The 461,373-nt window shown below is 40.9% G+C and carries 445 protein-coding genes, 1 tRNA gene, 2 other RNA genes, 5 pseudogenes, 1 CRISPR repeat array, 5 riboswitches and 1 other annotated feature (2 of these 460 cut by a window edge); of the genes and pseudogenes, 374 read left to right on the top strand and 79 right to left on the bottom strand.

Annotation, left to right across the window (positions count from 1 at the left end; genetic code table 11):
• From aspS to BSM4216_RS11030, 3 genes are all read left to right on the top strand, one after another.
• On the top strand, window positions 1-344 hold the 3' end of the coding sequence (gene aspS / locus BSM4216_RS11035; RefSeq protein WP_048623742.1) for an aspartate--tRNA ligase. 1,432 nt of this gene lie to the left of the window's left edge; only the last 344 of its 1,776 coding nucleotides appear in the window; its start codon lies beyond the left edge, outside the window; its stop codon occupies window positions 342-344.
• A 62-nt stretch (window positions 345-406) separates the two neighbouring features.
• Window positions 407-602: non-coding RNA, 6S RNA (gene ssrS / locus BSM4216_RS16415), on the top strand.
• 239 nt (window positions 603-841) lie between these two features.
• Window positions 842-1,606, top strand: a complete 765-nt coding sequence (locus BSM4216_RS11030; protein ID WP_003355475.1) for a tRNA threonylcarbamoyladenosine dehydratase — start codon at window positions 842-844, stop codon at window positions 1,604-1,606.
• Window positions 1,607-2,497: 891 nt separating this feature from the next.
• Here the strand turns inward: BSM4216_RS11030 and BSM4216_RS11025 are convergent.
• The 3 genes from BSM4216_RS11025 to BSM4216_RS11010 form a co-directional block, all read right to left on the bottom strand.
• Window positions 2,498-3,694: an MFS transporter gene (locus tag BSM4216_RS11025; RefSeq protein ID WP_048623741.1), complete on the bottom strand. Its 1,197-nt coding sequence runs from the start codon at window positions 3,692-3,694 to the stop codon at window positions 2,498-2,500.
• A gap of 537 nt (window positions 3,695-4,231) precedes the next feature.
• Window positions 4,232-5,488 (bottom strand): cation:dicarboxylate symporter family transporter, encoded by a 1,257-nt coding sequence (locus BSM4216_RS11015; RefSeq protein ID WP_048623739.1) that lies wholly within the window; start codon window positions 5,486-5,488, stop codon window positions 4,232-4,234.
• A gap of 295 nt (window positions 5,489-5,783) precedes the next feature.
• On the bottom strand, window positions 5,784-7,067 hold the full coding sequence (locus BSM4216_RS11010) for a replication-associated recombination protein A (protein ID WP_048623738.1): 1,284 nt from the start codon (window positions 7,065-7,067) through the stop codon (window positions 5,784-5,786).
• A gap of 189 nt (window positions 7,068-7,256) precedes the next feature.
• Here BSM4216_RS11010 and BSM4216_RS11005 point away from each other — a divergent pair, with 189 nt between their 5' ends.
• The 24 genes from BSM4216_RS11005 to BSM4216_RS10900 all read left to right on the top strand — a co-directional run bounded on the left by BSM4216_RS11005 (window position 7,257) and on the right by BSM4216_RS10900 (window position 29,917).
• A complete protein-coding gene (locus BSM4216_RS11005; RefSeq protein WP_174521048.1) occupies window positions 7,257-7,931 on the top strand; it encodes a YczE/YyaS/YitT family protein in 675 nt (224 codons plus the stop codon).
• The gene (gene cymR, locus BSM4216_RS11000) at window positions 7,915-8,334 is read left to right on the top strand and encodes a cysteine metabolism transcriptional regulator CymR (RefSeq protein ID WP_003355470.1); all 420 of its coding nucleotides are present in this window, start codon (window positions 7,915-7,917) and stop codon (window positions 8,332-8,334) included. The genes BSM4216_RS11005 and cymR overlap by 17 nt, the downstream gene beginning before the upstream one ends.
• 16 nt (window positions 8,335-8,350) lie before the next feature.
• Window positions 8,351-9,496 carry a cysteine desulfurase family protein gene (locus tag BSM4216_RS10995; RefSeq protein WP_048623737.1) on the top strand — a complete coding sequence of 382 codons (1,146 nt, stop codon included), beginning with the start codon at window positions 8,351-8,353 and terminating at the stop codon, window positions 9,494-9,496.
• An 18-nt stretch (window positions 9,497-9,514) separates the two neighbouring features.
• On the top strand, window positions 9,515-10,630 hold the full coding sequence (gene mnmA, locus BSM4216_RS10990) for a tRNA 2-thiouridine(34) synthase MnmA (protein WP_048623736.1): 1,116 nt from the start codon (window positions 9,515-9,517) through the stop codon (window positions 10,628-10,630).
• Between the two features lie 219 nt (window positions 10,631-10,849).
• Entirely contained in the window at window positions 10,850-11,503 is a 654-nt protein-coding gene (locus tag BSM4216_RS10985) for a tetratricopeptide repeat protein (protein WP_048623735.1), read from the top strand.
• 156 nt (window positions 11,504-11,659) lie between these two features.
• Window positions 11,660-14,062, top strand: coding sequence for an SF1B family DNA helicase RecD2 (gene recD2 / locus BSM4216_RS10980; RefSeq protein ID WP_156179250.1), 2,403 nt, complete (start codon window positions 11,660-11,662; stop codon window positions 14,060-14,062).
• Window positions 14,063-14,103: 41 nt separating this feature from the next.
• Window positions 14,104-14,616, top strand: a complete 513-nt coding sequence (locus BSM4216_RS10975; RefSeq protein ID WP_003355464.1) for a PRC-barrel domain-containing protein — start codon at window positions 14,104-14,106, stop codon at window positions 14,614-14,616.
• Window positions 14,588-14,776, top strand: a complete 189-nt coding sequence (locus BSM4216_RS16405) for a hypothetical protein (RefSeq protein ID WP_003355463.1) — start codon at window positions 14,588-14,590, stop codon at window positions 14,774-14,776. Before BSM4216_RS10975 ends, BSM4216_RS16405 begins: the two co-directional genes overlap by 29 nt.
• Before the next feature lie 15 nt (window positions 14,777-14,791).
• Window positions 14,792-14,923, top strand: coding sequence for a YrzQ family protein (locus BSM4216_RS16400; RefSeq protein ID WP_003355462.1), 132 nt, complete (start codon window positions 14,792-14,794; stop codon window positions 14,921-14,923).
• A 119-nt stretch (window positions 14,924-15,042) separates the two neighbouring features.
• A complete protein-coding gene (locus BSM4216_RS10970; RefSeq protein ID WP_048622333.1) occupies window positions 15,043-16,404 on the top strand; it encodes an IS1182 family transposase in 1,362 nt (453 codons plus the stop codon).
• Window positions 16,405-16,715: 311 nt separating this feature from the next.
• Window positions 16,716-17,786 (top strand): AI-2E family transporter, encoded by a 1,071-nt coding sequence (locus tag BSM4216_RS10965; protein ID WP_048623734.1) that lies wholly within the window; start codon window positions 16,716-16,718, stop codon window positions 17,784-17,786.
• Window positions 17,787-18,297: 511 nt separating this feature from the next.
• The gene (gene alaS / locus BSM4216_RS10960; protein ID WP_003355460.1) at window positions 18,298-20,940 is read left to right on the top strand and encodes an alanine--tRNA ligase; all 2,643 of its coding nucleotides are present in this window, start codon (window positions 18,298-18,300) and stop codon (window positions 20,938-20,940) included.
• Window positions 20,941-21,002: 62 nt separating this feature from the next.
• Window positions 21,003-21,266: an IreB family regulatory phosphoprotein gene (locus BSM4216_RS10955; protein WP_003355459.1), complete on the top strand. Its 264-nt coding sequence runs from the start codon at window positions 21,003-21,005 to the stop codon at window positions 21,264-21,266.
• 4 nt (window positions 21,267-21,270) lie between these two features.
• On the top strand, window positions 21,271-21,687 hold the full coding sequence (gene ruvX / locus BSM4216_RS10950) for a Holliday junction resolvase RuvX (RefSeq protein WP_003355457.1): 417 nt from the start codon (window positions 21,271-21,273) through the stop codon (window positions 21,685-21,687).
• A gap of 49 nt (window positions 21,688-21,736) precedes the next feature.
• Window positions 21,737-22,045 (top strand): DUF1292 domain-containing protein, encoded by a 309-nt coding sequence (locus tag BSM4216_RS10945; protein ID WP_003355456.1) that lies wholly within the window; start codon window positions 21,737-21,739, stop codon window positions 22,043-22,045.
• A gap of 122 nt (window positions 22,046-22,167) precedes the next feature.
• Window positions 22,168-23,277, top strand: a complete 1,110-nt coding sequence (gene mltG / locus BSM4216_RS10940) for an endolytic transglycosylase MltG (RefSeq protein WP_048623733.1) — start codon at window positions 22,168-22,170, stop codon at window positions 23,275-23,277.
• Window positions 23,278-23,483: 206 nt separating this feature from the next.
• The gene (locus tag BSM4216_RS10935; protein ID WP_048623732.1) at window positions 23,484-24,137 is read left to right on the top strand and encodes an O-methyltransferase; all 654 of its coding nucleotides are present in this window, start codon (window positions 23,484-23,486) and stop codon (window positions 24,135-24,137) included.
• On the top strand, window positions 24,127-25,059 hold the full coding sequence (locus BSM4216_RS10930; RefSeq protein ID WP_048623731.1) for a peptidase U32 family protein: 933 nt from the start codon (window positions 24,127-24,129) through the stop codon (window positions 25,057-25,059). The genes BSM4216_RS10935 and BSM4216_RS10930 overlap by 11 nt, the downstream gene beginning before the upstream one ends.
• A gap of 99 nt (window positions 25,060-25,158) precedes the next feature.
• A complete protein-coding gene (locus tag BSM4216_RS10925) occupies window positions 25,159-26,436 on the top strand; it encodes a peptidase U32 family protein (protein WP_048623730.1) in 1,278 nt (425 codons plus the stop codon).
• Window positions 26,437-26,440: 4 nt separating this feature from the next.
• Window positions 26,441-27,076 carry a uridine kinase gene (udk, locus tag BSM4216_RS10920; protein WP_003355449.1) on the top strand — a complete coding sequence of 212 codons (636 nt, stop codon included), beginning with the start codon at window positions 26,441-26,443 and terminating at the stop codon, window positions 27,074-27,076.
• Window positions 27,077-27,177: 101 nt separating this feature from the next.
• Window positions 27,178-27,654, top strand: a complete 477-nt coding sequence (gene greA / locus BSM4216_RS10915) for a transcription elongation factor GreA (protein ID WP_003355448.1) — start codon at window positions 27,178-27,180, stop codon at window positions 27,652-27,654.
• A gap of 399 nt (window positions 27,655-28,053) precedes the next feature.
• On the top strand, window positions 28,054-28,683 hold the full coding sequence (locus BSM4216_RS10910; RefSeq protein WP_048623729.1) for a YrrS family protein: 630 nt from the start codon (window positions 28,054-28,056) through the stop codon (window positions 28,681-28,683).
• A 26-nt stretch (window positions 28,684-28,709) separates the two neighbouring features.
• Window positions 28,710-29,405: a 5'-methylthioadenosine/S-adenosylhomocysteine nucleosidase gene (gene mtnN, locus BSM4216_RS10905; RefSeq protein ID WP_048623728.1), complete on the top strand. Its 696-nt coding sequence runs from the start codon at window positions 28,710-28,712 to the stop codon at window positions 29,403-29,405.
• Window positions 29,406-29,674: 269 nt separating this feature from the next.
• A complete protein-coding gene (locus tag BSM4216_RS10900) occupies window positions 29,675-29,917 on the top strand; it encodes a YrhC family protein (RefSeq protein ID WP_048623727.1) in 243 nt (80 codons plus the stop codon).
• A 268-nt stretch (window positions 29,918-30,185) separates the two neighbouring features.
• Here BSM4216_RS10900 and sigK read toward each other — a convergent pair whose 3' ends face one another.
• Window positions 30,186-30,908 carry an RNA polymerase sporulation sigma factor SigK gene (gene sigK, locus BSM4216_RS10895; protein WP_048623726.1) on the bottom strand — a complete coding sequence of 241 codons (723 nt, stop codon included), beginning with the start codon at window positions 30,906-30,908 and terminating at the stop codon, window positions 30,186-30,188.
• 660 nt (window positions 30,909-31,568) lie between these two features.
• Entirely contained in the window at window positions 31,569-31,709 is a 141-nt protein-coding gene (locus BSM4216_RS10890; RefSeq protein WP_048623725.1) for a sporulation histidine kinase inhibitor Sda, read from the bottom strand.
• A 195-nt stretch (window positions 31,710-31,904) separates the two neighbouring features.
• Between BSM4216_RS10890 and BSM4216_RS10885 the strand changes: the two genes are divergently transcribed.
• From BSM4216_RS10885 to BSM4216_RS10845, 9 genes are all read left to right on the top strand, one after another.
• On the top strand, window positions 31,905-32,300 hold the full coding sequence (locus BSM4216_RS10885) for a hypothetical protein (RefSeq protein WP_003355440.1): 396 nt from the start codon (window positions 31,905-31,907) through the stop codon (window positions 32,298-32,300).
• Window positions 32,301-32,446: 146 nt separating this feature from the next.
• Window positions 32,447-32,968: a YqeG family HAD IIIA-type phosphatase gene (locus BSM4216_RS10880; RefSeq protein ID WP_003355439.1), complete on the top strand. Its 522-nt coding sequence runs from the start codon at window positions 32,447-32,449 to the stop codon at window positions 32,966-32,968.
• Window positions 32,965-34,071: a ribosome biogenesis GTPase YqeH gene (yqeH, locus tag BSM4216_RS10875; protein WP_003355438.1), complete on the top strand. Its 1,107-nt coding sequence runs from the start codon at window positions 32,965-32,967 to the stop codon at window positions 34,069-34,071. The genes BSM4216_RS10880 and yqeH overlap by 4 nt, the downstream gene beginning before the upstream one ends.
• A gap of 11 nt (window positions 34,072-34,082) precedes the next feature.
• Window positions 34,083-34,931, top strand: coding sequence for a shikimate dehydrogenase (gene aroE, locus BSM4216_RS10870; protein ID WP_048624502.1), 849 nt, complete (start codon window positions 34,083-34,085; stop codon window positions 34,929-34,931).
• Window positions 34,918-35,211, top strand: a complete 294-nt coding sequence (gene yhbY / locus BSM4216_RS10865; protein WP_003355436.1) for a ribosome assembly RNA-binding protein YhbY — start codon at window positions 34,918-34,920, stop codon at window positions 35,209-35,211. The genes aroE and yhbY overlap by 14 nt, the downstream gene beginning before the upstream one ends.
• A complete protein-coding gene (locus tag BSM4216_RS10860) occupies window positions 35,208-35,780 on the top strand; it encodes a nicotinate-nucleotide adenylyltransferase (RefSeq protein WP_048623724.1) in 573 nt (190 codons plus the stop codon). The genes yhbY and BSM4216_RS10860 overlap by 4 nt, the downstream gene beginning before the upstream one ends.
• A complete protein-coding gene (gene yqeK / locus BSM4216_RS10855; protein WP_048623723.1) occupies window positions 35,770-36,345 on the top strand; it encodes a bis(5'-nucleosyl)-tetraphosphatase (symmetrical) YqeK in 576 nt (191 codons plus the stop codon). Before BSM4216_RS10860 ends, yqeK begins: the two co-directional genes overlap by 11 nt.
• On the top strand, window positions 36,338-36,694 hold the full coding sequence (gene rsfS, locus BSM4216_RS10850) for a ribosome silencing factor (RefSeq protein ID WP_048623722.1): 357 nt from the start codon (window positions 36,338-36,340) through the stop codon (window positions 36,692-36,694). Before yqeK ends, rsfS begins: the two co-directional genes overlap by 8 nt.
• On the top strand, window positions 36,691-37,443 hold the full coding sequence (locus BSM4216_RS10845) for a class I SAM-dependent DNA methyltransferase (RefSeq protein WP_048623721.1): 753 nt from the start codon (window positions 36,691-36,693) through the stop codon (window positions 37,441-37,443). The genes rsfS and BSM4216_RS10845 overlap by 4 nt, the downstream gene beginning before the upstream one ends.
• Before the next feature lie 118 nt (window positions 37,444-37,561).
• Here the strand turns inward: BSM4216_RS10845 and comER are convergent, their stop codons facing one another.
• Window positions 37,562-38,383 (bottom strand): late competence protein ComER, encoded by an 822-nt coding sequence (comER, locus tag BSM4216_RS10840; protein ID WP_003355430.1) that lies wholly within the window; start codon window positions 38,381-38,383, stop codon window positions 37,562-37,564.
• An 83-nt stretch (window positions 38,384-38,466) separates the two neighbouring features.
• Between comER and BSM4216_RS10835 the strand changes: the two genes are divergently transcribed.
• The 3 genes from BSM4216_RS10835 (at window position 38,467) to BSM4216_RS10825 (ending at window position 42,087) form a co-directional block, all read left to right on the top strand.
• Window positions 38,467-39,114 (top strand): helix-hairpin-helix domain-containing protein, encoded by a 648-nt coding sequence (locus BSM4216_RS10835; RefSeq protein ID WP_053083254.1) that lies wholly within the window; start codon window positions 38,467-38,469, stop codon window positions 39,112-39,114.
• A 127-nt stretch (window positions 39,115-39,241) separates the two neighbouring features.
• Window positions 39,242-39,772, top strand: coding sequence for a ComE operon protein 2 (locus BSM4216_RS10830; protein ID WP_040341964.1), 531 nt, complete (start codon window positions 39,242-39,244; stop codon window positions 39,770-39,772).
• A 17-nt stretch (window positions 39,773-39,789) separates the two neighbouring features.
• Window positions 39,790-42,087, top strand: a complete 2,298-nt coding sequence (locus BSM4216_RS10825; RefSeq protein ID WP_048623720.1) for a DNA internalization-related competence protein ComEC/Rec2 — start codon at window positions 39,790-39,792, stop codon at window positions 42,085-42,087.
• A 55-nt stretch (window positions 42,088-42,142) separates the two neighbouring features.
• Here the strand turns inward: BSM4216_RS10825 and BSM4216_RS16395 are convergent, their stop codons facing one another.
• Complete coding sequence (locus tag BSM4216_RS16395; protein ID WP_003355426.1) at window positions 42,143-42,274, bottom strand: YqzM family protein; 132 nt, start codon at window positions 42,272-42,274, stop codon at window positions 42,143-42,145.
• 303 nt (window positions 42,275-42,577) lie between these two features.
• On the opposite strand from BSM4216_RS16395, the gene holA reads away from it, so the two are divergent.
• Both holA and BSM4216_RS10810 read left to right on the top strand, forming a co-directional pair.
• Window positions 42,578-43,600 carry a DNA polymerase III subunit delta gene (gene holA / locus BSM4216_RS10815; RefSeq protein WP_048623719.1) on the top strand — a complete coding sequence of 341 codons (1,023 nt, stop codon included), beginning with the start codon at window positions 42,578-42,580 and terminating at the stop codon, window positions 43,598-43,600.
• A 239-nt stretch (window positions 43,601-43,839) separates the two neighbouring features.
• Window positions 43,840-45,201, top strand: a complete 1,362-nt coding sequence (locus BSM4216_RS10810) for an IS1182 family transposase (protein WP_048622333.1) — start codon at window positions 43,840-43,842, stop codon at window positions 45,199-45,201.
• Window positions 45,202-45,330: 129 nt separating this feature from the next.
• Here the strand turns inward: BSM4216_RS10810 and rpsT are convergent, their stop codons facing one another.
• Window positions 45,331-45,591: a 30S ribosomal protein S20 gene (gene rpsT, locus BSM4216_RS10805; RefSeq protein WP_003355423.1), complete on the bottom strand. Its 261-nt coding sequence runs from the start codon at window positions 45,589-45,591 to the stop codon at window positions 45,331-45,333.
• 252 nt (window positions 45,592-45,843) lie between these two features.
• On the opposite strand from rpsT, the gene gpr reads away from it, so the two are divergent.
• The 11 genes from gpr (at window position 45,844) to mtaB (ending at window position 59,885) form a co-directional block, all read left to right on the top strand.
• Entirely contained in the window at window positions 45,844-46,953 is a 1,110-nt protein-coding gene (gpr, locus tag BSM4216_RS10800; protein WP_048624500.1) for a GPR endopeptidase, read from the top strand.
• A 127-nt stretch (window positions 46,954-47,080) separates the two neighbouring features.
• The gene (gene spoIIP, locus BSM4216_RS10795; protein WP_003355421.1) at window positions 47,081-48,271 is read left to right on the top strand and encodes a stage II sporulation protein P; all 1,191 of its coding nucleotides are present in this window, start codon (window positions 47,081-47,083) and stop codon (window positions 48,269-48,271) included.
• Window positions 48,272-48,597: 326 nt separating this feature from the next.
• Window positions 48,598-50,424, top strand: coding sequence for a translation elongation factor 4 (gene lepA / locus BSM4216_RS10790; RefSeq protein WP_003355420.1), 1,827 nt, complete (start codon window positions 48,598-48,600; stop codon window positions 50,422-50,424).
• 179 nt (window positions 50,425-50,603) lie between these two features.
• Window positions 50,604-51,740: a radical SAM family heme chaperone HemW gene (gene hemW, locus BSM4216_RS10785; protein ID WP_048623718.1), complete on the top strand. Its 1,137-nt coding sequence runs from the start codon at window positions 50,604-50,606 to the stop codon at window positions 51,738-51,740.
• Between the two features lie 86 nt (window positions 51,741-51,826).
• Complete coding sequence (gene hrcA / locus BSM4216_RS10780; protein WP_048623717.1) at window positions 51,827-52,855, top strand: heat-inducible transcriptional repressor HrcA; 1,029 nt, start codon at window positions 51,827-51,829, stop codon at window positions 52,853-52,855.
• Window positions 52,856-52,991: 136 nt separating this feature from the next.
• Window positions 52,992-53,615, top strand: coding sequence for a nucleotide exchange factor GrpE (gene grpE / locus BSM4216_RS10775; RefSeq protein WP_048624499.1), 624 nt, complete (start codon window positions 52,992-52,994; stop codon window positions 53,613-53,615).
• 39 nt (window positions 53,616-53,654) lie between these two features.
• Window positions 53,655-55,481, top strand: coding sequence for a molecular chaperone DnaK (dnaK, locus tag BSM4216_RS10770; protein ID WP_048623716.1), 1,827 nt, complete (start codon window positions 53,655-53,657; stop codon window positions 55,479-55,481).
• A gap of 170 nt (window positions 55,482-55,651) precedes the next feature.
• A complete protein-coding gene (dnaJ, locus tag BSM4216_RS10765) occupies window positions 55,652-56,782 on the top strand; it encodes a molecular chaperone DnaJ (RefSeq protein ID WP_003355414.1) in 1,131 nt (376 codons plus the stop codon).
• A gap of 23 nt (window positions 56,783-56,805) precedes the next feature.
• The gene (gene prmA / locus BSM4216_RS10760) at window positions 56,806-57,744 is read left to right on the top strand and encodes a 50S ribosomal protein L11 methyltransferase (RefSeq protein ID WP_048623715.1); all 939 of its coding nucleotides are present in this window, start codon (window positions 56,806-56,808) and stop codon (window positions 57,742-57,744) included.
• Between the two features lie 18 nt (window positions 57,745-57,762).
• Window positions 57,763-58,521, top strand: a complete 759-nt coding sequence (locus BSM4216_RS10755) for a 16S rRNA (uracil(1498)-N(3))-methyltransferase (protein WP_003355412.1) — start codon at window positions 57,763-57,765, stop codon at window positions 58,519-58,521.
• 5 nt (window positions 58,522-58,526) lie between these two features.
• Complete coding sequence (gene mtaB / locus BSM4216_RS10750; protein ID WP_003355410.1) at window positions 58,527-59,885, top strand: tRNA (N(6)-L-threonylcarbamoyladenosine(37)-C(2))-methylthiotransferase MtaB; 1,359 nt, start codon at window positions 58,527-58,529, stop codon at window positions 59,883-59,885.
• 68 nt (window positions 59,886-59,953) lie between these two features.
• On the opposite strand, the gene BSM4216_RS10745 is transcribed toward mtaB, so the two are convergent.
• Window positions 59,954-60,922: a DMT family transporter gene (locus BSM4216_RS10745; RefSeq protein ID WP_048623714.1), complete on the bottom strand. Its 969-nt coding sequence runs from the start codon at window positions 60,920-60,922 to the stop codon at window positions 59,954-59,956.
• 380 nt (window positions 60,923-61,302) lie between these two features.
• Here BSM4216_RS10745 and rpsU point away from each other — a divergent pair, with 380 nt between their 5' ends.
• From rpsU to BSM4216_RS10625, 25 genes are all read left to right on the top strand, one after another.
• Complete coding sequence (rpsU, locus tag BSM4216_RS10740; protein WP_003355405.1) at window positions 61,303-61,476, top strand: 30S ribosomal protein S21; 174 nt, start codon at window positions 61,303-61,305, stop codon at window positions 61,474-61,476.
• 15 nt (window positions 61,477-61,491) lie between these two features.
• Window positions 61,492-61,938 (top strand): GatB/YqeY domain-containing protein, encoded by a 447-nt coding sequence (locus BSM4216_RS10735; RefSeq protein WP_003355404.1) that lies wholly within the window; start codon window positions 61,492-61,494, stop codon window positions 61,936-61,938.
• Between the two features lie 309 nt (window positions 61,939-62,247).
• Entirely contained in the window at window positions 62,248-62,922 is a 675-nt protein-coding gene (locus BSM4216_RS10730) for an NfeD family protein (RefSeq protein ID WP_003355403.1), read from the top strand.
• A gap of 18 nt (window positions 62,923-62,940) precedes the next feature.
• Entirely contained in the window at window positions 62,941-63,939 is a 999-nt protein-coding gene (gene floA, locus BSM4216_RS10725) for a flotillin-like protein FloA (protein WP_048623713.1), read from the top strand.
• Window positions 63,940-63,959: 20 nt separating this feature from the next.
• Complete coding sequence (locus BSM4216_RS10720) at window positions 63,960-64,313, top strand: hypothetical protein (RefSeq protein ID WP_048623712.1); 354 nt, start codon at window positions 63,960-63,962, stop codon at window positions 64,311-64,313.
• A gap of 74 nt (window positions 64,314-64,387) precedes the next feature.
• Window positions 64,388-64,672 (top strand): sporulation protein YqfC, encoded by a 285-nt coding sequence (yqfC, locus tag BSM4216_RS10715; RefSeq protein WP_048623711.1) that lies wholly within the window; start codon window positions 64,388-64,390, stop codon window positions 64,670-64,672.
• Window positions 64,673-64,682: 10 nt separating this feature from the next.
• Window positions 64,683-65,927, top strand: coding sequence for a sporulation protein YqfD (gene yqfD, locus BSM4216_RS10710; RefSeq protein WP_003355398.1), 1,245 nt, complete (start codon window positions 64,683-64,685; stop codon window positions 65,925-65,927).
• Window positions 65,878-66,840 (top strand): PhoH family protein, encoded by a 963-nt coding sequence (locus BSM4216_RS10705; RefSeq protein ID WP_003355397.1) that lies wholly within the window; start codon window positions 65,878-65,880, stop codon window positions 66,838-66,840. Before yqfD ends, BSM4216_RS10705 begins: the two co-directional genes overlap by 50 nt.
• A gap of 237 nt (window positions 66,841-67,077) precedes the next feature.
• Window positions 67,078-69,204, top strand: a complete 2,127-nt coding sequence (locus tag BSM4216_RS10700) for an HD family phosphohydrolase (protein ID WP_048623710.1) — start codon at window positions 67,078-67,080, stop codon at window positions 69,202-69,204.
• The gene (gene ybeY / locus BSM4216_RS10695; RefSeq protein WP_048623709.1) at window positions 69,201-69,671 is read left to right on the top strand and encodes an rRNA maturation RNase YbeY; all 471 of its coding nucleotides are present in this window, start codon (window positions 69,201-69,203) and stop codon (window positions 69,669-69,671) included. The genes BSM4216_RS10700 and ybeY overlap by 4 nt, the downstream gene beginning before the upstream one ends.
• Entirely contained in the window at window positions 69,649-70,047 is a 399-nt protein-coding gene (locus BSM4216_RS10690) for a diacylglycerol kinase family protein (protein WP_174521016.1), read from the top strand. Before ybeY ends, BSM4216_RS10690 begins: the two co-directional genes overlap by 23 nt.
• Window positions 70,048-70,451: 404 nt before the next feature.
• Window positions 70,452-71,366 (top strand): GTPase Era, encoded by a 915-nt coding sequence (gene era / locus BSM4216_RS10685; protein ID WP_003355392.1) that lies wholly within the window; start codon window positions 70,452-70,454, stop codon window positions 71,364-71,366.
• Window positions 71,367-71,484: 118 nt separating this feature from the next.
• Window positions 71,485-71,628 carry a YqzL family protein gene (locus BSM4216_RS16390; RefSeq protein ID WP_003355391.1) on the top strand — a complete coding sequence of 48 codons (144 nt, stop codon included), beginning with the start codon at window positions 71,485-71,487 and terminating at the stop codon, window positions 71,626-71,628.
• A gap of 37 nt (window positions 71,629-71,665) precedes the next feature.
• Window positions 71,666-72,442 (top strand): DNA repair protein RecO, encoded by a 777-nt coding sequence (gene recO, locus BSM4216_RS10680; protein WP_156179249.1) that lies wholly within the window; start codon window positions 71,666-71,668, stop codon window positions 72,440-72,442.
• A gap of 391 nt (window positions 72,443-72,833) precedes the next feature.
• A complete protein-coding gene (glyQ, locus tag BSM4216_RS10675) occupies window positions 72,834-73,724 on the top strand; it encodes a glycine--tRNA ligase subunit alpha (RefSeq protein WP_048623707.1) in 891 nt (296 codons plus the stop codon).
• Window positions 73,717-75,789 carry a glycine--tRNA ligase subunit beta gene (gene glyS / locus BSM4216_RS10670; protein WP_048623706.1) on the top strand — a complete coding sequence of 691 codons (2,073 nt, stop codon included), beginning with the start codon at window positions 73,717-73,719 and terminating at the stop codon, window positions 75,787-75,789. The genes glyQ and glyS overlap by 8 nt, the downstream gene beginning before the upstream one ends.
• A 178-nt stretch (window positions 75,790-75,967) precedes the next feature.
• Window positions 75,968-76,600, top strand: coding sequence for a transcriptional regulator CcpN (gene ccpN / locus BSM4216_RS10665; protein ID WP_169799141.1), 633 nt, complete (start codon window positions 75,968-75,970; stop codon window positions 76,598-76,600).
• A gap of 31 nt (window positions 76,601-76,631) precedes the next feature.
• A complete protein-coding gene (locus tag BSM4216_RS10660) occupies window positions 76,632-77,435 on the top strand; it encodes a pyruvate, water dikinase regulatory protein (RefSeq protein WP_048623705.1) in 804 nt (267 codons plus the stop codon).
• Window positions 77,436-77,918: 483 nt separating this feature from the next.
• On the top strand, window positions 77,919-78,362 hold the full coding sequence (locus BSM4216_RS10655; protein WP_048623704.1) for a YaiI/YqxD family protein: 444 nt from the start codon (window positions 77,919-77,921) through the stop codon (window positions 78,360-78,362).
• Between the two features lie 40 nt (window positions 78,363-78,402).
• The gene (dnaG, locus tag BSM4216_RS10650) at window positions 78,403-80,256 is read left to right on the top strand and encodes a DNA primase (protein WP_048623703.1); all 1,854 of its coding nucleotides are present in this window, start codon (window positions 78,403-78,405) and stop codon (window positions 80,254-80,256) included.
• On the top strand, window positions 80,249-81,382 hold the full coding sequence (gene rpoD / locus BSM4216_RS10645) for an RNA polymerase sigma factor RpoD (protein ID WP_048623702.1): 1,134 nt from the start codon (window positions 80,249-80,251) through the stop codon (window positions 81,380-81,382). The genes dnaG and rpoD overlap by 8 nt, the downstream gene beginning before the upstream one ends.
• 125 nt (window positions 81,383-81,507) lie before the next feature.
• Window positions 81,508-82,041 (top strand): hypothetical protein, encoded by a 534-nt coding sequence (locus tag BSM4216_RS10640; protein WP_048623701.1) that lies wholly within the window; start codon window positions 81,508-81,510, stop codon window positions 82,039-82,041.
• A 190-nt stretch (window positions 82,042-82,231) separates the two neighbouring features.
• Entirely contained in the window at window positions 82,232-82,600 is a 369-nt protein-coding gene (cccA, locus tag BSM4216_RS10635) for a cytochrome c550 (RefSeq protein ID WP_048623700.1), read from the top strand.
• A gap of 100 nt (window positions 82,601-82,700) precedes the next feature.
• Complete coding sequence (locus BSM4216_RS10630) at window positions 82,701-83,408, top strand: tRNA (adenine(22)-N(1))-methyltransferase (protein WP_048623699.1); 708 nt, start codon at window positions 82,701-82,703, stop codon at window positions 83,406-83,408.
• Window positions 83,405-84,523 (top strand): Nif3-like dinuclear metal center hexameric protein, encoded by a 1,119-nt coding sequence (locus tag BSM4216_RS10625; RefSeq protein WP_048623698.1) that lies wholly within the window; start codon window positions 83,405-83,407, stop codon window positions 84,521-84,523. The genes BSM4216_RS10630 and BSM4216_RS10625 overlap by 4 nt, the downstream gene beginning before the upstream one ends.
• A gap of 75 nt (window positions 84,524-84,598) precedes the next feature.
• Here the strand turns inward: BSM4216_RS10625 and BSM4216_RS10620 are convergent, their stop codons facing one another.
• Both BSM4216_RS10620 and vrrA read right to left on the bottom strand, forming a co-directional pair.
• Entirely contained in the window at window positions 84,599-85,558 is a 960-nt protein-coding gene (locus tag BSM4216_RS10620) for a 4-hydroxy-3-methylbut-2-enyl diphosphate reductase (protein ID WP_048623697.1), read from the bottom strand.
• A 124-nt stretch (window positions 85,559-85,682) separates the two neighbouring features.
• Window positions 85,683-86,300, bottom strand: coding sequence for a VrrA/YqfQ family protein (gene vrrA, locus BSM4216_RS10615; protein ID WP_048623696.1), 618 nt, complete (start codon window positions 86,298-86,300; stop codon window positions 85,683-85,685).
• Window positions 86,301-86,709: 409 nt separating this feature from the next.
• Between vrrA and BSM4216_RS10610 the strand changes: the two genes are divergently transcribed.
• A complete protein-coding gene (locus BSM4216_RS10610) occupies window positions 86,710-88,020 on the top strand; it encodes a DEAD/DEAH box helicase (RefSeq protein WP_048623695.1) in 1,311 nt (436 codons plus the stop codon).
• An 83-nt stretch (window positions 88,021-88,103) separates the two neighbouring features.
• Window positions 88,104-88,997, top strand: a complete 894-nt coding sequence (locus BSM4216_RS10605; RefSeq protein ID WP_003355374.1) for a deoxyribonuclease IV — start codon at window positions 88,104-88,106, stop codon at window positions 88,995-88,997.
• 112 nt (window positions 88,998-89,109) lie between these two features.
• Here BSM4216_RS10605 and BSM4216_RS10600 read toward each other — a convergent pair whose 3' ends face one another.
• Window positions 89,110-89,370, bottom strand: coding sequence for a DUF2624 domain-containing protein (locus BSM4216_RS10600; protein WP_003355373.1), 261 nt, complete (start codon window positions 89,368-89,370; stop codon window positions 89,110-89,112).
• Window positions 89,371-89,681: 311 nt separating this feature from the next.
• Between BSM4216_RS10600 and BSM4216_RS10595 the strand changes: the two genes are divergently transcribed.
• Window positions 89,682-90,104, top strand: coding sequence for a Fur family transcriptional regulator (locus tag BSM4216_RS10595; protein WP_003355372.1), 423 nt, complete (start codon window positions 89,682-89,684; stop codon window positions 90,102-90,104).
• A gap of 54 nt (window positions 90,105-90,158) precedes the next feature.
• On the opposite strand, the gene BSM4216_RS10590 is transcribed toward BSM4216_RS10595, so the two are convergent.
• Entirely contained in the window at window positions 90,159-90,722 is a 564-nt protein-coding gene (locus BSM4216_RS10590; protein WP_048623694.1) for a 5' nucleotidase, NT5C type, read from the bottom strand.
• A 252-nt stretch (window positions 90,723-90,974) separates the two neighbouring features.
• Between BSM4216_RS10590 and BSM4216_RS10585 the strand changes: the two genes are divergently transcribed.
• A complete protein-coding gene (locus BSM4216_RS10585) occupies window positions 90,975-91,361 on the top strand; it encodes a DUF4190 domain-containing protein (RefSeq protein WP_053083251.1) in 387 nt (128 codons plus the stop codon).
• 42 nt (window positions 91,362-91,403) lie between these two features.
• Here the strand turns inward: BSM4216_RS10585 and ispG are convergent, their stop codons facing one another.
• Together ispG and BSM4216_RS10575 are read right to left on the bottom strand one after the other, a co-directional pair.
• Window positions 91,404-92,498 (bottom strand): flavodoxin-dependent (E)-4-hydroxy-3-methylbut-2-enyl-diphosphate synthase, encoded by a 1,095-nt coding sequence (gene ispG, locus BSM4216_RS10580; RefSeq protein ID WP_371836615.1) that lies wholly within the window; start codon window positions 92,496-92,498, stop codon window positions 91,404-91,406.
• A gap of 105 nt (window positions 92,499-92,603) precedes the next feature.
• On the bottom strand, window positions 92,604-92,927 hold the full coding sequence (locus tag BSM4216_RS10575; RefSeq protein WP_048623692.1) for a hypothetical protein: 324 nt from the start codon (window positions 92,925-92,927) through the stop codon (window positions 92,604-92,606).
• A gap of 279 nt (window positions 92,928-93,206) precedes the next feature.
• Between BSM4216_RS10575 and BSM4216_RS10570 the strand changes: the two genes are divergently transcribed.
• From BSM4216_RS10570 to BSM4216_RS10550, 6 genes are all read left to right on the top strand, one after another.
• On the top strand, window positions 93,207-93,689 hold the full coding sequence (locus tag BSM4216_RS10570) for a DUF456 domain-containing protein (RefSeq protein WP_003355366.1): 483 nt from the start codon (window positions 93,207-93,209) through the stop codon (window positions 93,687-93,689).
• Window positions 93,690-93,741: 52 nt separating this feature from the next.
• Window positions 93,742-93,815, top strand: a tRNA-Ile gene (locus BSM4216_RS10565).
• Window positions 93,816-94,160: 345 nt separating this feature from the next.
• Window positions 94,161-94,769 (top strand): superoxide dismutase SodA, encoded by a 609-nt coding sequence (gene sodA, locus BSM4216_RS10560; RefSeq protein WP_003355365.1) that lies wholly within the window; start codon window positions 94,161-94,163, stop codon window positions 94,767-94,769.
• Window positions 94,770-94,864: 95 nt separating this feature from the next.
• Window positions 94,865-95,821 (top strand): MFS transporter, encoded by a 957-nt coding sequence (locus BSM4216_RS10555; protein WP_342341845.1) that lies wholly within the window; start codon window positions 94,865-94,867, stop codon window positions 95,819-95,821.
• A 31-nt stretch (window positions 95,822-95,852) separates the two neighbouring features.
• Window positions 95,853-96,038 carry a hypothetical protein gene (locus tag BSM4216_RS17285; protein ID WP_342341844.1) on the top strand — a complete coding sequence of 62 codons (186 nt, stop codon included), beginning with the start codon at window positions 95,853-95,855 and terminating at the stop codon, window positions 96,036-96,038.
• Window positions 96,039-96,391: 353 nt separating this feature from the next.
• Window positions 96,392-98,542, top strand: a complete 2,151-nt coding sequence (locus tag BSM4216_RS10550; RefSeq protein ID WP_053083272.1) for a peptidoglycan D,D-transpeptidase FtsI family protein — start codon at window positions 96,392-96,394, stop codon at window positions 98,540-98,542.
• A gap of 801 nt (window positions 98,543-99,343) precedes the next feature.
• On the opposite strand, the gene BSM4216_RS10545 is transcribed toward BSM4216_RS10550, so the two are convergent.
• Both BSM4216_RS10545 and BSM4216_RS10540 read right to left on the bottom strand, forming a co-directional pair.
• On the bottom strand, window positions 99,344-99,832 hold the full coding sequence (locus BSM4216_RS10545) for an endolytic transglycosylase MltG (RefSeq protein ID WP_048623690.1): 489 nt from the start codon (window positions 99,830-99,832) through the stop codon (window positions 99,344-99,346).
• Window positions 99,833-99,923: 91 nt separating this feature from the next.
• The gene (locus BSM4216_RS10540; protein WP_003355360.1) at window positions 99,924-100,298 is read right to left on the bottom strand and encodes a helix-turn-helix domain-containing protein; all 375 of its coding nucleotides are present in this window, start codon (window positions 100,296-100,298) and stop codon (window positions 99,924-99,926) included.
• A 438-nt stretch (window positions 100,299-100,736) separates the two neighbouring features.
• Between BSM4216_RS10540 and BSM4216_RS10535 the strand changes: the two genes are divergently transcribed.
• The 8 genes from BSM4216_RS10535 to BSM4216_RS10500 all read left to right on the top strand — a co-directional run bounded on the left by BSM4216_RS10535 (window position 100,737) and on the right by BSM4216_RS10500 (window position 106,691).
• The gene (locus BSM4216_RS10535; RefSeq protein WP_003355358.1) at window positions 100,737-101,195 is read left to right on the top strand and encodes a DUF4912 domain-containing protein; all 459 of its coding nucleotides are present in this window, start codon (window positions 100,737-100,739) and stop codon (window positions 101,193-101,195) included.
• Window positions 101,196-101,487: 292 nt separating this feature from the next.
• Window positions 101,488-102,663, top strand: coding sequence for a glycosyltransferase family 4 protein (locus tag BSM4216_RS10530; RefSeq protein WP_048623689.1), 1,176 nt, complete (start codon window positions 101,488-101,490; stop codon window positions 102,661-102,663).
• 57 nt (window positions 102,664-102,720) lie between these two features.
• Window positions 102,721-103,317: a hypothetical protein gene (locus BSM4216_RS10525; protein WP_003355354.1), complete on the top strand. Its 597-nt coding sequence runs from the start codon at window positions 102,721-102,723 to the stop codon at window positions 103,315-103,317.
• Window positions 103,318-103,366: 49 nt separating this feature from the next.
• Complete coding sequence (rpmG, locus tag BSM4216_RS10520) at window positions 103,367-103,516, top strand: 50S ribosomal protein L33 (RefSeq protein ID WP_003355353.1); 150 nt, start codon at window positions 103,367-103,369, stop codon at window positions 103,514-103,516.
• 122 nt (window positions 103,517-103,638) lie between these two features.
• The gene (locus BSM4216_RS10515; RefSeq protein ID WP_082142316.1) at window positions 103,639-104,208 is read left to right on the top strand and encodes a 5-formyltetrahydrofolate cyclo-ligase; all 570 of its coding nucleotides are present in this window, start codon (window positions 103,639-103,641) and stop codon (window positions 104,206-104,208) included.
• A complete protein-coding gene (locus BSM4216_RS10510) occupies window positions 104,195-104,974 on the top strand; it encodes a DUF92 domain-containing protein (RefSeq protein WP_169815875.1) in 780 nt (259 codons plus the stop codon). Before BSM4216_RS10515 ends, BSM4216_RS10510 begins: the two co-directional genes overlap by 14 nt.
• Before the next feature lie 219 nt (window positions 104,975-105,193).
• Window positions 105,194-105,388, top strand: a complete 195-nt coding sequence (locus tag BSM4216_RS10505; RefSeq protein ID WP_003355350.1) for a hypothetical protein — start codon at window positions 105,194-105,196, stop codon at window positions 105,386-105,388.
• A gap of 109 nt (window positions 105,389-105,497) precedes the next feature.
• A complete protein-coding gene (locus BSM4216_RS10500; RefSeq protein WP_053083249.1) occupies window positions 105,498-106,691 on the top strand; it encodes a rhomboid family intramembrane serine protease in 1,194 nt (397 codons plus the stop codon).
• A 59-nt stretch (window positions 106,692-106,750) separates the two neighbouring features.
• On the opposite strand, the gene BSM4216_RS10495 is transcribed toward BSM4216_RS10500, so the two are convergent.
• Window positions 106,751-107,623, bottom strand: a complete 873-nt coding sequence (locus BSM4216_RS10495) for a hypothetical protein (RefSeq protein WP_082142315.1) — start codon at window positions 107,621-107,623, stop codon at window positions 106,751-106,753.
• A gap of 289 nt (window positions 107,624-107,912) precedes the next feature.
• On the opposite strand from BSM4216_RS10495, the gene BSM4216_RS10490 reads away from it, so the two are divergent.
• The 4 genes from BSM4216_RS10490 to BSM4216_RS10475 all read left to right on the top strand — a co-directional run bounded on the left by BSM4216_RS10490 (window position 107,913) and on the right by BSM4216_RS10475 (window position 112,594).
• A complete protein-coding gene (locus BSM4216_RS10490) occupies window positions 107,913-108,128 on the top strand; it encodes a YqgQ family protein (RefSeq protein WP_048623687.1) in 216 nt (71 codons plus the stop codon).
• Window positions 108,125-109,111, top strand: coding sequence for an ROK family glucokinase (locus BSM4216_RS10485; protein ID WP_048623686.1), 987 nt, complete (start codon window positions 108,125-108,127; stop codon window positions 109,109-109,111). The genes BSM4216_RS10490 and BSM4216_RS10485 overlap by 4 nt, the downstream gene beginning before the upstream one ends.
• Before the next feature lie 147 nt (window positions 109,112-109,258).
• A complete protein-coding gene (locus BSM4216_RS10480; protein WP_048623685.1) occupies window positions 109,259-111,115 on the top strand; it encodes an LTA synthase family protein in 1,857 nt (618 codons plus the stop codon).
• Between the two features lie 291 nt (window positions 111,116-111,406).
• Window positions 111,407-112,594 carry a M14 family metallopeptidase gene (locus tag BSM4216_RS10475; RefSeq protein ID WP_003355343.1) on the top strand — a complete coding sequence of 396 codons (1,188 nt, stop codon included), beginning with the start codon at window positions 111,407-111,409 and terminating at the stop codon, window positions 112,592-112,594.
• Between the two features lie 131 nt (window positions 112,595-112,725).
• Here the strand turns inward: BSM4216_RS10475 and BSM4216_RS16375 are convergent, their stop codons facing one another.
• Window positions 112,726-112,896 (bottom strand): DUF2759 domain-containing protein, encoded by a 171-nt coding sequence (locus BSM4216_RS16375; protein ID WP_048623684.1) that lies wholly within the window; start codon window positions 112,894-112,896, stop codon window positions 112,726-112,728.
• A gap of 186 nt (window positions 112,897-113,082) precedes the next feature.
• Here BSM4216_RS16375 and BSM4216_RS10465 point away from each other — a divergent pair, with 186 nt between their 5' ends.
• Window positions 113,083-113,718 carry an MBL fold metallo-hydrolase gene (locus tag BSM4216_RS10465; protein ID WP_003355341.1) on the top strand — a complete coding sequence of 212 codons (636 nt, stop codon included), beginning with the start codon at window positions 113,083-113,085 and terminating at the stop codon, window positions 113,716-113,718.
• 479 nt (window positions 113,719-114,197) lie between these two features.
• On the opposite strand, the gene BSM4216_RS10460 is transcribed toward BSM4216_RS10465, so the two are convergent.
• Entirely contained in the window at window positions 114,198-114,440 is a 243-nt protein-coding gene (locus BSM4216_RS10460; RefSeq protein ID WP_003355335.1) for a DUF2626 domain-containing protein, read from the bottom strand.
• 836 nt (window positions 114,441-115,276) lie between these two features.
• Between BSM4216_RS10460 and BSM4216_RS10455 the strand changes: the two genes are divergently transcribed.
• From BSM4216_RS10455 to BSM4216_RS17360, 10 genes are all read left to right on the top strand, one after another.
• Window positions 115,277-116,851 carry a bifunctional metallophosphatase/5'-nucleotidase gene (locus tag BSM4216_RS10455; protein ID WP_174521015.1) on the top strand — a complete coding sequence of 525 codons (1,575 nt, stop codon included), beginning with the start codon at window positions 115,277-115,279 and terminating at the stop codon, window positions 116,849-116,851.
• A 107-nt stretch (window positions 116,852-116,958) separates the two neighbouring features.
• Entirely contained in the window at window positions 116,959-118,038 is a 1,080-nt protein-coding gene (comGA, locus tag BSM4216_RS10450; RefSeq protein ID WP_048623682.1) for a competence type IV pilus ATPase ComGA, read from the top strand.
• Window positions 117,971-119,038 carry a competence type IV pilus assembly protein ComGB gene (gene comGB / locus BSM4216_RS10445; protein ID WP_048623681.1) on the top strand — a complete coding sequence of 356 codons (1,068 nt, stop codon included), beginning with the start codon at window positions 117,971-117,973 and terminating at the stop codon, window positions 119,036-119,038. The genes comGA and comGB overlap by 68 nt, the downstream gene beginning before the upstream one ends.
• Window positions 119,039-119,056: 18 nt before the next feature.
• Window positions 119,057-119,371, top strand: coding sequence for a competence type IV pilus major pilin ComGC (gene comGC, locus BSM4216_RS10440; protein ID WP_003355330.1), 315 nt, complete (start codon window positions 119,057-119,059; stop codon window positions 119,369-119,371).
• Window positions 119,372-119,373: 2 nt separating this feature from the next.
• A complete protein-coding gene (gene comGD, locus BSM4216_RS10435) occupies window positions 119,374-119,811 on the top strand; it encodes a competence type IV pilus minor pilin ComGD (RefSeq protein ID WP_048623680.1) in 438 nt (145 codons plus the stop codon).
• Window positions 119,812-119,850: 39 nt separating this feature from the next.
• Window positions 119,851-120,165 carry a prepilin-type N-terminal cleavage/methylation domain-containing protein gene (locus BSM4216_RS16760; RefSeq protein ID WP_048623679.1) on the top strand — a complete coding sequence of 105 codons (315 nt, stop codon included), beginning with the start codon at window positions 119,851-119,853 and terminating at the stop codon, window positions 120,163-120,165.
• 10 nt (window positions 120,166-120,175) lie between these two features.
• Window positions 120,176-120,604, top strand: a complete 429-nt coding sequence (gene comGF, locus BSM4216_RS10425; RefSeq protein ID WP_048623678.1) for a competence type IV pilus minor pilin ComGF — start codon at window positions 120,176-120,178, stop codon at window positions 120,602-120,604.
• Window positions 120,597-120,965 (top strand): competence type IV pilus minor pilin ComGG, encoded by a 369-nt coding sequence (locus tag BSM4216_RS10420; RefSeq protein ID WP_048623677.1) that lies wholly within the window; start codon window positions 120,597-120,599, stop codon window positions 120,963-120,965. Before comGF ends, BSM4216_RS10420 begins: the two co-directional genes overlap by 8 nt.
• Before the next feature lie 14 nt (window positions 120,966-120,979).
• Entirely contained in the window at window positions 120,980-121,480 is a 501-nt protein-coding gene (locus tag BSM4216_RS10415) for a shikimate kinase (RefSeq protein ID WP_048623676.1), read from the top strand.
• Between the two features lie 46 nt (window positions 121,481-121,526).
• The gene (locus BSM4216_RS17360; protein ID WP_082142312.1) at window positions 121,527-121,703 is read left to right on the top strand and encodes a YqzE family protein; all 177 of its coding nucleotides are present in this window, start codon (window positions 121,527-121,529) and stop codon (window positions 121,701-121,703) included.
• Between the two features lie 72 nt (window positions 121,704-121,775).
• Here BSM4216_RS17360 and BSM4216_RS10410 read toward each other — a convergent pair whose 3' ends face one another.
• Together BSM4216_RS10410 and BSM4216_RS10405 are read right to left on the bottom strand one after the other, a co-directional pair.
• Window positions 121,776-122,561, bottom strand: a complete 786-nt coding sequence (locus tag BSM4216_RS10410; protein ID WP_003355322.1) for a YqhG family protein — start codon at window positions 122,559-122,561, stop codon at window positions 121,776-121,778.
• Complete coding sequence (locus tag BSM4216_RS10405) at window positions 122,530-124,230, bottom strand: DEAD/DEAH box helicase (protein ID WP_048623675.1); 1,701 nt, start codon at window positions 124,228-124,230, stop codon at window positions 122,530-122,532. Before BSM4216_RS10405 ends, BSM4216_RS10410 begins: the two co-directional genes overlap by 32 nt.
• A gap of 172 nt (window positions 124,231-124,402) precedes the next feature.
• A riboswitch (glycine riboswitch) is annotated at window positions 124,403-124,491 on the top strand.
• Window positions 124,492-124,494: 3 nt separating this feature from the next.
• Window positions 124,495-124,567, top strand: a riboswitch (glycine riboswitch).
• A 65-nt stretch (window positions 124,568-124,632) separates the two neighbouring features.
• Here BSM4216_RS10405 and gcvT point away from each other — a divergent pair.
• From gcvT to gcvPB, 3 genes are read left to right on the top strand one after another with little or no spacing between them, the layout of a single operon-like run.
• The gene (gcvT, locus tag BSM4216_RS10400; RefSeq protein ID WP_048623674.1) at window positions 124,633-125,730 is read left to right on the top strand and encodes a glycine cleavage system aminomethyltransferase GcvT; all 1,098 of its coding nucleotides are present in this window, start codon (window positions 124,633-124,635) and stop codon (window positions 125,728-125,730) included.
• 20 nt (window positions 125,731-125,750) lie between these two features.
• Window positions 125,751-127,091 (top strand): aminomethyl-transferring glycine dehydrogenase subunit GcvPA, encoded by a 1,341-nt coding sequence (gene gcvPA, locus BSM4216_RS10395; protein ID WP_048623673.1) that lies wholly within the window; start codon window positions 125,751-125,753, stop codon window positions 127,089-127,091.
• Window positions 127,091-128,551 carry an aminomethyl-transferring glycine dehydrogenase subunit GcvPB gene (gene gcvPB, locus BSM4216_RS10390; RefSeq protein WP_003355318.1) on the top strand — a complete coding sequence of 487 codons (1,461 nt, stop codon included), beginning with the start codon at window positions 127,091-127,093 and terminating at the stop codon, window positions 128,549-128,551. Before gcvPA ends, gcvPB begins: the two co-directional genes overlap by 1 nt.
• A gap of 252 nt (window positions 128,552-128,803) precedes the next feature.
• Here gcvPB and BSM4216_RS10385 read toward each other — a convergent pair whose 3' ends face one another.
• Entirely contained in the window at window positions 128,804-129,181 is a 378-nt protein-coding gene (locus BSM4216_RS10385; protein WP_048623672.1) for a rhodanese-like domain-containing protein, read from the bottom strand.
• A gap of 168 nt (window positions 129,182-129,349) precedes the next feature.
• Between BSM4216_RS10385 and BSM4216_RS10380 the strand changes: the two genes are divergently transcribed.
• The 3 genes from BSM4216_RS10380 to BSM4216_RS10370 all read left to right on the top strand — a co-directional run bounded on the left by BSM4216_RS10380 (window position 129,350) and on the right by BSM4216_RS10370 (window position 134,126).
• Window positions 129,350-130,189 carry a lipoate--protein ligase family protein gene (locus BSM4216_RS10380; protein WP_048623671.1) on the top strand — a complete coding sequence of 280 codons (840 nt, stop codon included), beginning with the start codon at window positions 129,350-129,352 and terminating at the stop codon, window positions 130,187-130,189.
• A gap of 343 nt (window positions 130,190-130,532) precedes the next feature.
• A complete protein-coding gene (locus BSM4216_RS10375) occupies window positions 130,533-133,097 on the top strand; it encodes a vitamin B12-dependent ribonucleotide reductase (RefSeq protein ID WP_048623670.1) in 2,565 nt (854 codons plus the stop codon).
• 150 nt (window positions 133,098-133,247) lie between these two features.
• A complete protein-coding gene (locus BSM4216_RS10370) occupies window positions 133,248-134,126 on the top strand; it encodes a patatin-like phospholipase family protein (protein ID WP_048623669.1) in 879 nt (292 codons plus the stop codon).
• A gap of 17 nt (window positions 134,127-134,143) precedes the next feature.
• Here the strand turns inward: BSM4216_RS10370 and BSM4216_RS10365 are convergent, their stop codons facing one another.
• Window positions 134,144-134,482: an SA1362 family protein gene (locus BSM4216_RS10365; RefSeq protein WP_048623668.1), complete on the bottom strand. Its 339-nt coding sequence runs from the start codon at window positions 134,480-134,482 to the stop codon at window positions 134,144-134,146.
• Between the two features lie 58 nt (window positions 134,483-134,540).
• Window positions 134,541-135,437: a DUF1385 domain-containing protein gene (locus tag BSM4216_RS10360; protein WP_048624494.1), complete on the bottom strand. Its 897-nt coding sequence runs from the start codon at window positions 135,435-135,437 to the stop codon at window positions 134,541-134,543.
• Between the two features lie 399 nt (window positions 135,438-135,836).
• On the opposite strand from BSM4216_RS10360, the gene BSM4216_RS10355 reads away from it, so the two are divergent.
• From BSM4216_RS10355 to BSM4216_RS10225, 27 genes are all read left to right on the top strand, one after another.
• Window positions 135,837-136,361 (top strand): YqhR family membrane protein, encoded by a 525-nt coding sequence (locus tag BSM4216_RS10355; protein WP_048623667.1) that lies wholly within the window; start codon window positions 135,837-135,839, stop codon window positions 136,359-136,361.
• 141 nt (window positions 136,362-136,502) lie between these two features.
• On the top strand, window positions 136,503-136,949 hold the full coding sequence (gene aroQ / locus BSM4216_RS10350) for a type II 3-dehydroquinate dehydratase (protein ID WP_048623666.1): 447 nt from the start codon (window positions 136,503-136,505) through the stop codon (window positions 136,947-136,949).
• On the top strand, window positions 136,949-138,010 hold the full coding sequence (locus BSM4216_RS10345) for a M24 family metallopeptidase (RefSeq protein ID WP_048623665.1): 1,062 nt from the start codon (window positions 136,949-136,951) through the stop codon (window positions 138,008-138,010). The genes aroQ and BSM4216_RS10345 overlap by 1 nt, the downstream gene beginning before the upstream one ends.
• A gap of 20 nt (window positions 138,011-138,030) precedes the next feature.
• Window positions 138,031-138,588, top strand: coding sequence for an elongation factor P (efp, locus tag BSM4216_RS10340; protein ID WP_003355307.1), 558 nt, complete (start codon window positions 138,031-138,033; stop codon window positions 138,586-138,588).
• A gap of 163 nt (window positions 138,589-138,751) precedes the next feature.
• Complete coding sequence (gene spoIIIAA, locus BSM4216_RS10335) at window positions 138,752-139,681, top strand: stage III sporulation protein AA (RefSeq protein ID WP_048623664.1); 930 nt, start codon at window positions 138,752-138,754, stop codon at window positions 139,679-139,681.
• The gene (gene spoIIIAB, locus BSM4216_RS10330; protein WP_003355305.1) at window positions 139,678-140,190 is read left to right on the top strand and encodes a stage III sporulation protein SpoIIIAB; all 513 of its coding nucleotides are present in this window, start codon (window positions 139,678-139,680) and stop codon (window positions 140,188-140,190) included. The genes spoIIIAA and spoIIIAB overlap by 4 nt, the downstream gene beginning before the upstream one ends.
• Window positions 140,191-140,208: 18 nt before the next feature.
• On the top strand, window positions 140,209-140,412 hold the full coding sequence (spoIIIAC, locus tag BSM4216_RS10325; protein WP_003355303.1) for a stage III sporulation protein AC: 204 nt from the start codon (window positions 140,209-140,211) through the stop codon (window positions 140,410-140,412).
• Window positions 140,413-140,438: 26 nt separating this feature from the next.
• Window positions 140,439-140,822, top strand: coding sequence for a stage III sporulation protein AD (gene spoIIIAD, locus BSM4216_RS10320; protein WP_082142310.1), 384 nt, complete (start codon window positions 140,439-140,441; stop codon window positions 140,820-140,822).
• Window positions 140,823-140,954: 132 nt separating this feature from the next.
• The gene (gene spoIIIAE, locus BSM4216_RS10315) at window positions 140,955-142,148 is read left to right on the top strand and encodes a stage III sporulation protein AE (RefSeq protein ID WP_082142309.1); all 1,194 of its coding nucleotides are present in this window, start codon (window positions 140,955-140,957) and stop codon (window positions 142,146-142,148) included.
• Window positions 142,149-142,157: 9 nt separating this feature from the next.
• Window positions 142,158-142,775, top strand: coding sequence for a stage III sporulation protein AF (gene spoIIIAF / locus BSM4216_RS10310; RefSeq protein ID WP_048623663.1), 618 nt, complete (start codon window positions 142,158-142,160; stop codon window positions 142,773-142,775).
• The gene (spoIIIAG, locus tag BSM4216_RS10305; protein WP_003355299.1) at window positions 142,759-143,403 is read left to right on the top strand and encodes a stage III sporulation protein AG; all 645 of its coding nucleotides are present in this window, start codon (window positions 142,759-142,761) and stop codon (window positions 143,401-143,403) included. Before spoIIIAF ends, spoIIIAG begins: the two co-directional genes overlap by 17 nt.
• Window positions 143,404-143,420: 17 nt before the next feature.
• Window positions 143,421-143,981 carry a SpoIIIAH-like family protein gene (locus BSM4216_RS10300; protein ID WP_048623662.1) on the top strand — a complete coding sequence of 187 codons (561 nt, stop codon included), beginning with the start codon at window positions 143,421-143,423 and terminating at the stop codon, window positions 143,979-143,981.
• A 580-nt stretch (window positions 143,982-144,561) separates the two neighbouring features.
• The gene (gene accB / locus BSM4216_RS10295; protein WP_003355297.1) at window positions 144,562-145,071 is read left to right on the top strand and encodes an acetyl-CoA carboxylase biotin carboxyl carrier protein; all 510 of its coding nucleotides are present in this window, start codon (window positions 144,562-144,564) and stop codon (window positions 145,069-145,071) included.
• A 12-nt stretch (window positions 145,072-145,083) separates the two neighbouring features.
• Window positions 145,084-146,436: an acetyl-CoA carboxylase biotin carboxylase subunit gene (accC, locus tag BSM4216_RS10290; RefSeq protein WP_048623661.1), complete on the top strand. Its 1,353-nt coding sequence runs from the start codon at window positions 145,084-145,086 to the stop codon at window positions 146,434-146,436.
• Between the two features lie 20 nt (window positions 146,437-146,456).
• The gene (locus tag BSM4216_RS10285) at window positions 146,457-146,867 is read left to right on the top strand and encodes an Asp23/Gls24 family envelope stress response protein (protein WP_003355295.1); all 411 of its coding nucleotides are present in this window, start codon (window positions 146,457-146,459) and stop codon (window positions 146,865-146,867) included.
• A 221-nt stretch (window positions 146,868-147,088) separates the two neighbouring features.
• Entirely contained in the window at window positions 147,089-147,484 is a 396-nt protein-coding gene (gene nusB, locus BSM4216_RS10280) for a transcription antitermination factor NusB (protein ID WP_048623660.1), read from the top strand.
• A gap of 13 nt (window positions 147,485-147,497) precedes the next feature.
• On the top strand, window positions 147,498-148,364 hold the full coding sequence (folD, locus tag BSM4216_RS10275; RefSeq protein WP_048623659.1) for a bifunctional methylenetetrahydrofolate dehydrogenase/methenyltetrahydrofolate cyclohydrolase FolD: 867 nt from the start codon (window positions 147,498-147,500) through the stop codon (window positions 148,362-148,364).
• A 115-nt stretch (window positions 148,365-148,479) separates the two neighbouring features.
• Window positions 148,480-149,835, top strand: a complete 1,356-nt coding sequence (gene xseA / locus BSM4216_RS10270) for an exodeoxyribonuclease VII large subunit (protein ID WP_048623658.1) — start codon at window positions 148,480-148,482, stop codon at window positions 149,833-149,835.
• Complete coding sequence (xseB, locus tag BSM4216_RS10265) at window positions 149,825-150,055, top strand: exodeoxyribonuclease VII small subunit (RefSeq protein ID WP_003355290.1); 231 nt, start codon at window positions 149,825-149,827, stop codon at window positions 150,053-150,055. The genes xseA and xseB overlap by 11 nt, the downstream gene beginning before the upstream one ends.
• Window positions 150,056-150,061: 6 nt before the next feature.
• Window positions 150,062-150,949: a polyprenyl synthetase family protein gene (locus BSM4216_RS10260; protein WP_048623657.1), complete on the top strand. Its 888-nt coding sequence runs from the start codon at window positions 150,062-150,064 to the stop codon at window positions 150,947-150,949.
• 584 nt (window positions 150,950-151,533) lie between these two features.
• On the top strand, window positions 151,534-153,426 hold the full coding sequence (dxs, locus tag BSM4216_RS10255; RefSeq protein ID WP_048624491.1) for a 1-deoxy-D-xylulose-5-phosphate synthase: 1,893 nt from the start codon (window positions 151,534-151,536) through the stop codon (window positions 153,424-153,426).
• 2 nt (window positions 153,427-153,428) lie between these two features.
• Entirely contained in the window at window positions 153,429-154,277 is an 849-nt protein-coding gene (locus BSM4216_RS10250; protein ID WP_003355287.1) for a TlyA family RNA methyltransferase, read from the top strand.
• A 284-nt stretch (window positions 154,278-154,561) separates the two neighbouring features.
• Window positions 154,562-155,011, top strand: a complete 450-nt coding sequence (ahrC, locus tag BSM4216_RS10245) for a transcriptional regulator AhrC/ArgR (RefSeq protein ID WP_040341761.1) — start codon at window positions 154,562-154,564, stop codon at window positions 155,009-155,011.
• A gap of 22 nt (window positions 155,012-155,033) precedes the next feature.
• Window positions 155,034-156,725: a DNA repair protein RecN gene (recN, locus tag BSM4216_RS10240; RefSeq protein ID WP_048623656.1), complete on the top strand. Its 1,692-nt coding sequence runs from the start codon at window positions 155,034-155,036 to the stop codon at window positions 156,723-156,725.
• A gap of 108 nt (window positions 156,726-156,833) precedes the next feature.
• A complete protein-coding gene (gene spoIVB / locus BSM4216_RS10235) occupies window positions 156,834-158,123 on the top strand; it encodes a SpoIVB peptidase (RefSeq protein ID WP_048623655.1) in 1,290 nt (429 codons plus the stop codon).
• Between the two features lie 178 nt (window positions 158,124-158,301).
• Window positions 158,302-159,090: a sporulation transcription factor Spo0A gene (gene spo0A / locus BSM4216_RS10230; RefSeq protein WP_003355282.1), complete on the top strand. Its 789-nt coding sequence runs from the start codon at window positions 158,302-158,304 to the stop codon at window positions 159,088-159,090.
• A gap of 177 nt (window positions 159,091-159,267) precedes the next feature.
• Window positions 159,268-160,011 (top strand): glycerophosphodiester phosphodiesterase, encoded by a 744-nt coding sequence (locus tag BSM4216_RS10225; RefSeq protein WP_003355281.1) that lies wholly within the window; start codon window positions 159,268-159,270, stop codon window positions 160,009-160,011.
• Between the two features lie 182 nt (window positions 160,012-160,193).
• Here BSM4216_RS10225 and BSM4216_RS10220 read toward each other — a convergent pair whose 3' ends face one another.
• Window positions 160,194-160,430: a DUF2627 domain-containing protein gene (locus BSM4216_RS10220; RefSeq protein ID WP_003355280.1), complete on the bottom strand. Its 237-nt coding sequence runs from the start codon at window positions 160,428-160,430 to the stop codon at window positions 160,194-160,196.
• A gap of 121 nt (window positions 160,431-160,551) precedes the next feature.
• On the opposite strand from BSM4216_RS10220, the gene BSM4216_RS10215 reads away from it, so the two are divergent.
• The 6 genes from BSM4216_RS10215 (at window position 160,552) to BSM4216_RS10190 (ending at window position 169,077) form a co-directional block, all read left to right on the top strand.
• On the top strand, window positions 160,552-162,606 hold the full coding sequence (locus BSM4216_RS10215; RefSeq protein WP_048623654.1) for a sigma-54-dependent Fis family transcriptional regulator: 2,055 nt from the start codon (window positions 160,552-160,554) through the stop codon (window positions 162,604-162,606).
• Between the two features lie 386 nt (window positions 162,607-162,992).
• Window positions 162,993-164,090 carry a branched-chain amino acid dehydrogenase gene (gene bcd, locus BSM4216_RS10210; RefSeq protein ID WP_048623653.1) on the top strand — a complete coding sequence of 366 codons (1,098 nt, stop codon included), beginning with the start codon at window positions 162,993-162,995 and terminating at the stop codon, window positions 164,088-164,090.
• 124 nt (window positions 164,091-164,214) lie between these two features.
• The gene (lpdA, locus tag BSM4216_RS10205; protein WP_048623652.1) at window positions 164,215-165,639 is read left to right on the top strand and encodes a dihydrolipoyl dehydrogenase; all 1,425 of its coding nucleotides are present in this window, start codon (window positions 164,215-164,217) and stop codon (window positions 165,637-165,639) included.
• Between the two features lie 26 nt (window positions 165,640-165,665).
• Complete coding sequence (locus BSM4216_RS10200) at window positions 165,666-166,664, top strand: thiamine pyrophosphate-dependent dehydrogenase E1 component subunit alpha (RefSeq protein WP_003355275.1); 999 nt, start codon at window positions 165,666-165,668, stop codon at window positions 166,662-166,664.
• A 12-nt stretch (window positions 166,665-166,676) separates the two neighbouring features.
• Complete coding sequence (locus tag BSM4216_RS10195) at window positions 166,677-167,660, top strand: alpha-ketoacid dehydrogenase subunit beta (RefSeq protein ID WP_003355273.1); 984 nt, start codon at window positions 166,677-166,679, stop codon at window positions 167,658-167,660.
• 133 nt (window positions 167,661-167,793) lie between these two features.
• The gene (locus BSM4216_RS10190; RefSeq protein ID WP_048623651.1) at window positions 167,794-169,077 is read left to right on the top strand and encodes a dihydrolipoamide acetyltransferase family protein; all 1,284 of its coding nucleotides are present in this window, start codon (window positions 167,794-167,796) and stop codon (window positions 169,075-169,077) included.
• Between the two features lie 157 nt (window positions 169,078-169,234).
• Here BSM4216_RS10190 and BSM4216_RS10185 read toward each other — a convergent pair whose 3' ends face one another.
• Entirely contained in the window at window positions 169,235-170,095 is an 861-nt protein-coding gene (locus BSM4216_RS10185) for a DUF1002 domain-containing protein (RefSeq protein ID WP_048623650.1), read from the bottom strand.
• A gap of 627 nt (window positions 170,096-170,722) precedes the next feature.
• On the opposite strand from BSM4216_RS10185, the gene BSM4216_RS10180 reads away from it, so the two are divergent.
• The 3 genes from BSM4216_RS10180 (at window position 170,723) to BSM4216_RS10170 (ending at window position 173,072) form a co-directional block, all read left to right on the top strand.
• Complete coding sequence (locus tag BSM4216_RS10180; protein WP_048623649.1) at window positions 170,723-171,160, top strand: BrxA/BrxB family bacilliredoxin; 438 nt, start codon at window positions 170,723-170,725, stop codon at window positions 171,158-171,160.
• A 289-nt stretch (window positions 171,161-171,449) separates the two neighbouring features.
• Window positions 171,450-172,442, top strand: coding sequence for an aromatic acid exporter family protein (locus BSM4216_RS10175; RefSeq protein ID WP_003355269.1), 993 nt, complete (start codon window positions 171,450-171,452; stop codon window positions 172,440-172,442).
• 129 nt (window positions 172,443-172,571) lie between these two features.
• The gene (locus BSM4216_RS10170) at window positions 172,572-173,072 is read left to right on the top strand and encodes a L,D-transpeptidase (RefSeq protein ID WP_371836614.1); all 501 of its coding nucleotides are present in this window, start codon (window positions 172,572-172,574) and stop codon (window positions 173,070-173,072) included.
• Between the two features lie 54 nt (window positions 173,073-173,126).
• Here the strand turns inward: BSM4216_RS10170 and prli42 are convergent, their stop codons facing one another.
• Complete coding sequence (gene prli42 / locus BSM4216_RS16755; RefSeq protein WP_003355267.1) at window positions 173,127-173,222, bottom strand: stressosome-associated protein Prli42; 96 nt, start codon at window positions 173,220-173,222, stop codon at window positions 173,127-173,129.
• A gap of 323 nt (window positions 173,223-173,545) precedes the next feature.
• On the opposite strand from prli42, the gene BSM4216_RS10165 reads away from it, so the two are divergent.
• Both BSM4216_RS10165 and BSM4216_RS10160 read left to right on the top strand, forming a co-directional pair.
• Complete coding sequence (locus BSM4216_RS10165; protein ID WP_048623648.1) at window positions 173,546-174,670, top strand: tripeptidase T; 1,125 nt, start codon at window positions 173,546-173,548, stop codon at window positions 174,668-174,670.
• Window positions 174,671-174,733: 63 nt separating this feature from the next.
• The gene (locus BSM4216_RS10160) at window positions 174,734-175,204 is read left to right on the top strand and encodes a chemotaxis protein CheW (RefSeq protein WP_048623647.1); all 471 of its coding nucleotides are present in this window, start codon (window positions 174,734-174,736) and stop codon (window positions 175,202-175,204) included.
• A 270-nt stretch (window positions 175,205-175,474) separates the two neighbouring features.
• Here the strand turns inward: BSM4216_RS10160 and BSM4216_RS10155 are convergent, their stop codons facing one another.
• Both BSM4216_RS10155 and BSM4216_RS10150 read right to left on the bottom strand, forming a co-directional pair.
• Window positions 175,475-176,683 (bottom strand): acyl-CoA dehydrogenase family protein, encoded by a 1,209-nt coding sequence (locus BSM4216_RS10155; protein WP_048623646.1) that lies wholly within the window; start codon window positions 176,681-176,683, stop codon window positions 175,475-175,477.
• Window positions 176,684-176,698: 15 nt separating this feature from the next.
• Window positions 176,699-177,886, bottom strand: coding sequence for a CaiB/BaiF CoA transferase family protein (locus BSM4216_RS10150; protein ID WP_048623645.1), 1,188 nt, complete (start codon window positions 177,884-177,886; stop codon window positions 176,699-176,701).
• Between the two features lie 412 nt (window positions 177,887-178,298).
• Between BSM4216_RS10150 and BSM4216_RS10145 the strand changes: the two genes are divergently transcribed.
• The 18 genes from BSM4216_RS10145 to BSM4216_RS10060 all read left to right on the top strand — a co-directional run bounded on the left by BSM4216_RS10145 (window position 178,299) and on the right by BSM4216_RS10060 (window position 202,695).
• Window positions 178,299-179,489, top strand: coding sequence for a DNA polymerase IV (locus BSM4216_RS10145; RefSeq protein WP_048623644.1), 1,191 nt, complete (start codon window positions 178,299-178,301; stop codon window positions 179,487-179,489).
• A gap of 239 nt (window positions 179,490-179,728) precedes the next feature.
• On the top strand, window positions 179,729-181,141 hold the full coding sequence (gndA, locus tag BSM4216_RS10140) for an NADP-dependent phosphogluconate dehydrogenase (protein WP_040341911.1): 1,413 nt from the start codon (window positions 179,729-179,731) through the stop codon (window positions 181,139-181,141).
• A gap of 671 nt (window positions 181,142-181,812) precedes the next feature.
• The gene (locus BSM4216_RS10135) at window positions 181,813-182,958 is read left to right on the top strand and encodes a PucR family transcriptional regulator (RefSeq protein ID WP_048623643.1); all 1,146 of its coding nucleotides are present in this window, start codon (window positions 181,813-181,815) and stop codon (window positions 182,956-182,958) included.
• A gap of 125 nt (window positions 182,959-183,083) precedes the next feature.
• Window positions 183,084-184,451, top strand: a complete 1,368-nt coding sequence (locus tag BSM4216_RS10130) for an aminotransferase class III-fold pyridoxal phosphate-dependent enzyme (RefSeq protein ID WP_048623642.1) — start codon at window positions 183,084-183,086, stop codon at window positions 184,449-184,451.
• A gap of 18 nt (window positions 184,452-184,469) precedes the next feature.
• A complete protein-coding gene (locus BSM4216_RS10125; protein WP_048624489.1) occupies window positions 184,470-185,621 on the top strand; it encodes an iron-containing alcohol dehydrogenase family protein in 1,152 nt (383 codons plus the stop codon).
• A 168-nt stretch (window positions 185,622-185,789) separates the two neighbouring features.
• Window positions 185,790-187,016: a Zn-dependent hydrolase gene (locus BSM4216_RS10120; protein ID WP_048623641.1), complete on the top strand. Its 1,227-nt coding sequence runs from the start codon at window positions 185,790-185,792 to the stop codon at window positions 187,014-187,016.
• Window positions 187,017-187,132: 116 nt separating this feature from the next.
• Window positions 187,133-188,659: an NCS1 family nucleobase:cation symporter-1 gene (locus BSM4216_RS10115; RefSeq protein WP_048623640.1), complete on the top strand. Its 1,527-nt coding sequence runs from the start codon at window positions 187,133-187,135 to the stop codon at window positions 188,657-188,659.
• 92 nt (window positions 188,660-188,751) lie between these two features.
• Window positions 188,752-190,101, top strand: coding sequence for an NAD(P)-dependent oxidoreductase (locus BSM4216_RS10110; protein WP_048623639.1), 1,350 nt, complete (start codon window positions 188,752-188,754; stop codon window positions 190,099-190,101).
• Between the two features lie 17 nt (window positions 190,102-190,118).
• Entirely contained in the window at window positions 190,119-191,399 is a 1,281-nt protein-coding gene (gene preA / locus BSM4216_RS10105; RefSeq protein ID WP_048623638.1) for an NAD-dependent dihydropyrimidine dehydrogenase subunit PreA, read from the top strand.
• Window positions 191,400-191,418: 19 nt separating this feature from the next.
• Window positions 191,419-192,834, top strand: a complete 1,416-nt coding sequence (gene hydA, locus BSM4216_RS10100) for a dihydropyrimidinase (protein ID WP_048623637.1) — start codon at window positions 191,419-191,421, stop codon at window positions 192,832-192,834.
• Window positions 192,835-192,892: 58 nt separating this feature from the next.
• The gene (locus BSM4216_RS10095) at window positions 192,893-193,129 is read left to right on the top strand and encodes a hypothetical protein (RefSeq protein ID WP_048623636.1); all 237 of its coding nucleotides are present in this window, start codon (window positions 192,893-192,895) and stop codon (window positions 193,127-193,129) included.
• A gap of 358 nt (window positions 193,130-193,487) precedes the next feature.
• On the top strand, window positions 193,488-195,215 hold the full coding sequence (locus BSM4216_RS10090) for an ABC transporter ATP-binding protein (RefSeq protein WP_174521017.1): 1,728 nt from the start codon (window positions 193,488-193,490) through the stop codon (window positions 195,213-195,215).
• Window positions 195,216-195,378: 163 nt separating this feature from the next.
• Window positions 195,379-196,227, top strand: a complete 849-nt coding sequence (locus BSM4216_RS10085) for a MurR/RpiR family transcriptional regulator (RefSeq protein ID WP_003355255.1) — start codon at window positions 195,379-195,381, stop codon at window positions 196,225-196,227.
• Between the two features lie 153 nt (window positions 196,228-196,380).
• Window positions 196,381-197,265, top strand: a complete 885-nt coding sequence (gene murQ, locus BSM4216_RS10080) for an N-acetylmuramic acid 6-phosphate etherase (protein WP_048623634.1) — start codon at window positions 196,381-196,383, stop codon at window positions 197,263-197,265.
• Between the two features lie 20 nt (window positions 197,266-197,285).
• Window positions 197,286-198,665 carry a PTS transporter subunit EIIC gene (locus tag BSM4216_RS10075; RefSeq protein WP_048623633.1) on the top strand — a complete coding sequence of 460 codons (1,380 nt, stop codon included), beginning with the start codon at window positions 197,286-197,288 and terminating at the stop codon, window positions 198,663-198,665.
• Between the two features lie 289 nt (window positions 198,666-198,954).
• Window positions 198,955-200,316, top strand: coding sequence for an IS4 family transposase (locus BSM4216_RS10070; RefSeq protein WP_048622686.1), 1,362 nt, complete (start codon window positions 198,955-198,957; stop codon window positions 200,314-200,316).
• A gap of 30 nt (window positions 200,317-200,346) precedes the next feature.
• The gene (locus BSM4216_RS10065) at window positions 200,347-201,420 is read left to right on the top strand and encodes a DUF871 domain-containing protein (protein WP_048623632.1); all 1,074 of its coding nucleotides are present in this window, start codon (window positions 200,347-200,349) and stop codon (window positions 201,418-201,420) included.
• Between the two features lie 405 nt (window positions 201,421-201,825).
• The gene (locus tag BSM4216_RS10060) at window positions 201,826-202,695 is read left to right on the top strand and encodes a Cof-type HAD-IIB family hydrolase (protein WP_048623631.1); all 870 of its coding nucleotides are present in this window, start codon (window positions 201,826-201,828) and stop codon (window positions 202,693-202,695) included.
• A gap of 281 nt (window positions 202,696-202,976) precedes the next feature.
• On the opposite strand, the gene pdxK is transcribed toward BSM4216_RS10060, so the two are convergent.
• The 4 genes from pdxK to zwf all read right to left on the bottom strand — a co-directional run bounded on the left by pdxK (window position 202,977) and on the right by zwf (window position 207,004).
• Window positions 202,977-203,798 (bottom strand): pyridoxine/pyridoxal/pyridoxamine kinase, encoded by an 822-nt coding sequence (pdxK, locus tag BSM4216_RS10055; protein ID WP_003355250.1) that lies wholly within the window; start codon window positions 203,796-203,798, stop codon window positions 202,977-202,979.
• Between the two features lie 165 nt (window positions 203,799-203,963).
• Window positions 203,964-204,392, bottom strand: a complete 429-nt coding sequence (locus tag BSM4216_RS10050; protein WP_048623630.1) for a YueI family protein — start codon at window positions 204,390-204,392, stop codon at window positions 203,964-203,966.
• 307 nt (window positions 204,393-204,699) lie between these two features.
• Complete coding sequence (locus BSM4216_RS10045) at window positions 204,700-205,317, bottom strand: cyclase family protein (RefSeq protein ID WP_048623629.1); 618 nt, start codon at window positions 205,315-205,317, stop codon at window positions 204,700-204,702.
• Between the two features lie 184 nt (window positions 205,318-205,501).
• The gene (gene zwf, locus BSM4216_RS10040; RefSeq protein WP_048623628.1) at window positions 205,502-207,004 is read right to left on the bottom strand and encodes a glucose-6-phosphate dehydrogenase; all 1,503 of its coding nucleotides are present in this window, start codon (window positions 207,002-207,004) and stop codon (window positions 205,502-205,504) included.
• Window positions 207,005-207,335: 331 nt separating this feature from the next.
• Between zwf and rnz the strand changes: the two genes are divergently transcribed.
• Window positions 207,336-208,274 (top strand): ribonuclease Z, encoded by a 939-nt coding sequence (gene rnz, locus BSM4216_RS10035; RefSeq protein WP_040341756.1) that lies wholly within the window; start codon window positions 207,336-207,338, stop codon window positions 208,272-208,274.
• 41 nt (window positions 208,275-208,315) lie between these two features.
• Here the strand turns inward: rnz and namA are convergent, their stop codons facing one another.
• Complete coding sequence (gene namA / locus BSM4216_RS10030) at window positions 208,316-209,332, bottom strand: NADPH dehydrogenase NamA (protein ID WP_048623627.1); 1,017 nt, start codon at window positions 209,330-209,332, stop codon at window positions 208,316-208,318.
• 187 nt (window positions 209,333-209,519) lie between these two features.
• Window positions 209,520-210,389, bottom strand: coding sequence for a pyrroline-5-carboxylate reductase (proC, locus tag BSM4216_RS10025; protein WP_255287997.1), 870 nt, complete (start codon window positions 210,387-210,389; stop codon window positions 209,520-209,522).
• A gap of 62 nt (window positions 210,390-210,451) precedes the next feature.
• Window positions 210,452-210,664: a binding site (T-box leader), on the bottom strand.
• Between the two features lie 258 nt (window positions 210,665-210,922).
• On the opposite strand from proC, the gene BSM4216_RS10020 reads away from it, so the two are divergent.
• On the top strand, window positions 210,923-211,717 hold the full coding sequence (locus BSM4216_RS10020; protein ID WP_048623625.1) for an SDR family NAD(P)-dependent oxidoreductase: 795 nt from the start codon (window positions 210,923-210,925) through the stop codon (window positions 211,715-211,717).
• A 102-nt stretch (window positions 211,718-211,819) separates the two neighbouring features.
• Here BSM4216_RS10020 and BSM4216_RS16365 read toward each other — a convergent pair whose 3' ends face one another.
• Window positions 211,820-211,996: a YqzH family protein gene (locus BSM4216_RS16365; protein WP_003355241.1), complete on the bottom strand. Its 177-nt coding sequence runs from the start codon at window positions 211,994-211,996 to the stop codon at window positions 211,820-211,822.
• Window positions 211,997-212,176: 180 nt separating this feature from the next.
• On the opposite strand from BSM4216_RS16365, the gene BSM4216_RS10015 reads away from it, so the two are divergent.
• From BSM4216_RS10015 to BSM4216_RS10005, 3 genes are all read left to right on the top strand, one after another.
• Window positions 212,177-213,433, top strand: a complete 1,257-nt coding sequence (locus tag BSM4216_RS10015) for a Y-family DNA polymerase (protein WP_048623624.1) — start codon at window positions 212,177-212,179, stop codon at window positions 213,431-213,433.
• Between the two features lie 15 nt (window positions 213,434-213,448).
• On the top strand, window positions 213,449-213,772 hold the full coding sequence (locus tag BSM4216_RS10010; RefSeq protein ID WP_048623623.1) for a YolD-like family protein: 324 nt from the start codon (window positions 213,449-213,451) through the stop codon (window positions 213,770-213,772).
• Between the two features lie 147 nt (window positions 213,773-213,919).
• Complete coding sequence (locus tag BSM4216_RS10005; protein WP_048623622.1) at window positions 213,920-214,249, top strand: iron-sulfur cluster biosynthesis family protein; 330 nt, start codon at window positions 213,920-213,922, stop codon at window positions 214,247-214,249.
• A gap of 35 nt (window positions 214,250-214,284) precedes the next feature.
• Here the strand turns inward: BSM4216_RS10005 and BSM4216_RS10000 are convergent, their stop codons facing one another.
• On the bottom strand, window positions 214,285-215,199 hold the full coding sequence (locus BSM4216_RS10000) for an alpha/beta hydrolase (protein ID WP_048623621.1): 915 nt from the start codon (window positions 215,197-215,199) through the stop codon (window positions 214,285-214,287).
• Window positions 215,200-215,360: 161 nt separating this feature from the next.
• Between BSM4216_RS10000 and BSM4216_RS09995 the strand changes: the two genes are divergently transcribed.
• Entirely contained in the window at window positions 215,361-215,600 is a 240-nt protein-coding gene (locus BSM4216_RS09995) for a YqkE family protein (protein WP_048624488.1), read from the top strand.
• Window positions 215,601-215,779: 179 nt separating this feature from the next.
• On the opposite strand, the gene BSM4216_RS09990 is transcribed toward BSM4216_RS09995, so the two are convergent.
• On the bottom strand, window positions 215,780-216,691 hold the full coding sequence (locus BSM4216_RS09990) for an aldo/keto reductase (protein ID WP_048623620.1): 912 nt from the start codon (window positions 216,689-216,691) through the stop codon (window positions 215,780-215,782).
• Window positions 216,692-216,755: 64 nt separating this feature from the next.
• Window positions 216,756-216,881 carry a Z-ring formation inhibitor MciZ gene (mciZ, locus tag BSM4216_RS16360; RefSeq protein ID WP_082142307.1) on the bottom strand — a complete coding sequence of 42 codons (126 nt, stop codon included), beginning with the start codon at window positions 216,879-216,881 and terminating at the stop codon, window positions 216,756-216,758.
• Window positions 216,882-217,123: 242 nt separating this feature from the next.
• Between mciZ and BSM4216_RS09985 the strand changes: the two genes are divergently transcribed.
• The 18 genes and pseudogenes from BSM4216_RS09985 (at window position 217,124) to BSM4216_RS09905 (ending at window position 232,946) form a co-directional block, all read left to right on the top strand.
• Entirely contained in the window at window positions 217,124-217,675 is a 552-nt protein-coding gene (locus BSM4216_RS09985) for an NUDIX hydrolase (RefSeq protein WP_048623619.1), read from the top strand.
• Window positions 217,676-217,885: 210 nt separating this feature from the next.
• Window positions 217,886-218,521: a stage II sporulation protein M gene (spoIIM, locus tag BSM4216_RS09980; RefSeq protein ID WP_048623618.1), complete on the top strand. Its 636-nt coding sequence runs from the start codon at window positions 217,886-217,888 to the stop codon at window positions 218,519-218,521.
• Between the two features lie 236 nt (window positions 218,522-218,757).
• Window positions 218,758-220,125 carry an ISLre2 family transposase gene (locus tag BSM4216_RS09975; RefSeq protein ID WP_003355652.1) on the top strand — a complete coding sequence of 456 codons (1,368 nt, stop codon included), beginning with the start codon at window positions 218,758-218,760 and terminating at the stop codon, window positions 220,123-220,125.
• Between the two features lie 225 nt (window positions 220,126-220,350).
• Window positions 220,351-220,827, top strand: a complete 477-nt coding sequence (fur, locus tag BSM4216_RS09970; RefSeq protein ID WP_003355230.1) for a ferric iron uptake transcriptional regulator — start codon at window positions 220,351-220,353, stop codon at window positions 220,825-220,827.
• 142 nt (window positions 220,828-220,969) lie between these two features.
• Window positions 220,970-221,188, top strand: a complete 219-nt coding sequence (locus tag BSM4216_RS09965) for a YqzK family protein (RefSeq protein ID WP_003355229.1) — start codon at window positions 220,970-220,972, stop codon at window positions 221,186-221,188.
• Window positions 221,189-221,194: 6 nt separating this feature from the next.
• The gene (gene xerD / locus BSM4216_RS09960; protein ID WP_003355227.1) at window positions 221,195-222,088 is read left to right on the top strand and encodes a site-specific tyrosine recombinase XerD; all 894 of its coding nucleotides are present in this window, start codon (window positions 221,195-221,197) and stop codon (window positions 222,086-222,088) included.
• A 254-nt stretch (window positions 222,089-222,342) separates the two neighbouring features.
• Entirely contained in the window at window positions 222,343-223,527 is a 1,185-nt protein-coding gene (deoB, locus tag BSM4216_RS09955) for a phosphopentomutase (RefSeq protein WP_255287963.1), read from the top strand.
• 133 nt (window positions 223,528-223,660) lie between these two features.
• Window positions 223,661-224,965, top strand: coding sequence for a pyrimidine-nucleoside phosphorylase (locus BSM4216_RS09950; RefSeq protein ID WP_048623617.1), 1,305 nt, complete (start codon window positions 223,661-223,663; stop codon window positions 224,963-224,965).
• A gap of 165 nt (window positions 224,966-225,130) precedes the next feature.
• Window positions 225,131-225,876: pseudogene (locus BSM4216_RS17355) on the top strand (D-alanyl-D-alanine carboxypeptidase family protein); the annotation flags it as partial.
• Between the two features lie 24 nt (window positions 225,877-225,900).
• Window positions 225,901-226,326 (top strand): D-alanyl-D-alanine carboxypeptidase family protein, encoded by a 426-nt coding sequence (locus BSM4216_RS17350; RefSeq protein WP_425304158.1) that lies wholly within the window; start codon window positions 225,901-225,903, stop codon window positions 226,324-226,326.
• Window positions 226,327-226,467: 141 nt separating this feature from the next.
• On the top strand, window positions 226,468-226,818 hold the full coding sequence (gene spoIIAA, locus BSM4216_RS09940; protein ID WP_003355223.1) for an anti-sigma F factor antagonist: 351 nt from the start codon (window positions 226,468-226,470) through the stop codon (window positions 226,816-226,818).
• Between the two features lies 1 nt (window position 226,819).
• A complete protein-coding gene (gene spoIIAB / locus BSM4216_RS09935; protein ID WP_048623616.1) occupies window positions 226,820-227,260 on the top strand; it encodes an anti-sigma F factor in 441 nt (146 codons plus the stop codon).
• Between the two features lie 12 nt (window positions 227,261-227,272).
• On the top strand, window positions 227,273-228,037 hold the full coding sequence (gene sigF, locus BSM4216_RS09930; protein WP_048623615.1) for an RNA polymerase sporulation sigma factor SigF: 765 nt from the start codon (window positions 227,273-227,275) through the stop codon (window positions 228,035-228,037).
• Window positions 228,038-228,223: 186 nt separating this feature from the next.
• Window positions 228,224-228,844: a stage V sporulation protein AA gene (locus BSM4216_RS09925; protein ID WP_040341908.1), complete on the top strand. Its 621-nt coding sequence runs from the start codon at window positions 228,224-228,226 to the stop codon at window positions 228,842-228,844.
• Window positions 228,837-229,256 carry a stage V sporulation protein AB gene (locus tag BSM4216_RS09920; protein ID WP_003355218.1) on the top strand — a complete coding sequence of 140 codons (420 nt, stop codon included), beginning with the start codon at window positions 228,837-228,839 and terminating at the stop codon, window positions 229,254-229,256. Before BSM4216_RS09925 ends, BSM4216_RS09920 begins: the two co-directional genes overlap by 8 nt.
• 51 nt (window positions 229,257-229,307) lie before the next feature.
• Window positions 229,308-230,795 (top strand): spore germination protein, encoded by a 1,488-nt coding sequence (locus BSM4216_RS09915; protein ID WP_048623614.1) that lies wholly within the window; start codon window positions 229,308-229,310, stop codon window positions 230,793-230,795.
• 258 nt (window positions 230,796-231,053) lie between these two features.
• Window positions 231,054-232,376 (top strand): diaminopimelate decarboxylase, encoded by a 1,323-nt coding sequence (gene lysA, locus BSM4216_RS09910; protein WP_048623613.1) that lies wholly within the window; start codon window positions 231,054-231,056, stop codon window positions 232,374-232,376.
• A gap of 201 nt (window positions 232,377-232,577) precedes the next feature.
• The gene (locus BSM4216_RS09905) at window positions 232,578-232,946 is read left to right on the top strand and encodes a GNAT family N-acetyltransferase (RefSeq protein ID WP_048623612.1); all 369 of its coding nucleotides are present in this window, start codon (window positions 232,578-232,580) and stop codon (window positions 232,944-232,946) included.
• A gap of 120 nt (window positions 232,947-233,066) precedes the next feature.
• On the opposite strand, the gene BSM4216_RS09900 is transcribed toward BSM4216_RS09905, so the two are convergent.
• Entirely contained in the window at window positions 233,067-233,609 is a 543-nt protein-coding gene (locus BSM4216_RS09900) for a DUF309 domain-containing protein (protein WP_048623611.1), read from the bottom strand.
• 192 nt (window positions 233,610-233,801) lie between these two features.
• On the opposite strand from BSM4216_RS09900, the gene BSM4216_RS09895 reads away from it, so the two are divergent.
• The 13 genes and pseudogenes from BSM4216_RS09895 to BSM4216_RS16750 all read left to right on the top strand — a co-directional run bounded on the left by BSM4216_RS09895 (window position 233,802) and on the right by BSM4216_RS16750 (window position 246,403).
• On the top strand, window positions 233,802-234,545 hold the full coding sequence (locus BSM4216_RS09895; protein WP_048624486.1) for a segregation/condensation protein A: 744 nt from the start codon (window positions 233,802-233,804) through the stop codon (window positions 234,543-234,545).
• 3 nt (window positions 234,546-234,548) lie between these two features.
• Window positions 234,549-235,139 (top strand): SMC-Scp complex subunit ScpB, encoded by a 591-nt coding sequence (scpB, locus tag BSM4216_RS09890; protein WP_003355211.1) that lies wholly within the window; start codon window positions 234,549-234,551, stop codon window positions 235,137-235,139.
• Between the two features lie 275 nt (window positions 235,140-235,414).
• Window positions 235,415-236,557 (top strand): D-alanyl-D-alanine carboxypeptidase family protein, encoded by a 1,143-nt coding sequence (locus tag BSM4216_RS09885; protein WP_048623610.1) that lies wholly within the window; start codon window positions 235,415-235,417, stop codon window positions 236,555-236,557.
• The gene (locus tag BSM4216_RS09880) at window positions 236,550-237,140 is read left to right on the top strand and encodes a nucleoside recognition domain-containing protein (RefSeq protein WP_048623609.1); all 591 of its coding nucleotides are present in this window, start codon (window positions 236,550-236,552) and stop codon (window positions 237,138-237,140) included. The genes BSM4216_RS09885 and BSM4216_RS09880 overlap by 8 nt, the downstream gene beginning before the upstream one ends.
• 1 nt (window position 237,141) lies before the next feature.
• Window positions 237,142-237,675: a spore maturation protein gene (locus tag BSM4216_RS09875; protein ID WP_048623608.1), complete on the top strand. Its 534-nt coding sequence runs from the start codon at window positions 237,142-237,144 to the stop codon at window positions 237,673-237,675.
• A 629-nt stretch (window positions 237,676-238,304) separates the two neighbouring features.
• On the top strand, window positions 238,305-239,030 hold the full coding sequence (locus BSM4216_RS09870; protein ID WP_048624485.1) for a pseudouridine synthase: 726 nt from the start codon (window positions 238,305-238,307) through the stop codon (window positions 239,028-239,030).
• 276 nt (window positions 239,031-239,306) lie between these two features.
• A complete protein-coding gene (resA, locus tag BSM4216_RS09865; RefSeq protein WP_003355205.1) occupies window positions 239,307-239,840 on the top strand; it encodes a thiol-disulfide oxidoreductase ResA in 534 nt (177 codons plus the stop codon).
• Window positions 239,841-239,858: 18 nt separating this feature from the next.
• A complete protein-coding gene (gene resB / locus BSM4216_RS09860; RefSeq protein ID WP_048623607.1) occupies window positions 239,859-241,487 on the top strand; it encodes a cytochrome c biogenesis protein ResB in 1,629 nt (542 codons plus the stop codon).
• On the top strand, window positions 241,484-242,668 hold the full coding sequence (gene ccsB, locus BSM4216_RS09855) for a c-type cytochrome biogenesis protein CcsB (RefSeq protein WP_048623606.1): 1,185 nt from the start codon (window positions 241,484-241,486) through the stop codon (window positions 242,666-242,668). Before resB ends, ccsB begins: the two co-directional genes overlap by 4 nt.
• A gap of 162 nt (window positions 242,669-242,830) precedes the next feature.
• Window positions 242,831-243,233, top strand: a pseudogene (gene tnpA, locus BSM4216_RS16350) (IS200/IS605 family transposase).
• A 276-nt stretch (window positions 243,234-243,509) separates the two neighbouring features.
• Window positions 243,510-244,214, top strand: coding sequence for a response regulator transcription factor (locus BSM4216_RS09850; RefSeq protein WP_169799157.1), 705 nt, complete (start codon window positions 243,510-243,512; stop codon window positions 244,212-244,214).
• Window positions 244,211-245,986 (top strand): ATP-binding protein, encoded by a 1,776-nt coding sequence (locus tag BSM4216_RS09845; protein ID WP_048623605.1) that lies wholly within the window; start codon window positions 244,211-244,213, stop codon window positions 245,984-245,986. Before BSM4216_RS09850 ends, BSM4216_RS09845 begins: the two co-directional genes overlap by 4 nt.
• A gap of 240 nt (window positions 245,987-246,226) precedes the next feature.
• Window positions 246,227-246,403 (top strand): hypothetical protein, encoded by a 177-nt coding sequence (locus BSM4216_RS16750; protein ID WP_156179247.1) that lies wholly within the window; start codon window positions 246,227-246,229, stop codon window positions 246,401-246,403.
• Window positions 246,404-246,484: 81 nt separating this feature from the next.
• On the opposite strand, the gene BSM4216_RS09840 is transcribed toward BSM4216_RS16750, so the two are convergent.
• The gene (locus tag BSM4216_RS09840; protein WP_048623604.1) at window positions 246,485-246,982 is read right to left on the bottom strand and encodes an inorganic diphosphatase; all 498 of its coding nucleotides are present in this window, start codon (window positions 246,980-246,982) and stop codon (window positions 246,485-246,487) included.
• A gap of 412 nt (window positions 246,983-247,394) precedes the next feature.
• Here BSM4216_RS09840 and BSM4216_RS17345 point away from each other — a divergent pair.
• Together BSM4216_RS17345 and BSM4216_RS17340 are read left to right on the top strand one after the other, a co-directional pair.
• Window positions 247,395-248,132 (top strand): annotated as a pseudogene (locus tag BSM4216_RS17345) (MCP four helix bundle domain-containing protein); the annotation flags it as partial.
• Entirely contained in the window at window positions 248,130-249,083 is a 954-nt protein-coding gene (locus BSM4216_RS17340) for a methyl-accepting chemotaxis protein (RefSeq protein WP_371836627.1), read from the top strand. The pseudogene BSM4216_RS17345 and the gene BSM4216_RS17340, both read left to right, overlap by 3 nt.
• 367 nt (window positions 249,084-249,450) lie before the next feature.
• On the opposite strand, the gene BSM4216_RS09830 is transcribed toward BSM4216_RS17340, so the two are convergent.
• A complete protein-coding gene (locus tag BSM4216_RS09830; RefSeq protein ID WP_048623602.1) occupies window positions 249,451-249,699 on the bottom strand; it encodes a ferredoxin in 249 nt (82 codons plus the stop codon).
• A gap of 258 nt (window positions 249,700-249,957) precedes the next feature.
• On the opposite strand from BSM4216_RS09830, the gene BSM4216_RS09825 reads away from it, so the two are divergent.
• The 5 genes from BSM4216_RS09825 (at window position 249,958) to BSM4216_RS09805 (ending at window position 254,165) form a co-directional block, all read left to right on the top strand.
• The gene (locus BSM4216_RS09825) at window positions 249,958-251,025 is read left to right on the top strand and encodes a YpbB family protein (protein WP_048623601.1); all 1,068 of its coding nucleotides are present in this window, start codon (window positions 249,958-249,960) and stop codon (window positions 251,023-251,025) included.
• Entirely contained in the window at window positions 251,015-252,496 is a 1,482-nt protein-coding gene (locus tag BSM4216_RS09820) for a RecQ family ATP-dependent DNA helicase (protein ID WP_048623600.1), read from the top strand. The genes BSM4216_RS09825 and BSM4216_RS09820 overlap by 11 nt, the downstream gene beginning before the upstream one ends.
• Complete coding sequence (locus BSM4216_RS09815) at window positions 252,483-253,076, top strand: CPBP family intramembrane glutamic endopeptidase (protein ID WP_048623599.1); 594 nt, start codon at window positions 252,483-252,485, stop codon at window positions 253,074-253,076. Before BSM4216_RS09820 ends, BSM4216_RS09815 begins: the two co-directional genes overlap by 14 nt.
• 3 nt (window positions 253,077-253,079) lie before the next feature.
• The gene (locus tag BSM4216_RS09810) at window positions 253,080-253,583 is read left to right on the top strand and encodes a LysM peptidoglycan-binding domain-containing protein (RefSeq protein WP_048623598.1); all 504 of its coding nucleotides are present in this window, start codon (window positions 253,080-253,082) and stop codon (window positions 253,581-253,583) included.
• 126 nt (window positions 253,584-253,709) lie between these two features.
• On the top strand, window positions 253,710-254,165 hold the full coding sequence (locus BSM4216_RS09805; protein ID WP_003355189.1) for a DUF2663 family protein: 456 nt from the start codon (window positions 253,710-253,712) through the stop codon (window positions 254,163-254,165).
• A 24-nt stretch (window positions 254,166-254,189) separates the two neighbouring features.
• Here BSM4216_RS09805 and BSM4216_RS09800 read toward each other — a convergent pair whose 3' ends face one another.
• The 3 genes from BSM4216_RS09800 to BSM4216_RS09790 all read right to left on the bottom strand — a co-directional run bounded on the left by BSM4216_RS09800 (window position 254,190) and on the right by BSM4216_RS09790 (window position 255,367).
• Window positions 254,190-254,759: a manganese catalase family protein gene (locus BSM4216_RS09800; RefSeq protein WP_048623597.1), complete on the bottom strand. Its 570-nt coding sequence runs from the start codon at window positions 254,757-254,759 to the stop codon at window positions 254,190-254,192.
• Window positions 254,760-254,868: 109 nt separating this feature from the next.
• Window positions 254,869-255,126, bottom strand: a complete 258-nt coding sequence (locus BSM4216_RS09795; protein ID WP_003355186.1) for a spore coat protein CotJB — start codon at window positions 255,124-255,126, stop codon at window positions 254,869-254,871.
• Entirely contained in the window at window positions 255,110-255,367 is a 258-nt protein-coding gene (locus BSM4216_RS09790; RefSeq protein ID WP_048623596.1) for a spore coat associated protein CotJA, read from the bottom strand. The genes BSM4216_RS09795 and BSM4216_RS09790 overlap by 17 nt, the downstream gene beginning before the upstream one ends.
• 163 nt (window positions 255,368-255,530) lie before the next feature.
• Between BSM4216_RS09790 and BSM4216_RS09785 the strand changes: the two genes are divergently transcribed.
• From BSM4216_RS09785 to eat, 5 genes are all read left to right on the top strand, one after another.
• Entirely contained in the window at window positions 255,531-255,899 is a 369-nt protein-coding gene (locus BSM4216_RS09785) for a hypothetical protein (protein ID WP_048623595.1), read from the top strand.
• 630 nt (window positions 255,900-256,529) lie between these two features.
• Window positions 256,530-257,987 carry an ethanolamine ammonia-lyase reactivating factor EutA gene (locus BSM4216_RS09780; protein ID WP_048623594.1) on the top strand — a complete coding sequence of 486 codons (1,458 nt, stop codon included), beginning with the start codon at window positions 256,530-256,532 and terminating at the stop codon, window positions 257,985-257,987.
• Between the two features lie 13 nt (window positions 257,988-258,000).
• A complete protein-coding gene (locus BSM4216_RS09775) occupies window positions 258,001-259,362 on the top strand; it encodes an ethanolamine ammonia-lyase subunit EutB (RefSeq protein WP_048623593.1) in 1,362 nt (453 codons plus the stop codon).
• Between the two features lie 30 nt (window positions 259,363-259,392).
• On the top strand, window positions 259,393-260,241 hold the full coding sequence (gene eutC, locus BSM4216_RS09770) for an ethanolamine ammonia-lyase subunit EutC (protein WP_048623592.1): 849 nt from the start codon (window positions 259,393-259,395) through the stop codon (window positions 260,239-260,241).
• A 25-nt stretch (window positions 260,242-260,266) separates the two neighbouring features.
• Window positions 260,267-261,664, top strand: a complete 1,398-nt coding sequence (gene eat / locus BSM4216_RS09765; RefSeq protein ID WP_048623591.1) for an ethanolamine permease — start codon at window positions 260,267-260,269, stop codon at window positions 261,662-261,664.
• A gap of 140 nt (window positions 261,665-261,804) precedes the next feature.
• Here eat and BSM4216_RS09760 read toward each other — a convergent pair whose 3' ends face one another.
• Entirely contained in the window at window positions 261,805-263,166 is a 1,362-nt protein-coding gene (locus BSM4216_RS09760) for an IS1182 family transposase (RefSeq protein ID WP_048622333.1), read from the bottom strand.
• A 591-nt stretch (window positions 263,167-263,757) separates the two neighbouring features.
• Here BSM4216_RS09760 and BSM4216_RS09750 point away from each other — a divergent pair.
• The 4 genes from BSM4216_RS09750 (at window position 263,758) to BSM4216_RS09735 (ending at window position 269,237) form a co-directional block, all read left to right on the top strand.
• Window positions 263,758-264,078 carry a MerR family transcriptional regulator gene (locus BSM4216_RS09750; protein ID WP_082142306.1) on the top strand — a complete coding sequence of 107 codons (321 nt, stop codon included), beginning with the start codon at window positions 263,758-263,760 and terminating at the stop codon, window positions 264,076-264,078.
• A 1,012-nt stretch (window positions 264,079-265,090) separates the two neighbouring features.
• Window positions 265,091-265,684, top strand: coding sequence for an adaptor protein MecA (locus BSM4216_RS09745; protein WP_048623589.1), 594 nt, complete (start codon window positions 265,091-265,093; stop codon window positions 265,682-265,684).
• A gap of 688 nt (window positions 265,685-266,372) precedes the next feature.
• Window positions 266,373-267,347: a YpdA family putative bacillithiol disulfide reductase gene (locus BSM4216_RS09740; protein WP_048623588.1), complete on the top strand. Its 975-nt coding sequence runs from the start codon at window positions 266,373-266,375 to the stop codon at window positions 267,345-267,347.
• A gap of 567 nt (window positions 267,348-267,914) precedes the next feature.
• On the top strand, window positions 267,915-269,237 hold the full coding sequence (locus BSM4216_RS09735) for an MFS transporter (RefSeq protein ID WP_048623587.1): 1,323 nt from the start codon (window positions 267,915-267,917) through the stop codon (window positions 269,235-269,237).
• Window positions 269,238-269,453: 216 nt separating this feature from the next.
• Here BSM4216_RS09735 and BSM4216_RS09725 read toward each other — a convergent pair whose 3' ends face one another.
• Both BSM4216_RS09725 and BSM4216_RS09720 read right to left on the bottom strand, forming a co-directional pair.
• Window positions 269,454-269,870, bottom strand: a complete 417-nt coding sequence (locus BSM4216_RS09725; protein WP_048623585.1) for a CBS domain-containing protein — start codon at window positions 269,868-269,870, stop codon at window positions 269,454-269,456.
• A 102-nt stretch (window positions 269,871-269,972) separates the two neighbouring features.
• Window positions 269,973-270,950 carry an asparaginase gene (locus BSM4216_RS09720; protein WP_082142305.1) on the bottom strand — a complete coding sequence of 326 codons (978 nt, stop codon included), beginning with the start codon at window positions 270,948-270,950 and terminating at the stop codon, window positions 269,973-269,975.
• Between the two features lie 107 nt (window positions 270,951-271,057).
• Here BSM4216_RS09720 and prsW point away from each other — a divergent pair, with 107 nt between their 5' ends.
• The 39 genes from prsW to BSM4216_RS09510 all read left to right on the top strand — a co-directional run bounded on the left by prsW (window position 271,058) and on the right by BSM4216_RS09510 (window position 309,417).
• Window positions 271,058-271,732 (top strand): glutamic-type intramembrane protease PrsW, encoded by a 675-nt coding sequence (prsW, locus tag BSM4216_RS09715; RefSeq protein WP_048623584.1) that lies wholly within the window; start codon window positions 271,058-271,060, stop codon window positions 271,730-271,732.
• Between the two features lie 333 nt (window positions 271,733-272,065).
• The gene (sleB, locus tag BSM4216_RS09710; RefSeq protein WP_244878070.1) at window positions 272,066-272,827 is read left to right on the top strand and encodes a spore cortex-lytic enzyme; all 762 of its coding nucleotides are present in this window, start codon (window positions 272,066-272,068) and stop codon (window positions 272,825-272,827) included.
• A gap of 12 nt (window positions 272,828-272,839) precedes the next feature.
• Window positions 272,840-274,186, top strand: coding sequence for a germination protein YpeB (ypeB, locus tag BSM4216_RS09705; RefSeq protein WP_003355169.1), 1,347 nt, complete (start codon window positions 272,840-272,842; stop codon window positions 274,184-274,186).
• Between the two features lie 118 nt (window positions 274,187-274,304).
• Entirely contained in the window at window positions 274,305-274,952 is a 648-nt protein-coding gene (locus BSM4216_RS09700) for a flagellar brake protein (RefSeq protein WP_169799145.1), read from the top strand.
• A 478-nt stretch (window positions 274,953-275,430) separates the two neighbouring features.
• Window positions 275,431-276,111: a (d)CMP kinase gene (cmk, locus tag BSM4216_RS09690; protein WP_003355164.1), complete on the top strand. Its 681-nt coding sequence runs from the start codon at window positions 275,431-275,433 to the stop codon at window positions 276,109-276,111.
• Complete coding sequence (locus BSM4216_RS09685; RefSeq protein WP_003355163.1) at window positions 276,108-276,689, top strand: lysophospholipid acyltransferase family protein; 582 nt, start codon at window positions 276,108-276,110, stop codon at window positions 276,687-276,689. The genes cmk and BSM4216_RS09685 overlap by 4 nt, the downstream gene beginning before the upstream one ends.
• Before the next feature lie 96 nt (window positions 276,690-276,785).
• Complete coding sequence (gene rpsA / locus BSM4216_RS09680) at window positions 276,786-277,922, top strand: 30S ribosomal protein S1 (RefSeq protein ID WP_003355162.1); 1,137 nt, start codon at window positions 276,786-276,788, stop codon at window positions 277,920-277,922.
• 785 nt (window positions 277,923-278,707) lie between these two features.
• Window positions 278,708-279,325, top strand: a complete 618-nt coding sequence (locus tag BSM4216_RS09670; protein WP_048623580.1) for a YphA family membrane protein — start codon at window positions 278,708-278,710, stop codon at window positions 279,323-279,325.
• The gene (locus tag BSM4216_RS09665) at window positions 279,318-280,214 is read left to right on the top strand and encodes a YIEGIA family protein (protein WP_048623579.1); all 897 of its coding nucleotides are present in this window, start codon (window positions 279,318-279,320) and stop codon (window positions 280,212-280,214) included. The genes BSM4216_RS09670 and BSM4216_RS09665 overlap by 8 nt, the downstream gene beginning before the upstream one ends.
• A gap of 2 nt (window positions 280,215-280,216) precedes the next feature.
• A complete protein-coding gene (locus BSM4216_RS09660) occupies window positions 280,217-280,402 on the top strand; it encodes a capping complex subunit for YIEGIA (protein WP_040341891.1) in 186 nt (61 codons plus the stop codon).
• A 223-nt stretch (window positions 280,403-280,625) separates the two neighbouring features.
• Window positions 280,626-281,936, top strand: coding sequence for a ribosome biogenesis GTPase Der (gene der / locus BSM4216_RS09655; RefSeq protein WP_048623578.1), 1,311 nt, complete (start codon window positions 280,626-280,628; stop codon window positions 281,934-281,936).
• Window positions 281,937-281,955: 19 nt separating this feature from the next.
• Window positions 281,956-283,011: an NAD(P)H-dependent glycerol-3-phosphate dehydrogenase gene (locus tag BSM4216_RS09650; protein WP_048623577.1), complete on the top strand. Its 1,056-nt coding sequence runs from the start codon at window positions 281,956-281,958 to the stop codon at window positions 283,009-283,011.
• A gap of 647 nt (window positions 283,012-283,658) precedes the next feature.
• On the top strand, window positions 283,659-285,218 hold the full coding sequence (locus BSM4216_RS09645; RefSeq protein WP_048623576.1) for an amidase: 1,560 nt from the start codon (window positions 283,659-283,661) through the stop codon (window positions 285,216-285,218).
• Between the two features lie 625 nt (window positions 285,219-285,843).
• Window positions 285,844-286,044, top strand: coding sequence for a DUF2768 domain-containing protein (locus tag BSM4216_RS09640; protein WP_003355153.1), 201 nt, complete (start codon window positions 285,844-285,846; stop codon window positions 286,042-286,044).
• A gap of 75 nt (window positions 286,045-286,119) precedes the next feature.
• Window positions 286,120-286,827, top strand: coding sequence for a hypothetical protein (locus tag BSM4216_RS09635; RefSeq protein WP_048623575.1), 708 nt, complete (start codon window positions 286,120-286,122; stop codon window positions 286,825-286,827).
• A 173-nt stretch (window positions 286,828-287,000) separates the two neighbouring features.
• Window positions 287,001-288,482, top strand: a complete 1,482-nt coding sequence (gene spoIVA / locus BSM4216_RS09630; protein ID WP_048623574.1) for a stage IV sporulation protein A — start codon at window positions 287,001-287,003, stop codon at window positions 288,480-288,482.
• Between the two features lie 502 nt (window positions 288,483-288,984).
• Entirely contained in the window at window positions 288,985-289,257 is a 273-nt protein-coding gene (locus tag BSM4216_RS09625; RefSeq protein WP_003355150.1) for an HU family DNA-binding protein, read from the top strand.
• A 550-nt stretch (window positions 289,258-289,807) separates the two neighbouring features.
• Window positions 289,808-290,377, top strand: coding sequence for a GTP cyclohydrolase I FolE (gene folE, locus BSM4216_RS09615; protein ID WP_003355148.1), 570 nt, complete (start codon window positions 289,808-289,810; stop codon window positions 290,375-290,377).
• A 30-nt stretch (window positions 290,378-290,407) separates the two neighbouring features.
• Window positions 290,408-290,632 (top strand): trp RNA-binding attenuation protein MtrB, encoded by a 225-nt coding sequence (gene mtrB, locus BSM4216_RS09610; RefSeq protein WP_048623572.1) that lies wholly within the window; start codon window positions 290,408-290,410, stop codon window positions 290,630-290,632.
• 187 nt (window positions 290,633-290,819) lie between these two features.
• Entirely contained in the window at window positions 290,820-291,632 is an 813-nt protein-coding gene (locus BSM4216_RS09605) for a heptaprenyl diphosphate synthase component 1 (RefSeq protein ID WP_048623571.1), read from the top strand.
• A 3-nt stretch (window positions 291,633-291,635) separates the two neighbouring features.
• Window positions 291,636-292,349 (top strand): demethylmenaquinone methyltransferase, encoded by a 714-nt coding sequence (menG, locus tag BSM4216_RS09600; protein WP_048623570.1) that lies wholly within the window; start codon window positions 291,636-291,638, stop codon window positions 292,347-292,349.
• A 17-nt stretch (window positions 292,350-292,366) separates the two neighbouring features.
• Window positions 292,367-293,329, top strand: coding sequence for a heptaprenyl diphosphate synthase component II (gene hepT / locus BSM4216_RS09595; RefSeq protein WP_048623569.1), 963 nt, complete (start codon window positions 292,367-292,369; stop codon window positions 293,327-293,329).
• Between the two features lie 101 nt (window positions 293,330-293,430).
• Window positions 293,431-293,877 (top strand): nucleoside-diphosphate kinase, encoded by a 447-nt coding sequence (gene ndk, locus BSM4216_RS09590; RefSeq protein ID WP_048623568.1) that lies wholly within the window; start codon window positions 293,431-293,433, stop codon window positions 293,875-293,877.
• Between the two features lie 359 nt (window positions 293,878-294,236).
• Window positions 294,237-295,010: a CheR family methyltransferase gene (locus tag BSM4216_RS09585; protein ID WP_048623567.1), complete on the top strand. Its 774-nt coding sequence runs from the start codon at window positions 294,237-294,239 to the stop codon at window positions 295,008-295,010.
• Between the two features lie 326 nt (window positions 295,011-295,336).
• Window positions 295,337-296,503, top strand: coding sequence for a chorismate synthase (gene aroC, locus BSM4216_RS09580; RefSeq protein ID WP_048623566.1), 1,167 nt, complete (start codon window positions 295,337-295,339; stop codon window positions 296,501-296,503).
• Between the two features lies 1 nt (window position 296,504).
• Entirely contained in the window at window positions 296,505-297,596 is a 1,092-nt protein-coding gene (gene aroB / locus BSM4216_RS09575) for a 3-dehydroquinate synthase (protein WP_048623565.1), read from the top strand.
• 86 nt (window positions 297,597-297,682) lie between these two features.
• Window positions 297,683-298,066, top strand: a complete 384-nt coding sequence (aroH, locus tag BSM4216_RS09570) for a chorismate mutase (RefSeq protein ID WP_003355138.1) — start codon at window positions 297,683-297,685, stop codon at window positions 298,064-298,066.
• A gap of 76 nt (window positions 298,067-298,142) precedes the next feature.
• A complete protein-coding gene (gene hisC / locus BSM4216_RS09565) occupies window positions 298,143-299,240 on the top strand; it encodes a histidinol-phosphate transaminase (protein WP_048623564.1) in 1,098 nt (365 codons plus the stop codon).
• Between the two features lie 18 nt (window positions 299,241-299,258).
• Entirely contained in the window at window positions 299,259-300,368 is a 1,110-nt protein-coding gene (locus BSM4216_RS09560) for a prephenate dehydrogenase (protein WP_048623563.1), read from the top strand.
• 20 nt (window positions 300,369-300,388) lie between these two features.
• Window positions 300,389-301,663, top strand: a complete 1,275-nt coding sequence (aroA, locus tag BSM4216_RS09555) for a 3-phosphoshikimate 1-carboxyvinyltransferase (protein ID WP_048623562.1) — start codon at window positions 300,389-300,391, stop codon at window positions 301,661-301,663.
• A gap of 426 nt (window positions 301,664-302,089) precedes the next feature.
• Window positions 302,090-303,346 (top strand): tetratricopeptide repeat protein, encoded by a 1,257-nt coding sequence (locus BSM4216_RS09550; RefSeq protein WP_048623561.1) that lies wholly within the window; start codon window positions 302,090-302,092, stop codon window positions 303,344-303,346.
• Window positions 303,347-303,384: 38 nt separating this feature from the next.
• Window positions 303,385-303,927, top strand: coding sequence for a ReoY family proteolytic degradation factor (locus BSM4216_RS09545; protein ID WP_003355131.1), 543 nt, complete (start codon window positions 303,385-303,387; stop codon window positions 303,925-303,927).
• Between the two features lie 240 nt (window positions 303,928-304,167).
• Window positions 304,168-304,629: a YpiF family protein gene (locus tag BSM4216_RS09540; protein WP_003355130.1), complete on the top strand. Its 462-nt coding sequence runs from the start codon at window positions 304,168-304,170 to the stop codon at window positions 304,627-304,629.
• A 147-nt stretch (window positions 304,630-304,776) separates the two neighbouring features.
• Window positions 304,777-305,283, top strand: a complete 507-nt coding sequence (locus tag BSM4216_RS09535) for a Rieske (2Fe-2S) protein (protein ID WP_003355129.1) — start codon at window positions 304,777-304,779, stop codon at window positions 305,281-305,283.
• Between the two features lie 14 nt (window positions 305,284-305,297).
• A complete protein-coding gene (gene qcrB / locus BSM4216_RS09530; RefSeq protein ID WP_003355128.1) occupies window positions 305,298-305,972 on the top strand; it encodes a menaquinol-cytochrome c reductase cytochrome b subunit in 675 nt (224 codons plus the stop codon).
• Window positions 305,973-306,028: 56 nt separating this feature from the next.
• Window positions 306,029-306,793: a menaquinol-cytochrome c reductase cytochrome b/c subunit gene (locus BSM4216_RS09525; protein ID WP_003355127.1), complete on the top strand. Its 765-nt coding sequence runs from the start codon at window positions 306,029-306,031 to the stop codon at window positions 306,791-306,793.
• 209 nt (window positions 306,794-307,002) lie between these two features.
• A complete protein-coding gene (gene lhaT / locus BSM4216_RS09520; RefSeq protein WP_048623560.1) occupies window positions 307,003-307,614 on the top strand; it encodes a lipoprotein heptaprenylglyceryl N-acetyltransferase LhaT in 612 nt (203 codons plus the stop codon).
• Window positions 307,615-307,698: 84 nt separating this feature from the next.
• On the top strand, window positions 307,699-308,490 hold the full coding sequence (gene ypjB / locus BSM4216_RS09515) for a sporulation protein YpjB (RefSeq protein ID WP_082142303.1): 792 nt from the start codon (window positions 307,699-307,701) through the stop codon (window positions 308,488-308,490).
• Between the two features lie 246 nt (window positions 308,491-308,736).
• Window positions 308,737-309,417 (top strand): zinc metallopeptidase, encoded by a 681-nt coding sequence (locus tag BSM4216_RS09510; protein ID WP_048623559.1) that lies wholly within the window; start codon window positions 308,737-308,739, stop codon window positions 309,415-309,417.
• A 95-nt stretch (window positions 309,418-309,512) separates the two neighbouring features.
• Here the strand turns inward: BSM4216_RS09510 and BSM4216_RS09505 are convergent, their stop codons facing one another.
• Complete coding sequence (locus BSM4216_RS09505; protein WP_048623558.1) at window positions 309,513-310,385, bottom strand: YitT family protein; 873 nt, start codon at window positions 310,383-310,385, stop codon at window positions 309,513-309,515.
• A 257-nt stretch (window positions 310,386-310,642) separates the two neighbouring features.
• On the opposite strand from BSM4216_RS09505, the gene BSM4216_RS09500 reads away from it, so the two are divergent.
• The 16 genes from BSM4216_RS09500 (at window position 310,643) to BSM4216_RS09425 (ending at window position 325,784) form a co-directional block, all read left to right on the top strand.
• On the top strand, window positions 310,643-310,996 hold the full coding sequence (locus tag BSM4216_RS09500; protein WP_048623557.1) for a nucleotide pyrophosphohydrolase: 354 nt from the start codon (window positions 310,643-310,645) through the stop codon (window positions 310,994-310,996).
• Window positions 310,983-311,783, top strand: a complete 801-nt coding sequence (gene dapB / locus BSM4216_RS09495) for a 4-hydroxy-tetrahydrodipicolinate reductase (protein WP_048623556.1) — start codon at window positions 310,983-310,985, stop codon at window positions 311,781-311,783. The genes BSM4216_RS09500 and dapB overlap by 14 nt, the downstream gene beginning before the upstream one ends.
• A gap of 12 nt (window positions 311,784-311,795) precedes the next feature.
• Window positions 311,796-312,200, top strand: a complete 405-nt coding sequence (gene mgsA / locus BSM4216_RS09490) for a methylglyoxal synthase (RefSeq protein ID WP_048623555.1) — start codon at window positions 311,796-311,798, stop codon at window positions 312,198-312,200.
• Window positions 312,201-312,362: 162 nt separating this feature from the next.
• On the top strand, window positions 312,363-313,493 hold the full coding sequence (gene bshA / locus BSM4216_RS09485) for an N-acetyl-alpha-D-glucosaminyl L-malate synthase BshA (protein ID WP_048623554.1): 1,131 nt from the start codon (window positions 312,363-312,365) through the stop codon (window positions 313,491-313,493).
• A gap of 13 nt (window positions 313,494-313,506) precedes the next feature.
• A complete protein-coding gene (locus BSM4216_RS09480; RefSeq protein WP_048623553.1) occupies window positions 313,507-314,697 on the top strand; it encodes a CCA tRNA nucleotidyltransferase in 1,191 nt (396 codons plus the stop codon).
• On the top strand, window positions 314,682-315,653 hold the full coding sequence (locus BSM4216_RS09475; RefSeq protein WP_048623552.1) for a biotin--[acetyl-CoA-carboxylase] ligase: 972 nt from the start codon (window positions 314,682-314,684) through the stop codon (window positions 315,651-315,653). The genes BSM4216_RS09480 and BSM4216_RS09475 overlap by 16 nt, the downstream gene beginning before the upstream one ends.
• 264 nt (window positions 315,654-315,917) lie before the next feature.
• Window positions 315,918-316,757 (top strand): 3-methyl-2-oxobutanoate hydroxymethyltransferase, encoded by an 840-nt coding sequence (gene panB, locus BSM4216_RS09470; RefSeq protein ID WP_048623551.1) that lies wholly within the window; start codon window positions 315,918-315,920, stop codon window positions 316,755-316,757.
• Complete coding sequence (gene panC, locus BSM4216_RS09465; protein ID WP_003355114.1) at window positions 316,754-317,605, top strand: pantoate--beta-alanine ligase; 852 nt, start codon at window positions 316,754-316,756, stop codon at window positions 317,603-317,605. The genes panB and panC overlap by 4 nt, the downstream gene beginning before the upstream one ends.
• Window positions 317,606-317,618: 13 nt before the next feature.
• Entirely contained in the window at window positions 317,619-318,002 is a 384-nt protein-coding gene (gene panD, locus BSM4216_RS09460) for an aspartate 1-decarboxylase (protein WP_003355113.1), read from the top strand.
• A 193-nt stretch (window positions 318,003-318,195) separates the two neighbouring features.
• Window positions 318,196-321,003 (top strand): ATP-dependent DNA helicase DinG, encoded by a 2,808-nt coding sequence (gene dinG, locus BSM4216_RS09455; protein ID WP_048623550.1) that lies wholly within the window; start codon window positions 318,196-318,198, stop codon window positions 321,001-321,003.
• Between the two features lie 355 nt (window positions 321,004-321,358).
• Window positions 321,359-321,529: a YpmA family protein gene (locus tag BSM4216_RS16345; protein WP_003355111.1), complete on the top strand. Its 171-nt coding sequence runs from the start codon at window positions 321,359-321,361 to the stop codon at window positions 321,527-321,529.
• 13 nt (window positions 321,530-321,542) lie between these two features.
• Window positions 321,543-322,019: a cell wall elongation regulator TseB-like domain-containing protein gene (locus tag BSM4216_RS09445; RefSeq protein WP_048623548.1), complete on the top strand. Its 477-nt coding sequence runs from the start codon at window positions 321,543-321,545 to the stop codon at window positions 322,017-322,019.
• 132 nt (window positions 322,020-322,151) lie between these two features.
• Window positions 322,152-323,444 (top strand): asparagine--tRNA ligase, encoded by a 1,293-nt coding sequence (gene asnS, locus BSM4216_RS09440; protein WP_048623547.1) that lies wholly within the window; start codon window positions 322,152-322,154, stop codon window positions 323,442-323,444.
• A gap of 316 nt (window positions 323,445-323,760) precedes the next feature.
• Window positions 323,761-324,450 carry a DnaD domain-containing protein gene (locus BSM4216_RS09435; RefSeq protein ID WP_048623546.1) on the top strand — a complete coding sequence of 230 codons (690 nt, stop codon included), beginning with the start codon at window positions 323,761-323,763 and terminating at the stop codon, window positions 324,448-324,450.
• 145 nt (window positions 324,451-324,595) lie between these two features.
• On the top strand, window positions 324,596-325,282 hold the full coding sequence (nth, locus tag BSM4216_RS09430; protein ID WP_048623545.1) for an endonuclease III: 687 nt from the start codon (window positions 324,596-324,598) through the stop codon (window positions 325,280-325,282).
• A complete protein-coding gene (locus BSM4216_RS09425; RefSeq protein ID WP_048623544.1) occupies window positions 325,248-325,784 on the top strand; it encodes a YpoC family protein in 537 nt (178 codons plus the stop codon). Before nth ends, BSM4216_RS09425 begins: the two co-directional genes overlap by 35 nt.
• Window positions 325,785-325,934: 150 nt before the next feature.
• Here the strand turns inward: BSM4216_RS09425 and BSM4216_RS09420 are convergent, their stop codons facing one another.
• Both BSM4216_RS09420 and recU read right to left on the bottom strand, forming a co-directional pair.
• Window positions 325,935-328,679, bottom strand: coding sequence for a transglycosylase domain-containing protein (locus tag BSM4216_RS09420; RefSeq protein ID WP_048623543.1), 2,745 nt, complete (start codon window positions 328,677-328,679; stop codon window positions 325,935-325,937).
• Between the two features lie 77 nt (window positions 328,680-328,756).
• Window positions 328,757-329,371: a Holliday junction resolvase RecU gene (recU, locus tag BSM4216_RS09415; RefSeq protein WP_048623542.1), complete on the bottom strand. Its 615-nt coding sequence runs from the start codon at window positions 329,369-329,371 to the stop codon at window positions 328,757-328,759.
• A gap of 114 nt (window positions 329,372-329,485) precedes the next feature.
• On the opposite strand from recU, the gene BSM4216_RS09410 reads away from it, so the two are divergent.
• The 3 genes from BSM4216_RS09410 to BSM4216_RS09395 all read left to right on the top strand — a co-directional run bounded on the left by BSM4216_RS09410 (window position 329,486) and on the right by BSM4216_RS09395 (window position 331,746).
• On the top strand, window positions 329,486-330,475 hold the full coding sequence (locus tag BSM4216_RS09410) for a DUF2515 family protein (RefSeq protein WP_244878002.1): 990 nt from the start codon (window positions 329,486-329,488) through the stop codon (window positions 330,473-330,475).
• Between the two features lie 355 nt (window positions 330,476-330,830).
• Complete coding sequence (locus BSM4216_RS09400; RefSeq protein ID WP_048623540.1) at window positions 330,831-331,061, top strand: hypothetical protein; 231 nt, start codon at window positions 330,831-330,833, stop codon at window positions 331,059-331,061.
• A 283-nt stretch (window positions 331,062-331,344) separates the two neighbouring features.
• On the top strand, window positions 331,345-331,746 hold the full coding sequence (locus tag BSM4216_RS09395) for a YppE family protein (protein ID WP_082142380.1): 402 nt from the start codon (window positions 331,345-331,347) through the stop codon (window positions 331,744-331,746).
• A 153-nt stretch (window positions 331,747-331,899) separates the two neighbouring features.
• On the opposite strand, the gene yppF is transcribed toward BSM4216_RS09395, so the two are convergent.
• Complete coding sequence (gene yppF, locus BSM4216_RS09390) at window positions 331,900-332,118, bottom strand: YppF family protein (protein ID WP_048623539.1); 219 nt, start codon at window positions 332,116-332,118, stop codon at window positions 331,900-331,902.
• A gap of 173 nt (window positions 332,119-332,291) precedes the next feature.
• Here yppF and BSM4216_RS15915 point away from each other — a divergent pair, with 173 nt between their 5' ends.
• A complete protein-coding gene (locus tag BSM4216_RS15915; RefSeq protein WP_053083248.1) occupies window positions 332,292-332,768 on the top strand; it encodes a YppG family protein in 477 nt (158 codons plus the stop codon).
• A 75-nt stretch (window positions 332,769-332,843) separates the two neighbouring features.
• Here the strand turns inward: BSM4216_RS15915 and BSM4216_RS09380 are convergent, their stop codons facing one another.
• Window positions 332,844-333,299, bottom strand: coding sequence for an Hsp20/alpha crystallin family protein (locus BSM4216_RS09380; RefSeq protein WP_082142301.1), 456 nt, complete (start codon window positions 333,297-333,299; stop codon window positions 332,844-332,846).
• Window positions 333,300-333,455: 156 nt separating this feature from the next.
• Between BSM4216_RS09380 and BSM4216_RS09375 the strand changes: the two genes are divergently transcribed.
• The 16 genes from BSM4216_RS09375 (at window position 333,456) to BSM4216_RS09305 (ending at window position 352,084) form a co-directional block, all read left to right on the top strand.
• Complete coding sequence (locus BSM4216_RS09375; RefSeq protein WP_048623538.1) at window positions 333,456-335,744, top strand: DEAD/DEAH box helicase; 2,289 nt, start codon at window positions 333,456-333,458, stop codon at window positions 335,742-335,744.
• Between the two features lie 5 nt (window positions 335,745-335,749).
• A complete protein-coding gene (locus tag BSM4216_RS09370; RefSeq protein ID WP_048623537.1) occupies window positions 335,750-337,039 on the top strand; it encodes a ribonuclease H-like domain-containing protein in 1,290 nt (429 codons plus the stop codon).
• Between the two features lie 287 nt (window positions 337,040-337,326).
• Window positions 337,327-337,563 carry a CotD family spore coat protein gene (locus tag BSM4216_RS09365; protein WP_048623536.1) on the top strand — a complete coding sequence of 79 codons (237 nt, stop codon included), beginning with the start codon at window positions 337,327-337,329 and terminating at the stop codon, window positions 337,561-337,563.
• Between the two features lie 150 nt (window positions 337,564-337,713).
• Window positions 337,714-338,289 carry an SLOG family protein gene (locus tag BSM4216_RS09360; RefSeq protein WP_048624476.1) on the top strand — a complete coding sequence of 192 codons (576 nt, stop codon included), beginning with the start codon at window positions 337,714-337,716 and terminating at the stop codon, window positions 338,287-338,289.
• Between the two features lie 114 nt (window positions 338,290-338,403).
• Window positions 338,404-338,742: a cell division regulator GpsB gene (gene gpsB, locus BSM4216_RS09355; protein ID WP_003355088.1), complete on the top strand. Its 339-nt coding sequence runs from the start codon at window positions 338,404-338,406 to the stop codon at window positions 338,740-338,742.
• An 81-nt stretch (window positions 338,743-338,823) separates the two neighbouring features.
• An RNA gene (gene rnpB, locus BSM4216_RS09350) (RNase P RNA component class B) lies at window positions 338,824-339,224 on the top strand.
• A gap of 123 nt (window positions 339,225-339,347) precedes the next feature.
• Window positions 339,348-340,496 (top strand): THUMP domain-containing class I SAM-dependent RNA methyltransferase, encoded by a 1,149-nt coding sequence (locus BSM4216_RS09345; protein WP_048623534.1) that lies wholly within the window; start codon window positions 339,348-339,350, stop codon window positions 340,494-340,496.
• A 219-nt stretch (window positions 340,497-340,715) separates the two neighbouring features.
• Entirely contained in the window at window positions 340,716-342,227 is a 1,512-nt protein-coding gene (locus tag BSM4216_RS09340) for a carboxypeptidase M32 (protein ID WP_048623533.1), read from the top strand.
• A 394-nt stretch (window positions 342,228-342,621) separates the two neighbouring features.
• Window positions 342,622-342,723, top strand: a riboswitch (purine riboswitch).
• Window positions 342,724-342,859: 136 nt separating this feature from the next.
• Entirely contained in the window at window positions 342,860-343,444 is a 585-nt protein-coding gene (locus BSM4216_RS09335; RefSeq protein WP_048623532.1) for a xanthine phosphoribosyltransferase, read from the top strand.
• Window positions 343,441-344,748 carry a nucleobase:cation symporter-2 family protein gene (locus BSM4216_RS09330; RefSeq protein ID WP_048623531.1) on the top strand — a complete coding sequence of 436 codons (1,308 nt, stop codon included), beginning with the start codon at window positions 343,441-343,443 and terminating at the stop codon, window positions 344,746-344,748. The genes BSM4216_RS09335 and BSM4216_RS09330 overlap by 4 nt, the downstream gene beginning before the upstream one ends.
• 231 nt (window positions 344,749-344,979) lie before the next feature.
• On the top strand, window positions 344,980-346,044 hold the full coding sequence (locus BSM4216_RS09325; RefSeq protein ID WP_048623530.1) for a type III polyketide synthase: 1,065 nt from the start codon (window positions 344,980-344,982) through the stop codon (window positions 346,042-346,044).
• A 219-nt stretch (window positions 346,045-346,263) separates the two neighbouring features.
• Complete coding sequence (locus BSM4216_RS17280; protein WP_307190433.1) at window positions 346,264-346,611, top strand: isoprenylcysteine carboxylmethyltransferase family protein; 348 nt, start codon at window positions 346,264-346,266, stop codon at window positions 346,609-346,611.
• 84 nt (window positions 346,612-346,695) lie between these two features.
• On the top strand, window positions 346,696-346,860 hold the full coding sequence (locus BSM4216_RS16745; protein WP_156179243.1) for a hypothetical protein: 165 nt from the start codon (window positions 346,696-346,698) through the stop codon (window positions 346,858-346,860).
• 257 nt (window positions 346,861-347,117) lie between these two features.
• Window positions 347,118-350,744: a dynamin family protein gene (locus BSM4216_RS09315; RefSeq protein ID WP_048623529.1), complete on the top strand. Its 3,627-nt coding sequence runs from the start codon at window positions 347,118-347,120 to the stop codon at window positions 350,742-350,744.
• 13 nt (window positions 350,745-350,757) lie between these two features.
• Window positions 350,758-350,961, top strand: a complete 204-nt coding sequence (locus BSM4216_RS17115; protein WP_040341714.1) for a hypothetical protein — start codon at window positions 350,758-350,760, stop codon at window positions 350,959-350,961.
• 211 nt (window positions 350,962-351,172) lie between these two features.
• Window positions 351,173-352,084: a 5'-3' exonuclease gene (locus BSM4216_RS09305; protein WP_048623528.1), complete on the top strand. Its 912-nt coding sequence runs from the start codon at window positions 351,173-351,175 to the stop codon at window positions 352,082-352,084.
• A gap of 88 nt (window positions 352,085-352,172) precedes the next feature.
• On the opposite strand, the gene sspL is transcribed toward BSM4216_RS09305, so the two are convergent.
• Together sspL and BSM4216_RS09295 are read right to left on the bottom strand one after the other, a co-directional pair.
• The gene (sspL, locus tag BSM4216_RS09300) at window positions 352,173-352,310 is read right to left on the bottom strand and encodes a small, acid-soluble spore protein L (RefSeq protein WP_003355074.1); all 138 of its coding nucleotides are present in this window, start codon (window positions 352,308-352,310) and stop codon (window positions 352,173-352,175) included.
• A 576-nt stretch (window positions 352,311-352,886) separates the two neighbouring features.
• Window positions 352,887-353,804 carry a DMT family transporter gene (locus BSM4216_RS09295; RefSeq protein ID WP_244878001.1) on the bottom strand — a complete coding sequence of 306 codons (918 nt, stop codon included), beginning with the start codon at window positions 353,802-353,804 and terminating at the stop codon, window positions 352,887-352,889.
• Between the two features lie 461 nt (window positions 353,805-354,265).
• Here BSM4216_RS09295 and BSM4216_RS09290 point away from each other — a divergent pair, with 461 nt between their 5' ends.
• Together BSM4216_RS09290 and BSM4216_RS16340 are read left to right on the top strand one after the other, a co-directional pair.
• Entirely contained in the window at window positions 354,266-354,919 is a 654-nt protein-coding gene (locus BSM4216_RS09290; RefSeq protein ID WP_048623527.1) for a reverse transcriptase-like protein, read from the top strand.
• A gap of 40 nt (window positions 354,920-354,959) precedes the next feature.
• Window positions 354,960-355,133 carry a zinc-finger domain-containing protein gene (locus BSM4216_RS16340; protein WP_081473103.1) on the top strand — a complete coding sequence of 58 codons (174 nt, stop codon included), beginning with the start codon at window positions 354,960-354,962 and terminating at the stop codon, window positions 355,131-355,133.
• Window positions 355,134-355,341: 208 nt separating this feature from the next.
• On the opposite strand, the gene cspD is transcribed toward BSM4216_RS16340, so the two are convergent.
• Complete coding sequence (gene cspD / locus BSM4216_RS09285; protein ID WP_003355070.1) at window positions 355,342-355,542, bottom strand: cold-shock protein CspD; 201 nt, start codon at window positions 355,540-355,542, stop codon at window positions 355,342-355,344.
• A 289-nt stretch (window positions 355,543-355,831) separates the two neighbouring features.
• Between cspD and mntR the strand changes: the two genes are divergently transcribed.
• Window positions 355,832-356,257, top strand: a complete 426-nt coding sequence (mntR, locus tag BSM4216_RS09280; RefSeq protein ID WP_048623526.1) for a transcriptional regulator MntR — start codon at window positions 355,832-355,834, stop codon at window positions 356,255-356,257.
• Between the two features lie 85 nt (window positions 356,258-356,342).
• Here the strand turns inward: mntR and BSM4216_RS09275 are convergent, their stop codons facing one another.
• Entirely contained in the window at window positions 356,343-356,561 is a 219-nt protein-coding gene (locus tag BSM4216_RS09275; RefSeq protein WP_048623525.1) for a DUF3892 domain-containing protein, read from the bottom strand.
• Window positions 356,562-356,690: 129 nt separating this feature from the next.
• Between BSM4216_RS09275 and BSM4216_RS09270 the strand changes: the two genes are divergently transcribed.
• The 19 genes and pseudogenes from BSM4216_RS09270 (at window position 356,691) to BSM4216_RS09180 (ending at window position 376,030) form a co-directional block, all read left to right on the top strand.
• Window positions 356,691-357,371 (top strand): class I SAM-dependent methyltransferase, encoded by a 681-nt coding sequence (locus BSM4216_RS09270; protein WP_048623524.1) that lies wholly within the window; start codon window positions 356,691-356,693, stop codon window positions 357,369-357,371.
• 59 nt (window positions 357,372-357,430) lie between these two features.
• Window positions 357,431-359,119 (top strand): formate--tetrahydrofolate ligase, encoded by a 1,689-nt coding sequence (locus BSM4216_RS09265; RefSeq protein ID WP_003355066.1) that lies wholly within the window; start codon window positions 357,431-357,433, stop codon window positions 359,117-359,119.
• 57 nt (window positions 359,120-359,176) lie between these two features.
• Window positions 359,177-359,662 carry a hypothetical protein gene (locus tag BSM4216_RS09260; RefSeq protein ID WP_003355065.1) on the top strand — a complete coding sequence of 162 codons (486 nt, stop codon included), beginning with the start codon at window positions 359,177-359,179 and terminating at the stop codon, window positions 359,660-359,662.
• Between the two features lie 379 nt (window positions 359,663-360,041).
• Complete coding sequence (locus BSM4216_RS09255) at window positions 360,042-361,916, top strand: ABC-F family ATP-binding cassette domain-containing protein (protein WP_048624474.1); 1,875 nt, start codon at window positions 360,042-360,044, stop codon at window positions 361,914-361,916.
• An 86-nt stretch (window positions 361,917-362,002) separates the two neighbouring features.
• Window positions 362,003-363,145 (top strand): conserved virulence factor C family protein, encoded by a 1,143-nt coding sequence (locus tag BSM4216_RS09250; protein WP_048623523.1) that lies wholly within the window; start codon window positions 362,003-362,005, stop codon window positions 363,143-363,145.
• On the top strand, window positions 363,142-363,579 hold the full coding sequence (locus BSM4216_RS09245) for a BrxA/BrxB family bacilliredoxin (protein WP_003355062.1): 438 nt from the start codon (window positions 363,142-363,144) through the stop codon (window positions 363,577-363,579). Before BSM4216_RS09250 ends, BSM4216_RS09245 begins: the two co-directional genes overlap by 4 nt.
• 178 nt (window positions 363,580-363,757) lie before the next feature.
• Window positions 363,758-364,507: a TerC family protein gene (locus BSM4216_RS09240; protein ID WP_048623522.1), complete on the top strand. Its 750-nt coding sequence runs from the start codon at window positions 363,758-363,760 to the stop codon at window positions 364,505-364,507.
• A gap of 74 nt (window positions 364,508-364,581) precedes the next feature.
• Window positions 364,582-364,812 (top strand): excisionase family DNA-binding protein, encoded by a 231-nt coding sequence (locus BSM4216_RS09235; protein ID WP_003355060.1) that lies wholly within the window; start codon window positions 364,582-364,584, stop codon window positions 364,810-364,812.
• Between the two features lie 136 nt (window positions 364,813-364,948).
• Window positions 364,949-365,680 (top strand): anthrax toxin lethal factor-related metalloendopeptidase, encoded by a 732-nt coding sequence (locus BSM4216_RS09230; RefSeq protein WP_048624473.1) that lies wholly within the window; start codon window positions 364,949-364,951, stop codon window positions 365,678-365,680.
• 216 nt (window positions 365,681-365,896) lie between these two features.
• A complete protein-coding gene (locus BSM4216_RS09225; protein ID WP_048624472.1) occupies window positions 365,897-366,691 on the top strand; it encodes a thymidylate synthase in 795 nt (264 codons plus the stop codon).
• On the top strand, window positions 366,688-367,170 hold the full coding sequence (locus BSM4216_RS09220) for a dihydrofolate reductase (protein WP_048623521.1): 483 nt from the start codon (window positions 366,688-366,690) through the stop codon (window positions 367,168-367,170). Before BSM4216_RS09225 ends, BSM4216_RS09220 begins: the two co-directional genes overlap by 4 nt.
• 163 nt (window positions 367,171-367,333) lie before the next feature.
• On the top strand, window positions 367,334-368,329 hold the full coding sequence (locus BSM4216_RS09215; RefSeq protein WP_048623520.1) for an ABC transporter substrate-binding protein: 996 nt from the start codon (window positions 367,334-367,336) through the stop codon (window positions 368,327-368,329).
• A gap of 62 nt (window positions 368,330-368,391) precedes the next feature.
• Window positions 368,392-369,411 (top strand): ABC transporter permease, encoded by a 1,020-nt coding sequence (locus tag BSM4216_RS09210; RefSeq protein WP_048623519.1) that lies wholly within the window; start codon window positions 368,392-368,394, stop codon window positions 369,409-369,411.
• Window positions 369,386-370,180 carry an ABC transporter ATP-binding protein gene (locus BSM4216_RS09205; protein ID WP_003354934.1) on the top strand — a complete coding sequence of 265 codons (795 nt, stop codon included), beginning with the start codon at window positions 369,386-369,388 and terminating at the stop codon, window positions 370,178-370,180. The genes BSM4216_RS09210 and BSM4216_RS09205 overlap by 26 nt, the downstream gene beginning before the upstream one ends.
• Before the next feature lie 177 nt (window positions 370,181-370,357).
• Window positions 370,358-371,401, top strand: coding sequence for an IS30 family transposase (locus tag BSM4216_RS09200; RefSeq protein WP_048622401.1), 1,044 nt, complete (start codon window positions 370,358-370,360; stop codon window positions 371,399-371,401).
• 326 nt (window positions 371,402-371,727) lie between these two features.
• Window positions 371,728-371,979: a DUF2535 family protein gene (locus BSM4216_RS09195; RefSeq protein ID WP_003354935.1), complete on the top strand. Its 252-nt coding sequence runs from the start codon at window positions 371,728-371,730 to the stop codon at window positions 371,977-371,979.
• Window positions 371,980-373,199: 1,220 nt separating this feature from the next.
• Window positions 373,200-374,006 carry an SGNH/GDSL hydrolase family protein gene (locus BSM4216_RS09190; protein WP_003354936.1) on the top strand — a complete coding sequence of 269 codons (807 nt, stop codon included), beginning with the start codon at window positions 373,200-373,202 and terminating at the stop codon, window positions 374,004-374,006.
• Window positions 374,007-374,585: a YpmS family protein gene (locus tag BSM4216_RS09185; RefSeq protein WP_003354938.1), complete on the top strand. Its 579-nt coding sequence runs from the start codon at window positions 374,007-374,009 to the stop codon at window positions 374,583-374,585.
• A gap of 316 nt (window positions 374,586-374,901) precedes the next feature.
• Window positions 374,902-376,030, top strand: a pseudogene (locus BSM4216_RS09180) (zinc-dependent alcohol dehydrogenase).
• 81 nt (window positions 376,031-376,111) lie between these two features.
• Here BSM4216_RS09180 and BSM4216_RS09175 read toward each other — a convergent pair.
• Together BSM4216_RS09175 and BSM4216_RS09170 are read right to left on the bottom strand one after the other, a co-directional pair.
• The gene (locus BSM4216_RS09175; protein ID WP_048623518.1) at window positions 376,112-377,485 is read right to left on the bottom strand and encodes an RsmF rRNA methyltransferase first C-terminal domain-containing protein; all 1,374 of its coding nucleotides are present in this window, start codon (window positions 377,483-377,485) and stop codon (window positions 376,112-376,114) included.
• A gap of 125 nt (window positions 377,486-377,610) precedes the next feature.
• Entirely contained in the window at window positions 377,611-378,297 is a 687-nt protein-coding gene (locus BSM4216_RS09170; protein WP_048623517.1) for a DUF4397 domain-containing protein, read from the bottom strand.
• A 288-nt stretch (window positions 378,298-378,585) separates the two neighbouring features.
• Between BSM4216_RS09170 and msrA the strand changes: the two genes are divergently transcribed.
• The 5 genes from msrA (at window position 378,586) to BSM4216_RS09145 (ending at window position 382,652) form a co-directional block, all read left to right on the top strand.
• Window positions 378,586-379,137: a peptide-methionine (S)-S-oxide reductase MsrA gene (gene msrA / locus BSM4216_RS09165; RefSeq protein WP_048624471.1), complete on the top strand. Its 552-nt coding sequence runs from the start codon at window positions 378,586-378,588 to the stop codon at window positions 379,135-379,137.
• On the top strand, window positions 379,127-379,573 hold the full coding sequence (gene msrB, locus BSM4216_RS09160; RefSeq protein WP_048623516.1) for a peptide-methionine (R)-S-oxide reductase MsrB: 447 nt from the start codon (window positions 379,127-379,129) through the stop codon (window positions 379,571-379,573). Before msrA ends, msrB begins: the two co-directional genes overlap by 11 nt.
• A gap of 6 nt (window positions 379,574-379,579) precedes the next feature.
• Complete coding sequence (locus BSM4216_RS09155; RefSeq protein WP_048623515.1) at window positions 379,580-380,080, top strand: PTS sugar transporter subunit IIA; 501 nt, start codon at window positions 379,580-379,582, stop codon at window positions 380,078-380,080.
• Between the two features lie 109 nt (window positions 380,081-380,189).
• Window positions 380,190-380,402: a YjcZ family sporulation protein gene (locus tag BSM4216_RS09150; RefSeq protein ID WP_048623514.1), complete on the top strand. Its 213-nt coding sequence runs from the start codon at window positions 380,190-380,192 to the stop codon at window positions 380,400-380,402.
• A gap of 777 nt (window positions 380,403-381,179) precedes the next feature.
• Window positions 381,180-382,652, top strand: a complete 1,473-nt coding sequence (locus tag BSM4216_RS09145) for an NAD(P)/FAD-dependent oxidoreductase (protein ID WP_048623513.1) — start codon at window positions 381,180-381,182, stop codon at window positions 382,650-382,652.
• 109 nt (window positions 382,653-382,761) lie between these two features.
• Here the strand turns inward: BSM4216_RS09145 and BSM4216_RS09140 are convergent, their stop codons facing one another.
• Window positions 382,762-382,992 (bottom strand): YozE family protein, encoded by a 231-nt coding sequence (locus BSM4216_RS09140; protein ID WP_048623512.1) that lies wholly within the window; start codon window positions 382,990-382,992, stop codon window positions 382,762-382,764.
• Between the two features lie 476 nt (window positions 382,993-383,468).
• Between BSM4216_RS09140 and BSM4216_RS09135 the strand changes: the two genes are divergently transcribed.
• From BSM4216_RS09135 to BSM4216_RS09115, 5 genes are all read left to right on the top strand, one after another.
• Entirely contained in the window at window positions 383,469-384,116 is a 648-nt protein-coding gene (locus BSM4216_RS09135) for a hypothetical protein (RefSeq protein WP_003354951.1), read from the top strand.
• A gap of 127 nt (window positions 384,117-384,243) precedes the next feature.
• Entirely contained in the window at window positions 384,244-384,426 is a 183-nt protein-coding gene (locus tag BSM4216_RS09130) for a YozD family protein (RefSeq protein ID WP_003354952.1), read from the top strand.
• 175 nt (window positions 384,427-384,601) lie between these two features.
• Window positions 384,602-385,645: an IS30 family transposase gene (locus tag BSM4216_RS09125; protein WP_048622401.1), complete on the top strand. Its 1,044-nt coding sequence runs from the start codon at window positions 384,602-384,604 to the stop codon at window positions 385,643-385,645.
• 360 nt (window positions 385,646-386,005) lie between these two features.
• A complete protein-coding gene (locus BSM4216_RS09120) occupies window positions 386,006-386,794 on the top strand; it encodes a sporulation protein (protein WP_048623511.1) in 789 nt (262 codons plus the stop codon).
• A 178-nt stretch (window positions 386,795-386,972) separates the two neighbouring features.
• Window positions 386,973-387,281: a YodL domain-containing protein gene (locus BSM4216_RS09115; protein WP_234395490.1), complete on the top strand. Its 309-nt coding sequence runs from the start codon at window positions 386,973-386,975 to the stop codon at window positions 387,279-387,281.
• 30 nt (window positions 387,282-387,311) lie between these two features.
• Here BSM4216_RS09115 and BSM4216_RS17110 read toward each other — a convergent pair whose 3' ends face one another.
• On the bottom strand, window positions 387,312-387,434 hold the full coding sequence (locus BSM4216_RS17110) for a hypothetical protein (RefSeq protein ID WP_003354956.1): 123 nt from the start codon (window positions 387,432-387,434) through the stop codon (window positions 387,312-387,314).
• A gap of 167 nt (window positions 387,435-387,601) precedes the next feature.
• Between BSM4216_RS17110 and deoD the strand changes: the two genes are divergently transcribed.
• The 7 genes from deoD to BSM4216_RS09080 all read left to right on the top strand — a co-directional run bounded on the left by deoD (window position 387,602) and on the right by BSM4216_RS09080 (window position 394,197).
• Complete coding sequence (gene deoD / locus BSM4216_RS09110) at window positions 387,602-388,306, top strand: purine-nucleoside phosphorylase (protein ID WP_048623510.1); 705 nt, start codon at window positions 387,602-387,604, stop codon at window positions 388,304-388,306.
• Between the two features lie 131 nt (window positions 388,307-388,437).
• Complete coding sequence (locus tag BSM4216_RS09105; RefSeq protein ID WP_048623509.1) at window positions 388,438-389,208, top strand: M15 family metallopeptidase; 771 nt, start codon at window positions 388,438-388,440, stop codon at window positions 389,206-389,208.
• Window positions 389,209-389,664: 456 nt separating this feature from the next.
• Window positions 389,665-391,146: a lmo1851 family serine protease gene (locus BSM4216_RS09100; RefSeq protein ID WP_048623508.1), complete on the top strand. Its 1,482-nt coding sequence runs from the start codon at window positions 389,665-389,667 to the stop codon at window positions 391,144-391,146.
• Between the two features lie 225 nt (window positions 391,147-391,371).
• Window positions 391,372-391,818: a MarR family winged helix-turn-helix transcriptional regulator gene (locus BSM4216_RS09095; protein WP_244878000.1), complete on the top strand. Its 447-nt coding sequence runs from the start codon at window positions 391,372-391,374 to the stop codon at window positions 391,816-391,818.
• A 107-nt stretch (window positions 391,819-391,925) separates the two neighbouring features.
• On the top strand, window positions 391,926-392,189 hold the full coding sequence (locus BSM4216_RS09090; RefSeq protein ID WP_003354964.1) for a hypothetical protein: 264 nt from the start codon (window positions 391,926-391,928) through the stop codon (window positions 392,187-392,189).
• A 315-nt stretch (window positions 392,190-392,504) separates the two neighbouring features.
• Window positions 392,505-393,221, top strand: a complete 717-nt coding sequence (locus tag BSM4216_RS09085; protein ID WP_048623507.1) for a CAP domain-containing protein — start codon at window positions 392,505-392,507, stop codon at window positions 393,219-393,221.
• 202 nt (window positions 393,222-393,423) lie between these two features.
• Window positions 393,424-394,197 (top strand): SDR family oxidoreductase, encoded by a 774-nt coding sequence (locus BSM4216_RS09080; RefSeq protein WP_048624469.1) that lies wholly within the window; start codon window positions 393,424-393,426, stop codon window positions 394,195-394,197.
• A gap of 66 nt (window positions 394,198-394,263) precedes the next feature.
• Here the strand turns inward: BSM4216_RS09080 and BSM4216_RS09075 are convergent, their stop codons facing one another.
• From BSM4216_RS09075 to uptA, 3 genes are all read right to left on the bottom strand, one after another.
• Window positions 394,264-395,640: an MATE family efflux transporter gene (locus BSM4216_RS09075; protein WP_048623506.1), complete on the bottom strand. Its 1,377-nt coding sequence runs from the start codon at window positions 395,638-395,640 to the stop codon at window positions 394,264-394,266.
• 291 nt (window positions 395,641-395,931) lie between these two features.
• Complete coding sequence (locus BSM4216_RS09070; protein ID WP_048623505.1) at window positions 395,932-396,489, bottom strand: GNAT family N-acetyltransferase; 558 nt, start codon at window positions 396,487-396,489, stop codon at window positions 395,932-395,934.
• A gap of 766 nt (window positions 396,490-397,255) precedes the next feature.
• Window positions 397,256-397,852 carry an undecaprenyl phosphate transporter UptA gene (uptA, locus tag BSM4216_RS09065; RefSeq protein ID WP_048623504.1) on the bottom strand — a complete coding sequence of 199 codons (597 nt, stop codon included), beginning with the start codon at window positions 397,850-397,852 and terminating at the stop codon, window positions 397,256-397,258.
• A gap of 549 nt (window positions 397,853-398,401) precedes the next feature.
• A riboswitch (FMN riboswitch) is annotated at window positions 398,402-398,547 on the top strand.
• 195 nt (window positions 398,548-398,742) lie between these two features.
• On the opposite strand from uptA, the gene ribD reads away from it, so the two are divergent.
• The 5 genes from ribD (at window position 398,743) to dapF (ending at window position 403,394) form a co-directional block, all read left to right on the top strand.
• The gene (ribD, locus tag BSM4216_RS09055) at window positions 398,743-399,828 is read left to right on the top strand and encodes a bifunctional diaminohydroxyphosphoribosylaminopyrimidine deaminase/5-amino-6-(5-phosphoribosylamino)uracil reductase RibD (protein ID WP_048623503.1); all 1,086 of its coding nucleotides are present in this window, start codon (window positions 398,743-398,745) and stop codon (window positions 399,826-399,828) included.
• A 47-nt stretch (window positions 399,829-399,875) separates the two neighbouring features.
• Complete coding sequence (locus tag BSM4216_RS09050; RefSeq protein WP_048623502.1) at window positions 399,876-400,526, top strand: riboflavin synthase; 651 nt, start codon at window positions 399,876-399,878, stop codon at window positions 400,524-400,526.
• A gap of 17 nt (window positions 400,527-400,543) precedes the next feature.
• Entirely contained in the window at window positions 400,544-401,737 is a 1,194-nt protein-coding gene (locus tag BSM4216_RS09045; protein ID WP_048623501.1) for a bifunctional 3,4-dihydroxy-2-butanone-4-phosphate synthase/GTP cyclohydrolase II, read from the top strand.
• Window positions 401,738-401,774: 37 nt separating this feature from the next.
• Window positions 401,775-402,245 (top strand): 6,7-dimethyl-8-ribityllumazine synthase, encoded by a 471-nt coding sequence (ribH, locus tag BSM4216_RS09040; RefSeq protein ID WP_003354975.1) that lies wholly within the window; start codon window positions 401,775-401,777, stop codon window positions 402,243-402,245.
• A gap of 153 nt (window positions 402,246-402,398) precedes the next feature.
• Entirely contained in the window at window positions 402,399-403,394 is a 996-nt protein-coding gene (dapF, locus tag BSM4216_RS09035; protein WP_048623500.1) for a diaminopimelate epimerase, read from the top strand.
• A gap of 416 nt (window positions 403,395-403,810) precedes the next feature.
• Here the strand turns inward: dapF and BSM4216_RS09030 are convergent, their stop codons facing one another.
• A complete protein-coding gene (locus BSM4216_RS09030; protein WP_048623499.1) occupies window positions 403,811-405,634 on the bottom strand; it encodes a DNA ligase D in 1,824 nt (607 codons plus the stop codon).
• Between the two features lie 126 nt (window positions 405,635-405,760).
• Here BSM4216_RS09030 and ku point away from each other — a divergent pair, with 126 nt between their 5' ends.
• The 6 genes from ku (at window position 405,761) to thiE (ending at window position 411,524) form a co-directional block, all read left to right on the top strand.
• The gene (gene ku, locus BSM4216_RS09025) at window positions 405,761-406,585 is read left to right on the top strand and encodes a non-homologous end joining protein Ku (RefSeq protein WP_048623498.1); all 825 of its coding nucleotides are present in this window, start codon (window positions 405,761-405,763) and stop codon (window positions 406,583-406,585) included.
• A 30-nt stretch (window positions 406,586-406,615) separates the two neighbouring features.
• A complete protein-coding gene (locus BSM4216_RS09020) occupies window positions 406,616-407,302 on the top strand; it encodes a phosphatase PAP2 family protein (RefSeq protein ID WP_048623497.1) in 687 nt (228 codons plus the stop codon).
• A gap of 223 nt (window positions 407,303-407,525) precedes the next feature.
• A complete protein-coding gene (locus tag BSM4216_RS09015; protein ID WP_048622768.1) occupies window positions 407,526-408,869 on the top strand; it encodes an ISLre2 family transposase in 1,344 nt (447 codons plus the stop codon).
• A 164-nt stretch (window positions 408,870-409,033) separates the two neighbouring features.
• A riboswitch (TPP riboswitch) is annotated at window positions 409,034-409,148 on the top strand.
• A gap of 116 nt (window positions 409,149-409,264) precedes the next feature.
• Window positions 409,265-410,065 (top strand): bifunctional hydroxymethylpyrimidine kinase/phosphomethylpyrimidine kinase, encoded by an 801-nt coding sequence (gene thiD / locus BSM4216_RS09010; RefSeq protein WP_048623496.1) that lies wholly within the window; start codon window positions 409,265-409,267, stop codon window positions 410,063-410,065.
• 27 nt (window positions 410,066-410,092) lie between these two features.
• Window positions 410,093-410,902 carry a hydroxyethylthiazole kinase gene (gene thiM / locus BSM4216_RS09005; RefSeq protein ID WP_048623495.1) on the top strand — a complete coding sequence of 270 codons (810 nt, stop codon included), beginning with the start codon at window positions 410,093-410,095 and terminating at the stop codon, window positions 410,900-410,902.
• Window positions 410,889-411,524, top strand: a complete 636-nt coding sequence (gene thiE, locus BSM4216_RS09000) for a thiamine phosphate synthase (protein WP_341029801.1) — start codon at window positions 410,889-410,891, stop codon at window positions 411,522-411,524. The genes thiM and thiE overlap by 14 nt, the downstream gene beginning before the upstream one ends.
• A gap of 399 nt (window positions 411,525-411,923) precedes the next feature.
• On the opposite strand, the gene BSM4216_RS08995 is transcribed toward thiE, so the two are convergent.
• A complete protein-coding gene (locus BSM4216_RS08995; protein ID WP_048623494.1) occupies window positions 411,924-412,265 on the bottom strand; it encodes an antibiotic biosynthesis monooxygenase family protein in 342 nt (113 codons plus the stop codon).
• Between the two features lie 653 nt (window positions 412,266-412,918).
• Here BSM4216_RS08995 and coxB point away from each other — a divergent pair.
• From coxB to BSM4216_RS08935, 12 genes are all read left to right on the top strand, one after another.
• Window positions 412,919-413,881: a cytochrome c oxidase subunit II gene (gene coxB, locus BSM4216_RS08990; RefSeq protein ID WP_048623493.1), complete on the top strand. Its 963-nt coding sequence runs from the start codon at window positions 412,919-412,921 to the stop codon at window positions 413,879-413,881.
• Window positions 413,882-413,939: 58 nt separating this feature from the next.
• A complete protein-coding gene (locus BSM4216_RS08985; RefSeq protein WP_048623492.1) occupies window positions 413,940-415,910 on the top strand; it encodes a cbb3-type cytochrome c oxidase subunit I in 1,971 nt (656 codons plus the stop codon).
• On the top strand, window positions 415,910-416,506 hold the full coding sequence (gene cyoC / locus BSM4216_RS08980) for a cytochrome o ubiquinol oxidase subunit III (RefSeq protein ID WP_048623491.1): 597 nt from the start codon (window positions 415,910-415,912) through the stop codon (window positions 416,504-416,506). Before BSM4216_RS08985 ends, cyoC begins: the two co-directional genes overlap by 1 nt.
• Before the next feature lies 1 nt (window position 416,507).
• Window positions 416,508-416,804, top strand: coding sequence for a cytochrome o ubiquinol oxidase subunit IV (gene cyoD, locus BSM4216_RS08975; RefSeq protein ID WP_004439978.1), 297 nt, complete (start codon window positions 416,508-416,510; stop codon window positions 416,802-416,804).
• Between the two features lie 246 nt (window positions 416,805-417,050).
• The gene (locus BSM4216_RS08970) at window positions 417,051-417,806 is read left to right on the top strand and encodes a threonine/serine exporter family protein (RefSeq protein WP_048623490.1); all 756 of its coding nucleotides are present in this window, start codon (window positions 417,051-417,053) and stop codon (window positions 417,804-417,806) included.
• A gap of 73 nt (window positions 417,807-417,879) precedes the next feature.
• Window positions 417,880-418,362, top strand: a complete 483-nt coding sequence (locus BSM4216_RS08965; RefSeq protein WP_004439974.1) for a threonine/serine exporter family protein — start codon at window positions 417,880-417,882, stop codon at window positions 418,360-418,362.
• A gap of 675 nt (window positions 418,363-419,037) precedes the next feature.
• Window positions 419,038-420,543, top strand: a complete 1,506-nt coding sequence (locus tag BSM4216_RS08960) for an aldehyde dehydrogenase family protein (protein ID WP_048623489.1) — start codon at window positions 419,038-419,040, stop codon at window positions 420,541-420,543.
• A 293-nt stretch (window positions 420,544-420,836) separates the two neighbouring features.
• A complete protein-coding gene (locus tag BSM4216_RS08955) occupies window positions 420,837-421,619 on the top strand; it encodes a transporter substrate-binding domain-containing protein (protein ID WP_048623488.1) in 783 nt (260 codons plus the stop codon).
• A 113-nt stretch (window positions 421,620-421,732) separates the two neighbouring features.
• Complete coding sequence (locus BSM4216_RS08950; protein ID WP_048623487.1) at window positions 421,733-422,389, top strand: amino acid ABC transporter permease; 657 nt, start codon at window positions 421,733-421,735, stop codon at window positions 422,387-422,389.
• 455 nt (window positions 422,390-422,844) lie between these two features.
• Window positions 422,845-423,114: an ACT domain-containing protein gene (locus tag BSM4216_RS08945; protein ID WP_040342136.1), complete on the top strand. Its 270-nt coding sequence runs from the start codon at window positions 422,845-422,847 to the stop codon at window positions 423,112-423,114.
• Window positions 423,115-423,128: 14 nt separating this feature from the next.
• Window positions 423,129-424,484 carry a PFL family protein gene (locus BSM4216_RS08940; protein ID WP_048623486.1) on the top strand — a complete coding sequence of 452 codons (1,356 nt, stop codon included), beginning with the start codon at window positions 423,129-423,131 and terminating at the stop codon, window positions 424,482-424,484.
• A 559-nt stretch (window positions 424,485-425,043) separates the two neighbouring features.
• A complete protein-coding gene (locus BSM4216_RS08935) occupies window positions 425,044-425,838 on the top strand; it encodes a TIGR00266 family protein (RefSeq protein ID WP_048623485.1) in 795 nt (264 codons plus the stop codon).
• 108 nt (window positions 425,839-425,946) lie between these two features.
• On the opposite strand, the gene hpaB is transcribed toward BSM4216_RS08935, so the two are convergent.
• The gene (hpaB, locus tag BSM4216_RS08930) at window positions 425,947-427,383 is read right to left on the bottom strand and encodes a 4-hydroxyphenylacetate 3-monooxygenase, oxygenase component (protein ID WP_048623484.1); all 1,437 of its coding nucleotides are present in this window, start codon (window positions 427,381-427,383) and stop codon (window positions 425,947-425,949) included.
• Window positions 427,384-428,291: 908 nt separating this feature from the next.
• On the opposite strand from hpaB, the gene BSM4216_RS08925 reads away from it, so the two are divergent.
• Window positions 428,292-429,191 (top strand): aldo/keto reductase, encoded by a 900-nt coding sequence (locus tag BSM4216_RS08925; protein ID WP_048623483.1) that lies wholly within the window; start codon window positions 428,292-428,294, stop codon window positions 429,189-429,191.
• A gap of 355 nt (window positions 429,192-429,546) precedes the next feature.
• Window positions 429,547-429,976: a CRISPR direct-repeat array (repeat unit 30 nt; unit sequence GTTTTTATCTTAACTATGAGGAATTGAAAC).
• Between the two features lie 732 nt (window positions 429,977-430,708).
• Here the strand turns inward: BSM4216_RS08925 and BSM4216_RS08915 are convergent.
• Complete coding sequence (locus tag BSM4216_RS08915; RefSeq protein WP_048622686.1) at window positions 430,709-432,070, bottom strand: IS4 family transposase; 1,362 nt, start codon at window positions 432,068-432,070, stop codon at window positions 430,709-430,711.
• A 174-nt stretch (window positions 432,071-432,244) separates the two neighbouring features.
• Between BSM4216_RS08915 and cas6 the strand changes: the two are divergent.
• Both cas6 and BSM4216_RS08895 read left to right on the top strand, forming a co-directional pair.
• A pseudogene (gene cas6 / locus BSM4216_RS08910) lies at window positions 432,245-432,820 on the top strand (CRISPR-associated endoribonuclease Cas6); the annotation flags it as partial.
• A 2,094-nt stretch (window positions 432,821-434,914) separates the two neighbouring features.
• Window positions 434,915-436,000 (top strand): hypothetical protein, encoded by a 1,086-nt coding sequence (locus BSM4216_RS08895; RefSeq protein WP_048623479.1) that lies wholly within the window; start codon window positions 434,915-434,917, stop codon window positions 435,998-436,000.
• 376 nt (window positions 436,001-436,376) lie between these two features.
• On the opposite strand, the gene BSM4216_RS08890 is transcribed toward BSM4216_RS08895, so the two are convergent.
• From BSM4216_RS08890 to BSM4216_RS08880, 3 genes are read right to left on the bottom strand one after another with little or no spacing between them, the layout of a single operon-like run.
• Window positions 436,377-437,684 carry a (Fe-S)-binding protein gene (locus tag BSM4216_RS08890; protein ID WP_048623478.1) on the bottom strand — a complete coding sequence of 436 codons (1,308 nt, stop codon included), beginning with the start codon at window positions 437,682-437,684 and terminating at the stop codon, window positions 436,377-436,379.
• A 1-nt stretch (window position 437,685) separates the two neighbouring features.
• Window positions 437,686-439,095: an FAD-binding oxidoreductase gene (locus BSM4216_RS08885; protein ID WP_156179240.1), complete on the bottom strand. Its 1,410-nt coding sequence runs from the start codon at window positions 439,093-439,095 to the stop codon at window positions 437,686-437,688.
• A gap of 24 nt (window positions 439,096-439,119) precedes the next feature.
• Complete coding sequence (locus BSM4216_RS08880; RefSeq protein WP_048623477.1) at window positions 439,120-439,827, bottom strand: FadR/GntR family transcriptional regulator; 708 nt, start codon at window positions 439,825-439,827, stop codon at window positions 439,120-439,122.
• A gap of 440 nt (window positions 439,828-440,267) precedes the next feature.
• Between BSM4216_RS08880 and lhgO the strand changes: the two genes are divergently transcribed.
• Window positions 440,268-441,482, top strand: a complete 1,215-nt coding sequence (gene lhgO, locus BSM4216_RS08875; RefSeq protein WP_048623476.1) for an L-2-hydroxyglutarate oxidase — start codon at window positions 440,268-440,270, stop codon at window positions 441,480-441,482.
• 194 nt (window positions 441,483-441,676) lie between these two features.
• Here lhgO and BSM4216_RS08870 read toward each other — a convergent pair whose 3' ends face one another.
• Window positions 441,677-442,447 (bottom strand): TSUP family transporter, encoded by a 771-nt coding sequence (locus BSM4216_RS08870; RefSeq protein ID WP_082142299.1) that lies wholly within the window; start codon window positions 442,445-442,447, stop codon window positions 441,677-441,679.
• Between the two features lie 428 nt (window positions 442,448-442,875).
• On the opposite strand from BSM4216_RS08870, the gene BSM4216_RS08865 reads away from it, so the two are divergent.
• Window positions 442,876-443,664, top strand: a complete 789-nt coding sequence (locus BSM4216_RS08865; protein ID WP_048623474.1) for a TrmB family transcriptional regulator — start codon at window positions 442,876-442,878, stop codon at window positions 443,662-443,664.
• A 318-nt stretch (window positions 443,665-443,982) separates the two neighbouring features.
• Here BSM4216_RS08865 and BSM4216_RS08860 read toward each other — a convergent pair whose 3' ends face one another.
• Window positions 443,983-444,720, bottom strand: a complete 738-nt coding sequence (locus BSM4216_RS08860; protein WP_048623473.1) for a class I SAM-dependent methyltransferase — start codon at window positions 444,718-444,720, stop codon at window positions 443,983-443,985.
• Window positions 444,721-445,210: 490 nt separating this feature from the next.
• Here BSM4216_RS08860 and BSM4216_RS08855 point away from each other — a divergent pair, with 490 nt between their 5' ends.
• Window positions 445,211-445,891, top strand: a complete 681-nt coding sequence (locus BSM4216_RS08855) for a DNA alkylation repair protein (protein ID WP_048624466.1) — start codon at window positions 445,211-445,213, stop codon at window positions 445,889-445,891.
• 201 nt (window positions 445,892-446,092) lie between these two features.
• Here BSM4216_RS08855 and BSM4216_RS08850 read toward each other — a convergent pair whose 3' ends face one another.
• Window positions 446,093-447,430 carry a 5'-deoxyadenosine deaminase gene (locus BSM4216_RS08850; RefSeq protein WP_048624465.1) on the bottom strand — a complete coding sequence of 446 codons (1,338 nt, stop codon included), beginning with the start codon at window positions 447,428-447,430 and terminating at the stop codon, window positions 446,093-446,095.
• A 929-nt stretch (window positions 447,431-448,359) separates the two neighbouring features.
• On the opposite strand from BSM4216_RS08850, the gene BSM4216_RS08845 reads away from it, so the two are divergent.
• From BSM4216_RS08845 to BSM4216_RS08835, 3 genes are read left to right on the top strand one after another with little or no spacing between them, the layout of a single operon-like run.
• A complete protein-coding gene (locus tag BSM4216_RS08845; protein ID WP_048623472.1) occupies window positions 448,360-449,235 on the top strand; it encodes an FAD binding domain-containing protein in 876 nt (291 codons plus the stop codon).
• Window positions 449,232-451,529 carry a xanthine dehydrogenase subunit D gene (gene pucD / locus BSM4216_RS08840; protein ID WP_048623471.1) on the top strand — a complete coding sequence of 766 codons (2,298 nt, stop codon included), beginning with the start codon at window positions 449,232-449,234 and terminating at the stop codon, window positions 451,527-451,529. Before BSM4216_RS08845 ends, pucD begins: the two co-directional genes overlap by 4 nt.
• The gene (locus tag BSM4216_RS08835; protein WP_048623470.1) at window positions 451,508-452,011 is read left to right on the top strand and encodes a (2Fe-2S)-binding protein; all 504 of its coding nucleotides are present in this window, start codon (window positions 451,508-451,510) and stop codon (window positions 452,009-452,011) included. Before pucD ends, BSM4216_RS08835 begins: the two co-directional genes overlap by 22 nt.
• Before the next feature lie 119 nt (window positions 452,012-452,130).
• Here BSM4216_RS08835 and uraH read toward each other — a convergent pair whose 3' ends face one another.
• From uraH to BSM4216_RS08815, 4 genes are all read right to left on the bottom strand, one after another.
• Complete coding sequence (gene uraH / locus BSM4216_RS08830; protein WP_048623469.1) at window positions 452,131-452,493, bottom strand: hydroxyisourate hydrolase; 363 nt, start codon at window positions 452,491-452,493, stop codon at window positions 452,131-452,133.
• The gene (pucL, locus tag BSM4216_RS08825; RefSeq protein WP_048623468.1) at window positions 452,490-453,998 is read right to left on the bottom strand and encodes a factor-independent urate hydroxylase; all 1,509 of its coding nucleotides are present in this window, start codon (window positions 453,996-453,998) and stop codon (window positions 452,490-452,492) included. The genes uraH and pucL overlap by 4 nt, the downstream gene beginning before the upstream one ends.
• 12 nt (window positions 453,999-454,010) lie before the next feature.
• Complete coding sequence (locus tag BSM4216_RS08820) at window positions 454,011-455,309, bottom strand: nucleobase:cation symporter-2 family protein (protein WP_048624464.1); 1,299 nt, start codon at window positions 455,307-455,309, stop codon at window positions 454,011-454,013.
• Window positions 455,310-455,544: 235 nt separating this feature from the next.
• On the bottom strand, window positions 455,545-457,161 hold the full coding sequence (locus tag BSM4216_RS08815) for a PucR family transcriptional regulator (protein ID WP_048623467.1): 1,617 nt from the start codon (window positions 457,159-457,161) through the stop codon (window positions 455,545-455,547).
• Between the two features lie 157 nt (window positions 457,162-457,318).
• Here BSM4216_RS08815 and BSM4216_RS08810 point away from each other — a divergent pair, with 157 nt between their 5' ends.
• The 3 genes from BSM4216_RS08810 to BSM4216_RS08800 form a co-directional block, all read left to right on the top strand.
• Entirely contained in the window at window positions 457,319-458,557 is a 1,239-nt protein-coding gene (locus tag BSM4216_RS08810; RefSeq protein WP_048623466.1) for an allantoate amidohydrolase, read from the top strand.
• A 29-nt stretch (window positions 458,558-458,586) separates the two neighbouring features.
• Window positions 458,587-459,843, top strand: coding sequence for an ArgE/DapE family deacylase (locus BSM4216_RS08805; protein WP_048623465.1), 1,257 nt, complete (start codon window positions 458,587-458,589; stop codon window positions 459,841-459,843).
• A 277-nt stretch (window positions 459,844-460,120) separates the two neighbouring features.
• On the top strand, window positions 460,121-461,373 hold the 5' portion of the coding sequence (locus BSM4216_RS08800) for an NCS1 family nucleobase:cation symporter-1 (protein ID WP_156179238.1). The gene runs 226 nt beyond the window's last position; only the first 1,253 of its 1,479 coding nucleotides appear in the window; the start codon lies at window positions 460,121-460,123; its stop codon lies beyond the right edge, outside the window.

Here is a 461,373-nt window from a genome sequence, read left to right as displayed (position 1 = left end):
TCGTTCTCAATGGCTATGAACTGGGCGGAGGTTCACTGCGGATTTTTGAGAAAGATATACAGGAGAGAATGTTTAAAGCGCTCAGTTTTACAAAAGAAGAAGCAGAGGAACAATTCGGTTTCCTGCTTGAAGCGTTTGAATATGGAACTCCGCCGCATGGAGGAATCGCATTAGGACTGGATCGGATCGTCATGCTTCTGGCTGGCCGGTCTAATCTGCGCGATACGATTGCTTTTCCGAAGACGGCCAGTGCAAGCTGCTTGTTGACGGATGCACCGGGGAAAGTTAGTCAAAGCCAACTGGAAGAGTTGCATTTGAGACTGTCTGTTGAAAAAAATGGGTAAAGATTATGTGTATTGAATGTTGATAAATCAAGAAGGCTATGTTAATATATCAGTAACGATTACGAGTCCTGATGTGTACGTTAGTAACCTATTCTGTTTTGACCGAACACTTAGATTTACGGGAGCCTGGAGTTTTTAAGTAGCGCAAATGCCTCTTTCTCTGGATGGAGGACTTGCAAAGCTTAAAACAGGGCACCCACCTGCCGAGAGCGGGTTCAAAACGTATAGATCTTTGACAACGGCACGATTGGGACTCGTACTTTTGTTTCCGTAGACTTTAAATAGCCCGAATAAACCATTTTGCTTTGATGAACAACCGCTGCATGCAGCGGTTGTTTTTGCGTATTGAATGAAAAGGTTTTCTTATCAGGCAGGTCACTCGACTATCCTCCATAAAAACGTCTATTGAATCCTTTCTATTAGATGAGGTAAGATAGTTTTTGGCGAAAAAACTGTCGAGCTTAGGCAACGGCTGATTACATAATAGGAGTGAGAATATGCTTCACCAATTTTCGAGAAATGAATTAGCGATTGGAAAAGAAGGGCTGGAAAAATTAGCAAACAGCACGGTTGCTGTACTAGGCGTTGGAGGAGTCGGTTCCTTTGCTGTTGAAGCGTTGGCACGTTCCGGAATTGGACGTATTGTAATGGTGGATAAAGATGTAGTGGATATAACGAATGTGAACCGGCAAATTCCCGCTTTGCTGTCCACGATCGGAAAAGCAAAGGTGGATGTGATGAAAGAAAGAATCGCGGATATAAATCCTGATTGTGAAGTCATCGCCTTAAAAATGTTTTATACGGAAGAAACGTATGAGCAATTCTTTGGCTATCGCCCTGATTTCGTCATTGACGCATCCGATACCATTACTTATAAGATTCATTTAATGAAAGAATGTTTGAAACGAGATATTCCCATCATTTCTAGCATGGGAGCCGCTAATAAGATGGATCCAACCCGATTTCGGATTGCCGATATATCCCAAACGCACACTGACCCGATTGCGAAAGTGGTTCGTACCCGATTGCGGAAAGAGGGGATCAAAAAAGGGGTCCCTGTTGTGTTTTCCGATGAAAGCCCCATCGTTATCCGCGAAGACGTCCGCAAAGTGGTCGGCAACGACGAAGCAAGTATTCGAAAAGCGAAAATGCCCCCATCTTCGAATGCGTTTGTTCCATCTGTATGCGGCCTGATTATGGCCTCATACGTGGTTCGAAAGCTGCTAGAAGGAATAGAAATAGCACGGGTGCAAAACGGGTAAAAGCCGCCGGTACAGGCGGCTTTTTATGTGCGCCCGGCATGTACATGAACTATAGGGTGTAAGTCCCGAACCCCGAAGACAGAAGTAGAGGTTAGCCAAGAGCAAGGGTGTCCGTGGTGACGCGGAATCTGAAGGAAGCTGGAGGCAAAACACCGGTCCGAGGAACACGAACCTCATATAAGGCTAGGTATGATTGAGTGAGTTTGCATAACAAAACAAAGCTCTTTCTGTCGAAGGTCATATCGAGTAAATGAGGCGGATAGATGGTGTGAAAGTGCATGTACTTACCCGGGGAGGTCTGGCGGATATGTGAAGTACTCTTCATAACCTACTTAGTGATAAGTAGCTGAACCGTCAGAAGTCAGCAGAGGTCATAGTATTAGTTGGTCTAGAACAACTAAGAAGGACCGAACAATTAAGAGAGAATAGCCCTTGGTATTCAGTGAGTCATGATGAACACAGAAAACGTAGTACCTCACTTGAGGGAGGAAGCGGTGAATCCCGTGGGAGACCTCTTGGAGGGTGGAGTGACCACTGGCATAAAGAGAACAGCTATTCACGGAAGTTATAAAGACTTGCGTCAATTATCTTAATTGAACCGCCGTATACGGAACCGTACGTACGGTGGTGTGAGAGGACGGGAGTTAATCGCTCCCTCCTACTCGATTTTTAAGGCAAGCATTTCTTTTTTGAGCAGTAATCCATGAAAATAAAGGCAAAGAGAATGACGCCCGTTTGACATGCTGGTAAAGGTGTCAAGAAACGACGTCATCGTTCATCATTTAGGCTGCCGTAATAGAACGATGATGTTCTTTCCAATGATCATCGCTCTTTTTTTGGTACATTGATGGATCGAAGTTTTCCCTCATCTAATCAGCTGCATTTTCGGCATTAAGCCAGATCTTTCGCTTTTGTTTCCGTTCCTAATAGGGCGATGCTGACAACGCTGATGATAATCGCCGCACAAAAAATAGAGAAGATGGCGGAGATAGAAGTCTCGCTGCCAAGAAAACCGATCAAAAGCGGACCGAGGATGCCTCCTATTCGTCCGAAAGAAGTGGCCATTCCAACCCCTGTACCGCGGATAGCCGTCGGGTATTGTTCCGGTGAATAAGCATAAAGTGCTCCCCAAGCGCCTAAGTTAAAGAAAGATAGTAAAATTCCATAAGTAATCAACAACGGCAAAGTTTCCGCATTTCCAAAAAGCCATGCGCTGATGGAAGTACCCAGCAAAAAGATTATTAAGACCCATTTACGGCCGATTCTGTCAATCAGCCAGGCAGCAGTGAAATAGCCGGGAAGCTGTGCAAGAGTCATAATCAGCACATAGCCGAAACTTTTAATTAGGCTGAATCCTTTCATGACCATAATGCTTGGGAGCCAAAGGAACATGCCGTAATAAGAGAACACGACGCAAAACCAGACGATCCATAGCATGATCGTTTTTCGAATATGTGGACGAGACCATACTTCTTTTATGTTTAGAATGAAAGAACGTTTTGTTTTTACCGATTGAAAACGGGCTGAATCGGGTAAATTCCAGCGTAAATACAGGGCGTACAGTGCCGGAATGGCTCCTAATAATAATGCCATTCTCCAACCGTATTCTGGAATAATAAAATAGGAGACGACAGCAGCAAGCAACCAGCCGCCTGCCCAGAAACTTTCCAAAAGGACAATGATTCTGCCACGATCTTTGGCCGGTACGCTTTCCGATACAAGTGTTGATGCAACGGGAAGTTCGCCCCCTAAGCCCATCCCGATAAAAAATCGGAAGAATAGAAATAAGACAAGAGTGCTTGTGAACGCCGATAATCCGCTCCCGATCGTAAAGAGAAGCAACGTGATCAGAAAGACCGGCTTTCTTCCGATTCTGTCAGCCAGCAAACCAAATAAAAAGGCGCCTGCTGCCATACCGATGGAGTTAACGCTTCCAATCCATCCCATTTCCTTGACCGACAAATTCCAATCTTTTTGCAGGGCAGCTTGGATAAACGACAGCATTCCGACATCCATGGCGTCAAACAGCCAAGCGAAACCGGCTATACCTAGGAGCTTGCGAGTGTTTTGTTTTAATGCGTCATTCATTGAAGATTTCCTCCTGTAATTACATATGTAAACAAATGTATTTACAACTAATTATACAGATAAAGGCTCATTGGAACAATCCTTTTCGTATTTTTTGAATCATCCTGCAAGGATTTATCAATTTTATTGTCAAAGAAAATATAATGAGATCAAGGAAAGGATAGGATCATTCATTATGTATGTAATATGGACGTTGTTCTTTGGATTATTAGCCATTGGGACCATTTTAATATTGGTTGGGAAAATATGACGAGTGGTCAACAATTAACGAATGGCATTTTATTCGTTGCTTGGGTTGTCCGTACGAGGGGACTAAGTGCGGATGAACATTTCGTTGCATGCATCTTATTTTCTAAAAAGTCAATGTTGAATTTTTATCGAACAGTTCAAAACGAAGTGCTAGAGGGTCATGCCGAAGAAAAGAGGTAACGGAAAAGCTTTCTGAATTAGTGGAAAGCTGTGAAATACAGATCATCACGTTTCTTGAAAAGAGATGAAAAAGCTTGTCCACTAAATACGGACAAGCATTTCATTTCTTTACGAGACTTCTTTCAAATATTCTTTTCCTTTTTCAGCGTCGTATTGTCCAACCAATTTGGAAACGATAATAGAAGCAAGTGAATTTCCGATAACATTGACAACTGTACGTGCCATGTCCATAATTCGATCAATTCCAGCTATAAAGGCCAATCCTTCCACTGGTAAATGGGTGGTGCTCAGTGTCGCAAGTAACACAACGAATGAAACACCGGGAACCCCCGCAATTCCTTTGGAAGTGACCATAAGAACTAACACTAGGGAAATTTGTTCAGCAATTGAAAGATGAATGCCGTACATCTGGGCGATAAAAATGGCGGCTATTGATTGATAAAGAGTGGAGCCGTCCAAGTTGAAGGAATAACCGGTAGGAATGACAAAAGTGGTAATCCCTTTTGCACATCCGAATCGTTCCATTTTCTCCATTAACTTTGGCAGAACGGTTTCTGAACTGGAAGTGGAATAAGCAAGGATTAACTCGTTTTTTAGGATTTTAAAGATATGAAAGATATTAATGCCAAATAGTTTGGCAACTAATCCTAAAACGACCAGAATAAATAAAAACATGGTTCCGTAAACTGTTAATATAAGTTTACTTAGCGGAATTAAAGAACTTACTCCAAACTTCGATACGGTAATGCCGATAAGGGCAAAAACGCCAAACGGTGCAAACCTCATGACCATGTTTGTCACATTAAACATGGCATCGGCAGTTGCTTGGAAAAATTTCAGTACAGGTTTTCCTTTGTCTCCGATCGCGGCAACTCCGAGCCCGAACATAACGGAGAAAAAGATAATGGCTAACATATCGCCGTTCGCCAATGCTTTAAATAAATTGTCAGGGACGATGTTGACAATGGTATCTGCAAATGAGTGAGAGGTTGCTTGTTCTGTGGTGCTTAAGTAACTTGAGATATCACCTTTTTGAAGAGAGTGTATGTCTACGCCAACACCAGGTTTTACGATATTTCCTACCAACAGCCCTAAAATGATTGCGACGGTGGTAATGATTTCAAAGTAAAGCAGCGTAATACCGCCCAATTTTCCCAATTGTTTGATGTCGCCAAGCCCTGCAACTCCAACGATGAGGCTGGAAACAACAATCGGGATTACAATCATTTTAATGAGTCTTATGAATATATCGCCGATAGGTTGTAGGAATCCTTGAACGGAGGGATTGCCATAAAAAATAACCCCGACGATAATTCCTAATATTAGCCCAATAAATATTTGCCAAGCTAATCCAATTTTTTTCAAAAAAACCACTCCTTTCTCTCTATTCGACAAAATAACATAAAATGCGACGAATATCATTTTAATTTATTTTTTTGAAAAGAGTCAAGATTTTTGTAAAGAAAATGGTCTACTTTTTATTTTCAGAAATCGATAATTGTCACAGCCATAGCATGATGAAGAGGTCACCACTGGCCGATTGACCCTCGTCAGTTGCGTTTAAAAAATAGCGGTATGACAAGCCGTACCTTTATGTCAATTACCATGAATATAAGGGGAATCTGCCGTTCGAATGATCCTGGCATCGTTTTATTGGGTTTTAAGAATGATCGTTTTGAAGTTTGGAAATATTTTCGTAAACAGATGCCAGCGCCTTTTCGAATTTCCCGGTTGTTTTTGGGTGATAATAGACGGCATCTTTTAATGTGTCTGGTAAGTATTGTTGTTTTACCCAGCCGCTTTCATAGTCGTGCGGATATTTATAGCTGATTCCTCTTCCTAACTCTTTTGCCCCTTTGTAATGGGCATCTTTTAAATGGTCTGGAACATCTCCGCTTTTCCCTTTTCGAATGTCCGCTAAAGCCGAATCAATGGCCATGATGGCAGAATTGGATTTTGGAGACAAACAAAGTTCGATAACGGCTGCTGCCAACGGAATTCTCGCCTCTGGAAAGCCTATTTTCTCTGCTGTTTGGACGGCGGCCAATGTTCGAACTCCAGCTTGAGGATTGGCAAGGCCGATATCTTCGTAAGCGATGACAAGAAGCCTTCTTGAAATGCTGGGAAGGTCGCCAGCTTCAATCAGCCTTCCTAAGTAATGAAGTGCGGCATTTACGTCGCTTCCTCGAATGGACTTTTGGAAAGCGCTGAGCACGTCGTAATGGGCATCTCCATCTTTATCATGAACAAAACTTTTCTTTTGCAGACATTCCTCTGCTATTTCAAGATTAATGTGGATCGTACCGGTTTCATCCTCTTTTGTAGATAAGACAGCCAATTCGAGCGCGTTTAAAGAACTGCGGGCATCTCCGTTTGATCCATGCGCGAAATGGAGCAACGCGTCTTCGTCGATTTGAATGTTCCATTTTCCGAGTCCCCGTTTTTCATCATGAAGAGCTCTTTTCAACAATGAGAGAATCTGATCCGGGGTTAACGGCTTTAATTCGAATATTTGACAGCGGCTGCGAATAGCCGGATTAATCGAAAAGTATGGATTGTTGGTTGTAGCTCCGATTAATGTAATGCTGCCATTTTCAAGATAAGGAAGAAGAAAGTCTTGCTTCCCTTTATCCAGACGATGTACTTCGTCTAAAAGCAGAATCACTTTTCCGGACATTTTCGCTTCCTCAGCGACAATTTCCATATCTTTCTTGTTATTGGTGACTGCATTCAGTTGTCGAAAAGCATATTGAGTACTGCCGGCAATCGCGGAAGCAATGGAAGTTTTGCCTATTCCTGGCGGCCCGTAAAGAATCATAGATGAAAGCTGTTTTGCTTCGACCATTCTTCTAATGATTTTTCCTTCTCCGACTAAGTGTTCTTGTCCGGCAATTTCATCAATGGTTCTCGGTCTCATTCGAAATGCTAACGGTTTTGTACTCATACTTCATCTCTCCAGATCTAAAGTTATATCGGTTTCCCGTTTTTAAAATGTCTTTTGTCTTTTAAACATCTTTGACAATAACTTACCATAGGAAAAGGCAAGTTCAACTGTATTCGCTCAGATTGTATGCTATAATGACAAAAGCTAATCTTTATTTGTTCTACGCGGGGGATCTAAAGGGGCGTTTATGTGAAAACAAAGGGGAATATCATCTTTCGATTAGTCGTTTTTATGACTGGTTTGCTTGTCATGTCTCTCGGCCTTGTGTTCATGATTCGATCGGATCTCGGAGCAACACCTTGGGACACGATGCATGTAGGATTATATTATAAACTAGGGTTAACGGTTGGGACTTGGTCAATACTTGTAGGGTTGGCTGTTTTAGCTTTATCTGCTTTACTGATGAAAGAGTGGCCTCAATTTGGCGCTTATTTAAATATGCTTCTTGTTGGCATATTCATGGATATGTATTTAAGTCTGCCTTTTATCGTAACACCCCACAGTTTTTTAGGAAAGCTGTGCATGTTTCTGCTCGGCATCATCATCAATGGATACGGAATGGGTATTTACATTTCTGCCCAAATTGGAGCCGGACCTCGAGATAGTTTAATGATTGCCGTTACTTCGAAAACGGGATGGAAAGTTTCCCACGTTCGAAGGGGAATGGAAGTAATCGTTCTCATAATGGGTTTTCTTTTGGGAGGACCTGTACATGTCGGAACCATTTTATTTAGTCTGTTCATGGGTACGATTGTAGGCATAACACTTCCACAATGTCAAAAAATCACTGATTACTTTATCCATAAAATGCAAAAATCAAAAAATGAATTGAATAGAGGTGCAAAATATGAAAATTTCCACTAAAGGCCGATACGGCTTGACGATTATGATTGAGTTAGCCAAGAAATACGGAGAGGGACCGACCCCCTTGCGCTCCATTGCAAAAACGCATGACTTATCCGAGCATTACTTAGAGCAGCTAGTCGCTCCACTAAGAAATGCTGGTTTGGTCAAAAGCATCCGCGGAGCATACGGAGGTTATGTACTTGCCAGAGACCCTTCCAAAATTACAGCAGGTGATATTATCCGTGTATTGGAAGGGCCGATTAGCCCGGTGGAAGGAATCGAAGATGAAGATCCTCCAAAACGAGAGTTATGGATGCGCATTCGAGATGCTGTGAAGGACGTTCTTGAGAGCACAACATTGGAGGACTTAGCGAATTATACCGATCGAGGCGAATCGGATGCCTATATGTTTTACATTTAAGGAGGAATTTCTCAAAATGGAACGCATTTATCTGGATCATGCAGCAACAAGTCCTGTTCACCCGGAAGTGATCCAAGTCTTAACCGAAACCATGCAAAATCATTATGGAAACCCGTCCAGCATCCATTACTTCGGCCGCGACGCTCGTCAAGTAGTGGATCAAGCTAGAGAATTCATCGCGAAAAGCATTCATGCCAACTTTGATGAAATTATTTTTACAAGCGGTGGGACTGAAGCGGATAATCTGGCGTTAATTGGTGTGGCCAGAGGCATGGCGGATAAAGGCAAACATATCATCACGACAGCCGTTGAACATCATGCTGTTTTGCATACATGTGAATTTTTGGAGAAAGAAGGATTTGAAGTTACTTATTTACCGGTGGATGAAACCGGCCGTATTTCTGTGGAAGAGTTGAAGAAAGCTTTGCGGGACGATACGATCCTTGTTTCGATCATGTTCGCCAACAATGAAGTTGGTACGCTGCAGCCGATCCGGGAAGTTGGAGAGTTGTTAACGAATCATCAAGCTGTTTTTCATACGGATGCAGTTCAAGCATACGGATTGGCAGACATCGATGTGCAAGACCTTCATATCGATTTATTGTCTGTCTCCAGTCATAAAATTAATGGACCGAAAGGAGTAGGCTTCCTGTATGTTAGGGACGGTGTTCGCTTAATTCCAACGGTTCACGGTGGGGAACAGGAAAGAAAACGGCGGGCAGGAACGGAAAATGTCGCATCGATTGCTGCTTTTGCTAAAGCAGTGGAAATTTCCCAAAAGACAAAGCCGGAAAAATATGCTTTTTACCATAAATTGAAGCAATTGCTCATCGAAACGCTGAAAAAAGAAGGAGTCGATTTTTCAATCAACGGAACGCTTGAACAGTCTCTTCCACATGTAGTAAACTTGAGTTTTCCTGGCACGAATGTGGAAGCGATGCTTGTGAACTTGGATTTAGAAGGGATAGCAGCTTCTAGTGGATCTGCATGCACAGCTGGGTCTGTGGATCCTTCTCATGTTCTCCGAGCTATGTTCGGAAGCCAATCTGACCGTTTGACCAACTCCATCCGATTTAGCTTCGGCATTAATAATACAGAAGATCAAATTCTTCAAGCGGCGGCTATTATTTCAAAGATAGTAAAACGATTGACAAAGCAGTGAGGGAAGTGGACAAGCAGAATGAAAAAATCACCGAAAGATACCCGTGTCGTCGTCGGCATGTCCGGCGGAGTAGATTCATCTGTAGCCGCTCTTTTGCTAAAGGAGCAAGGGTATGATGTAATTGGCATTTTTATGAAGAATTGGGATGACACAGATGAAAATGGCGTTTGTACAGCCACGGAGGACTATAATGATGTCGTTCGCGTTTGCAACCAAATCGGCATTCCTTATTATGCGGTAAATTTTGAAAAACAATATTGGGATAAAGTTTTTACGTATTTTTTGGATGAATACAAGGCGGGCCGCACTCCTAATCCGGATATCATGTGCAATAAAGAAATTAAATTTAAGGCCTTTTTGGATCATGCCATGAATCTTGGTGCGGACTATGTGGCCACCGGACATTACGCTCAAGTTGAAGAACGGGGCGGAGAAGTTAAACTTTTGCGAGGAAAAGATTCGAATAAAGATCAAACGTATTTCCTCAATCAATTGCAGCAATTCCAGCTCGAAAAGGTAATGTTTCCCATCGGACATTTAGAGAAAAAGCAAGTAAGGGAAATCGCACAGGAAGCAGGGCTTGCTACAGCGGAGAAAAAAGACAGCACCGGAATCTGCTTTATTGGGGAGCGGAATTTTAAAGAGTTTTTAAGCCAGTATTTGCCCGCTCAGCCCGGTAAAATGGAAACGCTGGATGGAAAAGTGATGGGAGAACATGATGGATTAATGTATTATACCATCGGACAACGCCATGGCCTTGGAATTGGTGGTTCAGGTGAACCGTGGTTTGTCGTAGGAAAAGATGTGAAACGCAATGTTCTATATGTAGGACAAGGCTTCCACAATGATGCCCTATACTCAGATTCGATTATTGCGACAAACGTCGGCTGGGTATCGGATCGCGAAAAACCGCAGCAATTTACCTGTACGGCTAAATTCCGCTATCGTCAACCAGATACGAAGGTAACAGTCCAATTGCTTTCGAACGGTCGCGCCAGCGTCGTGTTTGACGAACCCGTACGAGCTGTGACCCCGGGACAAGCGGTTGTTTTTTACAACGGTGAGGAATGTTTGGGCGGCGGAACCATTGACCAAGTGTTTAAAAACGGCAATCGTTTGTCGTATGTCGGGTAATAGGAATCCAAATCGCTTCAAAATAAACCAAAGATTTACCGCCGTTTTCAAGTGATCATCTAGAATCAGTCGATTTATCAGGGTTTGACCTAATCGGGCTGCACGATATATAAACTTATTATATATTGTGTCGGAAGGTCTAACCCTTTCTTTTTGTAAATGAAAATGGGATCTCCAAATATGATATACTTCCTATTAGAACAAATCAGAGGTGTCATGATGGACAAAAATGCAAAAGGAATTGAATATTTGCAAGCAGGAAAAGTCGAAGAAGCATTGAAGATGTTTACAGAACATATCGAAGAGAATCCGCAAGATCCCGCTGCCTATATTAATTTTGGAAACGTTCTAGTTTCTGTGGGCGAGATGCGCAAAGCGGAAAATTTTTTTCAAAAAGCCATTGAGGTGGACGGCAATGCGGCCGCTGCTTATTATGCACTCGGCAGCCTTTATTATAATGAAAATCGTTTTGAGGATGCGGTCGGCTGTTTTGAAAAAGCGATTCAAAAAGGAATGCAAGATGAAGACAGCTATTTTATGGCCGGGATGTGTTTTGTCCAACTGGAACAAAACAAACTCGCTTTGCCTTATCTACAACGGGCAGCCGAATTGAATCCGAACGACAGCGAAGCTCTTTTTCAATACGGACTTTCTTTGGCAAAGCTAAACGTTTATGAAGAAGCGATTCGACAGTTTGAAAAAGTCATTCAGCTCAATCCTAATCATGCCGACGCTTATTATAATTTAGGAGTTGCTTATGCCGGTTATCGAGAGGACCGGGAGCAAGCTAAAAAAATGTTTCAAAAAGCGCTTGAACTGCAAGAAGATCATCTTCTTGCCGGCTACGGTTTAAAGATGCTGGAAAAAATCTAATGAAATTTTCATCTTCTGTGAAACTTTTTCCGATCGCTGGTTGGTGGAACGAATCGTCCTTTAAGGAGAGTTTCCCGTTTTCTTTCCAATTTCGAGATGAAGGGAATCATCAAACATGAGCTGTGGGATTTGGAACCGAAGCAAGGAGGGTCAATGATGGAAGGGCAGCACAATATCGGCCTGTTTGCAGAACAGGAAACATATGTGAAAGGCCGCCATATCGCGACCATCTTTCGCAATGAACAAAATCTTTATACCGTCATAAGGGTAAAAGTGGAAGAAACAAATGACCAATATGAAGAAAAAGAAGCGGTCATTACTGGTTATTTTCCGCAAGTACACGAACATGAAACATACACCTTTTATGGCTTTTTTCAAGAGCATCCAAAATTCGGAATTCAATTTCAATGCAAACATTTTCAAAAAGAAGTTCCTCAGACAAGGCAAGGAGTGATCAATTATTTATCGAGCGAATTGTTCAAGGGAATCGGGCGAAAAACGGCGGAAAGAATTGTCGATCATTTAGGCGAAGATGCCATTTCCAAAATATTGAAATCCCCTTCCGTGCTTGATGGTGTTCCGAATCTATCCTCAGAAAAAGCGAAAGCTCTTTACGATGTTTTAAAGGAAAATGAAGGGCTCGAACAAATCATGGTCGCCTTAAATCAATACGGATTCGGTCCGCAAATGTCCATGAAAATTTACCAGACCTATAAAGAACAAACGTTGGATATTATCCAAAAAAATCCTTATCAGCTTGTGGAGGACGTGGAAGGGATCGGATTTTCGCGCGCTGATGAATTAGGAAAACAGCTTGGAATGGATGAGACACACCCAGAACGTTTGAAAGCAGCCTGTTTGTATACGCTGGAATCGGAATGTCTGCAAGAAGGTCATGTCTATTTGGATCAAAAGGACTTGCTTTCAAAAGGAAAAGCTCTCTTGGATAAAAACAGCAGCACTCCAATCGCTGAGACTGACATATCCGAACAGCTTCATCAATTGAAAAAAGAGAAGAAGCTGATTGAAGAAGAGGACAGAATTTATATTCCGTCTCTCTATTTCGCTGAAAAAGGGATTGTTTCCAATATTCAGCGCATCTTAGCCCAAGATCAATACGAGGAACAATTTCCTGAATCAGAATTTTTATTAGCCTTGGGAAAATTAGAAGAAAGAATTGGCGTACAGTATGCTTCCTCTCAGAAAAAAGCGATCCAAACGGCTTTATTATCGCCGATGCTGCTGCTGACGGGCGGCCCCGGAACGGGAAAAACCACAGTAATCAAAGGAATTGTCGAATTATACGCAGAGCTGCACGGTCTATCTTTGGATCCGAAAGATTATAGTAAAGACGACCCTTTTCCAATCGTCTTAGGAGCGCCTACGGGAAGAGCTGCAAAAAGGATGGCGGAATCAACGGGCCTGCCGGCAGCAACGATCCACCGATTGCTTGGCTGGAACGGACAAGCCGGAATCGATTTTGAACAAGACCGGACCATTAACGGAAAATTAGTGATCATTGATGAAATGTCCATGGTGGATACATGGCTGGCTTATCAATTTTTTAATGCGCTGCCGGAGGAAGTTCAAGTCGTGCTGGTAGGGGACGAAGATCAGCTGCCATCTGTCGGCCCGGGACAAGTGTTAAAAGACTTGCTGGACTCGAAAACGATACCGACTGTACAGCTTACGGATATTTATCGGCAAGAAAACGGATCTTCCATCATTGAATTAGCTCATGAAATCAAAAAGGGAAAACTGCCTGCTGACCTAGCTGTTCAAAAAAAAGATCGCTCGTTTATTAAATGTTCCACACAACAAATTGCCAGCGTTGTTGAGCAAGTGGTGGAAAATGCTCGCAACAAAGGATTTACGGCAAAAGATATTCAAGTTTTGGCTCCAATGTATAAAGGGCCTGCCGGGATTGACCGTTTAAATAAAATGCTGCAGGAAATTTTAAATCCAAATCATGATCAATCTCGAAAAGAATTGGCTTTCGGGGATACAGTCTACCGTATTGGAGATAAAGTGCTTCAGCTTGTCAACAAACCGGAAAAAAATGTATTTAACGGCGATATCGGTGAGGTCATTTCCATTTTTTACGCGAAAGAAAACACGGAAAAACAAGACATGGTCCTTGTTTCTTTTGAAGGAAATGAAGTCACCTATACACGCCAAGAATTGAATCAGATCACTCATGCTTATTGCTGTTCCATCCACAAATCACAAGGAAGCGAATTTCCTATCGTGATTTTGCCTGTTGTGAAAAGCTATTATCGCATGCTGCGAAAAAATTTATTATATACTGCCGTGACCAGAAGCAAAAAATTTTTAATTTTATGCGGCGAAGAAGAAGCGTTTCGTTGGGGCGTTGAACGTAACGATAGTTTGTTGAGAAAAACAACTCTTTGCCAAAAACTGTCAGAAGTGTTGGCTAATAAAGATGCTGACAGCAAGGAAGAAAATTCCATTTCCTATCCGATGAGTGAAGAAGAGTGGATGCAAATCAATCCTATGATAGGAATGGAAAACGTTACCCCTTATGATTTTATGGAGTAAGTCCCACAATAATAAATAGTTCGGGAAAGGTGGGACACTTTTTGCGAACATTTTCTTCCTTAAACAGGCTGCCTGTTTTCGATGTCTGTACAGGTAGCCGCCTTGGGGAGGTTTGCGATCTTTGTATATCGGAAAAAGGCGAGGTAAAGTCGCTGTTAGTTAAGACGGTCTCCCTTTTTTCTGTGAAAAAGCAGCTGCCGATTGATTCGGTAGAATGCTTTGGGGTCGACTGCATCATGACGAAAAAGGAACGGTTGATTCCATTTTGTTCAGATAAAATTTTTACGTTTTTTCATAAACAATCGATCGAAGGAACGCCTTTTTTTGATAAAAATGGAGAAATCCTTGGCCGGTTGAAAGATGTATATTTTCTGGAAAATTTGGGCATGATCGTAGGGTATGAGTTGACGGATGGTTTCTTTTCGGATCTATTGGAAGGCAGCAAAATAATCCGCACGAATACACCCCCTGCGATCGGAAAAGATGCCGTTATCGTCACGCCAGAACGTGTGCGAGGTGGCTTTCATGCTTATTTGTCCAAATTGCCAGAGTAAAGATATCGGCAAAATAGGGATCAACCAATACTATTGCTGGAATTGTTTTATTGAGTTAACCGTATCCAATCAAATGATTTACACTCATCAAGTGGAGGAAGATGGTTCTTTAACCTCTTTGGACGATTTGTTCGATGAGAAACAACGACGACTAAGCTGAAGGAGTGTTTGTTTCATGAACAAAGCCATGATTTCATTGCTGGGATTTGGAGCCGGTGTGGCTGCTTCTGCTTGGGCCGGCCGTTCCTCCATGCTTAATCAACGGCAAATACGGAAACTCAGAAAACAGGTGAGAAAATTATTTTAGCGAGAAAAGAGATGCAGTCCGCTGCATCTCTCAGACTGTCGACAAATCCGAAAAAACCGGATTTGCCGACAGTCTTTTTTTGTATAATTAAGATACCGTAATGAATTGAGGTGGATGAAGTGCTAACAAAAAATACACAGATGAATCGTGATCAAATAGAAATGATAGCTTTAGACCAACTTGTACCTGCAGATCATTTGGTTCGTAAAATCGACGCTGCTATTGATTTTTCATTTATCTATTCGCTTGTTCAAGACATGTATTCATCGGAAAGAGGTCGACCAAGTATTGATCCAGTTGTATTGATTAAAATGGCTTTCATCCAATATACCTTCGGTATTCGTTCCATGCGAAAAACTATAGAGGAAATCGAAACGAATCTGGCTTACCGTTGGTTTCTTGGATTTGGTTTTTATGATAAGGTACCTCACTTTTCAACGTTTGGGAAAAACTACGAGCGACGCTTTAAGGATACAGACTTATTTGAACAGATATTCTATCGCATTTTGAAAGAAGCTGCAGATAAGAAGCTGATAAGCAGTGAGCATGTCTTTATTGATTCTACTCATGTCAAAGCGAGTGCGAATAAGCATAAATTTGAGAAGAAAGTGGTTCGAAAAGAAACGAAAGCCTATCAAGCACGTCTACAAGATGAGATAAATGCTGATCGAGAAGCACATGGAAAAAAGCCATTTCCTCCAGATAAATTTGGGAAAGAAGAATATAAAGAAATAAAAGAAAGTACCACTGATCCGGAAAGTGGTTACTACGTAAAAGACGAGCGAACAAAACAGTTTGCTTACTCATTCCATGCTGCTGCGGATCGAAATGGCTTTGTTTTGGGGGCTATTGTAACGCCAGGGAATATTCATGACAGTTCCGTATTGGAGCCACTTCTTGAAAAAGTCATAGAAAAACATGGAAAACCGGTTGTAGTTGCTGCTGACGCTGGATATAAAACTCCCGCCGTTGCCCAATACATATTTGAAAATGATATGACCCCTGCTTTACCTTATACTCGCCCTCGTACAAAGGATGGTTATTTCAAAAAACATGAGTATGTTTACGATGAATACTACGATTGTTATCTTTGTCCGCAAGGACAAGTGTTAAAATATGCAACTACGACGAAGGAAGGCTATCGTCAATATTTTTCTGATCCAGTCCAGTGTAAAGATTGTCCATTCCTTTCGAAGTGCACCCAAAGTAAGGAGCATAAAAAACTGATTCAGCGACATGTATGGGAATTTTATTTAGAGGAAGCTGATCATCTTCGGCATACACAAGAGAATAAGAGCATTTATGCAAGACGGAAAGAAACCATTGAACGTGTTTTTGCTGATGCAAAGGAAAAGCATGGTATGCGTTGGACAACCTTAAGAGGTCTAAAAAAATTGTCCATGCAGGCGATGCTAACTTTTGCTGCAATGAATTTGAAAAAGATGGCTTGCTGGACATGGAAAAGTCCAGCAATAACATAAAATAGACCCCTGGAGGGGTCTATTCCAAACATTTGAAAGCATAAAAGTGACAAAAGGCATCCGAAAGCGCACATTCGGATGCCTTTTGTCTACACTCTGAGAGATGCAGTCCGCTGCATCTCTTTCTCTTTCCATCTTCCTTGAACATTCAGTCTGAAGCCCCTCAAAACTTCAAGTCACGATTTAAAACCAACCAATCTTGGTTGAAAAGTACAGCAGGCTGGATGATTTAGGAAAAAGATTCTTCGAATAAAGTCAGCATCCCACTCGCAACCTAATAGTAGATGGTTTGCTATGTTGGGGATGAGATGATGGATCCTAAAAGATACATAAAATGGATGTACCAATTGGGTTTTTTATTATTGGTCTTTGTGACACTTTATTTGCTTGTTCTCTTAAAACCGGTATGGCTGCCTTTTTTAAAAGTCATCTTCACCGGGCTTTTTCCATTTTTCTTAGGGGCTTTTATTACCTATTTGCTTCATCCGTGGGTGGAGAAACTTTATCAAGCGGGCCTGCCTCGCGGACTGTCTATTTTCCTGATTTATCTCCTCTTTTTCGGGGGAGTGGGTTATTCCATTTACAAAGGTATTCCTGTCATTATCGAGCAGCTGAACGAGTTGTCTGAGAACGCTCCCGTGTTAGTATCTCAATATCAACATTGGATGTTTCACCTCGAAAGAAAAACTTCCACTTGGCCGGATGGCCTTCAAGATCAGATTCAAGCGAGAATTCATGCTTTTGAAACTTGGCTTACCAATCTTTTGGCTTTGTTTATCGGTTGGTTGACGAAAATGCTGAATTTTCTTTTGCTGTTTGCCGTTGTTCCATTTGTTTCTTTTTATTTGTTAAAAGATTTTCATGATGTTAAAAAGGTGATTTGGTATTTAACGCCGAAAAAGTGGCGGAGAAAAGGGCTTTATTTTCTGAAAGATTTGGATGAATCGCTTGGTGGGTATATAAGAGGACAGATTCTAGTCTGTGTGCTGCTCGGAACGGTTGCTGCTTTCCTTTTTTGGATGATTCATATGAAATATCCTGTATTGCTTGGAATCATTATAGCTGTTACCGACATCATTCCTTATTTTGGGCCTATTATCGGTGCGGTGCCGGCCGTTGTCATTGCGGTGGCCATTTCAAATAAAATGGCCGTCTACGTGATCATCATCATTTTGGTTCTGCAGTTTTTAGAAGGAAATGTATTGTCCCCGTTTATTGTCGGCAAAAGCTTAAACATGCACCCTTTATTTATCATGGCTGCCCTTATCATCGGCGGAGAAGTCGGAGGAATTGCCGGATTAATTTTCGCCGTGCCGTTTCTGGCCGTTGTAAAAGTGGCAATGGTGCATGCAAAAACGCATTTATGGAAGCCCCAGAAATAACGTTGACAAATATTGAATAACTTTCTATAATGCGACATAGACAAGTGAATCCAAATTGTATGAACAAATTAACGAATTACCAAGATTGATCGATAAGGCCATTTCCTTTAAAAACAATTTCAAATGGGTATAAAACAAAGAAGGATCGAGTATGTTATAGACCATCTGAGTGTAATGATGATTACACGGAAGAGAGGAATTTCCCCGGGCTGAAAGAAATTCCAGATGAAGGATAACAGAAGGCTAATCCGGAGTGCAGGCAAAAACTGCCGTAGTACGCCGCGTTAAGGCGCCAAAGAGATGGATTGTGTGAATCGATGGATCCATAATCAGGGTGGTACCGCGAAGAGCCCTTCGTCCCTGTCCGGGAAGGAGGGCTTTTTTTATTTTAGAGCGCCACAATTGGTCAGTTAGCCGGACTCTTTTCATCCGTTTTGCTTGCAAAACGATTTTATCCATAACTCTAGTTTTTCATTGTACATACAGAATTGTTTATGTAGGAGGTTATATCATGAAAAAATTAACTGGCGCCCAAATACGCCAAATGTTTTTGGACTTTTTTAAAGAAAAAGGCCATCAAATTGAACCGAGCGCATCACTCATTCCAAATAATGATCCATCTTTGTTGTGGATCAACAGCGGTGTGGCCACTTTAAAAAAATATTTCGATGGCAGGGTGGTACCGGAAAATCCGCGAATTACAAATGCTCAAAAATCTATTCGCACAAATGACATTGAAAATGTGGGGAAAACGGCTCGCCACCATACGTTTTTCGAAATGCTTGGAAACTTTTCTATTGGAGATTATTTCAAAGAAGAAGCCATTGCATGGGCATGGGAATTTTTGACCGATCCAAAATGGATGGGTTTCGAGAAAGAAAAGCTTTCCGTTACCATCCATCCCGAAGATCAGGAAGCCTATGAAATTTGGAACAAGAAAATTGGGATTCCAGAGGAGAGGATTATTCGTTTAGAGGGCAACTTCTGGGATATAGGCGAAGGGCCAAGCGGTCCCAACTCGGAAATTTTTTATGACCGCGGTCCGCAATATGGAGACGACCCTAATGATCCTGAACTGTATCCTGGCGGTGAAAACGACCGCTACCTGGAAATATGGAATTTAGTATTTTCCCAATTCAATCATAATCCGGATGGCACTTATACACCGCTTCCAAAGAAAAATATTGATACCGGTATGGGTCTTGAGCGAATGGCTTCCGTTGTTCAAGAAGCGGAAACGAACTTCGATACCGATTTGTTTTTGCCTATTATAAGAGCTACTGAAAAAATTTCAGGAGAAACTTACGGAAAAGATCCGGAAAAAGATGTTGCATTTAAAGTGATTGCCGATCATATTCGTACGGTCACTTTTGCCATTGGAGACGGGGCATTGCCTTCCAACGAAGGAAGAGGCTATGTTCTTAGACGATTGCTGCGCAGAGCTGTCCGCTATGCGAAAAAGATCCATATAAATCGTCCTTTCATGTATGAACTTGTCCCAGTTGTGGGAAACATTATGATTGACTACTATCCGGAAGTAAACGATAAAGCTGCCTTTATTCAAAAAGTCGTGAAAAATGAAGAAGAACGATTCCATGAAACACTGCATGAAGGTCTTTCTATTCTCGAATCGGTGATCCGTAAGGCAAAAGTACAAAATCACAAAACGATTAGCGGCGAAGATGCCTTCCGCCTATATGATACGTACGGATTCCCGGTGGAGTTAACGGAAGAGTATGCAGAAGAAGAAGGCTTGAAAATCGACTATGAAGGATTTGAAAAAGAAATGGAACGTCAGCGGGAACGAGCCCGTTCAGCACGTCAAGACGTCGATTCCATGCAAACTCAGAACGTTCTTCTGCAATCCATTACAACGAAAAGCGAATTTATCGGATATGATCAGCTGGAAACAGACGCAGTGGTAGAAGTGATTTTGAAAAACGGAGAAATAGTTTCAAAAGCCAGTGCAGGCGACACCGTCCAATTCATCCTCAATCGGACTCCTTTTTATGCAGAAAGCGGCGGTCAAATCGCAGATAAAGGAGTACTTGTAGCTGATCATGTGAAGGTCACCATTCAAGATGTACAAAAAGCGCCAAATGGACAGCACCTTCATAACGCCGTCATTGATGAAGGGATTCTCGAACAAGGACAATTGGTTCACGCGCAAGTTGATAAAACGGCCCGTGCAAACGTGACTCGGAACCATACAGCTACTCACCTTTTGCATCAGGCGTTGAAAGATGTACTTGGAAATCACGTTAACCAAGCAGGTTCGCTGGTAGAACCTGAACGGCTGCGTTTTGACTTCTCCCATTTCGGTCAAGTGAGTCCAGAAGAATTGGAAAAAGTTGAAGCGATTGTGAACGAAAAAATTTGGAAAAGCCTTCCGGTCGGAATTGAATATAAAGGACTGGAGGAAGCAAAAGCACAAGGTGCGATGGCTTTATTCGGCGAAAAGTACGGCGATATTGTCCGCGTTGTCTCCATCGGAGATTACAGCTTGGAGCTGTGCGGTGGCTGCCATGTGCCGAACACGTCAGTTATCGGGTTGTTTAAAATTGTTTCCGAGACGGGGATCGGCGCTGGAACCCGCCGGATTGAAGCTGTCACAGGTGAAGGAGCATACCAGCTGTTAAACAGCCAAGTAGCGTTATTAAAAGAAGCGTCTGAAAAATTAAAGACGCATCCAAAAGACATTTTGACGAAAATTGACAGTATTCAAGCAGAAATGAAAGAATTGCAGCGTGAAAATGAATCACTTGCTGCAAAATTGTCCAATATAGAAGCGGGCAGTCTTATCAATCAAGTGAAACAAGTTGATGGAATCAATGTGCTGTCAGCGAAAGTCGATGCGTCGGATATGAATCAATTGCGAAGCATGGCAGATGAATTAAAGCAAAAATTGCCGTCAGGAATCATCGTTTTAGGTTCCGTTCAAAAAGAAAAAGTGAATTTTATCGCCGGCGTGACGAAAGACCTTGTGGCGAAAGGATTCCATGCAGGAAAACTTGTAAAAGAAGTGGCCGCTGTTTGCGGCGGGGGCGGAGGAGGCCGCCCGGATATGGCTCAGGCCGGCGGGAAACATCCGGAAAAAACGGAAGAAGCGCTCGCTTTTGTCGAAGAGTGGGTGAAATCCGTTTCCATTGAATAAAAGATAGTGTACAATATGGGTAAATGGACTGAAGGCGTGAAGCCGAAACGAGGTGCGAGGGAATGAGCTCTTTTGATCAGACAATGAAATTCCATTTTTCAGATGAGCCTTTTGATCATGACGTGAAAGAAATTCTTTTCCAAGTTTATGACGCTCTTCAAGAAAAGGGATACAATCCCATTAATCAAATTGTTGGCTATTTGCTTTCAGGAGACCCAGCTTATATTCCCCGGCATAAAGATGCCAGGAACTTGATTCGAAAATTGGAACGGGACGAAATTATTGAAGAATTGGTTAAGACGTATTTGAAGCAGCGAGAGGAATAATCATATGAGAACTATGGGGTTAGACGTGGGCTCCAAAACAGTCGGCGTTGCGATAAGCGACGAATTAGGATGGACAGCCCAAGGAATTGAAACCATCAAGGTGGATGAAGAGAAAGGCGATCTTGGTTTCGACCGTTTAAAAGAACTAATCGAAGATTATCAAGTCGATAAGATTGTGGTCGGGTTGCCCAAAAACATGAATAACACGATCGGCCCGAGAGGAGAAGCTTCTCAAGCGTATGCGAAAAAACTGGAAAAAGAGTTTTCTCTTCCCGTTGTGCTCTGGGATGAAAGGCTGAGTACGATGGCTGCCGAAAGAGTTCTGTTAGAGGCGGACGTGAGCCGCAAAAAAAGAAAAAAAGTCATTGACAAAATGGCTGCTGTCATGATTCTACAAGGTTATTTGGATAGTTTGAAATAACTGTTAGAAAACAATGCGGCTGCCGTTCAATAAATAATGAGGTGAAAAGATGGAACACGGAGATCAACATATTACTGTAGTAGATGAAGAAGGAAATGAGATTTTATGTGAAGTGCTTTTTACATTTGATTCCGAGCAATTTGACAAATCTTATGTGCTCTATTATCCGGCGGAAACAACTGATGATGAAGAAATTGAAATTTTTGCCGCTTCTTTTCATCCCAGTGAAGGAAATTCCGGTGATCTCGAACCGGTAGAAACCGAAGAAGAATGGGATCTTATTGAAGAAATGCTGAATACGTTTCTCGATCAAGAAGAAGAGCACGAACATAATCATGAACACGAACACGAAAAATAATCATTGGAGAATTTTTCAGGCCGTTCTAAAATTTAGAACGGCCCTTTTCCACGTTCTGTAGTATAATGATGGATGGAAAAAATGATCGATTGATCCCGTTTTATGTCGGAAGGGGAAAGAGAATGTCGAAGTTTCATTGGGATTTAACTGACTATAGAAGAAAAAAAAGAAAAAGAACCTTTTTTTTATCACTATTTGCTGTCATTGTTGCCTTGGCAGCAGTGGTCTTTTTCTATATCTACCAGTCGCTGCAGCCAGTAGATAAGGGAAATCGCACACCGGTCAAAGTGACCATCCCCCAAGGGTCAAGCGCCGCAAAAATCGGAGAAATCCTAGAAAAAAAAGGTATTATCCGCAATCAACAAGCCTTTAAATATTACATACAATGGAAGGGAAAAACAGGATTCCAAGCTGGAACCTATTATTTTGCGCCCTCCATGTCTCTTGATGATATCATACGTGATTTGCAGAAGGGAAATTCTTATGAATTTGCCAAAATCGTATTCACGATACCAGAGGGACGTCAATTGCGCGAGATTGCCAAAACGATTAGCAAACATTCGCCTTATGATTACAATACCGTCTGGAATCGTTTAAACGACCGTGCTTTTATTCAGCAATTGATCAAAAAATATCCGGATTTGCTGACAAAGGAAATTTTGAATCCAAAAGTAAAATATCCATTAGAAGGGTATCTGTACCCGGCTGTTTACGCTTATTATGATCCGAAAACTCCGCTGGATACGATCATTGAAGATATGATCGCCAAAACAGATCGCGTCCTATCTCAATATCAAAAAGCCATGAAGGTCAAACATTTGACCCCTCATCAATTGCTTACAATGGCTTCTCTTATTGAAGAAGAAGCGACAAAGAAAGCGGATAGACGTAAAATCTCCAGCGTTTTCTATAACCGGCTGGCCAAAAAAATGCCGCTGCAAACAGATCCGACTGTGCTTTATGCACTCAACAAGCATAAAAGTCGTGTCGTATATAAAGACTTAAAAGTGAATTCGCCATACAATACGTATAAATATAAAGGATTGCCCCCTGGTCCCATCTCAAATTCCGGAATATCTTCTTTAGAAGCAGCTTTAAATCCGGAACAAACGGATTACCTGTATTTTCTTGCGGCGCCTAGCGGGGATGTTTATTATGCTAAAACGTTGGAAGAACACAATCGATTAAAACAAAAATTTATTACCAATTACTACGATGCTGAAAAGAAATAAGAGCTATTAGCATTTATGATAAAAGTATGGTAAACTAGACAAAGTTAAACTTCCGCCAATTGTACTCCTCGGCATCAACGGTCGGGGGAAAAGGCTTTTTAGAAGACGAAATGAAAGACGAGTGGAAAGCTTTCGGGCTTTCTGCTTTTTCTTGTCAATCGATTTTCGCTTCTTTTCAATTCATTTAGCAGGAATGGGGAAGAAAGATGGAAGAAAAGATAGCACAATACTGGCAGTCGCTCCTTCCTGAAAAACCGCTTTTCATTCAGGAGATGGAACAATTGGCGAAAGAAGAACATGTTCCTATTATGGAATCGGCCGGCATCGAAACGATGCTGCAATTTATGAGAATCCAAAAGCCTAAAAAAATTCTCGAAATCGGCACGGCGATTGGATATTCAGCGATTCGAATCGCACAAGCCATCAGCGGGTCTGAAATTGTCACGATTGAACGTGATGAAAGCCGCTACAATCAAGCGATTCAATTTATTCGTCGGGCAGGTTTAGAGAACCGCATTTCCGTGATTTTGGGCGATGCATTGGAAGTGGTAGCGGAAGCAGGCGAGATGGGGCCTTATGATGCCATTTTTATCGATGCGGCAAAAGGTCAGTATCAAAAGTTCTTTGAAATGTACACACCGTATTTAGCGGAAAACGGTGTTGTGTATACTGATAATGTGCTCTTTAAAGGACATGTGGCTGAAACGGATATAGCAAAGAAGCGAATTCGCCAATTAGCATCCAAAATCCGTCAATATAATCAATGGTTGGTGAATCATTCGTCCTTTTCGACGATGATCATTCCTGTTGGCGACGGGCTGGCAATCAGTATTTATCGAGGTGAAAAAGATGGCAAATAAACCAGAGTTACTCGTTACTCCTACCAGTGTTCAAGATATTTTGCCTTTGTGCGATGCTGGAGCAGATGCATTTATGATAGGGGAGCAGCGATATGGGCTCAGACTGGCCGGCGAATTTTCTCGCGATGACGTGATAAAAGCAGTTGAACTTGCACATTCGCGAGGGAAAAAAGTATATGTGGCAATGAATGCCATCTTTCATAATGAAAAAGTCGAAGAATTAAAAGATTATATTCTGTTTTTAAAGGACGTAAAATGCGATGCGATCGTTTTTGGCGATCCTGCGGTGTTGATGACAATCCGGGAAATAGCACCAAATATGAAATTGCATTGGAGTACGGAGACTACGGGAACCAATTGGTATACTTGCAATTACTGGGGGCGCCTTGGATCAAAGCGGGCCGTTTTGGCTCGTGAATTAAGCATGGATGCCGTCATTGAAACAAAAGAACATGCCGAAGTGGAGATCGAAGTTCAAATACATGGTATGACTTGCATGTTCCAATCGAAGCGTGCTTTGCTTGAGAATTACTTTGAATATCAAGGAAAAATGTTGGAAATAAAGAATAAAAACCAAGACAAAAATATGTACCTTTATGATAAAGAACGGGACAATAGATACCCGATTTTTGAAGATGAAAACGGTACTCATATTATGAGTCCAAACGATGTTTGCATGATCGATGAACTCACCGAAATGGTAGAAGCAGGAATCGATAGCTTCAAAATCGACGGCATATTAAAAGAACCGGACTATATCATCGAGGTGACAAAACTGTATCGCAAAGCAATCGATTTATGTGCAGAAGATCCGGATGCCTATGAAGAAGTGAAAGATCAGTTATATGAACAAATAGTGGCCATCCAGCCGAAGCATCGTCCATTGGATACGGGCTTTTTCTTTAAGGAAACGGTTTATTAATTAGGGATTGTAGGGTATGCCAAGTTGAATACAGCCCAATGGAGATTGAGTGGAGCGGATGTTTAAGTCTTTGTCTATATTTTAAAAGGAGGCATCGGAATGTCTACGATATTGAAAGATAACATTTCACAAATTGTTGACGGAAAACGAGTGATCGTCAAAAAACCAGAGTTGCTGGCGCCTGCCGGCAATTTGGAAAAGTTGAAAATTGCTGTCCATTACGGCGCCGATGCTGTCTTTCTCGGAGGGCAGGAATATGGATTGCGCTCCAATGCCGATAACTTTACCCTTGAAGAAATAAAAGAAGGGGTGGAATTTGCGAAGAAATACGGCGCTAAAATTTATGTCACAACCAATATTTATGCTCATAACGAAAATATGGACGGACTAGAAGAGTATTTAAAAGCTTTGGAAGATGCAGGGGTAGCTGGAATTATCGTCGCTGATCCGTTAATCATTGACGCGGCTGGACGCGTTGCTCCTAAACTGGAACGACATTTGAGCACGCAGCAGTCTTTAACGAATTGGAAAGCTGCCCAATTTTGGAAGGAGCAAGGACTCGAGCGTGTTGTGCTTGCGCGTGAAACAAGCGCGGAGGAAATTAAAGAAATTAAACAAAAAGTCGATATTGAAATTGAAGCGTTCATCCATGGCGCTATGTGCATCGCTTATTCAGGAAGATGCGTTTTAAGTAATTATATGACAGCACGCGATTCCAACCGTGGAGGATGCTGCCAGTCCTGCCGTTGGGATTACGACCTCTATCAATTAAACGGAGACAAGGAAAAGCCTTTATTTACTGAAAAAGATGCTCCGTTTGCGATGAGTGCCAAAGATTTGAAATTAGTCGAATCGATTCCGAAAATGATTGAACTCGGGATTGATAGTTTGAAAATAGAAGGCCGAATGAAGTCCATTCATTATATTGCGACTGTTGTCAGTGTATATCGGCAAGTGATTGATTCTTACTGCGCGGACCCGGATCATTTTACGATGAAACAAGAATGGCTGGATGAACTTGAAAAATGTGCCAATCGTGAAACGGCTCCTGCCTTTTTTGAAGGGGGAGTACCGGGTTATGAAGAACAATTATTTGGCACACACAGCAAAAAAACAGCTTTCGATTTCGCGGGGCTGGTATTGGATTACAATCCGGATACCCAAATGGTGACATTGCAGCAACGCAACCATTTCCGTCCGGGAGACGAAGTGGAATTTTTCGGCCCTGAAATCGAAAATTTCACCCAAACCATTGGAACGATTTGGGATGAGGAAGGAAACGAAATCGACGCTGCGCGCCATCCTTTGCAGATTGTACGATTTAAGGTGGATCGCCCGCTTTATCCATACAACATGATGCGAAAGGAGACAAAATAGCTAGATGGATAAAAAGCCAGTGATCATCGGGGTTTCCGGCGGTTCCGGCTCCGGAAAAACGAGCGTTACAAAAGCAATATATAATAATTTTAAAGGACACTCCATTTTGGTATTGGAGCAAGATTCCTATTATAAAGACCAAAGCGATGTGCCTTTTGAGGAACGATTAAAAACGAATTACGACCACCCTTTGGCTTTTGACAATGACCTATTGATTGAGCACTTAAAAAAATTGCTTAATTATGAACCGATCGAGAAACCGGTTTACGATTATACCATTCATACTCGATCTAACGAAACGATCCGTGTAGAACCGAAAAATGTCATTATATTAGAAGGCATATTAGTACTGGAAGATGAAAGGCTTCGCAATTTAATGGATATTAAGCTCTTTGTGGATACCGATCCAGACTTGCGCTTCATAAGACGCTTGACACGAGACATAAAAGAGCGCGGTCGAACTTTAGAATCCGTGGTCGAACAATATATTCAAGTGGTTCGTCCAATGCATAATCAATTTATCGAACCAACGAAACGGTATGCGGATATTATTATTCCGGAGGGCGGTCAGAACCATGTAGCCATCGATTTAATGGTTACTAAAATTCAAACGATTCTTGAACAAAAATCAATTTTGTAATAACATGTTTAAAAAAATACAATAGATATGAATAGAAAAGCGAAACATTGCTAGTTGTTTTTTCAATTAGAGATGGACAGCTTAAAAAGGAGTGAAGGGACATGTCTACGGAGAAAGAATATCCAATGACACGGGAAGGGAAATTAAAACTGGAACAAGAACTTGAATACTTAAAAACGGTGAAACGGAAAGAGGTAGTTGAAAGAATTAAAATTGCCCGCAGTTTTGGTGACCTTTCCGAAAACTCAGAGTATGATTCTGCAAAGGAAGAGCAAGCATTTGTTGAAGGACGGATTAACACGATTGAAACGATGATCCGCAATGCGAAAATTATTGAAGATGATGAATACAATCCGGATACAGTAACGCTTGGAAAAACGGTTACCTTTGTGGAACTTCCAGAAGGAGAAGAAGAAAGCTATACCATTGTAGGAAGTGCAGAAGCTGATCCTTTTGAAGGCAGAATTTCCAATGATTCACCTATAGCGAAAAGCTTATTGGGCTGCAAAGTAGGCGATGAAGTGACCGTGCAAACACCGGGCGGGGAAATGTCTGTAAGAATTGTCGCAGTAAAATAAGAAAAAGGAGGGCTGAATGCGAAAGCGTTCAGCCTTTTATGCATGAAGCTCAAGTTGAATTCTCCCTTGTTTTGTTGCTTTTTGCGTTTCGGCTCATAAAACAATATGGAAGATCTCGGCTATTTACATAATCTTTTTTAAAAATTGGATCATCATAGTAGAATAATGTACAAGAGCGACTTCGAATTTGGTTAAAAACGAATAGAAAGTCACTTTTCAACGGACGGGATATATGGTACATTTCATCATGTTGCAAGGGATGGTTTCTTGCACATCCGTCAGTGTGTACCAATGGAGATCAAGAATGGGAAGGGGTAGTTGGCCCTAGAGGAAGTTTCACTTTATCAGCAAACATGATAGAATGATGAATAATCCCCTAAGAGAGGAGAAGGTTTTTCCATGAATGATCAATATCCGTCTCGTTCAGAGAAGCGATTGAAACGAAAGAAAACGAATCGCATTTTAAATACGGCGATTGTTGTGGTTATTATTTTAATTATTCTAGTAGCTTTTTCTATTTTTTCCGGCGGAAATGATGATGAAACATCGAAAAAAACCAGTGATGAGCCGAAAACTTCCCAGCATGAAACAGCTAGCGTGAATAATAAGGACAAGCAGGAATCTAAACAGGAAAAGCATACGAAGAAGGAGAAAAAAGAGAAGAAAGAGGAAGAGAAAAAAGAAAAAGTGATTGTTGAACAAGGCGGCGGTCCCAATGTCGAGGAGACGATCAAGGATCCCAACTGGGAGCCGGTCGCCACTCAGCAAAGCGGAGAACATGTGTCTTCTTTTGATACGAATTCCGTCGACTGGAAAGAAAAGGTGAAGGCGCTTTCTTATGCTACCGGCATTCCCGAAGACAGTATGACTGTATGGTTTATAAGCGGCCAAGGACCTGATAAGGCCATTGGAACGGTTTCTCCGAAAGGCCGTAAAGATGATGCGTATCGGGTATATATAGAATGGGTAGATGGGAAAGGATGGAAGCCTGTTCAGGTGGAAAAATTGATGCATAACGATAAAGGCTAACCCAAGTTGGAATAGGAGGAAAAAGGGTGAAAATCGCAATCATTGGCGCCATGGAAGAAGAAGTGGCGATTTTACGCAATCAAATCGAATCTAGCAGTACTGACAAAATAGCGAACAGCGAATATACATCCGGCAAGCTAAAAGGGGCAGATGTCGTCTTGCTTAAATCGGGCATCGGAAAAGTGAACGCCGCTATGTCAACAGCTGTGTTGCTTTATCACTATCAGCCGGATGTGGTGATTAATACCGGTTCGGCAGGGGGATTGAACCCTGAATTGCAAGTAGGAGATATCGTGATCTCAACAGAAGTACGCCATCATGATGTTGATGCCACCGTATTTGGATATGAATATGGACAGGTGCCGCAGATGCCTGCCGCGTATTTGGCGGATAAACGTTTAATTGAAACGGCAGCTCGATCTGCAGAAACATTGACTGGGGTTCAAGTTGTCAAAGGGCTGATCACGACGGGAGATTCTTTTATGAGCGATCCGGATCGCGTCGAATCGATCCGTCATAAATGGAATGATTTGCAGGCAGTTGAAATGGAAGCTGCAGCTATTGCACAAGTATGCTATCAATTTGGTACACCTTTTGTCATCATTCGTTCTCTTTCCGATATTGCTGGCAAGGAGTCGAATATCAGTTTTGATCAGTATTTAGAAAAAGCGGCTCGAAATTCCGCTGAACTAGTGGTTAAAATGGTAGAATCTTTAAAATAGATTGCTACTATCATTATATTTAAGATGATTTTCCAGACCTGTATTTAAGTTACTAATTCATGATCACTTCCTCTGTGCTAAAGTAGAAGAAAGGGTTTGAACCCATCTTTTAGAACGGCCTTCAAAGACACGAATCCGGCTGCGCCGCTATTTCTCGAATGTGCCTTAAGGCTGTTTTTGGTTCATGTTTTTTATGGAAGTGAAGACAACTGGGGACAATCAAGATTAACGGTTGTACGTTCAAACTTTAGTATGGGGGTATAGGTCGAGTGGAAAATCAATGCAAAAAAATAAAAGAGAAAATAGTAGATTTCAAAAGGTTTGGATGTACTTTGACGGCGCTAAGTGTTTTTCTTTATTTAGGTGTGGTTTTGCCGGTTGAAGGGAAAACAGAGATCCAAACCAATATGCTGATGGCAGGCACAGTGGTTTTGATCATAGGGTCTGCTCTTTTTTTCTATAAAGCTCAAAAATATCATGTTCAATTGACTGAGTACGAAGAAGATGACTGAAGAAATTGAAGAGAACGGATATTGTGCAGGTATTTTCGCTGTTTTCAATATATGTAATACCATCCATCTTTTTACAAAAAATGATATGATATTTGTGGCACTCTTAGTGTAAGATGTAAGAAGGGGTGGTTCGATGGCATTAATGATTCTTGGATTGCTTCTTGCGACGACTATCGGTATCGTGATTGCGCTCGAGGTTGGAGCCGAATAGTGCTTAAAAAGGAAGAGCCGAGATACCTTTAAGGTGTCCTGGCTCTTCCTTTTTATCTTAGTCAGGCTCCATCTTTTTCTTTTCTTTTTCTTCTCGATAAAACTCATGAAACATTTTCATAAGTGCGCGCTTTTCAATTCGAGAAACATAGCTGCGTGAAATGCCGAGTTCTTTGGCAATTTCCCGTTGTGTTTTTTCTTCCTGCATATTCAATCCAAACCTGCCGATGATCACTTCTTTTTCTCTTTCATCAAGTACCCGTAAATATTTCATTACTTTTTCCAGTTCCATGTTTAATTGAATTGTATCAATCACATCTTCAGATTCGGATTTTAAAATGTCAATGAGCGATATTTCGTTTCCTTCTTTATCTTGCCCGATTGGATCGTGAAGAGAAACGTCTTTTTTCGTCTTTTTTAATGCTCTTAAATGCATTAAAATCTCATTTTCTATACAGCGGGCTGCATATGTGGCCAGCTTTGTTCCTTTTCCTTCTGAATAACTTTCAATTGCTTTAATGAGCCCTATGGTCCCGATAGAAATCAAATCTTCCGGGTCTTCCCCTGTATTTTCGAACTTCTTGACAATGTGGGCGACAAGGCGCAAATTGTGCTCGATTAATAAATTTCGTGCTTCTTCGTCGCCTTCTGCCATCCGTTTTAAATAGATTTTTTCTTCATTTGGGGACAGAGGCTGGGGAAACGCGTTGTTTTTTACATAGGAGACGAGAAAGAGAAGTTCTTTAAAAAAATACGAAAAGGCTGAAAATACTCCAAACATAACATCCCCCCTCAAAAGGTGTGCCTATTCTCTATTCATATGCACATGGGGGAACATCATTGCACGTCCTGTTTTTTCTCCATCCGATTTAATGAAATTCCTCAGCAGATTGGATGTTCATCCATCCGGGACGGTGCATTCGTTTCTTACGCCGGAAAAATCGTCGAAGTCTAAACAATCGGATAAAATATTCTTTTTCGGAAAACGTTAGCGAAAGTGCACTTGATTGGTCACAGACATTTTTTTTCGAGACTTACGCGTTCAATGAAAGCGATAGCCATTATGTTAAGACGAGAGGGAGAAATAGCACCTTTAAGGAAGAGGAAATCATGAGAGCGGCGGCAGATGCTGTTTGCGCTGTTCATGACTGGTGCACGGCATTCTTCCTTTCCCTCCACAATCTGGACAATGTGCTTTGAAAATATAGAATTTCGGAATGGTTCCTTTTCCGTTGCACGTTTGGCAAATTTGAATCACCTTCATCTTTTGAGACCTTCTTTCTTCTTTTTCTGCTTATTTTATTCATTACCTTTCGGCAAGGTGTTATTCATGATTCAGCTCATAAATGGCCATTTTTGATTGTTTTCAATAAAATACACTTAGAGTTTTAGAAACAAAAAAAAGCCCGGTGTTTTGGCACGGGCAGAAAAAAGAATTGGATTAAGAGGAAACCTTTACGTTACGATTCAAAGCTCGACGATCCATTTCCGTTTCAATGAGGCGAATAAAATCAGGACTTAACTTGAGTTCAATTGCCTTATAATAGGTTTCAATTAAAAGCTCATCTGATAATAGTCTCATACATCTTTCACCTCCAATGAAACGTTCTACTTGTGAACCGTTCTGCATATCATGGTAGGTTATTCAAGTTGTATCTTTACTTTAGCAGATTTTTCTAAATAGAACAAGCGTTCTATTGTCCACATCGATAAGTGGATAAGCTGTGGTTAACCTGTTCATAAAAGAAATAATGGGTTATTTTACTGGAAGGAAAATGTGAATAAAGTTATCCACAATGGGGGATGCAGGGAATTTGTCGAAAAGTTTTTCCGACGAAACGGTCATATTTTATTGAAAATCAAAGTCTCTTTTCATCTTCAATCATGTATGAAATGGAAAAAGCAAGCCGTTCGGCAAAATTCGATCTTCCTTATAAAGAATCAAGTTTCAATGGTCGGTTGGCATTTTAAAACTCTATCTTCGGACCTTCTTTTTTGGAAGCAGGCGGAGTGTCGGCTTGGCGCTTACATGATAATGAAAAAGACGATTTTTGCATTGTCTAAGTTAAATTTTACAGTGATGATTGCGAAGTGGGCGAGACTCTTGCGGGAAAGCTCGCGGATCGCCCGCAGAAAGCAAGTGAATTTTGCGATCATCAACAATTCTCGATAAAAAAGGGGTCCCCAGGTCATTTTACTGCCTTTTGGGACAGCTCCGACCGAGTTGGCACAGATAATAGATACGAATTTATTTTGAAACTATGAAGAAATTTATGTATGATAATATCGACATCTACATCATAATTGAGGTGCACTTAATTGATTAAAGCATTTTTGCCGAATGAACAAGTCAAAAGCATTTTCGATATTGATCCAGCTACCTTGAAAAAAAGAGGTATAAAGGGGATTATTACCGATCTGGACAATACGTTGGTAGAATGGAATCGACCGAGCGCGACTCCTGAGCTTGAAGAGTGGTTTAATAGAATGAAAAAACACGGTATTCAAGTGACCATCGTTTCGAATAATAATGAAGATCGTGTAAAAGCATTCGCTGAACCGTTGAATATACCTTTTATTCATAAAGCAAGAAAGCCGATGGGCAAGGCTTTTCGCAAAGCGCTGAAAAGGATGAATATAAGCAAAGAGGAAACCGTTGTGATTGGAGACCAGCTTCTGACAGACATTTTAGGAGGAAACCGCGGCGGATTTTATACCATTTTAGTCGTGCCGGTTGCTCAAACGGACGGATTTTGGACGAGAATCAATAGAACGATTGAAAGAAGAATTATGAATGTGTGTAAAAAGAAAGGGTTAATACAATGGGAGGATGAAAGGTGAGCGAACAAGAAATTTATTGTACAGGATGCGGAGTGAAAATACAGACAGAAGATCCGGAAAAAGTAGGCTATACGCCACCTTCTGCATTGCAAAAAGAACAAGTGGTATGCCAACGATGCTTTCGCTTGAAACATTATAATGAAATTCAAGATGTTTCGTTGACGGATGATGATTTTTTGAAAATTTTACATACGCTTGGCGAGACTAAGAGTCTCATTGTAAAAATTGTGGACATCTTTGATTTCAATGGAAGTTGGCTGCCTGGTCTGCCTCGTTTTGTCGGAAATAATCCTGTTTTGCTGATCGGAAATAAAGAGGATTTGCTTCCGAAATCGTTGAAACGGGAACGATTAATAAACTGGATGAAAAAAGAAGCGGAGAAACTGGGGCTCAGACCTATTGATGTTATTTTGGTGAGCGCCTCTAAAGGACATTTTATAAGGGAAGCAATGGAAATGATCGAACACTACCGCGCGGGAAAAGATGTGTACGTGGTGGGATGCACCAACGTAGGAAAATCCACTTTTATCAACCGTATTTTGAAAGAAAGCGGTGAGTCGGGCGAACTGATCACCACATCCCATTTTCCCGGGACCACACTCGATAAGATCGAAATTCCGTTGGAGGACGGAAGTGCTTTAATTGACACGCCGGGGATTATAAACCACCATCAAATGGCGCATTTCGTAGATAAACGTGATTTGAAAATCATCATGCCCAAAAAAGAAATTAAACCGAAAGTATATCAGCTGAATGAAAAACAAACGTTGTTTTTCGGGGGTTTGTCCCGTCTTGATTATCTGAAGGGCGGTCGTCGCTCGCTTGTTTGCTACATGCCGAACGAACTGCAAATTCATCGTACAAAATTGGAAAAAGCCGACTCGTTATATGAAAAGCATGTCGGTGAAATGCTCGTTCCTCCAAGGGAAGAACAGCTGGATGATTTTCCGCCGCTTATCCGCCACGAATTCAAAATCACAGATGCCAAAACGGACATTGTCTTTTCAGGACTTGGTTGGGTAACGGTTCATGAACCGGGTGCAGTGGTAGCGGCTTACGTGCCAAAAGGAGTCAGTGTATTGATTCGAAAATCTTTAATATAATGGTGGGGAAAATGATGAAACTGTATGGAGTGATCGGCGATCCTATCGCTCATTCGATGTCGCCGGCCATGCATAACGATGCTTTTAGCAGGTTGGGAATACCGGCTTATTATCATCCTTTCCATGTCAAGCCAAATGATCTGAAAAAGGCTGTGGAAGGCATGAAAGCCATTGGTGTGGAAGGATTCAACGTAACAATTCCGCATAAAACGGCGATTATTCCGCTATTGGATGAGCTTGATCCTCTGGCGGAAGCGATTGGAGCTGTGAATACTGTTGTTCGCAAAAACGATCGCTGGATCGGTTATAATACAGATGGCGATGGATTTGTCAGAGGATTGAAAGAAGCACTGGGCAGAGATCTTCATCTTGATCATATTTTAATCATCGGTGCCGGGGGAGCGGCGAGAGCCATCTATTATACACTGGCATCTGAACATGTACGATTGATTGATATTGCGAATAGAACGATGGAAAAAGCGGCTCGTCTTGCTGAACAGTGCCCGTTTGAAACAAAAACAAACGTTCTTTCGATTTCCGAAGCTGAGCAAAGAATGGGAAACTATTCGATTGTCATTCAAACGACATCGATCGGGATGAGTCCAAAAACAGATGAAATGCCGTTGTCGCTTTCTTTGTTAAAGAAAGGAACATTTGTATCGGACATTATTTATAATCCACTTGAAACAAAATTTCTGGCGGAAGCCAAAAAACAGGGGGCTATCACCCAAAATGGAATCAAAATGTTTGTCTATCAAGGTGTTTCCGCCTTTGAAAAATGGACGGGCGTGGCTCCTGATGCAAACAGAATGGAGAAAATTGTGCTCGAACAACTAGGAGGGTATCATGTTAACAGGTAAACAAAAACGTTTTTTGCGATCGCAGGCTCATCATTTGAATCCGATTTTTCAAGTGGGAAAAGGCGGCGTGAATGAAAATATGGTGAAACAGATCAATGATGCGTTGGAGGCGCGTGAACTATTAAAAGTGAGCGTCTTGCAAAACTGCGAAGAGGATAAATCGGAAGTGGCCGAACAGTTGGTGAAGGGGACAAACGCAGAACTCGTGCAATTGATCGGTAATACCATTATTTTGTACAAAGAATCCTCTAATAACAAACAAATCGTTCTGCCAAAATGAAGAAAAGAGTAGGCATACTGGGCGGTACTTTTAATCCTCCCCATATCGGTCATTTGATTATTGCGAATGAAGTGCTGTGTGCACTTGGTCTGGATGAAGTTCGATTTATGCCGAATTATGAGCCGCCGCACAAACAAAAAATGGACAGCGTTAGTGTGGAAGATCGATTGGCTATGGTGTCGTTGGCGATTGCCGATCATCCAAAATTCACCATTGAAGAAATTGAACTTTTGAGGATGGGAAAATCGTACACGTACGATACGATGGTTCTATTGAAAGAAAGAGAGCCTGAGACGGAATTTTACTTTATCATCGGCGGCGATATGATTGAATATTTGCCTAAATGGTATCGCATTGAAGAGTTGTGCAAGTTGGTCCAATTTGTTGGCGTTAAGCGCCCCAACTACAGCGTGGATACTCCTTATCCTGTTCTAATCGTGGACGTTCCTGAAATTCAGCTGTCATCTTCGTTTATTCGAAAAAAAATAGCCAAAAACGAAACAGTGAAATATTTATTGCCGGATAGTGTGATTGCCTATATAAAGGAGAATCGATTGTATGAAACGTGAGAAAGCGTTAAAGATTGTGAAAGAACAATTGACGGAACATCGCTTCCAGCACACATTGGGCGTCATGGAGACAGCCATCAAGCTGGCTGCGAAATACGGAGCGGATGAGAAGAAGGCGGAATTGGCGGCTATTTTTCACGATTATGCTAAATTCCGGCCTAAAGAAGAAATGAAACAAATTATCATTGAACAAGCAATGGACCCTAAGCTTCTGCAATTTAATGCTGAATTATGGCATGCACCGGTCGGAGCGTACTTAGCGAAAACAGAAGCAGGCATTGAAGACGAAGAAGTTTTGGATGCCATTCGCTACCATACGTCTGGCAGACCGGATATGACGGTGCTTGATAAAGTCATTTATTTAGCTGACTACATCGAACCGGGCAGACAGTTTCCGGGGGTGGATGAAGTACGGGAAATGGCGGAACGAAACTTAGATGAAGCCCTTATTCAGGCATTAAAAAATACCATCGTGTTTCTTTTGAAAAAAAACCAACCTGTTTTTCCCGATACGGTTGATACGTACAATCACCTAGTGAAAAAGTGGAGGGAAGTAAATGAGTAGTCAAGATCTCTTGTTTACCGCCGTTAAGGCAGCGGATGATAAAAAAGCCGAAAATATCGTCGTTTTAAATATGAAGGGGATTTCCCTTATCGCTGATTATTTTGTCATTTGCCATGGCGGCTCTGATAAGCAAGTTCAGGCCATTGCCAGAGAAATAAAAGAAAAAGTAGAAGAAAAAGGCTTGTTTGTCAAGAGAATGGAAGGGTTCGATGAAGCACGTTGGATTCTTCTTGATCTTGGCGACGTCGTTGTCCATGTTTTCCACCGCGATGAGCGAAGTTACTACAACCTAGAGCGTTTGTGGGGAGATGCGCCGACGGTTGACGTTCAAAGTGAGATTCTAAAATGACGTACGAACGTTTTGCTCTTATATACGACGATTTGATGGAAGATGCTCCTTATGATGCCTGGATTGCATTTTTGGACAGGCATATGAAAAAACATGGGAACGGAGGGGCTCGTATACTGGACTTGGCATGCGGCACAGGAGAGTTAACGGTAAGGCTTGCAGAAAAAGGCTGGAAAACAACAGGCGTTGACTTGTCTGAGACCATGCTGATCGTTGCTCAACAAAAAATAAGCGAGCACGGCTTTCATGTTCCGCTGTTTCAGCAAGATATGCGAGAATTAGAAGGGTTAGGGCGGTTTGACGGAGTAGTGATGTTCTGCGATTCACTGAACTACTTATTAAAAGAGGAAGATGTCCTCCGTACGTTTGAAAGAATATATCAACATTTGGAAGACGGAGGGCTTTTTATGTTTGACGTTCATTCTTTATATAAGATAAACCATGTTTTTCTTCATCATACGTATGCTTTTAATGATGAGGATGCATCCTATATTTGGAATTGTTTTCCCAGTGAGCAGGAGAACAGCGTCGAACACGAACTAACTTTTTTCGTGCGGCAGCAAGAAAACGGCTTATATGAGCGTTTTGACGAATTTCATGTTCAGCGTACTTTCCCGATTGCGGAATATCAAAAATGGCTGGAACAATGCGGTTTTCAAGTGCTTCAAATTAGTGCGGATTTTACGGATGATCCGCCACTAGAACAATCAGAACGAATTTTTTTCGTATGTAAAAAGCTAAGTTCGTAAACAATCGGCCAATCAACTATATGGAAAAGGGGCAGTCACTCAAAAAGAGTGCGCCCCTTTTTTAAAAAAATTTTTGAAAGCGGAAGGATATTGATCTGTAGAAGAAGAATTCATTATATTAAGCTCCGAACTGCTGATTGATCTCCGCAATATCTTCTGCAAATTTCGCGTGAGTTTTGGCAAACAGCTTCTCAAACATATCTCCGATTTCTTGCTCCAAAATAGCAATGCCTTCTCCGGTTATACCGCCTTTGACACAAACTTTTTCTTCCAAGCTTTGCAGTGTATAAATCTTCTTTTTCAATAGTTCTCCCATTCCGATTAGCATTTCAGAAGCAAGATTTTCCGCTGTTTTTTGACTGATGCCCGTTTCGTTCACCGCAGCTTGAATAAACTTGCGGGTCATATAACTGAAAAAAGCCGGCCCGCAGCTGACGATATCCGAAGCGGCCCTTGTCCAACGATCATCTATTTCAACCGGATGAGAAATGGCCTTAATTAAGTGTAAAAATTGATTTTTCCACTCCTCTTGGCAATTTTCTCCAAATGTTACTAATACAGCACCTGCCAAAGCCCGGTTCGTGATGCTGGGGATCGCTCTTATACAAGAACAGGGCAGAAGCGACTCCAATTGGGCCGTGGTAATGGGGCTAGTGATCGAAACGACGCATTTTTCTTTTAAAAAAACCGACTGGTGTTCGGCAATAAGCGAATAGATTTCTTTTGGTTTGACACATAGAAAAATGATGTCGCTTTTTTCAATGACTTCACGGTTATTAGCCGCTACGTTTAATCCAGGGTATTGGGATTTAAGTTTAAGTGATTTCTCAGGAGTGCGATTGTGTATATATACATCCGAAGGGACTAGGGCTTTTGATTCGATGAACGATTCGATTAGAATGGTTCCCATATTTCCCGTACCGATGATTCCTGTCTTCAAATAAGGTCCCTCCTTAAATGACATTTCTCCTACAATGTATGCGTTGAAAAAAATAATATGACTTGAGGTGAAGAGGAACAAAAATGGAACTGCTGCAGCGATATCGTATCCCCGCCTTGATTGCGGCCTCTATTGGGATTCTTCTCTTATTTTTTTACCAAACCGGCCATAAGGAGAAAACAGACCAACCGTCTATTGTGATGCCAAAGGAAGAAACAAAAGAGAATATGACTGAAAAAGCTGTAGAGGAGAAAGAAGAGGGAGCGGCAAAACCACAATCGGTGGTGATTGATGTAAAAGGAGCAGTCATGAGACCGGGAATTTATGAAGCAACGACCAATGACAGGATTTATGATATCGTTCAAAAAGCAGGGGGCTTTCGGAAAGAAGCCGATCAAACGAAAGTAAATTTGGCACAGAAACTACAAGATGAAATGGTTGTGTACATCCCGAAAGTCGGGGAAAAAGAATCGACAACGCTTTCTCAAAGTATTCCTTCCACTCATCCCGCTAATAGTGGAAATGGCCAAGGAGAGCAGCTTGTGAATATTAATACGGCAACGGCGGAGGAATTGCAAAATTTACCCGGCATCGGTGAAACAAGAGCACAATCTATTATTGAGTATAGGGAAACAAACGGAGCCTTTCAAAAGGTCGAAGATTTAAAAAACATTTCTGGAATCGGAGACAAAACTTTTGAAAAATTAAAAGATAAAGTAACAGTGAAATAAGGCGGTATTATTGACGTCAACTTTTCGTTGCCTATAAACTAGAAAGAAAAGCAACGCTTCAGAAAAATATGTCGATTTAAAGGAGAGCATCGCTGTGAGCACAAGAATCACTTGGCATCAATATTTTATGGCTCAAAGCCATTTATTGTCACTAAGAAGTACATGTACGAGATTGGCGGTTGGAGCTACTATTGTTCGGGAAAAAAGAATTATTGCGGGTGGATACAATGGATCCATTGCTGGTGGGGAACATTGTGTGGATGTCGGATGCTATATGGAAGAAGGACATTGCATCCGGACGATTCACGCTGAAATGAATGCTATTTTGCAATGCGCCAAATTTGGAGTGCCAACGAAAAATGCGGAAATTTACGTCACTCATTTTCCGTGCGTGCAGTGTACAAAATCCATTATTCAAGCGGGAATTTCCTCCGTATATTATGCGAATGGCTATCACAACCATCCTTTCAGCCTTGAATTATTTGAAAAAGCGGGGGTAAAAGTAGAACACATTCCCTTTGAATGGCCGATCATTGATCGCAAAAACGAGGAAAAGAAAAAACTTGTACAAACATTGATGGACAAATTGGAATTATCCGGAGAAGATGCTGAAACTTTGCAACAGTTAAAAGCGCAGGTCACGGACTTATTTGGCTAATATATTGGGGGTGGGGAATGAAAGGAAACATTCTCTATTTCGCCGTTTTTTCTCTTTTCGGCAGCATTTGGGCACTGCCTCGTTTTTTAGGCAGCGTCCGTCTTTTTCTTTTGATGATTTGCTTGTTTCTTTTATTCAAGCTTCCTAAAACAGTAGTCATTTCCCTGTTAGCGGTGTCTGTGTTTTTTTATTTGGCCACCTTCATTCGCTCAAGTCATCATCATAGTTTATATGTTGGTACGGAATCGAATTGGACGGTTTCTTTTCAACAAGATATGACCTTCGACGGCGATCAGCTGAAGGCCCGTGTTATTTCTCAAGATGGAGAAAAGCTTGAATTGCGATACACTCTTCATTCTCCAGAAGAAAAACAGCTTCTCCAGCAAAAATTGGTTTCTCCCCTCGTTTGTTCGTTTTCCGGAAAATTACTGGAGCCATCCACAAGCAGAAACGAGAACAGCTTTGATTATAAAACCTATTTATCGGATCATCAAATTTATTGGATCATCGAACCGATCGGCAACATTCGTTTAGACGATTGCTACTACACAAAACCGACGTTTTTGGATCGACTTCAAAAGATGCGTGCACAGGGCATCCAATTAGTCATGGATCAATTTCCGCAAGAAATGAAAGCTGTAGCGGCAGCCCTTCTATTTGGTGATCAAAGCAAAGCAGATGAAGAATTGATGACAGCTTATCAAAAATTGGGGATTATTCATTTGCTTGCCGTTTCCGGTCTCCATGTCCAATTGATAGCAGGCGCCTTTTTTTATCTTTTGATCCGACTAGGGGTGACAAGAGAAACCTCAGCGTGGATTCTGCTGTTTTTATTGCCTCTTTATGCGGTGATGACCGGAGGATCTCCTCCTGTTGTAAGATCTGTACTGATGACGAGTTTTCTCCTCCTTGCCTCTCTAACCAAAAGGGGATGGACTTCATTAGATGCCATCGGAGCCAGTTTTATGTTGGTCATCTTATACGATCCTTTTTTGCTGTACCACATCGGTTTACAGCTGAGCTATATGGTGAGCGTTTCTCTTTTGCTTTCCTCCCCGTTGATTTCCCGATTGAAAAGTGCTTTGGGAAAGTCATTTGCCATTACGTTGATCTCCCAAGCGTCCAGTATTCCGCTTCTACTTTATCATTTCTATGAAATTTCCATTATATCCCTTGCGGCCAATTTATTCTTTGTTCCATTTTATTCTTTTTTGATGATGCCGCTTTCTCTTTTCAGTTTTTTGTTTCTCAAAGTTGCTGGAGGATTGCCGCCACCCGTCCAAACATTTTCATGGTTGTTCGGCAAAATCAATCAGTTTGCTGAAGATTGCGGAAACCTGCCATTTGCCACTATTGTCACTGGAAAGCCTAATGAGTTCTTTCTTTTTTTGTACATGGGGGCTGTTTTCTTCTTCTTTTTTTTGTGGGAAAAATATCATTCCATGATAAAGGCAAGTCTTTTATTAGCTGCAGTATTGGTCGTCCATCTTATGTGCTTGCGTATGAGCCCTTATGGAGAAGTTACTTTTATCGATGTCGGTCAGGGGGACTCTATTTTCATCCATCTCCCGTTTCATAAAGGCAACTATTTAATCGATACTGGCGGACATCTTCCCTTTCAAAGAGACGAATGGCAAGAAAAAAGCAGGGAATTTTCCGTTGGGAGGGATATTTTAGTACCTTATTTGAAAAGCAAAGGAATTACGGAAATTGATAAACTGATTTTGACTCACGGCGATTATGACCATGTCGGAGCGGCGACAGAAATCATTCCTGCTGTCCATATCCGGGAAATCATCATTACTCCGGGATCTGAAAAAGACGCCATCATGAAAAGAATAATTCGGCTTGCTTTCCAAAAACAAATCAAAGTTACTGAAGGGATAGAGGGGCAAGGATGGAACACAGGCAACTTTGCCTTTTTGTTTCTTTCTCCTGACGATTCATTTTATGAAGGAAATAATGATTCTCTAGTGCTGTATGCCAAGATAGGCGGATTGAGATGGCTGTTTACAGGAGATTTGGAGAAGGAGGGGGAGGCTGAGCTTGTCCAGCAATGGAATTTAAAAGCGGATATATTAAAGGTCGGGCATCATGGGAGCAAGACATCTACATCCCCAAAATTTCTAGAGGCTGTGAACCCGAAAATCGCAGTGATTTCAGTCGGAGTGAAAAATCGTTACGGACATCCTCATCCGGAGGTGATCCGTTTGTTGGAGGAGCAACATATCAATGTGTTTCGCACAGATCTCAATGGGCAGATCACCTACAAATTTTACAAGGAAAAAGGAACGTTCCAGACTCATTTTCCATAGCATATAGTAGTTCAAAAAAAGAAGTTCGTCCCTTTATGACGAACTTTTCATCCACTTACCCAATCGCTTTAATCGTTACTCCTATCAGAAAGATAATGGTGAAGAAAAGAAACGAAACCCCAAAACCTACACCAGAATCTACGGCGTCATTGCGCTTTGACTGGACATCTTTTTCGAATTCGTTCATCCTATCCCCTCCTATTTTTTTCAGTATATTCGATCTATACAAAAAAATCTATAGCTCCTCGAACAATTTCCTTCTATGACAAGAGTTGACACCTATATTTTGATCTTGTATGGCGACAATATAAACAGCGAGGTTTACCGCTGGCCAACAAAAGTTCCCGGGACTTTTTTGCCAGCGTTTATATAGATTTGGCAAGGGGTGCATCAACGGGTAAAAGATGTTCCCCTTGTCAAAAAGGAATTGCTTTTTTATGATAGATCTGCAATGGATGAATAAAAAAGCAATTGGAGAGTATAGACGCTGATGAATGTATGGGAAAAAATTGAGAAAAGACAATTTTCTCCGCTTTACTTAGTATATGGACCAGAAACGTTTTTTATGAGTGAATTAAAGCAAAAGTTGCTTCAATATGCGTTAAACGAAGAAGAAATGGATTTTAATTTTTCCTCGTACGATTTGGAAGAAACACCGGTCGAGTTGGCGATTGAAGACGCCGAAACGCTTCCGTTTTTAGGGGAAAGGCGTTTAGTGGTGCTACATAATCCCGTTTTTTTAAAGGCGGAGAAGTCGAAAGAAAAAGTGGAGCATAACCTAAAAAGGCTGTTGGATTACATTGAAAAACCGGCGCCTTATTCCATCGTCGTTTTTGCCGCGCCTTATGAAAAATTGGATGAACGTAAAAAAATCACAAAGCGATTAAAGGAAAAGGCTGAAACGTTTGAGGCGAAAAAACTGAATGAGAAAGAAACCATGATCTGGATAAAAGAACGCGCAAAAGCCAAAAACAAAGAAATGGATGATGCTGCTGTCCAACAACTGATGACTCTTGCAGGAATGAATTTAATGATTTTGGCCAGCGAGATTGACAAACTTGCCATGTATGCCACAGAAACAAGTGTTATCGATGCAGGAATGGTGGAACGGTTAACGGCAAAATCGCTCGAACAAAATGTTTTTTCTTTAGTGGATAAAATAGTGAACGGCAAGATCGAAGAAGCGTTTGAAATTTATTATGATTTGTTAAAACAAAATGAAGAACCCATCAAATTATTATCTATCATTGCAAGCCAATTTCGGCTTATTTACCAAGTAAAAGAGCTGGCAAGGAAGGGTTATGGACAGCAAAAAATAGCTGCCATTTTGAAGGTGCATCCTTTTCGTGTAAAGCTGGCTCTTGAAAAGGCACAGAAATTTACAGAAGAAGATTTGGCGCGGATCATCCATCTGCTGGCAGAATGCGACTATGCGATGAAAACAAGCGCGATGGATAAAAAGATGGTCATTGAGCTATTTTTATTAAAATTTTTTGGAAGGAATCAAAAATAAGCAGTGTTCCTCTGTCGAGAATGGACCATCTACCATCTTTTGTCGGAGTTTGAAAAACTGGAATTTTGTCTGTGGGGGAAATTAAGTCACCTTCATGGATAAAAAGTGCAAAATAAAAAAGGATGTCCGTTTGACATCCTTTCAGACTGTCGACAAATCCGAAAAAACCGGAAAAAACCGGATTTGCCGACAGTCTTTTTTGTATAATTAAGATACCGTAATGAATTGAGGTGGATGAAGTGCTAACAAAAAATACACAGATGAATCGTGATCAAATAGAAATGATAGCTTTAGACCAACTTGTACCTGCAGATCATTTGGTTCGTAAAATCGACGCTGCTATTGATTTTTCATTTATCTATTCGCTTGTTCAAGACATGTATTCATCGGAAAGAGGTCGACCAAGTATTGATCCAGTTGTATTGATTAAAATGGCTTTCATCCAATATACCTTCGGTATTCGTTCCATGCGAAAAACTATAGAGGAAATCGAAACGAATCTGGCTTACCGTTGGTTTCTTGGATTTGGTTTTTATGATAAGGTACCTCACTTTTCAACGTTTGGGAAAAACTACGAGCGACGCTTTAAGGATACAGACTTATTTGAACAGATATTCTATCGCATTTTGAAAGAAGCTGCAGATAAGAAGCTGATAAGCAGTGAGCATGTCTTTATTGATTCTACTCATGTCAAAGCGAGTGCGAATAAGCATAAATTTGAGAAGAAAGTGGTTCGAAAAGAAACGAAAGCCTATCAAGCACGTCTACAAGATGAGATAAATGCTGATCGAGAAGCACATGGAAAAAAGCCATTTCCTCCAGATAAATTTGGGAAAGAAGAATATAAAGAAATAAAAGAAAGTACCACTGATCCGGAAAGTGGTTACTACGTAAAAGACGAGCGAACAAAACAGTTTGCTTACTCATTCCATGCTGCTGCGGATCGAAATGGCTTTGTTTTGGGGGCTATTGTAACGCCAGGGAATATTCATGACAGTTCCGTATTGGAGCCACTTCTTGAAAAAGTCATAGAAAAACATGGAAAACCGGTTGTAGTTGCTGCTGACGCTGGATATAAAACTCCCGCCGTTGCCCAATACATATTTGAAAATGATATGACCCCTGCTTTACCTTATACTCGCCCTCGTACAAAGGATGGTTATTTCAAAAAACATGAGTATGTTTACGATGAATACTACGATTGTTATCTTTGTCCGCAAGGACAAGTGTTAAAATATGCAACTACGACGAAGGAAGGCTATCGTCAATATTTTTCTGATCCAGTCCAGTGTAAAGATTGTCCATTCCTTTCGAAGTGCACCCAAAGTAAGGAGCATAAAAAACTGATTCAGCGACATGTATGGGAATTTTATTTAGAGGAAGCTGATCATCTTCGGCATACACAAGAGAATAAGAGCATTTATGCAAGACGGAAAGAAACCATTGAACGTGTTTTTGCTGATGCAAAGGAAAAGCATGGTATGCGTTGGACAACCTTAAGAGGTCTAAAAAAATTGTCCATGCAGGCGATGCTAACTTTTGCTGCAATGAATTTGAAAAAGATGGCTTGCTGGACATGGAAAAGTCCAGCAATAACATAAAATAGACCCCTGGAGGGGTCTATTCCAAACATTTGAAAGCATAAAAGTGACAAAAGGCATCCGAAAGCGCACATTCGGATGCCTTTTGTCTACACTCTGAAAGGATGTCCGTTTGACATCCTTTTTTATTTATGCGTTGACAGATAATTTTTTCATTAAGCGGGATTTAGTACGGCTTGCCGTATTTTTATGAATAATGCCTTTAGCCGCTGCTTTGTCGACGAGCTTCACCGCATTTTGGAGAAGTTCTTGAGCATTATCGGCATTGTTTACAGCCGCTGCTTCGAACTTTTTGATCGCTGTACGCATAGAAGATTTAAATTGTGCGTTTCTCGCTCTGTGTTCTTCATTTGTTTTTACACGTTTAATTGCAGACTTAATATTTGGCATCTCTGTCACCTCCTGTGAGCGATCGAGATTTTTATAGATACTCGACTTTCACTTTTCTTAAACAATAAGAACAAAAGTTATTCTATCAAACGAATGCCGATATTGCAATACTGGAATTGATAAAGCGAACTTTAAGCGAAGCTGATTTGCCAATGACGGAAAACATCTGTTCGTTTGTAATATCGAAGGAATGAAGCTTTGGCTAATGGGAAAAATAATCAAAACAGGTGGTTTCGGAAAGGGCTGATCATAGTGGAAAAAGAAAAAAACATCGATTATAGCGTATATGCCGTTCGAACGGATTTGGCGATAGAAGCGAAAGAAATGATTGAGGAGAAGGATAAAGAAAAATCAGAACTTAAGGGAGTCATTGTTCAAGAGCAGGACAAAAATGGCATCCACATTTCCTATGTGGAAATTACGGAGGAAGGCGAGAAAAAAATCGGGAAGAAAGCCGGTCATTATTTAACGATTGAAGCTCAAGGAATTCGGGAGCAAAACACGGAACTGCAAAAAGAAGTAACCGCCGTTTTTGCCAACGAATTCTCGCAGTTTTTGCAAAAAAATCATATTTCTAAAGATGCCAGCTGTTTAATAGTCGGCCTTGGAAATTGGAATGTCACCCCCGACTCGTTAGGGCCGATCGTTTGTGAGAATGTGCTAGTGACAAGGCACTTATTTCAATTTCAGCCTGAAGCGGTAGAAGAAGGGTATCGGGAAGTGAGTGCTCTTGCTCCAGGAGTCATGGGTCTGACGGGGCTTGAGACGAGCGACATTATTTACGGAGTGGTTGAAAAATCAAAACCTGATTTTATTATTGCGATTGATGCTCTGGCCTCAAGATCTATTGAACGTGTTAACGCTACGATTCAAATATCGGATACAGGCATCCAACCCGGTTCAGGTGTCGGAAACAAACGGAAAGAATTGAGCAAGCAAACCTTAGGAGTGCCGGTTATTGCCATTGGAGTGCCGACTGTTTTGGATGCAGTGTCGATTACGAGCGAAACGATTGATTTTATGCTTAAGCATTTCGGACGAGAAATGAAAGAAGGAGACCGGCCTTCTAAAGCACTTGCACCTGCCGGCTTTCTGTTCGGGAAGAAGAAAAAATTAACAGAGGAAGATCTTCCCGATGAGGAACCGCGAAAAATGTTTTTAGGGCTGATTGGCACTTTAAGTGAAGAAGAAAAAAGAAAGCTCATTCATGAAGTTCTGGCTCCACTTGGCCACAATTTAATGGTGACGCCAAAAGAAGTGGACGTGTTTATTCAGGATACTGCCAATATTATTGCTAATGGTCTGAACGCTGCTCTTCATAGTGCTATTGGACAGCATAACGCCGGTTTCTACACTCGCTGAAACCGGCTGCTTTTTTTGGGCAAAATCATCGAAAGCATCACGATTTTGCCAAAACGGGAAAGAGAAGTTCTACCTTTTCTATGAAAGTCATAGGTATATTACTAGACTGAAACGAAAGGGTGGAACGATGAAAAAAACAAACTCCCACTATATCCTGTCTATCGACATTGCGACTATCGTAAAAGCAGCTTTTACTTTTTTTGCCGCTCTTTTATCCGTTTTTTCTTTGGTGGGGATTTTAACAACGTTTCAAAATGAATACCGGCTATCCTCCAATTCTGTGAATAAGGCGACAAAAAATATATCGGGAGCGGTCCTATATCATCTATTTACGATGGAGAATAAGTTGTTTTTAAAAGAGGAACCAAAAGATATCCGCGTTCCTTCGCTGAATGAAGTGTTATTTCAATTTGCGACGAATATTAAAATGAAAGATCAGCGAAGTTTATTAGGCAGGGAAATCCCCGGATTTTCCATTTATGATGGTTATATCCTCGTAGCCGGAAAGGGGACAAACTATACGAACCTTCCGATTGAGTCGGAACCGCCAAAAGAAGTATTAAGCAAAGAGAAGGAGGCGCCTTTGAAAAACACGAAGGATCTCGAGACCGAAAAGAAACAGAATCCTCCTCTGTCGACTAACGAAAAACAAACCGTATATCTTTATTTTACCCACACCCATGAATCATACTTGCCATATTTGAACGGGGTGAATGATCCGGATGCTGCGCAAAATTCAAAACTAAATGTCACAAAAGTGGGAGAAATTTTAAAAAGCAAGCTTGAAGAGAAGGGAATTGGCACTTATGTGGATAAGACGGATATCGTCGATTTACTCAATAAACGTGGATGGGACTACGGATTGGCTTACCAAGAATCAAGGCAAGTTGTCGCTTCGGCCATGAAACGTCATCGAGATTTACAGTATTTTATCGATATTCACCGTGATTCTCAGCGGAAAAATGCAACCACCACTCGAATTCATGGAAAGAGCTATGCGAAAATCGCTTTTATTATCGGAGCTGAACATCCGAATTATGAAAAAAATGCTGCCCTTGCCACGGAGCTTCATAAACGATTAGAAAAAAAATATCCTGGGTTATCAAGAGGGGTTATCGTCAAGCAAGGCAAAAACACAAACGGAAAATTCAACCAAGATTTGTCGGACAAAGCATTTTTAATCGAGGTGGGAGGAGTGGATAATACAATGGATGAAATCACTAGAGCATGTGAAGCCTTTGCCGATGCCTTCAGCGATTATTATTGGCAAGCAGAAAAAGTGAATCAGTCCGGCGAAACTCAGCGTTCAAAACAGTAGAATTCATATGATCCACTGCTTTTAAAAGAAGAGGGTGCTATGACGCCCTCTTCTTTATGTAAAAACGTTCTTTCAAGCAGGAAAAAAGATACTTCTTCCACTAAGAGAGGGATAACCGCCGTGAATATCTCGAAACACATGAGTGATATCCGAACTAGCCGCATCAGCTAAAATCGGATAAATCCGTTTTAACAGCCAAATATATGAACGGATTGCGGAAGATTAGAAGACCGTTTTTGACAAGAAAGGTTTTCATTGAATCTTGGCAATCTGACTGCTATAATCGACAATAGTGTACGTGTGCCGATAAACAGGAGTGAATGAGTATGAAGCGGGAAGAAAAACTGAATAGACAGAAGCATATTCGCAATTTTTCCATTATCGCCCATATCGATCATGGAAAATCCACGCTTGCTGATCGCATTCTTGAAAAAACAAACGCCCTATCGGAACGGGAGATGAAAGATCAGCTGCTGGATACGATGGATTTAGAAAGAGAACGCGGCATTACGATCAAGCTGAATGCTGTTCAATTGAAGTATAAAGCGAAAGACGGAGAAGACTATATCTTTCATTTAATCGACACGCCTGGGCATGTCGATTTTACGTATGAAGTTTCGAGAAGCTTGGCAGCTTGCGAAGGAGCCATTCTCGTCGTGGATGCTGCCCAAGGCATTGAAGCTCAGACGCTTGCCAATGTCTATTTAGCCATTGATAATGATTTGGAAATTATCCCAGTCATCAATAAAATTGATTTGCCGGCCGCTGATCCGGAAAGAGTGCGCCAAGAAATCGAGGACGTCATTGGATTAGATGCTTCGGAAGCCGTGCTGGCATCAGCGAAAGCAGGTATCGGGATCGACGAGATACTGGAGCAGATTGTGGAAATGGTTCCGCCTCCGGAAGGGGATCCTGACGCCCCTTTGAAAGCGCTCATTTTCGATTCTTTATATGATCCGTATAAAGGGGTTATCGCCTATATTCGTGTAGTGGATGGATCGGTCAAAGTCGGGGACAAAATTAAAATGATGGCAACGGGAAAAGAGTTTGAGGTTACGGAAGTGGGTGTGTTAACTCCTAAGCCTGTCACTCGGGATGAATTAATGGTTGGAGATGTCGGCTATTTAACGGCCTCCATCAAAAATGTCGGTGATACAAGAGTCGGTGATACCATTACTTCGGCAGTCAACCCGGCTTCTGAACCGCTTCCCGGCTACCGGAAATTAAATCCGATGGTTTATTGCGGAATGTACCCTATCGACTCTGCTAAATTTAATGATCTTCGCGAAGCGCTTGAAAAATTACAATTGAACGATTCTGCTTTGCAATTTGAACCGGAAACGTCACAAGCGCTCGGTTTCGGTTTCCGCTGCGGTTTCTTAGGACTTTTGCATATGGAGATTATTCAAGAGCGGATTGAGCGTGAATTTAAAATTGATTTAATTACGACGGCGCCAAGCGTTATTTATAAAGTTCATACGACGGATGGGAAAGAAGTTCAAGTAGATAATCCGACCAATATGCCGGATCCTCAGAAGATCGATCGGATCGAAGAACCTTATGTTCGAGCCAGCATGATGGTCCCAAATGATTATGTCGGTGCTGTCATGGAACTGGCGCAAGCAAAGCGCGGTCAGTTTATCGATATGCAATATCTTGATGACACTCGCGTCAATGTTATATATGAAATTCCGCTTTCTGAAATTGTGTATGACTTTTTTGATCAGCTAAAGTCCAGTACAAAAGGGTACGCTTCTTTTGATTATGAACTTATTGGATACAAACCGTCGAAATTAGTGAAAATGGATATTTTGCTGAATGGGGAGAAAGTCGATGCCTTAAGCTTTATTGTCCATCGCGATTTTGCTTATGAGAGAGGAAAAGTGATTGTAGAAAAGCTGAAAGACTTAATCCCTAGACAACAATTTGAAGTTCCGGTACAAGCCGCGATCGGGAGCAAAATCATAGCCAGATCCACGATCAAAGCAATGCGGAAAAATGTATTGTCGAAGTGTTACGGAGGAGATGTTTCCCGAAAACGAAAACTGCTGGAAAAACAAAAAGAAGGAAAGAAACGGATGAAGCAAGTAGGGTCCGTTGAAGTACCGCAAGAAGCCTTCATGGCAGTATTAAAAATGGATGACTCTAAATGACAGCGACTGTATCATCAAGTTTCTTTGTAAATAGAAAACGAACGATCGAATGGGAAGGCGAAGTTCCGCTTTCCCTTTCTCGTTTTTTTTTCTTGGACCTATTTATAGATCAACTTCGTGTAAAGGACTTTGCTGATTGTGTACAAGGATCTTTTTAATAGGAAAGGGGTGAAGACTTCATGATCGAGTCTGCCTATATCCATATACCGTTTTGTAAACAAATTTGTTATTATTGCGATTTTAATAAGTTCTTTTTGAAAGGCCAGCCGGTTAAACGCTATTTGAAAGCGTTAAAAGAAGAGATGAGGATCACTCTTGAAGCATTTCCCACCCGAGAGCTGAAAACGATCTTTGTCGGAGGGGGGACTCCCACCGCGCTGGAAGCTGACCAGCTGGAAGAGCTTTGCAAAACGATCCGCGACATTCTTCCTTTCCAAAAAGGAGAATTTACCTTTGAAGCCAATCCGGATGACTTAACAAAAGAAAAATTGGCCATTCTACACCATTATGGCGTAAACCGACTGAGTTTAGGAGTTCAATCATTTGATGATGAATTGCTGAAAAGAATCGGCCGGACTCATACGGGCAAAGACGTCGTGAAAACAGTGGATATGGCAATCAAAGCAGGATTTGAAAATATCAGTATTGATCTAATGTATGCCCTTCCCGGACAAAAGAAAGAGGATTTTCAGTTGTCGCTGGAAAAAGCGCTTCAACTCGATCTTCCTCATTATTCAGCGTATTCTTTAATCATTGAACCGAAAACGGTTTATTACAATTTAATGAAAAAAGGGAGGCTGCCGCTGCCATCCGAGGATTTGGAAGCGGAAATGTATGATCTGCTGATGGATGAAATGGAACGGCATGGAATTCATCAATACGAAATCAGCAATTTTGCTAAAAAAGGCTATGAAAGCAAGCATAATCTTGTTTACTGGAATAATGGCGAATATTATGGGTTTGGCGCTGGGGCACATTCGTATGTGAATGGGAAGAGACGAGCTAATTACGGGCCGCTGAAAAAATATATGGCGCCGGTGGAAAACGGCCAGTTTCCTGTTATGGAAGAAATCAGTCTCAGCCAAGAAGAAAAGATGGAAGAAGAAATGTTTTTAGGATTGCGAAAAACAGAAGGAGTGTCAATGACTCGCTTTCATCATAAATTTGGGATAGAGCTTATGGAGATTTTCTCATCTCCTGCGAAAGAAATGGAAAACAAAGGACTAGTGGAAGTACAAGGAGATTTTATCCGTCTCACGAAAAAAGGAAGGTTTTTGGGAAATGAAGTGTTCCAAGCTTTTCTTGGCATTAGTTAAATGATTGACAGAGGAGTCCCCTTTTGATAAGTTATTTAATAGATTTAGCACTCGATAGAAGAGAGTGCTAACAGAGGTGATGTAAGGTGTTAACAGATCGCCAATTGCTGATTCTGCAAGCAATTATTGATGACTTTATTCGATCTGCACAACCTGTCGGCTCGCGCAGTTTATCCAAAAAAAGCGAAATCCATTTTAGTTCGGCCACCATTCGCAATGAAATGGCTGATTTGGAAGAATTGGGATTTCTTGAAAAAACGCATACTTCATCAGGGAGAATTCCGTCTGAAAAAGGGTATCGCTACTACGTTGATCATCTCCTTCATCCGGAGAAGCTCAATAAACAAGATATTATGATGATCCGCTCCATCTTCGCTGAAAGGATTTATGAAATGGAGAGGATCGTACAAAAGTCGGCGAAAATTTTATCAGAGCTGACCAATTATACAGCGATTGCGCTGGGGCCAAGATTAAAAGAGAACAAATTAAAAAGAATCCAAATTGTCCCTTTAAATAAGGAAACGGCGGTTGCCATCATTGTGACGGATACTGGACATGTGGAAAATCGGACCTTTACTCTCCCGAAAACGATCAGTTCAGGCGATATAGAAAAAATGGTCAATATTTTAAATGAACGTTTATTTGGCGTTCCGCTTGACAATTTGCAGGATCACATATATAAAGAAGTGGCAACGCTGCTTCGCCAGCATATATCTAATTATGACGATATTCTTCGCTCGCTGGTGAGGGCGGTAGAACTTCCAGCCGATGAAAAATTATTTTTCGGCGGGAAGACCAATATGTTGAATCAGCCTGAATTTCATGATATCGAGAAAATTCGGTTATTACTGGATATGATTGAACAAGAGAAAGGCATTGCCCGTTTGTTGAACCAAATTCCAATCGGCATTCAAGTGAAAATTGGAAGAGAAAACAAAAATTTGGCCATGAAAGATTGCAGTCTCATCACGGCTTCCTATTCTATAGGAGATAAACATGTGGGAACCATTGCCGTTTTAGGTCCGACTCGTATGGAATATTCAAGAGTCATTAGTCTGCTCCAGTTTTTTAGCGATAGTTTGAGTAATGTATTGACAAAATTGTATCAAAATTAAACATGGTGGAAATATTGAGGAGTGTTGATAGCGGGCGGTGACCGGCTTTTAGGCTGGCTGCTCTCTTTTTCTTTGTCTTTCCACTTTCCGCCATTTTAAGGAGGTGAATCCATTGACAGAAGAAAAAAAACAATCGATGGATGAGACAGAGCAAGAATCAAAAGAGAAAGAAAACGAAGAACTTCAGTCTGAAACTGAGAATAAACCGGAACTTTCTGAACAAGTAGCTGAATCCGAGGAACAATCGGAAGAATCTCCAGAAAATGGGGAGAATGTTCAAGAAGAAAATCAAACAGATATCGAAAAGCAAAATCAAAAAATTAAAGAATTGGAGACTAAACTGGAGGAAGCAGAGAATCGTTATTTGCGATTGTTGGCGGACTTCGAAAATTATCGCCGGCGTGTGAATATCGAAAAGCAAGCCAGCGAAAAGTATCGAGCCCAAAGCTTAATCTCTGACCTTCTTCCCGTTCTGGACAATTTTGAACGAGCATTGCAAGTAACGGTCTCTGATGAGCAAGCCAAATCTCTTCTTCAAGGAATGAAGATGGTTTACAATGGTGTTTTGGAAGCCTTAAAAAAAGAAGGACTTGAAGAAATTGAAGCGGCTGGAAAAGAGTTTGATCCAAATATTCATCAAGCCGTCATGGTGGCTAACGATGAAACGGTTGGTCCTAACATCGTAGTGGAAGAACTTCAAAAAGGCTATAAATTAAAAGACCGTGTGATACGTCCTGCGATGGTGAAAGTAAATCAATAGGACGGAAAGTTTTACATAACAAGTTAGGAGGTATGAGACATGAGCAAGATCATTGGGATTGATTTAGGAACTACAAACTCTTGTGTTGCCGTTCTTGAAGGCGGTGAACCGAAAGTAATTCCCAATCCAGAAGGAAACCGTACAACTCCTTCGGTTGTAGCCTTTAAAAATGGGGAAAGACAAGTAGGGGAAGTGGCAAAACGTCAAGCCATTACCAACCCGAATACCATTATTTCCATTAAACGTCATATGGGAACGGACTATAAAGTGGAAATTGAAGGAAAACAATATACTCCACAAGAAATTTCTGCAATGATTTTACAATACTTAAAATCTTATGCAGAAGACTATTTGGGAGAAAAAGTAGATAAAGCGGTTATTACTGTACCTGCTTATTTTAATGACGCACAACGTCAAGCCACAAAAGATGCCGGTAAAATTGCCGGTTTGGAAGTCGAACGGATCATCAACGAACCAACTGCGGCTGCTCTTGCTTATGGATTAGACAAAATGGAAGATGATCAAACAATTTTAGTATACGACCTTGGTGGAGGAACGTTTGACGTCTCCATTCTTGAATTGGGCGACGGCGTGTTTGAAGTGCGCGCTACTGCCGGAGATAACCATCTTGGCGGCGATGATTTTGACCAAGTGATTATTGACTACTTAGTGGAAGAATTCAAAAAAGAAAACGGAATTGATTTGTCAAAAGACAAAATGGCTATGCAACGTTTAAAAGATGCTGCCGAAAAAGCGAAAAAAGATCTTTCCGGTGTAACGACGACACAAATCTCTTTGCCGTTCATTACAGCAGGAGAATCAGGACCTCTTCATTTGGAAATGACCTTGACGCGTGCTAAATTTGACGAACTCTCCGCGCACCTGGTAGAACGTACAATGGGACCGACGCGTCAAGCACTTCAAGATGCCGGTTTAACTCCTGCTGATATCGACAAAGTTATACTTGTCGGGGGATCTACTCGTATACCGGCGGTTCAAGAAGCCATTCGCAAAGAAATTGGAAAAGAACCGCATAAAGGGGTCAATCCGGATGAAGTAGTGGCCATGGGTGCTGCTATTCAAGGAGGAGTTTTGACAGGCGATGTGAGAGACGTTGTATTGCTGGACGTTACTCCGCTTTCACTCGGAATTGAAACGATGGGCGGCGTGTTCACGAAATTGATCGAACGCAATACCACGATTCCGACATCGAAGTCGCAAATTTTCTCCACTGCAGCTGATAACCAAACGGCTGTGGATATTCACGTTCTTCAAGGAGAACGCCCGATGGCTGCGGATAACAAAACACTTGGCCGCTTCCAATTAACGGATATTCCACCTGCTCCAAGAGGAGTACCGCAAATTGAAGTGACTTTCGATATCGACAAAAACGGAATCGTTAACGTTAGTGCGAAAGATTTAGGAACTGGAAAAGAGCAAAAAATTACGATTAAATCGTCCTCTGGATTGTCCGAAGAAGAAATTCAACGCATGGTCAAAGAAGCAGAGGAAAATGCGGAAGCTGATAGAAAACGCAAAGAAGAAGCAGAACTTCGCAACGAAGCTGACCAGCTCGTCTTTACGGTTGACAAGACTTTGAAAGAGCTGGAAGGAAAAGTGGATGCCGGCGAAGTGAAAAAAGCGGAAGAAGCTAGAGATGCCTTGAAAGCCGCCATTGAAAAAAATAATTTGGAAGAAATTCGCCAAAAGAAAGAGGCTCTTCAAGAAATCGTTCAAAACCTCTCCATCAAACTTTATGAAAATGCAGCCCAACAAGCACAATCTCAACAAGGAAATGACAGCAAGAAAAAAGATGACAATGTAGTGGATGCGGAATTCGAAGAAATGAACGACGACAAGAAATAATGGCCGTTTGAGGAAAAGAAAAAAGTCAAAGTCAGGTGTTCTTCATGGCTTTGGCTTTTTTCTTCATTGGCATCAAACATTTCCTTTCACCGCAGCTAACGATTTCATTGCATAACGGCTGGATTCAATGATAAAATATTCTTTATGTGAGATGCGGGAGTGTTCTAGGTATGAGTAAAAGAGATTATTATGAAGTTTTAGGCGTGAGTAAAAACGCTTCAAAAGATGAAATTAAAAGAGCATATCGAAAACTTTCAAAGAAATACCACCCGGATATCAATAAAGAACCTGGCGCCGAAGAAAAGTTTAAAGAAGTGAAAGAGGCATATGAAGTTTTAAGCGATGATCAAAAACGCGCCCGCTATGACCAATTTGGACATGAGGATCCAAGTCAAAATCAAGGCTTTGGCGGAGGATTCAGCGGTTTTGATGGTTTTGGCGGCTTTGAAGACATTTTCAATACATTTTTTGGCGGGGGCGGTTCAAGAAGAAGAAATCCGAATGCTCCAAGAGCAGGAGCCGATCTGCAATATTCCATGAGCATTTCGTTTGAAGAGGCCGTTTTTGGAAAAGAAACCGATATTCAAATTCCAAAGGAAGAAACATGCGATACTTGCGGCGGTTCCGGAGCAAAGCCGGGAACGAAACCGGAAACTTGTCCACATTGCCACGGAACCGGGCAAATCAGCACGGAGCAAAATACGCCATTTGGACGCATTGTCAACCGACGGGTATGTACGCATTGTGATGGCACTGGTCAAATCATTCGAGAAAAATGTTCGACTTGCGGCGGAACCGGTAAAGTGAGAAAAAGACGTCGCATTCATATTAAAATACCGGCTGGAATCGACGATGGACAACAACTGCGTGTGGCCGGTCAAGGAGAACCTGGGGTTAACGGGGGTCCTCCTGGAGATTTGTACATTGTATTCCATGTAAAGCCTCATGAGTTTTTCGAGCGGGACGGAGACGATATTTATTGTGAAATGCCACTTACCTTTGCCCAAGCGGCATTGGGAGACGAGATAGAAGTCCCTACCCTTCATGGCAAGGTGAAATTGAAAATTCCTGCCGGCACACAAACAGGAACAAAATTCCGCCTGCGCGGAAAAGGGGCTCCGAATGTGCACGGCTATGGAGTCGGAGACCAGCATATCATTGTGAAAGTCGTAACGCCAACGAAGCTCACCGAAAAACAAAAACAATTATTGCGTGAATTTGCGGAGATTGGCGGTTCCATTCCAGATGAACAACACGAATCGTTGTTTGATAAGGTGAAAAGGGCAATTAAACGCGATTAATAAGAAACGGAGCAAAGCAAAACATGAAATGGTCGGAAATCAGTATCCATACAACAAACGAAGCAATTGAACCTATTTCAAACATTTTGCACGAAGCTGGGGCAAGCGGTGTTGTGATTGAAGATCCTTATGAGTTGAAAAAAGAAAGGGAAGATCAATTCGGGGAAATTTATCAACTAAATCCTGATGATTATCCTGAAGAAGGGGTTATTATTAAAGCCTATCTTCCCATTAACAGTTTCCTTGGCGAAACGGTAGAAGAGATCAAGCAAGCAATCAACAATCTTGTCTTATTCGACATTGATATCGGAGAAAATAAGGTTACGATCAGCGAAGTGCATGAAGAAGAATGGGCGACGGCTTGGAAAAAATATTACAATCCTGTCAAAGTATCCGAGAAATTCACGATTGTACCGACATGGGAGGAATACAAGCCCGTTTCGACCGATGAACTGATCATTGAATTAGATCCGGGAATGGCGTTTGGAACCGGCACCCATCCAACGACGGTTATGTGCTTGCAGGCGTTGGAGAAGATCGTCAAACCGGGGGATAGAGTGATCGATGTCGGTACTGGTTCCGGGGTATTGAGCATCGGTGCTGCCTTATTGGGAGCCGAAAAAGTGATGGCCTTCGATTTAGATGAGGTGGCCGTTCGGGCCGCAAGGTTAAATACGAAATTAAATAAAGTCCAAGACGTCGTAACAGTGCAGCAAAATAATTTATTGGATGGGGTCTCCGAACAAGCTGACGTTGTCGTAGCCAACATATTGGCGGAAGTGATTGTAAGATTTGCGGAGGATGCTGCAAAGGTTGTCAAACCAGGGGGATATTTTATTACTTCAGGCATTATTCAGAAAAAACGTCAAGAAGTGATAGAGGTCCTTACAAACTGCGGATTTAAGATAGAAGAAACGATGTTGATGGAAGACTGGGTGGCGATCATCGCCAAACGAATGTAGAGATTGGATGGTGACAGCGTGCAGCGCTACTTTATTCACGAACCAATAAAGGATGATCAGTCATTTAGAATAAAAGGCGAAGATTTTCATCATTTGTCGCGGGTTATGAGAATGAAAGCCGGAGACCATTTTTATGCTGTTTTTTCTGATCGCCAAAACCAAACGGCGTTGGCGGTTTTGGACGAAATTTCTAGCGACTGTGCCCGGGCCACGGTAGTAAAATGGATCCGTGATGAAAAGGAGTTGCCGATCCAAGTGACGGTGGCCAGCGGATTGCCAAAAGGAGATAAACTAGAGCTGATCATTCAAAAAGGAACGGAACTTGGAGCTTCTTCTTTTTTGCCTTTTATGGCAGAGCGCTCCATCGTAAAATGGGATGAAAAGAAGATGCACAAAAAAGTAGTCCGCTGGGAAAAAATTGCGAAAGAAGCGGCGGAACAATCTCAGCGAACCGTCATTCCGGAAATATACGAGCCCGTTTCGATTGAAAAGTTATGTGAAATGGCTGACCGCTATACTTGGAAATTATTTGCCTATGAAGAAGCGGCAAAAGAAGGAGAGCATCGGCAATTTTATGAAACGTTGAAAAATGTAAAGCAAAAAGACACCCTGTTGATCGCATTTGGGCCGGAAGGAGGCTTTTCCCAAGAAGAAGCTTCCTTATTGTCTGAAAAAGGGTTTATTCCGTGCGGCTTAGGGCCAAGAATATTACGGACGGAAACGGCTCCTCTTTATGCTTTATCCGCGATTTCCTATCATTTTGAATTAATGAGGTGATTTACATGCCGACAGTGGCATTCCATACATTAGGATGTAAAGTAAACCACTATGAAACAGAGGCCATTTGGCAGCTGTTTAAAGGTGCAGGCTATGAACGGGTTGATTTTGATTCTATTTCGGATATTTATGTGATTAATACTTGCACGGTGACCAATACAGGCGATAAAAAAAGCCGTCAAGTCATCCGGCGTGCTGTTCGAAAAAATCCTGACGCTGTTATTTGTGTCACGGGCTGCTATGCGCAAACATCGCCTGCGGAAGTTTTGGAAATTCCGGGAGTCGATATTGTCATCGGCACTCAAGATCGGACGAAAATTCTTGATTTTGTTGAGAAGTATCAAAAGGAACGGCAGCCAATCAACGCTGTCAAAAACATTATGAAAAACCGAGTGTTTGAAGAAATGGACGTTCCGGCCTTTACGGATCGCACAAGAGCTTCTTTAAAAATTCAAGAAGGCTGCAATAATTTTTGCACATTCTGCATTATTCCATGGGCTAGGGGACTTATGCGTTCACGCGATCCGAAAGAAGTCATTCGCCAAGCGCAACAGCTTGTCGATGCCGGCTACAAAGAAATTGTTCTTACCGGAATTCATACAGGCGGATATGGGACTGATATGAAAGATTACAATCTGGCTATGCTATTAAGAGACATAGAAGAACAAGTTCATGGGCTGAAGCGCCTGCGTATTTCTTCTATTGAAGCGAGCCAGCTCACGGATGAAGTAATTGATGTAATCGACCGCTCCAACATCGTCGTTCGTCACTTACATATTCCGTTGCAATCGGGTTCTAACACTGTGTTGAAAAGAATGCGCCGCAAATATACGATGGAGTTTTTTGCGGAACGGTTAAATCGACTGCGCGAAGCGCTTCCGGGATTAGCTGTCACGTCCGATGTGATTGTGGGCTTTCCGGGAGAAACAGAAGAAGAATTTATGGAAACCTATAACTTTGTAAAAGAACATAAATTCGCAGAGCTCCACGTATTCCCGTATTCTAAAAGAACGGGAACACCGGCAGCCAGAATGGAAAATCAAATTGACGAAGAAGTCAAAAATGAACGGGTTCACCGTCTCATTACGCTTTCCGATCAATTGGCAAAAGAGTACGCTTCTCAGTTCGAAGGGGAAGTGCTGGAAGTGATACCGGAAGAACGTTATAAAGAAGACCCAGAAAGCGGGCTGTACGAAGGATATACCGATAATTACTTAAAGGTAGTGTTCCCTGCTTCAGAAGACATGGTAGGAAAGCTTGTCAAAGTGAAGATTACAAAAGCCGGCTATCCATACAACGAAGCACAGTTTGTCCGCGTCCTTGATGACGATGTTCCCGCTGGAAAAGCTGCGCGTTTAGCGTAAAAGAAAGGAGAATGCACTAGAGGCATTCTCTTTTGCTTTTATACAAGTTCCGTCGTATCCTGCCTTTGTTATACATGGATCGTCTCATTGTTCTGTTCTTTTTTGGGACGCGACAAGAAACTGTGCAAAAGCATGCCGATAACGACAAAACTGATTCCCAGCCAAGACAGGGGAGAAGGAAGAGGAGCGGATAATACGATCATTTCACCGATTATGGCGAACAACACTTCCGATGACTGGGTTGCTTCCACAGCGCACAATTTTTGCATGTTTCCTTTTACCATATCAGTAGCCGCAAAAAACATAACGGTTGCGATCACTCCGGAAAATATAGCCACCCAACCAGTTTGAATGATCTGTCCGAGGCTGGGGGGTCCGATCACAGCTGCTCCGTACAACGAAAGGACGATCCAAAAAGGAAGGCTCGCGATCGTCATGCCAAGTACACGTTGATAAGCGTCTAAGCGATGAGAAACGGCCGCCATCATTTTCCGATTCCCGAGCGGATAAGCAAAGGAAGCCAACATAACGGGGAAGATGCACAGCACAGCGTCGGCAGCTGAAATTCGAGCAGCGTGTTCGAATTGTATAAAAGCCACCCCTAACAGAATGAAGCTAGACATGGCCAGACCACGGGTGGGAATGTGTCCTCGCAGCTTGAGGGGGCCTCGTGCGGTTTGGACGGTTTCGTAAAAAAACGGTGCAAGAAGTGAACCCGAAATGATGGTTATTTGCCAAGTAGCGGCAATCAGCCAACCAGGACCATAGGCAGCGGCAAAACACAAAGGCGCATAAAATAGGCCAAAGCCAACCGTACTCCATAACAGCCATTCATAAGGCTTTTTTTTCATTTCTTGCCAAAGAGTTTTAAGACCCTTGCGGAAAGCAACGATCACCATCATGGGAGGAACCATAAAAAAATAGCGCAAAGAAGCGCTCCATATCCAGCTTCCGCCTTCTAAATCCATCATCCGGTTGAATAGGAATGTAAACGCAAAAAAGAAAGCGGCTAAAACCCCTAACAGAATCGGACGCATACCCATCGTCCTCCTTTCGGAAAAGAGTGAATATTCTTACAAAATGTTTCGGTTTTATCCGCTGAAAAAACTTATGGTCTAAATTTGATCCATTTTGAACCATTTGGATAAATTGAACGCAACAAACTACTCGAAGATTATTTTACTCCGTGCAGTTTGTCTATGTAACCAATTTTTTAGAAAAAAGAGATTGGAATCATTCAATTCTGTTTCTCCAGCCATGGAATGGTGGCTGTAGAAACATTTTGTCTAAGGCATCCATTTCCTCATGAGGAGAGAATTGTTGACCTAAAGACAAGCATATATTATAATGTCATAGTACATGTTATGGTCATAAACCAATATGTAATCGTACTGTGTTCGGAGGGAGGGGAAGAGAGATGTCAAAAACGATTGTTCGCAAAAATGAATCGCTTGAAGATGCTCTTCGTCGTTTTAAACGTCAAGTATCTAAAACAGGTACTTTACAAGAGTACAGAAAACGCGAATTTTATGAAAAGCCAAGCGTAAGACGCAAGAAAAAGTCTGAAGCGGCCAGAAAACGCAAGTATTAAGAGAGGGTGTAGTCATTGAGTCTTCTCGAACGTTTAAATCACGACATGAAACAAGCGATGAAGAATAGGGAAAAAGAAAAGCTTTCTGTCATTCGCATGCTGAAAGCTGCTCTTCAAAACGAAGCGATCAAGCTTGGAAAAAGTGAGTTGGCAGAAGACGAAGAGTTGACAGTCCTTTCTCGCGAAGTAAAACAACGGAAAGACTCCCTCCAAGAATTTCAGAATGCAGGTCGTGAAGATCTTGTTGAGAAAATTCAAACTGAACTGACTTACGTGAGTGAATATATGCCTAAACCATTAACAGAAGATGAACTTGAGCAAATTGTTACGGAAACAATTGCTGAAGTGAATGCTTCTTCAAAAGCTGATTTGGGAAAAGTAATGAGCGCCATAATGCCAAAAGTAAAGGGGAAGGCAGATGGCTCTCTTGTCAATAAGCTAGTTCAGAAACATTTATCGTAAATAAAAAAGAGAGGCGAGGACGATCGCCTCTCTTTTTTTGTGGGCGAATTTTGAGCGTTTAACCTCCTTTTTCTGATCCATTTTCATATATAAATGAAAAATCATTCGAAACTTTTTTCGGTATTAGGCGTAAATAAGATAACGGGAATGGTGGAGGTGTAAGCGATCGCGAGAATATCATTTTTATTCGTACTTTGTTTACTGTTGCTGCCTGTAGAAGTGTGTGCCAATCAATCGGAATCCACTCTTCAACAAGGGAAATCGTTTACCGGAGAGAAGAGTGTTTTGGTGTTTGAAAAGGAGAAGGGAATGACGAATGAAGTTCATGAAAGCTTTGCAGTGAAGTGGAGCCGTATTCTGACCCATCCAGCCATGGTGACCATTTTATTGAGCATTGCCAGTTTGGCATTCGTCATGGAACTTTTTACTCCTAGATTTGGAATTGTCGGAATTATAGGTATATTGGCTCTTGCGTTTTTTTTCTGGGCACATATTACTGCTGGTACGGCCGGGTATGAAGCCGTTGCATTCTTTTTAGTGGGTGTTGTTCTTTTAACCGCTGAATTATTTTTACCGGGCGGAATAGCCGGAATATTAGGGCTTTCCGCCATGATCGTAAGCATTTTGACGGTTGGAGATAATCGATTATGGATGGGGATTTCACTGTTGATCGCCATCGGGGTTGCCGTGACGGGGATGATCGTCATGAGAAGAGTGTTTCACCAAAAAATGAAGCTTTTTCAAAGGATGGTCCTGACCGATTCCACAGATTCAGAAAAAGGCTATGTTTCCCATGTGAATCGATATGATTTGATCGGAAAAACAGGTGTTTCGGTTACTCCTCTTCGTCCATCCGGGACTATTCTGATAGATGAGGAACGAATCGATGCGATTACGGAAGGAAATTATATTGCGAAAGATAAAAAAATTCAGGTAGTAAAAGTGGAAGGCGTTCGTATTATTGTAAGAGAAGTAAAACAATAAAAGGCAGGAGGAATAGGAATGGATCCAGGAATGATGTTTGTTCTTATCCTGATTGTGATTGGACTTATTTTATTAGCCATACTTTTGACCATTGTTCCGGTTATGCTTTGGATTTCGGCATTGGCGGCCGGAGTCAGAGTCAGCATTTTCACATTGATTGGGATGAGGCTTAGAAGGGTGATTCCAAGCCGTGTCATCAATCCGTTAATTAAAGCGTCGAAAGCCGGCTTACACGTAACAACCAACCAGTTGGAAAGCCATTATTTAGCAGGCGGGAATGTCGATCGTGTCGTCAACGCTTTGATCGCAGCGCACCGGGCGAATATCGAACTTTCCTTCGAACGCGCCGCTGCGATTGATCTTGCCGGCCGTGACGTCTTGCAGGCAGTGCAAATGAGCGTCAATCCAAAAGTCATTGAAACTCCTTTTATTGCTGGTGTAGCGATGAACGGGATAGAAGTCAAAGCGAAAGCTCGAATTACGGTAAGAGCCAATATTGACCGCCTTGTCGGGGGAGCGGGGGAAGAAACGGTTATTGCCCGTGTCGGGGAAGGAATTGTTTCGACGATCGGTTCAGCTGATGACCATAAAAAAATATTAGAAAACCCGGATATGATTTCGCAGACAGTACTTGCGAAGGGGCTTGATTCTGGAACTGCATTTGAAATTCTTTCGATCGATATTGCCGATGTGGACGTTGGAAAAAATATAGGGGCCGAACTGCAAACAGAACAGGCGGAAGCAGATAAACAAATTGCTCAGGCTAAAGCGGAGGAACGTCGCGCCATTGCTGTGGCGACCGAACAAGAAATGAAAGCTAAAGTTCAAGAAATGAGAGCGAAAGTTGTAGAGGCAGAAGCAGAAGTGCCGTTGGCCACTGCGGAGGCTCTTAGAAAAGGAAATCTAGGCGTTTTGGATTATTTCAATCTTCGTAATATCGTAGCTGATACAGGGATGAGAGAATCAATCGGCAAACTGACTGGGGATTCAAAAGAGAATGATACACGAAAAGCGTAGAAGATGAAAGGAGAATCGCGATGGAAACCATGATCGGACTTTTGATTATCATTGTCGGAAGCTATCTATATAACATGTTCATGAGAAAAGCGAAACCCCAGCAAAAACGTTCCATCAATCGAATTAAAAAGGAAAGAACGGCGGAAAAAACGCACCCTTTGTCGGCAAAGGCTGCGAAGGATCTTGAACCGAATTTCATTCGACATTCAAAACGAAATGAACGAGAAGATCATCAAGCCCGGGCAGCGTTTGAAATCAAAGAGGCTGCGGAAGAACAGTCTGCCATGACCATTCAAGAAAAGGAATTGGTTAAGGGGATCATTTTAGCTGAAGTTCTTGGTCCTCCAAGAGCGAAAAGGAATTATTTTTCCTAGGCGGGAAAGATCAAAAGAAGTGCTGAAACTTCCTTTTATTTCATACATATGAAATGAGAGGAGGTTCTTTTTTTATGGCAAAAAAGTGGCGGCAGCAAGTAAAAAGCTGGTTTGCTAAAACACTTGACCTACCTGAAGATGTCATGATGGACCTTCCAAGAATTACGATGATCGGACAAATCCATATATACGTGGAAAACCATCGGGGGTTGCTATCTTTTTCTGATAAAGAAGTTAGGCTGTTGCTGAAACAAGGACAGTTATTAATAAAAGGAAATTCGTTTGTCATTAAAACCATTTTGCCGGAAGAAATTTTGCTGGAAGGTAGAGTGGACCAAGTTTTGTATTTGGAACAGTAGGGGGATAGTGATGAAAAACCAGTGGACGATGTTTTTGAAAGGAAAAGTATTGGTCAAAGCGGAGGGCCAAGGGACGGAACGATTCCTTAATCATTTGGTAAGATCCAACCTTTCTGTCTGGAATGCCAAAAAAACCGGGACGAAATCGGTGATATTCTATATTCAATTGGAGGATCTTTCTGAATTTCGTAAAATTGCCCGTCATTTCGAAGGAAAAATCACGTTTCTCGAAGGAAGCGGCGGTCCGTTTATAGGAAAGAAGCTTATGAAAAACAGCGGCTTGTTGGCGGGGGTGCTCTCGTTTCTCATTATATTGGTGGTGCTTTCCAATATGGTATGGGGGATCGAAATAACGGGCGCCAGTCCGGAAATGGAACATGCCATTCGGAAAGAATTAAAAAGCATGGGCATTCAAAAAGGAAAACTGCAATTTTTCATAGATGACGTCGATTCGATTCAACGCCAGTTAACAAGTCGGGTGGAAGGAATTACATGGGTTGGTGTACATTTAAACGGGACAACCTATCATTTTCAAGTAGTCGAAAAAACCGAGCCAAAGGAAAAAAAGACAACAGGACCGCAAAATTTAGTAGCGAAAAAGAAAGCTGTCATTGTTAAAATGTTTGTTGAGAAAGGACAGCCTGTAGTGAAGCGAAATCAGTTTGTTCAAAAAGGGCAATTGCTTGTTTCCGGTTGGGTTGGCAACGAAGAACATCTAAAAAGCGTGGCTTCCAAGGGAAAGGTTTGGGGAGAAACGTGGTACAAATCATCCGTTGAACTGCCGCTTGAGACGACGTTTCAAGTTTTTACCGGCAAGGAAAATAGAAGCTATTTTTTGAAAATAGGAAAGTTTTCTATTCCTGTCTGGGGATGGTGGAAGAAGGAAACATTTAAATTGACGGCCTTGGAAGAAAGCAGCCATCCTATCAAGTTTTTCCGTTGGGAACTTCCAGTTGAATGGGGCCAGTCGATCAAACGTGAATATAAAATCGTGGAACGCCGATATACGGTGAATCAGGCGGTTCAAGAGGCGAATCAATTAGCAAGAAAGGATTTGAGAAAGCATCTTCAGTCGGATGCACAAATTACGGGCGAAAAAATTTTGCATCGAAGAATAGAGAATGGTAAAGTTAGGATAACAGTATATTTCCAAGTGATTGAAGATATTGCAAAAGGACAACCAATCATTCAAGGAGATAAAGCGAATGACAGAAAAAACCAAAAATCTGGAAATCATCCTGGAAGATCCGAATGAGGCAGTAGCTTTGTTCGGCATATCAGACAGCAATTTAAAAACGCTGGAAGAAGAATTTCAAGTTTCTCTCATTACAAGAGGTGAAACGATTCTTATTTCAGGGAAAGAACAAGAAGTCGAGATTGTACACAACATTTTAAAACAGCTGTTGAATGTGATGAGGAAAGGGATCCACATCAGCCAAAGAGATGTTGTGTACGCTGTACAAATGGCGAAACAAGGGACAATCGATTACTTCGATGGATTGTATGACAAAGAAATTGCGAAAAATGCGAAAGGAAAATCCATTCGCGTCAAGACAATTGGCCAGCAGCATTATGTTTCAGCCATTCGACAACATGACCTTGTATTTGGGATAGGACCTGCGGGAACGGGGAAAACGTTTTTAGCGGTCGTGATGGCGGTGCATGCACTCAAAAATGGATTCGTAAAACGCATCATTTTAACAAGACCTGCCGTTGAAGCAGGGGAAAGCCTAGGATTCTTGCCCGGGGATTTAAAAGAAAAAGTAGATCCCTATCTGCGGCCTCTCTACGATGCGCTTCATGATGTATTAGGCGTTGAACATACGCAGCGCTTGATTGAGAGAGGAACGATTGAAATTGCTCCGCTTGCCTATATGCGGGGCCGAACATTGGATGATGCTTTTATTATATTGGATGAGGCTCAAAATACCACTCGTGCCCAAATGAAAATGTTTTTGACCCGGCTTGGATTCGGATCGAAAATGGTCATCACTGGCGACAGAACTCAGATAGATCTCCCGAAAGGGGTCCATTCCGGACTTATTAGCGCTGAACATATTTTGCGGGATGTACCGGGGATTGGTTTTATATACTTAGAACAAACGGATGTTGTAAGGCATCCATTAGTTTCTAAAATTATTGAGGCCTATGATCGTTTCGATGAATAAGTCCGGTGGCGACACCCGGGCTTATTCTTTATCCAAGTTCCGTCTGTTAACGTTTCCTTGCTTCAGATGAATGACGGTTTTTTAAAAATTCATTGATACAAAGCTATCATCGCTTTCATTGTTGGATTCTACTGATATCAGGTGAGTAGTGGATGGACGTGTCGGATATCGCCGTTTAAAGGAGTCATCACACGATGTCCGTAAAAGATCCTGATGCTTGATCGGGGGATATGTACGATGATTGTACAAAAGTGGATAACCCGTATACGCTCTGCTGTCAGCTATTCGATGTTGGCTGCGCTCATGTATACACTCCTCACAATTATTTTGTTTGTCGTCCTTTATATGAATGTAAAACCCGAAACGTATGATGTAGAATTGTTTTCCGTTGCGGATAAAACAATCCGTTCACCGAAAACGATCGTTGATAAAGAAAAAACGGAAGAGGAACGAAAAAAGGCAGCTGAAGAAGTGGAAGATGCCTATGTCTATAATCAAGATACTGCTCTCAATCGGGTTTCTCTCGTGAATTCCATATTTGATTTTATACAAGAAGTAAAAAAAGAAAGTCAAAAGGAAGAACGGGCGCCATTAGCCGAACTGAAAGATAAACTGACGAAAAATGTGACAGAAGATGTGACGAAATCGATTAGCGATGATGTTTTTTTAACGTTGTTGTCCGCCGATCAAGAAGAACTAGAAAAAACACGGAATGCGATTGTGGACAATGTGGAGTTTACGTTGCAGCAGCGGATTCGCAAGGAACATTTGACTGATTTTCAAAACCAAGTCGAACAAGCGATTGAAAAAAATCCATTGGCCCCAGATTTAAAACGGGCTGCGGTTGAAATTGGACGTTATGCCATCGTGCCAACTGAAGAGTATGACAGCCGGTTGACCTCCGAGCGGAAAGAACAGGCCCAAGAAGAAGTGGAACCGGTAAGGATTTTACAAGGACAAGTCATCGTCCAAGAAGGTCACTTAATTGACAGGGACATTTATCGGCAATTAAAACTGCTGGGTCTTATCAATCACCAACGTTCATATAAACCTGTTTTTGGACTCCTTATTTTTGTTTTGGTTGTCGTTTTTTTGCTCATTTATTCTTTTCATACCGCTTCTTTGCCTTCAGAAAAGAAAAAGAGCTATCTGCTTTTAGTGGGCATGATTTTTACTTTTTCTTTTTTGTTAATGAAAATCATTGCCTGGATTGGAAATAACGACTATGCTCAGTTGAGCTTCCTGTATCCGGGAGCGCTTTCTTCCATGCTCATTACCATTTTAATCAATGAGCGGACAGCAGCAATCGTCGCCATTCTTTTGGCGGCTTGCGGGAGCATTATGTTTCATAATGGAACGAGTGAAACCATTCATGTCGAAATGGCTATTTATCTATTGTTCAGCGGTTTAACGGGAAGTTTGTTTTTATTGAAGCATCGCCGCCGCTTGAATATTTTACAGGCGGGAGTTTATGTGTCCATTGTCAATGTGCTCGTCATCTTATTTTTGAAATTAATCGGCAATGGATCGTATTCTGGAAAGGAATATTTGTTTTTTGCCTTGTTTGCTTTTATATCCGGGATAGCGTCTGCCGTGCTGACGCTAGGCTTATTGCCGATGATTGAAAGTGGATTTGGCGTTTTGTCGACGATGAAGCTGATTGAACTATCGAATCCGAACCATCCTTTATTGAAAAAGATTTTAATGGAAACGCCGGGTACTTACCACCATAGCATCATGGTGGCCAACCTTTCAGAAGCGGCATGTGAAGCGATCGGGGCGAATGGCTTGCTTGCAAGGGTGGGATGTTATTACCATGATATCGGCAAAACAAAAAGACCAAAATTTTTTATTGAAAACCAAATGGATCATGAAAATCCCCATCAACATCTGTCTCCTGAGGTCAGTAAACAAATGATCATCGATCATGTGGTGGACGGAGCGGCTATGCTGCGAAAAGAAAAGCTGCCGAAGGAAATTGTGGATTTTGCCGAGCAGCATCATGGGACCACTTTGGTAAAATATTTTTATTATAAAGCGATTGAAAAAAACCACGAAGTGAATGAAGAAGATTTTCGATATCCGGGTCCTAAGCCGCAGACAAAAGAAATTGCCATCGTCAGCATTGCCGATAGTGTGGAAGCGGCTGTCCGATCGATGAAACAGCCAACTGTTGAACAAATAAAAAGCCTCGTCCATAATATTATTCAAGACCGTTTGCGGGACGGGCAGTTTAGTGAATGTGATATTACTTTAAAAGAACTGGAAATTGTCAAACAAACGATTTGTGATGCATTAAATGGTATTTTTCACTCGCGGATCGAATATCCGGAAATGAAAAAACAGACGGAGGAAGCAACATGAGTTTAATGATTGATTTAATCGATGAAACGAATGAATTAAAGCAAGAAGATTTGGAATTAGTGGAGCAACTGCTGCAATTTGCGTCTGAAAAAGAAGGGATTCAGGAGGAAAGCGAAGTGTCTGTAACCTTTGTCGATAATCAGCGCATCCAAGAAATTAACAGGGATTATCGCCATAAAGATCAACCGACAGATGTGATTTCCTTTGCTCTTGAAGAGACTGACGAGGAGGAAGTGGAAATCATTGGTGAAGATATGCCTAGAGTTTTAGGGGATATTATTATCTCTGTTCCTAAAGCACGTGAACAGGCTCATGATTATGGCCATTCTTTTCAGCGTGAACTCGGATTTTTAGCGGTGCATGGATTTCTTCATCTTCTCGGATATGACCACATGACAGAGGAAGACGAAAAAATCATGTTTTCACGGCAAAGGGAAATTTTAAATGAATATGGACTCAAAAGATAAAGATCGGAACGTTTTCAGCGTCCATCGATTAAAACGGTCCTTTTCGTTCGCTTTTGGCGGAATAGGTACGGCATGGAAAGAAGCGAACTTTAAAATTCACGTTATGGCGGCATTCTTAACTATGGCGGCCGGTCTCGCTTTTCAACTCTCAAAATGGGAGTGGATGATCCTCTTACTTTTATTCGCAGGAATGTTCGCGCTGGAAATGGTGAATACCGCCATAGAAAAAATAGTGGATTTAGCGACACAAGACTACCATCCGCTGGCAAAAGAGGCAAAAGATTTAGCGGCGGGGGCGGTGCTCGTCTACGCTATTTTTGCTGTTGTGATCGGCATGATCATCTTTTTACCGAAATGGTTTCGACTTTTTGTATGAATGGAAGAGTCGATCAAAAGGCGGCTCTTTTTCAAATCATGCGATTTGTGGGGAGTTCAGAGGAAGCGAAACGGAATTTGGGGAGAAAACACCAAGTTTTAACTTACCCAATTTGAAATCATGCCATTTGTCGGTTAAAATGAGAGCGTAAGCCAATGAAAAACAGCCTTGTGGAATTAAATGGTTTTTTGAATCAACGAGGCAATAATGACGAATTTTTCTGAAATTTTCACTTCTCTCTCTCCATATGGAGAAAAAATGGTGTAAAATATAGATAGTGATTCAATCCGGTTGGGGATTTGGCTTTTTAAAGCGCTTACAAACGAAAGTCTTTGGTTTCACAAAGGATTTGCTCAAAATCATCATACTAAGAATCTTACAACAGTGGAGGATTTTCGAAAACTATGGCGACAATCAATGCAGATTATAAATCAGGATTTATTTCCATTATTGGTAGACCGAATGTCGGTAAATCAACCTTTCTGAACAGGGTGATCGGTCAAAAAATTGCTATTATGAGCGATAAACCGCAAACAACAAGAAACCGAATTCAGGGAGTTTATACAACGGACGATGCCCAAATGATTTTTATCGACACTCCCGGCATCCATAAGCCAAAGCACAAACTTGGCGACTTTATGGTAAAAACGGCTGTAAACGCCCTTAAGGAAGTAGATTTGATTTTATTTATGGTGAATGTGACGGAAGGGCTCGGCCGGGGAGAACAATATATCATCGAAATGCTCAAAGATATCCAAACACCCGTTTTTTTAGTATTAAATAAAATTGATCAAATACATCCTGATGAGCTTTTTCCTATGATTGAACAGTACAAAGAACTTTATCCTTTCCAGGAAATATTTCCGATTTCCGCGCTTAATGGAAATAATGTTGATCGCTTGCTTTCGGCCATTAAAGAATATTTGCCGGAAGGTCCTCAATATTATCCGGCGGATCAAGTGACTGACCATCCGGAACGTTTTATCGTCTCGGAATTGATCCGGGAAAAAGTTCTGCATTTGACAAGAGAAGAGGTTCCTCATTCGATTGCGGTTCTGATTGACAAAATGGAACGCGAGGAAGAGAAGGATCTTGTGCATATCATGGCCACGATTATCGTAGAACGAGATTCCCAAAAAGGCATTATCATCGGTAAACAAGGGAGAATGCTGAAGGAAGTAGGAAAACGAGCTCGAATGGACATTGAAAATCTTCTCGGTTCCAAAGTCTTTTTAGAATTATGGGTAAAGGTTCAAAAAGATTGGCGTGATAAAATATCTGCTCTACGCGAATATGGTTTTCGAGAAGACGAATATTAAGATCTTGAGTTTTTGACAAGGTACTTGAAAAAATTGCACCTAATAAATCGGGTATAGGCGGGGGAAAATATTATCACAACATTTTTGCTAGTTTCAATCAAAGAAAGGCGGGGTTATGATGTTGGATTTTACCTGGAAGCTGTTTTCGAAAACGGGTAATATTGATACGTATCTCTTGTACAAAGAGTTGGAAAAAGAAAGCCAATCTGCTCGCTTGGAAGAAGAGGAAGAACTAGCAGAAGCCGAATTTCCGTTGTCTTGAAAAGGCCCGTTGGTGCAATGAAAGGATGGCCTTCAACGTGTTTCAAAAGTGTGAAGGAATTGTCATACGATCGACTCCGTATGGCGAATCAAATAAAATCATCACATTGTTTACAAGAGAATTTGGAAAAATGGCTTTAATGGCGAGAGGGGCTAGAAAACCGAATAGCCGCCTCTCCGCCATTACCCAGCTGCTCTTTTGCGGGCAGTTTTTGTTTCAGTCATCTAGAGGATTAGGAACTCTGCAGCAAGGAGAATCTATTCATTCTTTCAAAGAAATAAGGGAAGACTTGTTTAAAACTGCTTATTCTTCGTATTTGGCTGAACTGCTGGATAAAGGAACAGAAGAAAGTAAAGTCAACCCGTATTTGTATGAGCTTTTTTACCAAACATTGGATTACATAGATGAAGGCTATGATGCAGCTATATTGACCAATATTTTTGAAATGAAAATGCTGCAGGTGATCGGCCTTCGTCCGGAGTTGAATCAATGTGTGAACTGCGGCAGCAAAGAAGGGCGTTTTGCCTTCTCGATTAGAGAAAACGGTCTTCTTTGTCATCGCTGTTTTGAATTAGATCCTTATTTGCTTCCCGTTTCTCAAGCCACTGTAAAATTGCTGCGCCTTTTTTATTATATTGATCTTCGGCGTCTTGGAAGTATATCAGTGAAACCTCAAACAAAAAAAGAACTGCGTACGGTCCTTTCCATGTATTATGACGAATATTCGGGTTTGTTTTTGAAATCTCGAAAATTTCTCGAGGAGATCGAAAAAATGCAAAGCATGCTTGGCCCATCTTCGAAAGAAGGAGATTGACAAACGTGGTGGGATCGATTATTTTTGAATATGAGGAATAGCTATTCAATCTGTGGTATTATTAGAGTCCACGGTTAGTTGAAATGTAAATTTCATATGTTGCGAAGAAGGAAAGGAGTACCTGATTACGTTCTATCTCAGCGAATCCGGGATGGTGGGAGCCGGACATAGGGCATCAGGGAACGGCAGTCCGGAGCAAATATTTTAAAAAGTGGCCAGACGCTAAGAAAGCGGAGGCAAATAGGGTGGAACCGCGGGTGTAACTCCCGTCCCTATGCAGATTTACTGCATAGGGACGGGAGTTTTTGTTTTGGACTCCATGCGTGGAAAAACGAAGAATGTCTTTAGCAAGACTTGTTTTTAGCAATTGGATCATATGGAGGTGTACGAAATGAATATACAAGAAATGATTCTTACGTTGCAGAAGCATTGGTTGGATCATGGCTGCATTCTCATGCAGGCTTATGATGTAGAAAAAGGGGCAGGGACGATGAGCCCGTATACGTTTTTACGGGCAATTGGACCGGAACCTTGGAATGTTGCTTATGTGGAACCAAGCCGACGGCCGGCAGATGGCCGTTATGGGGAAAACCCCAATCGACTGTACCAGCACCATCAATTTCAAGTGATTATGAAACCTTCGCCAGCCAATATTCAAGAAATCTATTTGGATTCTTTGCGTGCTCTTGGAATTGATCCGCTTGATCATGATATTCGCTTTGTAGAAGATAACTGGGAAAACCCGTCTCTCGGCTGTGCAGGCCTCGGGTGGGAAGTATGGCTAGACGGGATGGAAATCACTCAATTTACCTATTTTCAACAAGTAGGCGGACTGGAATGCAAGCCTGTTTCCGTGGAAATTACGTATGGAATTGAACGATTGGCTTCCTACATACAAGAAAAGGAAAATGTTTTTGATTTGGAGTGGACAAATGGATTTACTGTAAAGGATATTTTCTATCAGCCTGAATATGAACACTCCAAATATACATTTGAAACATCGGATCCTGACATGTTGTTTAACTTGTTTAATACGTATGAAAAAGAAGCGAAGCGCCAAATGGAGGAAGGATTGGTTCATCCTGCCTATGACTACATTTTAAAATGCTCCCACGTATTTAATATTCTCGATGCGCGGGGCTCCATTTCGGTGACAGAACGAACGGCTTATATCGCTCGGATGAGAAATTTGGCAAGGCAAGTGGCCAAAACATTCTACGAAGAAAGAGAAAAATTGGGATTTCCTATTTTAAAAGGGAAAGGGGAGAAAGCGCATGACTAAAAGGGACCTTTTGCTTGAGATTGGATTGGAAGAGATGCCGGCCCGTTTTGTGACCGAGTCCATGAATCAGCTTGGAAAAAAAGTAGAGGAATTTTTTCAAAAAGAAAACATTGACTATGGAACGGTTTCCCTATTTTCCACTCCTCGCCGATTAGCTGTTCTTGTAAAAGATGTGGCGGAATCCCAGGCAGATGTTCATGAAGAAGCTCGAGGCCCAGCTAAAAAAGCGGCTTTAAATGAAGCGGGTGAATGGACAAAAGCAGCAATCGGGTTTTCAAAAAGCCATTCAGCTACTGTTGACGACATTTATTTCAAAGAGGTCAAAGGGATTGAATACGCTTTTGTGAAGAAATTTTTGAAAGGCCAGCCAACGGTTCAATTGCTTCCCAAATTAAAAGAGTTGATTGAGGGCATGAGCTTTGGGAAATATATGCGCTGGGCCGATCACGATTTGCGGTATGTACGTCCTATCAAATGGCTCGTTGTCTTATTTGGAAGCGAAGTGATTCCATTTGCGATTACGGATGTAGAAACGAATCGATTCAGTTATGGACACCGTTTTCTTGGCGGGAAAATTCAATTGGATTCTCCTGCTGAATATGAAACGAAGCTAAAAGCGGAATATGTCATTCCGAACCCCGATGAGAGAAAACAGTTAATCCGCAGCCAGTTGAAGAATTTAGAAGAAAAGCATGGCTGGGTCATCCCGATTGACGAAGAATTATTGGAAGAAATAAATAACATTGTGGAATACCCTACCGCTTTATTCGGCTCTTTTCAGGAAGAATTTTTAAATCTGCCGGAGGAAGTGTTAATTACTTCCATGAAGGAGCATCAGCGCTATTTTCCTGTAAAAACTGCCGACGGAAAGCTTCTTCCTCATTTTGTGACGGTCCGAAACGGAAACGATCGGTCTCTTGAAACGGTGGCTAAAGGGAACGAAAAAGTGTTGAAAGCGCGTTTAGCTGATGCTGATTTCTTCTATAAAGAAGATCAAAAGCTGAAAATTTCTGAAGCGCTGGAAAAACTTTCGTCCATCGTATATCACGAGAAAATTGGGACATTGGCAGAAAAAGTAGCCAGGATACGAAAATTGTCGTCTTATCTTGCAGAGAGACTGCGTGTAGAAGAAGAAACAGCGCAGAAAGCAGACCGTGCTGCTGAAATATGCAAGTTTGATTTAGTCACGCATATGGTATACGAGTTTCCGGAATTGCAAGGGATCATGGGAGAAAAATATGCGCTTCTTCAAGGAGAAAATCCTGAAGTGGCAAGGGCGATTAATGAACATTACCAACCACGGAATTCGGAAGATGAACCTGCGAATTCACTTGTAGGCGCCATCGTAGGCGTGGCCGACAAATTAGATACGATTATCTCTTGTTTTGCTGTGGACATTATCCCAACCGGCTCTCAAGACCCATATGCTCTTAGAAGACAGGCGACTGGCATTGTACAGACCATGTTGAAGCATAAATGGAATCTTTCGCTGGAAGCTTTGTTAAAGGACAGCATTGATATCGTGTTAAGCGCTGGAATCGGCCAAAAGGAAACAGCAGAAATCTATACGGCTGTATTGGACTTCTTTAAACAACGAATGAAGCACATTTTAGAAGAAAAAGAAGTGCGCTATGACGTTATTGAGGCTTTGTTAGATGTTTCCATTCATTCTTTGGCAGAGGTGGAAGCAAAAGCGGAAGTTCTGATGAAACGAATCGGTCAACCTTCATTCAAGGAAGTGGCGGAAGCACTAAGCCGAGTCCTTAATATTACGAAAAAAGCAACTGAGGACAAAGAAATTCGTGAAAATCTATTTGCGAACGAAAGTGAAAAAGAACTATATGAACGTTATGTGAACTTGAAAAAAGAATGGAAACAAGATATTTCTGCTGAAGAGCGTTTCCAACTGCTTGAAAGTTTGCGTCCTGCGATTGAACGCTATTTTGATGAAACTATGGTCATGACCGACGATGAAGAGATCAGAAACAATCGGTTGGCGCAAATGAAGGAGCTTTCCCGCTACATTCTAGAGTTTGCCAACGTGAATTTGTTAGTGATAAAATGAACTTTCAGATGGAAAAGATGGTTTCCGTTGTAAGTTGTTTTTGCGTAAGTTTGACTGTTCCGGCCCATACTATATCAAGATGTGAGAGCCTGTCGAACGAAGGCGGGCTCTTCCTCGTTTATTTCAAATAGTATATAATATTTTTGCATGAGTATAACACTTTTAATTGTGTTGGGTGGTGAGGATCATAGAACTTACAAAGCGTCAGGAACAAATATTGCAAATCGTGAAAAATAATGGACCTATTACAGGAGAACATATCGCTGAAAAATTAAATTTAACCCGGGCGACATTGCGTCCGGATTTAGCTATATTAACAATGGCCGGCTTCCTTGACGCAAGACCTCGGGTAGGATATTTTTATACTGGAAAAACGGGCGCGCAGCTGCTGACGGAAAATTTAAAAAAAATTTATGTAAAAGACTATCAATCGATACCCGTCGTTGTGCATAAAAACGTATCGGTTTATGACGCCATTTGCACGATGTTTTTAGAGGATGTCGGCACTTTATTTGTAGTGGATGACGATTCTTTGTTGGTAGGGGTGCTTTCGCGAAAAGATTTATTGAGAGCAAGTATAGGGAAACAAGATCTCAATAGCCTACCGGTAAACATTATCATGACGAGAATGCCCAATATTACGATGTGCTATAAAGATGATCTTTTGATCGATGTCGCCCAAAATTTAATCGAAAAACAGATTGATGCAATGCCTGTAGTAAAAGAAAAAGGAACGGGTTTCGAGGTGATTGGTCGAATCACAAAAACGAATATTGCGAAAGCGTTTGTCGCTTTAGCGAATGAAGATTAATGCCGAGAAAGAGAGAGGACAGTGATGATGAATGAGTGATCCAATTATCTACGTTGTTTCCGACTCTGTTGGCGAGACCGCGGAACTGGTCACAAAAGCTGCCCTCAGCCAGTTTGACGGTTCATATACGGTCCTCAAACGCTTTCCATACGTAGAGGAAATTTCTCATATTGAGGAAGTTATTTCTTTAGCCAAATTGGATAACGGAATGATTGTCTATACGTTAGTAAAGCCTGAAATGCGCCGATATTTGCAGGAGCGAGCCAAGAAGGAAAACATACAATCCTTTGATGTTATAGGTCCCATCATTGATGAGTTGGAGAATATGTTTCAGAAAAAGCCGCTGTACGAACCGGGACTTGTCCGCCGACTGGACGATGAATATTTTAAAAAGGTGGAAGCAATCGAGTTTGCTGTCAAATATGACGATGGACGAGATCCACGAGGATTAATGAAAGCTGATATAGTGTTGGTCGGTGTTTCCAGAACTTCCAAAACTCCTCTGTCCCAATATTTGGCGCACAAACGTTATAAAGTAGCCAATGTTCCGATTGTACCAGAAGTGGATCCGCCTGAAGAGCTGTTCAAAGTACCGAAAGAAAAATGCTTTGGTTTAAAAATTGGACCGCAAAAATTGAATCAAATTCGGAGGGAACGGCTGATTACTTTAGGGTTGGATGATCAAGCCAGCTATGCACAGTTGGACAGAATCAATAAAGAATTAGAGTATTTTGATTCCATCGCCAAAAAAATTGGTTGTGAAGTCATAGATGTAACGAATAAAGCGGTGGAAGAAACGGCCAATATTATCATAGAAAAAATTCGAAAAAAATAAGCGCATAATCACATGATTGTGTGCTTCTTTCCTTTTGAAAAAGAATTAGCTTTGACGATCCTTCTAATGTCTTGCCAAATGAAATAAAAAATAGCCAAATAAAAAAGTTTGTATTATAATAAAAAATTGTGATAAAAATATCTATTCAAGGTTTAGACTGGCCTCATTACGAATAAACTATTTATGGTGATATGTCAAAGACCGGGGCAATGGATACCCAGCGGCCAAATTGCTATCTGTTTGAACAGCCCGTAAACCTACACCAGAGAAAGAAAGAGAAAAGGATGATGATTCATTAATCGTCATAGGTCGGAACGGTGGAGAATAAGAGTGAATCGTCACTTGATGAATGCTGGCGAGAAAGCCGTGAGAAAATTCGACAAACCTGGCTACACTTCTTTTTGACAGGAAACTTGCTGTGAAAAAGAAGGAATCCACCATATGGTGTAGAATAATTAATTTATGACAAAGAAGAAAAGAACGATGAATATTTTTGTCGATGCAGATTCCTGCCCTGTAAAAAAGGAAATTATTTCGTTGGCAAATGAATATGGCTTGAATGTGTTCTTTGTGGCATCGTACAAACACCAGCCGTCTGAAGAAATTGGAGGCATATGGAAATATGTCGACTCCCATTTTCAAGCTGTGGATCTGTTCATAGTCAACCATTTGCAAAAAGGAGATCTGTTGATTACACAAGATATTGGATTAGCAAGTTTGGCCACCTCAAAAGGAGGGTATGCTTTTTCGCCGCGGGGGAATCAATACAGCGAGAGTGAGATGGCTTACATTTTGGACATACGGCATCTCCAGGCAAAGGCACGCCGGTCAGGACGTTTTGAAAAAGGGGCAAGGCCTTTTACAGACGCTGACAGGAAGCAATTTTTAAAAAAAGTACGGAGATTTTTGTCGAAGTATGAAGGATAAATTCGACACTTTCGCGAATGTAATAAGCTGGTGATCTTTTATGGCAGGAAAAATCCCTGAGGAAACGCTTGACAGAATTAAACATTCGGTGAATATTGTCGATGTTATTCATGACTATGTTCAATTAAGCAAACAAGGGAAAAATTATTTTGGTCTTTGTCCGTTTCATGGCGAAAAAACCCCATCTTTTTCGGTTTCCCCTGATAAACAGATTTATCACTGTTTCGGCTGTGGAGCAGGGGGAAATGTTTTTACCTTTCTGATGGAAATCGAAAATATTTCTTTTCAAGAAGCGGCTGTCCAATTAGCGGAAAGAGCCGGGATCAAGCTGAATGTGGACGTAACAGCCGAACCCGTTCAAGCGTTGCCGAAGGACCATGAACTCATGATGTCTGCTCATGAGCTTCTAGCTAAATTCTACCATCATTTGCTGATAAATACAAAAGAAGGCCAAAATGCACTGGAATATTTATTCTCGAGAGGCTTCACAAAAGATCAAATAGAAAAATTCCAAATTGGCTGGTCTCCAACGGGGTGGAACGTCGCTGCGCTTTTTTTAAAAAGAAGAGGGTTTCCGATTTCATTGATGGAAAAAGCGGGTCTTGTTATCCGCCACGAAGGAAAAGGAGACTACTATGACCGATTTCGCGATCGAATTATGTTCCCTTTGCATGATTCGAAAGGAAGGGTCGTGGCGTTTTCCGGACGAAGTTTGAGGGATCTGCAGCCGAAATATTTGAACAGTCCGGAAACTCCCATATTTCATAAGAGCCGACTCTTATACAACTTGAACCGCTCAAGAAACTCGATTCGAAAAAAACGCCAGTTGATTCTATTTGAAGGATTTGCGGACTGCATAGCAGCGGACCGAGCCGGGATTGACAACGGTGTTTCAACGATGGGCACATCTTTGACGGAAGATCATGTGCATATTATTCGCCGTCTAACCGATGAAGTGTTAATATGTTATGATGGAGACTCTGCCGGAGTTGAAGCAGCATTTCGGGCCGGGAATCTTCTTGAAGAGGCTGGCTGCCGTGTGAAAGTTTCCGTCATTCCCGACAACTTGGACCCCGACGATTACATTCAAACATATGGCGGAGATAAATTCCGTCTGGATGTTATAGAGGCCAGCATGACGTATATGGCTTTTAAAATGCAGTATTATAAACGGGGGAAAAATCTTCAAAAAGAAGATGAGAAACTTCAGTATATCGATGAAATATTGAAAGAAATTACAAAGCTTTCAAAGGCGGTGGAGCGCGATTATTATATGAGACAGCTGGCGGAAGAATTTTCGATCTCATTGGACGCGTTAAAATGGCAACAGCGTCAAATATATTATGCAGAAAAACGGAATTTGCCGCCATCGCGACCGAATTGGGCAGGGAGAATTTCCGAAATGCCTTCAACCGGAAAAATATACCCTGCCTATATAACGGCAGAACGCCGCTTGATTGCTTATATGCTGCAAGATCCTGAATTAACGTATCAAATCCACGAAAAACTGGCCGGGGAGACTTTCAATCTGGATGAGCATCAAGCAATTTTCACTTATTTATTAGGTTATTACGAAGAGGGAAAGCCCCCTGATGCCAGTGCTTTCATCAATTTTCTGCCGGATCCGAATTTAAGAAAAACGGTGACGGAAATAGAAATGATGAATGTCAACATGGATGTCTCGGATGAAGAAATAAATGATTATATAAATGAAGTGTTAAATCACCAAAAAATGTTAAAAATAAAAGCGAAGATGGAAGAAAGCAAAAGAGCAGAACAACAACATGATTATAAAAAAGCGGCAGCCATAGCCATGGAAGTTATGCAATTAAGAAAGATGTTGAAAAGGAAAGGCAGTTTCAAGGATGTTGGAAGGAGGGGAACTAATGGCTGAAAAGTCAACACGTTCCAAAGAAGTTGAGCCTGAATTAACACTAGATAAAGTAAAAAATCAAATAGTGGAAAAAGGAAAGAAACGCGGTGAGCTTTCATACGATTATATAGCCGATAAACTATCGAATTTTGATCTTGATTCCGAACAAATGGATGATTTTTATGAATACTTGAACGAACAGGGAATAGAAATCGTCAATGAAGATAGCGATCATGAAGAGGATCCTGATATTCATGAGCTCTCAAAAGAAGAGGAAGAAGAATTTGATTTAAACGATTTAAGTGTTCCGCCTGGAGTTAAAATTAATGACCCTGTTCGTATGTATTTAAAAGAAATTGGGCGTGTTGATCTTCTCTCCGCTGAAGAAGAAATTGAGCTGGCAAAACGTATTGAACAAGGGGATGAAGAAGCAAAACGCCGTTTGGCAGAAGCGAATTTGCGTCTTGTTGTAAGCATTGCGAAGCGGTATGTTGGGAGAGGCATGCTGTTCCTTGACTTAATCCAAGAAGGTAACATGGGGCTGATTAAAGCCGTTGAAAAATTTGATTACCGAAAAGGATACAAATTCAGCACCTATGCAACATGGTGGATTCGTCAAGCGATTACTCGCGCTATTGCAGACCAAGCAAGAACCATTCGGATTCCGGTTCATATGGTTGAAACGATCAACAAGCTGATTCGAGTTCAGCGGCAATTGCTTCAAGATTTAGGCCGCGAACCGACTCCGGAAGAAATCGGAGAAGAAATGGATTTTTCTCCTGAAAAGGTACGAGAAATCTTAAAAATTGCCCAAGAGCCAGTTTCGCTTGAAACACCGATCGGGGAAGAAGACGATTCTCATTTAGGCGATTTCATCGAAGATCATGAAGCCACTTCACCGTCGGAGCACGCAGCTTATGAGTTATTGAAAGAACAGCTTGAAGATGTTCTCGATACTTTAACGGACCGTGAAGAAAATGTCTTGCGCCTGCGCTTTGGTCTGGATGACGGCAGAACTCGTACTTTGGAAGAAGTCGGGAAAGTGTTTGGCGTTACCAGAGAACGTATTCGCCAAATTGAAGCGAAAGCATTGCGCAAACTTCGCCATCCAAGCCGCAGCAAAAGATTAAAAGACTTTTTAGAATAATTTCATTTTGCCTTTAAAGTTTACTTCTTTTGAAGTAAACTTTTTTTGTCGAAGAAAACGAATCATTGTGAATCTGAACGGCATTGAAAATCAGTGCCTATATTGCAATGGGAAGTGGGTTGAACATGGATAAGCGAAAGCAAATCATTATCAAAGAAATCTTATTTTGGAAGCAAAATAAGATGCTGCCTGAAAAATATTGCGATTATTTACTAACACTATACAGTGAAGGAGAAGAACTAAACTCAGCCGCTCATTTGCCACGGTTCCATCGATCATATCGAATTCTGCAAGCCATATTGTTGCTGTTCATTCCAATTTCATTATTTGTCCTTTATTTTACTGAAATGCCTTTCATAATGCAAATGGCGATTTTGACAATTTTTGTCGTTTTATTGATAGGAGCGGGTATCTACTATGGACGAAAAGGATTTTTTGTGCAGTTCATATTTCTATCTGCAGCGCTCATTTTTTTATTTTTCACAATCAAAATCCATGATAAGTTTTTGTCGGGAAATTCTATCAGCCTGTATTTGATTATTTTGATGAATTGCCTTTTATGGATAGCGGTTGGAAAAACCAAAAAATTACTATATTTTACTATTTCGGGGATTGCAGGAATATTCATAACCTTTGTTTTCATCCTGTTTCATTCTTGAGGAGAGGGAGGCTTCGGATGAATATTTGTTGACGAGAAATGATAAAATATAAGTCGAATTCTTTTTTCTGAAAACGGAAAAACGGGAAAAAATTAACAATCAAGGACTTTTCCTCATCCGGTTTTTGAAGTAAAATAGAAGGTGTTTGTACTGTGAAGATTGAAATCGCATACATAAAGGAGGGAATAGCATGAATCGAAATCCAATTATTCCGTTTTTGCTGATTATGGTATTTGGAATCGGCCTGGTGTTTTTCTTATCATTAAAAGGTCTAAATGACAGCGAACAGGCTGCCAAAGAAAAAAAGGGCGGCGGCGAAAAAACGGAACAGACAGCTGAGACTTTTGACCCCGAAGGTTTCTTTAAACAAACATGTGCGGGCTGCCACGGGCAAAATTATGAAGGCGGCGTAGGGCCATCCTTAAAAGGGGTTGGCAAGAAATTATCCAAAGATCAAATCAAAAACATCATTCAGAACGGAAAAGGTGCTATGCCTTCAGGACTTGTGTCCGCTGACCATGCTGACCAAATGGCAGACTGGCTGATGAAATTAAAATAATGGTATCAAAGTTCTTTGCTGATCGACGCAAAGAGCTTTTTTTGTGGCAGCATTCCGTTTAAAATAGATGAGGAAAGAAAAATGGTTAAGTGGTGAAAACATGAATATCCATCAATTATCGAAACGTCTGGAAACTGTGGCAGAATACATACCGAAACATTCAACAGTGGCTGATATCGGCTCTGACCACGCTTATTTGCCTTGCTACGCTGTAAAGAAAGGATTGGCAAAAGCGGCTGTCGCCGGGGAGATTGCAGAAGGTCCTTTTCAATCGGCGAAGAAGCAAGTGCAATCTTCCGAACTGGAACATTTAATTGACGTCCGTAAAGGAGACGGACTGGAAGTGATAGCAAAAGGAGAAGTTGATTGCATCGTCATTGCCGGAATGGGTGGCAGTTTAATCGCCTCCATTTTAGAAGCGGGAAAAGAAAAGCTCCCGGGAGTAAGCCGGCTTATTCTTCAGCCGAACGTCGGATCTGGACAAGTTCGAGAATGGCTTTTAAAAAACGGTTGGGAAATCGTCGACGAACAAATTCTGGAAGAAGATGCAAAAATATATGAAATTATCGTCGCCGAAAAAGGGGACCCGTATCGCCCTTATGATCAGTTGGAAGCCGGCATTTTAATGGGACCGATCTTATTAAAAAAGAAAAACGACGCTTTTTATCAAAAATGGAAGCATGAATATGAAAAGTGGGGAAATATTCTTAACCAATTAAATAAAGCAGAATCAGCGGATAAGACAGTGGAAAAACGTACCGAACTCATGAAAAAAAGGAATTTGGTAAAGGAGGCGCTGGGATTATGAAAACAGTCAATGGACATGAAGTGATCCAGTGGTTTGAACGCTTTGCTCCTAAATCTTACGCGATGGAAGGCGATAAAATTGGTTTACAAGTGGGAAGACTGAATCAGCCAGTGAAACGGGTGCTGATTGCTCTGGATGTGTTAGAGGAAGTAGTCGATGAAGCCATTGAGCAAAACGTTCAATTAATTATTGCTCATCATCCGCCCATTTTCCGTCCATTAAAAGCGATACGGACGGACGAACCGAGTGGAAGAATAATGGAAAAATTAATCAAAAACGACATTGCCGTCTATGCCGCTCATACCAATCTTGACATTGCTCCCGGTGGCGTCAATGATTTATTGGCTGAATGTTTGCAGCTGGAAGACACGGAAGTGCTCGTCCCGACCATCGAAGAGCAATTGAATAAACTAGCTGTTTATGTGCCTATCGACCATGCAGAAGAAGTCCGAAAAGCAATAGGAGATGCCGGTGCCGGTTTTATTGGCGAGTACAGTCATTGTTCTTTTTCGGTAACGGGAACAGGAAGATTTCTTCCAGGGAGTCATGCTAATCCTTATATTGGCGAAAGAGGAAAACTGGAAGAAGTACAGGAAGTAAGAATTGAAACGATTTATCCAAAACGGTTGGAGAAAAAGATTTTGACAGCGATGCTGAAAGCACATCCATATGAAGAAGTGGCGTATGATCTTTACCCTCTGGAAAATAAAGGAGAAATTCTTGGGCTAGGGAGAATTGGCAAACTAAAGCAAGAAATGACGCTCGAAGAATTTGCCCGTTTTGTGAAATCCCAGTTGGAAGTAGAAGGTGTGAGAGTCGTAGGAGATTTGAAGAGCAGAGTGAGAAAAGTGGCTGTTCTTGGCGGCGACGGCAACAAATATTATCAATCGGCTGTGTTTAAAGGCGCCGATGTATATGTGACGGGAGACATGTATTATCATACCGCCCATGATGCCATGATGGCTGGTTTAAATATAGTCGACCCGGGACATAATGTGGAAAAAGTAATGAAAACAGGGGTGGCCAAAATATTATCCGCCATTTCGGACGAAAAAGGGGCGGACGTAGAGTTTATTCCTTCAAAAGTCAATACGGATCCGTTTCGGTTTTTATAATTTGCTTATGATTTGATCTCTACTGTTGACGATGCCTCATTTTGTGGGGAATAAAAAACCGGCAAAGGCTGTGGATCAGCCTTTTGCCGGTTTTTTTGGATGTTTAATTTTAGGCAAGATCTTTTCAAGCGGAACTTTCTTTTCGCGGACCCAAGTCGTTTCGTCATTTGGATCAAAGACTTCCAAAAATTCAATCACTTCTCTTACGATCGGCGTCGGTGTGGAAGCTCCTGCGGTAACAGCCACTTTTTTCACGTCTTTAATCCAATCGATTTCAATCTCGGTAATATCGGAAACGCGGTAAGCTTTTGTTCCTGCAATTTCTTCAGACACTTGGGCTAGACGGTTGGAATTGTTGCTCTTAGGATCTCCAACCACAATCAAAACATCCGCTTCTTTTGCCTGTTCAGCAACCGCTTCTTGGCGCACTTGAGTGGCAAGGCATATTTCTTTATGAGTTTCCGCTTGTGGATATTTTTCTTTCACTTTGTCCATAATGTGTGCGACATCCCATTGGCTCATGGTCGTTTGGTTGGTCACGATCACTTTATCATTTTGGATGGACAAATTCTCAACATCTTCCGGCGTTTCCACCAAATGTACAATGTCGGGCGCCACCCCAACTGCTCCTTCCGGCTCGGGATGCCCTTTTTTGCCGATATAGATGACATCATATCCTTGTTCTTTTTTTTCGCGGATTAATTCATGGGTCTTTGTGACATCCGGACAGGTAGCGTCAATTGTCACCAGTCCTTTTTCTTTGGCCAGCTTTCTGACTTCCGGCGAGACGCCATGGGCGGTAAAAATAACCGTTCCTTTATCGACTTTTTGCAAAATTTCTTTGCGGTTTTTTCCGTCTAATGTAATGATCCCTTCTTTTTCAAACGCCTCTGTGACATGCTGATTATGAACAATCATGCCTAAAATATGAATGGGGCGGGGAAGGGTTTTATCTAAAGCGGCATTGCGGGCGATGACCATGGCATCTACAACGCCGTAGCAATAACCGCGAGGTGATATTTTAATGACTTCCATGCGCTAAAATCCCCCTGTACAATAATAGAATTCGGGTCCTTACGATTTTTATTATATAGGAGGATACAAAAGAAGACAAAGAAAGATTGTTTGGGTCCGTTATTGTAAAATAAGAATAGCCTTGTTAAATATAGAGTTTAGGAACGGATTCGCCGCTTCTTTTCTCCGCTTTGGCGGACGATGCTTTTTTGCTTTTTTGGATGCGGGATCTTTTTGTCTGATGAGAAGAGCTGGATGCTTTTTTTGCGCTGTCCTTTTTTTCGGTGTTTTCTGCCTCTTCATGACTGTCTTCATCCGGTGAATCGGATTCTGTATCTGCGTCTGCGTCTGCATCTTCTTCGGCGGTAGCATTTTTAAATCCTTTGTAAAGCCTCCACATAGCCGGCAAATTTCTCACCATAGGCCCGTATTGCTGGATCATAGGCCCGATTTGCTGAGCAGTATTTAAAACTTGCTGGGTATTTGCTAAAAATTTATTCAGTGTTCCGGGGGAAGCAAGATTTTGGACAGGGGACTGGCCGATCAAGGAAGCGGGGCGTTCGAAACCGGTCATCCCGGGAAAAGCGGTGTTGCCCATTCGTCCCGATCGATTCAAAAGTCGCGACAATAATCCCCCGCCGCGGGCAGGTCTGCTCACAGGAGATCTGGCAAAAGGTGGAAAAGATTGAAAAGGCTGCGTTGGCTGCGGTCCGCGAAAAAGATTGAAACCTCTTTGTACAGGGGGCATTTGTCTAGGGGGCATGTACGTTCCTCCTTTCTGATACGATTACACTCTTTTATAGAATATGCAAGGAAGATATAAATTGAAACATCTTGTCAGCGAGCTCTTTTCCAATGAAGAACAAGTTGACATTTCTCAAACAGTTACGGCGAAAACGGATTGGTAAAAGAAATGAAGTATGAACTCTTGGCATCGATCTCTTGATAAAAGAAAAAAAGGCTAAGGCACATAAACAGGCTGAAAAGCGGGAAAAGGTTTTTGGTTAAAGAAGAAGCGATGAAAATCGAATTTTGACTCAATCATACAGAAAAGATGAGGGCAGAGAGAAAAAAGGGGAGTTTATAATCCGAAAAATAGAAAGAAAAGATGATTTATTGGATTGATTATTATATAATGTGGCAATGGAAATGACCTTCAAGGAGTGGCTTAAATGATCAACCATCAATTTAAGAAATTTGGATTTCAGCCTTTTCTTAATAAAGCAATTGAAGAATTAGGATTTTATCAACCTACAGAAATACAGGAAAAAATGATCCCTTTGATCTTGAAAGGGGAGAGTGCGGTCGGCCAGTCGCAAACGGGGACAGGGAAAACGCACTCCTATTTGCTGCCGATTTTGGAAAAAATTGATCCGGAAAAACAAGAGGTGCAAGCTGTCATAACGGCTCCGACGAGAGAATTGGCCAGTCAAATTCACCAAGAAATAGTATCGATTACGAAGTTTTCTGAGAAGACGATCACCGCCCGTTGCCTAATAGGCGGAACGGATAAACAAAAAGATATGGAAAAGTTAAAAAAACAGCCGCATCTTGTGGTTGGTACACCTGGAAGGATTCGTGATTTGATTACAGAGCAGGCTTTATCCGTTTATAAAGCTCAAATTCTTGTGGTGGATGAAGCGGATTTGATGCTGGACATGGGGTTTATAGTGGAAGTGGACCAAATTGCCAGCCGAATGGACAAAGATTTGCAAATGCTTGTTTTTTCTGCAACCATTCCGGAAAAATTAAAGCCTTTTATAAAAAAATATATGGAAAACCCGGAATACGTTCAAGTACAGCCTAAAAAAGCGTCGGCAGAGACAATCGAACATATTCTAGTCCCTCTGAAAAGTCGGGAAAAAATCGACTTGCTTTATCAGCTGCTGATTGCCTTTAACCCCTATCTGGCTTTGGTTTTTACCAATACGAAACAAATGGCAGATGAAGTGGCAGATGCGTTAGCAGCAAAAGGATTAAAAACGGGAAGAATTCATGGCGATTTAACTCCCCGCGAAAGAAAGAAAATGATGAAACAAATCCGCGACCTTGAGTTTCAATATATAGTGGCCACAGATTTGGCGGCTAGGGGTATTGATATTGAGGGAGTCAGCCATGTAATAAATTACGAATTGCCGCAAGATCTCGATTTTTATATTCACCGTTCAGGACGGACCGGTCGGGCGGGCTTTTCAGGAATATGTGCTTCAATTTATACCCCGAGCGATGAAGATATTTTAAATCGTTTGGAGAAAAGAGGAATTCGCTTCTTGCATCGTGATATTCAAAAGGACGCCATTATAGAAATTCCGGATCGGAACAGAAGGAAAAACCGGGAGAAGATGGCAGATGAAACAGAATTAAAAGCGAAAGCCCTCGTACGCAAGCCTAAAAAAGTGAAGCCGGGTTATAAGAAAAAAATCAGACAGGAAATAGAAAAATTAAAGCGAAGAGAAAAACGATTGAAAGCGAAAAAGAAATAAACCTTTTGTTCGATGACACGAAAGCAGCAACACCATTGGTGAACCGCTGCATTTAAAGGATAAGGAAAAGGGAGCTGAAACGGATGTTGAAAATAGGGTCTCATGTTTCAATGAGCGGGAAAAAAATGCTTTTAGCGGCGAGCGAGGAAGCTGTTTCCTATGGGGCGAACACGTTTATGATTTATACCGGTGCACCGCAAAATACGAGACGCAAGAAAATAGAAGATTTAAATATAGAAGCGGGCCGCAAGCATATGGAGGAACATGGAATTACGGAAATTATCGTCCATGCACCTTATATTATTAATATCGGTAATGCCAAAAACCCGGATACGTTTCAATTAGGTGTTGACTTTTTGCGCAGCGAAATTGAAAGAACAGAAGCGATCGGAGCTAAACAAATTGTTCTCCATCCCGGCGCCCATGTCGGAGAAGGACCGGAAGTCGGCATTAAAAAAATTATTGAAGGTCTAAACGAAGTATTGACTCGTGAGCAAAATGTACAAATTGCGTTGGAGACGATGGCTGGAAAAGGTTCGGAATGCGGAAGGACATTTGAAGAATTGGCGATGATCATCGATGGTGTGGTTCATAATGACAAGCTTTCCGTATGCTTTGATACGTGTCATACACACGATGCAGGATATCCGATTGTCGAAGATTTCGATGGAGTGCTTGAGGAATTTGACCGAATCATCGGCATTGATCGTTTAAAGGTGCTGCATGTGAACGACAGCAAAAATGAAAGAGGGTCCCGTAAAGACCGCCATGAAAATATTGGCTTTGGTCATATAGGCTTCAAAGCTCTTCATTATATAATTTATCATCCACAATTAGAAGATGTGCCAAAAATTTTGGAAACGCCGTATGTAGGGGAAGATAAGAAAAACAAAAAACCACCGTATAAATTTGAAATCGAAATGATCCGTAGCCAAAAGTTCGATGAGAATCTTCTGCAAAAAATTGCAGAAAGCTGATTAGAGAACAGAGAACTCCAAAGCCCTTTTCGATAAGCCGCAAGCGGGGAATATAAAGGCAAGGAAAAGGGCCAGGAGTTTTTCGCCTTTATCTTTGCTGTTTTCATCACCGTCATTCTGAGTTCATAAACAATATAAACAGCTCATTGATTTCTTTTGCTTTTTTCGGTCCGATGATTTTAGCGATTTCCTTGATTAGCTGAGTCCGCTGCTTATCATCAAACAAGTCGATTTTTTTTCCGCGCAAATGCGCCGCAATCGCATCTGCTTGTTCTTTCGTGATCGAAATTTTGAACTGTTTTCCCCATTTATAAAGTTCTGTTCCCGTCATGGTGCTGATTTTATGATTGATCATCGTTTGAATAAATTTCAACGCCCATCACTCCCTGATTCACTATATGCGTCAACTTGAAAATTGTGTCTATAAAAAGGGAATGGAACGGAGAATTTTCATTTTCGTTTACTTATTGGCGTTTTTCATGTATACTTCACTTATCTATAAATCGGAATCATTCTGAAAAATGAGAATGAAAATCGCCCTGAAAGCGATGATTAAAATCAAATAAAATTCGTTAAGCATATAGGTTTGAAAATATTCATAGTTTTTTCTGGCATTAGAACGGTTATTTATTTTGTCCATGAGCTCGGCAGCATACGGAAAATGACACAGTGGGGGTGCAATGTATGGAAGTAGCAGAAGCCATTTCGATTTTGAAAGAAAAAGGATTTAAACATACGGATAAAAGGGAGGATTTGCTTGCATTATTTGCCAAGCACGATAAGTATTTATCGGCCAAAGAAGTGCTGGAGATGATGAAAGGCCGTTATCCGGGCGTCAGCTTTGACACGATTTACCGGAACTTGGCTTTATTTGTCAAAATCGGAATATTAGAAGATACGGAACTAAACGGAGAAAAATTGTTTCGGTTTTCTTGTTCTGCCATGGAGCATCATCACCATTTTATTTGTCTATCTTGCGGAAAAACAAAGGAAATTCATATTTGCCCGATGAATTCGATTCAAGAAAATTTGGACGGATATGAAATCGCAGATCATAAATTTGAAGTGTATGGAACATGTCCAGAATGCAGAAACGGCGAAAAATAAGGATTTTTCCCTTATTCTTCGCCGTTTTTTTGATGGGTTCCTACGTACTCACTGTTAAAATAATCGTTTTACAATATCATTTGCTTCTTTCCACGAGTCGACCCGCATCACTCCTTTAGGGACCGGCTCCTGGTTGTAAGGGGTATTGAACAAAATAACCGGAATATCCAATTCTTTATGGATTGAAACAGCATTGTCATGCTTATCCTCAAAAAATATATCCACTTCATGTTTTTTAGCGGCCTCGATTTTGTGGTGAGTCCCGATCAATTCAATGTGATCATAGAGGATGTCGTTCTCTTCAAACCATTTTTTTGTAATATCGAACGCATGATCGCCTCTTGCGCTGATAAAGAACAGCTGAAAACGTTTTTTCCATTCTGTTAATACTTCTTTTGCTCCTTCTGCAATCGGGGAAAGTTTATATATGAGCGGTTCCTTTTCCGTGTACCATTTGTTAAAAATGTCTGCCGGGATATTTAATGCTTCTGTTAAATCATATTTTGTAATATCTTTTAAAGTGATGTTTAATTGGAAGTCTTGGTTGATAAAAGGAATTAAACTGTCAGGGGATGTTACTGTACCATCGATATCTATGCCAAACCGTTTTTGTTTCATTTCTCTCTGCTCCTTTGATTCATCCTGCTTTTTTCTGTTGGTCGCTTTTACGGTAATCCGTTGCAAATAAAAGTGTATCATACTTTATTTTTATAAGATACAAAAGGTTTTTCAAACCGAAAGGGCAGGAAAGGTGATGTTGATTAAAATGTCTTTCCTTCAAGTTTTTTACCAAAAGCACCAACCATTCACGGAAGTAATGAGATGCCTGTTCGGTAATATTATAAATGTTCCTGTAACATGGAACCTCAAATGAGCATCCATATTCCGTATGAAAAGCGGGGGATTGCATTGGACGAAGAAAAACAAGGTACAGAAGAAAACGAATATAAAAACACGGATCATAAAGAGGAAACGGCTGCAGAAATTGCCGCACCTGTAATAGATGATCGAGAGGATCATACAGTTCGTGAACGTGAACGGGATGGCGATGAGGAAAACTCCGGAAGTTATATCGGCATCGCCGCGCTGGTGCTTTCCATTATTTCTCTGTTTACTATGCCTATTTTATTTGGCGTTGCCGGCATCATCGTCGGTTTCATGGCCAGAAGAAGAGGGGCTGGGTCGCTTGGAATATGGGCGATCGGCATTGGAGCTGTTGCAGTCGTGATGGGACTTTTTGTCCTTCCGTTCTTTTAGCATTTTACAGAAAAAAAGAGGCTGGCTTAAGCCGGCCTCTTTTTATGCATTTTGTTCTTGCTTTTGTTTTTGATAATATTCTTCTGCAATGGCATCGATTTCTTTTTTCAACTCTTCAACCATTGTTTCTTCAGGTACTTTTCGCACGATTTTTCCTTTTCGGAACAGCAGTCCTTCACCGCGTGCTCCCGCGATGCCTATATCTGCTTCTCTTGCTTCACCAGGACCATTGACGGCGCATCCAAGAACGGCCACTTTAATCGGGGCTTTAATTTTTTGGATATATTCCTCGATTTCGTTTGCAATGCTGATTAAATCAATTTCAATTCGGCCGCATGTCGGGCAGGAAATTAATGTCGCCGCATTGGAAGAAAGACCAAATACTTTTAATAATTCCCGGGCAACCTTTACTTCTTCAACAGGATCGGCGCTTAAAGAAACACGCAAGGTGTTTCCGATGCCTTTGCTAAGAATGGCTCCTAATCCAGCTGCGCTTTTGACGGTGCCGGCAAAAAGTGTTCCAGATTCCGTAATTCCTAGGTGAAGCGGATAATCAAACGTTCTTGCAGCCTTTTCATATGCTTCGATCGCTAAATTGACATCGGAAGCTTTTAAAGACACGATGATATCGTGAAAGTCGAGGTCTTCTAAAATGCGAATATGGTGCAGTGCACTTTCCACCATTCCATCAGCGGTCGGATATCCGTACTTTTCAAGAATTTTTTTCTCAAGACTTCCTGCGTTGACGCCGATTCGGATCGGGACCCCTCTTTCTTTGGCTGCTTTGACAACCGCTTCTACTTTTTCCCGTTTCCCGATATTGCCGGGATTAATCCGAATCTTGTCTGCTCCGCCTTCAATGGCTTTTAAAGCTAATCTATAGTCAAAATGAATATCCGCTACTAATGGGATATGGATTCTTTTCTTTATCTCGGGGATCGCATTTGCTGCTCGTTCATCCGGACATGCAACACGAACAATTTGGCAGCCGGCTTCTTCCAATTGATGAATTTGCCGTACTGTCGCTTCTACATCATGCGTTTTCGTGGTGGTCATGCTTTGAATAATCAATTCATTGCTACCGCCAATCGTTAAATTTCCCACTTTTACCGGCCGCGTTTTTGAACGATGTATAATTTCACCCAAGTGGATTCTCTCCTTTTGATATCATTAAATTAATAAGCTCTTTTCATTAAATAATTGTACCAGTCTTTGTTGAAATAGCAATAAATAAACTTAAGTTCACTCATATACGGGGAATTTATACGTTCTTCCAACCATAATGTTCTCCGGTTTCAGACCGTTGTTTAATGTTTCAAAGTCATGGATGACTTCGTCAATCGATACCGGCAAAGTTCCCTTTTGGATTCGTTCAGCGACCGACAGAACCGTATCTCCCGAGTGGATTTTGATTTCCTTATAAGGAATGGATGAATGGGCGGCAGGTGCTGATAATGAAAATGGGCTGGTTTTTGGTTGGTTTGACGGAAGAGTTCCAATTTTTAGATCATATCCTATGGCTATAATGACGACAACAAGAGCGAGTAACATTCCTAATCTTTTCATATTTGTCCCTCCGTAGTATACCTTATGACCGCTTTGTTCTTTTTATGAAGGGATAGAAAGAATGTTTTTCTGAAACCACGAATATTTTCTTTATGTTTTCTCTTTAAAATGCGTGTTTTTTTGTTGATCGGTGAAAAGGTTTTGAAGTATCGTCGTTTTCCGCTACAATAAATAAAGCATAATGATCTTTCTCTCATGTATGTTTTATTGGGGGCATAAAACTTTCTGTAAAGACATGAAATGAGAATGGTCGAAAGCAAAAAAAGGGAGGAGACTTTTTTGTCGATTCTTTTTTGGATCCTAATATGGATTTGCATCATCATTGCCTTTATCGGACTCATTTATCCGGTCATACCAGGAGTGCTATTTTTGATGGGCGCTTTCTTGCTGTATGGACTGTTTTTTTCATTTGAACCGTTTAGCTGGGTATTTTGGACGGTTCAAGGGATTTTGGTCGTTTTGCTGTTTCTTTCAGATTATATGGTCAATTACTTCGGGGTCCAAAAGGTTGGCGGTTCCAAAGCAGGAATTTGGGGAAGCACAATTGGGCTTATTCTCGGGCCTTTTGTCATTCCGGTTTTCGGTATCGTGATCGGACCGTTTCTTGGCGCGTTGATTGGAGAATGGGTATTTCATCGGACTTCTTTTTCTCAAGCGGTGAGAATTGCTCTTGGTTCTGTTGTGGCCTTTTTTGCGTCCGTATTGACAAAAGGTATCATTCAGATCGCCATGATCGTGTATTTCTTCTGGCAGATTCATTGATGTCATTGACAGATCGATCATCAGGGTGTTATATTGTGGGGTGAAATGAGGAGGACCCTTAGCTCAGCTGGTTAGAGCAGACGGCTCATAACCGTCCGGTCGCAGGTTCGAGTCCTGCAGGGTCCATAGACTTTGTTTAGCCGCAAGATCGTTGCGGTTTTTTTGTCAAAAAAATCGCAGTTTTAATTCAGGCGAGTATTGGGAATCCTATCATTGGTCCTTTCGCGAAGAAAGAATTTCAACAAAACAATCTAGCTTAGATGAAAAGGAAAAAGGACAAATAGGGGGCGGGTACATTCCATTTTGGCAAGTGCTTGCCATATTTTTTATGGGTAATGGCCAACACAAATTTTATGCAAATAAAAGCAAAAAAATTGAAAGTCCACACTATCTTTGGTAATGTAATAATTGGAAACGGTTGAATCACATGATTCAAAATTTAAAAATGGATTACATAGGGAGGAATTAATCATGGCTTTTGAACTTCCAAAATTGCCTTATGCTTATGACGCTTTAGAACCACACATTGACGCGAAAACAATGGAAATTCATCATACGAAACACCATAACACTTACGTGACAAAATTAAACGATGCATTGAAAGGAAATGATGAACTTCTCAGCAAATCTGTTGAAGAAGTGATTTCTAACCTAGATGCCGTTCCAGAAAATGTACGTACGGCTGTTCGCAATAACGGCGGTGGACATGCTAACCATTCTCTTTTCTGGACGATTCTTTCTCCAAACGGCGGCGGTGCTCCTTCAGGCGAATTGGCAGATGCTATCAACCAAAAATTTGGAAGCTTTGAGAAATTTAAAGAAGAATTTTCTGCTGCAGCAGCAAACCGTTTTGGTTCCGGCTGGGCTTGGCTCGTAGTGAACAACGGTGAATTAGAAGTAACGAGCACACCAAACCAAGATTCTCCATTAATGGAAGGTAAAACTCCTATTTTAGGATTAGACGTTTGGGAACATGCTTATTATTTGAATTATCAAAACCGTCGTCCAGACTATATCCAAGCATTCTGGAATGTAGTCAACTGGGATGAAGTAGCAAAACGCTACAGCGCTGCAAAATAATGACAAAGGCGAATCCTTTCAAAGGGATTCGCCTTTTCTTGTATAAGAGCCCCCTTTGTTTCAAAAGATAGGAGAGAGACAAAGGGGAGTTTTTTATGAACAAACAATACAAAAAATGGTTTGGAGATGTAGAATTAACAAAAGAATTGCTGATTTTATTAACGATCGGCGGATGCTATTCTTTAAGCGTGGCGCTTTCCAACACATTTGTAAACATTTATTTATGGAAACAGTCCGGAAAGTTTATGGATTTGGCGATTTATAATTTAATGGTGGTCATCTTTCAGCCATTAACGTTTATTATCGCCGGGAAATGGGCCAAAAAAGTCGATCGAATCATGGTTTTGCGTATGGGAGTCAGTTTCTTGGCCCTTTTTTATTTATCTGTCCTTTTTTTTGGCGAACGGGCCCATGAATTTTTAGCTATTCTCGGCGCTTTGCTGGGAGTGGGATATGGTTTTTATTGGCTGGCGTACAATGTCTTAACGTTTGAGATTACGGAACCAGAAACCCGTGATTTTTTTAACGGATTTCTCGGAACGTTAAGTTCAGCCGGAGGGATGGTCGGTCCCGTTTTAGCCGGATCCATTATTTCACGGTTTGAGTCGTTTGTCGGGTATTCCATTATCTTTGCCGTGTCGCTCGGTTTATTTACGATCGCTGTTCTTTTAAGTCTTATGCTGAAAAGAAGGCCGGCGCATGGTCAATATTTTTTGAAAAGGATATGGAAGGAGAGGAAAACGAATCAGAATTGGAACCGAATTACGATTGCTCATTTTTTCCAAGGTTTGCGGGAAGGAGTGTTCGTATTTGTTATTTTGTACCTATGGGTTGGTGAACTCAGGAATTTCTTTAATTGGCTATTCTTTAGCTTCGCGTCTGATCAAACAGGAATTTCGGAAGCCAGTGATACTGGCTGCAGGTGTGGTCCTATACTTGTCCCTTTTTTTGATTGTGTTTCATCCCACTTTCCCGAAACTTTTGATTTATGCAAGCATGATTGCCATCGCGTATCCCTTTCTACTTGTTCCGTATATTTCGATTACTTATGATGTGATCGGCCGTTCTTGGAAAGCAAGTGAAATGCGGGTCGAGTATATTGTGGTGAGAGAATTGTTTAACAATGCCGGCCGTATTTTTTCGGTTTTATGCTTTATATTCGCCATTCATTTTTTTCCTGAACAAAAAAGCATTCCGATCTTGTTGTTAATCGTTGGAGCTGGTCATACGCTGATTTATTTTTGTATTCGAAACATTCGCATCGAATAGTCAGTGCTCGTACTTAAGGACGGATCCTTCCATTTTCATCATGGAAAATACAATAAATAAGTCCATGAAAAGGAGGGATCTGATCCAATTACGATATCTTGATTTATAATACACCATACATAATATAAATAGATGTAGATGTACTCACCAAAATGGGCGTATTCCATTTTAATATTCGATTTTTCCATGTTTTAAAAGAAAATCATCTATCATTTTACATGCTCTTTTTTATAGAAAAATGGCTTGGTTTTGTTTAAAATGATAAAGAGAAAAGAGTTATTGTAAAGAGAGGATTGTTCCCATTGAAAAAAGCAAAGAGAGCAAAAAGAACGCATGTACCGTTTCGGGTGAACATGTTGTTTTTTATTGTCTTTGTGTTGTTTTCTATTTTAATTTTTAGGTTAGGGGTTGTACAAATCGTTCAAGGGGAGGACTACGAAAGGAAGATTGAACGCACGGAGAATGTGACGGCCAATACAAGCGTTCCTCGCGGCATCATCTATGATCGAAATGGTCAACCGGTGGTGGAAAACCGCTCCAAATACGCCATTACGTATACAAGATCGAAAAATGCCGGTCCTAAAGAAATGCTGAAAACGGCCAAAAAATTGGCTGCTTTGATTCACATGGATACGGATAAAGTCACCGAAAGAGATAAAAAAGATTATTGGATCATGACTCATCCGAAAGAGGCGAAACAGAAGATTACGAAAGAAGAATGGAAAAAATATAAAGACAATCAATTGTCTGACGATCAATTATATCAATTGCAGCTGAAGAGAGTCACCAAAAAGGATTTAGCTTCCTTGACAAAACATGACTTAGAGGTATTGGCGATTTATAGTAAATTTAATTCTGGATATGCGATGACGCCGCAGATTGTGAAAAACAACGGAGTGACACCGAAGGAATATGCTTTGGTTAACGAGAATCTCGATTCTCTTCCTGGTGTGGATACAACCGTTGACTGGGACCGTTCCTACGCTTACGGGGAAACGTTAAAGTCGGTGCTAGGGAAAATTTCGTCTTCTAATGAGGGGCTTCCTCAAGATATGCTTGATTATTATTTATCAAAAGATTACAGCCGTAATGACCGTGTTGGCAAAAGCTACATAGAATATCAGTATGAAGACGTTTTGCGCGGACAAAAAACAAAAATTAAAAATATAACAGACAAAGACGGCAACATCCTTGATTCCCAAGTTGTCAGCAAAGGGAAGCGGGGAGATGATCTTGTTCTGACGATCGATATGGATTTGCAAAAAGCGGTGGATGAGATCATTTCCCAAGAACTGTTAAGAGAAATTCCGGGAAGACGATATTTGGACCGGGCTTTTGTCACAATGATGGATCCGCATACCGGTGAAATTTTGGCCATGGCCGGGAAAAAATACGAAATCGACAAAAAAACCGGTAAACCTGAGCTTGTGGATTTTGCCCTTGGCAATATGACGACTTCCTATGCTATGGGGTCAGCTGTCAAAGGAGCCACATTATTAACAGGGTATATGACTGGTGCGATTCATCCGGGACAGTATCTCGTGGATGAACCTTTAAAATTTAGAGGAACCCCCCCTAAGAGCTCATGGTTTAACCGCACCGGCGCCATGTCCATTAATGATTTATATGCTCTTAAGCGGTCTTCAAACGTTTATATGTTTAAAACGGCCATTGCCATCGGAAAAGGAACCTATCGTCCGAATCAAAGCCTTCAGATTGATATGAATGCCTTTAATGTCATGAGAAGCCATTACGCTCAATTTGGCTTAGGTGTGCCTACGGGTATCGATTTGCCGAATGAACAAGTCGGCTATAAAGGAAAGATCGATCCAGGTCGTCCTGGTTTGCTTTTGGACCTTGCGATCGGGCAATTTGATACGTATACGCCTCTGCAAATGGCACAATATGTTTCAACCATTGCCAACGGCGGCTATCGAATGGAGCCGCACATCGTAAAAGAAATTCGCGAACCAGTATCAGATTCCAAAAAGATTGGTCCGGTCATCAAAACGGTTGAACCAAAGGTGCTGAACAGAATCGATGCTAAAACCTCTTGGATTCAACATGTACAAGAGGGCTTTAGAGAAGTCATGCAGGATCCGCAGGGAACGGCTTACAGCGCTTTTCATGATGCGCCTTACAAACCGGCCGGGAAAACAGGGACGGCAGAAGGGGTATATGATGGACCAAAAAGCGAAGAATTTTTGAAAAGAGGTCAACAGCTGCCGATGGTTTGGAATTTGACGCTTGTTGGTTATGCTCCTTATGACAATCCGGAAGTTGCGTTTGCCGTCGTTGTGCCGTGGGTCTATGAAGGAAACGGAAGCTCGCAAATCAACTATCGTATTGGTCGTCGAATTTTGGACAAATATTTCGAACTAAAGAAAGAACGTGCGCAAAAACAAACATCCGACGTCGTCGTGGACGAAATGCCAAAACAGGACAACCAATCCAACGATAAGTCGAAGAGCAAAAGCTCCGATTCAGATAATAGCCAAGGATAATCGAAAAAGGGCCGAAACGAACAGTTGAGATGTTCGTCTCGGCCTTTTTATGTGCGCCCGGCATGTACATGAACTATAGGGTGTAAGTCCCGAACCCCGAAGACAGAAGTAGAGGTTAGCCAAGAGCAAGGGTGTCCGTGGTGACGCGGAATCTGAAGGAAGCTGGAGGCAAAACACCGGTCCGAGGAACACGAACCTCATATAAGGCTAGGTATGATTGAGTGAGTTTGCATAACAAAACAAAGCTCTTTCTGTCGAAGGTCATATCGAGTAAATGAGGCGGATAGATGGTGTGAAAGTGCATGTACTTACCCGGGGAGGTCTGGCGGATATGTGAAGTACTCTTCATAACCTACTTAGTGATAAGTAGCTGAACCGTCAGAAGTCAGCAGAGGTCATAGTATTAGTTGGTCTAGAACAACTAAGAAGGACCGAACAATTAAGAGAGAATAGCCCTTGGTATTCAGTGAGTCATGATGAACACAGAAAACGTAGTACCTCACTTGAGGGAGGAAGCGGTGAATCCCGTGGGAGACCTCTTGGAGGGTGGAGTGACCACTGGCATAAAGAGAACAGCTATTCACGGAAGTTATAAAGACTTGCGTCAATTATCTTAATTGAACCGCCGTATACGGAACCGTACGTACGGTGGTGTGAGAGGACGGGAGTTAATCGCTCCCTCCTACTCGATTATCAAAACCATAATGGGATTGCGTGAGAGAAGCTCTTTTCTTAGCTTCTCTTATGTACAATATGGTCTATCATATCGAAATCGGAAAAACACTTGATGGCTAAAATCGATTATTTTGACTTTGTAATGGTGTTGGCAATATCCTCCATCGTCATTTGCGAGTTTAATGAATACGTACCGATTTGCAGTTTTTTGGAAAAGCCGTTTTGGTTCATGTACTCACTAAATTGACTGGCGCTATTGATGATTTTTTCTTGTTCCAAACGTTGGGCGATTTGATCTGGCGTCGTTCCAGGCGATATCGTTAACCGGAACGAACGATTGGCATTGTTCGTTTCTTTAGATGACTCATTCTTCGTCTTGCGAGATGTATCCGCCTGCAGTTTTTCGCGCTTCGAGCTATATGATTTTCGATTTATCGGCTGATTACTTGACTCTTTCGGGGAAGAAACCGTGTACCCCTGTTTTTTCAATGCGTGTATCATCTCTTGAGTGCTCATACTGGCTTCAGGTCGATAAAAAAACTGTACAAATAAAAATAAGGCCAATGCTGCTGAAAGCAATCCAAAAGCGAATGCACGTACTGTTTCTCTGCTCATTTCCATTCCTCGCTTTTTATTGTCTTGCGGGTTTTCGATTTTTTATTTTCAGAATCCGTTTCCAATCATCCGGATTCTTTGCATCCCGTCATCAAAAAATCATGTCCTTCTTATATTCATTGCTTTGATAGGGTTTTAAAATTTGTTTGACTTGGCTGAGAGAAAGGGAAGATTGTTTGGCGATTTGATCCATGCTCTTTCCTTGGAAATATAAGGATATCACTTGATTGCGAATGATTTCGTTCACTTTTTGACGGGAATTTTTCTCTTCGGAATAGGGATCTCCCATTAAAAGTTCCTCTTCTAAAACTTTCAGCTTCTTTTTCACCTGGTAATTTTCTTGAAGGAATTGAAGCGATATTTCTTCTAGCTGCTGTTCCATCGTTTTGAAACGACTTTTCATGAAGAAAGATAGAATGAATAAAAGGAGCGATGCGGCTAATAATCCCAAGATAAATCCATACATACTTTTCACCCCAAATCGATATAGATACTGTTAGTTATAGCATATTCCGCAAAATTCTTCCATACATCATTGTAGAATAAGAGTATCTAATAAACGAAGGGAAATTTAAAAAAGGTGCCTGAAAACACATTGGTGGACTCTTAATCTGTGTATAAAGGGAAAGAGTCGATAGGGAATGGTAGATGAGAGCAAAGGGGCCTGTGCAAAGAATCGTCATGATCCATAGAGTGGGTGGGTCTATGCAGAGAAAAGAGTTTTCTTAATTTATTTTGAAAAAATCAGTCGATCAGAATGGATAACAAGCGGTGCGGCAAATTTTGACAAAATGCGTTTATTGTGGAAAAGCGGCAGGGGTGATACCATGAAGATAACGAAAAATATACTGAATGCGAGAAATGGCAACGGAGGACCAAAAAGAAGCAAGAGAGGGCAGATGAAATGGTGCAAACAACTTGGAAGCCATTTGTGAATGAATTATCGGCGGCTCTTCTTCCGTTTCAAAAAGCGCTATGCTCATGGATCATAGATGAGCGATTTGTTGCGGCCGTGATGGAATTTTATCAAAAACCAGCTAACGAACATATTTGGGATTTGCGGCTGTATGACATAACGGGTATTTGTTTCGATGGCAATAATGCTTGTAGTGCCCAAACATTTAAAATAGCGAAAGATCATCATTATTGGATCATAAAAGGATTGCAATCAGGACATTCTTACATTTTTGAATTGGGGTTTTGGACCATTACCCATGAATTTTTTCCTCTTCTTCGTTCTAATGAAATTCATTGTCCTAGTGCCGAAACAGGGGCTGAAAAACTTTCAGATGGGGTGATCAGCGAGGATAGACAACGACCTAAATGGCGCGGACATATAAGCACCTATTCTTATTATGAATAATGGAGGTGCTTTTGCTTTATTGACAAAATAAGGGAAGCTTTTATTGCAATACAAAAAAGGGCTCTGCGAATAACCTCCTTAATCTTCCCGATTCATCGGAAAAATGGTCCTCGAAATAAACAGAGCAGAAGAATCGACATCCGGAAAACAAAAGCTTTCACGAAAGTATATGAAGGAGATACGAATTTATGATGAGAAGGGAAAAACGGGAAGGAAATGAATTTCTAATCATTGTCCTTTGTCATTTTTGGAAAAATGTTTCGCCCATTTTCTTGCCGGGAGTTTTGCAGCTGTGACCGACTCTTGCCGACTTGCTGTTTTGATGTTTTCATGGGAGTTTCCTCCGCATTTGGCAGGAGGGCTTGCGAGACATGTGGAGGGGTTGTCATTGGCGCTTTCAGACGAAGGTGTTGAGATTCATCTCATCACTGCTGAAAGCGAGGGAATGCCCGTATATGAACGAAAAAACGGCATCCATATTTACCGATCAGGTCCCCTTCATCCAAATGAACCCCAATTTCTGAAGTGGGTCGCCGATTTAAATAGTTGTATGATTCGCAAGGCAGGAGACATTCTCGCCCATCATGAAATACATCTCATCCATGCCCATGATTGGCTGGTAGCAGGCGCAGCGCTTTCGTGCAAACGAATTTTTGGTCTTCCTCTTATCACAACGGTTCATTCCACTGAATATGGTCGAAGCGGAAACAGGATGTCCGATATACAGCGAATCATTCATGAAAAGGAATGCGAATTGATGCTGCAGAGCGACCGCTTGATTGTCTGCAGCGCACCAATGAAAAAAGAAGTCCAACAAATCTTGACTCACCACCCGCCGTTATCCGTTATTGCCAACGGCATCGATACAGAAAAAGATAAAGAATGGTCATCTTCGTGTTTGAGTGGACGCTTTCAATGGCTGAAAGACAAGACGTATTTCTTTTCAATTGGAAGAATGGTATGGGAAAAAGGATTTCAGACTATCATCGAAGCGGCGCCGATGATGGACTCGGCTGATCTTTGTTTCATCATTGCCGGAAAGGGACCGTTGTTGGAACGGTTTCGCCAACAGGTAAAAGAACGCGGTTTGGAAGATAACGTTTATTTTGTCGGATATGTAACGGAAGAAGAGCGCATTGCGTTATTAAACCATTGTACGCTTACGATTTTTCCCAGCCTTTATGAACCGTTTGGCATCGCTGCCTTGGAAGCAATGGCCGCCAAGAAATTGGTTGTGTCCGCCAATACCGGAGGACTCGAGACGTTTATCAAGCACCAGCATTCCGGGATTCTTTTCGAAGCAGGAAATCCCGAAAGTTTAACGAAAGAAATCGTCTCTGTATTGAATCATCCAAGTATGATAGATAAACTGGCACAGCAAGGCTATTATACGGCAAAACACTTATACAGCTGGGAAGAAGCCGCGAAGAAAACGAAAAAGCTATATGAGTCCATATGGACCGTTTAATAGAATCGAAGACGAGGGGACCGTTTTATAAAACAATAAAGAATAGGGTGTGAAGAGATGAAAAAAAAGCAGCGACTCGTAAAAAATGACATGGGTAGCACTCATTTTCATTGCTATTGTTTGGTGAATAGTCGGAAATTTTCGAACATAGATAACGACATTTTCTTTGAAATCGAAGAAAATAACGGTTATGACGGAAAAAAGCTTGATTTTCGCATAGAAAGCAAATCTCCGAAAAATAATGAGATTCAAATCATCTTTGTATTGGCGACGTCGCCAATGGCTGAAAAATCCCAAACAATCGGCTATCTTTCGCCCATAGACGGAACGGTTTGGAGTTTTGAACAGAAAAAGAGATGTATGTTATCGGCCGAAGCAACGAATGGAACGGTGCTGAAAAGCGTTTACCCGGTCAATGAACGAAAAACATTTATGAAGTGGTTTGAAGAGCTTCCATACGGAACCGTTCATTATCATCCTTTTGTTTTCGGGCGGCATGCTGTCATCTTGTCCTTTCGCTTTCACCTTTGTGAAGGAGAATCGGGTAGAGGAACCATCTTGCTGTTTGAACAGGAATATGAGGAAAATCAATATTCCAAGAAGGATCTGCGGGAAAAACAGACTAGCATTTCGAAAAAAAAGATGATATTATAGAAAAGTCGTATGGAAAACGAGACTTGCTTTGAGGTTTGGAGGGAAAAAAATGCGCGTAAACATCACTTTAGCATGTACGGAATGCGGTGATCGTAATTATATTTCTACGAAAAATAAGCGTAACAATGCTGATCGTCTTGAGCTTAAAAAATATTGCCCAAGAGAAAAACGCGTTACTTTGCACCGCGAAACAAAGTAAACAGCAGGCTGTTCCCTGCTGTTTTTTTTGTGCATGTCGACTGCGGTTGTTTCCGTTTTTTTAATATAATTAATAGAGACAGGTATTAGAAGAACGAAGGCGGTTAAAAGGAGGAGGATGTTTTGGACAAGAAGGAATGGAGAAAGAAGATGAAAAATACGTTGTCATCTCTTTCTAAACAAGAATATGAGCAATATTCTTATCGTATTTCAAAGTCATTGTTTTCAACAAAAGAGTGGCAGGAGGCTGCTGTCGTCGGTGTAACGGTTTCCATCGCTCCGGAAGTAGATACATGGCAGGTGATCCGTGAAGCATGGAATCAAAAAAAGACAGTGGCCGTTCCTAAATGTCTTCCCGATGAAAAAAGGCTCCAGTTTCATACATTAACTTCTTTTCTGGAGTTGGAAACTGTTTATTACGGGTTATTTGAACCGATTCCGGAACGAACGGAAAAAATGGATCCGGCAGATATCGATCTTCTCCTTGTACCGGGCCTTGCTTTTATGAATAATGGCTATCGATTAGGCTTCGGCGGCGGCTACTATGATCGATTTTTAAAACTATATAAAAAGCAAACGGCGTCGCTGGCCTTCTCTAGTCAAATCGTTTCGCAGCTGCCTGTGGAATCTCATGACATTCCTGTCCAAAAAATCATCACGGAAGAAAGGATCATTGAATGTGACAGCATTTGATTGTTTCGTGATGACTGTGATTGTTCTCGTTGGTTTGGCGGGCGTTTATGGAAATGCCTTATCTGTTTCAGGTGGTATCGCGGCCATTATTACGGGTTTGACGATTTATTGGGCTGCCGATTGGAAAGGGCTCGTCGTGCTGGGTGCGTTTTTTTTCTCTTCAAGCCTCTTGTCTAAGTGGAAATCGAAAGTGAAAGAGCCATCGGAAGAACGTTTAGCGAAAGGATCCAGGCGAGATTGGCAGCAAGTATTGGCTAACGGGGGACCGGCTGTCCTTTTTCTAATCATTTACCATTTCGAAAGAGACATACAATGGCTTTGGGCCTTTATCGCTGCCATTGCTGCGGCCAATGCTGATACATGGGCTTCAGAAATCGGGATTGTCGGTAAAAAGAAACCGATTTCCGTAAAAACATGGAAACAAGTCGAAAAAGGTGTGTCCGGTGCGGTGTCTTTAGTGGGAACAGCGGGGGCTGTCGGTGGCGCGGCGTGGATTGCTGTCATTGCATACTTACTATATTTGCCCTCCCTTTTAAGCGTGATCGGTTTCGCCGCAGCAGGCTTTTTCGGAAATGTAATCGATACGTTTTTGGGTGCTTATTTCCAGAGCGAATATGAATGTCCGAATTGCGGGGTTCATACTGAAAAACGTTTTCATTGCGGGAAGAACACCATCCTTAAGAAAGGGCATCCTGTGTTTAACAATGAAACCGTCAACTTTCTTTCAAGCTTATTGGGCGGCTTGTTGGCATGGATGATGATCTAAATGATTCCTTTTTGTCTTTGCCACTAAGAGATTTTATCCCTTGAAATCTTGAATGAGCGCGTGCTGAAGAAAAGTTGTTGCCGGCTTTTGAAATTAGCTCCATTCATAAGCTCACGAAATGGCGCTGGTCAATCTGTTTTTCTTTATATGAGGAAATCATTCCTTCAATCGGAATAATTGCGACCAATGTATCGCAAATTAATCCTAGGAGGGATGAATATGAGAACAAATTGGACAAAATGGATCGGCTTCGGAGTACTGGCCGTTGTTATATACCGCTATCGTTATCGGCTGGTCAATCTTGCGCTGGGAAGCATGATTCTTAGAAGGGTTGCCGTCCAACTATTCATGCGCATTCCAGGCGTCCAAAACAGAATCATGCGTGTACTGACTCCTGTTACGAGCTATAAATGAATGGAAAATGGATCCTTCAAAATTCTTTACAATTGGATTGTGACTTCGCTATAGTAGAGTCATAATAGATGCGCTCTTTTTGCGCAGTGGCTCAAAGGAATGTGATTTCATGAGTTTTCGCGAAGACTATATTTTTTGGCGCCTTGCTTATTTTTTGTTGATGGAACAAGATTATCGGCTCATGGCAATATCCGATGACCGCCGGGAGTTGTGGTTGGAAAATACGGCAATAAAACGAGCTCCAGTTGTCCGGTTGCTTCGCCATGAACTTGACTGGAGCAATTGGCTGCAAAGGGACATTCAGCTGACGGCAGCAAACGGGGAGAAGATCCGCAAGCGTTTCATGAGAAGAGGGCTCAATGTTGTCAGTATGTATGTATCCAAATACCCACCGGTCGATGATTATGAACATTTGCTGAAAGCACCTTATACTCCGCTCGAGACTTCTCAAACAAACGTCACCCCAATATTGTTCGCTCAAGGTCATGAAGAAGAAGCATTTGATCAGTTGAATACGCTGTTTCAAAATGGAGCTCGACACTGGCATTTTCGTGATGCTTATGAGGAAAGCGAAGTTCGATCCCTTGAACAGCTTGTTTTGACTGGAGCTGTTCAAAAAGAAGAAAAGGATCGAAATTTACTTGAGTATGGCAACCCTTTTTTCACCTACCTTTTTATCGCTGTTCAAGTCGCCGTGTTTCTCTTGCTGGAGATAAACGGCGGGAGTACGAATACGGATACGTTGATTCGATTTGGCGCTAAGTTCAACCCGCTTATTCTCGATGGGGAGTGGTGGCGCTTTTTTACCCCGATTTTTCTTCATATCGGCGTTCTGCATTTGCTGATGAATACGATGGCATTGTATTATCTTGGAACAATGGTCGAGAAAATATTCGGAAGATGGCGGTTTTTATGGATTTATTTGTTTTCCGGTTTTCTTGGTTCGGTTGCCAGTTTTGTCTTTACTCCCAATCTGTCCGCAGGGGCGAGCGGTGCCATATTTGGTTGTTTCGGCGCTCTTTTATTTTTCGGATTTGTAAATCGTAGTTTGTTTTTTCGGACAATAGGGATGAACGTGATTGTGGTCATAATCATCAATTTAATTTTCGGGTTTACTGTGCCCGGAATAGATAATTCGGGACATATCGGCGGATTAATCGGCGGATTTTTAGCTGCCGGTGTTTCCTATGTTCCGAGTCAACGCAACTGGAGCCTTCAGGCGACGTTTTTCCTCCTTTCTTTCCTGCTGACCGTTTTTCTTTTATGGGCAGGATATCATGGCGGATTTTTTCGGATAGCTTAAATTTGGTTTATTATGCCGGTTAAACCCATATCAGCGATAGGCAAAGGAACTATAAAAGATTAAGGGATGATTTGTTTTAATGCGACGATCTCTCCGTCTTTCGTTTCAAAAACGACGTAAAGGACATTTCCTGTTTTAGAGAGAAGAATAAGCGGAATGGTGCTATCGATAGGATCCTCGATAGTGCCATTTTCTTTTTTTATTCCAAGAAAATAATTTTTGTAAAGCCCTTCCCATAAACGGCCGATAATCGTCTTCGATTGAGGCAAAGACAAGTTAGGAAGTTTCATATGACCGTAGGCGGCTAAGTCCGTTAACGGAATTTGGATAAAAGCATTCGGCTGTAGATGGTATTTTTGATAGGCTCTGGAGGCGATCTTCTCCAATTGTTTATTGGTATGTTCGGTTAAAGTTTTGGACCATTTGATTTCGATTGGGTTTCCAGGCGTCCGAAAATAAAGTAACGGGGTTTCGGCGGAATCAATGACAAACAATTGATCCGAAGACATTTCTTGGGCGCTTTTGATCTCACTCTGGTTCTGATGCAGTTCAGCATAGTGAAAAGAAATAGCTTGTAGGAAAGCGGATCCGTTTCCGATGTAATCATCGCGGACCGTGATTTTTTGCGTTTGTTCTTTCCATTTGTTTAAAGTTCCTCGCAAGCGTCCGTTAACAAATAATAGGCTGATATCTTGACGCAAATAGGCCTTTTGGGAAAGAAAGGACTGAATTTCCCAGGAAACTTTGTAAGCTTGATTGACATGTCCTGTTTTGAATTGAAGCTTCGTATAGGCAGAAGGAAAATCTGCAGTGGGATGGAGAGGAAAATACATAATGCTTTCTTCTGTTTGATTCATGTTGCGAATGATGAAAAAAATAATGAAAGAACATAGGATGGCGGCCAATCCCAGATATGTCCCTTTTTTTATCACTTCGGATACCTTCTTTCCTGTTTGTCCATTACAATGTATGATCATTCTTCTTTTTTATGTCTCTCTTTTCATTTTTACGAGTCTCGCACATAAACAACGGTTGTTCTAATCATTATTTAGGCCGTGGAGGGTATGATTTGTACATGGCAGATGGAAATTTGGGGAAAACTGATACTAATGTTTTCCTTCGGTTACAGTCGTCCCTGTACGGTTTTTCTTGTTCTTTTTGGAATCGTCCCCTATACTATTCTTGGAATAAAGTTGTCGTAAGGAAAGCTGGTGGGGAATTTTGAAAACGATTTATGATGTTCAACAGCTTTTAAAACAATTTGGCACCATTATATATATCGGGGACAGACTGGCGGATTTGGAATTGATGGAAATGGAGTTAAAGGAACTGTATAAATCGCAGCTAGTAGATACAAAAGACTTTCAATCCGCCATTTTGCTGCTTCGTCATGAAATTCAAAAAGAAAAAGAGAAAAGAGAGGGTTTAGGCGGATGATGGCGAAAGAAAAATGGATTGCAGCCGTTGACTTAGGAGGAACATCGGTTAAACTGGCTTTTTTGAATATGGATGGGGAGATTTTAGATCATTGGTCAATCCCAACGGATCGATCGTCTAAAGGTCGAAACATTGTTCCGGATATCGCGAAATCGATTTTTGAAACACTTCAGGCTAAACAGGAAACGAAAGACAGGCTCTTAGGGATTGGACTCGGCGCACCCGGTCCGATTGATTATTCTACCGGACGAATTTATAAAACCGTCAACCTGGGTTGGGAAGACGATTATCCGCTAAAACAAGCATTGGAAAAAGAAACGGGTTTGCCTGTTGTGGTTGAAAATGATGCCAACTGTGCTGCTCTGGGGGAAATGTGGAAAGGAGCAGGCAACGGGGCTGCAAATCTTGTTTGTGTCACTCTAGGCACAGGGGTTGGCGGTGGCGTCATTGCCAATGGAGATATTGTTCGGGGAGCAAAAGGTGCCGCCGGAGAAATTGGCCATATCGTCGTGGAAATCGAAGACGGATTTTCATGCAATTGCGGAAAAAAAGGATGCTTGGAAACCGTGGCTTCAGCGACAGGCATCGTTCGATTAGCCAAAGTGGAGCTGGAGCGAGCGGATAGCGGTTCCATTTTAAAAGAAAAATTTAATGCCAATCAAGATATAAGTGCAAAAGATGTATTTGAAGCGGCTGATGGCGGCGATGATTTGGCAAAACGTATCGTGGATCGAGTTGCCTTCTATTTGGGCTTTGCACTTGCCAATATAGGCAATAGTTTAAATCCGGACTATATTGTGGTAGGCGGTGGTGTATCCAATGCCGGAAGCACTCTTTTGGACCCTGTCCGAAAATATTTTAAACAGTATGCATTCCCGCCTGTCGGCGAATCCACAAAGATTGAACGTGCATCACTTGGGAATAGCGCCGGTGTAATCGGGGCAGGCTGGCTTGTGAAGAAAGAATTCAGCCGTGAACAATAGGCACTGTGAAACGGTCTTTCCGGTCAGCGGATGGAAAAATCATTTTGAAGAAAACTTGAATATCTTGCTCTGTCTGTTGAGGGATTTTCCGCTGTTGGTAGAGTTGTATCGCATTTTTGGCTTTTGATCAAGCAAGGGGTGAAGAACATGAAATGGCTGGTCGGAAGGAAGCTTCCGCTGACATGGGCGGCCGTTTTGCTCTTATGGATAAAGACGTTTATCGTTTATCTGGCAAATTTTCATATTGATACAGAAAATACTCTGCAAAACTGGATTTTATGGATGAATCCCCTTAGCTTTCTTTTGTTTGTTTTAGGGTTGGGGCAATTATGGAAAAAAGCCGAAAATCAAATGACTTATGTCGTGGCGATCAGTTTGATTTTGTCTTTGCTCTTATATGCAAACGTTGTCTTTTATCGCTTTTTTAACGATTACCTTACATTGCCGTTGTTATTTCAAACCAATAATTTTGGAGATTTAGGCAATAGCGCATGGGAAGAATTTCAATGGTACGACTTCTTCTTTTTTACAGACGTTCTTTTGCTGTTTCTCATCGTAAAAAGGAAGCCTTCCTTTATCTCTTTTCAACCGTTTTCTACTATCTCGCGCCGTGCCTATTTTTATGTAGCGGCGTCTCTGTTGTGTCTAAATTTAGGCTTGGCAGAGACGGAAAGGCCGCAGCTGTTGACGAGAACATTTGATCGAGAAGCGCTTGTAAAAAACATCGGAATTTACTATTACGACATTTATGATATTTTGCTTCAGTCAAAATCTTCTGCCCAACGCGCTTTAGCAGACAGCAGTGAATTGTCTGATATTGAAAATTATATCCATGCGAATTATGCCAAACCAAGTGACAAATGGTTCGGCATTGCACAAGGAAAAAACGTCATCGTCATTTCCATGGAATCGATGCAAAACTTTGTCATAAACCATAAAGTCAACGGACAGGAGATTACTCCGTTTTTAAATCGCTTGATCAAAAATAGTCTGTATTTTGACAACTTTTATCATCAAACGGGTCAAGGGAAAACATCCGATTCTGAATTTTTGCTGGAAAATTCATTGTACCCTTTAGGCAGAGGAGCTGTCTTCTTTACGAATTCAGGGAATACGTATTACTCAATGGCGAAAAAGTTGAAAAATTCAGGATATTATACAGCTGCCATGCATGCCAATAATAAATCTTTCTGGAATCGGGATATCATGTATCCGGCGCTTGGATATGATCGTTTTTACAGTGCCGACGATTACCATATAACGCCGGAAAATGTCATCAATTGGGGGTTGAAAGACATTCCCTTTTTTGATCAGTCCGCGAAGTTTTTGGAAGAATTACCCAACCCTTTTTATGCAAAGTTGATTACGTTAACGAACCACCATCCGTTTTATTACAGTCCTGAAGATCAGAAGATTAGTGAATTCACATCCAATGATGGGACCGTCAACCGCTATTTTGTTACGGCTCGATATACGGATGAAGCGGTGGAACGTTTTTTGGAAAAATTGAAAAAGAACGGTTTGTACGATCGTTCGATCATTGTTCTGTACGGGGACCACTACGGAATTTCTCAAAACCACAATGAGGCGATGAGCCAATATTTAGGGAAGGAAATTACTCCATTAGAAGCGGTTAAACTGCAAAAAGTGCCATGCATTATCCATATCCCAGGAATGAAAAAAGGAATGACCATTCATGAAGTGGCGGGTCAAATCGATTTGCGCCCGACCATTTTACATTTGCTTGGGATCGAAACAAAACACGACATTCAATTCGGTCATGATCTTTTGTCGCGCGATCACCCGGATTTCGTTGCTTTTAGGGATGGGAGCTTGATGACCGATCATTATGTCTATACTCGAAATCAATGCTACGAGCAAGAAAGCGGCAAATTATTGGACCGCCAAGTTTGTAGTCGATTCAGCAAAACAGCACAAACGGAGTTAAGTTATTCCGATCGGATTATTTATGGCGATTTGCTGCGTTTTTATAAGGACAAATAAAAATCAAAATTGATCCGATTGAAAACATGAGCCATACGATTGGTTATCCAGTTTCAGTAGCTTTTTTCATTTTCCATCGAATCTCTGTTTGACCTTTTCAACGAATTTTTGCCATATCCTTCTTCTTTCATTCGATGTCTTGAAATTTGCACACGTATTTATAAAAAAGATGATTTTTTCCCGACAAAGAACAGCCGTTAGCCCCAAAAGCCGATCTTTTTTCTTTCCGGCATAACCAAATGAAGCGGTTCATACATGTGATAAGAGGCGATTCGAAGGGAGAATGCCATTATGGATATAACGGTGCGAAAAGGGGATACGTTTTTCCGCTACAGCCGATTATTCAGCATTCCTGAGCAGCTGATCGCTGATTCCAATCCCGGTATGGACCCTCAATGCTTGAAAATCGGGGAAAAAGTAAAGATTCCGGGGTTTGTGGCAAAACGTTATCGTATGAAAAAAGGAGATACATTTTGGAAAATGGCAATCGAAAGATGTTTGTCTCCTACTGCTTTGCAAACAGTCAACCCCGACATGGACCCCCAGCATTTACTTCCGGGAAATGAAATTTTCTTGCCGAAACGAGTGCTAAACTTGGAAACATCCTTGGATCAACCGTATGACTCCAAACGATTAGAAGAGGAAATCAACAGGATTGCGGCTATTTATCCGTTTGTCCGTGTTCAAAAAATCGGAGAAAGCGTGGATCAAAAACCGATATGGGAACTAAAGATTGGAAAAGGAAATAAAAAAATTCATATGAACGGTTCTTTTCACGCGAATGAATGGATCACAACGGTTGTGTTGATCACTTTTTTCAAACATTTCTTGCTGTCTTTGACCAACCACTGTTTTTTCCACGGAATTCAAGCTTATTCTCTCTACCCGCATATTACATTGTCCGTTGTACCGATGGTGAACCCGGATGGCGTCGATTTAGTATTAAATGGGCCCCCGGAATCCAAGCGTGAACAATTGATGAAATGGAATGGGGGGAGCAAGGAATTTTCGAAATGGAAAGCGAATATTCAAGGGGTGGATTTGAACAATCAGTTTCCGGCAAATTGGGAGATTGAAAAAAAACGCAAAAAGCCAAAATCTCCTGCGCCGCGGGACTATCCCGGAAAACAGCCATTGACAGAACCGGAAGCTGCAGCGATGGCTGAACTGGCGAAAAATGAAAAGTTTGACAGAGTGATTGCTTTGCATACTCAAGGCAAAGAGATTTATTGGGGGTATGAAGGAAAAGAACCGAAAGAAGCGGAAGTTTTGGCCAAATGGTTTTCCAGAATGAGCGGCTATAAGTCGGTGAGGTACGTGGATAGTCATGCCGGATTTAAAGATTGGTTTATTCAAGAATTTGGAAAATCGGGGTTTACGATCGAACTGGGTAAAGGCTTAAACCCGTTGCCTCTTTCTCAATGGAAGGAAATTTATCGAGACGTTTCAGGAATATTGTTGTGTGCACTGCTTGGATGATAGGAGATTATGGGACAGTGCATCGATTGCATCATTTTGAACAGGCTTTTTGATTATCTGTCGCTTGTATCCGGAGAAAGTAAAAAAGAAAAAGAACAAAAAACCTCGCTTAACAACAGCGAGGTCCACTTTTATACCCCGGGATAACCGCTGTGAAGAACCGTCATAACCGTAAACCAGCCAAATACGCCTAAAGTCGCCAGCCCAAACACAATTCCCAGAATGTTTTTGTTTTTGAGAGCGCTCACAGTTCCGAATAACGCAAGCAAGGTAATAAGAGAGAAGATAATGACCAGACCCATGATTGAATCTCCTTTCCTGTTTATATATGGTATATCTTTCAAAACCAGGAAGCAAATTGTATTTTACCATCATTTTATAGTGTTTTCATCTCTTTGTCGAGTTGAAATAAAATGTTTTGTCACAGGGTTGACTCTCTTTATTTGTGATACGATTACTAATGGAAAAGCGAAAAGGAGGAGAAACGTATGAAATGGAGCAGAATGCCGCTTGGACCTCTGCAAACGAATTGCTATATTTTATGGAACGATGACAAAGATTGTATCATTTTCGATCCCGGCGATGAAGGGGATAAGCTGTGCCGGTGGATTGATCAACACGAGTTGAAGCCGCTGGCAATATTATTGACGCATGCTCATTTTGATCATATTGGTGCGGTTGATCAAGTAAGAGAAACGTATCGGATTCCTGTATATGTCCATGAGAATGAAGCTAAATGGCTTTTGGATCCGACATTGAACGGCTCTCAGCTTTTTTTAAGAGATAAAGCCGTTCGAGTAAAGCCGGCTGATGTGATTTTAACGGTGGAAAAGGAACTGACGCTTGGATCTTTTCGTTTTCAGCTTTTGGAAACCCCCGGCCACTCACCGGGAAGCCTATCTTATTATTCACAGGAATTGGAAGCTGTTTTTTGTGGAGATACGCTGTTCAATGGCAGTATTGGTCGGACAGACCTCCCTGGCGGAAACCATGAAGATCTTTTAAAAAGCATCCATGAACGTCTCCTCACTCTTCCTGAAGAAACCGTTGTATTACCTGGACACGGTCCGGAAACCTCCATCGAAAACGAAATGGATATGAATCCTTTTTTAAATGGATTTTGATCCCATCAGTCACTTACTATGATGCCAGTTGAACGAACAAATATTCAATAAAAGCGAAAAACCCTTCTCAGGTCCGAGAAGGGTTTTTGTGGGATGTTCTTTTCGCAATGGGAGGGGATTTTTGTTACTTTTTACGATAAATCAAGATTTTTATTGTGTCAATAGAAGAGGTAATGAGGTATTTAAGGAAAGCAGATCTTCAATATTTTTGAAAGAACTCTCCTATGCATTGACAGATATCCGCAGCCATCGTATAAAATTCAAAAAGGTGCCAATAACGAATCTCAAAAGATGAACGGGAGAAGCAGCGGCAGCCGGTTTAAAAAGGGGTTTGCAAGAAACGGTGTCTCTTTAAGATATGAAAACAAACGGCAAAAAGCTCTTGCTTTGCAGAACGGGAAACAAGAGCTTTAGCCGATTTTATTGAAAAGTTGATTTCTTTCGTATGACAAGGATGGATCACATCTGAATGGGTTTGATTACTGCCCGCCGCCTAATGGCATCATGAAGTTCGTCCAATACGTGAAGCCTGCAAAGAAAATCGTCAAATAAGCTCCAAAGACATACATATACATACGTTCTGACAGTTTCAAATAGCCCAATAGATAAAAAAACCCTGTCTGTGCCAAGAAAATGAGCGCGGTGATTTTCATGTCTCCCAAATAAAACATGATCGTAAAGATGGCGGTCCAAAAACCAAGTACACGAAACATTCGATCCACAATGCATCCCTCCTTTGTCCCTCTCATTATTAAAAACATTATAATGGAAAGGACATCCAAATGTAAATAACGCTTTCATTACCAAATATGTCAAATTTCGTGGGGTTTCATTATTCTTTTCATACATGAGTGCCATTGTTTTCTTTAACTGGCATTACGGAGAATTTCAAATAACACCAACAACAAATACCCATAAAATATAAATGATCACAGTCAATAAGTTGCCCCACATGGCGATATGGTTCAATACAAGGTTTTTTTTATCCTTACGCTTTCCGACGTACCCTATAAAAGCACCTATTAGCCATAAGCAATAAAAAGATATCCATTTGGATTTTCAGAAAAAATGATCATTAAAAAAGCAATGATCCAAAGACCTATTGAAAAGTTTTTATACAAAAATATCCTTCCCTCTTTGATGCAAAATATAATGTTATTGTTATTTTACGAAATAAAAAAGATGTTGGAAATATATTCGACATCTTTTTACATTCGTCTTTGTCTTTTATAAATATCGACTGAGATGACACGTGTTGTCGCCGGAGGGGAAAAGATCGCTAAAGTGTGTGCCTTCTTAAACTCATTTGATTTTTATATTGCGTTGCAAATTTTTCGTTGTATCATCTAGCAATATCAAAGTTTGTATCTTGGATAGGCATGTATCCAACATGGAATACATATGAAGAAAAATTTGTTTTCTTTCTGACAATGTCAGGTCATACCACTGAATCTTTTCAAACTGTGCTTAAATTGTCATGAAGATATTCCCACTGTGAAAAAGGGTTTGATATACTGAAGAAAATGAAATTTCTGACTATAAGAGAAAGGGTTTTAATATGCAAACAGTGGAGATAGTCATATTGGAAACAAGCGATCTACATGGAAACATATTGCCGATCAACTACGGGACTAACGAAATGGCAGAGAAAGGGTTGGCGAAAGTGGCTGCCCTGATAAAAAAAGAAAGGGGAAAAAATCCTGATGCTGTGTTAATCGATGGCGGGGACGTCATTCAAGGAACCCCTCTGACTTACCATCATGCACGTTTTCAAAGTCATGAACCTAACCCGATGATCAAAATTTTAAATCAATTAGAGTATGATGCCGGAGTCATCGGCAATCATGAGTTCAATTACGGATTGGAATTTTTGAACAAGGCTGTAGATGAATCTGCCTATCCATGGCTTTCTGCAAATATCATAGACAAAGAAACTGAAAAACCTTATTTCGGCAAACCTTATATCATAAAAACCGTTTCTCAAGGAATTCGAATAGGCATTCTAGGAGTAACGACACCATACATACCTAACTGGGAAAAGAAAGAACATATCAAGGGGCTTCGCTTTGATGATGCGGCAGAGACGGCCAAGAAGTGGGTCCGCTTTTTGAAAGAACAGGAAAAGGCTGATCTTGTCGTGGTGGCTTATCATGGCGGATTTGAACGTGATCTTGACACAGGTGAGGCAACCGAAACGTTTACCGGCGAAAATCAAGCGTATCAAATATGTATGGAAGTTCCGGGCATCGATGTGCTTCTCACGGGTCATCAGCATCGCAAGCTCGCTGGAAAAAACATTAATGGCGTAACGATTCTTCAACCGGGATGTAATGGGATTGCTCTTGGAAAAGTAACGGTGGAAATGGAAAAGACAGACGATGGATGCCGCATAAAAGGCAAACATTCAGAACTTCTTTCCGTGAACGGGGTGGAGCCAGATCAAGAAGTGATAAGATTGGCAGAACCCTATGAACAAGCTGTTCAAAAATGGCTTGATCAACCGATTGGGTATGTTCAAGGGGATATGACCGTTTCTGATCCAATGGAAATTCGATTAAAAGATCACCCTCTCATTGAATTTATTAACCATGTTCAAATGGATGCCGCCGGCGTAGATATCTCCAACACGGCTTTGTTTGATAATCAATCTCCGGGATTCTCATCCATTGTGACGATGCGCAGTGTGGTCGCCAACTACATTTATCCGAATACATTAGTTGTATTGCGGGTGAAGGGTAAGGTCATAAAAGACGCGTTGGAAAAATCAGCGAGTTATTTTGAACGGCTTGCCGACGGCTCGATACGGGTAAGCGATGCATTTACGACGCCCAAGCCTCAGCATTATAACTACGATATGTGGGAAGGCATCGAGTATATCATTGATGTTCGCAAGCCTGTCGGACAACGTGTGACCCACTTGAATTATAAGGGTCAGCCGCTTCGTGCAGACCAACAAGTAGATGTCGTGATGAATCATTATCGCGCTGGCGGAGGCGGTGACTATTGGATGTATAAAAACCAGCCCGTTGTGAAGGAGATTCCGATCGATGTCCCCGAGTTAATTGCCAATTATTTTTTAAAACACAAAGTTATTGAGGCAGTCGTCGATGAAAACTGGAAAGTGGTTTATTAGTGATGGACAAAAAACATCGAAAAATTTTAAATATTTTTGAAGGATTTTTGCGGAAATAGTCGAATAGAAAAAAGGAAAGCGGGATAAGAAAGGTGGTGCGAACGTTTTTGTCCTATGAAAGAAATGTGGAACAACTAGTGGAAGACGCGCTTTCCTTGTTTGCAACAGATATTCATTTTGAGCCCAAAACACATGGATATCAAGTTCAATTACGCACTCACGGATTGTTGACGCCTTTTCTGAAGCTGACAGTCAAGGAAGGAGAACGGCTGATTTCCCAATTCAAATATATGGCCTCGATGGATATCAGCGAAAAAAGAAAGCCTCAGAGCGGGTCCCTTCTATTAGAAACGAAGAAAGGAAAAATCGCTCTCCGCGTTTCCACTCTTCCGAGCGTGCTTCAGAGAGAAAGTTTGGCCATTCGGCTTTCACCGCAAAAATCCTTCATGGATGTTTATCGTCTGTCTCTCTTTCCAAACTCCGTAAAAAAGCTTTTAGCTCTTCTCCGTTATTCCCACGGTCTAATGATTTTCACCGGTCCAACCGGCAGCGGCAAAACCACTACACTCTATTCTCTTGTTTCCCATAGAACTCGTCATTTTAACCAGAAAGTAATTACGTTGGAGGACCCTGTGGAGCGCCAGAATGACGGCTGGCTCCAACTTCAAGTGAACGAGAAAGCGGGTCTGACATATTCAGCGGGGCTTAAGGCTATTCTCCGCCATGATCCCGATATTGTCATTGTCGGAGAAATACGTGATGAAGAAACCGCCCGCATCACTATGAGAGCGGCGTTAACCGGTCATTTAGTTTTGACCACGATGCATACAAAGGATGCCAAAGGAGCTATTTATCGGTTGCTTGAATTTGGCATTGAATGGCATGATATTCAACAGACGCTTGTGGCGGTTTCGGCTCAAAGGCTTGTACGGCTTTTATGCCCTTTTTGCGGGGAATCTTGTTCTCCCTATTGTCCTAGTCAGTTTCGTCAAAAGCGCGCTACCATTTATGAGATCATCAGCGGTGCAGTACTGCAAGAAGTTTTAAAGGAAGCCGTTGGAAAGGAAGGACGATACACTTATCCAACGCTGAAACAACTTATACGAAAGGGGATCGGTCTTGGATTTCTTGGGAATGATGAATTGGATCGCTGGGTTTTGGAAGAGGAAACACCGAAAAAGATATGAAGGTGATTTTATCTACAGGCTTGGAGAAATGTTGAATGAAGGATTCAACATTGGAGATTCGTTGGAATTTCTGTTTATGAATCTGTATAAGCGCGATCAGAGCACACTACAGATGGCAACTTCGCAGTTGAAGAACGGAGCCCCGCTTTCTCAAATTCTTCAGCAATTAGAGTTTTCTTCTATGGTTTGTTTGCAGGTGTATTTTGCTGAAAGGCATGGAAAGCTTGCGGATACTTTACTATATGCCGGAAACCAACTGAGAAAAGGAAACAAAACGAAGGAAAAGATGTTGAAATTGCTTCAGTACCCGGCTTTTCTCCTTTTCCTTCTCTTGATCATACTCTTCTTTTTGGATCAATGGATTTTGCCGCGGTTTAAAGTTCTTTATTCCTCCATTGGTTTCACCGCAAGCGGAAGCGCCCGCTTTTTTATGCTATTTCTTCAAACCGCTCCTTCACTCATATTTTTTATAAACATTGTTGGAATGACAGCCGTTTTCCTGTTTCTAGCTTATTATTCTAAACAATCCCCGGGGAGAAAAGGAAAACTTCTATTAAAACTCCCATTTGTCCGCGATTATTTTACCCTTTATTTCACTCAAATATTTTCCAAAGAATTTTCCCAATTGCTTTCCACCGGTTTTGCCGTTAATGAGATTCTCCAAATTTTTCACAAACAGACGGTTTATCCTTTTTTTGCCTATATTGCAAATGAAATTAATCAAGAACTGAAGCAAGGCAGCTCCTTTGCGGATGTGGTGAAAGATCTTCCTTTCTTTGATTCTCATCTGGCAGCCATGATCCGGCACGGGGAAAAATGTGGTCATTTGGAGCAAGAATTAAAGTATTTCAGTCATTTTTGCGAACAACAACTGGAAAAAAAGATTCGGAAAGCCTTAGCGATTTTGCAGCCTGCCATTTTTATCATTGTCGGACTGTCTGTCATTTCGATTTATCTTTCTGTGATGCTGCCCGTTTTTCAAATGATTGAGTCCATATAAAGACAAGGAGGAGAAACAATGTTCAAAAAACAAGATGGCTTTACACTGATCGAGATGATGATCGTTTTGCTGATCATTTCGATCTTGCTGTTTATTACGATTCCCAATGTGGTCAAGCAAAGCAGCAGCATTCATAACAAAGGCTGTGAGGCATTTCAACACATGGTTGAAGGACAAGTTCAATCGTATCGGATGGATCATCAAACGTTGCCATCTTCTGTGGATGATTTAGTAAGCGGGGGCTATTTGCGGCAAGGAGAAACGTCTTGTCCAAATGGAGATAAAATAGACATCGGTTCTAATGGCGAAGTGATTGTAAAGAGAGGCAGTTAATTTTGAAGTGGAATTCTCGCGGATATACGTTGTTGGAAGCCTTGCTCGTTTTGATGATGATTTCCGCCATGTTGTTGATTACAGTGATTCCGTATCCAAAGATGCAAAAACAATTAGACAAACAAATGTTTATCACTCAGCTGCGAGCGGATATGGAAAGAGCGCAGATGTACGCATTGTCTCACCAAAAATCTGTATTTTTACGTTTTTATTCCTCGGAAAAATACGTTGCGTCTCTTTCTTCGCAAGAAATATTGTTTACCCGAAAAGTTCCGGAAGGATTTGAGTTTTTAAGGGGCGGGATGGACAGTATTACGTTTCTTCCCACCGGAAATACAAATCAGTTTGGCACCATTGCGATTAAATATGACCATCAAATCATTCAGTTCACCTTCTATATAGGAAAAGGAAGAATCAATGTCAAGGAAGAGTCGCTATAAACATTCAAAATAAAGATATGGGATTGAAAAGGAGAAAGCATGATATCGAAGAATGAAAAAGGTTTTACCTTGTTAGAAAGTTTATTGTCTTTAACCATCGTCGTGTTGTTGGCACAATGGTTGTTTCCACTGATGTTTCACATGGCAATCAAGCTGGAAAGCAGTTCGAAAGAAGGGACAGGGATGAGACTTTTGTACGAAGAGTTGCAGGAACATTTCGTCCAAATAAACGGGAATGCCCAAAGAAAGGAGGGGAATACCGATTATCAGCTCTATTGGGGAGAAAACGAAAAAAGTAAACAATTTGCTTGTGTACAAACGAGCGAAACGAAAAGGTGTCTGGAAGAACAGTAACGGTTTTACCATGATTGAAACATTACTTGCTTTTACTGTCTTTTTAGGGGTTGCCTCGCTGTTTCCTCTTTTTTATCAATCTTTGTATGAGTTTGACCGAACGATTCAACAAGGAAATAAAGAAGAATGGGATCTTTTCCTTATTCAATTGCGTCGAGAATTGCAATCCTCTTCTCAATGGAAACCGGATGAATCGCAACTGACCTTTTCAAACGCCGAAGGGACGGTATTGATTGAAAAATATCAAACGGTTTTGCGAAGAAGAGTGAATCAAACGGGACATGAAGTGATGCTTCAAAATGTGGATAATGCTCGTTTTTATTGGAAAGAAGGGTGTCTGAGACTCGACGTTCAATTTACGGATGGCGAGAGGAGAGAGGCGCGATTTTTCCCGCTATCGGCGCTCGCTGTAAAAAAAGGGGAGGAGAATGATGAATGAAAAAGGAGCTGTTTATCCGTATGTGCTTGTGTTTTTCATCATCTTACAGGCAGCCGTTGTATGGGGCACCGGTATTTATTTGTCCCGCTATCAAACATCGAAGGAATTGGGCGATTATTATGAGACAAAGGTGATGGAAACACTTGCTTTAAAGAAAATTTTAGCCAACGCCCCGGATATCGAGAGCGGTCCAAAGACGTATCCATATTCTGCAGGGAAAGTCGAATATACGACTAAGCCGTACGAGGATCCGCAATATGTGATTTTGCAATTGACCACGATCAAAGGAAATGGGGCTAGTTTTACATCCAGCTTCCTATATAATAAAAATAACGGAAAAATAGAGAAAGCGTTGAATTAAAGGGGAAGATAAAGATGAAACCGGTATTTCTCATCGGGTTTATGGGAGCAGGGAAAACAACCATCGGCCAAGCACTATGTGCCCGCCTAAACAAGCCCGTTTACGATACGGACCAAATGATAGAAAGAAAATACGGCAAAAGTATATCCCAAATATTTGAATTATACGGAGAACAAGAGTTTCGAAAAATGGAAACCGCTCTGCTCAAAGAAATAACAGAGAAAAGCGGCATTATAACGACAGGGGGCGGCATTATTTTAACGAATGAAAACCGGGAATGGATGAAAAAAACCGGTGATGTCATTTTTCTTCAATGCGATTTTTCTTCTTTGTGGGAAAGGCTGGAAGGAGATCATACACGTCCCCTAGTTTATCATCGAAAAAAAGATGAAGTGGAGTCATTGTACAAAAACCGCCTGCCTCTCTATCTGGAGAGCGCGACAATAACGATTGATACCACCGATAAAACGGTGGAAGAAACGGTCGATGAAATTATCCGTCGTTTAAATGGTTGATGGATTGGGCAAAATGAAGCCAAAAGGGAAAAGGCAGGTGTTTTGAATGACGGCGAATGATTTGGTGAAAGATATCGTCAAAACTTTCGTTGCTTACTTGAACCAGCCTCCATCAAAAAGAACTGAACGGCGCCGAACCAAAAAGCAATATCGCCCTCCGTTTCTATACCGATGGTTTGGGCAGATTCCATACGAACTCCTTTCTATATTAAAAAGGAAATAGAAAAGGAAAAATGAAAGCTGGTTTCCGGTAAGGGGACCGGCTTGATTGTTTTTCTTTACAAGAAACAACCTGTCAGCGCTGCCTTAAATAAAATATTCCTCCGTTAATGATATCAATGTTAATGCGCGGTTCGTATTGTTCGCGAAGCGCTTCTTTTTCAATCTGATAAGCATCCGGTTTTTCTTCTGTTTCTTCATAAAAATGATCGAGCAGCGCTAAATCCTCTTCCCATCTCTCAATAGCTCGAGCAGCCCATTCATGGCTCTCTTTCGATATTTTTTGCTCAATAAATCTTCTAATCCGATGGATTCCGCTCACTGGACTGATCATAGGGGTTAGGGTGAATGAGAAATCCGGGATTTTCGGTGTCATGGACAATGTTTTGACATAGTCGAAAAAATGTTCTTGTATTTGGCCATAAATTAAATTAATTCCATACGATCCAAAAATCTCCTTTTTCCGGTCTGCCTGATAAGAAATTTTTACATTTAAGCAAACCCATGGATGAAGGGGAATATGGCCGTGTGGTTTCTCTTCAGATTGTTCATATAAGCGAATAAATCCAGCTAATTTTTTCGTACATTGAAAAATTTGATGCAGTCGGGGGGAGCCGTAATGAATGATTTCTCCCTTTTCATTCGGCGCTTCGTTTTGATCCGTAATAAGCGCCAATTTCATTGGATTGGGGGCACCGCCGGTTTTTTCAATATAATGCCAATAAAAAGGCCGATTCATTAATTCTTTATCCATTTCTTTCGTTAATTGAACATGGAGGAATCCTTTTTTGTTTTCTAATATCGGGCATTTATTTGCTGTGAAAAAACGTTCAAGATATTGATGGATTTGCTTGTTTTCCATGCTTCCACTCCTCTTTTCCCATCGTTTGGGCCCATTGAATCATAGATGATAAATTGTCCATTTTTATTTTCATTTCCCCTTCGGATTTGGAATGGAGGAAGATGTCAGCGAATAATTCTTCTAGATTTCCCGCTTCAAAATGAGTCAAAATTTCATCTAACTCTCCGACAACTTGTTCAAACAAACGAATTTTTTCGTATAGCAATTTTAAAATATGCTCTTCGACCGTTCCTTTAATGGCAAAATTATAAATATGGACATCTTTGGTCTGTCCCAGCCGATGAACCCGGCCGATCCGCTGTTCCAAACGCATCGGATTCCATGGCAAATCAAAATTTATAATGTGATGGCAAAATTGCAAGTTGATTCCTTCCCCGCCTGCTTCCGTGGCGATCAATACTTGAGCGTGGTTTTGAAATAATTCTTTCATCCAATCTTTTTTGCCCCTTTTAAACCCGCCCCGGAAAGGAACAGAGGTGATACCGTGCTGTTTTAAAAACCATTGAAGATACATTTGAGTGGCTCTGTATTCCGTAAAAATAATGACTTTGTCATTGATGTTTTGTATGAGTTCAAGTGCTTTCTCTGCTTTGGCATTCGATTGGACTTCGTTGACAGCTTGAAGCAGCTCATTCATTTTTTCTGCGAAATAAGGAGAGAGGCCTTCATTTTTCTCCAGCATGTTTTTGATTGTGAAAAAGACCGCTTCTCTGCTGCTGCAAGCTTCTCTTTGAAGCGTCAATATGGAAATGGCGCTTTGCACAAAGTGGTCGTATTCTTCTTTTATGGTGGACAGCTGATCGTACAGCTTTCTTTCTGAATCAGAAAACTCAATCAAGATCGTTTGCACCTTACGTTTTGTCCATTCTATCCCTGTATCTTTTCTTCTGTTTCGGATCATGACCTTTTTCACCAATTCTCGTAAATGCACGCTGTTCTGTACAGAACGTTTATCTTTTTTAAAGCGCTCGAAAAAGACGCTTTCATTCCCTAAATGTCCCGGTTTCAACAAAGATACGAGATGAAAGAGTTCATCGATTCGATTTTGAACGGGGGTTGCCGTTAGCAGCAGGCAAAATTTTTTCTTTAAGTTTTGTACAAATTCATAGTTTTTGGTCTTGGGATTTTTAAGTTTATGGGCTTCATCGATAATGACGAAATCATAGTTTTGTTCGTAAATGATCGATCGATGCGGATCGCGTTTGGCCGTATCAATGGAGGTCACAACGACATCGCACTGTTCCCATACATAACTTTTTTTTTGAGCAACGGCCGGAATCAGAAATTTGGTGTTCAATTCATGTGTCCACTGCGATACGAGTGAAGCGGGAACGAGAATAAGCACTTTTTTGGCGAGACCTCGAATCATATACTCTTTTAAAACCAGACCGGCCTCAATCGTTTTCCCCAGACCCACTTCATCTGCCAATATAGCTTTTCCGTTCATTTCTTCAATTACTTGCTGCGCTGCCTCAAGTTGATGAGGAAGAGGGGTAAGATGAGGCAAAAATTTAGGAGCGACCAAGCCTGTAAAGTCAGGAATAATCATATCTTTTTCCATTTCAACGGCTAATTGAAATAGATCCCAATGTCCCCATGGACCGTCCTGTTCGAGTTTGGATGCGAATTCTTGCGACCATCGTTCATCAAATAGAATTTTTAATTCCATATAAGTCATCTCCTTTCAAAAAAAGATTGCTGGAATGGCCTCCTTAATGGTAGGATAAAACCAAAGAAAGTTTAGAAAGTTTTTTATTACAAAATTAGTCCGACAAGTGTGCTAGAGATCATTTCTGTTTTGATTTTCCTAGTATGCCCAAATTTCAATTAAATATCGGCGAATGAAAACAGGGGGAGAGACTGCTTTATGCAGCGCCGAAGGAGCAAGCAGAAGTGCGAATCTCTCAGGCAAAAGAACTCCTGTTGGACGCACCTCTGGAGAGTGTTCCATTTGGAGCCACCAAAGAAGACAACATTTTTGGAAACTTTCAGGTTTAAGGACAGAGAACTCAACTAAACGGGAGTTCTCTGTCTTTTTCTGTTTCACGATCTATGAAATAGGGGGAGAGATATGGAACGTTTAAAAAGGACGGCCCTTTTCCACTTGTACAAAGAATATGGGGCTAAAACGATTGATTTTGGCGGATGGGAGATGCCTGTGCAGTTTACAAGTATAAAGGAAGAACATAGTGCGGTAAGGGAAAGAGCCGGATTATTCGATGTATCCCATATGGGGGAAATTGTCGTAAAAGGGGATGACAGCGAAAAGTTTCTTCAAAAAATGGTAACGAACGATGTTTCCCGTTTAAAGTCAGGCAGGGCCATGTATACAGCCATGTGTTACGAGAACGGCGGGACAGTAGATGATCTTCTGATTTACAAGCTGGATGAAAAAGAATATTTGCTGGTTGTCAATGCTGCCAATACGGAAAGTGATTTTCAATGGCTGAAGGGCCATCTGGAAGGAGACGTAATGGTCGAAAATGAATCGGAGCATTGGGGACAGCTGGCGATTCAAGGACCGTTGGCGGAAAAAGTTTTACAAAAATTAGTGGATATCGATCTTTCTAAGCTAAAAGCTTTTACGTTTCAAACGAATGTGGATATCCAAGGTTCAAAGGCGCTGGTTTCCCGGACAGGATATACGGGAGAAGACGGGTTTGAAATTTATTGCCGCGCCAGCGATTCCCCTGATATTTGGAATCATCTTTTAGAGGCAGGAAAAGAAGAAAAGGTGCTTCCTTGTGGATTAGGCGCAAGAGATACGCTCCGATTTGAAGCTTGCTTGCCGTTGTATGGTCAGGAGCTGTCGGCTGATATCACTCCGATTGAGGCCGGCATCGGGTTTGTTGTAAAACTCCATAAAGACGAGTTTATCGGAAAAGAAGCGTTAAACATTCAAAAAGAAAGAGGGACACAACGAAAAATAGTCGGTTTGGAAATGATCGATAGAGGAATCCCTCGAAATGGATATCCTGTTTTTTCGGATGATCAGCCAATAGGATATATCACATCCGGCACGCAATCGCCGACATTAAAGAAAAATATCGGGCTTGCTCTTCTAAAGAGTGAATTTGCCCATCTTGACTGCGAGGTTCAAGTGGAAATTCGCCAACGAAAGCTGGCGGCCAAGGTAGTCGAAACACCTTTTTATAAGCGTTCGAAATAGAGAAGGGGGAGGAGAATGGAATGAAGCATCGTTATTTGCCTATGACAGAAACGGATCAACAAGAAATGCTGAAAGCCATCGGTGTGGAGTCGGTGGACGAACTTTTTCGTGATATACCGGAAAAAGTGCGATTCCAAGGTGAGTACAATATTAAAAAAGCGTCACCAGAATCGACGTTGAAAAAGGAATTGACCCAGCTTTCCCGTAGAAATGCGAACACAAAAGAGTATATATCCTTCTTAGGAGCGGGTGTTTACGATCATTACATTCCCGCGATTGTCGATCATGTTCTTTCACGCTCTGAATTTTATACCGCCTATACACCTTATCAGCCGGAAATTTCTCAAGGGGAATTGCAGGCCATATTCGAATTTCAAACAATGATCTGTGAATTAACAGGAATGGATGTAGCCAACTCTTCGATGTATGACGGGGCGACGGCTCTTGCTGAGGCGGCGCTGCTTTCCGCTGCCCAAACGAGACGCAATAAAGTACTGATTTCTTCCGCCGTTCATCCGGAATCAAAAGAAGTTCTGAAAACGTATGCGAAAGGACGCCGGCTTGAAGTGGTGGAAATCGCGGCGACTCAAGGTACGACGGACGTACAAGAGTTAGCCAATCAAATCGATTCGAATACTGCGGCGGTCATTGTTCAGTATCCGAATTTTTTGGGCAGAGTCGAACCGCTCGCTGAACTGGCGGATATCGCTCATTCCGAAAAGGCGATGTTTGTTGTTTCCGCCAATCCGCTTGCTCTTGGGGTTTTAGAGCCGCCTGGAAAATTTGGGGCAGACATTGTGGTCGGCGACTGCCAGCCTTTTGGAATTCCTGCAGCATTTGGGGGACCGCATTGCGGCTATTTTGCCGTCACAGAAAAATTGATGCGGAAAATCCCCGGAAGGTTAGTGGGGCAAACGGTAGATGAAGATGGCAAAAGAGGATTTGTGTTGACTCTCCAAGCGCGGGAACAGCATATCCGCCGCGATAAAGCGACATCCAATATTTGTTCCAACCAAGCTTTAAACGCTTTAGCAGCTAGCGTAGCGATGACGGCTCTTGGCAAAAAAGGATTAAGAGAAATGGCGGAACAAAACGTGCAAAAAGCTTATTATGCGAAAAAACAGCTTCAGAAAAATGGCGCCATCGTCGCTTTTGACGGACCCTCTTTCAATGAATTTGTCATTCGTTTAAATAAACCGGTGAAGGACGTAAATAAGCGGCTTTTTCAAAAAAAGATAATCGGCGGGTACGATTTAGGAAAAATGGATTCAATGCTTCAAAATCATATGCTGATTGCGGTAACGGAACTTCGCACAAAAGAAGAAATTGATTTATTGGTCAAAGAATTGGGGGGATTATGATGAACAAAACGGATCAGCCTCTTATTTTTGAAATTTCCAAGTCTGGCCGCATCGGATACAGTTTGCCGGAGCTGGATGTCCCTAAGGTTGACGTGGCGGATATTCTTCCAACGCAATATATAAGGCAGGAAGAGCCGGATTTGCCGGAAGTATCTGAGTTGGAAATTATGCGTCACTACACGGCTCTTTCCAAACGGAACCACGGTGTTGATTCCGGGTTTTATCCGCTCGGTTCCTGTACGATGAAATATAATCCCAAAATAAATGAAGATGTCGCCCGTTTGGAAGGCTTTCGTCATATTCATCCGCTGCAGGACGAAGAAACCGTTCAAGGTTCATTGGAGTTGATGTACGATCTCCAGGAACATTTAAAAGAAATAACAGGAATGGATGAAGTGACTTTGCAGCCGGCTGCCGGAGCACACGGCGAATGGACAGGTCTTATGATGATTCGCGCCTATCACGAAGCGCGAGGCGATGACAAACGGACGAAAGTGATCATCCCTGATTCCGCTCACGGTACCAATCCCGCATCGGCGACCATTGCCGGATTTGATACCATTACGGTAAAATCGAACGAACAAGGTCTTGTCGATTTGGAAGATCTACGGAGAGTAGCGGGGGAAGATACAGCGGCCTTAATGCTGACGAATCCGAATACGTTAGGGCTCTTTGAGGAGAATATTCTTGAAATCGCTGAAATCATCCATCAAGTCGGAGGAAAGCTTTATTATGACGGCGCTAATTTAAATGCCGTTCTTTCAAAGGCGCGTCCGGGTGATATGGGCTTTGATGTAGTCCATTTGAATCTTCACAAAACTTTCACAGGACCGCATGGGGGAGGCGGCCCCGGTTCTGGACCTGTCGGTGTGAAAAAGGAATTAATCCCTTATTTGCCGAAGCCCGTATTAACAAAAAAAGATGGGATCTTTGTTTGGGATGAGGACCGCCCACATTCTATCGGCAGAGTGAAACCGTATTACGGCAATTTCGGTATTCTTGTTCGCGCTTATACGTATATTCGTTCCATGGGGCCGGACGGTTTAAAAGCGGTAAGCGAAAATGCCGTCATTAATGCCAACTATATGATGAGAAAGCTGGCTCCATATTACGAACTGCCATATGACCGGCATTGTAAACATGAATTTGTGCTAAGCGGAAAACGCCAGAAAAAATTGGGCGTTCGGACATTGGACATTGCGAAACGGCTGCTGGATTTTGGCTTTCATCCCCCGACCATTTATTTTCCGCTCAATGTGGAAGAATGTCTGATGATCGAACCGACGGAAACGGAATCGAAGGAAACGCTGGACTCTTTTATTGAAGCGATGATTCAAATTGCGAAAGAAGCGGAAGAACAGCCGGAAATCGTCCAAGAAGCTCCTCATACCACTGTGATCCGCCGCTTGGATGAAACGGCCGCTGCCCGAAAGCCGATTTTGCGATTTAAACGATCATAACGGTTGATGGAGTTTTCGCATTTCCATCCTTCCTTATCAAGGAAGGATGGAAATCAGGAAGACTGCCTACAAGCGACGAATGGACAGAAAAAAGAACGAAACCATGGAAAATGGTTGAACATAAAATAAGTCCGATCGTTTGCAGAAAAAAGAGACTGGTTCAAGAAAAAGGAATATTCGGCCTATTTGCTGCGAACTCCCTTTTCCCGTCCAGTCTTTTTCATGATGTTCGTTTAAAATGACGAAATTTCGTTATTTTCCGGTTTTGATTTTCCCCGTCCATTTTTTGAAGCCGCCTTCTAACTGATAAAGTTGACGGTAACCGTGCCGGTATAGATATTGTGCAGCTCGTCCGCTTCTTAAACCGCTTTGACAATAAAGATACACCGGTTTGTCCGGACGGATTTCCTTCATTCTCATTTTGATTTGTGTGAGAGGAATGTTGCGGGCTCCCAGGATGTGACCGGCTTCAAATTCATTCGGTTCCCTGACGTCGATCAGTTGCGCTTTTCTGTAGCCGGCTTTAAATTCATCTTCTTTTAATGTTTTGACAACTCTTTTTTGTGTAAAATACACTAAGAGAAAATAAATAAGAACAACTACGATAATCGTGGCTAGCGTATACAGCAAGTTTATAGCTCCTTTCCCTTAAGATGCACTAATATTTATTATAGTCATCACTGTTCTTTTAATCAAAATCTTTTCTATGATTTTTTATGCAGAATTCTTTCTTTGTGTTTTCACGGATCGTTTGATAGACTAGAGAAGGAAATTTTCAGGTTAAAGAGGGTGAATGGAATGGAAAAAAAAGAAGTGTGGAAATTTATTGATTCCGGTAAATGTTCGCCTTCTTTCAATATGGCCCTTGATGAAGCTCTTTTGGATTGGCACAGCAAAGGAGACATTCCTCCTGTGATCCGCTTTTACGGCTGGAATCCACCGACGTTATCGATCGGTTATTTTCAAAAAGTGGAAAAAGAAATCGATCTGGAAGCTGTTAAAAAACACGGCTTAGGATTTGTACGTCGCCCTACAGGCGGAAGAGGTGTTTTGCATGAACATGAACTTACATACAGTGTCATTGTAACGGAAGAGCATCCGCGCATGCCGAAAACCGTAACGGAAGCTTACAGGGTGATTTCCGAAGGAATCCTTAAAGGGTTCCAATACCTTGGTTTAGACGCTTATTTTGCCATCCCCCATACGGAAGAAGAAAAAAACAAATTAAAGGATCCGCGTTCTTCTGTTTGTTTTGATGCCCCAAGTTGGTATGAACTAGTAGTGGAAGGACGGAAAGTGGCAGGAAGTGCTCAAACAAGGCAAAAAGGAGTCATTCTGCAGCACGGTTCCATTTTGCTTGATTTGGACGAAGAGAAACTTTTCAGTTTGTTTCGCTATCCGAGTGAAAGAGTAAAAGAACGGATGATGAAATCGTTCAAAAACAAAGCGGTGGCCATTAATGAAATCAGTGCAAATCCTGTTACCATTGAAATGGCAAAGGAAGCTTTTAAAAAAGGATTTGAAGATGGCTTAAATATCCAATTGGAACCATACGAGCTGTCCGAACAGGAAAAGGCGTTTGTGGAAAAATTAGCCAAAGAAAAATACGAATCGGATGAATGGAATTTCAGACGTTAGCTACTGGGGAGAAAGCGGAGACCGCATCCGCTTTTTCTCTTTTTTCGTTGCCGTGCCTTCTTTTTGCTGGAGGGCAGTGGTGATACATGTTGCCTTTCATTCTGCAAGTTTCAGAAATGATCATTTTTCGGCAATTATGGTTGTTTTCCCCTAAATATCTCTATTCTCCCAACGAAACCATCTTTTTTTTTCGCTTGACAAAAAAGCGAATATAAATCAATATATAGTAATAGTGGAAGGTCAATAGCACAATATATTGTGCGGTTCGTTTTTGTGAGTATAATATATGGCTTGGGTTTGTCCAAATGAAGAAACGTTTAAAGCTAGAAAAGGAGTTGTCGATATGTCTGTTGCGTTGAATAAAAACATGACGATTAACAAGGAACGGTTAAACAAGGATATACAGCTTTTCCCTCAGGTTCATCCCATTACGAATGACATGAAAATCACCTTTAAAGGTGTATCCCGGCTGGTCATGATCGATCGATATTCGTTTAAAGATACAGAGAAAATTACTTTGGCAGAAGGGGATTTTGTCGTTTTAACGGTGAAAGAGGATCCAAAATTTCCGGCCCGCGGATTAGGGTATATCGTCGGGATTGATTGGGAAGCCAAAAAGGCAGATGTATGGATTGAAGAGGAATACCGAAGTGCCATTGACGATCCGAAAGAATTGGAAACAGGTATCGTTCGTCGGCCGCTCAACGTCATTGAAAAACCTCTGGAAGTCTATTATGAACAAATCGCAAAGAGAAACGCAACAGGCCTAGCCTCCGTTGAAAAAACGGAAGAAAAAAGAAAAGAATGGTTTGAAAAATTTTATCGCGAGCTCGTCAGTTTGAATTTTGTTCCGGCTGGACGTGTGCTGTACGGAGCGGGATCCGGAAAGGATGTTACTTATTTCAACTGCTATGTGATGCCGTTTGTAAAGGACTCCCGTGAAGGCATCTCCGAACATCGCAAACAAGTAATGGAAATTATGTCGCGAGGCGGTGGGGTCGGAACGAACGGATCAACGCTTCGTCCTCGTCATGCATTGGCAAGAGGGGTAAATGGAAAATCATCAGGATCCGTTTCTTGGCTGGATGATATTGCTAAATTAACCCACCTGGTGGAACAAGGCGGTTCAAGACGTGGAGCTCAAATGATTATGCTGGCAGACTGGCATCCTGATATTGTGGAATTTATTATATCCAAAATGCAAAATCCGCGTATTTTGCGTTTCTTAATTGAAAATTCAAACGACGAACAAATTAAAAAGGCTGCGAGCGACAAACTGAAATTCACACCGCTTACTGAACTGGAAAAAGCGATGTATCAAGGGATTCTCAATTATAAAAACATTCCGGGACAAGGCGGTTTTGGCGAAAAAATTATTCAAGAAGCCGAAGAAAAGCTTCGTACAGGTGGAGTATATTCTGTCCATAATCCGGACTTTTTGACGGGAGCGAATATTTCGGTCTGCTTAACGAAGGAATTTATGGAAGCAGTCGAAAAAGATGAAGAATATGAACTCCGTTTTCCGGCTGTGGAATCTTACGATGAAAAAGAAATGGAAATTTACAATAACGAATGGCACAAAGTCGGAGATGTGCGCGAATGGGAGAAAATGGGCCACAAAGTGAAAACATACCGTAAAATTCGTGCACGTGAATTATGGAACTTAATCAACATTTGTGCTACATACTCTGCAGAGCCGGGCATTTTCTTTATTGACAATGCTAATGAAATGACGAACGCGGTAAGCTACGGACAAAAAATAGTGGCAACCAATCCGTGTGGTGAACAGCCGCTGGCTCCGTATTCTGTGTGCAACTTGGCAGCAGTCAACCTTGCCGAAATGGTGGATAAAGAAAACAAGACGGTTGATTTTGAAAAATTAAAACAGACGGTGGAAGTGGGCGTTCGCATGCAAGACAATGTCATCGATGCCACTCCTTACTTCCTGGAAGAGAACCGAAAACAAGCCCTCGGCGAACGTCGTATCGGTTTAGGCGTGATGGGCCTGGCGGATTTGCTGATCTACTGCGAGAAAGAGTACGGTTCGGAAGAAGGCAACAAGCTGGTTGACCGGGTATTTGAAACGATTGCAACGACGGCTTACAGAACATCGATTGAATTGGCGAAAGAAAAAGGAAGCTTCCCATATTTGGTAGGAGAAACGGAAGAAGAAACGAATAAGCTTCGCGAGTCCTTTATTCAATCCGGTTATATGAAAAAAATGCCGGAAGATATCCGTCAAGATATTTTGAAATACGGAATTCGCAATTCTCATTTATTAACGGTGGCGCCGACTGGATCCACAGGAACGATGGTGGGCGTATCCACAGGATTGGAACCGTATTTCTCCTTTACTTACTACCGCAGCGGCCGGTTAGGAAAATTTATCGAGGTAAAAGCGGATATAGTACAAGAATATTTGGATCAACATCCAGAAGCTGATCCGGATCATCTGCCGCACTGGTTTGTAACGGCGATGGATTTGTCTCCGGAAGCTCATGCCGATGTACAATGTGTGATTCAACGCTGGGTAGACAGCTCGATTTCCAAAACGGTCAACGCTCCTCGCGGTTATACGGTTGAACAAGTGCAGAAAGTGTACGAGCGTCTCTATAAAGGCGGGGCAAAAGGCGGAACCGTTTATGTTGACGGAAGCCGTGATTCACAAGTATTAACGTTAAAAGCAGAAGAAAACCATCCAGAGGAAGAGCCGATTGTGAATGATGCGGAAAAATCGGAACAACATGTCGTCATACTAGATACGATTCAAGATGTTCGTTCAACATCTGTGAAAATAGGCAACGAAGTCGGCGATACATGCCCTATCTGCCGCAAAGGGACGATTGAAGAAATCGGCGGCTGCAATACTTGTACAAACTGCGGTGCACAATTAAAATGTGGACTATAAAATAAAATTTCTGCTGTTTTTCAGAGAAATCTCTTTCTAAGAGGCTGATTCGCATTTAGAGTCAGCCTCGTTTTTTATATCCGGAAGTTCTAATTGTCGTGCCCCATTCTTAAACATATAAAAGAAAGTTTGCATCGAAGGAGGGGCCGTATGAAAATCGATGGGGTTTTTTCCGGAGGGGGAATAAGAGGTTTTGCGTTAATTGGCGCTTATCAAGAACTGGAAGAGAAAGGATATCAATTTATCAGGCTTGCGGGTACAAGCGCCGGTTCGATCATTGCCGGTTTTATAGCGGCCGGTTATAGAAGCAGCGAAATTTACCAATTAATAGATGAAGTGGACTTGAAGGATTTGTTGGACGATTCTCCACGATACTTTCCGGCATTTTTAAATTGGCTAAAAGTCTATTGGAAATTAGGACTTTATAAAGGAGATTCATTAGAAGCATGGTTAAGCGAAAAATTGGCGCAAAAAGGTGTTCGGACATTTGCTGATTTACCTCCCGAGACACTGAGAGTCGTCGCTTCCGATTTGACAAACGGCCAGTTAATCGTTTTGCCGGATGATCTTCAGCCCTACGGCATTTCGCCTGAGAATTTTTCCGTCGCTCGAGCGATTCGCATGAGCTGTTCGCTCCCTTATTTTTTTCAGCCGGCAAAGCTTAAAACAGCTAAGGGAACAGCGTTGATCGCGGATGGTGGCATTTTGAGCAACTTTCCCATGTGGATTTTCGGCCAGGAGGGTAGAAAACGTCCGGTGATCGGGATTAAGCTGGTTCCGCGAGATTCCGATATTCAGGAAAAAAACATTCATAATGCCATTGAGTTGTTTAGCGCCCTTTTTAAAACGATGAAAGATGCTCACGATGCCCGTTATATATCCCGTAAACTGGAGAAAAATATTGTATTTATTAAAACGAATGGAATTAGTTTGACGGAGTTTGAATTAAATGATAATGAAAAACGCGTCCTTGTGGAATTAGGACGCGAACAAACTCGGCGGTTTTTAAAAAACTGGAGCTATGGTTAATGGAAGCGAGCCAAGGGTTAAGCTCGTTTTTTCTTTTTCCCTTTTTTTCCTTCGATGACGGTCAGATGGACGTCGTTTCTTCTGCGAATCGGTTTTCTTTTTTGGGTAGAAAGTCGGGATGATTGACGTTTCCTGATTCTTTTCTTGGATTTTTTAGCTGCTCTTAAAAATGCTTGCTGGTCTTTGCGTACCGGCTTTTTGATTCCCATTCTGTAGACGATATACAGAAGACTTGCAACAAAGATTAAAAACAGGATTCGCTTTCCCAGTGCATTAGGAGAGCCTGCAAAGAAAGACAATAACCCGATGGCGGCAAGACCCGTGATTAAAAAGAAAACGAAAGTGCGAATCTTCAAGAAACCCACCTCCCTGCCAGGCATGAAATTCATTGTCGATGGATGATCTATTGATAGTTTAGACAATTTTCTGTTCTTTTAATCTTTTTTCTTCCATCATTTCCAAACGGAGTAGTTCGTTAAAGGAAGCGATGGCCACTTCTACTTGATCATCACTCGGTTCTTTTGTCGTCAGCAATTGAAGCCATAAGCCAGGATAGCCTAAATATTTTAATATCGGCACTGTTCGCAGTTTGTTGGTGATCTGCAGCATTTCAAAAGACAGACCCAGCACAACAGGTATCAGAGCAATCCGGTTTACTACTCTCAGCCAAAGAGGGTGAACCGGAACAAACATATATACAAATATTCCGACAATTACGGTAAAAAGAAGAAAACTGCTGCCGCAGCGATAATGCAAGCGCGACTGAGATTGAACATTTTCAACGGTTAAATCGAGACCATTTTCAAAGGCATTGATCACTTTATGCTCTGCTCCGTGATATTGCAACACTTTTTTTACAAGGGGAGTCAACGAAATAAAATGAATATATGCTAGAAGCAGTAGAAGTTTAAACATACCTTCTATGAAAATTTGAGTCAAATCTCCGGGAAAAATGGGACGGGTGAATTCTGCCAAAAACACGGGCACAAGGGTGAAGACAAATTTGGCAAACAGAAAAGACAGAATACCGACGATCGCTGCATTTAAGGCCATCGTCCATTTTTTTGTTTCTTTTTTTGGAGCTTCATCATCCATGTCTTTTTCCCAATTGGATTCATACAGATCGGAAGAAAATTGGAGATGTTTTGAGCCGGTGGCGGTTGCGATGATGATGGCCGCGATACCCCGCAGCAATGGGATGTTTTTGATTTTTTGAAAGATCGGTTTTTGTTCTCGAGGAAGGCGGTAAAACTCCATTTCACCGTCTTTTTTCCTGACAGCGGTGACCGTAAAGTGTCTACCCCCAAACATCACTCCTTCGATTACGGCTTGGCCTCCATATAAAGGCTTTGTTTGTTTCAATGGAATCCCTCGCTCATCGTAAACTTTTGTTATCCCTATTTTAACTTTCTTTTCTGAATAAGGAAAGGTCTGCACGAAAGGACGAAAAAGTTTTTTTAGATAGGGCATATTAAAAGAGGACTTCAATAGAAGAGGCTTCGTGGTGAAGGAGGAAATAGCTTTGGTCTTGAATCATGCGTGTTTAGGAACTTCACGATGATAAATAATCCTTCCAAACGACTTACAGATAGGTTAGCGAATTCATTTTGGTCATTATTCACAAAATAATCAAGGGAATATGTCAGATGCAAGTAAGGTGAGAATCTTTATGATGAAGCGAAACGTTCACGTCAAATGGAGGTGAGCAACATGGACGGAAATGCAAATGGAAAGAATCAATCAGAACACAGTCAGCCAACGATGTCAATGTTTGCATATGTGGCCGTTACAGGCTTTTTTGGAGGATTGTTATGGAGTTTTGTGGCTTATTTTGCCTACTGGTTTCATTTTACCACGATTGAACCGAATGTTTTGCTGGAACCGTTTACTGTAGGAAAATGGCGGGAAACATGGATTGGTTTTTTCATGACATTGTTCGCTTATGGAATCGTTTCGATTCTAGCGGCCTTTATCTACTATCTTTGCTTCAAAAAAATAAAATCTATGTGGATGGGAGTAGGATATGGGATTGCCTTGTTTTTGGTTGTCATATTTATTTTCAACCCAATTTTTCCCGGCATAAAACATTGGAAACACATTTCTTTTCATACTTATGTGACAAGTCTTTGTCTCTATTCGCTTTATGGCTTATTTGTCGGATTTTCCATTTCTTATCAATATGGAGAAGTATATGGTCAATATTATAAAAAGCTTCAAAAACAAGAAAATCAATAATAGGTCATAGTTAAAAGCTTCCTGTTTATTATACGCTCTCCCCCAACGGAAAAGTGTGGTCTTTCAGAGAAGGCTAATGAAAGATATGGGATATTTGTGATAAAATGTTTTAAAGAAATCTTTTTCAATAAGGTGGTCGCTGTGCATATACTTTTATTAAACGGCCCGAACTTAAATCGTTTAGGAAAACGAGAACCGGCGATTTATGGAACCGAAACATTGGATTCCATTGAGAAAAGAGTTCGGGAAAAAGGAAAAGAGTTTGGAGCAGAGGTGGTTTGTTTCCAATCTAACTATGAAGGGGCCCTGATTGACCGCATTCATCAAGCAGAAGACGAAGGGATAGAAGGCGTCATTTTCAATCCAGGGGCTTTTACGCATTACAGCTATGCGCTAAGAGATGCAATAGCTTCCGTTCAAGTCCCGGTGATAGAAGTTCATTTGTCAAACATACATCGACGTGAATCCTTTCGACACCATTCTGTCATCGCTCCCGAAGTCATTGGTCAAATTGTCGGATTGGGGGCACTGGGTTATGAGTTGGCGCTTCAAGCCATTATTCAGTACATACAGGGGAGAGAATCTTAATGGAAAAAATCAAAAGACTTCGTGAACAATTTGCTCAAGCCGGTATTGATGGGATGCTAGTGACAAGCCCCTTTAATCGACGCTATATGACAAATTTCACCGGAACGAGCGGAGTAGCGCTTATTTCTGAGGAAAAAGCTTTATTTATTACCGATTTTCGCTACGTGGAACAAGCAGGGAATCAGGCAAAAGGATATGAAATTGTCCAACATGCCGTTCCCATTCATGAAGAAGTGGCGAAACAGGCTGAAAAGCTAGGCATTCAAAAATTAGGCTTTGAAAAAGATTACTTAACCTTTTCCAATTATCAAGACTATCAGAAAGCTTTTAAAGGCGAGCTAGTTCCTGTCGGTGATATCATCGAAAACTTGCGCTTGATTAAGAGCGAATCAGAGATTAAGATATTAAAGGAAGCTGCCGATATTGCCGATGCTGCGTTTAAACATATTTTGGACTTTATCAAACCGGGAATCACTGAGCTTGAAGTCGCCAATGAACTTGAGTTCTTTATGAGAAAGTGCGGGGCAACTTCTTCTTCGTTTGATACGATCGTTGCTTCAGGAAAAAGATCCGCTTTGCCGCACGGAGTGGCCAGCGATAAAATCATCGAAAAAGGGGACTTAGTCACTCTTGACTATGGAGCCCTTTACAAAGGATATGTTTCCGATATTACTCGCACGGTAGCCGTTGGCGAGCCTTCCGACGATTTGAAAAACATTTATCAAATTGTTCTCGAGGCTCAATTGTTGGCGGTGGAAAAAATAAAACCGGGAATGACCGGGAAAGAAGCAGACGCGATTGCGAGAAACTACATAGCAGAAAAAGGTTTCGGCGATCGATTTGGCCATTCTCTTGGTCATGGAATTGGATTGGAAGTTCATGAAAAGCCTTTATTGTCTATGCGTTCGGATATTGTGCTGCAGCCGGGAATGGTTGTAACGGTTGAACCGGGGATCTATGTGCCCGGTCTTGGCGGAGTCCGCATTGAAGACGATACGATTATCACGAGCAGCGGCAATGAAACGATCACGCATTCAACAAAAGAATTGATTATTTTGTAAATTACAGGAGGAAGCCATACATGATTTCAGTAAATGATTTTCGAACAGGTTTGACGATTGAAGTTGATGGAGAAATTTGGCGCGTACTGGATTTCCAGCACGTGAAACCGGGTAAAGGAGCGGCATTCGTTCGTTCGAAGCTGCGCAACTTGCGCACAGGCGCCATTCAAGAAAAAACGTTTCGCGCCGGCGAAAAAGTAGAAAGAGCACAAATTGATAATCGAAAAATGCAATACTTGTATGCAAACGGCGATCAACACGTTTTCATGGATAATGAAACATACGAACAAATCGAATTAAGCAGCTCCCAAATCGAGTACGAATTAAAATTCTTAAAAGAAAATATGGAAGTTTTCATTATGATGTATCAAGGAGAAACAATCGGTGTGGAACTTCCGAATACAGTGGAATTGACGGTCGTGGAAACGGAACCAGGAGTTAAAGGAGATACAGCATCAGGCGGTACAAAACCAGCAACGCTTGAAACAGGGCTTGTCGTACAAGTTCCGTTCTTTGTAAATGAAGGCGACAAACTCGTTATTAACACATCAGACGGCTCATACGTTTCAAGAGCGTAATCATACTACATTTTAAGTTGAAGGAAGCCAGATCAAGATCCTTTTATGGATTTTGATCTGGCTTCTTTTTTTCCTGCTTTTGGATTTGGGTGAAATGAAGTCATACTTCCTTCGATCGAAAATATATTTGTAGTAGAGGGGGCTTGTACTAGGAGGAATGAATGTGGAAGAAATTTTTGATTATTTGCCAAAGACAATTGCGGATGAAATGAAGCGACTGCCCGACAACTATTGGATGAAAGTGGAAGAAATCCGTATGAGAATTGGTCGTCCGCTTGAGATCGCTGTCAAGGGACGCCCCCTGTTTCTTTCTCATGTTGTCACGAAAGAGGACGGGGAAACGTTTATGAGTAAAATAAGCCACCATTCTTTTTATACGCTGGAAGAAGAATTGAAACGGGGGTACATTACCATCGAAGGAGGGCATCGAGTGGGGCTGGCGGGAAAAGTCATCCTTGAAAATGGACAAGTCAAGGGATTGCGCCATTTGTCCTCTTTTAATATAAGAATTGCCCGGGAGATCATAGGGATTTCACGTCCTCTTATCCCTTTTTTATTTGAAAAAGGATGGAAACATACGATGATTATCGGGGCTCCCCAGACAGGAAAAACGACTCTTCTCCGTGATATCGCCAGAGTCGTTTCGACCGGTTGTGACCAATTGAATATTCCACCCTTAAAAGTAGGAATTGTCGATGAACGTTCCGAAATCGCCGGCTGTATGTTTGGGATTCCTCAGCTTTCCTTTGGACCAAGAGTGGATGTGTTGGATGCATGTCCAAAAGCGGAAGGCATGATGATGATGATTCGTTCGATGAGTCCGGATGTTTTAGTAGTAGATGAAATCGGGCGGGAAGAGGATCGAATGGCTGTGCTGGAAGCGGTCAATGCAGGGGTAAAGCTTGTCATGACGACACACGGAGATTCTCTTGAAGAGATTCAAAAACGCCCTCTTCTTGCTGATATTGTCAATCGGCAATTAATCGAAAGGTATGTGGAACTGACACGAGAAAAAGGTCCCGGTACTATTTCCGTCATTAGAGGAGAAAAAGGGCAACGGCTGTCCCGCCAAATGAGGGTGGAAAAAGGATGAAATGGATTGGTGCCATCTTGATTCTGGGGTCCGCTTGCTGGTTCGGATTCGAACAAGCAAAACAATTAGCCGATCGGACGAAGCAATTGAAAATGATGATCGCGGCGTTGCAGTCGTTGGAGGCGGAAATTATGTACGGGCATACCCCTTTGCATGAAGCAGCGAGAAAAATCGGTCATCAGTTCGGATTCCCTGTCTCCCAGTTGTTCCTTACTTTTGCAGAAACGATTTTATCGACAGAAATTTCAGTCGATGAAGCATGGAAAAACAGTCTCCATTTTATCAGAAATAAGGCAGCCTTTAAGCGGCCGGAATATGAAATTATAGAACAATTTGGCGGATCGTTAGGCAAACATGACCTTCTGACCCAGCAGAAGCACATTCTTCTGACCCTTGCCCATTTGCAAAGAGAAGAGGAAGAAGCGCGGGAAAATCAAAAAAAATACGAAAAAATGTACAAAAGTTTAAGCATTTTAGTAGGGCTGCTTTTGGTCCTTTTGCTTTTCTAAAACCAGGGGGAATCGTACATGGGGATAGATGTGGATATTATTTTTAAAATCGCCGGTGTCGGACTCGTTGTCGCCTTCTTGCATACGATTTTGGACCAAGTAGGAAAAAAAGAGTATGCCCAGTGGGTTACATTATTTGGATTTATCTATATTTTGTTTGTTGTTGCCACCATCGTTGGGGATTTGTTTGAAAAAATCAAATCTGTATTTTTGTTTCAGTAGAAAAGGGGGAGAGGAAGATTGACATAATCAAAATTGCGGGGATCGCGCTTATTACAGTATTTTTAACTCTCCTCTTAAAAGAACAAAAGCCCAATTTTGCTGTGTTGCTTGTTCTATTTGTCAGTGTTGGAATTTTTTTGTTTTTAATCGATCAAATTCAATCCATTATTCAAATGATTCGTGAAATTGCTTCCAAAACAGACATCAACATGGTGTATGTGGAGACGATTTTGAAAATTATCGGGATCGCCTATATTGCCGAACTGGCTTCTCAAATATCAAAGGATGCGGGACTTTCGTCTCTGGCATCAAAGGTGGAATTAGCAGGAAAAATCTTGATATTGGCCATGGCTGTTCCTATTTTATCAGTCCTGCTCGAGACGATTATTTCTTTAATTCCGGCAAAATAAAAATCAATATTCATCGTCGACCATTACTCAAGAGGAAAAACGTCATCTTACTTTTAACCTGAATGCGTTATCCGGGACTTTTGTTCCGGTCGAGGAAAGCAGGACAGAGCCCTTTTAGGATGGTGAAAAAGATTGCGTGTCTATTCAATGCTTTTCGTCTTCGCTCTCTATTCTTTTGCCTTTTCTGGAACTGTTGTCCAGGCGGAAGGTTCTTCGGATTCTCGTGAACACCCTTCCCAAAAGGAAATGGTGCAAACCCAGCTGGAAAACCTAGGGGTAGATGAGTTGATGAATTACTGGAAAGAAGTAGTCAATGAATATGGCGGATATCTTCCTGAATCTCAAACAGGATCCCTTATGGATTATTTAAAAGGCGAAAAGCAGTTTTCCATCCAAGCATGGTTTTCGGCCATAGTCAAATTTTCTATTCAAGAAGTGTTAAAGAGTGGAAAACTTTTGGGATCGTTGATCGTGCTCACTGTTTTATGTGCCCTTCTGCAATCGCTTCAAAATGCTTTTGAGCAGGGGACCGTCAGCAAAGTGGCGTATGCCGTTGTTTTTATGGTGCTGATTGTCATTGCATTGAATAGTTTTCACATTGCCATTCAATATTCAAAAGAATCGATTGAACGGATGACTCATTTTTCATTGGCTCTTATTCCTTTGCTTCTTGCGCTTATTGCTGCATCGGGGGGAGCTGTTTCCGCTGCCTTTTTCCATCCCGTTATGATCTTTTTAATGAATACGAGCGGGCTGTTTATTCAAAACATTGTGTTTCCCCTGCTTTTTCTATCTGTCGTAGTCAGCATGGTCAGTTTGTTTTCAAAAGAGTATAAAGCCACTCAGCTTGCCTCCTTATTAAGAAATTGGAGCATCGGTCTTTTAGGGATTTTTATGGCCGTTTTTCTGGGGGTCGTTTCCGTTCAAGGGACCGCCACCGCTGTGACGGATGGCCTGGCTGTGAGGACCGCGAAATTTGTAACGGGTAATTTTGTCCCTGTTATCGGACGGATGCTCACAGAAACGGCCGATACCGTCATCAGCGCATCCGTGTTGTTAAAAAATACGGTCGGTATAGCCGGTATGGCGATCATACTCATTATTGCCGCTTTTCCAGCAGTAAAAATTTTGCTCATTGCCTTGATCTATAAGGTGGCCGCCTCTGTTTTGCAGCCGATTGGAGCAGGCCCCGTCATAACTTGCTTAGATATTATGAGCAAAAGCATTCTTTATGTCTTTGCCGCTTTGGCGATTGTTTCCATCATGTTTTTTCTCTGTATTACGATAATTGTGACAGCCGGAAATATCACGATGATGATGCGCTAGGAGGTTGACATGGATTTTTTTGCGAAATGGATTGCCAACATCATTCTTTTGCTTTTATTTGCTGTCACCATCGAAATGCTGCTTCCCTCTTCGACTTATCAAAAATATTTGAAAATCATCGTTGGACTTATTTTAATCGTTGTCCTGTTAACGCCGCTGCTCTCGGTGTTTTCCGGCCAATTCCAGCAAGAAATCGTTTCGGCGATCAAAACGAGCGGCGGAGAAACCTGGGAAGCAGAAAATCAATTGAATCAAAAGAAAAATGAAATACAAGCGTCTCAGCGTGAATATATTTTAAAACAGATGGCTGTCCAATTAAAACATTCGGTGGAAAAGGAGCTGATGAAGAAGTACAAAAAAGAAATTGTGGATATTCAAGTGGAAATGAAAGATCAACATGGGTATAAGCAGGAGGATATAAATAAAATCAAGGTGGTTTTAAAAGACGCAAAAGACGGAATGACAGAATCTGTTCAAGAGGTCAATATCGACATTCACGATTCTCGAAGTTCAAAGCCGCATGAAGAAGAGAAAAAAATCGCTGCTTTTTTAGCCAAACAGTGGGGAGAGGATCCGGAAAAAATCGTGGTACTGGATGAAGAGGGGACGGATGGGCATGGATTCTAAAAACAGTTCTGATAAAAAATGGCTCCCGCTAAAACTAGGCGATGGGAAGAACGATAAGAAAAAGAACAAATTGCTGTTTTTGGTGGTCGCTGCCGTTATTGGAGCCGCCTTGATGGCCGCAAGTGATATGTGGAACAAGAAAAATCAGGCAGTTACGACAACTGTGCAGCCCCCTTCGCAAAAAGATGTGGAAACCTTTGCGACAGATAAGAAAACAAAGCCGAAAAACATCCAAGATTACGAAACTCAGTATGAAAATCAACTAAAAGAAGCACTTGATGAAATGCTGGGCGTCAATAATGTCACGGTTGTCGTAAATGTAGAAGCAACAGAAAAAAAAGTACTGGAAAAAAACACGAAAACCCAAAAGCAAACAACGGAAGAAAAGGATAAACAAGGAGGGAAAAGAACCATTCAAGATGAAACAAAAGAAGAAAACGTGGTGATGGTGCAAAAAGGTGAAACGGATGAACCGCTCGTCGTAGAAACGATGAAACCGAAAATACGCGGGGTTCTAGTTGTAGCGGAAGGAGCAGAAAACATTGAAGTCAAAAAATGGATTATTGAAGCGGTTACGAGGGTATTGGATGTTCCTAGCTACAGAGTGGCCGTAATGCCTAAAAAATAGAAGGAGGATTCTGAAAAATGCTTTTAAAAAAACAGACTGTATGGCTATTAACCATGCTTAGCCTAGTTGTGGTGCTATCGGTATATTACATTACTTCTCCCGAACAGCCGAAAAACGGCGGCGAATTGGCAGAACAAAAACAAACCAATCCAGCAGCGGATGAATCGGCAAAAGATAAATCGGCCAAAAACCATAATGTGGAAGTCATTACGAAATCTGCGGGGGATGAAGCTTTCGAAGCTCTGCGTCTGGAAATTCAAGATGAACGCAGCAAATTGCGGGAAGAGCTGACCAACAAATTAGCTTCCTCTGATTTGTCTCCTGAAGAAAAAAACAAGGCTTATGACGAGATGGAAAAGCTGACGGAAATGGCAACAAAAGAAAATGTTCTTGAAACGCTGATCAAATCGAAAGGATATAAAGATGCGCTGGTTCGCGATGACGGAAAGCAAATATTAATTACAGTAAAATCGAATGAACATTCCGCTAAAGATGCGAACGAGATCATTCACCTTGTTGAAAAAGAAATGGATAATCAATATTTGCCAATTGCCGTGGAATTCCAGCCTTCTAAATAGCATATAAGAACAGTCTATAGGAATGGAAAACGGCGGACGATAAATCAGTGATATTTCTCAATAGATTTTGAGAGAGGGTATGAGGTTTCACTCACCTGATTCATCTATCTTTGCTTATGAACTTGTTTTTCGGATTGTATGAAAAAGTCCTCAAAGCGAGGAATGAAGAAGAAATCTCATTGAAGTCAAAAGGGATTCAAACAACAAATGTTTTCTGAATATTCCGTGTTATGAAATGGAGCCTTGTCATTCATTTTGAGACAAGGTTTTATTTGTGGGCTGAATGATTTTTCAACGTATTTCTGGTTTTCAAAGAGGGGGACATGATCGCCTTATGAAAAAAAGTATTTGAATTTTTTCTTTTCCGAAAAGCAGGATTGTCATTTGTTTTGGCGAAAACTGAAAAAGTCCGGGAGGAAGAAAAACAATCCTGATCTTTATTATTGCATGAAAAACAGCTAAAATAGGGATATTCATGGAAACATGAATAAAGCTGTTCTTGTCTTTTCACAAATTCTTATCGTATGATGTTATTAATTAGGCTTATTATTTAGTCATTATTTAGGAAAGGGTGCTAAAAATGAAAGTCCAAGAAATTAGGGAGCTAATTAAGCTTGTCGATCAATCAAGCATTGACGAGTTTGTATATGAAGAAGACGGCGCTAAAATCCAAATGAAAAAGCGTGCCGGTGTTACATATGTACAGCAAGAGCCTGTTTCTGTTCAACCTGCTGCATCCCTGCAGCCTGCTGCCGCACAAGCAGCGGCGCCAAAAGAACAGGCGGCTGTGGAAAAAGCTTCGACAGAGGCGGCGCAAGAGAAAGCAGAAACATCCAATACGGATTCAGCATTACATAAAATTACATCTCCAATGGTCGGAACGTTTTATCAATCTCCGTCTCCAGACGCTGATCCTTACGTAAAAGTAGGATCAAAAGTACAGAAGAATACAGTGGTTTGCATTATAGAAGCCATGAAGTTATTTAATGAAATAGAGGCAGAAGTAGACGGAGAAATTGTGGAAGTGCTAGTAAAAGACGGGCAATTGGTGGAATATGGGCAACCGTTGTTTCTAGTGAAAACAGAATAAGGAGAGATCGGCATGATAAAAAAACTACTGGTTGCGAACCGTGGGGAAATTGCGGTCCGAATTATTCGCGCTTGTCGGGAATTAGGTATAGAGACCGTCGCCATTTATTCGGAAGCAGATAAAGAAGCGCTCCATGTCCAGCTTGCGGATGAAGCTTATTGCGTTGGTCCGAAGACATCAAAAGAAAGCTATTTGAACATGACGAATATCATCAGCGTAGCCACCTTGACTAACTGTGATGCGATTCACCCTGGATATGGATTTTTGTCGGAAAACGCCGATTTCGCAGAATTATGCCGTGAATGCAATATCACGTTTGTTGGCCCTTCACCGGAAGCCATTTCTAAAATGGGAACGAAAGACGTAGCGAGAGAAACGATGAAAAAAGCCGGTGTTCCAATCGTTCCGGGATCTCATGGGATTATCAAAAACATCGATGAAGCCCTATCACTGGCTGAGGAAATTGGCTATCCTGTGATTATAAAAGCGACCGCAGGCGGTGGCGGAAAAGGCATTCGCGTTGCCAGAAATCCACAGGATCTGGAAAAAGGAATCAATATTACTCAACAAGAAGCGGCTACTGCTTTTGGCAACCCCGGTGTATACATCGAAAAATACATTGAAGATTTCCGTCATGTAGAAATCCAAATTTTGGCGGACCAATACGGCAACGTCATTCATTTAGGTGAACGGGATTGTTCGATACAAAGACGTCTGCAAAAATTGTTGGAAGAATCTCCATCACCTGCTTTAGACGGTGAAATTCGAAAAGAAATGGGAGAAGCGGCCGTGAAAGCGGCAAAGGCGGTTGATTATACAGGAGCCGGTACGATAGAATTTATTTATGATTATCGTAACCGCCAATTTTATTTCATGGAAATGAATACCCGGATTCAAGTGGAGCATCCTGTAACAGAACTGGTTACTGGCGTTGATCTTGTGAAAGAACAAATTCGTATCGCTTCTGGAGAACAACTTTCCCTTAAACAAGAAGACGTGACTTTTCATGGATGGGCGATTGAATGCCGTATCAATGCAGAGAATCCTGAGAAAAATTTCATGCCTTCCCCGGGCATAATCCAAATGTATTTGCCGCCGGGAGGGCTTGGAGTTCGTGTGGATTCCGCTGCGTATCCAGGCTATATGATTCCTCCTTATTACGATTCTATGATCGCCAAATTAATTGCTTACGGCGATACCCGCGAAGAAGCGATCGCCCGGATGAAACGTGCTTTAAGCGAGTTTGTCATTGATGGTGTTCATACAACCATTCCGTTTCATTTGAAATTATTAGCGCATGAAAAGTTCGTGGAAGGAGACTTTAATACAAAGTTTCTTGAGATGTATGATGTGATGAACACATAATATGCCCGGAGGTGCAGAAAATGGTTGAAAATAACCAACTGTTGGAAATGAACAATGATGAAAATGAGCTGGGGAAAATAGAGATTGCGCCTGAAGTCATTGAAGTGATTGCCGGAATTGCCGCTTCTGAAGTAGAGGGCGTTGCTCAAATGCGCGGAAGTTTTGCGTCGGGTGTAGCGGAACGTTTAGGACGGAAAAACCATGGGAAAGGTGTAAAAGTGGAGTTGACAGACGAAAGCATGAAGGTGGACGTCTATTGTGTCGTCCATTTTGGCATCTCCATCCCGTCTGTAGCTCAAAAAGTTCAAGACAGTATTCGCCAGGCGCTGCTCAATATGACATCGCTTGAGGCTGATGAAGTAAATGTCCATATTGTAGGAGTACAATTTGAAACGAAAACGAATGACGGCGAAATTGAACAAGAAGTGTAAAAATAGCTGACCCCATGCCGAGGATCATGTCCCTCCTCATCTTTGTCTGAATAAAGACAACAATTCTTGAGTGATAAGGAGGGGCGGGTCTTTTTGGGTCGGCCTCTTTTTGTACGTGCCGTTATGCGAATGGTCGCTTAATTGGTCGGAACTTCTTTTCTCATTTTTGATTGTCTTGATATAATACCAGCAAGAAATACATAAAAAGAAGGAGAGCACGAATGAACAGAAGAGAAGCGCGCGAAAAAAGTCTGCAAGCGTTATATCAGATCGATGTAAGCGGTGCGGATCCAGCGGAAGCTATCCGAAATGTAGTCCCTGAAGAAGTGGACGACAGTTATGTGCATCAATGTGTACTCGGTACATATGAACATCTGGATGAAATAGATGGCTGCATTAAACAGCATTTGGAAAATTGGTCATTTGACCGCTTGGCAAAAGTCGACCGCAATATTTTAAGATTGGCTGTCTACGAAATGAAATATCGGGAAGATGTTCCCGCCAATGTGGCAATCAATGAGGCAGTAGAAATCGGCAAACGATTTGGAGACGAACGTTCAGGAAAATTTATTAACGGTGTTTTATCAAGAATTAAAAAGTCGCTAGAGAATAAATAGGAGGCGAAAAGCATTGGCAGGCAAACTAATTGATGGGAAAGCGGCGGCAAAGGAAATTCGTGAAGAAATAAAAAAAGAAGTGGATGAATTAAAAGCGCAAGGTGTTGTTCCGGGTCTTGCCGTGATACTGGTCGGAGATGATCCCGCATCCCATACGTATGTAAGGAATAAAGAAAAAGGCTGTAAGGAAGTAGGCATTCATTCGGAAATTTATAAATACCCTGCTGCCATTTCGGAAGCCGAGCTGCTCGATAAAATCCGCGAATTGAATGAGGATAAGCGAATTCATGGCATTCTTGTTCAGCTGCCGCTTCCTGGTCACATTTCCGAATCAAAAGTCATTGACACGATTTCTCCAGAAAAAGATGTCGATGGGTTTCATCCGGTGAACGTTGGGAAAATGGTAATAGGAAAAGAAGGGTTTTTGCCGTGTACCCCATATGGCATTATGAAACTGCTGGAAAGAGAACAGATCGATTTGCAAGGAAAACGGGCAGTTGTCATTGGGCGGAGCAACATTGTTGGAAAGCCTGCCGGACTTTTATTACTTCAGCGTAATGCGACTGTCACTTATTGTCATTCTAAAACAGAAAATCTTTCGTATCATACGAAACAAGCCGATATCATCATAGCGGCAGTTGGAAAAGCGAAATTTTTAAAAGCAGAAGATGTGAAAGAAGGGGCTGTCATCGTTGATGTCGGTATGAACCGCGACGAAAACGGAAAGCTTTGCGGGGACGTTGACTTTGAATCCGTTCGAGAAAAAGCAAGCTTCATTACTCCTGTGCCTGGTGGAGTTGGACCGATGACGATTACGATGTTGCTTTACAATACGGTTCAATCAGCCAAAAGAATGGTAAAAGATCGCATTTCCAATTGATTCATAGTACAATAATAAAAAAGAAGGCTGCCTTCCAGCGATTGGCGTGGAATGCAGCTTTTCTTATGACATTCCGGCAGCCGTAGCCGGGAAAAAGACGAAAAGGTGATTTTTTATGAATCAGCCAGCGTATTTAACGGTGAAGGCATTAACGAAATATCTCAAAAGAAAATTCGATGCGGATCCGTACCTTCGAAACGTCATGGTAAAAGGTGAAATTTCCAATTTCAAACAGCATACGAGCGGACATATGTATTTTACGTTAAAGGACGACCAGGCGAGAATTTTGGCCGTGATGTTTTCCACGATGAATAGACGATTAAAATTTCAACCTGAAAATGGCATGCAAGTGTTAGTTAAAGGGGAAATCACGGTATATGAAGCGAGCGGCCAGTATCAAATTTATGTCAAGGAAATGCAGCCGGACGGGATTGGCGAATTGTTTCTGGCCTTTGAACAATTGAAAGAAAAATTGGAAAAAGAAGGCCTCTTTCGTCCGGAAATAAAGAAAAAAATCCCGTCATTTCCTGCGGCTGTTGGAGTCGTTACTTCTCCGACGGGAGCCGCCATTCGTGATATTATAACGACTATTAAAAGACGATTTCCCATCACTAAAGTATATGTTTATCCGGCGCTTGTTCAAGGAGAAAATGCCGCTAGTTCTGTGGCGAAAGCCATTGCTGAAGCGAATCGCAATGAAGAGATTGATGTCCTGATCGTTGGGCGCGGCGGTGGATCGATCGAAGAGCTATGGGCATTCAATGAAGAAGTGGTGGCCAGAGCCATTCACCATTCCCGCATCCCGGTTATATCCGCCGTCGGACATGAAACGGATTTCACCATCGCGGATTTCGTTGCCGATATGAGAGCGCCGACGCCAACGGGAGCCGCTGAATTGGCCGTACCGCAAATAGAGGACGTATTGGAGAAAGTGTTGACGAAAAAAATGCGCTTGATTCGGGCCGTTTCCGAAAAGGTAAATAGAGAACGAAAACGTTATGAAGCGGTGAAGGATTCTTATGTTTTGCGCAATCCGGCATCGATATACGTTCAGAAAATGGAGAAAGTGGACAGGCTGACGGAAAAATTAATAAGGGAACAGAGATTTCAGTTTCATCGTTTGCAAGATTATTATTCTTATTTGAGCAAACAACTATTCAAACATCATCCGGGAAAACGAATTCAACTAGCTTCAGAAAATGTAGAACATCAGCAGCTTGAGCTTCACAAACAAATGGTTCGCTATTTGAATGAGCATAAGAAAAAGCTGGGAAATACTTTATCGGTTTTTAGCGCCCTCAATCCTATGAAAATTATGGAAAGAGGTTATGGCGTTGTGTTTTCGGAAGATCAAACGGTCATCAAAAGCACCGAACAAGTGGATCGAGGAGACAATATTCAAATCCGTCTTTCAGACGGTCAATTGGATTGCCGAGTAACGGAAGTAAGGAGGGATCATAATGGCAATTGAGCAGGAACTATCATTTGAACAAGCGATGGAACAATTGGAGGACATTGTGAGAAAGCTGGAAGAAGGAAATGTTCCGTTGGAAGAAGCGATTTCAATCTATAAAAAAGGTATGGAACTTTCTAAGCTTTGCCATGATAAATTGCAAGATGCGGAAGAACAGGTAGCAAAGCTCATGACTGAAGAAGGCGAAAGAGAATTTCGCATTCAAGAGGAGGAGTAGAAGACATTGTCCCAATCTACGTTGGCCGATTTTATGAAAGAATACAAACAAAAAATAGAACAGAAATTAAGATTTTATATTTCCTCTTTGGACTCTCCTCCCGTTTTAAAAGAAGCAATGGATTATTCTTTACAGGCGGGCGGAAAAAGAATACGTCCGGTTCTTTTATTTGCTGCTATTAACAGTTTTGGGAAAGACCCTGAAAGGGGAATGGATGCAGCAGCCGCTCTCGAAATGATTCATACTTATTCTTTAATCCATGATGACTTGCCAAGTATGGATGATGACGATTTGCGCCGCGGAAAACCGACGAACCATAAAGTTTACGGAGAGGCAAACGCTATTTTGGCAGGAGATGCGCTATTGACGTACGCTTTTCAAATTATCGCTCAATCACCTGACTTGTATGAAAAAGAAAAAGTGGCTATCATAGAGCAATTGGCTAAAGCGGCGGGACCGGAAGGAATGGTAGCAGGGCAAGTCGCAGATATGGAAGGTGAAAAAAAAGCTCTTACTTTAGAGGAACTAGAAGCCGTTCATAGAAATAAAACCGGGCGATTGATTGCCTTTAGCGTAAGAGCCGGGGCTTTGATCGGCGGGGCAACGGAAGCAGAATTGGCTGTTTTCGAAAGATATGCCTACCACATCGGAATTGCGTTTCAAATTCAAGATGATATATTGGACATAGTCGGCTCAGAGGAAAAACTCGGAAAAAGAGTCGGAAGTGATATAGCGAACCACAAAAATACGTATCCGGCTTTATTAACCGTTAGCGGGGCGAGAGAAAAATTAAAAGAACATGTCCATCAAGCAATAGAAGAGTTGAACCGTTTAAACGTTGAGACAGCTCTTTTAAAAGATATTGCCCTAATGATTGCCACCAGGGACAGCTAATGACGTGAAATTTCCATCATCGGGAGTGTTTGCATCCTTCTCTGATGATGAGTCGAACCAATCGGGTATATACGGTTAGTCTACATTGTTTTTCAATGGAGATTCGAGTCTCTGGATAAAGGGTTACACTATCTCTCAAAATGGTTTGTGGGGTCATTCGTTTTGTGATATGATCAAATACAAAGTGACATTGGCGTCATCGAGATGCTGTTTATTCGCTCAGGTTCCAGTCATATCAATCAATAGAGGCACTGCCGAAAAATGAAGTTTCTCATACGCAAAAAAGCGGATAAGGCTTAGTGGACGGAAGCTTTAGGAAAAGACGGCAGCTGAAAAGCCCGATTTGAATATCGGGATGATGCGGACGTTTAAGCGGTCGAAGAAAAGAGCTGCTGTCATAAAGGTGTGAGCGTTTTTGCCCAACGTTCTTGTGCTTTCCGTTCGATGTATTGAGATTTATTGCTTTGAGTTTTTGAGGCAAGTGCTCCTAAACAAATGGCTTCTTCCAATGTTTAGGAAGCGGTCTTAATGCCTGTTTAAGCAGAATCATTGAAATCTGAACAGAATGAAAGCGAGTGATCCTCTTGGATCTATTATCAATAAAAGACCCTTCTTTTTTACGAAATTTAAGCATACAAGAATTAGAAGCATTAAGTGCTGATATACGTCAATTCCTGATCGAAAAACTTTCTAAAACAGGCGGGCATATCGGACCCAATCTCGGGGTAGTGGAGTTAACCATTGCGCTCCATCGTTGTTTTCAAAGTCCACAGGACAAAATTCTATGGGACGTCGGCCACCAGTCTTATGTCCATAAAATTTTGACGGGACGCGCCGATCAATTTGATACGCTTCGCCAATATAAAGGCCTCTCTGGTTTTCCAAAGCATTCTGAAAGTGAACATGATGTTTGGGAAACGGGCCATAGCTCCACTTCGTTATCTGCAGCGATGGGAATGGCCATTGCCAGAGATTTAAAAAATGAATCGTCTTATATTGTACCCGTTATTGGAGACGGAGCGTTAACAGGAGGAATGGCATTAGAGGCGCTGAATCATATTGGTCACGAAAAAAAAGACATGATCGTCGTCTTAAATGACAATGAAATGTCGATCGCTCCAAATGTAGGCGCTCTTCACAGTATGTTGGGCAGATTGCGAACAGCGGGGAAATATAATCGAGTGAAGGACGAATTAGAACAATTATTGAAAAAAATCCCGGCTGTAGGCGGAAAGATTGCCCAAACGGCTGAGAGGTTAAAAGACAGCTTGAAATATTTGGTTGTCAATGGCGTTTTTTTTGAAGAACTCGGATTCAAATATTTTGGTCCGATTAACGGCCACGATTTTCATGAATTGATTGAAAATATTCAGTATGCCAAAAAAACAAAGGGACCTGTGCTTCTTCACGTCATTACGAAAAAAGGGAAAGGGTACCAGCCTGCCGAGTCGGACAGAAAAGGAACATGGCATGGAACCGGACCATATAAGATTGAAACAGGGGATATCATCAAACCGGTAGATGCTCCTCCGGCTTGGAGTGCAGTGGTCAGTGAAACCGTCCGAAAATTGGCCAGAACGGACAAACGAATTGTGGCGATTACTCCGGCAATGCCGGTCGGATCGAAATTGCTTGGGTTTGCCGAAGAATTTCCGGATCGGATGTTTGATGTTGGAATTGCAGAGCAGCATGCAGCCACGATGGCCGCCGGTTTGGCTACACAAGGCATGAAACCTTATTTAGCTATATATTCCACCTTTTTGCAAAGAGCATATGACCAGGTAGTTCATGATATATGCCGTCCTAATTTGAATGTGTTCATTGGTATTGACCGCGCCGGACTTGTGGGCGCAGACGGGGAAACGCATCAAGGCGTCTTTGATATTGCCTTTTTAAGGAGCTTGCCTAATCTTGTTTTAATGATGCCAAAGGACGAAAATGAAGGCCAAAACATGGTGTATACCGCGTTGCAATATGATGATGGCCCCATTGCGATGAGATTCCCCCGCGGAAACGGGCTAGGCGTACCAATGGACGAGGAATTTACAGCCATTCCGATTGGAACATGGGAAGTGTTGAAAGAGGGCAAAGATGCGGCTATTCTTACTTTTGGCACGACCATTCCTATGGCATTGGAGGCAGCGAAAGAATTGGAGAAGCAGGGGCAGTCTGTCAAAGTGGTCAATGCCCGCTTTATTAAGCCGCTTGATGAAGAGATGCTGCTCTCGATTTTAAAGGAAAACATCCCTATTCTCACGATCGAAGAAGCGGTTCTTCAAGGGGGATTTGGAAGCGCGGTGATGGAATTTGCCCACGACCGTGGTTTCCACCATACCGTCATTGAACGCATGGGAATACCGGACCGTTTTATTGAACATGGCAGTGTCAACAAGTTGCTGGAAGAAATGGATCTTACTTTTGAACATGCAGTGAAGATTCTTCATTCCATCATTCCAGAAAAAAAGAAAAGGGCTTGATTATGAAAGTAAAAAAACAGCGACTAGATGTGCTACTTGTGGAAAGAGGATTAATAGAGACAAGAGAAAAAGCAAAAAGAGCAATCATGGCGGGAACCGTTTTCTCCAACGAGACTAGGCTTGAAAAACCGGGAGACAAGGTTCCGGAGGACATTCCTTTAGAAATAAAGGGAAATCCGTTGCCATATGTTAGCCGTGGAGGTTTAAAGCTAGAAAAAGCGTTAAAAGAATTTGATGTGGATATAAAAGGAAAAATTTTATTGGATATCGGAGCTTCTACCGGAGGATTTACGGATTGTGCTCTTCAAAACGGAGCAAAAATGTCGTATGCATTGGACGTCGGATATAATCAATTAGCATGGAAATTGAGAAAAGATGAACGCGTAGTGGTCATGGAACGTACTAATTTTCGCTATGTACAGCCGGAAAATTTTACAAAAGGCTTGCCTAATTTTGCTACCATTGATGTTTCATTTATCTCATTGCGATTGATTTTTCCGGTGTTGAAAAAAGTGCTGGTGCCTTCCAGTGATTGCATTGCCTTAATTAAACCGCAGTTTGAAGCGGGAAGGGAACAAGTAGGAAAAAAAGGAATCGTTCGTGATCCTCGCGTTCATCAAGAAGTAATCGAACAAACAATCGATTTTGCTGCCAAAGAAGGATATATAGTCAAAAATTTATCGTACTCTCCCATTACAGGAGGAGACGGAAATATTGAATTTTTGCTCCATCTTTTTTGGCCGGGAGAGAGCCGATCGATCGAGCAAGAGGATCAAAAATATCCTTTTTCGATTGAATCGATCGTAAAAGAAGCTCACGAGCAGTTCAAAAAATCGAAAGATCCATCTTAAAAACAGGAGACGGACGGAATTGCCTTGCTTCCGGGAGGCGGCCGGGTCTCCTTTTCAGTGTAATGGCGGCTCTTTAATGGTAGGCCGTTTTTCTTTTTGTTTTCGCATATTTGTTTTACACAACAGGAGATACTACAATACAGATTCTCGGCATCGGCCTTTAGAAAAGAACGCGGCAGACCCGGATGCCCGGGCGAAGAACTATGACTATACTTCCTCGTTCATTTAATATATGATAAATGTATAAACAAGCATGTTTATACAAAGTTTATGGGGTGTTATACATGAATAAAGGACAACGCCATATTAAAATTCGCGAATTTATTGCACATCATGATATTGAGACTCAAGACGAGCTTGTTGAATATTTGCGAAAAGCAGGATTTAATGTTACGCAGGCGACTGTTTCCAGAGATATAAAAGAATTGCACCTTGTCAAAGTGCCATTGCCGGATGGCAGATACAAATACAGTCTTCCGGCTGATCAGCGTTTTAATCCGTTGCAAAAATTGAAAAGAGCTTTGCTTGACGCTTTTGTCAGCATTGATTCCGCAGGGCATTTTGTGGTGTTGAAAACGCTCCCCGGCAATGCTCATGCTGTAGGAGCTCTGCTTGATAATTTAGATTGGGAAGAAATTTTGGGAACCATCTGCGGCGACGACACTTGCTTAATTATTTGCAGAGAACCGGAACATACAGAGTTGTTGAAAAAACGATTTCTGGAAATGTTGTAATAACAGGTTTGGAGGGATGTAATTGCTGCAAGAATTATCCATCCACAATTTTGCCATTATCGATGAACTTTCCCTCTCCCTCGATAAAGGATTGACGGTTTTAACCGGTGAAACCGGGGCCGGTAAATCGATTATTATTGATGCCATCTCGCTGTTGATAGGCGGAAGAGGTTCTGCTGAATTTGTCCGGCACGGAGAAAAAAAGGCAGAAATTGAAGGGTTGTTTTTGCTGGATAATCCCGATCATCCTTGTTATCAAAAAGCAGAGGAATTGGGAATCGACATTGAAGATGGAATGATTGTCCTTCGCCGGGAGATTTCGACTTCTGGAAAAAGTGTCTGCCGAATTAATGGGAAGCTGGTCACGATATCCATTTTGAGGGAGATTGGCGCCTCCCTCGTCGATATTCATGGTCAGCATGAGCATCAAGAACTGTTAAATCCCGCTCTCCATTTGCAATTGCTGGACGAATTTGCAGGCAAAGAATTGGAGAAAGCCAAGATGAGCTATCAAGAGCTGTATGAGCAATACGTAAAAACGAAACAAAGAATTAGCCAATTAAGCGAGAATGAACAAGAGATGGCTCATCGACTCGATCTCATTCAATTCCAACTGAATGAAATTCAAAGCGCTGACTTGCAGCTGAATGAAGATGAAAAGCTGCTGAATGAAAAACGAAAACTTTCCAATTATGAAAAGTTATATGAAGCCATTACGACAAGCTACGATGGCCTGCAAGGGGAAGGAAAAGGACTCGATTGGGTCGGCCTTGTCATGAGCTATTTAGAGACAGCTGCTGAACTGGATAGTGAATACGAACCCGTTTATAAAAATGTGTCAAACGCTTATTATATGCTGGAAGACGCAGCAAGGCAAATCAGCGGAGAAATGGATACGATCGAATTTGATCCTAACAGATTAAATGAAATTGAAGCCCGATTGAATGAAATCAATCTTCTGAAAAGAAAATACGGACAAAGCATTGAAGAGATTTTGGAGTACGGGGCCAAAATAGAAGAAGAGATCGAAACTTTAACCCATAAAGAAACCAGGCTCGAGGATTTGGAAAAAAAATTAACGTCCATCAAACAAGATCTGTTATTGGAAGCGAAAAACTTGAGCAATTTGCGCAAAAAATGGGCAGAAACACTGACTGAAGCGATTCACCACGAATTAAAACAGCTTTATATGGACAAGACTGTATTTGAAATTCGATTCCTACCTGTGGAAGAAGACACATTCCATAAAGACGGGATCGATCAAGTGGAATTTTATATTTCTACCAATCCGGGCGAACCCTTGAAACCTTTAGCAAAAGTGGCTTCTGGAGGAGAATTGTCGCGGATTATGCTGGCGTTGAAAACGATTTTCTCCAGCCACCAAGGGGTTACTTCCATCATATTTGATGAAGTGGATACAGGGGTTAGCGGCCGCGTCGCACAGGCGATCGGCGAAAAAATTTATCAAGTATCTGTTCAATCCCAAGTTCTGTGCATTTCTCATCTGCCGCAGGTCGCGGCCATGGCGGACACTCATTTATATATTTCCAAAGAGACCGACAAAGGACGGACTAGAACGTCTGTCAAACCGTTGGAATATGAAGAAAAAGTAAAAGAGATCGGCCGGATGATTTCGGGAGTAGAAATGACCACTTTGACGAAGCAGCATGCAAAGGAACTGCTTGACTTGGCCAAATCCATTAAACAAGTTTGAAAAGCTATCCTAAATTGGATAGCTTTTTGCTGTTTACACAGTTATAAATCCATTCCGGAAAGGTCAAATTAAAAGTGTAGCCTAATAAGAAGCGAGGAGAGTGAAAAGATGAGTTTGGATCGTCTAAGGAAAATAATTGGTGGAATTCTCCTTGTTTCTTTGATCATGGCTTTGGTGTGTCAGCCTGTTGAAAAATACATGTCCATACCAAAATCGATATCTTTGCCAGAAGGAGAACAAATTTCTTTCGGCAAATCTCAAGCAGTGAGTGCATTTGCTTCTTCAAAGGACCATGTTGATGTTCATAATCGAAAAAGTGCGTTTTCTATAAAAGGAAAGGATATAGGAAAAGAAGAAGTATTGCTGGAATATGCAGGATTTCCAATGAAAAAAGTGGATATACGAGTAGTCAAAAACATTAAAATCATACCCGGCGGCCAATCGATAGGGGTAAAATTAAATTCGCTAGGCGTCCTCGTCGTAGGTCATCACTTGGTAGATTCTGCATCTGGGAAAAAATCACCTGGTGAGGAAGCCGGTATTCGAGTCGGTGACATTATAACGGAAATCAATGGTCACCCCGTAGAAAAATTAAACGATATTTCTCGATTAATAAAGCATGCCGGCATTGAAAAAAAGCCGCTGGAAGTCATAGTGATAAGAGATAACCAAAAAATCAAAACAAAACTTCTTCCACTAAAAGACAAAAACGAAAATACCTACAAACTGGGGCTTTATATCCGAGATTCAGCAGCAGGAATCGGTACGATGACCTTTTATGATCCAAAAACAAAAAAATATGGCGCTTTGGGTCATGTCATTTCCGATATGGATACAAAAAAACCGATCCTTGTTCATGATGGCAATATTGTACGATCGACCGTGACTTCTATTGAAAAAGGACGTCATGGCGATCCTGGAGAAAAGTTAGCCCAGTTTTCAGAAGATCGCCAAACGATCGGCGATATTCGCAAAAACAGCTCGTTTGGCATTTTCGGCAAATTAAATCAAAATATCTCGAATGGAGTATTAAACAAGCCGATGCCAGTGGCTTTATCTTATCAAGTAAAAGAAGGACCGGCTAAAATATTGACGGTTTTAAATGGTGAAAAAGTGGAATCTTATGATATTGAAATTGTCAGCACGATTCCGCAAAAATATCCCGCTACCAAAGGAATGGTGATCAAAATAACCGACCCGAGACTACTCGATAAAACAGGTGGAATTGTTCAAGGGATGAGCGGGAGCCCCATTATACAAGATGGAAAAATTGTGGGTGCCGTAACCCATGTTTTTGTCAACGATCCAACTTCCGGCTATGGCGTTCACATTGAATGGATGTTGCATGAAGCGGGGATCGATATTTACGGAAATAAAAATAAAAAAGCAGCAAGTTAAAAACCAGATGGAGCAATCCACCTGGTTTTTTCTTTTCAAAAACGAAAACTGCTAAAATCTTCATTAAAAATTTGAAAACTTAAAGGATTTTTTTTGGATTTGTCGAAAAAATAATTCAGAGAATGAATATAATGAGAAATATAAAAGAGAGAAATCAGGATTGAGGAGGAAACCTGTAGTGAAAAAAATAAAAGTGGCTGTTGTTGACGATAATCGCGAATTGGTGAATTTGTTGGTAGACGCTATTTCTTCTCAAGAAGATATGGAAGTAGCGGGGGTTGCTTACAATGGACATGATTGCTTGGAAATGCTCCCAAGAACGGCTCCCGATGTGTTAATATTGGATATTATCATGCCTCATTTTGATGGATTGGCTGTACTGGAAAGTATCAGAGAGAATCCTTTGGAGAAAACGCCGAATGTCATTATGCTAACAGCTTTTGGACAGGAAGATGTGACGAAAAAAGCTGTTGAATTAGGAGCTTCTTATTTTATTTTAAAGCCTTTTGATATGGAAAATTTGATCAGCCATATTCGTCAAGTAAGCGGATCAGCACCATCGATTCTAAAAAAATCCACTCATTTTTCCCGAATGGCCTCCGAGCAAAAGCCGAAAAATTTAGATGCAAGCATTACGAGCATTATTCATGAAATTGGTGTGCCGGCTCATATTAAAGGCTATTTATATTTGCGCGAAGCCATCGCAATGGTGTACAACGACATTGAACTGCTGGGATCCATTACCAAAATCCTGTATCCGGATATCGCTAAGAAATACAATACGACCGCAAGCCGAGTGGAGCGGGCGATCCGTCATGCCATCGAAGTTGCTTGGAGCCGTGGAAATATAGAATCCATTTCTTCTTTATTTGGTTATACGGTGAGCATGTCGAAAGCAAAACCTACGAACAGTGAGTTTATCGCGATGGTAGCCGATAAGCTGAGATTGGAGCATAAAGCTTCTTAAATATCCGTTTGGACGATCATTTTAACGATCGTTGCAATGTCTGATCCATTTTTACTCAGCGTTAAAGACTTCTTTCATTTTTATGTATGAACATTCTTTTTTGGTCAAATGGTAAGCCTCTGAAAGAATGTTCTTTTTTGTTCCAAAGGAAAAATGGATTAAGGGGATGAGTGGGTCGTGACTCTCATATTTGCCCATAGAGGGTTTTCCAGCATTGAGCCGGAAAATACGATGTCGGCTTTTCAAGAAGCGGAAAAATGCGGTGCTGATGGAATCGAATTAGATGTGCAATTGACAAAAGACGGCGAAGTAGTGGTTATTCATGATGAAAAGGTGGATCGTACCACCAATGGAAAAGGGTATGTAAAAGATTACACGTTGAGCGAGCTGCAGCAATTGAACGCACACTATATTTTTAAAAAACAGAACGAAAAAGTGCGAATTCCAACGTTAAAAGAAGTGTTTGACTGGTTGGCCGGAAATCATTTGATTTGCAATGTAGAAATAAAAAGCCACGAATTTCAGCAATTCCATTTAGAGGAAAAAGTCATTGCATTCATCCGCCGCTATGGATTTGAAAAACGAGTGATTCTTTCTTCTTTTAATCATTACTCGATCGTTCATTGTTATCGGCTGGCGCCCGATGTGGAAACGGCCCTTTTGTATTCCTACGGGATATATTTACCGTGGGTCTATGCGAAAGGATTACATGCAAGAGCCATTCATCCCCATTATCAGACATTAACGGAAGAAATCGTTCAAATGTCCCGTCAAAATGGAATTAAAGTACGTCCTTATACCGTTAACCGTGAGAAAGACATGAAACGCCTTTTTGCGATGGGGTGTGACGCCATTATCACGGACGAACCGAAGAAAGCACTCCGGTTGCGGCAAAGTGATGGCCAATCGTTTTCATCATAAAAAAAGAACGACAATGTGGATATTTTATATACTCAATGGAAATGGATTAGATCAGTTAAATGAAACGGCTTCGAGGGAAACATTCCCTTGAAGCCGCTAATCTTGTTTGTGGACAATCTTTTCAAGCAAAATCCATTTTGCGAACACGAAGAGCAAGATGGTCATTCATGAATCCATTCTTTTTATCTTTTTTGGAATCGTTTTTGTACTTTGTTTCTTTTACGGTCGCGGTAAAAAACAAAACCCCCTACAAACGAAAGCCCGGCTCCAAACAGTAAAAAGCCGATAAGAAATTGCAGCCATAATGAAAGAAAGGGCGGGTGTAGAATACCGAATACCGTATCTCTCATCCACTTTATTCCCAGACCCGCAAGAAGCGCGGGAATGACCAATATTAATAGCGCAAAAATACGAGCCATGACTTTCTCCCCTTTTTGTCCGTATGACCAAATAGTATCCAACTTTTCGAAATTGTCAAGCGGATATTTTCCATTAAAATGTAAAAGATGAAAAAACCTCTCAAAGCGTGGTGAAGCGACATTGCAAAAGGTGTTAATTGTCGGTGCAGGAAGAGGCGGAATGACGATCTTAAAATTTCTTCGGGAAACATCGCTGTTTCAAATAGCGGCCATTGTCGATATCCATGAGAATGCTCCGGGTATGAAATGGGCCAGAAAGATGGGGATACGGACAGAATCTGATTGGAAGCCGCTTTTAACGGATGAAATCGGAATGGCTGTCGAAGTGACAGGGGATGAAAAGGTACTTCAAGAGATGAAAGAAGTGTGCGGAAAGCAAACGGTCTTGATTCCCGGCAATATCGCTCATATGATGGCCCGTCTGTTGCAAGAAAAAGAATCGCTCATTCTCCAGCTGAAAAATGAACAAAATAAGCATAATGTCATTTTTGATTCCACAGATGAAGGAATGGTTGGAATTGATCTTCGCGAAAAAATTATTCTCTACAATAAAAGCGCGGAACGAATCATCGGAATCAAAAAAGAACAAGCGATAGGAACTCCCGTACGGCAAATCATTCCCACAAGCCGGCTTCCTCGTATATTAAGGACAAAAAAAGCGGAAGTCAATCGAGAACAAATATTGGCGAACGGCTTGAAAATTATTACGACGCGAATACCGATGATGGACGAAAATCAAAATATGATGGGAGCGTTCGCTGTCTTTCGGGATATTACGGAAGTAATGAACCTCGCCGAAGAGATCACCAATTTAAAAGAATTTCAAACCATGCTCGAAGCGATTATCCATTCAAGCGACGATGCCATTTCCGTAGTGGATGAAAAAGGAAGAGGCATTTTAATCAATCCTGCCTACACAAGAATCACGGGTTTAACGGAAGAACAGGTGATCGGAAAACCGGCCAATGCGGACATATCCGAAGGGGAAAGCGTCCATATGGAGGTATTGAAGAAACGAAAACCGGTTCGAGGAGTGAAAATGAAGGTTGGTCCGAAACGGAAAGAAGTAGTGGTGAATGTAGCGCCTATTATTGTCAATGGCACCCTGAAAGGAAGCGTCGGTGTGATCCATGATGTTTCAGAAATACAGGCGTTGACTCAAGAATTAAATCGGGCTAGACAAATTATTCGTACGTTGGAAGCGAAATATACGTTTGAAGACATTGTGGGTGAATCAGAAGAAATCAAATTCGCGATTGAACAGGCCAAGCTAGGTGCGAATACCCCTGCTACCGTACTATTAAGAGGGGAGTCGGGCACAGGAAAAGAATTGTTTGCCCACGCCATACATAATGCCAGTGATCGCCGCTACAATAAGTTTGTCCGCGTGAATTGCGCTGCGATATCGGAAACGTTGTTGGAAAGTGAATTATTTGGCTACGAAGAAGGAGCTTTTTCCGGTGCGAAAAGAGGGGGCAAGATTGGACTGTTTGAAGAAGCAAATAACGGCAGCATTTTCCTGGATGAAGTTGGAGAATTAAGCCCGAATACACAAGCCAAATTATTAAGAGTTCTTCAAGAACAAGAAATTGTTCGTGTAGGCGGCACAAAACCTATTCCCATTAATGTTCGGGTGATTGCCGCGACAAACGTTTCTTTAGAAAAAGGCATTGCGGAAGGAACATTCAGGGAAGATTTATATTATCGTTTAAATCGAATGCCCATTCAAATCCCTCCATTGCGCCGAAGGAAGACGGATATTCCATTGCTTTGCCGATACTTGCTGGCAAAAATCAACCAAGATTACGGACGAAATGTGGAAAGAATTTCTTCGGAAGCAATGAAAAAGTTAATGGATTATGACTGGCCAGGGAATGTAAGAGAACTAGAAAACGTATTGGGAAGAGCTGTGATTTTTATGAATTATCATGAGACGATGATGGATGTCGATCATTTATTCTTTTTGCAATCCCAGCCAAAAGAATATCCTCTTGAATCCCCGATTCATGGCTTAAAAAAAGGGACAACCCTATCTTCTTTGATGGATGAATATGAAAAAAACATTATTCAAGAAACGCTTATGCAGACGGGAGGAAACAAAACCGAAGCTGCGAAAAGGTTAGGAATTTCCATTCGTAATTTGTATTACAAAATTGCAAAGTACAAACTGCAATAATTTGCATGCAAATGATGACACTTTTGCAAGAAAAGGCAAAATCAAGGGGAAAGGACGACTGGAAAAACGATTTTTTCTTATTGGCATCCATTTTGCATGACAATGAATGAAGAAGTTAGAAAATAGAGCAGGAATCGTCTTTCTTTTTTGCGCTCATTCAGACAGTAAAAAATGGAATTAACCATGAGCGATGCTACGATTTCGGTGATTCGTACGATATCCTTTGTCGGATCTTATTCTCGATCACTATTGTTTATGCGCATACGAGCAATGGAATGATAGTCAGGAAATCCTGCATTCCCATGTAGGGACGACAAAGACGACAAGTAGTATGTTTTTGTCCTTTAGCTTATAATGGATTCAGCATCATGAGGGAGGAATAGAGAATGGAAATATTTCGCTATATGGAAAAATACGATTATGAGCAGCTATTGTTTTGCCAAGATCAAAATTCAGGTCTAAAAGCTATTATTGCCATACATGACACGACGTTGGGACCTGCCCTCGGCGGAACGAGAATGTGGACTTATGAATCGGAAGAAGCGGCAATCGAAGACGCCCTTCGATTGGCAAGAGGCATGACATATAAAAATGCAGCAGCAGGATTGAATTTGGGCGGAGGAAAAACCGTCATTATTGGCGATCCTCATAAAGATAAAAATGAAGAAATGTTTCGTGCGCTCGGACGATTTATTCAAGGTTTAAACGGGCGTTACATTACCGCGGAAGATGTCGGCACAACGGTAGCGGATATGGATATCATTCACGAAGAGACCGATTTTGTCACCGGCATTTCACCTGCTTTCGGGTCTTCAGGAAACCCCTCTCCCGTTACAGCGTACGGCTGTTATGTCGGAATGAAGGCAGCGGCAAAAGAAGCATTTGGATCAGACTCATTAGAGGGATTAACCATAGCGGTGCAAGGAGCAGGAAATGTTGCTTATCATTTATGCAAATATCTTCATGAAGAACGGGCGCGTTTGATTGTAACGGATATTCATAAAGAACCGGTTCAACGCATTGTTCAAGAGTTTGGGGCGGAAGCGGTTGATCCAAATGACATCTATTCTGTAGAAGCGGACATCTTTTCACCTTGCGCCCTTGGTGCCATTCTGAACGATGAAACCATTCCGCAATTGAAAGTGAAAGTCATCGCTGGTTCTGCCAATAATCAACTAAAAGAGGCGAAACACGGGGATATGTTATATGAAATGGGCATTGTTTATGCTCCGGATTATGTGATTAATGCCGGTGGAGTAATCAATGTTGCCGATGAACTTTACGGCTACAACCGCGAACGCGCATTAAAAAAAGTAGAACAAATTTATCAAAACATTGAAAAGGTATTCGAAATTTCTAAAAGAGACGGGATTCCGACTTATATTGCGGCCGACCGTATGGCAGAAGAAAGAATTGAAAAAATCCGCCATTCTCGGAGCCAATTTTTAACCAACAGCAAACATATACTCAATCGCCGTCGCTAAGAGATTTAAAAAGGCAGCCATATGGGCAGAATTTGTAACAACCATAATCCATAACGGAAAAATCGATCCTTTCTATAGAACGTGAATCAGCGGCCAATTTGGTTTTGATAAGGAGGATTTCCTGATGGCAAAAGAATATGACATCGTGATTTTAGGAGGAGGGACGGGTGGATACGTAGCAGCCATACGGGCTTCCCAACTTGGATTGAAGACCGCGGTTGTCGAAAAAGAAAAACTTGGAGGCACTTGCCTTCATAAAGGATGTATTCCAAGCAAATCCCTTTTGAGAAGCGCGGAAGTTTTTGCGCAAACAAAAAACGGTGAAGAATATGGCATACTTGCCAAAGAAATTAAACTCGATTTTCAAAAAGTACAAATACGAAAGCAACGGATTGTGGATCAGCTGCATCGTGGTGTTCAACAGTTAATGAAAAAAGGAAAAATTGATCTGTATCATGGGGTCGGAAGGATTTTAGGCCCTTCCATTTTTGCTCCGGTTGCCGGGACGATTTCCGTTGAAATGAACGATGGGAATGAAAACGAGATTTTGATTCCTAAACATGTCATCATCGCTACTGGTTCACGGCCAAAGACGTTGAATGGTTTGGAAATCGATGGGGACTTTATTTTGTCTTCCAACGAAGCATTGGAGTTATCCAATGTTCCGTCCTCCGTTTTGATTGTTGGTGGAGGGGCGATCGGGATAGAATGGGCCTCGATGCTAAAGGACTTTGGATCGGATGTCACGATCATCGAATATGCCAACCGTCTTCTTCCATCTGAAGATCACGATATTTCAAGAGAATTGGAAATAAGGCTGAAGAAAAAAGGAATCCGAATTGTAACAAATGCCAAAATTCTCACGGATACGGTTCAAAAAGAAAAGACAACGGCTACGGTCCAAGTAGAAGTAAACGGGGAACGACTGGCGTATTCAGCTGAAAAAATTCTGGTTTGCGTTGGTCGTCAAGCGAATATTGAAGATATCGGTTTGGAAAACACCGATATTCAAGTGAATCAGGGGGTCATTCAAGTCAACGATTATTTTCAAACAAAAGAACGCCATATTTATGCGATTGGGGACGTCATTGGAGGATTGCAATTGGCTCACGTGGCTTCCCGTGAAGGAATGATTGCAGTCGAGCATATTGCAGGCTTGAATCCTGAACCGCTTGACTATTCGCTTGTTCCGAAATGCATTTATTCATCCCCTGAAATCGCCAGTGTTGGCTGGACGGAACAAGAAGCAAAGGAAAAAGGACTGAATTTGAAAATTGGAAAATTTCCGTTCCGAGCTGTTGGAAAAGCGCTTGTTTACGGACAGTCCGATGGATTTGTCAAGTTGATTGTCGATCGGGACACGGATGACGTATTAGGAGTTCATATGATTGGACCGCATGTGACCGATATGATATCCGAAGCCGGATTGGCGCGCTTTTTAGATGCTGCTTCTTGGGAAGTGGCTCATGCCATTCATCCGCATCCGACTTTGAGTGAAGCGTTGGGAGAGGCGGCCTTTTCCGTTGATGGAAAGGCGATACATCTGTGATGAAGAGAAGGAATGGAGGGTTTCAAATGGTTCAAAACCGACATAAGGAATTGGGCCTCAGCGACGATAGAGTTTTAGAGATGTATAAAACGATGCTTATGGCTCGTAAGATAGATGAACGTATGTGGCTTCTGAATCGTTCAGGAAAGATTCCGTTTGTCGTTTCTTGCCAAGGACATGAAGCAGCCCAAGTGGGAGCAGCCTTTGCGCTTGATGCAAAAAAAGATTATGTACTCCCTTATTACAGAGGTGTAGGGATTGTACTGTCCTTTGGAATGACGGCGAAAGATTTAATGCTTTCGGGTTTTGCGAAAGCGGAAGATCCAAATTCAGGGGGCCGACAAATGCCGGGGCATTTCAGCCAAAAGAAGCTGCACATTGTCACCGGATCCTCTCCAGTCACCACGCAAGTGCCTCATGCAGTCGGCATTGCACTGGCGGGAAAAATGGAGAAAAAAGATTTAGTAGCGTTAGCAACGTTCGGAGAAGGTTCATCCAATCAAGGTGACTTTCATGAAGCGGCTAATTTTGCGGGCGTTCATAAGCTTCCAGTTATTTTTATGTGCGAAAATAATCAATATGCGATTTCTGTTCCGCTAGAAAAACAGCTTGCCTGCGAAAGAGTGTCCGATCGCGCCGTCGGTTATGGAATGCCGGGCTATACGGTGAACGGCATGGATCCGCTCGAAGTTTACAAGGTGGTAAAAGAAGCTGCGGACCGTGCCCGCAAAGGAGAAGGTCCGACCTTAATTGAAGCATTGACCTATCGGTTGACGCCGCATTCTTCAGATGACGATGACCGCAGCTATCGTTCCCCGGATGAGGTGGCGGAAGCGAAAACAAAAGATCCGATTATCGTTTTTGGCGCTTATTTAAAAGAAGCAGGTGTCATGGATGACCAGCTTGAAAAGGAAATCCATAACGAAGTAATGGAGATCGTGAATGAAGCAACGGAGTATGCGGAGCAAGCACCATATGCTTTGCCGGAAGACGCACTGAAATATGTCTATAAGGAATCATTGTAAGGGGGATTCAACATGCCTGTCATTTCCTATATTGAGGCTGTGACCATGGCGATACGCGAGGAGATGGAACGAGATCCTCGTGTATTCGTGCTTGGAGAAGATGTCGGCAAAAAGGGCGGAGTATTCAAAGCGACCCAAGGATTATTTGAACAATTTGGGGGAGAACGAGTAATCGATACCCCGTTGGCTGAATCGGCGATAGCCGGTGTAGGAATTGGAGCGGCCCTTTATGGGATGCGGCCCATTGCCGAAATGCAATTTGCTGATTTTATTTTGCCCGCTGTCAACCAAATTATTTCGGAAGCGGCTAAGATTCGCTATCGCTCGAACAATGATTGGAATTGTCCGCTTGTGATAAGAGCTCCATACGGTGGAGGAGTTCATGGCGCTCTTTACCATTCTCAATCGATGGAAGCCGTTTTTGCCAACCAGCCGGGTTTAAAAATTGTGATGCCTTCCACTCCTTATGATGTGAAAGGTCTGTTGAAAGCGGCTGTTCGCGACGATGATCCCGTTTTATTTTTTGAACATAAGCGGGCCTATCGGCTGATCAAAGGAGAAGTGCCTGAAGAGGATTATGTGCTTCCAATCGGAAAAGCGGATGTAAAACGAGAAGGAGATGATGTGACCGTTATAACGTACGGTTTATGTGTTCATTTCGCTCTTCAAGCCGCAGAAAGACTCGCGAAGGATGGAATCGAAACGTATATATTGGATTTACGAACTGTTTATCCTCTTGATAAAGAAGCGATTATAGAAGCAGCCAAAAAAACAGGAAAAGTGCTGCTTGTTACAGAAGATACGAAAGAAGGAAGCATCATGAGTGAAGTATCGGCCATCATCGCAGAGCATTGTTTATTTGATCTTGACGCTCCTATTAAGCGGCTCGCAGGACCTGATATTCCGGCAATGCCTTATGCCCCTACCATGGAAAAATTCTTTATGGTAACTCCTGAAAAAGTGGAAAACGCCATAAGAGATTTAGCTGAGTTTTAACCGCACTTTCTTTAGAACCCTTTTTCGGAAGTGCCGACATAATGCAAATCTTATCTTTTTGGAGTCTATTACACATCTATTTTGAGTGAGTCGCATGGTTTAAGGAGCAATGAAGATACAAGGAGTGGTTACGATGGCACGGGAAAAAATGACGATGCCGCAGCTAGGCGAAAGTGTGACGGAAGGAACCATTAGCCGGTGGCTAGTAAAACCGGGTGATCATGTCAAAAAATACGATCCGATTGCGGAAGTTTTAACCGATAAAGTAAACGCTGAAGTCCCTTCTTCTTTTACCGGCACAGTCGTTGAACTTGCTGCCGATGAAGGTGAAACGCTCGAAGTGGGGAAAGTGATCTGTGTCATTGAGACAGAAGAAGAAGGTTCGACACAGAAAGAAACAACAGAGCAAGAAGTGCCGGCAGCCGGAATGACAATGAAACAGAAGGCGGTGGTTTCGGAGGCAAAGACCCGTTTCTCTCCGGCTGTATTAAAGCTTTCACAAGAGTATGGGATTGATTTGTCAAAAGTTCAAGGCACCGGAAAAGGGGGGCGTATTACCAGAAAAGATGTATGGAAATGGATTGAATCACATCATCATTCGAAAACTTCTGGGGAAGCACCTGCAACTGTTCATTCGGATGCTGTGGAAGAACGACCATTGAATGATCCTGAAAAGAACGACATGAAAAAGCACTTGCATTTGTCCGGAGCTCACGGTGATTTGGAAATACCGGTGACAGGAGTACGCAAAGCCATTGCCCAACATATGGTTCGAAGCAAACAAGAAATCCCTCATGCTTGGACCATGATGGAAGTCGACGTTACCAATCTTGTTCAGTACCGCGATTCCATCAAAGAAGAATTTAAAGAGAGGGAAGGTTTTAATTTAACGTATTTTGCCTTTTTTGTAAAAGCAACAGCTCAAGCCTTGAAAGAATATCCGCAAATGAATTCGATATGGGCAGGGGATAAAATCATTCAGAAAAAAGATATTAACATTTCGATCGCTGTAGCGACGGATGATGCGCTGTATGTACCTGTCATAAAGCATGCAGATGAAAAAACGATCAAGGGCATCGCAAGGGAGATTCATGAATTGGCCGTGAAGGCCCGTAACGGCAGCTTAAAGCAAGAAGATGTGGAAGGGGGCACGTTTACCGTTAATAACACAGGTTCCTTTGGTTCCGTGCAATCCATGGGAATTATCAATTATCCGCAAGCCGCCATTTTGCAGGTGGAATCGATCGTCAAGAGACTCATGGTAATGGATAACGGAATGATTGCGGTTCGCGATATGGTCAATCTTTGCCTCTCTATCGATCATCGAATACTGGATGGGCTTATTGCCGGGCGTTTTTTGCAAAGGGTGAAACAAATTCTCGAAAATATTTCGAAAGAGAATACACAGATTCATTGATCATTATCTCGAATCAAATACCTTTATCTTTCGAAATTTTAATCAAAAAATGATTTCTATCAAGTAAAAGGCCAGACTCAAAAAAAACAGGGCTGATTCCTCCTATCCACGATAAGGAGGAATCAGCCCTTTCATAATGGGTCGGCCTTTTTAGAGATTATTTAAAAAGGCTTGCAATGGAGTTAACGATCGATTGCAAAAAGTCGATGATCGATTGGAGGAAGCTTTTTCCTTCGTCCGAATTTTTAAATTCATTCCATTTCTCTTTTGCTTTTTCAATTTGAGAATTGACTGCATTCCAGTTGATGTTTAAGTTTTTCATTTTGTCAAACAAAGAGACAAGCTGATCCTTTTGATCCGGTGTCAAGGAAATATTTAATTCATTGGCAACGTTATTGACGATCACTTGAATATCTTCTTTTGTTTGAGGATGTTGTTTAGCGATTTCTTCTTTGATTTTTTCGATTAATTGTGTGGCATCGTTTTTCCCGATATCATCGGCTAGTTTGGCGGTTGTCACCATTTCTTGGTTGGCCACTTGCTTTTGTGCTTCCGGAATTTGTTTGCCTGTTGTGGATTCATAAGCTTTAATGATTCCGGTAAGCGCAGCCGTTCCGGATACGTCAAAAGGTGCCGTGATATAAATATCGGCATCTTTCACACCGGCCGTTGTCAACGCGTTCATATACATTTCTTTCGATACCCACGTAATATGATTGGTTTGCACTTTCAGGCCATATCCACTTTCTTTAGTGGTAATTTTGCTGGAAGAAATGGCTTTCGTGCCAATTTGCGAATTGGGAATATAGTTCCCCAAATATTTATGTTCTTCGGCGTTCGTAACCGTGATCGTATTGACATCACCGGATACGCCCATTTCATTTAAAACTTGTTCTTTTTGCTGAGGGGTTAAATCCGCTCCGAGAGTTACGGTTGTTTCGCCCGTAATGCTGTCAGCCTGCACAGACATGGTGAAACCCAATGTAAAGATGGCAAGCAACAAAAATAATTTTTTCATAAAATCCTCTCCTGTACAATTTACCTTTCGTTTTGGAATACAATGAGACTTCAGCTACGCTAAACTAAAGCAGTCGCTGAATGTTCATGGCGGAAGGTTGATTTTGACAGATTTGATCAAACCCGGGATTCCGCCGGCATCGTTCTTTCTCTCAGCTTTCGCATTTATTCGGATCAGCGAGGGAAAAGGACTTTTCTAATTCTTTATTTTAATCGAAATACAAATGGTTCTACAACTTTTTCTGCAATCCATCTTCCAAGTCGCTACTTTCGTCCTTTGCAGGAAATGATTCCTATAATGAAATAAGCAGGTATTTGTATGCGTATATTCATGAATGGAAAAACGATCGTTTTTTTTCGGAAAGAAGATGCCAAAGACTTACACATTGGCCCAATGATATAGCTTCCATTTTTTAAAGAGATGAGAATCAGGAAAAACTTTGCCGGCTAAAAAAGGAGCGCCGTAGATCGACGCCCCGATGATAGGGAGTTTAGGGTATGGATCTCGTTGTACCATGATTTTACCCTAATTTTTGATGGATAAACCTTTTATCATACCATAAAAAATTTGAAAATAAAGGTAAATTCCTTTATGATAGGTACATGATACGGAAAGGAGGAACGTTCCATGAGCATGAATTTTAACATTTTTATGAATGATATCGTGAATCAGTCTCGTAAAGAAATTGTCGACGCTGGTTATAGAGAACTTAGAACTCCGGAAGAAGTGGATGAAGCGTTGCAGAAAAAAGGCACGACTCTTGTGATGGTGAATTCGGTTTGCGGCTGTGCCGGAGGAATTGCACGTCCTGCTGCCGCTTATGCGATCCACTACGATAAACGTCCGGATCAGCTTGTTACAGTTTTTGCCGGACAGGATAAAGAAGCAACAGCGAAAGCTCGCAGTTATTTTACCGGCTATCCACCTTCTTCTCCATCTTTTGCACTTTTAAAAGATGGGAAACTGGTTGCCATGGTTGAACGACATGAGATTGAAGGACATGAGCCTTTGGAAGTCGTTCAAAAATTGCAAGCGGCTTTTGATCAATATTGCGACGAAGTGTAAGAAGTGTAAGATGGCAGCGATTTCGTTCTGCGATCACAACGTTTAAACGAAAAACGTGCCAAGGATGGAACAGAAAAATCCATGTCCGATAGATCCACTTTCATGCTGGCTCAACAAGGTCAGCCCTTTCAAATGGGAGATTTTTTTATTCTGCATTTGAAAAGGCTTTTGAGGCTCCTTGTGATCCAGCTTTTTTATTGATTATCCGGTCCAAAGTGTGATCTTGCTTGAAAACAAAGAAAGGGTTGAGCATACTAGAGGAGAAAATAATGGATTTGAGGTTATGGATATGTTTCGAATCGGTTATCGAACGATCAAAACAGCGGTAGGTACAACATTGGCGATCATGATTTCGCAATGGCTTCACTTGCATAATTTTGTCTCTGCCGGGATCATTACAATATTATGTATCAAAAATACGAAAGTGAAATCATTTGAGGCAGCATGGACGCGTTTTTTCGCTTGTGTGCTGGCGATGATTTTTTCTGCTTGTTTCTTTGAAGGAATTGCTTTTCATCCAGTTGTGATTGGTCTCATGCTATTGTTTTTTATTCCAACAACCGTAAAGCTAAAAGTAACAGAAGGCATTGTTACAAGCAGTGTCATTATTCTTCATATTTATTCAGCCGGTCATGTCACCCTTTCTTTGTTGTTGAATGAGCTGTGCCTCATTGTTGTCGGCATCGGCATTGCTTTATTGATGAACCTTTATATGCCCAGTGCAGATGAAACGTTGTATCGCTACCAGGAAGAAATTGAAAAGAACTTCCGGAGGATTTTTGAGGAAGTGATTTCGTATTTACGCAGTCATAAAAATGATTGGGATGGAAAAGAAATAACGGAAACGGCGCGTCTGTTGAAAGAAGCAAAATCACTCGCTTTAAAAGATGCAGAAAATCATCCAACAAGAGAAGAAAACTTATTTTATCACTATTTTGTCATTCGTGAAAAACAATTTGAAATACTCGAACGATTGTTGCCGATTTTAACGTTTGTCTCCTACCAAACAAAACAATCCCACATGGTTGCCGATTTTTTGGAAGAGTTAAAAGACAATATTCATCCTGGAAATACAGCTCATTTTTATTTGAAAAAACTATACGATATGAAGGTGGAATTTGAAAGAATGGAGTTGCCTAAAACAAGGGAGGAATTTGAAACAAGAGCGGCTCTTTTTCAATTTGTCCGAGAAATGGAACAATACTTGATCATCAAAAGTTCGTTTAAGGGTTTAAAACGAAAGGCGAATAAAAACAGCCAAAAATCCGCAACATACTCTTAAATAAACCCATCCCGGCAAGCAAAGATTGCGCTGGGGTGTTTTAGCAACATTTGATTTTCCGTTTTCCGACTGTTTTTCCATTCAAGCATCTAACGGTCGGTGAAGTTGGAAAGAAAAGTGGTGATCAAGTTGAAAAAACTTTGGTTAATTCTATTCATATTCGCTTTTTTGTTTCCGAATTCGACCTTTGCACAAGGCTCTCCTCTTATTGTCATCAATAAAAAAACAAATGAATTAGCCTTTTATAACCATGGCAAGTTGCAAATGAGGGAAAAAGTGGCCACTGGAAAAACGAATGAACTGACACCGGAAGGGCTGTTCACTGTAACGGTCAAAGCGAAAAATCCTTTCTATCGGAAGAAAAATATTCCCGGCGGGCATCCAAATAACCCGCTTGGAACGAGGTGGATCGGATTTAATGCCAAAAATACCGGCGGTCGAATCTATGGTGTCCACGGAACTAATAATCCATCTTCCATCGGGCACTATATTTCCAACGGCTGCATTCGTATGAACAATCAGGCGATTGAAAGATTGTATGAAAATGTTCCCATTGGAACGAAAATCAAGGTGGTCACATCCACACAATCGTTAGACCAGATAGCCAGGCAGTACGGTGCCATTCATTAGGAAAATAACCAAATGAAAAGCAATCGGCTTTCCAGCTGATTGCTTTTTTCGTTTTTACAAAAACATTGTAAGCCCGGCGAGGACCGTTGTGGCAATCATTGCCAATAACATGATATAGACAACGACTTTTTGGAATTTCTTATTTCTCATGATCTCCTCTCCTTCAATTCCGCTGTCTTTATATTATCGATTTTTCCAGTTGTCATCAACATGATCCTATAGAGGGATGGGTAAGATTTTTTGAAAAAAGAGGAGTTTTTAAAAATCATATCGAATATTAGAATGAAAAAATACTTGAACGTTGTCGCCCCTTTTGCCATTGACTTTTTATGCCGCCATACCCTAAAAATCCGAGAAAATTGATATTATTCGAAAAATAAAGCCATATGATCAGAATCTACCTTTCGTTTGTAGACTTTTTTTCAAAGGAGTATACTGAATGGTGAGTACATAAATTGGAGGTAATTTTTGCTATGGTGAATAAAGAAAGATTAGTCAATGAATTTTTGGAACTTGTACAAATTGACTCGGAAACCAAAAACGAAAGCGAGATTTCTAAAGTTTTAAAACAAAAATTTACAGAATTAGGCTTGGATGTCTATGAAGATAATGCGAAAGAAAAAACAGGGCATGGCGCCGGAAACTTGATTTGTACTTTACCGGGAAATAAAGAAGGCGTGGATCCTATTTATTTTACTTCACATATGGATACCGTCGTTCCCGGAAAAGGGGTGAAACCGTCCATTAAAGACGGTTACGTCGTCACGGACGGAACGACGATTTTAGGTGCTGATGATAAAGCCGGATTGGCGGCCATGTTTGAAGCAATCAGAATGATCAAAGAACAGAACATTTCTCATGGGACGATTCAATTTATCATAACGGTGGGGGAAGAATCCGGCTTAGTGGGAGCCAAAGAGCTTGATCCATCGCTTATTAAAGCGAAATATGGGTATGCTCTCGACAGCGATGGGAAAGTGGGAAATATTGTCGTGGCAGCTCCAACACAAGCAAAAATCAAAGCGGTGATTCTTGGAAAAACGGCTCATGCAGGTGTGGCTCCTGAGAAAGGGGTTTCCGCCATCACGATCGCCTCAAAAGCTATTGCAAGAATGCCGTTAGGACGAATCGACGAAGAAACCACTGCCAATATCGGCCGATTTGAAGGTGGGCAAGCAACGAATATCGTATGTGACCGTGTCGATATTTTGGCGGAAGCAAGATCGTTAGTTCCTGAAAAAATGGAACAACAAGTAGCCAAAATGAAAGAAGCTTTTGAAAGTGCCGCCCAAGAAATGGGAGGACGGGCAGAAATTGATGTGCAGGTTATGTACCCTGGTTTTAAATTTGGCGAAGGAGATAAAGTGGTGGAAATTGCGAAAAAAGCAGCGGCGAAAGTGGGCCGACCTTCTGAATTGCTGCAAAGCGGCGGCGGAAGCGACGCGAACGTGATTGCCGGATTAGGGATTCCTACTGTCAATTTAGCTGTAGGATATGAGGAGATTCATACAGTGAATGAGAAAATGCCTATTGAAGAACTAGTGAAATTGGCAGAAATGACAGTGGCTATTGTGGAAGAAGTAGCAAATCCATCGTAATTTCTTTTGAAAAGAGAGCTCTCCAGCTCTCTTTTCGACCGTTTTCAAAAGGGGGCACAAGAAATGGAAGAAACAAAAATGGTTGTTTTTCAATCAGGCAAGGAAGAATATGCCGTTCCGATTCAATATGTCGTTTCGATTGAAAAATTGGATCATATCAATCCCATTCCTCATTTGCCTGCTTATTTAAGGGGAATTGTCAAAAATCGTGGTGAATTGATTCCGGTCATTGATTTTGAGCAAGTTCTATATTCTCAATTTATCGAAAATTTGTCTGAAAGCCGTCTGATTGTTCTTCAAGTAGAATCATTCTTTTTCGGAATATTAGTAAAAGAGGCGAAAGAAATCATTGACATTCCGATTGAACTCCAAAAACAGATCGGCCTAATGGCTTACGAGGGAACCCGTTATTTTTCAGCAGTGGCAAACATGGAGAAACGCTTAGTGACCATCATTGATCCTAAAATTCTGGTGGAATCGCTAGAAGGCATTCAAGACATACAAGAATATATGAAAACGATGCAAAATGCCTGACGGTGGAACTTCCTGTTGTTATATCCCCGTTTTATCGCTGATCATAATATAGCAGATTCCTGCAGGCCACTTGTTATAACAGAAAAAATTGAATATAAGGAATAGCTGTTTATTTTGTCATTTGATAGAAGAAGGGAGCTAAAAGTTCCCTTCTTAGGATTGGCTCATAAAATTTGGTTGCGAAGCTACGATTCCATTTTGTTTATCGCGATAGGCGAGTAAATGCATGGCGCTACAAGCACTTGAAAGAATAGGTGAATCTTTATTCATTCAGCTTGAAACGGAATCCTCTGTGAACGGCCATGCGGGGAGCATTTTATGGAGCGGTTTATCCTGTCGGTAGCCGAGAGCGTATTCTGCTTGCATGATCGTATGAATCTCCCTCGTTCCTTCGTAAATAACCGGTGCTTTGGAATTTCTTAAATATCGTTCCACGGGATATTCATTGGAATATCCGTATGCGCCATGAATTTGCACCGCGTCATCCGCCGCTTTGTTGGCAAAATCACAGGCTTGCCATTTGGCTAAGGAGGTTTCGCGTGTATTGCGTCGGCCTTTGTTTTTCAATTCGCCGGCTCGATAGACAAGAAGCCGACTTATTTGCAGTCCTGCTTCCATGTTGGCGATCATTTGTTGAACGAGCTGATGGCGGCCGATTTCTTTTCCAAATGTCCTGCGTTCGTGGCAATATTTGACGCTTGCTTCCAGGCAGGCCATGATGAGGCCGCAGGCTCCGGCTGCGACAGTAAATCGACCGTTGTCAAGAGCCGACATAGCAATTTTAAATCCTTCACCTTCTTCGCCAAGCAAGTTTTCTTTTGGAACCCGGACGTTGTCAAAAAACAGTTCTCCCGTATTTCCGGCTCGAATTCCCAATTTTCCTTTAATCGCTTTGGAAGAAAATCCGGGCATGGTCCGTTCAACAATAAAGGCGGAAATCCCTTTATGTTTTTTGCTTTTGTCCGTATAGGCGAATACAAGAAAATGATCCGCCACGTCGCACAAGGAAATCCAAGTTTTTTGTCCGTTTAAAATATAGTCGTCGCCGTCTCGAGTCGCTGTCGTGCCTAAAGCGGCTACATCAGATCCTGCTCCAGGCTCAGTTAATCCAAAGGCGCCGATTTTTTCACCTTTCGCTTGAGGAACAAGATAAGTTTGTTTTTGATATTCGTTGCCCCATTGAAGAAGAGTCAGGCTATTCAGTCCGGTATGGACCGACACGGCTGTCCGAAATGCTGTATCTCCTCTTTCTAGTTCTTCGCACACAATCGCAAGCGAGTTGTAATCCATTCCGCTTCCACCATACTGTTCGGGAATACAGACACCCATCAAGCCGAGTTCAGCCAATTTTTTAATGATGTTTGTTTCAAAATGATGGTTTGCGTCCCATTCGCCGATATACGGCATGATCTCTTTATCCACGAACTGGCGCACGGTTTTTCTTAATAGTTGTTGCTCTTCCGAAAATTCAAAGTTCATGGGCTCATCGCTCCTTTAAATAATTTGATTCGTTTTCAAATCTTCAATCTCTGCATCAGAATAGCCTAAATGGCTCAAAATGAGTTCGTTGTGTTCCCCGGGCAAAGGAGGATATTGATTTTGTTTTACGGGTGTTTTCGAAAGTTTTAAAGGACTGCCAACGACTTGAATAGTCCCTGCTGTTGGATGTTTCATGGAAAGAAACATTTCCCGTGCTGTCAGCTGAGGGTCACAAACCATTTCATCCAATTTTTGAATAGGTCCGCACGGTATTTTTTTCTGTTGACAAGCTTCCATCCAGTAGGCGGTTGATTTCATTTGAAACCGTTTCTCTAAAATTGGGATAAGCTCTGTCCGGTGCTTCACCCGCTCCGGGTTGGTGGAAAAACGCGGATCGCTGGGAAGTTCCCGCATTTCCAACACGCTGCATAAATCTTGAAACTGCCGATCGTTCCCTACCGCAATGACCATTTCTCCATCGGCTGTGCGAAATGTTTGATAAGGTACGATATTAGGATGGCGGTTTCCCATTTTGGGCGGCACCTTTTTAGTCATGAGATAATTGCTGGCAACGTTGACTAGTGAGCTGACAGCGCAGTCATATAAAGAGAGATCGATCTTTTGCCCCCTTCCTGAACGGTCCTTTTCTAACAATGCTGCTTGAATGCCAATGCAGGCGTAGAGCCCGGTTAAAATATCCGTAATGGCTACTCCGGTTTTGAAGGGAGGCGTATGTTCGTCACCGGTAATTGACATAAGCCCACTCATTCCTTGAATGATAAAATCATATCCTGGCAGATTTTTATAAGGACCTGTCTCGCCAAATCCGGTAATGGAGCAGTAGATAAGTTTCGGATTGCATCGGGACAACTCCTCATATCCCAAACCGAGCCGGTCCATTGTGCCTGTTTTAAAGTTATGAATGACAACATCGCTTTTTTCCACTAGTTGATAAATGATCTTTTTTCCTCTTGGATCTTTTAAATTGACAGTTAGGCTTTTTTTATTTCGATTGGCGCATAAATAGTATGCGCTTACACCGTTTTGAAACGGAGGCCCCCATTTTCTTGTTTCATCGCTTCCGCCGGGGGCTTCTACTTTAATCACTTCCGCGCCTAAATCGCCTAAAATCATCGTACATAATGGTCCCGCAAGCACTCTTGTCAAGTCGAGAACTTTTACACCGTCTAACGCGCCAACCATCGTTATCACCCCTTTCATTCGTTATAAATGAAAAAGCCGGCTTCTTTCCGGCTAATAAACTGCGGAGCGAAAGAAATGGGCTCTTATCTGCCTGAATCGTTCGGACAATCAAGGTTGAAAAAATGAAAAGTTTTTTGCTTCAAACTGCCTTACCATGGCGGTAAGCTGAGATGAACAAGTATAGGCGGTAAACTATTATCCCGTTCTTTTTGTACTTTTCTACTTTATATTATTCTGAATAGCAAAAAAATAGTATGGGATATGTTGAAAAGGAACGGAAAATCCCTTGATGGTAAGCAGGAGAAGGAAGGAAATCTTTTAGTCGCTTTCATTCATCGGAGGAGCGCTCCATTGTTTTCTTCAAGCTGACAATTGGTATAATAAATTACAGAATGAATGGAGGTGGACGGAGGTGAAGCGGTATTACCCTAAAAACGGTCGAGTGATTTTACATGTCGATATGAATAGCTTCTATGCTTCGGTTGAAATGGCCTACGATCCATCCTTAAAGGGTAAACCATTAGCGATTGCAGGTGATCCTAAGCAACGAAAAGGGATTGTCGTCACATGTAGCTATGAAGCTAGAAAGTTCGGAGTAAAAACGACTATGCCAATATGGGAAGCGAAAAAGCGGTGCCCGGAACTGATTGTTAAACCGCCGAATTTTGATCGGTATCGGACCTTATCTCAGGCGATATTTAATATTTTGCGTGAATACACTCATCTAGTAGAGCCTGTTTCCATCGATGAAGGGTATATGGATATTACAGAAAGCTATGAATGGGGGACGCCGATTGAAATCGCCGAAGACATCCAAAAAAGACTTCAAAACGAATTGGACTTGCCTTCCAGCATAGGGATTGCTCCCAATAAATTTTTAGCGAAAATGGCTTCCAATATGAAAAAGCCGATGGGCATCACAATATTGCGCAAAAGAGATGTGCCTGTTCGATTATGGCCGCTTCCTGTTGAGGAGATGCACGGTGTGGGGGAGAAGACGGCCGCAAAATTACGAACGATTGGCATTCAGACGATTGGCGATTTGGCAAAAGCGAACGATATCCAGCTGAGATCTCTTCTAGGCATCATCGGGGTGCGTCTTCGCGAGCGGGCAAATGGTCGAGATGATCGAAAAGTGGATCCGGAGTCAGTGAATGAGCGCAAAAGCATTGGAAATTCAATGACTTTGCCTCAAGATGCGGAAAGTGAAGAGGAATTGTCCGAGGTGACTCACAAGCTGGCTGAAAAAGTCTCATCTCGTCTTAAGGAGCGGGGACTGCTCACGACCCATCTTTCGGTTATGATTCGCTTTCGAAACAGACATACGATCACGAGAAGCAAGAAATTGGACAGTCCGACGGATTCAGTGGGAGACATTCAGCGGATTTCTCGGGCGTTGGTTTTAGAACATTGGAATGGCACCCCTGTTCGTTTGCTTGGCATCACAGCACAAGATTTAGTGGAAAAAGAAGAGGCTTACAAGCAGCTGGATTTATTTACGTACCAAAAAGAAGCCAAAATAGAGCTTCTGTTGGAAACGATGGAAAAACTGAAAGAAAAATTTGGCAGCCAAATCATTCAAAAAGGGTTCCCGCGTTCTTAACAAATGAAAAAGTGGCGTTTTTTTTTAAAACATCCCGATTTGAAATGAATAGTGAGAAAGGCGATTCTTTCACCATCGGGAAATATTGTCAGAAGAAATCATGGTCTCTATTTGAACGTTTTTCCGTTATATAGGAAAGACGATGGTCTGATTCAATCATTTGCAACCCACGTCGAAAATTGATACAGTAAAATAGCGATAACAGCTTTAAATATAGTGCAGAAGGGGCGTAAGAAATGATGGCAAAACAACAAATTGGTGTAATCGGATTAGCTGTTATGGGAAAAAATTTAGCACTCAATATTGAAAGCAAAGGGTACTCTGTTTCGGTTTATAATCGTTCAAGAGAAAAAACAGATGCCTTATTAGAAGAAGCAAAAGGAAAAAATATTGTCGGAACATATAGTATTGAAGAATTTATTGATTCCTTGGAAAAACCGCGGAAAATTTTGTTGATGGTCAAAGCTGGAGCTCCGACGGATGCAACGATTGAACAATTAAAACCGCATCTCGAACCGGGCGATATTTTGATTGATGGAGGAAACACTTTCTTCAAAGATACACAGCGCCGCAATAAAGAGTTGAGTGAATTAGGCATTCATTTTATCGGCACTGGGGTATCCGGAGGAGAAGAAGGAGCATTGACCGGTCCTTCCATTATGCCCGGTGGACAAAAAGAAGCATATGATCTTGTTTCGCCCATTTTAAAGGATATTTCGGCTAAAGTGAATGGCGATCCATGTTGTACATATATTGGTCCAGACGGTGCCGGCCATTATGTGAAAATGGTTCATAATGGCATCGAATACGGCGATATGCAGCTGATTTCAGAAGCATACTTTTTACTGAAGAATTTGCTTGGTTTAAATGCTGATGAACTGCATCAAGTTTTTGCCGAATGGAATAAAGGTGAGCTGGACAGCTATTTGATTGAAATTACTGCTGACATTTTTACGAAAAAAGATGAAGAAACCGGAAAACCGCTGGTAGATGTGATTTTGGACAAAGCGGGTCAAAAAGGAACAGGAAAATGGACCAGTCAGAGCGCGCTCGACTTGGGAATTCCGCTCCCGCTTATTACCGAGTCGGTTTTTGCCCGCTTTATTTCTGCGTTGAAAGAGGAAAGAGTAAAAGCAAGCAAGCTTTTAAAAGGGCCGGAAACAAAAGGATTCGAAGGCGATCGCAGCAAACTGATCGAATCGATCCGCAGAGCGCTTTATATGAGCAAAATCTGTTCTTACGCCCAAGGATTTGCACAAATGAGAGCAGCTTCGGAAGAATACAATTGGAATCTTCGCTACGGTGACATCGCCATGATTTTCCGTGGCGGCTGCATCATTCGCGCGCAATTTTTGCAAAAAATTAAAGAAGCATATGATCGAGATCCAAACTTAACGAATTTGCTATTAGATCCTTATTTCAAAGAGATCGTCGAAAAATATCAGTCTTCTTTGCGTGAAGTCGTTTCGTTGGCTGTCCTTCAAGGAATCCCTGTTCCTGCTTTTTCTGCTGCTTTGGCTTACTATGACAGCTATAGGACAGAAACATTGCCTGCCAACTTAATTCAGGCGCAAAGAGACTACTTCGGCGCTCACACTTATGAAAGAGTGGACAAAGAAGGCATTTTCCATACAGAATGGATAAGCAAGTAATTTTGAAAAAGAAACTTTGTTTTCATATATGAAGAGAGTCCCCTCATAGCAGAAAAATCTGTTTGCTATGAGGGGATTTTTCTATGGGAAATTTGATCGTCTTTTAGAGTCCATTTTTTTAACTGCTGCAGATCAGCGAAGATTTTTCAATTGAGAATAGAGAAGTTTTTTGTGGAGCAGTATTTTAAGTTTAAGAGGATTTTCGAATATCACAAAATCCCTTTAAAATCACTTTCATACTTGATAATGAAGAATCCAAACAGAATGGAATTTTAGGCAACAATAGCTTTGACAACAGTCGCAGCAATGCTTGGAGTAGCATAATGAATAAAAAATCATACGTATTCATTTTATCCGAGCGCCTCAAAACAAATATACATACATACTAATGGGCTACACATGTAGAAACCTCATCCATCCCTTTTTTAACGCTGCCATAAGAAGGTTTTCAACATTCAGCAGTTTTATGATTTCGTCACACATGAGAATTTTTACTTTCCCAACATGTCATTCTTGTTATATTATTTAACAATTAAATCATAAAAAATGGTTGTCTGTTTTACGCATGGAAGATCCATTTATAAGCATTTTACATTGGGGAATCAGTATGATTGACTGATTTTTTACTTTGAAATGAAAGGAGTTTGAACGAATGTGGTGACTTTAAAAAAATGGTCAATTTACCTGATTTTCAAATGCTTAAGTTGGTTGCCGGAGAAAAAGGGATGGATCGTATGATCACAGGAGTAAACGTAACGGAAAGTGTAGATTGGGTGGATTTTTTCAGACCAAATGAACTAATCGTGACAACCGGAATTAATATGGAAAATAATCCGGAGAAAGTGGTGGAAATGGTTCGATCTGCCTATCGGCGCAAGGCTGTTGGCATTGTGTTAAATACGGGGCCATATATCCCCGATATTCCTGAAGAAGTTTTGCATTTTGCTGAAAAATATCAGTTTCCTGTTTTTCAAATGCCTTGGGAATATCGTGTTGCCGATTTTATAAAAATGACCGTTCAATTTTTAATTTCGGAACAACACAAACAAACGAAAGCTGAACAACTTCTTTCGGATCTGTTATTTAACCATGATATTCATGAAGGAACAGTGGCGAAAGAACTGGCCCAACTCGGATTTAAAGAAGATGCCGATTTCGGAATCATCGTATGTACACCATCCCAACGCTCTAATAAATCTTCTTCTTTCGTTCAAATTATTGAACATGCCTTTACAAATAGATATGAAAATTTTCTTTCGACCATTTATCAAGATGAAATGATCTATCTTGTAGATCGTTCAAAAGTTCGTACACCGGAAATTCCTTTTATCAAAACGGTAGAACATATACAAATGATGATTAACAAACAAGAAGCGAATGTAAAACTGTTAGTTGGGATGGGGAATTTTTATAGAAATATTTTCGATATTCCTAAAAGTTATTTTGAAGCCAAAAAGGTTATTCATCTTGCCCGGCGTCATTCTGCCCCATTCATTTGTAAGTACAAAGATATTGGCGCTTATAAAATTATTATGGCCGTGAAAGATCGCAACATGATTGAGATGTTTCATCAAGATATGTTAGGTCTTCTTTATCGTTATGACAAGCTGCATAAAACGGATTATGTACATTTTCTTCGTGTATTTCTTGAAGAGGACGGCCAGACGACCAATATCAGTCGAAGAGAGTTCATTCATCGCAACACGGTGCTTTATAAAATGAAAAAAATAGAGTCAATATTAGATGTGGATTTATCACACTCTTATACAAAAACGAATTTATTACTCGCGTTTATGATTGAAGATATTTTGAGATAATATTCTCCTTGTCATATGTGCAAATGCACAATTTATTTTGTTTGAATATTCATTGTTTTCTGAATGATAAATAATGTATTCTTTATATGTAAGAATTAATAACATTGAATGGAGTTGCGAATCAAATGAAAACGATGGATGTGATTCAAACAAAAAAAGAAGATCAACAGTATGTCTTGCATTCATGGTCCAAACAAAAGAATATTCATCCGAAAGTCATCACGAAAGCTGAAGGCATTTTTTTCTGGGATGATGAAAACCGAAAATACTATGATATGTGTTCACAACTCGTTTACTTGAATGTTGGACATCAGCATCCTAAATTGTTGGAAGAATTTAAGCATATGGATGAAATTCCTATCGCTGCACCTTCATTTGCGACACCATCAAAATCAGAACTCGCTCGCAAAATTATTGAAGTTGCGCCGGACAACATGGCGAAAGTATTTTTTGCAAACGGTGGAGCAGATTCAAATGATCATGCTATTAAAATCGCAAGGATGGTCACAGGACGTTATAAAATTTTTTCAAGGTATCGTTCGTACCACGGTGCCACATTCGGCGCCGGCAATTTAACCGGTGAAAATCGTCGATTTGCTGTTGAACCTGGGATGCCGGGTTTTATTAAATTTGATACACCTTATTTGTACCGGGAGTCTATTAATTTTGAAAATGAAGAAGCGGCAGCAAAGTTTTACCTTGATCGGTTGCACAATCAAATGCTATATGAAGGACCGGAATCCATTGCTGCTGTATTTCTTGAACCCATTCCGGGCAGCAATGGTGTTCTCATTCCGCCAAAAGGATATCTTGAAGGGGTGCGTGAATTATGTGACCGCTACGGAATTCTTATGGTTTGTGATGAAGTGATGTCGGGATTTGGAAGAACAGGAAAAATGTTCGCGGTCGATCATTTTAACTTCCAACCAGATATGATGACGTTTGCTAAAGGGGTAACAAGTGGTTATAGCCCGCTTGGCGGTGTGATTGTCAGCCGAAAAGTGGCGGAGTTTTTCGATGACCATGTATTAATGACAGGTTTAACATACAGCGGACATACCGTTTCAACCCAAATCGGGTGTGCAACGCTTGATATTTATAAAGAAGAAGGTCTCATTGAAAATGCTTCTGAAGTAGGTGAAGTGCTAGGAGCAAGATTGGAAAAACTAAGAGCGTTTAACTCAGTTGGTGATGTTCGTCATATCGGTTTATTCGCAGCCGTTGAACTTGTTAGAGACAAAAAGACAAAGGAACCGATTATATCGTATGGGATGGATTATGGAAAAGATGAAGCGGGATTAATGAAAACATTCATTCATTTATTGAATGAAAAGGGATTTTATACGTACTCGCATGAATCCAGTGTGATCATTGCACCTCCATTAATCATTACAGAACAACAGATAAATGAGGCGATGGATCTTTTCGAAGAAGCATTGACCAAGTTTGAAAAGGAGCATTTATTCTCTGCTGGAACATTGGTAACTAAATAAATGAAAGGAATTCACGGAATGGAAAAATTTTTTTATAAACAACCAGTACCGATTGATTTTGGCCCAGGCAAAATAAACTTATTACCACAAATCATAAAACGATTAAATAGGAAGCGCGGGATATTAATTAGTGCCCCGTCGATGGTTCGCAACGGTACGGCACAAAAAATTATGGATCAAGCGGAGGGGCGTATTGTAACGATATTTTCGGATATTCAAACAAACCCGACTGTGTATAACACGGATGCCTGCGCCCGCATCATTCGCGAATACAAATGTGATTTTGCCGTGGCTTTAGGAGGAGGGAGCATTTTAGACTGTGCAAAGGTTGCTTGTTTTGTGGCCGAAACGCCCTATAGTTCTGCTGACTTTTTATCTCGTGAACGTTCAGTGACGAAGCCTGGAATTCCTTTAATCGCTGTACCGACAACGGCTGGAACGGCGAGTGAAGTGACATCTGTTTCAGTGCTGACAGACACGGAAAGAAATGTGAAGGCTCCTCTCTCAAGCGATTATTTCTATCCGGCCTATGCGTTAATAGATCCTGAACTAACGGTCACTTGTCCGCCCGATGTGACTGCATCGAGCGGTCTGGATGTCCTGGCCCATTCACTGGAGGCATACTACGGAAAAAAGCATCAGCCTTTCACCGATATGGCGGCGGAAAGAGCAGCGTCGATTGTTTTCAAATATTTATTAACCGCCTATCATGAGCCTGAAAATATGGAGGCAAGAGCAAAAATGAGTGAAGCTTCCGTTACGGCAGGTCTGGCATTTAATATGACACAAACGGCTGCTGCGCATGCATGTTCTTATCCACTGACACAAGAGTTTCATATTCCTCATGGCGAGGCTTGTGCTTTTACTCTTCCTTCCTTTTGGAAAATCAATAGCCGGCTTGGGTTCGAATCGGAGCGTCTTCAAGCGTTCAGTAGGAGGCTGGGTTTCAAAGATTCGGAAGACTTGGCGGATCGAATAGACGAAATGAAAAAGGAAATGGGGTTAAGAATGACATTGGAAGAAATAGGGGTGTTGACAGAAGGAGATTTAGATAAACTTGTATCTCATAGTTTTTTTCCTAATATGATGAATAATCCAGTTTTGATGACGAAAGAAAGTTTAAAAGAAATGTATAATGCTTTGCGGAAAAAAACTAAAAAAATTGTGTGATGAAATATGACATTAATTCAGCAGTATGGAAGTTTTCTTGGTTTGAATTATCGTAATTTTCTTTAAATGATTTTAGGCTGGCTATTTCTTCAATGAAGGAATAAGGAAATAGATCAAATAAGGCGATCAATACGACAATTTGAAATTGTAAATAAGGAGGACTGCCAAATGCAACAACAAAAGATCTTAATTCATTCGGACAGATTGAAAAAGACGTTAGAAACGTTTGCGGAATTTGGCCGTACAAAAAATAATGGGGTCACACGATTATCTCTTTCAAAGGAAGATATAGCGGCTAGAGATTATTTTGTTTCGTGTTGTAAAGAAATAGGAATGACAGTAAAAATGGATGATATGGCTAACATTTATGCAACGATGGCAGGTGTTGAAGACAAACCTCCTCTTGTGATGGGTTCCCATTTAGATTCGGTAACGAAAGGCGGGAGGTTTGACGGTGTTCTTGGCGTGGTTGCTGCATTAGAAATTGCTCGTACGCTTCATGATCATCATATTCAACCAAAGATTCCATTTACGATTGTCAATTTTACAAATGAAGAAGGAGCAAGATTTGAACCGGCCATGATGTCTTCAGGTGTACTTTCCGGGAAGTTTGAGAAAACGGAAATGATGAAGAGCCGAGATACTGACGGGATAACATTTGGTGAAGCCTTAGCTGCTAGTGGATATAAAGGTGATATTGAAAATCGTTTGAAGGAAGCTACCGCTTTTTTAGAAATGCATATTGAACAAGGGCCGGTATTAGAAAGTGAAAATGTGAAGATTGGCATCGTAGAAGGTGTAGTTGGAATGGTGAATTATGAAATGGAAGTAACCGGTGAATCAGATCATGCCGGCACAACACCAATGAACATGAGAAAAGATGCCCTCTTTACAGCAACGGATATTATGACTGATTTGCGTAAAAAACTAAATCAATTAGACAGTGATTTAGTGTACACGGTGGGAAGAATGAACGTTCTTCCCAATATACACACGGTGATTCCGAATAAAACTATTTTTACGCTTGAAGCAAGACACAAAGATCCGAAAGTCATCCATCAAGTTGAAGAAGCCATTCAAGATTTACCGAAATCGCTAAAAGGCTGCGCTATATCCGCAAGAAAACTATGGGGGCGTGATACGGTAGTGTTCGATCAAAAACTATGTGATCGACTGGAAAAATCAGCTCAATCGCTCGGTTATTCAAGTAAAAGAATGTACAGCGGAGCGGGGCATGATGCCCAATTTATTGCCAGTTATCTGCCTACAGCTATGATATTTGTACCTAGCGTCAATGGAAAGAGCCATTGTGAAGAAGAGTTTACATCTTATGAAGAATGTGCGAATGGAGTGAATGTCGCTTTGGATACGGTTCTTTCCATTTTGGATTATTGATTCGTACCGTTGAAAAATATGTATAAATCATTGAGTGTTGATTTTTAAATCTGAATATTACGTTTATTCAAAAAACAATTTATTGATCATCATAAATTGATTAAAGGGTGAAGTCTATGAAATCGCAAATAGAAGAAAATGGCATAGTCACTTTAACCAATGAAGCAATGGATAGTATAAAAGGGAGCAACTTATGGAATGAAGACTTAAGGCCAACAACGAAAGAAGAACATTCATGGTCGGGCATGAATTTTGCTACTTTGTGGATGGGGATGTGCCTTATCATTCCTTCTTATACAATGGCCAGTGGCATGATTTCCCTGGGAATGAACTGGTGGCAGGCATTGCTCACTATTTTTCTTGGGAATTGTATCGTCTTGATTCCCATTTTATTAAATGCACATGCTGGAGCAAAATTCGGTATCCCATATCCGGTGTTTGCCAGATTATGGTTTGGTTCCAAAGGAACTCACATCCCCACCTTGGCACGTGCCATTGTTGCGGCTGGTTGGTTTGGAATTAACACATGGATTGGCACAACAAGTATAGACGCTCTTTTTGCCCGTGTTTTTTCGGGATGGGTGAATTTTCCTTTTCATACAGCGATTGTATTTATGATTTTTTGGGCGCTGAATGTTGGCATAGGAGTGAAAGGGCCTGAAGCGATCAAATGGCTAACGATCATTGCAAGTCCGATTGTCGGTCTTTCTTCCATCATCTTATTCATTTGGGCAATGACCCATATTCATGGTTGGGGGCCGATTTTAACAGCACCAAGTAAATTTCATTCTCTTGGAGAATTTTTGTCCACTTTCTTCCCTGCTTTAACGGGTGTTATAGCTTTTTGGGCAACCTTAGCCCTAAATATTCCTGATTTTGCTCGTTATGCCCGACAACAAAAATCGATGATGGTTGCACAAAGCTTGGCTCTACCCATAACTATGACGGTATTTTCTTTTATTGGGATATTTGTCACATCCGCAACCGTTGTGATTTTTGGAAAGGCTATTTGGGAACCCGTTGAATTATTAGCAAAATTTCCGACATTCATTGTTTTCCTTGGAGCCATTGTCATTGTTATTTCATCCATAACCGTAAATGTAGGGGCAAATCTTGTCGCTCCTGCCCGAGCTGCAGAAAACTTGTGGCCAAGGAGAATTACATTTTCCATTGGTGCTATACTGACCGGTTTATTTGCTATAGCGATGCAGCCATGGTATCTCATGTCGAATTTTCAAAACTTGATTTTTGGTTTTCTTGGAGGATACGGCGCTCTTCTCGGACCTATCGACGGTATTGCCATCGCAGATTATTGGATTGTTCGTCGACGCCGTTTGGCGTTGAGAGAATTATATCAAGTGAATGGACGTTATAGTTATTCTTCAGGAGTGAATAAAAACGGCATTTACGCTTTAATCATTGGAATTGTGATTCCGCTGGCAGGTTTAGTTATTCCGAGTTTGTCTTTCCTATGGAGCAATGCTTGGACGATAGGTTTGCTCGTGGCAATGGCGGTTTACAGTTATCTTATGCGCGACGATAAAAGTCTTCTATCATTAAAAGAGTATGAGGAAATAACCCTTTTTATGAACAACGATGAAACAAGTCAGAATCAATCAGCTGCGGTGAATGAGCTAAATTAAGTGACAGAGAATGAGGTCAAGGTAACAATAGATTATCAGATATTATGAAAGTTAGGAAAGGATTTAAAAAACCAGATAAAAGGGGTGTTCGAATGCAATCTTCAGTGACGTTGGATGATTTGCCATTGAATTTTCAAGAAGTAAAAAAAGATTTAAGTCCTAAAGAAGCGGTTGATGAAGCAAACCGATGTTTATATTGTTACGATGCCCCATGTACGAAGGCCTGTCCGACTGGTATTAACATTCCTGCTTTTATCAAAAAGATCGCTTCTGAAAATTTAAAAGGGTCTGCTCGTGTTATATTAGATGCTAATCCATTGGGAGCGACGTGTGCAAGGGTCTGCCCGACAGAGGAATTATGCGAAGGAGCTTGCGTTTTAAATGATATTTCAGTTCCTGTTATGATTGGGCAGTTGCAAAGGCATGCAACGAATTGGGCAATCCATCATCATCAACCGCTTTTTAAAAAAGGAAATCCTAATGGTAAGAAAGTGGCCATCATCGGAAGCGGTCCGGCGGGATTGTCCGGTGCCAGGGAACTTGCCCGATTAGGATACGAAGTAACGATTTTTGAGGCAAAAGAAAAAGCCGGAGGCTTGAACACTTATGGTATCGTGCCGTTTCGATTGCCGCAAGAAATTTCACTTTGGGAGGTAGAACAAGTAAAACAGCTGGGGGTAGAAATTCTGACTAATACAATTTTTGGTGAAGATATTATGGTAAACGAGGTGATGGAAGATTATGATGCAGTATTGCTGGCTATTGGAATGGGAAAGGTTCCGATGCTCGGCATCCCGGGAGAAGAGCTGCATGGAGTGTATGATGCGATTCAATTAATTGAAGAAATTAAAGATGGTGATATCACTGATCGTTTTATTGGAAAGCGTGCAGCAGTGATTGGAGCGGGAAATACAGCTATCGATGCGGCTACTTGTTTAAAACGTATGGGAGCATCTAATGTAAAGATCGTTTATCGAAGAAGTGAATCTGAGATGACGGCTTATGCCAGTGAGTATGAATTTGCCAAGCAAGAAGGAGTGGAGTTTAGATGGTTGACCCAACCGACAGAGATCATTGACGACGGGAACGGAAATGTGGGGAAATTGAAATGTTCTCGAACGAAATTAGGAGAACTTGATCATTCGGGAAGACGTTCCGTTGAAATAATTGAAAATTCCGATTTTTCGATGGATGTAGATATTGTCGTGAAAGCCATTGGTCAAACCCGTCATAAAAAATTGATTGAAGAACTTGGTTTAGAACATGATCAAGGCATCGTCAAAATTGATCCCGTAACCCATCAAACCTCTAATAAAAAATTATTTGCCGCCGGGGATGTCGTTGTTGGGAAGGGACAAGGTGATGCAATGGTTGTCAGTGCCGTTGAACAAGGAAAAAAAGCAGCACGCGCCATTCATAGGCACATACAAAGCAGCTTGTAAAAAAGGGGGAAAACGAATTGGCAGATTTACGAATTCATTTTGCCGGAATTCAATCAATGAATCCTTTTTGGTTGGCATCCGCGCCGCCAACCAATTCAGGATATCAAGTTCAGAGGGCTTTTGAATCAGGTTGGGGCGGAGTCGTTTGGAAAACGTTGGGCGATCCGATTCTGAATGTTTCTTCACGTTTTGCTGCATTCAATTATAACGGTCAAGTGATGGCGGGCTTTAATAACATTGAATTAATCACTGACAGACCGTTGGAAGTCAACTTAAAAGAAATTTATGAAACAAAAAAGAAGTTTCCTAAACATGTGATCGTTGCTTCTTTAATGGTAGAACCAAATCAAGAAAAGTGGCATGAGATTGTAAAAAGGGTGGAAGACGTTGGCGTTGACGGACTTGAATTAAATTTTGGCTGTCCGCATGGCATGGCAGAAAGAGGGATGGGAGCTGCCTCGGGGCAAGTCCCTGAATTGGTTGAAAAACAAACGTATTGGGTAAAAGAAGTAGCTCAAACCCCCGTGATAGTGAAATTAACCCCCAATATTACGGATATTACAGCAACGGCCTATGCTGCTGTTCAAGGCGGCGCTGATGCCATCAGCTTGATAAACACTATTAATAGTTTGATGGGGGTTGATTTGAATACATGGAACACGATTCCGAATGTAGCGGGAAAAGGAACGCACGGCGGTTATTGCGGTCCGGCTGTTAAACCTATTGCATTAAATATGGTGGCTGAATGTGCGCGTCATCCGGATATTTCTGTACCCATTTCGGGGATCGGAGGCATATCTACTTGGAAAGACGCAGCGGAATTTATGTTGATGGGAGCGACAAATATACAGGTATGTACAGCTGTCATGCAGCATGGATTTAGTATAGTGGAAGACATGATTGATGGGATGAATAACTATCTTGAAGAAAAAGGCTTACATTCAGTTATGGATCTTATCGGCCAATCTGTACCGAAGTACACAGATTGGGGCGATCTGGATCTCAATTATAAAGTAGTTGCCCACATTAATAATGAATCATGCATTCATTGCAATAAATGTTACATTGCCTGCGAAGACGCTTCACATCAATGTATTGAAATGCTATCAGATGAAAATGGTGAAAACATCTTAAAGGTAAGAGAGGAAGATTGTGTCGGTTGTAATCTTTGCTCCATCGTTTGCCCGGCAGAGGGGGCTATTGATATGGTGGAAAAACCAAGTCCAATCCCTCTCACATGGAATGAACGGCAGAAATTAATTGACCGTTTCTTATCCAATCAAAAGATGATTAGTTAAAAGATATGGAGGGAAAAAGATGAAAAAATTAATTAAAAATGGAACTATTGTAACGGCTGTTGATACGTATCAAGCGGATATTCTCATTGAAGGAGAAAAAATTGTTCAAATAGGTTCTGACTTGCTTGCCGATGGTGCAGAAGTAATCGATGCAGAAGGCGCATACGTATTTCCTGGGGGCGTAGATCCACATACACATTTGGATATGCCGTTTAATAACACGGTGACTGATGATGATTGGGAAACGGGAACGATTGCTGCCGCGTTCGGCGGAACCACTACGATTCTTGATTTTTGTCTTTCAACGGAAGATGACACTTTGAAAAAAGCCGTTCAAAGATGGCATGAAAAGGCGAAAGGAAAAGCGGCCATTGACTATGGATTTCACTTAATGCTATCCAATTTAGATGAACAAGTCGTTCAAGAATTGCCTGAAGTGCTTGAAAGCGAAGGAATCTCTTCTATAAAAATTTTTATGGCATATGCCAAGGAATTCCAAGCAGATGATCGGACGTTGTTTCGAACTTTTCAAATAGCTAAAGAAGCAGGAGCATTAGTGATGGTTCATTGTGAAAACGGAACAGTCATTGATGAACTTGTTAATCAAGCCTTGTCGGAAGGACACACTGAACCTATCTACCATGCTCTAACCAGGCCGCCTGAAGTTGAGGGAGAAGCAACTCACCGAGCCATTGAATTGGCTAAAATCGCCGATTCACAATTGTATGTGGTCCATGTTACATGCCTGGAAGCAGTCAAACAAATTGCTGAAGCACGCGCTAAAGGATATAAAGTATGGGGAGAAACGTGCCCGCAATATTTGGTTCTTGATCAATCTTATTTAGAGAAACCGGATTTCCAAGGGGCAAAATACATTTGGTCGCCGCCTCTTCGTGAAAAATGGAATCAAGATGTTTTATGGAATGCATTAAAGTCAGGCGTGTTGCAAACAGTGGGTTCTGACCATTGCTCTTTTAATTTTAATGGGAAAAAACAACTTGGTCGCCATGATTTTTCGAAGATTCCAAATGGCGGACCCTTTATTGAGGATCGATTCAGTATTTTATTTTCTGAAGGCGTGAAAAAAGGTATTTTGACATTAAATCAATTTGTTGATATTGTTTCCACTCAAGCCGCTAAATTATTTGGAATATTCCCTCAAAAAGGCACGATCGCTGTAGGAAGTGATGCGGATATTGTCATTTTTGATCCTAATGCAAAACGCTCGATTTCCGCTAATACCCATCATATGAACGTTGATTATAGTGCGTTTGAGGATATGAAAATTGTAGGAGAACCGATTTCGGTGCTTTGTCGCGGTCATTTTATTATTAAAGATAAGCAATTTGTAGGCACATTAGGAAGCGGTAAATATTTAAAACGCAGAAAATTCAACCAGGAAATAACGCCGACGGTATCTCAAGCAAAGATATAAAAAACGTATTGATTAAAAGCTACAGTTGGTCTTACCTGTTAAACAGGAGGTGTTCGAGATGTTTGATTCTGAATTATTCAGGGATGAAAAAAGAGAGATTGATACATTATTAGAAAAAGGGTATCAAATTGTAGCTGTGACGGAAAATTTAAGCGGTGCTTTTGTCGATTTTCGAATAACAGACAATCACAAACAAACTGAAGAAATAAAAACATTGCATATTATGACACCGAATGGTAGAAAATACTACTCAACAAAAATGCTTTTAAGAAAAAAGTTTTCTGAAACGATATAAATAACTATAAAAAATAAGAAAGAAATAAATTCCCTTATAGCAGATAACTATTATTTGTTATGCTATGAAGGGAATTTTTTTATGCTCTTCAAAATATAAGAGATTCCTAGTGAAGACGAACTTCGTTTACGGTTGTTTTTCAATGTTTGAGTTTGTTTTATCGTAGTGTTCCCGCCAGCAAATCCTGTATAAGCGTATCCTTGATCTGAAACAGGATTAGTTGTTTATCTTCTCTGTTGGATCGTATTGTAAAGTGCTTATGTTGCTTTTCCAAGAAGAGAGGAATCGACTGCAACGTTGTTGAAATATTTAGCGATAGAAGGAGTTGATTGGAGTGGAGAAAAATCGCCAAATACAAATGGACAATTGGAAAACTTTTTGGCAGTTAATCCGGAGCACGGATCCTCCCAAATGGATTTTGTTTTTGGCTGTAGCTTTCAGTTTGATCGAGACAGCGGTTGGACTCATAGTACCGTGGTTTACTAAATCTCTTGTTGACCAGATTTCTGAATCCGCGTTAAAGCCATCCATCATTCTTATACTTGCTGCTTCATTTATCGTTCAAACGATCACTTCCGGTTTTTCTTACTACTTCCTTACCTATATTGGAGAATATGTGGTGGCGGCGATTCGTAAAAAGCTTTGGAATCAGGTTTTATTACTGCCTGTTCCTTTTTTCGACAATCACGAATCAGGAGAAACGATGAGTCGAATTACTCAAGACACCAATACGGTGAAAATGCTGATCACCCAACATTTCGTGACGTTTCTGACCGGATTCATTTCGGTGGGAGGGGCAGTCTGTATTCTCCTTATTATCGACTGGAAAATGACCCTTATGATGGTGACGGCAGTTCCGGTTTCGCTTCTTCTCCTTTGGCCGCTTGGACAAAAAATGTACAAAATTTCAAAAGCCACCCAGGATGAAATGGCCGGTTTTTCCGCTCATCTTGGCAGAGTTTTGTCCGATATTCGTCTTTTCAAAGCTTACAGTGCAGAGAAAGAGGAACAAAAAAACGGGGAACAAGGGATTCATCATTTATTTCAATTCGGTCTAAAAGAAGCGAGAATACAGTCTGTCATTTCCCCTTTTATGACATTTGTGATGATGCTTGTTTTAGTTCTATTAATCGGCTATGGCGGCGTTCGTGTAGCCTCGGGCACGCTTTCATCCGGCTCGCTTGTCGCCATCATTATTTATATGGTTCAAATCGTTGTTCCTTTTAGCCAGATGGCTGTATTTTTCACCTCATTTCAAAAAGCGATGGGCGCAACAGAACGAATCCAAAGCATTTTGTCCTTTGAGAAAGAACCGATCGACAGATTGCCGGCAGTACAAAATTACGATCAAGACATACATTTTCGAAATGTTTCCTTTTCTTATAAAAAGGGAGAGCCTGTACTCAAACAAATAACACTCACTATTCCTTCAGGAAAAACAACAGCGATCGTTGGTCCTAGCGGCGGTGGAAAAACGACTTTGTTTGCTTTGTTAGAGCGATTTTACACCCCCGACGAAGGAGAAATATTGCTAGGGAAAACCAATATTGAAGAATTTCACTTACATTCGTGGCGCCGCAATATCAGTTATGTCTCACAAGAAAGCCCGATGATGTCAGGAACGATACGAGACAATATTTGTTATGGACTAAGTAGAGACGTTTCCGATCAAGAAATCATACAAGCGGCTAAACTGGCAAACGCAGCGGAATTTATCGATCGGCTTCCAAAAGGATATTGGACTGAAGTGGGGGAACGGGGAATCAAATTATCAGGTGGACAGCGGCAGAGAATCGCCATTGCACGCGCTCTTATACGCGATCCTAAAATCCTTCTTCTGGATGAAGCGACCTCAAACTTAGACAGTTCATCGGAAGTTCTTGTTCAAAAGGCCTTGCAGCGGCTGATGGAGGGAAGAACAACCATTGTTATTGCCCATCGTCTCTCAACGGTTATCGACGCAGACCAAATGGTTGTATTAGAGAAAGGGGTTATCACCGGGATCGGCACACATAGAGAATTGCTGCAAACCCATCCTCTCTACAGAGAACTTGCCGAACAACAACTACAAACTAGTTCGGAGTAATCATAAATGATATTTTTTGGATCGCAATGTTCAGACATGCCGTATAAGAAAAATATTTGTGTTTAAAGGATAGAAACGATACTTGCGATTCCTTTATCAGTTGACTCCTTTTCCAATTTCATTTTATAGTGAAACAAAGTAGTTGCATAATGGGGGAAATCATGTGAATTCGTTACTCGAGAGAATTAAGAAAGAATGGCATAAACTTACGGATGCAGAGCGGAAAATAGGTGAGTATATTTTAGAGCATCCTGAATTGGTTCCACATATGACGACGAAAGATTTATCGGAGAAAACGGGAGTCAGTGAATCAAGTGTAGTGAGGTTTTGCAAATCCATTGGTATGACGAGTTTTAAAACGTTTAAGATGGAGCTAGTCAAACATTTAACATTATCTGAAACAAATATTTCTGATTTCTCCATTTTACAGAAAAAAGATTTACCTTATGATTTATTTCAAAAAGTGACGTATGTGAACAAGTTAGCGATTGAATCCGTACTGACATCGTTGGATCGGAGAGAATTAGACAAAGCAGTAGATGTGATACAAAAGGCAAGAAAACTCGTTTTTTACGGTGTCGGCGGCTCAGCAACGGCTGCTTTTGATGCTCAGTACAAATTTACAAAACTGGGATTTCAATCGATCATGGCTCATGATTTTCACTACTTGCTTTCTCTTATTCCTTATTTAGATGAACGGGATGTTTTTGTGGCGATCAGTATGTCGGGGAAAACGAAGGATGTCCTTGAATTAGCTCAATTTGCCAAAAAAAAAGGCGCAACAGTGATCGCTATAACCAATATGGATAAATCTCCTCTTTATAAGAAAGCAGATATTCGGCTGTGTACACCGGTTGTCGAACAAGATTTTCGGATAGGAACCATTTCTTCAAGGATGGCACAACTTGATATTGTGGATGCCCTTTATGTAAGCGTGTTTAATCGAATTGGAGAGAAAGTAGTGGATCGGTATTATGAGGCAAGAAATGAAGCAGTGAAATTGCGTAGATAACCTTGAATCCAAAAAACATCCTTGGAAACGAAGGATGTTTTTTTAATTTCTGATAAATGAAACAAAATTTCAAAAATAAAAATGTAATTATTGACATTTTATTTCAGTCATATACAATAAAATCAAAAAATAAGTTTTAAAAAGGATGATTAGATGCTTGAAAAATTGACAACAGAACAAAGAAATGCCAGCACGATGGACTTAGATTTAATGTCAACAAGAGAAATATTGGAGGTGATGAACCGAGAAGACCAAACGGTTCCGCAAGCAGTTGCAACGCAAATCCCTTTGATTGAAAAAGCTGTTCAGTTGGTGATCCGATCTTTTCAAAATGGAGGCCGACTTATTTATGTAGGGGCTGGTACAAGCGGCAGATTAGGGGTTCTCGATGCAGTAGAGTGTATGCCTACATTTAGTGCACCTAAAAACATGGTAAGTGGTATTTTAGCAGGAGGTTTGGAAGCGCTTACTAAAGCGGTGGAAGGAGCTGAGGATAACGAATCTTTAGGAAAAGATGATTTGAAATCGATTTTCTTAAATGAAAACGATACGGTCATCGGATTAGCTGCGAGTGGAAGAACGCCCTATGTAAAAGGAGCGCTGTCATATGCAAAAGAACAAAAAGCGAATACGGTGAGCATTAGCTGCAATAAACAGGCAGAGATTAGTCAGTTGGCTGATGTGGCTATTGAAGTCGAAACAGGACCGGAGGTGTTAACGGGTTCTACAAGACTAAAAGCAGGAACCGCGCAAAAGCTCGTACTGAATATGATTTCAACAGCTTCCATGATCGGAATAGGGAAAACCTATCAAAATTTAATGGTAGACGTACAACCGACGAATCAGAAGCTAGTAGAAAGATCAAAGCGAATCATTATGGAAGCGACGGATGTTGATTATGAAACAGCCAGCCAATATTTTGAAAAAGCCAATCATCATGTAAAAGCAGCCATTATTATGATTTTACTTAAATGTTCATATGAGGAAGCCATAAAAAAACTGGAGAAGGCAAAAGGGTTTATTCGCAAAGCACTTTAGATCGGCTTGGAGGGAGAAGTATGACAAAAGAAGAACAGATTGCAAAGAAGATTCTCCAATACACGGGCGGTAAAGAGAATATCCGCAAATTGGCACACTGTATGACGAGAGTACGTCTTGAATTGAAAAACGAAGAAAAAGCGGATATAGAGGCATTACGGCAAATAGAAGGCGTCATGGGGGTCGTGGATGACGGCACTTTACAAATTATTGTAGGTCCGGGAACCGTTAATAAAGTAGCCGATGCCATTAGCCGTTCGACAGGGATTAAAATAGGAGAAGAAACGGCGGAACCAGATGAATTGACTTTTGAGGAAAGAGCTGCACTTAAAAAAGCCAATATAAAATCGAAAAATCAGACGCCTTTTAAAAATTTCTTGAGGAAAATAGGGAATATTTTTATACCTTTAATCCCTGGTCTTGTAGCTTCAGGGATTATCAATGGAGCAGCGAACTTTGCAAAAAATGTTGGTGTAGATGACAAGACGACTTGGATGCAAATTTTATTGCTAGTTGGTAGTTGTATTTTTACGTATTTAGCTGTTTTAGTAGGTTGGAATACGGCAAAGGAATTTAATGGCACTCCGGTTCTTGGAGCCATTGCCGGCATGCTGTTGTTTAATCCGGGTCTTGCTGAAATTCATATTTATGGAGATGCTCTTATCCCTGGGCGAGGCGGTTTATTCGGAGTCATTTTTGCTGCTTGGTTGATGACGGTTGTAGAAAAACAAATCAGAAAGATCATGCCGAATTCAATTGATATTATTTTTACTCCACTGATTACGGTATTGATCGTTAGTATTTTAAGTCTTTATGCGATACAACCTGTTGCAGGAGTCGTGGCCGATGGCATCACGACCGGAATCAAAGCTATCTTAGATGTCGGTGGCGTTATAGCGGGTGCGATATTAGCCGGATTCTTCTTGCCGCTTGTCATGCTTGGATTGCATCAAGGATTAACGCCTATTCATCTTGAATTAATTCATGCTACAGGGAGCACCCCGTTATTGCCTGTTTTAGCAATGGCAGGCGCCGGTCAAGTTGGTGCTGCGATTGCCATATTTGTCAAAACTAAAAATAAAAAATTAAGAAGTATTATTAAAGGGGGATTACCTGCAGGCTTTCTTGGAATAGGGGAACCGTTATTGTATGGAGTTACTTTGCCGTTGGGAAGACCGTTTGTTACTGCTTGTTTAGGCGCGGCGGTTGGCGGGGCCTTTCAAGCTTTTATGAAAACAGCTGCTTCTGCTATAGGAGTGTCAGGTTTGTCCCTTACACCACTTATTGTTGATAATAAATATTTTTATTATCTAATAGGCATTGTGATCGCTTATGCATGTGGCTTTATTTTCACTTACCTATTTGGTTATAAAGAAGAAATGTCGGAAAACATAAAATAATAGAAATATATTTTCGTTCAATGAAGAGAGAAATGTCTGACAGCCAATCCATCTTGTATATAGGATTTTTCTATAAGAGTGGCCCCTATATAGATCGATGTCTGACACTTTTCTTTTTTATTAGTAACTCAGCTTTCGCAGTCCAAAATCTTGTTTAAATGCTTGATGTAAATGGTTTTGGGAAGTACAAAATTATCATTTGACATTTTTTAAAACATAAAGAAAGACACCTATTCTTTTGGTAAAATATTGGTGACGAAACCAAATCCAAAAGAAAGGTGTCACCACTATGATAACGAATAAAGACTACTTTGCGCAATTACCAAAAGAAATTAAACAAGGATTTTCCGAATTAAATATTGGATATCATTTAAGAAAAGCGAATATTACGAAACTTTCCGGGTATTCTTGTCTTACTGTTTTCAAACTGATTTTTCTTTTAGTCTTCCAATATAAGAACTGGTTTCGTGCTTTTATGAGTAAACGATCTCAGGATCTGCCCGGAAAGGATACAGTCTATCGCTTTTTAAATACACCAACCTATCATTGGAGAAAGTTTCTGCTTTCATTAAGCAGTGAAATGATCCGTCTGCTTCAACCATTAACTTCAAAAGATCGTGTCACAGCTTTTGTGATTGATGATTCTGTCTTTTCAAGAAACCGTAGTAAGTCGGTTGAACTGTTGGCTAAGGTTTTTGATCACTCTACCCATCAGTACTTGAAAGGGTTTCAAATGCTTACCCTTGGCTGGACCGATAGTTTTACTTTTATTCCCATTGATTTTGCTCTTCTAAGTTCACCGAAAAAGGAAAATCGCCTGCAAGAAATCAATACCAATATTGATAAACGAACATCTGGCTATAAGCGTCGCCAGGAAGCTCTGAAATCAAAACCGGACGTGGCTTCAGCTTTACTTGATCATGCGCTTGAAAAAGGGATTATAGCTGACTATGTTCTCATGGATTCCTGGTTTACACAAGCGCCTTTAATTGAGAAGATTACGAACAAAGGGTTATTTGTCATTGGCTTGGTGAAGCAATTAAAGCAGCGATACGTTTACAATGGTGAACGTTTCACACTGAATCAACTTTACAAATTGGCAAAACCTCACATGGGTAAAAAAGACATTCGCGGATCCGTTTATGCTACTTTAGACAATGGAATTCCAGTAAAAATTCTATTTGTACGAAACCGTAATAAACGGAGCGAATGGCTTGCCATTCTCAGCACAGATACAACATTAGAAAATGAAGAGATCATTCGTATTTACGGCATGCGTTGGGACATTGAAGTCTTCTTCAAATGCAATAAATCCCTTTTAAATTTAGAGAAAGAATTCCAGGGACGTTCCTACGACATGTTAATTAGCCATACAACCATTGTTTTTACACGATATATTCTCATTGCTTGGCAAATGCGAAAAGAGGAGGATCCTAAGACGATTGGCAACCTTTTTTACATCCTTTGCGAAGATGTAAAAGACATAGATTTTATTACTGCCCTTCAATCACTTATTGACCTTTTCCAAACTTTGGCGGAAGCCGAGGTTTCTTTGAACATGGACATCTTTAAAAATCAAATGAATAAATGGTTGGCCACTATACCTAATTATATCAAGCAATGCTTAAATATTTCTGTGTGCGAAAGTTGAGTTAGTAAGATTTGAAAAGGAGCAATAGTGATGCGTGGAATATCGATTTACTTATCAGATTCAATCTCTCGTCATGAAGGATATATTGCCAAAATGAAATCAGCGGGCTTTACTTCGATCTTTACTTCTTTGCAGATTCCTGAAGAAAATCCGGATCTTTCTGTAAAACGTTTAAAAGAGCTGGGGGAATTGGCTAAAAAATATGGGATGGAATTAACGGTGGATATATCTCCGAAATCGCTCAAGCGTTTAGGCTGCACATGGGAATCAATAGACAGGCTTACGTCTTGGGGATTAACGGGTTTGCGCATCGATTACGGAATCAGTGAAGAGATCATCGTTGAATTATCTCGTAAAATGAAGATTGCTTTAAATGCAAGCACGTTAACAAAGGAGGGGATGAGACGCTTAAAGTCGTTAGGGCTATGCATTGAAAATACGGAAGCATGGCATAATTATTATCCTCGACCTGAAACGGGATTGGATAGAAAGGATTTTTCGCTGCAAAATGACTGGCTGCAAAAGGAAGGAATTCTTGTTGCGGCCTTTATTCCCGGAGATGAGGAAAAGAGAGGCCCTTTGTATTCAGGATTGCCGACATTGGAAGATCATCGCTATTCTTCACCTTTTTTAGCGTTTCTCGATTTAAAAATAAATGAGAGCGTTGATAAAATCTTGATCGGTGATGTTCGGATCAGCGAGAAAGCATTGGAACAGTTTTCTACATTCAATCAAAATATTTTTTTGCTGCGAGCGAAACCCTTTGTTCAAAATGATATCCTTCAAAAAGACATTTCTGTAGTGCAAACGAATCGAGTAGATGCAGCAAGAGATGTGATCCGTTCTCAAGAATCACGCGAAAATGGGTTAGTTGGTAAACCATTATTGGAGCCTATCCATACAATCGAGCGAAAAAAAGGGTCCATTACAGTAGATAATCTTCTGTATGGACGTTATCGAGGAGAGATTCAAATCGTAAAACGCGATTTGCCGGCAGATGAGAAAGTAAATGTAATCGGAAAGGTCATCGATGAGGATTTGCCCCTTTTGCCATTTATAAAAGGCGGAACAAAGTTTAAGATTAAATGGATGGACATCGAATAGACAATTTTTTTTGCGTGAATGAAATTTATAAGTATTTTATAATTTCGTAAAAGGCCCTTAATAATTCTTTTTTAATATAGAAAGTGTAAGGAAACCAATTGATCGCTTGATTTGAACCTCGAATCACTCAATCGCCCCCTTACAACAGCGTTAAATTCTTTTCATCGTCCAAGAAGGTGATTCAAAAAATGGCGGATTCGAAAGGCATATCGGAAAGAAAAATCGAGTACATATGATGAAGAAATGTTAATTGAATGGTTCCCGTTTATTTAAACATTTTTTTAAGCATTGGAACCTGCTGGTAAGAAAAAATTCGAAAGGAGATTCATGAACAAAGGAGAAAAAGAAGATGGAGGACAATTTGAAAAAGATCACCGAATATAAGCGAAGAAAGGTGTGGACCTCATGATTCGATGCATTGCATCTGATATGGACGGGACCTTATTAAACTCCAAACAACAAATTAGTCCGGCAAATCGTGACGCGATTCAATTAGCTCAAGAGCAAGGAGTCGAATTTGTGATTGCAACGGGGCGTTCTTATCAAGAAGCAAAAGAGGTTTTAGACGAAGCAGGGATCCGTTGTACAGTGATTGGGTTAAACGGTGCGGAAGTAAGAAATGAAGCAGGTGAAATTACTCATAGATCTGTCATTAGCGCCAAAACTGCCTCTCAAGTGGCGGATTATCTTGAAAAATTCGGGCTTTATTATGAATTTTTTACCAATAAAGGCATTTTTACAGAAGACTATGAAACAAGCATCGAAATGTTGGTGGATATTTTCCAATCGGCTAATCCCGAAGTTTCAGAAGAAGAAATCCGCATCCATCTTAAAAATCGCGGTGATATTCGACATATCCAAAACGTATACGACTCAAAAGAAATTTTCAATGATCCTTCCATTCGTTTTTTTAAAATATTGGCATTCGATAAAAAAGAGTCGCTGTTTGAAGAGCTCAGCACCAAGCTGGAGTATGAACTGGACGATATTCACGTGACGTCGTCAGGGTTTCGCAACATTGAAATCAACCATATCTCCGCACAAAAAGGTATTGCCTTGGAACGCTTTGTGAAAGAAAAAGGAATTTCTTTACAACATACGATGGCGGTGGGAGATAATTTGAATGACCTTTCGATGTTAGAAAGAGTCGGTTTTCCGATTGCGATGGGAAACGCGGTACAAGCAGTGAAAAATCTTTGTCCGTATGAGACAAGTAAAAACGATGAAGATGGCGTAGCCAAAGCGATACATAAGATTTTAGAAATCTGTAAATAACCAAGAATGGACCAGATATCTTTCATCCATGGAAAAAGAGGCTTTATGGAAGATGGCTGATCCTTTATATTGGCGTGATTGTATTTCCAATCTTATGGCTGAAAACATTTTTATGTAGCCGTTTGTTGATCCGATTATTCAATGCACACCTACCTGATTGCTGACATCATCCAGCGGCTAAAATCAAAGATAATAACAAACATCCTAGGAAATGAAAAAAGGCATGCAGGGTTATAACATGCCTTTTTTCATCATGCATTTCTATGTGCTGGTTTAGCATTTCATACGGTTGCTTTAGAAACAAATCGGGTATAAGCACCGTGCATAACCGGGCCAACATACTGATTCAATTTAAAGCCGTGTTCAATTGCTGCATGAACAAAATCTTTTGCAAAACGGACGGCTTCTTCCACTGAGCTGCCTTTTGCTAGTTGAGCTGTGATGGCGGCGGCAAAAGTACAGCCTGCACCGTGATTATAAGTGGTATCAATTTTTTCCGATTCAAATACACGGAAGTTTTGACCATCGTAGAATAAGTCAACAGCTTTTTCATGCTGCAGCTGTTTTCCGCCTTTGATCACGACATTTTTGGCCCCTAATTCATGGATTTTCACAGCCGCTTTTTTCATATCCTCAATCGTTTTAATAGGGCCGGTTTGTGCTAATTGCCATGCTTCAAAAAGGTTTGGAGTGACAATCGTTGCACGCGGCAGCAATAATTCGCGCATCGCGTCTGTATTTTCAGGTTGAAGAACTTCATCTTCTCCTTTACATACCATCACCGGATCAATCACGACTTTATCTAAATGATATTCATCAATTTTACGGGCGGCGAGTTCAATAATGTCGACAGATCCGAGCATACCCGTTTTCATGGCGTCAATCCCGACGGAAAGAATGGTTTCTAATTGCGGTTCAACCGTTTTTACATCCACCGGAAAAACGTTATGATGCCAGTTGTTTTTTGGATCCATGGCAACAATGGAAGTAATGGCTGTCATTCCATAGACGCCCAGCTCTTGGAATGTTTTCAAATCAGCTTGAAGACCGGCTCCACCACTGGAATCCGAACCAGCAAGCGTAAAGGTTTTCTTTAAACTCATAACCCACATCTCCTTCATAGCAACGATTATGAATAGGACTAGTCTATCTTTAGAATATATTTTTCGATTAGAAAAGACAAATATGAGATACTTTTTTTGTTTATGAAGGCATATAGGAAAAAAGAATCTCCAATCGTTAAGCAGGATTTCATTATTGAATCATTTTTATTTAAAGATTTTAGAAAACAAGCCATTCTTTTTCTTTTTTTGTTCTGTAGAGGCTGGCTTCTTTTTGGATGCCCAAATCATTTCTTTGTCGACCGCGTGTTTATGAGCGACTACCAAGCCGATATCCGTTTCTGCTTCATGATTTTGGATGATGGTATAAGAAATGTTTTGGTCGTTGGCCAGTCTGATATATTTGCTAATATGAGAATAGTCTATTTTTCCGTTTAAAAGCAGGCGGACGCCGGGTTTTCGGATCCATTCTTTCACTTCCGGATAGATGTCCGGCTCTTGTACTTGGCTAATCGTCAAGGCACCTTCCACGCGTTCTCGAAACGTTCCTAAAAATCGTTTTCGCTCTTCAGGTTTCAATTCTTTTTTTCCGTATAATCCTTCTTTTAACACGTCATCGATCTTTTTTCCAACCACCGGAACCGCCTCCTAAGCTAATATTTTCAAGCCTATATTATGTTGGCTGGTTTAGTTACACCTATTCGGGATGGCTGAAAAAGGTTCAAATATCGGTCAAGATGGCCGTTTTTTCCTAAAGATAATGGATCATGAAAAGAGTCCATTTTCATCAATAAAAGAAATTTGACGATCAAGGCAAAACCCCGATGAATCTAAACGGATAGATAGGCAGGAAGTTCCAGGCGAAATGGGGATGACGAAACATGATTACCAAAAAAAGAACAGCCTGTGAAGCGCACAAGCTGCTCTTTTTCATCGCATTTCTTTATTTCCAATTATCCAGCAAAAGAACTCGGGCTGGAGAGGCATCCGTTCCTTGAATATTTAAAGGGGCCGCAATCATAAAATAGGACCCTTCTTCCACGTCCGCCAATTGAAGTCCTTCGATGACCACGATGTCTTTGTCCATCAGAGCACGATGAGTGGGGTGCTCCGGCTGAGCACGTTCTATGCCTAAGGAATCGATGCCGACACCGGCGATTCCGATTTCCGCCAAGTAGCGGGCTGCATCTTCAGCAAGATAAATGAAATCAAAATTAAATTCTTTATCAAACGAGTTTTTCGTTTTCAATAAAATAAAGTCGTCTTTTTGAATATCCGCATTTTCTACATCTGATTTCGTAATTTTTTCATGGACATGTGTCAAATCGATCACTTTGCAAGGACGAACGAGTTTTTCGATCGAGATCGTTTCAATCGTTTTTCCGTCGTTCATCATATGGAGCGGAGCATCGACATGTGTACCGGTATGTACGTCCATGCAAATTCGTGACTCCGTTACATGGCCATTTGTTTGAGTGGTAATCGATGGCTGTTTTTCCGGCTTATTTTTATAAACCGGCATTCCTTCATAAATTGGAGCAGTTATGTCAATAATTTTCAATTTTATAACCTCCTTTTCTTTTTGCACGGTTCGGTTTGACTCGTTCGGATTCCCGCTTGAAAGAGTCTTTGACGTAAAATGCCTAAGTATTGGATGGCAGTGAACGGTGGCAGTATGTGTATCCAATGGATAGGCATGACGGCAATCATCAGCGGAAAGAAAATGACCGCTGATGATTGGATTTTTATTGACAATTGTCTACATCAAGCCGATCAATAGGCCACCAGAAGAATCCGTCTTTTTCAAGCAGTTGGTCAGCTTCTTTCGGTCCCATAGAACCAGCTTCATAATTAGGGAAATGGGCGGAAGTGTTGGCCCATACTTCAGAAATTTCATCGACAAAACGCCATGAGAGGGAAACTTCATCCCAGTGGGTAAAGTTGGTCGCATCTCCCCGAATGGCATCGTATAAAAGCTTTTCGTAGGCTTCAGGCGTGTTGATGGCGTCAAAACTGTTATTTCCAAAGCTTAGTTTGATTGGAATCATGCCCGTGCTCTGACCGCTTTGTTTTGTGTTTAAATGAAGGGTGATTCCTTCCTCAGGCTGAATATGGATCACAAGCAGATTAGGGGACAATGGTTGATCCATCTTGTAATAAAGATTCATCGGGACATCTTTAAATTGGACGACAATTTTCGTTGATTTCGTAGCCATCCTTTTTCCTGTTCGAATGTAAAAAGGTACGCCGGCCCAGCGGAAATTGTCTATCATGACTTTCCCGGCTACAAACGTTTCAGTATTGGAATGAGGATCGACGTTCGGTTCTTCCCGATAAGCGACCACTTCTTTGCCATTAATGACTCCTTTTCCGTATTGGCCGCGGACGAAGTACTCGTGCACTTGATCTCCTTTTATTGGACGAAGCGCGCGCAAAACTTTTACTTTTTCGCTGCGGATTTCATCTGTTGTCAATTTAATCGGTGGTTCCATGGCAAGCAGCGCCACCATTTGCAGCATATGGTTTTGGAACATATCGCGCAGTGCACCGCTGTTTTCGTAATACCGTCCTCGTTCTTCTACTCCCAGCGTTTCGCTGGAAGTCACTTGGATGTTTGAAATGTAGCGGTTGTTCCATAATGGTTCAAAAAGGGCATTAGCAAAGCGGATCGCTTCGATATTTTGCACCATGACTTTTCCTAAATAGTGGTCAATCCGATAGATCTCAGATTCGGAAAAGGCCGTTCGAATTCGTTTATTCAATTCGATGGCTGATTCTAAATCATGGCCAAACGGTTTTTCGATGACGAGACGGGTGAATCCATTTGTGTCTGTCAATCCGTCTTTTTTCAAATGTTCGGCGATCGTTCCAAAAAATTCCGGAGCCATTGCCAGATAAAAGATCCGGTTCCCTTCAAGGTTGTATTGTTCATCCAATGTTTGTGCCAACTTTTTCAAAGCAACATACGACTCTGAGTCTGACACATCATGAGGCTGATAATAAAAATGGGAAATAAACTCATCGATATTGTCCACTTTTCCGATTGAAGCAATAACGGAGTCTTTTACATGGGATTGGAAGGTTTCTTTTGACCATTCTCTTCTGGCTACGCCAATGACGGCAAATCGCTCTGATAATTTCTTTTTTCGAAATAGATGGTAAAGAGAAGGAAACAGCTTTCTCTTCGCTAAATCCCCTGTTGCACCGAAAATCATAATTAAAGTTGCTGGAGATTCTGATTGTTTCACTGTATATGACCTCACTTTTTACATCTTTTATGTAACAAAAGTTTGCTGCTGTTTAAAGGATGTTCTATGCTCTGTTAGTTTTCGCCAAACAGGCTAAAACCAAACACCTCTTTTCTATTTCCAAAGCATGAACATTTTTTCCTATACAGGTATTTAATTTTAGACGTTCTGACGCCTTTAGGCAACTATTATGCGCAAGGCTTGCCGTGAAAAAGGAGATGGATGACGTTGTTTTAGATGGCAAAATTCATGTTTTGTTGGAAAAAGACGTGCATTTATGACAGAATGGAAGAACGGGAAACAGGTAGTTTGTTAAAAGGGTGTGAGTTGTTTGGAATTGTTGTTTTTAGGAACAGGAGCGGGTGTACCGGCCAAAGCAAGAAACGTCAGTGCCTTGGCTTTAAAACTCCTCGCTGAACGAGGAACGGTATGGTTGTTCGATTGTGGAGAAGGAACACAGCATCAGATTCTTCGCACATCGTTAAAACCGAGAAAAATTGAAAAAATTTTTATTACCCACTTGCACGGTGATCATATTTTCGGTCTTCCGGGGCTTTTGGGAAGCCGTTCGTTTCAGGCAGGGGAGACTCCTTTGACGGTATACGGACCTAAGGGTATTGCCGATTTCTTGCGCGTCAGCTTGGAGGTCAGCGAAACGAGGCTGCGCTATCCGCTCATCATTGAAGAAATTGAAGAGGGAATCGTTTTTGAAGATGAGCAAATGATCGTGGAAACACGGCTTTTGGAACACGGGATTCCATCGTACGGGTATCGGATTACAGAAAAGGATAAACCCGGTGTTTTGCTTGTAGATAAATTAAAAGAAATGGGAATTATGCCGGGGCCTCTTTATAAAAAAATAAAAAATGGCGAAACAGTTGTGCTCGAAGACGGCCGCGTCATCGACGGAAAAGAATTTGTCGGACCTTCCAAGAAAGGAAAGGTCGTCGCCATTCTTGGCGATACCCGTCCTTGCCAAGCTGCTGTAGATCTGGCTAAGGATGCGGATATGCTTGTTCATGAAGGCACATTTTCCGCTGAAAGTGCAGAGATGGCGTATGAATATTTTCATTCGACCACGGCTCAAGCAGCTGAAATTGCTAAAAAAGCGAATGCAAAAGCGTTGTGCTTAAATCATGTCAGCTCCCGTTATCCTGTGGAGGAATGGGATCACTTGCAGAAAGAAGCGGAATCGATTTTTCAGCCGACTGTATTGGTTCATGATTTTATGGAAGTCAAAATCGAAGACATCACAAAAAAGGAAGGCTAATGTTGGCCTTCCTTTTTTCTTGAAAAGAGGATGAGATCTTTTTACCAGCCTCGGCTGTATTGAACCGGTGCTTCGATTGCAGCATTTAATTCTTTTGCGGCTTTGCGTGGCCAATAAGGCTCGCGAAGCAATTCGCGTGCGAGGAAAACGAGATCGGCGCGATCATTTTGCAAGATTTCTTCGGCTTGAATGCTGGAAGTAATCAAGCCTACTGTTCCAACCGCTATTCCGGCGCCGTGTTTAATTTTTTCCGCAAAAGGCACTTGATAGCCCGGATAAGCATGGATTTTGGCCGGAACGACTGCTCCAGAGCTGACATCGATTAAGTCCACGCCTTGTTCTTTTAATTGTTTAGCAATTTCCACGTAGTCGTCAGGGGTTAATCCTTTTTCGTGGTAGTCGTTAGCCGATACCCTTACAAACAAAGGACCATCCCAGACTTCTTTCACCGCTTTGATCGTTTCTATTAGAAAACGCAAGCGGTTTTCCGCTGAACCACCATATTCGTCCGTCCGCTTGTTGGACAGCGGGGAAAGAAATTGGTTGATTAAGTATCCGTGCGCCGCATGGATTTCAATTACGTCAAAACCGGCTTCTTTGGCCCGTCTTGCTCCTTCTTGAAAGGCGCGAATCGTTTTTTGTATATCTTCTTTTGTCATTTCTTTCGGCGTTTTGGATGTTTCGTTAAAGGCAATCGCTGACGGCGCATAAATATCGCCTTCCAAATCGGCTTTTCTGCCCGCGTGCCCTAATTGAATGCCGATTTTGGCTCCATGTTTTTGGACCATGGAAACAAGTTTGGCAAAGCCTTCAATATGGTCGTCGCTCCATATGCCCAAATCTTTAGGAGAAATTCTTCCTTCCGGCAACACGGCAGTCGATTCTACTATGATTAATCCGACTTGGCCGACTGCCCGAGTTGTGTAATGGACATAATGCCAGTCTTCCAAAAAACCTTGTTGATTTTCAGCCGAATACATGCACATCGGTGACATGACGATCCGGTTTTTGAAGGTTACATTTTTCACCGTATACGGTTCAAAAAGTTTTACCGCCATTTTATCTCCTCCTTTTTGACGTACTTTTCATTATAACAATTTTTTTCATTGATTATAAATAATCTGATTTTCCCGATCGACATAATCCAATAAGCCTAAAAGAAAAGGGCGTAATCCTTTTTTGAAAGGATCAGCCCTTTAAGAGAAAACATCCTCAGTATTGCAAGAATGAAAGGCAGCAGTGACTTTACCGGTTGGATATTTGTTTTAGAAAAGGAAGTCCCAGTTTTTTGGATTGAGCAGTCGCGGCTTTGATGCAATCGATCACAGCTTCTCTCATTTGTCTTTCTTCCAAGACGCGCAGGCCGGCTTCAGTGGTGCCGCCGGGACTGGTCACTGCTTTGCGCAAATCTTCTGCTTTTTGTCCGGTTGTCGAAAGCATTTTCGCTGCTCCTAATAAAGTTTGGATGATCAACGGTTTGGCGGTATCTTCATCCAAGCCGATTTCAGCGGCTGCTTTTTCCATCGCTTCTACCAGATAATAAATATAAGCAGGGCCGCTTCCTGATAAACCGGTTACGGCATCAATCTGATCTTCTTCTACGATGGCCGTTAAGCCAATGGCTGAGAAAAGATTCAAGGTGTATTTTTGCTGCTGCTCCGTTACATGGCGGTTCAATACGATTCCAGTTGCTGATTGCCCGATTGCGGCTGAAGTATTAGGCATTGCGCGGACGACGGCGCAAGGAATTTCCAACGTTTCCTCAATAAAAGAGATGGATACACCGGCAAGCACGGAAATAACAAGTACAGTGGAAGGAACGTGAGGCTTGATCGCTTCCAGCGCCTCTTTGGCGTCTTTTGGTTTCATAGCCAAGATGACGACATCGGCTTCCCGTAAAGCTTCGTCAAGGCGGTCCCGGCCACAAGAGGAAATGCCGTACTTTTCCTCTAATTCTTGCAAACGTTTTTGGTTGGATCGATTTGTCACAATTACTTCTTCTTTTATCAGTGCCTTTTGGCTGAGTCCGCCGGCAATGATGGCTTCTGCCATAGAACCGGCGCCGATAAAGACGACTTTCATGTTGTTTTCCTCCTTTAGAACGTTTTTAGTCAAGAGCAGATGATGGGAATATTTTTTGCTTTTTTCTATTTCAAATAAAAAAACCTTTCATCCTTTAAAAGGACGAAAGGGAATCTTCCGTGGTACCACCTTTATTTGCAAATGGAATCATTTGCACGCTCGTTTCCGTTAACGCGGGATAAACGGTCAAGTATCTTGACAGCTCATAAGGTAGGTTCAATAGAAAAGAGGATGATGAAGCTTCGCAGCCCAGGAGCTTCACTCTCTTACATCATTTTCTATTTACTGGCCTTATTCATTGCTTTTTGCTCCACACGATTATTACAAAATTATGCAAAAAAAAGACCTCATTGTCAAGGGCTATTTTCGGAAAAAACTGACGATTAGAAGCGCTTTTGAATGAAGAAAACAGCACTTTTGCCACGGTTCCCAGCCAATGATTATGTATGAAAAGTTGTTTCCAACGCCCTTAGACATTCTAAACATTTTGTGTTTTATTGAGCGGAAAAATGGTATGATGATGGGTAGCAATCCTGCCATATTTCCTTATGGAGGTGAAGTATTTTATGAATCCGCGGATTCACGGAAAAAACGTGGTGATAACCGGCGCTTCAAGCGGGATCGGCGAACAGATGGCGATCAAAGCGGCAGAAAGCGGGGCTAATCTTGTGCTGCTTGCTCGTCGGGTAGAAAAGCTGGAGGAACTGAAGTCTTTTCTTGAATCCCGCTATTCCAATAAAGTGTGGATCCATTCTTTGGACGTCTCTGAACGGGAAAATGTTGAAGCGGTTTTTTTGGCTATTTTTGCAGAGGCCGGAAAGATAGATGTTTTAGTCAATAATGCTGGTTTCGGGATTTTTGAAGAAGCCCATCTTGCCAAATGGGGAGACATTGAAAGGATGTTTGCTGTCAATGTGCTCGGATTAATTTCCTGTACCCAAATGGTGATTGAGCATATGCAAAAAAATCGTTCCGGCCATATTGTTAACATCGCCTCTCAGGCCGGGAAAATCGCAACGCCCAAATCGAGCATTTACGCGGCGACAAAACATGCCGTTCTAGGGTTTTCCAACAGTTTGCGAATGGAGCTTTCTACATACGGCGTCTTTGTGACAACGGTTAACCCCGGGCCGATTGCGACCAACTTTTTTGAAATTGCTGATCGTTCCGGCACTTATGTGCAAAATATCCAACGCTTTATGTTGAAGCCGGAAAAAGTGGCCGAAAAAGTGGTGGCTGCCATGCTCACGAATACCCGCGAAATTAATCTTCCAAGATGGATGAACGCCGGAAGCGTTTTTTATACGCTGTTTCCTCGGCTTGTAGAAAAGGTTGGCAAAAACGCATTTTTTAAAAAATAGTTTCTTCAAAGGCTGGCTCTAGAAAGGGCTGCCTTTTTCTTTTTGAAAATATTAGAAGCGGATTGCGGTTGAAAGCCTCTTGAATTAGGGGAGGATCGCTTTTTACTTGGTTATATATTCGTAAACCACATCTTCCGTGATTTCATGCAGTTCTCCTTTCTCGGATTTCTGCCTGATCATCACTTCTTTTGCAAGATCTTTCAGTTCCTTATCGGTCAATTCCGGACTTTTATATTGCTGCAGTTTTTTTTGAATCATAAGGATAATCATCTTTTCCATCTATCTATCACCTGCCTTTATCCCGTATCCGACGGATCAATTCCTTTGATTATTATAAACCGAATTTGGCAATTATTAAGTGGTTTTCCATTGAAAATAAATTGATGCAGAACGTATATTCCCCTAGAATAAAGAATATATTAGAACAAACGTTCGCTAACAAAGGGGTGGCAAAAGCGAATGAATGATTTGGCGCTTCCAAAGGAAAATATTCTTTGTATCGATATTAAAAGCTTCTATGCCAGCTGTGCGGCTGTCATGCACGGCTTGAATCCGCTGGAGTGCTACTTGGCGGTCATTAGCGATAAAGAAAGGAAGGGAAGCCTCGTTCTGGCTGCTTCTCCAAAACTGAAAAAAGAATTTGGCATCCGCACCGGTTCCAGGTTGTTTGAAATTCCGGATGATCCGAGGATTGTGCTGGTTGAGCCGAATATGGAAACGTATTTACGCATTTCAACGGAAATTACGAAAGTCTTTAATCGATACGTTCCGAAAGAATCCATTCAAACGTATAGCGTGGACGAAAGTTTTGTAAAAGTGGATGGAGCTTTTCATTTGTGGGGAGACAGCGAGACGATCGCCAGAAAAATAAAGGATGATCTTGAAAGGGAGTTTCAATTGCCTGCTGCGATTGGAATCGGATCCAATATGCTTTTGTCAAAGCTGGCTTTGGATTTGGAAGCGAAAAAAACGGGAATTGCCAGATGGACATATGAGGATGTTCCCGAAAAATTGTGGCCGGTTTCTCCTTTGAGCAGTATGTGGGGAATCGGAAAACGACTGGAGAAAACGCTCAATCGCATGGGCATCTTTACGGTCGGACAGCTGGCGAACTACCCATTAGATGTACTGAAAGCCAAATTTGGCATCATGGGAGTTCAGCTTTACTACCATGCTTGGGGAATTGATTTGTCCCATATTGGCGCTCTTGTTTCTGAAAATCAGAAAAGTTTCGGAAACAGTCAAATTTTGCTGAAAGATTATACAAGAGAAGAAGACATTCAACACGTATTGTTGGAGATGTGTGAAGAAGTAGCCAGAAGAGCAAGGGAACATAAAAAAGTCGGAAAAACGATCAGTCTTAGCATTGGGTTTAGCCATAAAGAAAACGGAGGAGGCTTTGCCCGTTCCCGGACGAGGGAAGAGCCGACGAATTCCACAATGGAACTGTACGAAACGTGCTTGGCATTATTCCGCGAACATTACAACGGCCAGACCGTAAGGCAAATTTCTGTTTCACTCTCTCATTTGTCCGATGACGGCGAATTACAATTAAGTTTATTTGAACCAAATCGTTGGCGACAAAAACAGCTGGGCTATGTCGTCGACCGCTTGCGTCGGAAATACGGATCCCATATTTTGCTTAGGGCCGTTTCTTATACCAAAGCAGGAACATCAAGAAGGCGCGCTCGATTAATGGGCGGACACAAAATATAGAAAGAAGGGGTTGTCATGATCAAGGACAGAGGAAATATAAAATGGACATCCATGATGCTTCCTGAACATGTGGAAATGCTGCGCCAATGGGTAAAAGAAGATCAAGCGGAACCGCAGAAAGAACTGGATGAGCAGCAGCTTGAATTTTTAAACGAGGCGCTGCTTGAAGCGATGGAATTTCATCATACTGTTACGATCACCTATTACTCTCACCGCCGCTATCAACAAATAACCGGTATAATCCATTCCTGCAACGAACAGGAACAAACCCTTCATTTGGCAGATCACATCGGAAAAGTTCACTCTATCCCACTCAATACGATTATTGATATATACTGATAAGAGAAGTCCTCCATCCAAATGCTCTTTCAGCAGAAAACGGTTATGGATTTTCGTGAAAGATCATTTTGCAAATGAGTTGAAAGCGGAGGTTGAATGGATCCGAAACGGGAGCACGCCTCCACTTGAAAGAAAGGGGAAAAAACGATGAACATCACCATAACGGAAAAAGCTGCAGAAGCTTTAAAACAAAAAATGAAAACACCATCCAGTTACATCAAATTGCATTATGACACAGAAGGATGCGGCTGCTCTGTCGACGGTGTGCCCGTTTTATGGCTGGTCGATTCCAAGAATCAAGAAGATGAAGTAGTCGAAACCAATAAATATCCTATTTTAGTGGAAAAATCCAAAAAACTCTTTTTTGATGATTGCTTAACGCTTGATTGGAATCCAAACGGCACATTTCAATTAAAAAGTGCGAACGAGATTTTAAATGGTTGGATGACGTTTGTGGATAAGACAGGTCGAGATTAACGGGAAAAGAGGGTCTTGCAGTCAAGATGAAAGAGTTAAAGCGGGAGGCCGACAGTATCGTGCAAAAACTCCCGGACCACATTTTCATATTCTTCCGGATTTTCGAGATAGGAACGGGCGTGGGCTCCTTTTTTAGCCAAATACAATTTTTTAGGCCCTTTTTTCCGTTCATATAATTCTTTTGACATATCCGGAAGAATATAATCGTCTTCTTCGCTATGGATAAATAAGACCGGATGGCGAATAGCACTGACCGCGGCAAGGGGAGAAATCGATTTTAAAGAAAAACCATCCCGCCATAATACCAACCATTCCGCAAGTTGAACAAGGGGCTTAGGGGCAAATCCTAATTCTTGTTTCATTTGGCGGGCGATTTGTTTGCGAAAATCAGAGAAAGGGCAGTCAGCGATATAAAAATCGGCGCGGTCTTCAATCTCGCCTGCGTATAAAAGCGCGGTCGCGGCGCCCATCGATTCGCCGTGGATCCCGAAATAGACGCCGTCGCCTTCCCGCTTGATCAGCTCATCTACTACGGCTTTTAAATCATGCTTTTCATAAAATCCATAGCTAGTCGTTTTGCCGCCCGATTCTCCATGGCGGCGGTGGTCGTAAATCATGCCGTTGAAACCAAGTTTTAAAAATAAATTCAAATATTTGATTGAACTGATTTTATTTTCTGTCACACCGTGGCAAAAGATCATAAATTTTTTATGAGGATACGGGCGGATCAAGACTGCTTTTAACGAATAACCAAATGGCGACGAAATCCAAAACTCTTCTTTTGGCAGCCGATTAAATTCCTCAGGGTGAAACTGTTTTGCATCCATTTCCCGTTTTAAAATGAACGGATCATCCTTTTTCTTTATGTATAAAAGGCGATTGGAAAAATAATATCCAACACCTGCAGCCGCAGCCAAACAAGCAGTTAATCCCGATTTCCATTTCTTCATTTTTCATCCCTCCCTAAGGTTGAACTAAGTATAGCAGATTCCCTGCACTGCCGGAAGTGATGCTGTCGGGGAAAGAAAATCGATATAGCAAAGTGAAAATCTTTTGTTTGAAAGCCGAATTCGGTATGATGAAAGAAAGAACAGAAGAAAGGAAGTTCGTCATGAGAAAGGCAAAGGAAAAGAAAGTCGATCAAGAATCCCAGCTAACATTAAAAGACGCTCTCAATGAAGAAATATTAAAGCAGCTAAAGATGACGCAAAAAGAACTTGAAAAGCAGGAAGAAATGAAGAAAAAAGCAGAAGTAGAAAAAAAGCGCGAAGAAAGAAAAAGAAGAGAAAAAAATAAAAGTTTTGAAGAATTGCTGAATGAAAGCCGATTAGATTGGAAGAATTTTAAATAAAATTCCTGCCTGCACACGGCTGGCAGGCCGATCATTCCTCAACGGAAAGGAAGCGGGAATCTGCGAGATTGGCCGTTGCTTCCTTTCTTGCTGAAAAGTACATAACATGAATCAAATCAGGATATTGAAAGGGATTAAAGAGAGGCCGCGCAAAAATCTTCCACGCCTCCCCTTGAGGTTTAGCGGTGCTGTTCGTACAGGTCAGTTTTGGTCATCTTTTTTAAGAAAGAGTATTCTTCTTCAGAAAGCGGCGGACGATTAACAGCCCGAACATTTTCTTTCAGTTGTTCAACAGAGCTGGCTCCGACAACGACAGCAGCCACTGCGGGATGGGATAAGTTGAATTGAAGAGCAACCTCCGTTAGAGTCCGAGTGTTTTGAAAATAGTCTTCGATTGACGATAGGAGGTTTTTCAATTCCGGATAGGAATAATTTAAGTATCCGGAGTCATCTGCTTTTTCGCGCCAGCGTGTGCTCAGCAGTCCTTTGGCAACAGGGCCGCGCGTGACGACGCTGATTTGATGTTCGTGCAGAAGCGGAAGAGCTTCTTCTTCCGGTCTCCGGTCTAAAAGATTGTATTGCATCATGACGCTGACAATGTCAGAGTGTTTGACGTATGCGCGAATCACATTCGGACGGATGGAGGAAATGCCGTAATGCCGGATGATTCCTTCTGCTTTCAGCTCCTCAAAAGCTTCAATGGTCTCTTCTATCGGATCGTCGATCGTTCCTCCGTGCAATTGATAAAGGTCGATATAATCGGTGCCTAAACGGCGAAGGCTGTCTTTCACTGCTTCTTTTATATAAGATTTGCTGGGGTCCCAATGCCAGCTGTCTTTTTTATCATTCCAGCGGTTTCCCACTTTTGTTGCGATGATCACTTGATCTCGCACACTTTTTAACGTTTGTCCGACTATTTTTTCGTTTTCGCCGTAATCATATAAATCGGCCGTGTCAAAATAATTGACTCCTTCATCAAGAGCTGCTTCTATAATCGTTCTTGCTTGTTTTGCATCGGTGCCTAAAGACATGCATCCCAGCCCTAATTTGCTGACCATAAGAGCGGAACGGCCCAGCTGTCTTTTTTCCATGGTATATAACACCACCTTTTTCTTTTATAATATCGAATCGAGAAAAGAGAAGACAATGTTCTTTTTAGAGTCGCTTTTTCAGCAATTCTGTTACCCATATATGATGTTTGGCGTATTGTTTTAGCATAGAGCAAATTTCCCGCGCTTTTCCTGTCAGTATGAGTCTTTCTTCTCCTATGTACACTCTCATTTTCTATCCTCCCGGTACCGCTTATTTCCGCAAAATGTGGAACAGCAGCAGCCAAATCCTCCACACCGTTTTTGTTTATTTAGAGAAATGTGTTTGTTTCCATAGTGATGTCATTTTGGAAAGTTTCCGATTTTTAGCCGATATCAAGAAAACACCACAGATCGGTAATCGCTTTATGGTACACTTTATGATGGGAAAAGCAGAATAGAACAAAGGGGTCCATGAAAAGAGGAGTGGTGAAAATGTCGCGTTTGGAAGAAAAAACATTGTCAACGGAACCCATTTTTGAAGGAAAGATTATTAAAGTTCAAGTAGACGAAGTGGAACTGCCGGATGGAAAACGATCGAAGCGGGAAATTGTCAAGCATCCCGGAGCCGTAGCCATCCTTCCTATTACACAAGATGGAAAGATTGTGATGGTGGAACAATACCGAAAGCCGTTGGAACGGACGCTTGTGGAAATTCCGGCGGGAAAACTGGAACCGGGGGAAGACCCGGAACAAACTGCTCACCGGGAATTGGAAGAAGAGACCGGCTATGTATGCGAAAAATTAACCCATATTATTTCATTCTACACGTCACCGGGATTTGCAAATGAAATCGTTCATCTGTATTTGGCAGAAGGATTAAGCAAAAAAGAGAATGCCAAAGCCGCTGATGAAGATGAATTTGTGGAATTGATGGAAATGACTTTGGAGGAAGCAGAACAATATATAAAAGAAAACAAAATAGCAGATGCGAAAACGGTTTATGCGATACAGTATTTGAAATTAAAAAAAGGCCATCGTCTCTGAACCTATCGCGAATCTTCCAAAAGAAATAATAAAAAAGCAAACACCATCGAGAAGCTGGCCGAAAGTTAGGTGAGCTTCTTTTTAAACTTTTTCTTAAAGATATGGACGTCGTCGGACGTTTTTTAGCTTCTGATGACTCAGGACGCTTTTGGGGTATAAAACAGAATGGGACAGCATACAGTGTAGTAACTAAATTTAGGAGGAAAACATATGCAGAAAAAGACCACGTCCCATTCTATCGTTCAACATGTACAAGCCAATTCCTCAATTTATTTGTTTATCATGACGCTTTTTCTGATGGGGATCGTATTTGGCGCGGTGATTGTCAACAGCCTTTCGTACGTCCAAAAAGAAGATTTGTTTTATTATTTGCAGCGGTTTTTTGGACAAGTTTCCAAAGGAAATATCGCTGCGAGCGAAGACCTTTTTCAGCAAAGTTTTTGGCATAATTTAAAATATTTAGGGCTTATATGGGTGCTTGGCATTTCCATTATCGGCTTGCCGTTGATTTTTATATTCTTGTTTATGAAAGGAATTGTCGTCGGCTTTTCCGTCGGTTTCTTAGTGAATCAGATGGGCTGGAAGGGATTCTTAGTTAGTATTGCGGCGGTGCTTCCTCAAAATTTGTTTATCATACCCGCTTTTATTTTAATAGCGGCATCCGCTGTCGCGTTTTCTTTGCAATTGATCAAAAAAATCTTCGTCCATCAGTCAGGGCATTTTCCTATTTTGCCGATGTTTTCGCGATATGTGATCTATTTTATCATTGCGGTTGGGATCGTGACCATCGCGGCAAGTGTCGAAGCTTACTTATCGCCTAGCTTAATGAAAATGGTATTAAAATAATGATTATTAAAAAAGAATATCTTTTGCTATCAAATGAAAATGGTGTGAGTAAAATGTTTGTGGGAGAAATTCTTAGAATTCCCCGATGAGGGGGTTGGGAACGTAGGTTCGCAATCCCCCTCATCGGGGCCACCAAGCAAAGTGCGGTAGGATCCCAAGCAGGAAACATGAAAAAAGGACTCTCTCCCTGGTAAGATGATCATTGTTCACACCATCAAACAGGAGGAGAGAGTCCCATGAATATTCAACAACATCTTACCACAAATTCGTTGACATGGAAAGAGATCGAACTTGATTTGTTTCGAGCCTTGCAAAACGCCTTCACCGAGCTGTTTACGGCTCTGTTGGAGGACATCGACCGACAATTGGCGGAAACCCGGGACAAGCGCCGGTACCACTTGAAAGACAAACGACGCACCACGATTCAAACCTTGTTTGGCGAAGTTACCTTTGAGCGAAACTACTATTTAGACCGAGAACAAAACCGTTACACGTTTTTGCTTGATTCCTTTTTAGCGTTTGATGGATCGCAGTCAATCAGCCCTTGTCTAGAAGAAACGGCGATGGGATTGGCTGTGGAGTGCTCTTCCTATCGCAAAGCGGCTCATACGCTTGCCCAGATGGTCGGGTATCCGGTGATGAGCCATGAGACGATCCGCCAGTTGGTGCTCGAGGCTGAAGTTCCGCTGCACTGCCCGGTTGACCAGCGATATGGACGGGTGCTGTTTGTGGAGGCCGATGGACTGTTTGTCTCTCTCCAAGGGAAGGGAAAACGGGCCAAGGAAGACAAAATCCTGACCGTTCACGAAGGATGGAAGCGCAACGGCTCACGGATCGAATTCGTGAATCAGCGCCATTACGTCCATGAAGGCAAGGGGGAGGTGTGGGAAGGCTTCGAGGAATTTTTGATGAACGAATATGCCTATGATCCGTGTCGGGATCTTCTTGTCATCAACGGGGACGGCGCTCCATGGATTACCGCGTGCCGGGAGTATTTCAAAGGACGGGTCTGCTTCCAATTGGATCGATTCCACGTGGCGCGTGAGTTGCGCCAATGCCTCTCGGGCCATCCACGGTGGCAGGCGATTCGGCAAAAGCTGGCGAAGCAGGATGAAGAGAAGCTGCTTGTGGAACTGAACAGCGCCCTCGGCACGCTGGGGGACGAAGCGAAAGAACAACAGCTGGCTGCCTTGATCCACCGGATCGAATCGATGCCGGGATGCATCCGTGATTACCGGGAATGGCTGAAGGAGCAAGGAGTGGACACAACGGGCATGTATCCGATGGGGAGGGCTGAAAGCGTGATGAGCCAGCTGGCGTATCGGGTGAAATACCGCCGCAGTTGGACAGACAAGGGACTCAGGGCGTTTTTCAAGGCAATGATTGCCCGGATGGATGGGATTCGTCTTTTCGGACATCGTTTAGGAGAAGAATCGTCGCATCCGGCGGAGGAAACGGCATCTACCAAACAGACGATCGTGAACAAGGCGAAACAACGCATCCGCCGTCTTCTTCCAGAGGTAACGCGGAATAACGTGCCATATTTACAGCAATCGTCCGGGACTCCGATCTATCATGCCCTGTCTGAATTCAAGGGATGGTAAAAAAAGGTATACATATTCGTCTGTCATGGCAAGGGATGAGAGTCCGAAAGCGCTTACGGATGAAATTCAAAAAAATGGTTCGCTAACCTATGACTTACATCTATTTTCAGCGAACCAAAAAAATTCCCACAAAGTCTTGACTGACTCATGAAAATGATTTTATTTTGCTTATTCCTCCCTTTTTGTTATAATAAGAAAGACATCGGCTAGGGAGGGAAAACATAAATGGAAAGCCGAATTGAACGAATCAAAAAACAATTACATTCCGCAAGTTATAAACTAACACCACAGCGGGAAGCGACGGTTCGGGTGCTATTGGAAAATGAAGCCGACCATTTAAGCGCTGAAGATGTTTACCTCCTAGTGAAAGAAAAATCACCAGAAATAGGGCTTGCGACTGTTTACCGAACGCTGGAACTTTTAACGGAATTAAAAGTGGTAGACAAAATCAATTTTGGCGATGGCGTCTCCCGATACGATCTTCGGCAAGAAGGGGCAGCCCATTTCCATCATCACCTTGTCTGTATTGAATGTGGAGCAGTGGATGAAATCCAAGAAGATTTACTGGAAGAAGTAGAAGCGATCGTTGAAAAACGCTGGAAATTTAAGATTAAAGACCATAGGCTTACTTTTCACGGCATTTGCCATCGTTGCCAAGAAAAAGCGGAAAAAGAAAATCGTGAAAAACAGCATGCCAACTAAAAACCTTCATTATTTGGAAGGTTTTTTTATTTTCTCCATAAAATTTCAAGAATGATGTATAAACCTCCGTAAAATCGTCATAGCCTGTAATAAAAACGATTTGTTTTTTGGCGAGACAAGCTATGGTCCGGGAGGCATGTGAATGTTTCGAACGATTTGGCAGACAATTAAAGTGTTTCTACTTTTTACAGGATGCACGATTTTCTTTTACTATGGTATTATATGGATAAGTCAAGAGTATCAAACGAATCATCGATACGAAAAGCCAAAAGGTTCCGCGGTCAAAGTTTTTCAATCCGTGGAAGATAATCATGTTCATTGGCAAGATCGATTGCTACTTTTTTATCATGATGGGGAGTAATGGGCTGTGAATGACTATTTACAAGATTTTCTTCACTTTTTAATTGTGGAAAAAGGATTGGCCAAAAACACAATCGTTTCTTATGAACGGGATTTGAAAAGCTATTTGCATTACTTGCAAACGGTGGAGCAAATCACCGATGTGAATCAGATCACTAGAATTCATATCATTCAATTTCTTAACCACTTGAGAAAAGAAGGGAAATCCGCCAAAACATTGGCAAGGCATGTTGCTTCTCTTCGCTCCTTTCATCAATTTTTATTAAGAGAAAAAATGGCGGATCAAGATCCTTCTGTTCATATAGAATCCCCTCATCTTGAACGTTCCCTGCCGAAAGTGCTGACATTGTCAGAAGTAGAGGCGCTTCTAGAGGCTCCGGATAGATCTAAGCCCTCGGGATTGAGAGACGCGGCCATGCTGGAGCTGCTTTATGCTACCGGGATACGCGTGAGCGAGCTGGTAAATTTGAATTTAGACGACCTTCATCTCACAATGGGATTTTTGCGCTGCATTGGAAAGGGAAATAAAGAAAGAATTATTCCGGTCGGAAAAACGGCTCTTCATGTACTGGATCAATATTTGCAATACGGCCGTCCGAATATGCAATCAAAAAAATATCGGACAGATGCCTTATTTTTGAATCATCATGGAAACAGGCTGACAAGGCAAGGGTTTTGGAAAATTTTAAAAGGTCTGGCCAAAAAAGCGAATATTGAAAAAGAATTAACCCCCCATACGCTAAGGCACTCTTTTGCCACTCATTTGCTGGAAAACGGAGCCGATTTAAGAGCTGTACAGGAAATGCTGGGGCATGCGGATATTTCCACTACTCAAATCTATACCCATGTCACCAAAACGCGTTTGCGGGAAGTGTATTCCAAATTCCATCCGAGAGCGTAAATAACCGGTCAACCTCCATTACAAGTTGTTTTTGAAAACGGGCATAGGTTAAAATGTAAGTAGACTTGGTGGCAATGAAGAGAAACCGAGGAAGCCGGTCTTTATGAAAATGAGGAAGAAACTGCTGGATAAAGAAATGAAATCGTTTTAAAAAGGGGGCTCTTGATCCGAAATCGATTGATTAAAGCGGGTGGAAACCTGATCGACCGGTTTTCGATCAAGTCATGACATCGATGGATAAGGAGGTTGTACAGGTGGAAAAAGGTACATATAAACGTGTTCATTTAATCGTGATGGATTCTGTAGGAATAGGGGAAGCTCCCGATGCTGAAAAATTTAACGATAAAGGCGCAGATACGCTTGGACACATCGCAGAGCGTATGAATGGCTTGAACATGCCGAATATGGCGAAGTTGGGCTTAAGTAATATAAGACCGTTAAAAGGAATTCCAAAAGCAGAAAAACCGCTGGCTTATTATACAAAGATGCAAGAAGCATCAAAAGGAAAAGATACGATGACAGGGCATTGGGAAATCATGGGGCTCCAAGTTGACAAGCCTTTTAAGGTATTTCCGAATGGATTTCCCGAGGAATTAATTCGCCAATTGGAAGAAAAAACAGGTCGGAAAGTGATTGGAAACAAACCGGCTAGCGGTACGGCCATTATAGAAGAACTGGGAAAAGAACATATGGAAACCGGGGCTTTGATTGTTTATACGTCTGCAGATCCGGTTTTACAAATTGCCGCCCATGAAGAGATTGTACCGTTGGATGAGTTATATAAAATTTGCGAAATTGCCCGAGAGTTGACGTTAGATGAAAAATATAAAGTGGGACGGGTGATTGCACGCCCATTCATCGGTGAACCGGGCCATTTTACTAGAACGTCCAATCGCCATGACTATGCGTTAAAGCCATTTGGCCGTACTGTTATGAATGAATTGAAAGACAGCGGCTTCGATGTCATCGCGATTGGGAAAATTTCTGATATTTATAATGGCGAAGGGGTGACCGAAGCCATTCGGACCAAATCCAATATGGATGGAATGGATAAATTCATTTCGGTCTTTGATCAAGATTTTACCGGTTTGAGTTTTATCAACTTGGTAGACTTTGATGCTTTATACGGTCATCGCAGGGATCCGATCGGATACGGGAAAGCACTTGAAGAATTTGATGCCAGATTGCCTGAAGTATTCGACAAAATGACGGATGAAGACTTGTTGATTATCACAGCGGACCACGGCAATGATCCAATTCACCACGGAACGGATCATACACGCGAATTTGTGCCGTTGCTCGTTTACTCCAAACGTTTTCATGGAGGAAACGAGCTGCCGATCAGAAAAACGTTCGCAGACGTCGGGGCAACTGTGGCGGATAATTTCCAAGTCCGTATGCCGGAGCATGGGGAAAGCTTTTTACCCTATTTAAAATGAATGAACAGGATCAAATGGTTCTGCCCTCATGAAAGGGTATTGTACGGCAATTTCATCAGGAAAAGCATGAAAAAGCGATGGATGGAACGAAGTATAAAATAACATTGAAATCTTTCAAAAGCGGTGAGAACAGATGAGAATGGTAGATATTATTGAAAAAAAGAGAAACGGAAATGAGCTTACTACAGAAGAAATTCAATTTTTTATTAACGGCTATACAAAAGGAGAAATTCCGGATTATCAAGTAAGCTCGTTGTTAATGGCCATATTTTTTCAGGGAATGACAGAAAGAGAGCGTGCAGATTTGACGATGGCGATGGTGCGTTCCGGTGATCAAATCGATTTATCGGCGATTCACGGAATCAAGGTCGATAAACACTCTACTGGAGGAGTGGGCGATACGACGACGCTTGTACTTGGACCGCTTGTGGCTTCGGTTGGCGTACCGGTTGCTAAAATGAGTGGGCGCGGTTTGGGCCACACCGGCGGCACCATTGATAAACTAGAGTCTGTACCAGGTTTTCACGTAGAAATTGACAATCAAGAATTTATAGAACTCGTAAACCGAAATAAATTGGCTGTTATTGGGCAAAGCGGGAACTTAACGCCTGCAGATAAAAAATTATATGCTCTCCGAGATGTAACGGCTACGGTAGACAGTATCCCGCTGATAGCCAGTTCCATTATGAGCAAAAAAATCGCCGCAGGTGCCGATGCCATTGTACTGGATGTCAAAACCGGGGCGGGTGCCTTTATGAAAACAAGGGAAGAGGCGCGTCAGCTTGCGGAAGCGATGGTTCGCATCGGCAATCAAGTTGGACGTAAGACGATGGCCATCATTTCGGATATGAGTCAGCCCCTTGGCTATGCGATCGGCAACGCATTGGAAGTAAAAGAGGCGATGGATACATTAAAAGGGGAAGGACCGAAAGATTTAACCGAACTTTGTTTAACTTTAGGCAGTTACATGGTCTTGCTGGCAGAACAAGCAAATACGCTGGAAGAAGCGCGTGAGAAACTGCTTACATCCATTCAAAATGGATCAGCATTGCAAACGTTCAGAACTTTCTTGGCTGCCCAAGGAGGCGATGCTTCTGTAGTGGATCAACCGAATAAACTGCCGCAGGCAAAGTACCAAATCGACTTGCCTGCTAAGGAAGACGGTTATATAGCAGAGATGGAAGCGGACAGCATTGGAACGGCAGCAATGTGGCTGGGGGCAGGAAGAGCCACAAAAGAATCGACAATCGATCTGGCAGTGGGTCTTGTACTGAAGAAAAAAATCGGCGACGAAGTCAAAAAAGGCGAATCGATCGTCACCATATACAGCAATCGCGAAGATGTTGAAGATGTAAAAGAAAAGTTATATGAAAGCATCAAGATTTCCAAAGAAAAAGTGACGGCACCGACGTTAATATACGAAGTCATTTCAAAATAAAAACGGCTAGCATCGCTTTTATGAGGCTGGCTTCTCCCAATTCCTCAATAGACAGATCTGTCTGGGATGCGGAGAGGTCGGTCTTTTCTTTTTATTTATTTCAGGAAAACTTTGCATAAATTTTATGAAACTGGAAAAGATGGGTTTAGATAGCTTACAAAACAAATGGAGGGTAGAAAAATGAAACGATTCTTGATCGTCTTCGCGGCTTTGTTCCTATGGATATCATCTATGTCATCACTTGCTTTTGCAGAAGAAAAGCAAAAGGATGGATCAAAATCGGAACTTGCTGATGAAGCGAAATCCGCTGTTTTAATTGAAAGAGATACAGGAGCGGTTCTTTATGACAAAAACAGCCATGAACGGCTTCCTCCGGCATCTATGACCAAAATTATGACGATGATTCTCATTATGGAAGCTATACAAGAAGGGCGCCTTCATTGGAATGATAAAGTAAGAGCAAGCGAAAAAGCGGCTTCCATGGGGGGTCACAAGTCTTCTTGGAGCCTGGTGAAGAGATGACGGTGAAAGAAATGCTAAAGGCCATCGCGGTGGGATCTGCAAATGATGCCTCTATTGCAATGGCAGAGCATATTGCGGGGAGCGAAGAAGAATTTGTGAAAATGATGAACAAAAAAGCCAAGGAGTTGGGATTGAAAGATACCAAGTTTCAAAATCCGACTGGGCTTCCGGCAAAAGGCCATTACAGTTCTGCTTACGATATGGCTTTGATGGCAAAAGAGCTGTTAAAGTACCCACAAATTACAAAATATACTGGGCTTTATGAATCCTATCTCCGTGAAAACACCGATAAAAAATTTTGGCTCGTCAATACGAATAAGCTAGTCAAACATTATCCGGGAGTAGACGGTTTGAAAACCGGTTTTACGAACGATGCGAAATACTGTTTAACTGCTACAGCGAAAAAAAATAATATGCGTGTCATCGCAGTCGTATTTGGTGCACCTACTCCAAAATCAAGAAATACACAAATTTCCAAAATGCTGGATTATGCCTTTGCGCGCTATGAAACTTCCCCGATTTACGGACAGGGAGAAACGTTGGGGCAAGTCAAAATTTCCAAAGGTAAAAAATCCAAAATTGACGCCAAAACGGCTGAAAGCGTCTCGGTTCTTATTAAAAAAGGCGAGGCATTGAATAAGCTGCAGAGGGATATACATCTGAAAAAAGATATAAAGGCACCTGTTCATAAAGGCGACAAAATTGGTGAACTCGTTTTGAAAAAAGATGGAAAAATTTTGTCCAAAACGCCGTTGATCAGCGAAGAGAATGTAGCAAAAGCCGGCTGGTGGCAATATTACAAGAAAGCGTTTAACTTATTCACAAAGGCAGAGGAATAGAACCTTTGATTTAGAAGATGGAGGTTTTTGTATAAAATCCACTGGTTCTGGCGAATAGATACTATTTTTGTCATGGAGAAGGATTCCATGATTCATAAGTCGAATTGACTCACTAGCAAAGGATTAAAGGAGGAAAACGCTGTGAGTCTTGCGATTGATATGGAAGTGAAAACGGATGTGCTCTGCATTCGATTAAGCGGCGAATTGGACCACCACACGGCTGAATCATTGAGAAAACAGGCGTCAGAAACCATCGAAGCATACGATATTCGTCATATTGTTTTGAATTTGGAGCATTTGTCCTTTATGGACAGCTCCGGACTCGGTGTCATATTAGGCAGATATAAGCAAATTCAGCAAAAACATGGTGAGATGGTCGTTTGCGCCATATCTCCATCTGTCAAGCGGCTGTTTGAAATGTCGGGACTGTTCAAAATCATTCGATTGGAACAATCAGAGACAGGCGCTTTGGTAAGATTGGGGGTAGCGTAGAATGCGAAATGAAATGAGTTTGCAATTTAGTGCTATTAGCGAAAATGAATCATTTGCTCGAGTGACGGTGGCTGCTTTTATTGCACAGCTGGATCCGACGATGGATGAATTGACGGAAATCAAAACGGTCGTGTCAGAAGCTGTGACGAATGCCATCATTCATGGATATGAAAACAATCCTGCAGGAATCATCTATATTTCTGTCGCCATTGAAGATGGCGTCGTCGACATGGTCATACGGGACGAAGGGATTGGGATAGCCAATATCGAAGAAGCTCGCCAACCTTTGTTTACAACAAAGCCTGAATTGGAACGCTCAGGCATGGGCTTTACGATTATGGAAAATTTTATGGATGAAGTCGAAGTGATCTCACAACCTGGAAAAGGCACCACGATTCGATTGACCAAACACATCGCCAACAGTAAAGCATTGTGTAACTAAGGAGTCGTGCCTATGGACGTGGAATTGAAAAAGGATAAAGGTAAACCATCCATCTTAAAAGATCATGAAGTGAAAGATTTGATCCAAAAGAGCCAGCAAGGCAATCAAGAGGCAAGAGAGCTCCTTGTCCAAAAAAATATGCGGCTAGTCTGGTCTGTTGTACAGCGTTTTTTAAACAGGGGATATGAACCGGATGATTTGTTTCAAATTGGCTGTATCGGATTATTAAAATCTGTAGATAAATTTGATTTGACATACGATGTGAAGTTTTCGACTTATGCGGTCCCCATGATCATCGGGGAAATACAAAGGTTTATAAGAGATGACGGTACAGTAAAAGTGAGCCGTTCCTTGAAAGAAATGGGAAACAGAGTACGCAAAGCAAAGGATGAATTAACGAAACGTTTGGGGCGGGCTCCTACAATCAACGAATTGGCAGCGCAATTAGATCTTTCGCCGGAAGAAATCATTATGGCGCAAGAAGCTAGCAAAATGCCTACCTCTATTCATGAAACAGTGTATGAAAATGACGGTGATCCTATTACCTTGCTGGATCAAATCGCCGATCAAAATGATGAGCAATGGTTTGATAAAATGGCGCTAAAAGAGGCGATCCGTGAATTGGATGAACGGGAAAGGCTGATTGTCTATTTGCGCTATTATAAAGATCAGACGCAATCTGAAGTGGCTGAAAGGCTGGGAATATCTCAAGTGCAAGTGTCAAGGCTTGAGAAAAAGATTTTAATTCAAATGAGAACGCACATGAATCAATCATAACGATTCATGTGCTTTTTTTTGTTCAAAATGGTTGATTTCCTATCTTGCATCAAATTCCATGGGCTTTTGCCAATGGATGGATACCATATGTTTAGGATGACTGACAGTTATTGGATTGAAAAAAATAACCAAAACGGCCCATACTATGAACAGAAACAAACTGATCGCTCAGGAAGTGGTAAAACTATGGAAAAAACAATCTACATTCGGATGAGAAACAAGCTACAATGTCCCGAGTTGCAAAAACTATTATTAAAAGATCTTGCTCAAATTATTGCTCCAGAACCGTATTTGAACACTTTGCAAAACTTGCCCATTTATCAGATTAGAAAAGAGGATAAAAATTTTATTATTATCGATGTCATCAAGGTAATTGATCAAGTTTTGAAAGTATTTCCACAGGCAGATGTTCAGACCATCGGGCCGGCTCAGACGATTGTAGAAGTGATTTATAAGAAAAAGAAAGCTTCCCCGCTCTTGTTTATCAGCGTCTGGCTGCTGTTATTTATCGGAGCGGCTTTTACCATTATGAACTTTCATGAAGATGTGAGCATGGGAAAAGTTCATAGGGAGCTGTATCGAATTATCACGGGAAAAGAGGATCAAAATCCGCTGATTTTCCAAATTCCGTACTCGCTTGGTTTAGGTGTGGGAATGATTTTATTCTTCAATCATGTCTTTCAAAAACGGATTAACGAAGAACCGAGCCCTTTGGAAGTCGAAATGTTCAATTACCAGCAAGATTTAGACCAATACATGATTGTACATGAAAACAAAGAAAGCATGAAGGAACTGAAAGATGATTAAAGAGGCGATAGCAGCCTTTGTCGGGCTTGCTGGTGGCTTATCTGTCGGAGGAGGATTCGTCGCTTTTCTAAGTGTGCTGGGAATTGTGCCGCGTCTTACTCAGCTGACGAAAACCGTCAATAAGATTAGCTATTATGAATGGGCGATCGTGCTTGGAGCATTGTTCGGATGTTTGATCAGTTTATGGAAAGTGACATATTCTTTTTTTCCGGCGTTTTTGATTCCAATTGGGCTTATGTACGGGATTTTTATTGGAATGCTTGCGGCTGCGCTGACAGAAGTCACGAACGTGTTGCCGATTTTAGCGAAAAGAATAGGCGTTGATGATCAAATCGTATGGCTATTAATGGCGATCGTGATAGGAAAAGTGGCCGGATCGCTGTTTCATTGGATGTATTTTGCCCGGCTATAGCGATAAAAAATATGTTTGTTTTGTTGATACATTGGAAGGGAGCGTTTAACAATGGGAAAGCAAGATCTCAATACGAAAACCACCATTCCTAAAGACCTTTCTCATCTTGAAGAAATGATGAAAGAAAGGGTGGGATTGGGCACTAGCTTTGATCTAGGTGTTCGGAAACTAAAAATCATCAGAAAAAACGTTCATCTATATTATGTGAACGGTCTATGCGATACTTCCTTTATTACAGGTATTTTGATGTTTTTGACTCGTCTCAACGATACAGAAAGAAATACCATTCGAGTAAAAGAAATCGTGGAAAACCGAATTGTCAATCAATCGGTTCAGAAAGTGAAAACGATTGATGAAATGGTGGATCAAGTACTATCCGGGCTTGTAGCCATTTTAGTGGAAGGGGAAGAAGAGGCCTTTATTGTCGATGTTCGGCATTATCCCGGCAGACAGCCGGAAGAGCCGGACACCGAAAAAGTTGTGCGAGGCTCCCGTGATGGCTATGTGGAAAATATCATTATGAATACGGCATTAACAAGAAGGAGAATCCGTGATGAACGATTGCGGTTCGAGTTATTGAAAATAGGGGAGCGTTCCAAAACGGATGTAGCCATTGGATATATTAAAGATGTGGCTAATCCCGACTTAGTCAACGTGATCAGGCAGGAGCTTGAAAACATTAATATCGACGGCTTGCCCATGGCCGATAAAATAGTAGAAGAATTTTTGCTGAAGCAAGGCTATACCCCATATCCACTCGTTCGTTATACAGAAAGAGCTGATATCGCTTCCGCCCATTTATTGGAAGGGCATGTGATGATTATTGTGGATACATCGCCAAGCGTTATTTTAACTCCTGCAACGTTTTTCCATCATGTCCAGCATGCCGAGGAATACCGGGAGGCAGCAGCCGTAGGGACATTTGTACGATGGACGCGCTTTATCGGCATTTTTATTTCCATCTTTCTGTTGCCTCTTTGGTATTTATGTGTGAAAGATCCATCCTTGCTTCCGGATCAAATCGATTATATAGGCCCCCACAAAAAGTCGCATATTCCTGTAGTGGTTCAGCTCTTTTTAGCAGACATGGGAATCGAATTTTTCAGAATAGCGGCCATTCATACACCGACGCCGTTATCAACGGCTATGGGGCTGATTGCAGCCGTGATGATCGGTGATATTGCAGTGGAAGTTGGACTGTTTGTTCCGGAAGTCATTTTATATGTATCCGTCGCAGCCATCGGGACCTTTACGACTCCCAGCTATGAATTAAGCATTGCCAATACGTTGGCACGAATGTTTCTCCTCATTATGGTAGTCCTTTTTAAAGTTCCGGGATTTGTCATCGGCAGCACCGTTTTTCTCATCTATCTGGCCAGTATTCGTTCTTTAAATACACCTTATTTATGGCCGTTTATCCCTTTTCATCCAAAAGCGTTGTTAAATGTGTTGGTAAGGCGTCCTGTACCGGGAGAAAAAATTCGTCCGAGCATTGTTCGCTCGCAAGATCGATACAAACAGCCAACCAAATCATCATGATCGAAATCAGTTAAAACTTCCCTGCCATATTGATTTACTCTGTTTTGAATAGGATGAAAACAAGTAATAAATAGGCCGGAGGAACAAAGTGGTAATCTTGAAGTTGAGCTGATTTCAAATATATGTTATATTACATTTATCTTTTTTATGAAACGAGATCAATCGACAGTGTTCGGCTGTCGATTGTTTTCATCAATAGATTTATCAGAATCTTGCGGTGATTATATCAGAAATCGGATGACGGAATGAGGGATAAAAATGGTAGAACATGCTTCAGCTGCCATTAATGAGAAAGGGCATTTAGTATTTGGCGGCGCAGATGTGGTAGAATTGGCGAAAACATACGGTACACCGCTGTATGTATATGATGTTGCCATGATCCGAAACAGGGCGCGCGGATTTAAAAATACATTTGAACGGTTGGGGGTTAAGGCTCAGGTTGCCTACGCCAGCAAGGCATTTTCTTCCATCGCCATGCTTCAGCTGGCAGATCAGGAAGGACTTTCGCTTGACGTTGTTTCTGCCGGTGAGCTGTACACGGCTATTAAAGCGGATTTTCCACGTAAAAAAATTCATTTTCATGGCAATAACAAAAGCGAAGAAGAGTTGGAGATGGCGCTTGATTACGAGATCGGGTGCATTGTCGTTGATAATTTTTATGAACTTGAACTCTTGCAGCAATTATGCAAAAAGAAAGACAAACAAGTAAATGTTTTGCTGCGCGTGACGCCTGGAGTGGAAGCTCATACTCATGACTATATTTTAACAGGGCAGGAAGATTCCAAATTTGGGTTTGATTTAAACAGCGGACAAAGCGAAGATGCGCTGAAAATGGCCCTTCGCTCACCTTATTTAAATGTTCTTGGTCTTCATTGCCACATCGGTTCACAAATATTCGAAACGACCGGGTTTAAGCTGGCGGCCAAAAAATTGTTGACCAAAATGGCGGAATGGAAAGAAAAGTATCAGTTTCAGCCTGAAGTTCTTAATTTAGGCGGTGGGTTCGGCATAAGATATACGAGCGAGGATGATCCGCTGGAACCGTCCCGCTATGTGGAAGAAATTATCCACGAAGTGAAACAGCAGACGGAGCTTCTTCATTTAACAATGCCGGAAATTTGGATTGAGCCGGGGCGTTCTCTTGTGGGAGATGCCGGAATGACATTGTATACAATCGGTTCAATGAAGGATATTCCTGAAGTGAGGAAATATATGGCCATTGATGGGGGAATGTCGGATAATATTCGGCCGGCTCTTTACGATGCCAAATATGAGGCTGTCATTGCCAATCGGATGAATGATCCTGTAGAAGAAACGGTATCCGTTGCGGGAAAATGCTGCGAGTCTGGCGATATGCTGATATGGGACTTGCCTGTTCCAAAACCGAACCATAAAGACATTTTAGCCGTTTTTTGTACGGGAGCATATGGTTATTCCATGGCCAACAATTATAATCGAATTCCACGGCCGGCTGTGATATTTGTCGAAAACGGAGAAGCGCGTCTTGTGATCAAAAGGGAAAGCTATGAAGATTTGGTGAAATTAGACTTACCGCTAACTGTTTCCGTTGAAAACGCATAATGAAAGGATAGAAGAGGTGGAGAACGGGAAGAAGCATCTTACGCCTATTTTGGCTAGACGACGGATTCGTTCAGGCATATATTTCCATTTTGCAACCATAAGTTGATTCCTTCGATAAATTTTAGTAATATAGTTACAGCTATGTCATTGGATGAATGGAAAGAGTGTAGCGGAAATACACGAACTTAAGAGGGATTAAGAATGCTTATTCGTTATAAAAAGTCTTTTGAAAAAATTGCAATGGGCTTGTTATCGTTCATGCCTAATGAAAAGGACGTTAAAAAGCTACAGCAAACCATGAAAACATACGAAACTGATGATCAATGGCAGCTGTATTTATGGAAAAAAGAAGATAAAGAAGATATTGTCGGAGTCGTTGGAATTCAACTAAAAGAAGGAAATATTGCTGAAATTCAACATATTTGCGTCAATCCTTCCTATCGTCAAGAAGGAATCGGAAAAGCGATGCTGAAAGCTCTCAAAGAACTTCACAGCGATAAGCAGCTGAAACCCAACGAGTATACAGCTGCGTTCTTCGATAATTGCGAGTTAAATGAAGATGATGCTTAATCAAATGTGGTAAAAGAGTGTTCCAAAGATTGGGCACTCTTTTTTTACGCCTGCCGCCCGAAATCGTTATGGCGGATTTTTAAGAAGTTTGAAAAGATTAAAAAAGATCTTGAACGAAGCTCAGCATTTTTTCCATGCGGGAGCACCGGAATTATGCCGCTTTTCCAGTGACTTCAGACGGTTCTCAATGATACTGGAACGATCTCGCAGCGAATGTCGGTTGACAATGTACTTTCTATTGCGGATGTCACTCCAGTTGGAAATAGAAAATTGTCGGGCTAATTGCATATACTGATTTTTCACGTTGGGATTGTTCAATGGGAGAGCAAACGGCCGAAACTCTTTCTGATTCAGAATGTCTTGATAACGGGATAAAAGTAAATGTGAAAGACGGTCCGGATCGATTCCGAGCTGAAAGAGTTCTTTTCGATTTTTTTTCAGCTGTGTTTGGACCTTCGACAGCAATTTACCGGCCCCCTTGAAATTTCCACGGCGATGGTGATAGCAGGAAACGGCAATTTGAATCAGCAAGACCCAAACGGAGTCGCGTTTTTGTTGTGTTTCATTTTTCCAATATTCTTCTAATATTTCATGACATTCAAAGTAATCATGATCCAGATGAAAATGGGCTAAATACAATAAGTAAGAAACGGGATAGGTCAATTCGGGTACACCTCAGATTGATTTTTCGCAATTCAAATATAGCTTAACATGAATGATGGAAAAAGTATAATGAAAATAAAACTTGGAGAACAAGCAGGGGATCCACTATACTATTAATGTTGGTATGGAGCATGTACCAATCTCATGATCTTAAAGAAGAAATATCTTCTGCTTTTTAGAATTGGTGATAATATGCAGATTAATGTAAAAGTTGAAGGGTTTGAAGGGCCTTTAGATTTGCTTCTTCATTTAATCCAGCATCTGGAAATAGATATTTATGACATTCCAATGGCGGAAATTACAGAGCAATATATGCTGTATATTCATACGATGAAAGAGCTCGAGCTCGATGTAGCCAGCGAATATTTAGTCATGGCGGCAACGCTGTTAGCGATAAAGAGTAAAATGCTGCTTCCAAAGCAAGAAGAAGAAATCGTCGAAGACATTGAGGATTGGGAACCGGAAGATCCTCGAGAAGAACTAGTGACAAAGTTGATAGAATATAAACAATTTAAAGAGGCAGCCAAGCTGTTAAAAGAAAAGGAAGCAGAAAGAGGACAAATCTTCACGAAACCTCCGGCAGACTTATCGTCCTATGCCAAAGAGGAGGCTCCGCTGAAAGATTTACAGGTCACCGTATATGATATGATCGCCGCTTATCACAAAATGCTCCGGAGGAAAAAACTGAAACGGCCACTTTCGGCCAAAATTGCCAGAGAAGAAATTCCGATTGAAGAAAAAATGGATGAAATTTTAAAGACGCTGCGCTCAACCGGAAAACGGCAAAAATTTTCCGAATTATTCTCTGATACCGGCAAAGAAGTGATCGTCGTGACGTTTTTGGCTATCTTGGAGTTGATGAAAAGAAACGAAATAGTGGCGGAGCAGGATGAAAATTTTTCGGAAATTTTCTTGGCAGTGAAAGGAGGATCATAACGATTGGAATTGATTCATTGGAAAAGCATCTTAGAGAGTTTGCTTTTTGCTGCCGGAGACGAAGGATTGACGTTAAAGCAAATCGCGGATGTATTGGAAATTGAAGAATTCGAAGCCATGGACATTGTCAATGATCTGAAGCAAGAATATGAAAACAATGAACAACGAGGATTACAGATCATCGAGTGGGCCCATACGTTCCAGCTTGCTACTAAAAAAGAAAACGCTCCTTATTTAAAAAAGATGGTTGAAACGGCGCGGCCTCAGTCATTGTCGCAAGCGGCGCTGGAAACGCTGGCCATCGTCGCTTATAAACAACCCATAACGAAAGTAGAGATTGAGGAGATTCGCGGCGTCCAAACGGAGCGTCCTATTCAGACGCTCATATCGAAAGGATTGATAAAAGAAGTCGGAAGAAAAGAAAGCCCGGGAAGACCGATTTTGTACGGCACTACAAATGAGTTTCTCGACTACTTCGGACTGAAAGATTTAAACGAATTGCCACCGCTCCGTCAGCCTGAGGAAGAGGAATATCAGCAGGATGCGGATTTATTTTTTGAAAAATTCCAGGAAACATTACAAATTGAAGAATAATTCCTTTACGATATAGTAAATTGAAAATCAAAACATTTTTTGCAAGGGCAAAAGTGATTTTAAAATGAAATCACTTTTGCCCTTTTTACTTGTTTATGATGGGTGAAAGAATAAAGAAACCTTACCGTAAATGGTTCCAATGAAAAAACAGCTGCCGGAATTCCCTCTCACGCTTGATTTTTTCCCGTTTGCGATATGAAGAAGGCGACAACTTTTCATCATATGCCGATTTCTTCTGCATAGACTTGTACAAACAACAGAAGGAGAGGGCGGAAATGAAAAGGAGTTTGGTTTACATATGTTTCTCCCTTTTGCTGCTTGTTCCTTTATGGCCCAAGCCGGTAGAGGCGAAACTATCGATCAGCGCTAAAAGCGCCGTTTTGATGGATCAAAACAGCGGCCGTATATTATATGAGAAAGACCCCCACGAGATTAAGCGGATTGCCAGCATTACGAAAATCATGACGGCCATAGTGGCAATTGAATCCGGAAAATTAAATGATACAGTCAAAGTGTCTAAGCGTGCCGTTCATACAGAAGGCTCTTCCCTATATTTACAACCAGGAGAAAAAATAAAACTGAAAGACCTTGTTTATGGATTAATGCTTAGATCAGGAAATGACGCAGCTGTTGCGATTGCGGAACACGTGGGGGGAAGCGTAGAAGGATTCGTTTTTCTCATGAATCAAAAAGCGAAAGAGATCGGCATGAAAAACACTCATTTTTCGAATCCACACGGTCTTGATGATTCGGATGATCATTTTTCTACGGCTTACGATATGGCGTTGTTAACGAAATATGCAATGCAAAATAAAACCTATCGGAAAATTGCAGGTACAAAAGTGTACAAAGTGCCTGACCCCAGGGGGGATTGGGACAGGGTCTGGAAAAATAAAAACAAACTGTTGACGGAAAAATATCCATATAGTACGGGCGGAAAAACAGGATATACCAAAAAAGCGAAAAGGACGCTTGTATCTACTGCCCAAAAAGGAGACTTTGATTTAATTGCCGTCACTTTGGATGATCCAAATGATTGGGATGATCATATAAAAATGTTTGACTATGCATTTGATCGTTACGATCCAAAAGTAGTTTTGCCAAAAGGAAAAATTGACGAAGTAAAAAATTCTTTTTATAAAGGACGAGTTTACACAAAGAAAGAAGTGGTACTGCCTCTCACCAAAAAAGAAGAAAAAAAAGTAGAAGTGAATTATGAATTGCTAAAGCCTAAAAAGGCTTGGAAAAAAGGCCGAAATGTGCCTTCATTAGTAGGTCGGGCTGTTGTCTATTTTGATCATCGTCAAGTTCGGTCCATTCCGATTTACTTTGAACCAGTCAAAACAGAGAAAAAAGGTTGGATACAGTACTGGAAAGACTTGTTTGCGATGCAGATGGGCGTGAAATCAAATGGTTAACTATATATGGGTAGGAATGACGATCATTGGCTTGCTGTTTGCGATGGTGAATGGAAATATGGATAAAGTGAATGAAGCCATCTTCGAAACAGCCGGCCAAGCAGTCACGTTGTGCATTGGATTGATCAGTGTATTAGTATTTTGGCTCGGCATGATGAGAATTGCCCAAGAATCCGGTTTGCTTGATAAAATGTCCAAAGCCTTTCGCCCGCTCGTGAGGCGGCTTTTTCCCGAAGTGCCTCCCGACCATCCTGCATTAGGATATATTGTATCCAATATGATGGCCAATTTATTCGGACTTGGGAATGCAGCAACACCCCTTGGAATAAAAGCGATGGAGCAGTTGAAAAAGTTGAATGGCGGAAAGGAGGCAGCCAGCCGCTCGATGATTACATTTTTGGCTATTAATACATCGAGCATTACCTTGATTCCTACGACGGTAATCGCGGTCCGTATCACTTACCATTCTTCCTCGCCGACTGAAATTGTTGGTCCAACATTGGTTTCCACTGTATTTTCCGCTATTTTTGGCATTTTAATTGACCGGTATTTTTATTATCGAAGGAAAAACGGAGTGAAATAATATGCAGTGGATATCCGCCATATCCTTATGGCTCATTCCTTTTATTATAGGTTTTATATTACTGTACGGAACAATGAAAAAAGTACCGACGTATGAAACGTTCGTGGAAGGTGGGAAAGAAGGGATTCAAATGGCTTTTTCCATTATTCCTTATTTAGTGGGGATGATGGTGTCGATAGGCATTTTTCGGGCATCCGGCGCTCTGGAATTTTTGGTTGGCTGCATAAAACCCTTATTGTTAAAAGCAGGGATTCCACCTGAAATCATTCCTCTTGCCTTAATTAGACCGATTTCCGGCAATGCGGCGCTTGGAATGATGACCGATTTGATTTCGACTCACGGCCCTGATTCGTATATTGGCCGATTAGCTTCGGTAATTCAAGGAAGCACGGATACAACGATGTACGTTTTGACTGTTTATTTTGGAGCCGTTGGGGTAAAAAAAATGGGGGATGCCTTAAAAGTCGGACTTTTGGCCGATTTGGCGGGATTTATAGTGGCTATCATCGTGGTGACTCTCGTTTTTGGTTCCTGACCTCCGGTTCATATGATTTTTCGAAAAAAGTATATAAATAGTTGTTTTTTCTCGTAACCCGCATCTACTAATATCTGGATTTGGCTTAGGCGGACATGACGCTTTCCGTTTTTCCAAATGCGAGGTGAAGCAACCGGTGTCTGTTGATCTTTGAGGAACGGGTTTCAATGTCCGATCTAAACATTGCAACCTGGTATCAGCTGCCGTTTTTCATATGAACTTCTTTCATCTGCATACATGGAAAAGGCGATTTTTTTATTTGTCTCGGATAACATTTTACTGTGATGATTGCGAAGCGGGCGAGATCCCTAGCAGCGAGGGACGTGCGAGGCGTGTCACGGATCAAGACACGAAAAGCGAGTGATTTTCTCGTTCACAAATATGTTTGATAGAAAGCTTTACATGAAAAAAGGGGCACCTCTTAGTCATTTTACTGACTATTGGGGCAGTCCCATTTTTTTATGTTGCCACTGAAATTTCAATGCATGATTCGTCCGGCGAAAGATCGACGAAAAACAGTTAGACAGCGTCCCATTTTGCATTCATGACATTCATCTTTGCTTTTTTGGAACGATATGTGATAATGCAGTAAGGAATGTCAACTAAGGAAATCAGTAGAGGTGATGGAAATGGAAAGATTGCAAAAGGTGATTGCTCAGGCAGGATTTGCTTCAAGAAGAAAAGCCGAGCAGCTGATAGTAGAAGGAAAAGTAAAAGTAAATGGAGAAGTAGTTACGGAACTTGGTACGAAAGTTTCAGACAGCGATAAGATTGAAGTAGAAGGGATTCCTGTTGAAAGGGAAGAAAAAGTGTATTTTCTGCTGTACAAACCTAGAGGTGTGATTTCTTCGGTTCGAGATGATAAAGGACGGAAAACGGTGATCGATTTCTTTCCTCATGTGGACAAGAGGATTTATCCAATTGGACGTCTTGACTATGATACTTCAGGCCTGTTGTTGTTGACGAATGACGGAGAATTCGCCAATCTGCTCATGCATCCTCGCTATAAAATAGAAAAGACTTATATTGCCAAACTGAAAGGCATTCCTCCTCGTCCAACCTTAAAGCAGTTGGAAAAAGGGGTGGAATTGGAAGACGGGATGACGGCACCCGCTAAAGTCAAATTCTTAAGCGGCGACCGCAAAAAGAATACCGCCATTGTTGAAATCACGATTCATGAAGGAAGAAACAGGCAAGTTAGACGAATGTTTGAAAAAATTGGCTATCCTGTATTGAAATTAAGAAGAGAACGTTTTGCTTTTTTGACGCTGCAAGGTTTAAATGCCGGAGAGTTTCGTGAATTATCTCCTCATGAAGTGAAGCAGCTGAGAGAACTGGCGCTGAGAGGAGAATGAAGAGGTTTTCAAAATATAAAATTCGCGAAGATTCATTCTCCTATTCAATAAAGGAATAAATGGTATAATGAAGGTAAATTCTATGATTGTCTCATTTTTGAAAAAGATCAAACTTTTACCATTATTCAAAAAATACGGCGCATCCGGCCGGACTGCCTGACAAAGGCACTGCTTTGACAACGGCCGCTCCCTTTGTTGTACATACTGAATGAACGATGTGACGGAAGCATTTTCTTCTATGAAGAAGAAATCGTTTCATCAGATGGAGGTGCTGATGTGGATAAAAAGAAAAGACGCCTTTTGGTACGGACGATCATTCTCCTCATCTTAGCCGCTGCAGTTGGCTATACACTTTATGCCAATTTAACAAGAGATGAGAAAGGGTCCGTTCAAAAGGGGGATCAAGCCCCTGATTTTGTCTTGAAAGATTTGCATGGGAAAGAACATAAGCTTTCTGATTACAAAGGAAAAGGAGTTTTTCTTAATTTTTGGGGGACATGGTGCGAGCCATGCAAAAAAGAAATGCCGGATTTGGAAAAAGTAGGAAAAGAGTATAAAAGCAAAGGAGTAGAAATCCTCGCTGTCAATGTCGGTGAACCTGATTTAGTAGTAAAAAAATTTGCCGAACAATACCATCTCACATTTCCAATCATGATTGATGGCAATAAGGAGGTGCTGAGAGCGTACGGAGTCGATCCTTTGCCGACTACTTTTCTTATTGATTCAAAAGGAAGAGTGAAAGAAGTCATCATCGGCGGGCTTCAAAATGAGGAACAAGTGCGAGAAAAATTGGCGGAAATTAAACCATAATGTTAGAGGAGAAATACTATGGAAAAGGTGAAATGTGAATGCGGCCACGTAAATCCTCATGGCACTATTCTTTGTGAAGCGTGCGGGAGAGCACTTACGGAAGAAGCGAAACAAAGCAAACTTTATAATATGCGCTACGAAGGAAGCGCTCGACGTTCCCAAACTTATCATAAAACGATCATTGATAAAATATGGAACTTTTTTTCTTCTGTTAAAGTAGGAGTTATCCTCATTATTGTCACGTTGATTGCCAGTGCCATCGGGACGATTTTTCCTCAAAAAATGTATATTCCTCAAAATGTGGACCCGGGAGATTATTACAAACAAGTCTATGGAACGTTGGGGGAAATTTATTATAAGCTTGGTTTTTACGATCTTTACAACTCTGTCTGGTATATAACGCTCATTGCTTTAATCGGAGTATCACTTGTCATCTGTAGTCTTGACAGGGTCATCCCGTTGTACCGCGCTTTAAGAAATCAAAGGGTGGTTCGACATGAGTCCTTTATGAAGAAGCAACGTTTGTTTGCTCAAAGTTCCGCCCATCACTTTCATGAAGACATCGAAAAAATCAAGAAAAAGCTGGAAAAAAAACATTACCGTATCCGAATGGATGATGAAGCCCTGTTGGCGGAAAAAGGACGCTTTTCCCGCTGGGGACCTTATGTGAATCATATCGGTTTGATCATTTTCTTATTTGGAGCTATGTTGCGTTCGGTTGACGGCATGTATGTAGACAAGCTTCTTTGGATAAGGGAAGGGGAAACCTTGGAGGTTCCGGGGACAAACGGAAAATATTATGTTCAAAATAAAAAATTTATTTTGCAGGAATACAGCAAAAAGAAAGATCCGGAAGTTTTTAACCAAGCAATGGATCGCGTTGGAAACATCGCTAAAAACTATCAATCCAATGTAGTTCTTTATAAAAATGAAAATCAAGGGCTGCCGGGAGCGCCACCGAAATTAAAAAAGATAAAGGAAGGAGCCATCCGTGTCAACCATCCAATCAAATTGGATCATTACGCGATTTACCAATCTTCCTTTAAACTGGGCGAACCAAAAGCGATGGTGTTCACTTTAACGGACAAAAAAACAGGCAAAGAGTTCGGAACGGTAAAAGTGGATCTTTTTCAACCTAAAGAAACGTATTCGTTAGGACATGGCTATAAAGTAAAATTAATGGGTTATTATCCTGATTTTTCAGGATTTGCCAATAATGGTGAGCCACAATCCAAATCTCCGATTCCGAATAATCCTGCTTTCTTATTTAAAATGTTTTCGCCTGAGCATCCTGATGGAGAAGTGAGTTTTGTAGCGATCAGGCAGACTATCGAGCCGCTTGGTGCAACCGATTATAAAATGAAGTTTAAAAGCCTTGAAACACGGAATGTCTCTGCATTGACAGTCCATAAAGATTTAACTCTTTGGATTTTAGCCCTGGGGGGAGCGATTTTTATGATCGGCGTCATTCAAGGCGCTTATTGGAATCATCGCAGGATTTGGATTAGAAAAGTAGATGGCGAAGTTTATATTGCTGCTCATACAAATAAAAACTGGTATGGATTAAAAAAAGAAATTTCGTCTATTCTAGAAGGAACCCAATTGCCGGTGCCGGTTGACCAATCTGAAAAGGGGGAAGAAGCGTGACGCTAGCACATTTAAGCAGTAACTTATTATATACCGCTTTTATTCTGTATTTAGTAGCAACGCTTTTTTTTGGCGGATCCATCCGCTCTAAAAACGCTGAAATGGTAAAGGAACCTAATCGCTGGGCGAAAATAGGAATTTTGATCACCATCGTCGGTTTTATCGCTCAAGTCGGATATTTTTTTACTAGATGGGCTGCTGCCGGGCATGCACCGGTGAGTGACTTATTTGAATTTACGACGTTTTTTGGCATGATGTTAGTAGGGGCCTTTATCATTATTTATTTTATTTATCGTTTGCCTGCACTTGGCCTTTTCGCTCTTCCTGTCGCGGTCATTATCATCGCTTATGCGAGCATGTTTCCAAGAGAAATCAGTCCATTAATCCCCGCGTTGCAAAGCGATTGGCTTCATATTCATGTTACGACAGCGGCGGCAGGAGAAGGGATTTTATCCATCAGTTTTATTGCCGGGCTCATTTATTTAATCAAAGTGGTGGATCAATCAAAAGCGAGCAAACGGACTTTTTGGCTGGAAGTCATTATGTACGGACTGGTGGCGGTCATCGGCTTTGTGGCGGTGACAACCATTTTCCGGGTAATGGATTATGAAGCCGCTTTTCAGTATGTCAATAAAGAAGGGCAGCCGGCGGAAGTGGTTTATAATCTGCCTGCTTTGATTGGTCCTCATGAGGGTGATTTGCAAACGAAAAACGTTATGAATCCACTTTTCTACGTTCCGGCTATCATTAATGCCAAAAAACTGAATACGGTGATTTGGTCGTTGATAGCAGGCACCATTCTATACGTGCTGATTCGAGTGATCACTAGAAAACGAATAGCCGCTTTACTGCAGCCTTTTGTCCAAAACATCAGCTTGGACTTAGTAGATGAAATCAGCTACCGCGCTGTTTTAATCGGTTTTCCTGTTTTCACTTTAGGCGCTTTGGTTTTTGCCATGATTTGGGCGCAAATTGCGTGGACAAGGTTTTGGGGATGGGACCCGAAAGAGGTTTGGGCTCTTATTACCTGGCTGTTTTATGCTGCTTTTTTGCATTTGCGTCTTTCCAAAGGCTGGCATGGAGAACGATCCGCATGGATGGCGGTGATCGGATTTATCATTATCATGTTTAACTTAGTGGCGGTCAATCTCGTCATTGCCGGGCTGCATTCTTATGCGTAGCAGCCGATTTTAACTTCCCTCTGAAAGAAGTGCCCTACTTCAAAACGTGAAAGTGCGGAAGCACCAGTGAAAGTGGGAGATGAATTTCGGCTAGGCGTAGCCTAAAGTTGTCTCTTTTTTGTACTACGATATAATCCGTATTTATATAAATGAAAGGCTGTTATATCAACGGAATTAGATAATAATCATTCGGTATTCCTTTTGTATTATCATCTTGTTCTGGTCGTAAAATATCGCAGACCAGTGATTGATGACCCCATATCTGACTATGCAAAAGATATGTTTATTCGACTTGGTGAACATTACAATATTTCCTTGGGCGAATGGAATCACGATCTTGACCATGTACATATTTTGTTCAAAGCACATCCGAATAGTGAACTATCAAAGTTCATCAATGCCTATAAAAGTGCAAGTTCTAAGACTTATCAAAAAGCATTTTCCACAAGTGAAAAGAAAACTTTGGAAAGAGTATTTTTGGTCAAGAAGCTTTTGCTTACTTACAACAGGTGGTGCGCCCATTGAAGTGATAAAGCAGTATATAGAAAATCAAGGTAGGAAGTGAGGTGATTCGATACGGCAAACAAAGCATATAAATTTCGTCTGTACCCAACACACCTCTAAGCGAAGCGTAGGTAGCGGGTAGTTCACAATCAGATTTTGTCGATGTTCATAAAAAGTTCAATCCTTCCCTTTTAAAAGAGGCTTTTTTCCTATTAAAATGAAGCATGTGGCCCTTCATTTAACGGAGCAAAGAGTTACTGCTCCTCCTTACTTGTTTAGCATAAAGCGGGGATGAACAACTAGTTTAGACTAGGAGGGAAATAAAGTGGAAGAAGAGATGAAAATTTTAATTGTCGACGATGAGGAAAGAATTCGGCGACTATTGAAAATGTATTTGGAAAAGGAAAATTTTGTGATAGATGAGGCAGCCGACGGAAATACTGCGTTAGACAAAGCGTTAACCACTGATTATGATTGCATCATTCTTGATCTCATGATGCCCGGTAAAGACGGTGTGGAAGTATGCAAAGAGTTAAGAGAAAAGAAAGCTACTCCTGTCATCATGCTGACGGCTAAAGGCGAAGAAGCAAATCGTGTGCAAGGATTTGAAGTCGGAGCAGATGATTACGTCGTAAAGCCTTTTAGCCCGCGTGAAGTTGTGCTGAGGGTAAAAGCGCTGCTGAGACGTGCTTCTACGACAAGTTATTTGCATACGAACGCTTCTGCTAAGGACATGATCGTGTATCCCCATTTAGTCATTGACAATGATGCCCACCGTGTAACTGCGGACGGAAAAGAAGTAAATTTAACACCGAAAGAATACGAACTTCTGTATTTTCTGGCAAAAACGCCGGATAAAGTGTTTGATCGCGAGCACTTATTAAAGGAAGTTTGGCATTATGAGTTCTTTGGCGATTTGCGTACTGTCGACACTCACGTAAAACGGCTGCGGGAAAAGCTGAACAAAGTGTCTGAAAAAGCCGCTAAGATGATTGTAACCGTTTGGGGAGTAGGCTATAAATTCGAGGTAAAGCCTGAATGAAATTTTGGAGAAGTATTGTAGGAAAATTATGGGCGACCATCTTGCTCTTGGTGTCCTTTGTCTTATTTGTTCTTACCATTTTGCTGTTAGGTTTTTTCGAAAATTACCACGTCAATCAGGTGGAAAAGGAATTATCTAATACCGCGGAAAAAATTGCGGACATCCTGGCCCACCATCCAAATGAAAAAATCGGTACGGAAATGGCATGGGAAATTGTCGATTCACATGTTCATGTCATTATTGCTAAGAATAAGGACACCTTTTTATATTCGCCCAATATTTCTCCGAAAGATAAACTGGACCGCAGCGTCATCATACACGACAAGCAATTGTCCAAAGTTTTCAAAAATAAAAAATATGTCCAAAAAGAAATCAACATCCATGGTGGGAAAAAATTTTCCAATCGCTATGAAAATTCGATTGTAGTGGGAGTTCCTCTGAAAATGTCTCCGAATGAAAATGGAGCAGTGTTCCTTTATCAGTCGCTGGAAGTGATTAAGGAGACGTCGGAGCAGACGACTAAACTGATTATATTGGCGGCCGGCATTGCGATTTTCTTGACAACGGTGTTTGCCTTTTTCTTATCCACCCGGATTACGGCCCCTTTGCGAAAGATGAGGGAAGCAACGAGCTCTTTTGCAAAAGGAAAATTCGATGCGAAAGTTCCGATTTTAACGTCTGACGAAATCGGGGAGTTAGGCATCGCTTTTAATCACATGGCGAAACGGCTTAAGTTTAACATGAATGCTCTTAACCAGGAAAAAGAACAGCTAGCCAGCATTTTGCGCAGTATGGCAGACGGAGTGATCACTTTTAACCGAGATGGCACGATTTTGATTACGAATCCTCCGGCCGATCGTTTTTTGCAAAACTGGTATTATGAGCACAGAGAAGATGAACAAACGGAAACCGCCCCGACTCTTATTCAAGAATTATTGGGAAAAGTTTTCCGCCGGGAGGAATCAGAGCAAATAGGTGAATTGACTGTTCAAGGAAGAACGTATGTCGTCATTGTGAGCCCTTTATACAGTGGAGAAACGGTTCGGGGGGCTGTAGCGGTTGTTCGGGATATGACGGAAGAACGCAGACTGGACAAGCTCCGTAAAGATTTTATCGCCAACGTTTCCCACGAGCTGAGAACTCCTATTTCCTTGCTTCAAGGGTACAGTGAAGCCATTATTGATGACATCGCAGCGACGGATGAAGAAAAGAAGGAAATCGTGAAAATCATCTATGAAGAATCACTGCGAATGAAAAGGCTGGTCAACGAATTATTAGATTTAGCGAGAATGGAAGCCGGGCATACCAACTTACAAAAAAGAGAAGTAGAAATTCCGGCTTTTATCAAAAGAGTCACGAACAAGTTTCAAGGATTGGCGAAGGATCAAGAGGTTCGTTTACTGTTCGATTGGGACAAGCCATCTTTTGCCGCCAATATCGATCCGGACCGCATTGAGCAAGTGTTGACGAATTTGATTGACAATGCTCTCCGCCATACTCCTAAAGGCGGTTTTGTCAAGGTGGATATGGAGAAAAAACAGAAAGGCGTTGTCATTTACGTAATCGATTCCGGATCGGGTATTCCGGAAGAAGATCTGCCGTTCGTGTTTGAACGCTTCTATAAAGCCGATAAATCCAGGACTCGCGGCCGATCCGGCACTGGATTAGGTCTTGCGATTGCGAAAAACATCGTGGAAGCTCATGGAGGAAGCATCAGAGTTCAAAGCAAGTTGGGTGAAGGAACGACATTCTCCTTTTATCTTCCTTATTAATCAAACTGTCGAAAACCCATTCATATGTGGGAATGATGGCGATAAATCTTGTTACATGGGAAACATCTTCCTTTATACGCGAATAGAAAGGGTCTACCTTATTGAATCATCATCTAATTATAAAGGAGGTTGACCCTTTTTTTGTTTTGAAATGGAATCGCTTACATAAAATGAAGCGGTCTAATTTGTCATTTGGAATCATAACGTTTTATGGTGAAAGAATTGCCGAGGAGGATCAGAATGCGAGATTACTTAAAGCGGTTGGTCATCGTAATAGCGATGGGGGCTTGCATCGGAATACTGATCATTGGAGGAAGGCTTGCTTATGCCAAGACCAGCAGCAGTACAGGAGAAAAACATGCTCTTAGTTTTGGTGATTACAGACTGTGGTCTGCAGAGAAAGGTACAGCTCCGTAAAAAGAAAAAGGACGCCAAGAGCGTCCGTGAGTCTTTTGGAAAAAATCGGTTTAAAAGAGAGCAGGTGAAACATCCTGCTTTTTATTTGTTTTCTTCGTAGCGTGCTCGGCATTCTTCGATCAGTTTAGCGGCTTTTTCAGGTCCTTCCCAAGTGCCGATTTCGGTTTTTTTGCCTTGCAAATCTTTATAGCGTTCGAAGAAATGAGCGATTTCTTTTAGTTTATGCTGCGGTAAGTCGTCGATTGAATGGATTTCATCAAAACGAGGATCTTCTACAGGCACACCGATTAGTTTAGCATCTTCTTCGCCGCTGTCGATCATGTTCAAATAGCCAATGACACGAGTATCAATGACGCATCCAGGGAAAGTAGGATTTGTCACCAATACAAGAATGTCCAGCGGATCTCCATCCAAAGCCAACGTATTTTCTAAATATCCGTACTCTGCTGGGTAAAACATTGGCGAAAATAAAACACGGTCTAATTTAAAAATTCCTCGTTCTTTATCAAACTCATATTTGTTTTGGCTTCCGGTAGGAATTTCGATAAACGCCTCTACTATTTGGTTTTTCACCGTCATGAACCTAATACCTCCTATACACTATGTATACTATTTCATTATAGTGGAATAAGTAGGGAGAGGCAAACAACTCTATATATTTTCGGAATATTCACACTATAAATTCTGGCATTCAAAAGCGAAAAGATTCCGCATCAAGAGTGTTCGCAAGTGAGCAGAGGACGAATCGCGTCGGACTGTGGATGGCCGTCCGCTCCCCTCGTTCTTTTTTCTAATAAGGGGTAAAGATTTTTTGCTCTCTGTCGAAAAAATCAATGAAGGATCCTGTTTTAGACCGACAAACAACCCGTTTTCCGATACACGGATTCCATTTTACTCCTTATACTCTTTTACATGGTACTATATTCCTGTTTTATGGTAAAATAGATAGAGTCCACTTGAATGCATTTTGAAAAATGAAGGAGGGGGCATAATGTTTAAAACAATAAAAAGAAAACTATATTTAGGTTTCGGCATTTTAATCATCATGTCGACGATTATGTCCGTTATTTACTTTGTGTCTTCCCAAACCGTGTATCAGAAAACGGAGAATATGATCAAAAATCAAGTTCCCGAGCTGGTTGCGGAGCAAGAACTGCGTTTTAATATTTCGCAACGTATTGCTCTTGCCAGAGCTTATGTTCTTTATGGAGATCCTAAATATAAGGATGAGTTTAATCAATATACGGAATCTAGCAAAGCCATTTCCGACTCGATTTTAAGCGAGCATCCATCGAAGGAAATGAAAGCCGTTATTGCGGACAGTAAGAAGTGGCGATCTCTAGTACTCAATGACGTCATTAAAGCCTATGATCATGGAAAAGTAAAAGAAGCCCGGGCTGCGTTGCAACAAAAAGCGGAGCCGATCGCTCAAAAGATCATGGCTGATTTTGATTCCATTGCCCAAAAGGAAAAAAGTAATATTCACACTAATGGAAATGAAATCATTTCCAATAGCAATACCATAGCAGGCTGGGGTTTGACATTAGCTATCGTGATCATTGTCATCAGTTTAGTCGTCACTCAAATATTTACAAAGATCATTTCAAGTCCGATTGTTCGTGCAAAAGATCGTCTTCTGATGATTGCACAGGGCACTCTTCCAAAAGAACCATTGCAGCTAAAAAATAAAGATGAGATAGGGGAGTTGGTGGACGCTTTAAACGTGATGAACGATCATCTAAAAAGGACCATCTCCGGAGTGCAAAGCGTCTCCGCCAACTTATTAACACACAGTGAAAAAATGGCTAAATATTCATTTGACGTAAAAGAAGGTGCCGTGCAAATCGCCACAACGATGGAAGATCTTTCAAACGGCATTCAAGAACAGGCCAATTCTAACCAAAAATTATCGAGCGATATGGAAAAATTCATGAAAATGTTAATGGATTCCTCGTTAAAAGGGGAAGAAGTGAAAACAAAAGCCGAACAAATGAAAGAACTGGCCGATCAAGGCAGACAAAAAATGAACCAATCCGTAGAAGAAATGAACCACATCTCCATTACGGTAAATGAAGCGCTCCAGCTAGTGGAAGGGTTGAACAAAAAAACCGAAAACATCAGCAAATTGGTCAATGTGATTGAAGACATTTCCGAACAAACGAATTTGCTTGCTCTTAATGCAGCCATTGAGGCAGCGCGAGCAGGTGAAAGTGGACGCGGCTTTGCCGTCGTGGCGGAGGAGGTAAGAAAATTGGCAGAAGGGGTGAATCATTCGGTGGCTGACATCACAGCCATTATTTCGGAAGTGCAAAACGAAACGGGAAAAGTGGTTCAAGCGCTGAAAGCAGGATATGGAACAGTAGAAGGAGGTCGCCAATCCATTCAATCAACAGGCGAATCCTTCCATCAAATTTATCAAAGTATTGAACGGGTATTTGAGCAAGTAGAAGAAATGTCTACGAACTTATATGATATTTTAGACCATACGAAAGACATTACGTCGGCTATTGAAAATATAGCAGCAGTATCAGAAGAATCTGCCGCCGGCTTTGAACAAGTTACGGCTACTGCTGAGGAATCGTCCTCATCCATTGAACAAGTAGCCAATGGAATTCAGCAAATGGAAGCAGAAGTACAAAGCCTGGATGAAGCGATCCATCATTTTCATGTCAAACATTAGGGAAACCCCATCATTATCAGAAAGGGTGGCTATACTGTTTGGGAATGTCCGTTGGATCATGTGAAGCTGCTTTCCTGCATGTGAGAAAACGGGGATTCCTTTTGAAAGTTTGATTGTCGTCCATAGTTTTTTACATATTTTCGAATTTGAAAACGAGTCGGAACATGGATCTTTTAATTTTTGTGTCTCATACCGGTTTTTGGTATTCAATCTTCAGCAAAAAAACCTTCCAGCTAAAAGGATGAAGCATCCTTTTAACTGAAAGGTTTTTTATTTTCAGTCGGAATGTCTTTTCGTTTTGACGGAATTGTCTGATTAGTCTTGCGATTCATCTAAGCGAAAAACGATTGAAGCAGACACTGGATTTTTATTCAAATTTCAGCGGGTCTCCATCGAAAGGTTCGTCTGCTACTTTGATGGAATCGGTAGGGCATCCTTCGAACGCATCTTGCATATCATCAAGCAGTACCTCTGGTACTTCCGCTGTTCCTTGATTATCATCCAATACTACAAATGCAAGTCCTTCGTCATCATAATCATAGATGTCAGGAGCAGCGGCCCCGCAAGCACCACATGCGATGCATGTATCTTTATCTACAATTGTATATTTTGCCATAGATTGTTCCTCCTAACAAAGCTATCTTGAGAAATTTAGTCGGATTTAACGTCTCCATCTTCATTGTAAAGCTGTTAACAAAACTTTTCAATAGAAAAGAGCCAACAATTCAATTGAAACGCTTACGATGGAGGTGATGGAACAATGGATGTCGAATTTCATGTTAAAATAGAAGACGACTGCTATTGATAGTGGAATCATAACATTTTCTTGTAAGGCCATATGGACTAAATCAACAAAGAGCTGGAGGAAAAATCTTTGAACTTGTTTCAAGCGGTTTTGCTGCATTGCTTTGAAAAAATCCATGGGGAGCGAACGGTCTATTCTATTTTTCACATTCTAAAAGGAAAAAAATCATTGCAATCCATCCAAGATGTGCATTTTTATCAATTAACAAAGTGGTTTTCCGCCGTTCCGTATTTGAATAGAAACGATTTCGAAAAAGAGATTAAGCGAATGTGTGATCAACAATGGTGCTATATGGAAAATGGCGAAAGAGCCCTTTTGCTTCCAAAAGGAAAAAGTGAATTAGAAGAATTTTGGACCAAAAACTCAGCCCTTCCGTATTTGGATGGCTGGCCTTTACATTCGATGGCGTCGGTCTTTTGGAAACGATTAAACTTGCTCGTTCAAACCGTTTCCTATTTAATTCATGAAGAATCTGTCTTTTATCCGGCAGAGAGGAATGACCAAGTTCAAATGTGGGTGAAAAAATGGCTTTTGAGCCGGAAGGTAAATCGGACGGATACAGGTGTACAACTATATCGCGAACTATATGAATTATTGCAAAGTGAAAAAGTAGAAGATCCGCGTCTGTTCGTTTTTCGTTTGTCAGGATACGAACGAATTGGAAAAACGGCGGCGCAAACAGCAAAACAATTGGGAATAGAAGAACCGGAATATTGGCTGCGATTTTCTCATTGGATTCATTTTATGATACACTCTGCGCTTCATCATCCGAAAAAATTTCCCATTTTACATGAAATGCTGCTAGATTTAAAACAGCCGGTTGTATTGACAAAATCAGCAAAAAAAACATACGAACTATTTCAGAGGGGGCTTTCTGTTGAACGGATCGCACATGTGCGCGGACTGAAGCGGAATACAATCGAAGATCACCTCGTTGAGATTGCCTTAAATGTTCCCGATTTTTCCATAGATCCATTTATTGAAAGAGAAGAGTTGGAGGCCTTTGAAAAAGTAGCAAAGACACTCACCAGTAAAAAATTAAAGGATATTAAGGAAATTCTTCCTCATTTATCTTACTTTCAAATTCGTCTTGTTCTAGCGAAGTATGGAAGGATAGTGAATCAACATGGAACTTGAACTGTTATTACGAAAACAATTTGGCTATTCGTCATTTCGAACCGGACAGAAAGAAGTCATTACTTCACTGCTTGAAGGAAAAGATACACTCGCCATGCTTCCAACCGGGACAGGGAAATCACTTTGCTACCAACTGCCGGCCTACATATTAGACGGTACATGTATTATCATTTCACCTCTTCTTTCTTTAATGCAAGATCAAATGGAACAAATGAAGATGCGAGGGGAAAAAAGGGTTATTGCTTTGAACTCTTTCCTCTCCTTTGAAGAAAAAAAACGTGCACTTTCCCGTTTAGGGCAATTTCGTTTTGTTTTTATGTCTCCTGAGATGCTTTCTAATCAACGGGTGTTGCATGAATTATCCAAAATCCGCCTTTCATTGTTTGTAGTGGACGAAGCCCACTGCATTTCCCAATGGGGGCACGATTTTCGTCCTGATTATTTAAAAATCGGCGAAGCACGTGAATTATTGAACCGGCCATTGACGCTTGCGCTGACGGCGACTGCAACAGAAGAAGTGAGAACGGACATCATGAAGTACTTACATCTTCAAGATGCGAATCAATGGATCTTTTCGGTTGACCGAGCCAATATTGCGATGAGTGTTCAACATTGCGAAAGTTATAAAGAAAAGCTGGACAGTCTTTTGGTGATTGTCAAAAACGTACAAAAACCAGGCATTATTTATTTTTCCAGCAAGAAGGCTGCCGAAGAAACGGCTTATTGGCTCGAACAAGAAGGGATAAAAAAAGTAGGCGTTTATCATGGCGGAATGGAACAGGACGAAAGAATCTTAATACAGCAGCAATTTTTATTTAACGAGTTGGAGATTATCTGTGCAACGAGCGCGTTTGGGATGGGGATCAATAAAAACGATATTCGATTCGTCGTCCATTTCCATCCACCGGGTCAAATGGAATCGTACTTGCAGGAAATTGGCCGCGCTGGTCGTGATGGTAAAAGAAGTTTGGCGATCTTGTTGTACGCCGACGGAGATGAACGCATACACGAGCGTTTAATGGAAACGGAATTGCCTACGGACAAACAAATTGAAGCATTCCTTACATATGAGCCGAACTTAAAAAAGGAAGCGGCGGCTGTTCTACAACTGACGGATGTCCAGTATCGTTATCTTCTTCACTACGAGGAACTATACAAAGATTTTTCATTCGAAAAAAAATGGGAGTATATCCAAAGAGACAAAAATGAGCAGATCCGTAGGAAGCGCAGGAAATTGAGTCAAATGGTCCAGTGGATCCATAGCACTTCTTGCCGTAGAGAAGGAGTTCTTTTATATTTTCATGAAAAGTTTGGATCGAAGCCGGAAAGGTGTTGCGACTGCTGTGGGCTGAATATTCTCGATTATTATGAATCGACAGCCGGCCAGTCCAGGCAAGAAGAAATGAATGATTGGGAGGCCATTCTACAAAACTTGCTTTTGATGGAAGGAAAAATCGATGAAAAAGAATAAGTTACTATTGTTAGAGGAGTTAACGCACCAAGATATCATGAAATCTCTTTATTGGACACAATGTCTATTGCTTGCTTTTACCGGAATCGGCATCTGGCTATTATTTGATTCCTTCTCCTCTTATTTTCAATTGTTTGATTGGAGCGATCGGCGGCTTGTCTGGGGAATAATCGCTGGTTTGACCGTTGTCTTGATTGATTTTTGCTTCATGAAATGGCTTCCCCACCAATATTTTGATGATGGCGGGATCAATGAGAAAATATTTTCGAAGCTAAACATGATCTCCATCGTATGGATAACGGCTCTTATTGCTTTCAGCGAGGAAATGTTTTTTCGGGGAGTTCTTCAAACTCACTTTGGATTCGCAGCGGCAAGCATTCTTTTTGCTTTAGTCCATATTCGTTATTTAAGCAATTGGTTTCTTACAGTCAATGTTTTCGTCTTCAGTTTTTGGATTGGCTTTTTTTACGAATGGACTGAAAACTTGGCTGTAACGGTCGTCATGCATTTTGTCATCGATTGCGCATTAGGAATCATCATTCATTTTAAAGATAAAAGGGAAAAAAACGAAGAGGGATGATACATGAAGAGAGACCCTTATCGAGAATTGGCAGAAAAGCATCGAAAAGAGCTGAAATTGCAAGAATGGACCGAAATAGAAGAAGAGCCTAAAACATTAAGCAGAACAGAATATCGAAAGCAGAAAAAGCAAGAAAAAAAAATCTTTTCTATGCTTCGTACACTTCTCATTCTATTTATTTTTCTCCCGGTGGCGATTCTATTTAGTTACAACACGATAAAGGAAAAAGAACGTCCTTTGTCTTCCGTATCGGTTATTACCGAAGAAAGCGCAAGCGGACATGATCAATCGGCCAGTCCAACATCTAACCAATCAAAAAAGGAAACTTTAAAAAACAAACAAAGAAAAGCGGTGACTCATATTGTCCGGCCAAATGAGACGCTTACTGATATTTCCATTCATTATTACGGTACAAAGGATGGAATCGACAAGATTAAATCGGCCAACCATTTAGAGGACAATCATATTAACGAGGGACAGGTACTCAAAATCCCATTGGAAAAATAAGTTTTTGTTTAGCATTTCTCGTCTTTTTTTGGTAAAGAGCTGGAGCGGGTCAACATCCTTTTTCTTTCAAAATTTGATCATATCGATGAGTGCTTGTACATAGAATGAGTGTGGAGGAGGGAAAGGATGGATTCAGTTCTTTTAATGTTGGATGACGGAACAGATGAGGCTACGAAGCAAATGCTTCAAAATTTAATTGAAAGAAAAAGGAAGCTGGATAAACTTCACAAAAAGCAGATGTTTTTTTTATCACTCTTTTTCCTTTATACCTTTCTTTTTATTTATTTGTTTTATAAAAAGCTGTTGATTCCATATTCCGATTCCGCTTTTCAAATTATTTCGTCCTTTTTTGACAGTCGAATGATGCTGCTGCTGTTATTGGCGGGCGCAGCGCTTTTAGGAGCTGTAAAAATTTTTCGCGATCAAAAAGACAAAGCGGAGGAAGAGTTTCATGCGCTTCGCTGTGAAATCATTGATAAAAGCAAAGATCTTTGGAAAAATGACGCTTGGGAAAATCGGCATAAAATATTCGAAATGATGGAAAGAAAATTCGGTATTAATTTATATCACGAAAGCAAATAGCGGGAAAGCCGCTCCTTCCCGCTTTTAGAAAAACTGTTTTTTGCCCCTTTCTTCTTTAATCAATTCTACTGCTTCACGAAAACGCTGGGAATGCACAATTTCGCGTTCTCGTAAAAAACGAAGGCCATCGTTTAAATCCGGGTCATCGCTTAAATTAATAATCCATTGATAAGTGGCTCGAGCTTTTTCTTCAGCTGCGATATCTTCATACAAATCGGCGATCGGATCTCCTTTGGCCTGAATATATTCCGCTTTCCAAGGATTTCCGGACGCGCTTTGATAAAATAACGCTTCGCTGTGATTCACATAATGATCCCCTAACCCCGCTTCTTTCATTTGTTCCGGTGTAGCGTCTTTGGTTAATTTGTACACCATGGCGGCAATCATTTCAAGATGAGCCAATTCTTCCGTTCCAATATCGGTTAATAGTCCAATGACTTTATCGGGAATGGTGTAGCGTTGATTTAAGTATCGGAGTGCTGCGGCTAATTCGCCATCTGCGCCCCCGTATTGTTCGATGAGAAATTTCGCCAGCATCGGGTTGCAGCTGCTGACCTTTACTGGGTACTGAAGCTTTTTTTCGTACACCCACATAGAATGACAACACTCCTTTCTTGTTGTTTTCAGGCATGATTAGAAAGCCCTGCATAAAAATCAAGAAGTAGTTCGAGCATCAGGACACAGAAAAAGCGGCGAGATTGGTTTAAACTTGCCAAGGCCATGGAGCTTCTTTCCAATCCCACGGATAACGGGCATAACTGTACCCGAAGCTGGTTAAGGATCCGTGTTGAAGTTCAAAAGCTTTTTTCACTTGTTTCCGTTGTTTGATCAGCCAGTTATATTGCAGAACGGCATCGTAATCATCAGGATGGGTGTCCAAATAGAGGGCTAGTTCTAAAATGGCGAAGTCAATGGCCTGCAGATCCTCTAAATCTTTGTAATAATTAGGTGGCTTCTTCATTTTCTCTAACCCCCTTTGGTTGTTCGTATGGACCGTAATATGGATCATAGAAAATTTTAAACAATGTCCCTTTTTTTAAAGCTTCTATTGGTGAAAATTGCGGAGTATTCGGTGGCTGGAATCCTATATATAAATTCGGCGGAGTGGAATACGTTTTGATCGTCTTAGGCGGGCATGGATCAAAGGGACTAACATACGGTGTATAGCTTTTAAATGGAGTGAAGCCTTTAAAATGTGTCACACGATCACCCTCCTCGCATAGATCTCAATCTATTGTATGGAGCTGTTTTGTCCCTCATGCTAATAAATTCTAATGTCGTGGGATTATAGCCGGATGATGCAGGCAGTTTTTTTGCGGCTTCCTCATACGATGAATATAGGAGGAGGTGGTTCCATGCCCTGGAGTGTATCGCTTTTTGTTTGCGGAACTGTTTAGTTGGATGTATATTTTTTGCTTGCCAAGTCCGGAAGCCTTTTCATGGTCTCTTTTGTTATTAACATTTATATTAAAGCCGATGAAGTTTTTTCTCGCAGCAGTAGCGTTTATGGCGGCTTTTGTATTGAATGGAAATCTGCTTGAATGGGAAGTGAAAGGGCTGTATCGGTTGTTTATGAAGAACATCAATATTTGGGGATGTTTTTTCTTTCTGCATTTTGCTTCTTTTGTCGTGATGGCTTGGTTCTTTTTTTGGGAAACAGCCATTCTTTGCTTTTTCTCTATTCTGTATGGAATCATTTCCATAGATTTTCAAAAATTGAGAGAGATGCAATGATGGATGGTTCCGATAGTGATCAGCAGCTCTCAATTGATTGCCGTTAGGTATGAGGAATGAATGAAGTGAAATAAAATACTCTTTCATTTCTTTAAATGTTAAATTCCTTATTACTTTTTGTTCCAATCGCTGGCTGGATACGATATGAAATAACAGCGGGGAGTAACCTTACAAAGAATTATGTTTCAAGGCAAAGTTGTACAAAGGTTCATTATCATTTTTTTGACGTCCTTACTATATGGGGGCCTGGAATTTAGGTCTTTGCGAGAAAAATATGTCAGAAAAACTGACAAAAGTGCTGATAAAATTTTTGAAATATAATTTAATAATGACATAAAATTCTTGAAAACAATCAATTTTGAAATTTATTCTTGAAATCATCAAACTGTTGACGGCGAATTATTAATCATATTGGATAAAAGGAAAAATGAATATTTAAATATCCAAGATGGATATATAAAAACAACTATAATAATCGGAATTTTCGGATAATATATGGTTTTGTTAACAGTAAATAGCCAATTGGAATACCAGATTTCCATATGGTTTAAAATTGGCCGGGTAAATTCTTGAAATATCAGCCATTGACAGCGAATAGCGAAAACCTGGAAATTTTAGGATGTGATGATAGTGGAAGGTCAATCCATTATAAGTGTTGGAATCGACATCGGCACTAGTACAACAAAATTTATTGTCAGTCATTTAAAATATGCAAAAGTATCCAGCCATTTTTCTTTACCTCGCTATGAAATTGTTGAGAGAAAAATTATGTATGAAAGTCCTATGTATTCAACGCCGTTAAAAGGGAACAGAGATGAAATTGATTTGAGAGCTCTTGCGAAATGGCTTGAAGAACAATATAAACAAGCAGGAGTAAATTTATCGGAAGTAAAATCTGGCGCTGTGATTATAACAGGTGATACCGCGACGAAAAAAAATGCGGAGAGCATCCTGCATTATTTAGCTGATAAATCGGGCGATTTTGTTGTTGCAGTTGCCGGCGCTAGTTTAGAAGCGTTACTTGCTGGCAAAGGATCTGGTGCTTTTTTGCGATCTAAAGAGATAAAAGGATCAGTTGCTAACATTGATATTGGGGGAGGAACAGCAAATGTTGTCGTTTTTCGGAGAGGAAAAGTATTAGGTACCATTACGTACCATGTTGGTGGGAGATTAATCGAATTGGATGAGAATGGAAAAATTAAGTTTATATCTTCTTCTATTCAACCATGGTTATGTTTGAAAAACTATCGATTGCAACTAAATCAAAAAATGACTTTTAAAGAAATGCGACAAATTGTTCAAGAAATGTGCAAAGATATGATGAATTCTTTAATTAATGAGAAACCCATTAGGCTGGATGATCCACTGATTCATAGTACGACTTTTCAAGTGATTCCTTCTATCGATGAGGTGGTGATTTCCGGAGGAATCGGCAAGTTGCTTGAAAAAGAATCTCCTAAAACTCTCAATGACACCGCTGTTTACGGAGATATTGGTCCTCTTCTTGCACACGAGGTAGTAAAGGCGATTGAAAAGAGTTCATTAAAAATAATACATGCAAAGCAAACTTCTCGCGCAACAGTCATTGGTGCTGGAACGCAAAGTACAGAAATTAGCGGGGCTACTATCCATGTTTCCTCATCACGTCTCCCACTCCGCAATCTACCCATCATGACGATTGAATTCAACAATGTCCAAGTTAAAAACGGAGATTATATCCATCAACAAATAAAAAGGGCAATGATGGAGTGGAAGCAATACTTTCAAGAAGAACAAGAAACTCCTATTGGTATTCATATTCGAGGAATTGTTTATTGTTCCTATCAGATTTTAAAAGAGATGGCTAGAACATTATTTTCGCTTTATGAACAATACTTTCCGAAAAATTCTGTTTTAGTAGTAATATGTGAAAACGATATAGCAAAAGCGCTTGGACAATTGCTTGTACTTCAATCTAACCATAAAATAGACATCATTTCGATTGATCAAGTTGTAGTCGAACAAGGTGACTACATTGATATAGGAGAAATGATCAATCAAAGTGTGGTTCCAGTGGTCATCAAAACATTGGCTTTTATGAAAAATTAGGAGGTGACTCCGCTTGAAAACAACGATCACGTTAATGGATAAAACTTATCATTTTAAAAGTTTGAAAGAAATTATGGCTAAAGCGAATGAAGAAAAATCAGGCGACCAGCTGGCAGGGATACAAGCCCAAGATGTACAGGAGCGTATTGCGGCAAGGCATGTTTTATCAGAGCTAACTCTTGCAGATATTCGTAATAACCCTCTACTGCCTCCGGAAGAGGATGAGGTGTCGCGTGTCATCGAGGAAGGAATTAATGAAAAAATTTACGCATCCATTCGAAACTGGTCAATAGCAGAACTTCGGGAATACCTTTTATCGCCGATAGTAACAAATAACGAAATCGCTCATATTCGCCGAGGATTAACAAGCGAGATGATTGCTGCCGTAACAAAGATCATGACAAATTTAGATTTAATACAAGCAGCATCAAAAATCACTGTAGAAACACGTTGCAACACAACGATTGGTCAAAAGGGACGATTAGCAGGAAGGGCGCAGCCTAATCATCCTAATGATCATTTACAAGGGATAAAGGCAGCGATTTTTGAGGCATTGAGTTACGGCGTTGGGGATGCGGTGATTGGTATTAATCCGGTTATTGATACGGTAGACAGTGTAAAGGCGATTTTAAATATGACAAAGGATTTAATGGATAGATGGGATATTCCAACACAAAACTGTGTTTTAGCCCATGTAACAACCCAGATGAGGGCAATCAAGCAGGGAGGGACAGCGGATTTATTGTTTCAAAGTTTAGCAGGAACGGAATTAGGTAACAAAGCGTTTGGGATTAATGTTGAACTTCTTGATGAAGCAAATGAGCTAATTTTGAAGGAAGGAACGGCTGCTGGTCCGAATGTATGGTATTTCGAAACGGGACAGGGATCAGAACTGTCAGCAAATGCACATCACGGTATTGATCAACTTACGCTAGAAGCCAGGTGCTATGGCCTTGCTAAGCGATATAAGCCGTTTATAGTGAACACGGTGGTGGGTTTTATCGGTCCTGAGTATTTATACAATAGTAAGCAAGTGATTCGCGCGGGACTTGAAGATCATTTTATGGGAAAACTTCATGGTTTGCCGATGGGAGTGGATGTTTGTTACACCAATCATATGAAAGCGGACCAAAATGACATGGAAAATTTAGCAGTCTTGTTGGCTTCGGCCGGTGCCAATTTCTTAATAGGTGTAGCTATGGCAGATGATTGTATGCTAAATTATCAATCTCTTAGCTTCCATGACATTGCCACGCTAAGAGAATTGCTTCACTTGCGACCTGCTCCGGAATTTGAAAGATGGTTAGAAAAAAAGGGGATTATGGAGAACGGAAAGTTAACTTCGATAGCCGGTGATCCCACTTTGTTTTTATAAATGGATAAAACGGTAAGGGTGGTATGTAATATGAACGAACCGGATATTCAACAAGAAAAAGGGATGATTGAACAGACTGGACTATCTCAGCCATCGATAGATAAAATCGATAGAGACGAAAATGAAAAAAGTTTTCATTACACTGCGAGTGACTGGTTAACAAACGTCCCAAATCCAAAATTTTCAGAAGGAATTGACGAATTGCGAAAAGCAACTCCTGCACGCATTGGTCTATGGAGAACGGGAACTCGTCCATTGACGAAAACAATTTTAAAATTTCAGCTTGATCATGCAGCAGCCGTTGATGCTGTAAACGGAAATGTCTCTGATCATTTACTTAAAGAATTTAACTTATTTACAGTAGAGACTTGTTGTGAAAATAAAGAAGTTTATTTAAAGAGGCCAGATAAAGGTCGGGTTCTTACAGAAGAGGCAGTCAAAACGATCCAAAAAAAATGTGTGAAACATCCTCAAGTACAAATTGTTGTTTCCGATGGGTTAAGCGCAAGTGCGATTGATGCCAATCTAAGAGATATTTATCCGGCGTTATTGGATTCATTAGAAGTTAATGGGTTAACACAAGGAACTCCCTTTTTTGTAAAAGGTGGAAGAGTAGCGTGTATGGATCATATTGGTGAAATTTTGCAGCCGGCAGTTTTTGTTCTTTTAATAGGGGAGAGACCGGGGCTTGTTTCCGCCAATTCTATGAGTGCCTATATGTGCTATAGACCAAGAAAAGGAATGATAGAGTCTGAGAGAACAGTGATTTCTAATATTCATTCAGGAGGCACTCCCCCTGTTGAAGCAGGGGCCTACATTGGCACCGTTTTACGTAAAATGATTGATCAGAAAGCCAGTGGAGTTCGTCTGGAACTATAGTGATCATTTGAAGGGGAAGGATAAAATGACAAATAATACGAATAACCATTTAAACAAAGAATTAAGACCAATCCATTTGTGGGGAATCGCAGTAGGAATGGTGATTTCAGGCCAGTATTTCGGATGGAATTACGGATTTGAGCAAGGAGGAACGATAGGATTAGCAATTGCTTCAATGATTGTCATCATTTTTTATACGACTTTCATATTTAGTTATTCAGAACTCTCTACATCCATTCCACACGCTGGGGGGCCATCCGCCTATGCAAGAAAAGCAATGGGTCCTTATATGGGATTTTTAACGGGTTTAGCCTGTTTGCTTGAATTTGTTTTTGCTCCACCTGCTATTGCTGTTGCGACAGGTGCCTACATTCACTTTTTAATTCCAAATATCGACGCTGTGTATGCTACAGTAGCCGTATTTTCATTTTTTATTTTAATAAATCTAATAGGAGTAAAAGAAGCCGCAATCATTGAGCTGGTTGCCACCGTTTTAGCGTTGATCGGTTTAATTATATACTACGCTGCAGGGCTGCCGCATATAAAGAGTTCAAATTTAATGGGGGACCTCTCATTTTCTAACGGCTGGACTGGAGTCTTTTCCTCTATTCCTTTTGCCATTTGGTTTTTCCTTGCAATTGAGGGAGGGGCAATGGCAGCGGAAGAAGTTCGTAACCCTAAAAAAGATATACCTAAAGGATTTATTTCTGGAATTTGTACATTAGCAGTTGCAACAGTTTTCACGTTGATTGTGACTTCGGGACTTGGTGGAGGAGAAGGAAAACCTGCAGATTATCCACTTCCGCAAGCATTGGCCAGCGTTTATGGTGAAAACAATATCATGCCAATAACTGTCGCCGTTATTGGATTATTTGGATTAATAGCAAGCCTGCACGGTATCATTATTGGCTACTCCCGCCAAACGTTTGCGTTAGCCAGAGCGGGATATCTGCCGAGATTCCTTTCAGAAATTTCAAAAAAAGGCGTTCCGCATTGGGGATTAATCGTACCGGGGATCATAGGAGTAGCTAGTGCCGGTTCAGCTAGTTTCGCTAATTCTTTGATTATTTTATCTGTATTTGGCGCAATAACGATGTATTGCTTGAGTCTCATATCACTATTTGTATTACGCAAAAAAGAACCACATATGGAACGACCTTTCAAGGTAAGTTATCCAGTTGTACCGGGAATAGCACTCTTTTTAGGAATTATTTCGTTCTTTTGCGTGTTAAAATATAGCGTTTTAACAACCAATCTCCCTATCGTTGGAGTCAAAATTCCATTAATCGCTGTCATTTTGTTCGTATTTGGCGCAGGAAGTATTTACTACCTATTAGTAGGAGCAAAGAAAATTCGTCCTATATCCGAGGAATTTGTCTCTATCGAAGACGTCGCACCTAGTCAGAAGAATGTATCGTTATAAAAAGAGGTTTATTGCTGCTCTTCCCCTTATCAGGGAAGAGTCAGAGTGTAGACAAAAGGCATCCGAATGTGCGCTTTCGGATGCCTTTTGTCACTTTTATGCTTTCAAATGTTTGGAATAGACCCCTCCAGGGGTCTATTTTATGTTATTGCTGGACTTTTCCATGTCCAGCAAGCCATCTTTTTCAAATTCATTGCAGCAAAAGTTAGCATCGCCTGCATGGACAATTTTTTTAGACCTCTTAAGGTTGTCCAACGCATACCATGCTTTTCCTTTGCATCAGCAAAAACACGTTCAATGGTTTCTTTCCGTCTTGCATAAATGCTCTTATTCTCTTGTGTATGCCGAAGATGATCAGCTTCCTCTAAATAAAATTCCCATACATGTCGCTGAATCAGTTTTTTATGCTCCTTACTTTGGGTGCACTTCGAAAGGAATGGACAATCTTTACACTGGACTGGATCAGAAAAATATTGACGATAGCCTTCCTTCGTCGTAGTTGCATATTTTAACACTTGTCCTTGCGGACAAAGATAACAATCGTAGTATTCATCGTAAACATACTCATGTTTTTTGAAATAACCATCCTTTGTACGAGGGCGAGTATAAGGTAAAGCAGGGGTCATATCATTTTCAAATATGTATTGGGCAACGGCGGGAGTTTTATATCCAGCGTCAGCAGCAACTACAACCGGTTTTCCATGTTTTTCTATGACTTTTTCAAGAAGTGGCTCCAATACGGAACTGTCATGAATATTCCCTGGCGTTACAATAGCCCCCAAAACAAAGCCATTTCGATCCGCAGCAGCATGGAATGAGTAAGCAAACTGTTTTGTTCGCTCGTCTTTTACGTAGTAACCACTTTCCGGATCAGTGGTACTTTCTTTTATTTCTTTATATTCTTCTTTCCCAAATTTATCTGGAGGAAATGGCTTTTTTCCATGTGCTTCTCGATCAGCATTTATCTCATCTTGTAGACGTGCTTGATAGGCTTTCGTTTCTTTTCGAACCACTTTCTTCTCAAATTTATGCTTATTCGCACTCGCTTTGACATGAGTAGAATCAATAAAGACATGCTCACTGCTTATCAGCTTCTTATCTGCAGCTTCTTTCAAAATGCGATAGAATATCTGTTCAAATAAGTCTGTATCCTTAAAGCGTCGCTCGTAGTTTTTCCCAAACGTTGAAAAGTGAGGTACCTTATCATAAAAACCAAATCCAAGAAACCAACGGTAAGCCAGATTCGTTTCGATTTCCTCTATAGTTTTTCGCATGGAACGAATACCGAAGGTATATTGGATGAAAGCCATTTTAATCAATACAACTGGATCAATACTTGGTCGACCTCTTTCCGATGAATACATGTCTTGAACAAGCGAATAGATAAATGAAAAATCAATAGCAGCGTCGATTTTACGAACCAAATGATCTGCAGGTACAAGTTGGTCTAAAGCTATCATTTCTATTTGATCACGATTCATCTGTGTATTTTTTGTTAGCACTTCATCCACCTCAATTCATTACGGTATCTTAATTATACAAAAAAAGACTGTCGGCAAATCCGATTTTTTCGGATTTGTCGACAGTCTGGCTCTTCCCCTTATCAGGGAAGAGTTTTTACATTTTTTAGTACAAAGATGGGCAATCCATACACTGAACAGCAACTGGACATCTTGGCAATAACCAACAAAAGAAAATGCTTAAAACGGAGAATAGAAGCAGCAGCCAACCAATCGATCTTCACAAGTTCGGTGCCGAGTACAACTAGAAGAAAGAAAATCATACTTTCTGAAAAATAATGTGAGAAAATCTTACAATAAATTTCCCGATCAGAAATGGGATTGATGAATGAAAAATGGTGAAATATTCATTTGAATGCTTCGCATCACCACCATTTGCACTCTTTATAAAGACCTTTAAGCCTTCTTGTTTATAAGAAATGTGCATGATATAAAATGAATTTCTGTAAATAAATCTCACTCATACTCTTTGTTCAGAAAAATATGTGATATAAAATAACATTATTATGGAAATATTATGAATATTAACATATAATAAAAATAAGTGTAACGAGCTTAAAGGAGGGGATAACCGTGACTATAAAAAGTGAATCCTACAAAGATAAAAAAGTGATTTCCATTGGTACTGTTAGTGAGATCACAGGATTGTCGGAACGGCAAATTCGTTATTATGAGGAACGGAAATTGATATTTCCTTATCGTACAAAGAAAGGAACAAGAAAATATTCATTCAGCGATGTGGAACGCCTGATGGAGATCGCTGAGATGATCGAAGAAGGAGTTCAGACATTTGAAATTCGAAAAAAGATATTAAAAAAAGAAAAAGAAGCCGTCCGAGAAAAAATGATTCGCGGACAATTAAATGCAAGATTCGGTGTTCTGAGAATGCCGTAACTCGATGAAAAAGTGCCATGTTCGTAATGGCATTACATCTCAACAGTCAAGTTTAATCTAATATTCATTTCTCTAACAATGTATTATTTGTCATCGCCCATTCCTCTTTTGTAGAGCATCATAGGTTCGCTTGCCGTTTCAAAAGTAAACTGCCTTCAAAAATACAATAAGGTGATCAGATCAGGTGTTATGTTCGTCTTTTGTGCTTGTTATGCTATCATTGTGGGAATTTTTGGGTGAAAAAACAAGAATATTGCGAATGATTGCAAATTAAAAATGCAGGCGTGACAAAAAGGCGGAAAATGAGCTGACAATATGAAGGAATGGCTTAGCCTTATAAAACTGTCACGCCTCGCAAAGAATAGGAGACAGTCCAGAATGATTTTGACAAAAGGTTTTGTCCATTCAAACACGTTCATGAATCCTGCTAAAAATTGATCCCCATTCGATTAAGAGAATATAGATACAATAAATGATGAAAACATTTTTTGTTTACCTTTTTATCATTACTTTTCCATACAAAATAGACTGGAACCACGGCTCAGCACTCTTGCGAATCGTCCTTTTTAAACAGTACACCACTCTCCTGCAAATTTTCACAACTTCGCTTTATATTGAATATTGTCAAGTAATAAAAGGGGAGCGTTCAAAGTCGTGCCGGCAGACGGATGTGAAAATTTTTATAGATCATCTGATATTTAAATGAATACGGAGACAGAGGATAAAGTATCCTTGATGTTAAGTGGGTATACCCACGGGAAATAAATTGGGTGATTGGGTTTAGGATAGTACTGAAAAGGAAAATGTGGAGGTAAAAATTCGATCATTTTGATCGGCAACGGCTTGGACATGATTTCTTTGAGGTTGGGATATCAGGCAGATACATATTTATTGATGAACTCCAAAGGAAAAAAGTGTTTCTTAAAGCGAAGTGATAAAGCCTTTCTGACACCATCTTTGCTGCCTAACATAATATACTCATAAGAGTTCACACTCAGGGGGCAGCCATGTGATGAATATAGAGCGATTGTCAAAAAATACGGTTAAACTATCGATATCCTTTGAAGAATTGCATGAAAAAGGATTCGCTAAGAAGCAGATGGTGGAAGAGGATGCTTTTTTTTGGCATGAACTGTTTGAAGAATTGATTGAAGAAATTGAAAAGCGTTACCATTTTGCGTATGATGGTCCGGTGGCTATTGAGATCCATACTTTAACGGAGGAAGAAGTAACACTCATATTTACACTTGACTTTTTGGATAATGACGATCATACAAATGATGCCATTGAAGAGTTGCATGCTGGATGGAAACGAGAGTTCACGCCTTTTTCCATTTATAAATGTACGGATTTTGAAGAGATTATCCAGCTTGCTCAGCGTATAGCAAAAATGAGAATGGTGATTCCTTCGAGGATTTTTTGGAAAGATCCCTTTTATTATGTGGCGGTCGACTATTCTCAAGAAGGGATGAAAAAAAATCTGGAGCCTGTTATTTTGGAATATGCAGAGAGATCTCGTCTCACGATTCATTATTTGGAGGAATACGGAAAAATAATTTTTTCCAATAAAGGGATTGAAAACGTCTATAAATTATTTCCGGGATAAAAAAGAGTCTTACCAAAAGGCTCTTTTTATAAGCCTGTTTTTATTTTCTGTTTTATTCGGCTTTTTCCATGTGGCGAGGAATCATGTTTTGTAAAAATGACCGGGATCTATTCAAAACATATGATGGAAATGAGGTACATATTCCCTGCGAACGGGAAGATGAAATTCCAATGGCCGCTTTTTGATCCGAAATCCCAGATTTTTGATTGCATTTCAAGGATTCTAGTGTATACTATGACGTGAATTGTAGCGTGAGAATGGGAAGATGGATAGGACAAAATGGATTAAAAGAGCCATTTTGCATTTTTGCTGCTTTTGAAACGAATGAAACGAAAAAAAGCAATACATAAATTTCCAGTAAAATAAAGTGGTGAACGGAACGACCGTGCGACGTGCAATCCTTAAGGAACTGTTTTCTTGCACGAAGGTAAGCCGCAGTGCCATGCATTGAAAAAATTGCCAATGATTTAATGTTTTTCATTCGTCATCACAATATTGATTGAAATGCGGGTAAAACATTGGATTTACCGGGATTTTGTATATGACGGGAGCGAAAATAGACAAATACTTTTCGATTGTTTGGAATATATGAAATGTTTTAAAGGATCCGAACGAAAGAAACGTCTGAATGGACTTTTATCAGCAGTACCGCTTCTTTGTTGTACGGTAGGAGAAAGGGTGGAACGGAATGTTGAAGGAAGAATGCATCATTATTGGAGGAGGGCCATGCGGTTTGGCGGCAGCCATCTCGTTAAAAGAAACAGGAAAAAACCCACTCATTATTGAAAAAGGAAATATTGTGGATACGATTTATCGTTTTCCCACTCATCAAACTTTTTTCAGTTCAAGCGATAAACTGGCAATTGGCGATGTTCCTTTTATAACGGTGGAACGGAAACCAAAAAGAAACGATGCCTTAACGTATTATCGTGAAGTGGTGAAAAGAAAACAGCTTCGCATCCATCGTTTCGAAGAAGTAAAAGACGTAACGAAACAATCGAACGGTACCTTTTTCGTCAAAACGACAAAAGAAGTGTATGAAACTCCATATGTAGTTGTCGCAACTGGCTATTACGACCATCCCAATTATATGAATATACCAGGAGAAGAATTGGACAAAGTCTATCATTATTTCAAAGAAGCTCATCCGTTTTTTGACACTGATGTCGTCGTGATCGGCGGCAAAAATTCGGCTGTTGATGCTGCATTGGAGCTGCATAAATCAGGAGCGAGAGTGACGGTTTTATACAGAGGAAAACAATATTCGGAAAGTATAAAACCGTGGATTTTGCCGGAATTTGATTCCTTGATACGTCATGGAGAAATTGTGATGGAATTCAACGCCCATGTGAAAGAGATCAAGCAAAACTCAGTTCTATATACGGTTGGAAGTATTGATAAAGAAATCGCAAATGATTTTGTATTCGCCATGACCGGGTATCATCCTGACCATGAATTCATCAGCAAAATGGGAGTGGAGATTATACCGGAAACAGGAAGGCCAAACTATAATCCCGATACGATGGAAACGAATGTTGAAGGGATCTTTATCGCAGGCGTGATTGCTGCCGGGAACAATGCCAATGAAATTTTTATAGAAAATGGCCGTTTTCATGGCGAACTCATAGCGGCGGCGATTGCAGAAAAAGAACAAGCAAGCTAAACAATGCGACCATCTGCTAGTTTCATAGAATGAAAAGGACAAATGGTATCATTGGTTTCATTTGTCCTTTTGCTGTTTCCTGAAATGAAAAGACATGGTCATTCTACATAGGAATGTACTTGACTATTTCCGTTGGACATTCGACTTTCATTGATGATTCGGGACACAGTACCCTATAAAATAGGGATTACTGCAAAACCGAATGGCGATGAAATCTTAAAGTGTTTGCAAAATCATTCTCCTAAATCGTAAGATGTGAAAATGCCCTCGCCAGATTGTATTGTTTAAAAAGGTTCTTTTCTTGTTGATCCATGCTGGATGAATTGTGCGACCCACATTATTTCTAATTTTAAAAAAATTGCAAAAAACATCTTTAAACAACAAAATGAGTATGATAGTATAAAAAAAAACATTTTTATAACCAGGTCATCAGATGACCAGTTAACCTGTAATGATGAGTCAAAGTAAACAAGGGGGGAGGACATAAAAAAGCAAGAAGTTATAACGTTATTATCAGCAAAAAAATAAGAATATTCATATTTGATATGAACAAAGGAAAGGGAGAGAATGATGGAGAAAAGTATGTGGAGAGTTTTAATTGCAAGCATAGTTGGCAGTGCCATTGAATGGTTTGATTATTTTTTATACGGAACCGTGGCATCGCTAGTTTTTAATCAGCTCTTTTTTGTCAGCAAAAGCCCCACGATCGGTTTATTATTCGCCTATACTTCATTTGCTTTAGCGTTTTTTCTAAGACCTGTTGGCGGGATTATCTTTAGCCATATAGGAGATAAACTCGGGAGAAAGAAAACGTTGGTCTTAACGCTTAGCTTGATGGGGATTTCAACATTTGGCATGGGGATACTGCCCACCTATCAAGTGATTGGAATATGGGCTCCTATCTTTTTAACTTGCTTACGATTTATACAAGGTTTAGCGCTTGGCGGAGAGTGGGGAGGATCCGTTTTATTAGCCGTGGAATATGCTCCAAAAGATAAAAGAGGATTGTTTGGCAGTGTTCCACAAATGGGTATTTCAGTAGGGTTGATATTAGGCACGCTAGCCCTTTCAGTAATGACGCTGCTGCCGGAAAAAGATTTTATGTCATGGGGATGGCGCGTTCCTTTCTTATTAAGTGCGATATTAGTTATTTTAGGGTTATGGATTAGAAAAGGAATTGAAGAGACCCCATCCTTTAAGAAAGCCCAAGAAAAAGGAGAAGTTTCCAAAATCCCATTAGTGGATACTCTTCGCTATCATTGGAAAGAAGTATTCATTGCAATGGGTACTAAAGTAGTGGAAACGGCACCATTTTATATATTTGGTACGTTTGTTGTTTCTTATGCCACTGCCAATTTACATTTTAGTAAAACGTCTGCTTTAACCGCTGTTCTTATTGGTTCAGTCACTGCCACTATTTTAGCTCCTTTCATTGGAATGTTGTCTGATCGCATTGGACGTAAACCGATTTACGTTAGTGGAATTGTTTCGACTATTTTGTATGCGTTTCCATATTTTTGGTTGCTTCAACAAAAATCTGTAGCGCTATTAATTATCGCAACGGTCATCGGTCTCGGTGTGATTTGGGGATCGATTAATGCTGTCCAAGGCACGTTGTTTTCAGAGATCTTTACAGCAAAAATAAGATATACAGGCATTTCGTTAGGCTATCAACTAGGAGCGGCAATTGCAGGGGGGACAGCACCATTAGTGGCAACCGCTTTATTAGCTGAATTTCATCAATCATATGTACCAGTTGCTCTTTATATCATTTTGGCTGCATTGATCAGTTCGATTGCTATATGGACAGTGAAAGACAGATCGAATCAAGAGATAGATAAAGAACTGCAGTTTGATGCTCGTTCGAAGATATCTAAGATCGAAGGTTGAGGAATGGATATTTAGATCTGTCTGTGAATGAATCGAGATGTTGAGATATATTTCGGAAATGATTCGTCGGCAGAATCTCTTCATGATCCATGGCTTTTACGCTTAAAATAAAATATGAATAATAGATAAGCGACTCAACCGCTTTGTTCAAAATGGAAAACGCCATAACAAACAGGGGCTCCCTATATGGGAACCCCTATGACAATATTATGGGCGTTATTGTAAATTTTGCTGAGAAATTTGAGTGAGTGCCTCTCCAGCTTTTTCATTCGACTTTTCGCTGACGGATAGGTCGCCAAGAGCAACCATGCCGACAATTTGACCGTTTTCTACGACTGGAAGACGGCGGATTTGGTGTTGTGCCATTAATTGAGCCGCTTCTTCAACAGAAGCGTCAGGACTGACTGAAACGACATTATGAGTCATGACTTGCTCTACATTTTTGTTGGCATTGTCATCAGCTACCGCACGGATAGTTACATCGCGGTCCGTAATCATTCCAGTTACTTGGCCGTTTTCTACGACCGGCAGGGCACCGATATTCAATTGTTTCATTTTAGAGGCCACTGTTTGCAAGGAATCTTGACTAGAGCAGCTTTCAATATTGGATGACATGATATCACGCACTTTCATGACATTTCCTCCTTTAATGGTGTAGTGCATACATAGTATTTGCTGCGTATTCAAACCTATTCAAAGAATTCTTTCCTTGCGGCCTGACTCTGACTCCGTTGATTACAATTGAAACATTTCTTCAATTTTTTGAACATCCTTCGTAATGGACAAAGCGATAAGCAATTTGATCCGGGCTTTTTGGCCGTTCAGACCATTCGAGAAAATAACGCCCAAATCTTTTAATTGTTTCCCTCCACCTTCATAGGCATACACATCCTCAGCAATTCCGTTAAAGCATCTAGAAACAAGAACGACCGGAATTCCCGCTTCCACAAGGCTTTTAATTCCGGGAACGGTAGCAGGAGGTACATTGCCTTGTCCGAGCGCTTCAATGACCACGCCATCATAATTTAAGTCTTTTAACGCATAAAACAAACTCGAATCCATGCCGGAATGAATTTTAAGTAATCCGATTTTCGGAGAAATGTCCAAAATCGGATAATGTTCCCTGGAAACGGGCGTATGATGAAAAAGAACCGCTCTTTTCGTGACGATGCCGATCGGACCGTATTGAGGACTTTGAAAAGTTGAAACATTGCTTGCATGAGTTTTGGTAACGTTTTTGGCGGTATGAATCTCATCATTTAGGACGACCAATACTCCTTTGTCTTTTGCCTCCTCGCATGACGCCACTTTAATGGAAGAAATCAGATTGTATAGTCCGTCTGCCCCGATTTCATTGCTTGACCGCATGGCTCCGGTGAACACAATGGGAATAGAAGTTTGGACGGTAAGGTCCAGAAAATAGGCCGTTTCTTCCAGCGTATCTGTTCCGTGGGTGATCACAACCCCTTCAATCATCGAATGTTCTTTCAGCTTCTCTTCAATCAAGCGTTTCAGTTCATACATTTCTTTTGTCGTAATATGAGGAGATGGAAGTTGAAATGGTTCTTCGGTGATGATATTGGCATATTGGTTCAATATTTTTTCAGCTTCTGTCAAGGGATTTTTTTGCCGAGGAAGAACATTTCCTGTCTTCTTATCTTCTTGCATGGAAATGGTTCCTCCGGTATGAATGACTAATATCGTTTTTTTCAACCGAAAAACCTCCTACCTACAATTTTTTAAATAGAAAATCATTTCATTTCTTTTCTTTACATGATAAATTTAACATGAAACTAAACAGATAGAAATGAGGACCATGTATGCTTACTGTTTTATCCGCCGGAATTGCTCCCGGTCTAGCGCTCCTCTGTTATTTTTATTTAAAAGACCAATTTGAAACAGAACCTTTACTGATGGTCTTGAAAATGTTTATTTACGGCGGCTTTTTAACCTTGCCCGTCATGTTTATTCAATATGTGTTTTCCGCGGAAGGAATCGTTCATTCTGACTTTTTGCAAGCTTTTTTCTCATCGGGAATGATTGAAGAATTGTTTAAGTGGCTTGTTTTATTTTATGCCATATACGGACATGCAGAGTTTGATGAGCCATATGATGGCATTGTGTATGCAACTAGTGTGTCATTAGGGTTTGCCACTGTAGAAAATATTTTATATTTGATCGCAAATGGAGTTGAGTTTGCTTTTTCGAGAGCTTTGCTTCCGGTTTCCAGCCATGCTCTTTTTGGAGTCATAATGGGCTATTATTTGGGAAAATCGAAATTTTTTAGCCCTGGAAAAAAACGAACAGGTTTGTTTCTTTCTTTGTTTTTGCCTTTTGTACTTCATGGGCTTTACGATTATATATTATTTTTAAAGGAGACATGGATGTATGTCATCATACCGTTCATGCTGTTTTTATGGTGGCTCGGTCTCAAAAAAGTTAAAGATGCTCGCATTGTGACAGAACATTATAAAAAAGGTCTGTTGTCAAAATAGACTCCTCTTGTTTTGAGTGAGAAATAAGATGAATGGCATTAAAGGCGATACGCGGTGTATCGTTCTTTTTTTTGTCTTTTTAGAGGCTGCTTTTTTCCGGAAAAGGATCTGAAAAGAACGAGTTAAAGACGATTCAAGTGAAAAATGAGTTCAGGATAGTCGGCAAGATTTCCTTGTCATCTCAATATGGAAAGATTTGAAACTCTTTCTAGTTTTTGTTGTTGGAAGTTTGGAATAAAAAGACAAGGATAACGAAAAATAGGGTTAATGTTAAAACAGGGTTTGGAGGTTTGCGACATGAAAAGTTGGAGATGGATCCTTTTAATGGGTCGGATGATGGTTATTTTAAGTTTCATTATTTTTTTTCCTTGTCAAAATCTTACAGCAAATGCTTTTTCCAACCAGGTCATTCAAAGAGGAGCATTTGGTGATGATGTGATCGAACTTCAAGCACGGCTTCAATATATTGGATATTACCGTGGAAAAATTGATGGAGTTTTCGGGTGGGGAACTTATTGGGCGGTAAGAAATTTTCAAAATGCATTTGGTCTGCCGGTCGACGGATTGGTGGGTGACACAACGAAACAAAAACTTGTAAAAGCTTCCAAATACGATGAAAACTATGTGAAAGAACAAATTTACAAAGGAAAAAATTTTACCTATTACGGGGGAACCGAGCAAACGAAAAATAGTGGCAGCGGCCAAATAAAACCTACTGCAGCAAACACTCCGCCTGGTTTTTCTCAAAATGATATTCAACTGATGGCAAACGCGGTGTATGGCGAGGCAAGAGGAGAGCCTTATGAAGGACAAGTAGCAGTCGCTGCTGTCATTTTAAACCGTCTGGAACATCCGTCTTTTCCAAAAACGATTTCCGGTATCATTTTCGAACCTGGAGCTTTCACCGCCGTTTCAGACGGACAAATATGGCTGACTCCAAATGAGACAGCCAAAAGAGCTGTACTGGATGCGATTAATGGATGGGATCCAAGCGATGGAGCGATTTATTATTTCAATCCGGCCACGGCTACGAGCAAATGGATTTGGTCGCGTCCGCAAATCAAGCAAATTGGTAAACATATTTTCTGTCGGTAAAGGGGTGGAAAAATGATCAGATACATTTTAGTTGTCATCTTGACATTGGGACTTGCCGGTACGGTTCTTTGGGGATACCAAGAGCATAAAGAAAAAAACGCTGTGTTGATCAACGCCGAAAATAATTATCAACGAGCTTTTCATGATTTGACGTACCAAGTAGACATGCTCCATGACAAAATTGGAGCCACGTTGGCCATGAATTCACAGAAACAGTTATCGCCTGCTTTGGCGGATGTGTGGAGGTTGACTTCTGAAGCTCATACCGACGTTGGACAACTGCCGCTTTCTTTGCTTCCGTTTAATAAAACCGAAGAATTTCTATCCAACATAGGAAACTTCAGCTATCGAACAGCGATCCGCGATTTGAATAAGCAACCTCTTTCAGAACAAGAGTACAGTCAATTGAAAAAGTTATATAAACAGTCGGCCGACATTCAAAATGAACTGCGCCAAGTCCAGCACATGGTATTGAAAAACAATCTTCGCTGGATGGACGTCGAAATGGCGCTTGCGAATGGCAAAGAAGCCTCCGACAATACGATTATTGACGGTTTTAAGACCGTTGAGAAAACAGTAGGGGGATATGGAGAAGAAGATGTCAACGGCGTGACTTCTATTTCGACAAAAGCGAAAAAGCCGCAATTCGATCAGCTTCCGGGAAAAGAAATTTCCAGAAAAGAGGCTGTCCAGATTGCCAAATCGTTTTCTCCTTCTTCAAACATATCGAATGTGAAAGTAACCAAAAACGGGGATGGTTCGGAATTTGGATTTTATAGCGTTTCTTTTAAAAGCGACGGAGCTGAAGGCACTATGGATGTAACGAAAAAAGGCGGTTATCCGATTTGGTATATGGTGAACAGAGACGTGGCGAATCAAAAACTGAGTTTAAATGAAGCTTATTTAACAGCCCAAAGATTTTTAAAAAAACATCACTTTCAAAATCTGGAGGGAGTGGACAGCGCTCAGTATGATCATATCGGGGTGTTCACTTTCGTTTCCAACCAAAATGGAGTAAGGATCTACCCGGAAGCAGTGAAAATCAAAGTGGCCCTTGATAATGGCGAGGTGATGGGACTAGTCGCTTCCGACTATTTAAATCATCATCATAAGCGACAACTTCCAAAGCCGAAACTATCAGTCAGCGATGCGAAAAAAATGATTCACAGCAATGTGAAAATTGAAGAGAGCCGCCTTGCCGTGATCAACAATGATTTGGATGAAGAAGTGCTGTGCTATGAATTTTTGGGAACGCTTGATCAAGATACGTACCGCATTTATATTAATGCTGAAACAGGAGACGAAGAGAAAGTGGAAAAATTAGAAAACGCAGAACCTATTTACAATGATGTTTTATAAATGAAACGAGATTTTCTTTATCAGTCGTTGAAGTCGGCATTCCGCATTTCCTTATAGATTCCTCATCTTTTTCATGGCATAATAAAGATGGATTTTTGAGGAAACAGGTGATGGAATGTTGGAAATCGGGTCAATATTAACGCTGAAGACGGTCGATGAAAATGAAGAACTTTATAAATGCCGGGTAGTCGATAAAGGCCCCGGTATACTTTACGTTGATTATCCAGTCCATTTGGAGACAAATAAATCTCGCTTTTTTATGGACGGAACAATGTTCAAAGTTACGTTTATTGCGGAAAAAAATTCAGTCTATACTTTTCAGACAACGGTGATCGGAAAAGAAATAAAACAAATCCCGACCATGGTCATACAAGATCCGGGCGAAGAAAAATATATACGGATTCAACGGCGTCGGTTCGTTCGGGTGGAAACTTCTGTAGATGTCTCGATTTCGAAAGAGGGGAGCGATGAAGTTTTTGCCACCATTACAAAGGACATAAGCGCAGGAGGGGCCGCTGTAATCATTCCTAAACATCTGGATTTGAAGCAGAAAGAACAATTGAATATATTGATGGTGTTGCCAATGCAGTCCGGTGAATTTCATTATTTAAAATTAAAAGGTGAAATCGTCAGAGTTTCGGATGAAGGCCATAATTCCATTGCTTATATTCAATTTTCCGATACGACTGCTTTTGAGCGCCAGCTTTTGCTCCGTTTTAGTTTTGAAAGACAGTTATTATTAAGAAAAAAAGGTCTGCTCGAATAGTGATATTCTAATGTTGTTGAATATGGACTGGATGCGCGGCAGCAATGATGAAAAATGACTTTCAAAATGCTTTTCATCCTCGCTGTGAATTCGAAACAAATGGTGGTTCACCTTCGATAGTTCGAAGGAGGAAAATGGAAAAAACATTTTTGTTTTTATTGTGAAACGTTTGGAGAAGTTGCCAGCCTTCGGATACATGCTGGAGAGTGCCTCATTATATCCCCCGTTTGCCCCAAAAGTAAAAGAATCTCCCGGCGAAGCATTCTTTTTTCTCTTCGCACCGGGAGATTCTTTTGTTGGCGATTGGACACGAATGTTGGACGAATTAACATTAGTGTATAAAGAAAAGTAAGCTTTAAGAGAAAGAGTTCGCTTGCTTTTGTGTTATGTTTTGCTTTGACTTTACATCTTTTTCAATTCATACTTTATAACATCGTTATGATAAAATAGACTTGACTGATTGTGAGAAGGTGAAAATATGGTGAAAGAGATTCAAATTGCAATTGACGGGCCGGCAGCTGCCGGAAAAAGCACCGTCGCGAAATTGGTTGCTAAAAAGTTATCATACCTATACATAGATACAGGAGCGATGTATAGAGCTCTTACATATAAGGCGCTAAAGTTAGGAGCGGATCTGGAAGATGAACAAGCTTTAGCGGAGATTTTAAACAATACTAATATCGAACTTATCCAAGGGAATGCAGCACAACACGTTTTATTAGACGGAACGGATGTTACGGACGAAATACGATCTCACGAAGTGACAAAACATGTCTCCACTGTTTCCAAGCATCCATTAGTCAGAAAAGAAATGGTGGAAAGGCAGAGGGAATTAGCCCAAAAAGGCGGAATCGTCATGGATGGAAGAGACATTGGCACTCATGTGCTTCCAAACGCCGAAGTCAAGATTTTTTTAGTGGCCACTGTTGAGGAACGGGCTAAAAGACGACATCAAGAAAATTTAGCAAAAGGATTTGAATCGGATCTAGCCCAATTAATGAAAGAAATTGCTTTGCGCGATAAGATGGATTCAGAAAGAGAGGCCTCTCCTTTAAAAAAAGCGGATGACGCAATCGAATTAGATACGACTTCCTTGTCCATTGAGGAAGTGGTAGACCATATCATGGAGCTTGTAAAAGAAAGGGTTCGATTGAAGTGACGTTTTATGCGTTTGCAAAGCGGATCGTATCTCCTATCTTAAAAAAAATGTATAGAGTGGAAGTTAAAGGATTGGAACACTTTCCTGAACAAGGAGGTGTTCTCCTTTGTTCCAATCATATAGATAATATGGACCCTCCTATTTTAGGAGTAACTTGTCCACGCCCCATTTCCTTTATGGCAAAAGCTGAACTTTTCAATGTACCGATTCTAAGCGGCATCATTAAAAAGCTCAATGCTTTCCCTGTAAAAAGAGGAGGAAACGACAGAGAAGCGTTGCGAACGGGTTTGAAAGTACTTAAGGAAGGAAAAGTTCTAGGTCTGTTTCCGGAGGGAACCCGCTCTAAGACAGGCAAATTAGGAAAAGGTCTGGCCGGAGCCGGTTATTTTGCCTTGAGGACAAATGCTCAAGTCATTCCTTGTGCCATCATTGGCAGCTATAGAATATTTCAAAAAGTAAAAGTGATTTACGGGAAACCGATTGATATGTCGGAATTGCGAGAAAAAAAAGCATCTCCTGAAGAGGCGACAAATCTGATCATGACGCATATTCAGCAGCTTTTAAATGAAAATCGCTAATGCGAGATGCTTGACAAATGACAGCATTTGTTAGAAGTTAGTAAAAAGAGGTTTTTTTTCATTTTTTCGCAGTCTCGTATTAAGGAGGAGTACTTTATGACAGAGGATTTGAATAGTCTCGAAATTTCCCCGTTGAATGTGGGAGACAAAGTAAAAGGAACGGTTATAAAAGTTGAAGACAAACAAGTGCAAGTAGAAATTGAAAACAGTAAAAAAGACGGTATTATTCCTATTAGCGAGCTGTCAAGTTTACACATAGAAAAAGCATCGGATGCAGTAAATGTAGGAGATACGCTTGAATTAGTAATTACGAAAGAAGAAGATGATCTGTATGTTCTTTCGAAACGGAAAGTGGATGCAGAAAAGGCTTGGGATTTGATGCGTAAGCGCTTTGAAAACGGCGAAATATTTGAAGCCGAAGTAAAAGAAGTTGTAAAAGGCGGCCTCGTGGTTGACTTAGGCGTACGCGGGTTTGTTCCGGCGTCGTTGGTAGAAGATTATTATGTAGAAGATTTTGAAGACTACAAAGGAAAAACACTGACTTTCAAAATTGTAGAGTTGGACGAAGAAAAAAATAGGCTGATTCTTTCCCATAGGGCAGTGGTGGAAGAAGAAAAACAAAAAGCGAAGAAAAAACTTTTGGATGAAATTCAGCCTGGTGACGTACTGGAAGGAAAAGTACAAAGGCTGACGGACTTTGGAGCGTTTGTCGATATAGGTGGAGTGGACGGTCTTGTTCATATTTCGCAATTATCGCATGAACATGTAGAAAAACCTTCTGATGTGGTAAAAGAAGGCGAGATTGTCAAAGTAAAAGTACTCTCTGTCGATAGAGACAATGAACGCATTTCATTGTCCATTAAAGAAACCATTCCGGGACCTTGGGAAAATATTGCAGAAAAAGCACCTGTCGGCTCCGTTTTAAAAGGAACCGTTAAACGTCTTGTTTCTTATGGCGCTTTTGTCGAAGTTTTCCCTGGGGTGGAAGGTCTCGTTCATATTTCGCAAATTTCCCATAAACATATCGGCACGCCGCATGAAGTTTTAAGCGAAGGCCAAGAAGTGGAAGTAAAAGTGTTGGATGTAAATGAAAAAGAAAAACGTCTTTCTTTAAGCATAAAAGAATTAGAAAATGAACCTGTCGATACAAATGATTCTTTTGAATTGCCGGAAGAATCGAAAGGTTTTCAGTTGGGTGAAGTAATCGGCGACCAACTAAAAGGTCTTAAATAAATCCTATTGCTCGAAGGGAAAAGGGATGCCCAAAAGTCAGCAAAATGACTGAGGGGCATCCCTTTTTTATGTAAATCTCGGGATCGCAATCTGCTCGTTTTCCGCGGACGATCCGCAAGTCTTTTCTTTCGCTCCTCGCCCGGCTCGCTTCCCCGGAACAGTCTCCCACATTTTTCGACCGTCACAGTAAAAAGCAACTTTGACAAATGACAAAAACTCGCTTTTCCCATTCATTCGTTCGGTCATATCAAAGGCAATCAGTCATTCCGCAGATTTTATTTGCAAAAGCCGGATAAGGTACACATCGAATTCGGGCTGCTCTGTCATCTCTTATCACTTTTTGAAACAGGAGGAAGAAAACAGCCTGATTCAAAAAGAAAGTCCCGAATAGAAAAAACCCGACGAGAAAATTTTATCTCGTCGGGTTTCCTTGTTTAAAAGGAGATTTTGGGACCCCCTTTTTTTAGTTTTTCGTTTCGGATAGGTCAGTATTCGTTCATCTTCTGTTCATGAGGATAAAAAGAAACAATTCCTTCCATTCCAAGAAAACGCATTCGTTCGCATTGGACGATCATCATTTCGAATAATTCGATTTTCCAATAGATTGGAAATCGGAAAGCGGGGCTTTTGATGAATCCTGGCTTTTACCATTAAGAAATGTTATCTTTGTTGTTTTCTCTATCTCTTCCCTCCTTAGTATGAAGGAAATGACGAAAACCGTGAACTCTTCCAATGAATGAAATTCATAATCCTTTCCCATAATGGTAACAATAGGAGGGCGAATGATGGAGTACGTAATTTTTTTATCCGTATGCTGGGGTATATGGATAACGGCTACCTTTCTTATGGATAAATCTCATCCTTTACGGTTGAAAATAAGCATTATGAGCTTGCTGCTTTGTATTGGAGCGGGAAAATTTATCACAATCGATCATGCTGAAGTATCGTTTTCTTATCTTTTACTGACAGCGATTGGATGTTTCGCCATTCGACAATATCCATTCATACAACTGTTTTCATTCTGTATATCCGCGTTGATGACCGCTATGGTATTCGCGGGGATAAAGCTTTTTGAAATGTATGAAAGGGCCTGGTTTTTAGTCGACGTCAAATGGTATATTGTGATCCTTGTTCTGCTCATTCAATTTGCGATCTATCCTAACCCTCGACTTTGGAAAAATAGAATGATCTCTGCTTATATGGGGTTTTTAGCGGGAGAATGGTTATTGTTTAAGGTCCTTAGCCAAGAAGCATCCTTGCCTTATAAAATAGGGGATAGCTGGTTTTTAGACTTTTTTTCTTTTTCCATGCTAATCATGGTTGGCATCCATGAATTACGGATTCTCAAATCTTTATTCCACGTAAAATCTTTGCCAGTAAAGGAGAAGCAAACTTATGAATGAGTATGTGCATCCAGTGATATTCGGTGTGGTTGCCGGAACATTAACCAGGATTTACATGTTAAAAACAGATTACCGTCAATATCCGACCTATCTGCACGGAAAAATTATTCATATTTCCATGGGATTTATTGCTTCAGCCTTAGGTTCAGTCGCGATACCGGCGATTATGGAAAAAGATTTTACAGCTATTACATTCTTATCGTTAGCTGCTCAACAATTTCGTGATGTTCGGAATATGGAACGAAATACGTTGACAACCATCGACCAATTAGAACTAGTGCCAAGGGGCGCTACTTATATCGAAGGAATTGCTGTTGCTTTCGAAAGTAGAAATTACCTCGTGATTTTAACTTCATTCACTACAACGCTTTTGTATGTTGTCTTTCACTTCTATGTCGCACTTATCGGTGCATTTGTATGTTTGTTGATTTCAAGAAAATTAATGGCTGGCGGAAAACTGGGAGATATCGTTCATATTGAATACGTTGAGCCGCATATGAAAGGGGCAGGCTTGTATGTGGGAGATATTTATATTATGAATATAGGACTTCCTGAAAGGCAAAAGGAAGTATTGAAATACGGCATGGGATTTATTTTGACGCCAAAAAATTTTAATGCGCGCACAACGATTGCCAACCTCGGACAGAGACAAGCGATATTACACGATATTTCTACCGCTATGGGGGTTATCCGGGATTCCGGAACGCCGGCGTTAGTTCCATTGGCTAAAAGGGACCTGAATAACGGCCAAGTGGCTGTTTTTGTGTTGCCGCAAGAAAAAAACAAGGAAAAAGCCATCCGTATTTTAAAAGAGGTCCCGACACTTGAAAACGCGATTCGAATGCCGAGTGAGTCAAATGCCATTCAAAAGGGGGATCGGCAAAAATGACAATGATGATTGAAAATTTCATTTTGGCTGCCGTGACCACGAATCCCAAAAAAGTTCCGTCCGGCACGACTGTTTTTCACTGCGAGGATCAAAAGGAGATGGAAGTCATCGCCACGAATTTAGAGGCTATATTGGATGGAATTGCCCACCAGCTGACCGAAGAGATATTTATTATCGTGAGGCATTAGATTCTAATCGCCATTGCTAGTTTTGTGCATTATTGCTAAAATGGTGAAGTTGAGCCCTTCTTTTTCGGAAGGGTTTTGTTCTTAATTGATAAAAAATCGACAGACTCAACGGGAGTCTTCCTTCCAGCTGTGCTTTCTCTTAAAATGGACATGTCTTTAGATTGAATGATGGACAAAAAATGAATGGAATATTTTCTATAACCACTGTGAAAGGATGATATAAATGGCAAAACCGGTTGTAGCGATCGTGGGGAGGCCAAATGTGGGGAAATCCACTATTTTCAACCGTATTGTTGGGGAAAGAATCTCAATAGTGGAAGATGTTCCGGGTGTTACTAGAGACCGGATTTACAGCTCTGCTGAATGGCTGACTCATGAATTTAATATTATTGACACCGGTGGGATTGAGATCGGTGATGAACCTTTTCTCGAACAAATTCGCCAGCAAGCGGAAATCGCCATTGATGAGGCGGATGTCATCATCTTTTTGACCAATGGACGAGAAGGGGTTACAGCAGCTGACGAAGAAGTGGCTAAAATTTTGTATCGTTCCAATAAACCGGTTGTGTTGGCTGTCAATAAGATCGATAATCCGGATATGAGGGATGTAATTTACGATTTCTACGCTCTTGGTTTTGGAGAGCCATTTCCTATTTCCGGCGCCCATGGTCTTGGACTTGGAGACTTGCTGGATGAAGTGGTGAAACGTTTTCCGAAGTCTTCTCAGCAAGAGTACGATGATGATGTAATTAAATTTTGCTTAATCGGCCGGCCAAATGTAGGAAAATCTTCTTTAGTCAATGCTATTTTAGGGGAAGAAAGAGTGATTGTGAGCGATGTCGCCGGCACCACTAGAGATGCGGTGGACTCTCCTTATACGTATAACGGTCAAAAGTACGTGATTATCGATACAGCCGGCATGAAGAAAAAAGGAAAAGTATATGAATCAACGGAGAAATACAGCGTGCTGCGTGCTCTTAGAGCAATTGAACGTTCAGACGTTGTATTAGTCGTGTTGAATGCAGAAGAAGGGATAAGAGAGCAAGATAAGAAGATTGCCGGCTATGCTCATGAAGCGGGGAGAGGAATTGTGATCGTCGTTAATAAATGGGATGCGGTTGAAAAAGACGAGAAAACGATGAATGAATTTGAAAAAAAGATACGCAGTCATTTCTTATTTTTGGATTATGCGCCGATCGTATTTGTGTCAGCTAAAACAAAGAAACGTCTTCATACGCTTCTTCCCGTTATAAACATGGTGAGTGAAAACCATGCGATGCGCGTTCAATCCAGCGTGCTCAATGATGTCATAATGGATGCCGTGGCGATGAATCCTACTCCTACTGAGAATCAACGGCGGCTAAAAATATTTTACGCGACTCAAGTGGCAGTCAAACCGCCGACTATTGTTATCTTCGTCAATGATCCTGAATTAATGCATTTTTCATATGAACGTTTTTTAGAGAATCGGATCAGAGATGCATTTGGATTTGAAGGAACGCCTATTAAAATCATTGCGAGATCTCGGAAATAACCAAAAGTAGGTGAAAAGCATGAATGAGACGAATATTGACACGATTACCGTTATCGGTGCAGGCAGTTGGGGAACCGCTTTGAGCATGGTACTTGCGGATAATGGATGCCATGTACGGCTTTGGGGCCATAATCCACAACAAATCATGGAAATCAATGAACATCATACGAATAAAAAATATTTGCCGAATGTCATATTGCCCGAAAACATAAAAGGATTCGCCTCCATGGAAGAAGCGCTGAACGGTGTTGAATTGATTGTATTGGCAGTGCCGACAAAGGCGATTCGAGAAGTTGTCAGACAAATGGTCGAGGTTTTAAAAAAACCGATTACTCTCGTCCATGTCAGTAAAGGGATTGAGCCCGATACGCTTATGAGAATTTCGGAAATGATTGAAGAAGAAATGCCTTCTCGTTTGTTAACGGATCTAATCGTCTTGTCAGGACCGAGTCACGCAGAAGAAGTAAGTCAGCGTCAGCCGACGACTGTGACGGTGTCTTCAAAAAATATAAAAGCAGCCGAGAAAATCCAAAAACTGTTTATGAATCAGCATTTCCGTGTTTATACGAACCCGGATATGATCGGCGTAGAAATTGGAGGAGCGCTAAAAAATGTCATTGCGCTTGCAGCAGGTATTTCGGATGGTTTAGGGTACGGAGATAATGCCAAAGCGGCTCTTATCACGCGAGGGCTAGCTGAAATAGCCCGTCTGGGAACAAAAATGGGGGCCAATCCTTTAACTTTTTCCGGATTGGCCGGGCTCGGTGATTTAATTGTTACATGTACAAGCGTCCACTCGCGAAATTGGCGGGCAGGGAATTTACTTGGAAAAGGAAAAAATTTAAACGAAGTGCTCGAAAACATGGGAATGGTGGTAGAAGGGGTAAGAACAACCAAAGCGGCTTATCAATTATCTCAAAATTATAATGTGAAAATGCCTATTACAACTGCCCTTTATCAAGTACTTTTTCATAACTATGACCCGAAAAAAGCTGTGGATGAATTGATGACCAGAATGAGAACTCATGAAATGGAAGACTTGTCCGATATTTTAGATGCAAGAATGAATGAGTAATGTGTTTTGGTTTTTGCCCCAACGATGTCCATCGAATGAAACCATTACGCGGCGATAAAGGGATTAAGCGGGGAACTTCAATAGGTTGTTGCCACTCTCGTTTCATTTGAAACAAGATACCGAGACTTGTCGGCAAAAAAAGCGGAAATTCAAGAGAATTTATGATCATTTGGGCTTTAGAAGGATGCACATCTAGTTTCTACTCATACGATACTATGAGAAAGCAGGCTTTATAAAAAGGATGGGTCGTCTTTCTAACCGGGGATATTCCCCGGTTGTACTTTCTTGAAAAAGTCTCTTGGCAATGAACAAAACAGGAATCATTTGATCAAAACCTCCTCGAAAGCAATGCATCGAGGAGATTTTTTATTTGTTTTTTTTATTAATGGAGTTGAACGGAATGGCAAGTTTTATTTAATGTGTATGTCCGATTTTTCACTTCGGGAACGAAAACGGCAGCTGGGATTCTGAAGACTCAGCCGAATTCTGTGCTTCCTTCTCTTTGAACTCGCCATCCAAAATAATCTTCACTATATTTATGTCAGATTATCTGACAAATAAATATTAAAAATAGTATGAAGATTTTAAAATATAATCAAGAAAGGTTTCGATAAGTGATAGATTATTTAGAAAAGGTGTGAAAACTATTGAAAAAAAGTACTTTATTGAAGTCAAACGAAAAAGATTTCCTTTTTGAAGAAGTCACAGTAGAAGAACTTATAGCTGGGTATCAAAATGGTGAATATACGGCTCAAGAAGTAGTTCAGTCTTACCTTGATCGAATTCATGAATTGGAACAGTTTTATAATGCTTTTACCTTCATGAATCCTAATGCTCTTGAGGATGCTAAAAACATTGACCGGCTGCGTGAAGAAGGAGCAGAACTTGGACCTCTGGCAGGAATTCCTATTGTCATAAAGGAAGCGGTGGATGTTGCAGGGTTTCCTTCCACGTTTGGCTGGGCTCCTCTTTGTAAGGAATCTGGTGGAATCGAGTTAATGCCGGTGAAAGATGCGCCGGTCGTTGCAAGATTGAAAGAAGCGGGTGCTATCATTCTAGGAAAAACCAATATTCCGGCTTTTAGCTGTGCTTATAATGCAAACAATAGTTGGGACGGGCCCACATATAATGCAGTAAACCGCTCGATTTCACCAGGAGGAAGCAGTAGTGGTACCGCGACTGCCGTTTCAGGAAACTTTGCGGTCCTTGGCGTCGCTGAGGAAACGGCCGGATCCATTCAAGTTCCTGCTGCAGCTCAAGCTTTAGTCGGTATTAAGCCTTCTTTTGGGTTAATACCGAATGTCGGGGTCACTCCCCTAGGAGGAACGACTCGCGATGTGTTAGGACCACACGCTCGTACGGTTCAAGATGCAGCGCTTATGCTAAGCGTGATGGCCGGGTATTCAAAAGAAGATCCAAAAACCATTTCTTCAATTGGAAATATTCCTGAAAACGGATACACTTCTTTTCTTGATAAGAATTTTTTACAAGGTAAACGTTTAGGATTATACGGACCGGGATGGCGTACACAAGAACTTTCAGCGGAAACCCAAAAATTGTATTTGGCGGCCATTGAAGTATTAAAAGCCCAAGGTGCGGAAGTTGTTGAGGATCCTTTTGCAGGAACCGGACTTGCTGAATATGTATCATCTAAAGGTGGTCCGTCGGCTTTAGTGGGTCTTGGGCTGGAAACCTTTTTCTACGACTTGGAAAAATACCTTAAACATTTAAATCCGGAGGATCCTTCTCTTTCGATCAAAACAGTGTTTGATAAAGCAAAAAGTATTCCTTGGACTGAAGATGGCCCGCTTGCTTTAGTTCACGATTATGTGAATGCTGAAACAGCTGAAGCGGATCACAGCATTTTGCCGGATTTGAGTGAATTTTACGAAACAAAGGGGGAATTGCTTAGAATGATTCATCAAGTAATGGAAGACAAAGGTCTTGACGGATTTGTCTATCCACAAATGCCAACAGCCATTCCGTCGATTCAGGAAAATGTTGTGCAATCTACCACCATATCTGAAATCAATATAAGCGGTTTACCGCTGATTACCGTTCCGGCTGGCTATTATGAAAGCGGATCGCCGTTTGCATTGGCCTTCTTCGGCAAAATGTGGAGTGAAGGCGAACTGATTGGAATGGCTTATGCTTACGAACAAGCTACAAAACATCGAAAAGCCCCTGTATTGTATCCGGAATATTAAGTCCTTGTTAACATGAAAAGCACGATAAACGCTTTTTGAACCAGCAGCCAGTGAAAAATAATAAAAAGTTTAAACGGCCTTAAGCCCTATATTTCAGTGGTGTGAGGCCGTTTAATTGTTGTTATATTCTTTCGTGGCTATAAAATCGCATGTATATTTTTCAGCCGTTGTAGATCATCCTTCAAGGTATCGTACCTTTCCCCGTGAATGTGTCTCCAAAAAGATTCCATTGGATTAAATCTATACATCTCCCAACCCAACCCGGGACATACTGTGAGTCCGATTTGCTTTCTTCATCTTTCTCTTTCATCCATGCGAAGTTGCCCGCACCTACAATCGAGATAAAATAAGTGGATGTTCATCAGGAAATCATACAAAAGCTCTTGATCAAGAGTATCCAACATAAACTTATTATTATAGAATGTTTAAGAACATAACCGACGATCGTTTCATCATAAAGATCACGAATGGTACTGAAATGCAATGTTTTCAAACCATCGTTTTGTTTTATCTGAATCGGCAAAGGAAAAATGCAGCAAAAATATTTTTGAAAAATAACGAAAATTCTATGAAATATACTCGTAGCGTGATATACTATATTTGGAAAAATAGGAGGAGATATTCCATGTCACCAGGCATGATTAAAATGTGGATATCCTTTCTTGCGATGGGGTTCATGATTCTTTCTGTGTTCGCTATTTATGTCAGCCGATATAAAATGAAATTTAAGTTTCTTCGATTTCTTGTTGCTTTTTTTGCCTACATATTTTTATTTCTTGGCGGCATCATGATGATCTATGTTGTTTTCAGCGGCCCTGTCGGCTAGAAAGAAAAAGAATTTTCATTTATTCGTATCCGCTTTATTAACGTTGGATTTTTGACATAGAAAGGGAGTTTTCGATTGAGGAAGTTGCTCATATCTGTTTTATTGCTCACAACTGTTTTCTTTTTAGATGGATGCATGTTTCCGGATGAAGAGAAAGCAGAGAATAAAGTCCCTTATCAAGAACAAATTCAATCCGTTCAAAAAGCCGTTGAACAGTTTCAAAAACAAAACGGAGGCATCCTTCCCATTCAAACAAAAGATGAGAATGTTCCAATCTATCAAAAATATTTAATTGATTTTAAAAAATTAGTTCCTCAATATTTGCCGGAACCTCCGGGGAATTCGTACGAAAACGGCGGGATCTTTCAATACGTATTGTTGGATGTAGAGAAAAAACCTGTTGTCAAAATCTTTGATTTGCGTATTGCGGAAACCATAAGGGAATTGGAAATACGTATTCAATCTCACGGATATCCACCGTTTAAAAAAGAAATCGCGCCAAATGTCTATACTCTTGATTATAAAAAACTCGGCTATAAAGAAGAACCAATGGTTACGAGCCCCTACTCTCAAAAAAATCTTCCACTCGTCATTACCGGAGACGGAAAGATTTATGTCGATTATCGTATGGACTTGTATGAGGCCTTGAAAAACAACAAACATACATACAAGCCGGGAGAAGATATACGACCGTTATTAACGCAGCATTCATTTTTCGTTCCCGCTTATTCATTGCCCTATACCGTTAATGAAAAAAATGAACCGGTATTTATGAAAAAATAGGTTCTAACCCTTTTCTTTGCAAATATATTGTAGGGAAGAGGGTTTTTTATTGCATTATTAGAAAGTACATCTTATTTTGCAGTCATAACAAAGTGGGACAATGTCATACACATATATAGAAGACATATATACCAGAATATCATCCCTGGAATGAATGTTGGGAGGGAATCCTTTTGGAAAAAGTAGATCTTTTTAAAGATATTGCAGAAAGAACCGGCGGAGATATCTACTTAGGGGTAGTGGGAGCGGTCCGTACGGGAAAATCAACTTTTATAAAAAAATTCATGGAACTTGTTGTATTGCCGAATATTCAAAGTGAAGCAGACCGGGCTCGTGCTCAAGATGAACTTCCACAGAGTGCGGCAGGGAAAACGATTATGACCACCGAGCCGAAATTTGTTCCGAATCAAGCGGTGAAAGTGAGCGTTGATGAGGGGCTTGAAGTAAACATTCGCTTGGTAGATTGCGTTGGATATACGGTTCCGGGGGCAAAAGGATATGAAGATGAAAACGACGGACCGAGAATGATCAGCACTCCGTGGTATGAAGAGCCGATTCCTTTCCATGAAGCAGCTGAAATTGGTACAAGAAAAGTCATTCAAGAACATTCAACGATTGGTGTTGTCATTACGACAGATGGAAGTATTGGAGAAATCCCGCGCGCTGATTATATTGAAGCAGAAGAGCGCGTCATCGATGAATTAAAAGAAGTAGGGAAACCATTTATCATGATTGTCAATTCTGCGAGGCCTTATCATCCGGAAACGGAAGCGCTTCGCTTAGAGCTTAGCGAAAAATATGATATTCCCGTATTGTCCATGTCGGTGGAAAATATGCGGGAAGGCGACGTTTTAAGTGTTTTACGTGAAGCATTATATGAATTTCCTGTGCTTGAGGTGAATGTTAATCTGCCTAGTTGGGTCATGGTATTGAAGGAAGATCATTGGCTTCGGGAAAATTACCAAGAAGCCGTGAAAGAAACGGTGAAAGATATCAAACGGCTTAGAGATGTGGAACGAGTTGTTCAGCAATTTGACGAGCTCGAATTTATTGAAAGAGCCGGTTTGGCAGGAATGGATATGGGGCAAGGGGTTGCGGAAATAGATTTATATGCACCCGATGAATTATATGATCAAGTATTGAAAGAAATTGTCGGTGTGGAAGTGCGGGGAAAAGATCATCTGTTGGAATTGATGCAAGATTTTGCTCATGCAAAATCGGAATATGATCAAATTGCTGATGCTTTGAAAATGGTGAAACAAACCGGATACGGCATCGCCGCACCGTCTTTAACGGATATGAGTTTAGACGAACCGGAAATTATCAGGCAGGGGTCGCGATTCGGTGTCAGGCTAAAAGCCGTCGCCCCATCCATTCATATGATTAAAGTGGATGTTGAATCAGAATTTGCTCCGATCATTGGAACGGAAAAACAAAGCGAAGAATTGGTCCGGTATTTGATGCAAGACTTTGAAGATGATCCGTTATCCATTTGGAATTCCGATATATTTGGCAGAAGTTTAAGTTCGATTGTTCGAGAAGGCATACAGGCGAAACTATCATTAATGCCGGAAAATGCCCGCTATAAACTGAAAGAGACGCTGGAACGCATCATTAACGAAGGTTCCGGAGGACTTATAGCCATTATACTTTAGGCCTCTTATGTGGGAGGTCTTTTTTTATTTACATTTTGACTCGGTATATGCCAATAAAGCGTTTTAACGGTTGAACGATAGAAGGGCGCCCGTTATTTGCCAACAAGGCTATGGCCAATCGGACTTTAAAACAAGCTAATGTGTCGAGTATTTATGTATGACGATTTTTTTTAATTTAATCTTTTCCCCAATTTGTATTCCAGTATGACTTGACAATAAAAGCGATAAAGAGTATAAAAATGGAAACCGCAAAAAATCAATAGAGTATTGGAACAAATCCTTTATGTATGATTAAGGAAATATTGTTAAGGAAATATTGACCGAAATAAAAGAATTGTGCTTGATATGGCAATTCTTATGTGATAATCTTTTAACAGAATTGATGTGATAAACATGAATTCTACAGCGTTTCTCCCATAAAGTTTGTTTAGAAACGGAAAAAATGCGTAAAAATGAAAAATAAGCAGAAGTGCATTGTTAATTTTGGGAGGAGGTGATTGGTGTGAATAAAACAGAACTAATCAACGAAGTTGCAGAAGCAGCTGAACTTTCTAAAAAAGATGCGACAAAAGCGGTGGATGCGGTGTTTACTGCTATCCAAAATGCTCTGGCTAGCGGAGATAAAGTTCAACTTATCGGATTTGGAAATTTCGAAGTTCGCGAACGTGCTGCGCGTAAAGGACGCAACCCTCAAACAGGAGAAGAAATTGAAATCGCAGCTAGCAAAGTGCCTGCATTTAAACCTGGTAAAGCATTGAAGGATGCTGTCAAGTGAGTACATAAGTGCCGGGTATAGAAAGAAGACTCGTACTTTCGAGTCTTCTTTTTTTGTCCCGCTTTAAGCAGGCGAAAGAAGTTACAGGTGAAAGACAGTGCCGCTAAAAGCCCGATTGGTCCAACGAACCATCATTGGAAGAAGATGAGAAAATCTCCGCTTATGAAAGCACTGTATCTCATTTTAAGAAGCGGTAGTTCTGCAAAGATAAGCAGTCCTAATAGGAGAAACTGATTATAAAAAGCCGTTTCTGCAGCGGAAGAGTCTTAAACGAATCGTGGGATGCACAAACCATAAATCTTCGCTGCTTTGAAATAGTTTAAAGGGTTTCATTCTCATGGAAACGGACTTTTTGAAAGATAAAACATTTATCGAAAGGAAAAAGCTAATCCAAATCCATAAAAGTCTTTTTGGTTGTCTTTCATTTTCAATCGGCAAAAAGAATCCCTCTAGATCGCAAATTGCTTCTTTGCCCCCTTCCTATTCGTGTGCTATTATGAAGATTAGCATATGCTTGCGAATGAAAATACCTTTAGGAGTGGTTCTATACATGCAAAAAACAGAAGTCAATTTGACACAAATTGAACAAGCTGTGCGCTTGATTTTAGAAGCAATCGGAGAAGATCCCGAACGAGAAGGGTTGATTGATACACCAAAACGGGTGGCAAGAATGTATCAGGAAGTCTTTTCGGGTTTAAGACAAGATCCCGGCGAGTATTTTGAAACCATCTTTAGCGAAGACCACGAGGAGTTAGTCCTTGTCAAAGATATTCCTTTTTACTCGATGTGTGAACATCATCTTGTCCCTTTCTTCGGGAAGGCTCATGTTGCTTACATACCAAAGAACGGAAAAGTAACGGGCTTAAGCAAACTTGCTCGTGCAGTAGAAGCAGTGGCCAAACGTCCGCAGCTTCAAGAAAGAATTACAGATGAAGTCATAGAGGCCATCATGAAAAAATTAGATCCGCATGGAGCGATGGTGGTCGTAGAAGCTGAGCATATGTGTATGACGATGCGAGGAGTCAAGAAACCAGGATCTAAAACGGTTACGACTGCTGTTCGAGGGATTTTCGAACAAGATGCTCAAGCACGTGCTGAAGTATTGGCTCTTATCAAATAAACTTTTCACCATGAAGGAAGCGAGAGTGGAATGGTCAATCAAAGTGATTATGTGGTCATCAAAGCGTTGGAAAACGGAGTAAACGTCATCGGCTTAACAAGAGGAACCGATACTCGTTTTCACCATTCGGAAAAATTAGATGCAGGCGAAGTAATGATCGCGCAATTTACAGAACACACGTCCGCTATCAAAGTACGGGGGCGTGCGGAAATATGGACGAATGTTGGCCAGCTAAAAAGCGGGGTCGATGAATAAAAGATGAAATAGAAAGAAGAGCAAGCTGTTTTTCATTTAAAAGAAAAACAGCATGTTTTCTTTCATCCAACCGCTGTTCGTAATTAAAAGGCGAGTATGATATAATATTGGTTGTTTTAAAAACTGCGCGTACATATGGGTGAATAGGATACATACTTTTATTTTTATGGGATTAAGGGGAATGCTTATGTACACTTGGTTGAAGAAGATGGCGGATATTAAAGAAGAAATTCAGCAAAAGCTGTCATATCCTTACTTGAGTCGGCATTTGGATGATCCGCATATTGATGAAGATCGGCTCTTATTTTTGTTATTGCCATTTCAAGAAGAATCGTTGAAAGAAAACGTGAAACATTATATTACAACAGCTATGCTGATTCAAATTGCCCTTGATACCCATGAAAAGGTTTCCGTGTCTAATGAAGAACCAGCGATGAAACGTCAAATCAAAGTGTTGGCAGGCGATTATTTCAGCGGGCTGTATTATCAAATTTTGGCCGATGTTCAAAATGTATCCATGATCCGAATATTTGCCAATTCCATTAAGCAAATCAATGAGCAGAAAATCGCTGTATATCAACATGAGAATCGATCGACGGACGAGATTATAAACAGCATCAAGTTGATAGAATCAGGTGTTGCTCAAGGATTTTACTCTTATTTTCAATACGGCGCTTATTCTTCTTTCATATCTGAAATTTTATTACTCAAAAGGCTTCTGCAGGAACGGAACTTATTTTTAAAACAAAAACCGGCTTTGCTTTTTGATGCTTTGAAATCCATTCAATTTCCGACAGTTCAAGGCTCTTTGTACAGTTTGGCCGGAAGTGATCTTCGCTCCTTGCTTCACATTAGCGATCGATACATTCAAAGGACAAAACAAAAAATCGAGAAAACTCTCAACACTTGGGAGCATCGGGATCCATTGCTGATTGAAAAAGTTCGAACGTTGTTAGAAACGGAGCCGTATTCAATCAAAATACTTGCGGAAGAAGGGTAGCGAATGCATCAACCATCATCAAAAGAAGAACGTGTTTTAAATGTGTTTGAAAAAATTTATTCGAATTACGATAAAATGAATTCACTGATTAGCTTTAAGCAACATATGCGGTGGCGAAAAGATACAATGAAGCGAATGAATGTGCAGAAAGGAAAAATTGCTCTCGATGTATGTTGCGGAACGGCTGATTGGACGATAGCGTTGGCGGAAGCGGTCGGTGAAGAAGGAAAAGTGTATGGACTCGATTTCAGCAAAAATATGCTGAAAATCGGCGAACAAAAGATAAAAGAAAAAAACCTTTCCCAAGTGACGCTTCTACACGGCAATGCTATGGAGCTTCCTTTTGAAGATAATACGTTTGATTATGTCACGATCGGATTTGGGTTAAGGAATGTTCCTGATTATTTGCGCGTTTTGGAGGAGATGCACAGGGTATTGAAGCCGGGCGGGATGGCAGTCTGTCTCGATACTTCGCAGCCGACTTTATGGGGATATCGGCAGCTTTATTATTTTTATTTTCGGTTCATCATGCCTTTGTTCGGAAAAATCTTTGCCAAAAGTTATGATGAGTATTCGTGGCTTCAAGAATCCGCCCGCGAATTTCCAGGTATGAAAGAACTGGCAAAGCTTTTTGAAAAGGCAGGATTTATTAACGTCGCTTATAAACCTTATAATGGCGGTGTGGCTGCAAGCCATTTTGGATATAAACAAACGTAAGCTAGGTGGATAAAAATATGAAATTTCAATCGTTATATTCGTTTTTAAAAACGGATATTGATTTAATTGAAAGGGAACTGGAGCAGGCCATTTATTCCCGGTCCCCCATCATTTATAACTCCTCTTTAAAACTGTTGCAGGCTGGCGGAAAACGGATTCGCCCCATCTTTGTCTTGCTGGCCGCTCATTTTGGAAATTACGATATTGGAAAAATCAAAAATTTGGCTGTAGCTCTTGAGCTTATACATATGGCTTCTCTCGTTCACGATGATGTCATCGATGATTCCGATATAAGGAGAGGAAAGCCGACTGTAAAAGCTCAATGGGACAACCGAGTGGCGATGTATACAGGTGACTATCTTTTCGCTCGCTCGTTGGAATATATGACTAAGCTTGAAAATGTGGAAGTTCATAAGGTCTTGTCCGATACGATCATCGAAGTATGTATCGGCGAAATGGTACAAATGAAAGACAAGTATCGATTTGATCAAAATCTAAGGGATTACCTTCGTCGAATTAAAAGAAAAACGGCGTTGCTGATCGCGGCAAGCTGCCAGCTCGGAGCCGTTGCGTCCGGCGCCCCGCCCCATATTTGCAAAAAATTGTACCATTTCGGCTATAATGTCGGGATGTCTTATCAAATCATTGACGATATATTGGACTTCACGGGAACGGAAAAACAGTTGGGGAAACCTGCTGGAGGCGATCTTCTTCAAGGAAATGTCACCCTCCCTGTTTTATATGCCATGGAGAAGCCCGGACTGCGGGAAGCGATCTATACGGTCAATGAAAAAACATCCCAAAAAGATATCAAAAGGATCATCGAACAAATCAAGCAAAGTGATGCCATTCAGCGTTCCAACAATTTAAGCCAAAGATACTTGGATCGAGCAATCGCCATCTTGGATGATCTTCCCGACAATAAAGCAAAAAAGTCTTTGAAAGAAATCGCCAAGTATATCGGTAAAAGAAAATATTAGAAAAAGACATGGAAACGTTGTCAAATATTTGCGCGAATGATACTATTTTCTTGGGTTGTCTTTTGTGACAACAATAGTGATACATAATAGGAGTTGGGAAAATGGAAAGAACATTTTTAATGATCAAACCGGATGGAGTCCAAAGAAATTTGATTGGTGAAATTGTGTCCCGTTTTGAAAAAAAAGGATTTCAACTTGTGGGCGCTAAATTGATGACAGTCACGAAAGAGTTGGCGGAAAAACACTATCAAGAACATAAAGAACGCCCTTTTTTCGGTGAATTAGTGGAATTCATTACGTCCGGACCTGTATTTGCGATGGTTTGGGAAGGAGAAAATGTCATTGCGACAGCTCGTCAAATGATGGGAACGACCAATCCGAAAGACGCTGCTCCGGGAACCATCAGAGGAGATTTTGGACTGACTGTAAGTAAAAACGTCATTCATGGATCTGATTCTCCGGAAAGTGCAGAGCGTGAAATTGGTATTTTCTTCAAAGAAGAAGAACTCGTTGAATATTCAAAATTGATCAACCAATGGATTTATTAAGATAAAAATTTTTTCTTAAGGAAAGGGTTGCCGTGATGGCAGCTCTTTTTTGATTGTTGGGAGGAATCATTTCATTTTGACTGGGTTTCAATCGTGTGAATTTCTGCTCATTCTTGATGTCAAATTTATGATTGATTTCGTTAAATAGGAAATCGAAGCATTTTTTTCCTTCAACTGATTGCCTCCATTCGTTATAATAAAGTACAAACGAAAACTTCAATCCGTGGGAGATGGATAATGAGTGGAACCAGTTCGGGCGTAGAGAGAGTTTCAACCTTGAGGATTTCTGCATGTATTGGTGGCTATTAAGTCTCTATGTTAAGAGGAAATGTGTGTAATTAGATGGAGAGGAAAAAGTCATGCCGGATGATTATCAAGCATTTATTGTTTCGATTAAGAAAAAAACAGGAATCGATCTTTCGTTGTATAAAGAAGCGCAAATGAAGAGAAGATTGACTTCCTTGTATCAAAAAAGGGGCTTTCGCTCTTTTCAAGAGTTTTTTCAAGCGATGAATACCAATTCCGAACTATTGAACGAATGTTTGGATCGAATGACGATTAACGTGTCGGAATTTTACCGCAACAGAAAACGATGGGAAGTTCTTGAGAAAAAGATTTTTCCAAGGATGCTGGCAGCAAACAAGCAGTTGAAAATTTGGAGTGCTGCTTGCTCGACTGGCGAAGAGCCATACACGATTGCCATGATATTGTCCCAGTTTCTCCCCTTATCGCAAATAAGGGTTCTTGCTACGGATATAGACGAAAAGGCGATTCAAAAAGCAAAAATGGGAGTATACCCGGAACGTTCTTTGGAAGAAGTTCCTTCGGAAATGAAAACAAAATACTTCACAAAAGAAGGAGATTTTTATCGCCTATCCGATGAGATAAAGCGTACGGTCCAATTTCGGAAAGAAAACTTGTTTTCAGATCCATTCGAGAAAAATTATGATTTGATCGTCTGCCGTAATGTGCTTATTTATTTTACAGAAGAAGCGAAAGATCTTTTGTATAAAAAATTTAACGCCGCATTGAAAGAAGGGGGCGTCCTATTTGTAGGGAGTACAGAGCAAATTTTTAATCCAGAAGTCTATGGCTTTGAACCGGAGGAACCTTTTTTTTATCGGAAATTATAAATGTTAGACTGTTAGTCGTAAAACGATCACGGGTCCGTAAAGGTATTGGATTTTGAAGAATAAAGAAAAAAGCTTTCATAAGGCAATATGTGGGGGCTGAAAGGCCCTCCGCTGTTTTTGGGCTGGTTTAGCTTTTTTTCGGCAAAGAAAGACGGAAAAATTTTTCAAATAAAATCAATAATAGACGGAACTATTTGAAAACAAATGATATTATGAATAATAGGCAAATAAGAAAAAGTCTTGGAAATTCATTTTTTCTATGCCAAGTCATGCGGAATATGATATATTGTTATAAACGCTTTAACGAGTTGAAGGGAGAAAGTGACATGAGATATTTAACAGCAGGAGAATCACATGGCCCTCAGCTAACTGCTATTATCGAGGGCCTTCCCGCAGGAATGCCTTTAACTGCGGAAGACATCAATATTGAATTAAGCCGTCGTCAAAAGGGCTATGGGCGAGGACGGCGAATGCAAATTGAAAAAGACCAGGTTCAGATCAAAGGCGGTGTTCGCCACGGACTGACATTAGGCTCACCTGTCGCTCTCGTTGTCGAGAACAAGGATTGGAAGCATTGGACCAACATTATGGGCATTGAAGCCCCGGAGCAACCGGAAGAAACAAAAAGAAAGGTTACGAGGCCACGTCCCGGTCATGCGGATTTAAATGGGGGAATCAAATACGGACACCGTGATATGCGAAATGTTCTTGAACGTTCGTCTGCGAGAGAAACGACCGTGCGAGTAGCAGCCGGTGCGGTTGCCAAAAAACTATTAAAACTGCTTGGAATCGAAATCGCTTCTCACGTAGTGGAAATAGGGGGAGTAAAGGCGAAAAACCTCCGCTACAAATCGATAAAAGAACTGCAAGAAGTCACTGAACAATCTCCGGTTCGTTGTTTTGACAGCGAAGCGGAAAAGGAAATGATGAAAGCGATCGACCAAGCAAAAGAAAAAGGAGATTCGATCGGCGGCATAGTGGAAGTAGTCGCTGAAGGAATGCCGGCAGGAGTCGGCAGCTATGTACATTATGACCGAAAGCTGGATGCAAAAATCGCGGCGGCGATCGTCAGCATCAATGCTTTCAAAGGCGTAGAATTCGGGATCGGCTTTGAAGCGGCCGGAAAGTTTGGCAGCGAAGTGCACGACGAAATCATTTGGGATGAAGAAAGAGGGTTTTCGCGGAAAACGAACCGTCTTGGCGGATTTGAAGGGGGAATGACAACCGGAATGCCGATAGTCGTCCGAGGAGTCATGAAGCCTATTCCAACACTTTATAAACCGCTTCAAAGTGTAGATATCGACACGAAAGAACCGTTTTCCGCCAGCATTGAGCGTTCCGACAGCTGTGCCGTCCCTGCTGCCAGCGTGGTCGCAGAAGCGGTTGTTGCTTGGGAATTAGCAGCGGCGATCGTTGATCAATTTTACAGCGACCGTATGGATGCGTTAATTCGAAACGTCGATGAACAAAGAAAGTATGCAAGGGAGTTTTAATATGGAAAAGATGGAGGTCCATACACGAAATAAAACCTACCCGATTTGGGTGGGAGAAAATGCGCTGGAAATGATTCCGGAAATTTTTAAGGATAAGCTGTCAGATGCCACGAAAATCCTGGTGATCGCCGATAAGCATGTTTCTCGTCTATATAAGGAAAAGCTTGAAAAGCATCTGCCGACCCATGTCCCGTTTGCATGGAAAGAAGTGCCTCAAGGGGAAGCGGCTAAATCAATGGCTGTTTTTGAATCGTGTATAACGGAAGCACTCGAACAAAATTTGGATCGAAAATCATGTATTATTGCTTTTGGTGGAGGAGCCGCGGGAGATCTGGCCGGATATGTGGCGGCTTCCTATATGAGAGGAATCCGTTTTTTACAAGTTCCAACCACCATTCTAGCCCACGACAGCGCTGTAGGAGGAAAAGTGGCCATCAACCATCCTCTTGGAAAAAATATGATCGGGCACTTCCATCAGCCAGAAGCGGTTATTTTTGATACGAATTTTATCAATAGTTTACCAGAAAAAGAGGTTCGTTCTGGATTTGCAGAAGTAATCAAACATGCGCTGATAAAAGATAAAACATTTTTACATCAGCTAACCAGTACGCTCGTGTCCTTTGAAAAGATGGACTCTGATTTTCTGGAAATGTGCTTATGCAAAGGCATCAGCATTAAAGCGGACATTGTTTCAGAAGATGAAACGGAACAAGGTATACGGGCATTTTTAAATTTTGGGCATACATATGGCCATGCATTGGAAGCGACTGTTGGCTACGGAAGAATAACTCATGGCGAAGCGGTTATGATTGGAATCGTATATGCATTGTATTTAAGCAAGAAAAAATACTCGCTTGACTTGGATTTGTCGTCTTTTGTAGATTGGATCAAACGACTGGGATATTCGTTGGATGTACCAGAAACGATCTCATTTAATCAGCTTTTCTCCGCCATGAAACGAGATAAGAAAACGATTGGCAGCTCCGTTCGGTTTGTGCTTCTCAAAGAAATTGGAAAGCCTGTCATTGTGGAGATGAATCAAGAAGACTTAAAAGAAGCGGATCAGTTTATTCGATCTTTCTCTAAACTTTGAACCGATCGTTATGAAGACCTTGTCCGTTTGACTAAAAAACTATTTAAGATGGCTTGGAACAGTGTATGAGAAAGGGAGGAAATGGATTGATTAGAGGGATAAGAGGGGCGACAACCGTTGAACAAAATGAGGAAACCGAGATCATCGCTGCGACCAAGCAGCTTTTGGTCGAAATGATCGAATCGAATAACATTCAACCGGAAGATGTTGCTTCTGTTTTCATTTCTGTTACAAAAGATGTGTTTGCCGCTTTTCCAGCTAAGGCGCTTAGAGAAATCGAAGGTTGGACATACGTTCCTGTTATGTGTATGCAAGAAATCCCTGTTCCTGATAGTTTAGAAAAATGTATCAGGATTATGATGCATGTGGAAACGGCGGTTCCTCAGGAAGAAATCCGCCATATTTATTTGAATCACGCAACGGTTTTGCGTCCGGATTTAGCAGGATCAAATGAATCTAATCAAAAATAAACTTTAGTGCTACAATAAAGATAAGGTTTCTTTATCTTGGTAAAGAAATAAAGTGCAAAAGCAGGGAGAGATAAACATGAAATGGAAAAAACAAATATTAGATTTGGAGCCTTACCAACCTGGAAGAACAATAGAGGCAGTGAAAAAAGAATTCAATCTTGAGAAAGTAACGAAACTGGCATCCAATGAAAACCCGTTCGGCTGTTCTCCGCTTGTAAAAGAGTGGCTGAAAAATTTTGATCGTTCTTTTGCCCTTTATCCAGATGGATATGCAACCGAATTGCGCAAAGAGATGGCCAAACGCTTAAATATTGAAGAAAATCAGCTGCTTTTTGGCAATGGATCCGACAATATCCTACAAGTCGTTTCCAGCACGATTCTTGAGCCGGGAAAAAATACTGTCATGGCAGTGCCGACTTTTTCACAATATCTCCATAACGCAGTCATTGCAGGAGCAGAAGTGAGGGAAGTTCCACTGATCAACGGAGCTCATGACTTGGACGGAATGTTAGCGGCCATTGATGAAAACACGGCCATAGTGTGGATATGCAATCCCAATAATCCAACTGGGGTCTACATCACTGAGGATGAAATGATACCATTTTTGAAAAAAGTTCCGGATCATGTTCTGGTCGTGTTAGACGAAGCGTATAGAGAATACGTTGTAGCGGACGATATTTATGATGCTGTATCGTTGGTGAAAACATTCAAAAACGTTCTTGTTACTCGCACTTTTTCCAAAATATACGGTATGGCAAGCTTCCGAGTAGGCTACGCATTCGGTCATCCAGACATCATCAAGTATTTCAATGCGGTGCGCGAACCGTTTAATGTCAATACATTTGGCCAGGGAGCTGCCGTTCAAGCGCTTCGCGATCAAGAATTTATCGAAGAATGCCGCAAGAAAAACCGACAAGGACTTGAGCAATTTTACGAATTTTGCCGTCAAGAAAAGTTAAACTTTTTTCCCTCTCAAACCAACTTTGTTTTGATTGATTTTGGCTGTAACGGTGATGATGTCTTCCATTATTTAATGACAAAAGGCTATATCGTTCGATCAGGCAATGCCCTTGGATTCCCAACATCCGTTAGGGTGACGGTTGGTTCCAAAGAACAAAATGAAGGCGTCATTGAAGCGATGCGAAGCTTTATAAAAGAAAGAGCTATTGGCTAACGTGAGGAGGATCGTTTTTTGAAAGGGACAGTTTTAATCGCCGGTATCGGTTTAATTGGAGGATCGCTGGCACTTACCATTAAAGAGGCTCATCCTCATGCAACTGTTATCGGCTTTGACATTAAAGAATCAGAGAGAAAATTGGCTAAAGCGCTAGGAGTGGTGGATGAAGAATCTGATTCTTTTATCGAGCTGGCAGCAAGGGCAGATCTCATCATTTTAGCTGTTCCTGTCAAGCAAACCGAGATTCTCATCGAGGAATTGGTCCAAAACGCGGACAAATTGAAAAAAAATGTCATTGTGACAGACACAGGCAGTACGAAAGCGAGAATCATGCAAAAAGGAAAAAAATTGAATGACTTGGGAATCTCCTTTATCGGAGGCCATCCGATGGCGGGATCCCACAAAAGCGGTGTAGCGGCTGCTAAGAAAATTCTTTTTGAAAATGCGTTTTATTTATTGACTCCCGATGAACAAACCAGTACTGAAGAGCTAAATACATTGAAGGAGTGGCTCAAAGGGACAAAAGCGAAAATGATCGAAGTGACTCCTGAAGAACATGATCAATTAACCGGAGTCATCAGCCATTTTCCTCACGTGATTGCGTCTTCCCTTGTCCATCAAGCCAGGCATTTTGACCAACAAAATCCGTTAGTGTCTAGGCTTGCGGCGGGTGGATTTCGCGATATTACACGCATTGCTTCCAGCAATCCTGAAATGTGGAAAGATGTTTCGTTGCACAACAAGGAGACGCTCATCCAGCTTTTAGAAGTATGGCAAAAAGAGATGCACAAATTTGCCGAGCTGTTGAAAGACGAAAACGGGGAAGGATTGTACGAATATTTTGCTGCGGCTAAAACGTTTCGCGATCAGCTGCCTTCTTCATCTAAAGGAGCAATTCCTGCCTTTTATGATTTATATGTGGATGTGCCCGACTATCCGGGGGTCATCTCAGAGATAACCGGCTACCTTGCCGAGGAAAGAATCAGCATCACCAATATTCGAATTATGGAAACGCGCGAAGATGTATACGGTGTTTTGGTCATCAGTTTTCAAAACGATCATGACCGTATGAAAGCAAAAAAATGTATTCAAAAACATACAAATTATGACGTATTTCTTGCGTAATAGAAAAGGATGGTAGAGACATGAGGTTGCCACATAATCATTCCCATTTACGTGGAGTCATTCATGTACCCGGAGACAAGTCGATTTCCCACCGTGCCATTATGTTTGGTTCAATCGCTCAAGGGAAAACCACAATTCGCCACTTTTTAAGAGGACAAGATTGTTTAAGCACCATAGACTGTTTTCGAAAACTAGGCGTTCATATAGAGGAAGATGGACAACAGATCACCATTTTAGGAAAAGGTTGGGAAGGGTTGGAAGAACCAAAGGATATATTGTACACAGGAAATTCCGGCACTACGACGAGATTAATAATGGGGATTCTTGCCGGCCGCCCTTTTCATTCCGTGCTCATGGGAGATGAATCCATAGGCAGACGGCCGATGGATCGCGTCGTTCTTCCGTTACGGGAAATGGGGGCCTCCATTTCGGGAAGAGAAAATGGCAAATTTACGCCGATTTCCATTAATGGAGGATCACTTCGGTCGATTCACTATAAAATGCCGGTAGCAAGTGCCCAAGTCAAATCCGCCTTGCTATTTGCAGGCCTCCAAGCGGAGGAGACCACCGTGATTGAAGAAATGGCCCCAACTAGAGACCATACCGAAAAAATGATCAAGGAATTTGGCGGTGAATGTATCCGAGAAGGCATGACCATTTCCGTTAAAGGATCTCAATCATTTGAAGGAAGAGACATTTATGTGCCGGGAGATATATCGTCAGCTGCCTTTTTCCTGGCGGCTGGAGCGATCATTCCAGGAAGCGAGATTATTTTAAAAAATGTAGGTTTAAATCCGACTCGTTCTGGAATCATTGATGTTTTGAAGGAAATGGGAGCGGATTTGGAGTTGTCTGATCTCTCGTCTAATGGCGAAGAAACGGGCACGATTGTGATACGCTATTCTCAATTAAAAGGCATCGAAATCGGAGGCAGTTTAATTCCGCGATTAATTGATGAGATTCCTATTATCGCTTTAATGGCTACTCAAGCAGAAGGGGAAACAGTGATTAAAGACGCGGAGGAATTAAAAGTAAAGGAAACAAACCGCATCGATACCGTCGTGGGAGAATTAAAAAAATTGGGAGCGGATATTGAATCGAGAAAAGATGGGATGGTCATACGGGGAAAAACGGCATTAAAAGGCGGTAAAGTGTCCAGTTTTGGAGATCATCGTATTGGAATGATGCTCGCCATAGCTGCTTTGCTGTCAAAAGATCCGGTCGATTTAGAAAACCCGGAATGCATTGCTGTCTCTTACCCCAATTTCTTTGACGATTTGCAGAAGTTGATTTAAAACCATAGCCTCACAAGACTTTTGGTCTTGTCAGAGGCTTTTCTTATTTCTTTTATCCGAAAGAAGTCTAGCTCAATCTGTCCGCTTCCGTTTATGGAAGAAAGATGATCCAAAGAGATGCCGACGGCACAAAGACTGATCCTTTTGATTTCGGTTTTGGGTTTTATCGGATGAATTTTTTCGTGCAAATCGACGATTTTATGAAGGGAATATTCGCCGCAAAAGAGAATTCTAGAAAAGTAAGAATGGCATTTTAGTTGAAGGAAAGAGAACTTTGCTTTACTATTAACAGCAGATTCATGATGATTTGCAGAACGATCATTGGGTTCGCCAATCTGATGGAGTTTCCCAAGAATAGTCGCTTTCCATTTTTAACATTACTTAATCCGTCAACATGAGTTTACGCTAAAAGGAGATATACTTGTGATGAACAACGTGGAAAAAATCATCCAATTATTTGAAAATGGACAATTAGATAAAGCAAAAAAGCTTATTGATAAAGTAAAAACAAGCGGGAGTGATGAAGAACAATATCTTCTTGCAGAAGAATTAAACCAGCTTGGATTTCCTGAAGATGCAAAGAATTTGTATCAGATTCTTCTGGAAAAATATCCTGAAGAAGGAGAATTAATTGTCCTTCTCGCCGAAACGTTCGTAGATCTCAATCAAGAAGAAGAGGCCATACTTCTTTTGGAAAAAATTGACGCCTCGGATCCGTCCTACCCACGAGCACTGCTGCTATTAGCTGATTTGTATCAAATGCAGGGATTGTATGAAGTAAGTGAGCAAAAACTGTTAATGGCCAAAGAATTAGCAAAAGATGAGCCTGTGATTGATTTTGCTCTTGGCGAACTTTATATGGAACAAGGACGGTATCGTGAAGCGGTTGATTACTATCATAAGTTAATCGATCAACAGATATACGAATTGGCGGGTACTCAAATTCGCCAACGAATCGCCGAAGCATTAAGCGCTGCCGGAGAATTTGAAGAGGCTTTGCCTTATTATGACGATGCATTGGATGAAAAATTAGAAGTCAATACTTTATTTGGCTTTGGGTTAACTGCCTATCAAGCCGGTTATTATCAAACGGCAATTGAAAAATTTACGGAATTAAAAGCCCTCGATCCTGATTATCACTCATTGTATCTTTATTTAGCAAGATCCTACGAGCATGAAGAAATGCTTGAACAAGCATTGCAATCGATTAAGGAAGGAATTTCACACGATGAATTTCAAAAGGAATTGTACTTCCTTGGAGGAAAGATTGCTTTGAAATTGCAAAAAGAGGACGAAGCGGAGTCATTTTTCCAACAGGCATTGCGATTAGACCCGGGCTATTTGGAAGCAGCACTCACTCTTAATAAATTATACATGACTCAGGAACGGTACAGCGACATATTGGATATTATTAAGCAAGTGCAAAACGAAGGGGAAGACGACCCTCAGTTTTTATGGGATCAAGCGAAAGCTCTTCACGGCTTAGAGCAATATTCAGAGGCATTAAAAATGTACCAGAAAGCATATAATGATTTTAAAAACAATCAAGATTTTCTTGAAGAATACGGTTATTTTCTTTTGGAAGAAGGAAAAACGCAAAAAGCTGCAGAAATATTTCATAAGCTGTTGGAAAAGGATCCGACCAATGAAGAATGGATTCTTTTGCTGGAAAGACTTGAGTGATTCTGAGAGCTTTATTACACAGTAAGGAGGGAAAGAACATGGCAACCCCTGTTTCTGTGAATGAAAAGAAAGATTTTATTCGCTGGTTTTTAAATCATTATCAATTAAAAAGAAGAGAGTCGGTCTGGATTCTAAACTATTTAATGAGCCACGATCAATTGATGGAGAAAGTTCATTTTGTGGAAGATGCACAATATTGCCCTAGAGGAATTGTGATGTCCACACATTGCGTTGACAGTACTCCATTTCGTTTTTTCAAAAATAATATCATGACGACAGATGCCGAAAAATCCTTTCATGATATCCGCTTGAACAAAGATGAAGATATCTATATAGAATTAAAATTTCGCGGAGCCAATACTTCTCATCAATATGCGCTTGTGCTTGAAGAAAACCCTTATATGCCGAGAAATTTAAAAATCACCGAAAAAGATCGGTTTTTAGCAGAACAGTTTCTAAAGGACAGCATCTATAAATTTCAGAAAGAAAAACTTCTCAAGGCCATTGATGAAGCATTAGACAAAAATGATAAAGAAGCTTTTCAAATTTTAACTGAAAAGTTAAAAGAACTGGAACGATAAATCCCTTTTACACGTTGTTGTTAAAGGGGTTTTTCTTTTATCTGAAAGTGAAAGAAAGCATCAAGTGTGGTATATTGGCAAGAATATCAGCCATCATGTACGAGAACTTCAAATGTTGATCTTAGCATTCGTTTTTTCTTTGTCATCTGCTTTCGAAGCAATATTGACTACTGTAATCGAAATTTTTATCGTTCCTTTGGAAAAAATTTGTTATAATGGGAGAAAAAAGAGGTGAAAATAATGATATGGAACGGGAGGGACGCACGACTTTATCAACAAGAAAAGAGCTTTATTGATAGTGCCGTGATACCGCTCTTGCCGATTGATTTTGGAAATGAAATGAGGCGATCCGCTTCACAAGGAGAATATATCCAATTGTTTTCGAGTTGTCTTGAAAAACAATTCAGAGGAAGAATCATGTTGTTTCCAGCCATTGTTTATTTATCACAAGAAATAACGGATGAAAAATCTTCACTCCTAAACCGCTGGTCTGATTTATTACATGAAGAAGGATTTATGCATCTGTTTTTTATCACGTCCGATGCCAACTGGAAATCAAGAGAAAGCCAGCTGAAAGGAACGCTGATTTGGCTCCCTGCGACCCCAATGGAGGATATGGACGATTCCTTTAAATACGATTTCATCGAAAATCAAGTCAAACAGTATGTACATAAGATTCTTGAGAAATGGGAAAAACAATAGATAATTTCTAAATATTTAGTATTTTATAAACTTTTGGACAATTGTTATTGATTTCATCTTCTGTATGATTTATCATAATGATGACTAACTTTAATGTTGTACGTAAAGGTCCGAATGGGCTTAGTTCAAAATTGAAGGAGGAAACATATGAGCAAGGAGCGTGTATCTAGACGCCAATTTCTAAATTATACGCTTACTGGTGTAGGCGGTTTCATGGCAGCTGGTGTTCTTATGCCGATGCTTCGTTTTGCCATTGATCCTGTCCTGGCAGCCGAAGGAAAAGGCAATTTTCATGCGACGAAGCAAAAGGTTGATGATTTGACAGAAACTCCAACGCGTGTAGACTTCACTTACGAGCAAAAGGATGCCTGGTATACGTCCAATGTCACTCAAACAGCCTGGGTTTATAAAACGAAGAATGGAGACATTGTGGCTCTTTCCCCTATTTGTAAGCATCTAGGCTGCACCGTCAACTGGAATGCAAACAAGTCCCACCCCAATATGTTTTTCTGTCCTTGCCACGGAGGTCTTTACCACAAAAATGGGAAAAACGTACCCGGTACTCCGCCTACAAAACCGTTAGACGTTTATCCGGTAAAAGTGAAAGACGGCTATTTGTATCTTGGAAAACCAAAGGCGAATAATCTCGTATAAAGGGGGCGTAATCCTTGCTGAACAAACTGTATGATTGGATTGATGAACGTTTAGACATTACGCCTTTATGGCGGGATATAGCAGACCACGAGGTTCCAGAGCATGTGAATCCGGCGCATCATTTTTCTGCCTTCGTGTATTGTTTTGGAGGATTGACGTTTTTTATCGTTGTCATTCAAATTCTTTCTGGCATGTTTTTAACCATGTATTATGTACCGGATATTAAAAATGCTTGGCAATCGGTCTATTACTTGCAAAATGAAGTCGCTTTCGGACAAATTGTTCGTGGCATGCACCATTGGGGAGCCAGTCTTGTTATTGTAATGATCTTTTTACATACATTGCGGGTCTTTTTCCAAGGTGCATACAAAAAACCGCGCGAATTAAACTGGATAGTGGGCGTTTTGATCTTTTTTGTCATGCTGGGATTAGGCTTTACCGGTTATTTGTTGCCATGGGATATGAAAGCGCTATTTGCGACGAAAGTTGGTTTGCAAATTGCCGCGGCGACACCAGTGATTGGCGAGTGGCTGAAAGTATTGCTGGCCGGCCATCATGATATTGTAGGAGCACAAACTCTTACACGCTTTTTTGCCATACATGTCTTTTTCCTTCCTGCAATACTGCTCGGATTAATGGCTGCACACTTTTTGATGATCCGTAGGCAAGGCATTTCCGGCCCGCTCTAGCTTTTAGCGGATGATCGAATAAAATTAGAATCATATGACCAAAAGGAGGGGAACGTATGCATCGCGGAAAAGGGATGAAATTTGTCGGGGATTCCCGTGTTCCCGCTGAACGGAAACCGAATATTCCGAAAGATTATTCAGAGTACCCGGGAAAAACAGAAGCCTTTTGGCCGAACTTTCTTTTGAAAGAATGGATGGTCGGCGCTGTTTTCTTGGTAGGATATTTATGCTTAACGATTGCACATCCGTCGCCGCTTGAACGGATTGCGGACCCGACGGATACGGGCTATATTCCAATGCCGGATTGGTATTTTTTGTTTCTTTATCAGCTTTTGAAATACAGTTATGCGTCTGGACCCTATGAAGTAATCGGACTGGTTATTCCCGGGATTGCTTTTGCAGCCCTGCTTTTGGCACCGTTTATTGATCGGGGGCCGCATCGCCGCCCGTTAAAACGTCCGTTTGCGACTGGATTTATGCTGCTGACGTTGGCAGCAATGATTTTTTTGACATGGCAGTCCGTCGTTACTCATGATTGGAAAGCGGCAGAAGAACAGGGGAAAATTGTTCAAGAAGCGAAAATTGACAAAAGTTCAGAAGGCTATCAGCTTTTTCAAAAAAATGGCTGTATTAACTGCCACGGCGAAAAGCTCACTGGCGGAGCAGCTGCTCCTAGTCTCGTAGACACAGGCTTAAAGCCTGAGGAAATTAAGAAAATAGCCAGAAACGGAAAAGGAAATATGCCTCCCGGTCAATTTAAAGGCACCGATCAAGAACTCGATAAATTGGCAAATTTCATTGCTAATTTAAAAACAAAATAAAGAGAGTCAAGAGTCAGCTCTTGCTGGCTCTTTTGATTTTTCTTAGAAGATTTTACTTTTGTCGATCGAAAAGAAAAAATAGAAAGATATTGATCAGCGGAACATTTGATGGGAGAATCAATACGTGTACAAAGGTCATAATAGGTTGTTCATGATGAGATGTTCTCGTTTTGTGAGAAATCGAAAGAGGACAAGTAGGAGGCAAAAAAGTGAATCGTTTATATCTTGTATTGGGTAACAAGAAGTTTTTACAATTATTGTGGATTGTGAATTTAGCCGGAACCGTATACGGATATATATGGTATATTCCGCAAATGAAGAATACGGAATGGTGGTTTCTTCCGTTCGTTCCCGACAGCCCGACAGCGAGCTTGTTTTTTGTTATTGCGCTGACGGGATTTTGGCTGAAAAAAAATTGGGGGCTACCTGCTGCTTTAGCGGCCATGACCCTTTTTAAATATGGCATTTGGGCGGTTGTCATGAATTTGCTTACATTAACCGTTTCTGGATCTTTGCCTTGGCAAGGCTATATGTTGATGATTTCCCATTTGGCAATGGCGATCGAAGGGATCCTTTATTCTCCTTTTTACAGGATTAAGCCATGGCATTTTGCCGTGGCGGCCATTTGGACATTACATAACGAAATGATTGATTATGTGTTCATGCAATACCCTATATATCCGCAACTGAATTTATACATAAGACCCATTGGGTACTTTACGTTTTGGCTTAGCATCTGTTCCATTGGACTTACTTATTTCTTTAGTATGCGCAAAAAACGGATTACGTTAGCTTTTCCTTGGCATAACGGGCAGGAGTGATTCGAACGGTTGTCGCTTTAAGGAAGAGTTCTACTCTTGTCCCTCTTCACATACACTGAATTAGTAGCATTAGGGGGGACTGGAATGCTCTTGATTAGAATACTCCTGACGATCATGATTACTTTTGGATTCGTCGACGCTGTTTTGGCGGCGGAAGAATCGTCGCCGATGCAGAAGCTGGATTCGACGGTTGAAGAAGCTTTACAGATGACGAAAAGCTATCATTACGCCGAAGCAAAGCAGCTCTTGAATGATTTTTCGGAAAAGTTAACGAAATCAGCCATTCTTCATCAAACATTCACCATGGATGATATTCGGATTTTAACAGTGGCACATCATCAGGCGTTAAGAGCCTTAAATAGTACATCGATGAATCACGAACAAAGAGTAGATGAAGTCACAACCTTTCGTTTAGTAGTGGATGCGTTGACGTCTCGATATCAGCCCTTATGGTCGGAAATGAAAGAACCGGTTTTGACGGCTTTTCAACATGTGAAGGAGGCGGCCAAGATTGGCAACAAAGAAGTCTACCGTCAAACGGTCAACCAATTTTTAGAAAAGTATAGTATTATTGAACCGAGTTTAAGAGTGGATATACCGGTGGAAGAAGTTCAAAAATTGGATGCGAAAATTCAATATATCGATCAATACAGTGTTGACAATTTAAAGAAGAAAGAGGCCGTATCCCAATTAAATGATCTTCAATCGGATTTACAAAAATTGTTTGACAGAACGGAAGAAGACGAAGCGGATCCGTCGTTATGGTGGGTCATTATTTCAACCGGAAGTATTATTATCGGTACATTATCCTATGTGGGATGGAGAAAATACAAAGGGGAAAAAGAAGAAAAAAAGCCTCGCAAGCAGAAAGATTGACAATACATTTATTTTAATACTAAAATAAATGCAAATACAATGCGACCGAAGATCGTGTAGAGTCCTCATTGAATCTCTGAAGAATGGACTCGAAAACGGGTTGGTCGTAAGAGGTGAAGGCAAAATGGTCACTTCTCGCTAACACTTTCCGATATTGACTTAGATCGTTTTGGCTGAATGATGGAAAATGAAAAGATTTTATAGTTAGAATCAAATCAGAACTTAAATGGAGGTTATCAACTTAACATGTATATTCTCTATTTTATCCTGATTGCGTTAATACCCATTTGGGCACAATTTAGGGTAAAAAGAACGTATGATAAGTATTCCGACGTCCCCTATTCTACAGGGATGACGGGAGCTGAAGTGGCTCGTCGAATTTTGGATGAAAATGGCTTGTATCACGTAAAAGTACTGGAAACGGAAGGCTTTTTAAGTGACCACTATAATCCGATAACGAAAACAGTTCATTTATCACCAAATAACTATTGGGGCAATTCGATTGCCGGCGCATCTGTTGCGGCGCACGAAGTCGGCCACGCCATTCAAGACAAAGTCGGATATTCCTTTTTACGTTTTCGCCATGCGCTTGTTCCCATTGCTAATTTTAGTTCCAGTTTATCTTGGATCTTCATTATCATTGGGGGGTTAACCACCCTGACGAAATTGTTTCTGCTCGGTATTATTTTGATGTCGGCCGGAGTACTTTTTCAAGTCGTTACGCTGCCGGTGGAATTTAATGCGTCATCGCGGGCGTTGAAACAGTTAGTCTCTATAGGCATTATCCGCAATGATGAAAAAAGAGAAGCTCGTAAAGTGCTTGGAGCGGCTGCAATGACGTACGTGGCTGCCACAGCGGTTGCCATTTTGGAACTAATTCGTTTGATTCTTGTATTTGTCGGAATGCAAAATAACGAAGATAATTAAAAATGAATGAGGATTTAAAAAGATCAGACTTTCGACGTTTTGGATCGAGAGTCTGATCTTTTTTCGTTTACCGTTCTATTCAGTTGGTGAGTGCTTCATTCTTCAAGCGGCTTTTTATTTTCATCAAGCGTAAATCCTTCCCCAAGAACTTCATGAACTTCCACGACAGAAACAAATGCATGTGGATCGACGGATGTGATAATATTTCGTAAGCGGATAATTTCATTTTTGGCTACAACGCAATATAGTACGTTTCTGTCTTTCTTTGTAAAAAATCCATGCCCCTTGAACACGGTGACTCCTCTGTCCATTTCTTCCAAAATCTTATGCGCAATTTCTTCGTTTTTTTCAGAAATAATGAATGCGCCTCTTGCTGTATACGCACCTTCTTGCATAAAATCGATCACTCTAGCGCTGACAAAAACGGCCACGAGGGTATACATCGCTTCCCTGTAATTGATATATGTCAACAAAGAGGCGATGATCACGCATGCGTCAAAAACAAACATGGTTTTTCCCATGGAGATATGGGTGTATTTATTGACAAGCCGCGCAATAATGTCGACTCCGCCTGTCGTTCCGCCATATCGAAAGATGATGCCAAGCCCGATCCCAATAAACACGCCCGCAAACAGAGCGGCTAAAAGAAGATCGTGATGAAGAGGGATATTTAACTGAAAGCGTTGGAAGATCCATAAAAATAAGGAAAGGGCGAGTGTACCGATAATCGTGTATCGGAATGTTTTTCCTCCCAAAAGTTTCCATCCGATGATGAAAACAGGTATGTTTAAGAATAAGTTTGTATAGGAAGGATCAATGCCGAACAAATTGTATAAAATCAGCGTAATCCCGGTAAAGCCGCCTTCTGCCAAGTTGTTCTCCATATTGAAATGCACTAAGCCAAAAGCATAGATGGCGGCTCCTATACAAATGAATAAAATATTTTTTATTTTCAGCCCCAAAATCATCATGGAACCTCCTTAACATGATGGTAACGTATAGTGTCAGAAAAAAGATTCAATCCATATTGCCAAGACGAATATTAGAACGATGGAAAAGGCAGTGCAGACATCGAAACTATTATATAGAAAGCGAAAGAAACAAGCAATTTTATCCTGTATCACCTCTTAAGCGATTTCATTCAATGACGTATTGGGAGATAGAAATAGATTGTAAATAGAATAGGAATTAGCTAACATGGAAGGAGAAAGTGAGGCGGTAAAAAATGAGGAAAACGATGGCCCAAATTCAGGAAGAAGTGGACCAATATATTAGCCAGTTTAAAGAAGGCTATTTCAGTCCTTTAGCCATGCTTGCTCGATTAACAGAAGAGCTTGGTGAACTGGCCAGAGAAATCAATCATTATTACGGAGAGAAACCTAAAAAGCCAAGTGAACAAGCAAAGACAGTGGAAGAAGAACTGGGTGATTTATTATTCGTTCTTGTTTGTTTGGCGAATTCTTTACATATTGATTTGGAACACGCGCATGATGTTGTGATGAATAAATTTCAAACGAGAGATAAAGACCGTTGGACAAAAATCAAAGCAGAGGAGGATGCGGATAATGGAAACCATTAAAATCATTGTAGCGGGTCCGAGAGGAAGAATGGGAAGTGAAGCCGTTCAGCTTATTCAACGCACGGATCATTTTGAACTGGAAGCTGTCTTGGATCATAAATATAATGGCATTCTGCTAAGTGAATTAGAAGGTTTTCAAGGAATCGATGTACCGGTATACAACGATGTAGATGAATGCTTGCAAAAAACAAAAGCTGATGTATGGATTGATCTAACGGTTCCGGAAGCCGGATTCCTACATACCAAAAAGGCGCTTGAATATGGAGTGCGTCCGGTTGTCGGAACAACTGGATTTACAGAAGAACAGCTGGAAGAGTTAAAAGAACTTGCCAATTCGAAGCAAATTGGCTGCATTATTGCACCTAACTTTGCCATAGGTGCTGTACTTATGATGAAATTTTCACAAATGGCTGCCAAATATTTCTCAGATGTTGAAATTATTGAACTTCACCATGATCAGAAATTGGACGCGCCTTCAGGAACAGCTGTGAAAACCGCTCAAATGATTTCAACTGTCAGGGAGCAAAAACAGCAAGGGCATCCAAATGAAAAAGAAACCATTTCAGGGGCAAGAGGTGCCAATATCGATGGCATGCATATTCACAGCGTACGTCTTCCGGGCTTGATTGCGCATCAGCAAGTTATGTTTGGGTCGGAAGGACAAACACTGACGATTCGCCATGATTCCTACAATCGTGCTTCCTTTATGTCAGGAGTAAAAGTAAGCGTCGAAACCGTTACGAAATTAAATGATTTTGTCTATGGGCTTGAAAATATTTTGGAATAGGGGCAATGTGAGATGAATATCGCATTGATCGCTCACGATAAGAAAAAGGACGATATGGTCAAATTCGTCCTGGCTTATCGTGATACGTTTGCAAAACATACTTTGTACGCCACCGGCACGACAGGCTTAAGAATTCAAGAGTCAACGGGGCTTAAAGTTCATCGTTTTCAATCAGGTCCTCTTGGAGGGGATCAAGAAATTGGAGCGATGATTGCCAAGAATCAAATGGATTTAGTTTTTTTCTTCCGGGATCCTTTAACGGCCCAGCCTCATGAACCTGATGTTTCTGCATTGATCAGGCTTTGTGATGTTTATTCCGTACCGCTGGCGACCAATATGGGAACAGGCGAAGTTTTGATTAGAGGTCTTGAAAAAGGAGACATCGATTGGCGCAATTTATATAGAAACAAGCATTGATAGGAAAAACGCCGTTGCGAGTGTCGTCCTTTCTTCTTCCATCCAACTAGAAGGACAAGAAAAAAGGGTTTTTTTCATTAGGATGAAACCAATACAATCGCCTAGCCGCCGATCGATGATGGAAATCGGCGGCCATTTCGCGAAAAAGGAAGGGGGCAAGAAATGAGGTTGAAAATTGGAATCACTTGTTATCCAACAGTTGGCGGTTCAGGAGTTGTGGCGACAGAACTCGGTAAACTATTGGCAGAAAAAGGGCATGAAATTCATTTTATTACTTCGAGTGTCCCTTTCCGTCTGAACCGAATGTATCATAATATTTATTTTCATCAAGTGGAAGTGAGCCAGTATTCCGTTTTTCAATATCCGCCATATGATATCGCATTATCCAATAAAATGGCCGAAGTCATGCGGAGAGAAAAATTGGATATTCTTCACGTTCACTATGCCATCCCTCATGCGGTTTGTGCCATACTAGGGAAGCAAATGGCCGGATCAAACAGTAAAATCGTCACTACATTGCATGGTACGGATATTACTGTTTTAGGCTATGACCCTTCTTTAACCGATGCTATCCGTTTTGGCATCGAACGTTCTGATGCTGTCACAGCGGTTTCCAATGCACTTGTTCAGGAAACATATCAATTGATCCAGCCGGAAAAGGAGATCATTCCCATTTATAATTTTATCGACGAAAGAATTTTTAAAAAGATTTCATCCAGCCATCTGAAGGAAGAGTACGGAATTCGCTCTGATGAAAAAGTGATTATCCATGTTTCCAATTTTCGATCCATCAAACGGGTGCCGGATGTTGTTAAGGTATTTGCCCGCATTTTTGAGAAGATGCCTGCGAAACTTCTTCTTGTCGGAGACGGACCGGAAATGACGGTCGTGAGTAAATTAGTCAGCGATTTAGGTTTGGATGAGGGAGTCCTCTTTTTAGGAAAACAAGATAATTTAGAAGAACTATACTCTATCAGTGATTTAATGCTTTTGCTTTCTCAAAAAGAAAGTTTCGGGCTGGCGTTGTTGGAGGCAATGGCGTGCGGAGTTCCTTGCATCGGAACCAATGTCGGCGGAATTCCGGAAGTGATTCAAAACGGCGTGAACGGGTTTATTTGTGAGCCGGGAGATCTTGCGGATATCGTCCAAAAGTCTCTGTACCTTTTGGAAAACAGCGAAATTCATAGGCAATTTTCTGAAAGGTCGGTTTTAACGGTCAAACAAAAATTTTATTCACAGAAAATTGTCAACCGTTATGAATCCATCTATTTGAGTTTGCTTCAACAAGACTAGGCAGGTGAAAAAAATGAATGACACACTTTTTCAAAAGGCTGTTCCTTTGTTGGAAAGATTGGAGCAGGCTGGCTATGAAGCCTATTTTGTCGGGGGATGCGTCCGCGACTATTATTTAGGAAGGTCGATCAGCGATATTGATATTGCCACATCTGCTTTGCCTGAAGAAGTGAAAGAAATTTTTCCAAATACAGTGGACGTGGGAATTGAACATGGGACTGTTTTAGTCCTTCACAATGGCGAAGGATATGAAGTGACAACCTTCCGGGCAGAATCGGACTACAAAGATTTTCGCCGGCCGGAAAAAGTCGTTTTTATACGGTCTTTATACGAAGATTTAAAGAGAAGAGACTTTACGATGAATGCTATGGCGATGGACCGCACTGGGAGAGTAGTGGATCCTTTTAATGGAAAGGAAGCAATCCGACACCGTCAGATCGTCACTGTGGGTAAGGCGGAAGAACGATTTTCAGAAGATGCTCTTAGGATGATGAGAGCGGCCCGATTTGCCAGCCAGCTTGGGTTTGATTTGGAAGACGGCGTATTTACGGCCATATGCCGCAATGCTGGTTTAATGCAGCATATTGCGGTGGAAAGAAAACAAAATGAGTTTGAAAAACTTATTTCGGGGCGCTTCCGAAAAAAAGGTTTGAAGTTATTACTGGAAACGGGATTGTATATTTACTTGCCTGGTCTTGAATCAAACGAAAAAGAGCTGGAAAAGATGTTGACCATCGACTGCACTTCTTTAACGCTACAGCAAATGTGGCTTTTAATTGCTGTTTTGGTTTCCGGGGATAAACCTGTCGAGTTTTTGAAAGCATGGAAACTCCCTTCCAAAACGATAAAATATTTGTTAAGCGGGTTGACTTGGATGAAAAAAAGGCGAGAAACACCATGGACGCAGTGGGATGTATACGATGCGGGACTTTCCGTTGCCGTCGATGTTGAAAAAGTTCATTCTGTCCTTTACCAAGATGAAGATATGACGGAACAGATTCAGACTCTTTATGAGAATCTTCCTATCAAACATCGAAAAGAATTAAGCGTAAACGGTCATGACTTATGCATGTGGTTTCAAAAGAAGCCGGGACCATGGCTGAGAGCCTGTCTGGAAGAGATCGAGAAAGCCGTTTTAGATCAAAAAACGAAAAATGAGAAAGAAAAAATAAAGGAGTGGCTGAAGAGGTGCAATCGGTTGTAAGAACGAAGCTGTTAGAAGCATTTTCGAAAGCCGAAGGTGAATTTCTTTCCGGCCAAGAACTTGCTGACATCATTGGGTGTTCAAGAACTGCGGTATGGAAACATATGGAAGAACTTCGAAAAGAAGGATTTGAATTGGAAGCCGTTCGCAAAAAGGGTTACCGCATCATCAGCATGCCTGACAAAGTGACAGCCAATGAAATTCTTCTTGGGCTCAAGACAAGATTTATGGGCAGAAAGATTGTCCATAAGGAAACGGTTGATTCTACTCAAATAGAAGCTCACCGCCTTTCTCAGGAAGGTTGTCCGGAGGGGACAGTTGTGATCGCGGAAGAACAAACGGCCGGGCGTGGACGCATGACAAGAGAATGGTATTCGCCCAAATCATCAGGAATTTGGATGAGCATTATTTTGAAGCCAACACTGCCTCCCCAACAAGCTCCGCAATTTACCCTTCTGACGGCTGTTGCTATTGTGGAAGCCATTGAAGAGATAACCGGTTTGCAGCCGAAAATCAAATGGCCTAATGATATTTTAATCAACGGGAAAAAAATGACGGGGATCTTAACAGAACTTCAAGCGAACGCTGACCAAATTTATGCGATCATTATCGGAATCGGCATGAATGTCAATCAATTGCAATTCCCGGATGAGTTAAAGAACATTGCCACCAGTCTTGCCATAGAAAAAGGCGAAAAAGTTTTCCGACCGAAGTTAATTCAAAGGATTTTAGAAAAGCTTGAACAGTATTACGATCTCTATTTAAACGAAGGGTTTGCTCCCATTAAAGCGTTGTGGGAACAATATGCCATATCCATCGGAAAACATATAAAGGCGAGAACGATTACAGGAGTGATAACAGGAAAAGCTCTTGGCATCACCGATGAAGGAGTATTGCAGCTTCAGGATGCGAACGGAACGATACACAACATCTATTCTGCAGATATCGAAATTTAAAGAGTGATATTTACCGTCTGATTGGCCGAGAATGTTTTGGTAGGCAAGAGTTGCGTATTTTTGGTATAATTTGAATGGGCAGTATCCAAGACGCGAACTGCACCTTGCGTAAATCAATAAAATGTTTGTCTGCCTTGATCCATAGTGACAGGGACAGAGGGTCGAAACAAATAAGTGGAAAACGAGTCCTTCTGTCGAAGGGCTTTTTATTTTGCAGTAAGTCTTCTGTTTCGTCCCCTTCCCAATAAAAAGGAGGATGGGAACGTGAAAACGACCGCTGATTTTTTGAAGATGAAGCAAAATCATGAAAAAATTGCGATGATTACGGCCTATGATTATCCGTCTGCCAAATTGGCGGAAGAGGCTGGAGCCGACATTTTGCTCGTCGGCGATTCTCTTGGTATGGTGGTGCTGGGATACGATTCGACTGTGCCGGTTACTCTCGAAGATATGATCCACCATACAAAAGCGGTAAAACGAGGAGCAAAAGATACTTTTGTCGTGACGGATCTTCCGTTTTTAACGGCGCATCTTTCCCGTGAAGAAATTTTGAAAGCGGCAGGACGAATTATGCAAGAAGCGGGTGCACAAGCCGTTAAGGTGGAAGGCGGAGAAGAAATAGCTGAATCCGTTGCTGCCTTGACGAAAGCAGGTATACCGGTGGTCGGGCATATTGGGCTGACCCCTCAATCTGTCGGAGTACTGGGCGGCTATAAAGTTCAAGGAAAAACGGCGGATCAAGCGAAAAAATTAATAAAAGACGCGAAACAAATTGAAGCGGCAGGCGCTTTTATGATCGTATTGGAATGTGTTCCTTATCAGCTGGCAGAAGAGGTGACAAAAGAACTGACGATTCCGACGATCGGGATCGGAGCCGGCAGTGAAACAGACGGGCAGGTTCTTGTCTACCACGATGTTCTACAGTATGGGGTCGATCGATTAGCGAAATTTGTAAAGCCGTATGAAAATTTGAATGAAGCGGCGAGAAAAGGGATCAAAGATTATGTAAAAGAAGTAAAAAAAGGCGAATTTCCTGATCGAGATCATTCTTTTACGATGAAGCAGGAAGAGCTTAGTCATTTGTATGGAGGAGAACGCTCATGAAAGTTTTTACAAAAATAAAAGACATCCAAGAATTCCTCTCCGAGCAAAAACGAAACGGGAAGACCATTGGTTTTGTTCCAACGATGGGCTATCTGCATGAAGGGCATTTATCGCTTGTGAAAAAAGCGACTGCAGAAAATGATCTGACAGTGATGAGCATTTTTGTGAATCCTATTCAATTTGGCCCGAATGAAGATTTTGAGCGGTATCCTCGCGATTTTGACCGTGACCGAAAACTGGCTGAAGACAATGGCGTTGATGTTCTCTTTCACCCGTCTGTGGAAGAAATGTACCCTGAAGAATCTATCGTTCAAATGAACGTCAAAAAACGAAAAGATGTTTTGTGCGGACGTACTAGAAAAGGACATTTTGACGGCGTCGTTACCGTTCTCACTAAACTGTTTCATATTACAATGCCGGACAGAGCTTATTTCGGATTGAAAGATGCACAGCAATTTGCGATTGTTCAAGGATTTGTGGCGGATTTAAACTTTCCGATCGACATCATCGGCGTAGAAACGGTTCGGGAAGAAGACGGTTTGGCTAAAAGTTCCCGAAACACGTATTTATCCGCACAGGAACGGAAGGAAGCTCCTGAAATTTATCAAGCGCTGCTGAAAGGAAAAAAAGCCGTCGAGAATGGGGTAGATGATCCTGCGGAAATCGTCCGATTGGTATCCGATCATATTCGCCAAAACACGGGCGGAGAAATCGACTATGTGGAAGTCCTTTCTTTCCCTGAATTGGATCCGCTTGAGAGAATAAAAGGAAAAGTGATCATTGCCACAGCCGTACAATTTGCGTCAGCACGATTGATTGATAATGTGATACTAGATTTGTCTCGTTAAGGGGGAAACAAAAATGTTTCGTACATTAATGAACAGCAAAATCCACCGCGCCACTGTTACAGAAGCCAACTTAAATTATGTCGGCAGCATTACCATCGATGAAGACATATTGGATGCAGTTGGAATTGCTGTTAATGAAAAAGTGCAGGTCGTGAACAATAATAATGGTGCAAGACTAGAAACGTACGTTATCCCGGGTAAAAGAGGGAGCGGAGTCATTTGCCTAAATGGGGCGGCGGCAAGACTTGTTCAGCCCGGGGACACGGTCATTATTATTTCCTATGTTTTAGTTCCAGAAGAGAAAGTCAAGGAACATTCACCGAAAATCGCTATTATGGATGAGAATAACCGGATCGCTCAATTGATCACCGGCGAAAAAGAAGCGACTATTTTATAGTTTTTGACATGAAATAGTGGGTTGGCCCCTTTTAAAATCATTAGAATAGGAGATCTTTGATTCTATCCTATTTCTTGATGGAGGGGGCCGGCCTTTTTATTTTGCGGACATATGACTGACATCATCGGAATTCTTATGGTAAACTTGAAAAAAGATTGGCAAGTTTCACTTTAGAAAAAAGGTGTGCTCTTAGATGTTACCACAACGATTTGTAGTAGTTGATTTAGAGACAACGGGAAATTCTCCGAAAAAAGGGGATCGAATTATACAAGCATCCCTGGTGATTATTGAGCGTGAGCAGATTATTGATCAATATACAACCTTTATCAACCCGGAGACGGCCATTCCCGCCTTTATTGAAGAATTGACGGGAATTCACGAGGATCTGGTAAAACAAGCACCGCTGTTTTCAGAGGCTGCTCAAAATATTCGTCCGCTTTTGGATCATTCGATTTTTGTTGCTCATAATACCGCTTTTGATTTAACGTTTTTACAAACAGAATTGGAAAAAGCGAACTTTCCGCTATTTAACGGGCAGACAGTAGACACGGTGGAGTTGGCCAGATTTCTGTACCCCACGCAAGACAGTTATAAGCTGTCCGATATGGCGGAAGAACTGGGAGTTTTGCATTCAAGGCCTCACCAAGCTGACAGCGATGCTTATGTGACGGCGGAAATTTTACTTTTGATGTTGAAAAAGCTGAAGTCATTGCCGTATGTCACGTTAAAAAAATTGCATCAGCTTTCTTCTCATTTAAAATCGGATATTTCCACGGTTATACAAGCGGTGCTGGATGAAAAAGAACAATCGATCGAGTCTTTGCCGGAAGATTTGGAAGTCTATCGAAATATCGCCTTGAAAAAGAAAAAAATACAAAAAAGAGAAGACCTTCTCTACGACGTGATGTATCCCTCTTCTCCCAATGAAAAAGCAGAATATATGAAAGAATTCCCCCAGTTTCAAATAAGAGAAGCTCAATTTGAAATGATGGATTGCGTTTATGAAACGCTGGACTCTTCAAATCATGCTTTCATTGAAGCGGGAACAGGGATCGGGAAATCGCTTGCTTATTTATTGCCTGCCGCTTTTTACAGTAAACAGCATAAGGTGCCGATTGTGATTAGCACGTACACAACGGTGCTTCAAGAACAGCTGATGAATAAGGATTTGGTGCTATTGAAGGCGATTTTGCCATTTTCCGTTCAAACGGCCGTTTTAAAAGGACGCAGCCATTATATTGACTTGTTTCAATTTGAAAATAGCCTGAACGACGAAACGAGCAATTACGATGAAGCGTTGACTAAGATGCAGATTTTGGTTTGGCTGACGGAAACGACCACCGGGGACAAAAATGAATTGAATTTATCCTCCGGCGGTGAACTATATTGGGCTCGCATTAAGCAAGAAGATATATTTTTGAACCGCTCCAAAAACCCTTGGATGGAAAAAGATTTTTATTTGCATGCGAGAAAACAGGCGCAACAAGCCGATATTATCGTGACCAACCACGCCATATTGGCAAAAGACTTGTTTTCTGATCAAAATTTGATCTCTGATTACAATCAAGTCATTATAGATGAAGCCCATCATTTCGGGAATGTACTCGGAGACCAGATGGGAACTGAAATAGATTTGCGAGCATTGAAATGGATGTATCAACAGATCGGAACGATGGAGCAAAAACAACTGTTCTTTCAATGCGAAGAATTGCTGAAAAAGCACGGAAAAGAGGCAACGATTCATTTCTTTGAAACCGATCATGATTTACACCAAATTGCTTTTGAAATGAACGAATGGATGAATGCCGCTTCCGCCTTTTTCCTTCACTTGGCGAAAAAGAAGCCTAACAGTTGGAATAAAGTACAGATTCGAGTTGGCGAACAAGAACGAAAAATGAAATATTGGAAAGAATTACTCTATTCAACCGAAAGATTGTATGAATTGATGAAAATGATTCATCATAGTTTGCAAGAAAGACTAATGTTGGCCAAAAAGCTGGAAACAGACTTGACTTTGGATGAAGCGGCGATGATCGAAAAGCTGTATGACTTGCTTGAAAGCTGGAAAAAGTGGATGAACGATCTCAAGAATGTAATAATAGAAGGATCGAAGCAGCCGGCTGTCATTTGGATGGAAGGCGATGTCCGAATGCCGCAAAATCATTTGAAAATTAAGTGCCGTCCCGCCGGCTTAGATCGAATACGGATGGAACAATTTATCGATGGGAAAAAAAGCGTCATTTTTACATCCGCCACTTTATCGGTAAATCGTTCATTCCAACATTTCGCTGAGGAACTAGGGATTCCGGAAAAAAGGTTTCGACAAGCCATCTTTCCTTCCCCGTTTCATTATGAAAAAAATTGCAAGCTGATCATTCCTAATGATGTTCCTGAAATTCAGGATGTAACAAGCGAGAAATACGTGGAAGTATTGGCGGATTATTTAAGTGCTGTCGCGCAAGCTACGAATGGTAGGATGCTTGTTCTTTTTACATCCTATGATATGTTGAAGAATACGTATCTTTTGATGAAGGAAAGCGGACTCCTCGAAGATTTTGTTTTAATTGCCCAGGGAATTACGAATGGAAGTAAAGTGAGATTGACTCGCCACTTTCAAAAATTCGAAAAGGCGATTCTTTTTGGCACTAGCAGTTTTTGGGAAGGGGTTGATATTCCGGGAGAAGATCTTTCTTGCTTGGTTCTCGTTCGGCTTCCTTTCACTCCTCCGGACGATCCGCTCTTTCAAGCAAAAGGAGAGGCACTTAGAGCAGAAGGAAAAAATCCGTTCTACCATTCTTCTCTCCCGCAAGCGGTCATTCGTTTTAAACAAGGGTTTGGCAGGTTGATTCGAACAGAGCGAGATCGGGGAATCATTATCGTATTTGACCGTAGAATCACTACGGCTCGATATGGAAAAGCGTTTATACAATCGATTCCGAAAGTACCCATTCTCCATGCTTCCTTGCCGGAAGTCATTCAAGTCATTGAAGATTGGCTTTAAAAAAGGCTTTTGGAGCGTCAAGCTGAAGAGAAAAACTTCGGTGGATTGGGGGGAATGTGCGCGGGAGGATTCTTTTATTCGGTTGAGGATAGATAATAGAGAATTCCGTGTGAACACCTTGAAGGGTAAATGGAACGATGGGCAGTATTGCCGTTTCATGGTCTTGAACGAAGAGCCGCCATGCAAAGTGCAATGGCCGACATTTTTTATGAATATTGGCTGCTGATTTTTTCAAGATTCTTGTTATAATGGTATTCGGAATAAACAATCGCTTGCGGTGTCGCTGGAAGAGTGTGTCTTTCGTTCGGTTCGAGACCACTTCTTTCGAAAAGCAAAAAAGTATTGGAGGTTTCGAATGGAGAGCAAAATTGAGGTTCTGCAGACAGTGATGATTAATTATCATCCCGATTTGTACAAAATTGTCGATGCTTTGAATCGAACATTAAAGCGAAAAGATTTAATGTTCGGATTGGCGTTGGATCCAAACGATCCGAAAAAAGCTGTTTTTACAATATATCGTACCTGAATGAAGTGATACTATGAAAAAAGTTATGATGATAATCGCAATTATAGCGGTGGTGGTTTTAGCCTTTTCCACCTATATTTATGCAAGTGCTAAAAAGCCTTATCAAAAAGCGGAAGAAGAAGCGTTGAAAGTAGCCAAAGACCACGGAATCATTTCGACTGTGGATAAATTTTATTTATACAACAGTAAGAAAACGTATTATGTGCTGATCGGCGAAAATAAAAAGCATGAAAAAATGGTAGCTTGGATTCCGAAACAGCGAAAAGATAAAATCCTATATGACAAATATTCGAATGGGATTTCCGAACAAAAAGCGATAGATAAACTATATCAAGATGAGAAACCGGCAAAACTTTTATCCGTGCATCTCGGCATGGAAGAAGTCGGACCGGTATGGGAAATGGCTTATTTGGATAAAGAAGGGGACTTAAATTATTACTATGTCCTTTTCAAAAACGGCAAATGGTGGAAGAAAATGACCAATATTTAAGGCGGTGCCTGACCCCCTTTACGCTTTAAAGCGTGAAGGGGGTCAGGCACCATTGATTGACTGAAGTGGGAAATGTATAATAGAGAGCGAATGGATTTGAACGTTGTGGTACTGCTTGGAGGGAATGTATACATGAAAAGTACAATTTCAGAAGTGAGTCAATATATTGGCCAAGAAGTAACCATTGGTGCTTGGCTATCAAATAAACGTTCCAGCGGAAAGATTGCTTTTTTGCAATTGCGTGATGGAACGGGATTTATTCAAGGAGTCGTAGTGAAAAACGAAGTGGAGGAAGAAGTCTTTCAAAAAGCGAAATCTTTATCACAGGAAACGTCGCTTTACGTAACAGGAATTGTTCGAGAAGACGCCCGGTCTCCATTTGGTTATGAGTTACAAGTGAAAGACATTCAAGTGATCCATGAGGCAGTCGATTATCCGATCACCCCTAAAGAACATGGAACAGAATTTTTAATGGATCACCGCCATTTATGGCTCCGGTCGCGGAAACAACATGCCGTTATGAAAATCCGTAACGAGATTATTCGAGCTACATACGAATTTTTTAATCAGAAAGGTTTTGTGAAGATTGATCCGCCGATCTTGACAGGAAGTGCACCGGAAGGAACAACGGAGCTTTTCCATACAAAATATTTTGACGAAGACGCCTATCTGTCTCAAAGCGGCCAACTTTATATGGAAGCAGCCGCGATGGCTTTTGGAAAAGTATTTTCTTTTGGTCCTACGTTCCGGGCTGAAAAATCGAAAACACGCCGCCATCTTATTGAGTTTTGGATGATTGAACCGGAAATGGCCTTTTATGAGCATGAAGACAGTTTGAAATTGCAAGAACAATATGTATCCTATATCGTTCAATCCGTGCTGAAAAATTGTCAATTGGAATTAGGACGTTTAGAAAGAGATACGAGCAAACTGGAAAAAGTGCAAGCGCCTTTCCCACGCATTACATACGATGAAGCGATAGAACTTCTTCATGAAAAAGGATTTCAAGACATTGAATGGGGAGAAGATTTTGGGGCACCCCATGAAACCGCTATTGCCGAGCACTTTGAAAAACCAGTCTTTATCACTCATTATCCGGCTAAAATAAAACCTTTCTATATGCAGCCTGACCCTAACCGACCCGAAGTAGTTCTGTGCGCTGATTTAATCGCACCGGAAGGATACGGTGAAATTATTGGCGGATCAGAAAGAATTCATGATTATGATCTGTTAAAGAAACGCCTCGAAGAATATCACTTGTCGCTTGATGCTTATCAATGGTATTTGGACTTGAGAAAATACGGTTCTGTCCCTCATTCAGGGTTCGGTCTAGGATTGGAAAGAACAGTTGCGTGGATTAGCGGAGTGGAACATGTACGTGAAACGATTCCGTTCCCACGCTTGCTGAATCGTTTGTATCCTTAATGAACAAAAAGATCATCCATCTTAAAATATCAGTCTGAATGAAAGAGAAGGCTGTCAGCATTTCTTTATTTTCCATTGAAGAAATGGGAGTTTTAGAAATGCTGACTGTGATGAGAAACCACATTTTCATTTTATGATGATGTGGTTTTTTCATTTGTGATTTTCAGGTGAGCAGACCTACATATATAGCCAGCACGCGGATGAAGAGAAGAAAGCGATCGAATGGAAAAACGTTTTACATTATGACATCATGCTAGGGGGATTTACATTCTCTTTCTGCTATCCCCATGCTATACTATTGATTGAGGTGTCCGAAATGGATCAAAAAGAGCTGATGAAATTTTGGTTGGAAGAAGGAACGGTGAATGTTTCCAAGTTGCTTCTTACCCATTATACGAGATTGAATTTGACGGAAACAGAATTGGTGTTGCTTTTGCAGTTAAACCGTTTCATAGAAAAAGGAATCCACTTTCCTACGCCGGAAGAAATTTCGGATACAATGACCATTTCTGCAGCAGAATGCGCACGTATACTGCGAAAACTTGTTCAAATGCAATATATTGCCATTGAAGAAGGAGAAAAGCCCGGCTACGAAAGGTATTCTTTGCAGCCGCTTTGGGAAAAATTTTTGGATGTCCTATTGATGGAAAAAAGAAAAGAAGAGCTTCAAAAAACATGGGATCATGAGCAAGATTTGTACTCTTGCTTTGAGCAGGAATTCGGCAGACCCCTTTCGCCGTTAGAGTGTGAAACACTTGCGATTTGGATCGATCAAGACGGCCATACTCCCGTCATGATTAAAGCGGCTCTTCGAGAAGCGGTCATATCAGGGAAATTGAATTTCCGCTATATTGATCGAATTTTGTTTGAATGGAAAAAACAAGGAATACAATCCATCGATCAAGCAAGAGAATACAGCCAGCGTTTTCGACAAGGAAAACAACAAACCACTCAACCTAAAAAATCCCATAAAGCTGTTCCTTTTTATAATTGGCTGGAGAAATAAACATGTTTTTTCATCATTGCCCATTTTCAAAACGGTTAAAAAGAGAGCGTAAAGGACAGGACCGTAAAAGTATTTTTGTTCGGCATCCGTACAATCTTACGGACAATGGGTCAGTCTATTTTTAGAGAGAAAGGCGGTGACGATGATGTTGACAAAATCGCAAATTCGCTACTGTTTAGACGTAATAGCCAAAATGTTTCCCAATGCGAAAGGGGAACTGAATCACCGAAATCCATTCGAGCTGCTGATCGCTGTAGTGCTGTCTGCCCAGAGCACCGATGCGCATGTTAATAAAGTCACAAAATCATTATTTCAAAAATATAAAAGACCGGAAGACTATGTTCGTGTTCCGTTAGAGGAGCTGGAACAAGATATTAGATCCATCGGGCTTTATCGCACTAAGGCAAAAAACATTCAAAAATTGTGCAAAATACTTATCGAGAAACATCAAGGGCAAGTACCGGAAACGAAAGAGGAACTGATGAAATTGCCCGGAGTTGGAAGGAAAACCGCGAATGTCGTCGTTTCGATTGCTTTCGGACAGCCGGCCATAGCGGTGGATACTCATGTGGAAAGAGTGAGCAAGCGATTAGGAATTTGCCGCTGGAAAGATAGTGTGTGGGAAGTGGAACAAACTCTTATGAAGAAGGTTCCGAAAGAGGAATGGTCCATCACTCATCATCGGCTTATTTTTTTTGGACGGTATCACTGCAAAGCGCAATCGCCGAAATGCGAAGAATGCCCGTTATTGTCTTTGTGCCGTGAAGGAAAAAAAAGAATGAAGGGGAAGAAAGGGCTTGAAGAAGCAAAGAGAACTACCGAAGGAGCTTGAGGACGATTTTTTCTTTTTGCGCTCAAAACCGTTCGATGAAAATCAAGCACCGTTATCAGCAGCAGAACTGGAGAAATTTCCTTATTTTCTTTTTGAGTTGTCTTTTTATTGGAATAGTCCAATAGAAGAGTACCCTTGGGAAAATCCAGAAAAATCGATTCCGATTTTATTGAACAAATGGGAAAAAATTCGAGAAGGGTTAGAAAGAAAATTCTCCAAAAGAGAAAAAGTACTTAAAAGCGAGATGAGGGCAGGAATAGCGTTGTTTTTTATGTTGATGTTTTGGAGCAATTCTGCGCCGGTCGAACTTAGCAATTGGAAAGAGAAAATGGATGGATTTTATGCTAAACCCGTAAATGGAGCTGAACGGCTTCAATTTATTATGGAAAGGCCAAATAGTTATCCTGCTTTCAGGCAATTGGATGAACTGTTTACAGAACAGTATAAGCAATATGCTAAAATGGCTACTATTCAAAAACGGAAACAAAAAGAAGCAAAGTAAAAGGACTACTCCTTCGTTTTCACAGTATCTTGGAAGACGTAAGATCATTGTGAAAAGCAAGAAGGGGTAGTCCTTTTTTTGTCATTTCTCTTGAAAATCAAATTTTAAAGACCAAGAGGAAAAATCCCCTTGGTCATGGATGCAGGTCTATTATTCGTTAGGCGGAACGCTGTTGGTCGAAGCCGAACCCTTCGTTGATTGTCCTGAAACGGGTTGTTGTTTATTTTGATTGGACGGTGTAGATGGCTGATTCGGTTGACTTGGCTGTGTATGGTTATTGCTTCCATTACCGCCGCTTTGGTTTCCATTTCCTGTGTTGTTACTTGGTTGCTCTGGATTTTGGTTATTGCTATTGCCATTATTGCCGTTGCTGTTGTCATTATTATTGTTACCGCCGTTCATGCCGTTATTACTGTTTTCATTTCCGTTATTGTTGTCGGTTGGGTTCTCATTTGGATTCGTCGTTCCTTGGCCTTGATTATTGCCTTGTGATTGATCCGAATTTTCTTCACCTGGAACATTTACGCTCGTAGAAGCAGGTGCACTGCGTTTGCCATCTACAATGGCCACCACTGAAAATGAATAAGTTGAACCAGGTTGGACGCCGGAAATCACGATGGACGTACCATTCGTCGTTTGAGTCGTAGTGCCTTGGCTTGAAGAGGCAGTCACTTCAAACGAGGCCGGTTGATCGTAATTCCATGATAACGTGATGCTTTGTGTTAACGGATCGTACTGTCCGCTTAAACCAGATGGTGCAGAAACGGTTTGTTCCTCCTCTTTCTTATCGTCTTTCTTTTCTTGGTTATTGTCCTCTGAAGAATCATCAGAGTATTGGGTCGGTTCTTCTCCGCGGACAAATAATTCGTAATCAACCTTATCCCTCGGCACGCTTTTGCTGGCTATCCGTGGCGGATCGGATCCTGCTACAATCGGCAATTCGACAACGCTTTTCGGTTTTTTAAAGTCTTTTGTTTCCGTATTGGAGGAAACATGCGCCATCACGTTTTTAAACATTTTCTGAGCAATTTTGGATTCTTCAGGAGTTAAATAGTTTTTATTCGGTTCAGGATAGCCGGTCCAAACGGCCATTGAATATTTTGTAGTGTAGCCAACAAACCACGAATCTTTGTTGGCATAATCAGGAATACCATACTTTTGCCGCGTTTCTTCATCATAGTTGGTCGTTCCGGTTTTTCCTGCTAAAGGAAGTCCAGGTATATTCGCCGTTTGTCCTGTACCGGATTTGACGACGTCTTTCAACATATCCGTCACCATATAGGCGGTGTAGTCTTTCATGGCAATTTGCGGGTCAATCTGATTTTTGATTTCCGTTTCGCCATCGCGCAGCACAATTTTCTTAATACAATGCGGTTTATGGTAAATACCGTTATCACCAAACGCCGCGTATGCACCTGCCATTTGGAGCGGTGAAGGACCTTGATCCATTCCGCCGATGGCGTATGACTCATACATATGGTCGAAATGAATTCCCAAGTTGGAAAGGAATTCGCTTGCTTTATCAGGACCGACGGCTTGGAATGTTTTTAAAGCCGGAATATTGTAAGACCATTGCAGCGCTTTTCGAATCGATACTTGGCCTTTATAGGTGCCGTTGGCATTGCGAATCGGTTGTCCGTTTGAGTAGCTGTAAGGCTCATCGGTCAGCTGGTGGTAGGTGGACCATTTCAAGTATTCAATCGCAGGACCGTAATCGATGAGAGGCTTAATCGTAGAACCTGGCTGTCTGTGGGCATCGACAGCATAGTTATAGCCTCTTCTTACTTTTTGATTTCTTCCGCCTCCGATTGCACGAATTTCACCAGTTTTCGTATCTAAAAGAACGAGCCCGGCTTGAAACTTGTCATCCGGATATTGAATGACATCATTGGTGTTCATCATATTTTCTACATAGCTTTGGGCATCCGGATCCAAAGTGGTGTAAATTTTCAATCCATCGGAATAAGCGTTGTAACCGCCCATGTTTTTCACTCCATCCACGACAAGGTCGATAAAAGCACCATACTTGTTATCCGCCGTATCGACTTTTCGTTTGGATGGAGGGACAAGATAATGAGTGACATGATCCGCTTCCGCTTGACGCATTTGCTGTTCAGTAATTTTCCCGTGTTGTTTCATCAATGATAAAACGATATCCTTTCGTTTTTCTGCTTGTTCCGGATGTTCAAACGGATTGTAATTATTCGGGCTTTGTGGCATACCGGCCAGCATGGCTGCTTCCGTCAGATTCAATTGATTCAGATCTTTATTAAAGTAATGCTTTGCCGCTGCTTTAATTCCGAATATGCCATCAGACATATAAATTTTATTGACGTACATTTCAAAGATTTGTGCTTTTGTATATTTACGTTCTAGCTGATATGCCAGCCACCATTCTTGTACTTTTCGTTTAATCGTTTTTTCATGAGTCAAAAATGAGTTTTTGACTACTTGCTGAGTGATGGTGCTTCCGCCTTGGGAACCATAACCGTTTGTCACATTGCTGATAATGGCTTTAATGGTTCGAATAATATCGATCCCGTGATGTTGGTAGAAACGGGCATCTTCGGTGGCAATGATCGCATCTCTCACTGGTTTGGGGACCTCGTCATATTTGACATAGTCCCGATTTTCGGATCCCACCGAGGTAATATAGTGTCCATCCTTGTCGTAAATTTTGGAAGGAATGGGGTCCTTTAGCATCGATTCATTTAATTTAGGCGCGTCTTTAATGAAGTAGGCGAACGTTCCAATCCCGCCCACCAACATGACGAGACCGACAATCACCAATGATAACAGGATACGTTTGGCCAAAGAACCGCCATTTCGCTTCTTTTTTGGTTTTTTGCTTTGCTGTCTTCGTCGTTCTGTGCGTGATTTATATTGGTCAGCCATAAGCTTACTCCTCACTTTCAAAAATAAAAACCTAATCGCTTTCTACTTTGATATCATTATGGGTTTTTTGGCAGAAATTAAAAATAAGAATGGTAAAGAATGTCTACCACTTCCAAATAATCAATGCGAGGTTGATACTTAATCGGAATAGTTTTCCCATAATTTTCAATTTCTTCTTTTTTGATGGATTTCCTTCCCCCGTTTTTCATCCGTTCCCAAAATCGAAAAAGATGTTGGCTCGGAAGCAAGAACACTTCATCCGTTGTGGTGAAACGGATAATAACGAAGGAGATGCCTTTTTGTTGTTCCACTTGCATCATGTGGCGGATTTGATGTTCGTGAAAATTTTGCAGTGGAAAAGAGTGCAAGTTTTTCGTTTCTTTGGCTTCAAAGTCAATATATCTCCCCTTGTATACTCCGTTATAGTCTGTAGTGGATGGCTGTTTGAAATAAGCCTCTTTGATCACAGCGGCACTCCTTGCCGGATAATCTACTTGAACAATTTGAATAGGTGTCGGCTTTTTATGAATGACAGCATGTCCAATTTCTAAATAATACTGATTGGTCAAATTGAGATCTTCTTCGAGAGTCATTCCTCGATTGCCGTATCGTATCGGTTTTGAATGGCCTTTTTTCGCTATTTGTTGTTGAGAAGGATTGTATTTTTTTCCATTTGGATAATGAAACTCCACGATCAACACCTCGCAGACTACTACATATCATATCAGAAACCGAGCCGAAATGGGGGAATAAAAATCTGAAATTGTCGCTATCATAAGCTTATATATGGAAAAGAGGCGAGATATATGAACAAAACCTTATTTTTTCGTTGTATTTTTTCCAAAATCGTTGGTGCTGACCGTTTTTCCTCAATGGAAGACGTTATTTTAAAGGCAGTTTGGCGCCATAACATGGATAATATCAGCAGAACGAGCGCTTATTTTCATTTTTACCGCCATCACCCAGAGATAAAATGGGCTTTTTTGGCGTCGATGGTATCCAGAAATGCTGGATATAATATGTGTGATTTAAAAAGTCCACAATTGATCACGTTATTAGAAGAAGAAACTAGGGACCATATGTTTTTAGCTTATGAAAGAGCCAATTGGCTGATTTTTCGTGATGCGTATCCGCAATTGCTTCTATATCATTTCTCCAAATTAGAAAATCTCCCTCTTTTTCGAAGTTTAGATCGCTGGGGCGTTTCCCAATTTATGATTGAAGAATGGGAGCGCTTTTGGGTGGAAAAAGACGGAGATCGGCTGCTGAAAGCACTTATCATCAATGAACAAAACGTTATTCAAGAACCGATATTAAAACATCCTCTGTACAAAAAGAAAGTTTTTCGTTCATTGCTGTTTTGGGTGGAGGAATGTTTGCATTTCAGCACGGTTTTATTTCCGACGATCAATGGAAATTTATACGGTTCCAGCGTGACCTCGTTTCGCAACGTGGATGCGCGAATCGATTTAGGAAAGCGGTTGGCTCATATCTTGTTTCATACGGATCTTTATCCTCATTTTTTGTTATTTGCTCGAAAGGTGGAGCATACTGGTTCGCGGAAAGATTACGAGCGTTTTATGAAAAAGCCGTTTTATAGCCAGACGCCCATGCTTCGATGGGCATTTCCGATCGTGGAACATCATATACATACAAGGAGAGACTGGTCGCAAGAAGCGGTCATCAAAGATGAATGGTTTATGGATTCCGAACCTGGAAAACCCGTCCATTTAACAGAATGGTTTGTTCAAAAGCAGATTCAACTCCAATGGGCAAGCTTGATGAAAAAGATATAAAAAGAATCCAAAAAAGCAAGGAATTCCTTGCTTTTTCGGTCTTGAATGAATGATGGACTACGTTGATGGGCGGTTAGGTCCCGAGAGTTTTTTGTCACCATAGGCGGATTTTGTCTCAGAACGAGTACCTTGGTTTTTCGGCTTTTGTTCTTTTTTCTCAGCTATATTGTACACCTCCCGTCCTATTGTTAGCTTTTCGGAAAGGAAAAATACGGTGAAAGAAGGAAAAGAATAGCCCATTCTGTTAAAAAAATTCTTTCTTTGCCGAATGGCATCTAGTTTTGTCAAGAAGGCAGGGAATGGCAAAAAAATCAAGAATATGGGTAATACCTTGAAGGAAAGGAGAGGAAATTCTATGATACAAAGAGAAGAAATTTTAAAGTTGTTTGAGCAAATAGAAGAGAAAGTCGAAGATATGGATGATCTTTTGACGGTCAGTATTCATCAGGAGAAAGAAGCGGGATTTCAATCGATTGAAAAGCAAAAAAAATGGCTTATGGACCAATTGGCAGATATTGAAGCAAATGTGGAATACATTTCCTATACACAAATGAACCCTTCATCTGTTAGAAAACTTGCGTTGTGAAGAACAGTTTCGTTATAGTTTTTTTAGTAGCTTATAGATGATAAATAAGCTGCTTTTTTTATTCTTGTCAGCGGGAATGTCAAAGTCTTTCATATTGATTCGCCAAAAGCCGTTTTCATTATATTTTCGATATTTGGACCATCCTTTTATCTTGCGTCTTTCATTCTTTCCTTTTGTACGTATCCGCTTTGCACGAAACTTTTATTCAGTGCTTGAAACGGCAGCCCCATTGATTAAAGATGATTTGGTTAGATCTTGTTTTATGATTAAAGGGGGGATGTATATGGCTGGACAATCAAATTTATGGATATTAACTAGCGAACTGTTAAAGCTTGTTCAGCAGGCGGATGAAGTGTATGAAACCGTTCGATCAACGGGGAAAGAAATGGATTTTTATACGGAAGTGAAGCCTTTTGCAGATAAAATGAAATCGTTAAGTGATGAATGGGAAGCGGAAGCAAAAAAGTGGCTTATGAGTCAAAAACCGAAGTACATCCATAAACAACAAATAACCGCGACATTAGAAAATTTGCAAATCATCGCTGTACAAGCCTTTTTTCCAAAAACTAGCTACAGTCGTTTTAAGCAAACCGTTCATACAGTGGAGTATGTTTTAAATGAAGTAAAACGGAATGTTCATGATGGAGAATCCTCAAAAAATGTGATTAATGACAATGAATCGTAAAACTTCATTTTTCAATCATCAGACAAGGAATAGAATCATATGGGCGGAATATTTTCGTAAGGGCGCATAAAGGGAGATTTAAGGCGGAAACAAAAAAGAGGCGGATTTTAAAAGGGACGGACTAACCTTTTAAAATCCGCTTCTTTATTGAGATTATAAAGCAGAAGTTGTATTCTTCCATAACGATTGTTCCAAGACAATGGGACTGATTGCTCCGGCGGTTTCTAAATCACGAACAACGTCTCTGTAGTCTCTGAGAGGCAGCTCATTCAACAAATACAAATTTCTGGCAAAATCAAGAAGCTGATTAAAATCTCGCGGCGGGTAAGATTTTTTTTCCAGAAATTTTTCTTTTAACTCGTGAATGGTCATTTTATCAACCCCCTCTTTTTTTGTTCTATGTTAACATAAATAGCCACTTATTTGGACACATTTTTGTAAAAAATAGATATACAAATATCGACATTATCGGAAAATTATGAATTCACTTTTCAACTTTTGCCACATAAAATAAATCAACAGAAATAGAGAAAGGAGAAAACATGATGCGGAGGCAAACGACTAGCGGTTATCCGTATTTGGCTCATTATCAAGCTGATCCAGGCCAACCTTATGAAATTTTACCTCATGGCCAGTCTGGTCCCATTTTTCATCATTATGCTCACTACCCTTATCAAGCTTATGATCCTTTAAATGCGGAAAATGCCGGGAGTTCTTTCGTTTATCCCGCAATCCCGAATCAGCCCCCGGCAACAACGAACAGCAGCGACTTATTTGAAAATCCGCTGCATCCTAAGAAACATACTGTCCCCACACAAATAAACTATTTGCATCCATACCCGAAAGGCAACTTAATGAAACCGCCATCAGGCGGATTTCACACGATCATGAATTCTTTCAAAAATCAGGATGGCACCTTGGATATGAACAAAATGATTAACACTGCCGGTCAGATGATGGCGGTAATGAATCAATTTTCGAGTGTGGTAAAAGGGTTTGGCAGCGTATTTAAACAATCATAGGATTCAACCCAGGAAATGAAAGAACCCGCCGTTTTGGAAGGCGGGTTTTCATACGTGGTTTGCAAAAAAATCATGTCAATCGGATAGTTCAATTATTTTCCCTTTCTTTTTCGGTAAAATCAATGTTAGCAGGCCGTCTTTGTACTTCGCTTTTGCCATTTTTTCATTAACCAGTGCAGGGAGAGGAATCGTTCTTGATTGTCTCCTAAAAGAAGTTTGCTCTTGCACGATTTGCCGCTTCTCATTTTCCTCCAGTACATACTCTCGCTCAGAAACGGTAATAGTGACAAATTGAGCATTGATTTCTATTCCAATTTGTTCTTTTGATACACCGGGCAGTTTAGCCAATATCCAGTATTCATTTTCTTTTTCTCTCATTTCCACCGGAAAAGAGCCGGCAAAAAATTCATCGATGTGCTTTAAGAAATTTTTCATCGGCCGCTCAGGAAAAATGCCGTTCATGGATTTCATCCAGTCGTCAAACGTATTGTGCTTTTTCGGTTTCTCTGGAAGATGGCTGTCCATCGCCATTTTCTATTCTCCTTTCTTCAATCGGTTCTCTTCATTTACAATATGCCAAAATATTGGAGAGGTGACTGCCGTTTGCGGGTGTTATATGGTGCAACTTTTTTCTTTTAAAGAGAACGTTTATTCGGTACAATAGGCAGTATTGAGGTGAACGATGAAATGGAAAAGAAAAAAACGATACAAGAAGCGATTGAGTGGCTGAAAACGGATGAATCCATCAAGGATCAGATTGTTCATTGGCATACCATTCCCGAAAAAGAAGCGAAAACAGCTCCCTTTCCAAAAACGCTTCATCCTTTATTGAAAGAAGGGCTTCAAAAACGGGGGATCGATCGTCTTTATACTCACCAGCTTGCAGCTTATGAGAAAGCTAGAAATGGTGAGAGTTTTGTCGTAGTGACCCCCACTGCTTCGGGAAAAACATTGTGCTACAACTTACCTGTTCTTGAATCCATTTTGTCCGATTCTTCATCAAGAGCCCTTTATTTATTTCCGACAAAGGCGTTGTCACAAGATCAGAAAAGCGAATTAAACGAAATGATAATGGAAATTGGGGCTGATATTAATAGTTATACATATGACGGTGATACTCCGTCGGGAATCCGGCAAAAAATCCGAAAAGCCGGACATATTGTCATTACCAATCCGGACATGCTGCATTCCGGGATTTTGCCCCATCATACAAAATGGGTTTCCTTATTTGAAAATTTAAAGTTTGTCATTATTGATGAATTGCATATATATCGTGGAGTATTTGGCAGCCACGTGGCCAATGTCATTCGGCGTTTGAAGCGAATTTGCCGATTTTACGGAAGCGATCCAGTGTTTATTTGCACGTCAGCGACGATTGCGAATCCAAAGGAGTTAGCGCAAGCGATTTGCGAAACGCCTATGGCTTTGATCGACAATAATGGCGCTCCAAGCGGGAAAAAGCATTTTGTATTCTATAACCCGCCGGTCGTCAACAAGCCGCTGAACATTCGCAGAAGCGCGCTTTTTGAAGTTCGGAAAATAGCCGGCGAACTGTTGAAAAACAAAATTCAAACCATCGTATTCGCTAGAAGCCGAGTCCGGGTGGAACTGCTTCTTTCCTATTTGCAGGAACTAGTCCAGCATGAATTAGGTCCTAAGTCCATCCGTGGTTATCGTGGCGGCTATTTGCCATCGGAACGGCGAGAAATCGAAGAAGGTTTAAGAAAAGGAGATATTTACGGAGTAGTCAGTACGAATGCTCTGGAATTGGGCGTGGATATTGGTCAATTGCAGGCGTGTGTGATGACGGGTTATCCAGGTTCGGTATCCAGTGTTTGGCAGCAAGCGGGCAGAGCCGGCAGAAGACAAGGAGAATCTTTAGTGATCATGGTGGCTACTTCCAGCCCTCTCGATCAATATATTGTCAATCACCCGGATTACTTTTTGGACAAAAAACCGGAAACAGTACGGATTAATCCAGACAATTTAATCATCTTAGTAGACCATATAAAATGTGCTGCATATGAACTTCCTTTTCAAAAAGGAGAAACGTTTGGAAATGCAGAAGTGGAAGAGATTTTGGAGTTTTTGACAGAGGAAAGAATTCTTCATTATAAAGGCGAACGTTGGTATTGGATGAACGACTCGTTCCCGGCTCATAATATCAGCTTGCGGTCTGCTTCTCAAGAGAATGTCGTGATTATTGATACGACGGAAACAGCCAATGTCAAAGTGATTGGGGAAATGGACCGCTTTAGCGCCATGACACTTCTTCATGAAGAAGCGATTTATCTTCATCAGGGAATTCAATATCAAGTTGAAAAATTGGATTGGGATGAAAAAAAAGCGTATGTAAGAGAAGTGGATGTAGATTATTATACGGATGCCAACCTCGCGATTCAGCTCCAAGTGTTGGAAATTGACAAACAGCGGGGAAATGAACAGGCGCTAATCTCTTTTGGTGATGTAGGAATCCATATTCTTCCGACTATTTTCAAAAAAATAAAACTAGATACCCATGAAAATATTGGTTCAGGACCTATTCATCTTCCGGAAGAGGAAATTCATACGAGTGCCGCTTGGATTTCTTTGCAGCAAGATTTAAAAACTTTTTCCGAAGAACATTTAGAAGAGGGATTGATTGGCGCTGCGCATAGTTTAAAAGCCGTTATTCCGTTGCATATTCTATGCGATCCCTCGGACATTCATATAGCGCCTCAAGTAAAAGCAAATTACAATGGAAAACCGACGATCTTTATTTATGACCATTATCCGGGAGGCATTGGATTAAGCACGGAAGTGTATAACCGAATGAAAGAAATGATTTTCAGCGCAAAAGAGTTGGTTGAGAGTTGTCCTTGCGAGAACGGCTGTCCGTCCTGTATTGGAACGGATGTCGCTTCAAAGCACGGCAAAGATCATACAATACGGCTGCTAGATCTTTTCGCTAAAGCGGTCAATGAACCGATGGAGTGAGGAACATGTCGTTATCGAGTAAACTGCAACGAATGAAATCCCATTTAGTACGAGACAAAGAAGTGGTCCGATTAGATCAAAACCCGCCAAAAACGGAACAGGAAGAAGAGAAAGAGATTCCTTACCTCGATGAATGGCGAGCAGCTGGAGCTGAGCCCTATTTTTTTGACCATCAATACTGTTTGATTCGCCGATCGTTTTACAGCCTCGATCATCGCCATGGCAAGTACAGTTTCCGTGAGCTGATCGAAGCTGTCCGGCATTGGAACCAGTGGGATGGTGACCATCCTTTATCAGCCAAGGGACTATCTCATGATGAGCTGTTTTTCTTTGACACGGAAACCACGGGGCTGGGACACGGTGCGGGCAATACGATCTTTTTATTGGGCCATGCCCGTGTATTGGACCATCAAGTGGAAGTTGTTCAGCATATTTTGCCTGAACCGGGTTATGAAATTGCACTTTATCAAAGTTTTTTGGAAAATATCGATTACCAAAAATTGGTTACTTACAATGGGAAAGCGTTTGACTGGCCACAGGTGAAAACACGACATACTTTAATCCGCGAGCATGTTCCAAAGCTGCCGGAATTCGGTCATTTTGATTTATTCCATGCTGCACGGAGAATGTGGAAAGAGAAACTCGAGTCCGTTAAACTGTCCAATGTGGAAAAGAGCATTTTAGGAATTGAACGGAAGGATGACGTTCCCGGCTATTTGGCTCCGATGATTTATTTTGATTATGTAGAAAGAAAAAAGCCGGATGGAATGATAGGCATTTTAAAGCATAATGAGCATGATATACTTAGCCTCATTTCGTTATACATCCATTTAACCTATCAAATTCTGGGTCTTGTCGATCAAACAGAAAATGAAAAATACCAAGTGGCAAAATGGTTCCACTATATTGGCGAAAATAAACAGGCAATGCGATCTTTAGAAGACTTGGTGGAAGAAAAAAAGACAGATAGCAGCGTTGATTTTCGGGCAAAGCAGCTTCTGGCAAAAGAATACAAAAAGGGAAAACAGTATGAGAAAGCTGTACCGCTATGGCTTGAAATAGCGGAAAAAGGGCCTATCGCCATGAAAAAAGAAGCCCTCATTGAGCTTAGCAAGTATTATGAACATAAAGAAAAAAATTTGGAGGCTGCCTATACCTTTGCGGAAAAAGCACTCGACCACTATAAGCGATGGCATGGAAGAACGAGAAAAGAACAAACGGAGACAAATGACCTATATAAAAGATTGGAACGGATCCGGCGCAAATTATTGAAGAATCAAGAATGGACAAGGTAATTTCCCGGGCAATCGCAAAATTCGACAAATGGTCATTTTTTCATTTGAGGATTGGTACAGATGATTATAAAATATAGACAGAACGAACTAAACACAGGGGTGATTGAAAGTGTATCGGGCATTGCTGGTTTTATTTTTTGTGTTTATTCTCGTCATGAGTGTGATGATGATTCATTTAAAAGATACTTTCTATTCTTTCCTGTAAATTAGGTTTTTGCATTAATACATGTTTCTCTTTTTTCTCATAGGCTATTCATATAAAAACCTGGAGAGAAAAGAGAAAAAACATGTATTGCAGACCAAAAGTATTACCGCCGATTATTCATCCGACAATTAATCGCGAAAATCATCTGATTCATCATTATGTAGTACCACACATCCATCCAAGTCATACAACCACTTTTAATCACCATGTTTTTCAGCATCAGCGCTATTTTCCATATACAGAACCGACAGTGAATGATGCGCTTCACCAAGATTTGGTGGGATTCGGGCCGGAGCCAAGGCCGCTATTTGGTCCTTAACGGTAAGTGCCTAATGATACACTTTTTTCGAGTATTGCCTTATTTTGCGGTTTATGAGAAAAATTAGCTTCTTTTAAGGGAAAGTGAGCGGCAAAACCAGGAAGGGTCTGGCCCCTTATGCGAAAGGGGACGGACCTTGTTTTGAACTCAATGGGAGGGATTGATACGAAGGTAGCTGCTGTATCAGGATATAAGCCGATAGAATTAGGTATTTTTCATCATGATGCCAAAGCGATTGATTACATAAAAAAAGGCATTCAAAAAGAAATTCAAGAATTATTGGAAGAAGGTCTTGAATGGGTCCTGATTAGCGGTCAATTGGGAGTTGAGTGCTGGACAGCGGATGTGGTATTGAACATGCGGATAGAACATCCTGATTTAAAGCTGGCTGTATTAACTCCTTTTTTAGATCAGGAGAAAAATTGGAATGAAGCGAACCAAGAGATGTATTATGACATTCTGAACAACGCAGATTTTGTGGATTCCATTTCTAAACAGCCTTATACCGGTCCCTGGCAATTTCAAAATAAAAACAAGCTCTTTCTTCAAAAAAGCGATTGTCTAGTCCTTTTATATGATGAAGAAAAGGAAGGATCGCCAAAGTACCTTTATCAACAAGCTAAAAAATACCAAGAAATCAATCCGTATTATAGAATTAAGCAAATCACTTTTTTTGATTTGCAGAACATTGTAGAAGAAGAACAATGGGAAAATCATGATTGGTAGGTTCATAATTGACAAAAGTCCATATATTTGAAAAAATAAAGTGTACTCTCCATACTGGATGGTCGAGTCCTGCTGGAGAAAGCGGACCTTTTGAAAATAGAGGTGATGGCTTTTATGTTATCTAATAAAGTAAAGTTAACGGCGAAAGATATTTTAGAAAAAGAATTTAAGACAAGCATGCGGGGATATAATCAAGAAGAAGTTGACCAATTTTTGGATCTTGTCATTAAAGATTACGAAACTTTTCACCAAGCCATTGAAGAATTGCAAAAAGAAAACTTAAGATTGAAAATGAAGCTTGAAAAAGCGTCTAAAGTGGAGTCTCCATCCATGTCACGGCTTCAAACGCAGCCGGCCAGCCAGCCGCAGCCAGCTGTCACCAATTATGACATTTTAAAAAGACTTTCCAATTTAGAAAAACATGTATTCGGCGATAAGCTTTATGAAGATTAACCTTTTTCGTCATGAATAAAGAAAATGACGTTGAATTTTTGCGCTGTTTCTTTTATAATAGTTCAAGCCAAAAGGATAATAACGTTCAGGTAATCGCTGCCGCCTTAAAGGCTGCAGAGGAAAGTCCATGCTCACACGGTGCTGAGATGCCCGTAGTGTTCGTGCCTGGCGAAACCATAAGCCAGGGCAGCTCGGCATTTGCTGGGCTGACGGCAGGGAAAATACCTAAGTCCCTTAAAGGGATATGGTATGATTACCTTGAAAGTGCCACAGTGACGCAGCTTTGCGAGAAATCGCAAAGGTGGAACGAGGTAAACCCCGCGAGTGAGCAACCCAAATTATGGTAGGGGCGCCTTCTCGAAGGAAATGAACGGAGAGAAGGGCAAGCAAGATGTTCTTGCTTGCAGATAGATGATTACCGCCTGAGTACGAGACTATCCCAGTCGCTTGCAGTACGAAGGAACAGAACATGGCTTACAGAACGTTATTATCGGGAATAGGATGTATAAAAAGCTCTCCTTTTGGGGGAGCTTTTATTATGGGTTTAAGAAGGAGTCCCATTTGTTCTACATACGGTTATCAATGAAAAATGAATAGGTGATGAAATGTCAACATATACCATTATTGCGACTACTGCAATGGGACTGGAAGCCATTGCGGCGAAGGAAATCAGAAACTTGGGATACGAATGCAAAACCGAAAACGGAAGAGTCCTGTTTCAAGGTGATGAAAAAGCCATTGCCCGTGCCAATCTTTGGTTGAGAACGGCGGACCGGATCAAAATTCGCGTCGGCCATTTTAAGGCATTCACATTCGATGAACTTTTTGAACAAACAAAAGCGTTGCCTTGGGAACAATTTTTGCCCGTAGATGCTGAATTTCCCGTTCAAGGCAAATCCGTTAAATCCAAGCTGTACAGCGTTCCGGACTGCCAAGCGATCGTCAAAAAAGCGATTGTCGAACGTCTAAAAAAAGCGTATCATCACCCTTCATGGCTGGAAGAAAACGGAGCTTTGTTCAAAATTGAAGTGGCCATCCATAAAGACGAAGTGGAACTGTTGCTAGACACATCGGGCAGCGGACTGCACAAGAGAGGCTACCGTGCTGGACAGGGAGAAGCGCCGTTAAAAGAAACACTGGCAGCGGCTTTAGTATTGCTTACGAATTGGACGCCGGACCGTCCGTTTATCGACCCTTTTTGTGGCTCGGGAACCATTCCGATTGAAGCGGCATTAATTGGTCAAAATATTGCTCCTGGATTCAATCGCAGTTTTGTTTCTGAAACATGGCCTTGGATGGATACCGCTATTTGGGACGATGCTCGCACTGAAGTGGAAGATCTTGCCGAATACGACCGAGAATTGGATATTATGGGGACGGATATCGATCATCGGATGATCGACATTTCCAAACAGAACGCTTACGAAGCTGGCCTAGGCGAAATGATTCAGTTTAAGCAAATGCAGGTAAAAGATCTTCATACCACAAAACAATACGGAGTGATCGTCGGGAATCCTCCGTATGGAGAGCGGTTAGGAGAAAAAGCGGAAGTAGAGGCTATGTATCGGGAAATGGGGAGGACTTTTGCAAAATTAGAGACTTGGTCGATTTATATTTTGACTTCCCATCGGCAATTTGAAACATTTTATGGAAAACCGGCAACGAAAAAAAGAAAGTTGTTTAACGGATTTATCAGAACGGATTTTTATCAATACTGGGGGCCGAAACCACCAAAAGACATGAGATCATATTGATTGGCGGGGGTCTTCCCCGCAGTTTAATATTTGTGCAGAAAGCTCCGGTATCGAATAGACTGTATCGGATTGTTCGATTAAATAGCGAGTGGTCGGTTTATCTATAGAAAGCAAATATACTTTTCGAAATCTTCGCAATTAGACCGTTTTTAAAAGCCCGCCGATATTTTTTGGAAAATGTGGTAAAATGGGTTCATACGGAGAAAAGGGGGGACCTATATGAATCCAATGACGAAAGAAATTGAAAACGATTTTTTGCAATATATCCAAAAAATGACCTCTTTTCAAGAGGCTTTAAATCTTCTTTATTGGGATATGCGGACAGGTGCGCCTAAAAAAGGAATTCAGCAGCGTGCCAATGTGGTGGGGGTATTGTCTTCTGAATTGTTTCAAATGTCTGTCTCCGACGAAATGGCATCTTTTATTGCCAGTTTATCCCCTCATGAAGAAAAGCTTTCGCCGACAGTTGCAAAAATACTAGAAGAATGCAAAAAGGAATATCATCGCAATAAAAAAATTCCGACTCAAGAATATAAAGAGTACATAATATTGCAGTCAAAAGCGGAGAATGCATGGGAACAAGCAAAAGAAGAAAGTCGTTTTGAAATGTTTAGACCTTATTTAGAAAAAATCGTTGAGTATAAGAAGAGATTTATTGAATATTGGGGCTATGAAGGCCATCCATACAATGCATTGCTTGATTTGTACGAACCAGGAGTGACAGTGGATGTTTTAGATCCTGTTTTTAAAAAGGTCCGGACATTTCTGGTAGATTTTGTTTCAAAAATTGAGAAGTCGCCTCATAAACCAAAAACCGATTTTTTATTTGAATATTTTCCAAAAGAAAATCAGCGCTTATTTAGCTTACAGATATTAAAGAAAATGGGGTATGATTTAGAAGCCGGCCGATTGGACGAAACGATTCATCCTTTTGAAATAGCCTTAAATCCGGGTGATGTTCGAGTAACGACTCACTATAATGAACAAGACTTCCGGGTCGCCATATTCGGTACGATCCATGAAGGAGGTCATGCCATTTATGAACAAAATATCCGCCATGATTTGATCGGAACACCTCTCTGTGCCGGCACGTCAATGGGCATTCACGAATCACAATCATTGTTTTATGAAAATTTTATCGGCCGACATCGTCATTTTTGGAAAAAGCATTTTGATCTCTTGAAGCGCTATTCCAATGGCCAGTTTGATACCGTTTCTACAGAAGAGTTTTATCGGGCGGTGAACGAAGTAAAGCCGGGATTGATTCGGATCGAAGCCGATGAATGTACTTATCTGCTCCATATCATTATTCGGTATGAAATAGAAAAAGCGCTTTTCCAAGATGAAATACAGGTGAAAGATTTACCGGAAATTTGGAATTTAAAATATAAAGAATACTTAGGCGTTTCTCCTCAAAACGATGGAGAAGGCGTGCTCCAAGATATCCACTGGGCAGGAGGAGATTTTGGTTATTTTCCTTCCTACGGTCTCGGACTTATGTATGCAGCCCAATTTTACTACAGTATGAAAAAGGATTTACCTGATTTGGAGGGGCTTCTGGAAACAGGCCAATTGCTTAAGATCAAAGAATGGCTCAATCAAAATGTCCACCAATACGGAAAATTAAAAAAACCGCTCGAAATTTTAATGGATGCGACAGGAGAAGAATTAAATCCGGAATATTTCATCCGTTACATCCGCAATAAATATACGGACATTTACCGGTTATAGCTCACCGGAAAACCGTCTGATGTTTGATTTTCTTTGAAAAAGGCATGATCTCATTTTTTAGAAGTTTATGGTTATATAGTGGATCATCCGATCAAAAAGCGTTTCATGTTTCTTGAGGAGAAAAAAGTTTCTCCTCTTTTTCTAGCTTATGGCTTTGGTGTGATACCGTTATCGTTAAATAGTAGGGGCTTGTATGAAAGCATTTTTTTAATTGTTGGGCGTAAACCATAGGTAACGTAATAGCATCGCTGCGAATCTTTCCGAAAGTATAAAAAAACAGAAAAATAAAGAATGTTCAGAATTAAGAGGAATATATCGTGGAAAGATTTATTCAAACAAAATAATGTTCGTATTCTCTATTGAAATCACTTACTAATTTGCTATAATGTTAGTAAAATTTCAAAATGCATTCACTCATATAATGGCAAGAATATGGCTTGCCAGTCTCTACCGGACTGCCGTAAACAGTCTGACTATGAGTGAGCAATGAGGCGGACCGATTTGATTTGATCTGTCCTGTTTTTCCTTGTCCCTTTAAAAGCTCAAAGGGCATTGCTTCACTCATGTTTGGGGAATGCAATGACCTGCGGGCTTTTTTCTTTTCTGCGGGTCAAAAGAAAAGGAGGACTATGATGAAGCATTTGGAAGAAAAAATTTTAAAGGAAGGTTTGGTTTTATCTGATCAGGTGCTGAAAGTCGATTCCTTCCTGAACCATCAAATCGATCCTTTCCTTGTCAAGGAAATGGGGGAAGAGTTTGCGAAAAGATTTCAAAACGAGTCCATTACAAAGGTGCTGACATTGGAATCAAGCGGTATTGCTCCGGCGGTCATGACGGCTCTTGAACTGAAAGTGCCGGCTATTTTCGCTCGCAAAAACAAATCTTTGACTTTGTCGGAAAATGTTTATTTATCAGAGGTGTACTCTTTTACAAAACGTGAGAAGAGCACCATCTATGTATCGAAAAAATATTTAAACGAAAGCGATCGTGTCCTGATTATCGACGATTTTTTGGCAAACGGACAAGCAGCTTGCGCCTTATTGGATATCTTAAAACAAGCAGGTGCACACCTCGTTGGAATAGGCATCGTGATTGAAAAGGCCTTTCAAAATGGCGGTTCCCTTCTTCGTAAGCAAAATATTCGAGTGGAGTCGCTGGTCCGAATTCAGTCATTGGAAAACGGTAAAGTACGATTCCATGAGGAGGCATTGCTATGAAAAACCGATGGATCCAAACGGCTTCGTTAGGGCTGCAGCATGTTTTGGCCATGTATGCTGGGGCGGTGATTGTTCCTTTAATTACAGGCAGTGCGTTGAAAATGACCAGCGAACAATTAACCTATCTAGTATCGATTGATATTTTTATGTGCGGGATAGCGACCTTCTTGCAAGTATGGAAAGGAAAATGGTTTGGAATCGGTTTGCCGATTGTGTTGGGATGTACATTTACGGCTGTTGCTCCGATGATCGCCATCGGACAGTCGTACGGCTTGCCGGGTGTTTATGGAGCCATTTTGGCTTCAGGGATTTTTGTCGTGCTGATTGCGCCTGTTTTCAGCAGACTTGTCCCATTTTTCCCGCCGATCGTAACGGGCTCTGTTGTTACGATTATTGGTCTTACACTAATACCTGTTGCCATGAAAAATATGGCCGGAGGAGAAGGAAGCCCCGATTTCGGTTCTCCTGCCAATATTGCCCTTTCTTTTGGAACATTAATTGTCATTATCGTACTTTATCGTTTTTTCACAGGTTTTATTCGATCCATTTCTGTTCTTCTTGGGTTATTGGCTGGTACAATGGCGGCAGCAATGATGGGAAAAGTGGATTTTTCACCCGTTTCGGAAGCATCCTGGTTCCATATGATTAAGCCGTTTGTATTGGGTGTGCCAGCTTTTCATTGGACTTCCATTTTGACCATGATTTTTGTGGCGATTGTGAGTCTTGTTGAGTCAACCGGCGTCTATTTTGCGGCGGCAGATATTTGTGAAAAGAAAGTAAATGAAGATGATCTCAAAAAAGGATATCGTTCTGAAGGGATTGCCAGTATTTTAGGATCTCTCTTTAATTCTTTTCCGTACACGGCTTTTTCGCAAAATATCGGACTTATCCAACTATCCGGCGTCAAATCAAGATCTGTTATATTCGTAACGGCGTTCATTTTAATGCTTCTTGGATTGATTCCAAAGATAGGAGCTTTTACAACGATCATCCCGTCCTCTGTTTTAGGCGGGGCAATGGTGGCAATGTTTGGCATGGTCATAGCTCAAGGAATTAAAATGCTAAGCAAAGTCGATTTTACATCGCAAGAAAATTTATTGATTATGGCTTGTTCCATTGGGATGGGACTTGGAGTGACAGTGGTGCCGGATTTATTTGGCCAATTACCGAAAGCTCTGCAAATATTAACAGGAAATGGAATTGTGGCTGGAAGTGTGACAGCCATTGTTTTGAATATCGTGTTTCATATGATTGGCAAAAGAACAGATAAAAGCACAGCTGTGATTCAACAGAAAATTTCATAAAAATATTCAAAAATTTAGCTGGAAAAAATAAATGAAAGGCAAGGGACTCGATTCCTTGCTTTTTTATTTGGCCCTTCATACCAAATCCGGGGGTATGCTGGGCCAGTGTTGTTTGCGGTGAAACTTTTGTTCTATTCACAGGATGCCCGGACAGATTGTCTTGATTTTTGGAATCATAACTGTCAATCGGAAGGAAAAACTATTATTACTACAAAACAGGAGAGGATTCCGATGGGAATGATTGTAGCGGCGGGGCATGCCAATCCTGACTATTGTGCCTCCCAAGAGGAAGTACAAGCATTGGTAAAACAGATTTTTTCCGGTTATCCCCCTGTGGACAGGATGCTGAAAGTGTTTCAAAATGCCGAAATTGAGACTCGTTATTTTGTGAAGCCCATAGAGTGGTATCAAACATTTCATGATATGGAAGAGCGTAATCGGCTGTTTGTTGAAGAAGCAGTGCGGTTAAGGAAAGAGGCCATTCAAAATTGCCTGGACAAACAACCGCTCCATTATGAAGATATTGAGGCGATTTTTACCGTTTGCACGACGGGACTCTCCACCCCCAGCCTGGAAGCGAGAATTATGAATATACTTCCGTTCTCTTCGTCTGTGAAACGAATTCCTATATGGGGATTAGGATGCGCAGGCGGAGCATCGGGGCTGGCTCGGGCGTTTGAGTATTGCAAAGCCTTTCCAAAGGCAAATGTGCTCGTTTTGGCAGTTGAGTTATGCAGTTTGACGTTTCAATTAGATGACCGATCTAAAAGCAATTTGATCGGTACTTCTTTATTCGGTGACGGAGCGGCGTGTATGCTCGTTTGCGGCGTGGAGAGTCCAGTAGTGAAAGCGAAACAGACTCTCCCACATATTTTTGCAGCCAAAAGTGTGCTAAAAAAAGACGCACTTGATGTCATGGGATGGGATATACGCAATAACGGTCTGTATGTTATTTTTTCAAAGGATATCCCGACCCTAGTGGCAAATTGGCTTAAACCAGTTGTAGAAGATTTTTTGGCTGAGCAAAAACTTTCTTGGAACGAAATATCCCATTTTATCGCCCATCCTGGAGGGAAAAAGGTCATTCAAGCCTATGAAGAAGCTTTTGGCATTCATCGCGAAATGACAGCAGATGCTGCTTTCATTTTGAGAAAATACGGAAATATGTCTTCCCCCACCATTTTTTATGTGTTGGAACGAGTGCTGAAAAAATCGATCCGCAGCGACGAAATCGGACTTGCCTGTGCCCTTGGGCCGGGATTCAGCACAGAACTTTTGCTCATGAGGTGGACATAATGCTGTTTTTTTTCGTATTAAGTTGGTTAGTATTGCAACGGTTGATCGAACTGAGAATAGCGAAAAGGAACGAAAAACGGCTGATCGATAAAGGAGCAGTGGAATTCGGCTCTGGTCATTATCCTTGGATGGTCCTCCTGCACTGTGCTTTTTTTTCTATCCCTTTTAGCTGAAGTTCAAGGTTTTGGCAAAACACCTCATCGTTATTGGATTTTTTTATTGTTACTGTTTTTTTGCCTTCAAATGGCAAGGATATGGATTATCACTTCGTTAGGCCCTTATTGGAATACAAAAATTATCGTGCTTAAAGGAGCGGAAGCGATTAAAAAAGGACCTTACCGATGGATTAGACATCCTAATTATTGGCTTGTCACACTCGAATTGATCTTAATCCCGCTTCTGTTCCAAGCGTATATCACCTTGTTCTTATTTTTTCTCCTCAATCAATCGATGCTCCGCATTCGCATCCGAACGGAAGAAAAAGCTCTTTTAGCCTACACAAATTATCAAGACTTGCTGGAGCGCCAGCTTTGGCCAAAGCGAAAACGAAATGTACGTGAAAAATGACATTGAAAATGATTCTCGTTTATGCTATAGTCTAATTACTAATGAAAATGATTATCATGTGCATGAAAAGAGAGGAGCAAAGCCATGATCGCTATTTTCATCCTTTTAACGGTCGTTATTTGCGGATTAACATTAAAATACGTACTGAATCATGTTCTTCAGCCTGAAAGTCTGTCCTCTGCTTCTCGTCCATCTCAGCAAGAATCAAAAGACGATCCCGTTTATGTCCCAATACATTCCCACCGTTAAAGGCAAACAAAATGTTTGTCTTTTCTGTTGTTTGGAAATAAAAAGGTTTTGGCTGCTCATCCTTTTAAATCGTTCTTTCCTATAAAACTTTATTAGAATGAAGGGGAATCAGTGAAAAACTATATTAGTGTTTTTCTGAAAATAAAAATATTTATGGGAATAGAGGACAATTTCCGATAAAATAAAAAGAGAATTTTATTCTGTCAGCGCCGTGCTGAACGGTTTTAGTTTAAGCGATAAAGGGGTTAAGGGAATACATGTCAACTGCACATAAACATAAGACAACGGAACAAATGATGGCGAAAAGCATGATGCTTTATGAACGGTTTCAGCAATTCGGAGACCATGAAAGGGCGGAAAAAGCAAAAAGATTTCTAAAAAAGCTCTATCGAGAGGAATTTATTATTGCTTTTTGCGGTCATTTTTCAGCTGGAAAATCAACGATGATCAATCAGCTGACAGGGGAATCGATTTTGCCGTCGAGTCCGATTCCGACAAGCGCTAATTTAGTCAAAATTCGCCATGCCGACGAGGACTTTGCGAAAATTTTGTATCGAAACCGCAAACCGCTTTTGTTCAAAGGTTCGTACGAGTTTGATACAATAAAAGAATTTTGTAAAAATGGCATGGAAGTGGAATCCATTGAAATCGGCCGCAAGCAGTCCAAGCTGCCGAAAACCTTAACGGTGATGGATACACCTGGGATTGATTCAACCGATGATGCCCACCGCATTTCCACAGAGTCGGCTTTGCATTTGGCTGATATGGTGTTTTATGTCATGGACTATAATCATGTGCAATCAGAATTGAATTTTACTTATACGAAAGAGCTCCTTTCCCATGGAGCAAAATTGTACTTAATTATTAATCAGATTGACAAGCATCATCAAGAAGAATTGTCTTTTGATGAATTTCGGCAATCAGTTTACCGTGCTTTTGATGATTGGGGAGTCCGTCCGGAAGGATTTTATTTTACAAGCTTAAAAGAGCCTGATCATCCATTCAATGATTTTTCCGTTGTGAAAAAGCTGGTGGCAGATAGCATCCAAATGCGGGAGGAGTTATCCTTGCAGTCTGCCGAAGCGATGACGGAGCGGCTGATTGCGGAGCATTTGGAATGGTTGAAAAAAGAACAAGACGAAAAAAGAGAGCAGCTTGCGGCAATACTAGGAAACGAATGGAATGAAAAAGAGATTTTCGCAAAGGAAGAACAACTAAGAATAAAAATCGAACAAAAAGATGTTCAAAAAGCAGTGGAGGAATTGGAAAACGAACGGGAAACCATTTTAAAAAATGCTTATATCATGCCGGCGCAGACGCGGGAACTTGCCAAGTCCTTTTTAGAAGCGTACCAGCCTGATTTTAAAGTCGGCTTTTTTTTCAGCAAGAAAAAAACGGAAGAAGAAAAGACCCGTCGATTAGATCTGTTTTTAGCTGACTTGCAGGAAAAAGTAAAGGCCCAGGTCGAATGGCATATTCGTGACTTGCAGGCAAAATGGCTGAAAAAATACAATCTCGTTCATGACGATTTAGCAATGAAGGCGGAAGAATTTAGGGTCCAATTGGATTCAGCGCTTTTAACGTCGGCGATTAAACCGGGCGCTCAAGTAACAGGTGATTCCGTGCTGCATTATTGCGACGAAGTAGCCGAAAAGCTAAAAAAGATGGCTCGGATGGCCAGCAATGAATGGCTGGAAACGGCCAAATCGATTCTGGAGCAAAAATGGCAGTCGGATCTAGGATCATTGCAAAACGAATGGACAGAGTGGAATCAAAAGAAAAATGCTGTGCTTCAATGGAAAGAACTTGACATTCTTGAAGACGAAAGAAAAAAAGCGTTTGCAATGTTGAAAACCGGCACGTACTCTTATTCTCCGACCTTCGATGAAAGAATACGGAAATGGGAAGCCGAAGAGCAGGAAGCGGAAATTTTTACAAAAGAAGCGAATCCATCAAAAACAAAATCGATTCCAAAAATCCAAAGAAGAGAAAGCGAGTATAAAAAAGCTGAATCTGAAGCGCCGGCTTTTTCTCCTGTCATCATCGCAGAGAAAATGCATCGATGGAGCGAAGCTTTAAAAGGAATTCCGGGCTTTAAATATTTGCGGAAAGAATTGGAGGAGAAAGCGAACCGCTTAGGAAAACAAGAATTTACGATTGCATTATTCGGTGCTTTCAGTGCCGGAAAGTCTTCCTTTGCCAATGCCATGCTTGGTGAAAAAGTGCTGCCGGTTTCCCCTAATCCAACGACAGCGGCAGTCAATCGTATTCACCCACCTAATGAAATCTATCATGATCGGACAGCGGCTGTCCATTTGAAAACAAGGGAAGAAATGCTTTCCGATTTGCAGTCCTCTTTAGGTGTTTTTCATGTGATGGCGGATTCCCTTGAGGAAGGATATGAACGCATTCCAAACATTACTGCAAACGAGAATAAAAATGGAAAAGAAAATATTCATCTGTCCTTTTTAAAAGCGTTTTATGAAGGATTTCCGGAATATAAAGACCATTTAGTGGAAACGCTCGTCGTCGATTTGGATACTTTCCGGGGGTTTGTGGCCAATGAACGTCAAAGCTGTTTTGTAGAATCCATCGATCTTTATTATGATTGTGAATTTACCAGATTGGGAATCACATTGGTTGACACTCCGGGAGTTGATTCTATCAATGCCCGCCATACGGGAGTCGCCTTTGAGTATATTAAAAACTCCGATGCGATTTTATTTGTGACCTATTATAACCACGCATTTTCAAAAGCAGATCGTGAATTCTTGATTCAGCTTGGCCGGGTGAAAGACTCGTTTGAATTGGATAAAATGTTTTTTATCGTTAATGCCGTAGATCTTGCTAATGATGAGGAAGAAATGGCGGATGTTTTATCGTATGTTCAAGGTCAGTTGCTGCAGTATGGCATTCGCTTCCCGCGAATTTACGGCGTCTCAAGCCTGCTTGCTCTAGACCCGAACAAACGAAAGCAATCGCGGATAGAGTCGTTTCAATCAGCATTCGAATCTTTTTTACAATATGATTTAACGAAGATTGCCATACAATCTGCAGAACGTGATATGAAGCGTGCAGTCTTGCAGCTGGAGCAATTGATCAAAACGGCAGAGGAGAATCGGGAAAACCGAAAAGAAAAGAAAGCATTGCTGGCAAAGCAAAAAGAGCAAATCAGCCAACATTTGCAAAAGGAAACTCCCGATTTTTTGTGGAAACGGTTGTGTCAAGAAATCGACGAGCTCGTGTATTATGTGAAACAACGTGTTTTTTATCGGCTTCCAGACTTTTTTAAAGAATCTTTTAATCCATCTGTTTTGCAGCCGTCAAGCGGAAAGGCAGCACTTCGTACAGCATTAGAGGACTTTTTGAGTTCTATCGGATTTGATTTGTCTCAAGAAATGCGGGCCACAAGCTTGCGGGCGGAGAAATTTCTACACCAAGTTTTAAATGCGAAGCAAAAAAGTTTGCACGAACACTATCAAAGTATTCAAGAACAGCTTTACTTTTCTGATTTGGAATGGCCGACGAAAGAAACGCCTGAATTTCCGGCAGCGTTTCATTCTCTTCCACAAGAAACGTTTTCACCGGCGCTCGCTCTTTTCAAAAATGCCAAAACGTTTTTTGAAAAGAATGAGAAACAGCTCATGCAGAATAAATTGGAAGACATACTGTCGCCGTTAGCCGATCAATATCTTTTTAACGAAAAAGAAAAATTGAGCCAATGGATAAAAGAGATTTTGGACGAACAATTCAACCGCCTGAAGAACAGCTTGGCATCTGAATGCGAGGAACAATTCTCCGCTTGGATGGAAGCGTTGGAAGCAACGGAAAATATACAGGAATGGAAAGAAGTGCTGAAGGTGCTTCAAAAAGACATCGCTTAGGAGGAGATTGGATTTGTCTGTCAACCGGTTCCACGCATGCGCCACCTGCATTCATTTTTCAGCCGAAAAAACGGAAAGTGGAATGCTTTTTCGCTGTCTCCGCTTAGGCTATGAAACGAAAACTTATTATCGGTTCAACTGCTGGACACCAAAAGACCATGTAAGGAAATTGATGAAAAAAGAGAAAGGCGAGGTATTGGAACAGAGGTCGTCCTAGGAAGAAAAGAATCAGTCCGGGGCTTTCAATCGAAGCTCCGGTTTTTTTGAACAAAAAAGAGAAACACCATCATGTTAAGATGACTGAACGGCAGTTTGTCAACAATGCCGACAAGGCCATTGTTCTTTATCATGGAAAATGGAATTCTTTCTAGAATCAATGAATTATGGTAGTATGAAAGGAAGTTCATATTCAACAATGGGGTGACGGAATGAAAGAGAATGAACATCTTTTAATCGTAGACGGAATGGCGCTTTTGTTTCGGTCTTTTTACGCAACGGCTGTGACGGGACAATTTATGATCAATTCGAAAGGGATGCCGACTAATGGCGTGCAAGGATACATAAAGCATTTGCTGACAGCGGTAGAGAAGATTCAGCCGACGCATATCGCGGTATGTTGGGACATGGGTGGTAATACATTTCGAAACGACCTTTTTCCTGATTATAAAAGCAACCGTGAGGCACCGCCGGTTGAGTTGATTCCTCAATTTGACCTGGCGAAGAAAGCGACTGATTTTTTTCAACTTCCGAATATTGGAGTGGAAGGTTTCGAAGCAGATGATTGCATTGGAACCATCGCTAAAAGGGAACACCCCAAAAAAGTCACGATCTTAAGCGGAGACAGAGATTTGCTGCAATTGCTGGATGAACATATCGATGTCATGCTTCTGAAAAAAGGGTATGGAAACTATGCATTTTACACATACGAAAGATTCTATGAAGAATACGGTGTGACGCCCCAACAGTTTATAGATGTCAAAGCATTGATGGGAGATCCGAGCGACGGCTACCCGGGTGTGAAAGGCATTGGAGAAAAAACGGCACTGAAATTAATACAACAATTTGGTTCTATCGAAGGAATCCTTGAAAATCTTTCTTTGCTGTCGCCTTCTCAGAAAAAGAAAATAGAAGAAGATTTAGATATGCTTTTCCTTTCGCGGAAATTAGCAACCATCCATTGTGATGCTCCAATTAGCTGGAATAAGGAACAGGCGCGTTGGGAGCCGTTTCTCGATTCTATTATGGAGTGTATCGAACAGTATGAATTCAAAACGTTAAAACCACTTTTATTACGATGGAATCAAAGTCAATCGGCCAAACTGTTATCCAATGAGCGGTGAGCAAAATATGTTGCCCACCGCCTTTTTTTAACAGTAAATCGAAAGAAGCGCTTTTTCGTAAAAGTATTTAAATTAAAACAGTCATTGGCTATTTTTTATTCGATTTTTTGGCTGCATTTTCCAATCGGCTTTTAGGATCGGGAGTAAAATCGGCATCTTGGCCATAGCCTTGCGGATTAACGCCTGGTGCTTTTGTTCCTCTTCCTCGGTTTCTGTTTTTGCTCATGATGGTCACCTCCATCTTTACTTTCTCTGGAGGGAGTTCATTTTATGCAAAGCAGCCGCTCTCTCTGAAAAGAAAAGCAGGCCAGTGAATAGGGGAAACGGAGTGTTGATGATTTTTTATACTTATCAAGATACGACGAGCAGAAACGTCTTTTTTTCACTACAGCCTCTTAATCGCATAAATGGTTCTGAAATGTTCATCTGGATGCGAAGGAATGCAATAGGAGTCTATTTGAGTAGACTCTCTCGTTATCTCAAGTTCAATCTCGATCTAATCCTGTTGGAATAACCTGTACAGGATTTTCAACCTGATAGAATGGTAGGAAACCATTTTTTGTTGTTTGAAAACTTATACACTTGGGAGGGATGTTTCTTATTATTAAAAGTTATGAAACTGGTGTTTTGTCGCACATGAACTCCCAAAAGGACAAACGAAGAGATTTGATTTGACTGTTGTTCCTTTTCAACAGTTTCGTGAAAGTTCTTTTCTCTATTCATTTCTAGAAGTCTAAGAAAATGATTGCTTTCCGATTGGATTAAGTGATTGCCAAAGATTAGCTTCTTTCTTTTGGTTTATTTAACCGGCCTTTTTCCGGAAAAAATACTGAAAAATAGGCACTTCTGATATCACCATACTTAGAAAAATCAATAAAGAACCGGTCACTCCTGACCATGACAGCCGTTCACCGATCCAAAAATAGGCGGTCAGGACTCCAAATACAGGTTCCATTGACAAGATGAAAGCCACCTTTGGCGGGGACGTATATTTTTGGGCGTATGTTTGAATAAAAAAAGCAGCGTCCGTTGCCAACAAGGAAGTCATCAGTAACGGATAAAAAACAGAAGGTTTTATAAGAACAGAAAGTTGAAAAGTTGTTTGCCAATTCTCCAACAGGAAGGATCCAATGAAACTAAGAATGGATACGGTGAAAAATTGGACGGTCGTTAACATCAGCACGGAAGCTTTATGGGTAAATTTTCCTGTCAATACGATATGAAATGCGAACGCAATGGCGCAAAATAAACTGAGAACATCCCCTTTATTCCAGCTACCTCCATCACCTGCCGAAGTAAGTAAATAAAGACCTAAAGCCGCTGTAAACGAGCCTACGATGGCAGAAAAAGAAGGTTTTATTTTCAAAAGAACGAAAGCCAAAAACTGAACAAAAACAACATACAATCCAGTGATAAAACTCGATTTGGCAACAGTGGTGTACAATAGCCCGACCGTTTGGAAAGCATATCCAATAAACAAGCATAATCCAAGTACACTTCCATAGCCGATCGCATTGAAAGAAAAGGTTTTTTGATCTTTTCGAAGCACGACAATGAGAAACATGACAAGCCCGGCCAAACCAAACCTTACACCATTAAAGAAGAGTGGCGGCAAAAAGTCAATTGCGTTTTGAATCATCACAAATGTTGAGCCCCATACAAGTGCAACTATGAATAATGAAATATCAGAAAGCCATTTCATCATACTGTCTCCTTTCATGAAACGGAACCTCCGGCAAGAAATACACGTATACGAAAGTGGTGAAATCAATTCTCAAGGAATTCGTTCTTTAAAATCAGCTCAATCGAACATTCAAGTGCTCAAACAAACTCAAAAGCGATGACATTTTTTGATTTCCGCTGCCAGAAAGAATGCTAAGAAATCGAATCTGACATAAAATAAAACAAATGGAAAATCAGATTGAAATGTGCAATCATCATTAAAACGGAAAGTCCCTTGAAACATTTTTAAACAATAGGAAAATATATAAATATGTAAGTTGGTTGTATAAAGAAAAAGAAGCAGTCTCTCCAACAGAACGGCGAGAATGCTTTTGATCAGTTCGACTAACCATCAATGGGAACGATCTCCATTGATGAAAGTTTCACTTTATAAAATGATCATAAAATTCATTATACTAAACAAAAAGACATGTGCAAAGATAGGAACAGGTGAACAAGATGAAAATGAAAATAAAATGGCTATACAGCCAAAAGAAAATCCAGGACATATGGTTTGAATCAGACTGGATGGAGAAAGAAAAAGTTCTGCCGCTGATCCAAGATTTAGAAAAAACCGGAAGATTGAAGCAAGTAGTTGTCATCGACGAGTTGCAAAATCAGTGGTCCAAAAAAGAATATATAAAATTAAACGAAAAGCTGGAGGAAGAGCCGGTTGATATCACGGTGTATTTTGACGGAGGATTTGACCGTAACACATTTACAGCAGGCACTGGTATCGTTATTTATTACACAAAAAGTGGGGTGCCCTACAGGATAAGAGCCAACCATAAGCTAGATGAACTAGAATCCAATAATGAAGCGGAATATGCAGCTTTATATCAAGCCATGCAAATGCTGGAAGAACTAGGGGTCAAAAATACGGTATGCACCATTTCCGGCGATTCATTAGGGGTATTAAAACAGTTGTCCGGGGAGTGGCCATGCTTTGAAGAAAATCTAAATAAATGGCTGGACAGGATTGAAGCGAAAATCAACGAACTGCAAATAAAGCCTCTTTACAAAGAGGTGGATAGAAAGCAAAATAAAGAAGCGGACAAATTAGCGAGCCAAGCGCTGAAAGGAATTACAATAAACAGTCATTCGAAATTATGATGATAAATAAAATCGTTCAGTACGAAGGGTGTTGACTCAATTGGATAGGAAACAGTTGTTGGAAGAGGTGGATGAATTACTACAAACATATTGTCGAGGATGTTTAGTGAAATCCACGTTGCGAAAAGAATATGGGAAAACAAGGGCTCACCGATTTTGTATTCGTGAATGTACAGTAGGAGAAAAACTTAAAGAATACGGACGGCGACTTTAAGATGGAGAGAAAGATGTTGAGGAGCTGTCCGCATGCGAAGAATTTCGTTTCTGTTTTTCCATGTTGAATCCGTTCATCAGTAAATCGCAGTAATCGAATCGCAATCTTGAAGATGTTTCATTCATTCTTTCAAGAATCAAAAAAAGCTGGCGGAAAACCGCCAGCTTTTCATATTCACAATGGTCAAAAAGAAACCAAAATCGCGAAATTAAAGTTTTACAACATTAGCAGCTTGTGGTCCGCGGTTACCTTCAACGATTTCGAAAGAAACTGCTTGACCTTCTTCAAGTGATTTGTAACCGTCACCTTGAATAGCTGTGAAATGAACGAATACGTCGTCTCCGCCTTCAACTTCAATAAACCCATAGCCTTTTTCATTGTTAAACCATTTTACTTTACCGTTTTGCATATTATTAAATCCTCCTAAACTTTCCAAGCACATCGTGCTCAATCAAAATATTTATCAAATAACAAAATACTTCACGGCTTCCTATAGTTTGAAAGGCGGAACATATTCTGTTAATTGATAACACCAATATACAACATAAGAAGAGAGAAGTCAAGATAAGAACAGGCCTTTTAGAAAAATTTCTCTTCTCAAAGAAAGAATTCAATGATATATTTTTATTTTTGTTCATTCTTATGATAATATTCAATTGGTAGTACACTTTCCTTATCGGAAGAATTGGAGGTAGAACATGCCAACGCCGAGCATGGAGGATTACATAGAACAAATTTACTTGTTAATTGAAAATAAAGGGTATGCAAGGGTTTCGGATATCGCCGAAGCTTTGTCTGTGCACCCATCTTCTGTGACCAAAATGGTTCAGAAGTTAGATAAAGATGAATATTTGGTATATGAGAAATATCGAGGTCTTGTCCTTACTCCAAAAGGGAAAAAAATCGGGAAGAGGCTTGTCGATCGTCATGATCTGTTGGAATCGTTTTTAAGAACGATTGGTGTAAAAGAAGAGAATATTTATAACGATGTGGAAGGAATTGAGCACCATTTGAGTTGGGACTCCATTAACCGCATTGCCGATTTGCTGCAATTTTTTGAAGAAACTCCCGAACGGATTGAATCGCTTCGCATGATTCAGATGAAAAATGAAGAAGAAATGTAAAGCGCTTCCTGAGTATGGACCCGGGAAGTTTTTTTATGCGGCACCTATCGGTTTCAACATAAGAAAAATTAGGGAAAACCGTCCTTTAATAAATGGAAGGGAAATCAGAAAAGTAGATGTCCTCGGACATTTTATTCAATAAAATTCGGTTACCATCTTTGTTCCATTGGATTTCGGTGCCGCCCAACATCCCAGCTTCTGCTTCCATCAAGGCTTTTTGGTAGGAAATGATCCTTCCTTTGGAGGTTTGAACACTAACGATGTCTCCTAAAGAGTTTCTTTGGACAGCAACAATATATTCCATTGTTACCCCTCTTTCTTTGTAGAATCTATTGTCTATCATGTCCTTGGAAACGGATTTTTACTAATAAATTTTTATTGTTTCGAATACACCGTTCGATTATGATTATGGTAAAAACAGGCGGTGGTTCTTTTGAAATCAAACGAGTGGACGGACTATACGAAGGATCAATGGAATCAGAATGCGCAAAATTGGCATGCTAGAAGTAAGAATATGTGGGAAAAAGGTAGCCGAAAAGAAATATTGCCATTTTTACAAAGCGCTTTGCCAATTGGAAAAAAGATTTGCGATTTAGGGTGTGGCGACGGTTATGCCGCATTAAAATTGGCTGAAGCCGGTTATCTGGTGACGGGTATTGATCTTTCTGAACAAATGATCAGCATCGCAAAGTCTTATCAGCATCCGAACGTCCGATTTTTAGTTGGAGATCTTTCAAATGTGCCGATTCCCGATCACTCACAGGACGGGGTGCTGGCGATCAATTCTATTGAATGGACGGAGTCTCCTTTGGACGTAATACGTGAAATAGAAAGGATTTTAATACCGAAAGGAATCGCCTGTATAGGGATTTTGGGCCCAACCGCCGGTCCGAGGGAAAATGCATACCCTAGATTGTTGGGGGAAAAAGTGATGATGAATACAATGATGCCATGGGAATTTAGCAAATTAGCATCTGAGCATGGTTTTATAACATTAAAGGAACTCCATGTTCCGAAAAGGGAAACGGACAGAACCATATTATCCACTCTCCCCGACCCATTAAAACAGGCGATTTCTTTTATGACTGTCTTTTTGCTGCAGAAGGTGAATTGAGCACCTTTGCCAAAGGCCTTTGAAATGACAGACTTTCATTCACAATGGGGGAAAGAAAAATGGGTATACATACGAAAGTAAAGACCGATATCGAGATCGCCCAAGAGGCGGAGCTCAAGCCGATAAAAGAAGTCGCGAAATCGATTGGTTTGGAAGAAGAAGATTTAGAATTTTATGGGAAATATAAAGCGAAGTTGTCCTATGAAACGTTAAAGCGATTGAATACAAAACCAAACGGAAAACTGATTCTCGTTACTTCCATTAATCCGACTCCTGCGGGTGAAGGGAAATCGACGGTCACTGTTGGCTTGGGAGACGCTCTCTCGCAATTAGGCAAGAAAACGATGATTGCGTTGAGGGAACCTTCGCTAGGTCCGACGATGGGAATAAAAGGTGGAGCGGCAGGCGGGGGATATGCCCAAGTCATGCCAATGGAAGATATTAACTTGCATTTTACCGGGGACATCCATGCCATTACGACAGCGAATAATGCCTTGGCCGCTCTATTAGATAATCATATTCATCAAGGAAATGAGTTGAGAATCGACCCAAGACGGATTGTTTGGAAACGATCATTGGATTTGAACGACCGTGCGCTAAGAAAAATCGTGGTTGGATTAGGCGGTCCTTCACAGGGAGTGCCGCGCGAAGATGGCTTTGACATTACCGTTGCTTCTGAAATCATGGCGGTCCTTTGTCTCGCGACCGATTTACAGGATTTAAAAAGAAGGCTGTCGCAAATGGTAGTCGCCTACAATTACGATAAAGAGCCCGTAACCGCTGGCGATCTTGGGGCTGAAGGGGCCCTTACCCTATTGTTAAAAGATGCTCTGAAGCCGAACTTAGTCCAAACGATCGAGCATACACCTGCGCTGGTTCATGGCGGTCCTTTCGCCAATATTGCCCACGGCTGCAATAGTGTAATGGCCACAAAAGCTGCGTTGAAACTTGCGGACGTGGTCGTGACAGAAGCAGGATTTGGTGCTGATTTGGGAGCTGAAAAATTTCTCAATATCAAAACGCGCGCTGCCGGATTTCAACCGGATGCCGTCGTGATTGTCGCGACAATCCGTGCCTTGAAAATGCACGGCGGACAAGGAAAAAGCGAATTAAATCAAGAAAACCTGTCCGCTTTAAGAAAAGGCATCGCGAATTTGCAAAAACATATTGAATCCATCCAGCAATTTGACCTGCCTCTTGTCGTAGCGGTGAATCGGTTTATAACGGATACGGAAAACGAAATCAATGAACTTTTTCAATGGTGTGCCGAAAAACAAATCCCTGTGGCCTTAACGGAAGTGTGGGAAAAAGGCGGAAAAGGAGGCTTGGATTTGGCGGAAAAAGTGTTAAAAGTGATCGAGCAGTCCAATCATTCTTTCCGTCCTCTGTACTCCCTTGAACAAAGCTTGGAAGAAAAAATCTTGGCCATTGTTCAATCGATTTATGGCGGAAAAGGGGTTGAGTTTTCGGCAAAAGCTCGCAAACAATTGAAAGAGTTTGAAGAGAATGGTTGGAGTGGTTTGCCGATTTGCATGGCTAAAACTCAATACTCTTTATCGGATGATCCTGAAAAATTAGGTCGTCCAAGAGACTTTGTCATCCACGTACGGGAGCTGCTGCCAAAATTAGGTGCTGGTTTTATCGTCGCGCTGACAGGAGACGTGTTGACCATGCCCGGCCTTCCCAAACATCCTGCTGCCAATCAAATGGATGTCGATGAACAAGGAAGAGCGATCGGTTTATTTTAACAGAAAGAGCCTATTGGGTTCTTTCTTTTACTGTTTGCGTGAAAAAGAGGTGAGGGCATGTTTGATCCAACGGCTTTTGACAATATGAAAGTAGTGGCGGAAGGATTGTTCTATGATTTGGATTTAAATGGAGTCATCTCCATAAAAGAGAGAAATGATATTATAGACTTAGCTCGGCTTTCGAGAAAATATTCGCTTTCCTTTTCATTAAAGGAGCGCTCGAATATTCTTGCCACCTTCCGACTTTATGCCCGTTTGGAACAGTTGTCCGCTGAATTGCTTGCCAACGGGGCTGCCGAACAACGCGGAGCATTCCTTGAAGTGGTTTATTCCGGAAGTGAGCAAGACGTGACGAAAGAAAGAATCCGAAAATGGAAAGCAGCATGGGGACAACCAAGAATGTTCGAAACAAGAAACATTGATTCTTCTTTGTCGGGAAAATCGTGTGAATTAGTGGTCCGTTTTGAACGATTAATTACGGAAGACATGATGGACGATTTGCAACAACTGATCGAATTTTTTGTTGCGACTCTTCAAGATTGATATCACGACAATGGATTCCTTTTGGATTTCGAAATTTGATTAAAATGTCCATTGAGAATCATTCACTCGTGTTTATTCATCAAGAAAGTCGTTCAACCGGACGGATTACTGCATGTATAATCGTTCTTTTCCGTGAAAGGATTCTGTCATTTCAAAGAATAGCGGCAAAAATGTTTGTTTTTTACGTTTCATATAAATGGTTTCTGTTTACAGGCCGGAGCATTCCTCGCCGCCAAATTGGGGATTGTCGCAAACGATAGAATCATTTTCTTAAAGGCTATCGTTACGTTCAGATGAAAGGAGGAAGTATAGGAGAAAATTTGGCGAACGCTTCTGCCAACCATCCCCTTTCGCTGTGGAGGGCTCCTGTACGTTGAATATGAAAATTTTATCCGTTGAACATTTGTCTAAATCATATGGGGATAAAGTATTGTTTCAAGATATTTCATTTACCATCGGTGAAAAAGAACGGATCGGGTTAATCGGGGTGAACGGCACAGGAAAATCGACGTTATTGAAAATTGTCGCAGGAAAGGACGTTGCGGATGAAGGGGAGATATCCGCACCGAATGATTATTCTATTGCGTATCTTCCTCAAGAACCGGAACTAATAGGAGATCGAACCGTTTTAGATCAAATTTTCCAAAGTGAAGCCGAGGTGATCCGTCTCTTAAAAGAATATGAAGCAACCGTGTCGCTGCTAGAAAAATATCCGCAAAAGATGGAATTAACGGAAAAATTGTTTGAACTACAAAAAAAGATGGACGCACTGAACGCTTGGGAAGCAAACACGAATGCCAAAACGATTTTAACGAAGTTGGGGATCGATCATTTTGATCAAAAAATTGCGACTCTCTCCGGAGGGCAAAAGAAACGGGTTGCCCTGGCGCAAGTATTGATTGAAACACCTGATTTGCTGATCTTGGACGAACCAACGAACCATCTTGATTTTGAAACGATTCAATGGCTTCAAGATTTTTTGAACAAATATCCGAAATCTGTTTTCTTTGTTACACATGATCGCTATTTTCTCGATGCGACTGCCAATCGAATGTTTGAATTGGCAAACGGAAACATTTTTCTTTATAAAGGAAATTACCAAGATTATCTGGAAGCGAAAGCGGTGCGTGAAGAACAGGAAGAATCTCTGGAGAAAAAACGCCGCAATTTGTACAGAAGAGAATTGGCGTGGATAAAACGAGGGGCTAAAGCACGATCCACAAAACAAAAGGCACGGATTGAACGCTTTGAAAAGCTCGAAGAAAAAGTGGAAAATCGCGTCAAAAAAGAGCAGCTCGATATTCAATTGAAAGGAAGCCGCCTCGGGAAACAAGTGTTTGAATTAAAACATGCTTCTAAAGCTTTCGGCGACAAGGTCATATTGAAAAATTTTGATTGGATTGTGAAGCCGCATGACCGCATCGGGATTGTCGGACGAAACGGGAGCGGCAAATCTACCTTCTTAAATATTTTGGCTGGGAAAATTCCTTTGGATGAAGGAGAATTGGTGACTGGATCAACCGTTAAAATCGCTTTTTACACACAAGAGCGTACCGACATGGATGAAAATAAGCGGATCATCGCTTATGTTCGAGAAGAAGCAGAAGTGATTGAAACAAAAAGCGGTGAACGCATTTCAGCCGCCCAAATGCTGGAAAGATTTCTTTTTCCGATGAACACGCATGGAACGCCGATTCGAAAGCTGTCCGGAGGCGAGAAGCGGCGGCTTTATTTATTAAAACTGTTAATGTCACAGCCCAATGTGCTGTTTTTAGACGAACCAACGAATGATCTTGATACGGAAACTTTAACGGTGTTGGAAGATTATTTGGAGGATTTTCCCGGCGTGGTCATAACGGTCTCCCATGATCGCTATTTTTTGGATAAAACGGCCAAAGAGCTGCTCGTTTTTGAAGGAGAGGGGAACATACGTCACTATTACGGATCTTACAGTGACTATTTGAACGAGCAGGAGGCAGCGAAAAAACCTTCTCCACCGTTGAAAGAGGAACGTAAACCTAAAGCAGCAAAATCCGAAAAGAAAAGAATGACGTATTTAGAAAAAAAAGAATGGGAGGAAATTGAAGACAAAATTGAGGATACAGAAAACAAGATCAAAGAGTTGCAACAACAACTAGAAACAACCGGAAGCGATTTTGAAAAGGCACAGTCGATCATGGAGGAACTAAATCAATTAAACGAACAGCTCGAATTTTTGATTGAACGGTGGAGCTATCTTTCGGAATTAGCCTAATAGACAAATCATTCATTGGTTGTCTCTCGTTTATGATACAATGGCATTGTTACGAATTTTCCGGTTCGATGAGGGGAGGAAGAAACTTGAAAATTGTGGCAATAGAACCTACGCCTAGCCCTAATACAATGAAAATTATATTGGATGAGGAACTTCCCTCGGGGAAAAGCCATAATTACAAGAAAGAGCAAAGTAGTGATGCGCCCCCAGTCATCGCTGACATATTAAAGATAGATGGGGTAAAAGGCGTTTATCACGTGGCAGATTTCTTGGCAGTGGAACGAAATGGAAAATATGATTGGCAAGAAATTTTGCCGAAAGTACGACGCGTATTTGGCGAAGAAGTGGAAACCAAGCCCGAAAAGAGAACGGCCAATGAACATTTTGGGGAAGTAAAAGTATCGGTTCAAATGTTTAAAGGTATTCCATTGCAGATTAAATTAAATGACGGTCAAGAAGAAAAACGATTTGGACTGCCTCAGGAATTCCTTAAAGCTTTTGAAGCTGCTCAGCAAGATGGCGACAATTTTGTTCTGCAGCGTACTTGGAAAGATTACGGTGTTCGGTATGGGGATATGGATGAAATTGGAAAAAGTATGATAGAAGAAATCACCGCACTTTACACCCGGGAAAGGCTGGATGCGCTCGTTGATCGCGCCCGACAAGGAGAACGTCAAAGTGAGTATAGGCCAGAACGGGTCAAGTTGACACCCGAGATGTTGGATGAATCGGACTGGCGGAAGCGGTATCAGCTGTTGGAACGAATGGAAGATCCTACATTGGACGATTTGCCCTTGCTTGAAAAAGCGATGAACGATGATAAAGTAGCCATTCGCAGACTTGCAGTGGTCTATGTAGGCATGATCAAAGATAAAAAAGTATTGCCGCTTTTGTATAAAGCGTTAAAAGATCCGGTGGTGGCCGTCCGCCGAACAGCAGGAGATTGTTTATCCGACCTTGGATTTAAAGAAGCGATCCCTGCAATGTGTGAAGCTCTGAAGGATAAAAGCAAAATTGTCCGATGGCGTGCCGCCATGTATTTATATGAAGTCGGAGATGAAACGGCCCTTCCGGCATTAAAAGCGGCGGAAAATGATCCGGAGTTTGAAGTGCAAATGCAGATTAAAATGGCAATCGAACGAATAGAAGGTGGACAAGAGGGAAAAGGTTCTGTTTGGAAACAAATGACCGAAGCCCGAAAAAATGAAAAATCGGAGGAAAAGAAATGACGAATGCTTATGAAGAATATATGAAACAATTAGTGAAGCCGATGAGACAGGAATTGGTGGACGCCGGTTTTCAAGAGTTGATCACACCGGAAGAAGTCGTTCATTTCATGGACCAAGCAGAAGGAACGACACTAGTATTTGTCAATTCTATGTGCGGCTGCGCTGCGGGGCTTGCTCGTCCTGCAGCCGTTAAGGCGATCGCAGAATCAGAGAAAAAGCCGGATCATTTGGTGACGGTTTTTGCTGGACAAGATCGGGAAGCTACGGCCAAAATGCGGGAATATTTTACAGGCTATGAGCCTTCATCGCCGTCCATGGCCATATTAAAAGGCAAAGAAGTTGTTCACTTTATTCCGAGGGAAGATATCGAATACCATGAGGTTGAAGACATCGTTACCAATTTAACGAATGCCCTTCATCAGTTTTGCGATTAATGGAGAAAGGATGTCGAATAGGCATCCTTTTTCACTTACTAACCTTTCAGGATATTTGTCTTTTCCGATTAGAATATAGGTGAGTGAATTTTTTTATTACGGAAAAATCAAATGAACGCAATAGATGATAGGGATGAAAACATCCTAACCCATCATTGTTTATTACAGGAGGCTCTTCATGTCAGAGATAATTCAAGACATCACAAAGACTTATGCACAATTTTTTGAATGGGACATGTGGATGGAAGTGTTAACGGATCCCGTAAGCTGGGGACTGATCGGTACTCTCGTTGTTTTAGAGGGGCTTCTCTCTTCCGACAACGCTTTAGTATTAGCGGTGATGGTTCGCCATCTTCCCGGTGCCCAAAGAAGAAAAGCGCTGTTTTACGGACTGATTGGTGCATATCTTTTAAGATTTATTGCCATTGGGATCGGTGTTTATTTAATTAAGCTATGGTGGATTAAAGTACTTGGAGCACTTTATCTTGCCTGGTTGTCTATCCATTACTTTGTCGATAAGAGTATGGGCGAAAAAGTGGATCAAGAGGTTACCGGGATCAAGAAAAATGGCTTATTAATCAAGTTGTTCGGGCCATTTTGGGGTACAGTAGCGGCCGTGGAGATGATGGATGCGGCTTTTTCTGTTGACAGCATCTTGGCAGCTTTCGGAATCAGTGAAAAAGTATGGGTCCTGTTGATTGGCGGAATGTTGGGAGTTCTGATGATGAGAGGAGTCGCCGGGTTGTTTTTGCGGCTCATTGATCGTATTCCAGAACTGGAAACTACCGCTTACGTCATCATTGTTTTTATATCCATAAAAATGCTCTTAAGTGTTTTCCATATTGAAATTGAGCATGTTTATTTCTTCGCATTTATACTCCTATGTTTTATATTGACCTTTGCAACCCATATATTAAGAAAGAAATGATGGAACGAAATACCCTTTTGTCAGTGTGGTACAGAATGGGTGCATTAGAGAGATTGATAGAAAGAGGCGAAAGGATGTATTTAACGATAAAAGAAACAGCGGATTATTTATCATTGCCGGAAAAGTATATTGAAAGCTTGATACTTCATAATAAAATCCGCGCTGTTTTTGACGGAGAACAGTATTTAATTTATAAAGATCAATTCAATACTCATTTAGAACAAATGGAAAAATTAAAAAAACAGTTGGAAGAATGGTACAATGAACCGATTCCGGAAGACTTGGATGTCAAAGATGAAGATTAGGTGATGGACGCGCGGTGAACTAGAAAAGAATAGGGAAAATCATCATAATATGGAAAAGGTTCAAGAAGTTGGCTTGCTCTTCGCTCTCTTATTCTATGATACAATGAATGTAGTTTAATAGGGGAGGGCGATGGCCATGAAACGTATCTTGATCATTTCTCTACTCTTTTTGCTACTGTCTGTGTGGCCGCTTCACCCGCATACAAATGCCTCTATTACAGGCATGTTTCTAAAAAATTCTCATCTAGTAAACAATATTAGCCTTCGTTCGAAACAGACATTGGGAGATATTGTCGTACTTCCTGAAAAAATCGGACAGCCCATAGATGCGGAGAAAATGATCCGACACTTGGATCATCTTCCTCCGACTCTATTAAAAAAAATAGATCAAGCAGGAATCAAGATTTATCTTTTTAATGGGAAATTAACTGATATTCCTACTGCTTCCTATTTAAAAGGAGAGAGTCCCCGCGGATATGCAAATCACAACGTGAAATGGGATAATGTCCCTGGAATAGGGGGATCGAAGTGGGTGCTCGCCAAAATTGGATGCAGCGAAAAAGGAAAAGGGCACGGTTCTGTTAGTTTGGAACTTCATGAACTCGGGCATTCGGTTGATCGCTATATTTACAACGATCCTTTCGGCGACCTGCGTTTCCATGCTATCTGGAAAAAAGAAGCCCCTGTTCTTTTTCCGCATCAATCTTATTTTATCGATTATCAGGAAGAATATTTTGCAGAAACGTTTGCTATGTATTATTTAAACAGCCAAACAAAGGCTTACTTGCGCCAACATGCACCAGAAACCTATCAATATTTCGTAGATATGGAAAAAAGCCATTTTTATGTTGCTGATATATCTGTTTGATCAACATGGTTTTGAAAAATTGGATAAAAAATTAAATAGCACATTCATTTGTCTCCCCACTGTGTGGGGATTTTTTTTATTAGGGACGGAGAAAAAAAGAAAAAACACTTTCGCTATCTAAGACAGACTCTCTGTGATATTATATGAAAAGTATTTTCTGATTAGACTCGCTTTTGGTACAATCAAATTGCAACAGGAAGAATCGAGGTGGAGTTCTTGAAACAATATTTAGAGTTAATTGAACATGTTTTAAACAATGGAATAAAGAAAGATGACCGGACAGGCACAGGTACCATTAGTACATTTGGCTATCAGATGAGAATTTCTCTGGAAGATGGTTTTCCTCTCTTGACAACGAAAAAGCTTCATTTAAAGTCCATTATTTATGAATTGCTTTGGTTTTTGCGGGGAGATACGAATGTTCGCTATTTGCAGGAGCATGGCGTAAGGATTTGGAACGAATGGGCCGATGAAAACGGCGACCTTGGACCGATCTACGGTTATCAATGGCGTTCTTGGAGGGGTGCGGATGGCCAAACAGTGGATCAAATTTCTCAAGTGATCGAGCAAATTAAAACAAACCCTAATTCGAGACGATTGATCGTTAGTGCTTGGAACGCAGCAGAAATTGAGAAAATGGCCTTGCCTCCATGCCATGCTTTATTTCAGTTTTACGTGGCCGACGGTAAATTATCGTGTCAATTATACCAACGGTCGGCAGATGTTTTTCTTGGTGTTCCGTTTAATATTGCTTCTTACGCTCTTTTAACGATGATGATCGCTCATGTTTGCGGCTTAAAACCAGGCGAGTTCATTCATACTTTTGGAGACGTTCATATTTATTTAAACCATCTTGAACAAGTTAAGCTGCAATTAACACGCGAGCCGCGTCCGCTGCCGAAAATGATCCTAAATCCGGAAGTGAAAAATATTTTTGATTTCCAATATGAAGATTTTCGATTGGAAGGATATGATCCACATCCACATATTCCGGGTGTTGTGAGCGTATGATTTCGTTAATTGTAGCGATGGATGAAAACGGCGTCATTGGCAATGAGAACCGATTGCCTTGGCGATTGCCTGAGGATTTGAAGTTTTTTAAGCGGACGACGATGGGACATGTGATTGTGATGGGGCGAAAGACGTTTGAATCGATTGGTAAGCCGCTGCCCGGGCGAAAAAATGTGGTGCTGACCAAAAACCGCAGTTTTCGGGCGGACAACTGCACGATTGTACATTCTCCGGAAGAAGTGCTGGCGATGAACGATCAGTACGGAGAAATTTTTATTATTGGAGGAGCCGAAATTTTTCGTATCTTCCTTCCTCATGCAAAACGAATGTATATAACAAAAATCCATCACCATATTGCTGGCGATACGTATTTTCCGGAAGTGAACTGGAGCGAGTGGCGGATTGAGGAAAAGAAAAAAGGAATAAAAGACGAACAAAATCCATATGATTATGAATTCCTTCTTTTTAGCCGATCTTAAACGATTTGCAGCGGTTTCTTCCGCTGCTTTTTTAATTTCTAAAAAATCGATCAAAAAAATCATTATTTTTATAAAATTTTTAAAATACTTGATTTTGTGAATATTGTACTTCATAATTTTAATACATAACAGCGTTTGAGCAAAAAAGAATGGGGGAATTTTTGTGAAAAGGAAGTGGAAAGGGATTCTAGCTGCAGGTCTAGTCAGTACCCTGCTTTTAAGTGGATGCGGCAGCAAAGAAACAAGTAGCGGAAAAAGCGGGTCCAAACAAGAGAAAACGTATTCGATCGGTGTTACGCAAATTGTGGAGCATCCTTCTTTAAACAATGCGTTTAAAGGATTCAAGAAAGCACTGAAAGATGAGGGGATTTCGGCAAAATATGATGTTCAGATTGCGCAGGGAGACCAAAATAACAACCAGACGATTGCCAACAATTTTGCGAGCGAGGGCGTTGATTTAATTTTTGCCAACTCAACTCCTAGCGCATTAGGCGCCTTAAATGCGACAAAAGAGATACCAATCGTTTTCACGTCGGTATCTGATCCCGTCGGAAGCGGATTAGTCAAATCGATGGAAAAACCGGGAGGCAATATAACAGGTACAACGGATATGCATCCTGAAGCGATACCGAAAACGGTTCAATTTATGGCGGAACAATTTAAAGGAAAAAAAGTGGGCGTTATTTACAATGCCGGAGAGCCGAATTCAGTGGCGCAAATCAATCAAGTAAAAAAAGAAGCAAAGAAATACAAATTGGAAATAGTTCCCGTTACGGTTTCGACTTCTTCTGACGTGAAGCAAGCGGCGGAATCGCTGGTCGGCAAAGCGGATTTGCTCTATATATTCACGGATAATACCGTTGTTTCGGCATTAGAATCCGTCATCAAAGTAGCGGATGACCACGATATTCCGCTATTTGTAGGAGAACTGGATTCTGTTAAACGAGGAGGTTTCGCTGCTTATGGTTTTGAATATTATGATATAGGCTATGAGGCTGGAAAAAAGGCCGCACAAATTTTAAAAGGGGAAAAGAAGCCGGGTGACATATCCGTTGAACCACCGTCAAAGCTGAAATTAGTCATCAATGAAAAGGCGGCGAAAGCCATGAATATTCCCATCAAAGACGAGTGGAAAAAAGAAGCGGAATTGATTCAATAATGTTTGATGAACGGCAAGGGTGAACAGAGCAGTTTGTTTGACTGCTTCTTGGAGGGATGAGCATGTTTACTTCTTTGTTTGGGTCTGTAGAGGCAGGCGTCATTTACGCCATTATGGCATTGGGAGTGTACATTTCTTTTCGCATATTAGACTTTCCCGATTTAACGGTTGACGGAAGCTTCGTGACTGGAGGTGCAGTGGCTTCCGTTATGATCGTTTCCGGAATAAACCCCTTTATAGCAACAGGTTGTGCATTTCTTGCCGGCTTTTTAGCTGGATGTATAACAGGCCTCTTGCACACAAAAGGAAAGATCAATCCGCTGCTTTCCGGGATTTTAATGATGACGGCTCTTTATTCCGTTAACCTTCGCATCATGGGAAAGCCAAATGTTCCTTTACTGGCTGAAGATACGGTCATCACGATCATTTCCAAGTGGTGGAATCATCTAGGAATCGACCAAGCGATCAACCATTGGCTGGAGTTGGCGGGTCTTGGCGCATATGTTCCGAAAACGTGGGGTATATTCATCATTATGCTAGTGCTGGCTTACTGTATGAAAAAATTGATCGATTGGTTTATGCGAACCGAAATTGGTTTAAGCATTCGTGCTGTAGGAGACAACGAAAATATGATCAAAACGTTCTCGGCGAACACTGATTGGTTGAAAGTGTTAGGACTTGGTCTTTCCAACGCATTTGTTGCTTTTTCGGGAGCATTGATCGCTCAATACAACGGTTTTAACGATATTGGCATGGGAATCGGGATGATCGTCATAGGCTTGGCGTCAGTCATTATTGGCGAAGCGATCATCGGCGACAAAACTATTATTCGAGCCACTGCGGCGGTTATCGTTGGTGCGATTATTTACCGAATCATTATTGGGCTGGCACTTCGCATTCAATTTTTCGATACGGGGGATATGAAGCTGATTACAGCTGCAATCGTAGTTCTAGCGTTAATCGTTCCACAATTGATTGAAAAGTATCGAAGACATCAAATGAAGAAGCAGCGGGTTTTGATGAGGATACGTGCAGCAACGGATCGAGGTGAAACAGATGCTGGAATTAAATCAAATCTATAAAGTTTTCTATGAAGGAACTCCTGATGAAAAAGTAGCGATACATCACCTTGATCTACAATTGAAAAAAGGGGATTTTGTCACCGTGATCGGCAGCAATGGAGCGGGAAAATCTACTTTAATGAATATCATATCCGGAAAGTTAGCTCCTGATTTGGGGATTGTACGTTTAAACGGAGTTGATGTCACCAACGTTCCTGAACATAAGCGGGCAAGGAAAATCGGAAGAGTGTTTCAAGATCCTATGGCGGGTACTTCTCCGTCCATGACCATTGAAGAAAACCTCGCTATTGCTTACAATCGTACGAAAAGACGTACATTATCGATCGGAGTGACTAAAAAAAGAAAAGAACTGTTTAAAGAAAAATTGCAAATGCTGGAATTGGGATTGGAAAATCGGCTGCAAGCAAAGGTGGGGCTTTTATCAGGTGGGGAACGGCAAGCCTTGTCTTTGTTAATGGCTACATTTACGGAACCCGAAATTTTATTGCTCGATGAACATACTGCAGCCCTTGATCCATCTAGAGCGGAACTGATCACCCACCTAACGAAAAGGATCGTCGAAACGTTCCATTTGACGACTCTCATGGTGACGCATAATATGCAGCAAGCTATCGATCTCGGCAATCGCTTAATTATGATGGACAAGGGACAAATTATTTTTGAAGCCGATGAAAAAGAAAAAAGGACATTAACGGTCGAAAAACTGTTGGAAGAATTCCAGAAGATAAAAGGTGAAAAATTGCTCAACGACCGCACGATTTTGGCGTAAACAGATGGCTGCTGCTTTTCCTTCGATAAAGAACATGGAGGTCTTTTTTCCAAATTTTTTTAAAAAGAAAAAGGCTAGTTGTATAATCAAATGCAACAAGCATAAAAAATGAAAAACCATAGATAAACCACGTATGATTAAGTCGACTAAAACAATATCGATACGGAGGATTTATCTATGGCAATTACTAATTCTACCATAGGAGCTCGGCATTTCAAACACTTAACGGCTTATGACCGTGGGAAAATTGCGGCCTTACACGCTGCTGGTAAGACTCAACAGGAGATTGCAGATTATGTTGGTTGTCACAAAAGCACCATCTCCCGTGAGTTAAGAAGAGGTACAGTGCCACAAAGAAAAAGCAACGGGAAAATTGTTCATGTCTATTTTCCAGACACAGGTCAACTTCTCTATGAGAGAAACAGGAAAGCCTGTGGCCGCAAGCTAAAACTAGACGATGCCATCGAGTTTATTAAGTATGCCGAAACTCAGATCCTTGATAAGAAATGGTCTCCTGATGCGGTATGTGGGAGAGCCAAACGTGATGGGAAATTCAAAGACAAAATGGTTTGCACCAAGACCCTTTATAACTATATTGATCTAGGACTTATAGGCGTTAAAAACATTGACCTACCTATGAAAATTACCCTGAACACCAAGAAAAAACGTAACCGGAAGAATAAGAAGATCTTAGGACGCAGTATCGATGAGCGACCAATTGAAGTCAATGAACGCCAAGAGTTTGGTCACTGGGAAATTGATACGGTTATAGGCAAGAAGACTAAAGATCAGGCCTTATTGACTCTTACTGAGCGCAAAACCCGTAAAGAAATAATTTTGAGAGTGACAGCCAAGGATAGTCTATCCGTTTCAGAAGTCATATCTCAGTTGAAAGTGTCTTATGGTAATCGGTTCTCTAAAGTGTTTAAAACCATTACGGCTGATAACGGTTCTGAATTTGCTGACCTCGGCCTTAGTGTTGAAAAAGATCTAACAGAGGTTTATTTTACACACCCTTACACATCCTGTGAACGAGGAACCAACGAGCGTCATAATGGCCTTATTAGGCGCTTCATACCAAAGGGGAGACCCATTTCCTCTGTGGCAGACGAAACCATTACCTATGTTGAAAATTGGTGTAACCATCTTCCAAGGAAGATCCTCAATTATCGTACACCTGAGGAGTGTTTCCAAATAGAGTTAGCTGGCTTAGCTTCTTAACCTTAAGCCAGCTAACCCAAAGGGTTGGTTTTTAGCAACTTGACAAAGAGCCTCTGCGGGCATGGCTACCAGCCATGAAGCCAGGTATACGGTACTGGCTGGGCCAACCAGGCTACCATGCCCGCCACTCCACGTCAAGTCGCGCAGAGTGTCCCGATTCTACTTAATCATGGGTTATCTGGTCTTTCAATACTTGTTGCATTTAATATTGCAATTTAAGTTAAAAAGAAAAAGAAAAAGAAAAGAAATTTTTTAGGTCATTATGCATTCTTTTAAGCTCAAAATGGAGTATAATAAAAATAAACGGGTTAAAAGAGGATGATATTTTGATACTCAAAGCGATTGAGTTTCAGACAAAGAAAGGCCAAAGGGTAAAAATCAGTGAAATTCCTGTATTGGAGGAGGATAACCCTTTCTATGTTGGCGTAAGAATTCGTTTAGAGACCATGATGACCAGAATCTACTATGCTCAGAATCCACGGCCGTTCTATTCGTTTCGCGATTACTTGAAAAAAGTTTTAAGATGGCCGGATTATGAACAACTATACGGATCCAGTATCCTGAAAAACAATGCATAATCCTATTTTTCAATTATACAAAATCAAAAGACATTTGCGGATATGATTCCACGTTTTGTGCAAATGAATCTACAAAGAGTGCAGGAAGCCATGCACTCTTTTTTGTATGTGCGCCCGGCATGTACATGAACTATAGGGTGTAAGTCCCGAACCCCGAAGACAGAAGTAGAGGTTAGCCAAGAGCAAGGGTGTCCGTGGTGACGCGGAATCTGAAGGAAGCTGGAGGCAAAACACCGGTCCGAGGAACACGAACCTCATATAAGGCTAGGTATGATTGAGTGAGTTTGCATAACAAAACAAAGCTCTTTCTGTCGAAGGTCATATCGAGTAAATGAGGCGGATAGATGGTGTGAAAGTGCATGTACTTACCCGGGGAGGTCTGGCGGATATGTGAAGTACTCTTCATAACCTACTTAGTGATAAGTAGCTGAACCGTCAGAAGTCAGCAGAGGTCATAGTATTAGTTGGTCTAGAACAACTAAGAAGGACCGAACAATTAAGAGAGAATAGCCCTTGGTATTCAGTGAGTCATGATGAACACAGAAAACGTAGTACCTCACTTGAGGGAGGAAGCGGTGAATCCCGTGGGAGACCTCTTGGAGGGTGGAGTGACCACTGGCATAAAGAGAACAGCTATTCACGGAAGTTATAAAGACTTGCGTCAATTATCTTAATTGAACCGCCGTATACGGAACCGTACGTACGGTGGTGTGAGAGGACGGGAGTTAATCGCTCCCTCCTACTCGATTTTGTCTGTATGGATAGATATATGGTATGAATTATTTCACCATTTCCTTTCCTTATTCATCCTATGAAGTATACGACATTATTTTGGCCATTTGGTAATGTCCTTTCTATGAAACGCAAGGGGCTGCTTTTAACAGAATCATCAATCAACATGGTGATTGTGTACGGCACAGTCGTTGCAATCGTAATGACGCAGAGCCTTTTCCGACGTTTCCGGATGAGTTTTGGAAAATGAGGAAATGTTTTGAATTGTTCATTCTTCGGTTTGAAACGAAGGGAGTGTTTTGGTTGAAAAGGTGGTTTGGCTGCATCGATTTGGAGTTAATACCCGAAATGGTACGGAAATCTTATTTAGGAAACTTTTTATCGTGTTATAATAAAGTGAAACTTTTCCGTTATGAACATCATAATATGTTATTTTCATAGTGGAACCCACAGCTAAGATTTTATCTGCAGCGAGGTGAGACCATTCAGTGAAATCGGCAGCCTATATTTTCTTCGCTTTTCTTTTGCTTTTTCCGGTAGCCGGTTGTTCCTATATAGGAGGATCCGAAAAAACGGTTCAGTCACAAACCGAAAAAGTGGTACCTAAAGATTTGAAGGTGGTTGCCATTGGGGATTCCTTAACCCAAGGGGTAGGTGACAGTACGAATAAAGGTGGTTATATTCCCTATTTGAAAAAAGACTTGGAAAAATTGAAAATGGTAAAAAGTGCTAAATTTCAAAATTATGGAATTAAAGGGACGAGATCAGATCAGCTGCTCGAACGCTTAAAGACAAGGCAAATGAAATCAGCCATAGAAAAAGCGGATATGGTATTTATTACAATCGGTGGAAATGATGTAATGAAAATCCTTCGAGATCATTTCATGGATTTAAACGCAAACGTGTTTCTACAAGAAGAAAAGCCTTATCAACAGCGGCTGTTTGCCATTTTCAAGACAATACGTCAATACAATCCTCATGTAGGGATCGTCCTTATCGGTATTTACAATCCATTTTTAGAATGGTTTTCCGATATAAGGGAAATTAATCAAGTGATTTATCATTGGAATGCAGCCAGCAAACAAGTGGTAAAAAAATTTCCTCACGCCGTTTTTGTTAGCATTGATGATATTTTTTACCGTCAAAAAGAAAATTTATTATTCAATGATCATTTTCATCCGAATGATCAAGGGTACCAATTGATGGCTAATCGGATCTATCAAACTATCAAAGGGAGAAAGCTAGAAGAATTAACAAATGGGAAAATAGTGTTAGAGAAAGAGGAGAAACAGTAAATGAGTGCAAATAAGTGGAAAAGAGCTTTTTTTCTTTTATTAGGCTTGGTCCTTTTCATCATCATCGTCTTCATCGGCCTTATTTTCTGGCCAGTGGATCAAGGAGAAATTCCTAAGGAAAAAAACGTAGGCAAAACGATTCCATTTCACTTGGAAACGAATAAAGAGGATCTGAATAAAGTGATTAACTCGTATATTGCGAAAGAAAAAGGAGACACTCCCATTGATTATTATGTGAATCTAAAGGACGATGTCGAATTAACCGGAAAATTAGACCTTTTTTCTACATCGGTTCATTTTAATATGACGTTTGAACCGAAAGCGTTGAAAAATGGAGATATCGTATTAAAACAAAAGGGAATGTCGCTTGGCGAGTTACATTTGCCGCCTTCCTATGTACTGAAAATTGCCCAAGAATCATATCATTTTCCGGATTGGGTACGGATATTCCCTAACCAAAAAATGATTTATGTCTCCACAAAAAGAATGAATCTGAAGAACAATGTCAGCATACGGGTAAATGAATTTAATCTTCCTAAAGATCGAATCTCGTTCACATTGCTCGTTCCCGTGCAATGAATGAAAAAAAGACGACAGTCATCAAAAAAGGAAAATGATTGCTCTCCTTTTTGATACAAGAGGAAAACTGACATGAAACCATACAAAACCGCTCCTTTAAATGGAGTGGTTTTTTAAATTCGCACCAACTGTTTGACGACAATCTTATACTACTACTAGTACCGTTTTTCCGTTCCTTTTTTGACAGACCGTTCTTAGTTTGTCTGAATGAAGAAAAGTATTGCGGAAAACACTTCTATTATTCCTTCCACATTAACGATCCATAAATCAATCACAGTGGTTGGAACTAATTTTTGGATAGGAGTGTTGGGTTGAGTTGAAAGCTGTAACCTATCAAGGGCCTAATCATGTAGAGGTAAAACAAGTAGAGGATCCAAAAAATCAAAAAAAGACGATGTGATTGTTCGAATTACAACTACCGCCATTTGCGGGTCAGACCTTCATCTCTATCAAGGAAACTCTTCGTTGCCGAAAGGTTACGTGATTGGTCATGAACCAATGGGCATTGTGGAAGAAGTTGGTCCTGAAGTGACGAAAGTAAAAAAGGGAGATCGGGTCGTCGTTCCTTTTAATGTTGCTTGCGGCCATTGCTTTTATTGTGAACACGGCATGACGAGCCAATGCGATAATTCCAATGAATATTATGATTCAGGGGGGTACTTCGGCTTTGGAGAAAAGTACGGAAACCATCCAGGAGGTCAAGCTGAATATTTAAAAGTCCCTTTTGGAAATTTTACTCCTTTTGTGATCCCAGAATCGTGTAAATTAGAAGATGAATCTCTTCTCTTTTTATCCGACTTGCCTACTGCTTACTGGAGTGTGGAAAATGCCGATGTGAAACCGGGTGATACCGTTATCGTTCTTGGCTGTGGACCTATCGGATTGATGGCGCAAAAGTTCGCCTGGATGAAAGGCGCTAAACGCGTGATAGCTGTTGATTATTTGGATTATCGCTTAGAACACGCAAAAAAGATCAATCATGTTGAGGTGTTTAATTTTGCTGAATACGATGATATGGGGGAATACCTAAAGGAAATCACCCGAGGAGGCGCAGACAAGGTGATTGACGCCGTCGGTATGGACGGAAAAAAACACCGATTGAATTCGTGGGGCAAAAATTGAAGCTGCAAGGCGGAACCCTTAGTCCTTTGAAAATTGCTGCAAAAGCTGTCAGGAAAAACGGTACGATTCAAATTACGGGAGTATATGGGGGCAACTACAATAATTTTGAATTAGGCGCCTTATGGATAAAAAATATTACCATTAAAATGGGGCAAGCACCGGTCATTCCGATTATGCCGAAACTATTTGAAAAAATAGTGAAGAAAGAATTTGATCCGAAAGAGATTATTACTCATAAAGTATCCCTTGACGAAGCACCCAATGCTTACAAAATATTTAATGATCATCAAGATCATTGCATTAAAGTAGTTCTGAAACCGTAAAGACAACGAAAGGCAGCATTCCTTTTCATAAGGATGGCTGCCTTTTAAAAACATGAATATAAAAAACTAAGCAACGTCTATTCAAGACAGTCTTAAACCTTTTGGATAAAAATTTTTGATGATTCCTTTTGCTTCCTTGCCCCAGCCTAGCGGGAAGCCATGAATGGTTAACAGTATCCAGCCCCGGTCTTTTCCGGTTTGAATCGTTTCTCCGTGCAAATAGCGTTCCCAAAGCGTTCCGTTTTGTTCGAGTTCGAAATGGTGCCGTACATCCTTTGTTTGGACGGCAAGCGCCAGAGAGTGGTGCGGCTCAAAACGGTTTTTCTTAAATTCTCCAATAGGAAGTCCTATTCGGACAGTCTTTAACGATGACAAATCCGGCATTCGTTCCGGCACAAAATATAAGCGGTCATTTTTCAAAAAAAGCCGGTCCCATTCGAAAGGAAAGTGAACAAAGGTTTGTTCGATAAATTGTTGAAACAGTTTGGCTTGTGCCCTAGGCAACTTTGCCCCTTTCATGATGGGGGCGGAATGTTCATTTCCTCCTGTTTTCCGTAATTTTGCAACGAAGTGTCCTTCTCCTTGGAGATGGTGCGGCCAAAGGCGAGCCGTCTTTGCAATGTCGGAAAAATGCGTCTTAGTCCATTCCGGACGACCGGGGGAAACACCATGACTGTGTGGAATCGGCAATATTTCCATCTCAGGAAACGTATTGACAAATTGTTCAATGGTTTGCTCGTTTTCCTCCGGAGAAAAAGTGCACGTCGAGTAGAGAAGAATGCCTCCTTTTTTCAACATGGCATAAGCGTGAGACAAAATTTCCAGCTGCAAATGATGACACGACTCCACATAATCGCCGCTCCAATATTGGCAGCTTTCCGGGTCCTTTCGAAACATCCCTTCTCCAGAACACGGAGCGTCCACGATGATTTTATCGAAACATTCTTCAAACTGAGTGGAAAGGTTTTCCGGGGTCTCATTTATCACGGCCGTGTTTGTCAGTCCGAAACGCTCGACGTTTTCTGATAATGCTTTGACCCTTTTGGCCGAAATTTCGTTTGATAGCAAAACCCCTTCGTTTCCGAGCCGTGCGGCAATGGCAGTGGTTTTTCCCCCCGGTGCTGCACATAGATCGAGAACCATATCTCCTTGTGATAGTTCGAGCTGCTCTGCCACAAACATGGCACTTGGTTCTTGTATATAATATAGGCCGGCTGCATGATAAGGATGCTTTCCTGGAGCATCTTCCCGGCGGTAATAATAGCCATTTTCCACAAAGGGAATTTTATTCATCGCAAACGGAGAAATTTCCTCCCATTGTTCGAAAGAAACTTTTAACGGATTAATACGCAGGCCGGATGTTTTTTCTTGTTTATAGGTAGCGAAAAATGCTTCGCTTTCTTCTTTCAGCAATGTTTTCATTTTTTGAAGAAAGTCGGAGGGCAGATAATCCATGAGAGGGCTCCTTTCTTTTGCCTAATAAGCCCCGGCTTGCCGGGTTTTCCCGTCGCCAAAGACAAACATAATGCTATTATGTTTTTTGGAAAAAAGCAATAGGAAAGCGGCGGGACAGCCGGCCGCTAATGGTCGATGATTAACAGAAAATCAACAGGTATCTCGCTGTTTGAGGAGCCCGTGCATATCAGCGTGTAAATCCGCCCCGGATCCAGGAGTATTTCCAGTATAGAAGAATAAGACCCGTTCGCCAGTTTGAAAGTAAACTCGGCAGTCATGGGCGTCATTCCGATATATTCGGTTGCCTCTTTAAATGAAACGTCTTGAAAAAAGAGGTCGCCGGTTTCGGTCACTACATCGATCGGCGGAGAATCAGGTGATAAATGAATAAAACGCAGCTTTGTTTCGTGGCGGGGAACAAAGGAATCACTCGGATATCGAATCAATTTTACTTTTTTCTGCATCCCGCATACGGCCAATAACACATGATCTCCAGGATATAATAGAATTTTTTCGCTGATTAATGGATCCCACGTTTTATCGGAGGGATATATGTCGACGAAATAAAGGCCGGGAGAAAAAAGTATCGTTTCGCTGATTTGTTGAAAGGTCAGCCGGCGCATAAGCATACGTTCATTTACATAAATGTCCAATTTCTGCGAATCGGGAGAAGCATGAAAAAAGCGGATATGCGCTAGAGGAGGAGAAGAGGCTAGCAGTTTCGAAGCTATATGATATTTTGGATAATTAGGGAAAAGCGTTTTTCGTTCTAAGTTTTGATCAGAACGAAAAAAATAGTTGCGATTTTTCATTTTTTCACCTCCACTTTCAAAGTCATTGTACGCCGGCGAGAAGTGTGATATGCCCGTCATTTAAACCTTTAAATGAAAATGAATTTCCACTTTCTCTGAATATGTAATGAGAAGCCTTTTAATTGGATATCACAGGTTAACGAAAACGTTGGATTGATCGGAAAAATTTTGTTTCTATTAAAAGAAATGGGAATCTTTCCATGTCCGGTTGCTTTGCTTTTCTTTTTAAGAAAAAACGCTAAAATAAGTAGCAGAAGGTATTTTGAAAGAAAACGAGGTGAAGGACCGATGACCAACGAAAAACGTTTAGAAAAAGCGACATTTGCAGGTGGCTGTTTTTGGTGTATGGTCAAACCGTTTGACCAACTGCCGGGAATTGAAAAAATCTTTTCTGGATATACAGGCGGCCATAAGCCAAATCCTACGTATGAAGAGGTTTGCAGTGGAACGACAGGGCATCGTGAAGCGGTAGAAATCACTTATGATCCTGAACTTTTTCCTTATGAAAAATTGCTCGATATTTTCTGGATGCAAATTGATCCAACCGATGACGGCGGTCAATTTTATGATCGGGGATCTTCGTATAAAACAGCCATCTTTTACCATAATGAAGAACAGCGTAAACTAGCAGAGCAGTCAAAAAGAAAGCTTGAAGAAAGCGGTAAATTTTCTCAACCGATTGTAACAGAAATTTTGCCGGCAAAACCGTTTTATCCTGCAGAAGACTACCATCAGGATTTTTATAAAAAATTTCCTCTCAGATACAACGCTTATGTGATCGGATCCGGGCGGGAACAGTTTATCAAAAACCATTGGGGGGATCATGAAAATGAAGAATAAAGAAGAATTAAAAAAACAACTTACTCCGATTCAATACGAAGTAACGCAAAATCAAGGAACAGAACCGCCTTTTCAAAATGAATATTGGGATCACTTTGAAGATGGCATTTATGTCGATATCATCTCCGGAAAGCCGTTATTCAGCTCGAAGGATAAATATGACGCTGGCTGCGGTTGGCCTAGTTTTACAAAGCCGATTGACGAAAAAGAGATGGTCGAAAAAGCAGATTTTAGCCATTTTATGATCAGAACGGAAGTACGGAGCAAAACAGCTGATTCGCATTTAGGACATGTTTTCAATGATGGTCCAGCACCGACAGGCCTTCGCTACTGCATTAATTCCGCCGCTCTTCGATTTATTCCGAAAGAGAAAATGGCCGAAGAAGGATACGCTGATTATTTATATTTGTTTGAGGATAAAGAAGAGAAAGGATGAACAGTCTTGTTTAAATGGCTATTCCGGAAAAAGGGGAAGCCGTCAAAAGAAATAGATGTTTACACACCTGTAAGTGGCAAAATCCTTTCACTTGAAGAAGTGCCTGATCCTGTCTTTTCTGAAAAAATGATGGGAGACGGAATGGCTATTGAACCTAGCGACGGAAGAGTAGTGGCCCCTTTTGACGGTGATATCATGCAAATATTTCCAACCAAACATGCTGTGGGAATAAAAGCCGCCAATGGGGCCGAAATCTTGATCCATGTCGGGCTGGAAACGGTCTCGATGAAAGGGGAAGGGTTTGAAAGTCATGTTTCCCAAGGCGACAAAGTAAAAAAAGGGGATCTTCTCATCACATTTGATCTAAATTTAATACGGGAAAAGGCGAATTCCACCATCACACCCATCATCGTGACGAATGGCGATATGATTGAAAACATTGCAAAAAAAGAAAATGATATTGTAACAGCCGGAGAAGAGGTATTGCTTACCGTTACAGTGAAATAACAGAAACGGATAAGAATGAATTTAGGCTAACACCCAATCCTGCCATGGGGCAAATGCATACTTTGAACTAATGTAAGAGAAAAAGCCCAATCAACGAGGAGTGAAAGGTATGCACGATCACCATGGATATGATTGCTTTTCAGGATATGAACCAGTAGGATATGGAGTTGGATCTGGTTATGGATACGGCAGCGGCTTTGGCTACGGATTCCCTTATGCTTATGGTTCTAGTTGCGGATACAACCATTGGTTTGCGCTCATCGTTGTCCTTTTTATATTGCTGATTATCATTGGGGCAACTTGCTACGGTACATCGAAATAAATCGCTAAATCCTTAAAAGGCGGCGGCGATGGCTGAATAGGTTGACAAAATGTTTCAACACTCAACCTTTACGAAGCCTTTCAATCTTCCGGGAGTTTGCTTTCGCGAATGTCGTTTAAACGGCAGGCCATGATGATGAAGCAGGAAATGATAAATAAAAAGTTTGAAAAATAGGAGAACACATATTAGTCGTATATAAGTGTTCTCCTTTTATCTTATATTAAAGTTGAACAAGTTGAAGATTAAATCCACTTTTCCATAAAACTTATTCATCCCTTTTGAAGTCCTTGCTTATTGTGTAAGTCTGTACTTCTTGATTGTTCAACTCAATCAAAAGGGTGAATCTTTTCACATCCCACTTGTTTAAAACGCCATTCAAGTTTACTACACCTCTTAATTCAATTATCTCTCTAACACAAAAAAACATTCTGGGTCTTTTTTAATTTTCTTCAGAACGGGTTAGAATGAATCCAAGTCATCTAAAATTACAAAAATTTTTAAATTTAAGACTATTTATTTCGGTATAATAATACTGTGTATTTAATAATTGTACAATTAGTGTTTTTCAATTATTATTAAAAACCGATTCGCCTCTAAAAAGACAATATTCGTTTATAAAGGCATTATTAATTATTATTTATAGTTTAATTACAAGGAAACGTTTTATTTACGAATGATAATTTCTTTATAAGAAATTATTATTCGTAATTTTGTTGACGAGAATGGTGGTATTTGGTAAGGTGGTGGTAGAAAGATCGGAGAAAGAGGGAGATCAATGTGAACCATAAATACGATGTCATTGTCGTTGGAGCAGGACCGGCAGGAATATTTGCCTGCTATGAACTGTCGTTAAAATTACCTCAAGCGAAAATTTTGTTAATCGATAAAGGTCATGATATTTTCCGGAGGCACTGCCCGATTTTGGAGAAAAAAATTGAAAAATGTCCTCCGGCAGTGGGCAAAAAATCATTTGCCGGCTGCTATCCTGCATGCTCTATTACAAATGGGTTTGGAGGCGCAGGGGCGTACTCGGATGGGAAATTTAATATAACAAGTGAATTTGGCGGTTGGATGACAGACTATTTACCTGATTCCACCGTACTGGATCTCATTCATTATGTAGACAGCATTAATTTGAAACATGGTGCGACGAAATCCATTACCGATCCTTTAACGGAGGAAGTAAAAGCGATCGAACGGCGAGCATATGCCGCAGGATTAAAGCTGCTGCGCGCTCAGGTTCGCCATTTAGGCACCGAAGAAAACTTAGCCATTTTAAAAAGCATATATGAATACTTGCGAGACAAAATTGAGATGGTTTTCAAAAAAGAAGTAGAAGATCTGGCTACGGAAAAACAAGGAGATCGTCATGTAGTAAAAGGGATCGTTTTAAAAGACGGAACGACGATTGCGGCTGAAAAAGTGGTGGTGGCGCCAGGAAGAGATGGATCGACTTGGCTTGCGAAATTATTGAAAAAGCGTCGTCTGAAAATGATCAATAACCAAGTGGATATTGGCGTACGAGTGGAAACTTCGAACATTGTCATGGAAGAAATCAATACCCATCTGTATGAAGGAAAATTTGTATTTAATACTTCTGTTGGCACAAAGGTTCGAACGTTTTGCAGTAATCCGTCCGGACATGTAGTAGTGGAAAATCATACGGGAACGATGTTGGCTAATGGTCATGCCTACAAAGATCCTAAACTGGGAAGCAACAACACCAATTTTGCTTTGCTGGTGTCTCATACATTCTCAGATCCGTTCGATCAGCCGAATGAATACGCCCACGAAGTATCCAGCCTCGCCAACAAGTTGTCAAACGGCGGAATTATTGTACAAAAATACGGCGATTTACGAAAAGGTCGACGTTCCACACTGAAAAGAATCAAAGAAGGTTTTATTACTCCGACTTTAAAAGAAGCTGTCCCGGGTGATTTAGGTTTAGTGCTTCCATACAACACGATGAAAAGCTTGATCGAAATGATCGAGGCGCTCGACCATGTTACACCGGGCATCGCGTCAGAACATACTCTTTTTTATGGAGTAGAAGCGAAATTTTATTCGGCTCGTCCTAAACTGAATGATCGTTTTGAGACGGAAATTTCTGGATTATATGCGGCTGGCGACGGGGCAGGTATTACGCGTGGTTTAGCTCAAGCCAGTGCTTGTGGAGTATGGATCGCGAGAGATATTGTGGAGAAACTTGGTTCAACCAAGCAAAATGAGAAAGTTCCTCAAAATGTATAACTTTGCATCATGTACAATATATCTTTTCTGCTGTCATTCAGAACCATCCATTATCCAAAAGCCGTTGAAAAAAACGGCTTTTGGATAGGTACTCGGTTTCCTTAGACAATTAACTAATTATTCTTTCATCCTGTTTATAAAGCTCCCAGGCTTCATCAAATATGGACATGCTTTTCAAATAATCGCCATTCATCTCTAAGTAATTGGAAATCTCATGATAATCTTCCGATTTTTTCGGAAAGCTATGGTCTAAGAAAAGATGATTGGCAAAACGGGAAATATCGTCCCTCGGCGGTTCTTCCCTATATTTCATCATGTAGTGATAGAATGATTTTCCCATCAAATCCCCCCTTTTTTGAAACCGTATAAGCACGGGATTGATTTTACGCATGGATCAAAAACTTCTTATCGAAACTCGACTTCCTAATATTTACTTCGTCCTGTAAATAGCCAACCTTTTCTGAAAAAGTAAGACTCTATTAGTACTGTTATTTGTTTGAACGAAGACAAGTTCGATTTTTTGATTCATTTTACTCCTCAATAGGATAAGTGGTCAATATGAAAACAAAAATGTGTGATGGCCCGTCGTAAAATATGAAAAGAAATTTTCATTTGGAGAAAAATTCCATAAGAATGACCTTTGAAAATGGGAAGATGATATGCTCTATGAACGATTTTTAGCGTGGGAAAAACTTAGGGAAAGGTTAAGCGTGAATGGACGAAAAGAACGGATGAAAAGTGAGAGGAAAGAAGTGAGCATGCCAAGTTCTTTCAGCATATAGTGTAAAAAAGGTATCTATAAGGAGATGGGAGGCCGTGAAAAAAAGAAAACGACCTAAATTTCAAATCGGTGATACGGTAGTGATTACCATATATGGAACGGTCGGCGTCGTAACCAATATGAAGCAATTGGATGGGGAAATTGTGTACGAAATTAATAAAAGCGAAGGACTGTTTAAAGAAAACACCCTTGCTTTTTTAACGGAGTATAAAGGAGGAGAAAATCATTTAGAACGGCTCTTCATCGAGTATAAATACTCTTTTGGAGATCTTGTCAGAGTAAAGGGATGCGAAAACGATTTGTTTAAAATTATAGGATGTCGAACGGAAATATGGCGATATAAAGAAGATGCATGGGAAGATATCATATATGAATTGACTCGTATACCTGACGGAGAATGGCTGGAAGCGCAAGAAGAGGAATTAAAGCTGGTAGCGGATCATGAGGAAGCAGAAAGAATTTTGAAAAAAACGGAATTATTGCTGATTTCATCGCAAGCGAAACGAAAAGGATTGCCTGCTCCTGAGTCCCCGGAAATATTAATTGATCGCCTGCTTGATGAATTGAATGATTATCAGCAGCTGTATCACTATTTTCAAGATGAATTTTATCGGGTGAAAGTCAAGGAAATAAAAGAAAAATTAAAACATGCCCAGTTACTTAGAAGCCAAAAATCCGAATGAGCAGAAAATGAGGAATCATAGATTGGATGAGCGTGAATAATATGTAATAAAAGGGGGCAAGCAGGAAATTTCTAGTATAAGAGAGAAACATAACAGAAGAAAAAACAACGGGCAGGGGGGCAAATGGATGAGAGAAACAGAAGTGTATATTGATACGGAAGAGATTGCTGAATTTTTTTACGGTGAACTAGTAAAAAGAGGGTTTATTCCTAACAAGTCCGAGGTAGATGAATTAGCAGATATTACATTTGAATATCTGTTAGCGAAAAGCATCATAGAAGAAGATGAAGACGAAGATGAAAGTGAATAGCCAGAATGTAAACAGATTATGTTGAAAAAAGCGAGTTGGAATTTTGCCTTCCACTTGCTTTTTTATTTTTGGCTAGTTGTATAATCAAATGCAACAAGCATAAAAAATGAAAAACCATAGATAAACCACGTATGATTAAGTCGACTAAAACAATATCGATACGGAGGATTTATCTATGGCAATTACTAATTCTACCATAGGAGCTCGGCATTTCAAACACTTAACGGCTTATGACCGTGGGAAAATTGCGGCCTTACACGCTGCTGGTAAGACTCAACAGGAGATTGCAGATTATGTTGGTTGTCACAAAAGCACCATCTCCCGTGAGTTAAGAAGAGGTACAGTGCCACAAAGAAAAAGCAACGGGAAAATTGTTCATGTCTATTTTCCAGACACAGGTCAACTTCTCTATGAGAGAAACAGGAAAGCCTGTGGCCGCAAGCTAAAACTAGACGATGCCATCGAGTTTATTAAGTATGCCGAAACTCAGATCCTTGATAAGAAATGGTCTCCTGATGCGGTATGTGGGAGAGCCAAACGTGATGGGAAATTCAAAGACAAAATGGTTTGCACCAAGACCCTTTATAACTATATTGATCTAGGACTTATAGGCGTTAAAAACATTGACCTACCTATGAAAATTACCCTGAACACCAAGAAAAAACGTAACCGGAAGAATAAGAAGATCTTAGGACGCAGTATCGATGAGCGACCAATTGAAGTCAATGAACGCCAAGAGTTTGGTCACTGGGAAATTGATACGGTTATAGGCAAGAAGACTAAAGATCAGGCCTTATTGACTCTTACTGAGCGCAAAACCCGTAAAGAAATAATTTTGAGAGTGACAGCCAAGGATAGTCTATCCGTTTCAGAAGTCATATCTCAGTTGAAAGTGTCTTATGGTAATCGGTTCTCTAAAGTGTTTAAAACCATTACGGCTGATAACGGTTCTGAATTTGCTGACCTCGGCCTTAGTGTTGAAAAAGATCTAACAGAGGTTTATTTTACACACCCTTACACATCCTGTGAACGAGGAACCAACGAGCGTCATAATGGCCTTATTAGGCGCTTCATACCAAAGGGGAGACCCATTTCCTCTGTGGCAGACGAAACCATTACCTATGTTGAAAATTGGTGTAACCATCTTCCAAGGAAGATCCTCAATTATCGTACACCTGAGGAGTGTTTCCAAATAGAGTTAGCTGGCTTAGCTTCTTAACCTTAAGCCAGCTAACCCAAAGGGTTGGTTTTTAGCAACTTGACAAAGAGCCTCTGCGGGCATGGCTACCAGCCATGAAGCCAGGTATACGGTACTGGCTGGGCCAACCAGGCTACCATGCCCGCCACTCCACGTCAAGTCGCGCAGAGTGTCCCGATTCTACTTAATCATGGGTTATCTGGTCTTTCAATACTTGTTGCATTTAATATTGCAATTTAAGCTTTTTTATTTTTTAAAAAAGGAGCGTTCCAAACAGGATTCGAAAAAGTACATCCTAAGAAAGAAAATGGAAAATAAAAAAATGAAACGAATCGACTCTTGAACCGTAAGATTAGTGAAAAAGGAATAGGGGGAAAAGGAATGGCCATTTTCACAAAAGTGTTGACAAGCATTGGAATAGGAAGCGCAAGAGTGGATACGAAATTAGAATATACAAGTTACAAAGCTGGAGATCCGATACGTGGTGTTGTAGAAGTATATGGAGGGGTTACTGAGCAAACAATAGATTCTATTTATCTTACCGTCAATGCAATGTATACTTTCCAAAAGGATGGTCATCCGTATACAGACACGGCGACTATTGAACAACATCAAATTACCGATCCGTTTTTAATGAAGGCCAATGAAACGAAAGTATTTCCTTTTTCCTTTACTCTGCCAATAGATGCTCCTTTAACATATGGTAGTACGCGTGTTTGGGTTCAAACCGGATTGGATATTAAGAATGCAGTGAATCCTCAAGACGAAGATTACATTGCCGTGCGTCCTAACCAAATGACATCCGCGGTGCTTGAGGAAATGGAGAAACTAGGTTTTCGGCTTCGAAAAGTAGAGTGTGAACAAACATTTTTCCGTACCAGCTGCAACTATCCGTTTATTCAGGTATTCGAATTTATTCCAGGGAGCGGAATGTTTTTAGGGAAATTGGATGAATTGGAAATCGTGTTTCTGGCACAAACGGAAGATCGGATTGAGATATTCATGGAGGTGGACCGTCGGGCTCGAGGATTGGCTGGATATTTAAGCGAGGTAATAGCGATAGATGAAAATCAAATCCGGTTTTCTGTCACAAATCAAGAATTGTCCGTTTTGAGGAAACTGTTGGAACAAAAGATCATGTGTGGTTTATCCCTTAAAAGGGGTAAGTAAGACAGCAAGGATTGAATATACGCTGGTGAATCATTTTTCATGGAAAGCCCGTATCAATAGCATCCATCCATACTTTTTGACAAAATTAGTGGAATTTTGATGAAGGTATCGACAAGGTGAATGTCAAAACCTTGTGTAAATGGATGGATAAATATTAATAAGATAGGGGCGAGGAAAATTGAGTAAATGGAAAATGTTGTTGCCAAGTGTCAAAGAGTACCAAGTGACCTTATTTCAGACCCCCCATTACGGAGATACACAAGGATACGAAGCTGTTTATCATCTCCCGATAAGAGCCAAAAACCATCGGGCGGCCTTGGAAACGGTTTTTCGTATTTTTAATGTATTTGATTTATTGCCGCCCGATTTTTCTGCCCGCTTTGTAGCTACAGGTGATATCGTACAAATTTCCAAAGGTTCAAATAAGAGTTTTTATCGACTGGAATCGGGCGGCTGGCGAAAGATTGAACGGAGTTTGGTTCACTAATAGGATGGAGTGCCTTTTTGGCATTCTCTCCTATTTTCGATCTTTGCCGGAATATTCTTTTCCATGCGCATCCTGTTCGGCTAAAACAGCTTCCGGTGGAACATGATTATTTTTTTTGGTCGCTTTTATTCTGCTGCGATGTTTTTTTGCCATGGTCCATATCCCTCCTGCGGCCTTTATTTGAATTCTTCCTTTTAAATGAAAGCAGCTTTGTCAATAGGATGCCCGTTCATAGGAATTTTTCTCATGGAATCATTTGCAGACACATCCAAAAAAGCTTAAAATAGGGATGATTGAAAGCGATAAAAGGAGGAATTCATATGAGTATACATATCGGAGCAAAAGAAAATGAAATTGCGGACACAGTATTGCTTCCAGGCGATCCTCTCCGTGCTAAATATATTGCGGAAAACTTTTTAGAAAATGCGGTTTGCTACAATGAAGTTCGGAACATGTTCGGTTATACAGGTACATACAAAGGCAAAAGGATTTCTGTTCAAGGCACCGGAATGGGAGTTCCTTCGATTTCCATTTATGTGACAGAATTAATTGAAAGCTACAATGTGCAAAACTTAATTCGCGTTGGAACGTGCGGTGCCATTCAAAAAGACGTAAAACTTCGTGATGTCATATTGGCGATGTCTGCTTCCACTGATTCTCAAATCAACCGTTTAACCTTTAATGGAATTGATTATGCCCCTACCGCGAATTGGGAGCTATTGAAAAAAGCCTATGATGTTGGAGTCGAAAAAGGTTTAGATCTAAAAGTTGGCAGTGTGTTTACAGAAGATTTATTTTATAATGACCACGCTGAACATGAAAAGTGGGCCCAATATGGAGTATTAGCTCTTGAAATGGAAACAGCGGCTCTTTATACCATTGCGGCAAAGTATGGAAGAAAGGCGCTTACTATTCTGACAGTCAGCGACCATGTGTTAACCGGTGAAGCAACGACAGCGGAGGAAAGACAAACAACATTTAATGAGATGATTGAAGTGGCATTGGAATCCGTGGTAAAAGAATAAACAAAAAGAATCGGTTATTTGGAAAAGAGAAGCCATAAAAGCTTTTCTTTTCGTTTTCCTATTCAACAATAAGAATGAAACATGATAGATAATCAGCGAATGGCAGAAAAACAGAAAAATCAGGTGGAACTATGAAAAAATGGATATTGACGATGGCCGCTGCCGTGTTGCTGGTCAGTGGATGCCAAGCGGGCGGCGAGGAAGCAAAAGGCACCAATCATCAAGAAAAAAATCACCAAGCGAGAGAATCTACAACTCCGAAAGCTGAGAAATTTACTTTCAACCAAATAAAAGAAGTCAGCGGGAAAAAGGTGATTACCAATCCGGAAAATGTGCTCGTTTTGGTCAATAAAGAGTACAATTTGCCTGAAGGTTACGCGCCGAAAGATCTCGTTAGACCGGCTGTAAAGTTTTCATTTGGAGACGAAAAAATTGAAAAAAGCTTGATGCGTAAAGAAGCAGCCGAAGCGTTGGAAAAGATGTTTGCAGCTGCAGCCAAAGACGGCGTTTATTTATATGCCGTTTCTGGCTACCGTTCTTACAACCGGCAAGTAGCGGTATTCAACAATGAAATGGCCAATTCTGGGAAAGCGAAAGCGAATCAGGCTGTCGCAACACCCGGACAAAGCGAGCATCAGACCGGATTGGCAATCGATATTTCCGGGAAAAGCGTCGGTTTTCTCTTGACGGATTCATTTGAAAACACAAAAGAGGGTCAATGGCTAGCGAAACATGCACACGAATACGGTTTTATTCTCCGTTATCCAAAGGGAAAAGAAGCGATTACCGGCTATCAATTTGAGCCATGGCATTATCGTTACGTGGGAGTAGAAGCAGCGAAGAAGATATATGAAAACGGCTGGACATTGGAAGAATTTTATCGGAATTACGGAAAAATGTAAAAAGGGGGGCCATCCCCCTTTTTTGGACGTCGAAATACGCCCAGGAGGACAGTACGCAAAAAATCATTTTCATGTAAAAGAATATACCGGCAGGCGGATGATCCTTTCATACAGGAGAATTTTTCTTTATTTAATGAAAGAAAAGTATTTCCCCAACGCCCTAAAACCTCTCCAAGTGGATGGAGGGGTTTTTTGAAGGCATTTCCGCCAATCAATCAGTCGTGTATCCCGCGGCTTCGCTTCCGATTTAAGCAGCTATGCACAAAGATAGGGATCATTCCCATCGCAGCTTTGAATTGGAGAGAGGATGCTGAAATTCCGATTCATTCGATCAATCATTCGAAAATGGTTCCCTACTAAGGTCAGCTTCTAAATAGGTTTTATCTTTCCCTAAATTTAAAAAGCTGTTAAAATAAAGTAGTTACAGAAAAATCATAAATCCGAAGAATGAGAGCAATGAAAGTGGTGACAAATGTGGAAGATGAAAAGCAAGAAAAGGAGCAGCAAAAGCAATCTTCGTCAAATTATGTGAAAATGAAGAGATTTCATTTTGTTATGCTCCTCTTTTTCATTGTTTTTATAACAGCGGGAATTACAACATTTGCTTTGGCATTTGGGGATGAAAAAGCGGTCGATGTCGGTGGTGCAAACCGTCCGGAATTTAATAAGCTTTACGATGTGTATGATAAATTAAAAAGTAATTATTACGAAAAAGTTGATGATGAAAAACTGATTAACGGGGCCATTAATGGTATGGTTCAATCTTTGGGTGATCCGTATTCTGACTATATGTCTAAAAGCGAAGCAAAACAGTTTCACGAAAGCATCGAGTCCTCTTTTGAAGGAATCGGAGCAGAAATCCAAGAAAAAGATGGAAACATCGTAATTGTTTCGCCTATTAAAGGATCCCCTGCCGAGAAAGCTGGATTGCGTCCGAACGACCGCATACTTTCCGTCAATGGTAAAAGTTTGCAGGGGATGAGTTCGACAAAAGCTGTCATGATGATACGCGGTAAGAAAGGCACCAAGGTTAAGCTGAAGATTCAGCGTCCGGGTGAGCAAGATCCGATCGAAGTGAGCATTGTAAGAGATACGATCCCTATTAAAACTGTTTATCCAGAAATGCTCGATCATGGTGTTGCCAAAATTCAAATCACAAGTTTTTCAGAAAATACGTATAAAGAGTTGAAACAAGCGATCGCCGAAATGAAGAAAAAAGGCATGACATCGCTGGTGCTTGATTTGCGGCAAAACCCGGGAGGACTTCTTGACCAAGCTATAAAAATGTCGAATATGTTCGTGCCAAAGGGGAAAATCCTGCTGCAAGTGGAAGACCGCAATGGACAGCGCGAGAAATTTATTGCTGACGGAAAGGACAAAGTAAATGTCCCAGTGGCTGTATTAATTGATGGAGGAAGCGCAAGTGCTTCGGAAATTTTTGCGTCAGCGTTGAAAGAGTCTGCCGGCGTTCCGCTGATCGGGGAAAAATCATTTGGCAAAGGAACGGTACAAACGACGGAAGATTTTAAAGACGGTTCTAATCTAAAATTCACTACCGCGAAATGGCTGACGCCAAAAGGAGAGTGGATTCATAAAAAGGGTATTAAACCGGATTATGAAGTCAAACTCCCAAGTTATGCTAATTTACCAATTGTAGATCCGGATAAAGAACTGAAAGAATCCGACCTTTCCAAGGAAGTGAAAGCAGTGGAGCAAATGCTCAGCGCTCTTGGGTATAACCCGGGAAAAGTAGACGGCTATTTTGACGGTGAAACAAAAGACGCTGTTGTGCGGTTCCAAAGAGATCAGAAGCTGCAAGTGACAGGAAAGGTGTCGGGAGAAACGACTATTAAATTGATGGATCAAATCAGAAAAGAAATTCAAGATCATGATACCCAGGTGAAAAAAGCAGTGGAAATTGTCACTAAAAATAAGTAATTTTCAATGGAAGAGCGGGAATTTCCCGCTCTTTTTCGTTCGAGTTGATCGTCTCATTATGTGAATGTATGAAATCCGATTGCTCCTGCCCATGTCCATCAATTTAACGGTGCCATGCAATAGGAATCATTCATGATGAGAATATTGACAGATGAAACGTATTTCATTTATCATTAAATAGTTCATAATATAAATTATTGGATGATAAATGGAAGGTCGATCATATTGAGACAAGAAATGCTAGTAGAATTGGAACAATTACTGCGTAAGAACTATCGAATGATAAAAAACGAATTAAGAAATTACACCGGAAAATATTTGAACAGCACAGAATTTATCGTCTTAAAAGTCATTCACGAGAATGGTCCTTTGAAAGCGTCGGATATTTCCAAGACCATTGAAGTGTCGGCAAGCCATATTACAGCTATTACAGATTCTTTAGTTGAAAAAGGCTTTATAACTAGAAAGCGTTCAGAAGTCGATCGGAGAAGAGTTGAACTGGAGATTACGGAAAAAGGAAAAGAAATGCTGAAATTTGCTGCTGAATTAAAATCTGAATATTTCCAAAAGAAATTCAGCCATTTTACGAATGAAGAACTGCATACATTTATCCAGTTATTAAAAAAATTAAACACTCCATGCGATCACTCCGATGATTCTGAAAATAAATGATACATCATTCATGTGTTTAAATATTCGTACAAACATTTTTGCAAAGAAAAAAGGACGATATTTGTTGCGACTACCATTCGATAAACAAGCATAAAGGAGGAAAGAACGTGGAGGATTCATACTTATTGGATATATTTTTATCCTTGTGGAACAAGCGAGAAGTGAAAGATGGCTCGAATTCTCCAACCGCCACTGTGAAAGAAATGATGAAGAGTGAACTATTAGACGAATTCAGTCACCCTCGCGTTAGGAAAACAAAAGAAGAAAAATATTTTTTAGCTGTGAAAAGGGTGATCGATTCGGATTTAAAAACTGAAGATCAAATTCGGCTGATCCGGCTTTACACGGATGTAATGGAGTCGTTCAAATAATCTTTACAATCGCAATACGTTTGCAAAAGAAGTTAATAAAGGGCTTAAATAGAAAGGTTGTCAACCCTTTATTTATGGAAATAAATAAAACGGATCCTAATTAAAAGAAAGAATGGCCAATTTCAGAATGAAAGGGATTATTTAACAAACTTTAATCTTCAAGGTTTACAGCCCCTTTTTGGATGAAAATAAATGGCTTTTTTTCTTTGGCCTGTCTATCTATGAATCTGTCATTTTCTTCCTCAAATATTACAAAAATCGCATGTTATGATGTAACCAGATCAGAGATTGAAAGAATCAAAGGAGGAAGATTAGATGAACAAAAAATCATTGATGGCAGTAGCAGTATCCTTTGGGTTATTGACTGCACCGCTTGCATCAAAGGCAAATGCGGCATCATTTCCGATAAATAGTGATAAAAATAATAACGTAGAATGTCAATTTGAAGTGAAACAATTTCCGATTTCAAAAAGCTGGTTAGATAATTGGATGAATCAGCAATATCAATATGCACTGTCGATTGCGAAACAAGCTGCCAAAGCTCAGCCGAATACAACGGTAACGGAAAAAACATCTCCATCCACTCCATCGGCGAAAACAACTACCGAAAAGAACAATACAACGGCTCCTGCTACTTCCAAAACAGGATCTTCATTAAAAGCGTACGAACAACAAGTAGTGGATTTAACGAATAAAGAAAGAGCAAAATATGGTTTACCACCATTAAAAGTAGATCCGACTTTAAGCAAAATGGCTCGCGACAAAGCCAATGACATGGCTGTTAACCACTACTTCTCTCATACGAGTCCAACATATGGATCTCCATTTGATATGATGAAACAATATGGAATCCAGTTTACAGCCGCAGGTGAAAACATTGCAGAAGGTCAACGCACTCCGGAAGAAGTGGTCAATGGTTGGATGAACAGTGAAGGTCATCGTGCGAATATCTTAAATAAAGACTACACTCATATCGGAGTTGGGTATGTAGAAAACGGAAATATTTGGACGCAAGAATTTATTAAAAAATAAATTCTTGAAGAGAGGTTTGGAAGAATCGTCAAAAAGTGAAAGAGAGGGTCCGGAAATCATTCATTTAAATGATTTCCGGACCTTCCTTTTTTGTTCTTATCAACACCGGTTTTAAGAAATAGGATTAAATTTGCATAATTTTTTTTCTCCGCTTACTATAATGATGAGAGAAGAAAATGATATATTGGGGCGAGGGGAAGGAATGAACAAAAAAACTGCATTGATTACGGGAGCGGCTAAAGGAATTGGAAAACGTACGGCCTACGCTTTAGCGCAGGCAGGCTTTAATATGACCATCAATTATTGTTCCAGCCGGCATGAAGCTGAACAATTGGCTAATGAATTACAGGAGAAGTTTGGCGTATCAACGATTGTTGTCAGCGGTGATATTACAAAGCCGGAAGATTGCCGTCAGATTGTGGCACGAACGGAAGAGCAGTTTGGCAGTGTGGATGTTTTGATCCATAACGCCGGTCCTTTTATCAAAAAGCGAAAAAAGATGGAAGAATATGATGATAGTGAATGGCAATACATAGTGAATGGAAATTTGAACAGCGCGTTTTACTTATCTAAGCTGACTCTTCCTGGAATGAGAAAGAAACATTGGGGGAGGATCATCACATTTGGCTTCGATAGGGTCGAGACCGCGCCCGGTTGGATTTATCGCTCGGCGTTTGCCGCTTCGAAAACAGGGCTTGCTTCTCTGACACGAACGATTGCTCTGGAAGAAGCGGAAAACGGCATAACGGCCAATATGATTTGTCCGGGAGATATTACGGGCGATTGGAAAGAAAAAGAGATTCATGAGGCAATGGGCGTAAAGGATGATACAGTTCCTGTTGGTCGTCCAGGCACGGGGGAGGATATAGCGAGGATGGTCGCTTTTTTATGTTCAGAGCAGTCTGATTTTATAACAGGTGCGATCATTCCTGTAACGGGAGGAAAAGACGTATTGGGAAAAGTATTTTATGAGTAGAAAACCAAGAAAGGAACGTACAACGGGAATATCGTTTCAAAGAAAATGGCAAAGACGCAGACCGAGTCAGGATCTGCTTCTTTGCCATTTTGCTTGTGGAGAATAGATTTTCTTTTGCACATAAACAAGACGTGTGAACAAGGTGACAGCGCCAAATGCAAGCCCTGTAATTAACCCGATCCAGTAGCCAAAAGCTTGAAGGTCCGTTGTCTTTGCCAGCAGGAACCCTAATGGGAGGCCAATAATCCAGTAAGAAACGAGTGCCATAATAAAACTAAGATTGACATCTTTATATCCGCGCAATGCGCCTTGCACCGGAGCTTGAATGGCGTCTGAAAGCTGAAAGAATGCTGCAAAAGCTAGAAACTGAGTAGTTTGTTGAATGACCGCTGGCTCATGTGAATACAGCAATGCAATTTTATCCCGAAAGATAAACAACGTCACACCGGATATAATCGATAGAGTTACAGCAGTAAAAATTCCAAGACGGCTGTACTGCTCCGCATCATGGAAGCGATTGGCTCCAACTTCAAATCCTACTACGATTGTAAGCGTCATAGAGATGCTCAGTGGGATCATATACAACAACGATGCAAAATTATTGGCAGCCTGGTGAGCTGCAATGGTGACAGAACTGTATTCACTCATCATCAGCGTGACGGCAGAAAAAATACTGGTTTCGAAAAAAATGGATAACCCAATAGGCAACCCAATTTTACAAAACTCTTTCCATTTTGGAAATGAAATGCTTGGGAGTCGACGAAAAACATTGTACGTGGAAAAAGGCGGCCGTTTATGGATGATGACCGCGGCAATGATCGTGATCAACCAATAAGTAACGGCCGTTGCGTACCCGGAGCCCACTCCCCCCAAGGCGGGAAAGCCTCCTTTTCCGTAGATAAAGAGATAGTTAAAAAACACATTAATGGGCAGCGCAAGCAGCGTAATCACCATGGAAACCTTTGTTTTCCCTAGAGAATCGATAAAACTGCGGAGTACATTGTAAACAAAGAGCGGAATGATTCCGAAAGAAAGGGCGATCAAATATTTTTCTGCTACCATCCGTACCCGGCTCTCTAAATTCATTCCATTTAGTATAGGATCAAGGGCAAAACTGCCGACGATGATGATGGATATGCCTAAGGCGATGGCTATGTAAACTCCTTGAATGATGGTAAAAGTAACTTCTTTCGCGTTTTTGGCCCCCAAAAATTGGGCGGTAATCGGGGTAATAGATAATAAAATTCCACCTAGTCCAGTGTATATTGGAACCCATATCGAGGACCCTATTGCGACTCCTGCAAGATCGCTGGAAGAATAGCGGCCCGACATCATCGTATCAAAAAAGTTCATCGAATAAATGCCGATTTGCGTCACAAAAATAGGGATTAAGATCATCAAAAATTGTTTATATTTTTCTTTGAGGCTGTTCGTCTCTTTCATTGCTGCATTCCTCCAACTCCAACGATTTTCCCGATTTTGATGCAAGGACCGTACAATACGATTATATGAAATAAAGCGCTGATGACAACTTAGAAAATGCACTAGTCCGAACATTTTTAAAGAGAAAATCTATGAATCATTCATTCTATAGGTACTCTAACCGTCTATTTTTTCTCAAAATAGACTGTTTTTTGACGTGTTGGCGTCCATGATAGTCATATTAAATATGATGAAAAAACTCATCTTTTTTGAGACAAAGAATGCGGCCGGGAATATCCCCGCCCGCATTCTTTAGGCGTTCATCGCTTCCTCATTATCATCATGGGATTGTTGCCGCAACAAATGCAAAGTGTAAAGGTCTTTTGTAATTTCAAATAAATCATAGACGGGTGCTTCTTTATTAATGGATTGATACAGATGAGGACGAGTTTCATTTGCTTTCAGCGCATACGGCAATTTTTCGGCGGCTTTCAGGGAACGGATATTTTGCTTGCGAATTCTCATATAAATGGTTTCAATTCCTAGCTGATAAAACAATTCTTGAAAGAAAGCATCTTTTGCTAAACGATTATATCCTTTTCCGTGATATGGCTTTCCGAGCCATGTGCCTAAAAACCCGGAGTGGTTTTCAATATCATATAAATTGATCGTACCAATGGGGTTTCCCCATTCGTCAAGAATTGTTCTGGATATGAGTTCGCCGCGCTCCTCTGCTTCCATCATTTGTTTGGTTAAAAATAAAAACTCTTCTTGTGAATAAGCTTTATGGCGAACAAACGGGAAGACATCTGGATGCTTCATCAATTCAAAAAGTAATGGGGCTTCCTGCAGGTCTCTTTTCTTTAACAAGTAAAATCCCTCCTCAAGAGGGCAGAAGTCAGGAAAATCGATTCTTCCACCCTCGAAATTTTTCATAAACTTCATAAAAAATTTCGGGGTGGGAATCGAACCCACTAGAACCAGTCAAGACTGGTGGCGCACCATTTGCCTTCCCTAAAACTTGCTTTTTGAAATGAGAAATCATCTCTCATGATATGGCCTATTCGTTGAAACTGGCTTTATCTTCCGTTCACAAAAGCATAAACGGCATGTGTCCGGAATGACATCAGCAAGCTGATTGTATATTACAAAAATAAATTGTATTTGAAAATAGTCATTTTGTTAAGTTTTTATGTCCATTTTATAAATTTTTATTGTTTTCAGTCTTTCGTTCGTTCTTTTTATGGTTTTGATCATACAAGAACATAGGGGTGCAAGGCAAGAAATGAACACTTGGAAATCATGAATTTTTATCTAAAGAGCAAGCTATAATGGGGGCAGCGAAAGAATATCGACATGACGGTTTTAAATAGTGTTTCTCTACTCCTGTATTAGCCTGTCACCTAAAACTGGCCGGTCGTTCCATAACCGGAACGAATTCGTATTGATACGGGTGAATAAATTTTATTAAAAAACCTTCCATAAAAAGCGCCCCCGGGTATTTCAGCGGAGAACAACGAATGATTCCGGGGGCACAGCAACGCGAAGCTAATTGATTTTCGTACTTGCAAAAGTATGAAAAGATGAATCTCACTTTCGCTTTTTTTCGTTGCGACTGCCGTATGAAAAAAGGCTTCTATGAACGTTTTTTCTGTTTGAAAGTTTTCCATCCTAAATAGAGGACCAAACTGATTACGGCCAAAATCGCAATCGGGGTCACATATTTTCCGGCAACGGATTTCACTGCTTCCCAGTGGGTGCCAAGCTGCATTCCTAAAAGCATGAACAATATAGTCCACGGTATCATGGCAGCTAATGTGTAAAGCAAAAATAATCGCAATGACATTTTGGAAAATCCGGCCGGCAAAGAGATGGCATGACGCACTACAGGTATAAATCGAGCTGTGAAAATCACGAAAGGCCCGTATTTGTTAAACCATCGTTCCGAAGCATCTATATGAGATTCTTTGATGAATAAATATTTTCCGTATTTTTGAAAAAATGGTCTTCCTGCATATTTACCTAACCAGTATAGAAAAATTTGGGCAATCGTCCCGCCGATTACACCTGCTATGAAGGCACCAACAAACGACAATTTTCCTTGGGAGACTAAAAATCCTCCATAGCTTAAAACGATTTCGCTTGGAATAATTTCGATCATCAATGCTAGAGCGATTCCAAAGTAGCCAAGATTACCTAAAAAAGTAATGACCTGATGAGTAAACTGTTCCATTCTTTCTCTCCTCTGTAAAACTTTCATATACTGCCACAATAAATTATAATACTTACCATTCAATCATAATAGTAAAAAATAAAAAAGGCGAAAAAAGACGGAAACAGTTTGATTATGATTACAATATTCCAACCGCTAACCGTTGGAATGGTTTTAATCAATAGTAGTTTTTCCTCATTTTTCTGCACTCTTAAAAAAGCTTGTTAACGAACAAAGCCCCATTCGAACGGGGCAACTTGCATACATAAAGGAAACGATGGAGGGAACGCTAAAAAAGATTCCAGTTCGTCATTTGTCCATCCGAACGATGAGCAATGGAGCTATCAATCGGAATGAAGCAATCGAGGCAGACGGACGGATAAAGAAAAAACGGACTTGATCGTTGGATAAAGCTGTGATAGCCATCAACGTTCATTCAAGTTGCTTGCAATTATACTTGGAGAATGATAAAATTTTTATCAAAATCAAAAGTACATGGAATGTTTATACATTATCATGGCCGAAACGCCTTTTGATTAAGTAGGATATGAGCAAGGAGAAAAATTTCATATGTTCCTTCGGGGCAGGGTGAAATTCCCGACCGGCGGTGATGAACATGATGTTCAAAGCCCGTGACCCGTGCGCCTTTTCGGTGTACGGTGGATTTGGTGAAATTCCAAAGCCGACAGTGAAAGTCTGGATGGGAGAAGGAGGAAGCGTTAAAAAAGGAGTATTTTAACGCTTATTTCGCAATGAATTTAAAAGGCCCCGCAATTTTTGCGGGGTTTTTCAATTGGAAATTCCTTACTTCACAAAATTCATGTTGGACAAGGTAGGATCATTATTCTGCTCGCTTCTTTTTGACAAGCAAATAGACGGCTATTCTGAAATATGAGGAGGGTTGCTCCCCAATGCTGAAAGAAGACTATATGAAATTCGCGTTGAAATTGGCGGAGAGTGTAAACGGCCAGACATCCCCCAATCCTCCTGTAGGCAGCGTGGTTGTGAAAGAAGGTCGAATCATCGGGATGGGCGCTCATTTAAAAGCCGGCGAACGCCATGCTGAACGGATCGCCTTGGATATGGCAGGATCCGAAGCGGAAGGCGCCGATGTGTACGTAACTTTGGAGCCTTGCTCCCACTACGGCAAAACGCCCCCATGCGCAGATTATTTAATTGAAAAGCGTGTAAAAAGGGTTTTTGTCGCTACTCTGGATCCAAACCCGCTCGTTGCAGGAAAAGGGATTCAAAAGCTAAAAGATGCCGGAATTGAAGTAGAAACAGGCATTTGCGGTCAAGAAGCCAAACAGTTATATAGACCATTTTTCCATTTCATTCAAACCAAAACCCCGTTTGTCACTATTAAAACAGCCGTCACGGCAGATGGGAAGATTGCAACTGCTGCTCACGACAGCAAATGGATCACAAGCGAGCAATCCCGCCAGGATGTTCATCTTCTTAGAAAAAATCATGATGCTATCCTTGTCGGCATCCATACCGTTCTTCATGACAATCCCCTCCTTACCGTTCGATTGCCCCAAGGTGAAAAGAATCCTATACGCGTCATTTTAGACACCCACTTGCGTATTCCAAATTATGCAAATGTTATAACCAATAAAGACAGCGAAACGATAGTGGTTTGTGGCTGTAATGCTTCCGAGAAAAAAGAACTTGATCTAATCCGTTTAGGTGTTACGGTCATAAGGCAAAAAAGCCAAGATGTTTCTATTGCCGAATTGCTTCAGGAGCTGGGCAGACGCGGAATCATGACGCTTCTGGTTGAAGGCGGTTCAGAGGTCAATGGATCTTTTCTTCAAGAAAAGGCTTTTCAGCGATTGATTTTATACATGGCCCCAAAATTGATTGGCGGTAGAGAAGCTCTTACATCGTTTTCTGGAAAAGGAGTAGAAAAGATAGCGGATTCCCTTCCGTTAACTTTTGAGAAAGTAGAAATGGTAGGCCCGGATGTGAAAATAACCGCATCGGTCAAAGAATAGAAAAGGTTTGAACGAAATTCCATTGTGGTTCAAAAGGAGGGACGTAAGTGTTTACAGGGATCGTAGAGGAAATAGGCGTTGTTGAACAAGTGTTAAAAGGCAGTCAGTCTTTGGAGCTATTGATTCGAGCAGAGAAGATTGTAGAGGACGTACATCTTGGCGACAGCATTTCGGTGAATGGAGTTTGTTTAACCGTAACATCATTCAGCGATACAACGTTTTCGGCTGATGTGATGCCGGAGACATTCCGCGATACTTCGCTTCGACAGCTTGTTCCCGGCAGCAAGGTGAATCTGGAGAGAGCCATGCCGGCAAACGGCAGATTTGGCGGACATTTTGTCAGCGGACATGTGGACGGTGTGGGAACGATTGTTTCAATACAGCCGGTCGATAATGCCCTGTATATGACCATTTCAGCGCCGCCGGAGCTTTCGCGCTATTTTATGAAGAAAGGATCGGTTGCGATAGACGGCACCTCACTCACCATTTTTCGCACAGGGAATGGATTATTGACCATCTCTCTCATTCCCCATACACAAGAAGAGACGATTTTAGCGTCCAAAAAAGTAGGGGATCTCGTGAATATAGAATGCGATATGTTAGCCAAGTATGTGGATCATTTGATGAGCATGGGATCGCGTTCATCAGAATCTAGAATTTCTCTGGATTTTTTGAAAGAAAACGGCTTCGCCGATTAAAGAAAGGGTGATTGAGTATGTTCGCTTCCATTGAAGAAGCTGTGGAGGATTTAAAGGCAGGAAAGGTAATCATTGTCGTGGACGATGAAGATCGAGAAAACGAAGGCGATTTTATTGGATTAGGGGAAAAAGCAACGCCGGAAATGATTAATTTTATGGCAAAAGAAGGCCGGGGCCTGATTTGCGTTCCGATTTCGGAAGAAAAAGCTCGCCAGCTTGAGCTGAAAATGATGACCAATCAAAACACGGATTCGCTCGGAACGGCGTTTACCGTCAGCATCGATCATATCAGCACCCGAACAGGAATCAGCGCATTTGAACGTGCCAAAACCGTTCAGGAGATTGTGAACGATGACACGACACAATATGATTTTAAAAAACCCGGCCACATCTTTCCGTTGATTGCAAAAGAAGGCGGTGTCTTAAAACGGGCTGGCCATACGGAAGCCGCTGTAGATTTGGCAAAATTGGCAGGAGCGAAACCCGTTGGAGTCATCTGCGAGATAATGAATGAAGATGGCACGATGGCAAGAGTGCCGCAGTTAAAAGAAATCGCTGAACGATTTTCTTTAAAGATGATTACGATACAAGATTTGATTGAATATCGGCGCAAACAAGAAAAACTGATTAAAAGAGAAGTGGAAATCGAGCTCCCAACGCATTTTGGCCATTTCCGAGCCGTCGGCTATTCGGAAGTGCTCACAGGGAAAGAACATGTGGCGCTCGTAAAAGGAGATATCGACAACGGAGAGCCCGTACTTGTGAGAGTTCATTCTGAATGTTTAACGGGCGATGTATTCGGTTCTTATCGCTGCGATTGCGGTCCCCAGCTTGCCGCTGCCCTTGAACAAATTGAAAAAGAAGGTCGAGGCGTCCTTTTGTATATGAGACAGGAAGGAAGAGGAATTGGCCTTCTCAATAAATTGAAAGCCTACAAGCTTCAAGAACAAGGTTTTGACACAGTAGAGGCAAACCATAAATTGGGATTTCCGGCTGATTTGCGCGATTACGGGATCGGAGCGCAAATTTTACGAGATTTAGGTGTGACGAAAATGCGTCTAATGACGAATAATCCGAAGAAAATTGCGGGATTAAAAGGCTATGGATTGGAAATAGTCGAGCGGGTGCCGATTGAAATGCCGCCGAAGAAAGAAAACGAAGCGTATTTGCGGACAAAAATGGAAAAAATGGGCCACCTGCTTCATATATAATCGTTGTGATACAGATAAATAAAGAGGAGGAACTGTTATGGCAAAAGTATTAGAAGGAAATTTAGTAGGAACTGGATTAAAAATCGGAATCGTCGTATCTCGTTTTAATGAATTTATAACAAGTAAGTTAGTAAGCGGAGCTGAAGATGCTCTTGTACGCCATGGTGTAAATCGAGATGATATTGAGGTTGCGTGGGTGCCTGGAGCATTTGAAATCCCATTAATCGCCAAAAAAATGGCGGAATCCGGTCGTTATGACGCCGTTATTGCTTTAGGTACCGTCATTCGCGGGGCTACTGCTCACTTTGATTATGTAAGCAGTGAAGCGACGAAAGGAGTAGCACAGGCAAGTTTGCAAACAGAAGTTCCGGTTATTTTTGGCATCTTAACCACTGAAACCATCGAACAAGCCATTGAAAGAGCAGGAACGAAAGCAGGAAACAAAGGTGCAGAAGCAGCTGTGAGCGCCATTGAAATGGCTAATCTGTTGAAACAATTAAATCAATAACTGATCAAGCGTATGCAAGCGGCGAAGAAGCCATTTCTTTTTCACATGAAAAAGCCAGCTCCAAACAAGTTTCTTCGCCGAAATTCTCAATTGCCCTTCTTGATTGTTTGTAATATGATAACTTTATTAACCTAGAAGACGGAGGGGTTCGGAGTGAAGTTGAAATTTACGAAATGCCATGGATCCGGCAATGATTTTCTGTTGATAGACGAAGAGGAGCTGGACTATTCCTTTACAGATAAAGATCGTCAAAATTTGGCTATCGCTTTATGCGACCGTTCAAGCGGCATCGGTGCGGACGGCATCTTATTTGTCCTCCCAAGCGAGAAAGCAGATGCAAAAATGCGCATTTTTAATGCCGATGGTTCGGAAGCTTCTATGTGCGGAAACGGTTTGCGTTGTGTAGGGCGTTATGTATGTGAACGGCTAGGAAAAGATCACATTGTCGTTGAGACGATGAAAGCGGATCTTCATGTTCAAAAGAGCAAACCGATTTTTGGCGACATTCCCACTTATACAGTGGAAATTTCACCCGTCTTGTTTCAATTGGACGCATTGCCAATGAACATCGATAAGGAACAATTGATGAATGAAAAAATCCCTCAATTGTCCGATCAATTGATGTTTTCCGCCGTGGCAGTGCCGAATCCGCACTTAATCAGCGTGGTGGATACGGAACACCTTTTCACAAATGAACAAAAGCAAATTGCTGAATATGTGAACGGACCAAATGATCTCTTCCCGGATGGGGTGAATGTCAGTTTCGTAAAACCGTTGGAAAAAGGTACGATCTATGTTCGTACATATGAACGGGGTGTCGGCTTTACGAATGCTTGCGGCACGGCCATGTCAGCTTCCACTTTGATCACATGTCTGCTTGGCTACAATGAGAAGGAATCGGAAATTCAGGTCTATAACCCCGGTGGAAAAGTCCGTTGTGCCGTTCATCAAAAAAGCAACGGCGATTACTATATGGATTTAATCGGAAATGCCACTTATTTATATCATGCCGAGATCGACTTGGATGTCAAGAAACCGGAAACTTTTACATGGATCCATAAAACCGAATTTGAGGAACAACAGCAGTACGAAGAGCTGGAACAGCACGCCAAAGACTATCTCTCTCAGTTTTTGAAAGTGGAAATATAAAAAAGAGTAAAGGGGCCGCCCCATTAGTCAGTAAAATGACTCGGGGGGCACCCTTTTTTCATGTAAGCTTTCTATCGAACGTTGTGGGATATATGCGAAATTCACTCGCTTTCCGCAGGCAATCCATGAGCCTTCTCGCTTACCCCCGCAAAAAGGTCTCACCTGACTCAGCTTTTACTAGCAGGAGGCTCGCTTAATTCCCAATTATCACAGTGTAAAAGCATCGTCTTTTCCATAATGATGTAAGCGCACCTTAATACTGTGTTTGTTTCCGAAAGAAGGAATCCGACGAGAAAATAATTTTTTTATTTGGTCGGTTTTTCTTGATTAAAAGGTCTTTTTTTGTATGAAAATCAATCGTTTCCTAATCAGCAATTGGAATTTCTGGCTTGTCCTTTTTGTATAAGCCAGTCTTTTTAATCCAGTTGAGGCAATGCGTTGATAATTTCGGCAAAGGGTTGATCGACTTTGGCTTCGAAAAAGGAGGCAAATGGACATAAAGTTGTTTCCATTCGTTTCAATACCCAATCGATCGTGCATTGGCTTGGTGTGAATTGATCGAGTTCTTCCCAGTATAAAGGACAAGCGACAAGACCTTTCTCGTTTCCTCTGGCTGAATAAGGTGCAATGATTGTTTTTCCTTGTCGATATTGAACGTAATCGATGTACAAGCGTCTGCCTCTTTTTTTCTTTAAACGTTCGATTGTGAACATTTCCGGTTTTTTCGATACGAGGTAGCGGGCAATTAGTTCCGTAAACGATCCCGTTTCGGCAAATGTAAATGTCTCCGGAAGCGGTATATATACTTGCAGACCTTTATTTCCTGAAAATTTGACAAACGTTTTCAAGTTTAGTTGATCAAAAATTTCTTTCATATCTTTTGCAGCCTGAACGGCCAATGAAAACTCTTTTGGACTAGGAGGGTCCAGATCAAAAACAATTTCGCTGACATAGGAGGAATGGATGGAATGAAAGGGGACATGAAATTCAATGGCCAATTGATTGCCGAGCCAAATCAGTGTTTCCAGGGAATTGCAAACAATATAATTGATTCCGTCCATTTTCTTCGTTTCGACAAAATCCGGTGCATAGTCCGGGCAGTTTTTTTGAAAAAAAGCTTCGTCCTCTACTCCATGTGGATATCGGATCACCGTTAATGCTCTATCCTTTAAGAAAGGGAGCATTCTTGGAGCCGTTTTCCGCAAGTAGGAAAGGTAATCGAGTTTTGTATAACCGCAAGCAGGCCATATGGGTTTTAATGGGTGGGTGATCTCCACTTGCTCAGGAATATGGAGGCTATCAAGGCGAAATTGTTCCCATGTACATTCCTCAGGTGTGGTGGAAAATAAAAATTGATGAAAATAAGGTTCTCTCAAGCCCTCTTTTTGCCACTCTAAATAAAATAACTCTACACAAATCCCTGGCTTTATATAATATACGTCTTCTTTTTTTTCAAAAGCATTTTGACGAATAATTTGATTTAAGGCTTCTTTTTCTTTTTTCGGAATTCCCGCTTGAAAAAGGCCGATAGGAAAAATGTTTTTATCCTTGTAAACAGCTATATTATAGTAGCCGTTCGCTTCATGAAAAGCCGTCACGAAGCAACGGGCTTTCTTCCAGTTTTTGATTTTGATCCAGTTTCCGGACCTTTTTCCTTCCCATATAGAATCCTGTTTTTTTGCTACAATTCCTTCTCCAAAATGGAGAGATACAAAATCTTTTAAGGTCGACAATTCACGGAATGATGGTATCATTTGAATTCTCGATTCGGCAGAAGGTTTCGGAGACAAGCTCCAACCGAAAGATTCGAATACTCGATAAAGTTGTTCTTTCCGTTTTTCAAAAGGTTGGCTTTTTATGGATTGTCCTTTTATTTCCAATAGATCAAAAACGAGATATGTACAAGGGAAAAAGGATGCTTTTTCCGCTATTTTAGAAGGGGACCGCATTCGACCTCTTATTTGCACGACAGAAAAATTGGATTTACCCTCCGATTGTAATGCGGCCAATTCCCCATCGAACACGAGTGGCAAAAATGAAGAAGCCTTTTTTTGAAACGGCTTCAAAAAATTTTTGATTTCAGGAAATAAGGGCAAAATATTTTGGCCGTTACGACTGAGAAGCTGAACGGTTTCTTTCGTCCATATTAATTGGGCGCGAAAGCCATCATATTTTGTTTCAAAAAGCCAGTTGCCTTTTTCGGGAAAAGTCATTTTTAGTTCAGGCATCATGAATTGCATGTGGTTTGCCCCTTTCTTGTCTATTTGTATCTTTTGAACGGCCGTTGTTTTTATACATAGCAAAAGTTAAAATGTATAACGTTTAAACAGCGGCGAAAAATAATAAAAAACGAAAAGAGGGTTTGTATGCATACAATTTGGAAAGGGAGCATCAGCTTCGGACTCGTGAATATCCCGATTAAATTGCACGCCGCGACTGAAGATAAAGATATTTCGTTAAGATCTTTGCATAAGGTGTGTCATACTCCAATCAAATATGAAAAAGTTTGTCCAGTCTGTGAAACGGAATTGAAACCAGAGGATATTGTCAAAGGATATGAAGTGGCCAAAGGAAAATTTGTCGTGTTAGAAAATCATGAACTGGAAGAATTAAAAAAGCAAACGGAGGAAAAAGCCGTTGAAATTATTGATTTCATCCAACTAAGTGACATAGATCCCATTTATTTTAATAAAAGTTATTATATGTCTCCCAATGAAGGGGGAGCAAAAGCGTATACGCTGCTTCGAAAAGCTCTTTTGGAATCAGAAAAAGCGGGGCTGGCTAAAATTGTGATGCGTTCTAAAGAACAATTGGCCGTCATTAGAGTTTATAATCATACATTGCTCATGGAGACGATCCACTATCCAGATGAAGTTCGAAATGCGGAGGAAGTTCCGAACGTTCCGGTCAAAGACAACATTACAAAAAAAGAGCTTGATACCGCTCTTTTACTGATTGATCAGTTGACAACTCCATTTGAGCCGGAAAAGTATGAAGACGAGTATCGCAACCGTTTGATGGAATTGATCGAATCAAAGCGGACAGGAGAAGACTTTGTTACACCAACTACTAAAGAACCAAGAGGGAATGTCACCGACTTGATGGCCGCGCTTCAAGCGTCGATCGACCGGACGAAACCGAAGACAGCTACGCCAAAACGGAAAAGAGCGGCGGCGAAAAAGAAAGCGTAGCTAGTCGTATAAATATGGGGGAACGTAAAGATGAATCAAAGAGAGAGAAACCGATCAGCGGCTTATTTTATTACCATAACCGTTTTGTTTCTCTTTTCCGTTTGGACATTTATTGAAATTGTGGACGAACTGAAAAGACATAAAATCGAACATTTTGATACGGCTATTATCACCTTTGTGCAATCGTGGATTTCGCCTGATTTAACGGCTTTTATGAAAGGTATCACATTTTTTGGATCGGCCAAATGGATTACAACATGCGTTATCGTGGTCAGCTTGTTGTTATGGCTGAAAAAAGAAAGGCTTTACGCTTTGTTTTTCGCTCTAACCGTTTCATTAGGGACTGCATTTAACCATATATTAAAACAAATATTTGAAAGAAAACGACCAGATATTCAGCCGTTGATTCATGAAAGTGGATTTAGCTTCCCAAGCGGCCATTCCATGGCTTCTTTTGTGATGTACGGGGCGCTTGCTTTTTTGCTGTTTGAACTTTTGGAGCATAGACCTGCGAAACGGTTTGGAGCGGTTATGGCCTTCTTGTTTATTCTGCTGGTCGGACTAAGCAGAATTTATTTAGGCGTCCATTATCCTAGCGATGTAATTGGAGGATATGCAGCCGCTGCCATTTGGCTGATCTTTTCTTTGTTTATTTTTCATTTAGTAGAATTTATCGTAAAGAAAAAATTTCATAAAAGGCCTTCGGATCGTGAGTAATGGAAAGGTGGAGCATGATTGGAAAGTGAAAGTATGAGTAAAATTATTGTGGGCAAAATTTAACCCCCTCATTTGTTGAGGGAACGTTAGAACGCTCAACAAATGAGGGGGCCACCAAGCGAAAGCGCGGTAGTTAATAAGCAAATAACATGAAAAAGAGGGTTACTCCTTGGTAGAATCTTAGTCAACCAAAACTAAATCACAAACAAAGGAGTAACCCCTCATGCAAAAGAATAACACAGTATATCCAAATTTAAAACAGATTGAGCAATTAGTTTGGAGGCAATTACAGGAAACCTTCTCAAAGGTCATGAAAACACTATTAGAGGACATGGACAAGCAGATTGCTGAAGAACGAAATAAAAAGCGTTATCGTCTACTCGATAAGCGTATCACCACTATTATCAGTCTTTTTGGAGAAATAAAGGTGAAACGGAACTACTACCGAGACAGGGAGAAAGGTGAATATGTCTATCTGCTTGATCGCTCTTTGGAATTCGAAGGGACCGGCTCCTTTAGTCCGCTGATAGAAGAAGCGGCTCTAGAGCTTGCCATTACAGGGCCATCCTATCGAAAGGCAGAACACACGCTTGAAACACTTTTAGGATACCGAGTGATTAGTCACGAAGCTATACGTCAACACCTGTTACAGATTGAAAGTATCCCAAAAGAGCGACAGCCTGTAAACTATCCTGTCCTATTCGTGGAAGTGGACGGCCTATATGTGAAACGTCAAGGAAAAGGAAAACGGGGCAAGGAAGAAAAAATTGCAGCGGTTCATCAGGGCTGGGAAATCAACGGAAAACGAGTAAGTTTGAAAGACAAACGCCATTTTATTCACCGTGGGAACCAGCCATTTTGGGAGGCGTTTGAGGATTTTCTCATTGAAAACTTCGAGTATGACCCAACTGTCCATAAGCTAGTAATAAACGGGGATGGTGCCGGATGGATTACAGCCTGTCGAGACCATTTTAAAGGCAGGGCATTCTTTTCAATTGACCGTTTCCACGTGGCAAGGGATATTCGCAGCTTATTCCGTAAGCATCCTCGCTATCGCCAAATGCAAAAGGCACTAGCGTCCTATGACAGTCAGAAACTACTTACGGAATTAAACAGTGCTGTTGGAACACTAGAGACAGAGGATCAGGAAGAACGTCTTGACCAATTGATTCGTCAACTAGAAAAATATCCTGAAGCCCTCGGGGATTACCGGAAGTGGCTCCAAGAACAAGGTATTGACACCAAAGGAATGCGTCCAATGGGAAGTGCCGAGGGAACGATGAGTGTCTTCGCAAAAAGGCTCAAAAATGGACGTAGCTGGGTAGAAAAAGGCGTAAGTGCCATGATTACTGGATTGGTGGCTTTCCTAGACAATCTGGCATTGAAAACATTATTTGGGAAAGTCGAAAGATGGACAGAAACCAAGGAGGAAAAGAATCCACCAAAACATTACGTAGAAAAGGTGACAAGTACAATTGGTGAAGTCACAAGAGACAATCTCCTATACCTAAAAGGTAAGGCAAATATTCCAGTGTACAAGACTTTAAAGGAGTTGGCCGGATTTTAAAAAAGACAAATTTTTTATCAAGAGAGTACCCTAAAATGGTGAATCCGCTTTCATTGTTAGGGAGAAAAAAACTGCCCACAAATACTTGACTCAATCAAAGTGAAAGCTAATCTTACATTTTGCTAGATAATATGATATAGTGATGATAGAATTGAATATATTTTCATTTACACTGGGGGAGCCAAAAATTGGTTTGGCTGAGAGTAAGGCCCGTAAAGCCTTTAACCCTTTAAACCTGATCTGGGTGATGCCAGCGTAGGGAAGTGCTTCTTTTGACGAAAACTTATTGATGTTGTTTTCGTTATTTGAAAAATAAAACCCGGACCCCAGTGTTTTGCGCTGGGGTTTTTTGCTGGCTTGTAAAAACGATTGTGAATGTACTGGAGGCGTTCAAATTGAAAACTGCATTAACCATTGCCGGCTCTGATTCAGGTGGAGGAGCAGGAATTCAAGCCGATCTTAAAACGTTTTCCGCACTTGGAGTATACGGCATGTCGGTCATTACGGCTGTGACGGCACAAAATACGAAGGAAGTTCGATCGGTTCAAAATATAGATGTAGAAGTGATTCAAGATCAAATAGAAGCGGTTTTGGATGATTTGCCGGTAGATGGGATCAAAATTGGGATGTTGTCTACAGAGGAGATTATCAAAACCGTCTCTAAATGCCTGAAAGAGGTTCGCAATATACCGATTGTATTAGATCCGGTGATGATATCCAAAAGCGGACATCCTTTATTAAGAGACGATGCTGTCTCCGCGTTAATTCAATATTTGCTCCCGCTCAGCTATATCATCACACCCAATCTTCCAGAAGCAGAAGTATTGGCGAATATGAAAATTACGGATCAAGACGACATGGTGAAAGCGGCCGAAATCATTCTGGAGAAAGGTCCAAAGTATGTTTTGGTGAAAGGCGGGCACTTGGAAGGAGAAGCAGCTGACCTTTTCTATGATGGTGAACAATATCGATGGATAAAAGGAGAACGGATTCAAACGAAAAACACCCATGGGACAGGCTGTACATTGTCATCTGCGATATGCGCTTTCTTGGCTCGAGGTGAACAGCCTTTTACGGCAGTTGAAAAGGCCAAAGATTATATTACGACCGCCATTCGCCACAGCCTGGAAATAGGCGGGGGGCACGGACCAACCCACCATTTTTATGATTTATATCAAAAAGCTGGATTATTATAGAACTCTGCAGAGGAGAAGTGATGGACGATGAAAGAAGAAATCGCAGCATTAATGGAGCAAGTTCGATCGAAAAATCCGCTTGTTCACCATATTACGAATACCGTCACGATCAATGATTGTGCGAATGTGACGCTGGCCATTGGCGGATCACCTGTTATGGCCGATTCCCCAGAGGAAGCGGCTTCTATGGTTAAGCTTGCTCAGGCGTTGGTGATCAATATGGGAACGTTGACAGAATCTACTTTTACCGCCATGGTGCGTGCATCACAAGAAGCCAATCGTCGGCAAATTCCCGTTGTATTAGATCCGGTTGGAGTCGGAGCGACGTCGTTTCGCAATGAAAAAGCAAAAGAATTTTTGCAAACAGTCGATCCGCAAATTGTCCGCGGGAATGCGAGCGAAATTTCCTCATTGATAGGCGAAGAAGCGCAGACAAGGGGAGTCGATGCCGGGAACGTTAACGAAGATCTTGCTCTCTTAGCTTCACGGGCGGCAAAGCTGTTAAAGGCAGTAGTTGTCGTCAGCGGTCCAGTGGATTACATCTCAGACGGAAATCGGACAATTGGGATTCAAAATGGTCATCCGATTTTAACAAAGGTGACGGGAACGGGCTGTATGGCTACTTCTTTAATCGGAAATTTTGCCGGAGCAACGAACGACTACTTTTACGCGGCGATTGCCGGGATTTCAGTGATGGGAATCGCAGGAGAGTTGGCATACCGCTCTTTTGGCGAATCACCGGTGGGTACTGGAAGCTTTCATATTCGCTTAATCGATGAAGTTTCTTTTATGAACAGTCGTACTTGGCAGAAAGAAGTGAACTTTGTTGAAGTTTAATGTCAAACAGGCGCTTTCTTTATATCTGGTGACCAGTGAATCAATGGAATTGGAGGAATTATTGAATAAAGTTGAAGCGGCCATTCAAGGCGGTGTGACGATGGTGCAGCTGCGAGAAAAACAATCGTCAGGCAAGCTTTTTTTGAAAAAGGCGCTTGCCTTGAAGTCGCTGACAGAAAAATATGAGATTTCGCTTGTTATCAATGACAGGGTCGATATTGCGCTGGCTGCGGGAGCGGATGGTGTTCATGTCGGACAAAGCGATCTGCCGGCAGCCTATGTGAAAAAAATCGTTCCGCCTTCCATGTTCGTAGGGGTTTCTTGCAGCACCGTAGAGGAAGCAAAAGAAGCCGAAAAACAAGGAGCCGATTATTTAGGAGTAGGTGCTGTTTTTCCGACGAATAGCAAAAAAGACGCGGAACGGTTGGAAAAGGGAATGCTGGAATCCATAGTGGAGAGTGTGAACATCCCCGTTGTTGCCATTGGCGGAATAAACCTGGAGAATGTTCAGCAGTTAAGCCATACAGGTATCGACGGTATCGCTGTTGTTTCAGCTATTCTATCCAGCAACAATCCAAAATTGGCAGCAGAAATGCTAAAAAGTGCACGCCTAAAAGGATAAACTGGCAGTTGAATAGGTGAAAAACCCGTGCAGAAAACGAATGGCACGGGTTTTTCTATGTGCATTTGGCCTAATGCAGTCCGTTAACAAGAATAGAGAAACGACTCTTGAATTCTTTTAAATTTTTGTTAACAAAATTGATTGTATCCGCCCCTTTGATTTCATTAGTCAATGGACCGATTTTTAAGGGGGTGGATTTTTTCGTGACTTAACATAGGTCATTATCTGAAGTTTTTAACAATAGATAGGAAGGTTCTGCAAAATTTCGTTCACTCAATGATTGCCAACTGCTATCACTATATATAAATGTTACATGTATAGGTTGAAACTCCTATTTTTTTATAGAGTAGTAATTAAATTTAAGTCTTGTTTGAAATAAGATGGACAGTATGCTTTCAATTATTTAAATTTTGCATCGGGATCAAAAATCGTTTCTCTTTCCACTTTGCATATTCTAGTAGTGAAACGTTTATACCATTCTGTTTTCCCTTTTTCTTGAGCTATTTGATGGCGAACGTTTTCTTTCCAGTTTTGGATAGAATCCAACGAATCCCAATAGGAAACAGTAATGCCTAATCCGTCCTCGCCTCTTACACTCTCTGCTCCTAAAAACCCTTTTTGTTTCGAAACTAATTCCAACATTTCATCAGCCATTTCGTCATATCCTCTGTCGACCTCAGTTCTTTCCGAAGTGAAAATGACAGCGTAGTAGGGGGTTTTTGATGTTTTAAAAAGATTCATTTTGTTTCCTCCTAGTATTCTGCTATTCTTTTTATCATTTTATCTGAAATGACGGAACATTGTGAGATAAAAATAAAAAACAATGAACACTCATCAAAAAACATGGAAAAGGGTGACATTGCAATTTTCCTAAGAATGATTATCATTATAAAAAGGTGGAGTCAGGCATAATCTCTTTTCGATGAAAAGATTGATGGGAAAAAGTCATGTCTTTGCAGTTTCCCAATCTATTTAATAGAAAGTGGTGTGGTGTTGAAGAGAATTTTATTAAAGAGAGCATTCTTTCATTTGAAAAGAATTTTCAATTTGTAAATTAATGGGTGTTCAGACGGGTTTGTTCAGATTTTAATATGGGACTTTTGAATCGTTCGTTATTCTGAGCTGTTTAAATTTTTTTCAAGAACACGGAAAGATGATGAAAGCGTTTAATATATCTATTTTACGCCTTAAATCGGGTTTTTAAATGAGAAAAATTTTCTTTTTTTGAAGCTTGTCAAGAAGTGTTACAAAATAGTGAACTTGAAAAATAAATGAACAATTTTGGCGTACTTTATATTATATTGATATTGTAAATAATATTTATTGTCGTCTCTTGGGATGTTCTTCAGACGTAAAATTGACAATTTCATAATTTGGGAGGAGTTGAGACACACATGATTCAAAAATGGCTGAAATGGCTGAAAGTCCTTCCAGCGGCGATTTTTGCTGTGATGACGCTGGCCGGTTGTGAAAACTATGTAGTTCTCCAGCCGAAAGGACCTGTAGCCAAAACAGAGTATGACTTGATTGTATTTACTTCTTTAGTCTGCTTAGGAATTATCCTTGTTGTCTTTGCGTTGCTTTTCTACATTATATGGCGTTACCGCGACAAACCGGATAACAAAGCACCTTATCAACCGGAATGGGACGACAACAAAACGCTAGAAATAGTTTGGTGGTCTATTCCAATTGTGATCTGTTTGATTTTAGGTTACAGCACCTACAAAACAACATTTGCACTGGCAAAGGGTACTGATTTACACGATTCTAATAAGCAGCCAGTGACGATTCAAGCTACGTCATTGGATTGGAAATGGCTGTTTACTTATCCAGACGACAAAGTGGCCTCTGTCAATGAAGTCGTGATTCCTGCCGGAGTCCCTGTCAAATTTGAACTGACAAGCGATGCACCGATGAATTCTTTCTGGGTCCCGTCGCTTGGAGGACAGATCTACACGATGCCGGGAATGTCAATGGGACTATATTTAAAGGCAGACAAACCGGGCGTTTATTATGGTTCCGGAGCGAACTTTTCCGGTGAAGGATTTGCTCATATGAAGTTTAAAGTAATTGCAAAACCGGAAAATGAATATAAACAATGGGTAGCTCAAGTGAAAAAATCATCCCCGGCTTTAACGGAAAAAGGTTATGAAACACTTTCAAAACCGGGATTGACGGATAAAGCTTTTTATTCTTCTTACCCGAACGGTTTATTCGAAAAAATTGTGAAGAAAAATGGCGGAGATTTCTACAAAATGCACCATATGGATACTTATAAAACACACCCGGATTTTGGAAAAGATTCCGAGAAGGATGAAAATGGTGGCTCCGACATGAATATGGATATGTCTCATTAACCATTGATGACTTTTCGATGATTCTGATCGCCTTTTAGAAGGAAAAGGAGGAAACGATATGTGGGAGAAAATCAAAGATTTCTCTTCCGGGTTCTTCGTAACGGGAGAACCGATGATATACGGGGCAGACGTTGCGATCGTATTAGTGTCATTGGCCATCGTTTATGTGCTGACCCGTTATAAAAAATGGGGTTGGCTTTGGCGTGAATGGCTGACAACTGTAGATCATAAAAAAATTGGGATCATGTATATTATCGCTTCCCTCTTAATGCTTTTCCGAGGAGGAGTCGATGCTTTATTAATGCGTACGCAGTTGGCGATGCCAGGTCTGCATTTTCTTGATTCAAACCACTATAATGAAATTTTCACGACGCACGGAACGATTATGATTTTATTTATGGCGATGCCGTTGATGTTCGGATTGTTTAACATCGCCGTTCCGTTACAAATCGGTGCTCGTGATGTTGCGTATCCGTTTTTAAATGCAGTAAGCTTTTGGATGTTTTTCTTTGGAGCACTGCTGTTCAACTTATCGTTTGTTATCGGAGGTTCGCCGAACGCCGGTTGGCTAAGTTATCCTCCACTTTCTGAAATTCCTTACAGCAGCGGTCCAGGTCAAAACTTCTATGTTTGGGGTATCAATATTTCAGGTATCGGAAGTACAGCAACTGGAATTAACTTCTTAGTCACCATTTTGAAAATGAGAGCAAAAGGCATGAAGCTTATGAAAATGCCGCTCTTTACTTGGTCGGTGCTTGCTTCCTGTATTTTAATTATTTTTTCGTTCCCGGTATTTACGGCTACGTTGGCCATGTTGTATATTGACCGCTTCCTTGACGGACATTTCTTTACGATGACCGGTGCTGGAAACCCGATGATGTATATCAATCTCATTTGGATGTGGGGACATCCTGAAGTTTATATCGTTGTGTTGCCGGCATTTGGTATTTTCTCAGAAGTGGTTGCAACTTTCACCAAAAAGAAAATTTTTGGATATAAATCAATGGTCTTTTCATTAATTCTGATCAGCGTCATTTCTTATTTCACATGGGCTCACCACTTCTTTACAATGGGTGCAGGGGCCGATGTAAATACGTTCTTTGCTATTGCGACGATGGCGATTGCCATACCGACAGGGGTTAAAATATTTAACTGGCTGTTTACGATGTATAAAGGTCGCATCGAGTTTAGCCAACCAATGTTGTGGACAATCGGCTTTATCGTGTGCTTCGTTATTGGTGGAGCCACTGGGGTTATGCTATCCATTGCTCCAGCTGATTACCAATACCATAACAGCTACTTCTTAATTGCCCACTTCCACAACACGTTGATCGGTGGAGTTGTGTTCGGTTATTTAGCTGGACTGATTTATTGGTGGCCGAAGATGTTCGGTTTTAAATTGAATGACCGCTTAGGCAAATGGGCCTTCTGGTTCTGGAATATCGGATTCTATGTATGTTTCTTGCCGCAATATGCACTTGGATTTATGGGAATGACCCGTCGTCTTTACACATACGGCTGGGACCGCGGCTGGGCATCTTTAAACTTCGTTTCGACCATCGGTGCATTCTTGATGGGTATCGGATTTATTTTCCAAGCCGTGCAAATTATTTACAGCATCAAACATGGCGAAAAAGATACAACTGGAGATCCATGGAACGGACGTACGTTGGAATGGTCTATTCCTTCACCGGCTCCGCATTATAATTTCGCAGTCGTTCCATATGCACCTGAACAAGATGCATGGTGGGAAATGAAGAAAAAAATGCAGGATCCGGATTACAAAAAAGAAAAAGTAGAATTAGAACCGATTCACATGCCAAAAAATACTGGAATTCCGTTTATAATGTCTTTCTTCTGGTTTATAGCCGGCTTTGGATTTACCTTTGAATGGGTTTGGATGATCGTTGTCGGCTTAATTGGAGTAGCCGCTACGATGTTCGCACGTTCCTTCCAATACGATGATGATTACTATATACCGGTCGAAGAAATTAAAGAAACGGAATCCGCCATGGGGAGGGTGGTATGATGTCCGCGATTACATCCCAACATGATCATCATGTGGAAGAGCTGGAATCCATGAAAGTAATGGGATTCTGGATCTTCCTCGTGACGGACTGTTTAATTTTCGGTACGTTGTTTGCAACGTATGCCGTATTAGTTAACCATATAGCCAATGGTCCAAGCGGAAAAGAAATATTTGAACTTTCCGGAGTAACATGGGAAACGTTCATTCTATTAACAAGCAGTTTTACAAGCGGTTTGGCTATGCTTGCCATGCATAAAGGAAATAAGAAACAAATCATTAACTGGCTGATTGTCACTATTTTGTTAGGAATGTCTTTCGTCGGATTGGAAGTGCGGGAATTTGCTCATATGGTAGATGAAGGGGCAAGCATTTCTACGAGTGCATTTTTAACTGCCTTTTTCACATTAGTCGGTACACATGGATTGCACGTATCCTTAGGGATCTTGTGGATGATAGGATTGATCATTCAACTTTTCCAACGCGGTTTGAATGTGAAAACGAAACGGAAACTGACGGTGATCGGTCTTTATTGGCACTTTCTTGATGTCGTTTGGATCTTCATTTTCACGATTGTGTATTTAATGGGGGTGATGTAACATGGAAAATCACGGCTCACTCAAATCTTATGTGACAGGGTTTATTTTATCGATTATCTTAACCATCATCCCGTTGTTATTAGTGACGAATCATGCATTCAGCAAAGGGGCGCTTGTCGCCGCTATCATTACGATGGCTGTTCTGCAATTTGTCATCCAGTTAGTTTTCTTTATGCATATCCGCGAGTCTGAGAAACCGCGATATAATGTTTTTGCACTTGCGCTGGGCATTGTTTTTGTCATTACCATTGTAATAGGTTCTATATGGATTATGACATTTAACAGTGTCGTACAATAAAAATAGAACGTAAAAAAAGGGTCTAGTCCTCCAACAACCTGCCATTATTTCAAGTGGATAATGATGGTTCGGAGGGCTGGACCCTATTTTGTTGGCGATGGACAGCTTATCTACTTGTCATGAATAGCTGTAACACTTTTCTTTAAAGATTCTCATCATCTGTTTTATTTTCAATTTTTTTGTGATAAACTTCAACTGGATTGTTACTTTAGCAGGATCGAATTTGATGGATATGAGGAGAGAGATATGAAAGAGAATGGCCATTCCACATTGGAAATTATTGAAGTATGTTTACTGGCGGGAAAAATTATGCTAAGAAGCGGAGCTGAAACGTATCGTGTAGAAGATACGATGTCTCGCATCGCTGCTTCATGTGGAATTCAAAACGCTCATTGTTTTGTTGCGCCAACAGCCATTATTTTTTCCATGGATGGAATGGAACCGACCAAACTTGTCCGTATTTCGGAGCGTTCAACGGATCTCCATAAAATAGCTTTAGTGAACAATGTATCAAGAAACATAAGTGCCGGGAAATTAACGATTCGAGAAGCTTATGCACTATTAAAAGAAATGGATCAAAACGACTTTACATTTCCTCTATGGGAACAAATTCTGGCGGCCGCGATTTCAAGTGGCTGCTTTTTAATCATGTTTCAAGGAAAATGGAACGATTTTCTAGCTGCTTGCATTGCCGGTGCCGTCGGGTTTTTGTTTCTTGTGTACGTTCATCGATTTATTCAAATCAAGTTTTTTGCCGAATTTTTAGCGTCTCTCATGATTGGTCTCAGTTCTGCTTTTTTTGTCAAAATAGGAATTGGACACCAATTGGATAAGATCATTATTGGTTCGGTGATGCCGCTTGTTCCCGGATTAGCCATTACCAATGCATTGAGAGATTTAATGGCAGGACACCTTGTTTCAGGATTATCAAGGGGAGCGGAAGCCTTTTTAACAGCGTTTGCGATCGGAACCGGAATAGCGGTTGTGTTTACGTTTTTATAAAAATACATACCAAAGACAAAGGCTCGAAGATTTTAACGAGAAGAAGTGGCTTCATAAATAAGGGGGAAAAGAGATGCTGGAGCAAATGGTTACGAGTTTTATTGCCTCCGCCGGTTTTGGAATTATATTCAATGCGCCTAAAAGCTCCTTGTTTCAGTGCGGCTTGGTAGGGATGATCGGCTGGATTATTTACTTTTGGTTAGTAGAAATGCAGTATGATAGCGTGTTTGCTTCTTGTGTCGCATCCATATTTGTCGGGGTGATCAGCTACATTTGTGCCAAAATGTATAAAACACCGGTCATTATTTTCACTGTCGGAGGAATCATCCCTTTAGTACCGGGAGGGTTGGCCTATGATGCGATGAGGCATTTCGTGCAGAATGACTATAATATCGCTCTCCAATTGGCGGCAAAAGTCTTTTTGATTTCAGGTGCCATCGCCATGGGTCTCGTATTTGCGGAAGTTGTCAACCTGATTATCCGGAAATTCCTTAGTGTTAAGCAAAAAGCAAGATGGCGTGTTTTATACAATAAGGACACGAATATCGAAAGCTGAAAGCTATAGAATGAAAAATTTCCGTAAAAAGAAAACCGTGAATGTAAGATTTTGCTATTTTATTGTTCCATCTGGAGCGTTGGACAAATGTCCCTCCTTTTTTTACTTGATCTAATGAATGGCGGATTTATAATGAAAATTCTTTTTTTACTTTTTTCAATGAGGTCCATCATTTCCGGATCATCATATATCGACCCATAAAGTCTTGATTTCATTTATTCACGTCTTTTACGAGACGTGATTTTTTTATATCCTTTAAGTCAATTTGAATATTCGAACCATTTTCCTCTTTAAAAGACTTACAAAGTAATCCTCCATCGGTCAATCCATACAAATGCTTTCAATGTCTTATACAATTTGTTGCTGACAAATTGAATTTTCCGTCCAAATCTAACTAAAATGGCAAAGCGTATGACTGATAAAACCAAAATTTTTGCATGAGTTGATAAAGCGAAGATTCCATTCATATAAATGAATGACAGGCATAAACCATGCAAAATAGAAAAGAGCCCTTAAGATCAGCGGAGATGGATGAGTAGGTCTTTAAAAAACAGCAATAGCCGTTTTACTTTCATTATCTTTGATGAATTTCAAGCAAATACGTCCGTTTGTATACTACGTGCCATTCCGTGAAGAAGGGCATATGCAGAGTTTCAATAAGAAAGGGGCGGGAAGATGGCAAACATACAGCTTTCAGGCGAAAAAGTCATCAACTATATTAACGGAGAATGGACTTCTTCAAAGAAAGCGAAATTTGTAACTATCGTCAATCCGGCTGACGGTCAACCGATCGGTGAAGTATTGCAGTCTTCAAAAGAAGATGTGGATTTGGCTGTCCAAGCGGCGAAACAAGCCCAAAAAAAATGGTCACGTGTACCGGCTCCGCAACGAGCGCAATATTTGTATCGGGTTGGCGAGTTGTTGAAAGAACGAAAAGAAAAGCTGGCTAGCATCCTCACCCAAGAAATGGGAAAAGTCATTGAGGAAGCTCGCGGTGAGGTCCAAGAAGGAATCGATATGGCCTTTTATATGGCAGGAGAAGGAAGAAGATTGTTTGGGCAAACCACGACATCCGAATTAAATGATAAGTTTGCCATGAGCATCCGTGTTCCGATTGGTGTCGTTGGAATTATCACTCCTTGGAATTTCCCCATTGCTATTGCTACGTGGAAATCGTTCCCTGCCATTGTTGCCGGAAATACGGTCATTTGGAAGCCGGCTACGGAAACGCCGCTAATGGCAAGAGAATTGGTGAAAATCTTGGATGAAGCAGGTTTGCCAAAAGGAGTGATGAATCTTGTTTGCGGTTCTGGTTCCGAAGTCGGATCAGCCATCGTAGAACATCCTGATATCGATGTCATTTCATTTACCGGTTCCAATGAAGTAGGGCGGACGATTGCAGAAAAAGGCGGAAAACTTTTAAAACGTGTTTCGCTTGAAATGGGCGGAAAAAATGCGGTGATTGTCATGGAAGATGCTGACTTGTCGCTGGCAGTGGAAGGAATCATATGGAGCGCCTTTGGTACGAGCGGACAAAGGTGTACAGCGTGCAGCCGGGTGATCGTACATGAAAACGTAAAAGCCGAACTGGAAAAACGTCTGCTTCAAGAAATGAAAAAACTGACGATCGGAAATGGATTAAACGAAGACGTCAAAATAGGGCCTGTTATTAACAAAAGTGCATTAAAGAAAATACATGAGTTTGTAGAAATGGGTCAAAAGGAAGGGGCCGACTTGCTTGCGGGAGGTTATATCGTTAAAGAAAAAAATCTCGACGGCGGAAATTATTATGCCCCTACTTTATTTACGAATGTTCGGCCTGATATGAGAATTGCTCAAGAGGAAATTTTTGGACCGGTGCTTTCCATCATTCCTGTTCGAAGTTTTGAAGAAGCGGTGGAAGTGAATAATAGCGTTGCTTATGGATTATCCAGTTCCATTTATACACGAAATGTCAACCGAGTGTTTGCCGCTCAGCGAGACTTAGATACGGGCATTGTGTACATTAATGCCGGAACGACCGGTGCGGAAATTCATCTGCCATTCGGCGGCACAAAAGGCACCGGCAATGGTCATCGCGATTCCGGTGTGGCAGCATTGGATGTGTTTACGGAATGGAAAAGCGTGTATGTCGATTTTAGCGGAAAATTACAGCGAGCTCAAATCGATGTGGAATCATGATATCGCTTGAAGTGAATTAGGGTGGGAAAAGAACGTTTGTCATTTCCTTTTTTATAAACTGTTCTACCAGTTTTTGAATTATACAAAATGTGAAAAACCTCATTGCAAACCTTTTGGGCCAAGAACTCTACAATTTACGTACCGTAAAACTTTGTGGCAGCTGCAGAGGCAAATTCCATGCTGACAGTTTTTGCACACTTTAAGATAAATACCATTCGCAAGTAATCGGGTGAAATCCGGGTCGAATTTTCAAAAGATCGAAAATGGCAATAAGCATAAAAGAGAGGCGGGAAATGATGAAAAAAGTTGGATCGATTATATTCGTTTTCCTTCTGGCGATTGGATTAACGGCATGTGGCCAAACCTCGGAAAAGTCGGGAAATGGCGGCACCAAAGAAAGGACGGTTATGTTTGCGACAGAACCTGCTATTGCCCCATTCTCATTTAAAGAAAATGGCCAGTTAAAAGGTTTTGATATTGAGATTGTTCAAGAAATTGCGAAAGAGAAGCATTACAAAGTGAAATGGAGAGAAATGAAATTTGACGGTTTGATCACGTCACTGCAGTCCAAGCAAGTGGATGGCGGAGTGGCAGCCATTACAATACGTGACGACCGAAAGAAAGTAATCGATTTTACCGAACCATATTACCAATCTGGACTGGTCTTAGTGACGAAAAAAGAAAGCGCCATCAAATCATTGAAAGATTTAAAAGGAAAAATGATCGTTGCGAAACAAGGTTCTTCCGGTTTGGAAAAAGCCAATGAGCTGAAAGCGAAGTATGGAGCCAATGTCAAAATATTAGAAGATGAACCAACTCTTTATATGGATGTAGAAAAAGGTCGTGCAGATGCGTTAGTGAACGATTTGCCGTTTGTTATGTCTAAAATTCATTCAGGAACGGCTTCCCAACTCAAGATCGTAGGCAAAAAACTAACGACAGAGGATTACGGCATTGCGATTGCTAAAGATGAACCACAACTTTTAAAAGACTTTAACGACGGGTTGGCGGAATTGAAGAAAAACGGAAAATACGATCAATTATATGAAAAATACTTTGGAACCAAGCCGAAATAAAGCAAGGGTGCACTCGCAGCACCCTTTTTCAAGTCAATGATGGAAATTTGTATCTTTTATTTTATAGTTCAAAGATGGAGAAGAGCGTGGCGATAGCTGAAGGAGGGAATATGATGAATGGATTTTTACTTGTCATGGATCAGATGCCGCTTTTATTGAAAGGAGCATGGAAAACCATTGAACTAGCGATATTTTCGCTTTTCTTTGCGGCCATTATCGGTCTCGTGTTCGGATTGTTCCGAGTCTCTCGGTCAAGACTATTGCGGGCCATTACCAAATTTTATGTCAGCTTAATCAGGGGAACTCCCCTTTACGTCCAGCTCATTTTCTTTTATTTTGGCGTTTTTCCATTGATTATAAAAGGATCGATTGAACCTACAACGGCCGGTATTTTTGTTTTGAGCATAAATGCGGGGGCGTATTTGGTGGAAATTTTCCGCGGCGGGATAGAATCTATTGACCGTGGACAAATGGAAGCAGGGAGAGCTTCGGGATTGAGTTATTGGCAGACGATGAGGCATGTAATTCTTCCGCAAGCAGTGAAACGGATGATCCCCGCCTTCTTGAATCAATTTATCATCAGCTTAAAAGATACTTCTTTGTTTGCGACTATAGGAGTGGCGGAATTAACGTATACAGCTCAAACGATTTATTCGATTATTTTTAAAGCGTTCCAGTTTTTGACGGCGATCGCAGTTATGTATTGGATCATCATCACCCTTTTAACGTGGATGGCCACTTTTTTGGAAAAAAGATGGGTGTCAGAATAATCTTAGAACTTTTTTATCATAAAACTTAGTGTGCTGTTAGGATTGTTTTTCCATTCAATTTGAATGAATGTGTAAATTTTTTTCACTCAATGCCTTACAGAAACAGGCTCCTAGCAATCTCATAAGTTGAAAAATCTGAATTTAGATTTGGTACGGTTTTTTGAAAATACGGCCATTGTTCCCTAAAAGAACGGAAAACAATGGCGCTCTTTATATTTTCCACGAAAGTCCGCCGTTATACTTTATTCCTTATCTATTAAAAGTTTTTCCTTCCCCGGGCGGCCCCCCATTTGTTCCATAACCCAATTACAAGCATTGAAATTTCCTGATGAATAAATGATGCAAAATCTTTCAATCTGCGTTATTCTTGGAGTGGGCCATTAAGATAATCAGATAGTAGAGATAATAGTTTGTCGTGGCAGAGAAGAATAGTGAAAGAGAAGGAGAGAAAAATGGTGAAAGCGATATTAACCGTAATCGGAAAAGATAACATTGGTATTATTGCGGGGGTTAGCCAGCAATTAGCCGATTTGAAAATTAATATATTAGATGTCAGTCAAACGATTATGAACGGTTATTTTACAATGATGATGATGCTTGATCTATCCAAAGCATCGGAAAGTTTTGAAACGATCAAGAAAGCGCTGGCTGAAAAAGGCGTAGAATTGAATGTACAAATCAAAATCCAGCATGAAGATATTTTTAACTCAATGCATAGTTTATAAGTTGGGGGTTTACGATGGAAACAAATAAAATATTAGAAACCATCCGCATGATTGAAGAAGAAAAGCTTGATATTCGCACCATTACAATGGGAATTTCTTTACTGGATTGTATTGATGCGGATGGGAAGAAAGCACGTGAAAAAATTTATGATAAAATTACGCGGAAAGCGGAACATTTAGTCAAGGTAGGTCAGGAAATCGAGACCGAATACGGGATTCCGATCATCCATAAACGAATAGCGGTGACACCGATTTCTTTAATTGCCGGAGCAACAGATGAAAAAGATTATGTGGCTTTTGCGAAAACACTCGATGAAGCGTCAAAGGCTGTAGGTGTTAATTTTGTTGGTGGTTTTTCGGCGCTTGTTCAAAAAGGTTACCATAAAGGGGATCACATTTTGATTCAATCCATCCCCGAGGCTTTAGCCACCACGGAAAGAGTATGTTCTTCTGTAAACGTTGGTTCAACACGGACAGGCATTAATATGGACGCTGTTAAAGAAATGGGAGAAGTCATAAAGAAAACGGCGGAATTAACAGCCGATGAACATGGCTTAGGCTGTGCGAAATTGGTTGTGTTTGCGAATGCTGTAGAAGATAATCCGTTTATGGCAGGAGCGTTCCACGGTGTCGGCGAAGCGGACTGTGTCATCAATGTCGGCGTCAGCGGACCCGGAGTGGTAAAACGGGCATTGGAAAAGGTAAAAGGAGAAAGCTTTGATGTTGTCGCGGAAACTGTGAAAAAGACGGCGTTTAAAATCACACGCATGGGCCAGCTCGTCGGCCAAGAAGCGTCCAAACGTTTAGGCGTGCCGTTCGGAATTGTTGATCTGTCTTTGGCTCCTACTCCGGCGATAGGAGATTCGGTTGCCCACATCTTGGAAGAAATGGGTCTGGAATCAGTGGGAACGCATGGTACGACTGCGGCACTTGCCCTTTTAAATGATGCCGTCAAAAAAGGTGGGGTCATGGCTTGCGGTCATGTAGGGGGACTAAGCGGAGCGTTTATTCCGGTGTCAGAAGATGCTGGTATGATCGACGCCGTGAACAGAGGTTCTTTGAACTTGGAAAAATTAGAAGCAATGACCGCTATTTGCTCGGTTGGTCTTGATATGATTGCCGTCCCTGGAGATACTCCTGCTGAAACGATCTCTGCCATGATCGCCGATGAAGCAGCGATTGGGGTAATTAACAACAAAACGACGGCGGTAAGGGTGATACCGGCACCAGGTAAAGCGGTTGGCGAAATGGTCGAGTTCGGAGGTCTGCTCGGGCGCGCACCGGTTATGGCCGTCAATTCTTATTCCTCCGCTGATTTCATCGCCCGCGGCGGTCACATTCCGGCACCGATCCATTCATTTAAAAATTAAATGAATCAATACAAACTATATTCTTTTTGAAGAAATCGTTTGTTTCTTTCTGGTCTCATGATTGGATAACTAGTGAGTAAAACATTCCGGTCAATGGGACCGTTTTTCCGCTTCCATGATCTACTATAAATGATGGAAGCGGATTTTTTTAACTAAATTAGGGGATCTTAACACGGATGAAAGTCAACCCGCTGTCTTGGTACAATGTACACAAAAAATAAACGAATTTCTGATCTTGAAATTCAAAGGTGCAAGCCATTAATAAAAAACCCCGTATCCACTAGAGTGACTTACAGCTAATCGTGTAAAGATGAATTTTAAAACAGCCAAGCTGCTTAGATGTTTCATTAAATCGGGATTAAGTTCAACATAAAAACATTATGTTAACTCGGAATAAGGGATCTACAACCGATTCGATATTGAACTACCGCTTAACTCTTTTCTTTTTCTTACTGTCGAAAAAAGCTCTCCTAATGGGGGACGAACGATTTGGATCATGATATAATTAGGCTACAATATGGCATTTGCACTGCCTTACAATGATGAATGAGGTGAAAAGATGAATTCTCACGAGATTGATTATGAATTGCATGGCGATGATATGCAATGTGTTGAAATTGAGCTGGATCCGCAAGAAAGTGTGGTCGCGGAAGCAGGCGGTATGATGATGATGGAAGACGGCATCGAGATGGAAACGGTATTTGGAGACGGCACGGAACAAAAAAGCGGATTATTCGGCAAATTAGTGGGTGCCGGCAGACGTTTGCTTACGGGTGAGAGCCTGTTTATGACCGTTTTTACCAACCAATCATCCGATAAAAGGAGAGTTTCTTTCGCTGCTCCCTATCCTGGAAAAATTATTCCTCTTGATTTAACTCAATTCAACGGCAAAGTCATTTGTCAAAAGGATGCTTTTTTATGCGCGGCTAAAGGTGTATCCATTGGCATTGAATTTCAAAGAAAACTTGGTACCGGCTTTTTCGGTGGAGAAGGATTTATCATGCAGAAGCTGGAAGGCGATGGGCTTGCCTTTCTCCATGCCGGAGGAACGATTATCAAAAAAGATCTTTCTCCCGGAGAATTGTTGCGGGTGGATACAGGCTGTTTAGTCGCTTTAACTCAAGATGTCGACTATAATATCGAATATGTCGGAAAAGTGAAAACCGCTTTCTTTGGCGGTGAAGGCCTCTTCTTTGCAACCCTTCGTGGACCGGGAACGGTTTGGGTGCAAACATTGCCATTTAGCCGATTGGCAGACCGAGTTCTAGCCAATGCTCCTAGCCATGGCGGAGATTCGACCGGTGAGGGAAGCATACTTGGCGGACTTGGACGACTGCTGGATGGAGACGATTAATCACCTCTTTTTGAAAGAATTCTAATCACTCGTTTACCCACCCGTAATGGGTGGGCTTTTATTTTATGAGGATCAACTTGTTTTCGTTTATAAAAAAATCTTTTTTGTTTAAATTAAAAAACTTTCTGCGAATTTGATATATGGTTCTTTCGGATAAGAATTATATAATCCGATGGAGAGGCGTACGGGATCTCCGAAAAAGAATCGTTCAAACTGAGTTTGCCGTGAGCCGAATGCACTCATGCATAAATCCCAAGCTAATCGGAATACCTTCACTCGATCTTCCGCTGAGGAATTGGCTCCTTGAAGATATTGGTCTAAAAATTTCCGGATAGACGACTCGAAATCTTTTTCGGTCGGAAGTGCGATCAATCCACTGCCGCTCAATAATTGAAGAATTTCCACCAGTCTAGGATAAACGCGTGGATAATAATGAATAGCGGCTTGCAGCGGCTTTACATCCGGTACCAATGTTCCCCATTGATTCAACTTCGCGTTTTCCCGTGAGGATATTTGGAGTCCTTTCATAATTTCAAGAGCCGTGATGATTTCGCTCACTTTCTCTTTCACATGCTGAAACTCCCCAATTTGAATGGATTCGATAATCAGTTCGGCAAGACCAAGAATAAATTCCGTTTTAACAATCATTCGAGTGACTGCTTGATAAAGAAGGAGAGTGTGAAAATTCGTATCTTCAAGCATTTGAAAAGCGATTTGCAAATCTTTATATAAAAATACCCTTTCCCAAGGAACCAAGACATCATCGAACACCACAAGAGAGTCCATTTCTTCAAATCGGGAACTTAATGGACAATCGAACCGAGAATCGCCGCCTGTGAATGATTGGCGGCAAATAAATCTTAATCCAGGTGTATTGGAGGGAATGGAAAAGGCATAAATAAAAGATTCATCGACGAAATTGCCCCCTGATGGAAGAACAAGAATTTCGTCCGTTATACCGCCTTGAGTAGCCAGTAATCGCGCTCCCTTGATGATCAGACCATCGCTTGTTTCTTTTACCACTTTCGCCGCAATGATGTTCTCATCTGAGTCTTCAAAGTAAGCAACAGAACGATTGACTTGTGGATTGATGAATGTATGCGTAAAAGACAAATCATTCTTGCATGCGGTTTGATAAAGATTTTTTATGTTCTTCCCAAACATAGACTCGTTTTTGCCGAATAAGTCGCTGGCCGATGCCAAAGCCATAATGCCGGTATTGACGTAATCGGGCATTCTCCCCATAAGGCCGGCATTCGTTTTTGACCAAATTCTTGTAGCCGCCTCTCTTTTTTTTAAATCTTCAATGGTCTTTGGCTGATGAAAGGAAAACCCGATTTTATCCGTGGAGTCTTGCGGCTGGACCGTCAATAAATTGGTCAAGTCAGGATCATGTTGAAGATCGTAAAGAGCTGCTTTACTTTGCAGCACTCCTTTAAAAGCGGGATGCTCGGTGATTTTCCCTTTTACCCGTTCCCCATGAATCCATACTTCATTATTTAATGCATCAATTCGTTTGAGATATTCATCACCTGTAATCACCATTTTCCTACACACCTTTGTCGTAAACTATATTCATATCTTATGCAGACAGCTTTATGACTTGTGAAAAACGAAGGGAGGATTATTTCTGAAGGATCGAGGAATAGGACAAGCGGAGTCTATCATCGACATTTGACGACGGGGCTTATAACGTCGTCTAATTCCATTCAAAAGGAAAAGAACGAGGAATAAAAAAGCAAAAGTGGAGTTTATTTTATGAAGGAAAGTCGTATCCCCATTTCTTTTACAGAACCTTTTCATTTGTCGTCGACCTTATAAAGCGCAGAAACCCCGGGGATCGACGACATTTTTCAAATGTAAGAAAAAGAGAGCAAATGAACGAAACAGAAAGTAAATCAGAGAAATTTTGATTTCTTTTCCAATGGAAAAAAGTTGTTTCCCAAAAAGCCAGTTTGTTAAAATTTCTTTAAATTTAATCATTTTTGGGGTTTAGATCTTACCTATAAGGAATTGAAACTTTCCATAAGCATCTTCGCCTGTAATTAAGGTTGGCAGTTTAGAACTTACCTACGAGGAATCGAAATCGCTTCCACCCTCTCTTCTCCCAGTCATAAATATTTGTTTAGATCTTACCTATAAGGATTGAGATAGACGCAAAGAATTCGATAAGATGGTTTATCTATGGTATTGAATTTTTCAGACGTTTTCTGTGAACGTCATTATTAAATTGGATAGGGAGGATGTTGTCGATATGGAGCGAGTAATGTTGAACGGTTCACAATCGAAACATTCTATTAATCATTTATAAACGTTCGCCGCAAAATGAAAATTTTTATTTCTAATCCTTGATTTTGGGAATTTCGCTGCTATATGGGTATAATGTGGACAGTAGAATTTTTACGGTACATTCTGCGGTGCCATTATATCCAAACGGAAAGGGCAGATTGTCGATGAGTTTACTGGATGAGAAAAAATTCACAGAGATTAGAAGTCGATTGGAAAAAAGGGTAGTGACATTGCCGGACGGTACGACGATTCCATGCTTAGGGCAAGGAACATGGTATATGGGGGAAAAGCCGAAAAGGAAAGCTGAAGAAATAAAAGCTTTGCAGCTCGGAATTGAATTAGGCATGAAACTGATTGACACAGCTGAAATGTACGGAAATGGCGATTCTGAACGTTTAGTCGGTGAAGCCATTAAAGGACGCAGAGACGATGTTTTTTTAGTTTCGAAAGTATATCCTCACAATTCGGGGATGGACAAAATTAAAATAGCTTGCGAAAACAGTTTAAAGCGTCTGGGGACAGATCATTTAGACTTATATCTTTTACACTGGCGCGGACGTGTTCCTTTAGAAGAAACGATTGAAGGAATGGAAAGATTGCGGAAAGAGGGGAAAATTTTAAGGTGGGGAGTTTCCAATTTTGATACGGATGATATGGAAGAGTTATGGAATACCCCTAATGGATCGAATTGTTCGACCAACCAAGTGTTATACCATTTAGGTTCCAGAGGAATCGATTTTGATCTCTTGCCGTGGCAGCGAGTACATCACATGCCGATCATGGCATACAGTCCCCTGGCTCAAGGAGGTTCTTTAAGAAAACAATTGTTAACGGATCCTACTATTCGTGAAATTGCAAATAAATATAAAGTGAAACCGCTGCAAATTGCACTGGCTTGGACGATTCGTACAAATGACGTGATTGCCATTCCGAAGGCTGTGCAGGAACAGCATGTGATCGAAAATGCAGAAGCGGCAACGATTGAATTAACCAAGGAAGACCTAGATAAATTGGATAAGGTGTTTCCGAAACCAACTAAAAAAATGCCTTTGGATATTATTTAAAAGAACTCATTGTGGAGTTCTTTTTTGTGGAAAAATTCGCTTTCGCATCTTATGTTGCATGATGAAAATCCGCTAATTCTGAAAAAGAAAAATATTAGTCGTATATCGGCCCATCGAATGTTGAAAGAAAATAAAATTTAAAAAGTTCTCGATCTCATTGTATTTTTTGTCGTCGACCTCCAATAGCGTTTACTTCCCGGGAGATCGACGACAATTTGATTCGAGAAGAAAACAAGAGAATGGAGAAGAAAATCGAAGAAAAGAAAAAGATTGATAAACTTTTACTGTAACTTTAAAATGGAATTAACAAAAAATTCACGATTATGAAAATGTTGCTGCATCAACGTTTTTTGGGGTTTTTATCTTAACTATGAGGAATTGAAACTACATTTTCATACATTGATCCTGGTCGCGTAGCAAGTTTTTATCTTAACTATGAGGAATTGAAACTTCGATTATACAAAAAAGGCTGGAAGCGAGAAGCGATCGTTTTTATCTTAACTATGAGGAATTGAAACTGCTGTTGCCCATTTCAAAGATGGCGGTTATCAATTCGAGTTTTTATCTTAACTATGAGGAATTGAAACAATAATCCAATACCAATAGATAAAGGAGTAAGCACGTTTTTATCTTAACTATGAGGAATTGAAACTTCAATTGTTAAAGCCGAGCGAAGAAACGTCGAAAGGTTTTTATCTTAACTATGAGGAATTGAAACTTCGTATTTTTGGGACAATATTCGCAAGCCCTTCAAAGTTTTTATCTTAACTATGAGGAATTGATTTAAGAGAGACGAGTTTCTTAAACACTTTGATAGATAAGTTTGTGACATGTTTGCTTTGTTCAATGGAGCTATATAGTTTTTGTGTGTTCTCTGATTCATTATTCAGTAAAAAAGTGCAAAAACATAAATTGTATAATGCTAATAACAATTCAGATGTTACTATTTGAATCAGAAATTCCTTTTAAAGGAGTTTTTTAGAATACACGAATGCAAAAGATTCAAATAAATGTGACAGTTTTGCGTTGTTACACTATCCTTGACACCTCGTGCGGTGTTGTCAATAGCCGTTTTTGTAACTAATTACAGATGGCTTGATCGAACGTTTGCTTCAGTTATTATCGATTAATTGACCGGCTTTTTCAAAGCCTAATAATTTTATTCCATTGACGACCAGGTATGGCCTTTTCGGGGAAGGCATCTTACCTGTCAGGAATAAGGAAAGGATCGTTCGTCATACAAGCAATAGGGATGGTAGTAAAAAAGGGATTATTTTGAAATAAAAGTTATATCTGTTTTGGTTTATAAAGGCAGAGACGAATTTATTTTTCGAAAGAAGGGTTACTATGCGATTAACGGTGGCGATGAAACCAAAGTATCATGATGTCCTGTTGCCATTACATTATCAGTATTTGCTTCAAGGGCTGCTCTATCAATCTTTAAAAGATAAAACGTTCGCAACGTTTTTACACGAAATCGGATTTCAAAAAGGAAAAAGATCATATAAATTATTTACTCAACTTTCGCACACAGAAATATTTAAGCATTGCTTGATATAATTAGGTATAGTGGCCAACCATTTATTCATTTGATTTTTAAAGATGTCCATGTTCAAAGAAACCTCGGCTTCCGCCAAAGTTTGGAAAAGGTCAATAAGTGATTGAAGGGCAGTAATAAAATCTATGTCTTTTACATCTTCGCAAAGGATGTAAAAAAGGTTGCCAATCGTCTTAGGATCCTCCTCTTTTCGCATTTGCCAAGCAATGAGAATATATCGTGTAAAAACAATGGTTGTATGGCTAATTAACATGTCGTAGGAACGTCCCTGGAATTCTTTCTCTAAATTTAAAAGGGATTTATTGCATTTGAAGAAGACTTCAATGTCCCAACGCATGCCGTAAATACGAATGATCTCTTCATTTTCTAATGTTGTATCTGTGCTGAGAATGGCAAGCCATTCGCTCCGTTTATTACGGTTTCGTACAAATAGAATTTTTACTGGAATTCCATTGTCTAAAGTAGCATAAACGGATCCGCGAATGTCTTTTTTACCCATGTGAGGTTTTGCCAATTTGTAAAGTTGATTCAGTGTGAAACGTTCACCATTGTAAACGTATCGCTGCTTTAATTGCTTCACCAAGCCAATGACAAATAACCCTTTGTTCGTAATCTTCTCAATTAAAGGCGCTTGTGTAAACCAGGAATCCATGAGAACATAGTCAGCTATAATCCCTTTTTCAAGCGCATGATCAAGTAAAGCTGAAGCCACGTCCGGTTTTGATTTCAGAGCTTCCTGGCGACGCTTATAGCCAGATGTTCGTTTATCAATATTGGTATTGATTTCTTGCAGGCGATTTTCCTTTTTCGGTGAACTTAGAAGAGCAAAATCAATGGGAATAAAAGTAAAACTATCGGTCCAGCCAAGGGTAAGCATTTGAAACCCTTTCAAGTACTGATGGGTAGAGTGATCAAAAACCTTAGCCAACAGTTCAACCGACTTACTACGGTTTCTTGAAAAGACAGAATCATCAATCACAAAAGCTGTGACACGATCTTTTGAAGTTAATGGTTGAAGCAGACGGATCATTTCACTGCTTAATGAAAGCAGAAACTTTCTCCAATGATAGGTTGGTGTATTTAAAAAGCGATAGACTGTATCCTTTCCGGGCAGATCCTGAGATCGTTTACTCATAAAAGCACGAAACCAGTTCTTATATTGGAAGACTAAAAGAAAAATCAGTTTGAAAACAGTAAGACAAGAATACCCGGAAAGTTTCGTAATATTCGCTTTTCTTAAATGATATCCAATATTTAATTCGGAAAATCCTTGTTTAATTTCTTTTGGTAATTGCGCAAAGTAGTCTTTATTCGTTATCATAGTGGTGACACCTTTCTTTTGGATTTGGTTTCGTCACCAATATTTTACCAAAAGAATAGGTGTCTTTCTTTATGTTTTAAAAAATGTCAAATGATAATTTTGTACTTCCCAAAACCATTTACATCAAGCATTTAAACAAGATTTTGGACTGCGAAAGCTGAGTTATTTACTTTCAGCCGACTTTTTGGCCAGCATAAAATTCAATTGAATTCAAAAACGATATTGTTCGATGATGAAATATCGTGGCATATTTCGACTATATTGCCTGAATTGACGCAACAGTTGGGAGAATACTTTTTATTGCAGAATGAAGTACATTTAGGCGATCAATGTCTGGAGATACAAAGTATACAATTAACGGATGATGAAGTGGCAAGTTCGGAAGTAGAAATAGAGATGCTTTCCCCTTTAACAGTCTACAGCACCTATGAAACGGTGGATGGCAAGCGGAAAACTCAGTTCTTTGATCCATATGACGAAGTGTTTTCTCATTTAATTGAAGTGAATTTTCGTAACAAGTATGAGGCTTATTACGGAGAACCGCCAAAAGAGCGGTTGTTGATCGAACCATTGCATGTCACTCAAAAACATAAAGTCGTTACGACTTTTAAAAACTACTATATTACTGCCTGGCTGGGGAAATTTCGCTTACAGTCATCTCCAAAAAATTTAACCTTCTTATTACAAACGGGGATAGGCGGAAAAAACTCTCAAGGGTTTGGGATGTTTCGAGTCGTGCAAGAATTGTAAAGATGAATTTGTCGTCGACCCCCAATCGTGCAAAAACTCCAAGGGATCGACGACAAAATGTGTTTATAGTACAACTAGGTAAAAATGCAGAAAATATCAGTGGTAAGAGAAAATAGATAAAATTATTCTTTTACGATAAAATGAAAAACAACAAACTCTATATTTTATGTCATCCCTTGATTTATCAACTATTTTTGAGGTTTGTATCTTAACTATGAGGAATTGAAACAATTTCTGACTTTCGATAAAGTCAGCAACCGCTAGGTTTGTATCTTAACTATGAGGAATTGAAACAAGTACAGCTCTCCAATTTCACCAGGAGCAACCGGCGTTTGTATCTTAACTATAAGGAATTGAAACTACAGACATCGGTCCGATGGAATTATGAGAACATTGGGAATGTGGTAGCCATTAACAACAAAACTTTAATTGTGCACGGGGCTGTTTTCTCAACGATTGATGTTTTTATCTGGATTTATAAAATGATGATATATTTGCGGACGATAATATGAATAGCATTAATATCAGGAATGTGGTCTTTCAACTTATTTGTTTTGGATTATTGGTGTTATTCGTTCTGTTCATCGTGTGGCTTTTCCGTTCAAATAAAAAACGCATCCGACAACTCGATCGGATTGAAAAGAAAATCGAAGAGATGGATGAACAAATTAAGAAAGGTCATAACGGACGGCAATAGTGACCGTTTTACTAAATATTGCTTTTGAACTTGAAAACGATGTACGAGAAATTAGTAACAAATCGGATGCAGAAAATGCCTTTGTATTTTCAATATTAAATACAACTAGCTTGGTAAGATTGAATTTATATGGGGGCGTTTGTGAGTAGCTAATTGTAGTATTTAACATCAGAAACTTTGCATTAGAAGTTTTGTAAACACAGCGCTTTATATTGAATTTGGGCCCAGTTTTGTGGCTTTTTTAAAAGATGTAACAAACCAAATGCTGAAAACAACAAAGAAATGACTAGATAAAGCGAAAGTAAAATTTCATACCTTTTTTGAACTTTTCATTTCTCACTTCTCCTTTTCCCCTTGTAATAAAGCTTTGAAAATGATAACAAAAACTAGAAAAACACCAAATAAAACAGTTAAAGTAGTATTTTCTAAATCATAAATATAATTCAAAAATAATACAATTGCTAAATATATCATACAAAAAATGTAAAATATCTTTTTAGTCATAGAAGATGGCCTCCATTTTTAGTTATTTTATTAACCTTTCTGTTGGTTCTCAGCTGGTTATATGAAGGTATTCATAGATTTATCCATGTTTGCAAGTATGTATTTTATTACTTCATTTTTTATTGCCCTAGAGAATCAATAAGCTGAATGATTACACTTAAAGTATGTAATCATAAAGCCGTTTTCTAGGTGTTTTTTATGTCAGCATCTTCTCCTGCATCAAGGTCTTGAATCTGTCTTTTACCACTATAAATGACGTCATTTCCTACTCTTTGTTTTGACATATCCCCACTCATTTCCAAATCTGTTATAATTATAACAAATATTTAAAAAATCAGAACTTTTGTTATAAAAATTAGCTTATATTGTAATCGCTTTACCTTTTATCAACTATAAGATACCTCAATCATCTCGAAGAAAAAGGGAAAATGTATGTTTTTCTTATGTGCCATATTAAAAAACTTATAAAAACATTAACCATTTCCTGAGTCTATCGATATTACAGTCAGTCCATGTAAAACTCTTTACTCCAAAAATTGTGTATTTGGCAATTAAAAAAGGCATCAAATGGCAAATAGGGTTATTCACTTCTCTGTATAAAATTCCAATATTATGTCGCTTGACATGGAGCCTCTGCGGGTATAATTTTCGCAAAGGGGGTAAGCCATAGGACTTTGCAAGGCACACAAGCCTATCCTTCCCGCCACTCCATGTAAAGCGGTGAATATGCAATAAATAATGCATACTCTTAATTGCCAAACACTACATTTCTTAATTGCCATCAACAAAAAATTGCTTGTTTTAACCACTTAGGAAAGCTGTATGTGGCGTCTATCAGCGGTAAGATGACTGAACGGAAAGGTAGTGAATTAAGGGAGAATTAAGTAATAGAGGTGTCAAACAAAAGAAAATTTATTATTAAAATCGATAAAGGAGCGCATGGCATGAATTTAAAAAGGCTCATTCAATTCCTATTATTATTGTTCATCCCTTCAACTTCTTACATTTATGTTCAAAGTGTTGGCAGTTTAACGGACGAAGCTAATTTAGTGATTACTCTTTCCTTGACGATATTATTTCCTGTTTTGTTTTGGCTTTTTTCTAAAAGGAAAATCCTTTCTATTTTTTCAGGATTTTTTATTGGTTTAATATTGGCCTTTCTTATTATCCCATCTACTGATAGACAATATTTTCATTACATATTAAAAGTAGCAGCGCTGGTAGAAATTTTATTTTTGCTATTTGTCGTGAATAGTATTCGATTGACCATCAAAAAAATGAAATCTTTAAAAAATGACACGCACTTAGATTTTTGGGAGCGACTGGATGATTCTATGAGTGGTTGGATCGGAAATTCATTCGTTCGCGGTGCGGTCATCATGGAATTTAAAACATTCTATTATTCTTTGATTGTATGGTTTAAAAAGCCAAAACCCCCAAATGGCCTTTTATTCAAATATCATGAAAAAACTATGTTTAAGACGTTTATTATCGTGATCTTACTTATACTTCCTTTAGATGCGGTTGTATTCCATCTGTTATTCATGCAATGGAATAAATTAGCTGCATGGATTTCCACCATCATCAATATTTACGCTTTCTTTTATGCAATCGCTCTCTATAATTCAGCCAAGTACCTGCCAATCGTTGTCACATCTAATAAACTCATCATTCATAGCGGGTATACGGGAAAAATGATGATCGACATCGACAATATTCAATCTTTAGAAACTTTTAGCATGAAAGATGATGTTATGTTTACTAAAACCAAAAAAGGCGTATTTAAAGCAACAGTAGGGATTGATGAGCCGGAATTGGAATTAAAATTAATAAATCCTGTTAAGTATTTTGGACCTTTTGGCATACAAAAACACGCACATACAGTTTTGTTTAGGGTAGACGAACCACAACAGTTTAATAAAATCATTCAAGAATCAATGGATAAACATGAATGTATTGAAGAATATAGAAAATATTAGGACGAAAACCATGATAAAGACAATAGAAAACTAAAATCGAACGAAAGAATATTCTGAAATTATAAGTGGGTTGGAAAAATACTTAAAAAGTTTTTCTGGCGTGAGAAAGGCAAACATAGAAGACTTATTCGAAAACATTAAGTTTGATATTTCAATCTTTGAAATTGCCATAAGTATGAAAGAGAAATTCCTTTCCGAATTTCTTCATTCATGATCTGCGCTCATAAAACGATCATCACTCAAAAAAGGTCGGCGATTTCCAATGGGGTCAAAACATTGGCAGCCGACACAGGATATTTAGGCAGTAGTCCGCCGTCAGTAGAATCATGGTTGGACATCTTGTTATTTTGATTCGAAGGCTTATCATTGCAGCAAATTAGGAAATTCCCGCTGCTTCAGCCAAATACTCGACTAGATGCAGCACACGGACAGACGAAGATAATTTCTCACGTTCAATTCCGAGCTTCATTTGCAGCAAACATCCAGGGTTGGTTGTTATAATCACTGATGCATCGGAGGCTTTCATATTCTTCATCTTTTCATCAAGAATACTCATGGATGCATCAAAATGTATGATATTGTAAATTCCCGCAGAACCGCAGCACATGTCAGCTTGGTTCATTTCAATAAAATGAACTCCTGACACGCTTTTTAAGAGATCTATTGGTTCTTGAATCACTTTTTGAACATTTGTCATATGGCAAGAGGGTTGATACGTTACACGTTCTTCTTCTTTACGTGCTTTGAGGTTCGGAAGTCCTCCGCAAGCGATCAATACCTGGCTGATATCTCTTATTTTAGCAGAGAACGTGGAGGCTTTATCAGCCCATTCTTTTTCATCCGCAAGCAAATGGTCATATTCATACAGCATAGCTCCGCATCCTCCCGCATTGTGAACGATGAAATCCACCTCTTCCTGTTCAAATGCAGCGATATTTTGTTTGGCAAGGCGCTTAGCTTCTTCTAATTCTCCGGAATGTGCATGAAGGGCGCCGCAGCAAGTCTGATTCGGTACGACGATCACATCGCAGCCTGCTTCGGCAAGCAGTTGTACAGATAAGCGGTTAATGCGATGAAACATGGAGTCCATGATGCAGCCTGTAAAAAAAGCCACTGTTGCTTTTTTTTCACCTTTGGATTTTATTTTGACGAAATCTTGTTTGCGTTCTGAAGGTGAAACGGTTTGCGGGATGATTTTTTCGAATTCATCCAGATGATAGGGCAATTTTTTTAAAACGCCTGACTTGCGCACGACTTTTCGCATTCCGCTTTTTTCATAAAACCAAAATGCATTTCCTGACCATTTCATCATGTGACGATTTGGAATGGCTTTGTTCAGCAATGCTTTCCGCAGCAAACGGGCCGGAACGGAAAGCTTCTTGCGTTTGGCCATTGCTGCTCGAGCGGCTTCAAGAATGGATCCATATTCCACTCCGGTTGGACAAGCCGTTTCGCACGCACGACAACCAAGGCATAAATCGAGAGGTTGTTCCAGCGCAGATAAATCGGTTATTTTTCCTTCACCGACCATTTTGATGAGATGGATTCGCCCGCGTGGCGAATGTGTTTCTTTTCTCATGGTTACATATGTTGGACAGACTGGCAGACAATAGCCGCATTGTACACACCTGTTTGTTTTTTCATATAGAAATTCTTCTTTCAATTGTTCCAAAGATGATTTCATTTTAAGTCAACTCCCATTTCTGACCCTCTTCAGGGAAAATTTTTCCTGGATTCAAAATGTTGTTTGGATCCCATGCCTTTTTGATACGCTTCATCATGTCCAGACCGATGGGACCTAACTCCATTTCCATGAAAGAAGATTTCATTGTCCCGATGCCGTGTTCACCGGAAAGCGTCCCGCCAAGTTCGACGGCTGCGGTAAAAATCTCGGCGACGGCCTGTTCTACACGGCGCATTTCTTCTTGATCATTTTTATCGCAAATGATGTTGGGATGCAGGTTTCCATCCCCTGCATGACCAAACACGACAAGGTGAACCTTATATTTATCGCGAATTTCTTGCAATTTTGCGCACATTTGAGGAATTTTGCTTCGTGGTACAGTGGCATCTTCTGAAATTTTTGTCGGTTTAATCCGTGCGATTGCCGGTGAAACTAGCTTTCTGGCTTTCCAGATTTCCATTTTCTCCGCTTCATTTTGGGGAATGTGGACCGACCGTGCTCCCACCGCATGGCATAGTTCAGCGACTTTTTTGATTTCATCTTTTAATGCTAAAGGATGGCCGTCCAGCTCAATCAGAATGATGGCTTCAGCATCTGTTGGTAATCCTAATGGTTCATATTGTTCGACGGCTATGATGGAGGCTTGATCCATCAGCTCCATTTTGGCAGGCAAAATTCCGGATGATAAAGTTTTGGAAATGGCGCTGCCGGCATCAACAAGGCTATCGAATACTGCCATAATCGTTTCAGAAGCGGGTGGTTTGGGAAGAAGACGCAACACGGCTTTCGTAATAATCCCAAGAGTGCCTTCTGAACCGACAATAAGTTTCGTCAAATCGTAGCCCGTTACGTTTTTTACTGTGCGTCCTCCAGTTTTTATGATGTTTCCCTCGGGGGTAATGACTTCCAAACCAATCACATAATCTTTTGTCACTCCATACTTTAAGCCTCTTGGTCCGCCTGAATTCTCGGCTAAGTTGCCGCCGATTGTCGATACGTGCGCACTGCTCGGATCCGGAGGAAACATGAATCCTTTTTGTTCAGCTGCCTTATGAATCTGGGCGGTTAAGACTCCCGGAGAAACGACAGCGACCAAATCTTCTTCATGAATTTCAAGCAAATCGTCTAATACCGATAAATCGAATACCATGCCTCCTTTAACCGGCAGGGGACCGCCGCTTAAAGATGTGGCTTGACCGCGAGGATAGACGGGGATTTTTTCGCGGTTGGCAAGTTTCACAAGTTCAGCCAATTCTGCCACGCTCTTTGTTTGAATCACCACATCGGGTAAAAAGGTTCCGAAAGAAGCATCGAATGAGTAGCTAAAACGATCGCTTTCGTCTGTCCATACTTTTCCGGTTTTTACGATTTTTTTGATTTCTTCAATATGACGCGAAGTGACTACCTTCATTTGAATCTCTCACTTTCTGTACGGTTATATGTTGTAATCCTTTAAGAGCAGACTCAGTTTTCTTTCTGCATTTTTTAAATGGATAAGGCATTGGATTTTAGCAAGTTCTGGTTCTTCCGCTTCGATGGCTAATAAAATATTGCGATGTTCTTCGTGGACAGCTTTGCGTTTTTGTTTTAATTCTACGTTCGGGCGAAGTGTGATCTTTAAAGTTTTTTCGTAAAGTGAGGATAAATTTTCCAGAGTTTGAATCAATACGGGATTGTGAGTAGCCAAAATAATGGAACGATGAAATTGAAGATCCGCTTCGGTTGAACTCGTTCCCTGTTCGTTCGATTCGTTTTCCATTCTTTCTAAAATTTGCTTCATTTGCTCAAGTTGCTCAGGTGTTCGTCTAAGTGAGGCTAAATAGGCTGCTTCAGGCTCTAAAATTTTTCTCATTTCAAAAAGATATTTAATACTTTCTACATCATCGCTTTCGATTCGAATTCTCTTTAATAAGGATGAAGTGGTCGATTCTTCTACATAACTTCCTCCTCCTTGACGTGAAGAGATGACACCGGCAGCACGAAGCATGCTTAAAGCCTCGCGAATCGGTACTCTGCTTACACCATATTGAGCGGCTAATTCCATTTCAGTCGGCAGCTTTGAACCAGGAGGAAACCTTCCTATTTCAATTTGGTTGAGTAATTCACGCGATATGATTTGCGAAACTTTTTCTTTTTTGGACATCATCTTGCTCCTTTCCATCATTGAAATCATAATTTGTCTAACAAGTTAAAAATTTGTATAACAATTTTCATAATATAAATATTTTAATTTTTAGAAAATAAACAATTTACAATTAATTTATTGAAGATTATAATAAACAAAAAAGACGAAAAAAACAATATAACAACATCAATTTGTTATATAAATTTGTATTACAAAAACAGAATAGCAAAACCTGTCATTTAGATTGTTTTTTCACATCTAGAGTTTCAGAACCAATAGAACATGATGCCGTTCCTGCATTGCTCAAGCGCTGTTTGAAGGCTTGATAATGTGCGATGGGACGACGAGAGGCTGTCAGGAAATAGACGAATATTTAGAAGTTAAGCATGTTTTCATGGATGAAAAAAAGGTGAATTACCCTTTTTGCTAAGGAATTTACTATATAAAGAGGGATATACATGTATGATTTTTCGATCATTGGCGGTGGAATTATTGGATTATCTACAGGTATGGCACTCGCAAAACGTTTTCCAAATTCAAAAATGGTGGTAATAGAAAAAGAAAACGAATTGGCTCATCATCAAACAGGTCATAATAGCGGCGTTATCCATTCGGGCATTTATTACAAACCGGGCAGCCTCAAGGCACAATTCGCCCGTAAAGGCAACAAAGCGATGGTTCATTTTTGTGAAGAACACGGTATTCCATACGAAATATGCGGCAAGGTGATCGTGGCCGCAGAAGAGAAAGAACTTCCAATTATGAGGGAGCTTTATGAACGTGGTTTGCAGAATGGATTGGATGTAAAGAAAATCGGTCCTGAAGAATTGAAAGAGATCGAGCCGCATGTAAATGGTACAGGAGCTATTCGGGTACCGAGCTGTGGAATTGTAGATTATCGAGGTGTATCTGCTGCATTTGCACGCCTCATTCAGGAAAGAGGAGGGGATATTCGTCTTGGTGTGAGAGTGGAAAACATCGTAGAAAATATGGATCATGTGACGATTGAAACAAACCGGGGGACCATACAAACACGTTTTCTCATTAATTGTGCCGGTTTGCACAGCGATCGTATGGCTAAAATGGCTGGCATGAAAACGGGGATGAAAATTGTGCCGTTTCGAGGCGAGTATTATGAGCTAGTGCCGGAAAAACGGTATCTTGTCAATCATTTGATTTACCCGGTACCAAATCCCGATTTCCCGTTTCTTGGGGTTCACTTTACCCGGATGATGAACGGAGAGGTTCATGCAGGGCCAAATGCGGTTTTGGCCTTTAAACGTGAAGGATATACGAAAAAAGATATAAACCTTAAAGATCTTTTGGAGATTTTAGCATATCCGGGTTTTTGGAAGATGGCGATGCCGAATATGAGAGAAGGCATGAAAGAAATGGTTCGTTCCTTTAGCAAACAAGCGTTTTTGCGGAGCTTGCAGCGACTCATACCGGAGTTGGCGGAGAAAGATATCGTTCCTGCTCAGGCGGGGGTGCGAGCGCAGGCTATTATGCAGGATGGAAGCATGGTAGACGATTTTGCTATTTTCTCAGGGAAAAGGTCATTGCATGTATGCAATGCGCCATCTCCTGCAGCCACGGCCTCCATTCCAATAGGCGAAGCCATCGCCCAACAGATTGTTGAACGGTTTCAACATCAAAAAGACATTGGTCTATAAAAAAGAGGAATCAATCTGAAAGGATGATCAGAACAAATTCATCTATGTAATAATTGTTCGTAGAAAGAAGAAAAAATTTAATATATTGACATTGTCTAAGGAGTTGCGGATGTAACGAACGTCGCTTTTTTGTCCATATGTTGAGGCTGACTCAAAAAGCCTGAGAAGATGATTTTTTGAGTCAGCCTTATTTATTAAAAAAGGTGCAAATAATCTAGAATATTTTTTCCAATAAGAAAAACAGTAACAATGATAAATAAAATTCTTACATACGATGCCCCTTTTTTAATGGCAAAGTTTGAACCTACTAAAGCTCCGAAGATCATAGCAATCCCCATGGGAATGCCATATGCAAAACGGACAGCATCCAAGTACAGAAACATGATGAGCGCAGCAATGTTGCTGCCAAAGTTAAGGACTTTGGCGTTGCCGGCAGATTGGATAAAATCAAATCCGATGATTAGAAAAGAAAATAGCAAAAAAGAACCTGTACCGGCACCTACAAATCCATCATAAAATCCAATCAAGAGAACGACTAATGCAAAAAGGATGCTTTTTTTCAAATTCATCCCTTGATATCGAGAGTCTTTGCCCCAATCTTTTTTTAAGATCGTGTAGATGGCAACGGCAATAAGCATCACTAGAACCAACGGTTTTAATATTTCTGATGATATATGTTTTACAACAAATGCACCTAAAAAAGAACCTATAAGAGTTAAAGGGAAAAGCTTAGATACAAGCGAAAAATTTACTTTTCCTGATTTAATAAACGAGATTGTGCTCGTTAAAGCCCCCATTGTACTGGCTAATTTATTGGTCGCAATGGCTGCGGAAGGGGGCAATCCTGTAAACATTAAAGCCGGAATTGAAATTAATCCCCCTCCGCCAACTACTGAATCTACGAAAGAAGCTATAAAACCGGCGAGTACTAAGAAGCCCAATATGTAAAAGTTGATATCGTCCATATGCATTCCTCCTAGAATAATGAAAAGCTATTGATCTATCTATTGAAAGATCAATAGCTGATTTATTTTCAATAGATGTTATCGGCGTTCTTTATCTAAGAAAATCGTTCGTAACGAAAAAAACAGATATTTCTCCAATTGAGGTTAGCCACATATCATTATGGAGACTGTTCCAAATCCCTTAACCGGATCCGTATAATATCCATGAACATTAGTAATTACTATAGTGGTAACTAAAATGATCATAACAAATGAATGTACTTTTGTGAATAAAAAATACAGACAAATATCAGGAAATAATTACACTAATAATTAGAAAAGAACTTTTATAAAGGATTGGCCGTCATACAGGGGAATCATTTACTAAATCGTCCGTTAACGATACTATAAAAGTAAATTTTGAATGGTTTGAAGAGGATGGTTTCAATATGGATAAAATTTCACAAGAACTCCAGCTGCTTGGTTTTAATCAATACCAGGCGAAAGCCTATGTATCTTTGGTTCATTTAGGGATGTCCAGCGCTTACCAGATTAGCAAACATTCAGGTATACCTCGATCGCGCATTTATGAAGTATTAGAAGGATTAGAGAAAAAAGGGATAGTGGTGAAAGAGGATGTAAACGGAGCTGCACAATTTTCCCCATTACCGGTTGATGTGTTTTTAGAATCGATTAAAAAGCAGTGGGATGTCACCTTTTCATCGATAAAAAATGAATTAAAACGGTTTGAGAAACAAGAGATCAAAGCTGATAAACGTGTGATAACGATAAAAGGAGAAGAAAACATCCTGTCATTTTGTCGTATTCTGATTCGGCGGGCCAAGCACCGAATTATATTGTCCATTTGGGATTTTATGTATGAACAACTAGTAGACGACTTGCGGGAGAAACAGCAAACTTGCAGTCTTAAGGGCATTGTCTTTCAAGTTGAAAATCCTTTAAAAGACTTGGTGGTACATCGGAAGACAGATTATGTAGAACAGATTGGAAATAAGAAATGGTTTATCATTTCTGTCGACGGAAAAGAAATGATTTATGGCCATCCGGTAGAACAAAACGGCAATGCCTTCTATACGGATGATGATGTGCATGTATCGTTATTGGAGAATTACATCTGGCATGATGTACTGGTCAATCGATTGGTTCAGGAGAGCAAAGAAAATTTACAACCTTGGATATCTGCAGAAAGAGAGAATTTTTTTAAGATGCCAAGATAATTTTTTATTTCTAAAATAAGAACAGCTAGTTGTTCTCGAATGAAATCAGAAAACGAATATACAAAAACACCGTTCGAATAATCGAACGATGTGAAATAGTGGTTTCATTTTAGGATTTAAAGAGCATCAAAACGCTGTGCAATAACCGTCGAAAATTTGACAATCGCACTGATTCATATGATGAGGTCAACCAGATATTTTTGGTTGACCGGATATGCGCTAGAATGATCTTTATTTCAAAGCATAATGAAGGATGGAGTTGTTAGTCATTGCCCGACATTGGTTTTGGTCGCTGCCCACTTTCAATCGTTTTTAAAATCATTTTGATTTTTTAGCCACTATAATATTCGTTGACATCCAAGGACCTGTCCACCAGCCTTTCCAACCGGCAAGCGTATGACTGACATTGGCGGCAGAAAGGTCCTTTAATACATTTAGATATTCCTTCGTTCTAACAATATCCACTATTACCAATGTTCCTCCTGGTTTCAAAACTCGAAAAGCCTCCCGTACGGCTTTCTCTCTGCCTTGCTTATTCTTAATATTATGAATCGCCAGGCTGCTAAACACATAATCGTATATGTTGTCTTGAAAGGGAAGGGCCATCATGTCGGCTGTATGAAGGACAATTTTGTCAGCAACGTTTTCAATTTCGGCATTTTTTTCTGTCGCCTTTCTGTCATTGCCTGATTGATCCACTTTGCGCCATAGGTCAATACCTACCGCTTGTCCTTCTTTCCCAAGCTGTTTGGCCGCCATAATTAATACCGTTCCATGTCCACATCCCATATCGAGTATTTTGGAGTTTTCCGGAATATTGAGATTGGAGAAAATATTTTCCCATATTTCGAATTTTCCTTTCATCGATGTGTGCAAAAAGAAGAAAGCGCAGGTCAGCAAAAAGAGACTATAAACCAAAAGCCAGAAAGCCCAAATATGGGATCGGTAAATCAATACAATACTGGAAATCAACAAAACAAGACCAATCAAAGCATAAGAAAGTGGGATAAAGGGTGCATCAATGCCATAATTTCCTTTCCTCTTTAAAGAATTCATTCTGATTGCTCTCCTTATGAAACTTATTGGATAGGTGAATTCCTCGGTATTTTATGCTAATCCAGAAGAGACTGTGTAAGATTGAAATACAAAATTCATCAAACGCGGTATCTGTTTTTTTATAAAGATGATCCCGCAGACAATCACACAGTCAAACGAAAAAGGGGGCATCGAAATAAAACTTTCCCTCGTTTAGATCTGTTGTAACCTATCTAAGGTTTAGTAAAAGGTAATCGCTTCCCCGGTTAATGTTCCATCCTCTGTCAAAATACTTGAGTGATTTCAAAACCATCATGGCACGACTTAGCTGTTCGTATGATCAAATATTCGACTAGCGGAAAAAAGTTCCTTCTGGCGATCAGAAAAAGTTTCAAAAATCAATTTGCGGTTTTTGGTAGGAATCGAAAATATTGAATTGCTGCTTACTGATAAGTATTGTATTGTTGAAAGATAAATAGTCATGTGGGGGAAAAGAAGGATGAATGAACAATTGAATTCCTATATACAAAATCTTGTTTCATTATATACCAGCCATGCAAACGCTGAATTCGCTGAGTGGTCAAAAAAATACATGAAAAACCAATTTCCGTTTTTGGGCATTCGAACTCCTATTCGAAGGAAAGTGACGAAACAATTTGTGAAAGAACATGGTGTACCGTCAAATGAGAATCTTGAGAAAGTGATTCAGATACTTTGGGACATGCCCGAGCGCGAATACCAAAGAGCCGCTCTTGACTTGATAGAAATGAAAAAGAAAAGCTTACGCCCATCGGATATGACGTGGTTGGAAAAATTACTCGTCACTAAGTCATGGTGGGATACAATCGATGTACTTTCCCCACATATCATGGGATATTTATTTCAAACATATCCTGAACTGATTTCACGATATCCTGACCGTTGGATTGAAAGTGAAAATATTTGGCTCCAGAGGTCTGCGATATTATATCAACTTTTTTACCGAGGGAAAATGGATGATGAGCGTCTCTTTCGTTATATCTTAAGAAGAGCGGGCAGCAACGAATTTTTTGTTCAAAAGGCGATAGGATGGGTGCTGCGTGAGTATGCCAAAACCCGACCTGATAGCGTAAAAAATTTTGTGGCTCGTCGTCATGAACTCAAACCGTTGAGCAGAAGGGAGGCATTGAAACATTTTGACAATAATAAATAAGACGACGAACACGTGCGGAACATTTAAAAAAAGCCGTTTGGTTCGAGCGATAGAAAGGGAAGTCGGTCCAAACGAAGACTTGTATGAAACAAAAAAAGCAGATAAAAAGCAAAAAAAAGAAGAACCTTGACAGAAGAACAGAGTTCATCGTTAGCTGATTTTTCAGTACCCCTATGTCTTTATACAGCGATGGTTGATCGTTCATTTCATCATGTTGGCGAATTTTAATAGCCTTTTAATGGAACGGTTTGCTTCATATAAAACAATGTCTTTGTCGACGGTTTTTAGCTCCTTGTTTTCCATGACAATTTGTCCGTTAATGATAGTTGTTTCCACATCATCTCTCGAAGCAGAATAAACAATACGAGAAATGGGATCGACATCATAGGACGGATAAGTATGAAAATTGTTCAAATTTAAGATCACTAAATCTGCCTTTTTTCCAACTTCAATACTGCCGATTTCATTTTCTAGACCGATTGCTTTGGCCCCGCCGATAGTCGCCATTTCGAAAACGCTTTTTGCATTCATGACAGTCGGTCCATGGGTAGGTTTTTGAATAAGTGCCGCCAGTCTCATTTCATGAAACATATTTAAATTATTATTACAAGGTGCTCCGTCTGCGCCTAGACTTAACGAAATTCCCATTTGGAGCATGTTTGGAACGTCTGCGATTCCTGATGCTAATTTTAAATTGGATCCTGGGCAATGACTAATATGAACACCTTTTTCCTTGATGATTTTCTTTTCTTGTTCATCCAGCCATATACAGTGGGCTAATATTAACCGTTCGTTTGCCAGTCCTAGATGGTCAAGATACTCAATATTTTTCATGCCCGTTTCTTTTTGTACCAGTTTAATTTCCTTTTGATTTTCTGATGCGTGGGTATGAACCTTCACATCGTAGGTTTCCGCTAAGTTTCGAACTTCTACCAGTAATTCCTTCGTGCATGAAATGACAAAACGGGGGGAGAAGGCGTATTGAATTCTTCCGTTATCAAAAAGGTTCCACTTTTCTAGTAAATCGACACTTTCTTGGATGGAATCAGATGTCTTTTCTTGTAATCCGATTGGAACATCTTCTCCTTTATCCATCATCACTTTTCCCGATAAAGCCCTCATTCCGCTTTTGGCGATGGCTTGAAAAGCAAAATCTGTATGATGGACTGTTTCCATATCGACAATGGTAGTGGTGCCGCTTTGAATAAGTTCTCCGATGCCAAGCATTGCTGAATAATAGATGGATTCCTCATCGTGAGCGGCTTCCAATGGCCATATCCGCTTTTTCAACCAATCAAGTAGCTCTAAATCATCCCCTTTTCCTCGAAAAAGAGTTTGGCATAAGTGAATATGGGTTTGCACAAATCCTGGAATGACAGTACGATTTTCCGCATCGATGATTCGATCAACATGATCTGGATTTAATTCTGGACCGATCGAGTGAATCGTGTCATTTTTTATAAAAATATCGCCTATCATAATGTCATTAGCTGGATTCATGGTAATGATTTGAGCGTTTTTAATGAGCAAATTTTTCATTCGATCTCCTCCGTTTTGGTGGTTTGATATATTCTTTTTATTGGTTTGTTCACTTGGGATGGCCATTTCGGCCATGAGTAAAAAAAGAAACAAATCGAATTTACCCCAATTATATAGATATAGTAAAAAGAAAATTAAGAAAATTCAATAAACGTGTAATATATCTTTACATAATTTATGTTAGAAAATTTGGTAACAGAATTTTCTTAGTACGACATTTTGCAATATGAAAATTTCGAGAAAGATCGATCAGCCAAGAAACATACGGCATACGGATTTTGTTTTATTAAAGGATTTCAAAGAATCATAAGGAGAAAATGTGTTTCACTGTTCTCTGCAATTAGCAAGGTTCGTTTTACTGTATAACAGATGTTAAACAAAAATCCAATGGATATTCATGTTATAATTTCTTACATAAAGTGTAGACCATCTTCCTTAAAATGGTTATAATATTTAAAAAAATCAAAAAATAAATTTGGGAATTTTTTGCTTTTTCATATAGTGGAAGCGACCAACATAATTTTTCGAACAATGAAGTGCTCGTTATTTAGGAGAAGCTTCTGATTTGCGGAAATAAGGAACTTCTGATTGATGGCCAAAAAAGATCATCCGTCTTAAAAAAGAGTGCATTGAGATGATTTTGTTCTTTTTGCCATCGGCAAAGGGAAAAGGGTATCCACTTTTCTATGAACCAATCATTGTCCAAAGAATTACTTGATTTTGTTTTGACAAAACTCCACGACTGATTAAAGCTGGCAAATTGCTGTAGAAAAATGTATAACGAGCAAAATGATATGGAAGTTGCAGTTTTCCTTGTCAGCGCAAATGATGATGAAATGGCGTTTCGATGATCTAAGTAGATGGAGAATCATTCTTTGATTAGGATCGATCAAAGAATGTCAACCGTCGAGAGAAGGAAGGATCTAAACATGAGTATAAGAATATTGGATGCAAAAGTTTGGACTCCCACGGATTTGAAAGAAGCATGGGCATTACGGGAACGATTTCGGTTGCAATCAAGCTTTGTGGCGGGTGGAACTTGGCTGCAAACCCAATGGGAAAAAGGAATGCCTTATCCCTCCCACTTGATTAGTTTAGAAAATATAGCTGAACTCGAAGGGGTCGATCAAAGAAAGGTAAATGGGAAGCAGTGTTTGTATATTGGGGCTTTGACAAAATTGGATACTTGTGGCCACCATCCTGCTATTCAAAAACTCTGCCCTTTGTTATCTGTTGCGATTCAACAAATTGCGGCTCCGGCTGTTCGCAATTTAGGAACGATTGGCGGAAATGTAGCTCATGGATTAGGCGATGCCATTCCTGCTCTTTTAACGATGGATGCGGAAGTTTTGTTCTTTGATGGACGAACTTTAAAATCGGAAAAATTGGAGCATTGGCTAAAAGGAAGAAAGAGAAATCAAGAAAGTCTTCTGACAGGCATCATACTTCCGGAATCCCAACATTCTTCATTTAGCAATCAATTTTTTAAAAAAGTCGGGAGAAGAGAAGCTTTTTCGGGATCTGTTGTAACAGTTTCAGGAGTGATAAGTAAAAATGAAGCGGGAGTGATCGATTTTGCTAGATTGGTTGCAGGCGGAGGAGAGAACACCCCTAAGCGGCTGCAAGAAACCGAACAGTTGCTCATCGATCAAAAGATCAATTTTTTATTATTAAAAAATGTATATAAAACAATACTTCATGAATTTCATCCAAATTCTGATGTTTTTTATTCAAATGACTATCGAAGGCGAGTAACAGCTAATATCATTGTTTCCGAATTAAGCCGATTGGGGGAAGCATCGTGAAATTCACTTATTCTAGCAATTTACAGAGATCCGCTATACGACCAGACGGAATCGATAAAGTAACAGGGAAATTAAAGTTTTTAACGGATCTTTCTTTTTCCAATATGCTTCATGGGAAAATTTTACGAAGTGCGTATCCACATGCCAAAATTATTTCCGTCTCTACCAAAAAAGCGGAGGAGCTGCCGGGAGTACGCGCTGTGGTTACTAGTAAAGATGTGCCGGGACTCAATCGATTTGGGTTAATTTTTCCTGATCAACCGGTTTTGTGCGATGAGCGGGTTCGATATGTTGGAGATGCGATTGCTGCTGTGGCGGCAGAGACGGTAGAAATTGCAGAAAAGGCGCTTCAGTTCATCGAAGTAGAATATGAGCCATTGCCCGTTATCAGTGATCCAGAACAGGCTCTCCTTCCTTCAGCACCTCAATTGCATCCTAAAGGAAATATTCTTCATCAAGCTTCCTTTCAAAAAGGAAATATAGAAGAAGCATTTCAAATCTGTGATGTGACGGTGGAAGAAACCTATGAATTGCCGCGTCAAATGCACGCCTATATGGAAACGGAGGGAGGAGTGATTGTTCCGGAAGAGAATGGCCGGATTACGGTATATGTCGGAACGCAGCATGGATATAATGATCGATTTCAATTAGCCCGAATTTTAAATATTCCTGAAAGCAAAATCAGAGTGGTTTCCAGTCCGATGGGCGGTTCTTTCGGCGGAAAAGATGAGTTGAATATTCAGCCGTACGGTGCATTATTGGCGCTCAAAACGGGATGTCCGGTGAAAATTCACCAAGATAGGCGAGAATCTGTCAGATCTGGACTAAAAAGACACCCGATGAAGATTACGATGAAAACGGGTGCCTGCCGTAATGGTAAAATTCTTGCTCATCAAGTACGAATGATCGCAGATACGGGTGCTTACGCAACATTAGGTCCGGCTGTATTAGATTTTGCAGTTGAGCATGCAACAGGACCTTATGTGATACCAAATGTAAAGGTTGAAGGGGTGAGCGTCTATACAAACAATGGTGTGGCTGGAGAGTTTAGAGGATTTGGCGGAAATCAAGTGACTTTTGCGTTGGAAGGGCAAATCGACCGTTTAGCGGTCAAACTTGGAATCTGTCCAATAGAATTGAGGAAAAGAAATCTCCGCAAAGCAGATGATCCGGGTCCTGTAGACCAACAGATTGCACCGACGGACGGAGCAGCACAAGTTTTGAAAGAGATAAGCAAATCTCCCATTTTAACCAAAAAAGATACTGAAAATAAAAAAAGTATCTATGAAAAGACGCGGACAGGTGTAGGAGTCGCCATTACGATGCACGGTGGTGGACTAGGGTTTGGGCGCTTAGATCCAGCTGGGGGAAGAATATCGTTAAATGAAAAAGGAAAAATTGAAGTTGCCTTCGGTTTCGAAGAATTTGGTCAAGGATTATTAGCGGTCATTCAGCAGTTAGTGATGAAAGAAGTAGGATGCTCAGCAGATGATATCCAAATCACGATTGGCGATACGTATTGCGTTCCACGCTCCGGTTCTTCTACAGCATCACGGGGAACGAGCATGGTGTGGCAAGCACTTCAACGGATGAAAGATCCTTTTAAAAAACAATTATTAGAAAAAGCCTCTCAATGCATCAAAGTGCCATCCACTCAATTGTATGTAGGTCCTGGTGGAATTTGGTCTTTAGATGGATCGAATGCCAAGCCCCTCATTACTTACCGGCAACTAGCCGACAAAACAAATGATGATCCCATCCAAATCGAGACGAAATTTCCTTTTCCTACGACTTCTCATTCCATTCCTGGCGGGCATTATTTATATTCTTTTGCCGCTTGTGCGGTAAAAGTCGAAGTAGATGAATTAACGGGAAAAGTGCGAGTGAAAAATCTGGATCAGGTAGTGTCTGCAGGTCCGGTGATTTATCCAACGGGCTACTTAGGACAAATTGAAGGAGGCTCAGTTATGGCATTAGGATATTCATTACTAGAAGAAGCAATCATGAAACAAGGGAGTTACGTAACAAATAATTTCGACTCCTATCTTATTCCTACCGTAAAAGACATCCCGACTTCTATGGACATAACAGCTATAGAAGAATTGTGCGAGGGAGATGAATATGGTCCGAGAGGCGTAGGTGAAATCGGAACGGTGGCGGTTGCACCGGCGATTGCAAAAGCGATTCATGACGCGATTGGCTTGTGGGTGACGAAGCTGCCTGTATCTCGTGAGGAAATTATAAAAGCAGTCCATCAAAAGGAGATGAAAGAATGGCTGACCAAAAAAATATAGATGAAGTGAAGTCTCCGTTGGAGGAGAAAATAAAAGTCTCTCTTTTGGTTAATGGACATGCAAAGGAACTTCAGGTTCATGCAACGATGCGCCTTGTTGAAGTATTAAGAGAGGAGCTTCTATTAACGGGTACAAAAGTTTCATGCGGAATTGGCCGTTGTGGCGCTTGTTCAGTCATTATGAATGGAAAATTAGTCAATTCTTGTTTAGTGCGGGCCTATCAGGCTGATCGAAAGGAGATTATGACGATTGAAGGGTTGGGAAAGAATGGACTTCATCCGATTCAAAAGGCTTTTTTAGAAGAAGGAGGCTTTCAATGCGGATACTGCACACCGGGAATGATAATGGCTGTGACCTCCATTTTGTATCAATATGAAAACCCAACTGTGGAGCAAATTTTAGAAGGATTATCAGGAAATCTTTGTAGATGTACCGGTTATGGCGGCATAATCAGAGCGATTCAGAAACTCACGGAATCATAAGGAATAAAAGTTTTCCTGCAAGTTCGCAGGAGATCTTTTTATTTTGTCGGTTCCATCGCGAAACAACATAACAAAAGGGGCTGATTCAGTGAAATGTGGAATCAGCCCTATATTATTTTTTAGCTTCCTCGATATACTTGGTATCCCCATGGTGATATAAGCAAAGGAATATGATAATGAGAATTAGATTGAGAAATTCCAAAATGAACGACAACTTTATCTAAAAATAAAGGTTCGTCCAACGTGAGGCCTTTTCTCAGAAAATAATCACCGACGTAAAATAGAAGCTCATATTTCCCTGGAACGATTTCTTGCGGCTCTAATAATGGGCGGTCAACACGGCCATGTTGATTCGTGAAAGTCGTTTGCAGCAGCTGTTTTTCTGTTTCTGATTCATGACCGATCCGGGACAACTTTATTTTTACATTTTCAGCCGGTGTTCCGTGTGTTAAATCTAAAATATGTGTTGTTAACCCGATCATTTAAGTGCTCCTTTATGATCGGGTTCATCAGAGAACATAAGAATGTTTTCGTGTGGCAAGTCTTCTTGGGTGACAGTAAAGCATTGAAATCCATATGGCGGTCGCGGTTCTGTATATACTTTCCCTTTTGATTCAGGAATTTCCTCCACTATTTTATCCCATGTATGATTTTGAGATTCGAAGTAAACTTCTTGAAGTTGAGGGAATCTTTCTAATATTCTGCGGCCGATTAAATAAATTAAATGTTGGATGGAAAGCGTCTCGGTTTCATGAAATACGGAAGTGGCGATGTCGCGAATTTGTTCAGCTGCAACATAATTTTCTGGATTCATTCCAAATGAGTCTTCCGTGTTTTTGTACTTCCATTTGATGTTTAAGTAAACAAATAGAGGGCGGTTTGAATCCTCTGGAAGAGTTGTGTATTCGTCACGAATAAAACCGACAAAGGAATTTCCGCTGACTTTTATTAATTGAAGATCAGCAAGTCCGCTTTGTTGTTCAGTAATGTTTAGGGTGTTATCTTCATTACGAACCATATTCAAATAAGCGGTGGCATATTCATTTCGTGATTTTTTAAATACTAGCTCACTAGCTGCTCTATTTCCATTCTTTACTGCAAAAGTTGTTTCAAAGGGAATTTCCTCTCCTATCAACGAAATCTTTTCAATATGAGAATATTTCTTCAAAAAAGAAGTAGCTACATATTCTAAAAAACCTTCTATCGTTGTTCCTGTATAACTAGCTAAATGTTTTTGTATAAAGTTTTTCATCGAGTCTGTTGCAACGACTAAGCTGTTATCCCCTTTCGTAAAGGAGCTCAGCAATTTTGTTCCTCCTACTGAGATTTTTACATTTACTCCAAAAAGAATATGATCTCGACCGGAAAATGGAGATTCAGGAATCGTTCTAACTCCAGTAAGTGGTTTTAAATAGGTGCGATAAGCAAATACGTCACCTTTTCCATAATACATCACTCTTTCTTTGTGTTTGGTCATCGAATTATTCTCTCCTTCACGAAATATTTCTTGCAAACGAAACATTGCGATTTTTTTAATTTCTTCCAATGCTTGTTTAAACTCCGTTTGATGATTATTTTGTAATCGTTCTTTGATCGTTCTAAAAATTTCTTGTTTGATTTTTCCTCGAACGGCCATTACAAATGGAAATCCAAATTTATCCTTGTATTTTTGGTTGAGTAAAATGAGATGATTCTGTTCATCTTTTGTTAATTCATTTAATCCGGCATGTTTCTGTTCCTCTTGAGAGAAATCGGTTATTTTGACGTTGGTGCCTAGATGCGGATGCATTTGAATTAATTTTAATTGTTCGTTATCCGAAGCGGTTTCGACAATCTCCACCATTTTATTATATAGAGATTGAAAGGAAGAGTATGGGCGATTGGGTTCTGCTCGTTCGGCCACCCATGATGAATTCTCAAAAACTCCTCCTAATAGATGGATAAATTCGGAAGCACTCATTTCATTTAATTGTTTTAATCGCATCATTTTCCCTCTTTTCTATGATTCTATGGTCGTTTCTAAAGTGCTGCTGACAGTCGGCTTTTTCTTGGATGAAAGATTAAAAAACAAGTTTAAAATAATGGCGGTCAAGCTTCCTGTTACAATACCGTCTCCTACAAGGATTCGCATGAATTGCGGCAATTTTGAAAAGAGATCAGGAACCACTGTTGCACCAAGTCCTAATGCAACGGAGCAGGCTACTGTTAATAAGTTGCTTTGTTGTCCGAAATCTACGGAACTAAGCATTTTAATGCCTGAAGAAACGACCATTCCAAACATGACAATCATGGCTCCTCCTAATACAGGAGTAGGGATAATGGTTGTAAAGGCGGCGATTTTAGGAATGAACCCAAGTAAAACAAGAAGGCTGGCAGCGGCGATTGTAACGTTTCTCGTTTTAATATTGGTCAGTTGGACAAGTCCGACATTTTGAGCAAAAGTGCTGTAAGGAAATGCGTTAAATAAACCGCCTAAAATAAAGGACAAACCTTCAGCCCGGTATCCGAGGACTAAGTCTTGTTCGTTCATATTTTGTTCACAAATTTTGCTTAGAGCAAAGAAGGAGCCTGTAGATTCGATAATGATCACAATACCAACAAGCGTCATTGTGATCATTGGTCCCCACTCGAAAGAAGGCGCACCAAAATAAAAAAGTTCAGGCATATGGAACCATGATGCTTGAGCAACGTTTGTGAAATCTACTTTTCCCATGAAAGCAGCAACAATGGTTCCGGCGATGATCCCAAGAAGAACAGATATTGTTCGAATGAATCCGTGAAAAAATCGATTAATAAGCAAAATGAAAATGAACACTCCAAAAGAGAGGAGTAAGTTTTCTGGATCTCCAAAATGAGGATTCCCTTCACCGCCTGCCATGTTTTTAATGCCGGCAGGTACAAGGGATACGCCAATAATCGTAACAACGGAGCCTGTCACAACAGGAGGAAAAAGCTTTGCCAATTTTCCAAAGAACGGTGAAAAAATGAGAATAAAGATTCCTGCTGTAATGATGGATCCATAGATAGCCCCCATTCCATACTGTGTTCCGATTCCGATTATCGGCGTCACAGCAACAAAGGATGTACCTAATACAACAGGCAATCCGATCCCGAAAAACCTGTTTTTCCAGGATTGAAGCAACGTTGCGATTCCACAGGTCAGCAAATCAATCGATACTAAGTATGCCAGCTCGTTCGACGATAGATGTAATGCTCCACCAACGATTAGAGGAACTAAAATGGCTCCGGCATACATAACTAATACATGCTGCAAACCGAGAGAAACAATTCTAGCCATTCCATAATTTTTCTTCAATGATACCCCTCCCCCTTCTTTATAAATAAAACAACATTGAATGTTATTTTATTTAACATAATAAGGCGAGAGGGCATAGATGTCATTGGTTAATGTGAACAATTTATTTTTAGATAAGTCGACAAATTGTATAAAAAACAAAAGATTCATTATAAAATGAAGCAGAGCAGGTGAGTGTCAATGTTATAAAATCTAACAATAATGAGAAAGACTTTTCTTATAAATGAAGCAAATTTTTGATTCGAAACGCTAATCGAAGGCGGAAAGTAGTATCAGGGTCTTTTAAGCTTTTTCCAATCAGCTCTTTGCAATTTTCCAAACGATAAATGACTGTATTTCGGTGAACATATAGCTTTTTCGCTGTTTCCGAAATGCGACAATGGCTTTCTAAAAAAACAAATAATGTATGCAATAAAATTTGGTTTTCATGAGTAGATTGATCGGATAATTTTTGTAATGTTTCGTCGTAAAAATCTTTTAAATCTTGCGTGGGGATCATTTGTAAAAGTTCAGAAATATCTTTTCTTCGATAGATTTGAATAAACTGACGTTTTCCAGATAGCCGGCCAGTCTGCAACGCCTCCAAAGCTTCCTTAAATCCCTTTTGGACATCCAAAAATTTTTGGCATAAGCTGCTCAGCCCGAAAGAAACAGCCTGATGATACCGATTTTTAATTTTTCTCTGCAGCTCTTCCAAAAAAGGGAGGATGATCGTATGGAGCTCTGTCCAAGATTCTGTGATAGGAAATAGCAAAACACAATTATTCCCTTTTTCAAAATGATGAACGGACTTAGAAAAGAGGTGACTCTCTTCTTCTATAAAATCAAAAATAGCATCCATTTCTTTGCGAGATTCTGTAAAACTTAACTTCGTTCTGCTCTCATCCAATTTCCCAACTGCACATATATAGGATTGGTCATTGATAATCTGAAATTCATTTGCCTTAATGATCACTTCTTCCTGGGATTGAAAGGCTCCTTCTGTAAAATTAATAAAAAATTCATTGAGCACTTTTTTTGTATATTGCTTTAATGCATTTTCTTTCATTAATTCAAAGGAAATCACATTGGCTGCTTGCTCAATGGTTAATATCATTGACGGGTTAGAAAAAGGAACCATGCCAATGACAGCTAAGCAACCGCTGTTTTCCTCATGATTGAAGATCGGAAATACAGAAATCACTTCTCGCTTCGATAGAGTGGAAAAACAAGAATAAGTAGCGTTTGGCAAGAAAAAACGGAAGCCATTTGTGTATAGTTTCCCAAGTTCATAAGAAATCTTGTTAAACGGATGGGAAGAACCGATGTTGCGAAAATATTTATTCAGTAATAGAATTGGATATTTAGTCATGGAAGACAAGCTTCTTAGCAACGATGTTAGGCCTTTACCGCTCATGATATGGTTGGTGAATTTTTGATGCGCTTCAATAGCTAAGAGCAATTCATTTGTTCGTTTATCAAGGATATAACTTAATGATTGGTTGACAACTTCTCCTAACGAAATGTCCATTGGAAGTTCTATGATGGGAAATCCGATGTCATTGGCGTAGGCAAGAGCGTTTTCCGGAATTTCTTCTAAGAACCGTTTGGTTTTAATCGCAAGTCCTGCACATTGTTGTTCCAACATACTTTTGATTAACTCAAGTAAGTCGTGTGGGTTGTCTTTAAGATGATAGGCTGTCGTTACCAGTAATTCATTCGGTTTTAAGTAATGGATGATATCGGGAGCATCCATCATATTGACGCTGTACACTTCTCTTTCTTTTCCTTTATGCCCCGCAATTAATCTGGCGTTATGAAAAACAGGTATTTGTAAAATATCGGATATCTTCAAACCTCCTCACTCCTTTTAGTCGAATTGTACAAAAATTCATGAAATTTATAGCAATTTTACCAATGAATATGGAGAGATATCAAGATAAAATCAAATTATATAACATAATATGTTATATTTTTTAACATTCATTTTAAAAAGAAAGAGGCGAGAGGGGATGCATGCGCTTTATCAAAAAATAAATACAGAACGAATTGTATGGCGAATTGAAGAACTGGCGAAATGTAGTGTAACAAAAAAAGGGGTGACCCGCTTTTCCTTTTCAAAGGAAAACGAAATGGCTCATGAGTTGGTAGCGCAATGGATGCGAGATGCGGGCATGACCGTTCGCAGGGATGGTCTTAACAATATCATCGGTCGTTATGAAGGCAAATGGCCTGATGCGCCGGCACTGCTCATTGGGTCGCACCTCGACTCTATCATTGAAGCCGGTAAATATGACGGGGTACTTGGTGTAATCGCAGGAATTGAAGTGGTCCAAACACTATATGAAAACGGAATGAGACCGAATAATCCGATGGAAGTGATCGGCTTTTGTGATGAAGAAGGTGCTAGATTTCATACAACTCTGCTTGGCAGCCGGGCAATGGCGGGTAATCTGCGTGAAGAAGAACTGTTTGCAAAAGATGGAAATGGGACCACCTTGGCAGAAGCTATGAAAGAGTTTGGCCTAGATCCCTTGCAATACAATACGGTTGCCCGTAATCCGAAAACAATCCTCGGTTATCTTGAATTGCATATTGAACAAGGTCCAATTCTTGAGCAAATGAACCAACCTTGTGGGGTCGTATCCGGAATTGCAGGACAGTCTCGATATAAATTCCGGGTAGAAGGATTGACAGGACATGCAGGAACTGTCCCGTTGTCGCTTAGAAAAGACGCGCTTGTTGGAACAGCCGAAATGATCCAGACGATTGAACGGCTCGCACTCCAATATGAAAGTCTGGTAGCTACTGTAGGAAAAATAGCTATATTTCCGGGGGCCAGCAATGTGATTCCAGGATTGGTGGAAGGAACACTGGATGTCCGGTCAGTTGACGATGGAACCAGAATGACCGCACTGAATCGAATTTTTGAGGAATGCGAGCACATTGCCAAACGCCGGGGATTAATTTGCGAGTTTACAAAAGTCATGGAATCTCCTGCCGTGATATGTTCAAGTCGTTTTATCGATGTGATTTCTTCCGTTCTCAAGGAATATAAAATGAAGTCTGTTCAACTTGTCAGTGGAGCGGGACATGATGCGATGGCAATGGCTTCTATAACGGACATCGGCATGATTTTTGTCAGATGCAAAAACGGTCTGAGTCATCATCCTGACGAATTTGTATCACCCGAAGACATTAAAATCGGAACTTCCGTACTGCTGGACGTTTCTCTGAAGTTGACATCATAAAAATTTAAGATTAGAAAGGAGAATCATCCGTGGCAACGATCAATGGTCGAGAGAAGTTGGAAATTTTGCAATGGATTGAATCTGAAAAGCACAACCTCATCCATTTTCTACGGGAACTGGTTGCTGTACCGTCGGACAATCCGCCTGGCGATTGTTATGCGATCGCAGAACACATCCGTAAACGGCTGCATGATTTTCAATTTGAGGATGTTGCGCTGTTGGAAGTAGAGCCGGAAGAAGTCAGGGAAAAAGGGATGGTTCGAGTGGCAAACGTTGTCGCCAAAACGATCTTCGGGATCGGAAAAGGGCCTGAAATAGTTCTTAATGCTCATGGAGATGTGGTGGCACCAGGACTTGGCTGGACATATGATCCATATGGCGGACAAATAGTGGACGGGAAGCTGTATGGTCGTGGGGCCGCCGTGTCCAAATCGGATATCGCCTCATATACTTTCGCGGTTATGGCTATTCGACAAGTGGCGGTGAAGTTGTCGGGTAAAGCGACCTTGGCGTTTAATTTCGATGAGGAGATAGGCGGAGAAATGGGGCCAAAGTGGATGATCGAAAAGGGGTATATTCAGCCGGATATGGCAATATCAGCTGGATTTACACATTCGATTGTAAACTCGCATAGCGGATGTCTGCATCTTGAAATCCGAATTAAAGGCAAATCGGCACATGCGGCTGCACCGCATTCAGGACATGATGCCATCGAAGCGATGAGCGGTGTACTACAAGCGCTATACGATTATCGCCGGACATTGGATCAAAAGCGTTCCAGTATTCCTGGGATTGAGTCGCCCACGTTAGTAGTTGGATTGATTTCAGGAGGAATCAATACGAACGTAGTACCGGATCAATGTACCATTCGTATAGATCGCCGGTTGATCCCAGAGGAAGATGGAGAACAGGTAGAAATGGAGATTCGTGAATTGGTAGAACAGGTGGTTAATCGCTATGAAGGAACCTGGGCGGAGTTTGAGCGCATACTGCTGGCAAAAAGCTTTAAGCCAACACCGATAGAATCTCCGTTCATCCAGACGCTTATGGCAAACTGTAAAGAAATTTTGGACAGTGAACCGGTGATTCACGGAATTCCGTTATACACAGATGCCCGACATTTTGCAGAAGCAGGAATTCCTGTTGTCCTGTTTGGAGCGGGTCCTCGAACATTATTGGAAGCCAACGGACATCGGGCAGATGAACATGTCCGGATTGAAGATTTGATCAAAGCAACAAAAATTGTGGCACTTACTCTATATGATTTGCTTCGGACAGACAAATAACAATTTCTTTGCGTTTTAAACAACAAAAGAGGATCTCATAGCAGCATGAGTAGGTGGTCGTTGCAGAAAGACTCGCCTGGCAAGAAGGGTTTAAAATCTTCTTGAAAGAAAGGAGTCCAACCTTGTTTTTATCATCCGTTTTTCAACGATCTTTCTTACCGATTTGGTGTTTGAAACAAAAAGGAGAGTTCAGTTATACAGGAATGATGAGCAACATGATGTGGCCAAATCTGGTGAATCATAGTTCAGAACCGTCAAAGGGGGAGGGGAGTTATCAATGTACCATAAAATGGACAATGGGCAGGAGGAATTATTTAACGAAACTATTGCTGACTACAGTGAGCGACTCCATAACGAGGATTTGACTCCTCCAAAGGAGCGAAAATGGGGTTTTTTCAGCTTGTTATCCATGTGGATGTCTGATGTACATAGCATTGGCGGCTATACATTTGCAGCTGGATTGTTCTTTCTTGGTTTGTCGGGTTGGCAAGTTTTCATAGCGATTATTCTGGGAGCTTTGCTTGTAAATTATTTTGTCAATCTCCTTTCTGTCCCTGGAACGAAAATGGGTTTGCCGTTCCCGGTGATGGCGCGTATTTCATTCGGTGTGTTCGGAGCTAATATACCTGCACTTATACGGGGAACGATTGCTGTTTTTTGGTATGGTATACAAACATACCTTGCCTCGAATGCCGTGGTAGGTGTAATGTTGCTACTTATGCCCAGTCTGGTTACCTTAAATGATACATCTTTTCTAGGACTTTCTTTATTGGGATGGATCGGCTTCCTGATTCTCTGGGTTTTGCAGCTGCTCATTGCGGTATATGGAATGGAGAAGATTCGCAAATTTGATAATTTTGCGGGTACTGCCGTATATGTGATGATGCTGTTCTTGCTCATTTGGATCGTTAAGAAAGCGAATGGAAATATCAACATAATGGACCATTTTGTTGAAGTGTCTAGAGGCAAACAAATTCATTCATTTTTTGCAGCCATCGCACTAGTAGTAGCGTATTTCTCAACACTGATGTTAAATGCCTGTGATTTTACACGTTTTTCAATGTCAACGAAAGTAACAAAACGCGGAAATTTCTACGGTATACCTGTCAACTTGACAGCATTTTCTTTGGCCGCTGTAGTGATCACGGCTGGTACCATAACCGTTTTTGGTAAAGCGATAGTCGATCCTGTTTTGATCGTACAAAAGATTGGCAATAGTGTGGTCAATTTTATTGCGGCTATTGTTTTTATAGTTGCTACGCTAGCCATCAATATTATCGCGAACCTTGTATCTCCTGCCTATGATTTTGCCAATGTAGCACCAAAACATATAAATTTCAAGAAGGGAACGATTATGACCGCCATTTTGTCCGTTCTAGTGATGCCCTGGAAAGTTTATGGGAGCCCTGTGGCTGTCAACTATTTTTTGGGAGGGCTTGGAGCTTTCCTCGGTTCCATTTTCGGAGTTATGCTTATGGATTATTACTTAATAAAGAAGCAAAAAGTGGATGTTCATTCTCTCTACAAGGA

It is taken from the genome of Bacillus smithii (genome assembly GCF_001050115.1).
Classification (GTDB): Bacteria; Bacillota; Bacilli; order Bacillales; family DSM-4216; genus Bacillus_O; species Bacillus_O smithii.
This window is presented reverse-complemented; position numbering and strand designations above follow the sequence as displayed.

Excerpts from the sequence above, each read along its gene's own strand:
- BSM4216_RS11030 (WP_003355475.1), top strand. The coding sequence starts at position 842 with ATGCTTCACCAATTTTCGAGAAATGAATTAGCGATTGGAAAAGAAGGG.
- BSM4216_RS11025 (WP_048623741.1), bottom strand. The coding sequence starts at position 3,694 with ATGAATGACGCATTAAAACAAAACACTCGCAAGCTCCTAGGTATAGCC.
- BSM4216_RS11010 (WP_048623738.1), bottom strand. The coding sequence starts at position 7,067 with ATGAGTACAAAACCGTTAGCATTTCGAATGAGACCGAGAACCATTGAT.
- cymR (WP_003355470.1), top strand. The coding sequence starts at position 7,915 with ATGAAAATTTCCACTAAAGGCCGATACGGCTTGACGATTATGATTGAG.
- BSM4216_RS10995 (WP_048623737.1), top strand. The coding sequence starts at position 8,351 with ATGGAACGCATTTATCTGGATCATGCAGCAACAAGTCCTGTTCACCCG.
- mnmA (WP_048623736.1), top strand. The coding sequence starts at position 9,515 with ATGAAAAAATCACCGAAAGATACCCGTGTCGTCGTCGGCATGTCCGGC.
- BSM4216_RS10985 (WP_048623735.1), top strand. The coding sequence starts at position 10,850 with ATGGACAAAAATGCAAAAGGAATTGAATATTTGCAAGCAGGAAAAGTC.
- recD2 (WP_156179250.1), top strand. The coding sequence starts at position 11,660 with ATGGAAGGGCAGCACAATATCGGCCTGTTTGCAGAACAGGAAACATAT.
- BSM4216_RS16405 (WP_003355463.1), top strand. The coding sequence starts at position 14,588 with ATGCTTATTTGTCCAAATTGCCAGAGTAAAGATATCGGCAAAATAGGG.
- BSM4216_RS16400 (WP_003355462.1), top strand. The coding sequence starts at position 14,792 with ATGAACAAAGCCATGATTTCATTGCTGGGATTTGGAGCCGGTGTGGCT.
- BSM4216_RS10965 (WP_048623734.1), top strand. The coding sequence starts at position 16,716 with ATGGATCCTAAAAGATACATAAAATGGATGTACCAATTGGGTTTTTTA.
- alaS (WP_003355460.1), top strand. The coding sequence starts at position 18,298 with ATGAAAAAATTAACTGGCGCCCAAATACGCCAAATGTTTTTGGACTTT.
- BSM4216_RS10955 (WP_003355459.1), top strand. The coding sequence starts at position 21,003 with ATGAGCTCTTTTGATCAGACAATGAAATTCCATTTTTCAGATGAGCCT.
- ruvX (WP_003355457.1), top strand. The coding sequence starts at position 21,271 with ATGAGAACTATGGGGTTAGACGTGGGCTCCAAAACAGTCGGCGTTGCG.
- BSM4216_RS10945 (WP_003355456.1), top strand. The coding sequence starts at position 21,737 with ATGGAACACGGAGATCAACATATTACTGTAGTAGATGAAGAAGGAAAT.
- mltG (WP_048623733.1), top strand. The coding sequence starts at position 22,168 with ATGTCGAAGTTTCATTGGGATTTAACTGACTATAGAAGAAAAAAAAGA.
- BSM4216_RS10935 (WP_048623732.1), top strand. The coding sequence starts at position 23,484 with ATGGAAGAAAAGATAGCACAATACTGGCAGTCGCTCCTTCCTGAAAAA.
- BSM4216_RS10930 (WP_048623731.1), top strand. The coding sequence starts at position 24,127 with ATGGCAAATAAACCAGAGTTACTCGTTACTCCTACCAGTGTTCAAGAT.
- BSM4216_RS10925 (WP_048623730.1), top strand. The coding sequence starts at position 25,159 with ATGTCTACGATATTGAAAGATAACATTTCACAAATTGTTGACGGAAAA.
- udk (WP_003355449.1), top strand. The coding sequence starts at position 26,441 with ATGGATAAAAAGCCAGTGATCATCGGGGTTTCCGGCGGTTCCGGCTCC.
- greA (WP_003355448.1), top strand. The coding sequence starts at position 27,178 with ATGTCTACGGAGAAAGAATATCCAATGACACGGGAAGGGAAATTAAAA.
- BSM4216_RS10910 (WP_048623729.1), top strand. The coding sequence starts at position 28,054 with ATGAATGATCAATATCCGTCTCGTTCAGAGAAGCGATTGAAACGAAAG.
- sigK (WP_048623726.1), bottom strand. The coding sequence starts at position 30,908 with ATGTTTGGAGTATTTTCAGCCTTTTCGTATTTTTTTAAAGAACTTCTC.
- BSM4216_RS10890 (WP_048623725.1), bottom strand. The coding sequence starts at position 31,709 with ATGAGACTATTATCAGATGAGCTTTTAATTGAAACCTATTATAAGGCA.
- aroE (WP_048624502.1), top strand. The coding sequence starts at position 34,083 with ATGATGAAACTGTATGGAGTGATCGGCGATCCTATCGCTCATTCGATG.
- yhbY (WP_003355436.1), top strand. The coding sequence starts at position 34,918 with ATGTTAACAGGTAAACAAAAACGTTTTTTGCGATCGCAGGCTCATCAT.
- BSM4216_RS10860 (WP_048623724.1), top strand. The coding sequence starts at position 35,208 with ATGAAGAAAAGAGTAGGCATACTGGGCGGTACTTTTAATCCTCCCCAT.
- yqeK (WP_048623723.1), top strand. The coding sequence starts at position 35,770 with ATGAAACGTGAGAAAGCGTTAAAGATTGTGAAAGAACAATTGACGGAA.
- rsfS (WP_048623722.1), top strand. The coding sequence starts at position 36,338 with ATGAGTAGTCAAGATCTCTTGTTTACCGCCGTTAAGGCAGCGGATGAT.
- BSM4216_RS10845 (WP_048623721.1), top strand. The coding sequence starts at position 36,691 with ATGACGTACGAACGTTTTGCTCTTATATACGACGATTTGATGGAAGAT.
- BSM4216_RS10835 (WP_053083254.1), top strand. The coding sequence starts at position 38,467 with ATGGAACTGCTGCAGCGATATCGTATCCCCGCCTTGATTGCGGCCTCT.
- BSM4216_RS10830 (WP_040341964.1), top strand. The coding sequence starts at position 39,242 with ATGGCTCAAAGCCATTTATTGTCACTAAGAAGTACATGTACGAGATTG.
- BSM4216_RS10825 (WP_048623720.1), top strand. The coding sequence starts at position 39,790 with ATGAAAGGAAACATTCTCTATTTCGCCGTTTTTTCTCTTTTCGGCAGC.
- BSM4216_RS16395 (WP_003355426.1), bottom strand. The coding sequence starts at position 42,274 with ATGAACGAATTCGAAAAAGATGTCCAGTCAAAGCGCAATGACGCCGTA.
- holA (WP_048623719.1), top strand. The coding sequence starts at position 42,578 with ATGAATGTATGGGAAAAAATTGAGAAAAGACAATTTTCTCCGCTTTAC.
- rpsT (WP_003355423.1), bottom strand. The coding sequence starts at position 45,591 with ATGCCAAATATTAAGTCTGCAATTAAACGTGTAAAAACAAATGAAGAA.
- spoIIP (WP_003355421.1), top strand. The coding sequence starts at position 47,081 with ATGAAAAAAACAAACTCCCACTATATCCTGTCTATCGACATTGCGACT.
- lepA (WP_003355420.1), top strand. The coding sequence starts at position 48,598 with ATGAAGCGGGAAGAAAAACTGAATAGACAGAAGCATATTCGCAATTTT.
- hemW (WP_048623718.1), top strand. The coding sequence starts at position 50,604 with ATGATCGAGTCTGCCTATATCCATATACCGTTTTGTAAACAAATTTGT.
- grpE (WP_048624499.1), top strand. The coding sequence starts at position 52,992 with ATGGATGAGACAGAGCAAGAATCAAAAGAGAAAGAAAACGAAGAACTT.
- dnaK (WP_048623716.1), top strand. The coding sequence starts at position 53,655 with ATGAGCAAGATCATTGGGATTGATTTAGGAACTACAAACTCTTGTGTT.
- dnaJ (WP_003355414.1), top strand. The coding sequence starts at position 55,652 with ATGAGTAAAAGAGATTATTATGAAGTTTTAGGCGTGAGTAAAAACGCT.
- prmA (WP_048623715.1), top strand. The coding sequence starts at position 56,806 with ATGAAATGGTCGGAAATCAGTATCCATACAACAAACGAAGCAATTGAA.
- mtaB (WP_003355410.1), top strand. The coding sequence starts at position 58,527 with ATGCCGACAGTGGCATTCCATACATTAGGATGTAAAGTAAACCACTAT.
- BSM4216_RS10745 (WP_048623714.1), bottom strand. The coding sequence starts at position 60,922 with ATGCGTCCGATTCTGTTAGGGGTTTTAGCCGCTTTCTTTTTTGCGTTT.
- rpsU (WP_003355405.1), top strand. The coding sequence starts at position 61,303 with ATGTCAAAAACGATTGTTCGCAAAAATGAATCGCTTGAAGATGCTCTT.
- BSM4216_RS10730 (WP_003355403.1), top strand. The coding sequence starts at position 62,248 with ATGACGAATGAAGTTCATGAAAGCTTTGCAGTGAAGTGGAGCCGTATT.
- floA (WP_048623713.1), top strand. The coding sequence starts at position 62,941 with ATGGATCCAGGAATGATGTTTGTTCTTATCCTGATTGTGATTGGACTT.
- BSM4216_RS10720 (WP_048623712.1), top strand. The coding sequence starts at position 63,960 with ATGGAAACCATGATCGGACTTTTGATTATCATTGTCGGAAGCTATCTA.
- yqfC (WP_048623711.1), top strand. The coding sequence starts at position 64,388 with ATGGCAAAAAAGTGGCGGCAGCAAGTAAAAAGCTGGTTTGCTAAAACA.
- yqfD (WP_003355398.1), top strand. The coding sequence starts at position 64,683 with ATGAAAAACCAGTGGACGATGTTTTTGAAAGGAAAAGTATTGGTCAAA.
- BSM4216_RS10705 (WP_003355397.1), top strand. The coding sequence starts at position 65,878 with ATGACAGAAAAAACCAAAAATCTGGAAATCATCCTGGAAGATCCGAAT.
- BSM4216_RS10700 (WP_048623710.1), top strand. The coding sequence starts at position 67,078 with ATGATTGTACAAAAGTGGATAACCCGTATACGCTCTGCTGTCAGCTAT.
- ybeY (WP_048623709.1), top strand. The coding sequence starts at position 69,201 with ATGAGTTTAATGATTGATTTAATCGATGAAACGAATGAATTAAAGCAA.
- BSM4216_RS10690 (WP_174521016.1), top strand. The coding sequence starts at position 69,649 with ATGAATATGGACTCAAAAGATAAAGATCGGAACGTTTTCAGCGTCCAT.
- era (WP_003355392.1), top strand. The coding sequence starts at position 70,452 with ATGGCGACAATCAATGCAGATTATAAATCAGGATTTATTTCCATTATT.
- BSM4216_RS16390 (WP_003355391.1), top strand. The coding sequence starts at position 71,485 with ATGTTGGATTTTACCTGGAAGCTGTTTTCGAAAACGGGTAATATTGAT.
- glyQ (WP_048623707.1), top strand. The coding sequence starts at position 72,834 with ATGAATATACAAGAAATGATTCTTACGTTGCAGAAGCATTGGTTGGAT.
- glyS (WP_048623706.1), top strand. The coding sequence starts at position 73,717 with ATGACTAAAAGGGACCTTTTGCTTGAGATTGGATTGGAAGAGATGCCG.
- BSM4216_RS10660 (WP_048623705.1), top strand. The coding sequence starts at position 76,632 with ATGAGTGATCCAATTATCTACGTTGTTTCCGACTCTGTTGGCGAGACC.
- BSM4216_RS10655 (WP_048623704.1), top strand. The coding sequence starts at position 77,919 with ATGAATATTTTTGTCGATGCAGATTCCTGCCCTGTAAAAAAGGAAATT.
- dnaG (WP_048623703.1), top strand. The coding sequence starts at position 78,403 with ATGGCAGGAAAAATCCCTGAGGAAACGCTTGACAGAATTAAACATTCG.
- rpoD (WP_048623702.1), top strand. The coding sequence starts at position 80,249 with ATGGCTGAAAAGTCAACACGTTCCAAAGAAGTTGAGCCTGAATTAACA.
- BSM4216_RS10640 (WP_048623701.1), top strand. The coding sequence starts at position 81,508 with ATGGATAAGCGAAAGCAAATCATTATCAAAGAAATCTTATTTTGGAAG.
- cccA (WP_048623700.1), top strand. The coding sequence starts at position 82,232 with ATGAATCGAAATCCAATTATTCCGTTTTTGCTGATTATGGTATTTGGA.
- BSM4216_RS10630 (WP_048623699.1), top strand. The coding sequence starts at position 82,701 with ATGAATATCCATCAATTATCGAAACGTCTGGAAACTGTGGCAGAATAC.
- BSM4216_RS10625 (WP_048623698.1), top strand. The coding sequence starts at position 83,405 with ATGAAAACAGTCAATGGACATGAAGTGATCCAGTGGTTTGAACGCTTT.
- BSM4216_RS10620 (WP_048623697.1), bottom strand. The coding sequence starts at position 85,558 with ATGGAAGTCATTAAAATATCACCTCGCGGTTATTGCTACGGCGTTGTA.
- vrrA (WP_048623696.1), bottom strand. The coding sequence starts at position 86,300 with ATGCCCCCTAGACAAATGCCCCCTGTACAAAGAGGTTTCAATCTTTTT.
- BSM4216_RS10610 (WP_048623695.1), top strand. The coding sequence starts at position 86,710 with ATGATCAACCATCAATTTAAGAAATTTGGATTTCAGCCTTTTCTTAAT.
- BSM4216_RS10605 (WP_003355374.1), top strand. The coding sequence starts at position 88,104 with ATGTTGAAAATAGGGTCTCATGTTTCAATGAGCGGGAAAAAAATGCTT.
- BSM4216_RS10595 (WP_003355372.1), top strand. The coding sequence starts at position 89,682 with ATGGAAGTAGCAGAAGCCATTTCGATTTTGAAAGAAAAAGGATTTAAA.
- BSM4216_RS10590 (WP_048623694.1), bottom strand. The coding sequence starts at position 90,722 with ATGAAACAAAAACGGTTTGGCATAGATATCGATGGTACAGTAACATCC.
- BSM4216_RS10585 (WP_053083251.1), top strand. The coding sequence starts at position 90,975 with ATGAGCATCCATATTCCGTATGAAAAGCGGGGGATTGCATTGGACGAA.
- BSM4216_RS10575 (WP_048623692.1), bottom strand. The coding sequence starts at position 92,927 with ATGAAAAGATTAGGAATGTTACTCGCTCTTGTTGTCGTCATTATAGCC.
- sodA (WP_003355365.1), top strand. The coding sequence starts at position 94,161 with ATGGCTTTTGAACTTCCAAAATTGCCTTATGCTTATGACGCTTTAGAA.
- BSM4216_RS10555 (WP_342341845.1), top strand. The coding sequence starts at position 94,865 with ATGAACAAACAATACAAAAAATGGTTTGGAGATGTAGAATTAACAAAA.
- BSM4216_RS17285 (WP_342341844.1), top strand. The coding sequence starts at position 95,853 with ATGCGGGTCGAGTATATTGTGGTGAGAGAATTGTTTAACAATGCCGGC.
- BSM4216_RS10550 (WP_053083272.1), top strand. The coding sequence starts at position 96,392 with ATGTTGTTTTTTATTGTCTTTGTGTTGTTTTCTATTTTAATTTTTAGG.
- BSM4216_RS10545 (WP_048623690.1), bottom strand. The coding sequence starts at position 99,832 with ATGAGCAGAGAAACAGTACGTGCATTCGCTTTTGGATTGCTTTCAGCA.
- BSM4216_RS10540 (WP_003355360.1), bottom strand. The coding sequence starts at position 100,298 with ATGTATGGATTTATCTTGGGATTATTAGCCGCATCGCTCCTTTTATTC.
- BSM4216_RS10535 (WP_003355358.1), top strand. The coding sequence starts at position 100,737 with ATGGTGCAAACAACTTGGAAGCCATTTGTGAATGAATTATCGGCGGCT.
- BSM4216_RS10525 (WP_003355354.1), top strand. The coding sequence starts at position 102,721 with ATGAAAAAAAAGCAGCGACTCGTAAAAAATGACATGGGTAGCACTCAT.
- rpmG (WP_003355353.1), top strand. The coding sequence starts at position 103,367 with ATGCGCGTAAACATCACTTTAGCATGTACGGAATGCGGTGATCGTAAT.
- BSM4216_RS10505 (WP_003355350.1), top strand. The coding sequence starts at position 105,194 with ATGAGAACAAATTGGACAAAATGGATCGGCTTCGGAGTACTGGCCGTT.
- BSM4216_RS10500 (WP_053083249.1), top strand. The coding sequence starts at position 105,498 with ATGAGTTTTCGCGAAGACTATATTTTTTGGCGCCTTGCTTATTTTTTG.
- BSM4216_RS10485 (WP_048623686.1), top strand. The coding sequence starts at position 108,125 with ATGATGGCGAAAGAAAAATGGATTGCAGCCGTTGACTTAGGAGGAACA.
- BSM4216_RS10480 (WP_048623685.1), top strand. The coding sequence starts at position 109,259 with ATGAAATGGCTGGTCGGAAGGAAGCTTCCGCTGACATGGGCGGCCGTT.
- BSM4216_RS10475 (WP_003355343.1), top strand. The coding sequence starts at position 111,407 with ATGGATATAACGGTGCGAAAAGGGGATACGTTTTTCCGCTACAGCCGA.
- BSM4216_RS16375 (WP_048623684.1), bottom strand. The coding sequence starts at position 112,896 with ATGGGTCTGGTCATTATCTTCTCTCTTATTACCTTGCTTGCGTTATTC.
- BSM4216_RS10465 (WP_003355341.1), top strand. The coding sequence starts at position 113,083 with ATGAAATGGAGCAGAATGCCGCTTGGACCTCTGCAAACGAATTGCTAT.
- BSM4216_RS10455 (WP_174521015.1), top strand. The coding sequence starts at position 115,277 with ATGCAAACAGTGGAGATAGTCATATTGGAAACAAGCGATCTACATGGA.
- comGC (WP_003355330.1), top strand. The coding sequence starts at position 119,057 with ATGTTCAAAAAACAAGATGGCTTTACACTGATCGAGATGATGATCGTT.
- BSM4216_RS16760 (WP_048623679.1), top strand. The coding sequence starts at position 119,851 with ATGATATCGAAGAATGAAAAAGGTTTTACCTTGTTAGAAAGTTTATTG.
- comGF (WP_048623678.1), top strand. The coding sequence starts at position 120,176 with ATGATTGAAACATTACTTGCTTTTACTGTCTTTTTAGGGGTTGCCTCG.
- BSM4216_RS10420 (WP_048623677.1), top strand. The coding sequence starts at position 120,597 with ATGAATGAAAAAGGAGCTGTTTATCCGTATGTGCTTGTGTTTTTCATC.
- BSM4216_RS10415 (WP_048623676.1), top strand. The coding sequence starts at position 120,980 with ATGAAACCGGTATTTCTCATCGGGTTTATGGGAGCAGGGAAAACAACC.
- BSM4216_RS17360 (WP_082142312.1), top strand. The coding sequence starts at position 121,527 with ATGACGGCGAATGATTTGGTGAAAGATATCGTCAAAACTTTCGTTGCT.
- BSM4216_RS10410 (WP_003355322.1), bottom strand. The coding sequence starts at position 122,561 with ATGGAAAACAAGCAAATCCATCAATATCTTGAACGTTTTTTCACAGCA.
- BSM4216_RS10405 (WP_048623675.1), bottom strand. The coding sequence starts at position 124,230 with ATGGAATTAAAAATTCTATTTGATGAACGATGGTCGCAAGAATTCGCA.
- gcvT (WP_048623674.1), top strand. The coding sequence starts at position 124,633 with ATGGAACGTTTAAAAAGGACGGCCCTTTTCCACTTGTACAAAGAATAT.
- gcvPA (WP_048623673.1), top strand. The coding sequence starts at position 125,751 with ATGAAGCATCGTTATTTGCCTATGACAGAAACGGATCAACAAGAAATG.
- gcvPB (WP_003355318.1), top strand. The coding sequence starts at position 127,091 with ATGAACAAAACGGATCAGCCTCTTATTTTTGAAATTTCCAAGTCTGGC.
- BSM4216_RS10380 (WP_048623671.1), top strand. The coding sequence starts at position 129,350 with ATGGAAAAAAAAGAAGTGTGGAAATTTATTGATTCCGGTAAATGTTCG.
- BSM4216_RS10375 (WP_048623670.1), top strand. The coding sequence starts at position 130,533 with ATGTCTGTTGCGTTGAATAAAAACATGACGATTAACAAGGAACGGTTA.
- BSM4216_RS10370 (WP_048623669.1), top strand. The coding sequence starts at position 133,248 with ATGAAAATCGATGGGGTTTTTTCCGGAGGGGGAATAAGAGGTTTTGCG.
- BSM4216_RS10360 (WP_048624494.1), bottom strand. The coding sequence starts at position 135,437 with ATGTTTGGGGGTAGACACTTTACGGTCACCGCTGTCAGGAAAAAAGAC.
- BSM4216_RS10355 (WP_048623667.1), top strand. The coding sequence starts at position 135,837 with ATGGACGGAAATGCAAATGGAAAGAATCAATCAGAACACAGTCAGCCA.
- BSM4216_RS10345 (WP_048623665.1), top strand. The coding sequence starts at position 136,949 with ATGGAAAAAATCAAAAGACTTCGTGAACAATTTGCTCAAGCCGGTATT.
- efp (WP_003355307.1), top strand. The coding sequence starts at position 138,031 with ATGATTTCAGTAAATGATTTTCGAACAGGTTTGACGATTGAAGTTGAT.
- spoIIIAB (WP_003355305.1), top strand. The coding sequence starts at position 139,678 with ATGAAATGGATTGGTGCCATCTTGATTCTGGGGTCCGCTTGCTGGTTC.
- spoIIIAC (WP_003355303.1), top strand. The coding sequence starts at position 140,209 with ATGGGGATAGATGTGGATATTATTTTTAAAATCGCCGGTGTCGGACTC.
- spoIIIAF (WP_048623663.1), top strand. The coding sequence starts at position 142,158 with ATGGATTTTTTTGCGAAATGGATTGCCAACATCATTCTTTTGCTTTTA.
- spoIIIAG (WP_003355299.1), top strand. The coding sequence starts at position 142,759 with ATGGGCATGGATTCTAAAAACAGTTCTGATAAAAAATGGCTCCCGCTA.
- BSM4216_RS10300 (WP_048623662.1), top strand. The coding sequence starts at position 143,421 with ATGCTTTTAAAAAAACAGACTGTATGGCTATTAACCATGCTTAGCCTA.
- accB (WP_003355297.1), top strand. The coding sequence starts at position 144,562 with ATGAAAGTCCAAGAAATTAGGGAGCTAATTAAGCTTGTCGATCAATCA.
- accC (WP_048623661.1), top strand. The coding sequence starts at position 145,084 with ATGATAAAAAAACTACTGGTTGCGAACCGTGGGGAAATTGCGGTCCGA.
- BSM4216_RS10285 (WP_003355295.1), top strand. The coding sequence starts at position 146,457 with ATGGTTGAAAATAACCAACTGTTGGAAATGAACAATGATGAAAATGAG.
- nusB (WP_048623660.1), top strand. The coding sequence starts at position 147,089 with ATGAACAGAAGAGAAGCGCGCGAAAAAAGTCTGCAAGCGTTATATCAG.
- xseA (WP_048623658.1), top strand. The coding sequence starts at position 148,480 with ATGAATCAGCCAGCGTATTTAACGGTGAAGGCATTAACGAAATATCTC.
- xseB (WP_003355290.1), top strand. The coding sequence starts at position 149,825 with ATGGCAATTGAGCAGGAACTATCATTTGAACAAGCGATGGAACAATTG.
- BSM4216_RS10250 (WP_003355287.1), top strand. The coding sequence starts at position 153,429 with ATGAAAGTAAAAAAACAGCGACTAGATGTGCTACTTGTGGAAAGAGGA.
- ahrC (WP_040341761.1), top strand. The coding sequence starts at position 154,562 with ATGAATAAAGGACAACGCCATATTAAAATTCGCGAATTTATTGCACAT.
- spoIVB (WP_048623655.1), top strand. The coding sequence starts at position 156,834 with ATGAGTTTGGATCGTCTAAGGAAAATAATTGGTGGAATTCTCCTTGTT.
- BSM4216_RS10220 (WP_003355280.1), bottom strand. The coding sequence starts at position 160,430 with ATGGCTCGTATTTTTGCGCTATTAATATTGGTCATTCCCGCGCTTCTT.
- bcd (WP_048623653.1), top strand. The coding sequence starts at position 162,993 with ATGGAAATATTTCGCTATATGGAAAAATACGATTATGAGCAGCTATTG.
- lpdA (WP_048623652.1), top strand. The coding sequence starts at position 164,215 with ATGGCAAAAGAATATGACATCGTGATTTTAGGAGGAGGGACGGGTGGA.
- BSM4216_RS10200 (WP_003355275.1), top strand. The coding sequence starts at position 165,666 with ATGGTTCAAAACCGACATAAGGAATTGGGCCTCAGCGACGATAGAGTT.
- BSM4216_RS10195 (WP_003355273.1), top strand. The coding sequence starts at position 166,677 with ATGCCTGTCATTTCCTATATTGAGGCTGTGACCATGGCGATACGCGAG.
- BSM4216_RS10190 (WP_048623651.1), top strand. The coding sequence starts at position 167,794 with ATGGCACGGGAAAAAATGACGATGCCGCAGCTAGGCGAAAGTGTGACG.
- BSM4216_RS10185 (WP_048623650.1), bottom strand. The coding sequence starts at position 170,095 with ATGAAAAAATTATTTTTGTTGCTTGCCATCTTTACATTGGGTTTCACC.
- BSM4216_RS10180 (WP_048623649.1), top strand. The coding sequence starts at position 170,723 with ATGAGCATGAATTTTAACATTTTTATGAATGATATCGTGAATCAGTCT.
- BSM4216_RS10175 (WP_003355269.1), top strand. The coding sequence starts at position 171,450 with ATGTTTCGAATCGGTTATCGAACGATCAAAACAGCGGTAGGTACAACA.
- prli42 (WP_003355267.1), bottom strand. The coding sequence starts at position 173,222 with ATGAGAAATAAGAAATTCCAAAAAGTCGTTGTCTATATCATGTTATTG.
- BSM4216_RS10165 (WP_048623648.1), top strand. The coding sequence starts at position 173,546 with ATGGTGAATAAAGAAAGATTAGTCAATGAATTTTTGGAACTTGTACAA.
- BSM4216_RS10160 (WP_048623647.1), top strand. The coding sequence starts at position 174,734 with ATGGAAGAAACAAAAATGGTTGTTTTTCAATCAGGCAAGGAAGAATAT.
- BSM4216_RS10155 (WP_048623646.1), bottom strand. The coding sequence starts at position 176,683 with ATGAACTTTGAATTTTCGGAAGAGCAACAACTATTAAGAAAAACCGTG.
- BSM4216_RS10150 (WP_048623645.1), bottom strand. The coding sequence starts at position 177,886 with ATGGTTGGCGCGTTAGACGGTGTAAAAGTTCTCGACTTGACAAGAGTG.
- gndA (WP_040341911.1), top strand. The coding sequence starts at position 179,729 with ATGGCAAAACAACAAATTGGTGTAATCGGATTAGCTGTTATGGGAAAA.
- BSM4216_RS10135 (WP_048623643.1), top strand. The coding sequence starts at position 181,813 with ATGGTCAATTTACCTGATTTTCAAATGCTTAAGTTGGTTGCCGGAGAA.
- BSM4216_RS10130 (WP_048623642.1), top strand. The coding sequence starts at position 183,084 with ATGAAAACGATGGATGTGATTCAAACAAAAAAAGAAGATCAACAGTAT.
- BSM4216_RS10125 (WP_048624489.1), top strand. The coding sequence starts at position 184,470 with ATGGAAAAATTTTTTTATAAACAACCAGTACCGATTGATTTTGGCCCA.
- BSM4216_RS10120 (WP_048623641.1), top strand. The coding sequence starts at position 185,790 with ATGCAACAACAAAAGATCTTAATTCATTCGGACAGATTGAAAAAGACG.
- BSM4216_RS10115 (WP_048623640.1), top strand. The coding sequence starts at position 187,133 with ATGAAATCGCAAATAGAAGAAAATGGCATAGTCACTTTAACCAATGAA.
- BSM4216_RS10110 (WP_048623639.1), top strand. The coding sequence starts at position 188,752 with ATGCAATCTTCAGTGACGTTGGATGATTTGCCATTGAATTTTCAAGAA.
- hydA (WP_048623637.1), top strand. The coding sequence starts at position 191,419 with ATGAAAAAATTAATTAAAAATGGAACTATTGTAACGGCTGTTGATACG.
- BSM4216_RS10095 (WP_048623636.1), top strand. The coding sequence starts at position 192,893 with ATGTTTGATTCTGAATTATTCAGGGATGAAAAAAGAGAGATTGATACA.
- BSM4216_RS10090 (WP_174521017.1), top strand. The coding sequence starts at position 193,488 with ATGGACAATTGGAAAACTTTTTGGCAGTTAATCCGGAGCACGGATCCT.
- murQ (WP_048623634.1), top strand. The coding sequence starts at position 196,381 with ATGCTTGAAAAATTGACAACAGAACAAAGAAATGCCAGCACGATGGAC.
- BSM4216_RS10075 (WP_048623633.1), top strand. The coding sequence starts at position 197,286 with ATGACAAAAGAAGAACAGATTGCAAAGAAGATTCTCCAATACACGGGC.
- BSM4216_RS10070 (WP_048622686.1), top strand. The coding sequence starts at position 198,955 with ATGATAACGAATAAAGACTACTTTGCGCAATTACCAAAAGAAATTAAA.
- BSM4216_RS10065 (WP_048623632.1), top strand. The coding sequence starts at position 200,347 with ATGCGTGGAATATCGATTTACTTATCAGATTCAATCTCTCGTCATGAA.
- BSM4216_RS10060 (WP_048623631.1), top strand. The coding sequence starts at position 201,826 with ATGATTCGATGCATTGCATCTGATATGGACGGGACCTTATTAAACTCC.
- pdxK (WP_003355250.1), bottom strand. The coding sequence starts at position 203,798 with ATGAGTTTAAAGAAAACCTTTACGCTTGCTGGTTCGGATTCCAGTGGT.
- namA (WP_048623627.1), bottom strand. The coding sequence starts at position 209,332 with ATGGCGGTAAAACTTTTTGAACCGTATACGGTGAAAAATGTAACCTTC.
- BSM4216_RS10020 (WP_048623625.1), top strand. The coding sequence starts at position 210,923 with ATGAATCCGCGGATTCACGGAAAAAACGTGGTGATAACCGGCGCTTCA.
- BSM4216_RS16365 (WP_003355241.1), bottom strand. The coding sequence starts at position 211,996 with ATGGAAAAGATGATTATCCTTATGATTCAAAAAAAACTGCAGCAATAT.
- BSM4216_RS10015 (WP_048623624.1), top strand. The coding sequence starts at position 212,177 with ATGAATGATTTGGCGCTTCCAAAGGAAAATATTCTTTGTATCGATATT.
- BSM4216_RS10010 (WP_048623623.1), top strand. The coding sequence starts at position 213,449 with ATGATCAAGGACAGAGGAAATATAAAATGGACATCCATGATGCTTCCT.
- BSM4216_RS10005 (WP_048623622.1), top strand. The coding sequence starts at position 213,920 with ATGAACATCACCATAACGGAAAAAGCTGCAGAAGCTTTAAAACAAAAA.
- BSM4216_RS10000 (WP_048623621.1), bottom strand. The coding sequence starts at position 215,199 with ATGAAGAAATGGAAATCGGGATTAACTGCTTGTTTGGCTGCGGCTGCA.
- BSM4216_RS09995 (WP_048624488.1), top strand. The coding sequence starts at position 215,361 with ATGAGAAAGGCAAAGGAAAAGAAAGTCGATCAAGAATCCCAGCTAACA.
- BSM4216_RS09990 (WP_048623620.1), bottom strand. The coding sequence starts at position 216,691 with ATGGAAAAAAGACAGCTGGGCCGTTCCGCTCTTATGGTCAGCAAATTA.
- mciZ (WP_082142307.1), bottom strand. The coding sequence starts at position 216,881 with ATGAGAGTGTACATAGGAGAAGAAAGACTCATACTGACAGGAAAAGCG.
- BSM4216_RS09985 (WP_048623619.1), top strand. The coding sequence starts at position 217,124 with ATGTCGCGTTTGGAAGAAAAAACATTGTCAACGGAACCCATTTTTGAA.
- spoIIM (WP_048623618.1), top strand. The coding sequence starts at position 217,886 with ATGCAGAAAAAGACCACGTCCCATTCTATCGTTCAACATGTACAAGCC.
- BSM4216_RS09975 (WP_003355652.1), top strand. The coding sequence starts at position 218,758 with ATGAATATTCAACAACATCTTACCACAAATTCGTTGACATGGAAAGAG.
- fur (WP_003355230.1), top strand. The coding sequence starts at position 220,351 with ATGGAAAGCCGAATTGAACGAATCAAAAAACAATTACATTCCGCAAGT.
- BSM4216_RS09965 (WP_003355229.1), top strand. The coding sequence starts at position 220,970 with ATGTTTCGAACGATTTGGCAGACAATTAAAGTGTTTCTACTTTTTACA.
- BSM4216_RS09950 (WP_048623617.1), top strand. The coding sequence starts at position 223,661 with ATGAGAATGGTAGATATTATTGAAAAAAAGAGAAACGGAAATGAGCTT.
- BSM4216_RS17350 (WP_425304158.1), top strand. The coding sequence starts at position 225,901 with ATGCGTGTCATCGCAGTCGTATTTGGTGCACCTACTCCAAAATCAAGA.
- spoIIAB (WP_048623616.1), top strand. The coding sequence starts at position 226,820 with ATGCGAAATGAAATGAGTTTGCAATTTAGTGCTATTAGCGAAAATGAA.
- sigF (WP_048623615.1), top strand. The coding sequence starts at position 227,273 with ATGGACGTGGAATTGAAAAAGGATAAAGGTAAACCATCCATCTTAAAA.
- BSM4216_RS09925 (WP_040341908.1), top strand. The coding sequence starts at position 228,224 with ATGGAAAAAACAATCTACATTCGGATGAGAAACAAGCTACAATGTCCC.
- BSM4216_RS09920 (WP_003355218.1), top strand. The coding sequence starts at position 228,837 with ATGATTAAAGAGGCGATAGCAGCCTTTGTCGGGCTTGCTGGTGGCTTA.
- BSM4216_RS09915 (WP_048623614.1), top strand. The coding sequence starts at position 229,308 with ATGGGAAAGCAAGATCTCAATACGAAAACCACCATTCCTAAAGACCTT.
- lysA (WP_048623613.1), top strand. The coding sequence starts at position 231,054 with ATGGTAGAACATGCTTCAGCTGCCATTAATGAGAAAGGGCATTTAGTA.
- BSM4216_RS09905 (WP_048623612.1), top strand. The coding sequence starts at position 232,578 with ATGCTTATTCGTTATAAAAAGTCTTTTGAAAAAATTGCAATGGGCTTG.
- BSM4216_RS09895 (WP_048624486.1), top strand. The coding sequence starts at position 233,802 with ATGCAGATTAATGTAAAAGTTGAAGGGTTTGAAGGGCCTTTAGATTTG.
- BSM4216_RS09885 (WP_048623610.1), top strand. The coding sequence starts at position 235,415 with ATGAAAAGGAGTTTGGTTTACATATGTTTCTCCCTTTTGCTGCTTGTT.
- BSM4216_RS09880 (WP_048623609.1), top strand. The coding sequence starts at position 236,550 with ATGGTTAACTATATATGGGTAGGAATGACGATCATTGGCTTGCTGTTT.
- BSM4216_RS09875 (WP_048623608.1), top strand. The coding sequence starts at position 237,142 with ATGCAGTGGATATCCGCCATATCCTTATGGCTCATTCCTTTTATTATA.
- BSM4216_RS09870 (WP_048624485.1), top strand. The coding sequence starts at position 238,305 with ATGGAAAGATTGCAAAAGGTGATTGCTCAGGCAGGATTTGCTTCAAGA.
- resB (WP_048623607.1), top strand. The coding sequence starts at position 239,859 with ATGGAAAAGGTGAAATGTGAATGCGGCCACGTAAATCCTCATGGCACT.
- BSM4216_RS09850 (WP_169799157.1), top strand. The coding sequence starts at position 243,510 with ATGAAAATTTTAATTGTCGACGATGAGGAAAGAATTCGGCGACTATTG.
- BSM4216_RS09845 (WP_048623605.1), top strand. The coding sequence starts at position 244,211 with ATGAAATTTTGGAGAAGTATTGTAGGAAAATTATGGGCGACCATCTTG.
- BSM4216_RS16750 (WP_156179247.1), top strand. The coding sequence starts at position 246,227 with ATGCGAGATTACTTAAAGCGGTTGGTCATCGTAATAGCGATGGGGGCT.
- BSM4216_RS09840 (WP_048623604.1), bottom strand. The coding sequence starts at position 246,982 with ATGACGGTGAAAAACCAAATAGTAGAGGCGTTTATCGAAATTCCTACC.
- BSM4216_RS17340 (WP_371836627.1), top strand. The coding sequence starts at position 248,130 with ATGAACGATCATCTAAAAAGGACCATCTCCGGAGTGCAAAGCGTCTCC.
- BSM4216_RS09830 (WP_048623602.1), bottom strand. The coding sequence starts at position 249,699 with ATGGCAAAATATACAATTGTAGATAAAGATACATGCATCGCATGTGGT.
- BSM4216_RS09820 (WP_048623600.1), top strand. The coding sequence starts at position 251,015 with ATGGAACTTGAACTGTTATTACGAAAACAATTTGGCTATTCGTCATTT.
- BSM4216_RS09815 (WP_048623599.1), top strand. The coding sequence starts at position 252,483 with ATGAAAAAGAATAAGTTACTATTGTTAGAGGAGTTAACGCACCAAGAT.
- BSM4216_RS09810 (WP_048623598.1), top strand. The coding sequence starts at position 253,080 with ATGAAGAGAGACCCTTATCGAGAATTGGCAGAAAAGCATCGAAAAGAG.
- BSM4216_RS09805 (WP_003355189.1), top strand. The coding sequence starts at position 253,710 with ATGGATTCAGTTCTTTTAATGTTGGATGACGGAACAGATGAGGCTACG.
- BSM4216_RS09800 (WP_048623597.1), bottom strand. The coding sequence starts at position 254,759 with ATGTGGGTGTACGAAAAAAAGCTTCAGTACCCAGTAAAGGTCAGCAGC.
- BSM4216_RS09795 (WP_003355186.1), bottom strand. The coding sequence starts at position 255,126 with ATGAAGAAGCCACCTAATTATTACAAAGATTTAGAGGATCTGCAGGCC.
- eutC (WP_048623592.1), top strand. The coding sequence starts at position 259,393 with ATGAACGAACCGGATATTCAACAAGAAAAAGGGATGATTGAACAGACT.
- eat (WP_048623591.1), top strand. The coding sequence starts at position 260,267 with ATGACAAATAATACGAATAACCATTTAAACAAAGAATTAAGACCAATC.
- BSM4216_RS09745 (WP_048623589.1), top strand. The coding sequence starts at position 265,091 with ATGAATATAGAGCGATTGTCAAAAAATACGGTTAAACTATCGATATCC.
- BSM4216_RS09740 (WP_048623588.1), top strand. The coding sequence starts at position 266,373 with ATGTTGAAGGAAGAATGCATCATTATTGGAGGAGGGCCATGCGGTTTG.
- BSM4216_RS09735 (WP_048623587.1), top strand. The coding sequence starts at position 267,915 with ATGATGGAGAAAAGTATGTGGAGAGTTTTAATTGCAAGCATAGTTGGC.
- BSM4216_RS09725 (WP_048623585.1), bottom strand. The coding sequence starts at position 269,870 with ATGAAAGTGCGTGATATCATGTCATCCAATATTGAAAGCTGCTCTAGT.
- prsW (WP_048623584.1), top strand. The coding sequence starts at position 271,058 with ATGCTTACTGTTTTATCCGCCGGAATTGCTCCCGGTCTAGCGCTCCTC.
- sleB (WP_244878070.1), top strand. The coding sequence starts at position 272,066 with ATGATGGTTATTTTAAGTTTCATTATTTTTTTTCCTTGTCAAAATCTT.
- ypeB (WP_003355169.1), top strand. The coding sequence starts at position 272,840 with ATGATCAGATACATTTTAGTTGTCATCTTGACATTGGGACTTGCCGGT.
- cmk (WP_003355164.1), top strand. The coding sequence starts at position 275,431 with ATGGTGAAAGAGATTCAAATTGCAATTGACGGGCCGGCAGCTGCCGGA.
- rpsA (WP_003355162.1), top strand. The coding sequence starts at position 276,786 with ATGACAGAGGATTTGAATAGTCTCGAAATTTCCCCGTTGAATGTGGGA.
- BSM4216_RS09670 (WP_048623580.1), top strand. The coding sequence starts at position 278,708 with ATGGAGTACGTAATTTTTTTATCCGTATGCTGGGGTATATGGATAACG.
- BSM4216_RS09665 (WP_048623579.1), top strand. The coding sequence starts at position 279,318 with ATGAATGAGTATGTGCATCCAGTGATATTCGGTGTGGTTGCCGGAACA.
- BSM4216_RS09660 (WP_040341891.1), top strand. The coding sequence starts at position 280,217 with ATGATGATTGAAAATTTCATTTTGGCTGCCGTGACCACGAATCCCAAA.
- der (WP_048623578.1), top strand. The coding sequence starts at position 280,626 with ATGGCAAAACCGGTTGTAGCGATCGTGGGGAGGCCAAATGTGGGGAAA.
- BSM4216_RS09650 (WP_048623577.1), top strand. The coding sequence starts at position 281,956 with ATGAATGAGACGAATATTGACACGATTACCGTTATCGGTGCAGGCAGT.
- BSM4216_RS09640 (WP_003355153.1), top strand. The coding sequence starts at position 285,844 with ATGTCACCAGGCATGATTAAAATGTGGATATCCTTTCTTGCGATGGGG.
- folE (WP_003355148.1), top strand. The coding sequence starts at position 289,808 with ATGCAAAAAACAGAAGTCAATTTGACACAAATTGAACAAGCTGTGCGC.
- mtrB (WP_048623572.1), top strand. The coding sequence starts at position 290,408 with ATGGTCAATCAAAGTGATTATGTGGTCATCAAAGCGTTGGAAAACGGA.
- BSM4216_RS09605 (WP_048623571.1), top strand. The coding sequence starts at position 290,820 with ATGTACACTTGGTTGAAGAAGATGGCGGATATTAAAGAAGAAATTCAG.
- menG (WP_048623570.1), top strand. The coding sequence starts at position 291,636 with ATGCATCAACCATCATCAAAAGAAGAACGTGTTTTAAATGTGTTTGAA.
- hepT (WP_048623569.1), top strand. The coding sequence starts at position 292,367 with ATGAAATTTCAATCGTTATATTCGTTTTTAAAAACGGATATTGATTTA.
- ndk (WP_048623568.1), top strand. The coding sequence starts at position 293,431 with ATGGAAAGAACATTTTTAATGATCAAACCGGATGGAGTCCAAAGAAAT.
- BSM4216_RS09585 (WP_048623567.1), top strand. The coding sequence starts at position 294,237 with ATGCCGGATGATTATCAAGCATTTATTGTTTCGATTAAGAAAAAAACA.
- aroC (WP_048623566.1), top strand. The coding sequence starts at position 295,337 with ATGAGATATTTAACAGCAGGAGAATCACATGGCCCTCAGCTAACTGCT.
- aroB (WP_048623565.1), top strand. The coding sequence starts at position 296,505 with ATGGAAAAGATGGAGGTCCATACACGAAATAAAACCTACCCGATTTGG.
- hisC (WP_048623564.1), top strand. The coding sequence starts at position 298,143 with ATGAAATGGAAAAAACAAATATTAGATTTGGAGCCTTACCAACCTGGA.
- aroA (WP_048623562.1), top strand. The coding sequence starts at position 300,389 with ATGAGGTTGCCACATAATCATTCCCATTTACGTGGAGTCATTCATGTA.
- BSM4216_RS09550 (WP_048623561.1), top strand. The coding sequence starts at position 302,090 with ATGAACAACGTGGAAAAAATCATCCAATTATTTGAAAATGGACAATTA.
- BSM4216_RS09545 (WP_003355131.1), top strand. The coding sequence starts at position 303,385 with ATGGCAACCCCTGTTTCTGTGAATGAAAAGAAAGATTTTATTCGCTGG.
- BSM4216_RS09540 (WP_003355130.1), top strand. The coding sequence starts at position 304,168 with ATGATATGGAACGGGAGGGACGCACGACTTTATCAACAAGAAAAGAGC.
- BSM4216_RS09535 (WP_003355129.1), top strand. The coding sequence starts at position 304,777 with ATGAGCAAGGAGCGTGTATCTAGACGCCAATTTCTAAATTATACGCTT.
- BSM4216_RS09525 (WP_003355127.1), top strand. The coding sequence starts at position 306,029 with ATGCATCGCGGAAAAGGGATGAAATTTGTCGGGGATTCCCGTGTTCCC.
- ypjB (WP_082142303.1), top strand. The coding sequence starts at position 307,699 with ATGCTCTTGATTAGAATACTCCTGACGATCATGATTACTTTTGGATTC.
- BSM4216_RS09510 (WP_048623559.1), top strand. The coding sequence starts at position 308,737 with ATGTATATTCTCTATTTTATCCTGATTGCGTTAATACCCATTTGGGCA.
- BSM4216_RS09505 (WP_048623558.1), bottom strand. The coding sequence starts at position 310,385 with ATGATTTTGGGGCTGAAAATAAAAAATATTTTATTCATTTGTATAGGA.
- BSM4216_RS09500 (WP_048623557.1), top strand. The coding sequence starts at position 310,643 with ATGAGGAAAACGATGGCCCAAATTCAGGAAGAAGTGGACCAATATATT.
- dapB (WP_048623556.1), top strand. The coding sequence starts at position 310,983 with ATGGAAACCATTAAAATCATTGTAGCGGGTCCGAGAGGAAGAATGGGA.
- mgsA (WP_048623555.1), top strand. The coding sequence starts at position 311,796 with ATGAATATCGCATTGATCGCTCACGATAAGAAAAAGGACGATATGGTC.
- bshA (WP_048623554.1), top strand. The coding sequence starts at position 312,363 with ATGAGGTTGAAAATTGGAATCACTTGTTATCCAACAGTTGGCGGTTCA.
- BSM4216_RS09480 (WP_048623553.1), top strand. The coding sequence starts at position 313,507 with ATGAATGACACACTTTTTCAAAAGGCTGTTCCTTTGTTGGAAAGATTG.
- panC (WP_003355114.1), top strand. The coding sequence starts at position 316,754 with ATGAAAGTTTTTACAAAAATAAAAGACATCCAAGAATTCCTCTCCGAG.
- panD (WP_003355113.1), top strand. The coding sequence starts at position 317,619 with ATGTTTCGTACATTAATGAACAGCAAAATCCACCGCGCCACTGTTACA.
- dinG (WP_048623550.1), top strand. The coding sequence starts at position 318,196 with ATGTTACCACAACGATTTGTAGTAGTTGATTTAGAGACAACGGGAAAT.
- BSM4216_RS16345 (WP_003355111.1), top strand. The coding sequence starts at position 321,359 with ATGGAGAGCAAAATTGAGGTTCTGCAGACAGTGATGATTAATTATCAT.
- BSM4216_RS09445 (WP_048623548.1), top strand. The coding sequence starts at position 321,543 with ATGAAAAAAGTTATGATGATAATCGCAATTATAGCGGTGGTGGTTTTA.
- asnS (WP_048623547.1), top strand. The coding sequence starts at position 322,152 with ATGAAAAGTACAATTTCAGAAGTGAGTCAATATATTGGCCAAGAAGTA.
- BSM4216_RS09435 (WP_048623546.1), top strand. The coding sequence starts at position 323,761 with ATGGATCAAAAAGAGCTGATGAAATTTTGGTTGGAAGAAGGAACGGTG.
- nth (WP_048623545.1), top strand. The coding sequence starts at position 324,596 with ATGTTGACAAAATCGCAAATTCGCTACTGTTTAGACGTAATAGCCAAA.
- BSM4216_RS09420 (WP_048623543.1), bottom strand. The coding sequence starts at position 328,679 with ATGGCTGACCAATATAAATCACGCACAGAACGACGAAGACAGCAAAGC.
- BSM4216_RS09410 (WP_244878002.1), top strand. The coding sequence starts at position 329,486 with ATGAACAAAACCTTATTTTTTCGTTGTATTTTTTCCAAAATCGTTGGT.
- BSM4216_RS09400 (WP_048623540.1), top strand. The coding sequence starts at position 330,831 with ATGATACAAAGAGAAGAAATTTTAAAGTTGTTTGAGCAAATAGAAGAG.
- BSM4216_RS09395 (WP_082142380.1), top strand. The coding sequence starts at position 331,345 with ATGGCTGGACAATCAAATTTATGGATATTAACTAGCGAACTGTTAAAG.
- yppF (WP_048623539.1), bottom strand. The coding sequence starts at position 332,118 with ATGACCATTCACGAGTTAAAAGAAAAATTTCTGGAAAAAAAATCTTAC.
- BSM4216_RS15915 (WP_053083248.1), top strand. The coding sequence starts at position 332,292 with ATGCGGAGGCAAACGACTAGCGGTTATCCGTATTTGGCTCATTATCAA.
- BSM4216_RS09380 (WP_082142301.1), bottom strand. The coding sequence starts at position 333,299 with ATGGCGATGGACAGCCATCTTCCAGAGAAACCGAAAAAGCACAATACG.
- BSM4216_RS09375 (WP_048623538.1), top strand. The coding sequence starts at position 333,456 with ATGGAAAAGAAAAAAACGATACAAGAAGCGATTGAGTGGCTGAAAACG.
- BSM4216_RS09370 (WP_048623537.1), top strand. The coding sequence starts at position 335,750 with ATGTCGTTATCGAGTAAACTGCAACGAATGAAATCCCATTTAGTACGA.
- BSM4216_RS09365 (WP_048623536.1), top strand. The coding sequence starts at position 337,327 with ATGTATTGCAGACCAAAAGTATTACCGCCGATTATTCATCCGACAATT.
- BSM4216_RS09360 (WP_048624476.1), top strand. The coding sequence starts at position 337,714 with ATGGGAGGGATTGATACGAAGGTAGCTGCTGTATCAGGATATAAGCCG.
- gpsB (WP_003355088.1), top strand. The coding sequence starts at position 338,404 with ATGTTATCTAATAAAGTAAAGTTAACGGCGAAAGATATTTTAGAAAAA.
- BSM4216_RS09345 (WP_048623534.1), top strand. The coding sequence starts at position 339,348 with ATGTCAACATATACCATTATTGCGACTACTGCAATGGGACTGGAAGCC.
- BSM4216_RS09340 (WP_048623533.1), top strand. The coding sequence starts at position 340,716 with ATGAATCCAATGACGAAAGAAATTGAAAACGATTTTTTGCAATATATC.
- BSM4216_RS09335 (WP_048623532.1), top strand. The coding sequence starts at position 342,860 with ATGAAGCATTTGGAAGAAAAAATTTTAAAGGAAGGTTTGGTTTTATCT.
- BSM4216_RS09330 (WP_048623531.1), top strand. The coding sequence starts at position 343,441 with ATGAAAAACCGATGGATCCAAACGGCTTCGTTAGGGCTGCAGCATGTT.
- BSM4216_RS09325 (WP_048623530.1), top strand. The coding sequence starts at position 344,980 with ATGGGAATGATTGTAGCGGCGGGGCATGCCAATCCTGACTATTGTGCC.
- BSM4216_RS16745 (WP_156179243.1), top strand. The coding sequence starts at position 346,696 with ATGATCGCTATTTTCATCCTTTTAACGGTCGTTATTTGCGGATTAACA.
- BSM4216_RS09315 (WP_048623529.1), top strand. The coding sequence starts at position 347,118 with ATGTCAACTGCACATAAACATAAGACAACGGAACAAATGATGGCGAAA.
- BSM4216_RS09305 (WP_048623528.1), top strand. The coding sequence starts at position 351,173 with ATGAAAGAGAATGAACATCTTTTAATCGTAGACGGAATGGCGCTTTTG.
- sspL (WP_003355074.1), bottom strand. The coding sequence starts at position 352,310 with ATGAGCAAAAACAGAAACCGAGGAAGAGGAACAAAAGCACCAGGCGTT.
- BSM4216_RS09295 (WP_244878001.1), bottom strand. The coding sequence starts at position 353,804 with ATGAAAGGAGACAGTATGATGAAATGGCTTTCTGATATTTCATTATTC.
- BSM4216_RS09290 (WP_048623527.1), top strand. The coding sequence starts at position 354,266 with ATGAAAATGAAAATAAAATGGCTATACAGCCAAAAGAAAATCCAGGAC.
- cspD (WP_003355070.1), bottom strand. The coding sequence starts at position 355,542 with ATGCAAAACGGTAAAGTAAAATGGTTTAACAATGAAAAAGGCTATGGG.
- mntR (WP_048623526.1), top strand. The coding sequence starts at position 355,832 with ATGCCAACGCCGAGCATGGAGGATTACATAGAACAAATTTACTTGTTA.
- BSM4216_RS09275 (WP_048623525.1), bottom strand. The coding sequence starts at position 356,561 with ATGGAATATATTGTTGCTGTCCAAAGAAACTCTTTAGGAGACATCGTT.
- BSM4216_RS09265 (WP_003355066.1), top strand. The coding sequence starts at position 357,431 with ATGGGTATACATACGAAAGTAAAGACCGATATCGAGATCGCCCAAGAG.
- BSM4216_RS09260 (WP_003355065.1), top strand. The coding sequence starts at position 359,177 with ATGTTTGATCCAACGGCTTTTGACAATATGAAAGTAGTGGCGGAAGGA.
- BSM4216_RS09255 (WP_048624474.1), top strand. The coding sequence starts at position 360,042 with ATGAAAATTTTATCCGTTGAACATTTGTCTAAATCATATGGGGATAAA.
- BSM4216_RS09245 (WP_003355062.1), top strand. The coding sequence starts at position 363,142 with ATGACGAATGCTTATGAAGAATATATGAAACAATTAGTGAAGCCGATG.
- BSM4216_RS09240 (WP_048623522.1), top strand. The coding sequence starts at position 363,758 with ATGTCAGAGATAATTCAAGACATCACAAAGACTTATGCACAATTTTTT.
- BSM4216_RS09235 (WP_003355060.1), top strand. The coding sequence starts at position 364,582 with ATGTATTTAACGATAAAAGAAACAGCGGATTATTTATCATTGCCGGAA.
- BSM4216_RS09230 (WP_048624473.1), top strand. The coding sequence starts at position 364,949 with ATGAAACGTATCTTGATCATTTCTCTACTCTTTTTGCTACTGTCTGTG.
- BSM4216_RS09220 (WP_048623521.1), top strand. The coding sequence starts at position 366,688 with ATGATTTCGTTAATTGTAGCGATGGATGAAAACGGCGTCATTGGCAAT.
- BSM4216_RS09210 (WP_048623519.1), top strand. The coding sequence starts at position 368,392 with ATGTTTACTTCTTTGTTTGGGTCTGTAGAGGCAGGCGTCATTTACGCC.
- BSM4216_RS09205 (WP_003354934.1), top strand. The coding sequence starts at position 369,386 with ATGCTGGAATTAAATCAAATCTATAAAGTTTTCTATGAAGGAACTCCT.
- BSM4216_RS09200 (WP_048622401.1), top strand. The coding sequence starts at position 370,358 with ATGGCAATTACTAATTCTACCATAGGAGCTCGGCATTTCAAACACTTA.
- BSM4216_RS09185 (WP_003354938.1), top strand. The coding sequence starts at position 374,007 with ATGAGTGCAAATAAGTGGAAAAGAGCTTTTTTTCTTTTATTAGGCTTG.
- BSM4216_RS09175 (WP_048623518.1), bottom strand. The coding sequence starts at position 377,485 with ATGGATTATCTGCCCTCCGACTTTCTTCAAAAAATGAAAACATTGCTG.
- BSM4216_RS09170 (WP_048623517.1), bottom strand. The coding sequence starts at position 378,297 with ATGAAAAATCGCAACTATTTTTTTCGTTCTGATCAAAACTTAGAACGA.
- msrA (WP_048624471.1), top strand. The coding sequence starts at position 378,586 with ATGACCAACGAAAAACGTTTAGAAAAAGCGACATTTGCAGGTGGCTGT.
- msrB (WP_048623516.1), top strand. The coding sequence starts at position 379,127 with ATGAAGAATAAAGAAGAATTAAAAAAACAACTTACTCCGATTCAATAC.
- BSM4216_RS09150 (WP_048623514.1), top strand. The coding sequence starts at position 380,190 with ATGCACGATCACCATGGATATGATTGCTTTTCAGGATATGAACCAGTA.
- BSM4216_RS09140 (WP_048623512.1), bottom strand. The coding sequence starts at position 382,992 with ATGGGAAAATCATTCTATCACTACATGATGAAATATAGGGAAGAACCG.
- BSM4216_RS09130 (WP_003354952.1), top strand. The coding sequence starts at position 384,244 with ATGAGAGAAACAGAAGTGTATATTGATACGGAAGAGATTGCTGAATTT.
- BSM4216_RS09125 (WP_048622401.1), top strand. The coding sequence starts at position 384,602 with ATGGCAATTACTAATTCTACCATAGGAGCTCGGCATTTCAAACACTTA.
- BSM4216_RS09120 (WP_048623511.1), top strand. The coding sequence starts at position 386,006 with ATGGCCATTTTCACAAAAGTGTTGACAAGCATTGGAATAGGAAGCGCA.
- BSM4216_RS17110 (WP_003354956.1), bottom strand. The coding sequence starts at position 387,434 with ATGGCAAAAAAACATCGCAGCAGAATAAAAGCGACCAAAAAAAATAAT.
- deoD (WP_048623510.1), top strand. The coding sequence starts at position 387,602 with ATGAGTATACATATCGGAGCAAAAGAAAATGAAATTGCGGACACAGTA.
- BSM4216_RS09105 (WP_048623509.1), top strand. The coding sequence starts at position 388,438 with ATGAAAAAATGGATATTGACGATGGCCGCTGCCGTGTTGCTGGTCAGT.
- BSM4216_RS09100 (WP_048623508.1), top strand. The coding sequence starts at position 389,665 with ATGAAAGTGGTGACAAATGTGGAAGATGAAAAGCAAGAAAAGGAGCAG.
- BSM4216_RS09085 (WP_048623507.1), top strand. The coding sequence starts at position 392,505 with ATGAACAAAAAATCATTGATGGCAGTAGCAGTATCCTTTGGGTTATTG.
- BSM4216_RS09080 (WP_048624469.1), top strand. The coding sequence starts at position 393,424 with ATGAACAAAAAAACTGCATTGATTACGGGAGCGGCTAAAGGAATTGGA.
- BSM4216_RS09075 (WP_048623506.1), bottom strand. The coding sequence starts at position 395,640 with ATGAAAGAGACGAACAGCCTCAAAGAAAAATATAAACAATTTTTGATG.
- uptA (WP_048623504.1), bottom strand. The coding sequence starts at position 397,852 with ATGGAACAGTTTACTCATCAGGTCATTACTTTTTTAGGTAATCTTGGC.
- ribD (WP_048623503.1), top strand. The coding sequence starts at position 398,743 with ATGCTGAAAGAAGACTATATGAAATTCGCGTTGAAATTGGCGGAGAGT.
- BSM4216_RS09045 (WP_048623501.1), top strand. The coding sequence starts at position 400,544 with ATGTTCGCTTCCATTGAAGAAGCTGTGGAGGATTTAAAGGCAGGAAAG.
- ribH (WP_003354975.1), top strand. The coding sequence starts at position 401,775 with ATGGCAAAAGTATTAGAAGGAAATTTAGTAGGAACTGGATTAAAAATC.
- BSM4216_RS09030 (WP_048623499.1), bottom strand. The coding sequence starts at position 405,634 with ATGCAATTCATGATGCCTGAACTAAAAATGACTTTTCCCGAAAAAGGC.
- ku (WP_048623498.1), top strand. The coding sequence starts at position 405,761 with ATGCATACAATTTGGAAAGGGAGCATCAGCTTCGGACTCGTGAATATC.
- BSM4216_RS09020 (WP_048623497.1), top strand. The coding sequence starts at position 406,616 with ATGAATCAAAGAGAGAGAAACCGATCAGCGGCTTATTTTATTACCATA.
- BSM4216_RS09015 (WP_048622768.1), top strand. The coding sequence starts at position 407,526 with ATGCAAAAGAATAACACAGTATATCCAAATTTAAAACAGATTGAGCAA.
- thiM (WP_048623495.1), top strand. The coding sequence starts at position 410,093 with ATGAAAGAAGAAATCGCAGCATTAATGGAGCAAGTTCGATCGAAAAAT.
- BSM4216_RS08995 (WP_048623494.1), bottom strand. The coding sequence starts at position 412,265 with ATGAATCTTTTTAAAACATCAAAAACCCCCTACTACGCTGTCATTTTC.
- coxB (WP_048623493.1), top strand. The coding sequence starts at position 412,919 with ATGATTCAAAAATGGCTGAAATGGCTGAAAGTCCTTCCAGCGGCGATT.
- BSM4216_RS08985 (WP_048623492.1), top strand. The coding sequence starts at position 413,940 with ATGTGGGAGAAAATCAAAGATTTCTCTTCCGGGTTCTTCGTAACGGGA.
- cyoC (WP_048623491.1), top strand. The coding sequence starts at position 415,910 with ATGTCCGCGATTACATCCCAACATGATCATCATGTGGAAGAGCTGGAA.
- cyoD (WP_004439978.1), top strand. The coding sequence starts at position 416,508 with ATGGAAAATCACGGCTCACTCAAATCTTATGTGACAGGGTTTATTTTA.
- BSM4216_RS08970 (WP_048623490.1), top strand. The coding sequence starts at position 417,051 with ATGAAAGAGAATGGCCATTCCACATTGGAAATTATTGAAGTATGTTTA.
- BSM4216_RS08965 (WP_004439974.1), top strand. The coding sequence starts at position 417,880 with ATGCTGGAGCAAATGGTTACGAGTTTTATTGCCTCCGCCGGTTTTGGA.
- BSM4216_RS08960 (WP_048623489.1), top strand. The coding sequence starts at position 419,038 with ATGGCAAACATACAGCTTTCAGGCGAAAAAGTCATCAACTATATTAAC.
- BSM4216_RS08955 (WP_048623488.1), top strand. The coding sequence starts at position 420,837 with ATGATGAAAAAAGTTGGATCGATTATATTCGTTTTCCTTCTGGCGATT.
- BSM4216_RS08950 (WP_048623487.1), top strand. The coding sequence starts at position 421,733 with ATGAATGGATTTTTACTTGTCATGGATCAGATGCCGCTTTTATTGAAA.
- BSM4216_RS08940 (WP_048623486.1), top strand. The coding sequence starts at position 423,129 with ATGGAAACAAATAAAATATTAGAAACCATCCGCATGATTGAAGAAGAA.
- BSM4216_RS08935 (WP_048623485.1), top strand. The coding sequence starts at position 425,044 with ATGAATTCTCACGAGATTGATTATGAATTGCATGGCGATGATATGCAA.
- hpaB (WP_048623484.1), bottom strand. The coding sequence starts at position 427,383 with ATGGTGATTACAGGTGATGAATATCTCAAACGAATTGATGCATTAAAT.
- BSM4216_RS08925 (WP_048623483.1), top strand. The coding sequence starts at position 428,292 with ATGAGTTTACTGGATGAGAAAAAATTCACAGAGATTAGAAGTCGATTG.
- BSM4216_RS08915 (WP_048622686.1), bottom strand. The coding sequence starts at position 432,070 with ATGATAACGAATAAAGACTACTTTGCGCAATTACCAAAAGAAATTAAA.
- BSM4216_RS08890 (WP_048623478.1), bottom strand. The coding sequence starts at position 437,684 with ATGAAATCATCTTTGGAACAATTGAAAGAAGAATTTCTATATGAAAAA.
- BSM4216_RS08885 (WP_156179240.1), bottom strand. The coding sequence starts at position 439,095 with ATGAAGGTAGTCACTTCGCGTCATATTGAAGAAATCAAAAAAATCGTA.
- BSM4216_RS08880 (WP_048623477.1), bottom strand. The coding sequence starts at position 439,827 with ATGTCCAAAAAAGAAAAAGTTTCGCAAATCATATCGCGTGAATTACTC.
- lhgO (WP_048623476.1), top strand. The coding sequence starts at position 440,268 with ATGTATGATTTTTCGATCATTGGCGGTGGAATTATTGGATTATCTACA.
- BSM4216_RS08870 (WP_082142299.1), bottom strand. The coding sequence starts at position 442,447 with ATGGACGATATCAACTTTTACATATTGGGCTTCTTAGTACTCGCCGGT.
- BSM4216_RS08865 (WP_048623474.1), top strand. The coding sequence starts at position 442,876 with ATGGATAAAATTTCACAAGAACTCCAGCTGCTTGGTTTTAATCAATAC.
- BSM4216_RS08860 (WP_048623473.1), bottom strand. The coding sequence starts at position 444,720 with ATGAATTCTTTAAAGAGGAAAGGAAATTATGGCATTGATGCACCCTTT.
- BSM4216_RS08850 (WP_048624465.1), bottom strand. The coding sequence starts at position 447,430 with ATGAAAAATTTGCTCATTAAAAACGCTCAAATCATTACCATGAATCCA.
- BSM4216_RS08845 (WP_048623472.1), top strand. The coding sequence starts at position 448,360 with ATGAGTATAAGAATATTGGATGCAAAAGTTTGGACTCCCACGGATTTG.
- BSM4216_RS08835 (WP_048623470.1), top strand. The coding sequence starts at position 451,508 with ATGGCTGACCAAAAAAATATAGATGAAGTGAAGTCTCCGTTGGAGGAG.
- uraH (WP_048623469.1), bottom strand. The coding sequence starts at position 452,493 with ATGATCGGGTTAACAACACATATTTTAGATTTAACACACGGAACACCG.
- pucL (WP_048623468.1), bottom strand. The coding sequence starts at position 453,998 with ATGATGCGATTAAAACAATTAAATGAAATGAGTGCTTCCGAATTTATC.
- BSM4216_RS08820 (WP_048624464.1), bottom strand. The coding sequence starts at position 455,309 with ATGGCTAGAATTGTTTCTCTCGGTTTGCAGCATGTATTAGTTATGTAT.
- BSM4216_RS08810 (WP_048623466.1), top strand. The coding sequence starts at position 457,319 with ATGCATGCGCTTTATCAAAAAATAAATACAGAACGAATTGTATGGCGA.